This is a genomic window from Methylomonas sp. PHL2-19 (assembly GCF_059331595.1).
In genome coordinates this window covers 922,747-1,384,119 of sequence record NZ_CP196839.1, presented here as the reverse complement: position 1 = coordinate 1,384,119, position 461,373 = coordinate 922,747, and the positions used below count along the sequence as shown (strand labels likewise).

Here is a 461,373-nt window from a genome sequence, read left to right as displayed (position 1 = left end):
TGTACCCGTTGTAGGCAGGTATGGCAATGGCGGTCAACACTGCCATGATGGCGACCGCCAACATCATTTCTATCAGCGTAAATCCGTTTCCAATCAGGTTTTTTCTGTACATTGAATTCCAAGACGCCAGAAGAAGATTTGTAGCCATGGCTTGGCAAGCCGCGACAATCCAGACGATTTAGCCCACCAAGAAACTGTGCCGACCCCATCATCAGGTTCCTCATTCTAGCAGAATTGCTCTAAACGTCCTGTTTTGTAACGTACCCTAGCGTTTGTCATTAGCAAATCCCTTTTGCAATACGCCCTGTTGATAATATTTTTTGATGTCGATGTTGTAATCCTGAGCTTTGACTATGCCTTTGATAGTTAGCACCTTGCCGTGCTCGTCCAGCAGCATATCCGCAAGATTGACGATTCTTTCCGGAATCCGCTGTTTCTGGGCATCAAGCAACATGATGACTTTGGGCCGCAGCTTCTGCAATTCATTCACCTCCACCACAATGGCGATGTAACCGTTGGTCATCATGACGATGCTGCCGGGCGGATAAACCCCCAGACATTCTATAAATTTGATCACCAAACGCTCATCCAGCTGAGAGCCGGCCATATTGGCCAGGATATTGGTCGCTTCCAGATGCGTCCGGCCTTTCTGATACACCCGATCACTGGTGATGGCATCGTACATATCCACGATGGTGACGATTCTGGTGAATAGCGAAATCCCTCTTTCACCGATTTGCCGGGGATAGCCTTTGCCGTCCAAGGTTTCGTGGTGAGAATAGGCCGTGTCTATCGCCCCTGGATACATTTGATCGCTGGATTTGAGCAGTTCGTAGCCCAGAGCGGCATGCGAGCGCATAATCGCCAGCTCCTCAGGTTCCAACTTACCGGGCTTATTCAGAATATCCAAAGGCACCAACATCTTACCCATGTCGTGCATCATCCCGCACAAGCCGACATTGTTGAGATTGGCTACGGAAAAATTCAGGTATCGGCCCAACACAATAGCCAAGGCGCAAACGTTCAAGCTATGTTGGGCGGTATATTTGTCTTTGTTCTTTAGCTGGTTCAGCCACAAAAAAGCATCCGGCGAATGCAAAATGCTGTTTACGCATTGCGAGACCGCTTCTTTGGCAGCCTTTGTGTCTATGCCTTCGCCATTGGCGATGCGCTCCATAAAGTTGGATACCAACTGACCCACTTCTTTATGAACATGTTCGGCACGTGCAAACTCTTTCTCGAAAACACTTAGCTTTGGCGGTGGCGGCGCACCAAAATCAATATTGCTCTCGCTGAGCAAACTGTCTTGAGTGGTTTTAGCCTGGACCGGGCGTTTTCTTTTGCGGGTGGCGTCGATATAGACGTACTGGCAAACGTCTTTTACCGCGCGAATATCGGCTTCCGTTTCCAGTTCAAATCCTTGAAATAAGAACGGGCTCTCCAACCAAGGCCGGTCCAGTTCGATGACATACATGCCGACGGTCAACTGGCTAACCGGCGTGTAGATGCGCTGATTGACATCGAAGGAATCATCCTTCTTCGCCTGATTTTTCAGCTTGCGGCGGAAAGGCCACCAATTCTTAAAGAACATACAAAGACAATATCATTATTAAATTCGAGAAATACCGCATGAGTAAGTAAAAATTTGGCTGCAAACCGCCACCTACAGGTCCCGTGATAAAACCGGATATACGCCTGCTTATGCCCGCGGCCCAAGATTGGCATCAATTATAGAGTGTGTAGGCGATTATTCACCGAAGTCGTCCGGGCAAAGCAGCAAACTCCCGTTATCGGCAAGCCAAATCAAGACACAGCGTGATCGCTAAAGGACCGGGGCCAAAATCCGCGGCGAATACGCACCTAGCCCCCGCTTCAAATAAAAACCCCGCGATTTATGTTGGTTAGATAACAGGCCTTACAAAGAATGTTGCTAATCCGACCATCGAAAAAGCTAGAAATATTATTTTTAATCCTTTATTTTCAATTACTTAAAACACATCAAAACTTTGGCACGGCCATTGCAATTATCTGGTTGTTATTAACAACACCTACTCAAGAGGAGAAGATCATGGCGAAATTACGTCAATGTGCTATTTACGGTAAAGGTGGTATCGGTAAATCTACCACCACGCAAAACCTGGTTGCCGGCTTGGCTGAGCTGGGCAAAAAAGTAATGATCGTCGGTTGCGACCCTAAAGCCGATTCTACTCGTTTGATCCTGCATGCGAAAGCGCAAAACTCTATCATGCAAATGGCAGCTGATGCCGGTAGCGTAGAAGATTTGGAACTGGAAGACGTATTGAAAGTGGGTTACCGCGACGTTAAATGCGTTGAATCAGGCGGTCCAGAGCCAGGTGTAGGTTGCGCCGGCCGTGGTGTTATCACCGCGATCAACTTCTTGGAAGAAGAAGGTGCTTATACCGACGACCTCGACTTCGTATTCTACGATGTATTGGGTGACGTTGTTTGCGGTGGTTTCGCGATGCCAATTCGTGAAAACAAAGCCCAAGAAATTTACATCGTATGCTCAGGCGAGATGATGGCTATGTATGCTGCCAACAACATCGCTAAAGGTATCGTGAAATATGCTAACTCAGGCGGCGTGCGTTTGGCCGGTTTGATCTGCAACAGCCGTAACACCGCTCGCGAAGACGAACTGATCATGCAATTGGCTGCCAGAATGGGCACACACATGATTCACTTCGTACCACGTGACAACGTTGTCCAACGTGCCGAAATCCGTCGTATGACAGTAATCGAGTACGAACCAACCGCGAAACAAGCACAAGAGTATCGCGACTTGGCGCAAAAAATCATCAACAACACCAACTTGGTGATCCCAACTCCAATCACTATGGACGAGTTGGAAGACTTGTTGATGGAATTCGGCGTTATGGAAGAAGTGGATGAAAGCGTTGTGGGTGTAACCGCAGCAGCAGAAGCCACCGCTTAATCAATACGTAGGTTGGGCCGGCTTTTAGCCTGTCCAACCCACTTTCGCATAGTTCCTAACAAGTCTGTGGGGGATTACCCAGGACTACCAGGAGGATTTCATCATGGCAGCCATGACAAGAGAAGAGACCGAAGCGCTTATTCAAGAAGTGCTGGAAGTCTATCCCGAAAAAGCTAAAGCTGATCGCGCCAAACATTTGGCCATCAACGATCAAAGCTTGGAAAAATCAAACAAATGTATCACTTCCAACCGTAAATCCCTACCCGGCGTGATGACCATTCGTGGTTGCGCCTATGCGGGTTCCAAAGGGGTGGTTTGGGGTCCTATTAAGGACATGATCCATATTTCACACGGCCCGGTTGGCTGTGGTCAATATTCCCGTGCCGGTCGCCGTAACTACTATGTAGGTACTACAGGCGTCAACACCTTCGGTACCATGAACTTTACCTCGGACTTTACCGAGAAAGACATCGTATTCGGCGGTGATAAAAAACTGGCTAAATGTATCGACGAAATCGAAACTTTATTCCCGCTCAATAAAGGCATCTCCATTCAATCCGAGTGCCCAATCGGTTTGATCGGCGACGACATCGAAGCGGTTTCTAAAGTTAAAAACAAAGAGTACAACAAAACCATCGTGCCAGTACGTTGCGAAGGCTTCCGCGGTGTGTCTCAATCCTTGGGTCACCATATTGCTAACGACGCAATTCGCGACTGGGTATTGGAAAACCGCGACGGCGACGAAAGTTTCCCCACCACACCTTACGACGTAGCCGTAATCGGCGACTACAACATTGGTGGTGACGCTTGGGCTTCACGTACCCTGTTGGAAGAAATGGGTCTGCGCGTGGTTGCTCAATGGTCTGGCGACGGTACCATTGCCGAGATCGAAAAAACCCCAAAAGTGAAACTGAACCTGATTCACTGCTACCGTTCGATGAACTACATCGCCCGCCACATGGAAGAAAAGTACAACATCCCTTGGATCGAGTACAACTTCTTTGGCCCGACTAAAATCGCCGAGTCTTTGCGCAGAATCGCCGCTCACTTCGATGACACTATCAAAGAAGGTGCTGAGCGCGTCATCGAACGCTACAAAGCCGAATACGATGCCGTCATCGCTAAATACAAACCACGCCTGGAAGGCAAACGGGTGATGTTGTACATCGGCGGTCTGCGTCCGCGCCACGTTATCGGCGCTTATGAAGATTTGGGCATGGAAGTGGTGGGTACCGGTTACGAGTTCGGTCACAACGACGACTACGACCGTACTATCAAAGAAATGGGCAACGCCACCTTGTTGTATGACGACGTCACCGGTTACGAATTCGAAGAGTTCGTGAAAAAAGTCCAACCTGACTTGGTCGGCTCAGGCATCAAGGAAAAATACATTTTCCAAAAAATGGGTGTGCCTTTCCGCCAAATGCACTCCTGGGATTACTCAGGCCCTTATCACGGCTACGACGGTTTCGCCATCTTCGCCCGCGATATGGACATGACCATCAACAACCCTTGCTGGAAAAGCTTCAAAGCGCCTTGGAAAACCGAAGCGACCGAGAGCGAACCTGTCAAAGCGGTTGCGTAATCCGTTGGGTGGGCATTGCCCATCTTAACTCCCGGAAAGGTGGGCAAACTGCCCACCCTACTAGGAGCCAAAATGTCGGTCGGGATTTCATTCCCGGCAAAATCCAATCAACGCCGGACCACAGATTAGTGGCGCGTTAGGAGATTATCATGAGCCAAAATGTCGATAAAATAGAACCCAGTTATCCTTTATTCAGAAATGACGAGTACAAGGAAAGCTTGGCCAACAAACGCGAACAGTACGAAGAACGTCATCCACAAGACACCATTGATGAAGTGTTCCAATGGACGACTACCAAGGAATATCAAGAACTGAACTTCCAACGTGAAGCGATCACGGTTAACCCTGCTAAAGCTTGCCAACCTTTGGGCGCGGTACTTTGCGCACTGGGTTTTGAAAAAACCATGCCTTATGTGCACGGTTCGCAAGGCTGCGTGGCTTATTTCCGTACTTACTTCAACCGTCATTTCAAAGAGCCTATCTCTTGCGTATCTGACTCGATGACAGAAGACGCGGCGGTATTCGGCGGTCAGAAAAACATGTTTGCCGGTTTGGAAAACGCGAAAGCCCTTTACAAACCCACCATGATCGCAGTATCAACCACCTGTATGGCGGAAGTTATCGGCGACGACTTGAACGCATTCATCAACAATGCCAAAAAAGAAGGTCACGTCGATCAAGACTACCCTGTGCCATTTGCGCATACGCCTAGCTTCGTCGGTAGCCATACCACGGGTTGGGACAACATGTTCGAAGGCATTGCCCGCTACTTCACCCTTGAAAAAGGTATGTTGCCTGAAGGTAAATACGAAGTTGGCAGTAACAACAAAATCAACTTAGTCCCCGGCTTTGAAACCTATTTGGGCAACTTCCGCGTCATTCACCGGATGTTGAACGAAATGGGCGTTGACCACACTTTGTTGAGCGATCCTACCGAAGTACTGGATACGCCTGCTGATGGCCACTTCAACATGTATGCCGGCGGCACCACGATCGCCGAAGTTGCAGATGCGCCTAACGCGATCACTACCGTGTTGCTGCAACCTTGGCAGTTGGAAAAAACCAAAAAATTCGTTGAAACTAGCTGGAAACACGACGCGCCGAAATTGAACATCCCGATGGGCTTGGAATGGACCGACCAGTTCCTGATGAAAATCTCTGAACTGACCGGCAAACCGATTCCAAAATCGCTGGAAGTGGAACGAGGCCGTTATGTGGACATGATGACCGACTCGCACGCTTGGTTACACGGCAAAAAATTTGCCCTGTACGGCGACGCAGACTTTGCTTTGGGTATGACCAAATTCCTGCTGGAAATGGGCGCCGAGGTAACAGACGTGTTAGTCAACCACGCCAACAAACGCTACAAAAAAGCGGTTGAAGAAGTGTTGAAAGCCTCGCCTTACGGCCAAGAAGCGACGGTACATATCGGCAAAGATTTGTGGCACTTCCGTTCATTGATGTTCACCAACAAACCGGACTTCATGATCGGTAACTCCTACGGCAAATTTATCCAACGTGACACCTTCTACAAAGGCGAAGAGTTCGAAGTACCGTTGATCCGTATCGGCTTCCCCATCTTTGATCGTCACCACTTGCACCGTATGACCACATTGGGCTACGAAGGCGGCATGTACATGTTGACCACCATCGTTAACGCCTTGTTGGAGCAGTTGGACAAAGAAACCAAAGGTATGGGAACCACTGACTACAACTACGACTTGATTCGTTAAGCGTAGGGTGGGCACCGCCACGGTGCCCACCAGTCAATCATATCGTGTCGGGTTACAGCGCAGGCTTAACCCGACCTACACTTGTCTGGAGAATCCCAATGCCTAGCGTCATGCTCAGGAAACGCGAAGACGGCAAATTGCTGTTCTACATCGCTAAAAAAGACCTTGAAGAAACCATCGAATCCTTAGAATTTGACAGCGCCGATAAATGGGGCGGTGAAGTGGTTTTGGGTGACGGATCCAAATATTACTTTGATCCGCTGTCACCTCCGCCTAAAATCCCTACAACTTTGCAAGCTAAACGGTTATCGGAGGAATAAAGCCATGTCTCTGTATATTGTTGCCGAAGAATGCATTTCCTGCGGCGATTGCCTGCCGGTGTGCCCTACCGACTCCATCAAGGAAGGGGCAATTGTTTTTGAAATCAACAAAAAAACTTGCACGGAATGCAATGGCGATTACGACGAACCGCAATGCGTCAAGGTTTGCCCAATCGACAACTGCATTCTGCCTTTAGTGGCTTGACGCCATGAGCCAGTCTACCTTAACCCGGGAACTGGCACTGCGCATCGGGCTGGCGGCTCGCGCCCTGCCCGATACCCCTCCCAAACTGTTTATCTCCGTGCTCCGTGCCTGTATAGGCACAGCATTAAACGACAAAAACCTGGCCGAACTCGGCAAAGCCCAGTTCCAACAAGCCTTAAACAATTTCGGCATTGTGGCCAACGCCGACAGTATCCGTGAATCGTTGCGCATTCTGCAAAACAGCGAGGAACCCGCGCCGATAGCCGATCCCTGCCAGACAATTGCATCCGCCAGCTCGATCCGAATTGCCATCGGCAGCGACGATCCGCAGTTAATTAGCGGTCATTTTGGCTCGTGCCGGCAGTTTTTGATTTATCAGATTGCCGCGGACGACGCCCGGCTCGTCGATGTGCGCAGCATCGATAGCGACGCGCAACGGCAGCATGACGACAAGAATGTGTATCGCGCAGAACTGATCGCCGATTGCCGAGTGTTGTATATTGCTTCTATCGGCGGCCCGGCGGCGGCAAAACTTATCAAATACGGCATTCATCCGGTTAAAGCCGACCAGGGCGAAGCCATCACTCAAATTATCAAACAACTGCAAATCGTTTTAGCGCATGCCCCGCCGCCGTGGCTGGCTAAATCGATGGGCATCCAGCCCGTGCAGCGCGTTTGTTTCGAACAGGAATCCTAGCGATGATTAGTCCAGAGCAACTGCAAACCATAGCCGAGAAAATTAACGGCCAAGCCTTGAACGAAACCGTCGTCAGTGGACTGCGCGGCGAATACCCCGGCGTCCATTTCACCTATTGCATGGACGACGACCTGCCCAACAATGAACCGTTATTGGAAGGTGCGGGATTCAATCTGTACTTGGTCGATGGCCGCGAACATTGCTTACGCATTACCGATAATTACGAAAATGCCTCGGGCATTGTGATCGCCGAAGTTATTCCCGAATAAGACGATAATATGGCGGAACAAGACAGCCCTGTTACTCTGCCCGTCGCCGATTGCAGCCTCTGCCCGTTCCGGGGGAAAACCCTGCTGATGGGCCGGTGCATGCCCGGCGATACTTGCGTGTTCATCAATAGCGGCCGGCAAATCGACCGTTTCTTTCGGGTCAATCCGGCCTACGCCACGCTTTATTTGCAAGACCCGTTCTGGGAACGCCGGGCCATCGCCGTGCGCTACGCACCGCTAAAAGCCTTGTCGGCGCTGATCACCGACGAAGACGAAGTGGTGCGCCGCGCTGTCGCGTTTCGTCTGCCGGCCCAGCAGCTACAAGCCTTGATCGACGACCCGGACCGCGAAGTACGCATGACGGTCGCGGACCGTATCGATCCGGAACACCTGGAGTTGCTGGCTGACGACCCCGACTATATCGTGCGCTTGATGGTCGCCAAACGCCTACCGCCGGGCCGCTTGTTTCGTTTCATCAAAGACGAAGACTTACAAGTACGCAAGCGCGTTGCCGAACGGCTGCCGGAAGTCAGCCTGGGGCTGATGGCTAACGACCGTTCGCCGGATGTGCGGCGCATCGTCGCGGAACGCATGGCGCCGGAAGACGCAACCATGCTGTTAAACGACGAAGATTGGGTTGTGCGCTACACAGCGGCACTAAAGGTCGATCCCGCGCAACTCGCCGCTCTCGCCGAGGATCCGGAACCGGATGTCCGCGAACTGGTAAGGCAACGCTTACATTCAAACTCCACACCTGAAGCCGATCATGACTGAATCAAGACTCAATCTTGCCGGACAAGACATTACCGATTGCTGTAAAAAAATCATCCCCGGCCAAACCGACGATTTGCTGCTCAGCAAACTACAGGCGCTGATTCCCGACCACCCCATCCGCCTGGCTTTGACCGGTGATGAATGGTACCGGCTGGGCGGCGTGGTGGATATGGACGGCAAACGCATCGCCAACGATTTAATCGAATGGGTGGAACGCACCTATCTGGAATGCGGGCAAAACCTGCAAACCCTGATCGATTACACGCTGGAACAAAAACTGATCGCCACCAAACAGACCGGCAAAACCCTGTATTTTGTGGTACAGACCGGCACCAAAGCCGAAGATTTTACGCTGATCGAAATTGACAAGACTCACGAAGTCTCTGATCGAATGCTTGTCGACGAAAACAATCCACCCGACGATCTGGAAGAATTCATCGACCCGCTGCAACCCTTTTGCATCGAGAGCTTCGGCTTTGGGCATTCTCGGTACACCTACCGGCGCAAGACCGATGTCAAGCTGTTCATGGAAGTGATTAACGAGCGACACCCCGGCGAACATCCGGTACAACGCTTCATGGAAGACTGGAACCGCAGCAGCGCCGGCCAGAAGCACAGCATGTCCGAAGACTGGATCATCCGCCCCTACCGGCACACCGGCCGCTTCGGCGAACAAATCGTCAACGTGGAAATCGTCAACACCCACAAAAACAACCTGCCGCATCTGGAAGACTTTGCCGGCAAGAAAGGCAGTGCGTTAAGTAATGTATTGAATCGCTTTGACCGGCAGGCAGGTTATCCGTTTGCCTGGTTTTTTTACATGGTCAAAGGCAAGCTGGTGTCTACTCACAGCGCTGACGCAGTCTACAAGGATATTTCCGGGGATTTTGCTTATTTGCCGGAGCGGGATGAGGCGGTGTTGAGGGATTGGATTTCTACGCCGTATAACGTTTGAGGTGTTGAATTGGCCGTCGTCCTTGCTGGGCGTAGATACTCTGTTCAAAAGCAACAAATTTCATCATTTTTTACTCGGCGATGATGGATTCAGGGATGGCATAAAACCGTGTGTTATCGAACGGCTGATCGTGCTTCAACATGCCATGGATCGCATGCAGTAATTTACGCATGACGGCGCAGACGGCTTGCAAAGGTTTCTTGCCGTTGTCGATCAAATGCTGGAAATACGCTCGCACATGCGGATCGTGCTGTTTGGCACTCAAGGCCGGCATATACAACGCCGAACGAATATGCCGGTTACCGGCCTTGGATAGCCGCATTTTCTTGTGTACGCTTTTGCCCGACTCAAAGGCCTTGGGATCGAGTCCGGCAAACTTGACCCATTCGCGATGCGACAGGTTGGGCGGCAATAGCAGTAGTTCGCCCATCAAGGCAATGGCGCTGGTTTGGGCAATGCCTTTGATGCCGGTCAACAGGTCGAATATTCGTTGCAGTTCCGGATGCTGGTCGATCAACGCCAGCGCCTCGCCAGCCAACGTATCGATGCGTTTTTCCAGCTGACTAATCGCCAATTTGGCATCGCGTAGTAGGGCCTTCGGCGTTTCCTCGGTCGCACTCAGCGCATGTAGATGATTTTTCGCGGCGGCCTTCTGACCGGTTAGCGCGTCGATACGGCGAGCATAGCCGCGCAAAGCCAGCGCTTGATTCGAAGGACGAGTCCAGGCGACGAAATCCATGCGCTCGACATATTCGGCCAAGGTGTTGGCATCGACGGCGTCGGTTTTACTGTTTTTCATCAATACCTTAGCGAAGTGATGCGAAGCCTTGGGATTGACCACCATCACAGGTACACCGACGTCGTGTAGCGCAATAGCAAGATCGAAATGGTAAATACCGGTGGCTTCCAGACAGACCTTGATGCCGGGTAATTTGATCAACTTATTCACCAGACGCGCACGGTCGCTACGAGTATTAGCATATTTTTGCGGGTCGAACGGCTTGCCGTTCTTGCGGATCACTAAAACCAATTCGTCGGCGCCGACATCCACGCCGGCAAACAGGCGATGGACAGATTCAGCGGGGGTGTTGAGCGAGCGGTTCGTCATCATCATTTTTAAATACAGTTTAAAGGGAAGTACACTATTCACCGGTTCCCGACCCTGCACATGCACCTACCTTCCTTGTGTATGCAGGCTCTAAGCCTCGGATACTCCACGGTATGGGTGAATAGGGCGGGGGCCAATCTACACGACAGGCTCTGGTAAACTACCAGTCCTCAGGGTGGGACGGCCTCCCAATGAACAATCACAGCTTAATCGGTTTTTCTGGGCTATCGGTTGTTAAAATTCATCATACAAGGGTGGGCACGGCTTTTTGTGCCCACGCGGTGATGGGTTTAATGTGTCGCTAACGCGAAGGTTGTTTTGTATGTCGGGTCTCGGCCCGACAGCCGAGATACTTTCTTTTGTGTGGCCAAAAGAAAGTATCCAAAGAAAAGGCCACCCGAATGCCGCTTATTCCCTGCGCTCCGAAGCTTTTGAACGGGGTTGCCGAAAGGGGCTTCCTGCCCCTTCGGCAACGTGCGGCATCCCTGCCGCACCCCTTCGGGCTATTCCGTCCAAAAGCTCCGGTGCTCGGCGCGGCATACGGGAGTAAAGCCCTCTCGGGATCAGAATATCAATGCATGATTTGCGTGAGAGCCATAAGTTTTTACAATGGAATACGTTTGCGATCCCTTAGCCTACTTCCAATCCGTAAAGAACGGATCAATTTAGCAACTTCGTCCATTTCGGTAGTGCTCTCAATTTTTGCAGCAAACCCCATTCGCCCTACTACAGCAGGCAAGGAAAAAGTCCAATACAAACTCATCAGCGGATTTATAAATAATTCGCTACCGCTGGTTCGAGATGTCACTTGATGATCCCCAAATTCACCTTTTATCGCGCTAGCAACCGAATTTGTAACAATAGAATGCCTAACGCGCATATTTTTATTAAGGTAATCAACCAATTCCAGGTACCCTCTGCCATCATACATATCCTTGGTTAAAGAAAAAGCGCCCAAATAGCCATCGTCCTTGATTAGTGTCGCAATATTTTCAAGACAGGCGTGGTGATTAACATCGTGGAAATGATCTATTCCAAAACCTACCATCGCCATTAAGCTTTGTTTTACGGCTACGCCGCTGGCAGCAATCATAGAACATGCATCTTCAACAACCGTGCCTATCCCCGGCTCATCCCCAAAAATCAGACTATCGGTGCCACCATCAACCAATACCAGCGTATCGATTTGATGACGCTCGACTATTTCGGCGTAAGCACTTCTCAACGGTAAGACGCCAATTTCATTCGAAAACGCATACATTGCCGACTCTTCTCCCCGAGACGACAACCACTCCAAAATGCACCTCTCTGGAAAATACGGCAAGTCGGCAGATTGTTTATTGACAAGAAAAGCGCCAGGGCAAATTTCTTCGCAATTCGTTAAGCCAAGCTCTGTAAAAGAGAGATTAGCCATCGTGACTTGCTTACCAAGGCGACGCAAATATAGGTAGATGGGGACACCACTGACAATATCAAATCCTCCGCCAACCCCAGCAATTAAAAAGCGTTGTCCATTTGCCAACGCATCGAAAAATGGAATGTTCACATAAAACCTTTGGCTTAGTGATGTAGGACCGTCCGATTAAGGCCGTAAGTTGCAATGGGTAGGGCGTCAATAGGCGTAGCCGTATTGCGCCGTATGTTGGCTTTAAATCATTCGGCGCATTACGCTGTCGCTAATGCGCCCTACAAAATTTCATACAAAATAATCTGTCGAGTTCGGCGCGGGGTTTCTCCCGTATGCCGCGCCGAGCACCGGAGCTTTTATCGAGATCAGCCCGAAGGGGTGCGGCAGGGAGAGCCTGCCCCGCTTTTTCGGGCATGCCGCACGTCGGCGGAGGGGCTGGGAAGCCCCTTCTGCCGACCCTCGATAAAAGCTTCGGCGCGCAGGGAATAAGCGGCATCCGGGTGTCGTTTCTTTTGGGTACTTTTCTTTGGACAAGCAAAGAAAAGTACCTCGGCTGTCGGGCCGAGACCCGACGTTAAAACCAGCCGTCGCGCCAGCGACACAAAAAACAAACCTCAATCACCAGCTGTCTTAAACCGCGCCGCCGCCCCCAGCAATCCGGTAACAAAAAACGCCGTCCCCACCAAGGTAAAACGCAAATTCAGCTTCTCAATCGCCAAATCGTCCGTCGCGTACAGCATGAAAATCACCGCAATCCCGCCCCAGGCCAGAAAGCCCAATACGGCGGAGAGGATGGTTTTACTCAGGGCTTCGGCTTCGCTGGCCGGCGCGTCCATCCGGTAGGCGACGAAACCGCAAATCAGCGCCGGCATAATCCCCCAGCGGGCGTGATCGAGGAAACTATCCAGGAAATTGAAATCATCCCGGCGATAAAAGGTTAACTCCAGGATAAAGGTCGAGATGGTGGTACTGACCAGGAAGCAGACGAACATGATCGCCATGTAAAAGCCGTAATTGTGCTCGGCGGGTTCCTGTTGATGGCGGAATGCGATGCTCCGCAAAGCAAAAACCAGTGTAATGGGCACCACGTAAATGGCGATTGAATAGGCTATCCAGCGCAGGGTGGTATAGCTAAAGTGCGGTAACGGTTTGTCCGGAAACAGAAACACGTTGTGCAACGCCACCGACACTTCCCGCCCCAAAATCACGCCAAACGCCGTCGCTGCGGCGAATATCAGCAGGTATTTATAAGTGTGCTTCAAGCGCGCTTCGTGCACATTGCCGCCGAGTTTTCTGACCGTCTCCCACATGTCGTTTTCGCTGGGACTGCCGAATACCACCGCCGCCGCCAGCAATCGGCACAGCAGTCCGGTCAGTCGGTCCAAATCCTTCAGCAAGTTGACCGTCTTGGTGTAATGCGGCTCGGCTTCTTTCCAAATATTCACTTTTTCCGACATTGCATTATAGGAGATGCAAATCTCGCCCCATTTCAGCGAAGGCTCGCTGAACAAGCGTCGGTACGAAGATTGATCGGCATAGTGCTGGATTTGGTCGAACAGCAGGCTGTTATGCGCCCATTTGTATTCGACCGTGGCACCGGATTTATCGAAATCGCCGGCGTCGATGCTTTGCACCAACAGCCGATCAGCGATTTGGGCTTTTATCTTGTCGTCCGCCGCCGACAGCCGGGATTTGATCAGCGCGTTATACACTTCGACGGCTTTGGTCGGAATCGCAAAAGCGTCGTGAATACTATCCCGTAAAATCAACAACGGATTAAATGGGCTTTCCCAAGCGACGAAAAACAGCATGATGCCGGCAGCAATTAGCGGGAACAGTTTGTTACCATCCAGACCGTAGAGCAGATTCACCAGCTCACCGGCGCGTAAATGACTAACGATCAGCGTTACCAACGGCTCCAGCGGCAGCCATTGCCAAGTCAGCAATAAAAACAATCCTGCCATCAACGAGCAGTAAAGGACAATCCCGCTCCAGTATGTACTGCGCCGGATAAAGTACTGCGGCAAGGTCGGTTCCGCTCCGAGCTGGACTCGGCGCTTTTGAAACGAGCGGTAAGCCAAAAACCCGGCGGCCAGAGTGCCGAGCAACAGAATCAGAAAATTGATCAGAAATTCGATGGTCATTGTTCCAACGTGATTATGCAAAGTTTGGGAAAGCGGCCATGCCGGCTGACGGCCATTCTAAAGCAAAGCCTCGCGTTTTAGCGAAGGCAATTGGTCGAGCCGGTTGGAATCGGTAGCAACAGGGTTGCCCTGCATCGCAGGTGTATGAACGGGGTTGGCGTGTCAGGCAGACAAGGCCAGCGAATCTTCCAGCGCGATTTCCAGCTCGGCCAGCATAATCTCCGACAGGCCAAGCCGACCGGCTTCCTCGCTGCTGGAGATCACCAGATCGGGCTGCGGCCGCGGCGCAATACCCAGTTTGTAGGCCACCATGTCAGCTACGCGCACCAACAGTTCCACTGTGCCGGTATGTTCGGTGGCCGGCTGGTGATGGTTGGCGGCAACCGTACGATAGGTTTCCGGTAAATTCCATTCTTGCAGCAACCATGCTCCTTTGCTCTCGTGCTGGCGAATGATCAGTTCTCGCTGCAAATCGGCAGGTAAATTTAGATTGAGGTCCTTGGCCGCCAGATCTTCCAAGCAGCGCAGCAGCAACAGTTCACCAATGTCGTGAAACAGGCCGGCCATGAAAGCTTCTTCCGCTATCGTCTGGAACGACAAACGCTTGGCCAGCCATTCAGCGCCCAAGGCTACCGCGACGCTATGCTGCCAAAGTTTGACCATGTATTGCTGAGTGGCGGCATCTTTTGCCGCAAACAAGCCTTTCTGCGCAACCAAAGTGGCAATCTGGACGATGCGCGGCAAACCCAAGCGGACCAGAGCGTCCTTGACCGTGTTGATTGATCCCAAGCCGGCATAGAATGACGAGTTGGCAACGCGCAAAATCTGGCTGGCTAAACTGGCGTCCATCGCCAATTGTTTGGCAATCGCGTCCAGCGAGCGATTTTCGTCTTGCAAGGCCAAACGCAGCTCGGTTACTGCCCGCGGAAATACCGGTAAGGCACTGGCTCCCGAGGTAATGGCCTCGTCTATCAATTCGGAAAGCGATTTTTCACTCATAAGATTGGATTGTATTATTGGCTCATCGACTGCCCAACAAGCGGCGCAGTTCGTATAAAGGGCGGGGTTTTCCAAAACGCGGCAGATTGCGGATCACTTCCTGTAACGAGGTAGCACCGGCGGCGGCTTTCACCAAACCATCCTCTAGCAGCGTAACCAAACCCGCCGTCTCCAGGCTCACCCGCCGGATTTCATAGGAGGTTTTGCGCTGCAATATCGCATCTTTGACCAATTCGTTCATCGACAATAGTTCGAACACGCATACCCGGCCGGAATAACCGGTAAACCGGCACTTTTCGCAGCCCTTGCCCAACAAAAATTGAGCGCCGGCAATGTCATCCGGCGTCACATTCAGCCGGCGCAGCAAAGCCGGATCGGGCTTGAACGGTTCGGCACAATGCCGGCACACTCGGCGCAACAGGCGCTGGGCGACTACCGAAACCACGGTCGAAGAAATCAGAAAAGCCTCGATTTCCATGTTCAGCAGCCGCAGCAAGCCGCCGATGCTGTCCTCGGTGTGAAATGTGGTCAACACTTTGTGGCCGGTCAGGGCCGCCTGGATCGCGGTATCCGCAGAAAACTTGTCGCGGATTTCACCGAGTACGATGATGTCCGGGTCCTGGCGCACGATGTGGCGCAGGGTTTCTTCGTAAGTCAGATTGATCTTCGGATTGATCGAACATTGCGCGACACCGTCGATAACGTATTCGACCGGGTCTTCGGCGGTAACGATGCTGACTTCCGGGGCGTTCAGGTAATCCACTGCGCTATACAGCGTCGTGGTTTTACCCGAACCGGTCGGTCCGGTGATAATGACAACACCGGTCGGTACGTCTAGCGAATCTTGAATAAAGCGTTCCAGCATCATGGGCGCCATGCCCACTTCGTGTATGTCCAGCAATTCTGTCTTGCGGTTCAATAGCCGCAACACGATTTTTTCGCCGTTGATGGTACTGAAAAATGAAGCGCGCATATCGATCACGCGATTGCTGCTAGCCTGTTCGAACATGACCCGACCGTCTTGATGCCGGCGCTTTTCGGCAATATCGGCGCCGGCCATCACTTTAATCCTACTAATCAAGGCCTGGGCAATTTCGACCGGAAAGTCCCGGTAGTGCACCATTACACCGTCAATCCGTTGCCGCACCCGGACCTTATGCTCCAACGGTTCGATATGTATATCGCTGGCTCCCTGGCGTATCGCGTCTTCAAAGATCCGGTTGGCAACCGCGACCGCCGACTGCTCGCCGACGGCTACTTTTTCGGCGCCGGTATTACGCTCGTAATTGAGCAGAAAACGCATGATCTGCGAATACCGCCCCACCGCCGGAATGATCTCGGCGCCCAAGACGTGCCGAGCCATCTCGATGGCGTTTTGATCCAGCGGGTCGCCGAAAGCCACCAATACGCCGTCCATTTGTTTTTCGATAGGCAAAAAACAATGCTTGTTGGCGGACTTTAACATCGGCTTGGTCATCAGCGTCTGATCGATCACGGCAGTACTTAAATCGATAACCGAAATCCCCATCAGGTCCGCCAAAACCTCGAGCATTTTCATTTCTGATATCAGATTACGTTCCACCAGAATTTCGCCCAGGCGTTTGCGCCCTGCTTTTTGCCGTTGCTCGGCCAGCGCCAAATCCAGGTCGGTGTTGGTGATGTACCCGAACTCCACCAGGAACAGGCCTAACTTGACTTTGACCGGGTGGTTACGAAACAACTCGACCAGTTGGTTGTGGGTGACATAACCCAGATCGCAAAGCACCAACAAAATCGGCTTTGGCGACTCCAGTTTGCCTTGCACCCGCAAGGCGTATTTCAGTTTTTCGGCATCGATCAGGCCCTGATCAACCAATAGGCCCAAGAAGTTTTCTGTGAAGCTTTTGCCGGAATCACCAGCGTTGCTGTTGCTTATGTTCATTGCCGCGTAATCGTCGTTGTCCAGCGGAGCGAAAAGAAAGGGGGCATGCTATCAACAGGTGTTGGAGGACGGATCATAGTCTATACAGCGCTAGGTAAACGAATTTTAAGCCGCGACTAAAGTCGCCAGGCCTTACGCCACCCTGCGCGCCACCTACCAGCAGACTAACAACAAACACGAGGGGGGGCTTCGAACGAAGACGAGAAACCGAGACAAACAAAATCAAGAGATCTCCCGCCTGCGCCGTCTGATACTTTCGTCCTTGAACCGAAGGTTCAAGTGGAAACCAAATCCAGTCAATCAGGCTTCCTGAATAAACAGGCATGCGCACCATGAATGGCAAAAAGTTTCCGGGGTAAAAACAGGTTCAGGAAACACCCAGTACTGCTCGAACGCCGCAGGAGATTGGACTGATAGTCTACCGGATGATTTACGAATTTTCCAAAACGTTTTCTATTTTGCTGCGCAAATCAGCCAAGCGTTGACCAATATCCAAACTGCCGTTGGCTTCGTTCTTGTTGGATGCCGTCAAGTCGTGAGCCAAGTTCAAGGCGGCCAGCACGGCGATGCGGTCGGTGCTGCTGACTTTGCCGGTGTCACGGATTTTGCGCATCTGCCGGTCAAGTTCCCGGGCAGAGTTGATCAACCCCTCTTTTTCATCGGCGGCACAGGCGATTTTATATTCCTTATCCAGGATATTCAGTGAAACGGGCTGGACGGCTTTACTCACGAATCATGCTCCATGGCTTTCAAGCGGGCAATCATCGCTTCCACTCGGGTTTTGGCCAACGTGGTTTTTTCCAGCAACTTGGCTTTTTCCTTAACCAAGGCATCCTGTTTAACTTTCAAGGACTTATTCTCGCTTTTGACTTGATTGAATTGGGCAATGAGCGTATCCAGTTTCGCTTCCAATGCTTCCAGTTCGGTTGATGGATCTTTTTCTGTTTGAGACATAGCAAGAGTATGGGCCGATATGACGTTATAATCATCGTAGATGGTTAAGAATGTTAGCATAAGCCATGTTATTAAACAGCTTTATATAGGAAACGCAGCCCAGATGACCTACCGTTCGGTTGAAGAAATTTTAGAGCAACATGACGCCGACATCGGCGCTGCTGAGGCGCATGGTATCGCCACCGGCATGCTCTGCGTCGAAATCCGCGCCGATGCGGAAAACTGGCTACGGGAACTCATTGACGACGAGCAACAGTTGATCGACGAAGACAAAGCGCTGCTGCATGGTGTGTTCGAAAGAACCCGAGTATTGCTGGAAAATCAAAACGACGATTTCGCCTTCGATTTGCTGATGCCTGACGACGACGATCCGTTAGACGAACAAGTGGAAGCCCTTCGCTGTTGGTGCCAGGGCTTTTTATTCGGCGTCGGTTATGCGCAAACCGGCGCCGACTGGCCGGGCGATACCGCTGAAGTGATGCGCGACATGATAGAGCTGACCAAAATCGACACCGACGTCGGCGATGAAGACGACGAAAATGCCTTGGTAGAACTGCGCGAATATGTGCGCGCCGCCGTGTTTACCGTCCGCGATCAATTTGCCGAACTCGGCCCATCGCAAACGCATTAATCTAAGTAGATCGACCATGAAACAAAGCGAATTCAAAAAACGCCGCGCCAGCCTGATGAAGCAAATCGGCAAGGGCAACATCGCCATCATTGCCAGCGCCCCGCAGCGCACCCGCAACCGCGACGTCCACTACCCGTTCCGTCAAGACAGCGACTTTTATTATCTGACCGGCTTTAACGAAGCCGAATCGATGGCCGTGTTCATCCCCGGCCGTGAGCAAGGCGAATATATTCTGTTCTGCCGCGAATTCGACGAGAAAAAAGCGCAATGGGAAGGCGCCCACGCCGGCCTGGAAGGCGCCACCAAACATTACGAAGCCGACGATTCGTTTCCGATTGACGATCTGGACGACATCCTGCCCGGCATGCTGGAAAACAAAAGCAAAGTGTTCTACCCGATGGGTAAGGACAGCGACCTGGACCACAAACTGCTGGAGTGGATCAACCACATCCGCAAACAATCCCGTTCCGGCGTCACTGCACCGGGCGAACTGGTGTCGCTGGAACATATTGTCCACGAAATGCGCTTATTCAAAAGCGCGGAAGAACTAAAACTGATGCGCCGCGCCGGCGAAGTATCGGCCAAAGCGCATATTCGCGCCATGCAAGCCTGCAAACCCGGTTTGTACGAATACCAAATCGAAGCCGAGCTGATCCACGAATTTATCCAGGACGGTCTGCGCGCGGTGGCTTATCCGTCCATCGTCGCCGGCGGCAAAAACGCCTGCACGCTGCATTACGTGGAAAACAAGGACAAACTCAACAAAGGCGATTTGCTGCTGATCGACGCCGGCGTGGAATGTGACCATTATGCCGCCGACATCACCCGCACCTTCCCGGTGTCCGGCAAGTTCAGCGAACCGCAAAGGTTGTTGTACCAATTGGTGCTGGATGCCCAAGCCGCGGCGCTGGCCGAAATCAAACCCGGCAATCCCTGGAACAACGCCCACGACGCCTCGGTGGAAACCCTGACCAAAGGCCTGATCGAACTGGGCCTGTTAAAAGGCAAACCCAAAAAACTAATCAAGGATGAAAAATACAAACAGTTTTACATGCACCGCATCGGCCACTGGCTGGGCATGGATGTGCATGACGTCGGCGATTACAAGATCAAGGACGAATGGCGATTGCTGGAACCGGGCATGGTGTTAACCGTGGAACCGGGCCTGTATGTGCCGGCCGATTGCGAAACAGTGGATAAACAATGGCGCGGCATCGGCATTCGCATCGAAGACGATGTGTTGGTAACAAAAGACGGTCATGAGATACTGACTGGCGGCGTGCCAAAGTCGATAGCGGCCATCGAAGCGTTAATGCAATCGAGCTAGCGTGACGGAGAAATTCGATATGCCAACCATCAGCATGTTTTATGGCGTCGTCATTTGTTTGTATTTCTTCGACGATGAGCGCCATAAACTTCCGCATATCCAAGCCAAATATCAAGACTACAATGCCTCGTTCTCCATAGCCGACGGCGCATTACTTAGCGGCGATCTGCCGGTTGCCAAATCCAGGCTGCTGCAGGCTTGGATTGAAATTCATCGGGAATCTTTGTTAGCCGATTGGAACTTGGCGATCAGTGGCGAAAAACTCTTCCCTATCGATCCTTTACGCTGAAGGAAGGTCATTATGGAATCCGTGATTCAAGTGCAACCTAAAGACAACTATAAACTGGAACTTTGGTTCGATAACGGCGAGCACCGCTTGTTCGACATGTCCCCTTATCTGAATAAAGGCGTTTTCATTAAACTTAAGGACCGCTCACTATTCGATCAAGCCTATGTCGGACTGGGTACCGTGTGTTGGCCGGGTGAGCTAGATGTCGCGCCGGAAACGCTTTATGATCGATCCGTAGCACTGGGCTAAAGCAGATGCAACACGATTTCGACCTGATCATAGTCGGCGCCGGCCTGGCCGGTAACTGTCTGGCCCTGGCGCTGAAAAACAGCGGCTTGAAGATAGCCCTGGTCGAAGCCAATAGCCGCGAGCAACTGCGTCATTCGCCGGCCGGCGACCGCGCCTTGGCTTTGGCGGCCGGTACCGTGGAACTACTCAACGACTTGGCCGCCTGGCGCGGCGTGGCCGATAAAGCCACCGCCATCAAACACATCCATGTCTCGGACCGCGGCCACTTCGGTAAAACCCGGCTAGCCGCTGAAGATCAGGGCGTGGAAGCTTTAGGTTATGTGATCGTCGCCCGCGACATCGAACAACACATGGCCGATCTGGTCGAGAAAACCGACACGGTGTGTCTGTATCAAACCCGGGTAACCGGCTTAATGTCCGGCCGCGATGCGGTCAACGTCAGTTTGAAACAGCATGACGGCAGCTCGCTAAATATCAGCGCCCAATTGCTGATCGGTGCCGACGGCGGCAATTCCACGGTGCGCAAGCTGCTGGAAATACCGCAGCAAGTCACCGAATACGGCCAGACCGCACTGGTCACCACCGTACAATCGGCGCTCCCACACCGCAACATCGCCTTCGAACGCTTCACCGAATTCGGCCCCTTGGCCTTGCTGCCGGTAGCGGGTAAACAATCGGCCGTGGTGTGGACGCGCACTCACGAACAAGCGGAAACCCTGATTAACGTCAGCGACCGCGAATTTCTTGCCGAACTGCAAAACTGCTTCGGTTATCGCTTGGGCGAACTGAAATTGGCCGCGCCGCGCCGGGCGTTTCCGTTAAGCCTGATCCGCGCCGAAAGCATGGTTTCCGGGCGCACAGTCATCATCGGCAATGCGGTGCATCAACTGCATCCGGTCGCCGGCCAAGGTTTTAATTTAGGGATACGCGATGTGGCCTTATTGGCGGAAATGCTGATCGATCAACACGAACGCGATGGCGATTTGGGCGATGCCCGCCTGCTGAAAAACTACAGCCGGCAACGCCAACAAGACCACGGTAAAACCATAGGCTTTACCAATAGCGTGGTGAAGCTGTTCTCCAACGACAATCTACCGCTGGCCGCAGTCCGCAACGCCGGTCTGACTATGCTAGACCACCTGCCGTTTGCGAAAAAACTACTGACGCGGCATGCGATGGGCTTGGCGGATAGACTGCCAAAAATCGGCGAACGCAAATAAACCCAAACCGCGCTACCTCACGCAAAAAAACTTAGCCAAATCGCCGCCATCAGGCTGGCTAAAGTCAAAGCAGCGGAGATAACGCGGGCAACAGGCCTGGGACGTGTAGCCGTCCATACCAACAGCGTCGAATACGCAGCGACCGGCAGCAGGAAGCTCAGCAAAATCATCATTAACGCCCGCCCCGGCGCACAAGCTTCGTTGCAGATTAATGTCCACTGCTTCCATAAGCCGACTCCCAAAGCAATTGCAAGAATGGCACCTGCTAGGTGCAACAGCCGTCTAAAACTGATTTGAACCTCCCGGAACAAAATTTGGCGCTTAATACCGACATGGAATGCGGCTTTCGCGTTTCGTGCGAATTGTAGCCGTAGGTCATATTGCCGCGGAAGCGGTTATGTGACATTCAATACTCGCTTCGGTGTATGTCAAGGAACGCTAACGCGCACCCTGACCCACGAGGCCCCATTTAACCCGGAGCCGCGTTTTCGCGGTGATCGGGTCGAACGGCTCGTTGGGCCGGTCTACCGATGATAAATTTGGATACTGTTGTGATTAGACTTTGCTGCAAGTCTGACCAACTATCTGGATCCGCAGACATATGGTGAAAATAGTAGGAGAACTCGCCATCTGTGAACAAATGCGTGCATTGAAACTCGCTTCCCTCAAAGCAATGCACGAGCGTGTTCACTCTTCCGTCCGGGCCTAGACGGTAGTACTGAATTCGCGGCGAGTGCGATGATCGAGACAAGATCCGCTCTTTGATTAACCCTTTGTGTTGTCCGAGGGCTTCGATTTGGTTCTCCGTCGAAGCCTTGTCGAGCCAGCCTTCCAGCTTACCGTCGAAGCCAATGGTTATACCAACATAGTTGCACGGCGCCTCCCCGCATTGATATGACTTTTGCGGGGCAAACGTTGGCGAAAGCGCCGCGATAGCGATGTGCGCAGGAGATTTGAAACTAACCAGTGGCGCATACTCGCTTGGAATCGAAAACTGATACCCAAGAAATCGAAAATTCGATCCTGCCGCTCCCGGCGCTCCATACAGGCCCACTTTGCGCAGAAAGTGTCTAGCTGGCTCACAGTAAATCGGCGGCTCGCCGAAAGCGCCTTCTATAAATTGGTTCTCCATATACGACCAATGATAAAGAACGGGCTGATCTGGGTTGCCGATAACCAGCACGGCGTGGTTTATAGTTCCGTTGCTTCTCATGTAGAGACCGGCCAGTTCGATCAAGCCTCTGATACTTTTGTACTCTGAGCCCCCAGTAGCGATCTGAATGCAGTAAGGAAATGTTGATGCTGCCTCCTCGGCGCTCGATTTCGCCGATTGCATCACATAAAGGGAATAAGCGGCTAGTGCAGTAGCTGCCGCGGCGATGATGATCAAGACGTTTCTGACCATCACTCTAGAGTCCAACCTTCGAGCTAAGCGGCCCGCGGGGGCAGGGCTTAGGTATCACCGCAAGTCCCCGGGTACGAGCGAGTAGACCAAGGCATTGTGCGGCTTGCCTTGAAAGTAGAGACGGCTCCTCGCTTCGCATTCCAGTTTGGCACCGAGCGACTCAGCCACCCGTTGGCTTGCTTTGTTGTGAGTAAGCACGACAATTTCAAGGCGGGTCAGGCCCAGTTGACTGAATCCAAGTTGTGCCGAATGGTGGGCTGCGAACCTAGCGACTCCCTGACCAGTATGCCGCGAGCTCACCCAGTAACCGATATTGCCAATCCGGTAGGCTCGGTTGATGTGGTTGACGCCTGTCCCGCCAATCACTGCGCCTGAGACAGCATCGAAGATGCCCAAAGGATACTCGGCATCTGCTTCCCAGAGTTGCATGGTAGTCTTGATCCAGTTTTCCGCATCCAGCGGTGTATAGTCCTTAGAGCACCATGGCATCCAGTAAACGAGTTCATCAATAGACTCGCGGACGGCTGAATAGAAGGCCCCGGCATCTGAGAGCTCGAGCCTGCGAACGATGTATTTGGGAGCGTCGGACATTGTGATGCTTAACAAGTAATTCAAAGTTCCGTATATCACCCAAACACGTGCTTAGCAATAAGTCAGAATGAAGTGCAACGAAAACTGGAGTATTTCCAAAGAGCGCCTGGATTACGCTCCGCTTCATCCAGGCTACTTTGACTAACTCCTACGCCGCCTAAGCACCACCCAAACCCCACCGATCATCGGCCAAACCATCCCCGGTAACGGCACAGCGGCGACCGGGTTGATGGTGAGCGGCGCTGTGTTTGCAGACAAGCCGTCACCCCCGGCATCCGCCAAACCGTTAATCAATAAACCAAGCTGACTGCTACCACCGCTCAGCACCTCGAAACGGATGATCGCCAACGTAAAGCTATCGGCTTGCAGGGCTTGTAAATCCGCCGCGTTGTCCAAGGACGATTCGAACAAATTCAGCACTCCCGGACCCAGCACATCGGCGGCGGTACTGTTGCCACCCAAGTCAAACACATCCAATTCGTCACCCAACACCGGATCGCCGAAAACCACACCGGCAAAGGCCAAACGTGTTGGGTCAAACTGAATATTAAAATCATAAGTTCCTAGCGCAGCGTCGCCCAAACCGGAAATGGTCAAACCGATTTCAATGGCGTCGGCGGTTTGGCTAAGGGGCATGAAATGTAAATCAATGGCCGCATCGGCCACACCGCCGGCGGCGAATAATGCTATACCGACCAGGCCTGCTTTGAATTGTTTCATCATCGTTGTTAGTCCTATATTCAGCATCCCGGATTCCCGCGTGCACGGGAATGACGGGATACTTTCGGGTTCTTAAGTCTGGCTGGAAAAAATCGATTACCGGCCGTTTGGGTCAAGCCCGCTTAAACTGCGCAACGCAGCCGGGTGCAAAGCAAAGTCAGCTTGCGCACATCCAATGCGTTGATCACGCCGTTTTTATCCAGATCGCGGGGATCGTTTACGCCGGTAGCCGGTTGGTTGCGGGCCGAAATGACCAGGTTCAAATCCAGTTGATCGACATCGCGATCACCGTCCAGATCACCCTTCACCGAGATGTTCTCGCAGCTATCCGGTAGATGATTGAAGTTGGTATCGCCGCTGACCCGGTTTTGAATATCCAGCACGTCCGATTTGCCATTGTTATTGCAATCCGGAAACACGTTCAGGTAATACACATCCTGCTCGCCGTGGTAGGTGGCGGTGTAAGCAATGTGCGCGCCGTTGGCGTCGGAGACTAACTGGGTGTAATCGCCCATTTTGTCGCTTTGCCGCTCTTCGCCGTTCACGATGTTATACGGCAGATGCGTATTGAACACCGGCGTGACCGCCTGATTTTTGCTCCAGGTTACGCCGCCGTCCCAGGAGTAGGCGTAGTAAAGCTGCGAATAGCGGTACGGCGCGCTGCCGCTGCCGTTGCGGGTGTCGTACCACACCGCGTCGAGGCGGGAGTTGGCCGCCACGCCCAGCATCGGGAACCATTGGTAAGCGTTGGCGGCGGGTGGATCGTCATTCACCCGCACCGGCGCCGACCAGGTAGCGCCGCCGTCACTGCTGCGCACGAAATGAATATCCTGCGGATCGTCGCCAGTTTGCCAGGCATAGGGGGAGACATGCGCCAGCAAGTAAATATTGCCGCGCAACGGCCCGGCCGATTGATCGGCGGCAATTTGCACATCGCCGTCGCCGCCCAGCGGGTTGGGCAACTGCAAACTCGGCGACAGGAACATCATGCTGTTGCCGCCCATATCGACCTTTTGCGCGGTAAAGGTGGGTGAAGCGGCGGGATCTTTGGCATCAACCGATTTCAGGAAATAGTGCCCGCTACGCACTATGCCCAAGGCACTGACGGACAAAATCGTTTCATCGACGCCGAATAGATAAACCTCGCCTTCCGCGCCGATGGTCAGCCGACCAAAGCCAAAGTTTGCCACCGGCAATGCCGCATCCGGTTCTTGATAACTGACACCGCCGTCCGTGGATCGGATGAAATATTTGGGGACATAATTTGGATCGGGGTTACTGTCGGCCGGCCGCCGCCAGGTGCTGTAAATATGCCCGTCGCTGGGACCGCCGGTTTTATCGATGGCCAGCCAGTTCTTGTCGCCTTTAAACTGATACACGGGTTCCGACCAAGTCACGCCGCCGTCGCCGGATTTAAACACCGAAGTGCTATCCGATACCGCCAAAGACTGGTAATAGAAATTGCCCAAGGCATCGACCTCCAACACCGGATCGGTGCGAGTTTGCAGTGGTAAGGCCGGCAGCATGCCGGTAGTCCAACTCGCGCCGCCGTCAAAGCTATAGGCATAGCCGCCGTGTTTGACGGCAGTGGGCGGTGAATCGAACTTACGCCAGCCCACGACAATATTGGCGGGATTTAGCGGATTCAAGGCCAGCGTCGGTTCGTTGCCTTTGTCGCCGGCGATGTTTTGCCCCTCCGCATCGACATTGACTTGATGGCTACGGTACTGTCCAAAGCTTATTACCGGGGAAGGCCCTGCCTGCGCGGCTGTCGTCAATGTCAAACCGATGCCTAAGCCTGCCGCGATTTTTACCAGCCTAACGTTACGGAAAAAGGGTGTACGCCATTCGCCAGGGGCAGTTAGCGGCCGAATCAATCCTGCAACTTCATCCCGTTTCATCACACGATCTCTCTTTTAGAACGACCATTCAGAACCAATCCCGCCAAGCCACTGGCAAATAGCCATACCGTCATCGGCACCGGTACGGCCGCCGGCGTTTCTCCCGACACCACGGTGGTTTGGAAGCTGAAAGTACCAATGCGCGTATCGCGCAAGCGGGCGTCGCGAGCGCCCAGATGATCGAAGCCCCACCCTAACCCAAGATTGCCGTTAAGGCTTAACGTATTCCCGACTATTGCGGTTGTGACATCAAACAACTCAAAACCGCCCGCATCGAAACCGATGTGATTGGTAATCACCCAACCGGAACGCCCCGGCGTCGCCGCTTCAAGAGCCGGATCGTATTCCAAGGTCATATCGCCCAACAACACTCTATTGGTCGGCGGATCGACGTCCACTCTAAAACGCATGACACCGCCTAACCCGATGCTACCGCTGGCAGTGCCGAACAAATTGCCGGGCTCGAACGCGAAAGTGGTATTTCTGTTCTGCCGCCCGCCCGGATTAACTATCGGACTCAGCCCGTTGACGCTAAATTGCAACCCGGTTGCCGGAATTTCATCGGCCACCATATCGTATAAATCCGGCGTATTGCCGTCTCGCAGTTCAACAAAGGTTTTTGATGCCGCCGAAGCGTCGTAAAACTCTTCCAGATAAATAGAAGGCCGACAGCAAATCGGAAAGTCTGCGGTGGGCGTGTCCGGATAGTCATTCACATCGACGCTGGCGATTAATACATCGCGGTTGAGGTTAAGGACTAGCGCACCGCCGCTGACTGTGGCGGCTTGGGCTTGGCTGATCGACAATACACCGAAAACGGCTAATAGCCAGGCGGATGATCGATGATTATTGATTTTCATAATGTCACACTCCTTGAAAGATATGGCCTACGGCCTATGCCGATAAAGCCCAAAAAGCCGCTAGCGAATAACCAGACCGCAGCGGGTAGCGGCACCGCCGATACCTGTCCGCAACCGGCATAGGCACCCGTGCCTAAACAGAAACTGCCGACATCAACCAGTTGCGCGCCTTGCAACATGCCGGCGTTTTCCGGCGACATGAGTAAATCGCCACTCAACTGCCAGTTTTCGGCGTTGCTAAAGCTCAGGCTCAGGTTGTTTAAGTCATACACCGCCATCGTGAAATAAATGTTATTAGCTAGGTACCAACCGGTGCGGCCCAAAGTTTGCCGGTTGGCATCGTAAAGCAGCGAAAAATCGCCGTTGACCAAGCCGGCTCCAGTCGGCGGCCAGTTCGGCGCATAAAAACCCTGCACGCCGGTCATGCCCACTTGTGCCCCGGCCACGCCGGCCAGCGTGATGGTATCGATGGCAAAATCGGCTGATGTGGCTTTGACGTAACGCTGGCTGGCTTGCGGACTGGGATCGCTACCGATAGCCGTCAACTCGAACACCTGATTCAGTCCGGAAATCTCGGTGGTATTGAGTTGGCTAAGCAAATGGTCGCCGGTGTTGGCCGGATTATCAGCATTGGACGTTGCCGTACTCCAAAACGTCGACAAGTAATAGCCCCCGGCATAAGGTGCCAGCGCATTGCGGTCCAGGTTCATCGTAAACGTACCGCCGGATGGCGCATTCAATGTCGCGGCGTCGGCGCTTGCTGAGGCCATTCCCATACCGATGGCTAGCATCGCCCGCACCACCAAAGCGGGATAGCCACAGTTTTTGTTGATCTTCATAAAATCCCTATCAGCGGATGGTCAGAATAAGCCCTCTCCCTGCCTAAATACACAAGCGGCCGTAGTCGACGGCATGCGGGCACGAAGAGGGATTTATTGCCGAAAGTCCGGGCCCGAAGCGAATCTTGGCGACCGCCCCAAGCCCACTTTGCGAGTTAAGCCGCGACCGAGGCTTTTCTACGACTTGCACCCAGCAAGCCCAGCAGCCCGCTGCCGAACATCCAGACCGCCGCCGGTACCGGTACCGCCGATGGCGCCGTGCTGGGCGCCAGGCTAAAAGTACCGACCACGGCATTGGTATTGGCGCCAACCAAACCGGCCCACAAACCGGTCCATTGCAAATCGCCGCTCAGTAGTAATTCGCCATTGCTGCTTAGCGACTCGGAGACGTTGGTCAGCTTCAAGAAATTTTGGTAGCCAAAACCGGTATCGTAGGTTTTGATATTCCAGGTGCTCCCGGTTTTTACCAGGCTAAAGTCGTAGGGCGTCAAAATGCCGCTGCCGCCTTGGCTGGTCAATAACCAGGCGCCGCTCAGACCGATTTGACCGACCGAGGTATTGCCGGCGTCCATCGTCGTGGCTTGTTCGGTGCGACCATAGGGACCGGCAGCCGGATAGCTGTTGGTCGTGGTGTTGGCGTTAACCGCAAACGACATCGCGGTGCTGGCGGTTGCCGATAGCGTCGTTCCGCCGGTGGTTGCACCGGTGATGCCCAGTAAATTATCGCTGGCGCCCCAATGTTTCGCGACAATCCAGCCATTCGGATAGCCACTGCCGACATTCACCGATGCCGCCGCAAAAGCGGCATTGTTGATGGTAATGGTGGCATCGCCGCTGACTTGTGCAGCACTGGCTGTAGCAGGCGCCAAAACGGCGGTCAATGCGCTGAAGGCGAGCAGGCCGGCGCTTGCCCATTGAGTGCGGTTGTAGTGCAAGATTGTCATTTTTTATTCCTTAATAAATTACGGTTAAAGTTAATCTGCAAATCGCCAACCCGAATTTCGGGTCTTAAACTGGCAGGTAACCCGGCTGTCTTAATCTCCAAGACCCGTGGCTTTCCGGCTCCGTCTCGCGGCGGATGTGGCATGTTTGTCGCGGTCCTTACGACATCACTCTAAATCCCTGAGTGAGGTACTCCTGAAAAACTCCTGTGGCAAATAGTTAACGACGGCATCAGTACTTGATTGAAAAACTTAGAAACCCGGCGCGGCCGGCTGCCGGCGCTACCCGGCCTTCGAAATAGCCGTAGGGCTGAAAATAATCCTCATGGCTGAGATTTTTGACCGTGGCCGCCCATTGGAAACGCCCGGTTTCGTAAGCCAACGCCGCGTCGAAGCTGTGGTAGCCGGCGGTTTTAAAGCGATTGTTATTGGATAAATAAGCGCCGGCGCGGGCGTACACGCCGAAGCCCAAGCTAAAACCTTGCAACTCATTCTGCTGAAAACGGTAATGCGCCCAGAGCCGCCCGGCATCTTCCGGGACTTGAGCCAAGCGATTGCCGGCAGCCACCCCGGCTTTGTCGTCCATGAAGCGGGCGTCGGTATGCGCATAGTTCGCCAGCACGCTGAAGCCCTCGACCGGTTGCCAAAGCAAATCCATTTCGATACCGCGCGAGCGTTGCTGCCCTGCGGCGACCGAACGCCGCAGGAAATCGCTGCTGTCGGTGACCGCGACCTGGCTACGCTCAATTTGGTACAACGCCAGTTGGCCGCTGAATTGATTCGCAAAATTGAATTTCAGACCGGTTTCCAGATGATTCGACAATTCCGGAGCCGGCGTATCGACGAAATTGACAAACGGTTGGCCGCGCATGCCCTCGCTATAGGAAATAAACCAGGAAACCTCGTCGTTTAGGTCGATCACGCCGCCGAGGCGCGGCAACCATTTCAGCGTATCCGTTGTGACGTGCATACCGGTTTGCGCGTTATTAAAATCGATACCCACCTTGCCCAACCTAAGGCCGGACAGCCAATGCAAACGCCGGTACAGCGTGCTTTGCCACTGCAGGTAAGCGCCGTAAGTGAGGTTTTCGATGAACTGATTTTCCCGGCCCGGACCGGGTACTGCATAAGGGGAATCAAATAGCGGTGCGCGCAGATCGACCGTACCGACTCCGAGTCCCAAAGCGCCGAAATCGCCCTCGATAAAGCCGGCATCTTGCAAACGGCTGTAATCCGCGCCCAGTAACAAATTATTTTCGCTGGGACCCAGCTTAAATTTGCCCTGCAAATTGCCCAATACGCTGCGTTCATGCTGTTGTTGAAACAATTCGGCGTTCACTAATGCCCAGTGCGATGCCGGCAGCAAGGGCCGATCCGCGACCAGGCCATCGCTGCCGAACAGGGTCTGAATTTTCTCGTCGAATTTAGCCTGCGCATAGCGCGCCTTCAGGTTTAAGCGCCAGCTCCCGGTGAGCTGCCGGTCCAGCGTAGCCCATACCGCATCGGCATCTGAATGGCTATCGGGCAGATTGGCCGGCCCCGGGAACAGATCGGGCCGGGTAGCAAAATCACCAGCGATGCTGCCGGTGGCGGGCAAGCCCTGGTACTCCGGTTGCTGCCAACGCGACAGTTTGGCTTGGATCGTCAAACGGGTTTGGTCGTTATCGGTCAGCGTCAGGGCCGGGTTAAGGTTAAAACGCTGCGTTTCGATTATGTCGATGTTATCTCTGGCGTTGGTATATTCGCCGGTCATGCGCAACAAAATATTGGCGTTTAGCGGTTGATTGATATCGAAATACGGCTGATAAAAGCTGTGGCTGCCGATTCTAAAACCCGCTTCGCCGAAGGCTTTGGCCTGCGGCAATTTGGCAAGCAGATTCACCACCCCGCCCACCGGGGAGCCCGAGCCACCGCTGTAGAGCAAGGCGTTAGAACCCTTCAGCACTTCGATTCTGTCGATATTAATAGTGCTTTCCCGGTCACCGGGGTTGTAGTACTGGGTAAAGCCGTCCAGCAGTTGTTCGGAACGAAAACCGCGAATTAAGGTGCCTTCGATAACCGGACTATAGAGCGTATTGCGCGCCACTATGCCGCTAACATTGACTAAGGATTCGCTGAGGTTGATCGTTTGCTGGTCGTCTAACAAGGGGCGGTTAAGCGCGTGCACCGACTGCGGGATTTGCTTGATTGGCGTGTCGGTTCCGGTAGCGCTGGCAATATGCCTGACGGCATAGGTCCGCGCCTCGTCAAGCATCGGCTCGGTGACGATTTCCGCACCGGCCTCCGCTGTTTTCGAGCCAACGACGGTCATGGCATCCAAGGTAATGGGCGGCGGCAGGCTAGACACCTCTTTTGCCTCCGGGCTGCGTTCCAAAGTCACCGTGTCGGTATCGATTAAACGGTAGGTAAAACCGCTGCCATGCAGCAAGTGTGTCAACGCCTGCTCTGCCGACATGTCCCCGCGCAGCTCCGGACTGGCGAGCTCACGCAACATGTCCGCTGAAAAAATCAATTCCAACTCGGCTTGCGCGGCAAATTGAATCAGCGCGTTATTCAAGGACTGGCCGCCGATATTAAAGTGGCGAACCACTTCCGCAGCGACCGCCTGGCTGCTGCTCAATTGTCCGCCGGCCGCCACCAGCCCGATCAACACCCAGGTATCGACACCGACACGGTTGCCTTTCAACGCATAGCACAGATATACGGCTGGCCGATGCCATACGCCCACTGCCAGCGGGTAGCGAAAATCGTTAATCCGTGCTTTCAAGATCCGTCCTGTCCGAAAAATAATGTTTCTCAACATAGAAGTCGTTTCAGCACAAAAATCGATCACAAAAATTTCCTGATTGGCAAAAAATCGTCTCCATTCCGGCAAAACCGCGTTGAAAAAATCGCAGCGCTGCGCGACTGAGGAAGTTTTCGGCGGAGGAACGACTTTTGCTTGAATGCGGGTAAATGGGGAACAGCCGTTGAAGGCTTGAGCCGGTGGGCTGGATTTTTCGACCCATATGCGCCAAACCGTTTTGGACATGCGCGCGCTGCCCGGAGTGGCTTACAGCACCCAAAAAATCAGCGATGCAGTAACACCCAGGGACCGATACGGGTTTCTTGCAACGCCAGCGCTTTACGCACCGAGGACAGTGCCTCATCTGGCGCATCCAGAGAAAACACCCCGGTTACCCGCAGATTTTTAAGTGCGGCATCCGCCAGAAATATCCGTCCCAATCGATAGCGCTCCAACTCGCTGATCAAGTCGGCTAAAGGTCTATCGTTGATCACTAGGCGATGCTGCCGCCAAGCGGACTGTTCCGCGCCCACGGCGCGCGGATGCGGCAGCGGCAGTCCGGGTTGATAGACCAAGCCCTGCCCCTGGGCGACGGTAACGTCACTGTCCTGACCCGCCGTACTGACCGCTACGGCATGCTCCTGGACGCTCACCTCGGTAGGCCCGGTCGCGGTTTTATACACCTCAAACACCGTGCCCAAGGCGCGGACCGTCAAATCGTCGGCCACTACGTCGAAAGGCCGCCTGCTATCCTTTGCCACCGTAAATTGCACCTGGCCGTGGTGCAAGACGATACGTCTGGCCGCGGCGGTGAACGCTACCGAAACCGCGCTATTGGTGTTCAGCAGCAAACGGCTGCCGTCGCTGAGTTGAATCTCGCGAATTTCACCGGTTTGCGTGCGGTAGTCGCTGAAATAATCGCTAAATAAGCGCGCTTGTTGCGGCATGATCAGACTAATCGCCAACAGCCACATCGCCGCGACGGCCAGCCCGGCCGCAAACCAGGGCCGGCGCGGCCTGGCCAACGGCCGGCGGCTGGCTGGTTTATCGGCCTGGCTCTTGAATACCGTTCGCCCTGAGCCTGTCGGAGGGGGCATCTGCCTGAACGTCGAAGAGCTCGGCTGACACGGAATCCTTCTGATAGATAGGGCCGGGTCAATAATCTGGTCAGCGGCAGCATTTTTTTCCGCAGCGTGTCGAGACGCGGGTTGCAGCGATTCGCTCGCACTGGACAAACTGCCTGCCAGCACCATATCGCTGAACAAAGCCTCAGCCTCGGTAAATGCCTGAGCATGCAAGGGGTCGCGGCTCAACCAATCGGCGAAGGCTTCGAGTTCCGCATCGCTCAATCTGTCGTCGCGCAGACAAATCAACCAGGCGATGGCCTGATCTTGCAGACTGGTGTGAGCGGATTTATCGGACGGCGCTGGCATGCAATCTCCCATTATGCAAGGCTGTTATTGATAAAGACGTGCGAGGCGCGAAAGCGATCATACCAAGTAAGGCAAGCGGCGGCAGTCAACGGCATCGGGATGAAGTGGGTTGCGGAAAAATAATGCGGGGTTGCTGTTTAATCGGCCAGTTGCCGGGCGCAATGCGCCATGGCTTGGGCCAGCAGCTTATTGACCTGGGACTTGGAAATCCCCAAACGTTCGGCGATTTGGGTATAGGTCAGGCCATCGACCCCATGCAGTAAAAACACAGTGCGGCAGGCTTGCGGCAACTCGCCCAGCGCATGCTGCAACGCGGCCAGACGTTGTTGACCTATCAACACCTGTTCCGGCGGCGCGGCGTTACCCGGAAGGGTATCAACCAGCGCATCAATATCTTCGTCGGCACCGTAACGGTCCCTGACCATGGTTTTGCGCTGATGATCGATGGTCAGATTGATCGCAATCCGAAACGCCATGGCCCGCGCATTATCCGGCGGCGTTTTCTCGGCGATTTGCCGTAAGCCCAGATAGGTGTCATGGGTTAATTCGGCGGCAATGTCCGGGCATTTCAAGCGCCCGGTTAAAAAGCGCAATAACTCATCGGCCAAGGACTCGGTCCAGAACGCGGAAATATCGGTCAATGGCTGTGCACTCATGCGTATCGGAAATATCCAAAGCTTCAATCAAAAACAGCAGCCGGCCGGCACCCCACCAAAACCTTATCGCATAGCTGCGTCAGAGCGTTTGCAATTATCGAACCAAAGGCGAATATTGCCGGCAAGCCTCGCCCGGCGTCCTGCCCTGCTTTGCTCCATAGTGGCAGGCCGCCCGCGAATGCGGCAAATAACCTGCGGCATAACCGGCAGATAACATAGTTTTATCGAGAATCGCCGCCAGACTCAGCGACTTTGATTTTTAGCGCGCGCCAAGACTGTATAATCCCGGCAATCCCACATATTTATTCACTCAGCTTAACCATCCCCCAGTCATGCGCACCACCCACCTGTTGTTCTGCCTCATGTTCATCCTTGCCGTTCACGGCGCTATCGCCTGGAGCCTGAATCGTCCCCAGGACGCCGGTGTCGATGTACCTTCGGGTAAATTGCGCAGTTTGTCGTTTGCTCCTTATCGAGAGGGGTTTAGCCCAATTGAAGAAAAGTTTCCGTTGCCCGAGCATATCGACGCCGACCTGGGCTTGATTGCCGATAAAACCCATACCATCCGTACCTATTCCATCCTCGGCGGCATGCAGCCGACGCCCGAATTTGCCCGTAAACACGGGGTGGAAATGATTCAAGGCGGCTGGCTGGGCGATGGACATGCCAGCAATAAAAAGGAAATCACCGCGCTAATCGCAGCGGTGAACGCCCATCCGGACGTAATCAAACGAGTGCTGGTCGGTAACGAAGTGCTGCTGCGTAAAGACATGGATGTAGACACGCTGATCGGCTATATCCGCCAGGTTAAACAGGCGGTGAAACAGCCGGTGTCGTATGCCGATGTCTGGTCTATCTACTTGAAATATCCGCAGCTGATGCAGGAAGTCGACTTTATTACCGTACACATTCTGCCCTATTGGGAAGACGAGCCGGTGGCGATTGAGGAGGCGGCCGGACATGTGGAGAAAATCGTCCAACAAATCGAAGCCAAAGCCCACAGCATGGGCCTGAACAAGCCGATTCTAATCGGCGAATCCGGCTGGCCGGCCGCCGGCCGCCAGCGCGGCCAAGCCGTGCCCAGCGTGGTCAACGAAACCCGCTTCATCCGCAGCCTGATCGAGGTCGTCAACCGGCACGGTTTGGACTACAACATCGTCGAAGCATTTAACCAACCCTGGAAAAGCCATAACGAAGGCGTGGTCGGCGCCAACTGGGGCTTGCTGACTATCGACCGCGAACCAGTGTTTCCGCTGACCGGCCCGGTTTACGAAAATCCGGACTGGCTAGGGCATTTTGCCTGGGCGACGGGTTTGTGGCTGGTAATGGTTGCGGCCTACTTTAAAAAATTGGCCCATTTGCCTTGGCCGCGCCAGATTGTGTTTTTGACGCTGACCCAAGTATTTAGCGTTTGTCTGGTCACGCTGGCAAGTTTTGCGTGGTTTACCAGCTATAGCCTCTGGCAACAGGCTTACACCCTCTTGATTATCGCCGCCAACGGCGTGTTGAGCGCTTTGCTGCTGCAACGCAGTTATGCGATTTTAGCCGAGCAATCCGTAGCGCCGACCCTGGCCCATCGTTTGAGAAATACCTATCTATTTTTCGGGATTTTAGCGCTGTACAAAACTTACAGCCTGGCGTTCAACGGTCGGTATCTAAGCTTTCCCGTCGAACAATTCGCGATTCCGGCCCTCGGCGTCTGCGGTTTGATCGTGTGCCTATGCCTGGCCCAGCGGCGCTTTTACCGGCAGATGCTGCGCTTTGACAGCCTATCCGGCGGGGATTCGCAAACGCCACGCGACCGCTTGCTGGCCTATTTTTTAAGCGCCGGCACCTTGGCGGTAGTGATCGGCGAGACCCACGAGTTTATGGCGGCCTACGATTTCATCCAAGCGCATCCCGGCTTTAGTGAAGGTTTGCCGGTCGCGCTGGGGTATACGTTTTACAATCAGCAGCTCGTCGCGTGGTTGCTGTGTATACTGGTATTGTCGATCCCGTTCTGGCCTCTCCGCTCAGGCAAAGCCAAGATTTAACCTGCAAGACCAAGTGGCTCAAGCGGCTGGTATCGGCATCTAACGGGCTGCGCTTGCCATCAACGCTGATTTTTCGATAATCAACACCAGGACCCTCATATGTGGCTGCGCACGAGTTGCGAAATAACCTTCGATGTCAGCATCGACACCCCTTTTATCTTGATGCTGCGGCCGCGTAGCGGCGCAAATCAATGGGTGGCGCGGGAGTCGTATACCTTGACACCGACGGTGCCGGTCTTCGAGTTTACCGACTACTACGGGAATCTCTGCCAGCGCCTGATTGCCCCACCCGGCGAGTTTGCCGTGCGCACCAGCGCCGATATTCACACCCATGAGCATATCGACGTCTGCCCCGGCGCACCGTTTACCGAAGTGCAACATTTGCCAGATAGTGTGCTGACCTATTTGACGCCCACCCGCTATTGCGAATCCGACCGGTTTATCGAATTGGCCCAGGACATCGTCGCTGATGCCATCCCCGGCTATGACCAAGTCGCCACCGTGCACCGCTGGCTGCGCGAGAATATCCGCTTCAATCCGGATTCGCCGCATTTCCAGCTCTCGGCGGTTGAAACCAATCTGGCCGGCGAAGGCGTCTGCCGCGAACTGGCGCATTTGGGCATCGCCCTGTGCCGGGCGTTATGCATTCCGGCGCGAATGGTGGTCGGTTATTTATACGGTTTGCAGCCCATGGATTTTCACGCCTGGTTCGAGGCTTATGTGGATGGGCGCTGGTACACCTTCGATCCCACCCAAGCCGAGCCTTGCGGCGGCCGGGTCATCGTCGCTTACGGCCACGATGCGGCGGATGTGGCAATCTTTACCCAATTCGGCCCGGCGCTATATCCAACGCATATGGCCGCCAATGTTGAACGCCTTCTCGGCCCGCCCGAATAAGCGCGGTCTGAGTTTAGCAACATCACGTAACAAGCAAAGACCCGGATTACCGGTATAATGCTGCTTCCGCTGTAATCAATGCTTTATCTATGAGTAATCTTGTCCTGGTCGCCTGCGCCTTGCTGCTGGTATGTCTCAACGGCTTCTTTGTCGCAGTCGAGTTCAGTTTAGTTAAATTGCGGCAAACCCGGATTAAAGCCATTGAACAAACCGAAGGTTGGCGAGGCAGGATACTTGCCAAAGTACACAGACAGCTCGATGCCTACTTATCCGCTTGCCAGCTCGGCATTACCCTCGCCTCCCTGGGTTTGGGCTGGATCGGCGAACCGGCTTTCGCCGACCTGTTAGTCCCGCTGTTTGCCAAAGCCGACATCACCTCTCCGGAAATCATCCACAATATCTCGTTTGGCTTTGCGTTTTGCACCATCTCCTTTCTGCATATCGTGGTGGGCGAACAAGCGCCCAAATCGCTGGCGATCCGCAATCCGGAAGGCATAGGTTTATGGAGCGCCGGACCGCTGTATGCGATGTATTGGTTGATGTATCCGGCGATTTGGTTGTTGAACGGCAGCGCCAATCTGGTGTTGCGCATAGCCGGCTTGAGCAACAGCCACAATCAAGACAGCCACTATTCCAACGACGAATTGAAACTGATTTTGCGCTCCAGCCGGGCCGGTGAAAACCTGACCAGCGACGAATGCAATGTGCTGGCCAAGGCTCTGGATTTCGGCAAGCTGGAAGTGTCGGATTTAATGCGGCCTATCCACGAAATCACCGCGCTGTATCAAGGGCAATCTCAGCAAGAAATGTTGGATACGGTTTACAACAGTTGCTTCAGCCGCTACCCGTATTTCGATGGCAACGGCATCGACGTCTTGGGCGTGATTCATTTGAAGGACTTATTTTTGGCGCAACAACACGGCCAGCAAATCGACGATTTGGAACCCTATTTACGGCCGATTCAACACATCTCCGCGCATATGCCGGCGCTGGAATTATTCCGCCGCTTTACCCAAGGCTCACCGCACTTTGCCGTCATCGGTCAGAAAGGCCACAAGCCACACGGCTTTATCACCTTGGACAATTTGCTGTCGGCCATGGTCGGTGAAATTCGCGACGAATTTCGGAAAACCGAAAGCGACTGGACCCGTCAGGACGACGGCAGTTTGCTGGGCAAAGGCAGCTTGCCGATTTTCTCCCTGGAACGGATTCTGGGCATCGACGTGGAAAACGAAGAACTGGATCTGGATGATGTCGATTCGGTGGGCGGCATGATTCTGGCGCAATTGCGCGACATCCCCGAAGCCGGCGAGCGCATCGCCTTTAACGACTTTGAAATCGTCGTCAAGGAAATGAACGGCCCGCGCATCGAGTGGGTACAGGTTTATCCGAAGCAATAATGTAAAAAGATCACAGTGTAGCTAGCGACTCAGCCACCCCTTGTAGCCGCGATTAGCGAAGCGTAATCGCGGGAATGATCAGTTGTAGTTGTATTGCTACCTCTCAATTTGATTCTAATAGGAGCTTAGCTGTTGCTCTCACAGCCCATCCACCACGATAGCCCGTTCCCGTTTTTTTACGACAATTCCGCATTTTCTAGGGAGCAGTGCGCGGCGCTTGAGCGTTTATTTTTGCTGGATGCCGAGTGGCAGCATCGGGATGGGGCGTTTTACCGGTGCTCGCTTAGAGACGTTACCGAGCACATTCCAGCGGCATTTCAAACCGAAGTACTCATTAGAATGCGCGAGATTACCGGATTGCCGCTGACGAATCGTCTGTTAGTCACGGCGCAACGCATGCTGCCTGGACAAGTGATTGGCAGACACAGCGACCGGCCGCTGGTGGGTTATGAGATTGCCCGGCTGGTTGTGCAACTGAATAAGCAATGGCAACCCGAGCATGGCGGGGTGCTGGAGTTATTCGCATCACCGGAGAGTGACGCGGTTTTTCGTGTCAATCCGGAATACAACAAAGCCTTTGGCTTTTTGCTGCATGCCGATTCATACCATGGCGTTACGGAGGCTATTCAGCCACGGCAAAGCCTGGTTTTCAATTTCTGGCATGCGGCAAATACTCCAGAGCTTGCCGCGCACGTGCAAACCTTGTTTGCCGACATGCATTTTTCCGAGCTGCCGGCGACACTCAATGCGGTGGCCTCGGCGGCGGAATCGCATCTGCCCGAGGAGACGACCTTTCATGCCGGCCTGGCGGCGCTGGCGTTGCATCGCTGGGGCTACGATGCGGCTAGCATTATCACCGGCTACCAACACAGCGCCGGCCTTACCGCCTGCGACAGCAACAATCGAGAAACCTATGCCGCCGTGTTGCTAGCGGATTGGGTGGCGTGTTTGTATCGGGACTCATTTGATTTGGCCCGTTGGAATATGTTGCGCTGCCAACTTGCAGGCATCGAAATATTTACACGCCTGAAACCGACATGGCAGCTTTGTCTGCCGGCGTAGCGCAAGCAAACGGAAGCGGACTGACTTTACACAACCAGTGCGTCAACCAGCGAAAACTCAATCGCTACCCAGCTTCTTGACGATTTGCGGCTTAAAACAAAGATGGAGCAGTAGCAGATTTTGACAGCGGTTTATCAACCAAAAGCCGGTCAGCAATGTGCTTAACGCCACTTCGGGCAAGTAACCCGTGTTATACGGAGCGGGTAGCCAGGCTTCGGCCAAGCCCACCCCGATCAGCATAAAAATCAACGGCACCAGATAGAGTAACAGCGACGTGAGCAGCAGTTGACCATCGTCTATCGCCACCATCACATGGTCGCCAGCTTGCAGGTTTATGTCGCAATCGACTGGAAATTCGCGCTTGGGGAGCACTTTCGCCAGTGTCGCCGTGCCGCAGGATTGTTGTTGCAAACAGCCGCTACAGGCATTGCTTTGCAGACTTTTGATCCAGGTACGGCCATCGCTAACGCGGGTAACGACGGCCGCTTCTTCGATCATAGCTAGCCTATCAAGCCCAGGCGGAGGAAATTGAATCCAGCCAAGCGCTGAGCCGGCCTTCGCTCAGTTCTTTCTGGTTGTCTTCGTCCAAGGCCAAACCGACAAATTGGTCGCCCAGCAAGGCTTTGGATTTTTTAAAAGTGTAACCTTCGCTGCTGGTCATTCCGACGATAGTGGCACCGGCGTCGGCAAAGGCGTCATATAAAAAACCCAAGGCATCGACGAAATTGCCGGGATAACCTTCCTGGTCGCCCAAACCGTAGATCGCCACGGTTTTGCCGGAGAAATCGGCGCCCGCCAACGTGGGCAGAAATTCTTCCCAGCTCTCGTTATCGTGTCCGGCGCTCATGCCAGGCAGTTCGCCCTCGCCGTAAGTCGGCGAACCGACGATCAAGACGTCGTAGGCCAACAAATCGTCCACGGAGGCTTTATTGATATTGACCGGCTTGTCGGCCGCATCGCCCAATTTCGTCGCAATGGTCTTGGCTACTTTGCGTGTGTTGCCGGTATCGGTACCGAAAAAAATGCCTACTTTTGCCATAGTGTTGTCTCCTTGTTAACTAGATCAGATTTGAATTTGCAGTAAGCCCGGATTTGCCGCCGGTTGCTGAGCGGCCCAAGCTTCAGGCGTATGTGTCTTTAGCGTGACGGCATGCAAACGGCCGGAAGCCAGCGGCGCACTCAATGTAGCCATGACGCCTTGATGTTGTTTGATCATGGGTTGATCGGCGAACAATTCGCTGACCACGGTGATGTTCAAATCGCAACCGGCGCCTTCGATGCCGATGGTCGCCCCCGGATAGGCCGCCAGAATCAAGGCTTCCACTTCGGAATGGGTAATGGTTTGACTGACATCCGCACTCTCGGCGGGCTGAACGGTCGCTTGCAACAGCGGCAACAAAGTCCCCTCCTTGTACATGGCCTCGACAATGTCGGCGCCACCGATCAGTTCACCTTTGATGAACACTTGCGGGAAAGTGGGCCATTTGGAAATGGACGGCAGCTTTTCGCGGATGAACGGCGATTGCAAGACGTTGACATAAGCGTAAGGGATCTTGGTTTCGTTCAAGATGCCGACAGTCTTCGCGGAAAACCCGCATTCCGGAGCGCTAGGCACGCCTTTCATGTAAATAATCACCGGATTTTCGGCAAGTTGTTGCAAGATTTTTTCTTTAACGCTCATAGTAGGTTTCTCGATTAACTAAAACTTTTCAATGCAACGACCGGGCTTCAGCTTGTGCAGCCCGGCCGCCAAATTCACTCTCCGCCCGACAAGCGTTTCAAACCGTCACCGTCTGTGGGTTTGTCACGCGGCACCACTTCAATTTCCGCTTCGCCGCGTATCACCTCGGCATTCACAATGCAGCGCTCGACGTCAGGCCTGGAAGGTAAATCGAACATGGTGCGGCGCAAAACGTGCTCCATGATGCCGCGCAAACCGCGGGCGCCGGTGTTGCGGGCGATGGCTTTTTCGGCGATTTCCACCAAGGCATCCTGGGTGAATTCCAGCTCCACATCATCGAAGGCAAACAGATGTTGGTATTGTTTAACCAAAGCGTTCTTCGGTTCGGTCAAGACTTGGATCAAGGCATCCACATCCAAGGGCTCTAACGGCGCCAACACGGGGAAGCGGCCGATAAATTCCGGGATCAAGCCGAAGCGTTTCAAATCGTCCGGCTGTGTGGCATTCAACATCGCTTCCAGCGTCGGTTTGTCGTCCGGGTTGCTGACTTCGGCATGAAAACCGATAGCGGTTTTCGGCGGCAGCAAGCGTTTTTCCACGTGTTTTTCCAGACCCGGAAATGCGCCGCCGGCTATGAACAGAATATTGCTGGTATCCACCATGACCGAATCATTACCGCTGTGATCCTTGCGCCGGCCCTTGGAAGGAACCTTGACATGCGAGCCCTCGACCAGCCGCAACAAGGCTTGCTGCACGCCTTCGCCGGACACATCGCGGGTACCGAACGCCTGTTCCGGGCTGCGGGCAATCTTGTCCACTTCGTCGATATACACCATACCCCATTCGGCTTTGCTGATCTGGCCGTCGGCCACATCCAGCAAGCGCACCAGGATATTTTCCACGTCGTCGCCAACATAACCGGCCTGGGTCAACGTGGTGGCATCAGCGACCGCAAACGGCACACCGACGATTTTCGCCAGCGTGCTAGCCAGCAAGGTTTTGCCGGTACCGGAAGGGCCTATCATCAGAATATTGGATTTACCGATTTCCACGCTGTCATCGGACTCGCCCAAACCGCCGACTTTACGACTGACGTTTTTCAAGCGCTTGTAGTGGTTGTATACCGCGACCGACAGAATTTCCTTAGCCAAATCCTGGCCGATCACATACTGATCGAGCATGGCTTTCATCTCGGCGGGCTTGGGCAAGGGGCCTTGCATATCGGCTAATTCTTTCTTCTTGCCCCAGCTGGATACCACCTGGCTGGCCAACATCACGCAGGCTTCGCAGATGTAGCCTTCCGTGCCGGCAATCATCGGCACGGCCGCCGACGCTTCGATACCGCAAAACGAACAATGTTTGGGTTCTTTTAACATGTTAGGCACTCCTGTTAACTGCGGGCAGACTGGCCAGCCACGTGCGCTGGCAATTTCTGCGGTAACGATCCTGCATGATCTGCTGAATCTTCGGTGTCGCTTTTTTCAGCGACATGGTTTCGGCCGGGATGATTTTCAGGCATTGAATCACATGAAAACCCATCTCGGTTTCCACCACATCACTGATGGCGTCTTCTTTCAAATTAAACAATACCGCATCCAGTTCCGGAAACAAGGTGCCTTTGGCCACTGTGCCCACTTCGCCGCCCTGCACTGCCGTCGGACATTCCGAATGCTTCAACGCCAAATCGGCAAATTTATGCGGCTTGCGTTTCAAGGTGCCGAGAATCTCGTTAATCCGCCGCCACGCCGCCTCGCGGGTATTGTCCGGATAATCCGGATTGATACTGATCAAGATATGTCTGGCCTGGCGCGTCTCGGGTTTATGAAACTTTTCCGGGTGCGAGTGGTAGAAAATGCCGATTTCCACCTCGTTAACCTTGGGTGCGCGGGCGGCCACTCTATCCATCACCGCATCGACTTTGCACTGCCGATACAGAGCCGCTTTCAGCATATCGACATCCAGGCTGTTGGCGTTCAATGCCGCTAAAAAGGCGTCTTCATCTTCAAAGCGGCCCCGCACTTCCTTAAAGGCTCTATCCAATTCGGTGTCGGAAATCACCACACCGGTGGCTTCCGCCGAGTTCAATACCCGTCCTTCGATTTCATATTCGTTTTTGGCTTGCACTTCCACCTGGCGCAGTTGCAGTTGCTCCAATTCGGCCGGCGCTTTCTGGAACAGGCTCAAGGCGGCGCGCAACAGGGTGTAAGGCTCTATCGACGTCTGGCTCATCATTATGCCTCCGGTTCTTTGAAGGTGGCCGGATCCGCCGGCTCCAATACACTTTCCGGCACCTGCATGGTTTTACCCGGAAAACGCACGTGGTAGAGCAAGGGATCGCTGTCGCGCAACACTTTCAGGATTTCGCCTTGGGTGCCGGCGGGGTAATTACCGTCCTGGGTGGGGATGTCTATCGTACACACCACCTGGTCGCGAAACTCGAAGCGGCTTGGATTCCAGGGTGCATCGGCCGGGATCAATTCTTCGGCCCGGCAGCCTACCATGCGTCCCGCATCCAAAAAATGCACGGTGTAAATCACTTGGTCTTGCAGAAAGGTGCCGACTTCGATGACATTGCCGACACTGCCCCGGCGCAGTAAAAAGTCACCGACATCCATACCCGGATAGGTGCCATCGTTGCGAACGTTGCGCGTCAGCCTGACCCGTTCGCCGAATTCGAAGCGCTCTTCGTCGTAACGTTCGTCTATCATGTTTTAATATCCGCTAGGGAAACAAACACGGTTTGCGGTTCCATCATCTTAAAGACCTTAAATACTTTTTCGGTCTGTGCGTCGGAGTCCACGAAGTCGCCATAAGCACGCTGCAACAGCTTTTTGTAGACTTCCCGTTGCGCATCTTCGTCTTCCGGCATGTTATCGCCGGCTTGGCTCAGATAATTGTGGAAGCGCTGCAGGATATGCAGCCGGTTGACGTGGACGACGGTGGTATCGTATTCCAGCTCGAAATAGCGCAGAAAGTCTTCCGCAGCTTCCAGCTCTTCCATATCTTCTTCTAAACTCATCGTCATTACCTCATCATCAGGTGATCGAGATTGGCAGGTTGTTCTCCCAATGCGTACACCACTAATAAAACCACCAGCATCACAGCTGTTTGGGCCAAAAATGGATCGGATTTTTGTTTTTTCATCATGGCGATCACCTTTAGGTTAATAGCGCGGAACAACAAACATCACTTATCGCGGGCATCCAATTGTTGGGCGATGCCTACCCGAAAGCTTGCGGCATGCGAAAAATCCCTTCCGCCGCCTCTTGCCGACGCACAACCAGCTCCAAAAGCCCCTGCGCGCCTATCCTGTCTTTGTCATCCAAGGACACCAACTTTTCGAAAATCGCCTTGCTCAGTTCCAGATTTTCCAAGCGCATATTCAAGAAGCCGATGGATTTCAACGTAAACAGATATAGCCTGATCCGAGTCAGCAAGTCCTTTGGCGCCTCGCTGATATGCGTTCTTTCCAGCTGCCGCCAATCTTCCGGAAAATCGATGCCGGGCCGGATCAAGTTCAAGGCCCGCTCGGAGATCAATAAGGCCTCCGGTAAACGATGCTGGTAGTAATAAAACCGATTCAAAGACACCAGCACATTCAAGGATTCCGGTGCCCGCAAATACGCCTGTAATAACGGCAGCTCCGCTTCACCGGTGGCGTACAGTTCGGAAGCGTATTGGATCAAGTCCTCCACTTCCTGGCTGTCGGCTTTCTCGTAGTACAAGTCCTTGGCGTCGAATTGCAACAGATCCATTTCCATCACTTGCCACCTGCTGCTTGCTTCAGTACCACCACGTCTTCGCCGTGGCAGACACCTTCCGCTTCGCAGCTGCCGCAAGTTTCTTCCGCGACTACAAAGCGTTTTTGATTGCTTTCTAACTCGTCCAGACGTTCCACCAAACAACTCAAGGCTTTGCCCACCGGGTCCGGAACCAAATGGTGGTCCAGATCGATACCGCGTGGATCCTGAATTTTTATGCCTTTCTGCTGGATAATCCGGCCGGGAATACCGATGACGGTGCAGCAAGGTGGCACGTCTTTGATCACCACCGAGTTGGCACCGACGCGCACGTTATCGCCCAGATTGATCGCGCCGAGGATCTTGGCACCCGCACCGATCAACACGTTATTGCCTAGCGTCGGATGGCGTTTTTCCTTGTTCCAGGTAGTGCCACCCAACGTCACACCGTGATACATCGTCACGTCGTTGCCGATCTCAGCGGTTTCGCCGATCACTACGCCGGCGCCGTGATCGATAAAAAAGCGTTTGCCAATGGTGGCACCGGGGTGAATATCGACGTTGGTCAGCCAGCGGGCAAAAGCCGCCAACAAGCGCGCCGTCAATTTCCAATCGGCGTGCCACAAGCGATGGGTGACTCGGTGCAGCAACACCGCATGCACGCCGGGGTAAGCCAACAATACTTCCGGTAAGCCGCGTGCTGCCGGATCCCGGGCAAACACGCAAGCCACATCGTCGCGCCAGTCTTGCCAGAGTCCTGATGCAACGCTGGGACGCGACGGCGACAAAAACATCATTTTGCCAAGCTCCAGGTGGTTTTGCCGGGCATCGGCACGCCAGGCACCCGGAAGAACGAACCGGGGTAACGGTCATCAGGCAGTTCGTGCTGCGCCGCAGTTTGCTGTGGTACGTCGACTTTGGCGGTGCTGGGCACGGCTGGTTTTTGACGATTGCTACTCATCTGACACCTCGCTATAGGCTGTGTAAAAATTGATTCAAATCGGTCGATTGCGGTGCGCGTTTATGCAAACTGACAAACTCGCGAATCAGCGGCAGCAGGCGGCCGGCCTGCCAGCGGTTAATTTGGATACCCAATTGCTTGTAGGCATGCATCACGCCTTGACTGCCGGAATGTTTGCCCAATACCAGTTGGTGGCTGCGCCCGACCAAGGCAGGGTCGACGCCTTGATAATTGTTGGGATCTTTCAGCAAACCGTCGACGTGGATACCGGCTTCGTGGCTAAACACATCGCGGCCTATCAAGCTTTTGCGGCTGCCTATCGTGTCGCCAGAAGCGGTCGCCACTTGACGGGACAAAGCGGGGAAGTTGCGCAAGTCCACTCCGGTTTCGAATCCGTACAACTGCTTCAACCCCACCACCACTTCTTCCAAAGCGGCATTGCCGGCCCGTTCGCCCAAACCGTTGACGGTGGTATTGACGTGAGTCGCGCCGGCATATGCGGCGGCCAGAGTATTGGCGGTGGCCAAGCCCAGATCGTCGTGGGCGTGCATTTCGATGTCCATGTCGGTGACGGCGCGCAGCTTGCGAATTGCTTCAAATACGCCGAACGGTTCCATGATGCCGACCGTATCGGCAAAGCGAACTCTTATCGCGCCGGCGCTTTGCGCAGCCTCGGCCATTTGCGCCAGAAAGTCGCTGTCGGCGCGAGACGCATCTTCGGCCCCCACGCAAACCCGCATGCCGGCATCGACCGCGGTTTTCACACAGCGCTCAATGGTAGCCAACACCCAAGCCCGGCTTTGTTTCAGTTTATGTTGGATATGTTGATCGGAGGCGGAAATCGATAAATCCACGGTACCGACGCCCAAGCCCAGGCAGTGTTGCAAATCTTCTTCACGCATCCTGGACCATACCAATAAATTGCTAGGCAATTTCAATTGAGCAATGGCTTTGATTTCGTCGCGTTCCTGTACACCCATGGCCGGGATACCAATCTCCAACTCCGGCACACCCAGCGCGGACAACTGCTTGGCAATCGCCAACTTTTCCTCCAACGAGAACACCACGCCGGCCGACTGCTCGCCGTCGCGGAGCGTGGTGTCGTCGATAATGATGTCGGAGTTGCTGTTCATGGCTAAACCTTGAGTCGCAAAGTTAAAGATTTGAAAACCAGAGCGTGAATAACGCCTTCGATAGGACTAATGCAAAAGACTTGCCAACTGAAAAAGCTTGAAGAATCATGGATTGAGCGAAGGTATTGGCAGGATGGCGACAAGACAAGCTCGGGAGTGCAAGACGAATTGTCGCAAACACGACAATTTATCATCGTGACTGCAAACTAGGCTGTGAGCGTCAAAAAAATCGGCACCGCCGGCAAACTGTTAGCAGTTGCCGAGAATGTCCCGCCTGAGTTAGGCTGATAGGGTCTCAACTCGGTTGCGTCGATTGAGACCGCTCCCGATGTCTCGATCCGCACTATTCCGCCGGCATCCGGATCTTGCCGCCGCATGCTGACAATAGGCGCTTCGGCAATACTGTTGTTTATATAGAACGCTTTCATCTCACCAATTGACAGATCACTACTGGAGACAAACATGACAAAAAAGCCTTATTCAATTGCACTATTTTTCGCGTCGCTCCTAGCAAGCAGCCAAGTGGGTGCGACACCTTTTTCAAATTTATTCGTATTTGGCGACAGCCTCTCCGATAGCGGAGCCAGCACCTCCTCGGTACTAAGCGCCTATAACCTGGGCGGACAATGCGATTCCGACCATCCCTGCCCACCTTACTACCAAGGCCGCATCAGCAACGGCCCGACAGCCGCGGAATATATAGCCAACTCCGTGCTTTCCGGGGGAGCTAATGCCGGCAATTTTTTTAATTTCGCGGTAGCCGGTTCGACGACGGGAATAGGCAATGAAGGCGATGGCGGCAGCCAAACCAGCCAAGGCGCATTACTTGCCCCAGGTATGGCGCAACAATTCGGTTTGTTTTCAGCGCAATTCACTGCGGCGGTAACCCCGGATTCACTGTTTTTTGTCTGGGGTGGGGCCAACGACTTTTTGACGGGTAACTCCGCGACGTCAGCAGCAACAAATATTGCCAACTATGTCGGCGCGCTAATCGGCTTTGGCGCACAACATATCGTGGTGCCGAACTTGCCAGACTTGAGCATCACCCCATTCGCGCAATCTCTGCCGGCAAACGTGATAGTGGCGGCACAGGATTATTCATTGACATTCAACCAGGAACTAACCAACCGACTCGACGCACTGTCCTTGTTGTCGCCCAATACTCAAATAGTGGAATTCGATGCGTATAACTTTTTTACCGCTGTAGTCCAAAATCCAACGGCTTACGGCTTTACCAATAGCACGGAAGCCTGCGTCAGCTTACCGGACGTTTGTTCCGACCCGGCCAGCCGGGTATTTTGGGACGATTTCCATCCCACTACGCAAGTGCATGCGCTTTTTGCCGGCGCCGTAGTCAGCCAAGTGCCGCTGCCTGGTTCCATCGTATTCTTGGTTAGTGGGCTGATGGGGTTGCTTTTCGCCAAACGCCGTCCGGCTTAAGTCATTGCTCGGTGAAAGCGGCGAGTGCCTCGGCTGTTTTCACCTGCTTTGCCGCTGTTGGATTCGGGCCGGTATCACCCGGTTGCTTGTGCGGTGTTCGACTTGATTGACAGCGCAGCGCGCTATGCGCGCTTACAAATCAACTCTTATTACGAAGCCTATCTGGTTTCGGAAATTGGCGAGATCGCCTTTGACGTAGCCGCACCGGCGGCCGTACCGATTCCGGCAGGTATTTGGTTGTTTGTTTCCGGATTTGCCGGCTGGGTTGGCAGCAGTAAAAAGGCTGGCCTGGCTGCTGCGGTTGCGCGAAACATCCTCTAACAGACTAAGGTATATCGAATTTGATGTCTGCGCTTGCGCACTACCGATGTCGGCATTTTTTACATCACTCAACGTTTTAAATGGCATTATCCTAATACCGCTCAATACCTGCTAACTCAACCTATTGAAGTTATTGGCAAAAACAAACAACATATAAAATGGAACGTATTTTGCTTTTAATCTCGAAATCAGGAACAGCGCCTACTGTTCTTGAGTTTCTGTCAATTGATAGGCGTATTTTTACGCCGTTTGAAGGGGTCGCCGATGTTATCCAAAAAGCTTTATCCGTTAATACTGATTACCGCCGCATTCAACGCACAAGCCGCGACGATTAACTTCGATGCGCTACAGCCGTTTAATAATTACGACCCGGTTCCGGCAGGTTACGGTTCTACCGCCGACGTGGCGGTATCGTATTCCAGTCTAAACCTTAATGGCACAACGGCTTATAACGATGTTCTATTGTGGAATGCCGGTTATGCCACTTTAAACTCAGCGGCGTTTGCTCATACATCGGGTCTGCTTTTGAGCATTACGCTGACGGCAATCAATCCAAATCAGGGCGTCACCTTGGAAAGCTTCGACGTTGCTGCGTATCCAGGGCCGGGAAATTTCACTCGCAATGCGAGCGACTTGAGAGTGGTTGATGGTACCAACCCTACCAACATTTTTGTCGATTATGCACCTTATGCAGTACCCGGCGACGCACCTCATACTTTCACTCCTGGCGTTACTGCTCATTCGATCAGAATTATCCTGGGCACCGATTGGGACAACGGTATTAACAATATCAACTTCAATGTCGCCGCTGTGCCTGTACCCGGTGCGGTATGGCTTTTCGGCAGTGCGTTGGTTGGTTTGGGCCTTAACCGAAAAACCAGAAAGGTTTGAGCGAACTGCTCTGCCAAAATACAGAAAAGGCGGTTGAACAACCGCCTTTTTTGGTTCTGTGATAGAGACTTAAGCCGACATTGGTGCCCTCCAATGCAATAAACGGCTCAGAACTATCTCAATTTGCTGGAGGTTAAACAGGTCTTCGCTACCGATTTAATCCATGTTGCTGGCTTACAGCGTTCAGCCTTCCGCCTCACAAACTGCTTTAAACTCTGCTATGCCGGCAGTCAAACGCGAGCGCAGAAAATTCAGTTGTCTTTGCAGTTCATCCTCAGCATCGCCAACATTCTTGAAAACCTGGACGACTTTTTGATCGTTCAGCAAACTCGAATAGTGGACATCAACGAACTCTAGCACCTCGGCGTTAAATTCGGTGATGGAACTCAATGCGGCTTCCATCTTGGACAATACCGCGCGTAAATCAGCAAGCGTTTCAGCCATAACAATCCTCAGTGAAAATTTTTGGTGTCAACACCGGTTTATGCGGCGTTGACTCAAAACCAAACTGGCCGGATTGCGCCTGGCGTGATTGATCACCAGAGCAAACCCGACCAATCAATACACTCAATCAAGCATAAGTGGGTTGGAAAGCCTGTTCCGGATCGGCAACCGGTTCGTTGTTGATGCTGTCCCAATACGGCGATAGTTTCCGCAAGGTAGCGACGATACTGGGCATCACTTTCAGCACTTCGTCGACTTCGCTCATGGTGTTGTAGCGCGAGAACGAAAAGCGGATGGTACCGTGCGCGGCGGTGTAAGGAATGTCCATGGCCCGCATCACGTGCGACGGCTCCAAGGAACCCGATGTACAAGCCGAACCACTGGAAGCCGCGATACCGGCTTTATTCAACAGCATCAAAATCGCTTCGCCCTCGATATACTCGAACGCAATGTCTGTGGTATTGGGCAAGCGGTTGTTTAAATCACCGGTGATAAAGCAGTGCGGCACGGCGGCAATGATGCCTTGCTCCAGGCGGTCGCGCATCGCTTTGACCTGCACGTTTTCGTATTCCATGTGCTCCATCGCCAGTTCGCAGGCTTTACCCAAGCCGACAATCGACGCGGTGTTTTCAGTACCGGCTCGGCGGCCGCGCTCTTGATGTCCACCGCGCAAAAGCGGGCGAAAGCGTGTGCCACGCTTTAAGTACAACACCCCAATACCTTTCGGTGCGTGCAATTTGTGCCCGGAAATCGACAACATATCGATCTTGGTGTCTTGCAGCATCATCGGAATCTTGCCGACCGCCTGCACGGCGTCGGTATGAAACATCACGCCGGCCGCATTGGCCATTTCGGCCATTTCCACCACCGGAAAGATGGTGCCGGTTTCGTTGTTCGCCCACATCACCGAGACAATTGCTACTTCATCGGATAACAGATTTTTGTAGGCTTCCAGATTCAAGCGGCCGCATTTATCCACTGGCATGCGGTGGATGGTGTAGCCCTCTTTTTCCAGGTTTTCGCACAAAGCCAAAATCGCCGGATGCTCCACCGAGGTGGTGATGATTTCCTTGCGATTGGGCTGAGCCTTGATCGCCGACAAAATCGCCGTGGAATCGGATTCCGTGCCGCAGGAGGTGAAAATAATCTCGGAGTCGTGCTCGGCACCAATCAACTCTTGCACTTGCGAGCGCGCCTTCTTGATGGCCTTGGCCACGCCGTCGGCGAAACGATGGATAGACGATGGATTACCAAAGAACTCGGTAAAATACGGGATCATCACATCGACCACCGCGCTGTCCACCTTGGTGGTCGCGTTGTTATCCAGATAAATATCAGGCATGACTGGCCTCCTCTATCGTGACCAGTTTCGGCATTTGCGAGGCCGGCACGACTTTAATGAACTCGCCCATCACTTCCATCAAGCGTTGCTGAATGCCGGCAATAGTCATCGCCGACATTTGGCAGCCGTTGCAAGCGCCGGTCATATTCACGTAAGCAGTTTTATCGACCACTTCTACCAACTCGACGTCACCGCCGTCGGCCATCAATTGCGGCCGGAAGGACATGATCACTTCTTCAATTTTCTTGATGCGTTGCAGGTTGGTCAGCGGACCTTTGGCAACCACAGGCTCGGGTTTGGCAACCGGTGCCGCATTCGGATCGAAGGTTTCGCCACGCTCTTTCAGGACTTTTTCCAAGATGGCTTCGATGTCTTCGTGGCAAGCCGCGCAACCGCCACCGGCTTTGGTGTAGTTGGTCACGTCTTCAACGGTGCGCAGCTTGTTAGCCCACACCATCTCTTCAATCATCACCGCATCGATGGCAAAGCATTTGCAAACCAACGCGCCTTCTTCGTGGTCGTCTTTCCATTCTTCACCGCGATAGTTAGCCACCGCCGCTTGCAAGGCTTCCCGGCCCATGACCGAGCAGTGCATTTTTTCCGGCGGTAGGCCGTCCAATTCGGCGGCGATGTCCTGGTTAGTGACTTTCAACGCTTCGTCTAAAGTCAGGCCTTTAATGATTTCGGTCAGCACTGAAGAAGACGCAATCGCCGAGCCGCAACCAAAAGTTTGAAAGCCTGCATCTTCGATCACTTCGGTGTCGTCGTTGACTTTTAAAGTCAGCCGCAAAGCGTCGCCGCAGCTGATGGAACCCACTTCGCCAATCGCGTTGGCACCCGCCACCGCGCCGGCATTTTTAGGGTTAAAGAAGTGATCTTTTACTTTATCTGAATAATCCCACATAGCTATTTCCTCGAATGCTTAAGAACAGGTTTTTGGTGTGCCGCCGCTTTCGCCGGTGGTAAATGATGATCCGCAGGCACAGCTTTTCACCGCGTTGGGATTGGTAAATTTGAAGCCGGAACCTTCCAGGCTGTCGACGAAATCGATGGACATGCCATTCAGGCTGGGCAAGCTTAGCGGGTCCACAAATACTTTGACTGCGCCGCAGTCGATGACGGTATCGTCCGCATTTTCTTTTGCTTCCAGTTTCATGCCATAAGACAAACCGGAACAACCGCCATCGGTCACTTCGATGCGCAGCCCACCGGTCGGCTTGTCGGAACTGCTGATAAAACGACCCACGGCTTGGATGGCGCTTTCGGTTAATGTAATCATCTTTAAGTCTCCTGAACGGTTTGGCATTGATCTTGTAAACAGTTAAAGCAACCTGCATGCCATACGCGAAAATTTCAGCTAAGACGCTGAAATTACTCAGCCAAAGGCAGCAGGCCAACCTTAATCGGCACGCCGTTTCACAACAAACCCGAGGTTTTTGTCGGCTTTACTACAAAACTCTCACAGGAGCACAGCATGAACGTAGAAGATTTGGATTTGGGCGACGTGGTATATGCCGCGCATACGATTATTGACGATGGCAGTATGCCGGACAGCGAAGAAGGCGAAGTGCTGGCGCAAGAAGGCGCCCGCGGCGTGATCGTGATGAAAGGCCATGTTGAAGAAGATCCTGGACTCACCGTGTTTTTAGTCCGCTTCGAAGACCAGGACCTAAATCTGGGCCGGCCGATTGGGTGCTGGACCGAGGACTTGGTCGTTCCGGAAAAAGAGTTGCTTACCCATTAACCGCATTTCGCCCTTATAAAATCGCCCGACAACCTATTCGCGCCGGTTCAATTTTAAAACTTGGCGCTGATACCGCCGGTAATGGTGGCGCCCGGCGCGATATACCCGATACCTTCATACTTATCGTTACCGATATTCATGAAGGTCATCCGGGCGGTAACATCCTTGACTAGGGTCTTGGCCACCCCTAAATCGTAGGTTGCGTAGCTTTTATACACGGCAGAGCCGCCCGGTGCGGTAGGTAAATTGGTCTCGGTAGAGTATCGGTCGCCGACGTAATTGAAAGCACCGAAAACCGAAAAGCCGTAAGGCAGGCTAACATCAGCCCGCAAACTACCTTGATCTTGCGGCACATTGGTAAGTTGCTTGCCGATCAAATTAGGATTCCTATCGTGCTTGGTGACAATCGAATCGTTCTTGGTATAACTCGCGTACAAAGTCAGGAAATCGCCTAGCTTCCACATCCCTTCGACCTCAATACCCTCGGCCCGAATGGCGCCGATATTAATTTTGTCGGTGGTGCCGACCGTCGCGCCGCTTCGTTGCACTGTGGCGATAAAATCCTCCGCGGTGGTGTTATAGATCGTGGTTTTGATATATCCCTGCCGGCCAAAGTAATAATCCAAGCCAATATCGCCGGAAACGGCTTTTTCGGGAGTCAAATACGGGTTACCGTAAGCCACGGTCGTCCCACCCCGCCTGCTATTGCCGTAGAGCTGAGAAACATCCGGGGTGTTAAACGACTGACCTATCGAGCCGCGCAGCACTAAATCATCGGTGAGCTTGTACGAAAACCCACCCTTAGGCGAGAACGAGTCCTCCGCATGATTACCCCATTGGCCTTGCCCAGGGAAACTGGTTTTGGTATCTCTGAATTGGCCGTCTGTCTGCCACAGATCCCAACGCCCGGCCAAGCTTACGTTCAACGGTCCATAATTGATTTCGTCTTGCAAAAATATGCCGCTCAATTGAATGCCGCCCTCGACAAGCTGTTCTCTGCCGCGTTCCGCGGGAAACTGGTTAGTCATGGTCATTTGACTGTCTGCATGTTGTCCGCCCACCGTCAATTTGTGATGGCTGCCTATGTAATGGCTATATTGCGCGCGAATACCGGCTTCCATATCGTCAAAATCGCCGCGATAGGAAATCAGACTGGCGGCCATCGTGCCGGGGCGGGCCACATCCGGACTGGTTGCATTGGCAGCGTTTGCACTATCGGCATCCATTCGGCCAATACGGCTGTATAAGACTACCGTGGCTTCAGAACGCTCCCCCAAATAGCGATAACGTGCCGAACCCAGGTATTGCTCTCTATCTTGGGCTATGTAATCAGGAATTCGATATAAGCCTGTTGCAACGTCGCTCAAATAGGAAAAACTCAGATCCAGCAGATTAGAGGCATCAAATTCGTGCGTAAATTTGGCGCCTACATTGGTTTTTCGCGTGCCGGTTTTATCGCGTTGCGATAAGGGAATCGAAGCCACACTCGTATCCGGACGCCACATGTTATAGCCGTCGCTTTCCAAATAACTGGTTGATACCGAACCGCCGCTGTGCTCGCCGCCGTAAGAGACGATACCTGCTTCACGGATAGTTTCCATGCTGCCGTATTCGCTATCCACTTTGCCTTTCACGCCGGGCGTAATCGCTTTAGAAATAACGTTTATTACACCACCCATCGCATGGTTGCCGTAAAGGGCCGAACCGGCGCCTCTGACAATTTCCACTCGATCCACGTCAATAGTGCCCAGTTGCGACCAATCCACCTGACTGTCGTAGGACACATTCATAGGCACATCGTCGATCAATACCAAGGTGCGGCCATTGCCCGGCAGGCCTCGGGTATAGGTCTGGGCAATCCGATTGGGAGACGAGGCATCCATGCGGCTGGCATACACACCCGGCACGCCCTTGAGTAATTGATCGACGGTTGTCGCGTTGGATTTTTCGATACGCTCCCTATCGATCACTGTCACCGTAGCCGATACATCGCGAATACTGCGTTCGGTTTTGGTTGCGGTAATCACCATTTCATCCAACTCATCAGGCGCTTTTTCCACAGCGGCCAAATTCAACGGCATGATCAAAGGTAATACCACAGCAATGTTTTTGGTGGTGGCACGAGCAGGTAACATCGATAACCTCAAAGTCCTTTAAAGTTTACGGAAGGGTCGGGATTGAGCACAAAAGCTCCTCAACGGCGCGCAGGCACGCGCCGGATTTTGTTAGTTCGTCATCGTGGGAAAAACGTTAGCTAGCGGCGGCTTTCAAACCGGTTCGACGGGCACGATTAGCTTTACGCTTTTTCAACCAATGGATCAGGCCGGTGACCATCATCACTAACGGCGCAAACCCCGCCACTAGTACCGCGATGCGCCCTGGAGTACCGAGAATCTCGCCGTTATGCAAAGGCAGTTGCAAATTGATAAAAGCGTTACCGGCGTTGAATTTTTTCGGGTCGCGCACCGCCAAAATCGCGCCGTCGTATTGATCGACCCAAAAGCTGGTAGAGCCTTTGCTGCGCAGTTCGTCGGACTGCCGAGCAGAGACCATGTAACTGCCGTTCTCACCGACCGGTAGGAAAATCCGTTGAATCTGAATCCCTGGATACGCGGCTTGAATATTGGCCTTGACTATCTCCGGTTGAATTACCGTGCCGCCATTTGCTGTTGATTTGATGCCGCGCGGCATGTCTTCGAGAGGTGAGAAAAAATTAACCGCCGGTTTAAACAACTGCGGCAGATTGAAATATACCCCGGAGAAGGCCACTGCCAACATGACTATAGCGGTATAGATACCGGTGGTTTTGTGCAGATCGAAATTAAAGCGCGTGGCGCTGGCGTTACGTTTAATCAGAAAAGCCTGCTTGATTTTGCCGAGTTTCGGCCACCACAAATAAATGCCGGTAACCGTCAATACCAAGGTCAGCAAGGAGGTAATCCCCATGACCAGCTTACCGAAATCACCCGCCAAAAGGCTGAAATGCAGGCGCAAAATAAATGTCATCAAGGCGTCGTTTCTATCCCGATCACCAAGCACCTGACCGGTGTACGGATTCACCATAACTTCGTGAAAGTGATGATTGTGGCCTTTGTGGCCCGGCATCGCCGCCGCTTGATAACGCACGATGAGCGCTTCACTCGGGTCCTCAGGCATCTGTAGATGGGAGGGTGGCTCTGGAATGGGCGAGACGCGGTTCGCGATTGCCACTAAATCCGCAATGGGTAACCAGCGTTCGCCAACGGCCACGCTCATCATGTCGGGATTCAGCCACTTATCCAGAGCATGCTCGTAAACCAGAAGGCTGCCGGTAACCCCGGCAATCACCAGTAGCGTACCCAACCACAAGGAAATATACAGATGCAATTTCAACAGACACTTGCGCAGAGTGATTTTCTTGAAAGCGGTTTTGAAATTGCCTAGAAAGGACCCCGACACTAATTTGTCGGACAATTTTTGTTCCGACACAAAAGGATAACTTGTGGACATTGCGACGCTCCCGAACCTTTTAACTACGCTGAATAAAATAGTGCTGTCTACCCAGCACCCCATCCGGACCAAAGCGCAAGCCGGATGCTTGCAAAACTATCGAACCCAACCAAGGCAAAAACAAGACCATCCAGAAAATACCTATAAAAAACAGTGCTTTATAAAATTTTTCAGCGCCAACAGCCACCCCTTACTATCGAAACTATGTTAATTAGCCGAGCGTCAGACGGGTATATAGTGGAAATCCACCAACACTTGCTTACCTTGAAGAACGCGAATATTTCTGTTGCGAGCCTGAGACTTTAAACCTCCGGACGGCAGCCCATATAATCGTGGGAGATCAGGCACGAAACATGCTGAACATTGCTAATTTTCAGAAAATACTCCGCTCCATCCACACAGCATTGAATGTATAGAGAGAACCCAATGAACAACCTTGCAGACGCTGTCATTAGCTACCACAACCGTACCAAACACCAATTAAACGCCTACGCCAAAGGCCCGGAGTCTTTGGATTGGGACGACCAGCCCAATCCGTTTCGGCGTTTTAGCGGTTGTGAAGCGGTAAAACTGCCGCCACCTGGTGCCGAACTAAGTTGTTTGTTCGCGGACTTGGACAAACCGGAACAGATAGCACCGCAGCCGTTAAACCGAACCAATCTGGGCCTGTTATTGGAATTGTCGTTCGGCTTGTCGGCCTGGAAACAATTTGGTCCGGACCGCTGGGCTTTGCGCTGCAATCCGTCCAGCGGCAATTTGCATCCCACGGAAGCGTATGTGCTTTGTACCGATCCGGAGCTATTGCCACCTGGCGTCTATCACTACGTCAGTCACGATCATCATCTGGAGCGGCGCAGCCGGTTTACTGCGGAAACGGCAGCTAAAGAGGTTTATATTGGCCTGTCCTCAATTCATTGGCGGGAAGCCTGGAAATACGGGGAACGGGCCTTTCGCTACTGCCAACACGACATCGGTCATGCACTGGCCGCGCTGAGTTATGCCGCCGCCTGCTTGGGTTGGTCGATAGAATTGCTGAGCGAGACTGCCGATGCCGACATCGCCGCCTGGCTGGGGCTGGATCGCAGCGAGGATTTTGTCGCGACCGAACACGAAACGCCGGATTTATTCTGCCGGCTGCATGCCAGCCAAACGGCGGGCGGCGAGTTTTCCACCGCACATTTAGCAACACTTAGCCAAAGCGCCGAATGGTTCGGGAAGGCCGAGCGCTTGAGCGGCAGGCATTTTTACCGTTGGCCGATTATCGATGAAGTCTCCGCCCAAGCCGTCAAGCCGACGACAGTTGCCGAACGTTTAACCCTGCCGAACCTGGATCTACCGGCGCCCAGCCACAACCTGCCTGCCAGCGTGTTGATTCGCCAACGCCGTAGCGCGCAGCACTTTAACGGCAAATCCCCGGAGCTGCCCTTGGCGGATTTTCACAGAATACTGGCCGCGCTGCTGCCCAACGCCAAACCGCCGTTTACTGCCTGGAATTGGCCGGCGCAAGTCAATATCGTCTTATTTGTGCATCGGGTGGCCGGCCTGGAACCGGGCTTATATGTGCTGCCGCGCACGGCGGATGCGGCGACGGAATTAAAACCGCTTTGTTCCGCCGATTACGAATGGCAGGCCGTCGAGGCACCGTTCGAATTTTATCGGCTGACGGCCGGCAGCGTCAGGCAAGCCGCAAAAACCCTGTCCTGCCACCAACCCATCGCCAGCGACAGCGCGTTTAGCTTAGGGATGTTGGCGCGCTTTGCCGACAATGTGGACGCCGAAGCCTGGCGCTATCGCCGGCTGTTCTGGGAAAGCGGCCTACTGGGGCAAATTTTATACCTGGAAGCGGAAGCCGCCGGCGTGCGCGGCACCGGCATCGGCTGTTTTTTTGACGATGCGGTACACGGTGTGTTGGGTTTAAAAGATAACGGCTGGCAAAGCCTGTATCATTTTACTATCGGCGAACCGCTGGACGACAGCCGGCTGCAAACCTTTCCGGCCTATGCGCATTTGAGCGAGTCGGCCGCCAGCGCCTGATTTGCTTGAGGTTTGGCACCTGAGTGACAATCGTTGAAATATTTACGCAACAATCCCGCCGACAATGTTTAAAATCATGGCTTTACCCAGCCAACCACTAAAGGCCCGCCATGAGTTTTAAATCCAGCTTGATCCGTTTCGTCATCAAATTGACCCCCAACGCGCTGATCATTTGGGGGGCGAACATCATCATGAAAGGCATCGCCGAGTTGACCCAGTTCAACTTCGATCTCGATGCCAGGAAAGTGTATGTGCAAACCCGGCTATACGGTGAGGAACACACCATAGAAGTGACCCTGGAAGATTTTGCAGTATTCAACGACGGCGAGTCCTACCGTTTCATCATTCACCACGCCAGCTCCGACCGGCCTTGGCTGAACAACATCCTGGCCAAGTTCACCGGCAAAGCCTGGAAAATTCCGACCCTGCCGTTGTTTGCCGCGCAATTGGAATTGGTTGCCGAAGTCTTTAGCGCCAAGCCGGTGGTATTGGAGCAAATCGATTGATAAGTCCGCGTTAGTCGCTTACTTACCAATGCAAAAGCTGGAAAAAATCTCGCCTAGTAGATCGTCGGAGGTAAATTCGCCGGTGATGGCGGATAAGCTGGTTTGCGCCTGGCGCAATTCTTCCGCAACCAGTTCGTGCGCTTGATGCAGCAATTGCTCGGCGGCGCGGTCCACGGCTTGCGCGGCAAGTTGCAAGGCCTGGATGTGGCGGGTTCTGGCGACAAATACGTTATCCACGCTTTCCGTAAAACCCATGCTTTGTTTCAGGTGTTGGCGCAGCAAATCCAGACCATGTTTATGTTTGATGGACAAATGGATTTCGGTGCTTTGCTGAGTTTCCATGACCCTGGGTTGACCGCCGATCAGATCGATTTTATTGAAAACTTTGGTGACCGCAATGTTGGCCGGCAGGCTGGCATCCAAGCTGGCGCTGTCCGGGTCGGTGCTGTCTATCAACAATAAAATCCGGTCGGCCTTGGCAATTTCCTGGCGAGCACGGCGGATACCTTCTTGTTCGACAGGGTTATCGCTGTCATGCAAGCCGGCGGTGTCGATGACATGCAAGGGCATGCCATCCAGTTGGATGCGTTCGCGTAATACGTCGCGGGTGGTGCCAGCGATGTCGGTGACAATCGCCGCGTCGTGACCGGCCAAGGCATTCAACAAGCTGGATTTGCCGGCGTTAGGTTTGCCGGCCAATACCACGGTCATGCCGTCGTGTAACAGCCGGCCTTGCTGGGCGGTTTTGCCGATGCCGGCAAGTTTGCTTTGCAAGCGTGCTATGCGCCCAGCCACCACGCCGTCGCCCAGGAAGTCGATTTCTTCATCGACAAAATCGATGGCCGCTTCGATAAACACCCGCAGCTCGATCAGTTCGTCTATCAGTTCGTTGATTTGTTCGGAAAACACGCCCTGCATGGATTGCTGCGCAGAGCGCACGGCTTGTTCGGTGCCGCTGCTGATCAGGTCGGCTATCGCTTCGGCTTGCGCCAGATCGATTTTGTTGTTTAGAAAAGCTCTTTGACTAAATTCGCCGGGGTTAGCCAAACGCGCACCCAATTCCAACACCCGTCGCAGCAGCATATCCAGCACCACGCTGCCGCCGTGGCCTTGCAGCTCGATAACCTGTTCACCGGTAAACGAAGCCGGCGCGGCAAAATACAGCAGCAAGCCGCTGTCGATTACCCGGCCATCGGCATCAAGGAAGTGAACAAACTGGGCGTAGCGGGGTTTGGGAAGAGTTTTGCCGGTGAGGCTTTGGGCGATGCCGGACGCGGATGGCCCGGAGATGCGAATGACGCCGACGCCGCCGTTACCGGGCGGCGTGGCAATAGCGGCTATGGTGTCGCCGCCTAGCATTAAGGTACTACGCTATGCTTGTGCGCATCCTCTTCAAGCACGTGTTTAGTGATATACCACTGCTGGATGATCGACAAGCTGTTGTTGCAAATCCAGTACAGTACCAAACCGGACGGGAAGAACAGGAAGAACACGGTGAACACGATAGGGAACATTTTCATCACCTGTGCTTGCAACGGGTCGATAGGCGCCGGATTCAAGCTTTGTTGAATCTTCATGGTGATGCCGTACAAAATCGGCAGCAGATAGAACGGGTCTTGCGCCGACAAATCCTGAATCCACAGGGCGAAATCGGCCTGACGCACTTCGACGGTCTCAATCAATACCCAGTACAAGGAGATGAATACCGGAATCTGCACCATAATCGGCAAGCAACCGCCCAAAGGGTTGACCTTTTCTTTTTTGTACATCGCCATCATTTCGGTGTTGAATTTCTGGCGGTCTTCACCATAACGCTCTTGCAGTTCTTTCAAGCGCGGCTGAATCTTGCGCATTTTGGCCATCGACTGAAAGCTGGCTTTCGACAGTTTAAAGAACAAGGCCTTGATGACAAAGGTGACGCCCAGAATCGCCACGCCCCAATTTTCGACATAACCGTAGATTTGGTTAAGTAGCCAATAAATACCTTTGGCAATCGGCGTCAACCAGCTGTAATCGACGGTGAGTTCCAGACCTGGCGCCAAAGCTTCCATGATTGGCTGAATTTTCGGACCTGCAAACAACTGACTGCTAAACACGGCTTCGCCATTGGCTGGAACCGTCAAATCGGGGGATAAGGAACCGACCTGGAAACGGGCATCCTTCAGATCGTTGGTGTAAAACTGGGCGTCCTGATCGGCTGGTGGAATCCAGGCCGCGGCAAAATAATGTTGGATCATGCCACTCCAACCGCCTTTGCTATGCACATTTTCCTTGGCTTTGACGTCGTACTTGTCATCCGCCATATCTTCAAATTTGATTTTTTGGAATTTGTCTTTTTCGGTGTAAACCACGCCGCCGGAGAATGTTCGAATAAAGCTATTGTTGCTTTTGTCGCTGTACTGGGTTCTCACCAACTGGTTGTACTGCTTGCCGGACCAATCCTGAGCGGAATGGTTGCTAACCTTTTGTTCCAGACCAACGGCATAATTGCCGCGCTTGAAAGTGTATGTTTTGGTGACCGTCAATCCCTGTGGATTAGTCCAGGTCATGGGAATTCTCAGCTCGTCCTGACCGTCAGCCAACTGATATTCGGTTTTTTCGGCGGTGAACAGGCTTTTATGATCGGGGGCGGCCAAGGAATTGGCATTGGCAATCAGGCCGCTTTGGGCAAGGTACAGGCTGTCAGGATTGCTGTCGAACAGGCGAATCGGATTTAGGTTTTTCTCCGGAGGCGTCATGCCAATCAGGGCATAAGCTTTGTCGACTACGGTGTTGATTTTCTCGTGCGGATATTTCAACAAATCCAGATTCCGTAATGTGCCGCCCTGAGGATCGATTTCCAGCTCGAAAACATCGGTTTTGACTTTGATAACATTTTCAGTCGCTACTTGGGCGACAGTCGGCACCGCAGCAGTCCGGTCATCACCCGCCGTTTGTCCGGGGGACACCGTTGCTGTATCCCCAGCCAATACGGGTTTATCAGAAACCAGGGCCTGCGGCTTGGGGCCGTAATCAATCTGCCACGATTCCCACAGCATGTAGGAGATCATCAACATCGCCATGACCAGTACAAATCTTATGTTATCCATTGTTATTTACTCAATTTTTCCGGAACAGGATCAATGCCACCCTCATGAAACGGGTGGCATTTTAATAATCGTCGAAGCGTGAGGTAAGAGCCTTTGAAAGCACCATGAATCTGGATTGCCTCTAAGCCATAACTTGAACAGCTGGGATAAAAACGACATCTGGGTCCCAGCAAAGGACTTATGAAGTATTTGTAAACCTTGATCAGGGTTATGAGCAGGAATCGCATCGATCTACCAGTTTATGCCAATGCCTTTCCAATGACTTCCTCAATATCGGCGAGGCTGCATTTGCTGCATCACCTCTTGCCAAAACAACAATATCAATGCCGACGATATGTTGACGCTGTAATCTAAAACTTTCCCTGACAGCCCTTTTAATGCGGTTCCTTGCGACTGCTTTTTTTATAGTTTTTTTTGCGATGGCCAAACCCAACCGCGGATGCGGCAGGATATTGCTCGTCGCCAACACCGTAAAATATTTATCTGTGGACTTTACGGGATTGGTAAATACTTTTTTATACTCAGCGGGCGTCCCTAGCCGATACTGATCGGGAAAGCCGAAATCTTCCGCCGACAATTAAACCGTCAGCGATGCGCGGCCTTTAGCTCTGCGCGCATTGATCACTTTGCGACCGCCCACAGTAGCCATTCTGGCACGAAAGCCGTGAGTTCTAGCGCGTTTGATTTTGCTGGGTTGATAAGTTCTTTTCATGTGCTACTGCCTTTGGTGATAAAAACGGATAAAAAAGGCTGCGAATCATACGTGACAGGCTTGCCAGTGTCAATTTGACTTGTAAATTTCCAAAACAGTGCAAAATGGACTACTCTCTGGAACACTGTCAATGCATTCAGCATTAATCAAGGAGACTTGTCATGCATAAATTACCGCTTAAATCGATTTTAGCAACCAGCCTGTTAGTCGCAGGTTGCGCCACCACCACCGGCTGGACTCCCACGGTGGACACCTATAACGATCCCAATGCGTTCCGCTTGAATCAGGATATGCAGGAATGCGAGCAACTGGCTTCGCAGTCGTCCAGTACCGTTAAAGACACTGCCACCGGCGCAGCAGTTGGCGGCTTGATAGGCGCTGCGGGCGGCGCGGCCATTGGCGCGGTAGTCGGCAACCCCGGCACCGGTGCAGCCATTGGTGCAGCGGCCGGCGGTATCGGCGGCGGCGCTCAGCAAGGCATACAAGCCAACGACCGCTACAAAAATGCCTATCGCAACTGCCTGAGACAGCGCGGCCATAACGTCGTCAATTAATCTGCATTAGGCCGTCACTATTTTGGAGGCATTGGTTTCGTTTATCGGTGTTGCGATCATCATTGTGCTGGTATTCGATTACACCAACGGTTTTCATGATGCCTCCAATATCATTGCCAGCGTCATCGCCTCCCGCGCTATGACGCCGGTGCAGGCGGTTTTGGTGGTGGCAATCTTCGAATTCCTGGGGCCGCTGCTAGGCGGAACCGCCGTCGCCAACACAGTCGGCAACCTGGTGGATTTATCCTCCATTCCGAAAGCGGATGCGCTGTTAATCGTAGTCTCCGGACTTTTCGCCGCAGTATTCTGGAATTTATTTACTTGGTGGCGCGGCTTACCATCGTCGTCGTCTCACGCGCTGATGGGCGGCTTGATCGGCGCCACGCTAATCGGCATAGGCAGCAAACCCATAGATTGGGGATTCAACGCTTTAAGTGAAGGCCGCATACATGGCTTCAGTAAAATTCTACTGGCTTTATTGCTCTCGCCCGTCCTGGGCTTTCTGGTGGGCTTTATCATTCAGCGACTGACAATGTTCTTATTGCGGTCCGCAGCGCCAAGCATTAATCAGCAGCTTCGTAACGTCCAATGGCTGACCGCCGCCGCGCTGGCCTTTTCGCACGGCGCCAACGACGCACAAAAAAGCATGGGCGTGTTGACCTTGATTTTGTTGCTTAGCGGCGAAATCGACAGCTTTAAAGTGCCCGGCTGGGTCATGCTGTTTTGCGCCAGCGCAATGACAGCAGGCGTATTGACCGGCGGCTGGCGTATCGTGCGGACCTTGGGTTTTGCCATTTATAAAATCCGCCCAATCCACGCGCTAAACGCACAGCTGAGCGCATGCCTGACTATTTTCGGCAGCTCACTACTTGGCGCCCCGGTGTCCACGACGCATGTTGTAGCATCGGCCATCATGGGTATTGGTGCATCTGATCGCCCCAGAGCGGTACGCTGGGGAAAAGCCTTGGAAATTTTGCGAACCTGGCTGATCACCATCCCCGGCGCAGCCATGATCGCCTGCATCAGTTTTCTGATATTCGACTACTTTCTCAAATAGCCGCTGTAATCTTCATGTCATCTCCCAAGCTTTCACTGGCCTCCCGGCTGTTTCAGAGAATATTCCCGAAAACCGCCGACTTCTATCTATTGCTGCACCAACAGTGCCAGCAGGTGTGCGTCACCGTCGATAATCTGGCCCGTTTCATGGCCAGCGAATCAGTCGAAGCCGGCAAGATGTTGAAAGAAGACGAGCACGAAGCCGACCGAATCCGCATGCACAATCTGCACGAACTTAACAGCTCGTTTGCCACACCGATTGATCGCGAAGACATTTATCGCGCCATTGCATCTATGGACAGCATCGTTACCTATTGCAAAAGCACGTATAACGAGATGGAAGCCCTGGAACTGAACCCCGACAGCCATTCACAAGCGATGGTCATCGAGTTACAGGTGGGCATCAAAGCACTGGAGCGCGGCTTTGCGGTATTGGGCAAACACCCCGCCGAGGCCGAACAGCACGCCTTTGCCGCCCGCCATTCGGAGCGCCGCATCGAGAAGATGTACCGCAAGGCCATCGCCGATTTATTCCAAGGCGATGACTACTTGAATATGTTTAAACAACGCGAACTTTACCGGCATTTGTCCAATGCCGCCGACAAGGTTCATGCCACCGCGAATGTACTGGAAGACATCATCGTCAAACTGGGCTGAATAGTGCGGCAAGCCGTTTAAAATAGCCGGGTGCAGCCCGTTATTTTCAAGGGCAGAATGCGTCCGGCATCGCCCCCAAAAGCCCCAACATCCATGCTACAATCTGCCCCGGTTTAAATCCTGTTACTCAAAGAGGTTCACTTCGTGGCAAACATCACCAGCCGAAAATCCGCAATGACTCTTTTTTCATCACCAGCCTGCATAATGAGCCACTGCGCCAGGCTAGTTGTATACGAAAAAGGCGTGCCAGCGGAAGTTGAGTTTTTCGACCCGAATGACCCGCCGGAAGATCTGCTGGAACTGAACCCCAACGGTAATGCCCCGACTTTCGTGGAACGCGACTTAGTGCTGTACGACGCCCGCATCATCATGGAATACCTGGATGAACGCTTCCCGCACCCCGCCTTGCACCAAATGGACCCGGTCTCCCGCGCCAACGCCCGGATGCTGATCAAACGCATCGATCAGGAGTGGTATCCGCTGCTGGATGACGTGCTGGTCAACGGTGACAAAAAAGCCGCCAAGGCTAAAAAACAACTCCGGGAAAGCTTACTGGCTGCCGCACCGGTATTTGAAGCGACACCGTATTTTATGAGCGACGAGTACTCTCTGATCGATTGTGCGATGGCACCATTCTTGTGGCGACTTCCCAGCATCGGTATTGACATTGCCGGCCTAGGCAAAGGCATCACCGCCTACGCCAACCGACTTTTCTCCAGACGGGCTTTTCAAGAAAGCCTGAGCCGCGAAGAAAAAGACATGATGCAAGCCCCAAGCAAATGACCCCACTTAAACCCTATCTGATTCGCTCCATCTACGAATGGATCGTCGACAACAGCCTGACCCCCCATCTTTTGGTCAACGCCGACTACCCCGGCGTAACGCTGCCGGGCGACTTCGTGGAAGATGGCCGAATCGTATTGAATATGCGCCCGGAAGCCATTCAAGGTTTGGTGCTCGGCAATGAAGAAATCCAATTCAACGCCCGGTTTGCCGGCAAACCCATGCGCATTATCGCGCCGTGCAAAGCGGTGTTGGCCATCTATGCCAAAGAAAATGGCAAAGGTATGATTTTCGACCCGGAAGAGAATGAGGACGAAACCCCGCCGACACCGACAGAGCCCAAACCTCCGCAAAAACCACAACTAAGAGTGGTCAAATAACAAACGCATGCCGAAAAGAATGCCTCTGCGCCGAGGCATTCCCTTAACCCGCCTAAACAAGCCAGTTAAAAAAAGCCCCCTCCAGTTGCCGACAATTGGCACTGAAATCCAGCCAAACACCTGTACACCGTAAAGACACCGACTAAACTGTGCGATAGAATGCCGAGTCACTTCAATCCGGGGGGTAAACGATGTCGCACGATACTGCCAAGGTCTATAGCGAGACCGAAATCGCCGAACGTTTAGCACAGGAACTGCCGCACTGGTATTACGAAAACGGCTGGATCCGCCGCAAAATCAAGACCAGCGGCTGGAAAGCGACTTTAATGGTAGTCAACACCGTCGGCCACTTGGCGGAAAAAGCCTGGCACCACCCGGATTTAACTGTTTCCTATGCATTCGTGATCGTCAAGTTGGTCACGCATTCGGCAAAAGGCATCACCGATAAAGATTTTCTGTTAGCCCAAAAAATTGAGGACGTGTTGATGTGGGATGCGGCAGAAAGTTCCGCCGGCATCCTGGAAGGCACGCCCGACGATCCACGATTCAAATATATTAAAAAAGATTGAGGACTTTCCATGACTGAAATAACCGAGGTACCCAGCCCTTTTTGCGGCATGGGTACCGACGACCTGAGCATACAGGTGGACGGCACAACCTTGAAAGTGACCGCAAACGGTTGCTCGGTTAATACACCGGCATTCGAACAAACCATAGCGGACACCGTGCCGCGCATTGCCGGGCAGGCAGCGAGTTTGGAAGCGGCGACCGCTAAAGCTGCGGAATTGCTACGAAACACCCATCAACCTGTGATCGGCGGCTGCGCCACCGACGTCAACGGCATGCGCGCATTGCTGGCTTTAGCCGACAAAAGCGGCGCGGTGGTCGATAACATCAATTTTAATAACGCACGCCGCAATTTACTGGCTTTGCAAGACTCCGGCTGGATGAATACCACATTAGCCGAACTTAAAAACCGCTGCGATTTATTGCTGATAGTCGGAACCGATCTGGAAGCTTTTGCCCCGCGTTTTTTCGAGAAATATCTGTGGAACGAAGAATCGATGTTCCTCGAAAGCACTGCCAACCGCGAAATTATTTATCTGGGTAAAGCCCCCTCAGGAAACGCTTCAACCTCTCCTACCGGCCAAAAAGCCCGCGTACTACCTTGTGCCGACGCCGATTTACCGGGTGTGGCTGCCGCATTGTCGGCCCTGGTTAAAGGCCACTTGCTACACGCACAAAGTGTCGCCGGCATCGCCATTAGCGAGCTACAGCTTATCGCCGACAAACTTAAGGCCGCGCAGTATGGCGTCATTCTGTGGGGCGCGGCGGCATTGGCATTCGATCAAGCTGAGCTATCCGTGCAAACGCTGTGCAATATCGTTAAAGACCTTAACCAAGCCGGCACCCGCTGCTCCGGCTTTCCGCTGGGCGGCAAGGAAGGCGACCAAACCGCCAACCAAGTCTGCGGCTGGACTACCGGCTACCCCGCGCGCGTCAACTTTGCCAGAGGTTACCCCGAGTACGATCCTTATCTATACGACGGCCAAACACTGCTAAATAACAGCGAAGCCGATGCCTTGCTGTGGGTTCAGGCCTTTAACAGCAGCGCACTGCCTCCAAAAACTCACTTACCGACTATCGTCATCGCTCGCTCCGGCATGAAGTTCGAGCAAGAGCCGGATGTGTTCATCCCGGTCGGCACGCCCGGCATCGATCATGCCGGCCACGCTTACCGCCTGGACAATGTGGTGGCGATCCGCCTGAAAAAATTGCGCGACTCCGGCCTGCCCAGTACTGCCGAAGTCCTGTCCGCCATCGAACAAGCCCTTTAGGACCAAACACATGCTGATAAAACTTACAGGTGGAACCGTTTACGATCCGGCCAGCGGCATCGACGGACAACAGCAAGACATTTACGTGCAGGACGGCCGCATTATCGATGCGCCTAAAGACGGCAGACCGGTTGACAAAGAATACGACTTGCGCGGCAAAGTGGTGATGTCGGGCGCCATCGACATGCACACCCACATCGGCGGCGGCAAAGGCAATATCGCCCGCACCCTGTTGCCGGAAGATCATCGCCAGGACCCAGTACACCGCACATCGATTACCCGTTCCGGTAACGGCCACGCGATGCCCAGCACCTATGTTGCGGGCTATCGCTATGCGGAAATGGGCTACACCGCCTGCTTCGAACCGGCGGTTTTGCCGATCAACGCTCGCCAAGCACATATGGAAATGGGCGACACACCGATAGTCGACAAGGGCGGCTACGTGATGCTGGGCAGCGATGACTTTTTGCTGCGCATGATGACCGCCAACAAAGATCAAAAAGCCATCAATGATTACGTGGCCTGGACGCTGAACGCCGCCAAAGGCATCGGCATTAAGGTGGTCAATGCCGGCGGCATCAATGCGTTTAAATTCAACCAGCGCAAACTGGATTTGGACGAGAAGAACAGCCATTACGACGTCACGCCCCGTCAAATCTTGCAAACCTTAGCTAAAGCGGTGCAAGAACTCGGCATCACTCATCCTTTACATGTGCATGGCTGCAATTTAGGCGTACCGGGCAATCTGGAAACCACCTTAAATACCATCGAAGGTATCGACGGCTTGCCGATGCACTTGACGCATATTCAGTTCCATAGCTACGGTAAAGAAGGCGATTTCAAATTCTCCTCCGGTGCAGCGCAGATCGCCGAGGCAATCAATAGCAATCCGAACATCACCGCCGACGTCGGCCAAATCCTGTTCGGCCAAACTGTCACCGCGTCCGGCGACAACATGCGCCAGCATGCTAACCACCGCTTCGCCAGCCCGAATAAATGGGTGTGCATGGACATCGAATGCGACGCCGGCTGTGGCGTGGTGCCGTTTAAATACAAAGACCAAAACTTCGTCAATGCCTTACAGTGGGCCATCGGTTTAGAAATATTCCTGTTGGTCGAAGACCCTTGGCGAATCTTCCTGACCACCGACCACCCCAACGGCGCGCCGTTCACCAGCTATCCGCATCTGATCCGCCTATTGATGGACCGCAGCTTCCGGAACGACATGCTGGCGACCATCCATCCGGAAGCGCAAAAAATGACCACGCTAGCCTCGATCGAGCGCGAATACACGTTAAACGAAATCGCCATCATGACCCGCGCCGGCGCAGCCCGCATCATCGGCCTGAAAGACCGTGGCGCTTTGAGTGCAGGCAACTTCGCAGACATCACTGTCTACACCGAAAACGCTGACCGCCAGACTATGTTCACCAAACCCGATTACGTGTTCAAGGACGGCGAACTGGTCGTCAAAGACGGCGAAGTGGTGAAAGTTACCTGGGGCACGACCCACATCGTCAAACCGGACTACGATCTATCCATCGAAAAAGACCTCAAACCTTATTTCGACAAATACCTGACCATGAAACTCGGCAACTTTAAAATCAGCGACGACGAAATTAGCGAAGACGGGCGCGGCAGCTTGACGGCGCATCCGTTGCGAGGTGCAGCATGATCATTAATGGCGTAACCATAGACAAAACCTTCGCCGAAGCCTTTCCGATGAAGGCGACGCGGGCCATCATCACCGCGCAAAACGAAAAATGGGCGATGATTTCCGCGCAAGCGATGACCGGCTTCGCGACCTCTGTAATTGCTTGCGGCTGCGAGGCGGGCATCGAACGAGTGTTGAGCCCGAACGAAACGCCCGACGGACGGCCCGGCGTCGCCATCATGATTTACGCGATGGGCGGCAAAGGTCTGGCCAAACAATTAGAAACCCGCGCCGGCCAATGCGTATTGACCTCGCCAACCTCGGCACTATTTGCCGGCATCGAAGGCGGCAAGCCAATTCCGTTGGGTAAAAACCTGCGTTACTTCGGCGATGGCTTTCAAATTGCAAAAAAGATCGGCGGCAAGCGCTACTGGCGCGTACCAGTCATGGACGGCGAGTTTCTTACAGAAGCCACCACCGGCATGGTGGATGCGGTAGGCGGCGGCAACTTCCTGGTGCTAGCAGAATCGCAACCACAAGCTTTGGCAGCCTGCGAGGCGGCGATCGAGGAAATGCGCAAAATTCCGAATGTGATTATGCCCTTCCCCGGCGGCGTGGTGCGCTCGGGCTCCAAGGTTGGCTCAAAATACGCCTCATTGGGCGCATCAACAAACGATGCTTTTTGCCCGACTTTAAAAGGTGTGACCAAAACCGATTTGTCGCCGGAAATCGAATCGGTGATGGAGATCGTCATCGACGGCTTGAGCAAAGAAGACATCGACAAGGCTATGCGCGTGGGTATTCAAGCGGTTTGCGATCTGGGCGCGGCTAACGGCATCAAGCGTATCAGCGCCGGCAACTACGGCGGCAAATTGGGACCGTTCCACTTTCATTTGCAGGAGATCATGGCATGAGCGCGTTAACCTTTACCCTGAAACAGCCAACCGACCAGCGTATCGACATGTCGCCGCTGGTTTGTCAAAAGCTGCAAGGTTTGGACGTCGATGCGATTGCCGCCATCGAACTACAGAATGGCAAAAGCCGCCGCCGGGTCGACGAGCTGTTCTACATCACCGGCATGAACACCCAAGAAATCATTATCGCCTATAGCAATAACAAGCTGGACTTCATTGGCAAGGAATTGGACGGCGGCAGCATCAGCGTACAAGGCGATACCGGCGCTTATCTGGGCATGCAACTGAAATCTGGCACGATCAACGTCAGTGGCGATGCAGGCCTGTATGCTGCATGTGAAATGAAAAACGGCTTGATTCAAATCGAAGGCGATGCCGGCGATTTTCTGGGCGGGGCCCTACCCGGTAACAAGCAAGGCATGAAAGGCGGTACGGTGTTAGTGAAAGGTAATGTCGGCCAGCGTGCCGGTGACCATATGCGCCGAGGCCAGATTTTGATCGAAGGCAATGCCGGCGATTATTGCGGCTCTCGGATGCTGGCAGGCACTATCGCGGTTATGGGTAACACCGGCCGCTATCTGGGCTATGCGATGCGGCGCGGCACTTTGTTGCTATGGAATCAGCCGCAATTATCAGCGACCTTTAACGACTGCGGCTCCCACACACTGGCCTTCCTGCCCATACTGTTCGCATCGTTCAAATCCTTCAACTCCCGTTTTGCCGACAGTGGTGCGGCGTTTAACCGCGTGCAGCGTTACGGCGGCGATATGGCGGAAACCGGACGCGGCGAAGTGCTAGTCCGAATCTAACTCATGGCCGCGCAAACCCGTTACGGTTTGCGCGGCGCATCTCAAGTGAAACCGATACTCACCACCACAAATCACAACCGTAATGTCGCTGGCCTGAAATATGTTTACCCGGTCATCTCCCGCCGTGCGGGTGGTTTATCGATAGGTGTCAATTTCAATCCGAACAATGCCTGCAACTGGCGCTGTATTTACTGCCAAGTACCGCAGTTACAGCGCGGTAATGCGCCGGAAATGGATTTTGCCTTACTGGAGCAGGAACTGCGCTTCTTTTTAAATTACGTGCAACACGGCGATTTTTTTGAGCAATTTAACGTCGAAATCGATCACCGCGTTATCAAGGATATTGCCATTTCCGGCAACGGCGAACCGACCAGCTTGATAGATTTTGACAAAGCCGTGCATCTGATCGGCAAGATCGCCGCGGAATCCGGCGTATTTCCAGCCAGCAAATTTGTATTGATCAGCAATGGCAGTTTGATACACCAATCGACAGTACAAGCGGGCTTGGCGGAATTGAGCAGACACAACGGCGAATTATGGTTCAAGCTGGATAGCGCGACCGAACAGGGCCGCAAGTTGATCAACAGCACGGGCCAAAGTCAGCAAAAGTTATTGGAACGTCTAGAAATTGCCGCCAGCCTTTGTCCAACCAAACTACAAACCTGCATGTTGCATTATCGGCAAGCGTGGTCTGACAGCGAAAAACAGGCCTATTTAGGGCTTTTGCAGGAATTACGGTTTGGCCAGATTAAACTGCAAGAAATTATGCTTTACAGCGTGGCCAGGCAATCGTTTCAAATGGAAGCGGACGAACTGGAAAGAATGAGTGTTGAAGAAATGAATGCGTTTGCCGCTGACATCAAAGCGCTGGGCTATGATGTCAGCGTTAGCCATTAGGCTGTCACGTCGAGAAGAGATCCGAGCGTTTTTTCATGAACCTTGATCATTTTGGCACCAGCCGAAGTTTCAAGCTCAGCTTCTTTCAAGCTCAGCACCGGCTTGAATAAGTCAGCCGAACCGACATCTTTTGAACCGCCGACTTCCTGAGCTTGCACCGGCAAATTTGCAATCGTTTGCGCCGCGGTACTGGCTTTTTGCTGAGCATTACTGATCAGACTGGTTGCGCTATTCATTACATTGCTAATCATGGTACACCTCCTCCAAATCCAGATTGCATCATACCGCCCCGGTTATCGGCTTGCCAAGCGCGGAACTTTAACTTCTCAACAGCGTTTTGCATACCTAGTCACACTTACGTAACTATTTGTCTTTCTTGACTATTTTTACGTAGATATCTTTCAGAAATGGCAGGCCTTGGCTCTGAAATTTCGACCAGCCGTAAACACCGACTTGCTTCAGTAACTCAGCTAATTTTTTCGCCGCCGCCTCTCCGCCAACCTGCTTAAACTTGGCTTCTACTACTGTGCTCCACTGCACTCTAGGCTGACCGTCAGCATCCAGAAACACCCTATCAAACAACCACATTTCCGCGACGGACACCGTCCACATAAACGCAAACGACACCGCCATACCGCCGCCCGCCACAATCACCAGCCAGGCAAACATCGGGTTCAGCTTCGTCAACCACCACGACAAAATATCCACCAGCAAAAACATATAGGGCATACCGATCGCAATACATTTGTACTTGATGGTACTGGTTTCCGAAAAACTGAAAATCAAGCCGACAAACATGAAAATAAAACTGATGCCGAACAAGTGAATATGTGACACCCGCGTCAGCGAACTAAAGGTCGCGCCTTCGTCTTCCTTGGTCAATTCCTTCAACACTTTAAAATCGCTCAAATCCGGAACGGGTGCGTCTTTGTTGTGACACATCACACACCGTTCCTGAATGATTTTTTCGATACCATCGTCGATAAAATCGTCCTTGTCGGCACCATCGCGTACCCATTGGATAATGTCAAACCGTTCCTGTTCGGATGCATTCTCCTTCATGGACCCGTTCAGCTTGGTTTCCAGCACGGTTCCCGAACGGTTGCCGTAATAACTGTAAACAATGTCGTCAATCGACAGGCCAAACTTGCCGTCAGCCATACCATGAGTAAACAGAATTTGGATCAAAGCCATCAGATAGCCAACCGCCACGGTAGTCAAATAGCCGGTAAACAGCACTTTGACCGGGGTATCCATTTGTTTTAAAGAAGAAAATTCGCGTGCCATAGTCAGTTACGCCGGTTTGGAAGGGATGGCTGCATTATAGCTTGGTTATATTGTCCTCGACCGAAAAATCCATTTTGTAACAGGCATAAAAAAGGCCCTTGCAAGCAAGAGCCTTTTTACCCGTAACCGTTAACGCTTATCTGGGCAGGACGTTCGCGGCAGTCAAACCTTTAGGACCGGATTCGATATCGAACTGAACCGACTGGCCTGGAGACAAGGTTTTAAAACCTTCGCCCTTAATTACGGAATGATGCACAAACACATCTTCCTTGCCTTCGGAAGGCTCGATAAATCCAAACCCTTTGGTGTTGTTGAACCACTTTACAGTGCCTGTTGCCATTTCTAAAACTCCTACAAAATAAAACTAATGGTTACGCAGACCGACAATATTGACAACCGGACCTGCTGACTAGCAAAGGCCATAATCCCTCAACATCTGTTATCTGAGCGCGAGCATTGTACTTTGAATCATTTATCAAGGCTACCAACGATGTCCATCTCAAGCCACCAATCAGTAGCAATAATTTCACCCGAAAAATAGTGGAATTATCCACCAGCCCTCGCTTGAAAAGCGTTACGTAGCGCCCCATCTCTGCGGCAACACAATTTATATCCCAAATGAGGTACGCAGCATGCGAATGGATAAATTAACCAGTAAATTTCAACAGGCGCTCAGCGACGCGCAAAGCATGGCCCTAGGCAAGGACCACCAGTTCATCGAGCCGGTGCACGTGATGTTGGCGTTGATCGATCAGGAAGGCGGCAGTATCAAACCTTTACTGATGCAAGTTGGCATTCAGGTCAACGCCTTGCGTAATGAGTTAAGCAAGGAGATTGATCGTCTGGCCAGCGTCTCCGGCGCCGGCGGCGATGTGCAGATTTCCAACGAATTGTCGCGGATGTTGAATCTGACCGACAAACTGGCGCAGAAACGTAAAGATGCGTTCATCTCCAGCGAATTATTTTTGCTGGCAGCCCTGGAGGCCAGCGGCTCCTTACAAAAAATCCTCAAGCAAGCAGGCGTCACCGCTTCGGCCGTGGAAAAAGCCATCGAAAACATGCGCGGCGGCCAGAACGTCAACGATGCCAACGCCGAAGATCAACGCCAGGCCTTGAAAAAATACACCATCAACCTGACCGAACGTGCCGAACAAGGCAAGCTGGACCCGGTGATCGGTCGTGACGACGAAATCCGCCGCACCATCCAGGTCTTGCAACGCCGCACCAAAAACAACCCGGTGCTGATCGGCGAGCCGGGCGTCGGCAAAACTGCCATTGTCGAGGGTCTGGCGCAACGTATCGTTAACGGCGAAGTACCGGAAGGTATCAAAGGCAAGCAACTATTGTCGCTGGACATGGCGGCATTAATCGCCGGCGCCAAGTTTCGCGGCGAGTTTGAGGAGCGTCTGAAAGCCGTACTTAATGACGTTGCCAAACAAGAAGGCCAAATCATCTTGTTCATTGATGAGTTGCACACCATGGTCGGCGCCGGCAAGGCCGAAGGCGCGATGGACGCCGGCAACATGCTGAAACCCGCTCTAGCTCGCGGCGAACTGCATTGCGTCGGCGCCACGACGCTGGACGAATATAGGCAATACATCGAAAAAGACGCCGCGTTGGAACGCCGCTTTCAAAAAGTACTGGTCGACGAACCGAGCGTCGAAGACACCATCGCCATCTTGCGCGGCTTGAAAGAACGTTACGAAATCCACCACAGCGTCGACATCACCGACCCGGCCATCGTTGCCGCCGCCATGCTGTCGCACCGCTACATTTCCGATCGGCAATTGCCGGACAAAGCTATCGACTTGATCGACGAAGCCGCCAGCCGGATCCGGATGGAAATGGACTCCAAACCGGAATCGATGGATAAACTCGACAGGCGCTTGATTCAATTGAAAATCGAACGCGAGGCCATGAAAAACGAAAGCGACGCGGCCTCAAAAAAACGCCTGGAAATCCTGCAAGTGGAAATCGCCGACTTGGAAAAAGAATATTCCGATTTGGAAGAAATCTGGAAAGCCGAGAAAGCGGCATTGCAAGGCACTGCAACGATCAAGGAACGCCTGGAACATGCCCGCCTGGAACTGGAAGCGGCCCGCCGCAGCCAGGATTACGCGCGGATGTCCGAGCTGCAATACGGCGACATACCCAAACTGGAGAAAGAACTGGACTTGGCTTCGCAAGCAGAAATGCAGGAAACCACCCTGCTGCGCAGCAAGGTCACGGAAGAAGAAATCGCCGAAGTGGTTTCGAAATGGACCGGCATTCCGGTCTCGAAAATGATGGAAGGTGAGCGCGAAAAATTGCTGCGCATGGAAGAAGAGCTGGGCAAACGGGTAATCGGCCAAACCGAAGCCCTGAAAGCCGTCAGCAACGCGATCCGCCGCTCCCGCGCCGGCCTGTCGGACCCGAACCGCCCCAACGGGTCGTTCCTATTCTTGGGGCCAACAGGAGTCGGTAAGACCGAGCTGTGCAAGGCTTTGGCCGAATTCATGTTCGATACCGAGGAAGCAATGGTGCGCATCGACATGTCGGAGTTCATGGAGAAACATTCCGTGGCCCGTTTGATCGGCGCACCTCCCGGCTATGTCGGTTATGAAGAAGGCGGCTACCTAACTGAGGCCGTGCGCCGGAAACCCTACTCGGTCATCCTGCTTGACGAAATCGAGAAAGCCCATAACGATGTGTTTAACGTATTGCTGCAAGTGCTTGACGACGGCCGTTTGACGGATGGCCAGGGCCGGACTGTGGACTTTAAAAACACGGTGGTGGTGATGACGTCGAACTTGGGTTCCAGCGTGATCCAGGAACTGGCGGGCGAAGACAACTATGTCGAAATGAAAGATGCGGTGATGGAGATTGTAGCTCAGCATTTCCGACCGGAATTCATCAATCGGGTCGATGAAGCAGTGGTCTTCCATCCGCTCGGCCAGGGCCAAATCCGCGCCATCTGTAAAATTCAGATCGAATTGTTGCGCCGTCGTCTCCAGGAAAAAGACATTGGTCTGGAAGTCAGCGAAACCGCACTGGATCTACTCGGCGAAGCCGGTTTCGATCCGGTTTACGGCGCACGGCCTTTGAAACGGGCGATACAACGGCAATTGGAAAATCCGCTGGCTAATGAGATTTTGTCAGGACGCTTCATCCCTGGGGACTCGATCAAAATCGATGTCGCAAATGACGGATTGACATTTAGCCAATAAAAACGGCTTGGAATAAGCTGCCGGATTAGCAGTTTTCTAACCCGGCAGTCACCTGTACCAACGGCCGTATCACCCGAAATTCAAATCAGATAGAATGGACGCCGGAAGTGCATGGTTTATCGCCGCAATCCGGGATAAGCGACTATTAACGGCTCGTCACTTAATATAGGTCTCGAATCGGTAAAAGCCAACTTCCCCGGTCGATCAACGGCGTGGTCAGGTATTTATCGCCACGCTCTTATTTGAACCGTCGGTTTTGCTTAAGACATTTCCGCATGGGAACGGATATTGTCGACACATTATCAATTTAAGGCATCCCGCCATCATACTTATTCAAGGTTAAAGGAAAATGCGTTTGTCACACACTATAGCAACTACCAGTTTATTATTGGCTGCCGCCATCTCTCCAGCCCATGCAGCCTTGGTAGGGCCGGCCAGCGACTACAATATTTTCGTATTCGGCAACTTCATCAGCTCAAATTCCGATACAGAAGGCAACTTAGCTGCCGGCGGCAATATTACATTGGCCAACTATTCGGTGGCCTCGCAAATCAGTGGCAACGCAGCCCGTTTGGTCGTCAACGGCACGCTTACCGCCAACAACGGCGGTGTAGGCAACGGTCAGAACGGCAGCATCTATGCAGGCGGCACCCTGCTAAGCAGCTTTACCGCCAATGGCGGCGTCTTCGCGCAAACATTGGTGGATTTTTCCGGTGCGCAAACCCAATATCAAAATATCTCCAACGCCTGGAACGCTTTGACCGCCAACGGCAGTGTCGGTAACAATTACGGTACGCTGAATCTGACCGGCAACAATAGCGAACTCAATGTGTTTGACATAGACGGCGCCGAACTGACCGCCAGCAATACGATCAACATCAGCGCTCCAAGCAACTCCACCGTGTTGATCAATGTCAGCGGCACCGGCCAGATATTTCAAAACGGCCAAGTCAATCTTAACGGCATAGACGCCACACACGTCATCTACAATTTCTATGACGCAACGTCGTTAACGTTAGCGGGCAGCAAGAACCCTCAGGGCTCGATTCTAGCGCCCTGGGCCAACGTATTTGGCGGTTACGGACAATTGAACGGCCAATTGGTTGCTCAGTCGTTTAACGGCAATATCGAATTCCATAACCAGTTGTTCGCCAGCAATATTGCCGCAGTGCCCGTACCAGCGGCGATTTGGTTGTTTGGCTCAGCCGTAGGTATTTTGGGAATCAACGGCCGAAAAAAACTCGCGCGTTAAGTCTCCGCGTGACTCCCTCTAGCTATTCTGAGGGAGTCGCGCCTTTCCGTTCTTGTTGAAAAATCGTGGCATGCCCATCAATCGCTCAAATCTGAGCGTACATGGCCGCTATTCCTTCGCCCCGGCTCGAAGCAGCATATTCGCAATTTCCCGATGACCTCGGGTTCTCGCAAACTGTAGCGCATTGGCTGTCGGCTTGGCGCCGTTCGCCAATAGCAGTTCCACCATTTCCGTCCGCCCTCTACCGGCCGCCAACCCCAAAGCGGCACTATCGCCAGCGTTGATATCCATTCCCGCATCCAGAAATAATCGCACCGCCGCCATATCGCCCGCTCCAGCGGAGGCCGCGAATTGCTGTTCCGTGTATTCAACACCCATTTGCTGCAAATCTTTCCGGGCTTGTACCACGTCAACGGCGCATACAGAACCCACCTGAAGAACACTCAGCATCACGACGATACGTAAGACATCACACCGAACAATTTTGGATAATATTTCGTTCATCGACAAGCTCCTGAGGCCGCAAACTCATATGAATTAAACGCGAACGAGGCTCAAAGACATGGACTTTTTGCAGAGTTTGACAGCACTCGCTCAGACGTCCTCGCCTTGTTGCCATTAAATTTCGACGACCCGACCTTCCGCCGCCGATTGCAATGCGGCCACTATCGTTCTGCAATTATCCCGGGCATCGGCTAGGGACAACTGCGGCCCCTGACCACTCAACACGCAATTGCTGAAATGTTCAATCTCCAGACGGAAGTGATTGGAAGCCGGCAAGCGCTCTTCGGACTGGCGACCGTCCTCGGTCCACCAAGAAATCACCGGCACATCACCGGGCAATTGCCAAACCACATGACATTTGATACCCCCTTGGGTACCGATGATTTCGTATTCGCAGCGCCGAGCCCGTTCAAAGCTGAAATCGAAATGTGCGAATTTGCCTTCGCCGAAATCCAGCACGCCGCTAGTGGCGATGTCGGCGCCGCTTTCCACGTATTTGGACAACGCCATTACCCGGCAAGGGGATTGCTGAAAAAACATTCGCAGCGAATGAATTGCATAGCAGCCAATATCCCACATCGCACCACCACCATGCGAAACATCGTCGGCTAAACGATACATCCGGGCCGGACGCATCATGAACGAATAGCTGGCACGTACCGATCGAATTTCGCCTATCAGTCCGGAGCCGATCAACTCCAATACACGGGCATGTTGCGGATGGAAACGATACATAAAGCCTTCCATCACGGTCACCCCGTAACGGCGAGCCGCTGTTTCTATCGCATCAATATCGGCAACCGTCAGCGCCATCGGTTTTTCGCATAACACATGCTTGCGATGCTCGATGGCGCGTAAAGTCCATTCAGCGTGCTCATGATTCGCCATTGGCAAATAAATGGCTTGTACGTCATCGTCGTTGAGCAGAGAATCTAAATTGTCGTAACTCTGTATCTCAGGATGGCAGGGGGCATATTTAGCCAACGTTTGCGCCGCAGCCCCGGGACGGCGGCTGGCGATACCAATCAGTTCGGCATTGGATGCTTCGACTATTGCCGGCAATAAGCGTTCGTTGATGCGGGCCGCGCCGAGAATGCCCCAACGCAGTTTGGCTTGGTCTTGGTTATTCATGACAGTACCTTAGACTGATGAGCTGAAAGCTATCAGATTAGCAGCATGTCCACGCGCCGCAAGCAACTTATTCCAAATAAGTTGCTTGAAAGCTAACAACCTTTGATTATCGGAAAGATTAGGAACCAGAGCATCTGGTATCTGCGCGAGATAAAACCACCGCGCATAAAAAAGGCCCAAGCAACATCTGTTGCATAGGCCTTGCTGATCTATCGACTTTGCGTCGAGATCAAGCCATTGCGCGCAGTCTGTCGTTTAGTCTGCTTTTGCTGCGAGCGGCTTTATTTTTGTGGATCAGGCCTTTGTTAACGGCCGAATCAATTACAGGAACAGCGGTTTTAAACGCGGCTTGAGCTTGCTCTTTATCGCCTGCTCTAACAGCGGCGATCACTTTTTTAACGAAAGTGCGTAAGTTGCTGCGCTGTCCGGCATTGCGAATACGGCTTTTCTCAGCCTGACGCGCTCTTTTTCTAGCTTGTGGTGAATTAGCCATAGTCTATCAGTTCTTTTGAGTTAATCTGGAACCGCGTATTATCATTTTGGATGCTATGATTGTCAAATTTTTAGTGTTCCCAAACTCAATCTGAGGCCTGCAGTGAGCAAGCAGCTGTTTAAATCCACCGCAATCGTTAGCAGTATGACCATGATTTCACGGATCATGGGTTTTGTAAGAGACATGCTATTTGCCAACATTTTTGGCGTTAACGCGGCAACCGATGCGTTTTTCGTGGCCTTCAGGATTCCAAACTTCCTGCGCCGCTTGTTCATGGAAGGCGCGTTCGCCCAAGCTTTTGTACCAGCTTTGTCCGATTATAACGAAAAAGACAGCGAGGAAGGTTTGCGACTGTTTATCGACCGCACCGCCGGCACCTTGGCAGTATTGTTGGTGTTATTCACAGTGGCGGGCGTCATTGCAGCGCCGTTGCTGATCCTGCTTTTTGCGCCCGGTTTTCTGTGGGAAGGCGACCAGTACGAACTGGCTGTGCAAATGCTGCGCATCACCTTCCCATATTTGTTCTTCGTTACGCTGGTTGCATTCTCCGGCGCGATTTTGAACGCACGTGGCAAATTCGCCATTCCGGCACTGACTCCGGTATTTCTGAACATTTGCATGATAGGCGCTGCAATCTGGATTTCGCCGTTAATGGCCGAACCGATTATGGCTTTAGCGTGGGGCGTATTTGGCGCCGGCGTAGTGCAACTGTTATTTCAAATCCCTGCACTGATAAGGCTCGGCTTGCTACCCAGGCCGCGTTGGGGCTACCAAGACCCGGCGGTGAAACGCATGCTCAAGCAGATGCTCCCCGCCATTTTTGGGGTCTCCGTGGTGCAAGTCAATTTACTGTTCGGCACTCTGGTAGCCTCATTTTTAACTTCGGGCAGCGTTTCTTGGCTGTACTACTCCGATAGGCTGGTGGAGTTTCCGCTCGGAATTTTGGGTGTGGCGCTGGCGACAGTCATTTTGCCGAGATTGTCCGAGAACCATGCCGCTGAAGATGCCCTGGCCTTTTCCAAAGCGTTGGACTGGGGCTTGAAACTGGTGTTACTGATCGGCTTACCGGCCACCCTGGGTTTGACACTGCTGGCTGAGCCTTTGTTATCGACGTTGTTTCAATATAATGAATTCGGCAGCGACGATGTGCGGATGGCAGGCAAAAGCCTGATGGCTTATGCGCTAGGCTTACTGGCCTTTATGTTGATCAAGATCTTGGTTCCAGGCTTCACTTCCCGCCTGGATACACAAACTCCAATGCGTTTTGGTATGCATTCCATCGTCGCGAATATCATATTGAGTGTGCTGCTGGCATTTCCCTTCGCTCATCTTGGCATCGCCCTGGCAACTACCTTGTCTGCATACCTAAACGCGCTCCTGCTTTTGTTTACGTTGTTAAAAACCCGAATTTACCAGCCTTGCGAGCAATGGCTAATATTCATAATACGGGTTGTGGTGGCCAACGCAGTGATGTCGGCGTTTTTATATTATTTTGTCGACGTGACGCTTTGGCTGAATTGGAGCGCATCACAACGAGGCCTGCACCTGGGGATAACAATCGGCTTGGCAATGTTGATTTATAGTTCGGCGCTGGTACTGTTAGGTATCCGCCCCCGGCATATCGGCTTGCAAAAATCCGTAACGACTTGAGATTCTCTGCGACGCCACCATTGTCATGTAGAATGCATCGCGAAAAGCGGTTTCCGTAACAATTCAACAGACTAATCAGTAAGCTATGAAAACAAAAACAATCGGTTTTATTGGTGGCGGCAATATGGCAACCAGTCTAATCAGCGGCTTGATTGCCAGCGGCCATTCACCGCAGCAGATATGGGTGTCGGATACCGCGCCCGCCACGTTGCAGGCTCACACCGATCAACTTCATGTCAATACTACCGCCAACAACGAGACAGTCATTAACGAAGTCGAAGTCGTGGTGCTGGCAGTTAAACCGCAAATATTGCGCGATGTTGCTTTGCAAATCGCTCCCAGCCTGAAACAAAAGAATGTGCTGGTCGTATCGATTGCCGCCGGCATTTCCCAACAAAGCCTGTCTAAGTGGCTGGGTAGCGAGGTCGCTATCGTGCGCTGCATGCCAAACACACCGGCACTGGTGCAAACCGGTGCAACCGCATTGCACGCCAACGCCAATGTTGATGACGAACAAAAAGATCTGGCCGAAAATATTTTACGTGCTGTCGGTTTGGCCCTGTGGGTCAACGACGAAAACCAACTTGACGCGGTGACCGCCGTCTCCGGCAGCGGACCGGCCTATTTCTTCCTGCTGATGGAAGCGATGGAAAAAGCCGCCCTGGAATTGGGCCTGGACGAACGCTCGGCTAGACTGCTGATTCAGCAAACCGCGCTGGGCGCCGCCAAAATTGCGCTGGAATCGGCCGAATCGCCCGCCCAATTGCGCGCCAGAGTTACCTCGCCGGGCGGCACCACTCAGCAAGCCATAGAAACATTTATACAAAACGGTTTTGTCGAACTGGTTGCCAAAGCCTTGCATGCCGCCAATGACCGTTCCATTGAAATGTCAAAACAACTAGGAGCCGACTAATGGGCAGCAATTACATGACCGACCCGATAGTGTTCCTGATAGACACCCTGTTTTCTTTGTATATTTTAGCGGTGGCATTACGCTTCTTGTTGCAATGGACCCAGGCCGATTTTTACAACCCGGTGTCGCAATTTCTGGTGAAAATCACCCACCCGCCGCTAAGGATCATGCGCCGTTTCATCCCGTCTATCGGCCGCATCGATAGCTCTTCTCTGGTACTGGCCTTGTTGCTGCAAATAGTCGCCAACTTCTCGATACTGGCTGTTAAAGGCTTGTCCGTGAGTTTTGTGGCATTGACGTTATTGTCGTTTACCGACTTGCTGAAAATGCTGATCGATATTTTCGTTTACGCCATTTTTGCCGGCGCCATCCTCAGTTGGTTCGCCCCCGGCAGCTACGGCTCCGCCTCATCGATTTTGTACAGTTTGACTGATCCGCTGCTGAACGTGTGTCGCAAGGTTTTACCTGACCTGGGCGGGATAGATTTATCGCCGCTGGTGGCGCTGGTATTGTTGCAACTGGCAAAAATGATGATTTTGCCGCCCTTGCATCAATTGGTCAGCCTACTGGGCTAGGCCTCTAGCCTGTATTACCATGCGACATGCCCCCTTCAAACGAACCTCATTTGTCGCTCTAGCCTTGCTATGTGCATTGGGTCAGCCGGCATATGCCAAAAAAATGTATCGTTGGGTGGATGAAAACGGTAACGTCTATTTCTCAGACCAAGTACCGCCGGATCAGGTAAAGCACAAACGGGAAACATTAAGCGAGAAAGCCCGTGTGCTCGATGTACTGGAAAAAGCCAAAACCGCCGAACAAATAGCCCAGCAAAAGCGGCTGGATGCGCTACGCAAGGAACAGGAAAAGATCATTGCCAGGCAAAACGCCAACGACAAAGTCCTGCTGAGCACTTTTCGTAACATTGATGATATGAATAAAGCCTTGAGCAATAAAATGGCGTCCTTCGATGCCGGGCAAAAAGTGATTGAAGGCAATATCGAACGCACTCAGCAGCAATTGCAGCAACAACAGCAACAAGCCGCCAATCTTGAGCGTGGCGGCAGCAAGATACCGCCGAAATTACTGGCGGATATTGCCGCCAGCAAACAACAGATAGAAGCGGGCAAACAAGAGCTTTTGCGTCACCAACAAGACAGACAAAACAGCGAAAAAGAATTCAAAGCCGACATAGCCCGCTTTCAATTCCTCACCCAAGCCAACAACAACGACGGAAAACCGCTTAACGGCGATAGTTTAGCGGCCAGTAACGCTAGCAACGAGTTAGGCCTGTTTGTTTGCCAGGACGCCGGGCAATGCGAAAAGGCCTGGAAAGTCGCCGGCGAGTTTGTCGCGACTCACTCCACCACCGGCCAAGACGTGGAAAGCGAGAAACTGATCATGCGCGCAGCCCCGCAGAAAGACGACGATTTAAGCTTGTCGGTATCGCTACTGGAGCGTAACAACACTTTGCAGATATTTCTGGATATTCGCTGCCGCCAATCCAGCCTGGGCAACGAATTATGTTCAGGAGCAAAGGCGCAAAGTATTCGCCAAGCCTTTGCACCATTCATTCAATCCAGCTTAGCGGCGCAACAATAAGGTACCGACGCCCTGGTCGGTGAACAACTCCAATAACACCGCGTGCTCGACCCGCCCGTCGATGATATGCACACTGGTCACACCGCCCTTCAACGCATCAGTGCCGCAGCGGGTTTTCGGAATCATCCCCCCGGAAATCGTGCCATCGGCAATCAGATTATCAATATCGGTCAAGGTCAGGCCGGTCAGCAAATTGCCCTGTCTGTCCATAATGCCGGGGATGTTGGTCAACAGCATCAGCTTTTCAGCTTTTAACACTTCGGCAACCTTACCGGCCACCAAATCCGCATTGATATTGTAGGAATGTCCGTCCTTACCCACGCCAATCGGCGCGATAACCGGAATAAAATCACTGTTACCCAACATTTCCACCACCGCCGGATCGATACTGCTGACTTCGCCGACGTGACCCAGATCAATGATCTCCGGTGCGTCGTCCAGCGTCGCGCCGGCCTTGGTCATATTGATTTTGCGGGCGTGGATGAAATTGCCGTCCTTACCGGTCAGACCTACCGCCTTACCACCCTGCATATTGATCATATTCACGATCTCTTTATTCACCAGACCACCCAGCACCATTTCCACCACATCCATGGTTTCGCTGTCGGTCACACGCATACCGTCGATAAACTCGGAAGTTTTACCCAGGCGCTTTAACAAGTCGCCGATTTGCGGACCGCCGCCGTGCACGACGATAGGATTAATACCTACCAGCTTCATCAACACGATGTCGCGGGCGAAGCTGTGTTTCAACGCATCATCGACCATCGCATTGCCGCCGAATTTAATCACAACGGTTTTGCCCTTGAATTTTTGAATATACGGCAAGGCTTCGATAAGAACGTGGGCAATCTGGTGCGCGGTTTTTTCTTTCATAATCACTAACAATTAAAAAGGTAGTTTGATATCGGGTTTGATTTGCAGCATCAGCTGCCTGAATTGAGCTTGAATACGTTGCATCGCATCCTGGCTATCCGCTTCAAAACGCACGGTTAGAACCGGCGTGGTGTTGGAGGCTCTGACTAGACCCCAGCCGTCAGCAAATTCGACACGCATGCCGTCTATATTGATGATCTTGCCGTCTTTAAACTTGGCCTGGCTGAATAGCTGTTCCACGAAGCGGATGCCTTCGCCTTCTGCCATCGGCACATGCAGCTCCGGTGTATTGATGCTATCCGGCAGTTCGGCAAATACGTCGCTACTGCTACGCATATCAGCAGACAGAATTTCAATCAGCCGCGCAGCCGCATATAAGGCGTCGTCGAAACCAAACCAACGGTCGTTAAAGAAAATATGTCCACTCATCTCACCGGCCAGCGCCGCCGTGGTTTCCTTGAGTTTGGCTTTCATCAGCGAATGGCCACTTTTCCACATCAACGGCCGACCGCCGCGTTTGACGATTTGATCGTGCAAATGCCGGGAGCATTTCACGTCGTAAATGATTTCCGCTCCCGGTTTATTGGCCAAGACATCGCGGGCATACAGCATCATTTGCCGATCCGGCCAAATAATTTTGCCGCCGGAATCGACCACGCCGATTCGGTCGCCGTCGCCATCAAAGGCGATGCCTATATCAGCTTCGTAATGCTGTACGGCCTTAATCAGATCGCCCAGATTTTCCGGCTTACTGGGATCGGGATGATGATTGGGAAAATTGCCGTCAATCTCGCAATACAACTCGATCACTTCGCAACCCATCGTACGCAACAGAATCGGCGCCAGTTGTCCGGCCGCACCGTTGCCGCAATCGACAGCCACTTTCATCGGTCTAACCAAATGCACATCGTCGGAAATCATGCCGATATATTCGTTGCTGAATAGACTATTCAGCTCGATGGAACCCGGCGTGCCTTCGCTAAAATCACCGGCCTCAATGCGTTTTTTTAATTGTTGAATCTTGTCGCCGGATAAAGTCTCGCCGTTCAAAACCAGTTTAAGACCGTTATAGTCAGCCGGGTTGTGGCTACCGGTGATCATCAAACCACTACGGCCTTCGCTGTGCTGGGTGACAAAATACAGCAACGGGGTCGGCACCAAGCCAATGTTTAATACATCGCAACCGGCTTCGGTAATGCCTTTTGCCAGCGCATCCGCCAAGCCGGGACTGGATAGCCGGCCGTCCCTGCCCATCACAATGGTCTTGATATTTAGCTGCCTGGCCTCGCTACCCAAAGCCCGGCCGATCTTGTGCACCGTTTCCGGCGTCAAGCCGCGTCCGACGATGCCACGAATATCATAAGTGCGGAAAATATCGGCAAAAGACTCGCCTGCCGTCGGCGCAACGTTTGGCATCGCCACGGGTGCCGATTTCTCGGCGGGAGTAGCCACACTAAGCGGCGCCTGCTCGGCCACGCTGATAGGCGCCGTACCCAAGCTGACCGGCACACTGGCATAGTGCTCGGCGGTTTTAGGCGACTCTTCGATAAAATCAATGTCGAATGACTCGTCGAAGAAATCATATTCGCCCGATTCTTCAGTTGGTTTACTCGGGCTTTTTTCTTGCTCTAGGATGCGTTTAAACTGCGCCAAAGTCGAAATAATCGGCCTCATTTCATCGAGTTGCACCGGATAGTGACCAACCTGCTTACCGGTCATCATGTCCTTGGCAGCTTTTAAAATACTGCTTTGATCGTGGTGCAGATAATCGGCCAATTTACGATAACCGATAAAAAACGCCAAACAACCCAACAAAGCGGGGATCAAGATAATGCAGGAAAATAAAATGATGTCGTCGGTACTGGTGCCGCCACCTATGGAAAGCTCCAACGACCACCGGCTGTTAGTCAGCGGCATCACTTGCGGCTCCTCCGCCTTCAATTCCTGCATGCCGACACTAGCCAATACCGCCTGCTCTTGCTTGATCTCCACATAACCGTTGCCGACAGCAGTCTTGCTAATCAGCTGTTGCAATAAATCCGGCTTTAAACTAACCAAAATCACGCCGATTACCTGCTGGTTTTGACTGACCGCAGCCGTCATTGCCAAATGCCGATGCTCGCCCTCGCCTTGCACGAAGGGCTTTTGCTTGGCGGTCAGCGTGGCGCGCACCATTTCCAAATCGGCAAAGCCCATATTCGGCACTTGGCTAAGATCCGGCTCGCTGACCGTCGCCGGCAACAAGCGCACACGCAGCGCTTGTGGAATCGTATTCTGTAGCCTGGCAGCGACATTATCCAAGGTCGCTGGATTATGGCTATCGCTGGCAAGTGCCGCCACCACATCCGGCGCCTGCGCCAGACCGTCGATGACCCGCTGCAAGGTCTCAATCTGGCTGACAATGCTGACTGTCATGCCGCTGGCGATTGCAGTGGTACTGGTTTGCTGGGTTTCGCTAACCTGGGCCGCCGAAAACCAATAGGCGCCGCCACCGGCCAATAACACCATCAGCGCCGCGATGCCCGCTACTATGCTAAATATGCGTCCCATCCGTCGCGACTCCGCTTAGTGCCGGCCGCTGTGTCCAAAACCGCCGCTGCCGCGATGGCTTTCGTCGAAATCAGCGACGCACTCAAACTCGGCCTGTGCCACCGGCACAAACACCATTTGCGCGATGCGTTCACCTATTTCGACGGTAAATGCGCTATTGCCGCGATTCCAGCAGGAGATAAACACCTGCCCCTGGTAATCAGAGTCGATCAAACCCACCAAATTACCCAGCACGATGCCGTGCTTATGCCCCAGTCCCGAGCGCGGCAGCAACACCGCCGCCAAATGCGGATCGTCGATATGAATGGCTAGGCCGGTAGGTATCAGGGCCGTTTCGCCCGGCTGCAAGGTCAAGGCCTGATCCAGACAGGCGCGCAAATCCAGCCCCGCAGAGCCGTGGGTAGCGTAGGCGGGCAAAGCAATCTCCCGGCCCAGACGCGGATCAAGAATTTTTAACTGGATTTTTTTCATGCAATTTCTCGGCTATCAGTTTAAGCAGCTGTGCGGCTAAGGTATGTTTATCGGTCATCGGCAGGATTTGTTGACCACCCGGCCAAAATACTTGCAAGGCGTTGCGATCACTCTCGAAACCGCCTTCAGCCTGCCCAACCCAATTCGCGGCGATCAGGTCCAGGTGTTTGCTTTGCAGCTTGTGTTTGGCGTAATTTTCCAGATCGTCGGTTTCCGCGGCAAATCCCACAACCAAGGGTTTTGGTTGCAGTGCAGCCACCGCGGCAATGATGTCCGGATTTTTTATCAAGGCTATCTTGCTGTTGTCGCCAGCCTTTTTTATCTTGCTATCAGCCAGCTGTTGCGGCCGGTAATCCGCTACCGCCGCCGCACCGATGTAAATATCTGCAATCCGGCTATGCATCATCACTGCATCATACATTTGCAAGGCGGTTTCCACTGGAATAAGTTTGGCGCCGGCCGGCACGGCTAAGCTGACCGGGCCACTGACCAGTGTCACGTTGGCACCGGCTGAGAGGGCGGCGACGGCCAAGGCATACCCCATTTTGCCCGAACTGCGGTTAGTGATGTACCGCACCGGATCAAGCGGCTCTCGCGTCGGTCCGGCACTGATGACTATATTAATGCCCGACAGAAAACCGGGCTGCTCAGGCGCCAGCAGTTGCCGACAAATCTCGGCCGGCTCGACCATGCGTCCCAAGCCTTGCTCGCCGCAAGCCTGCTCTCCAGCCGCCGGGCCGATGCATTGCACACCATGGCTTTGCAGCCTGGCAACATTCTCTTGGGTTACCGGTTTACGCCACATTGCCTGGTTCATCGCCGGCGCGACCCATACTGGGCACTCGGCCGCAAGATACAAGGTAGATAGCAAATCATCCGCCAAACCATGCGCCATTTTCGCCAAGGTATCGGCGGTCGCCGGCGCAATCAGCAATAGGTCTGCCCAGCGTGCCAAATGGATATGGCTCATGGCCTGTTCCTGCTCGACATCCAGCAAATCGCTATGCACGGCATGGCCGCTCAAGGCCTGAAAGGTCAGCGGCGTAACAAACTGGCGGGCGGCTGCGGTCATCACTACGCGAACTTCATGGCCTTGCTTCCGCAACAAGCGCACCAGTTCTGCCGCTTTATACGCCGCGATACCGCCGCAAACCCCCAACAAAATTCGCTTGTTAATGTCCATACCCCCAGAAGATCAGTTCTTGGAATTATGGCAAACTCGACCTTTGATGTATAGGAACAGCTCATTTTGCACTCAGTCCGCACCGCCACACCTTAAACCTTAGATTTTACAGTTGCCTTGCTGAAAACCGGCCTACTGTATTGAACCTTTTTGCCGCCACACGGAATACACCGCGAAATAAGTTTCGTCGATTAACCAGGCAAACAGCACGATCTAATGAGATTGGTGCGGCTTATTCATAAAAACCCTGAGCCTTATCCATAGACAGATTAAAAAGGTAAAACCATGAAAATTACGCGCACTCCCCTCATCGCCCTCAGTTTAAGCGGAGCGCTTGTGCTACCTACCGCGCAAGCTGCCAATATTTCCTTAAGCAGTAACATCTGGACGACAAGCGGCGCAGCAGGACTGATTTACGGGGACAATACGGTCAATAACTCACCGACTGGAAACGCTCAGTTCGGTTACCTGTCGACATCCGGTGGCGTCTATGGTGTTTCGTCTTTGGTTCTGAGGGATGAAGGGCGCGGCACCGAGAACCAAACCAATGGCTCGAAAATTCAATCGAATGCTTTCAGTGCTAATGCGAATGACACGCTGACTTTGCAATTCAATTACATTTCAACCGATGGCCGTGGTTATGACGACTACGCCTGGGCGCGCTTGGTCAATGCGGATACCCACAACACTGCCGCTTGGTTGTTTACAGCCCGCAGCACCAATTCCGCCACCGGTAATGTCGTGCCCGGTAACGTGTTGGATCGTCAGGTAGATAACAACTTACCGGATGAGCTCGATGCGGTATTGAATGACGGTAACACCATTGGCTTTGCTGCGGCTGGCACAAGCTGGATACCGTTGGGTGGTTCAAGCGGCATTTGCTGGGATAACGCCAACACCTGTGGCCCGACCGGCTGGATTAAGTCCGCTTACTCATTCACCGCAACCGGATCGTATTTTCTCGAGTTTGGGGTGATCAACTGGGGCGACGAAGCGTTTGATACCGCACTTGCTTTTGATTTTGGCGGGCTACAGCAAGTGAATTTCAGCGGTGTCACAATAGTGCCGCCACCCGCGACGGTGCCTCTACCTGGCGGCTTCCTGCTGATGTCTTTGGGCATGGGCTTAGTCAGCGCAATTTCTCGTAGGAGCAAATTTGCCGGCCAATCCTGAAAACTCTGCGGCAAGTCATCTTGATAATAAATCAGGGGATGATTTTGTCTGTTCTGTACTAATGAAAACCGCGAGCCAAACCAGGCTCCGCGCCGGCAGATCCGCCACAACCACATCAAAAACAACAGTTTAAATCGCCGTAAAATTAACCCTGTGATATATTCGCGCCAGACTTACCTGCCCATATGGGCAATATAGCCTCAGCAAAACAGGCGGTATAGTGCGGACAACCTTGAAGCAGTTCCGGTAAAGCTAACACCCTCAGCGGCCCCGGAACTATTTCAAGGTTTGCCAACATCCTGCGGGATGCAATCAAGCGCAATTGCACGGAAACTCGGCCATATGGGCGATCAAGCACTTGCAATGTATACGGTAGCTGGAAGCTTGGAGGATTGACGCTTCAATCCTTTTCCGGCCGGGTTTAGAAGAGCCTAGTCTCAGCAATACAGAACGAGAATTTTATGAACTTGAAACGCCAATCGCTAATTGCCCTGTGCTTGAGCCTCACCACCCAAATCGCTAATGCTCAGGACGTAGCGCCGGTTAATCTGGAACAAATCCGCAAGACCGCTGCCGATTTCGAACACGGCCGCACTGTCAAACAAGATTACCATCAAGCTTTTGATATGTACTGCAAGGCCGCGCTGCAAGGCGATACCGAATCGGCTTACAGCATCGGCTTTATGTATTTCAACGGCCGCGGCGTGGCTCGTAGCATTCCGCTGGCCAGTCACTGGTTTAAACAAGCGGCGGAACACGGCGATAGTCACGCCAAGCAAATGCTGACCCGTTTCGGCGATGTAACACCCAGTGACGACCCAGCCTGCCAACCACCGACTCCGGAACCCGAAGTGAAGCTGGTCGCTGATCCCAATCCTAACCGCGAATTGGTCGAAGCCTGGGTTAAAGAGATTGCACCGATATACAGCATCGATCCGCAACTGATCATGGCGGTGATTCAGGCCGAATCGGCTTTCAACCCCAGCGCGCTGTCCGGTAAAAATGCCCAAGGCCTGATGCAACTCATTCCGGAAACCGCCGAGCGTTTTGGGGTAAAAGACAGCTGGAATCCCATTCAAAATATCAAGGGCGGCACCGCATATCTGCACTGGCTGTTAAGACATTTCGAAGGCAAAGTCGATTTAGTGCTGGCCGCTTATAACGCCGGTGAAGGCGCAGTAGAGCGCTATCAGGGCATCCCGCCCTATCAGGAAACTCGCAATTACGTTAAGCAAATTCTGGCAGCCTATCAGAAGCCAACCCATCCGGTACCGCCGCAAGAATTGCAAAAAAACTTGGTTATCGAGCAAAAAACCTAAGTTTCCGTCACCCCTCTCCAGCTATCCAAACTTGGGAATACGGTATTTCGTAATATTGACGAAATACCGTCTGCACTTAGCATCCATATCCCGCATTATCCAGCCCCTCTTCCATTTTTTCATTCCTGCCAAACTCCTTCAACAACAGGCAGTTACCCAACAACAGCTTTAAAGACCGCACGTCTGGCACAAGAATTGATCCAGTTGAGCCAACAAACCTCGGTTAACGAGATTTCCGGCCACTCAATTCAAATGGGTTATTGTCATGAACGTTGATAATTCGATCTTCTCTAGCGCAGTGTTGACTGCCATCGATTCAGCCACTGACTTAATGGAGGCGCTGTGATGGATAACCGAATCAAAGTCCAGCAACATAAATACACTGTTGTTTCACCCATCGTCGCCCAGCGCTGGCTTAGCCAAACACCGGCATGCGAAACCGACAGCGAATGCTGTCAATTGAATCAATCCCGAGCCGAGCTTGCGGCATTGGAACGCGCCCTGGCGATTAGTCAGCAACAGCTGGCCGACGCCCGCCGACAAATCGAGTCGCTGAACGCCACTCGCAAAACCTTGGAACAGCAACTACTGGAAAGTAACGAGAATTACAGGCAAGCGCTGCATTGCGCACACCACGACGAATTAACCGGTTTACCGAATCGAGTTTTATTACTGGATAGACTGCAACAGGCCATGGCCCAAGCGGATCGTCAGCAACGGCCAGTCGCACTATTGTTTATCGATCTGGACGAATTCAAAAACATCAACGACGAACTCGGCCACGCGGCCGGCGACCAATTACTGAAAGAAGTGGCGGAACGCTTGTCGGCTTGTCTGCGCTACGGCGACACCGCTTGCCGTTACGGCGGCGACGAATTTTTGGTGTTGTTGGGTGAAGTCGATGCTGATCACAGCGTAGCGGCGGTGATAGAAAAAATTCAGTCCCAGCTGGCAGAAACTTGCAGCATTGCGGGCAAGCCGGTTGCTATCAGTGCCAGCATAGGCGCGGCCATCTATCACCACGACGGACAAAGCAGTCTTGACCTACTAAACCGAGCCGATAGCGCGATGTACCGTGCGAAAAAACTGAAATTATCCCAAACGAACAGTTAACCAAAGTACAACGGATTAGCGACGGCTGCTATGCGACGTTTTATAGCGGCCGACACTATCCAGAATTTCCTGCCGCGCATCTTCAAGGCCACCCCAACCTTCCACACAGACCCATTTGCCTTCTTCCAGATCTTTGTAGTGTTGGAAAAAATGGGTGATCTTGGCCAACTTGTCCGGTTGCAAATCCTTGTAATCGTTGACGTGATTGTAAAACGGCGTCAAGCGCGGCACAGGTACCGCCAACAGCTTGGGATCGGGGCCGGCTTCGTCTATCATTTTCAACACACCTACCGGCCGGCAATTGATCACGCAGCCACTCAGCAACGGTGCCGGCGTGATGATCATCACATCCACCGGATCGCCGTCCTCGGACAAAGTTTGCGGGATGTAGCCGTAATTGCAGGGATATTGCATGGCGGTGCCCATGAAGCGGTCCACCGTCAGAGCGCCGGTATGTTTATCCACCTCGTATTTGACCGGATCGCTGAATGCGGGAATCTCGACCACCACATTTATTTCAAACGGAATATTGCCACCCGCAGCAACTTGCATGAATGACATCGAATCCTCTTTGAGTACGCTGGAAACGCTGTCATTATAGCCGCCGTTATTGGGCTATCGGGATTAAATCAAGTGTTAGGCAGTCTGCAAAAAATGACCAGCGCATTGGCGGAGCCGGTGCAATACTCTTTGCCGGTCGGTGCACAGCAAATCGAATTGAACCCACTGCTGGGCAAAAAACTCACGCTACGTTACACCGGCCAAATCTTTTGCGTGCATTGCGCGAAAAAAACCAACAAAAGCTTTAATCAAGGCTATTGCTACCCGTGTTTCATCAAACTGGCGCAATGCGACATGTGCATCATGAAGCCGGAAACCTGCCACTACGCCGCCGGCACCTGCCGCGAACCGAGCTGGGGCGAGGAGTTTTGCTTTCAACCGCATATTGTCTATCTAGCCAACTCTTCCGGCATCAAAGTGGGCATCACCCGCCAATCGCAAACCCCAACCCGCTGGATCGACCAAGGCGCGGTGCAAGCCTTACCCATTTTTAAGGTCGCTTCCCGCCATCTGTCGGGTTTGATCGAAGTCACCTTGGCGCAACACGTCAGCGACAAAACCAGCTGGCAGCAGATGTTGAAAAACAACACCGCCCCCTTGGATTTGCCGACTGTCCGCGACGGCTTACTCACCGAATGTGCCGAGCAATTACAAACCATAGCCGCGCAATTTCCCGACAACCCGCCGCAGCTACTCAGCGATGCCGAACCGCTAACGCTGGATTATCCGGTGTTGCAATACCCCAGCAAGGTGAAATCGTTTAATTTCGATAAAGAGCCATTGGTGTCCGGCATTTTAGACGGCATCAAAGGCCAGTATTTGATCTTCGACAACGGCGTAATCAATATCCGCAAATATTCGGGGTACGAAGTGGAGGTGGTGGTTTGATCGGAATAGTCCGGCTGCTGTCAATCTCGCACATTCTTCTGATGCCACGATAATGCGTAGGATGGGTAGAGCAACGCGAAACCCATCAAAGCAGATTAAGATTGATTTCATACTTGGACAGCATGATTCGGATTTGGATTGATTAACCTGATGGGTTTCGGCTACCGCCTCTACCCATCCTACGCCCCCGAGCATAAGAGCAGGCAAAATTCGGCAATCGGCCAAACAGTCCAAGCTTTTCGCTTAGCAAATGGACCTTACCACCTACTCCAGTCACTGCTCGATCACCTGCACCCGCTGCGTAATTCCGCACAACAAAGTATACGGAATGGTTTCCGCGTAACGGGCGATTTCTTCGACCGGCAAGCCGTCGCCCCACAAGGTGACGGGATCGCCAGGCTGCGCAGCCGGTTGTTCGTTAAGATCGACGGTGATCATGTCCATGGATACCCGGCCGATTAAGGGCACCCGTTGGCCGTTTACCAACACCGGCGCGCCGCTTTGGGTGTGGCGGTGGTAGCCGTCGCCGTAGCCGATGGAAATTACGCCCAGCCGAGTCGCGGTTTTGCATTGCCAAGTACCGCTGTAACCGACCGTTTCGCCGGCGGCCACATCCTTGACCGCGATCAGCCGTGAATGCAAACTCATCACCGGCTTCAAACCAAAATCCGCGCCAGTTTTACCGGCAAACGGCGAACAACCATAGAGCATCAATCCCGGCCTAACCCAATCGCTACTGCGGTCCTGAGCGGTGCCGAAGCGGACATTCGGCCAGCCGATAATCCCTGCCGAATTGGCGATGCTGCACACGCCGGGATAGTCTTTGACCGCGTCGTTGAACAAATCGATTTGCCGACGGGTTTTATCGTCCAGCAAGTCGTCGGCGTTGGCAAAATGGGTGATCAAATTGATCGGTTGCTCGACCCGCGCGCAGTCCAATAATTGCTGGTAAGCGGCATTGAAATCGGCGCCTTTAAAGCCCAAGCGATTCATGCCGGTGTCCATTTTCAGCCAAACGCAAAGTTTGCCTTCGGCGTCGGTTTGCTGTTGCAAAATGGCGATTTGCTGGGGAGTGTGGATCACCGCCGCCAATTGATACTTCAATAATTGCAACAACTCATCGACGCAGACAAAGCCCTGCAATACGGTGATGGCTTGTTTAAACCCGGCTTGCCGCAGCCTGACGCCCTCGTCCACCCGTGCGACGGCAAAGCCATCCGCCAAGTCCAAAGCGGTGGCTACCCGCGTCATGCCGTGCCCGTAGCCGTTGGCCTTGATCACCGCCATGATTTTTTTGTCCGGCGCGTAACGCTTCACTTGCGCCAAGTTGTGGCGCACGGCTTCCAAATCCAGACGCACAAAAGCCGCAGGCGTCATTCGTAATCCTCGGGGCCGTTATAAACGCCGGCAAAGTTTTCGAAGCGGGTGTATTGGCCCAGGAAAGTCAGACGCACCGTCCCCAAAGGTCCGTTCCGTTGCTTACCGATAATCACTTCGGCGATGCCTTTATCCGGGCTGTCCTCGTGATACACCTCGTCGCGGTAAACGAAGATGATCAAATCGGCGTCCTGTTCGATCGCCCCGGACTCACGCAGATCGGACATTACCGGCCGCTTGTTAGGGCGTTGCTCTAGGTTCCGGTTCAACTGCGACAACGCGATAACCGGCACATTCAGCTCTTTAGCCAAGGCTTTCAAGCCTCTGGAAATATCGGAAATCTGCTGCACTCGGTTATCGCCGCTGGCCGGTGATTGCATCAGCTGCAAATAGTCCAGCACGATCAAACCCAATTGGCCGTGTTCGCGGGTCAAACGCCGGGCGCGCGAGCGGACTTCAGTCGGCGTCAAGGCCGGCGTGTCGTCGATGAACATCTTGGTTTCCGCGAGCAGATTGATCGCCGAAGTCAAACGCGGCCAATCGTCGTCGTCCAATTTGCCGGTACGGACTTTATGCTGGTCAATGCGGCCCAGCGACGACATCATCCGCATCGCCAAGGATTCGCCCGGCATCTCCATACTGAACACCGCAACCGGCATGCCGCTTTTCAGCGCCACGTTTTCAGCCATATTCATCGCAATCGTGGTTTTACCCATCGATGGCCGGCCAGCCACGATAATCAAATCGGCGGGCTGCAAACCGGAGGTTTTTTCGTCCAGATCGGTGAAGCCGGTGCTGGCGCCGGTGATGTCGCCATCGAGTTCGTAGAGAGTTTCGATTTTATCCACGGCCTTGGCCAGCAAGGATTTGATCGAGCTAAACCCGCCCTGCCCACGTTGGCGCTGCTCGGCGATTTCGAAGACCTTGCGTTCGGCATTTTCGAGCAAATCGGCAGTTTCCCGGCCCTCAGTGGTAAATGCCGAATCGGAAATCTCGGTACCGACATGAATCAATTGCCGCAAAACCGAACGATCCCGGACGATGTTGGCGTAGGCGACAATATTCGCGGCGCTGGGCGTATCGCGCGCCAGCGTACTTAAATAAGCCAAACCGCCCACATCCTGCAATTCGCCGGTCGTTTCCAGCACCTCGGACAAAGTCACCACGTCGAACGGGTCCTGCTTTTCGGCCAACTGGGCGATGGCACGGAAAATCAATCGATGGTCGCGGCGATAAAAGTCGGTCTCGACCACCTTGTCTGCCACCGAATCCCAGGTTTGGTTATCCAGCATTAAACCGCCCAGCACCGACTGCTCGGCCTGAATGGAATGCGGCGGCACTTTTAGGGATTCGACGGCTTGATCGGGAGTGAAATAGTAGTCTTCGGACATGGCGGAGAAGGGTTGTCAACAATAGCCGCGGATTATACCCGGCTATGCCCATAGCGGCAGCGCCGAGCGCTTTGCCGAATGGCGGTAAATCAAACAAATCAACCCTAAATGTCATCAAGCCACAGAATTAACTCACTAGTTATCGATTGCCTAATTACCTTATATTTCGTACCATAAATTTTGGCGCCTATCCTGGCTTTTATCGGCTTGTTGCCGGCCATGGCGCTTCGCTCCATCCTCTTTTCTTACAATAATTCTAACTATTCGCCTGCCCTACCCGGCTAACCGACACCATAAACGGGTTGCGGCAAATTGTATTTCTTGACTCCCTAAAGGAGGATTCTATGAACGGAATTAAACGCAAAACTCTATCTGCCGTCGCATGCCTGCTGGCTTTACTCGGTTTGTTCAACCCTACAGCCCAAGCTGAAAACGGTAATGTGGTGTTATGGAACAAATTGGGCAGTGATGCTGAGATTGCGAATAGCGAAGTGGGGCCTGGAGGCCAAAAAACAGCTGGGCATTTCGCGCCAGGCCCTTTTGCTAATTTTGGTCAGTCTTTTGTGAATGACGTTGGGAACTCAAACGTGTTTGCCTTAACTTTTCCAGCCACATCCGTTGTGTCAAAAAGTAAGGGAACAATAGAATTCTGGGCAAAACTCAGTAATTTCCCAAGTAACTTTTTTGATGCAGTGACTATGATTTTTTACGTGCCTCCACCTAGTTTGCCGGTATTTCATTGGAGAATGGGGTTTGGGTCTAATAACGGCTGTGGTGGCTTCGGCTTTTACGGGACAGTAGGGGTCGCAACTAATAGCTTTTGTAGTGGGCTAGTGGATACTGCAACCCAATCCGGAACATTAGATAGCATTCTTGGTGACCGTTCAGCCTGGCACCATTATGCGATGGTATGGAATGAAACAGGTATTGCGCAATTTGGTGGACGTAAGCTTTATCTTTATCTTGATGGAAACCTTGTTACAACACAGCGCTACCATGATGCCTCACCATGGGGTGCCATACCTGATGGCTCACGCCTTGCTCTCGCCTACTTTTACAATATCTCAGGCGCTAGTGTTGCAATTGACAATTTAATTGTCTGGGACGATGTTAAAACTGATTTTTCTGACCGGTTTATAGAAAACCCTGTGGGTTGTGGAGTAGGTGAACTTCCTGAGTTGTTTGCATCTATCACCGCTAAATCGGGTACTCAAATTGAACGCCGTTGGACTATCACCCTATCAAACAAGAGCGGATGTATCGCCGAAAATACCCAGATCGATGACTTAACCCTTACGCAAACCTCCGGAGCCGCTTGTACCCCGGTTATTACAAGCCCCTTATCTTTTCCATTAGGCGTCGGCAACATCCAGGCAGGAGCTAAAGTGAGCGGCACCACCACAATCAATTTTAGCGGCTGCCCGAATAGCGCCAGATTTAAAGCTGTCATCCCGTTTAGCAGCAATAACGGCGAAGTAACCGGATCGAAAACCTTGACCAACCAATTCCGCTAGACCTTAATTAAGGAGATATTCTGATGATCAAACAACTTATCCTGTTAGCCAGTTTGCTGCTTATTCTTCCCAGCACCCAAGCAGCAACCTCGCTACAATTAGAGCCGACAAACGGCTTAATCGAAGGCGATGCGGGCGATACCGTGGGCTGGGGCTTCCTGCTCACCAACACGCAAAACTACCTCGTGGTGACAGGAGCGGAATTTCAGTCCTCTACCTCCCCAGGCGTATTCACGGACTTTATCAGCGCACCCGACAATTTCTTCGTTGTAGGCCCGGGCTTTGGCGCCAGCACCGTATGGGGGCAAACGTTCGATGCCGCCAGCCAAACCGGCGTCGGTAGTTTTAGAATTGCCGACAACGCCGCGCAAGGCACCGTCTTCGGCCAAATTGTACTGACTTACGATTTATTCACCCGCAGCCCGTTTAATCCCTCGTTCGATCCTGACACCGACACGCTGTCAAACGGTAATGTATTGACGGCAAATGCCTCGATCAAGATCACGACCGTGCCGTTACCTGCAGCCGCATGGCTGTTTGGCGCGGCACTGGCCGGATTGGGATTTATCGGACAACGCCGCATCTGAGAGAACTCAAAATAAACACCGCCTGCAAAATTGAGGCGGTGTTTTCTCAAAATATTCTCTGCCACCTCTGCAAGCAAATGAGCGGGCAATTCGCGGTTTGTGATGCCGCATTCAGCTCTGTTAGTTGTTCTTACTGCTCAACAGTCGACTCGGATGGAAGGTAACCCATACCGCACCTGAGCGATCCCGCTATCCAAGCACTCCGCCCCAACCGTCCGCCATGACAAAATTGTCATGGCACGAACGGACAATTAAACGACGTTACAAACCCGGATAGACTGATCACCAGATGATTTGCCGCACACATCCTGTTCTGCGTCCAATCACCTCCGATAAATTTCCATTCATTACTTCCGGGTACTTGCTATGAAAACGCTGTTTACTGCTTCCATCCTATTATCTTCGGCCCTATTCACTTCCTCCGCCTTTGCGTCGAATGGGTTTGAACACGAACATGAACACGACAATCAGTCAGAACACGGTAGCTGCGGCAACCAGGCATCTTGCGATTTGGAAAAACTGAGCCTGACGTTATCAGGCGGCAGCAACGGTACGCTAATTTCGAAAGCCGACAACATTAGCAGCAACGATAGCTACACCCTTAACTTCAACTATCAGCTGGACACCACCTTTATCAACAGCGCTCTGCTGAAAATATGGTTGCGTGACGACTCAACATCGGCCGACGACTCCATCATCTTAAATGGCCTGTTAAAAGACCAATACGAATACGCCCGTATTACATCGATTAACGGCTCCAACGTTTCCACAAGCTGGACCGAAGTCGATGGCTACAAACAATATATCAGCTTGGATGTTAGCGACTTTCTTTCCAAAACCGGCTTCGCTTCACTGACGGCCGTATTGGGCGTGAAGGATTATGGTAGCAAAGATTATTTTTTCAAAGCTGCCGAGCTCTATGTTGAATATTGCCTCGACAACAATGGCGGAAGTGGTCCCATTACCGCGGTCCCGGTGCCGGCAGCAGCATGGCTGATGGGTTCCGGCTTACTCGGTTTGATAGGTTTTAATACCAGAAAACAACGTCAAGCGTAATCCGCAATTTAGCTCGCTGTCGCTAAAAGCCGGAGGCGTAAAGATGCCTCCGGCTTTTGTGTTTTCGGCTTCGAGCGAATATTTTAAAAGGCCCAGGCCTGGATGTCGCGGACAAGCATAGCCCTTTGGCCGCCGGTTTAATCCATCGAGTAATTGCCTTGCGCCAATTCGTAATAAAAGTCCGCATTCTCGATCAACTTGGCAACCACCTCGCCATCCAAAACCCCTTCCGCCACGCGCTGCCTGAGGTGCTGGATAATGTCAGCCAGTAACATGCCCTCGCGATATGGACGGGACTGGGCCAAGGCCTGAAAAATATCGGCCACACTGATAACCCTGCACTCCAACTCCAAAGACTTGCCGATGGTCTTGAACGGATATCCTTCGCCACGCAGATTTTCATGGTGCAAACCAGCCCATTGCGGAATTTTGGAGTCGGTAAACACCCGTTGCAAAATTCGGTAAGTATCGTAACTGTGACGCTGCATGCAGGCCCGCTCTTCGGCAGTTAAGCTGCCTGGCTTGTCTATGATGTCCTCGGAAACCCGCAATTTGCCTATGTCGTGCAATAAACCGGCAATTTCCACCTGCTCCAGATCGCAGCCGGTCACGCCCAAATCCAATGCCAATTGTCTGGATATCTGCGCAACCCGTTCAGAATGCTGCTCGGTGTACGGGCTTTTCGCATCCACCACTCGCGAAAACAGCCGCGCCATTTCCCGAAGCGAGGGATAAGTCAAGTCTACCGTCGGCAAATCACGCCCCAATTCGCGTAAATCCTCATCCAGATAATCCGGGTCCATCGCCAGCCAAAACGCCTGACTTTTCGCCAGTTCCGCAAATGCAGCCAACAGCTCGGGCGCAAACAGCGATCCAGAATAACTCAGTAAGCGCTCCACTATTTTGGGCGCGGCTACCAAAATTTGCTCGCTGGCCAAATACGGGGCTTGCAACACGTCAATCCGATCAGCCAGAAACAACAGATTGGCACGCAGCTTTATCCGGGGCACCAGCGGCAATTCAACCAATTGCTCCCAGCGCGTGTGATGATAGCGGATCTCCTCCGCCAGATAGGCCAGCGGCGGGCAAGCTTGCAAGTATTCCGCACCGCGTAAACAATGCGCCTCCGCACCGTCCCACTCCAGCGATTCGGTCAAATGCCTATGCTCGCGAACCTTTGCCACCCCGCAATCGTGCAGCATACCGGCGTATAGAATGCTCAATCTATCGACAGCCGACCAATCGAGCTTACCGGCAATGTGCCAAGCCATCATCGCGACCCGCTTACCGTGCTTCACTTCGTCGATACCAACTAAATCCAACGCACAACTTAGGGAGATAATGGAGCGGTGCAAATCGATATGTTGGCTATCCATGAGGCTGAACTCCAGATTGAAGGTGTTAGTACGATGCTATCGCACTTTGAAAGGATCGGCAAAGTATCGGAAACATTCCCACTCACTCACCAAGACCACAAGCAGCAACTGCGCTCATTATTAAATGCCGCGCATGACAGCACCATGCCATCCTGCCAAATCTGTCGTAACATCTGCCCCGGCTGTCAGCAGCTCAGCTGAAAAAGCGCTACCAAATCACATTTAAATAATTGATTGGATTAATCTAAATTAAGTTGGCATCACTAATGCTTAGTTAGAGTGACGCACTATGCAACCCAATGGCTTGCACGCGAATCACTTATCTTTCAGCCACTGACAAAAAGGAATCGACATGAACGCTGTAATGCCGAAAATGCCCTTATCCGGATTAATCCTGATTTTAGCCTTCTTCACTCAAGCCGCCGAGTCGGCAACAGTGATCGATAATTTTGCCACCCGTCAGTCCACTACAAACACCGTCAATGGCCCAGTTAATGTATCCGGATCTGATCTAAGCAATTTGCAACGAACCTTAAATTCCAGCCCTACCCCTAGCGGTACCACCAGAATTTTTGTAGAAGACGGCTTGTTAACGGTCGGTAACAGCAGCAATTCAACCGGCACCGCTAGTATCTTTTACAACTTCGCTGCGGTCGATTTCACTACTTTCGCTAACGCGATATTGCTGACGACAGAATCTAGCGACGCCAGTTACCAAATTCAAATGATCGCCAACGGTACTTCGCTGCTAAGTTTTCAGAACTTGACCAGCGTTGCAATCGGTTCACCCAGCACTATTAGATTTGATTTTTCACAATTTTCGAATCCTGCGGCTTTCAAGAATCTAAACAGTCTGGAGCTGAAATTGCGCGGCACCCATGCCGCGTGGGACGCTGACTTCAGCCAATTATCAACGGTCCCGGAACCTTCCGTCACGGCGTTATTGATCATAGGCGCGTTGGGCATTGTCGGCGGCAAACGCCAAAAACTAGTAGCGGTTTAACGCCTACCGTCAAAATTTTCTGATTTCCAAACTTCAATTCTGCTCACGGATAACTCACATGAATGCTAAACATTTTCACAAAAACCTCGCACCTTTGCTTCTAAGCTTGGGCTTAGCGCTATCCGGCCAAAGCCAAGCAGGCATATTGACGCTTGATAATTTCAGCCATGCTCAAACCGCATTCGACGACGGCAGTAGCGCAGGCTCTACCAGCGATACAGTGTCTGCTCTTACCGGCACGGACCTGAGTAATGCCTCGAGGACCTTTATCGCTCAAGCCTCGGGAACCGCCTCAGCCAACACCACGGAAATCGTTTCCGGCGGCAACCAGCTGATCATATCGAATGATGGCCGTTCGGCCGGTGGCGCTTCCATTCTGTGGAATTTCGATCCGCTCGATTTAACCGCTCACGGCAACGGCATCCTGCTGGAGGTGTTGGCAATCGATCTGGGTGTCAACGTGGAAATGGTAGCCAACGGCAGCTCAAGTTCCGGTATCAAAACGTTTACCAGCAACAATAATTACTTGGTAAGTTTCAGCGACTTTACCAATCCTGCGGTATTTGCCAGCCTGCATAGTTTTCGCTTGAACTTCACCGGCCCGACAAAATGGGATGGACAGTTCAGACTATTAACCACCACAACCCCAGTTCCTGTGCCGGCAACCTTTGGCTTAATGGGTTCGGCATTATTGGGCTTCATCGCCGTGTCCCGCAAAAAATCGCTTTCCTGATTCTCAAAAAACCGACAACGCTCACCTCCGCGACTAGCGCGGAGGCGATCTTTTAAGCACCATTCCGTTCGAAAGTCACCGCAGAGCTTAGCCTTCTTTCTATCCGCATAGCCAGGAAAGCTGCGTATCAACATGGACCAATCCTGACCGACAAGGCACAATAGCCCGCTATTTCACCCCTTTCGTCGCCCATGCTCGCACTTTTGGTCCGCTTTTCCATTCGTTATTCCGGCATCGTCGTGGCCTTGGCACTACTGCTGTTCGTTTACGGCGGTTACCGTCTGGCTAACGCCGGTCTGGATATTTTTCCGGAATTTTCGCCCAAACAAGTCATCATCCAGACCGAAGCCCCCGGCCTGGCTGCCGAGCAAGTGGAAGTGCTGGTGACTCAGCAAATCGAAAAAAGCGTTGGCGGCTTAATTGGGTTGCAAACCTTACGCTCGCAATCGATTCAAGGTCTCTCCATCGTCACCGCCACCTTCAACGAAACTAGCGACGTATACCGCAACCGGCAATTGATCAGCGAACGGCTGGACGGCCTTAGTCAGCAACTGCCGCCTGGCGTGGGCATGCCGATTGCCGTGCCCTTGTCTTCTTCGTCGGCAACAGTATTGACGATAGGGCTCAGTTCGGACAGCAAGACCTTGATGGAACTGCGCGGCTTGGTGGATTGGAGCTTGGTGCCACGCCTACTCGCGGTACCTGGCGTGGCCGATGTGAATGTATTCGGCGGCGACATTCAGCAACTACAAGTGCAGTTACAACCGGCAGCTTTACAGCGTTTCAATCTATCGATAGACGACATTGTCAACGCGGCGGCCGGCGCGGCGGAAATGAATGGCGCCGGCTTTATCGAAAACGCCAACCAACGCTTTACGCTGCAAATCAGCGGCCAGCCGGTCAATCCCGAGCAATTCAAGCAACTGATCGTCAAACGCCAGGAGGGTATGAATGTAACCTTGGGCGATGTCGCGCAGATCGGTTATGGGCCGGAACCGCCCATCGGCGCGGCGCAAATCATGGGTAAACCCGGCATCGTGATGATGGTGATCGGCCAGTACGGCGCCAATACCTTGTCGGTGTCGCGGCAGGTCGAGGCCGTGTTGGAAGAGTTTCAACCCATCTTCAAGCAACAGGCCGTGGATTTCTACTCGCATTTATTCCGGCCGGCCGATTACATCGAAACCTCGGTGCATAACCTGTCCGGGCATCTACTGATCGGCGGGCTGTTCGTACTGGTAGTGCTATATGTGTTCTTGTTCAATCTGCGTAGCGCCTTCATTGCCGCTACCGCCATTCCGTTGTCGCTGCTGACCGCTGCGCTGGTGCTGCTGGAATCTGGCGTCAATCTGAATATCATGGTGTTGGGCGGGCTAGCGATTGCGCTGGGCGAGGTGGTGGACGACGCCATTATAGACACCGAAAACATCTTTAGACGCCTGCGCGAAAACCGCTTAAAAATCTTCCCGGATAGCGTGGAAACGGTGATTTATCAGGCTTCGCTGGAAGTTCGCAGTTCGGTGGTTTATGCCAGCTTCATCGTGGCTTTGGTGTTTGTGCCGCTGCTGACGCTGGACGGCGTCAGCGGCCGCTTGTTCGCGCCGCTGGGCGTGTCGTATATCCTGGCGATTTTGATGTCATTGCTGGTGGCGCTAACGCTGACACCGGCTCTATGCCATTTAATGTTTCGCAACAAGCTGCCGGACGACAGCGATCCACCCGTGTTGCGCCATCTTAAACCACTGTATGCCCAGCAATTACTCTGGGCTATCAAGCATTTCAAAACCGTGGCGATGATAGGCGCGCTTGCCTGCCTGATCGGCATAGCCGCCTTTCTAAGATTGGATCATAAATTTCTACCGGAATTGCGCGAGGGCCATTTCATCGTCCACACCGCCAGCGTACCGGGTACTTCGTTGCAAGAATCCATCCGCGTCGGCAACTTACTCACCGAGCAAATCATGGCAATCGACGGTGTGGAATCGGTATCGCAATGGGCCGGTCGTGCCGAACGCGGCGCCGACACTTACGGCAGCCACTACAGCGAATACGAAGTACGCTTAAAACCATCATCCGGCCAAGAACAACAGCAGATCCTGGAGCGTTTGCGCGAGGTTTTGGAACAATTCCCCGGCATCAATTACGAAGCCAACACCTTTTTAACTGAACGGGTCGATGAAACCATTTCCGGCTACACCGCGCCGGTGGTCGTCAATATTTACGGCAACGACCTGGCTGAGCTGGATCGTAAAGCCCAACAGCTCGCCGCACTGATCAATACGCTGCCCGGCGCGGAAGACGTGCAACTTCGCTCGCCGCCCGCCACCGCCATGCTGCAAGTCGAACTGAACCTGGAGCAGTTAAAATTTCGCGGCATCAGCCCGGCGCAAGTGATGACAGCCCTACAAACCGCTTACGAAGGCCGTATCGTCGGCAAGCATCTGCAAGGCAACCGGATTTTCAATGTGGCGGTAGCGCTGGCTCTGGAATGGCGCAGTCAGCCGGATTACCTGGCTCAGCTGCCCTTGAAAAACACGGAAGGCCAGCGGGTGCTACTGGGCGAAGTGGCCGAAATCCGCCACGGCGAAGGCCGCTACAACATCCTGCATCAAGGCGCACAGCGCATACAGACCGTTACTTGCAAGGTGGAAGATCGGGACATGGACGCCTTTATGATCGAATTGAAACAACGGGTGCAAAACGAGCTCAGCTGGCGCGACGGCAGTTACCCGGAGTTCATCGGCGCGGCGCTGGAACAAGCAAAGGCCCGTGAAACGTTGATCATCCACGCCCTGCTGGCCGGCGCCGGCGTGTTGATTTTCGTGTTCATCGCCTTGGGTAGCCTGCGGCACATGCTACTGACCTTGCTAAACCTGCCCTTTGCCCTATTGGGCGGCGTCGCCGCGGTAGTCATCACCGACGCCACGCTGTCGGTCGGTTCCTTCGTCGGCTTCATCACCTTGTTCGGCATCACCGTGCGGAACTGCATCATGCTGATCTCCCATTACCGGCATTTGATTGAACTGGAAGGCCAGATTTGGTCGACGGAGACCTTGATTCGCGGTGCCCAGGAACGCCTGCCGGCCATCCTGATGACCGCACTGGTCACCGCACTGGCCATGCTGCCGATTGCGATAGGCAGCGATAATCCGGGCCGGGAAATCATGGGGCCAATGGCAGCCATCATCATCGGCGGTTTGGCTTCGTCGACCATGCTGAATTTACTGCTGTTGCCGGCGATTTTGCAGCGTTATGGCCGGTTTGAGGTGGCGTTTGAGAAGCAGGTTTGACAAAAGCAGGCAGGGCAAGAGATTAGCCTCGCCCTGCCTGATCGAATACGGACCCGCCTCGCCTGCTTGAACAATGGTTAAACCTAAGTCCGCTAGCGGCGCTTGCTTGGTCTCAGAGCCAGCAATCCCAGCAAACCGCTGCCAAACAACCAGGCGGCAGCCGGTACCGGCACTTGGCCGACGTCGCTCGGCTTATCGGATGCCGCGATCACAAAGTTATCCAGCGCCGCATAGCCGCCTTGTAACTCATCGATTTGCAATATCACGTTGCCGTTGGTGTTCCCTGTCGCGTCAAGCGCTATGATGTGGTTAGTCCAATCGAAAGTATTCTTCAGCGCCGTTGCGGTTCCGGTTACATCCGCGAAACTTAACAATGTCCCTCCAGTTACTCCGTTACCGCCGCCGGGATTATCAAAAAGCGAGAAACGAAACACTGGCGCAACGCCTCCCGTGGCGACAAAAGGGCCACCCCATCTATCCAAATCTATCGAGGACACATCCATCTGAAAATTCAGATATTTGTGTGTTCCAATATTAAAGGACAGACCTAAAAGATCGTTCTGGACGCTCGAAAGCATACTGATCGCATAGTTTCCCCCCCGCGCTTGCGGGTCGAGAAACCCGGTCCCCCAAGCCTGTGTGCCGCCAATTCGCAATGTTTCCACGGTAAAGGTTTGAGCGAACTGGAAACCGGCCGGCTGCCCACCATAAAGGGCGTTGATAGGATTAAAAATATTGACATCACCGCTATCGTTCACAAATGCGCCGGCATTGGGATTTTCGAAGTCTTGGGTATAAAGCGTGGTTGCGGCATAACCCTCGGAATAAGGGATACAAGCGAAAAACAGGCCTGACATTAATAGCTTTTTCATTCGTCCTCTTGCTTTCATAATTGCCTCGTTGAGTAAGATTTACTGACAATGTGTTTCAAAGTGATGAGTATTGCTGCCATTTTATGGAACTACCTGACGCTTTTGCGTTGAAACGGAAACAGCAAAACATTCTAACGCAAATCATCAACCGACATCGATCGCCAATTGTCTCCCGCACAGATTAACTGCTAGACGACATGGTCCGCAATTCAACCTTATCAACACTGCATATCATCCATGTGCGGCCGCCGCGATCACCACCTGCCCCAAGGCCAATCCACCGTCGTTCATCGGATAGCGTTGCGGCGATAACACGGTTTTGCCGTGTTGGCGCAATTGCTCGCAGACCGATTCCAGCAACAAGCGGTTTTGAAACACGCCGCCGCTCAAGACAATACAATCTGCGCCGGTTTGACGACTCAATCGATTCAGCACTTCGACCGTCCCGGCAGCCAGGGTATGATGGATACGAGCGGCTATGAGAGCCTTATCGGTGCAGCATGTCAGGTCGTCCAATACCGCTTTCCAGAGGTCTCGCCAACTTAATACCAGAAGGTCGCCGTTCAGCTTCATAGACCAGGTCGCCGGGTAAGCCTGTTCTTCATTAAATACCGGCGTCGCCAACACTTCCATGGCAATCGCCGCTTGGCCTTCGAAATGCACTTGCTCGGGATGTAAGTCCAAAGCAGCAGCAAAAGCATCAAACCAGCGCCCACAAGAACTGCTGAGCGGCGAGTTGAGTTTCTTATCAGTCATCGTATCCAGCGTTGCCAACGGCTTGCCTGCTAACAAGCGCATGATCTCCAAATCCGCATAGTCGCGTTGCAATACCGGCCAATCGAAATAATGCCGTAGTTGCGCATAAGTATTCCGCCAGGGTTCACGCATGGCCTGTGCGCCGCCGATTAAGGCAATAGACTGAAAATGCCCGAGCCGGGTGTAACGGCGATAATCGCCGAGCAAAAACTCGCCGCCCCATAACTCGCCATTATCGCCTAGCCCCAAACCGTCGAAGATTGCCGCCAATACCGGTGGCTCCTGCAGACCCACGCCATGTTCGGCCAAACAAGCCGCCAGGTGAGCATGATGATGCTGGATACTAACTAAATCGATGGATTCCGTAGCAGCCAAAGTCTGGCCATACTGAGTCGACAAATAACCTGGATGCTTATCGACAGCTATGCGCTTGGGTGTGAAATCATTCAATATTAGGTACAAGTCGATAGCGTGCCGGTAATCCTGCTGCACGGCGGCGTTTTCCAAATCGCCGATATGTTGGCTGACAAGCGCCTGGCCGTTTTTCAGCAAGCAAAAACTGTTTTTCAACTCGGCGCCCATCGCCAGAACCGGCGCGGCGGATTCGAAGCCCTTCGGCAATGTCAGCGCTTCCGGCGCGTAGCCGCGCGCGCGGCGTAATAGGCGGATGTCACCGGCCATCAGTCTCGCTACCGAATCGTCCAGACGATTGACGATGCCGCGGTCGTGGAACAACAGAAAGTCGGCGATGCCGACCAACTTTTCCCGGGCTTCGTCGTTGTCGATGCACTGCGGTTCGTCTGACACATTGCCGGAAGTCAGCACGATAGGGTTGTCCAATTCCGCCGTCAGTAGCGTGTGCAGCGGCGTGTATGGGAGCATGAAACCGAGTTTATCGTCGCCCGACGCGATGCCTTCCGCCAATTTTTTCCCAGTCGCTTGGAGCAGAACAATCGGCGCGGCCGTCGATTGCAGAGCGATCAGTTCGGCGTCGTTGATTGCCGCGTAGCGGCGTATCGTGTGGACGTCCCGCGCCATCAACGCAAACGGCTTGGCGTAACGGCGCTTGCGCCGGCGCAATTCTCCCACTGCCGTGGCATTGCCGGCGTCGCAAGCCAGATGAAAGCCACCCAAACCTTTGATGGCAACGATGTGGCCTTGACGAATCAGGTCCGCGATTTGGCGGATGACATCGTTCATCACGCCCGCGTTCATGACTCCCACGCCAAGCGAGGGACCGGAGGCTGCTTCCAACCACAACTTCGGCCCACACACCGGACAGCAGTTGGCCTGGGCATGAAAGCGCCGGTCTGTAGGATCGTCGTATTCGCGCTGGCATTCCGGGCACATCTCAAACGCCGCCATGCTGGTATGACAGCGGTCGTAAGGCACGCTGTCGACGATGGACAAGCGCGGCCCGCAGTGCGTGCAATTGGTGAATGGGTAGCGGTAGCGGCGGTCGTTGGGATCAGCGATCTCAGCCAGGCAAGCCGGGCAGGTTGCGGCGTCGGCGGCGATTGCCGTTTCGGCACGGCCGGATTGGCTGGCGACAATACGAAATTCGCTGTCCGCCGCCTCCCCGGCTAAATCAGTGATTTCCAAGGTGTCCAAGCGCGCCAGCGGCGGTAGCTGGTTGGGAATGGCGGCGGCGAAGCGTTCCAGAGCGGCCGCGTCGCCATGCACATGAATCATTACGCCTTCGGCGTCGTTCCACACCGCTCCCACCAAACCAAACTCGCGCGCCAAATGCCAGATCGCCGGCCGAAAGCCCACGCCTTGCACCACGCCGCGCGCGCGGATGGCCTTGCCGGGCATCAGCAGATGCGCGGCAGTTGTTCGCCGACCGGCCAATCGACGATGCGCCGGCCGCCGAACGCGGTGGTCATTTGCACGAAATGGTGCGGGTCAGCGATGGCTTGGCCGATGATGGCGGCATCGCGGCCCAAGGGATGCTGGCGCATCGCCGCCAGCAAGGTCTCGGCGGCAGCGGCGTCGCAAATACAGACCAGTTTGCCTTCGTTGGCGACATACAGCGGGTCGAGGCCGAGGATTTCGCAAGCGGCCTTGACCTCGGCCTTGACCGGAATCGCCGCCTCGTCGATGACCATGCCGACGCCGGATTGGCCGGCCAGTTCGTTCAAGGCCGCCGCCAAACCGCCGCGGGTTGGGTCGCGCAAACAGCGGATCGCCGCCGGTGCCGCAGACACCATCTCGGCCACCAAACCGTGCAACGCCGCCGAGTCGGAGACGATGCTGGTTTCGAATTGCAGGTTCTCGCGGTTAGCCATGATAGCCACGCCGTGGTCGCCGATGCTGCCGCTGAGCAAAATCGCGCAACCGGCCTCGGCGCGGTCGCTGGAAATATTCACCCCGTCCGGCACGATGCCGACGCCAGTAGTGGTAATGAACACCCCGTCGCCCTTGCTGCGCTCCACTACCTTGGTGTCGCCGGTGACAATCGGCGTGCCAGCAGCCTTGGCGGCGGCGGCCATGCTGATGACGATGCGCTCCAGGTCGGCCAGCGGCAAGCCTTCTTCCAAGATGAAGCCGGCGCTCAGGTAAAGCGGTTTGGCGCCGGACATCGCCACGTCGTTGACCGTGCCATGCACCGCCAACGAACCGATGTCGCCGCCCGGAAAAAACAACGGCGAAATCACGTGGCCGTCAGTGCTAATCGCCAATCGACCGGCCGGCACATCAAACAAGGCCTGATCGTTTTGCCGGCGCAACAAGTCGTTATCGAAATGCTTAACGAACAGTTCGGTAATCAATTGCGCCATCGCCCGGCCGCCACCGCCGTGGGTGAGATCGACTTGGCCGGATTTTAGATTGAGTGAATGGGAGTAGGACATGGGTTTGAATTATTGATGTTCTGGCGAATGGATTAGATGTAGGGTACGCACCGCGTACCCTGGGCTACATAAGCTTTAAGGCTGCACGTACTTTTTCCCAAGCTCCTAAATAACCATCAATGAGTAGCTTGCGCTGAATTGTCACGACACCCTTGGAAGAGAAATCCTTACCATGCTTTTCACGATATTTAGCGTTGTACGCTTCATGCTGCGGCAACAGCAATTTGCGAAGTTCTGCACTTGTTATTACAAAATATTCTGGAGACTCGAATTCGTTTTCAGGTAAATGAACTAGGATCCAGATACTTGAATTATCGGCTGGTAACTCGCTACCAAGCACCCATTTGGATTGTGCAGTTGATTTAACTTCCAGTGAAACAGCTGTGGTCCCGTTAATCCCAATAACATCTGCCTTTTTGGCGTTCCCATAAGTTACTGCTGCCATAATTCCTCGACGGAGCAACTCGCCAGCAACTAGGAATTCTCCAGCTAGACCGATTGTATGTTTATGTAATTGTTTGGACATTGTTAATCTACTAATCCGGTAAATACCCTGCGATGGCTTCACGATGTTTATTTTGGTGGACACCATATCTTTCGTATCGTAGATCAAGATCCCTCTGAATAGACAGCGCAACCTGGGTCGCGCGTCTATCACCAAAATCAGCAAATATTCTTGCCAAGACGACTCGGCACTGCATTGCACTAAAGCTACGATTACATCGCTGGTCGTGGAAGATACATGCCAACCATCTCATGGTCATTTCCGCTGATGTCGCATTCATACCATGTGGATAAGGGCATGTAGCTCCACGTATGTGAGCGTCGTAGCATTCCAGGATATGTTCTTCAGTTATCGGCATATTTCTATTCGTTAATTTAAGGGCCATAGATGTGCTGAGCGAAGCGCATCTTTCGCGGACGGGCAGCATCAAACCGGCTCTGCGTGTAACTTAACACCCAATGCCCGAATAACCTTCAACACCGTGTCGAAGCGCGGTTTTGCACCGGGGGCCAACGCTTTGTACAAACTTTCGCGGCCCAGGCCTGATTCTTTGGCGATCATGGCCATGCCTTTGGCTTTGGCGATATAGCCCAAGGCTCTTATCAGTTCGTCGCTATCGCCTTCTTCCAGCACTTGGTTAAGGTATTCGCTGACTGCTTCGTCGCTATCCAATAGCGTGATCATGTCGAAGGGCAGTAGTTGTTCACTCATGTTTCAAACCTCTTTAGCCAGTTTAATCGCACGTTGAATATCAGACTGTTGGGTAGACTTATCGCCGCCGGCCAACAAAATAATCATCATGCCGTTACGTATTGTGTAATAAACGCGGTAACCCGCACCGAGATCGATGCGCATCTCGCAAACGCCTTCGCCCACCGCTTTGATGTCGCCAAGATTACCGGTCTGCGCCCGGTCAATGCGGCGGTAAATCGCGGTTTTGGAGCGCAGGTCTTTTAAAGACGCCAGCCATTTTGCAAACGATTCCGTTTGCTGCACGACATAATTCATGGGTCAATTGTATCCGTTTAGATACGCGCATTCAACCGCAACTCAAGCACGTTTGAAACATACCCAAAAGGTCCTTCGATGCCCAATGGTGTAAAGGCAATAGATGCTGAGCGACATATAGCCCTGATTTTTTGAGTATAAAAGATCGCTTGCTTAATCACACTATTAAGCACACCATTGACATCCTAAATTAACTGCCGGGAATAACCATGTCGCAAATTAGCGCCAACGATTTAAAAACCAAAGGTGTCGCTGCTATCGAAGCGGCGCTGGCCGAGGCACCGGAAGCAGTGGTGTCGGTGCGCGGCAAGGAGCGTTTTGTGGTGATGGACATCGCCCATTACCACTATTTGCGCGAATGCGAACTGGATGCGGCGCTGGCGCAAACCCGCGCGGATTTGGCGGCCGGCCGCTTCACCCAGGAGTCTCCGGAAGCGCATTTGGCCCGGCTGGACACGCTGTAATGGCGTATGCCTTGGTTTTTACCGAGCAATACAACAAAAAGGCCGCACGCTTTATCAAACGTCATCCGGCACTCCGGCAACCGTATCTAAAAACTTTGCAGCTACTGGAAGCCAATCCGTTTCACCCGTCGCTCCGTTTGCATCCACTGCAAGGCAAGTTGGCTGGACTGCATTCGGTTTCCATCAATTTGTCTTACCGCATTACCCTGGAATTATTGATCGAAGACGGCCGCATCATTCCCATCAATATTGGCAATCACGACGCGGTTTATTAAGCAAGCAGTTTGTTTGGTAAACAGTCGGCAAAGACTTTCCTCCATACCCCGCGACACTGCTTATCCCCACTCCAAAACCCTTAAGCGATTGCCTGGAATTTCCGGCTATGGTAGAAAACCCATGCCGATGCCTAAAATCATCCGCACCAGCGGTTAGGACGCTTGTCCGGACCGTAGTCTAAAAATAATAATTAACACGAGGTAACGTTCATGAAAACAAATCTACTCGCTATATTGACACTGGCAGCTGTTGCCATCACGCCTTCACTGGCCAGCGCCGATGCGGCGGCTACTTGCAAAGGTTGCCATAACGGCTCGGTCGCACCGGCCGTGGATGCCTTGAAAGCTAAATTCAAAACCGCCGACGAGTTGGTTGCTGGCGCCAAAGCGTCGACAAACCCCATGATGAAACCGATGCAGGGCGACGAAGCGAAACTGAAAGCGGCGGCAGCAGAAATCTATAAATAAGCCGCATCACTTAGTCCGCTAAACACGGGCCACCCAAGCGGGCGTTAAATAGCGCCCGCTTTTCCTAACGTTGCCTCACCCGCCCGTAACTCCAATACGCCGCACAAGCCCCTTCCGACGACACCATACACGAGCCCATCGGGTTTTCCGGGGTGCAGACCGTGCCCAGCAATTTACAATCTTGCGGTTTTTTGGCTCCGCGCAGGATGGCCGGACACTCGCAGCCCTTGACGTCGCTAGCTTGGATAGCCGGCATACGGAAGCGCTGTTCGGCGTCGAACTCAGCATATTCGGCTTTTAGTTTCAACGCGCTATGGGGGATCAACCCCAAACCGCGCCATTCAAAGTGCGGCCGTAACTCGAATATCTCGGCCATCAAGGCTTGGGCTTTGACATTGCCGTCGCGGGTCACTGCCCGGCTGTATTCGTTTTCCACTGTATGCTGACCGGCATTGAGTTGGCGGATCAACATCAAGGCCGATTGCATCACGTCCAGCGGCTCGAAACCGGCGATGACGATGGGCTTGGCGTAATCCTGAGCAAAGGCTTCATAGGGTTTGCTGCCGATCACGCTGCTGACGTGCGACGGGCCGAGAAAGGCGTCGATTTGTACCGGCTCCGGCGCATCCAAAATGGCTTGCATCGCGGCCGGCGTCAGCACATGGTTACAAAACACTGAGAAATTAGTCAGTCCTTCGGCCTGTGCCTGTTTAATGGCAACGGCAGTCGGCGGCGTAGTGGTCTCAAAACCAATCGCAAAAAACACCACTTGCCGGTCCGGGTTATCCCGGGCGATTTTCAAGGCGTCTTGGGTGGAATAAACCATGCGAATATCGCCGCCGGCCGCCTTGGCTTTGAGCAGACTTTGTCTGCCGCCGCCCGGCACCCGCATCAGATCGGCATAAGTGCAGAGGATTACGTTGTGCTGTTCGACCAATTGAATCGCGTTGTCGATGCGTCCCGTTGGCAACACACACACCGGGCAACCGGGGCCGTGAATGAACTCGACATTGCTCGGCATTAAATCCTGCACGCCATAACGAAAAATCGCGTGGGTATGGCCGCCGCAAAACTCCATCAGCCGGTAATGGCGGTCCGGATTGACGGTTTGCGCAATGCTGTTAGCCAGTTGCTGGGCCAGATCGTGCTGACGGAATTCGTCGATGTATTTCATGAGGCGGTTAGACCGGCTTCCGCAAACAAGGCCAAAGTTTTCAGGGCCTCGTCCTCGTCGATTTTATTCAGCGCATAACCGACGTGGACCAGCACATAGTCGCCGACTTTCACATCATCGACCAAGGCCAGCGACACTTCCACTTTGACGTTGTCCACTGACGCCGTCGCCATCTGTGTTGAAAAATCAATGTCGGTAATTTGGGCAGGGAGGGCTAGGCACATAAGCTGATTGTTGATGTTGTAGATTAATTCGGCGCTTGCTTTAGCATCACTTTTTGCATGAGGGCTTCAGGTTGAGACCTTATTACCCAATTCTTTCCATCCAATAATCAGGTTTTCGATGCAAATGCGCTACTGCAATTACGATAACTTTTCCTTCATCAAGGCCGTACAAAACACCATACGGAAAACGTTTTATCAGGCAGCGTCTTATCTCATTGCCAATCAAAGTATAGGATTTTGGATACGCGGTAATTGCATCGAACTCGTGTAAAAACTGTAGACCTAGATTATTTTGCTGTATTTCATACCATTCAAAGGCCAGTTCGAGCTCGGCTTGCGCGGCTTCGAGAAATTCAACCTTCATTTATATTTCTGCATAACCGCTTCATAACTGACTGTTTTTAGCTTGCCATCTTTATAGCCTTGCCAACGTTTTTGCGCCTCGTCGCGCCAGACAGCATCGATTTCCGGATTCGGCGCATCCAGATCGGCAAGCAACATCTCTGCTAAACGCAATTTCTCCAATGGCATTAAGTGCCTTATTTGTTGGTAAATTTCTTGGCTAGCCGGCATATCCTTTCCTCGAAAATGAAGGTAAACGGTCAGAAAAAATCTTACCGCATAGTGATTTAAGCATACTCAATCCGCTGCAAAGCCATCTCCGCCCTCAGCCAGGTCAGCCAGTTGTCCATGCCTTCGCCGGTCTTGGCCGATAGCGACAAGACCTTGATGCGCGGGTTAACTTGTTTCGCGTACTGGATACATTGCGCGCTGTCGAAATCCAGATACGGCAGCAAATCGGTTTTGTTTAAGATCATCAAATCGGCGGCATGGAACATGTCCGGATATTTGATTGGTTTGTCCTCGCCTTCGGTGACCGACAGGATCACCACCTTGTGCGCTTCGCCCAAGTCAAACGCTGACGGGCACACCAGATTGCCGACGTTTTCAATGAACAGCAGACTATGCTCAGGCAAATTGAGACTTTCCAAGCCATGACCGACCCGATGCGCGTCCAAATGACAGCCCTTGCCGGTGTTGATTTGCAGCGCCGGCACGCCGGTGGCGCGAATGCGGTCGGCATCTCGCGCGGTTTGTTGGTCGCCTTCAATAACCGCGATGCTCAACTCGTCTTTCAAACGCAGAATGGTTTCAGTCAACAGCGTGGTCTTGCCGGAGCCGGGACTGGACACCAGATTCAAAGCCAGCATGCCGCGCTCGCTGAAATAGCGGCGGTTTTCGTCGGCATAACGATTGTTCTTGGCCAGAATATCCTGCTCGATCTGCACCATCCGCGCTTGGGTTAAACCCGGCGCGTGCGCGTGTTCCGCGCTGTGTTCGTGATGATGATGGCCATGCTCATGACCGTGGTGGTGATCATGAGCATGCTCGTGATCGTTTGATTCGTCGTGCGAGTGAATATGGCCCTCGCCGCAGCCGCATACGCCGCACATTACTCTACCTCCAGTTCTTTAATTCGCATTTGATCGCCATCGACGATCTGTAATTGATGACTGCCGCAGTGCGGACATTCGTCGTATAACTGCCGCACCAGCACCTCGCAGCCGCAGGGCATGCACCATGCCACACCCGGCACGTCGATAATTTCCAAGCGGGCCTGATCGGCCAACGAGCCTTGCATCACCACTTCAAAACTAAACTGCATCGCCTCCGGCTCCACTCCCGACAAGGCGCCAATCTCCAACCACACGGTTTTGACCTTGGCAAATTGCTGGGCCTTGGCCTGCTGTTCGATAATCTGTAACACGCTCTCGCAGAGCGACATTTCGTGCATGATGATTGCTCGGTAAATATCAGCCGTAGGGTACGCACCGCGTACCTTTCAAGCTTTCGATGGTACGCGGTGCGAACCCTACTGTTTTTGCAATGTCACCCGATAGGCCACGCAAGGGTCCACCGCCTGAATTAACCACTCCGCCTGTCGCCGCAAGTCATCGGCATCGGTCGCCTGCAAAGCCTTTAAACCTTGGCTAAGCACGCCGCAGGGATGAAAATTCCATTCGGTCGGCGCGACAATGCGGTAATCGTACACCCGGCCTTGACGTAAGGCCAGACGATGAATCAGCAAGCCGCGCGCCGCCGGCACTTGCGCCAAGCCGACACCATCAGCGCCATACACTTGCAGCGACTCAAACGAAGGCGCCAGTCCCTGCGGTATTGCAGCCACTTCCAGTAACACCGCCACAAATCGCGGCAACAAACCATTGCCGTAACGGCTACACAAATCCGCAAGTAAGGGCGAGGTTTGCTGACGACTCAACGGCGTCGACTCAAAACAACAGCCCTGCCACTGCGGCAAGCGGCAGAATGCCGAGTAATAGCCGTTTTGCATATATCTGTTCAACTCGGCTGGATCCAATGCCGGCAAACCCGCCACAGGGTTGTTCCCCAGCGCCGGCCAATCGCGTTGACATACGGCATTCAATAGTTGCGCTGCCAATCCTGTATTTTCATCCAACCAGTCGCGCAAATGCGCTTCGTCCGAAATCGCCAGAAACCCGTTGCGGCCGCCCGCAAAAATCGCTTGATCGATTAAGCTGGTCAATTCATCAAGCAAAGTCTGCAAAAACGCTCCGTCGATCTGCAAATGGCTGTTCAGCCTGAAGCCCTCGCCGTCGCTAAACAGGCACGATTTAAACTGCCTATCCAACTTCAACAAACCGGCAACGGCGGCTTTATTCGCTGTCCGGCCCAACAAAACCGGCCAATCCAATACTATGCGCCAGGCATGTTCACGCACGGTTTCCAGTTGCAGCAAACACTGCCGAGCGGCATCGGCCTCCGGCTCGGCAGCCAATCCCAGCGCGGCGCGGCAAGCCAATAAGGCGGCAAAAGCTTGGGCAGTGCCGCACAAGGAAAACAGCAGCGGCACGGTGGTCAGCACCTGCTCCGGTGTTTTGCCGACCAACACCCGCGCCGCTTCGGGCCGGGTCGAGCCTATCTTCACCGCTTCGACCTTGCCGGCGCGATGTGTCAGCTCGATAGTAATCTCGCCCGCCGGCGTCACTTACGGTCTTACCAGATTGCCGCGTAACAAATCGCGGCGGCTGATCGCTCGTGGCGCGGGAGCGGCTAGCAAAGCTTGAAAAGCACTTTCCGCCGCAGCCACAGCCGCCGCCTGATCGGCAAATTGAAACATCGGCGAAAATAGCGAACATTGCGCGTAGCGCCCCAATTGCCCTTCGTCAGCGACGACAAACTCGAAACTGCCGTACGGAAAAGCCTGGTCAAACTTGCTTCCTGGCGCTTGCGTCGGCCATTGGCTATCCGCGCTTGGCAGCAGTAACAGATTCATAAACCAAGGTGTAATCAATATGCCCACCCAATCGGCGTTGTAGCGGTTAAACCCTAGAGCGCGCACCGCTAATGCCGAATTCAGCACCGGCATGTCGCGCATCCGTTGGGCCAGGATGTCGTTAAACACAGCTTCCAGCGTTTGCCGAATCTGCTCACCGTCCCGCCAGTGCATACTTAGTCGTCCAGCACCAAAAAGCCTTGTTTGGACGCGCCGCATTGCGGGCAACTCCAATGCTCAGGTAAATCGGAAAAGGCGGTACCGGGCGGCACTTGCCAGACGGCGTCTCCGTCGGCCGGATCATAGACATGCCAGCAAATCTTACACTCCAGCTTGGCCTCAGCCGGCAAGCGCGAGGCATCGCCGCCGTAAGCCCCGGCGAAGAAGCCTTCGCTCACAAATACACCTGCAAAATTTCCTGCAACCGCTGGTAGCTGTCGGCAATGTCTTCCGCCGACGCACAGGCCACATTCGGCACATCGCTGACTTCCAGGGTATTGAGGATCAGCGTGTCCTGCGAATTAAAATAACGCACCCACCAAACATTGCGGGTGGCGGTAGCGTCGATCCGGCAATTGCCGTAACCGCGCGACAAAATGGTCACCGCGCCCTTGCCCAAACGTTGCTCCAGAAAAGCCAAATCCTGCTCGGTTTGCGGCAGCAAACTCAGGTTGATGATATGCGCTTCGGTGCCGGGTTGATACTCGGCGATCTTGGCATTCAACTCCGCCAACAACGGCGGTGCGTTCATCACGCCCTCAGGCAACGCGCTCATGTCGGTATCGATATGTTTGGCGGCGTCGGCGAATGCGGTTTGCAGAATGGCTTGCGGGATGATGCCGACTTCCAAAATGTCGGTGACGATCTGTCTTTGCCCATCCAGACGCTGCGAGCGCCAGACGCCGGCGAGCACCGATTCCTGAATCCGCAGGGTTTGCGCGCCAATGCACAGCATGCTGACTTCGCCTTCGCCGAGCAGTTCGTCGACGAACTGGCGATTGGTTTGGTCCAGGGCTATCAGGTCTATGGTTTGGCTGGTTGCTGGATACTTTGCCAAATTCTGCTCAAGCTGCTGCAAGGCGGTTTTGGCCTGCGCCAGATCGGCCGCATTCAAGTCCACCGAAATCGTCGGCATCCGGTAGGTCGCCATTTCTTCCGGCATTGCCAGATAGTCGAGTTCGACGCCGTCTTCCTCGGCGGGTTGGCTGCCTTGGCCGAAAATGGGGAGAGATATGCTGGTCATGTTTTGGTTGTTTGTTGAATTAAGTTCGTAGGCTGGATAAGCGACGCGCATCCGGCACTGGATTATTTTTTTGGTGTCGCTATCGCGGTTTATTTTGATGTCGGGTCTCGGCCCGACGGCCGAAATACTTTCTTTTGCGTGGCCAAAAGAAAGTATTCAAAGAAAAGGCCACCCGGTATTCCGCCTTAATCCTGCGCGTCTTGCTTTTGGCGAGGGTTTTCGGAAGGGCCATCCCTGGCCCTCCGAAAACGAGCGGCATCCCTGCCGCTCCCCTATCGGGCCATTCTCGCCAAAAGCTGCGATGCTCGGGGCGGAATAAGGGGACTAAAACCGTCCCAAAAGTTGAAAGAAATGTCAAAAATATAAGTTGAGTGTGCACTTTAATAATGCACACAAAGGAAGATGAGTCCAGAGAAAATATTTGGCATACAAACAATTAAAGTGATTATTCAACAAATCTTGCCCGATTTAATAGGCAAAAAAGTCCAAGCTTTATCTTGGCTTAAATTAAACTCTCTATACAACTCTGGATAAATAACGTTATTTTCACTTAAATCAACAAAAAACATCAGCATCCCAATCCTTAAAACCATTAAATAATTGTCGTCTCCGTCTTTATGGTACGGTGGCCAAGCCTGATTTTTGAACTCTTTGTCGTCGCTAGCAGGCTGGTGAAAAACCCGCCGATATTTCCCCTTACCCACGGTTGCCGTGATTTTTTCGAGTTGAAATCGGTCATGACATCGAGTTTCAAGCGTTTTGCCCCGATTTCAAGGGCTTTTTATTCGCCTGAAGCCGTCTGTGGACGGTTTTCAGGCGAACTTCACCCTAGGCGGGCGCACTCCACGCCGGTTTCGGCGTGAACACCAATAGGTTGAGCATGCGCGTCAGGTTGTAGGCGGCAAAGCAAAACAAGGCCTGACCCGCGACTTTGGCTAAGCCGATGTGACGGGTTTTGCGCAGGCCGCCGACCGTTTTGACCCAGCCAAAGGCTTCTTCGACGATTTTGCGGCGCTTGAGACTTTGGGCGTAACCTTTGCCGCGCGCGGTGCGGCCGTCGACGGCACTGCCAATCTTTTTGCGGGCCACATGGGCTTTGATATCACGGGACTCGAGTCCGTTGACGAACGCCGCTTGGTCATAGCCTTTGTCGGCACCGACGCTGCCGCCTTGGGGCACGCGGCGTTTGATCATGTTTTGCGCGGCTTCGATTTCGGCGGTGCCGGTGGCTTGAGTGGTTTCGACATCGACAATCAGGCCGTTGCGATTCTCGGACAAGGCATGGGTGATGTAACGCAGTTTGGCCTCGGTGTATTCGCCTTTCTTGTAAAGCCGGGCTTCGGGATCGGTCGTACTGTGGTGGGTGGCGTTGCTGCGCTTTTCGCCGCTGAAGTCGACCTCGGGATTGCGGCCGGCGGGTTTGTCCGGGCCTCTGCCGTCTTTCTTACCCAAAGGGCATAAATGACGAAGCTTTTGTGCGAGGCCCAGGCTTCAATGAGGCTACCGTCGACGCTGAAGTGTTCGTCGGACACCAGATTTTGCCATTCGGCTATGGCCAGTACCCGCTCAAAAAATTCGCGACTCAGGGCTTCGGACAGCAGGCGTTCGCGGTTGGCACTGAACACTGTGCGTTCCCACACGGCGTCGTCGATGCCCAGACCGACAAACCAGCGAAACAACAGGTTGTAGTCCAGTTGTTCCATCAACTGACGCTCACTGCGAACGGTGTACAGCACTTGCAACAGCAAGGCGCGCAGCAGTTTTTCAGGGGCAATCGAGGGACGGCCTGTGTGCGAGTAACGCTCGGCAAAGACGGCATCCATTGAGGCCAATACGCCATCAACCAGTAGCCGTAAACGACGCAACGGATGCTGTTTGGGAATACGGTCTTCCAGGCTAACATAGCTGAACCAGCTGTTTTGAATGGCATCGTGTCCGCGCATTGAAAGGCTCCAAATTTAGGTAGCCTATTTTAACAGTTAGCCGCTCATCTATGCCTTAGCTTACTTGGCTTTTCGAGTTTTTCACCAGCCTGCTAGGCTTTACCAACAAAAACCTCTCGCCCTTTCCACTTCGCACAAAAGCGCGAATAGAATTGTATTTTGGACTTAATAAGTTTTCGGAGCCAATAAAGTAAGCTAAAGCAGCAAAAGCGATTTTATAAATTCCACGAACAAATTTAGGGCTTTGTCCTATAGGAACATCGAACGAAATAATTCCTTCATTTCCGTTTTGAGTTACCTTTGCATTTATATCACGATAGTTTTCTTTTCGAAATTTAGTGACATATTTTCCTAGCCGATCATTTGTGGGAGTTTTGTCCATATTTATAAAAATAAATTTCTCATCTCCTTTATGACCTGCCGTAAAATTCCCACGACTGTTCACAAATGGCTTTTTATTTTTCTTTCTATTTACATTGTTATAAAAGGTTAAGATATCGAAATCATCAACTATAACTCGATCTAAATGTGCTAATTTATTATTGCAGCTTCTACAAACCTCTCCTTGATCAAGAGTAAATCCGTCCGGGCATCCTAAAGCTTCTGGAAGAATATGTTCTTTCGAATATACTGACAAATTACCAAGACACCAAATACATTCTTTCATATTCTGAGTTTAATATTTCTTGTTATTGAAAGATACGCCGAACGAAACGAACATTTCTTAAGCTGAGTTGAGCGACGCGAAAACCAGCAATCTAAGTCCTCTAGGATGCGCTAAACGGTTGCGAACGATGCGCCTCCTATCGTCGGCAGCATCCTACAACACAATTACAAACCTAGCGTTCAAAATAATCTTACAACCCTTCAACTGGCGACGGGGTTGTTCCCGTTATTCCGCCCCGAGCATCGCAGCTTTTGGCGAGAATAGCCCGATAGGGGAGCGGCAGGGATGCCGCTCGTTTTCGGAGGGGCTGGGATGGCCCTTCCGAAAACCCTCGCCAAAAGCGAGAAGCGCAGGATCAGGGCGGAATACCGGGTGGCCTTTTCTTTGAATACTTTCTTTTGGCCACGCAAAAGAAAGTATTTCGGCCGTCGGGCCGAGACCCGACTTCAACAAAACCCGTCGCGATAGCGACACAAAATCAATCAAAACCCCTGAAACAAAAAATCCAACGCGGCCCCTATCTCAAACCGCTGCGCTTCCAACGACATAATCGGTGATTTCAAAATCCGAGCCGGAACAGCTGCCAATTTCGGCGTTTCCAACACACACTCAAGACCATCGACCACCACAATCGGGCTCAAATTAGTGGGTAATTTGACTGCCGGAAAGCGATCAAGCCGGCGCAGCGGTACGACGACTCGGCTGTCCAAAGAATTCAAGACATCGCTTTGCACATCCAGCAGATACGGTACGTCGTCGGACGTTGTACTGCTATTGCGGTAAACATCGAAACGCGCCATGTTAGAAAGACCGCCATTCGTCTAACGGCAATCCGTCTTGCTCAATCGTTTGGTTGTAGGCTGCAATAAACTCGGCATACTCTTGCTGCCAACGCCTTTCTCTTTCGCCGCGCACCAACTCGCGCAGGTATCGGTCGCAGGCCTGCGAAATATTGATATTCAATGCCTTGGCCTCCGCCAGCACATCGGCAGACAAGGTGATGTTGGTGGCTTTCTTTGAGGCGCTGTTCGTGGCTGCCATGATGTTGTCTCCATGAGTACGGTTTTATTATGCGCATTGTACTCCAACATAAAGACTGTTGGAGTACTGCGCAATAGTGACACCAAATTGTTAAAGAGCGGGTGAGAATTTAATCATCGACCACGAAGAACACTAGCCATAGAGAGGCTTCTTGCTTCGAATGTTGGGTTACGCTCTATCGAGCTTTTATGCCCTGGGTTAAACCCAACCTACATTTTTTGAAAACTAAGCATGCCCGCCACAAACCTTCCCAAGATCAAACCCCGGCGGCTGCCCCGGCTCGGCTGCAAGAATCCGAATAAACTCCTGCCCGTATTCCGCCCAACCCTTAATCCCGGTAATCACGCCCAAATACTCACCACCGCGCAAAAACACCAAGGACGGCCAACTGGTAAATCTAAATCTGGCCTGCAATTCGCGTTCGATGGACTTGTCGATCACCGCACCGTGTAAACGGCCGGCAAAAGCTTTTAACAACTCCGGCAAAATCACCGCCACGTCGTGACTTTCCGGAAACATCAACGGGTCGTTGGCAAAGAACAGCACAACCGTCTCATGACCGTGCACGAACAAATCGTAAGCGTCAGCATCCAGCAGCGGCAGGCCGTGGCGGGTTTGCAGTTGTTCCAGTAACGCTGTACTCATGTTCTTAAAAACTCCGGCAATTCGGGTTCACGGTCGACCAAGTCTGCAAATAAATGATCGAAGTTGGTTTCGCCTTGCATCGCCAAGCGCATGGCTTCTAAGGCATCGGCGATTTGTGCGGCGCGTTCTGCGGAGATAACTTCCCGCGCTGCGTCCAAAAACACCAGCAACCAAGTGCCGGCGACTTGTTCGCCGACCAACATCATGTCGATCAGGGTGGTTTGGCCGCGATACTCGCACAGCGCGGAATCGCCGCGCGGCTCAATGACTTGCATGGGGATGCCGATGCACATCAGTATTTACCCCGATAATCGACATCGACTTGCAGACTAGGCAGATCGATAGCAGGAGGCGGTTTCACCTCAAAAGCAGCGGATAAGACAATGCGCTCGTCACCCAACCGACAGGCTTGTTCGGGCGAAGGCCGTTCTTGTTCGTAGCGTTGGATATTCAAGATCGGATCGGCCAATACTTGCGGCGTGTCCACACATTCAGCAACGACACCGAACCTTTGCAGATAAGACAGAGCCATTTCAATCGCTGGTTGAATTTGCGCTTTGACGGCGGGCCGCAGGCTGCCGCCGTAGTCTTCCAACTCTTCCGGCTGCACGCCAATCAGCAGTAAATGCTGGGGATATTGACCGAGCATTTGCGCCAGGGCCAAGACTTCCTGAAAGCCGGTTTGATGCAGGCTCATTTTCTTGGCGCCGAGGAAATTCGGCACCTCGTCATTTTCAACGCGCTTCATGGTGGCCGGTGGCAGACCGTAATCGACCGCGTCGAACACCACCAAGACGTCCGCCGCCTGCACATGCTCGATTAGGTATACCCCTTGCGTACCACCATCCACCACTTGCACGTTATCCGGAAAACGGTAATGTTTTTGCAGATGCTCGATGACGCGCACGCCAAAGCCTTCGTCGGCCCACAGCAGGTTGCCGATGCCGAGTAACAGGATGTTGGCTGGAGTAGTTGCCATGGCTCGCTCAGACAAGCGTAGATACTCTGTTCAAAAGCAACAAATTTCATCATTTTTTACTCGGCGATGATGGATTCAGGGATGGCATAAAACCGTGTGTTATCGAACGGCTGATCGTGCTTCAACATGCCATGGATCGCATGCAGTAATTTACGCATGACGGCGCAGACGGCTTGCAAAGGTTTCTTGCCGTTGTCGATCAAATGCTGGAAATACGCTCGCACATGCGGATCGTGCTGTTTGGCACTCAAGGCCGGCATATACAACGCCGAACGAATATGCCGGTTACCGGCCTTGGATAGCCGCATTTTCTTGTGTACGCTTTTGCCCGACTCAAAGGCCTTGGGATCGAGTCCGGCAAACTTGACCCATTCGCGATGCGACAGGTTGGGCGGCAATAGCAGTAGTTCGCCCATCAAGGCAATGGCGCTGGTTTGGGCAATGCCTTTGATGCCGGTCAACAGGTCGAATATTCGTTGCAGTTCCGGATGCTGGTCGATCAACGCCAGCGCCTCGCCAGCCAACGTATCGATGCGTTTTTCCAGCTGACTAATCGCCAATTTGGCATCGCGTAGTAGGGCCTTCGGCGTTTCCTCGGTCGCACTCAGCGCATGTAGATGATTTTTCGCGGCGGCCTTCTGACCGGTTAGCGCGTCGATACGGCGAGCATAGCCGCGCAAAGCCAGCGCTTGATTCGAAGGACGAGTCCAGGCGACGAAATCCATGCGCTCGACATATTCGGCCAAGGTGTTGGCATCGACGGCGTCGGTTTTACTGTTTTTCATCAATACCTTAGCGAAGTGATGCGAAGCCTTGGGATTGACCACCATCACAGGTACACCGACGTCGTGTAGCGCAATAGCAAGATCGAAATGGTAAATACCGGTGGCTTCCAGACAGACCTTGATGCCGGGTAATTTGATCAACTTATTCACCAGACGCGCACGGTCGCTACGAGTATTAGCATATTTTTGCGGGTCGAACGGCTTGCCGTTCTTGCGGATCACTAAAACCAATTCGTCGGCGCCGACATCCACGCCGGCAAACAGGCGATGGACAGATTCAGCGGGGGTGTTGAGCGAGCGGTTCGTCATCATCATTTTTAAATACAGTTTAAAGGGAAGTACACTATTCACCGGTTCCCGACCCTGCACATGCACCTACCTTCCTTGTGTATGCAGGCTCTAAGCCTCGGATACTCCACGGTATGGGTGAATAGGGCGGGGGCCAATCTACACGACAGGCTCTGGTAAACTACCAGTCCTCAGGGTGGGACGGCCTCCCAATGAACAATCACAGCTTAATCGGTTTTTCTGGGCTATCGGTTGTTAAAATTCATCATACAAGGGTGGGCACAATCAAGTGCCCACCGTTCTGTTCCGCGTGGGCACCAAAACCGTGCCCACCCTACGAATTTATTGCACATCATCCACCGGCTTGTCGTCTTTAAAAGTGCGCCAACCGTTGACTATGGTGGACAGCATGCTTTGCCCGGACAATTTGTCTTCACGCACCGCGACGTAAATATGAATCAGCACGAAGCAGACGATGAACCACATCACCAGATGGTGCCAGGTGTGCACGGTTTGACTGTCGCCGAACAGCGGCAACAGCCAACTGCTGAACAGCGTGTATTGCCAACTACCCTGCCCCTCGCCCTCGCCGTACAAGGCAAAGCCGGTGAAAATCATGAACAACGAGCCCCACACCAACACAAAATGCATCGCCAAAATAGCCAGCGGGTTGTGACCGATATAGTGACGCGGCGACTTGGTCAAGAACGCATACCACAAGACTTCTTGCAAAACGCCGTCCCAAAAATGCGCTTGCAGCAAGGGCGGCAGAAAGATCTGCCGAGCATGTTCGTTGCCGGCAAACGCCCAGTAGATTCGTCCCAGAAAACCGATCACCAGCACATAGCCCGCCGCAAAATGCGCAAAGCGGATATAGCCCATCAGAAAATGCTCGCTGGCTTCGCCGACTGGGGACGGTAACGGCGAGGCAATCAGATAGCCGCTAACCGCCAGCACGGTAATCGCCAAGGCATTGACCACATGCCAGAGCCTGACCGGCAGTTCGTAAACGTAAACCGGAGCGAGTGGTGCGCTCATTGCGGTCTCCGGCCCGATGTTTTGCTGCGAAGCCAAAGGCTACGCAGCAGTGCTGCCGCCGCTATCGATAAAACTGCTGTAAACAGATGCGGCAGCCAGGCCGAGTAAGCGGTCAGCATATGTTCCAGGCTGTGCGTCAAGGCATCGATGCCGGGGTGGCTGTGGGCTTCGGCTTGGCCGAAAACCAGTAACAAGGCGATGGATGGCAATATTTTGTTCATAAGCTCTCCCGGTAGGGTGGATAAGGCAAACGCATCCACCATGGAATTTAAAAAAGGCGGATGCGCTACGCTTATCCGCCCTACATTTTTATGGTTATCGGACTTTCACCCGTATCAATTCCGTACCGTCCGGACTCATCACATGCGTGGAGCAAGCCAGACACGGGTCGAAACTATGCAGTGTGCGTAAAATTTCCACGGGTTCGTCCGGCACCTCGACTTTGGTGTTCATCAACGAGGCCTCGAAAGCGCCGATATTGCCTTGCTCGTCGCGCGGCGAACCGTTCCAGGTGGTCGGCACCACGCATTGGTAGTTGGCGATCTTGGTGTCTTCGATTTTCAGCCAATGACCCAAAGCGCCCCGTGGGGCTTCGGTGAAACCGACGCCTTTGACGCTGCTCGGCCAGGTTTCAGGGTCCCAGCGTTCGACGTTGGCGGTCGCTAAATCGCCGGCTTTCAAATTGTTCATCAGCTTGTCCATGAAATAACGCATCTTGCCGGCGGCCCATTGCGCTTCCAGACCACGCGCGGCAGTTCTGCCCAAGGTGGAGAACAAGGCGCTGACAGGCACGTCCAGGGTTTTTAGAACAAAATTGATTTGCTCGGTTATTTCTTTGTTGCCTTGGGCATAGCCGATCACATAGCGCGCCAACGGACCCACTTCCATGGCATGGCCGCGCCAGCGTGGGGCTTTGATCCAGGAGTATTTAGCGCTTTCGTCCAGTTCCTGAATGTTGGTGCGGTCGCCCTTGGTTTTGGCGCCGATTTTGTAGTTCGGTTCGGTGATGCCGTCCCAGGGATGTAGGCCCAGCGCTTCGTCTGGATATTTGTACCAGGAGTGCGGCACGAATTCCTTAATTTGCTCGGGGTCGGTCAAATCGACTTCGTGGACTTTCGTCAGATCACCGTTGATGATCGCACCGCGCGGCATTAGCAAATTAGCGGCGGAATAATCGTTGGCCTTATCCGGAATATCGCCGTAAGACAGCATGCTGGCACCGGCCAGACCACCGCCATACATCCAGCCTTTGTAGAATTGAGCAATCGCCAGTAGATCCGGAATATAGACTTGGTCGATAAAAGTAATCGTGCGGTCAATAATCGACGAAATCAGGTTTAAGCGCTCCATATTGACCGCGCCGACCGCGCCAACGCCGTCCAGATTGATTGCGCACGGCACGCCGCCTACCAGCCAATTCGGATGCGGATCTTTGCCGCCGAAGATGGTGCGGATTTTCATGATGTCTTTTTGAAAATCCAGCGCTTCCAGATAATGCGTGACCGCCAGCAAATCGGCTTCCGGCGGCAGTAAATAGGCTGGATTGGTCCAGTAGCCGTTTTTGAACGGGCCGAGCTGGCCGGATTCGACAAACTTTTTCAAGCGATTTTGCGTATCGCGGAAATAACCGGGCGAGGATTTGGGATTGCTGGGCGAAATTTGCTGTTGCAAGGCCGAGGTTGCTACCGGGTCGGCGTTCAAGGCATTGACCGGATTCACCCAATCCAAGGCATGCAAATGATAAAAATGCACCAAGTGATCGTGAGACTGCAAACTTAACTGCATGATGTTGCGGATCGAGTTGGCGTTTTCCGGGATCTTGATTTTCAGCGCATCTTCGACCGCCCGCACCGAGGTCAAGGCGTGGGTGCCGGTGCAAACGCCGCAGATACGCTGTACGAAGGCCCAGGCGTCGCGCGGGTCGCGGCCTTTTAAAATTACTTCCAGCCCGCGCCACATGGTGCCGCTGGAAATGGCGTTACGGATGATGTTGTCGTCGTCGATATTGACTTCGCAGCGCATGTGGCCTTCGATGCGGGTCACCGGATCGACCACGACGCGACGGCCGGCATCGTTTAAATTAAAACCGTTGGGGGTGTTTCGAACTGTCATTATTGCTGCGCTCCTGGTTGTTTATCCCCGGCTTGTTTGGCGTTATTCAAAGCCGTCAAACCGGCATGCGCGGCGACGCCGGCACCGACAATCGCGGCGGCGGTGCCACCAACCATATCGGCGTTGGCTTCGATACCAAATTGACTGATGCCGGTTAGGCGGTCGTAAAAGCTGCCTTTATCCCAGAAACCGTCTTCGGAGCAGCCGATACAGCCGTGGCCGGATTGAATCGGAAACGAGGTGCCTTCGTTCCATTTCACCGTGGAGCAGGCGTTATAAGTGGTCGGCCCTTTGCAACCCATTTTGTACAGGCAGTGGCCTTGGCGGGCGGCTTCGTCGTCCCATTGCTCGACAAACTGGCCGGCGTCGAAATGCGGCCTTCGATAGCATTTGTCGTGGATGCGCTGGCTGTAGAACATCTGCGGCCGGCCTTGTTTGTCCAGGGTTGGCAGTTTGTCGAACGTTAGTAGATAAGCCACCACAGCGGTCATCACTTCGGCAATCGGCGGACAACCAGGGACTTTAATAATGGGTTTGTCGGCCAAGCCGGGTACTTTGTGGACCGGCGTGGCGCGGGTTGGATTGGGTTTGGCGGCCTGTACGCAACCCCAGGACGCGCAGGAACCCCAAGAAATGATGGCTTTGCAACTCTCGGCGGCGTATTTCAGCTGATCAACGAAGGGCTTGCCGCCGATGATGCAATACATACCGTCCTCGGCCAGCGGCGGGTTGCCTTCCACGGCCAGGATGTAATTGCCTTTGTATTTTTCGACGATCTCGGTGACGATGGCTTCGGCGTTATGGCCGGCGGCGGCCATGATGGTGTCGTCGTAATCCAAGGACAGCATCGACAAGATCACGTCTTTCGCCAAGGGGTGACCGGAGCGGATGAAGGATTCCGAGCAGCAGGTGCATTCCAGGCCGTGCAACCACAACACCGGAATACGCGGCTTGGTTTCCATCGCATGGGCGATTTTCGGCGCAAATGCCGGCGACAAGCCCAGCGAGGCAGCCGTTAAACTGCAGAATTTCAGAAAACTGCGGCGGGTGATGCCTTGCCTGCGCATCACATCGTAAAAGGTTTCGATCATGGATACTCCAGTCGTCGTTATGGCTAATCGAAGTGACTGGCTTGACGACACCACGCGAGCCTGGGCGTTGATTGTTGTTATCCAGTAGCTTCAACAGCAAGTTTTCAAAGCCGCCCCCGCAGCTGTTCCGACCGAGCTACTCCCGGACGGTTGAAAACGTTTGATTGTTATTATTCGAGTTGCAGCGCCAACAGCCTTCCGCTACCGACATTGCCCCGCTTACCCAGTGCAACATCCATGCCGGCCACAGGACCACGTTAAAACCTTTGCATTCGTAAGACTATTAGGGTTTAAAGCGGCTTAGCCTCTGTCTGCTAACCAACAAACTCAACAAAACCACACAACGATTGCCAGAAATACGACATACAGATAACTTTGAGAATGAAGCCTTCGCAAACCTATGCCGCATTTGGTTGACAGGCCAGAGCGTAGGCCACTAAAGTGAATAACCGTCCTCAAGACTGGATTAACCCAAATTAGTTAAGCAGAGACGGCACCGAAGTCCGTTCCACCGCATCGCCAGGAGATCTCTTATGAACCGCGTCATCTTGCTCATGTTACTGACGATTTTTAATCCCAATGCCCTGGCTGATTGGGACCCGGAACTGGACGCGCAAGAACAAGCACAGCGGGAGGCCACGCAGCGCGCCGAACAAGCCAAGCAACGCGAGGCGCAAAAAATGGTCGAGGAGGCCAACGCCAAAGGCAATCGGGAAATGATGAACAGCAAGCGCAAAACCTCGGCGCAACGGCCAAGGGCAAATCGGATGCGGAAGTGAATCGTTTGTACGACGCCAAGATCAAACAAACCACAGACGAGGCCAATCGCTTGGCTCAGGAAGCTCGCAGTGCGCTTAGCCAAGGCCAAGGCGCGGCGGCGGTAAAACAAGTAACCGGCAAAAGCCTGCAGGAATTGGAAAATATGTCCGATGAAGAAGCCGACGCCCTGTCTCGGGAATTGGAAAAGAAATACGGGCAATGAGGAATAGTGCCTCGCGCCCGCCGTTCGGATAAACAATCCCTAGCCTAGAGATTCATCCGCTCACACTCCCGGCAAAGGAACTGTCGGCTCTGGCTTATTCGCCGTCTATCTCTTGTTCCAGCAAAGTCCGCAGGCCGGCCGGCATTTCCAGGGTTTCCGGATCCCAGCCTTCCAGCTCCAGCACATCTTTCAGGCATTCTTCCATGATCAAATGGGCTTGTTGCGTGGCATCGGCAATCCGTTGATGCACCCGGGTTTGCACCTCGCTACCGCTGCGCTCTGAACAATGGGCTTGGTAATCAAACAGTTTACGTAAGCTATCAATCTGTCCGCCCACTTGCGACGGGCAGGAACACATGTACAAAATCCCCTGGACGTTGATACGTTTGAGTTGTTGATTGCTAAATTGGGTTTCCAGTTTCATGATGCGAGCTCTCGATTTTCTCGTTTATTATAATTATCGGGTTGGCGCCAACCCTGGCTCTAATTCTTTTCCGCCGCATACGCCGCTAAGCTTCGACCGGCGGCATAGGCTATCAAGGCCAAGGCCAGTTATCAACTTTAGGCAGATTCGTTAGCGCCAAGAAGCTAATTTTAACAATCAATCCAAGATCAAGCCGGCGCTAAACCACCGCTGATCAATTGCCGGGTACGGGCATAGGTTTCCTGAATGATTAAGGCATCGGTGCTGGCCCGATGCCGCAACAAGGCCATATCCTGAATCACTTGCCGTTTGGTTTGGCTCCAGATATCCATCTGCGCTTCTTTTAATATCATTTCCAACGCGCTGAGATAAAAACCCGGCTGTACGCCGCAGCGAAAAAACAAGCGAGATAACCACGGCTTATCAACCACCCAGCCATCGCTATACACCGTTTTACCGGCTAAAAAATCATTCAATTCGCTGGCCACCAGGGCGACGGGTTTTCCACAATTGACTAAGATCTCTCGACTGAGCCCATGCACGCACTCAGCCTGCGCATCCCAGTGAGTCCAATCGCTGGCCGGCTTGATCAGCGCGCAATATTTTTGCCCGTTTCCCAATACCACGCCCACTTCGATAGGATAACTATCGAAGCCAAACCCGGAGGCTTCAAAATCGATGACATTCGGTCTGATGGTTTGCAACTGAGCATCCCTTTGCAAATCGTAAAACGTGTAAGCCTAGCCTAAATCGACGAATAAGATCGACGTAAACGGGCCGATTTAATTTTATAAAACCAGCGTAAAACCAGTAACAAAACCAGTATGCCGCCGAACAGCAAGGGCCGGCTCAGATCTTTTTTGACCAGCCAGGCAAAATGCACCACGCCGGCAACGGCAATCGGGTAAACCAAACCGTGCAAGCGTTTCCAGTTTTTGCCGCCGAGCCGGCGCTGCATGGCGTTGGTAGAGGTTACCGCCAGCGGAATCAGCAGCAAAAACGCCGCAAAACCAACAGTAATGTAAGGACGTTTCAGGATGTCTTTAGCAATAGCCGACCAATCGAAAAACTGGTCCAAAACCAAATACGTCGAAAAATGCAGGCAAGCATAAAAAAATGCAAACAAGCCCAGCATCCGCCTGAGCCGGACCAACCAGTTTGCGCCGCTTAGCTGCCGTAGCGGCGTGACACCCAGACTGATCAACAAAAACGTCAAGGTCCAATAACCGGTATTGTGGGTGATTTTTTCGATGGGATTAGCACCCAATTGGTCTTGCCAGGCCGCCGTCAGCAATAACCCCAGGGGCAGCAAAGCCGCCAAAAACACCAGCGGTTTTAGACTCCGCAGGTGACTATCGTCAAGCGCTTTCCAATTCATAGTTAAAAGTTTTTAGTCAAATCCATCCCGGTATACAAACCGGCTACTTGCTCGGCATAGCCGTTGAACGGCAAGGTCGGCCGTTTTAGAAAGTCGCCCAAGCGGCGTTCCTTGGCTTGGCTCCAGCGGGGGTGATCGACTGCCGGGTTGACGTTGGCATAAAAGCCGTATTCATTTGGACCGGCTTGCATCCAACTGGTCGTGGGCTGCTGTTTGACCAAACGAATCTTGACGATGGATTTGGCGCTTTTGAAACCGTATTTCCACGGCACGACAATACGCACCGGTGCGCCATTTTGATTGGGCAAGACTTCGCCGTACAAACCAAAAGTCAGCAAAGCCAAGGGATGCATGGCTTCATCGATCCGCAGGCCTTCGCGATACGGCCATTCCAATACCGCCCGCCGCTGGCCGGGCATTTGCTCGGGGTCGTGCAAGCTGACGAATTCCACATAACGCGCCTCGCTGGTCGGTTCCACTTGTTTCAACAGCTCCGCTAAGGGATAACCCAACCAGGGGATGACCATCGACCAAGCCTCCACGCAACGCAGACGGTAGATGCGCTCCTGCATCGGTGCCAATTTCAGCAAATCTTCGATGGCAAATTGTTTGGGTTTGCGGACCTCGCCTTCGACACTTACCGTCCAGGGCCGGGTTGTCAGACGGCCGGCCATTTTGGCCGGACCTTCCTTGCTGGTGTCGAATTCGTAAAAATTATTGTATTGGCTGACATCTTCCAAAGGCGTCAGTTTATCGGTCAAGCCGTAAGCTTCGGAGAGACTGCTTGCCAGTTTTTCTCCGCCAACAGCAGATCCTGCCAGCAAAGCGGCAGATCCGCCAAGCGCCAACTGCATGAAATGCCGGCGCTGGTAAAACAGCTCGCGCGGCGTGATTTCGGAAGCGGGAATTGCGGGGATGCCGGGAAGTTTCATGGGGACGCCTCGTGAAAAGTTTAGAACCACTCGACCGTATACCGGGCCAGCAGTTCCGCTTGCGGCAAAATCAGACCATGGGCTTTGCTGCGGTCGTCCACGCTCTATTTGTGTGGCTTTTTCTTGCTATCCGACTTTTTGGCTGCCGCCTTTTTTGTAGCAGTCTTTTTTGTAGCAGTCTTTTTTGCGGACTTGGCGACTTTTTTATGCGCGGATTTCCGTGGATTTTCCTCCGCTGTCACTTTCGCGGCGTCAGTTTGCGCAGACTGCTCTGCCAGATCCGCGCTATCCGGCGGCAAATCCGGCATCGGCAATATGGCAGCGTCGCTGCCGTCATCAACGGCTGCCCGGTCGCAGTCCGGCAAGTCTTGATCTTCAGGTGAGCAAATGACTCGATAGATAATTTTCCGGTCTTCGTTTTTACCGGTTTTAGGTTCTAGCGGCCTAACAATAGGCGCGGTGTCGTCTGAGATTGTGCCCAATAATTCGGCCGCGGCTGTTTCACTGTATGCCCAAACGCTAAAAAGCAAACTCAAATAACACGCCAGGTATATCGGGCGACTGGAATCACTACTACGCCGACTAGCCATGGGGCTGCAATTGCTTTAAGTGACGTTTGGCTTCATCCCATAAGCCGTCCAGTTCCGCCAATTCGCAATCGCGCAGCTCGCGACCGGAGGCTTCCACTTGCTTTTCGATGTAATTGAAGCGGCGGGTGAATTTTTTAGTGGCTTCGCGCAAGGCGATTTCCGGATTGACTTTCAGGTGCCGAGCCAGATTGACGACCACCAACAACAAATCGCCGATTTCCTCCTGGATATGGGCTTGATCGCCGGACTGCCAAGCTTCGTGGACTTCCTGCAACTCCTCGCGCACTTTGTCGAATACCGGCTCGGTTTCCGGCCAATCGAAACCGTGGCTAGCGGCACGATTTTGGATTTTCTCGCATTGCACTAGCGCCGGCAGGCTTTGCGCGACGCCGGCCAACACACTTTCGGTGTGCTGCGCAGGCTGTTTCAAACGGCGTTCTTGCGCTTTGGCCTCGTCCCAGGCTTGCTGGCGCTGCTCATCGGTATCGAATTTAACCTCGGCAAACACATGCGGATGCCGACTCACCAGCTTTTCGCTAATTGCCGCCGCGACTTGCTCGAAATCGAACAAACCGCGCTCATCGGCAATTTGCGAGTGAAACACGACTTGCAGCAACAGGTCACCCAATTCGCCACGTAAATCGTCGAAATCGTTACGTTCGATGGCGTCGGCCACCTCGTAAGCTTCTTCGATGGTGTAGGGAATCAGGCTATGGAAATCCTGCTTGACGTCCCAGGCGCAACCCCTCTCCGGGTCGCGCAAGCGGGCCATCAACGCCAGCAATTCCTGGGTTTTCGTCAAACTCAAAATGTCGAACCGAAGGTATCCTGATAGCGTTTTTTGAACTCCGCCATCGTGAAGGTGTGGTTCTGGGTGCCATTGTGCTCAATTTTGATCGCGCCCAACAGTGAAGCAATCCGCCCGGTAACATCCCAATCGTAATCGTTGATCAGACCATACAGCAGACCAGCCCGATAAGCGTCTCCGCAGCCGGTGGGGTCCAGCAGTTGTTTGGGCTTGGCGGGCGGAATATCGATCACTTCGCCGCGCGTGTATACCTTGGAACCGTTACCGCCCAAGGTGATGATCAAGGCGTCGACTTTTTCGGCAATTTGCTCCAACGTCAGGCCTGTGCGCTGCTGCATCAACTCCGACTCATAGTCGTTAAAGGTGGCGTAATTAGCCAGTTCCAGGAACGCCAACAATTCTTCGCCATCAAACATCGGCATGCCTTGGCCGGGATCGAAAATAAACGGAATGCCTTGCTCGGCGAATTGCTGGGCGTGCTCTTGCATGCCTTGCTTACCGTCCGGGGAGACGATACCAATGGTAATGCCCGAGTCAGACGGCACGGTATTTAAATGCGAAAAACTCATGGCACCGGGATGGAAAGCGGTAATTTGGTTATCGTCTACATCGGTGGTGATATAGGCTTGACCGGTGTAATGATCGTCCAGCACCTTGATATAACGGCTGGAAATGCCGCATTGGCTCAGCCATTGCGCGTAGGGTTCGAAATCGTGGCCGACGGTCGCCATGATGGACGGCTCTTCCTGCAACAGTTTCAAGTTATACGCAATGTTGCCGGCGCAGCCGCCGTATTCGCGGCGCAAGGCCGGCACCAGGAAAGACACGTTAAGCATGTGTACTTTCTCTGGCAGGATGTGATGTTTAAATTTGTCGTGAAACACCATGATGGTGTCGTAGGCCATGGAGCCACAGATCAATGCACTCATTATTATCCTTGTTTGACGATTTTAGCCGCCCTAAGGTAACGGATGTTTGAAACAGGCACAAGACGAAAGCGACAAAATCAGCCGCTCTCCTTGCCTTTATCCCTTACCAAAGAATCAACGCCCAGGTCACGCCGGCCCAAATCAAGGACAACATGACTGCCGCCGAGCCTATGTCCTTGGCGCGTCCGGATAACTCGTGATGCTCGAAACCGACCCTGTCCACCACGGCTTCCACCGCAGAATTCAACAACTCCACCAGCAACACCAAAACCACGCTGCCGATTAACAAGACTTTTTCGATGGCGGTTTGGCCCAGCCAGATCGCCAGCGGCGTTGTGAACACGAACAAGGCCACTTCCTGGCGAAACGCTTCCTCGTGCTGCCAGGTGGCCTTAAAGCCGGCGACCGAAAAAAAGCAGGCATTAATCAGCCGCTTAAATCCCTTTGCATTTTGATTTGCCATTGCTTATTCCTACTCCTCGATCAGGGTCCGATAGGCATCGGCATCCAATAATTGTTCCAGTTCCGCCGGGTTATCGGCTTGGATGGCAAACAGCCAGGTTTGATACGCGCCGTCATTCACCAACTCCGGCTCGTCCGTCACCGCTTCGTTGACTTCAACCACGCTGCCACTGACCGGGCTGAACAAATCGGAAGCGGTTTTTACCGATTCCACCACTGCCAGTTGTTCGCCCGCTTTTACGACCCGACCCACATCCGGCAAGCCGATAAAAACGATGTCGCCCAACTCAGACTGCGCGAAGTCGGTGATACCGACGCGCACGACATTGCCGTCTTCCAGCTTGGCCCATTCATGGGTTTGTGCATATTTCAAATTTTCAGGTGTTTCACTCATTTGCATTTCCCTCAAGCCGTCACAGTAATCCGAAAGGATAACCGGCTATTTTTTTAACACAACAAAAAATTACAGACGCCAGCCCAAACTTTATAATCCCGACTCTATGGGAAGCACTTACAACAAGTTCGGCCATTAAGACGTCAAACTACATTCAACAAAATTCATGCGCATAGCACTTTTCCTAGCAGGCTGGCTTGGCTTTGTTAGCCTGACTCCGACCGCCGCCAGGGCGGACGATGACGACGCCCCCACAAGCACCGACCGAACTAAACCGGCCGACGGCAACGCCGCCGGCGACGTGTTACAGCTGAACAGCGCCGCGCAAAAGCGGGCCGGCATTCAAACCCAAACACTCGTAGCGGTTAAACAAACGCCCGAATTTGCCGCTTACGGCACGGTGGTCAATCCGGAACCACTGCTGAGCATCCGCCAGCAATTCCTAGCCGCCAGCGCCCAGCAAGACAGCGCCCAAGCCCGTTACAGCGAAGCGGCGCAAAACCTGAACCGCACCCGCGACCTGCATCAACAGAACATCGTTTCCACCCGCCGCTTGCAGGAACAGCAAGCTATCTGGCAGGCGGACAAAGCCAATCTGGCTGCCAACAGCTATCAGCAGCAACTCATAGCAGCCAACAGCCGCCTAGTCTGGGGCGATACCTTGAGCCACTGGTTTACCCATGCTCAGGATAAAAACGCCATGCAACTGCTGGAACATCGCGCCCAGTTACTGCAAATCACCCTGCCCGCGAATAGCCGGCTCGATCCCGGCGTCAAGCTTATTCATATCCACGAACGCGGCCAGCGCCAAGCAGCCTTGCCTGCCGAGCTGATTTCCGCCGCCCCGCAAGTCGATCCTGTGTCACAAGGCCCGCGTTATTTTTTCAAGTGTGCGGACTGCCAACTGCCGTTCGGCACCCACATCACCGCCTGGGTTCCGGAGGGCGGCCAAGTCAGTAGCGGCGTCAATATCCCGCAACCGGCCTTGGTCTGGCATCTGGGTCAGGCGTTTGTGTTTATCAAAACCGATGCGGAGCATTTCAATCGCCGGCCGCTCAAGCAATACAGCAGCACTAGCCAGGGTTATTTCGTGGCCGACGATTTGCGGCCCGGCGAGGAAATAGTGACCACTGGCGCGCAAACGCTGTTATCGCAGCAGTTGAAAGGACTGATACCCGACGAAGATAAAGATTAGCGCCGGCCTAGTGTTGTATCTGCAGCACCTGGACCGACTCCCAAACCCGCTCGGTAAACTCCGCGTCCATCGCAGGCATGCCATCCTGGAGCCACTGCACGATCACTTTAGCGATATTGGGATAGGTGACATGCACCGCATGGGGATTGTGCAGCCAGTCCTCGATCACCGCGTCATCCAAATCAAACATCGTATGGCCGTAGCCCAGTTGCTTTAATGCTTCGGCGTTGGAAATCTGCTCCATTTGCGCGTGCAATGGCTTGACCAGGATCTTCTTGCCCAATTGCAAGGACTCGCTGGCCAATTCGAAGCCCGCATTGCTGATGATGCCGGCGCAATCGTACAAATCCCTCTGGAAACCTGCTCTGGACAGTTGCTTGCAAACGATGTGCGGATATTTCGACACCGCCGGTTCCGGCGAGTACACATGAAACTCAAAATTTTCGAATGGGCACAGCAGCTTAACCACTACTTGCGGATCTTCGAAAGGCAAATACACCAATATTTTATTGGCCTGGGTGTTTTGCGGAAACGCCGGGGTTTCGATAATCGGCGGCAAAATCGGTTGGCCGAAATGGTGCCAGTGCAGACCTATGCCGATGTCCGCCGGGGCAAAATACTTCATCACCTGCTCGGCAATCGGATCGCCGCCGGCCCGGGGAATTTTGTGTCCAAAGGCGTATTGATGGCCGACACCCAAGACTTTTTTCTTTTGCCGCCTTGCCGCCCAGGCTGTGACCGGCTCGAAATCACTGATCACCAAATCGTAAGCGCTTAAGTCCAGGCTGCTGATGTCTCTGATAAAGCGGATAGGACTGGCCTCCAACGCGGTTTTTACGTAACTGACCTGGCCGTTATGGGTGTTAAAGGTCAAGCCGGTTTTGACTTGATAGCCGTTGAATACTTCCATATCGAAGTATTTGTCCGCCCGCCGGCCGGTAAATTGGAAGGTCACATCAAAACCCGCCGCATACAGTTCTTTCGCCATCACTCGGGCGCGGGTGATGTGACCATTGCCCGTGCCTTGCACACCATAAAAAATTTTCATCATAAAATGTAATTGAGACTAAAAATTGCCGCGCCAACCCCCAAGACCACGCCCATCAGCGTGTCGGTGGGAAAATGCACGCCCAAAACCACTCTGGAAAAACCGACCAGCGCGGCCCAAACATAAAGAGCCGGCAGCAACGACGGCGCAAAATACCCTAGCAAGGTGGCTACCATGAACGCGGCCGAGGTATGTCCGGAGGGGAAACTGAATTGATCCGATGGCGTAATCACGCTCTTGAAATCCTGCAGCGCTTGTTGCGGACGGTTGCGTTTAAAGCCTTTTTTTAGCAGCGTATAGACCGGTCTTTCGATTAGAAACGCTAATATCATGGCGCGTAACAACGCATCGTTGCTGCCTTGATCCCAATACAGCCAAGCCGCGAGAAGCACATACAGCAAACCGTCGGCGGTGCGGGAAATCATGCGGCAAAAGCGCACTAGGTAGGCATGAATGGCAACGCTGTTCAACCAGGTAAACATCGTCACGTCGTACTTATGAATGGAGTAAATCAGCTTCATGGTCTGGCCCTCGTTGTTTGCCGCGCGCGTCGACCGCGATCTTCACGCAGCAGTTGGAAATCGTCGATTTTCCGTTTCACTTTGATCCCTGATGACGAGGCCAGCTTAGAGATGCTTTGTGACAACAATATGAAGCTTTGTTTAAGCTTATGTGACAGGCCCATTTCGGCGATTGTTTGTTACAATTGCCGGCTGCGACGCGCTCGGCTGTTTGGCGCGTTCGAGACCGGCGATCTATAACAACACGGCAAAACCTTTTCGGTTTTAATCAGGGCACTATGCAACGTTTTTGCACTATAGGTTTTGTACTCGGCCTGATCTTGATGGTCTTCGGCGTGACCTACGCGCTACCCATAGCCACTTCGCTGTATTTCGAGGATGGCATGGTCGATCACTTTGTAAACGGCATGTCGCTGAATATAGGGATTGGCAGTCTGCTTTCCGGCGTGACCATGCGCTTTCGCGGCGATGTGAAAACCCGAGACGGCTACTTGCTGGTAGCTTCGTTCTGGGTATTGATGTCTTCCGCGGCCACATTGCCGCTGATTTGGGGCATACCCGGCCTGTCGTTCACGGACGCTTTTTTTGAATGCGTTTCCGGCTTTACCACCACCGGCGCCACGGTATTGGTCGGTCTGGACAATTTGGCACCGTCACTGAACCTCTGGCGACACGAGCTAAACTGGATAGGTGGATTGGGCATCATCGTCCTGGCCGTGGCGATTCTGCCTTTATTGGGCGTTGGGGGAATGCAGCTCTACAAAGCTGAAATTGCCGGCCCGGTTAAAGATAGCAAAATCACACCCCGCATCACCGAAACCGCCCGCCTACTGTGGCTTGTCTACGCCGGCGCCACCTTGGCTTGTATCCTGGCATTAAATTTGGCCGGCATGGGTTGGTTCGACGCCATTTGCCACTCATTTTCCACTCTCGGCCTGGGTGGGTTTTCGACGCATGACGCCAGCATCAGCTTTTACGATTCGGCAGCTATCGAACTGGTGCTAACTATTTTCATGTTGATCGCCGCGATGAATTTCGCGACACATTACACGGTACTGCATAATCGCAGCCTTAAGCCTTATTTGTCCGACCCGGAAGCGATACCGATGCTGGGTGTCATAGCCTGTAGTACCTTACTTTGCAGCAGCTATCTTTGGCATTTCGATATTTACCCGGATTTTTTCATTTCTCTGCGTCATGTTACTTTCAACCTGGTTTCTATCGCCACCGACTGCGGCTTCGCCAGCATCGATTACGACACATGGCCACCCTTTGTCCCTTGGTGGATGCTGTATTTAAGCTGCATCACAGCCTGCACCGGCTCAACCGGCGGTGGCATCAAAATGTTCAGAACCCTACTGCTGTGGAAACAGGCAGGACGGGAAATGTTCAGCCTGCTGCATCCCCGCGCAGTCAATCCCATTCGGATTGGCGACACGCCGATTGCCAACAAAATCATCTTTGCCGTTCTGGCGTTTATTTTTCTGTATTTCATCTCTATCGTGGTGATGACTTTCACCCTGATCTTTACCGGACTGGACCCGATTTCCGCCCTTAGCGCCGTAATCGCCTGTATTAATAACGCTGGCCCTGGTTTAAACCAGCTAGGCCCATCACATAGTTACGCCAGCCTCAGTGATTTCCAAACCTGGATTTGCGCAATAACCATGTTACTCGGCCGTCTGGAAGTCTTTACGCTAATCGTGCTTTTTACACCCACTTTCTGGAGAAAATAGTACAATTCGTCGCCTTATCGTCCGCAAGCCCTCTATAAAAACAACATAGACTTAGCGTGACCGGATCGCAACACTCACCACTTATCAGGAACATTGGCATGACTTCCGCTACACATATTGATTTTCTTAGTAAAAGAAAGCTGGCCTTTTACTTTTCCGGCACGCTGCTGTTAATTTCCATTGTTTCATTTTTCGTCAAGGGTCTGGATCTGGGCATAGACTTTACCGGCGGCAGCGTCTACGAATTGCATTACAACCAAGCCGCCGATCTGGACAAAATGCGCAGCACTCTGGAACAACAAGGCTTCGCCGATGCCAATCTGCAACATTTCGGCAGCGCGGCTGACGTGTTAATCCGCTTGAAGCCGGTAGAAAACATCAGCCAAAAAGAGCTTAGCGAAAAAGTGCTAAATGTCGCTAACAGCAGCCAAAGCCAACCCGGCGAACTGCGCCGCGTGGAATTCGTCGGCCCGCAAGTGGGCGATGACTTGGTCAACGATGGCGGCCTGGCCCTGTTCTTCGCTTTTGTCGGCATCATGTTTTACGTCAGCATTCGCTTTGAGTGGAAATTATCCTTGAGCGCGATCGCTGCCTTATTCCACGACAGTATCATCACGATGGGTTTTTTCTCGGTATTTGGCTGGGAATTCGACATGACCGTGTTGTCGGCGATTTTGGCGTTGATCGGTTATTCCATCAACGACACCATCGTGGTCTACGACCGGATTCGTGAAACCGTCCGCACCAGTCGCATCAAGGAATCGATTAACGACATCGTCAATACCGCGCTGAACGACACGCTGAGCCGGACCATTCTGACCTCGTTAACCGTCTTCTTAACACTGTTGGCCCTAGCTTTCCTCGGCGGCAAAACCATCCACGGCTTTGCGATTGCTATGCTGATCGGCGTCGTTAAAGGCACCTACTCGTCGATTTACATCGCCAGCTCACTCGCTTTGAGCCTGGGCTTGAGCCGCGACGACCTGATGCCGCCCGCCAAAGACAGCGTCGTCGACGACATGCCTTAACCCGAATTTTCATTTATCACTTCAAGCGAACGCTCACGGAATAACTTGATGACACAAAAGCTTAATACTCGCGACCTTACCCAACTCACCCTCGGCATTCCCGGATTTGCCTATAAAGACTTGTACGATGCCAAACGCCTGTCTGATTTGTTGACGGTATTCGATCAGTCGGTACAGCAACACGATGCCGCCTTGTTTGCGGAAATTACTGCTTACCGCGCCTGCGGCGGCGAAGGCATGAAGCCCGAGGAAGTTTCCGAATTATTGGTAAGAATGGCACCGCTAGTCGGTACCTTCGTCGCGCGTTTATTCAATGTCAGCGATGTGCGCGACCAACAAATCGGCCATATTCGTGGCGAATTCGACGCAATATTTGTTTATCGCACCGAAATCGTCGGCAATTTGAACAAGCTTTTCAAAGGGCAAACCATTGAAGATTGGGATATTGCCGCACTGCGCAGCCAACTGAATGGCTTATTGACCGCTGCTGACAAACAGGATTTATTCCAGGCCGATCCGGAATTGGCGATTAGCCAAATCGGCGCCGATTTATGGCGCTTGTCGCAACAGGCTGACATTACGGATGCCGAGCTTGCCGCGTTCAAAGACCAATTGAGCGGCTACGACAGCCCTGCTGCGCTGGTAGCCGGCCTGCTGGACATCGTCCGTCGCTGGAGTTTTGCCGCCCAGCACGACCCGGAATTAAAAGCCTATGTCGCCAAATGGGTGAGTTTCAAGGTGCCGGAAAAAACCAATCTGGACAATCTGGTTGACCACGAAACCGTTGCACAAAACGGTTATGACGTCTGGGCTTGCGACGATCACCATCACCGTCGCCGCGACGGCTTTGCCTTGACCGACAAGCGCTTCAAACAACGTCAGGTGCTGTATGAAGTGGATCATTGCATTTACTGCCACGACCGCGATAACGATTCCTGCTCCAAAGGCATCAAGAACAAAAAAGACGGTACGTTCAAAACCAATCATTTGAGCGCACTGATGACCGGCTGCCCGCTGGAAGAAAAAATCTCCGAGATGCACGTGGTCAAACGCCAAGGCGACAATATCGGCGCGCTGGCGATGATCATCATCGACAATCCGATGTGCCCCGGCACCGGCCACCGGATATGCAACGATTGCATGCGCGGCTGTATTTACCAAAAAACCGAGTCGGTGAATATTCCGCAAATCGAAACCAATGTGCTGACAGACGTATTGTTCATGCCTTGGGGCTTTGAAATTTACAGCCTGTTGACCCGCTGGAACCCCCTGAACATCAAGCGCTCCACTGCACTGCCATACAATGGCAAAAATGTGCTGGTGGCCGGCATGGGTCCGGCCGGTTATACCTTGTCGCACTATTTGCTGAATGAAGGCTTTGGCGTGGTGGGTATCGATGCCTTGAAAATCGAGCCGCTGCCTCTACATCTGACCGGCGATCGCGACAACGTGCCTATGCCTATCATGGACTTCCAAGACCTTTACGAAGATCTGGATAAACGTGTGTTGCTCGGCTTCGGCGGCGTGGCCGAATACGGTATCACCGTGCGTTGGGACAAAAACTTTTTGAAAGTCATTTACCTGACTTTGCTACGCCGCAACGCTTTCAAATGCTACGGTGGCGTGCGTTTCGGCGGCACCATCACCATCGACGAAGCCTGGGAAATGGGTTTCGACCACATCGCCATTGCCAGCGGCGCCGGCAAGCCGACGGTGATCGACCTGAAAAACAACATGACCCGTGGCATCCGCAAGGCCTCAGACTTTTTGATGGGCCTGCAACTGACTGGCGCAGCCAAAGAATCCTCGCTGGCTAATCTACAAGTTCGGCTACCGGCCGGCGTCATCGGCGGCGGCTTGACCGCTATCGATACCACCACCGAATTACTGGCTTACTACCCCGGCCAAGTCAGCAAAATTCTGCATCGCTACGAAAAACTGGTGGCCAAATACGGCGAAGCGGCGGTGCGCAGCCGTTACGATGGTGAAGAACTGGAAATTCTGGAAGAGTTCCTGGCGCATGGCCGCGTCATCGAACAGGAGCGTGAACGCGCCGCCGCCGCTGGTGAAACACCTAACTTCCTGCCTTTCCTGAAACAATGGGGCGGCGTGACGCTGTTCTACCGCAAAGGCATCAAAGACTCACCCGCTTACCGCCAAAACCACGAAGAGATTCACGAAGCACTCTCTGAAGGCATTTACCTAGCCGAAGGCATGAGCCCATTGGAAGCGATCGAAGACCAATACGGCCATTTACAAGCCGTACGCTTTGAGAGACTGACCGAGCAAGACGGTAAATGGCGCAAAACCGATGAAGTGGAAGTGAAGCTGCGCGGCCTGTTCATCGCCGCCGGCACCGCACCCAACACGATCTACCAATCCGAGCATCCGCGCACTTTCGCGATGGAAGGCAAATTCTACAAACGTCACGAGCCCGACTGGTTGGACGGCAAAGCGCAACTGGCGCCGATGGCCGATGAAGCGCAAGTCAAAGTGGGCAAACCGGCACCGTTTACGTCTTATGTCAGCAACGGCCGCTACATCACTTTCTATGGCGACAACCATCCGGTTTATGCCGGCAACGTGGTAAAAGCCATGGCCAGCGCAAAAGACGGTTATCCGTATATCGTTAAACTGTTCGCCAACGAAATTGCTGGATTGGATGCCTCCCAGCAACCACAACGCGATGCCCAATTACGCGACCTGCAGGACAGACTGGATGCAACCTTCCTGGCACATGTCGTCGAAGTAAATCGTCTGACACCCACCATCATCGAAGTGGTCATCAAAGCGCCCGCGGCCGCCAAACATTTTGAGCCCGGCCAGTTTTACCGGGTGCAAAATTACGAATCACTGGCCCCTGTAGTCGAAGGCACCACACTGGCTGCCGAAGGCTTGGCTCTGACCGGTGCCTGGGTAGACAAGGAAAAAGGTCTGGTATCTTTAATTGCCCTGGAAATGGGCAGCTCCAGCCGCTTGTGCGCCACCTGGAAAGTCGGCGATCCGCTGGTATTGATGGGTGTAACAGGCGCCCCGACCGAAATTCCAACCGGTAAAACCGTTTTGCTGCTGGGCGGCGGTTTGGGTAACGCGGTATTGTTCTCAATCGGTAAAGCCATGCGCAATGCCGGCAACAAGGTGCTGTATTTCGCCGGTTACCGTAACAGTGAAGACTTGTTCAAGGTGCCGGAAATTGAAGAAGCGTCCGACGTGATTGTTTGGGCTGTAGACGACAGACCCGGCAACGAAGCGATTCCGGTCACTCGGCCACAGGATAAAACCTTTGTCGGCAATATCGTCGAAGCGATGGTGTCCTATGCCACCGGAAAATTAGGTGACACCAGCATTCGTCTGCAAGACGTGGATCACCTGATCGTTATCGGCTCGGATCGAATGATGGCAGCGGTAAAAGCCGCACGCTTTGCCGCTTTAAAACCGTACTTGAAGGAAGGCCACGAGGCGGTCGGCTCAATCAACTCGCCGATGCAATGCATGATGAAAGGCGTCTGCGCCCAATGCTTATGCAAACACGTGGATCCGGAAAGCGGCGAAGAAAGCTTTATGTATTCTTGTTACAACCAGGATCAGGCACTGGATTATGTGGATTTCCCGAATCTGGCAGCCCGTCTGCGGCAAAACACGGTACAGGAAAAACTGTCCTCACTCTGGCTGACGTATTTACTCGAAGCCCAATGATAACAAAATAGGCAGACTTTAAGCCTATCCCCGGTAGACTACAGACCCGATCCATATCGTCGCTCCCGCAAAGGCCGGAGACAAAAGGCTTTAACGAATTCCCGCCTCCGCGGGAGTGACGAATATATTGGATTTAAGGCAGGGTTAAGCATATAAAACCGAAGCATTCCTAGCGGAATATCCGGGCTTTAGCGATGCTAAACTACACTCGCTGTAAAGTTACAAACTTTGTACTATCGTGATAGCCAAACCCGTAGTTAAGCGGGCACGGCAAAAGCAGTCACGGTCGAGGAACTCACTCCCTACCGTGGCTGTCCAGCACCCAGTTATTGAAAGGAGTTCACCCGTGTTTTCGCGCATCCTTCTACTCATTTTACTCACCTGCTCACCACTAATAGCTTGGGCAGACGCAGAACAAGCAGCACAAGCCCTTAATCTGACTAAGCATTGGGTGGGTTATTTGGCTATCGGCATATTTGCCGTTGCCTATCTACTGGCAATGACCGAAGAGGTCACCGAATTAAACAAATCCAAACCCATGGTATTAGCCGCGAGCTTGATCTGGGCCTTTATCGCCGGCATTTACGTGAATAACGGCATGAGCGAGCAGGCCGGACACGCATTCCGTGCTTGTCTGGAAGGCTATGCGGAACTGTTTTTGTTCATCATGGTGTCGATGGCTTATCTCAACGCAATGGAAGATCGCGGCGTTTTCGATAATCTGCGGGTTTGGTTGCTCAGTAAAGGTTTCAGCTACAGAAAGCTGTTTTGGATTACCGGCATCATGTCGTTTTTCATGTCCTCAGTTTGCAACAACCTGACAACCGCACTGCTGATGGGTGCAGTGATTGCAGCCATGGGCAAAGACAATCGCAAATTCGTTACGTTGGCTTGCATCAACGTCGTGGTAGCCACGAATGCTGGCGGTTCGTTCAGCCCATTCGGCGACATCACCACACTATTGGTTTGGCAAAGCGGGGTTGTACCGTTCAAAGATTTCTACTCGCTTTTCATCCCGGCCATAGTCAATTTCGCACTGCCGGCGATAATCATGCATTTCTGGATACCCAAACAGCAACCTGCAGCAGTCGGTAAAGCCCCCAAAATGAAACGCGGCGCAATGACCATGATCGTGCTGTTTTTACTGACGATTATTACGGCGGTCTGCTTCGAAAACATGTTGAAACTGCCGCCCGCGGCCGGCATGCTGGCGGGCCTGACTTATCTAAAATTCCTGGGCTTTTATTTGCAAAAAACCGCTGATAAAGACAACGGCAAAATTAGCGATTTCGCTCATGTGTATAAATTATTTAACGTTGCGGTTCCCGACGCCAGGCCAAGCCAAAAATTCGACGTATTCAAAAGCGTCGCCACACTGGAATGGGACACCCTGCTGTTTTTTTACGGCGTCATGATCAGCGTCGGCGGCCTGAGTTTCATTGGTTATCTAACCATGGCCTCGGATGTGTTATACGTCGGCATGGATCCCACCATCGCCAACATTGTGGTCGGCATCCTGTCGGCTTTCATTGATAACGGTACCATCATGTTTGCGGTACTCACCATGCATCCCGACATCTCGCAAGGCCAATGGCTGTTAGTCACATTAACCGCAGGCGTGGGCGGCAGCTTATTGGCAATCGGCTCGGCAGCAGGCGTAGGCTTGATGGGACAAATGAAAGGCCTTTACACCTTTAGCGCACACTTGAAATGGATGCCGGTCATTTTGATCGGTTTTTTCGGTAGCATTGCCACGCATTTCCTGATTAACGGTAGCTATTTTTGACGCGACAAGCTCTATTGGGCAGTCTTTTTCATGGCCTGCCCAATAGGCCAATTGCAAAATTCAGTATTTTTTTTGTTTTTTTGCGGCAATCAAATTTGCATTTGCAAGCGGCCAAAAGCGGATTTCAGTCAAGCCGACTCTCCATAAAAGCCTAAAAAAAATCACTTCATTTCAATATCTTAGCCCGCCAATAGCCACCCGCAACCTACGTTAGCCTGACATTTGCACCGCCCAAAGACAGCCGACAACCTATTGTCACAATCATTTAACAAGCAAAATCTAGCTAGTTTTTGTGGATACCCGCCAATTGCGATGTATAATGGAGGCGATTTAGCTCGGTATCGTTGTCGCTTTTCAAGTCTGCAATCGGATCAACAAACATTGTTTTCCACTACCTGCTTTATTCACCAACCCTAGTTACAAACCAGCGAATAGCACTTTATTAGCAAGAGAGATTTATGTCAGTTCAAGTAGAAGGCAAAGTAAAATGGTTCAATGACGAAAAAGGCTTCGGCTTCATTGAGCAAGAAGGCGGCAAAGATGTATTCGTACACTTCAGCGCCATCAACGGCAACGGCCGCAAAACCTTGAAAGAAGGCCAAAAAGTCACGATGGAAGTGACCAATGGTCAAAAAGGCCCACAAGCGGAAAACGTAACACCGCTGTAAATTGAACTGAAAAAGCCGCCTAACCAGCGGCTTTTTCGTTAGATCAGTTTACCCCACAAGTCATACTCGTCGGCTTCCTCGATTTCCACATCGACGAAATCGCCGACCTGCAAATGACTTGCGCCATCGATAAACACCTGGCCGTCAATTTCGGGTGCATCGCTTTTGCTGCGCGCCACCGCACCCTCCTCGACCACCTCATCGACCAACACCGTTTCGATCCGGCCAACCCGACGCTGCAAGCGTTCTGCGCTGATAGCCGCTTGATGTTCCATAAAGCGCGCCAAGCGTTCCTGTTTAAGCGCTTCCGGCACCGCATCGGGCAAATCGTTAGCCACCGCCCCCTTCACCGGCGAATAAGCAAAACAGCCCACCCTATCCATTTGCGCTTCGCTCAGGAATTGCAGCAACTCTTCAAAGTCTTGCTCGGTTTCACCGGGAAAACCAACAATAAAAGTACTGCGTATCGTCAAGTTCGGGCAAATCTTCCGCCAGGCGCGAATGCGCTCCAGATTATTTTCCGCTGCCGCCGGACGTTTCATCAGCTTTAAAATTCGGCTGTTGGCATGCTGAAACGGAATATCCAGATACGGCAGGATTTTGCCTTCCGCCATTAAAGGCACCACGTCATCGACATGCGGATACGGATAGACGTAATGCATCCGCGCCCAGATACCCAGCTCACCCAATGCTTCGGCCAAATCGTAAAACCGGGTTTGCATTTCCCGACCGCGCCAGCGCCGGCTTTCATACTTCAAATCCAAACCGTAAGCGCTGGTATCTTGCGAGACGATCAGCAATTCCTTAACACCGGCATCGGCCAGCCGCTCGGCTTCCAACATCACATCATCAATGGGCCTGCTGACCAAATCGCCGCGCATGGACGGGATAATGCAAAACGTACAACTATGATTGCAGCCTTCGGAAATCTTCAGATAGGCATAATGCTTGGGCGTTAGTTTGATACCTTGCGGCGGCACTAAATCTGTAAATGGATTATGCGCAGGCGGCAAGTATTCGTGCACCGCCGATACCACTTCGTCAGTCGCGTGGGCGCCGGTGATTTTTAAAACCTGCGGATGACGCGCCAAAATCTCATCCTGGCGCGCACCGAGACAACCGGTGACAATCACCTTGCCATTTTCCGCCAAGGCCTCGCCAATACTATCCAGCGACTCTTCAACCGCCGCATCGATAAAGCCGCAGGTATTGACGATCACCAAATCCGAATCCTTGTAGTTCGGCGAGACTTGATAGCCTTCGCTGCGCAGCCTGGTCAAAATTTGCTCGCTATCGACCAGGGCTTTTGGGCAACCTAAACTGATAAATCCAACACGGGGGTTACTCATGAAACTCTCTTGAAAACATTTTTATAAACAGGTGGGCGGCTTGGGCAAGCCGGCGATTTTACAGGCGTATTTCAGCGGCCCTTGCGGAAAGAGTTTTTGCAGATAGCGGCTATTGCCCTTGTCTTCGCCAAATTGTTTGCGGATAGCCGCTACAAACATCCGTGCATTGGGCAGGTGTTGGAATTTTTGATAGTAATCGCGAATGTACAGCAGGATTTCCCAATGCGCATCGCTAATCTCGATACCTTCTAGCCGGGCCAACTCGTCGGCCACCTCTCGATTCCATTGCCCAGCATCGCGCAAAAAGCCATCGTCGCTGGTTGGCAACGCAACACCGCCGACAATCAATTCCACGAATGAATTACCGGATTCCGCACGGTCAGTTCGACCAAGCCCGCATAATCAACTGCTTCCAAGCCTGACAACAAAAATTGCGGCTGGACGCCGTGAACCGATAACATCTCTTGCAAGGCATAAACCCGACACGACCGACTCAACAATTGCCGCAACAACGCATTACCGCCATGCCCGATCCGCGCGGCACACACTGCACCATCCATCAAGACAACATCGTCACCGCTGCCAATGCGCTCGATAAGCGCCGCTTGCAACGGCAATTGCGATAACAAATGCAGCATTATTCCACATGCGTCAGCTTCAAACCGACGATGCCGACGATGATTAACAGGATGGACGCTAAGCGGAACCAATCCGCCGATTCCTTAAACAGAAAAATCCCGACTATCGCGACACCCACTGCCCCCATACCGGTCCACACCGCATAGGCCGTGCCCAGGGGCAAGGTTCTGATCGCCAGCATTAACAGGTAAAAACTGCCCGCCCCCGACACGCCGGTCACTACGCTTGGCCACAACTTAGTAAACCCGTCATTGTATTTAAGACTTATCGCAAACACGATTTCCGAGCAACCCGCGGCGAACAATAGCAACCAACCCATCAAAACTCCTTTCCTATGCACTATAATCTGCGGTATTTTACAGCAGTGCTCTCACCTATCCGCAATATTTAGTAATTTAATGGAAAAAGAATCCGACTATCTTGTTAGAAGCGCGAGGCTGATTTTTGGTCACTTGAGCGATCTAGTCAAAAAGAAATGCATTATCTCTGCGCATTTTGGCGAACATAACCAATCATTTTTGACCACCATTATCGATCTCGATCAAAAAGCCAATCTGATTACACTGGATGTTGCGCCTACGGAATTACTGAATAAGCAGTTGCTAGGCTCAGCCAAAGTGCTGTTCCGCACCGAATACGAAGGCATTAAAGTTTCATTCCGCGGCAAAGCAATCAAAAAGTCGCAAAGCGACGGTCACCCGGTGTTTGCGATGCCTATCCCGGACGCCATTTTTTGGATGCAACGCCGCCAGTATTATCGCGTTAAAGTGCCTCTTTCTCATAAAAACAGCACCTGCGAACTCAACCTTGCCACAAAAAATGAAGCGGGCGAAGTCGATACGCAAGCCAAAGTGTTCAGCGTGGCAGACATCAGCATTTCCGGATTTTCGTTTTTAAATCCCGACACAAAAATTGCCGACCTTTTAACGCCGGATACCGTCATAGACGAATGCGCCTTGTATTTGCACGATGGCAGCAGGGCCCACGTGGGTTTTGTCATTAAAAGCGTGAACAATGTTCGAGCCAGCGCCACAACCTATCAACATCGCATAGGCTGCAAATTCACCCACATCCCGCAGGTGTTCGAAAACAACCTCCAACGCTACATGCAGGAAATCGAATTACAGCAAAAGAATCTAAGCATTTAAATCCCAAAACAGCTGAGCATAGGTTTTAGGCCGCGAAATTGCGGCAAAAGCACCCCCAAGGCCGGCCACTGCCAAAGCGCGGATGCTTATTTCAAGCCTGACCTTACTGGTTATAATTGCGCGCTTCAAAAATCTGATTTAACGCCATGTCCTTACCAACAATCCCCGCAACTGCATTGCCACAACAAGGCGCCACAATATACTGGAGTGGTCTGAGCGGCTGCGGCGACTCGCTAACGCTGGCGCAAACGATTGCTCAGGAAAAGCGCCTGCTAGTCATCGTCACCCCAGACACTCAAACTGCGCTGCGCCTGGAACACGAGCTGGCGTTCTTTTTGGACAACAGCCTGCCGATTCTGCATTTTCCGGATTGGGAAACCCTGCCCTACGACGTATTCTCGCCGTTGCCGGAGATCATCTCCGAGCGCTTGCGCACTTTGGCGCTGCTGCCCGACACCAAACGCGGCGCGTTGATCTTGTCGGTAGCAACCTTGATGCACCGGCTAGCGCCGCGTGAACATATTCTGGCACACAGCTTTTCCATTGAAGTGGGCGGCACTTTGAGCCTGGAAGTCACCCGCGCCAAGTTGGAAGCGGTGGGCTATCAATGCGTATCGCAAGTTTATCAACACGGTGAATTTGCGGTGCGCGGCTCGATCCTGGACTTGTTTCCGATGGGTTCCAAGCAGCCCTACCGTATCGAACTGTTCGACGACGACGTTGAATCAATCCGTAGCTTCGACCCCGACACGCAAATGTCGCAAGACAAAATGCCAAAAGTCGAGCTGTTCCCGGCCCGTGAATTTCCGTTTACCGACGAAGCCATCAAACGCTTCCGTCAGGCCTTCCGCGAACAGTTCCCGGACGCTTCGCCCAAGAACAATCTGTATCTGGATGTTTCCAAACAAATCGCCCCGGCTGGCATCGAATATTACTTGCCGCTGTTCGTCGAACGCACCGAATCGCTGTTTGTCTATTTGCCCAAGACTGCGCTGTTCGTGCTGCCGGCCCACTTTGCCGCAAACGCCCAGCGCTTTTACAGCGAGGCCGACGAACGCTATCAACAACGCAAATACGATACCGACCGGCCATTGTTGCCGCCAACGCGCCTGTTTTTGTCAGCGGAGGAAATCCAGCAACACACCGATAGCTTCAGTCGCGTAGTGCTGGATAACCAAGCAGAAACCGCCCACTCCTTCGACTGCAAGTTGCTGCCGGATGTCGCTATCGACAGCCGTTTGAAAGAACCCGCACAACGGTTGCGCCAGTTCATCGAAGGCTTCGACGGCAAGATCCTGTTCGTCGCCGAAACCGCCGGCCACCGCGAAGGCCTGATCGACAAACTAAAAAGCGTCAAACTCACTGCGAAACAAGTACAAAGCTGGCCAGAGTTTTTACAAACCGATCATTCACCGAGCATCGTCGTCGCGCCGATGGATCATGGGCTTTGGCTTGATGGAACCACGACCGCCATGGATGGTGGAAGTGCGGCAAATCGTCTGGAACGATTGCCGCCGCTAGCCATCATCACCGAAAGCCAGCTTAGCGGCGAAAAAGTCCAGCAACGCCGGCGCCGGCAAAAATCGGCGGCGCGGGCACTGGAAAACATTTTCAACAACCTCGACGAGCTGAGCATCGGCTCGCCGGTGGTGCATCAGGAACACGGCGTCGGTCGTTACCTGGGCTTACAAATTCTCAACGTCGGCGGCATCGACGCGGAGTTTTTGATGCTGGAATACGCCAATAACGACAAGATTTATGTGCCGGTATCGTCCTTGCACATGATCGGTCGTTACAGCGGTGTCAGCGCCGAAAACGCCCCGCTGCACCGCTTAGGCACCGACCAATGGAGCAAGGCCAAGAAAAAAGCCATGGAGCGCGCCCGCGACGTGGCCGCCGAGTTGCTGGACATCCACGCCAAGCGCGCCGCCCGCGAAGGCTTTGCCTTTAACATCGACAACAGCGACTACAACGCTTTCGCCGCCGCCTTCCCGTTCGAGGAAACCCCGGATCAGCTCAGCGCCATCGAAGCCATCTTGCAAGACATGGCCGCCACCCAGCCGATGGATCGCGTGGTCTGCGGTGACGTTGGTTTCGGCAAAACCGAAGTGGCGATGCGCGCGGCTTTTGTGGCGGTGCAAAGCGGCAAACAGGTGGCGGTGCTGGTGCCGACCACCCTGCTGGCCCAACAGCATTATCAAAACTTCCGCGACCGCTTCGCCGACTGGCCGGTCCGTATCGAAGTCACCTCGCGCTTCGTCACGCCCAAACAGCAAAAAGCCATCGCCGACGACTTGGCCGACGGCAAGGTGGACATCGTCATCGGCACCCACAAATTGCTGTCCAAGGAAATGAAATACAAGGCCTTGGGCCTGGTGATCATCGACGAAGAACACCGCTTTGGCGTGACGCAAAAAGAGCATTTCAAAAAACTGCGTCACGAACTGGACTTGTTGACCCTGACCGCCACGCCGATTCCGCGCACCTTGAACATGGCCATGGCCGGCCTGCGCGATATTTCCATCATCGCCACCCCGCCGCCTAACCGCCATGCCATCAAGACCTTCGTCACCGAATGGATAGACTCGCAAGTACAGGAAGCCTGCCAACGGGAAATCAAACGCGGCGGCCAGGTATTTTTCCTGCACAACGACGTGAAAAGCATGGAGAAAATGATGCGCGAACTGGGCGAACTGGTGCCGGAAGCGCGGATTCAGATCGCCCATGGCCAGATGGCCGAACGTGAACTGGAGCAGATCATGCTGGATTTTTATCACCAGCGCTTCAACGTGCTGATTGCCAGTACCATCATCGAAAGCGGCATCGACATTCCCAGCGCCAACACCATTGTCATCAACCGCGCCGACAAGCTGGGTCTGGCGCAGTTACACCAGTTGCGCGGCCGGGTCGGCCGTTCGCACCACCGCGCCTATGCCTACTGCATCGTGCCGCCGAAAACATTGATGACCAAGGACGCGATCAAGCGCCTGGAAGCCTTCGAGACTTCCGGCGAACTGGGCGCCGGCTTCATGCTGTCCTCGCACGACATGGAAATCCGCGGTGCCGGTGAATTATTGGGTGACGAACAAAGCGGCCAGATCCAGGAAATCGGCTTTACCTTGTACACCGAGTTGCTGGAACGGGCGGTCAAAGCCTTGAAATCCGGTAAACAGCCGGAATTGGACGCGCCGCTGGATACCGGCCCGGAAGTGGATTTGCAAGTCGCCGCGCTGATCCCGGAAGACTACTTGCCGGACATCCACGCCCGCCTGGTGTTGTACAAACGCATCGCCAGCGCCGAAACCGAAGACGATTTACGCAAATTAAAAATCGAAATGATCGACCGCTTCGGCCTGCTACCGGACCAAGTCAAAGCCTTGTTCGCAATCACCGAACTGAAACAACAATCCGCGCATCTGGGCATCCGCAAAATCGAAGCCCACGCCACCGGCGGCCGCATCGTCTTTACCGCTACGCCGCAAATCGATACCGGCGAGTTGATTTTGATGATTCAAAGCCAGTCGCAGGTGTACAAATTTGATGGCGCGGATAAGTTACGCTTCACCCAGACCTTTAAGGACATGGAGGATAAGGTGGCGTTTTTGGAGAAGTTATTGGTACGATTGGTACCTAAATCTTGATATTAATTTTGGGAGGGAATATGCCGCACTGCCAAACCGCCAAACAAGAAGCCATTGCCGCCATCAATCTATTGCCCGACACGGTAGATTTTGAAGAAATCGTGTATCGGCTCTACGTTCTGAACAAAATATATCAGGGACTAGAAGATATAGAGCAAGGCAAGGGCATTAGCAGCGAGACCTTGCTACGCGAAATCGAGCAATGGTAATTTGGACGCCTCGCGCCAGAACAGACCTCAAAGCCATCCATGATTACATCGCGCAGGATTCACCGCTTACCGCCAAACGCATCATCCAGAAATTGATACAAAAAACCGACAGCCTGCTGGCGTCTCCTTACCTCGGTAAAAAAGTGCCCGAGTTTGACCAAGAGGAATTACGGGAAATCGGCGTGCATTCTTGGAGAGTCATTTACCAAATTAGACATAACCAAGTCTATGTTGTCACGGTGGTTCATAAACGCCGCGATTTCAAAAATTCGGATTTAGCGATCACGTAAGCCGAACGAGGCAGCAATGATTCGAATCACACCATGAACACCATGACTTATAAAGGGTATACCGCCCGCATCGATTTTGACGACAGAGACAACTTGTTGGTTGGGCGCTTGCTGGGCATTCAAGATGTGATCGGCTTTCATGCTGATACCGTGACCGAATTGCGTAACGCTTTCGAGGAAGCGGTTGATGACTATCTGGAAACTTGCGCCCGCATCGGAAAATCGCCGGAAAAACCGGCCAGCGGCAAACTGATGCTGCGCATACCGCCCGAAATCCATGCGACAGCAATATTAACCACTAAAGCGAAAGGCAAAAGCCTGAATCAGTGGGCGGCGGAAGTGTTGAATGAAGCATCGCATGTTTAACATGATTAAGCCTTAGCAGGCTGGTGAAAAACTCGAAAAGCCAAGTAAGCTAAGGCATAGATGAGCGGCCAACTGTTAAAATAGGCTACCTAAATTTGGAGCCTTTCAATGCGCGGACACGATGCCATTCAAAACAGCTGGTTCAGCTATGTTAGCCTGGAAGACCGTATTCCCAAACAGCATCCGTTGCGTCGTTTACGGCTACTGGTTGATGGCGTATTGGCCTCAATGGATGCCGTCTTTGCCGAGCGTTACTCGCACACAGGCCGTCCCTCGATTGCCCCTGAAAAACTGCTGCGCGCCTTGCTGTTGCAAGTGCTGTACACCGTTCGCAGTGAGCGTCAGTTGATGGAACAACTGGACTACAACCTGTTGTTTCGCTGGTTTGTCGGTCTGGGCATCGACGACGCCGTGTGGGAACGCACAGTGTTCAGTGCCAACCGCGAACGCCTGCTGTCCGAAGCCCTGAGTCGCGAATTTTTTGAGCGGGTACTGGCCATAGCCGAATGGCAAAATCTGGTGTCCGACGAACACTTCAGCGTCGACGGTAGCCTCATTGAAGCCTGGGCCTCGCACAAAAGCTTCGTCATTTATGCCCTTTGGGTAAGAAAGACGGCAGAGGCCCGGACAAACCCGCCGGCCGCAATCCCGAGGTCGACTTCAGCGGCGAAAAGCGCAGCAACGCCACCCACCACAGTACGACCGATCCCGAAGCCCGGCTTTACAAGAAAGGCGAATACACCGAGGCCAAACTGCGTTACATCACCCATGCCTTGTCCGAGAATCGCAACGGCCTGATTGTCGATGTCGAAACCACTCAAGCCACCGGCACCGCCGAAATCGAAGCCGCGCAAAACATGATCAAACGCCGCGTGCCCCAAGGCGGCAGCGTCGGTGCCGACAAAGGCTATGACCAAGCGGCGTTCGTCAACGGACTCGAGTCCCGTGATATCAAAGCCCATGTGGCCCGCAAAAAGATTGGCAGTGCCGTCGACGGCCGCACCGCGCGCGGCAAAGGTTACGCCCAAAGTCTCAAGCGCCGCAAAATCGTCGAAGAAGCCTTTGGCTGGGTCAAAACGGTCGGCGGCCTGCGCAAAACCCGTCACATCGGCTTAGCCAAAGTCGCGGGTCAGGCCTTGTTTTGCTTTGCCGCCTACAACCTGACGCGCATGCTCAACCTATTGGTGTTCACGCCGAAACCGGCGTGGAGTGCGCCCGCCTAGGGTGAAGTTCGCCTGAAAACCGTCCACAGACGGCTTCAGGCGAATAAAAAGCCCTTGAAATCGGGGCAAAACGCTTGAAACTCGATGTCATGACCGATTTCAACTCGAAAAAATCACGGCAACCGTGGGTAAGGGGAAATATCGGCGGGTTTTTCACCAGCCTGTTAGATCGGTCCTGCCAAGCGCCTTGGAAACTACCACAGGGGTTTTAGGTGGAACTAACACCTTCATTCCTCCGAATACGCTTCGCTAATCGGAGCTTGTATTATCCAAGCGTGCTTTTCAAAGGATAATAAACCATGAAAACACACCTGAGGGGCACCTCAGGTTTGGGTCGCTGGATGCCGTATCGGAGCTTGGATTTCGAAATCCCCGGCGTAGATCTTTGCAGCAGCGACCCACCCTCGATCAACGATCGAACAGTCTCTTCGGCCCGGTTTCCGGCAGCCTGCATTCACAAGGTAGATCATTTGAGGTTTTCATATCCCATTTTTATCTCGGTATCGATGTGGCCAAAGCCAAGCTGGATTGTGCATTACGCCTACCCAGCGGTAAGTTTCGCGCCAAAGTCATTCCCAATACTCTCGACGGCTTCGCGACGTTGTTGACGTGGTTGGCCGCTCAAAAGGCCCAATCGCCTCATGTCTGCATGGAAGCGACCGGCATTTATTGGGAAGACGTTGCTCAGCATCTGGCAACCGCTGGTTTCACCGTGAGCGTCGTCAATCCAGCACAAATTAAGGCCTATGGCGCTTCACGGCTCACCCGCAGCAAAACCGATACGGTCGATGCTAAACTCATCGCCGATTTCTGCGCCGAGCGCCAACCGCCTGCTTGGCAGCCCCGTAGCGAGGCGGAAGTCACACTGCGCGCACTAGTATTACGGCTGGACGCCTTACAAACCATGCGCACCCAGGAAAACAACCGCTTGCTAGTGGCGCGCGAGGCCGTGCGTGAGGACATTCAACAGCATCTGAATTGGCTGGATACTGCGATCCAACAATTGATCGACGCCATCAACGATCACATTGATCGCCATCCCGATCTCAAGCAACAGCGCGAACTGCTCGATAGCATTCCCGGCATTGGCGAGCGCACCAGCGCCATCATCCTCGCGTTCTACGCCGATACCTCGCGCTTCGCCAATAGTCGGCAGGCCGCCGCTTTTGCCGGACTCGATCCCCGGCAATACGAATCGGGCAGCAGCCTCAAGGGCAAGCCCAGGCTCTCCAAAATAGGCCATGCCTTCCTGCGCAAAGCACTCTATATGCCGGCCATGGTGACGCTTTATAAAACAGCCTGGGGTAAACAATTCCGTGGACGATTAGCCGGTGCTGGTAAACCGAATAAGCTGATTATCGGTGCCATGATGCGTAAATTGATTCATGTGGCATTCGGTGTCTTGAAATCCGCAAAACCCTTCGATTCGGCTATTCATCTGGCTTGACTTGGATAACAGTATCTACGCGGGCTGGCGAGTTGATTCTGATGATTCAAAGCCAGTCGTAGGTCTATAAATTCGATGACGCGGAAAAATTACGCTTTACCCAGGCCTTTAAGGACATGGAGGATAAGGTGGTATTTTTGGAGAAGTTGTTGGCAAGGTTGGGGGCGAAAGCTTAGAAATGCAGCTACGATTAGCGGTAGCGTAATCGTAGCCAAGAGCGCCAGCATTTTTCGGTAAAGCTGAAATGGGTCCCATCCGATTTCAGCGCGAAAAATTTGCTGGCAGTTCATGCCTTCGGCGGCCCCGATTCGTCCGCGTCACCTCGTTTCGGCCCAACAAGGGGTTCGAAACATTGGCTCTCGCATGACTTGACGCCGTGTCGCGATGCCTTGCAGGTTTTCTCCGCTTCGCTGCGAAAACCCGCCCGGCGCTACGGCTATCGGGGACTAAAAATCTTCACTTCGCTAACGCTCCGTTTCCAAGATTTTCAGCGTACGTGGTCTGATTCAGCCGACTCCTTATTCAGCGTTTGTAGCAAAGAGATATTGAAATGAGATGGGCTGTAGAGCTACAAAAAACTAGGGGCTGTTGCCGTTTTACATGGGTAACTAAATAAAAGCGCAGGCCAAAGCGACAACGCCTTCAAAATTGCGTTTCAATTTGTCATATCGCGTCGCGATGGCTCTGAAATGTTTCAGTCGCGCAAAGACATTTTCAACGAGGTGGCGATATTTGTAGAGGCACCAATCCATTCCGTCATTCCCGATGGTTGAATTCTGTTTTCTAGGAATGATGGGCACACTCCCTTTCTCTCGAATTTGAGTCCGTAAGGGTTCACTGTCATAACCTTTGTCAGCAACCGTGTAGTTAGCCAAAGGCAGTTTAGCCACTAATTTCGGTGCCTCTTTGCAGTCATGGACTTCACCACCGGTGACCGAGAAATGAATAGGCAGCCCGCAGGCATCAACGGCCATATGGATTTTCGTAGTGTTACCCGCGACTGATTTCCCAATCGCGGCATCCTGTTCATGGGCCGCGCCACTACTATGCTGATGCCCTTTCACGATACTGCCGTCAATAAAGGTCCATTCCAAATCCGGTTCCACAATCAGTCCCCGAAAGATGCCCATCAGTTTTTCTTGAAGCGACCAAGCATTGAATCGTTTGTAAACGGCATTCCACTTGCCAAACGTGGCAGGCAGGTCTCTCCAGGGACAGCCGACTCGCATGCGATAAAAAATCCCTTCTACCGTTTGCCGGAGCGATGGCTTGTCATAAATCCCTAGGCTTAACATGATGGCTTTGAGTTCATTCCAGTATTCATCCGTAAATAGCTGTCGGGGCATCGGTTGCTTGTCTTTTGATTGAAAAATCAATCTAATGAGGCAGAGCCGCTCAATTTCAAGGCTATTGTTTCAAAATGGCAACAGCCCCTAGTCTAGAGCAAAGAAACCTTGCGGACCTACTCGAAGGATTGGGGTTCTCTCTTTTGGATGATACGAAGTTTCCAGCATTCACTTCAGCAGATTTTGATAGCTGCGACAACGCCGAAGATGTCATTGAGAAAGCAAGGCATCTTCGCGACTCCTTCACTGGGCCCGCTCAAATCGATCCGGAGTTTAGACTAGGCGCAGTCATTGATAACACTGCCGTTCCCCCGCTACGCAGTTATTTCCTTGAAGTAGAATCCTTAACGCAGAAGATATCTTTGGGCGATATTGCGCTATCAGTGTCACCGCCAGCAAGACTATCTGCCGATGAGCTTGTTAGGTGGCAAACAGAACAAACGGAGCGACAATATCAAAACAAGTTAGAAAGCCAACGGGCAAAACTGGAACCAGCTTTTCTAAACTCAAAGGCGGCGAAGGTGCTTGAACTACTATCTATCGAGAATCCCACTGGAGATACGATTTGGAAGATTTATGAGCTAGCTGAAGGATATTCGGGGAACCGAGGCGATTTTCATACGCGGTTCGATATAACGAGCGGCCAATTTAATCGCTTTAAGGATGCCATCCATAATCCAACAGTTTCTGGAGGTTGGGCAAGACACGCTCGCGGCAGTAATCTGAATAGCAACAATCCAATGACAAAAGACGAAGCAATAGAATTCGTTCGCCAGATTGCTACCAGTTGGCTGGAAGGTATACGCGCATCAAGAAACTTTTAGAATAGGCAACCTATTGGATACCGCAAACAACGTACACCATATCGTTCGCGAACCTTGCGGCATATAAACTCACCGCGAAACACTCCCATCCGGCAACACAAATTTAATATCCAAACTCCGCAAATAGGTCTGCAAGCCGGCATCCTGTAGCGGAATCAGATGCGCCTCTTTATCAGATTCGTTGTAATGCGCGTGCCAATAACCGGGCGGAGTAATGAAGGCGGAATAGGGTTGCCAATCGACACGGGTGGGATTGACGATCTTACCGTTCGCCGAAATCTGCGGTCCTACCAGGGTGTAACAACCCGGCGCGCAATCCAGAATTAAATCCAAGGCCACCGATTGGTGTCTATGCGGCAATTGCACCGCGCCTTTGGGCAGCACGCCCAGCATCGCCCACAGCGTGTGCGTCACGGTCAGGGTTTGGTCCATGGCTTTGTTGGCCAGCAACACACTGATGCGGTTGCGATTCACCGTCTCCGCCGCTTTTTGCGCCGCGGCCAACTCGTGGAGCGAATCCGCTGCGGTATAAAGCGTCGGTTTAAAGCATTGCCTATCGGCTGTCACACCCAAGTAAGTCAACAGCGGCTGGTCGTGCACCAGGTAAAAAGCCGAATCGCTGGCAGCAAAATGTCGAATATCCTTGCCCACCGGCAGCACCACAAAATCACCGGTTTGCCAGGGGATAGTCAGATCGTCGAATTCAGTGCGGCCGTTGCCGTACATCACGTAAAACAGCAGTGAGGTGGCGTTGAAATCGGTCGCCAGCGACTCGCCGGCCAGAATTCTGACAAAGTTTGCGCACAGCGCCGGACTGGTGGCCGGACCGGGACAACGCAATTGCTCGCTGACATCCAGCGGGATAATCCGGGTGCCGCCGGTTTGATGCAATTCGCTGCCGAAATTGGCGAACGGCAATTTAGTGATAGCGCCGGAGCCAATTGGGTCAGCGGCTTGGGTATATTCAAAATAGCGGCCATTTTCCAGCAAGGGTTCAAGCGGGTTTTGCGGTTGGGCGAAGTTCATGACGGCACCTTTCTAATGTATGCAATCTAGGTAAATAGCGTGATGGTTTAAATTGTACGCTCGCTGATGTGACAAAGTGGATTTGAAATGCACGGATTTTTTTCGATCTTTAGTTCGAACGAAATACTTGGCACAAGGGTTCCACATTGCATCGGCAACCGTTAGAATCATTTGTATATCCAAGGTAATTCCAAGATGGCTCTGGCAGAGAAATTAACATTAAGCGCGGAAGATTATTTGTACGGCAAGGCGCCAGCGCAGATCAATCACAAATGACACGCCCTGCCGCGTTTACATTTCCGACATGAAAGTCAACGTCACCATTGCCAACGCCTTCTTTTATCCTGACCTGCTGCTGAACATCGCTGATCAGGTATGATGCTCGGCATTTTAACCACGCAGCCGTCAGGCAACGCTGAATCGCCACACCCTGTTTCTTTTAACTTCTGACGTACCACTCACTGACATAACACCATGAAATTAGAAAAATCTTCCCGTTTTCCCGCCTGCCCCGGCCCTGTCGTTACCATCGTCCTGGATGGCGTAGGCATTTCGCCACGCGAAGACGGCGACGCGGTTAAAGCCGCGCGCACCCCGACTCTGGACCGTTACATGGCCAGCTATCCGATGACCAAACTGCTGGCGCACGGCACCGCAGTGGGCATGCCCAGCGACGAAGACATGGGCAATAGCGAAGTCGGCCACAATGCCTTCGGCGCCGGCCGGGTGTTTGCCCAAGGCGCGAAATTGGTCGCCGAATCTATTTCCAGCGGCCACCTCTGGCAAGGCCATGCCTGGCATGAGGTAGTCGCCACCGCCAAACAAGGCGGCACTTTGCATTTCCTGGGTCTGTTCTCTGATGGGAACGTGCATTCGCATATCGACCATTTGAAAGCGATGATCGAACAAGCCAAGCAGGAAGGTGTAGCCAAAGTGCGTTTGCATATTTTGCTGGATGGCCGCGATGTCGGCGAAACGTCGGCATTGGAGTACGTCGATCCATTCGAAGCTTATCTGGAAGGCTTGCGCGGCGCAGATTTTGATGTGGCTATTGCCTCGGGCGGCGGCCGCATGCAAATCACGATGGACCGTTACGAAGCCGACTGGTCGATGGTCAAGCGCGGTTGGGATATTCACGTGCTGGGCTTAGGCAGACAATTTGCCAGCGCCCACGAAGCGATTGAAACCTTCCGCAACGAAGCCAACGTCATCGACCAGGATTTGCCCGGCTTCGTGATTGCCAAAGACGGCAAGCCTCTCGGTACTATCGTCGACGGCGATGCCGTGGTGTTTTTCAACTTCCGTGGCGACCGGGCTATCGAAATTTCCCGCGCCTTTACCGAAGAACAATTCAGCCCCTTCGAGCGAGGCCTGCTGCCGAAAGTGACTTACGCAGGCATGATGCAATACGACGGCGACACCAAATTGCCGCCGCGCTTTCTGGTCGAGCCGCCCACCATTGACCGCACGTTGGGCGAATATTTAGCCAAAAACGGCATCAGCCAATACGCCATCAGCGAAACCCAAAAATTCGGCCATGTGACCTATTTCTGGAACGGCAACCGCTCCGGCAAATTCGACGAAGCCTCCGAAACCTATGTGGAAATCCCCAGCGATGTAGTGCCTTTCGAACAACGCCCCTGGATGAAATGCGCCGAGATCACCGACACCCTGATCGAAGCGGTGCGTAGCGGCAAATATAAGTACCTGCGGGTCAACTATGCCAATGGCGATATGGTCGGCCACACCGGCAATTTCGAAGCGGCAGTGACGGCAATGCAAGGCCTGGATCTACAACTCGCGCGCCTGATTCCGGTAATTTTGGAAATGAACGGCACGGCAATTATCACTGCCGACCACGGCAATGCCGACGAAATGTACGAATTGGATAAAAAAGGCAATGTCACCCGCAATGCAGAGGGCCGCACCAAAGCCAAAACCTCGCACACCTTGAACCCGGTGCCGTTCGTGTTGGTGTCCGGGGAGAACCCTGGCTACACACTCCGCGACGATTTACCAAAAGCCGGCTTGTCGAATGTGGCTGCGACTATTTTGAATCTGCTGGGTTTTGAAGCACCGGAAGATTACGATGCCAGCTTGATCAAAGCCAGCTAAGCAGTAAAGGATTCTCAGCTGATGACACCGCCTTTCGGCTATACGCTGTTAGGCGGTTTTTAATGGCTGATGGAAATTGGTGTAAAGCCTCTGTTGACCTAATTTGGATGACCCAATGGACTACCCCGAACGCATCGTCTGTTTAACCGACGAAACCACCGAGACCTTGTATTTGCTGGGTGAGCAAGCCCGGATCGTCGGCATTTCCGGCTATACGGTCCGACCGGCACAGGCTCGCCAGGAAAAACCCAAGGTCTCGGCGTTTACCAGCGCCAAAATCGACAAAATTCTGGCGCTCCAACCGGATTTGGTGCTGGGCTTTTCGAATTTGCAAGCTGAGATTGCGGCGGAGTTAATCCGTAACGGTATTGCTGTGCATGTGTTCAATCAACGCTCAGTCAACGGTATTTTGCAGATGATAGGCTTGCTGGGCGCGATGGTCGGCATCCCGGAAAAAGCCGCCGCGCTGGTGGCGCAGTACCGGCAACAACTGGAAACCACCCGCCTGCGCAGCCTAAGTTTTGCCATACGTCCGAAAGTGTATTTTGAAGAATGGGACGAGCCTATGATTTCCGGGATCCGCTGGGTATCGGAGTTGATCAGTATCGCCGGTGGCGACGACTGCTTTGCCGAATTGGCCACGGAACATTCCGCCAAGCAGCGCATCATCGCCGATCCTCAGGAAGTAGTAAGGCGCGCGCCGGACATTATCATCGGCTCCTGGTGCGGAAAAAAATTTCGCCCGGATCATCTGGCTGCCCGCCCCGGTTGGGACAGCATTCCGGCCGTACAACAACAACGAGTCTACGAAATTAAATCTTGCGATATTTTACAGCCAGGACCGGCGGCACTTAGCGATGGTTTGGCCCAGATATGTCAGATCATCAATGATTGGCAGCAAGATTGTGCTTAGCCTAATAGGTGCTCAAATAAATCCAATAGCGCAGGCTATAGCTGTGAATTAATGCCGCCGGGCCGGATGGAATAGTTCATATCAAAACCCGCGCCTACATCTTAACCTCCTCTTCGAAAGGGATTCTTCATGCCACCCCAAATCCCAGGGAGCTTGATCAATGATCATCATCGAAGAGGTATCACATGAAAACGCCAAAATTATTTTTCCTAAGCACTGTTTTGTTCGGCGCCTGCACCATTGCCCATGCCCAGCCAACGGGTGGCGGCACCACACCAAAACCGGTATGTAAAACCTTCGATATTCCCACGATTATTTGTCCGGAAGGCTGGACCATAGCCGACGATCTGAGCAACGGCACCAATAAATGTACGACCGGCTTTATCAAAAGAACCTTCTGCAAAAATGTTGCTGCGCGCAGTGGTTTTCAGGGTAACGTCGAAGTGATCAATACCGGCTCCAAGTTGTTTGAATTTGTGCAGCCAGTCGATGAATCAGGCGCACCTATAGCCATAGAAGCTGAATAGCTGATTGCCAGCCAAAACATGCATAAACCTGTATTGGGCCGCGTAGGTAGCCCAATACAGCGTCATAAAGTCATACGGCAACTTCACTGTGGCTATAAATAGCGCTGAGGATCGACCCCACACTTCGCGGGCACCTCAAACGAGGTAATCCGATCATTACAACCGGGTTTGGACAGATCGAAATCTGCGGGAGGTGTGTAGCAGCGCGTCCGGGCATTGAATACCACTCTCACCCGGGGATGCAGCAGGTTTTCATGATGTTGCTCAACTACGACGGCCAAATAACCGCTCTCCAGTCGTACTAAGGTGCCGACCGGATAAATGCCGATGCTGCGAATAAATTGATGCACCAACGTCAGATTGAAATGATGGTCACTCCATTCCAATAACTTTCTTAGTACTTCGGTGGGTTCGATGCCGGTGTGATAAACCCGCGTGGATGTCAATGCATCGTATACGTCCACTACCGCAGCCATCTGCCCGTAAAGGCTGATTTCATCGCCCTTCAGGCCTAGTGGATAACCACTGCCGTTGTAGCATTCGTGGTGTTCGGCTGCGACATTGAGCGTGATGGGTGAAATACCCGGCGTTTTCTCCAACACCTGACAGCCGTAGCGCACATGATTTTTCATAATCTCAAATTCGCTTTCCGTCAGTTTTCCAGGTTTGTTCAGAATGTTATTCGGCACCTGCATTTTGCCGATGTCGTGCAATAAACCACCCAGGCCGACCTGTTCGATAAGCTTGCGGTCTATATCCAAAGCTCTGCAAAAACTAATCAGCAAGGTGCCGACCGCCACGGAATGCTGAAAAGTATATTTATCAGCCTGCTTGATTCTGAGCAGACTGACTATGGCGTCCGGGTTACGGAAAATCGAATCGATGATATTGGAAACCACCGGCTCTACCTGCTCCAATTCGACCTGCTTACCCAAGCGGCAATCCTGAAGGACGTTGTGTACGATGCGGTTGGCTTCGCGGCAGACTTGCTTGGCTTTTACCCGTTCTTTTTCGACGCTAACCGGCGGCGGCACGCGCTTGAGCGTGCGCCCCAAGTGCTGCATATGTTCGTCAAGCTGCCGGTTTATGTCATGAACGGTTGGGGCTTCCGGCATATCCGGGCCGAGCGTGGTGTCTATGTAGACCTGGCAAATGCCGTAGGCGGCGATTTTTTCGATGTCTTGAGCGGATTCGATCAAAAAGCTGTTGCGCAAGAACGGGTGGTTTATCCACGGGCAGTTGATGTCGTGGATAAACATCTTGGGCTTCAGGTCGGCTACATCGATTTTTTTTATCATTGCGCATTTGCCCGGCGGATTGCGACTATGGCGGCATACCCGTTATGAATAGGACCGGGTTCGCTGTAAGTGTATCAGTAGTGATCGTGGTCAGAGCAGTAACCGATAAAGCCACTAGGGGCTGTTGCCGTTTCACATCGGTAACCATATAAATGCACAAGCCAGGGCGATAGCACCTTCAAAATTGCGTTTTAGTTTGTCATATCGGGTGGCAATAGCTCTAAAATGTTTCAGTCGCGCAAATACGTTTTCAACGAGGTGGCGATATTTATAGAGACACCAGTCCATTTCCTCATTCCCGACTATTGAATTTTGTTTTCTTGGGATGATGGGGACTGTGCCTTGGTCTCGAATTTGAATCCGTAACGGCTCGCTGTCATACCCTTTGTCTGCAATCATGTAGCCCGCCTGGGGGAGCTTGGCCACAAATTCCGGCGCTTCTTTGCAGTCATGTACTTCGCCCCCCGTAATCGAAAACTGGATGGGAAGTCCACCGGCATCAACCGCCATATGGATTTTGGTCGTGTTGCCTGCGACCGATTTCCCGATGGCTGTTGGATTTTCATGGGCGCCGCCGCTACTGTGTTGATGGGCTTTAATAGGGGCTGTTGCCATTTTGTCATAATCCCTTTGAAAATCGATTGGCGAGCCATATTGATTGAGTTTTCAATCAAACGATAACTAGCGAATGCCACGCCAACTGCTTACAGATACCCACTGGGAAAAGCTAAAAACGATTATGTTGAGTTTCAGCATTTACGACAAACCCGGTCTTCGGCAAACGGTCGAAGGGATTTTTTATCGCTTGCGTGTTGGCTGCCCTTGGCGAGACTTGCCCGTCGCTTTTGGCAAGTGGAATGCCGTGTACAAGCGCTTCAATGCCTGGTCACTGCAAGAAAAGCTGAGGGGTATCTTTCAAGCGCTAGTGATTGAGCCTGATTTGGAATGGCTATTTATTGATGGCAGCATTATTAAAGCCCATCAACACAGTAGCGGCGGCGCCCATGAAAATCCAACAGCCATCGGGAAATCGGTCGCAGGCAACACGACCAAAATCCATATGGCGGTTGATGCCGGTGGACTTCCCATCCAGTTCTCGATTACGGGGGGCGAAGTACATGACTGCAAAGAAGCGCCGGAATTTGTGGCCAAGCTCCCCCAGGCGGGCTACATGATTGCAGACAAAGGGTATGACAGCGAGCCGTTACGGATTCAAATTCGAGACCAAGGCACAGTCCCCATCATCCCAAGAAAACAAAATTCAATAGTCGGGAATGAGGAAATGGACTGGTGTCTCTATAAATATCGCCACCTCGTTGAAAACGTATTTGCGCGACTGAAACATTTTAGAGCTATTGCCACCCGATATGACAAACTAAAACGCAATTTTGAAGGTGCTATCGCCCTGGCTTGTGCATTTATATGGTTACCGATGTGAAACGGCAACAGCCCCTAATGCTGCCATCAATAAATAGCCATTCCAAATCAGGCTCAATCACTAGCGCCTGAAAGATACCCCTCAGCTTTTCTTGCAGTGACCAGGCATTGAAGCGCTTGTACACGGCATTCCACTTGCCAAAAGCGACGGGCAAGTCTCGCCAAGGGCAGCCAACACGCAAGCGATAAAAAATCCCTTCGACCGTTTGCCGAAGACCGGGTTTGTCGTAAATGCTGAAACTCAACATAATCGTTTTTAGCTTTTCCCAGTGGGTATCTGTAAGCAGTTGGCGTGGCATTCGCTAGTTATCGTTTGATTGAAAACTCAATCAATATGGCTCGCCAATCGATTTTCAAAGGGATTATGACAAAATGGCAACAGCCCCTAAAACAATCCCTGAACGCTTATGAAGATTGTGCCGGGATCATCAAAAAACACACAAAAATTGGCAAGCGCCAGCCGCTGAGCTAACCTAGGCGATCCGGTTAACTGCAAATTTAGGGAATAGATAGAACCATGCTGCGTTACGACCGTTCTCGATACATCGCTTTAGGCCTGCCGGCTTTGCTGAATGCTTTGGCGCTACCCCTGTATGCGCATCAGATAACGACCAACGGGTCGTCCGACGAATATGCCGTGCCGTTCTATTTGATTATCGCCCTGGCATGCGGCTTATTCGGGGTATCCGCCATGATAAAACGCTGCCGCGACATCGGCTCTTCGGCATGGGGAATATTGCTCGGATTTTTGTTCGCGCCGCCACTAATGCTGTTGGTGGCTTTGGTATTAATATTCGCCCCCAGCAATCCGGCCGCCGACCAACTGGAAGCTCCGGCGTTGCGCCCTACCTTCGATATCTGGTTTACCGGCTTTCTGTTATTGGTGAGCCCGTGGATGCCTGTGCTATTAGTACGGGCTTTGTAAGCGCTTATTCCAATCAGCTGGTTTGAACCTGTTCAAGATTATCAACCACGCCCTTAGACGCGCCTAAAACCTTGGTTTCCGGGAAGATAAAATTCTTTTAGCCCGGCCCTTAATTATCTTCGCTCAATGGTAATCTTGGATTCCCGCTTTCGTGAGCATTACAGCGAAGTGACTATTTGGGCAATACTGGCGGAACGCCCGAAGGCGTCCGCCGTGAGTTGAGCTCATTTGGTATTTCTGGGATAGCTGTAAATAGCTTGACCATGGGCTTTATCAACATAAATCATATCTTTTTCCGCTACCACAACCGGCGCAAGCGGATTGGGATAACTGTGTATGCCGCGATTGTGCGCGGGATTGTCGTAAACCACTTCAGCAACCCAACTATTTAAAAAGCCGCCGGAGGCGATGCGATCACCCTGTGCTTGAACACTTGTCGAGACAAGAGCGGCAGTAAGGACGATAGCCAATTGGATGGTATTTAAGGTTTTCATGATAGGTCTCCTGGTAATAATGGTTATGAACCCGGCCCTATCTGTTTCTGCATCTCGTTCGATAAGAACGGTATGTCGGCCTGGGTTAATAAATCACTGGAACTCCGATTGAAACTTCAACCGATCCAGCTTGGAGACCATTGTGAACAAACTACTGGAGCAAATAAAATTGATTGTTTTTATGGCTTCAATAGATTTTACATATAGTGAATTCCTTGCCGGCTTGTCGAATAAAGCGGCAGTCTGAGTATCACCAGCAGGAATGATGGGCTTAGTTAATCAGCGCTGCAAAACGTGTCGATTACTTTACATTTCAGCGGCAAAACTGCGGATTTAGTGGGGAACGAACCAGGTTGACCAAGTTAAACCCATCGGCATATTGCCGATTTTTCATCTATTTCCAACGCATAATCAGTGAGTTGGCAGGATCATCTTCCGCTGAAATCCGGCGCCAAGATTAATGGCATCAAAATTGATAGGGTTCAGGCAATATGCCGGCTTTGCGCTGACCTTCTGGTCATGGCCGGAGATTTGTTCAGACCTGGCTTTGGAATTTAAATACCTATGACTACCTATGCCATCGGCAGCGTAAACGGCGATTACCGAGCACTGATGCAACGGCTGACCACCATCGGCTTTAACCCATTGGAAGATCGACTGTGGTTTGCCGGCAATCTTGTCAATCACGGGCCGGAATCTTTACAAGTACTGCGTTACGTGAAAAGCCTGGGCAAAGCAGCTGTTGTGGTATTGGGCAAACAAGAACTCCATCTCCTCAGCGTTGCGCTGGGCTATACGCCATTGGCCGCGGAAGATACCTTGGATGAAATTCTTAACGCCCCGGACCGGGACGAATTATTGAAATGGCTACGACTGCGTAGCCTGATTCATCACGATACCAAGCTTAATTTTACGCTGGTGCATGCCGGGATTCCCGGCGAATGGAGCTTTAGCCAGGCGCTGACTTTTGCGTATGAAGTGGAATCGGTTTTATCGGGAAGCAATTACGCGGCGTTTCTGGAAAACCGCAAGCAAGACCAGTCGCGCTGGCATGCCAAACTGCGCGGCTGGAAACGGCTGAATTTTATTGCCAACGCCTATACGCAAATGGCCTATTGCAATGAACAAGGCAAGCTGGATTTCAAAGCAACGGGCCCAGTCGATGCTCAACCGAGCGGTTTAATGCCTTGGTATCGTGTCCCCAACCGGCTGACATCGCAATTGAACCTAGTTTTTGCCGATGACGCGCATTTTGCCGATAGTGCTTGCGCCGGCTTCTATCCGCTGCCCACTTTGTCGGCTTTGCGATTATCGACATCCGGCGCAATGATTGCAGCAATGTCTTAGCTTGAACTCATCCTGGCCGGCCATACGCTCATTTTTTAAAGCCCAGGGCTGTATCGGCCCCTGTCACATTAGTCAAATTTGCATCATCAAACTTGGCACTTCTAAAATCCGCGCCGGAAATGGTCGCGCCGTCTAAATTGGCGCCGGACAAGTCCGCCCAGATAAACTGACCGCCGCTCAAATTGGCATGGCGGAGCGATGTGTTGCTCATCAGCGCGTAATTAAAATTCGCGTCGCTCAAATCCGCATTGTTCAGTATCGCATTGTTCATTTCCAACTTATCGCGCAGTTGCCGCGGACTCGCCGAATTGGGACCTAAATTGGCCTGTTTTAATTTGGCGCCGGCGAAATTAACATTGTTCAGCGATCCGGTGACGCGACTGCGGCTCAGGTCCGCGCCGGATAAGTCGGCATAATCCATCAGTACGCCATATAGGCTGGCATAGGATAAATCGGCATTCTGCAAATTCGCATTACGCATCTGCGCAAGATTGAGATTGACACCTACCAATTTAGCTGCCGTTAGCTTTGTCCCGTCAAGATTGCTGGAAAACAGGTCGGCTTTATTGAAATCGATTCCGGATAAATCCAAACCCGACAGGTCTTTCTTGATCAAGTTCGGCTGCTGACTGCCGGCCTCGGCTATAATCGCGATAACGCCTTCTCGAGTGAGTTCCGCCGCAGCGCATGGCAATAGCCAAAAACCCAAACTGAAAGCTACCAATGTTCGGCAAACACCGGAATCGTATTGCATAACTACTCCTCAAATCGGGTTAGACGGTCAAAAAATAACCGCCATCTTGCGAGTTTCAGTGCATCATAATCCAATAAATCAGGCTTTAGGCAAATTTTCCCGCCCTATAGAAGCGCTACTTCAGGCCAGCCATGATCAAGGTTTTTGACAAGTTATATATTTTTGGCAACACAACCACTAAAGGCTGTTTAGCGTGAACGCTTTCTATCATAAATTATTGATTTTGGGGCTGATACTAGCGCTGCCCGGTTTAGGCTGCTTCAGCTATTACACGCTTGAAGAAGCCGGCCCAAACACCGCGCTGCCGGCGTTGGCGATTATGATAGCGTATCCGGCCTTACTGATTTCCCTGACAACCCTCATCATGTTGCGAGTTTCGAAGAAGCCGTCCCGTCCAGGGGCTTGGCTGGCGGGAAGCTGTTTAATCGTTTCGGCGGCGATCCTGCTGATTGCCCGCCTATAGAACATAAAACTGCTTAACAAACACGCCGCCGATTAAATTTACTAGGGGCTGTTGCCGTTTCACATCGGTAACCATATAAATGTACAAGCCAGGGCGATAGCACCTTCAAAATTGCGTTTTAGTTTGTCATATCGGGTGGCAATAGCTCTAAAATGTTTCAGTCGCGCAAATACGTTTTCAACGAGGTGGCGATATTTATAGAGACACCAGTCCATTTCCTCATTCCCGACTATTGAATTTTGTTTTCTTGGGATGATGGGGACTGTGCCTTGGTCTCGAATTTGAATCCGTAACGGCTCGCTGTCATACCCTTTGTCTGCAATCATGTAGCCCGCCTGGGGGAGCTTGGCCACAAATTCCGGCGCTTCTTTGCAGTCATGTACTTCGCCCCCCGTAATCGAGAACTGGATGGGAAGTCCACCGGCATCAACCGCCATATGGATTTTGGTCGTGTTGCCTGCGACCGATTTCCCGATGGCTGTTGGATTTTCATGGGCGCCGCCGCTACTGTGTTGATGGGCTTTAATAATGCTGCCATCAATAAATAGCCATTCCAAATCAGGCTCAATCACTAGCGCCTGAAAGATACCCCTCAGCTTTTCTTGCAGTGACCAGGCATTGAAGCGCTTGTACACGGCATTCCACTTGCCAAAAGCGACGGGCAAGTCTCGCCAAGGGCAGCCAACACGCAAACGATAAAAAATCCCTTCGACCGTTTGCCGAAGACCGGGTTTGTCGTAAATGCTGAAACTCAACATAATCGTTTTTAGCTTTTCCCAGTGTGTATCTGTAAGCAGTTGGCGTGGCATTCGCTAGTTATCGTTTGATTGAAAACTCAATCAATATGGCTCGCCAATCGATTTTCAAAGGGATTATGACAAAATGGCAACAGCCCCTAGATACTTTCCAAAAAACATAAAGCAACTATAGTTGCCCAGACACGCGCCTCCACAACATCGCCAGGATCTTAACTATGGATTTTGTCATTTCGCCCGCAATCGCCTTGATGGATAGGCTGCGCTATCCCGCAAAATTTGCGCTGCTATTCAGCATCGTGCTGATCCCGATGCTGTTCATGGCCGGCACCTTGATCAGACAATTTCAACAGGAAATCGACTCCTTGGCGCAAGAACGCCATGGCCTAAGTTACATCGCCGCCCTCAGAAAACCAATCGAACACATTCAGCAGCATCGGGGCATGACCAGCGCGTTTCGCAACGGCGCAACCCAATTTAAGGAACGCATCACGAGTAAACGCGAAGAAATCGATGGCTATTTTGCGGAACTGGAAAAAACCGACCGCGAGCTGCATGAGGCCTTGCAAACCGACGACATGCTCGCCAAGCTCCGCCAACAGTGGAACGACATCAAAACACACTCCCAGGATCAAGAGTTAAGTGCAGTGATAACCGCTCATAACGTGTTGATTGCCGATGGTTTGAAGCTACTAAACCATATTTCGAATACATCCGGCATCATTCTCGACCCCAAGCTGGATAGCTTTCATATGGGCTTCGTACTGACGGCCGATTTGCCCGAATTAATCGAAGTGATGGGGCAAACGCGGGCGCTGGCGTCCGGCATCGCCGCCAAAGGTAGTCACACACCGCAATCCTTGACCAAGCTGTTGATCTTAATCGCTAATATAGAAACCTATGCCCGCAAGGTGGATGAAGGCTTGGCCGTGGCGTTTGCGGAAAACCCCGAGGTGTCGCGAAACTTGCGCGGCACCAATGAAAACTACCGAACAGCCTTGCAAACCATGCTCGGTTTATTACGCCAGCAATTGGTCGAAAGCGAAACCATTTCTGTTGGTAGCGATACAGTATTCGAAACCTCCACCCAAGCCATCACCCAGTCTTACCAGCTCTACACCGGACTGATAGCCGAACTCGACCTGCTTTTTCGCACCCGCAGCGCGGCAGCCGAACAGTTTTTACAATTTACGCTGGCCGGGCTAATCGGGGTGTTGTTGGTGGTCATTGTGCTATTGCTGGGCTTAACCAAGTCGGTCAATCGCAACATAACCGCAATTAACCTCGCAACTAAGCGCGTTGCCCAAAACGACCTGAGCGCGAGAATACATATTGATGCCAACGATGAAATGCGGGAGATTGCCGAAAACTTTAACGCCATGATAGAGACTAGTTCGGCTTTGCTGAAAGAAATCATTCATACCAGTGCCGAATTGCATACGTCGGCACAAAAAGTCTACACAGTTGCCAACCAAAGTGCGACTCATCTCGACCGGCAACGCGAAGAAATCACCTCGGTTGCGACCGCGGTGAACCAGATGAGCGCGACCATCCAGGACGTTGCCTCCACCACCAATACGGCGGCCCAAGCGGCCAGCACCGCTAACGAGCAAACAAAAAACGGTCAGAGCATAGTGGCAAGCGCCACACTATCGATCAGCCAATTGGCTAAAGACATCGAAGGTGCTGCCAATGTGATTCAAAGTCTGGAAAAAAGCAGCGAATCCATAGGCTCTTTGGTGGACGTGATTAAAAGTATCGCCGAACAAACCAACTTATTGGCATTGAATGCCGCCATTGAAGCCGCCCGCGCCGGCGAACACGGCCGCGGTTTTGCGGTAGTGGCGGATGAAGTTCGCAGCCTGGCAAGCCGTACCCAAGAATCGACTGCCGTAATCGAAAATATGATAGGCGAATTACAGGCCGGATCGCGCAAAGCGGTCACTGTGATGCAGCAAAGCCGTACGCAAGCTAATGTAGGTGTGGAGAAATCTCGGGAGGCCATGCAATCCCTGGAAGCGATCAGCCAATCGGTGGAAACCATCGACGCGATGAACCTGCAAATTGCCAGCGCGGCCGAAGAGCAAACGGCTGTGACGGAGGAAATCAATCGGAATATCGTCCACATTACCAATTTGTCGGAACACACCAGTAGCGGGGCTAATCAGACTACCGCCGAAGCCCGCCAGCTGAATCAGCTAGCGGAAAACTTACAAAAACTAACCACGCAATTCAAACTGAATATCTAGCAAGAGAAGCCGCTACCCGATTTGTGCAGGCACACAGGTAGCGGAACCCATTCTATTTACCCAGCACTTCGCCTCTAACGCTTTCTACCAGTGCCGCGGCTTCCGCGATGAGTTCGGCAGGCACATTCAGCTCTTGCATAGTCGCGCCCAGATGCTCCATGACCGCGTCGAAATGGGAGTCGTTCAAACCCATTTTTACCAAGCGAGCGTGGCCGTCGCGCAAGGAACGTCCGGTGTAGTTGTTGGGACCGCCGAAAGCCACCGTCATAAAGGTTTTTAAATGCTCGGCTTGTTTAGCCATGTCGGTTCTTTCAAAAAAGCGGTTGATCCGAAAATCCCCCATCACTTTGCCGTAAAACACATCTACTGCGGCATTCACCGCCGCTTCGCCGCCGATGCGTTCATACAAAGATGGTCCTTGCACTTCATTTGCTTCACTCATAATACCCCCTCGTTATAGTTTTTAATTTACGAGGCGTCTGTTAAATCGGCAAACTATTGATTTTTGACTGATTTAACGGCCTCGGCGGCGATAATACCCGATGATAGTTTCGTATCCAAACTATTTCACTGCCGCCAAAGACCTGACTGATTGTAAGTTATTGAATCTTTTCGATACCGCCCAAATAAGGCCGTAAAGCCTCCGGCACGGTGATGGAGCCGTCTTCGTTTTGATAATTTTCCATCACCGCTATTAAGGTGCGGCCGGCTGCCAAACCGGAACCGTTCAAGGTATGCACCAACTCCGGCTTGCCGGTTTCCGGATTGCGCCAGCGCGCTTGCAGACGCCGCGCCTGGAAATCCTTGAAGTTGCTGCAAGACGAAATCTCGCGGTATTTCTGCTGGCCCGGCAACCAGACTTCCAAATCGTAAGTTTTGGACGATGAAAAGCCAGTGTCGCCCGCGCACAGCAACACTTTGCGATACGGCAAATTCAACTTTTGCAAAATAGCTTCGGCGTGCGCAGTGAGTTCTTCATGAGCCTGCGCGGAGGTTTCCGGCGTGACGATTTGCACCAGCTCGACTTTTTCGAATTGATGTTGGCGTATCATGCCGCGCACGTCGCTACCGTAGGCACCGGCTTCGCTGCGGAAACACGGCGAATGGCAAACAAATTTCAGCGGCATTTGTTTGGCTTCGACGATCACATCGCGGACGATATTGGTGACCGGCACTTCGGCGGTAGGAATCAGATAAAACGTCGGATCGTTTTTGACGGTGAAAAGATCGGCTTCGAATTTGGGCAATTGGCCGGTGCCGCGCAAGCTATCGGCGTTGGCCAGGAACGGCACATAGGTTTCCTGATAGCCGTGCTCGTTGATATGCGTATTCAACATCAACTGAATGATAGCGCGCTGCAAGGTCGCAAGCTTGCCGGCCAACACCACGAAACGGGCGCTGGCGATTTTCGCGCCCAGCTCGAAATTCATGCCCAGCGGCTCACCCAAGTCGACATGGTCTTTTGGCGTAAATGTAAATTGGCGCGGCTCACCCCAGCGGCTCACTTCCTGGTTATCCGCATCGCTTTTACCGGCAGGTACTGCTTCATCGAGAATATTGGGGATGCCTTCCAATAGCACGCTCAATTGATTTTGAATGTCGTTCAACTCGGATTCTGCGGCTTTCAGTTGATCACCCAAGTCCGCCACTTGATCCAGCAAGGGCTGCACATCTTCGCCCTTGGCCTTAGCCTGGCCGATGGCTTTGGAGCGGGTATTGCGTTCGTTTTGCAACTCCTGGGTTTTGACCTGCACGCCTTTGCGCCGGTCTTCCAGAGCTTGATAGGCAGCGGCATCGAATTGAAAGCCGCGTCTTTGCAGCTGTTGCATAACCAGTTCCAGGTCGCTTCTAAATAAACGGGGGTCTAGCATGATGTTAAAGATCCTGAATTGAAAAAAGAGATAAAACGACGGCTATACCTGCTTGCCCAGCCACAAGCCGGTCCACAGTGCAGCGGCGCAAAACACGATGTTGCTTAGAAAAACGGTCAGCATCGCACCCATGTGCGATTCGAAGGAATGACCACTTTCCAGAAGGTAGAGAATCAAATATAAGCCGGACAGCGTGATGAACAAACCAATCAGAACGGTCACCAAAATTGCCCGGTACTCTATCGAAATGGCGAGCTTGTGCATCAAAACGGTGGCGACGATGCCAATCAAAAACGCGCCGATGCCATTAACCAGCGTCAATGCATAGGGAAACGGCCAGTCGAACACACGAATTGTGCCCTGCGAATAGAAAAACAAGCCTTTGCCTAGCGCCAAACCGGCCCATACCGCTAACAGGCAACCGAACACGCTGGCTACAATATTCAGACCGGCCTTGCTGAGTTGTCCCTGTTCCAGCAAATAAAAGGTTTCCAGAGAAAAGCTGGAAAAAGTGGTAAAGCCGCCCATCACCCCAACCAGTATCGCGGTGCGGTATTCCAAGGCAATCGTCAGACGTTGCAGAATCAAGGCTTCGGTCATCAGCCCGATCAAAAACGAGCCGAGCAAATTGACCATCAAGGTACCGTAAGGAAAGCCCCTGCCCAGCCACAGATACACGCCGCTGGAAGCCAGATAGCGCAACATGGAGCCGATGGCGCCGCCCAGAGCGACCGCGAATAATTGCAACATCAGATAAAGAACGTTTCCCGGTAGTACCGTAATTCTTCGATGGACTCGATGATGTCGTCCAGCGCTTTGTGCGAGGCTTGTTTGTTAAAGCCATCCTTTAACTGCGGCGCCCAGCGCGCGGCTAGTTCCTTAACGGTGGAGACGTCCAGGTTGCGGTAATGGAAATAGGCTTCCAATTTGGGCATGTAGCGATAGAGAAAGCGCCTGTCCTGACAAATGCTGTTTCCACAGATCGGTGACGTTCTGACCGGCACCCATTCTTGCAAAAACGCGATGGTTAGCGCTTCCGCTTCGGCCGCGTCGATTTTTGACTCCTTCACCCGCTGAATCAATCCGGACTGCCCATGGTGCTTCTGGTTCCAGTCGTCCATTGCCGCCAGCGCCGCGTCAGACTGATGCACCGCCATCACGGGGCCTTCGGCGAGAATATTCAAATGTTTATCTGTGACTACCGTGGCGATTTCGATGATCAGATCATTATCAGGATCCAAGCCTGTCATTTCCAGATCGATCCAGATAAGATTGTCGGCATCTTGAGCCATTTTCATTCCATGGTATTAATAATGTTGCGGCAAATTGTAGCATTAGCTAATCTGTACCGCTAATTGTTAACCCCACCTACATAGGCTTGATGAACACGTTTACTGGCATTTTTTTAGCGGCTTTAGTCCTTTCCTACGGCATCCAATTCTGGCTAGCGATGCGCCAGAAATCCTATGTTTTGCAACATCGTGAACAGGTGCCTACCGCCTTTCAAGACCGGGTGTCTCTCAGTGCCCACCAAAAGGCCGCCGATTACACGATAGAAAAAAGCAAACTGGGCGACATCGATAGCGTGGTAGGCATGGTGTTCTTGCTGGCACTGACCTTGGGTGGAGGCATCAGCTTGGTATTCGATTTTTGGTCGACCTTCGATTTATCGCCGCTGATGGCCAGTTTGCTATCCATGGCCAGCATCTTTCTGCTGATGACCGTGATTGAAATCCCGTTCAGTTTGTACCAAACCTTTGTTATCGAAGAAAAATATGGCTTCAATAAAAGCAAGCTGCCGCAATTCGTGAAAGACCAACTGATGTCGATGGGCTTGACGCTGGTTATCGGCTTGCCGATTCTGGCTCTGATTCTATGGGTCATGGACAGTATCGGTAGCCTATGGTGGTTATATGCTTGGGCGATCATCATGAGTTTCTCTCTGTTGATGAGCTGGCTGTTTCCGACCTTGATCGCACCGCTGTTCAACAAATTCGAGCCGATGCAGGAAGGCTCTTTGAAGCAACGTATTCAAGGCCTATTGGAACGCTGCGGCTTCAGCAGCAACGGCATTTTCATTATGGACGGTTCACGCCGTTCCGGCCATGGCAACGCTTATTTCACCGGCCTGGGCAATAACAAGCGCATCGTGTTCTTCGATACGCTGGTCAATTCGCTGGACGAGGAAGAATTGGAAGCGGTTTTGGCACACGAGTTGGGCCATTTCAAATGCAAGCACACCATCAAGATGCTGGTGGCTTCGTCGGTGATGACCTTGATCAGCTTTGCGGTGCTAGGCTGGTTGATTACCCAGGACTGGTTTTTCGACGGTTTGGGGGTCACTACCCATTCCAACGCTGCCGCATTATTGCTATTTATGCTGGTATCGCCGGTCTTCACCACGTTTATGCAACCGATCAGCGCCTATTTTCAACGTAAATTCGAGTTCGAAGCCGACGACTTTGCGACCCGAAATGCCCAAGGCAGCAAAATGATCAGCGGTTTGGTGAAACTTTACGAAGAAAACGCCAGCACGCTGACCCCCGACCCCTTGTACTCCGCATTTCATTACAGCCATCCGCCCGCCGCGATCCGCATAGCGCATATCGAACAAAAGATGCAGTCCGCCTGATGGCAGACTTGCACCAAGGCTTGGTCGTCGCCCATCTCGGCAAGGGGATTGCTGTCGAGGTGAGCGACGATGCCGGTGTAACCGTCGAGCAGCTCGTGCTTTGCCAAACACTACGTAAACTGGACACTGTGGTGGTCGGCGACAGGGTGATGCTATCGATGTCCTCACCCGAGCAAGGCCGCATCGAGCAAATAATGCCCAGGCGCTCGGTGTTGCAACGCCCGAGCCGCGGCAACGACACCCGGCCGGTAGCGGCCAATCTGGATACCATTTTCATCGTCTTCGCCGCCGAACCGGAATGCGATTTTCTGCTGCTGGATCAATATCTGGCGATTTGCGAAAACTGCAATATCGATGCGGCGCTAGTACTCAATAAAATCGACTTGCCGCTATCACCCGCCGTCGAGGCAGAACTGGCTTATTATCAAAACTTGGGCTATAGCCTACATAGAGTCAGCGCCAAACAAGCGGTTGGTATTCAGGGTTTACAACAGGTTTTGGCACAGCAGACCAGCATGTTCGCCGGCCAATCCGGGGTTGGAAAATCGTCTTTGACGAATGCACTATTGCCGGACCGGAACCTAAGAACCAACACTGTATCGGAAATCACCCGCCACGGCCGCCATACCACCACGGCCGCGACGCTTTACCATTTACCGGGCGGCGGCGATTTAATCGACAGCCCCGGCGTGGCCATATTTGGCTTGGCCGGTTTGTCGGAAGGGCAACTGGCTTGGGGTTATAGAGAATTTCAGCCGCACATCGGCAAATGTCGCTTCAACGACTGCCGGCATGTCAATGACAAGGATTGTGCGGTGCGGCTGGCGGTAGAAGCGGGCCAAATTGCCGCAGAGCGCTACCAGCGCTTCTTAAAACTTAGAGAAAAGATGCCGCCGGGCAATCGCAACTAGTCCCTTCCAACACATGATTCTGCATTCCGGACCAGCTCAATCCCATCTTGCGTGCTACAGTAGGTTCGCGTAAATTATATTCTTTCGACTAAAGCACTAGCCAAGACCGCCGGAACCAATACATGGATACACACACAGTAGCTCGCCTTCCGGACGATAAAACTTGGCAAGTGCCGGGCTTCACGCGCGACCAGCACGGCAAGCCGCAAATCGAGCTCGACCCGGCAAGTCTTTATGCATATGGCCACCTGATACGCCTGACCGAAGAATTGGTGCTGGATCAATTTTCCCGCGGCCTCGTTTCAGGCACCACCCACACCTGCATCGGCCAGGAGCTCACCGCATTATCGGTGGTGCGCGCCTTGGACCATCCCGATGACGCCGTGCTTTCCAATCATCGCAATCACGGCCATTTCCTGTCGTATTCCGGAGACTTTGTCGGACTGGTTGGCGAAATTATGGGCCGGGAGGCCGGCGCTTGCGGCGGTTGGGGCGGCAGTCAACACCTGGTCCATCGTAATTTTCACAGTAACGGTGTGCAGGGCGGCATGCTGGGCATCGGCGCCGGCTTAGCGTTAGCGCGCAAGCTGCACGACAGCGCCGGAATCGTGGCCGCCATCATAGGCGACGGCACACTCGGCCAAGGCTTGGTTTACGAAGCCATGAATATGGCGTCGGTCTGGAACGCACCGTTGCTGGTCGTGGTCGAGAACAACGGTATTTCTCAGACTACCGTCAGTCGCGACAATCTGGGCGGCGACATCCAAGCCCGTGGCGCAGCATTCGGACTACCCACTTGGCGTCTTGCCGACGATGATCCTGAATTCTGCCGCAAAGTAGCGGAAGCCGTCAGCGCAGTGCGCGCGAGTCGCGGCCCCGGCTTCCTGGTAATCGATACCCGGCGGATGGGCCCGCACAGTAAAGGCGACGATCTGCGCGATCCAAACGAACTCGCAGAAATTCGCGCCCGAGATCCATTGGCCGCCTTGGCCAGGCAGTTGCCGGCAGATACGCTGGCAACTATCGAAGCCCGCAATCGCGAATTCGTGGAAACGGTACGCCAAGCGGCCAACGCGTCCCCGGAAGCCACGCTCGCCGAGACACCGACACACATCTTCTCCGCTCAACCTGAATACCCAGTGCCCAGTTATCCGCCAATCGCGGCGGGCAGCAACGTGCGGCAGGTTTTGAACACCGCCTTGCAATTCCTGCTCAAGTCCGATCAGCGCACGCTATTAATCGGCGAAGACCTGCACGACCCCTACGGCGGCGCCTTCAAAGTCACACAAGGCCTGTCCAGCGAATTTCCCGGTCGCGTCATTTCCACACCGATCAGCGAGGCAGGCATCACCGGCTCGTCTATTGGCTTGTCGCTTGACGGCTACTTGCCCATCGTGGAAATCATGTTCGCCGATTTCCTGTCGCTATGCCTGGATCAACTGCTGAACCATGCCGTGAAATTCCCAGGCATGTTTGCAGACACCTCCGTGCCTATAGTCATCCGCACACCTTGCGGCGGCCGGCGCGGCTACGGCCCCACCCACAGCCAAAGCCCGGAGCACCTGTTTACGTCTGTGCCAGGCCTGACCGTGGTTTACGGCAGTCATAGGCACAATGTCGCCGAACTGTTAATCGACGCGGTGCTGCGCTGGCACTACCCGGTGCTGTTTCTGGAACACAAACTGCTGTACGGCGAAAAAATGGACCCGGCGGATTATGTCGCGCTGCCGGCCACGGATGATGTGGCGACCCACTTGTTCCCTACCCTACGCCGGGGTGCGAATGAACCTGATGTAACGTTAGTAAGCTACGGCGGCATGCTGACAATGACCGAAGCCGTGGCGAACAGACTGGAAAGCGAAGAAGAGCTGGAAGTTGAAATCGTCTCGCCGTCGCTGCTGTCGCCGTTGCCGCGCGAATCGCTGATCAAGCATCTGGCAGCCCGAGAATGCGTGGTCGTGATCGAGGAATCTCACCACGACTTCGGTGTCAGCGCCGAAATCGCCGCCGCTTTGCTCGAATCAGGATTCAAGGGCCAGTTTCTACGCATCGGCACACCGCCCGTGCCCATCGCCTCCGCCCGCAGCCTGGAGCGCAGCATTATTCCCGACGAACAATCGATAATCGAGCAAATTCTCGACCTTTTTTAAAGGACCGCCATGCCCACTTTCCAAACCGTCCCCTGCGTGAACATCAACGACGAGTTCGTGGACGTCGTCAGCATCGACGTCAAGCAAGGCGAGTTCGTCACTAGCGGCGACGTGGTCGCCACCGTCGAAACCGACAAATCCATGATAGATGTGGTCGCCGAACAAGACGGCTACGTGCTGCGAGTCGACTGCGAACCGGGGCAAAAAATCCGTGTCGGCGCCGTGATGTTCTGGCTGGGTGAGACGCGCGACGAAGCGATCCCGGAAGAAACCAAGGACACTTCGTCAACAGCAAGCGCCGTGCGCCAACCCACGGCAAAAGCCAGAGCCATGCTTAAGGAACTGGACATCGACCCGTCCCGCGTCCCCGTCAGCGGCGAACGTCTGTCGGTAGCCGACATCGAGACTTGGTTGAGCAAGGGCGGTAAGCCCGGTAAAGCCGCCGCGACTACTCAAACGGTAAACCGCCGGGAAGATACACCTGCGGTTGCAGGAGACTTGCAGGAATTGTCGCCGGAATCGGCAGGCATGCTGCATACAGTTGCCTGGCATCGAGATTTTGCGGCCTCGGCCTATCTGGAAGTCGAATACGACCCCAAACCCTGGGAAGAACGCGCCGCCGCCTATGCGGCGGAACATAAGCTGATGCTCTCGCCCTTGCTGCCATTGATGGCCTTTCGTTTGGCGGAATTGGGCCGCGAACGCCCTATAATAAACTCCACGATAGTCAACGGTCAGCGCTTTCAATACACACCCGTCAATATCGGCTTTACCGTGCAGGCTGGCGCGATGCTTTACCTAACCGTGGTGCGCGACACGCAAGACATGGACGCAGCACAATTCATCAGCGCCCTCGGCGAGGTACAACGCCACGCCATGGCACACAAGCTGCCGCCGCAGGAAGCCACCGGCGCTACCCTATCGTTTTCGAGCATGGCACGTTGGAATGTCAGCCGCCACACCCCTATTCTACCGCCGCAAACAGCGCTGATTATTGCTCACGCCGCGCCGAAAAATTCCGATAAGGCCGTACTGGGTGCCACTTACGATCACCGCGTTCTCACGGGTTTCGACGTCGCACAGGTGTTGCTGGCGTTATCCCGTCCGGCATAACCACTCACATAAACCAGAGGCCACCGATAGATGAACCTAAATCCCGACGAGATTAAAGCCGCGATACGCGCCAAGGTAATAGAACTAGCCAAAGCGCTGGACATGGACGCCTCAGGCGTTACTGACGACGACATCCTGCCGGCCACCGGTGTGCTGGATTCCGGCGCCATTCTGGAACTTGTGGTCTGGTTTGAGGCCAGCTACGACTTTCGGATCAAACAGGAAGACATGAACATCGACAATCTCGGCTCGATTAATGCGATGACCGACTTTCTGCTGTCCAGCAAACAAGCGTAAGCCAAACAATCTACCGCAGCCTATTTGATGCAACCGCGCTGAAGGAATAATCATGGCCATGCCGACGCTGGAACCGATTCAAGACGGCGACCTGCTCGCTTTCTGCCAATTTCTCACGGAACACCTGAGCTCTGAGCGCAGTGCCGAGCAATGGGCGCAAGCTTTCCAGCAGAACTGGGGCGTAACCAAGCCCAACAACGGTTTTCTGATCCGCGACGAAGGCAAAATTGTCGCTGGCATCGGCGCGATTTATGCGGAGCGAATTATTCACGGTAAACCGGAACAATTCTGCAACATCACCAGCTGGTGCGTGCTGGAGGCCTTCCGCTCGCAAAGCATGCGGCTGGCGATGGCTGTCGTGTCGCAACCCGGCTTCCATTTCACCGACCTGACGCCGACGGAAGTGGTATCGAAGACGCTACAGTTCCTGAAGTTCAAGCCCATGAACGAACGCCACGCACTGTGGCCCAATCTTCCCTGGCCATTTGCCAGCCTTGGCGGCGTACGTGTAATTACCGATCACGATGCTATTGAACAGGCGCTTGCGCCCGCCGATGCCAAGGTATTCCATGACCACCGCCACCTGCCCTGGCTTAGACACTTGGCAGTTGGAAAACCAGGCGCGTATTGTCTCGTGACCTGGAAACCGAACAGATTAAAAGGCGTCCCCGGCGCGCTGGTGTTGGGATTCAGCGATCCCGAGCTGTTTTTGATTTACCGCAATAGCATCGGCTCACACCTGTTACAGAAAGGTTGTTTTTACACCCGAGTCGAGTCGCGCCTGCTGCCCCGGCTACCACTGCTCTGCCACGAACTGGCCGGCTACCGCAACAAAGTCTTTCGCAGCGACACCCTGGCTGAAGCCGACATCAGCAACTTTTATTCCGAGATCGTGGGGCTAAACCAGTGAGCGAACGAAAACTGATTCGTGTAGACAGCGAAACCCGCCCCATCTTGTCGGTAGTCATCCATACCGAGGAGGAGTTCGATTGGAACAAGCCGCACGACAGGCAGGCCACCGGCGTTAAGCATATGCGCCACATCGACCGGGCACAGAAGGTTTTCGATAGTTTTGGGATTGTGCCGAACTATGTGGTCGACTATCCGATTGCTTCGCAAGAAGAAGCTTTCGGTCCGCTGAAAGCCTACGCAGATTCGGGACGAGCACTGATTGGAGCGCATTTGCATCCCTGGGTGTCGCCACCGCACGATGAAGAACTGAACGCCCGCAACTCCTATCCCGGCAATTTGCCGCGCGCGCTGGAATATGAAAAACTCAGGATACTCACCGAGCAAATCAAAAGCTCGTTCGGCACCTCGCCGTTAACCTATCTCGCGGGCCGTTACGGCTTCGGTCCCAATACCGGCGAGATTCTCGAAGAACTGGGCTACGAGGTCGACATCAGCGTGGCCGCGTCTATTGATTACAGCGCCGACGGCGGCCCGGACTACTCCAGCTATACCAGTGACCCGTTTTGGTTTGGCAATCAGCGCCGCCTGCTTAGCTTGCCCGGCTCGGGCGGTTACGTGGGAACATTGCGGGCGGGTGGCACGCCTCTTTACCGGCAGCTGATGCATCCCTGGCTGCGCAAAGCCAAGATTTCGGGAGCAGTCGCCAGGCTGCGACTCCTAGAACGCATTAGGCTTTCCCCTGAAGATTACAGCGAGCCGGAGATGCGCCGCTTAACCAAATCCTTACTGGCCGACGGTGTGCGAATCTTTGTGTTCAGCTTTCATTCGCCGTCGGTGATGCCGGGCGGCACACCTTACGTGAACAGCGATGCGGACCTTGAACGGTTTCTGGAAAAATGCCGGCGCTACTTCGACTTTTTTATGCGGGAATTGGGTGGCGCGACCATGACCCCGCTGGAGATCAAGGACTGGCTGGAACGACATTGATGGAGCAGTTGCCCAAGCATAAAAAAGCCGCGAATTTCGCGGCTTTTTTATGCTTTTTATATCCGCGTTAACCCGGCGGCCAATGCATTTGCCTGCCGGCCAGTAGATGCATATGTAAGTGGTGCACAGTCTGTCCGCCGTCATCGTTACAGTTGAACACAGTTCGGTAACCGCTTTCCGCATAGCCTAGCTGACCGGCAATTTTAGCAGCAGTCTGTAACATCAATCCGCCCAGCAAGGCATCGTCCAGATCATTTAAATTAGCGACGTGGCGCTTAGGGATGATTAACACATGCATGGGCGCTTGCGGGTGTATATCCCTGAACGCCAGTAGTTGCTCGTCTTCGTAAACCACATCCGGCTTGATTTCACCGCTGCCCATCTTGCAAAACAAACAATCACTCATATGTCCTCCTAAAATTCGCGGCGGCCGTTAAAGGCGTGCGCCAAGGTGCCGCTGTCGATAAATTCCAGCTCGCCGCCCATCGGCACGCCGTGCGCGATGCGCGTGGCGCGGATATTGAGTTTGCCGGCGACTTCGCCGATGAAATGCGCGGTAGCCTGCCCTTCGACGGTAGAATTGGTCGCCAGGATGATTTCCTTGATCTGGCCGCTCGCCATGCGTTGCTCGAGCAACTCAAAGCCAAGCTGATCGGGACCGATACCGTCCAACGGCGACAAGCGGCCATGCAATACAAAGTATTTGCCCTTGAAGGTAGTGGCTTGATCGATCACCCAAACGTCGGCAGGACTTTCGACCACGCAGATCGTCTCCGCATCGCGCAGCGGATTAGCGCAAACTTCGCACAACTCGGCTTCGGTCAAAGTCCGGCATTCGCGGCAATGGCCGATTTCGTTGACGGCTTTTGCGAGCATTTTGCTTAATTGCATGCCGCCGTCACGGTTGCGCTGCAATAGATGGAAAGCCATGCGTTGCGCCGATTTAGGGCCCACGCCGGGCAGGCAGCACAGGCTTTGGATCAACTCTTTCAGCAGACCTTGGTTTTGCATGCTTAGAATGGCATTTGGAAACCGGGTGGGATCGGGATGCCGGCAGTAACATCGGCCATTTTTTCTTTTTTCATTTTACCGACTTTATGCACCGCGTCGTTGATCGCCGCCGCCACCAAGTCTTCCAACATATCCTTGTCGTCACCCACCAAAGACGGGTCGATACTGACCTTGCGGACCTCGCGTTTGCCGGTCATCACTATCGTCACCAAGCCTCCGCCGGACTCGCCTTGCACTTCCATCGCGCCCAATTCTTCCTGGGCTTTTTTAAGGTTGTCTTGCATTTTTTGGGCTTGTTGCATGATGCCCGCTAGCGCATTTTTCATCATTGTCTCTCCAATATTAATTCAGTGGCTCGATACTGCCAGGCATGATTCTAGCGCCAAACGTGTCTTTCAAAGCCTGCACATTTTCATCGCTATTAATGCTATCGACTGCCGCTTGCTGCCGATCTTCGCGCGCTTTTTGAATTTCCAGCGCCGGTGTCATTTGCTGCTCTACTTGCTTGCTTATCAACAGTTTTAAGGGTTTACCGTAATAATTTTGCAATGCTACCCTTAGGTTGTCCTCGGCTTTAGTCCCGACTTGCTGGAAGCTCGGATCGAGCAGCAAGCGGCAACTGCTGTCGTCGATCCCGTCCAACACGCAGTTATTCGCCAGTTCGCGGGTACGCCCGCTGATATTCAACGCGGCTATAATCTCGGTCCAATTGCTCGGTTTGACGACTTGTGAGACTGATAACGGACGCGGCTCTTCGATGGATTTGGCGCTGCTCTCCACAACCGCAACCGGCGCCGGCGTACTGGCAACCGACTTAACGACCGGCGATTTGGCCGGCTCAAGCGTTTGGGCTTCCGCAGTTTGCGGCCGGAAAGTCAGCATCCGCAGCATGACCATTTCAAAACCGCTACGCGGATCGGGCGCCAGCGGCAAATCGCGTTGGCCAAGCAAGCCAATCTGATAATACAGTTGCACGTCTTCGGGCAATAAAGTCTTGGCTAGAGCGTCCAATAATTGCTTATCAAATTCCTGATCGACGAAATCCGGCATTTGCTGTAACAACGCGACCCGATGCAATACCCGCAGCATCTGCTGCAAAATATCGGCGAAATCCGGCGTCAACTCGGCGACATCGGCGATTTTTGCCAGCAAGGCCCGCGCATCGCCTGCCGCCAAAGCCTGCAACATCTCGTCGATGGGTTGCTGAGCGACAGTACCAAGCATGCCGATCACCGCTTCCGCCGTGACGCTGCCGCTACCGTAAACGATGGCCTGATCCAGCAAGCTCAAGCCATCGCGCAAGCTGCCGTCAGCGGCTCTGCCCAACATTTTTAGCGCGGCAGGCTCGAAGGCAATTTGCTCCTGGCCCAAGATGAACTGCATTTGCGCGTCGATTTGCTCCGGCAGCAACCGTTTTAGATTAAATTGCAAACAGCGCGACAATACCGTGACCGGAATTTTATGCGGATCGGTGGTAGCCAGCAGAAATTTGACGTGCGGCGGCGGCTCTTCCAGGGTCTTTAACAAGGCGTTAAAGCTATGCCCGGACAGCATATGCACTTCGTCGATTAAGTAGACTTTGTAGCGGCCTTGATTGGGTGCGTACTGGGCATTGTCGAGCAGATCGCGGGTATCTTCGACTTTGGTGCGGGAGGCGGCATCGACTTCGATCAAGTCCATGAACCGGCCTTGCTCGAAATCTCGGCAAACCCGGCATTCGCCGCAAGGGTTGAAATCTTTTAGATCTTCACAGTTGATGGCTTTGGCGAGAATCCGCGCCACCGTGGTTTTGCCGACGCCACGGGTGCCGGTGAACAGATAGGCATGATGCAATCTATCATGCTGCAAGGCGTGCATTAACGATTGACTGACATGCTCCTGACCGACAAGCTGCTTGAAGTTGCTGGGACGCCATTTTCTGGCAAGAACCTGATAAGCCATTAGCAACGCGGAAAGGCAAGAGTTGGGCGGCTACTGCGCCAGCCACATCCCGGCACACGAGTCCGCTGCTACCGTTGCTTCCTTCCGGACCTGGCGGGGTTTACAGCGTATCGTTGCGAGAGGACCGACACAGTAACCATAAAACATCAGCAAGACGCTGAAGAGTGGCGCATTATCCATAAAAGTTCATCGATAAGCAACTGTCTTGCCAAAAATTAAGTAAATAAATGGATAACACGCGCCGGACTACTGCATCGCCGGCACAGGCAAACGGCTGGCGATAGCATGACCGAACGAAGCGCCGAACTTGCCGGCCAAGCGGTCGATCAGGCGCTCTTGAGGAGTGAAGTTTACTTTCTCTTCAGTACCGAACTGGTCGCGGGCAACGCTATCGACGCTGCCGAAATCATCCGCCAATCCCAGCCTGACGCCTTCCGTGCCGGTCCAAATCAGCCCGGAGAACATCTCGGGCGCTTCGGTTTCCTTCAAACGCTTGCCGCGCCCTTCGCGCACCGCACCAATGAATTGTTGGTGTACTTGGTCGAGCAATGACTGCATATGCTTGCTTTCTTGCTGATTGACCGGCGAGAACGGATCGAGCATGGCTTTGTGTGCGCCGGCGGTTAACAAACGCCGCTCCACGCCCAGCTTGTCCAACACATCGGTAAAACCGAAGCCGTTCATGATGACGCCGATAGAGCCGATGATGCTGGCCTGATTCACGAATATCTTGTCGGTAGCCGAGGCGACATAATAACCGCCGGATGCGCACATATCGCCCACCACCGAATAAATCGGCAATTGCGGATGCTTGGCTTTCAAGCGCCTGATTTCATCGTAAATGTAAGCGGATTGCACCGGACTGCCGCCGGGTGAGTTGATATTGAGAATGATACCCTTGACGTTTTTATCCTTGGCCGCATCACGTAAGCCCTCGATCACCACATCAGCACTGGCGGCCTCACCTTCGACAATCTGCCCCAGCACATCAACGATAGCCACATGCTCGGAGGTGCCGGACTCGATATCCTCCTTGAATTTCGGATAAATCGCTATACCCAGCACAACGGCCAAATAAGCAAACGTCAGCAACTTGAAAAATATTCCCCAACGGCGCGCCGCTTTCTGTTCGTCGATTGCGGCAAACGCCAACTTCTCCAGCACCGACTTTTCCCAACCGGGGCTGTTTTCAGCAATATCTTCGGGAAGATCTTGTTTATTCTCCACCATTTGTCTCCTATATGATTCCGATTAAATCGGTGGCATAGTTCACACACAACAAGGGATTGTATTTTTGCAAGGTTGCCGCGGAATGCGCCCCGCAAGTAACACCGATTGACGCGACTTGGGCATTTAAAGCCATTTGCAAATCATGCACCGAATCGCCGACCATCAAGGTGCGCTGTTTATCCACACCCAGTTCGGTCATGATTTCATCCAGCATCAGCGGATTGGGCTTGGAAGCCGTTTGGTCCGCACAGCGCGTAGTACAAAACAAATCCGCCGCACTGGTCGCATTCATTGCCGCATGCAAACCCGTACTTTTCTTGCCGGTCGCCACGGCCAAGCGATACCCTTGGTCACGAAACTGCTTCAACATCTCACGCACACCGGGAAACAAGTCGTCAGGGCCGATTTGTTTGCTAAAAAAAGTTTTCGTGTAATCGGCAGCGATCTTTTGCCGGATCTCGGGCTCTTCATTCGGAAACAGTTGCTGCATCGCATTTTCGATACTCAAGCCGACGATGTCCCTGACCGCCTGCGCTTCCGGCACTGCACATTCACAGCTCATCGCCGCTTGTTGGATGCAGTGCACGATCCAGTCCACCGAATCCATTAAAGTACCGTCCCAATCGAAAATGATTAAATCAAAGCGGTTTTTCATGATTCAGCAATTCTTGTAAATCCTCGGGCAATGGCGCGGTAAAGTGCAGCAAGGCACCGCTGACGGGATGCGCAAACTGCAGTTGCTCGGCGTGTAAAAACAAACGCTTGTATCCGCGCTTTTTAAAGGCTTTATTCGTATCGTCATCGCCATAACGATCATCAGCCACAATCGGATGCCCCAGCCAAGCAGCATGTACCCTAATCTGATGGGTACGGCCTGTTTTAGGCGCGGCATGTACCAAGGTGACATCCTGAAACTGCTTCAGCCGCGTGAACAAGGTTTCGGCGGATTTGCCTGCCTGGCTGACCACTACCATCCGCTCGCCGCCCTGGGCGACGTTTTTCAATAAGGGCACCTCAACTAATTGTTTCTTGCGTTGGAACTGCCCAACCAATAAAGCCAAATAGGTCTTCTGGATACCATCGCCGCGAAAAAGTTCATGCAATAGCTTCAATACTGAACGCTTCTTGGCAATCAACAAGCAACCGGAGGTTTCCTTATCCAGCCTATGCACCAATTCCAAAAACTTCTGTTGCGGCCGAATCTGTCTTAGTCCTTCGATCACGCCGGAACTGACGCCGCTACCGCCATGCACGGCAAAGCCGGCCGGCTTGTTCAGCACGATAAAGCCCTCGTCTTCGTAAAGAATGTGGTTTTCCAGGCTGAACTTCAAGGTGGGCTGAACAATGATTTCGTCTTTTTTTTCAGCGACTCTGACCGGCGGAATTCGCACAATATCGCCCAACTGCAACTTGTAACTGACGTCGATACGGCCTTTATTGACTCGAACTTCACCCTTTCGGACCATGCGATAGATACGGGTTTTAGGCACGCCCTTGAGATAAGTGATCAGAAAATTATCGAGCCTTTGTTCGCTGTTTGCCTCGGTAATCTCCAGCCATTGTACTTGCGGATTGGTCTGATTTTCTGCGGTATTCATGCGGCAAATAATAACAACATATCCGCCAGCCATGTTTAAAATTGCTGCTGTCAATAAACATTGCTATATTAGGCTAGTTTATCTTTGGATAGACTTTAGCTATAAAAATTTAAAGACCGGGGTTTCAGCGTTGTGTCTTCGCGCTGACCTAAAAGAATTTTTTCGGGTTTTATCGCTCAACCCATGATGAGCGAGCTGCATCCTTAGAATAGAGTTCGGTATAACAGACCTCCCACTTTTCAAGCGCCACCCTCGGCAATGCCGATAACCCGCTGCGACAATTACTACAACTAATTGCAGTTTTCCGTCAGTCTGGCCGCTCACTTAAGTACATATTGGGAAACACGCCGCCTTTATCCGCGACAACCAAACCTGTTTAAGCTCTAAGTAGGATACAAATTACAATAAGGATAATTTAATGAAAAGAATGCTTATCAACGCCACGCAGCCCGAAGAGCTGCGGGTGGCATTGGTAGATGGTCAGAAACTCTATGATTTCGACATCGAAGTTCCTTCAAAAGAACAAAAAAAATCTAACATTTATAAAGGTATCATCACTCGGGTAGAACCCAGCCTAGAAGCCGCCTTCGTTAATTACGGCGCCGAAAAACACGGTTTCCTGCCGTTCAAGGAAATCGCTCCTGAATATAGAACAGGCGATAACGAAGAAGGTAAATCCTCCAAGTCCAATATTCGCGAAGGCCAGGAGATCGTCGTTCAGATCGAAAAAGAAGAACGCGGCAACAAAGGCGCGGCGCTAACGACTTACATCAGTCTGGCCGGCACCTATCTGGTGCTGATGCCGAACAATCCGAAAGCCGGTGGGATTTCCCGCCGCATCGAAGGCGACAACCGTAGCGAATTGCGCGAAACCATGGCTGCTTTGGAAATTCCGGACAGCATGGGCTTGATCATCCGCACCGCTGGCTCCGACAAAAACGTCGAAGAGCTGCAGTGGGATTTGAACTACCTGCTGCAACTCTGGGAAGCCATCGACCGCTCCAGCAGCGAACAAACCGCGCCCTTCCTGATATTCCAGGAAAGCAACGTGATCATCCGCGCCCTACGCGATCACTTGCGCGGCGATATCGACGAAATACTGATCGACCAGGAAGGCGCCTTTAAGTTGGTGCATAACTTCCTGAAACAGGTGATGCCGCACAATCTGCACAAGGCCAAATTGTATCAGGACAGCGTGCCGCTATTCAGCCGCTACCAGATCGAAACCCAAATCGAAATGGCCTATCGCCGCGAAGTGTCTCTGCCTTCCGGCGGCTCCATCGTCATCGATCACACCGAAGCCTTAACTTCTGTGGACATCAACTCGGCGCGCGCCACCAAAGGCAGCGACATTGAAGAAACCGCGCTGAACACCAATCTGGAAGCTGCCGACGAGATCGCCCGTCAACTCCGGTTGCGCGACTTGGGCGGTTTATTCGTGATCGATTTCATCGACATGATGTCGAATAAAAACCAACGCGAAGTGGAAAACCGCTTGCGCGATGCCCTGAAAATCGACCGTGCCCGCATCCAGACCGGTCGCATCTCGCGGTTCGGCTTGATGGAAATGTCCAGACAGCGTCTGCGTCCCTCACTGGGCGATTCCACGCAACTGACCTGCCCACGCTGCAAGGGCCAAGGCACCATCCGTAACGTCGAATCCGTCACGCTGGCTGTATTGCGCTTGATCGAAGAAGAAGCGATGAAAAAAGGCACCGAGCGGGTCATCGCCCATCTGCCTATCGATTGCGCGACGTTCTTGTTGAACGAGAAACGCGCGGCGATTCAGGAAATCGAAACCAGACTGCAAGTCGGCATTATCGTGTTGCCCAGCAAACATCTGGAAACGCCGTCTTACGACATCGAACGCATCAAATCGGCCGGCGAAGTTAGCGAAGAAAAAGCCAGCCATTTGCATATCAAGGAAGAAGATATTTCAGTACCGGAATTTGCCAAACAGGCCGGACCCAAAGCCGAAAAAGCCGCTATCAAGGAGTTTTTACCAGACTCCCCGGCCCCTGTACAAAGCAAAAAAACCTCTGCCGGTTTGATTCAACGCTTCTGGCAGCGTCTGATCGGGAGTAGCAAAGCCGCAGAAGGCGCTGAAGCCGCTGAAAAAAGCAGCGAAGATAAACCCAGATCCGGTAGAAACAATCGCCGGGACCGTGGAGATCGCGGCGACAGAGGGGAGAGAGGCGAGCGCTCAACATCAGGTCGTAACAACAACCGCCGTAACAACAACCGTCGCCCACCCAACGGCGCGGCAAATAGTGAAGCTACCGGCAACTTACCGGCCGAGCCGAAACAAACCGTGGCTATTGACCAGGAAAACGGTGGAGACGCCGCTGCAACCGCCAAAAAAGAGAACGGCGGCCAAGAACGTAGCCGACGCAGCCGCAGCCGCAGACGCGGCCCGCGCAACGGCGGCGAGAGACGTCCCGAGCAAAGCGCCGGCGGCGAAGCTGGCGAGAATAGCCAAGCGGGAAATCAAGACGGCGAACGTCCAGCCCCCGCGTCCAGCTATTCCGAAGGCGGCGAAGCAACCAGCCAGCCGCGCTCTTATGACAGAGAGTTCGCCGAGCGCAGCAATAATCGCCACAGCGAAACACCTCAAGAACCTATCAGCCGTAGCGCCAGCGAAGACTGATTAAAAAAGCCGGGCAACAGTTCTTGCTGTTGCCCGGCTTTCTCAAGTCGCTGAACTCATCAGCGTTTAATCGATAAACCGTCTCTTCAAATCCGCATATTCATCTATCCTGCGATCCCGCAGAAACGGCCAGATGCGCCTGACGTCTTCGCTACGCTGCGCATCAAGCTCGGCAAATAACAACACATCCTGATTATCGTCGGCGCTGCTTAGAATCTCGCCTTGCGGGCCGGCGATAAAGCTATTCCCCCAAAACTGAATGCCCGGAGCTTGATCCGGCGCGGCTTCGAAACCGATGCGGTTGCAGGAAATCACTGGAATGCCGTTCGCCACCGCATGCGCGCGTTGTACCGTAATCCAGGCATCGCACTGGCGCTGCTTTTCAGCGGCGTCATCTTCGGGATTCCAGCCGATGGCGGTCGGATAAATCAAAACATCCGCGCCAGCCAGCGCCATCAAGCGCGCCGCTTCCGGATACCATTGGTCCCAGCAGATCAACACCCCCAGCTTGCCTATCGAGGTTTTGATTGGGGTAAAACCTAGGTCGCCAGGCGTGAAATAAAACTTCTCGTAAAAACCCGGATCGTCGGGAATATGCATTTTCCTGAACGTACCGGCGATGCTGCCGTCCTTATCAAACACCACGGCAGTGTTGTGATACAAACCCGGCGCGCGTTTCTCGAAAATGGTCGAGACAATCACCACCTGGTTGACCTTGGCCACTTCAGCCAGCGTTTCACAAGCCGGGCCGGGAATTGGCTGCGCCAAATCAAAACAGGCTGTGTCTTCGCTTTGGCAGAAATAATGATCGAGATGTAGTTCGGGCAAGACCACCAGATCGGCGTTCTGCCGGGCGGCTGTTTCGATTTGACTGATTGAGTAAGCCAGGTTGGTTTCCCGGCCGCGATTGCAAGGCTGCTGCACGGCACAGGCGATAATCGATTTTTTCATGGGCTGATCGGTTTGAAGTCTATACAGGGTGCAATACGCCAGCGCATTGCACCGGAAAATCAGGCAAAAACCTAGAAATTCAATTTAACGAAGGCCGGCACCTGCATGCTGGCGCAATGCAAACTACCATACTGATGCACTAACGGCCGACAAGGCGTGGCGATAATTTCATGATTAGGGAAGCAGGTTTTCAGCCGTTCCAGCGCCACCACATCCATCGCGTCTTCGTAAACCGGTACCAATACCGCACCATTGATAATCAGAAAATTCGAGTAATTGGCAGGCAATTGCTGGCCTTGTTCGTCAAAAATAGGCTTCGGCAATGGCAGCGCCACCAAACGATAAGCATCGCCACTTGCAGTTTTGAAGGTCTTTAACTGCGCTTCCATATTTTTCAGACTTTGGAAATGCGGATCTGCACTGTCTTCGCAAGCCGTGTAAGCAATCGTGTTGGCGTCGCAAAACCGGGCCAGTGTGTCGATGTGCGCATCGGTATCGTCTCCAGCCAGATTGCTTTGCTCGACCCACAAAATCCGCTTCGCGCCCAAATAGTTTTGCAACTGCCCGGCAATCGCCGCTTCCGACAAGTCCGGATTGCGGTTGGGGTTGAGCAGACAATTTTTGGTGGTCATCACGGTGCCTTGACCGTCCGACTCCACGCTGCCACCTTCCAGCACCAGATCCAGCGTGGCAGTGGGATGACCTTTAAAAATCGGATGCGCAAACAGCGCCAGATTCAAAGCATCGTCGGCCGCATGCGGATATTTTTTACCCCAGCCATTGAATCGAAAGTTAAGCAACTGCACGCTGGCTTTGGGATGCTCCCACTCCATCGTCAAAAACACCGTATCCCGCAGCCATATGTCGTTGTAATCGGCCTGCACCATATGAATTTTGTCGTTGTGGCCCAGTTGCGTCTGAATATGCTGCTGATGCTCGCCGTCCTTACAAATAATCACCAAGGGCTGAAAGCGACTGATGGTAGTGGCGACAAAATGATAGGTGTCTTCGACGGCGGACAGATTGGTAAAGTCGCCGCTGTGATGCGGCCAAGCGATAATAACGGCTGATTGTGTTTCCCATTCTGCTGGAAAGCGAATCATGAAGTACTCCCTGGATAATGTGGCTTTGAGAAATAATGCCTTATTGTATCAATGCTGACCGGTTAGGCCTATTCCACGGAATTTTAATGTCAATGCGGCGTATGCCTGGACCAGAAGCAAGGTTGCAACGGGATTGGTGCTAACACCGAGAAAAAGCCGAAGTGCTGTTCGCAAAGCAGGAAGGGAGACATAACCGGAGATGGATGACGAGCCCGCCGGCGGGGGATACCACAGCCTAAACTGTAGCCTCCAACCCGCCAGCCTACCGCCGATGCCGTTGACGAGGTCAGACTCGAGGTCTGTAGTCAGTCAGAAATCCCGAAATTTACCGTGAGGCCGCACTAACCAAGACATCTGCCATCATTTCAGCCAATTATGAACAAAATACGAAACCACGATTGCTCGAGGGATTCGACGCCACTATGCACTAATTTGAATCTTTCCGTACCCGCTCTTTACGTGGTAATTGCCCCTAACGTTCAATCCTCAGACAGGACACGCGTTGCCGCTCATTTGTTCCACTCGTCATCGACCGCTTGCGCAGTGTTAACACCGCAGTAGCGCTCTGCGTTTCATTCTGGCCTTCCGGCCGATTTTTTCAAGCGGGAATATTGATTTTGCGGGGGGTTATTGGCGCAATTTCAACAATTAAGGCATCAAGCTGGACTCGAATCCAGGATTGTTACTGGACTGCCGCCTGCGCGGGAGTAGCAATAACTTAGACTCAATAGCTATAACATATGCGAATATTTCGAGGTTTTGCGACTAGCATTCCTACCCAAACCAATCCGTTCATCGCAGCTAAAACCGCCACCACCTCAGATCTAAATCAGGCCGCCTGGACCGATAAGATTGCAGCTGTATTGAATACAATGTTAGGCCGTTTAGAACCTCAAGGATTTCATAAGAAGATTGACGTAAACAATAGCCCTAATGTACAAGATATGCAGACCTGGATAATAACCTGTTAACTTTTTGAAATAGGGCGGACTCAAGCTCTAGAGGGAATGAAAAATGGCCGTTGGCACAGAAGCACTGTATGGAGAGGCAAAGGAGTCGCTTGAGCGAATTCAGAAGTTTGACGTGTCTACGCTTGTGCGTGAGTCCGAGCTAGGTAGTCGTCTAAATTTTGAAGATGCCATTGAGCCAGCGCAACTTCTTATTGATCTATATAAGCGGCTTTCATCTACGGCGTTACAAGACTTCCCAGATAGTGTTCTTACAATAATTCGTGATAACGCTAACAATCACTTTCAGCTCTTTTCGCAAGCTCTCGAATTTGACCCCGAACAACAAGATCCAAAAGGCATGCGGACGGCAATCTTGAGTAATATCTCAACAGCCTATCCGTCTGCGTTTCAAGCGCTGCATCCCTACATAGCATATTCGCTGCATCGCTCTGCTGATTTTCAAAGACTTGACGCAGATGCAAGAGCCACCTTGCAGTCAATTGAAGACAAAGCATCCAAAATATCAGAAGCGCTGGCGCAGCACGAAAAAGATGCGCAGGGCGTCCTGAATGAAATACGCAGGGTGGCCGCCGAGGAGGGGGTAACTAAGCAAGCATCCCATTTCAACGCTGAATATGAACACCACAAGGTCGAGGCGGAAAAGTGGCAAAAGTATTCCGTATGGCTTTCGGTTGGGCTCGGGTTATTTGCAACATTGTCGCTGTTTATTCATAAGATTCCGTTCTTGAAGCCTGAAACTACATACGATGCCGTTCAGTTGTCCATAAGTAAGTTCCTAATTTTCTTTGTGATAGCGTACATGCTATTCCTTTCAGCAAAGAACTTCCTGAATCACAAGCATAATGCAATCGTTAACAAGCATCGGCAAAATGCGTTAATGACTCACTCAGCATTGGTTGAAGCTTCCGGCAGTGAAGGAGTGAGGGATGCTGTGTTGCTTCAAGCAGCTATCTGCATTTTTTCCCCACAGTCTACGGGCTATGCCTCATCGGATTCGGATATTTCCAACCATAAGTCTGTGGTTGAAATTCTATCCAAGCCGGTAGCTCAAGCAATGAAAGAAGTTAGCTAATAAATCCAGCCGACAGCTAGCGCGCCGGCTGATTATGTCGTTGAGCGACTACTCGGGGACCATAACCTTCCATTGGTTTAAAAAGGGTGTGGGTGGCTTTTGGCCGTTGCCCACCCCTCAAAAAATTCTTTTAACCAAATTGGCTAACCCCTCCCACCTCAATAAACTCAACTCACCAACAACATCTTCCGCGCCTTAACCCCGTAGGCATCATCCGGCAAATCCGCCAGTTGCCGCAGCAATTGCGTGCCGGATTCCTGCTCGCCGTTTTGCTGTAAGGCCAGACCTAAATAGAATTGATATTTGCTGGACGCGCGCGCGGCCTCGCTTATAGCCTCCAGCTGCTCCAGCGCCGCGAGCGTATGCTGACCGGACAACAAAACCACCGCCAAATCAAGGCGCGAATCGTCATCGTCCGGATTATGTTCCAGCAAATGCTCGAACTGGGCGATGGCGACATCACGGTTACCCAGACTCAGGTTCACCAAGGCCAGATGCCGCAACGCATTGCTATCTTCCGGGTTAAGGGCCAGCGCGGTTTCCAACGCGTCGCGGGCGCTGCCCAGATCGTTACGCAGGAAACAGGTAATACCCAGTTGCGCCCAGGCTTCTTGATGTCTGTTGTCCAGTGCCAAAGCCTGCTGATAATGCTGCAAGGCCTCGGGCAGCCGTTGCTGAGCGGCCACGGCGATGCCCAGACGAGTATGCAGCTGCGGCGCGTTGGGTTGCAGTTTCAAGGCTCGGATCGCCGCATACTCGCCGCCCTGAAAGTCGCCGAGTAAGACTCTGATGCGGGCCAGATTGTCCCAAGCCGTGACGCTATCCGGATCGCATACCGTAGCCTGCTCCAGATGTGCCAAGCCCTCGCCGGCACGACCGGTATTCACCAGCACCTGACCGAGATTGCAATGCGCCATCGCCATATTCGGCTTCAACCGCAACGCGGTACGCAAATGCACTAAAGCCTCCGACCACTCTTGTCGCTGAGCCAGCACAAAACCCAGATTGTTATGCGCGCTGGCATTGTCAGCGTCCAATTCCAGCGCCGCCCGATACAAACGCGCCGCCTCGACCAGATTGCCGGCCTGATGGGCGATTACCCCTTCTCTGAGCAGATCGTTAAGCGCATTCATCAGGCTATCCTGGCAATCAAACCACTCAAAATGTCGCCCGGCGAAATGTCCGGCACCTCGAACTGCACGTCATCCAGCGATACATCGAAGGGTTGTCCTTCGTGATAATGCACCGGCAGGCTGATACCAAACTTGTAATCCGAACCAAATTGATACGAAGCCAGTTGCCAACGCTGATCGTACACGCTGAAGCCCAATGCAGTCACGGCTACGTAACCGGAAATATCAAAGGTAAAGCTGGGTTGCGCGGACACCGCCAGCTTGGCAGTCAAATCCAGGCCTGTGGCCGGCGTCCAATCCACATGCACCCCCGCCTCCGCCGCACCCTCAATACCCAGTTTGCCGCCTATCTCCAGGCCGCCGGTGGCGCTGGCGCCGGTAATGCCCAGACCGATACCGGCCCGCACCGCCAAGCGTAAGCCGGCGTCGGCCGGCACTTTGAGATGCGCGTCGCCGGTAATTTTGGTGTCTTGCTCGTGATCGGGATTGTAGGTCAAACCGATTTTCAATTGATCCAGGCTACCGGGGCCAATGCCTGCCGTCGCACTGAGATTGCCGCCCACTTCCGCGACGATACCCGGCACAATCGGCACTTGCGTGGCAACGGCAAACAGCGATTTGTTGATTTCCTTGCGCGGAAAGATCTCCAACGAACTGGGTAAACCCATTTCGCCGGACACGGTAATCTCGCCTTTCTCGTCTAATGTCAATCCAACCGTCGCTATTAACCAAGGCGCGGCAGTGACATCGACCGTGCCGCTGCCCCACACCTTGATCGGCTCGGCCTCGCCGCCACCTTCACCGACCACGGCTTTGGCATTCAAATCGATATTGCCGGCCAGCATGCTGCGTTTGTAATTGGCCGTGAGTTTGCCATTCAATAAGCCATCTTTATAATCCAGTTTGATTTTGGCGCTGGCGTCCAATCCGCTCAAATCGGGCTCAAGCTCACCACCGCCGCCCAAAGACCAGACATCGCCCTTCCGATCAGCAGCAATGTTCAGCTTGCCTCCCTTGATGCGTGGAATGGTGTCGGACAGCGTCGCCTCGCCGCCCAGGCTGATATTGCCGGTATCGTCGGCATGCGCGGACAGTTTGGCGCCTTTAAAGCCGGGCACGGAAACCTCGGCATCGCCGGCAAAATCGATGGCTTTTTTGGCATCGTCGTAAGCTAGGGTAAAACTGGCTTTTTTGATGCCTTTCAATGCGCCCGGCTTCAGGCCCAGCGTCCCGGAGGCTTTAATGCCTTTGGCGCTGTCATAGTCGATACGCCCCGCACCAGTGAACAGCTGTTTATCAAATTCCAGCTGGCCGGCCATCGCAAAGCCGCCGGCGGTGGCACTGCCTTCCAAAGAGCCTTTAGCCAGTTCGCCAATGTGAAACTCCACCAAGCCGGCGGCGGCAATCGGCGTGGCCGCGCCGGCACTCAGCGTCAGCGAACTGCTATCCAATTGGATAGGCCCTTTCATATCGAATTCATCGGTAGAAAAGGTTTTTGAAAAAACCAGATCGCCGCCCACCAACGCCACATCAACCGTCGTGCCAGCCAACAGCGGAATGCCGTCGATGGTTAAGACGCCGCCGCCGACGATATTGGCGCTGGCATCCATATCGGCATTGTTCAGCGCAATCGGACTCAAAGTCTTGGCTTTAAAGGCGTTGCGATAAGCCTCGGCTACCTGGCCGGGCGGAATATGGCATAGCGTCGGCGCACCGCTGCTGACAAAATTCAGCGTGGTATTCTGTGCATCGACTTTTTTGGTTTTGGGCATGGTCAGCGTCACCGTACCGCTGCCGGCGGTGCGGTTGAAGGTTCCACCTACCACCGACATGCCGCCCCAACTACCGGCGTCGAAAGTTTCGCTGCCGGGGTCGCCCTTCAAGGCGCTAACAAACATCACCCCGGCGCCGGGGCGCGGCAGCAGCCGCAATTTATCGTTGGCAAACAGATCGGGCGCATTGGATTTGGTGGCTTTTTCCAGAGGCTTCAGGTGCTCCATCTTGGTGACGCGGTCCGCCTGCCAACAGATGCCCGGATTGCCGCCAACGGCGCCCTCGAATTTCACTTCGTCGAAAATCAGCTTGTCCTGATAGCTGGTTTTGATGGCATCCAGCGCTGCCGACGCCGGATCTTTGGCTGCGGTAGCCGGTGCTGCGCCGCCTCCCGCGGCAGGGGCCGGCGCAGGCGCCGCAGCATTCGCAGTCGGTGCCGGTGCGGCTCCAGGGGCGGCTTTGCCGCGCCCCGGCAGCGGTTTGGAGAGGTTTTCCGGCAAATCACCACCACCTTCCACTTCGGGAGGAATGGCCGCGCGTATCGCCTTATCGATGGCATTTTTAATCTTGCTGCCCGAACTGCGATTGGCGCTGGCATCCAGTAATTGGAAGTTTTCCAGCTTGTCCGCATCGCCGCCCAATTGCAGTTCCAGAATATGATCGACATCGAACAGGTGCGGCGCGCCCTGGCTATTCCACCACGGCAGAATAGCCTGCTCTCGGATGTCGCTTTCGGAGCCGATCAGATAGCCTTGGCCGCCCCCCCCGGCTTTCAGCTTCAACGCATATTGCGTGCTGGCACCGTTGGTATCCGGCAAAGTGTTGTCGCTGCCGAGATAGGGTTTTAAATCCCAGCTGCCGGACGACGGTTTGATCTGCTTTTTCCAGTCGTCGATCTGGTTGGTACGCTCGTCGGCTTGTGGCAGTTTCCAATTGGTCAGGCCGCCGTATTTGGCGCTGAACTTTTCCTGCATGCCCGGTTTTTGCGGCAAAGTCAGCAGGGGCACATGCAATTCCCCACCCTTCAGCGTGCCTTTGCCGGCACTTTTCGCGCCACCCGATGCCGGAGTTGCGGCAGGAGCCGCCGGCGGCGCGCGCATCACACGTTGCACCCCGCCGCTTTGTTGCACCACATGGCTCAACTCGTGCGCCAACAGTTCGCGCCCGGCATCGGCTTCCGGCGCAAACTCGCCGGGCGCGAAGTACACATCGTTACCAACGGTAAAGGCGCGGGCATTGAGTTGCTTGCACAAATCCGCCGCTTCGGCATCGTTATGAATGGTCACCCCGGCAAAATCCGCACCAAGCTGTTGCTCCATCTCGCGCCGGATACTTTCCGGCAACGGCGCCCCCTTACCCCGGCTTTCCTCGATTCGCGCCTCCACCGACTGCTCGACTGTGTTTGCCGACGCGGCTGATTCGGTATCTTCAGGCTGTTCCACTGATTCGGAGGCAGCCCTGCGCAGGCGAGCTTGAGCGACCGTTTGCTCCTCGTCCGCCGGTTTGGATTTGCGTAACAAACGCGCGGCGGGCGTAGGTTGTTCGTCTGTTTTTTCCGGTCCTGCGACCTTGCGAAATAGCCGGGCAGCCTTGGGGGTTTCTTCTTCCTTGGCTTTACGGCTCAGCCGCTTGAGTTGATCCTCTTTTTTATCTTCGGTTTCCACAGAGCGCTGCGCGGCTGGGTTTTTCTTTTCCTCATCCGGCTTTTTCGCCCGGCGCACCGGTCTTTGCTCCTCTTCCGGCTTGGCTGCATCCGCCACAGCCCGGTTCAGCCGCCGCAGCAAGCGCTGAGCACTCGGCACCGGCTTGCTGGAAATCATCTCCTTATCTTCCTTCACCCCCGGCTGTTTGGCGGTTTTTTTGGCGCGGCTGACTTCCTGAGCTACTTGGTCGGCTTCCTTTTCTTCAGGGTCATGCGGCTGGCTGACCGACATCTTGCGTTGCAGATACGCCGGCTTGCGCTGCTTTTTCTCTTCATTGGGTTTGGGCGGCGCGCTGGTTTTGCGCTGCGGCGATTTTTTACGGAGTTTGGACGCCAGGGTTGCCATAAGCTAACTCCTTAACTGTTTTAACTGCGCCGGCGGATTGCGGCCAAGTTTTTGATATTCGCGCTGTAAAGCCGACAATAGGGTCTCAATGCCGATAGACTGATCCGCCGGACTGCAACCGGCAGCGGTCAACACCACATTCCTGATCTGGCCGCCGCTGATGTCGCAATAGCTGGCCAAGGTCTTGCACAAATCGTCGCTTGGGCTGCGTTGGCCGAAATGACTGCGCCATAAATCCAGACGCTCCTGAAACCCCGGCATTGGAAAATCCACAATCGCATCCAGCCGGCGAGTAAAGGCGTTGTCGATGCGCTCGCGGCTGTTGGTGGTCAGAATCGTGATGCCGGGGTGGTTTTCGATGCGGGTCAATAAAAAGTTGGTGAGCATATTGGCGTAACGCTCGCCACTTTGCTGGGCCTCGGTGCGGCGACCGAATAAGGAGTCGGCCTCGTCGAACAGTAGGATGGCATCGGCAGCGGCAGCCAAATCCAGCAAAAGGCCCAGATTTTTCTCGGATTCGCCGACATATTTGTTCATGATCGCCGCCAGATCCACGCGATACAGCGGCGCGCCCAGCGCGGTCGCGACATAACTGGCCGCCAGGGTTTTGCCGGTGCCGCTGTCGCCGACAAACAAGGCCCGCAGGCCGGCATTGCGCGAGGCCTGCAAGGTCACGCCCAAGGCTTCCCACAACGATTCGCGGCTGTGGGCGCGGGCGATGAAATCGTGCAGGTATTGTTCGACCAAGGGTGGAAACACCACTGCCTCGCGCTCGACCCGCCGCCTCACCGGCTCGGCCAATAATCGTAGGCGTTCCGCTCCCAAGTCACAACGGGCTTGGGCAATATGTTCGGCATTCAATACGCTGCGGCTTTGTTCTGCGCGCAGCACCGCATTGCGCGCCACTTTCTGGATCACCGGACCGCTCAGCAAGGCGCTGGCGGCACGGCGGGCCAATTCCGGATCGGCGAGATAACGCGCCCAAAGCTGGCGGCGCTCGGCTTCGTCGGGCACTCCCATTTCCAATTCCAGCAAATCCTGGCCGGATACCGCATCGGTCATACCCAACACAATTACGTGGGCAATATTGGGTTGTATTGCCGGCAACTGCCAGCTTTCGCCGGCCGAGACCTGCGCCTTGATAACCGGCAGCCAGCCGGCCAGTTGGCAGGCCAGCGGCAAGGCCGGCTGCTGTTGCCACAAATCGCTCGGCACTTCGATGGCCGTTAATCCCAACAAACCCGCCAGTTCGGCGGCCAAAGCCCGTCGGCCGCAGCCGCTGTTGCCGCGTATTGCCAAGCCGCGAACTTCGCCTTTCGCCAATAAGGTCGCCAAATGCGGTAATTGCTTGCGGATACGTTGCGGCAGCAATTCCCGGTCCGTAATCGCAATCACTCGGCATCCCGGCCAAATCGCCGGCCGGCCGCACAATACCGACCACAAGGCCGGCTCGATGCGCAATGGCCTGAGCGACAGCGGCCCACTTCCCTCCAGCAATAACACTTGCTGCTGCACCAACGGCGTAGCATGCAAATCCAGCGCATCCAGTGTGCCGGCACCGAATAATTCGTCCAGCATCGTTAGCGCCAGATGCACCGCGAGGCGGTTGCCGGGATTGGGTGCTTGCAACTCGCTCAGCGTCAAGGTCACCAGATAATCGGTCTCGGCGCTGCCAACTACGGCCAACAAAAAGGCTTGCGGCAAGTCGATATGTTGTTCGCGCAACCAATATCCAAACGGTCCGGGCAAGGCTTGTAACTGGGCGGCCGCGAGTTCGCGCATTTGTATCCAACTCGGCAGAACTTCCAGGTTTAACTGCCGGGCGGCTTGTTGCCGCAATTGCTCGGATAATTCGCTGTCGCCCGGCATCATCCGTTCCCAGAATTCTGCCAAACCGACCCGCACCAAGGCCGCCAGCGGTTGCTGCCGGTTAGGCGCTTGTAGATTTAGCGATTCGGCCAAGGGCTGCGGCGGCTTAGTCATAATGAAAACCCACGACTCGGCCCAGCCACGGCAGCCAGCCCGGATTGATGTCCAGCCCGGCCAGGCGCACGGGCAATCGGATCGCCGACATCGGCACGTACAAATCGATATGGCTGGGGCTATAGTGAATTTGCCCGGTGAGCGCCAACAACTCAGGCTGCCAAACCCCGGTCTTGCCGTACCAACGCTGCGCCAGACTCAAAACCTGCTCGCGCTCCGGCAACGGCGGCAATCGGCCCAGTTCGGCGCTATCTTCCAAGCCCAATTGCCGCGCGATGAAATCGACCAGCGCGTCGTCCTCGTGCAATTGCAATTCTTGCCCAAGCCGGTACAACCAGCCCCAGCCGCTAGGCAATGTTTCGGCATGTTCCAGCATCAAGCAGCGCATTTCCGGCCGGTTGAGCATATTCAATAAATACAGCAAGCCGCCTTGCCGGGTATGGAAGCCGGCAAATTCCAGGCCTGTGCTGGCCGGCTCTGGAAAAGAGTCCTGGGCAAGCGCCTTGGCAGGACGAGAATAGTCGGCCAATGCTAGGTTTGCAGCCATCGGCGTTTGCCGGACATCTTTGCCATCATGCTCGGCAAGGGGCTTGTGCGGTAATGCCGCCGGTATCTGCCGCTCGGTATCGGCATCCAGTTTCGGATTGGCCTCGCCGTCTGTTTGCGCTCGGGCTTGATGGGCTTGGTTAAGCGGCTGCGCTTGCAAAGGGGGTTTTACTTGCCGGCGATGGATCTGTTCCTTCGCGCTTACCGGCTTGGGCTTGGACTTGGGCTCACCAATCGTCTGTGCTTTTTTGGCGTTCAGCATATCCGCAAAACGGGAGGATAGAACAGCCAGCAGCCTAGCCGGCTGTTGTTGCAACAACAACGGTGCCAGGTCTTGGCCGATCAGTAATAAAGCCAATTGATAGCGGCCGTCGGCAGCATCCAGCTCTTGCAATAGCGGTCGCCAAAGCGCCAGCAATCCGGGCCGTAGCGTCAGTTGCTCAGCCCACGTCTGGTCATCGGAGGAGGATCGCTTGTCTGCGTTATCGATTTCAGAACCATGCAGTTCGGCGATTTCCAAAACAGACGGCAAGCGAAAACCACTCATTCCGGCCAGTTCAACCGCCAATTGCCAAGCATCGCTGTCTGTCAGACTCAAGCAGACGGCGGCTAATTTTTCTCGTTGCGCCAATCGGGCACAAACCGCCGGCAGTAAAGTCAGATGTTCGGACACTATCCCGGATATAGCCCGCGACACCGGCAAATCAAACCAATGCGCCCAGCGTCGCCAATACCAATATAAGCCGGCGCGGCCGCGCAGCAGATCCGTCAGCAAAGCCGCCAACAGCTCGGCCAGGCTGGCAAAGCGCATCACCTGTTCGGGATTGTTGCTTTGTGTTAAGTACTGCCGGGTTTGCTCGAGCAAATGCAGAGGCAGTTGCCGCGCCGCACCGCTGACTTGCAGGCGGCGAATAAACACCCAGTTGTCCTGCCCGGCTTGCGGCCAATCCGCACTTTGCAAACTGTCGCGCATGCCGTCCGCCGTCCGCTGTTGTCGGGCCCGGACGGTCAGACGGTGTATCGCAACGGTGTCGGCGGCCAGCTTGGTCATAACCGCAATTTACAAGCGCTGCTGCGTCAGCTTGTTCGCCACGACGCTAAAGCGGGTGTTGATCTTCACGCCACTTTGCAGCATATCGACGATGGTGACCTGGGTGCTTTGCGGACTGTGATCTTCCACCGCCAGCACCGCCACGACGCGCTGCTCGGTATCCAGCAATTGCAGCCGGGTGCCCGGCAACGGCGGCCGGTTCAACTTGACCTGCAAGCGTTCACCTATCGCTGCCAAGCGCGGCGGCACATGCACATTCCCGCGAATGATTTCCTGCGGATCGCCCAAGGAAGCATGAATCAGCACGGCCCGTATCATATTGCGCATCGCGCTGCGGCTGGCGGCGGAGGCATCGCGGTCCAATTGCCGGAACCACCAGGCGATTAATTCCGATACGGTACGGGCAGCGTTGAAATCGTCGGCTTCCGCTCTATCCATGCCCGGCCACCAGGACACGTCTTCGACGCGAATCTGGTCGTCTTCGGCCAGTTGTCCCCACTGCAAACGTAAGGACGGCGGCAACAGATTGAGTTTTTCCAGCAAACAAAACTGGCAGTGCTCCAACTGCTCGCGCAATTCGTGGGCTGGTTTGCGCAGCGGTCCGGCAGCGCCGGCCAGGTCTGCCAAGGCCAACACTTTGGCGGCCGCGGCCTGGGTTTGCAAACTGCTGGCGGTAAAAGCCGGCAAGCTGAAACCGGCCCACTGCTGCATGACAATCTGGGTTTGCAGATGCACGGTTTGCAGGCGGGCCTGCAAGGTATCAGTATTGGCCGGCGTCAACAGGCTGGCGGGTCTAGCTTTGAAGCGGGCCTGGCGCTGTTGTCCCAGATAATCGAATTGCTGAAACGGCGGCAGCTTGGGCCGCAACGGTTTTAAGCCGGCCCAGTCGTCCATCGGTATCTCGCAGATTGCCGCAAAAAACGGGTCCAGCGCCGCCGGCAAATCCACCTCTTCTTCCCAATCGCAGCCGGGGACGATGTCATTGCGGCTGCCATATCGCAAAGCCAGCGGATCGGCCAAGGCAGCGCTGACCGGCGTACCGCGCACTCTGACGTAATACAAACCGCGCAAGGCCTTGGTCAAAATTCGGGTGCGTTCGTTATTCAAAGCCCAGACCTGCCGCCAATCTTCGTCCAGCAAGCGCTGCGCGACGCCGTAGTCGCCGAGTTGTTCGACGCGGAATCTGTCCATGCCTTCCAGGGCTTCCCGCGCCACCCGGATCAAACCGGCCAGTTTGTCGATCTGCGCCAGCTTGTTGGCTTGTTCGCGTAACTTGCCTTGCAGTTTGCGTTCGATATTGTTGTAACGCGCCTCGAAAATCGCGATCCATTGCGTCAAAATCCGCCCGGCTTTGAACAAGGCATGGTAGCGATATTGGGTTTTTAACAGGCTGGAGCGCTGCGGATTGTTCGGGGCGTTTTTGTCGGCCAGGTTGTCCAACACCGCCGGCGACTCCAGTTTGCCGCTGCGCTCAAAAGGATTGGTGGCATTGGCGCCGGCCTGATCGTCTTCCACCACGCCGATTCTTTCCATCTGCTTGCGCAAGGTAGCGGCGTCGGTGGGGTCGAATAAATCGGTCAGCGTGGCCAGCAATTCCTTCATCCCGTAATAAGCTTTGGCATATTCGTTGATTTCGGGGCTGATATGATCGATCACCCCAAACCGGTATTCCTTGGCTTCGAAAGCCGGCTTGCTGACCGCTTCCTTGGTAATCCGCGACAACATATCCAGGCGGTTTTTGTTGATGCCCAATTCAAACGCCGAATAGGTTTGCGGCTTGCTGGTCAATAAAAACGCCGACTTGGACACCGATGATGTGGAGGCCAGCGCGTTACTCAATAAGTTGTTGCTCAAGGCACTGCTGGCGCTGATTTTCGGCGCAGCCATCTGACTGATCGCGCTATTGAATAAGCCGGCGGACGCCGTGGCAAACACGGCTTTCGGCGCATTGCTGACCACGCTCTCCGTGCTGACCGCTTTGTCGACGTTATTGGGAATATCGGTGGCATTCAGATTGGCGTAAGGCAACCAGCGCGCGACCTGTAACCCGGTGCCGTCGCCGGCCACGCCGCCGGCCAGCGCAGCCAAGGCCACGGTTTGCGAATCCAGTTGCTGGCGCTGTAACAATAAAAAGTCGCGGGTTTTCTCGACCCGGCTGCGGATGGCGCGAATCTGGTTTTCAATAGCTTCCAGTTCCACCAAGGCCACCGCGTACTGCACCACCAAGCCATCGTCGCTGGGCAAGGCTATCGGCGGCGGATTGCCGTCTGCGCCCAGCCAGTTACTATAGAAATTGGGTAAGGCCGGCACACCTTTGCTATAGGGATAGGGCGTACCGGGATTTTGCGGGTCTTGTTGTTCGTTGTTGGCGCGGGCGATGACTTTCTCGAAAATCGTCAGAGGCAAGGCCGGCGGCGTTTCCGGTTTGGGCAAATCCAGATTTTTGAATTGCGCCGGATCGAGCACCGCATGCTCTATCACGCCTATGCCGCCAGCCAGAGGCTGCGTGTTGGACGGCTCAACGAAATACAAGGCATCGAATTGTTGGCGCCATTTGCGCCAGGCTTCGTAAGCGCGCATGTAAAACCGGAAAATATCGCTTTCCAGCACGCTGTCGGTTTGCGGAATATCCAATAGATTGGGCCGGTAATCAGGCTCGTTCACTGCGAGCAACAGTCTAATCTTGTCGCCGGCCGGTTGACGCAAATCAATGACTCGGCGCGCGATATGGCCGTTCAACAGCTCGATCACCGCTTCTTCCGGGACCGGCACCATGTCTATGCCCAGATGCGTCGGCAGCCACAACAGATTCGGTGCCGGCGCGGCCGGATTTTGCAGCCAGTCCAGCGGCAATTGGCCGGCGGCCGGCAGAAAATCCAGATGCAGATTGTCGTGCAGGAACTGCGGCAACGGAATCCCGGCATTAGCCGGCAAACCAGCGGCCTGCATGACTCGCCGCATCGCCGCGCCGCTTTGATTGAGTAGCACACGGTAACCGCTGTTCGGCACGGCTTCGTAGCGCCCCGCTTCTTGGGACAGCCAGGCGATGCGGTAGCTGGCATCCTCATTGCTCACCACCGCCAGCAAGGCCAGCGGCACGGCATGGCCCAACTTGGCCATGAAGCCGGCATCGACCCGGTCGGCGGCTACCCAGTTTTCAATGCGTTCGCGGGGCCAAGTATTGACGGCGGCGTCGCTGATATTGATACGTTGCAAGGCCAGACTGCCGGCCAATACCCGTTGGGTGTCACGGGTCGGGTCCAACTCGGTGCGCTGACACGGATCGACGCCCGGCCCGTCGATTTCCCGGTCGCCGCGGGTCAGCATCAGATAATAAACACCGACCGCGCTGGTGACCTGGTTGCGGATTAGGTAGGCGTCGATCAAATCCTGCCACTCGGCACGTAGCGGATAGTAAAGACCCAGTGCCTGGCCATTGGCCGCCAGAGCTAAGCCGGCGCTGACGCTAAAGCCTGGTTCAGCTATGCCGTTCGGCCCCAATTGTAAATCCAGGCCATGGACGATGCCGGCTGTTCTGCCCTGCAACACGGTAGCCAGCCGCGCGTCGGCATAGGCCTGTTCGCGGTCGAACTCTTCCTCGCCCAGATGCCGGCCGGGGAACATGTGCACCCGCTGCAAGCTGCGGGAGCTGGCGATGGGGTTATGCAGCAGGATCATGAACATGATGGCTACTCCTTACTCTTCTTTCCATATCTGTTGGGGAAATTTTGTTTGCATAAACCTTCCCCGACTTGGAACACCTTTTATTGTGTCGCTATCGCGACGGATGTTGTTGATGTCGGTTCTCGGACCGACAGCCGAGATACTTTTCTTTGCTTGTCCAAAGAAAAGTATCCAAAAGAAAAGACACCCGAATGCCGCTTATCCCCTGTGCTCCTCGCTTTTGAACGGGGTTGCCGAAAGGGGCTCCTGCCCCTTCGTCAACGCGATGCATCCATGCATCGCCCCTTCGGGCTGATCCGTTCAAAAGCTCCGGTGCTCGGCGCGGCATACGGGATAAAACTCGTCTCCAACTCGAAGCTATTGAGTACTCATAAAAAGTCGAAACAATCCCCTCTCCCTCCGGGAGAGGGCTAGGGTGAGGGGATATAAAACCGCCAATTTCCCCATCCTCTGAAAGCATTGCAAAGCAACTAAATCTTTCTTAATCCCCATCACGGCACCAACGCAGCCCATTGCCCGATTAAACCATTCTCCAAACCCCACGCAGGCTGCGGGTTCCGCGACGGCACTTAATCGTGCCTACCGTACAAAACCGGCATTTCCCAAACCCGCTCCCAAAATTTCATCTCCTCACCCCAACAGCGCGTTCCATTGACCGATCAACGCATTATCCAAACCTAATCCTGCACCGCTTTCGCCAACCCAGGCGCCGGTGGTTTGGTTGGCTGGCTTGGCCCGCACTCCTGCCACAAATGCTTCGAGATTGTTAGCCGCGGCCAGTTGTTGCAGGGTTTGCCAGATTACCGCGTCGTATTGGCGTTCCACCAACAGCAAGATGCGTTGGCTGGCGGCGACCAATGTTGATTCATTGAAGGACGCCACCAACGCCGCTAAGGCCGCACGGCCGGCGTCGTCGCTGGGGGGGCGCAGTTCGGCCAGCATCGGGTAATTCACCCGTTTCAAGAACACGTTGTCCTCGTCGTCGATCAAACCGCCACCATCGGCCGGACCACCCACCACTTCGGGCGGCATCGGTAAGGCAGTACCAAGCGCTAACACGATGCCGCTAATCGAAGTTTCGGCGGCTCTGCTGGGGCGGCGCACGTACAACGGCGCGTTGCTGCCGAAGCGGTCCCAGATGGCTTGCCAAGCGGCCTGGTCGGTATCCAGTGCATGCACCGGCCTGACCGGATATAGCTTGAGGCGCAGCAAATCCAGTTGCGGCAGCAGGCGTTTATTCGGATCGAAATTGCGCTCCAGTTGCGCGGCATAATGGCCGTAATCCAGATTGGACAAAGGCACCAGTACGACGATGTCCACCGGCTCGCCGTTGCTTAAATCAATAGGCGGCAAAGCCAGGGATTCGGCGCGAATCTGTTCCACGTCCGATTGCCGTAAAGGCGCGATAGCAACCTGGTAGTTTTCCGGAAAATAACCTTGCCGACCGTTGACCGGATCGACCGCTTCCTTGGGCAGAGTGCCGACCGGCGGTAGCAAGGAAAAATAATCGCTGGCATGAAAATCGCCGGTCAGGCCACCGCTGCGACGGTTGCTTAGTATGTCGGTTAATAAGGCCTCGTACTGCCGCGACAAATCGCTTTGCAATGCGTCTATGCCCGGCTTGGCGCGCAAGGGATGGCGCAACAATTGCGCATCCAGCCATTGCGGCGCGCCTTCTTGAATCGCCACCAAACCCAGTGCCACCGCGTCTTCCGGCAATAAGCCGTGCAATTGATCATCGCCGAGCAACTCTCTCATCAAACGTGCCCGAATTTGCAAAGGGCTTTGTTGCGGCAGCGGAATCGGCAAAGGCACCAGGCCCATCTGCACCGACTCGGTGATCATCGCGTATTGAAAGCCGCGCTTGGCGCTCAAATCCTTCGGAAACACTTCGGCAATGTCGGTGCCGACATCGACATAACGCAGCACGACGGCGTACAAACCCCGGTTCAGATTGGAAAAATTGCCCTCATTCAAGCCGCTGATCAAGGCCCGGTCGCGCAGATTAACGATCAGCCGGCTACCCAGCTCCAGAACCCGGCCTGCCGGCGTCATTGCCAAACCCGGTTCCAAAGTCAGCAAACCGGTGAAGCGGTCGAAGCTCAAGGCCAAACCGCCGACGATGCCGCTGCCCAGCACCCGGCCCAGCTCGCGCAAGCGCTGATCCAGATAGATTTGATCGCGGGTCAAGTCTTCGGCGGTCAGCAAGCGGCCGTCGAAATAATGGCTGCGGGTCAAGCGCGGATCGATGTCGGCGACCTGATCCAGCGCCAGCCCGGCGGCAATCGGATTACCGAGAGGTTGAAATAAAATTTCGCTCATAGTCCCTCCATGATCAGGGCTGGCGCGCCAGCCAGGCCAATTGGCTGGCGGTGGCCAGGAACGGCCGCACCAAGTTGTTGATCGAGATTAATTGCGGGTTGACCAAAATCGCGTTGATGTCGGCGACGCTGATGCTGATCCTGGCCAGCAGCAAGCGGGCGCCCTCCTCCAACTCGTCTTGCAGTTGTTGGGGATTAACGCCGTTGCCATCCAGCGCGTGCAGCAAACGGGCATGCAGCGCCAGTTGCGCACCGGCCTGAGAGTTATCGTTTTGCACTTGCTGCAACAAGGCTTGTTCGGCGGCCGACAGTGCCGGCATCGCCGCCGGCAGCCCCTGATGGCAAGCCCAAGGTTGATAATCATCGTCTGCCGCTGGCGGCGGCAATTCCGGAATCAATTCCAGACGCACGCTGTCAGCGGTACGGCTGGGTTGCACGGCGTCGGTACTGAGATTGAGCTTGCGCGCCAGCACCGGCTGCATCGCCACCGGACAATCTTTTTGCCGCACGCAGATTTTCAGCCAAAGCAGATTATCGGCGTCGCTGTATCCTTCGCGCAGATGGCTCTCGGTTTGCGCCGCCAGCCAATCGCCGAGATTGATGCAGTAAGGTTCGTGAATCAGCACTTCGCGGCCCAGACCGTCGATGCCGATGCCGGGACTAACCAGCAAGCGCACGGTTAGATTGTCGGAGTTGTTGGGATGCGTGGCCGGCGCCATGCTCACCGCCATGCCCGCTAGCGTGCCATAACCTTGCAGCCAGTATTGATGGCGGGTCAGGCGGCGGCGATGGTAGGCCTGCTCGTCGCGGGTTGCTTCCAGACCCAGCATCATCCCGGCCTCGTAAGCCACGCGGCGCAATGGTTCGGACATACTGGCGTCCTGTTCCAGAGTGGTGAAATCGTCTAGGGTATCCATACGGCCTCCGTGTGTGGTGCCCAATAGGAAATGCCAAAATCTCGGAATCCGGCAGCATAAATCCCCTCGCCCTCCGGGAGAGGATAGGGTGAGGGGCTAAAAACAGCTGGATCACATTGCTCGAGCCCCCTCACCCCAACCCTCTCCCGCGAGGAGAGGGAGCTTCTTCCCCAGCCTCTGACAGGAACCGGAATCCGCCAAGCCGGTTGCGCCGAACCAGTCGAAGGACTCAGCCCAAAGGAGATCAACGTGATAGACAGGACCGGGTTGTTAACCACCCCAGGAAAACCGCTAAGCCTGTGCATTGATGTCCTCCGGTGAAAATGCCGCCGGGTTTTTCAAGATCCCCTCGCGGCCCAGATAAGTGTCATCCAGCGTGACGCGGCGGAACGGCGGCGCGGTTTCGATGAAGGTATCCATGCCCAGCAGCGGCGCGATACCCAGCACAAAGGGATGTTCGGTTTCGATGATCCGGTATTGCAGGTGCGCCGGCAGTTGCTCCGTCAAAATGTCTTCGACGGCAGTGCGCAAACTCACCGCCCGCCCGTGCAGCAAGATACTGACCTGGTGCGCGTATTCTTCAAAAAACGCTTTGACCTGGGCCGCTTCGTCAACTGTCGCCAGCTCCGGGGCGAACAGTGCCAGAAATTGCCGGGCATCGCTTTCCGACAGAATCAGGCTGTCGCCGATGATGCTGTTACCGCTCATGCCGGTGCCCAAAGTTAACGGGTGATCGCCGTCGTCCATGTCTATGCCCAAGATCGTCGCCATGGTCCGCCGCAAGCGGAAATTCTCTAAAACCACGATTTCGCCGCGCTGCACACCGCCGTCGCTGACGATGTCCAAAGCTAAATTTAACCCCGCCAACGTGCCTTTGTATTGTTGAATCAAAGTCAAGTCCCGTAGCCAGCGCCGCTGCCGGGCTTCCGGCCAGTGGCTCGGCAGCTGACCACCTACGGCCTCGGCCAACCAAGGCAAGTTAGCGGCAGGCGTTGCCTCGGGCGCCAGCAACTGCTCGCTGGCGGCAATCCGGCCTTCCAAGGGGGTCAATACCCCTTCGAAGGCTGCCAGCAAACGCTCTCGAACGTCGGCGCCATTGGCCGGGCCTGTGGTTTGATCGGAATCGTAACTAAGTTCCTGCCGGTAAAATTCCGGAAAATAAGCTTCCTGGTAGGAAAAGCGCGGGTAATAGACTCTGATGGCGTGCAAGGCCGGACTTTGCCGGCCGTCGCCGCGCAAAGTCACTTGAATTTGCAGATAGCGCCCGCGCAACTGCCGCACCCGACCGGAAGGCTGTTGCAACAAAATCTCGAATAAACCGCTAGTGCCGGCTTGCTGGCCGGCCAGACTTGCCGCGAACGGCAATTCGGACGGTAGCGGATTCCACAGTGGCGCGGGTTGCTCGATGGGCTTGGGCCGCACCGCCTGCCGGCTGGCAAATACCCGCACCGCAATCTGAATATCGCAGCCCGGCGGGATGCAGGCATCCAAATACAGCCGGTGCCATTGCGTATCGACTTGGCCGGAATCCAGTTCGTGTAACAAGGCCGTGCCTTCCAGAAAAAACTGCGGGCGGCGCAAGGCATGCAACTCTCTGGGGCGCGGAGCTATCGCCGGAAAATCCGCATCGGCCTCGGCTTGATAACGCAACTGGCCGTCGGCGCTGCTGACAAAACGCGGTACGCTCTGCGACAACATTGGATATCGCTCGAGGAGCAAGCGGGCTTGGCCGGTGTTGGTTGCGCTATCCCAATGCAGCGTCAACACCGGGCAATCGCGTTGCGTGAAATTCGCATCATCCGCCGTGCGCGGCACCAAAGCCGCCAGCCGGCCGCTGTCGGGTAAAGCCGAATCGGCAGCTAGAGCCAGATCGATAGCGAAAGGCAATTCCGCCGGACAGGCGTAGGCTTTGAATGGCGCATCGGCTAATGCCGATAAAGGCCGCGTCACTATGGCCTGCACCCCCATACCGTCGTGACACAAGATAAAAATCTGCTGCAAATCGCAACATAGCGCCAGCGCTTGCAGCCCATCAGGCAAGGCTTGCTGCCAGATGCGGGTTAACGGATGCGGATTGGCCTGCTCGGGTTCGAAGCGCACCGGTTGCGGCGTGTACGGCAAGGGCAGCGGTTCACCGCTACACAACATCAAACCGGAATTGCTGATTAGCCAGATGCGCTGATCCGCGTCGATACAGGCGCGTAGCGGCATTTGCGACTCAGCATCTTCGCCTTCGGCATTGCCCCATTCGCAAAAGGCTTGCCAGCGCCGGGCCAGATGAAACAACAGCAAACCATGCTGATTAACCCCGTCGCTGAACGGCAAAGCCAATCTGCCGTCGCCGGCCGGTTGCCCGAAGCCCGGCTTGCCGCCGGCCGCGACCGACGCGAACGCCATGTCGGTAAAGCGGCCCTGTGGCGCGACAACATCCTGCAATTCATTGTCCTGCAAGCTTAGATAGCCACGGCCACTGTTAAATTCGACACGCGCACCGTCGGCACTCAAACGACCGATCTGATTAAAACTGTCCAAAGCCAGCGGCGCGCTGTTCTGCCACGCCAGCAAAGCCGCCGCCGGATCGGCGGCCGGCAAGCGCAAAACCTGATTTTGCGCCAGCGTCAGCGCCTGCAAACCGGCATTCCAGTTCAAATGACTGGAACCCTGTTCGAAATCAGCTTGGCCTTTCAGTAAAAAATACGGGGTGTTGTTGACGTCCATCGCTCGCCCTCAACAAATGTCCGGTATCACCGGCACCGCGACGCCCAGACTGTCGTCCGGGGTTTGGCCTTCCAGCAAGCCGATGCCGTCCGGCAAGGCCGGCGTGCCGGAACCTCCGTCAGCGCGCACCCCCAACAGCTCGGGCAACTGATATTTAGTCAGGCTGATCGTTTCGTCGGCTGGCAAGCGGCGCCAGCCATTGCTGCCGCGTTGAAACAGACTCAAGCTATTCACGGCCTGCACCCCGGCCACCCGTGCTGCTTGAGTCAATAATTCGTTGGCGCGCACCGCACCGCCCAAGGGCCACCCAGCACCGCGCGCGCCGCCGGGCGCCAGAGGCCAAAGATATTCCAATAAAGCCTGCTGCACTTCGCGCAGGGTCTGTTGCTCGGTTTCAATGTCCCGCACCTGCACTTTCACGCTGATGGCAATCGGCACAAACTCAGGGCTTAACACATACAGCTCGGTGCCGACCATGGTCCGCTGCAATAAGTAGGCAAACACGTCCTTCAACAAGCCCTGATTGGGCTTGGGCGTGTGACCCAAAGCCGGTTCGGCTGGCGGCAGCACGAATACGCTGACCACGCCCGGCACGCCGTCGCGCGCCGCGCGGATGCTGGCGCCGGGCAGAAAACCGACCAATACTTCGGCGCGGGCCACCGGATTAAGCGGATTGGCCTCGGTAATGATTTTGAAATCCTGCTGCGTCACCGCCCGGTTGCGGTGCGTCAAGAACTGCGGGATGCGTTTTTCGGCCTGTTCGACGGTTTCCGCATCCAAACCACCTTGCAAGGGCCATTCATGGCGAATTTTATAGCGCGAGCTGCCGTTGACCACCTCCTTGATGGTGCCCGCGGGCAAATTGCCGGCGCTGCCGCCGCCAAACAGATATGCCGCAATCCGAATCCGGCTTCCCGACGGCGGCCGGCGGCCGATCGTACCGTCACCAAAGTAGACATAGCCGGACTGCGGATTTAGCCGATACACTCTGGCATCTGCGGCTTGACCGGCCAGAAAGGCCACCTGTTGCCAACGCACCCAGGCACCATTTTCCTCGACATCCAGTTGCAAGGTCGCCGCCTCGATATTCTGATCCGGCAATACCACCACCTGATCGGGCTGGCCGGTACCCATACCCACCAGCAAATCCTGCTGCAAGCCTTGCGCAAGCACATCGACGGCGTTCAATCCCAGGTAGCCCAGTTGTAACGTGGGATGTTCCGGACAACGTAAGCGCAACCAAAACGCCACCCGACCGGCTTCGACTTGATCGGCCAATTCCGGCGGCCTATCGCCGACACCGCTGAACATCGGATCGGTCGGTACAAACGCCTGAAACAGCGCCGGATTTTTGGGTAAGCGCAAGCGGACCACACCGGTTTGCCGGCCGCCTTTGGAGCTGTCGGCCAGCACATCCAAGGGTAGATAAATCGTTTCGCCGGCCTCGCCGGTGGACACCAGCTCCCAGATTAGCTTGCGCGGATTCAGTTCGTTGATCGCGTCGCCGTCCAAATTGTCGGCGGGCGCGATGCCGATATTGAAGGCCACGCCGGCCAGATGGCTGCGCAGCAAGGCAATCTGGCCTTCCAGCTGCCGGGGGGCGATGCAGGCCAGGTAAAAGCTGCGATCCAGACTACCGGTCAAATCCAGCACTTCCTTAACCGGCTGGAAGCGGCGCGGTTGAAACGGCTCGGGACGTTGGCCGTTGCGCAATCCGTACTGTTCCTGCAAATCCTGCAAGGTCAAACCCAGCGCGGCCAGATCGGCAGCCTCCAACTTCTGTTTGATCAACACTTGTAAGCTCAGGCAGGTGGGTTGCAATTCGCCGACCGCCGTCAAAATCTGTTTACCGGCCCGCAACTGGCTGCCGTCCGCCAATAATGCCGCCGGCAACACGCTGGTGGGCCCGGCGTCAACGCTGACGATGCCCTTGGCCGGCCGGGCGGCGCGCACCGGAATTTGCAATAAATTTAAAAACACCCGGCGCTGGCGTTCCGGAATTAAGTTGGCGCGGTACAAAATGGTTTCGGTCAGCCAGGCGAACAAATCCACAAAGCTGTTGAGCGGGTCGCCGGGGGCAATCTGCGCCAGTTCCGGCAAATGGCTGGCCAGCCGGGCCTTGGCCTCGGCAACCAGGTCGTCGAAGCGTCTGTCGTCTAAATTCGGTACCGGTAATGGCATAGCGGCCTCTCTTGCAGCCTCAAGCCGGCAGGCTCAGGTTTAGCGTGAATCCCAGTTCCGCCGGACGCTGACTGTTACGCAGCCGGTAGCGGATATTGATATGCACATCGGCGACGCTGGCCGGACTGGCTTGCACTTGCACTTCGTCGATTTCCACTCTAGGCTCCCAGGTCTCCAGCGATTTGCGCACCACAGCCGCGATCAAATGCCGGGTGGTTTCGTTATTGGGTTGATGTACGAAGTTTAATAAACCGGCACCGAAATTTGGCCGTTGCAAACGCTCGCCGGGCCGGGTCAGCAGGATGTTCAGCATCACCTCGCGGATGCTCTGATCGTCGCGGGTCCAGCTCAGTCGCCCGTCGGCGTCGATATTTCCCAGGGGCCAACTCAAAATTTCCGGTACCGGCGTACGCATCCTTAATCTCCTTTGATTTTTGGAAACGGCAGGCAAATCCGTACCCACGGCAGCCAGAAAAACACGATGTTCAGCAGCGAGATCATGATCATCAGCAAAATCATCGCCACCAGCGTAATCACCGGCAGGCTGAACGAACAAATCCATTGAATGCCAAAATCCGGACCGGAAGTATCCTTTACCGTGTCTTCGCTGGCGCCCTTATTTAATTTCAGTTTGTTCATTAAATCGAAGGTATCAGCGGGCGTGATCATCGCCGCGCCCTTGGCCAGACCACGGCGCAGATCGGCCAACGACGGCATCTGGATCAAGGCCGGTCGGCTGGCATCCGGATCGAAGGGCGCAGCGACCCGAAACGGTATGCTGCGGGTGTCGGCATTGGCCCATTGAATCTGTTCCTGGCCGAGCTGGTTTTTGGCGCGCACAAAAGCCACTACTTGATAAACATCGCCGGCATTTTGCGCGAATTTTGGCAAGGGGATTTCCTTGACCTTATTCAAGGCTTGGTCGCTAAGGCGTTGCCCCAACAGCACGCGGATTTCCTGGGCATCGGCGGCCAGCAGCAACAGCGTCAGATTGAGATTGCCGACGCCATTGGCATTCGGCAAGGCCGGTAATGCCGCCAGTTTGTCGAGCCCGCCGACCGCGTCTATCGCCTGCTCTTGCTGAATCAGCCAACGCACCAGCGGGTTATCCCCGCCCAATGCAAAACAGGCTTGTAGATAGCTATAAAAGGTTTGCTGCCGATAAGGTGCGAACAAGCCCTGGCTGGTTTCGGTGTAGGCTCGGCCTTGCAAACCCGCCGGCAGTTTGGCTTCGTCGTACAGCCACAGTTGCTGCGCTTTATTTTCCAGCGCGGCATTCTCGGCAATGCCGGCTTCGCCGAGGTGATAACGGTTGACCAACATTCTCAGCAGTTCAAAAAAGCCTTTGCTGGGCAGGCCTTGCGCCAACGGCTTGCTGTGTTCGTTTAGCCAGGTTTGATTTAGCGGCTGCCGATAACCGAACGGCCACGGCAACATCGCCGACGCGATGCTGGCGGTTTGCGCTTGATCGGTACTGTCAAACGCCTGGCTGACATCGCGCAGATAATAAAAACCGCCGAGCGGCAAATAACCGAACAACAGCGTATGGGTTTTACGCTTGGCATCGCTGGTTTTTAACACATGCAAGGGATGCACTTCCTCGCCGCTATAGGCCGCCTGATCATCGCGTTTGTGCAGCACGCCGTTGGCACACAACCGGCGGTGCAAATCAGGGTCACGCAGCTCGCTGGGTGCGTCCTGCCAACCCAAAGCTTCGCCGTCTTCCAGCATCCAGGCCTGCTCGCGGCCGCCGCTCAGTCGGCGAATCACGAAACCGGCCGAGCTGATTTTTTGCTGATCCAGCGCCGGCTCGCCGAAGCGGTCGCAAACCACTTCGCAACTGACGATATGAAAGGCCCGATGCAGCGGTAGGCGCAGCACCGGCTGCTGGCCATGGCGACTGTGACGTTCCTCCTGCTGCCAGTCGCTGAACTGCGGCAAATCGAACTGGCGACGCTGCATGTCCTGCTTGAAGCGGTTGATAAACTCCGCATCCAGATAACGATGCAAGCCGCATTGCCCGCCCTCCTGATAAAACGGCGGTTTTAATTTAATCGGATGCAGGGCTTGTTCGATTTTCATAATCCCTTACCAAATATTGCCGGCGCCCGGCGTGTAGGAACTGCCCACCACCGAAGTGGCGATCACCGTATCGGCTTGCACCACGCCGCTGAATTTGGACATGCTGGCATTCACCGTCACCATGCTGGCGTTGATGGTCACCGTGCTGGCATCGACCGTGACGCTGCCGCTGCTGCGCACCGCAATACCGCTGCTGTTGAGCGTAACGCTCTGGTCGGCGCGCTCGATAACGATTTCCCCGCCGCCGGCTTCGTCTATCGAAATCTTGTAACCGGAGCGGGTACGCAACTCCACTTTCGGGCCGCTACCGTCATCGAAATCCAACACGGTTTCCTGCGGCGTACGGATCACGTAATGATCTTCCTGCGGATCGGCCTCTGCCGGCGCGCTGCCGCTACCGGCCCAGACGCTGCCCAGCACCAGCGGCATTTCCGGCGTGATGAAGGCCAGCACCACTATTTCTTCCAGGCGCGGCACGAAACTGGCGCCGTAACCCTGGCCGGCGGACGGCGCGACAACCCCGGCCCATAATTCCATCTGCGTCGCCAGCAAGCGCACCTTGATTCGGCCACGGCTGTCCGGGTCCGCGTTATCAGTGACTTGCCCAAGTTGCAAACTGTGCAGATTACCCAAGGCGTGACTGTTCATGACTGCCACCCGCCTTTATTGACTTTAAGATGCGTTTCGAAACCGCTGTTGTTATCGAAGCGGTGCACGCAATGCACAATCTGGTAGCGGCCTTTCAGGCGCGGCGATACGCCGTCCAACTCGATCTCGCGGCCGGGTTTTAGGCTGGCCTCGCCTTGGCAAACAATTTCGCCGTGAATAAAGCGTTTGGCTTGGCGTTTGAATGCGGCCTTGGCATAGGCTTCGGCTTCGCTGCTGGTGCCTGGAAAGGGATGCGGGACAATTTCCGCTCCGGGCCAGCTCAGGTTGCCTAAAGCCGCTGCCGCGCTGGTGCCGGTGGGTGCCGGCGTCATCGTGTCGGCCGTAAAATCCACCGCGTCGGCGCTAGCCAGATTATAGCCGTTGACTTGGCTGCTGAGCGGTTGATGATTTAAATCGGCGATCAAGCGCACTTTCAAGGCGCTGTCCTGGGCGCTAAGCTCGACAGGATTGGGATCGGCTTCTTCGGGCTTGGCGCGTAAGGTATTGCCCGCCAAGCGTAAGGCTATATCGAAACGATTGCCGATGCGCAACAGAAAAGCCAAATCACTTTCGTTGAGTTGATGCCAGGTGGCGGTGATGCCGGAGATTGACGCATCGGTTTGCAGGCCCGCCTCGCCGGCGATGGTTTGCACTAGTTCGTCCGGACTTTGATCTTCAAAGCTGCGGTTATGCCGGCTGCGGGCCAGCCTATGCAATTTGTCTTGTAATAGCAGCGCGATGTTGGGCGCGCCTTCGCCGTAGCTTTCTTCAATGGCGGTAATCTCGCCGCTGAACAGATTTTGCGGAGTGTCGCTGCCCATTTCGATTTCCACGCCGGCACCCAAGGCTATGTCGTTCAAAGTAAAGTCGGGGTCTTGCCCGCCTTCCGGTCTACCCCAATTGGACAACTGCAATTCGGCATGCGCGCAGCCGTGCAAGGGCAGATTGACCTGCATCGCCAGCAAGGCCTGTTGCAGGTCTTCGCGTTGTTCGCCGTCGATTTTGATCGTCGGGCGGGAGCTGGTGAAGGCGGAATCGGGCATAGTGTTGTTCTTGTTTATTGTCGTTTAATTATTATGTGTCGCTATCGCGACGGTTTTTCTAATGTCGGTTCGCGGACCGACAACCGCGATACTTTCTTTTGCGTCGCCAAAAGAAAGTATCCAAAGAAAAGGCGACCCGGATGCCGCTTATTCCCTGCGCTCCGAAGCTTTTGAACGGGGTTGCCGAAAGGGGCTCCTGCCCCTTCGGCAACGCGCCGCATCCATGCGGCGCCCCTACGGGCGGATCCGTTCAAAAGCTCCGGTGCTCGGCGCGGCATACGGGAAGGAAACCCTTCCGCCACACAAAGCCTCCTAAAACCCTTCGACACATCCCCTCTCCCTCCGGGAGAGGGCTAGGGTGAGGGTATATAAAACTTCATTACCAAATCTCTCACTCACCCCCATCTATTCAATCAATCCTCAACCTTTCCTGCCTCTGCCTGATCAACTCCAACATTTGCGCCAGCTCGATCTCAGCCGGTGCCAACGGTGTTTGCTGCGCGGCCGGTTGTTGCTCAGCGGTTTCGGTGACGCCGTCTTGCACCTCTAATATCACTTCATCTATCAATACCGGCATGTCTGATTCCTGCTCAATCGAATCCAACGCCAGCGTCGGCGGAGGCTTTTAATAAACTGCTGACCGATACGCCGCTACTTTTGCGGCCCACAGTTGCTGATCCTGCTTGGTTAGCTGCAGCGGTTGACAAAGGCCTCTCGCCAGTCATCGCAGAGGCCGATGGCCCGCTTTGACTGCTACTGGCGGTTTGCATTGCTGCTGGTCTTAACAACGTACTGCCGGTCTGCATATGGGCGGCATTCAGACTGCCCTTTTTCCCAGCCGGGTTAAACGCACCTTCGATGCCGGTGCCCAAGCTCGCCGAGTTGCCGAATTTGAACGCCGGACTTGGCGATGGCGCTGCTGGTAGTGCCGCTTTTGCCCCCCCTGCACTATTGACTGAACCAGCACCAACATTCACCGAGGCTGACAAGCTTGCCGAAACATTGGCGCTGATACCGCCGCTGATGTTGACACCGGCACTTACCCCAAATCCCACGCCGCCGCTAATCCCTACCGAAGCACTCAAGCTCAGGCTAGGCACCGCCACCACCGATAGCGACGGCATTCTGGGCGACTCTATGCCATTAAACAGCGAGGTATCGCGCCAATTGCCGGCATCTTCGCCGCTGCCGCCTGGCACCGGCGCGGCATTCTGTCCGGAACCGCCTTGCGGGCCGGCTCCGGTCGAACTCAGGCTGGGGGTATTGCGGGAGGCTTGTTCTACGGCCCGGTTACGGAATTGATAGCGGTCTTCGCTGAGCTTTAAGGACACGGTGGCGCGCAGCGGCCGGCCTTCCGGCGAGAAGAAATCCAGGGTTTCGTCGAAGCTTTGCACCAGCCCCAAAAACTCGAACGCGCCCCATTGAAATAAACAGCGCTTGGGTGCCTTCATTTTTTTGCCGTCTTCTACCGGCTTGATAAAAGTATCAGCGATTTTTTTGGTCTCCAAACGCACGTCCGAACCTTGCTCGATAGCTTTCTTGGCGCTGCTGTTGCTGCCGGCACTGCTGGCGGTTTGCCCGCTACCCTGGCCCGCGCCGCCGGGCGCTTCGATATAGGTGGTATCAAAAATCAATTCTATGGTCAGATTGGACGAGCTTTTATCGACGAACTGCGCCGAGCGGCTATTGCCGTTGCGGGCGTTCTCTTTCAAGGTGTTCGACAAGCTGACTTTCAGGCTGGACGGGTTGAATTGCACGTCAATGGCGTTATCCAAATCAGGACTATCGTTGTCTCCGCTGACCGGGATCAGTTTGCCGCGTTCGATGGCTATCATGCCGTCCCCCTGCCTTGGGTGCTGGCCGGCGCCGGCCGCTGCAATTCCAGGCCTTGATGCACCAGTTGCAATTCTTCGATGGCTACTTGGCTGGCGGTGGCCGACAAATCCGGGCCTTTGAATTTAGTCGGCAACACGCCGCTGAGCTTCCAGACCAGCACCGCGTTATCGGTGACGTTGCCGCCGCTGACGCTGGGATTGCCGAACACGATAATCTCGCCGCTCAGCCGGTAGCCGTAGTTGGCCTGGCGGGTGGTGATGTCGAACCAGGACCATAAATCGTTGATGTCGGTAACGCCGCGTTTCAAAATAATCGGCGCGAATTTGGTTGGCCCGCAGCGGTGATGTTCACCCCAATTGTGGCCGCCCTCGTTGATGACCTTAGGTTCCATCGTCGCTTCGAAGCCGGTCACTTCGCTGAAGTAACCGCTGCACAACAAGCTGCTCTGATCACTGTTGTACAGATTGACCTTGAAGCGAAAGGCGACGAATTCGCTGACTTCAGCCATCGACCACCTCCGAGCGCCACTCGCCGTTCAGATTGGCAAAAGTCAGAAACAGCCTGTCTATTGGAAACGCCGGGGCCAGCATGATCTCGAAGAGCATGGCGCCTTCCTGCGGCGTCGATTCGCGAATCGAAAAGGCTTGCTCGGCGGACGCGCCACGCAAGGCGCCCTGGCTGTACAAGCGGCGGAAAAACTGCTCCAGCAACAATCGCGGGCGGGGGTCGCGGTAATCCAAATTAAAGATCAATTGCTCGCCCAAGGCCTGCAATTGTCGACGCAAAAAGCCCAGAAAACGCATCACTTCCGCCGAGCGAAAACCATCGTAACGCTGGCGGTCGAGCGGATGATCGGCGACCGGCAAGGCCGGCACCACCAGGCGTTCGTCGTCGAGACTGAGTTGCGCGCCGCCGCTAACCGCGTTGCGGTAGTTGAGCACGCTGATGCCGGGCTTATCGCGCAAACCAATCGTTTGGGCAATGGACAACCGCGGGTAAGGCAAAGCGTCAGTGTTTAAGGGCTTGGCCGCCATCGAGCGCCAAGGGCCGTCGCGACGGGCCACCGCCGCCTGCTGGCCGGCGATCAACCCCACCGGGCTATGCAAGGCAAAACGCGGCCCGCGCAAGTAGGGAAACAAAAACTGCACATACCGTAACGCTTGCGCCATATCCGAATTGCCTTGATACCCAGCCAGTGCGCTCAACGCCGCCGGGTCGAGCACCGGGCTGTCCAGCTCGCCGGAATACGCCAGCGGCAAGGTAAACAGACATTGCAGATCTGGCCGATGGCTGCTAATAAATTGCAGCATGCCGCGCAACACCTGCGGCAATTGCCAAGGCGGCGGCATATCGCTTAATTCGCTGCTGTACCGGCGTTCGCGGTGATCGTCATCGGTATTTTGCGTGCAAGGCAGAAACTGCGGGTCGTTGTTTTCCAGGCGTACCCTGGGAATATCCGGCAGACGCGGCGGTATTTGCAGGCGTTCCAAATCGGGAAAACCCACCACGCCCAAAGCCGGAATGACCAACACACAAGCCAAGCCCTGGAGCGTCGTATTATCGTGCAATTGCGTGTTGTCGGCAGGCAGGAAACCGGCTTGCCCGGCGCTTTCGGGTATCCGCACCACCCAGAGTTTTTCGCCGCCGTTGGCGAAAAAATCGTCAACCGCCAGGCCCAGCCAGGCTTTATTACCAGCCAGCAGGCTGACATATTGGGTGGTGGCGGTAAGCGCATCCGGGAAAATGTCGTGAAACTCGGCGCTGGACTGCAAGGGTATCGGTAGATGGTAAAGCTCGCTGGCAGCGCCCAACAGCAAGTCATCGACTGTCTTACCGTATCCGACCGCGCGCATGTCCGCCAGTGCTGCCGGCAATTGCAGCAAGCGCTCAAGCCGGACCCGACCTGGACAATGCCCAAGCATGGCCGCTTCCAGCGCCGCGATCCGGCGTTCAACCGGCCGTGGCGTCAAGGCGATGCGCGCTCCGGCAAGCAATTCCATAAGCTATCGCTCCGGCTAGCTTTGGATGATGGTTTCGACCGAGAGCACCAGCTCTTCCATCGCCACATCGCTGCCGCCCTTGGCGGTTAAGGTCGGCCCGGTCCATTTGATCGGCATGGCCCTGACCAGTTTCCAGGTGACCACGGCGCTGGCGCTAGTGGGGTCTTCGTTTTTAAGCTTGATCACCACATCGCGTTTGGCGGTCACATCGCCGCCGCGAATTTGCTCCAGCCAACTGTAAATATTGTCCGCACCGATCACGCCACGCTTCAACGTCACGTCGCCGGCCTTGTTGATGGCCGGGATCTTGCGCACGTAATTCACCGCGTCGTTGCCGTTACGGTATTCCGCCACCGTCACTTCCGCATTCAAACCCGACACTTCCGAAAAGCCGCCCTGCACTTCGCCTTCACTGCCGTCGCCCAGGTTGACCAGATAATTGAACACCCCATAGGGCGTTTCCCGATATGTAGCCATGGTTTATCTCCAGTCTAGGGTTCAGGCGTCGGCGGTTTTTTGGCCGATGCGGAAAATCACAAATTCGGCCGGTTTCAAAGCCGCCACGCCGATTTCGCAGACCAATCGGCCGTTGTCCAGATCGTTTTGAGTCATGGTACTGCGGTCGCAGCGCACGAAATAAGCAGTTTTGGCGCTACCCAACAGCCGGCCATTGACCCATTCGTTGTACAAAAAGCTTTCCACGGTCTGGCGAATGTTGTCCCACAGCCGCTCGCCGTTGGGCTCGAACACCGCCCATTGCGTGGATTTGTCGATGGAACGTTCCAAGTACAAAAAGTAGCGGCGGACGTTGACATATTTCCATTCAGGATCGCTGGACAAGGTCCGACCCCCCCAAACCCGATGCCCGCGCCCGGGAAACGAACGCAGACAGTTGATGCCGTTGGGGTTTAGCAACTCCTGCTGGAACCGGTTGATTTCCTGGGCAAATCGCAAAGCGCCGATGACCGGTTCATTGGCCGGCGGCTTATGTACGCCGCGCTGCACGTCGGTATTGGCGTAGACGCCGGCAATAAAGCCGGACGGTGGCACGGTGATAGTGCTGAGCAGGCCGCGCGGATCGGCGATGACCACCCAGGGGTAATAAAGCGCCAGTCTGGAATCGTCGAAGTTGGAACGAAACTCGCGCACTTCCGACAGCGCCATGCCGTCGCGGCTATCGACGATGCCGACCCGGTAACGCATTTTTAGACAGTGTTTTTGCACCTCCGCGACGATGGCTTGATGATTAGTGGCGTCAGCCGCCGCTGCCGGAGTCATCACGATGGACACATCCTCGATATTTTCCAAGGCCACGAAACCGCTGCTGCCGTTGACCTCGTCTTCCACGCCGCCGTATTGCACGGCCCCCGGCACGTTGCCGTCGCTGCCGCCGGACAGATTAATCAAATAACGCGGACCTTGAACCGACATGGGGCCGGGATTTAAGCCATCCGACTCGAACAAGCTGTACAAGGCTGCCACCACGTCGGCGCCGCTGATACCGGGGCTGAGGGTGCAACTGACCGGACTGGTCAATTGGTCGTAACGCTTGTCCGGCGTCACGGGCATTACGGCGCTGAGGCTGTTTTTTGCATCGGGGGCGCTGGAAATATCGCCGTAACTGTAAATTACCGGGCCGTCACGGCCGCCGGCATGTACGGCAATATCGAAGTTGCGCTGCACCACCACCGCCCGCACCGTATTCGGTGCAGCAGCCAAAGCCGCCAACGGCAAGGTGATGTCGGCATTGACGCCCACATTCAAACCGCCGCCGTCCAGCACAAACTCGCTACCGGCCGCATTTAACGTGCCGCGCAGCGCGGTCAGGGTGCCCCAATGCGCCGCGCCGGTATACACCGACAAGTTGGTTTCCGCGCTCAGGGTTAACACCGCCGACGTGCCGTTAGCCAAGGACCCGCTGCTGGGATTTTTCGCAAACACCCGTGTGTAGCTGACTGCAACGCCCGGACCGTTTACCAAACCGGCCGTCATCAATACGCCCTGACTGCCGTCGGCCTGGCCGTTGGGACGTAAGGCGGTACCGCCCGCTGCGACATCGTCGGCGGTGTCCAGTTCGCAGCGGTTATTGACGATGACGAAATGATCGCCTTCGCGGCGCACCAGGGCGCGGACATTTAAAGGAAAGCGTTCGTCGGGGAATTGCGCGGCGATACCGGCCGAGCGCACCGCATTGGTCAGGCCGATGGCATTCAGAAACACCACTTCGCCTTCGGCTGGCGCCGAGGTAGCCTCGGTTTTTAACAGATTTTCGCTATCGCGCCACAGAAGTTCCAGCGTGAAATCGCCCATTACTCCCGGAAAGCGGCTGCTGAAACTCAACACATTCGGCACGGACCGCGTCGACACCCCTGGGGCGTTTTGCGGAAAATTGCCGACCCGCGACACATAGAGTTGTTTGCCGCCGCCGTCGAAAAAGGCTTTCGCGGCAATCGCAGTATGGTTAAGCACCGACGCGCCGGCCAGCGTCAGATTTTGGATGTCGCCGTAGATGCGGGTGAATTCGCCAAAGCTAGTCACTACCTCGGGATTGCCCCGCAACGGCCCGAAACGGGTAGGACCGACCACCGCCGTGACACTGGTCCCCACCCCTTCGATCGATTTGGCGCGAAAGCTAACTTCTTCTACAAACACACCCGGTGCAAGATATTCAGGCATGCTCCCCTCCTTAATTTTTATGTGGACCAGCGTTTAAAGGACAAACTCAACTCATGGATGACTCAATTGGGTTGAACGGCAAGATGATCCCGATTAAAGGACCGGATTAAACTCAAATCGCCCGGCACCAAGGTCAGGGCTAGTGCGGCGGCAAAACTGTTAGCGTTAATAGCGCCGAGCAGCATCGGCTGCAAGTCGGCCGGGTCGACCGGTTGCGCAGCGCTGGCCGCAGCCGAGGCCGCAATGCTCAGTGTCGCGTTGTATTCGGTTACGCCTTCCGGTAAGGGCGGCAGGCGGTGCATCGCGATAATGAAATCGCCATTGGCGTCGGCTTGGGCACGGCAGATCAAATTGCCGCCGACGCCCAGATTGACCGTCAGCGTCAGCAATGCCCAGATAGCCGGCGCATTACTGCCGGTAAACCTCAGAGTGCCGCGCAAACCGCCGCCGCGGCCGAGCTTGGTACCGAAAGGGGTCGGATAAAGCACCAAGCTGTGTCCGGCGGCATTGCCGGCTTGAACTGCAAAACGGCGCGGGATATAGCGGCTTTGACTATCCGCCACCGAACCGGCGATGGTGTATGCCGCTTCAGCAGGCCGCAATTTATCCGCCTCATTAGGCGCGCCTTGCACCGTTTTACCGGCCGAGCGCCGCCACAAGGCTGTTTTGCCTGGCGTGTGTAACCATTGCAGATCGGCGGGGCGGGTATCGAGTTGCAACACAACGGCTTCACTGAGCCGCCGCATATCGGCTTCCTGTGCGGCACTACTGCCGTCCAACCAATAAATCACGTCGCTGGCGTAGAGGATATTGGTTTCCAGAACCTTGACGGCTTTCATACCGTGCCTCCTGGAAATACCCGCGTACTAACCGACGGACCTTCCGTACGCGGCCGACGCAGCCGCAGGCGCACGGTGCGCGCCACATAGGGTACGGTACTGGTGTAAGGCGATTTGAAGACATCCCAGATGCGCATCAAATCCTCGGTAGTCATCTCGTCCGGGGCGATATTCAGCACTTCGGCCTGGCCCCATTCGTCGTCGATGTCTTGAATATGCGAGATGTCGAGCTGACATTCGTTGGCGAGCTCGACCATGGCCCAACTCAAAAGATCGGCTTCGATGGTGGCGCTGGCAGCGTTGGCGATTAACAGGAAATGCAGATTGACCGGCAGTTCGGCTTGCGGAGCGTTTTGGTCGGAACCGCGCGGTGCGAAGGTGCGCTGCCGGCCGTGCGGATCGATAGTGATGCGATGCAGGTAAATACCCAGCAGATTGCCGGTGAGGATATTGGCAATGTCGGCGCTACCCAGCAGTTTTGCTTGGGCATTGGTGGGCTCGCTGCTCAGCTCGGCAGGTAATCTGCTGGTCAAGAACGATTCCAACGCCAACAACGCGCCGGTCACTCCCCGGTACGAAGCCATTTCTCCTCCCCCACTTGAGCGGTAGCATAGCCTAGTACATAGGTCTACTGTACGCAAGTCGATTTTGTGAAGCTATCCGCCGATAAAAATCGAAAAAAGCGATCTACAGCAAACTGGCCGGCTAAATTCCGTGCCTCAATCAAATAATGGTATTAATTTTTAGCAGAGCTTTTGGAAATTGCTGGTGCAGAAGTCATTAAAATCGGATTAAAAATGGAACACCATTTGGAAAATGGTAAGAGCTGGAACCAAAAGTACACGACCAAAGCAGCAGGAATAAAACAACTATCCCGAGCACGGCAAACCGGGTGAAGATAATCCCCACTACAAACCATTAGCCCCAGCCGAACCATGATCTCAGTGAGCCTACAATTTTTACTGGCCATTCTGTACGCCAATCTCGGCGAATGGCTGATGCACAAATTCATCTTGCATCGCTTAGGCAAACAGCCGGGCAGCATTTGGGCCTACCATTGGTTTGAACACCATGCGATCTGCGCTAAACACCAGATGCTGGATCCCGGCTATCGCCATTTGGACTTATCGACCTGGAATGCGCAAACCAAGGAGTTGGCGGTATTGGCCGCCATTGTCATGGCGCATCTGCCGCTAATTTGGTATCGGCCGATTTTCGTGATGGGTTTATACGGCTCGTTGACGCTTTATTACATTCTGCACCGCAAAGCCCATCTCGACCCTGACTGGGCTAAACAGCATTTACCCTGGCATTACCAACATCACACCCAGCCAGACTCCGGCAACTGGTGCGTCACCTGGCCGGGGTTTGATTATCTGCTGGGCAGTAGAAATAAATGATGCGCGCATACGCGAATAAAAAATTGCTTGGAGGTTTGAATGCTTGTGTCTGTGTTGGGTTGGGCTATCGGCCAGTTTGCGACATTCAACAAGCTAACAAACTAAGGTAATGAATGGCAGGATTGTGGTGAAAAGCTGACTCAGCTGCTGGATCTATTCAACAGAATCACGAGCGCTGGAGTGCTGTTCACATACCTACTAATCAACCATCACTACTACATCATTTCGGCTATAACATAGCGATTTAGTATCTTGAATATCCAGTACTTTCGTACTAGTACATTTTATAGAATACAAAAATGTAGAAGCTTCACTAGACTAATTGACGTTGGGATCGAAATTATACTGATACTTGCCATCTAAAATATCTGGAAAATATTGCGATGAAAGATGATTTTTGTTTATGGTTTGAACAGACTAAACAACGGTCAGTTGCCCTATCCGAAGCCTATAGAATTCGCCTGGCGTGGCTATGGTATGCAAATCTTTGCTTTGTCGTGCTACCTGCGGTTTCGTCGACTATAGCCGCGGTTTTGGCGGCCAAGGAAGAGCAATATCAAATTAGTGTTTTTTGCTATTCCATGCCGCTGGTTTCATTGCTCGCCGGACTTGCCGCCGTATTGACGGCCATTCATAAGGCATTGAAATGCGAAGAATATCAGGCAGAATGTTTACGGTTGAGTCAGGCTTACCAGAGTATCGCTGTCGCTGCGGATGCAGCCTTTTTCGGGCCTGCCGCCGAATATGCCGCCCAACATGAACGCCTTGCCAGCGAATTGCAGCGGCTGACCGCGGACGCGAAAGCGCAAGTCTCGACTAATTTCTATTCGCCCGATAATCCTAAGAGATAACCATGGCCAGCACTACTGAAAATAGTATCAGCGACCAACAATTATTTACTGACGCCATGGCTAGAATTAGCGCTTGGCGGCAAATTGAAGGGATTAAGGCGGATGGCAGCCGCGTGCCTCTCATCGAAGCGCCGCAAGAAGTTAAAGATGCCTATCTAGTGGCAATACGCGCTATCTCGAAACTAAAACCCGATGATACCGACCCCTGGATGTTGGGGAAGATTCAGCTGATTATCCGTAAGAGTACCCGCTATATTATTTATCTGGACCAGAATTTCGAAATTCAATGGTGGTGGACGAGTCCGCCGGCGGATTTAGATAATCTTACCTTGCTGCAAACCCATATTACCCAAATTGAAACCGACAGTAATTTCCTGATGGAGAAAGTCGGCAAACCTTGGCAATTTCCGAGTTTTTTTCGTAACACTCAAGCGGATGCAGACTCTGCAACGCTATCCTTGCCTTTTCAAGCGTCCAGCGAATTAATCGGTATTCGCGCGATGCTGGGAGAAGCGGCGGCGATTGCCATGAACGGCGGCAAACAGGAAGATTGGGGGCGGGTAATCGATGAAGCCCGAAAACAGGTCACGCTGGCGAAAGACCGAAGATGCCGGCCTTGGTTTATCTTTTGGTTTTTAGTGCCGGTCATCTTGGCTAATTTTTTGCCGCATTTCAGCTTTTCTTGTTGGCCGGATGTAACGGCCTTATGTCTGCAAAAATGGGGACAAGGCCACGCTCACGCCATGTTGGCATTAGGTGCCGGCACCATTGGTGCATTGGTGTCGGCGATTTCCAGGACCCAACAGATAGGGCTTGATCCGCGATCAGGGCAATTGGGTTTGTTCACGGAAGCCTTATCGCGCGCCATTCTCGGCGCCACCGCCGGAGCGCTGACTTCGCTTGCCATCGACGGACACCTGATTTTAGGCCAGGAGTTAGTCAATACCCCGGCGCTACGGTTTTTTCTGGCCTTTGCCGCCGGCTTTAGCGAACGGGTATTACCGGCTTTAATCGGCAAAGCAGAAACGACCATAACGGGTGAGGTTACAAAGAAAAGCTGATTGTTCTGCGCCAAAGAAGGTTTCCGCAAATACAAAAGGCCGGGCTTCAGCTTAATAGAGTCTAAATAAGATACTTCTCGCCGAAAGCAATTAAACTCCAAAAAAGGCAAAGTCAATGCGTCAGACATTTTCGAAATCGTATCGCTCGATTACTTGGTTTTTGGGTATGGCTTTGCTCGTGGCTTGTAATTGCGAGCAACAACAGCCGTTATTTCTTCCCGCGGCGATGATGGGGAAGGTAGAAGTTATTGCCTCCTGCAAGAAGGATTGTAAGCAGGACATCCTATCCCATGCCATTATGAAAGAAGGCCAAGGCGGGATTTCCTCCGGTGTATTACTGAAGCTCAAGGAAGACATTGAGGTGTACCGCTTATGGGATGGTGCCGATAAAGGCATCAACGAATACGGTGGCAGCAACCGCATCGGAGCCTGGTGGTCCGCCGAGCGGCCGTCGGGTAACGTCGACCACTATCGGGCGCAAAACGCCATTTGTAAAAAGTGGAACGAATTGCGTTGGGTCACCAAATGCAAGCTCAAGCCCGGCACCTTGGTTGTTGTAGGCCCTACTCAGTCGGCAAGCTGTTCGGATCAGGAAAGCTATGCCGCCAATAACAGCTTGCAAGTTTATGTCGACAATACTTCAAGCCGCTATGTCGATTGCGGCAAGGTTGCCGATAATGACCATGCCGTCAATCCTGATGACCTGTTGCTGCCGGCTCCGGTCATTAAAGAAAAAACGCCGGATCAACCACCTCAAGCCAGACCGCTAAGCAAGCCCCGCAAAAAAAGCCGTTGATTGTAAAGGCGATAGTTTTCACCGGGGAGCAATAATGCAGCAAATAATGGCCTGTTATTAGACCAATAAACTCCCACCGCCGAGTAATGCAGGATAGAACAGTAATAATTCAAGCGCCATCAAATAATAAAAGGAGCAATTTATGTTAATCGTTTTTGTACATGGCTGGAGCGTCACCAATACCGATACTTACGGTGGCTTGCCGCTGGCCTTGCAATCCTCGGTCGCTGGACAGTTGAATATTCAAGTGCAACACTTGAGGTTGGCCAAATATGTCAGTTTCGCCGACGAAGTTAAAATCGACGACATTGCCCGCGGTATGCAGCATGCGGTCAATACTGAAGTGTTATCGAGGCTAAAACCAGGGGAGAAATTCGTTTGCATCACGCATTCGACCGGCGGTCCGGTGGTCAGGGATTGGCTGAGCCAGTATTACGAACACAAATTCCCACAATGCCCGATGAGCCACTTGATCATGCTGGCACCGGCTAACCACGGTTCGGCGCTGGCGCAACTTGGCAAAGGCAAACTGGCCAGAATGAAGTTTTTTACCGAAGGTGTCGAGCCGGGTATTGGTGTCTTAGACTGGTTGGAACTCGGCAGTGACCAAAGCTGGGCCTTAAACCGACAATGGCTGGAATACGACTGCACCGCCGATGGGCTATATGTTTTTACCTTGACGGGGCAGCGTATCGACCGCTCCTTTTACGACAATCTCAATTCTTACACCGGTGAGGCCGGCTCTGATGGCGTGGTGAGAGTAACGGCCGCCAACATGAATTACGGATTCCTTCGTCTGGCTCAGACCGACGGCGGTTTGGTGGTGGATAAACAGAGCCGCCCGGCAAAAACAGCATTGGGAATCTTGCCAGGACGCTCGCATTCCGGCGACAAGATAGGCATATTACGCAGCGTAAAAGCGACCGATAGCGCACAGACTCACCCCACTGTCGACGCGATTTTAAAGTGTTTGGCCGTTCAAGATTCGGCAAGCTATGCGGCGGCGGTGAAGGATTTCGACAAACTCACAGCACAAACTCAAAAAGACGAACGCATCGAAAAGATAAAAGAACTATTTTTAGTCGAACGCACGTTCAAGACCGGCAGATATTGCATGCTGGTATTCCGCTTGATTGATGATCGCGGTAATAACCTATCGGACTACGATGTGTTATTTACCGGCGGCCCCAACTATGACGAAAATCACCTGCCCGAGGGATTCTTCGTTGATAGGCAGCGTAATAGTAATAATCCGGGTAAATTAACCTATTATGTCGATTATGATATTTTGAATAAAGGTCTTAATAAAGATCCGAGTAAAGGCGAATTTGGCATCAAAATCGTCGTGAGACCGCAGTCGGGTTTTGCTTATTACACAGCCGCGGAATATAAGGGCACTTTCGACGCGCTGAAAAGCTATATTGAACCCAATCAAACCTTGATGATAGAAGTTCAAATGCGCAGACACGTTGGCGAAGGGGTATTCCAACTCACTGAAAAAACTGATCCGGAAAGTTTCAAAGACGTGAAGGTTGGTAAAGATATCTGATTTAACCACTGTACTTGTGATTCATGGTGAGGCCAATACTGGTTGTAATGACCAACAAAAGCCGGACACCTGTTTAGACAGCGTTTCTAAAAAATGCCCGCTCGAATTCGAGCGGGGAGTGCACTTAATGATATACCCAGATGACCGGCTGCTTGCTGTTGGCTGTAACCTTTTTCAAGAACCCGCCTGGTTGCATCTTGTTTGAATGCCAGCTTGTATTTGGCGCGCTTGCGTTTTTGTCGTTACTCATCGTTACCTCTACTGGCGGTATAAATTCTGCCTTTCGAGATATCCGGATTTATTAGACCCTTTCACACCAATCCAAACACCAACTCGTATCACAAGCTTTTCTTGAAGCGCTGTTGCAGCAATAACGCGGTTTTTGCTGCAACAGCGCTATGTCAATCCCTGCCATCGACTATTTTCTCGATGCTGTAGGCAGCATGTCGCTCAATCGTCATTTATTAAGTTTAATTTAAGGACCTGAGGAGATAGTAGCCGCCAACACAAACTGAAAACCGGAGAAATAATCATGAGACAGGCCACATCATTCGATGCCAATAATGCCCTTGCTCAAGTTAAGTACGCCATAAAAGATTTGATACACTCGGATTATGACGATAACGAAGACGATGTGATTTACACCGCCAATAAATTGAATGCTGTACTGCGTATGGTGCATGACAACCATCAGAGCTGGAACGATGAGGCGATTCGGGAATTTGTCATGCGCCAGCATGATCCATTGCGACATATCCCGGTTAAATCGGACAAACTCCATCACCGGGTGCGCCATATTCAGCAAGATATTATCGTTAAATTTTCCTGACTGTAAGGGCTACCCAGTAGGGACCAAAACCAGGCAGCGAATCTACAACCCCGGTATCCCCATCTGCTGAATCCGCATGGCGTTATCGCCTTCTTCATAGGCCAGCAGCTTGCCGTCCTTCTGATATAGCTTGAAAGCCAAGGCATAAGACAATACCCGGATCGGGTAGTCACGCGGCAGGGTTTGCAGGTAGGGTTGCATGGTCACAAAATCGGTAGCGCCGTATTGCTGCATGATAAAACGCAAGCCGCCGTTGCGCGGCCCGATGTTGTAAGCCAGCAGGCCTAAAAACAAATCGCCGTTCATTTCTTGCAGATAATGTTTAAAGGTAGCGGCGGCGACAAAGGCGTTATGCCTGGGATCGTTGACTTGCAACTCCTCCACATCCAGCTCGTCGGCGGCCTCGCGGGTAATGGCTTTGGGCACGGCGGTAATCTGAAACAAGCCTTTGCCGCCATCAAAACTGTCGCGTGGCATAAACGAGGACTCAGTCGCGGCGATGCCTTGCAGCAAATTGACATCGACATCAAAAGCCTTGGCCGCATCCTCGATTGCCGGATTGAAGGCATCGGCGCGCATCATCATTTTTTGCAACCCGCCTATGCCGTGGCGCCGATAAGCCGCGTAGACTTGATGCGCCAGGGTGACTTTTTCAGCCTCCTGCTTGCCGCCGACCAAGGTGCGAAAATGCGTAAAAACTTGGGTGTAGCCACCGTGCATCACAAACCAACCGATCGAAGCGGCCAGTACCACGGCCAAGGCGGCGGGTAAATAATCCAATCGGCCATGCAGCCAGCCGCGCAAGCGCGACCAAGCCAGCAACAGCGCCGCCGCCGCCAACATCAAGATCACCACGCCAATTGCGAACGGCAGCAAACTGGTAAAAAAACCGGGGCCGGATAGCCAACTGGCCGAGTAACCGAGTACAAACATCGTCGCCAATACTGCGGCGATCATCAGCGCCAAGCCTTCCACAACCATCAACCACCACTTTGGTTTGCGCAGAGATTTGGCTTTGCGGCGCGGTTTACCCGGCTTACGCCCCGCACCTGCTTTTGCCCGGCTAGGCGGGACCGCTTTAGCCAGCGATTTGGCAATAGGAATGGGCCGACTCATCAAGAACAGGGAAACTGGGTTGGAAATAATTTGGAAAATCTCCGACGGATAAGAGCTATACATCCGCCGCAAAGGCGCGCTGGCGTTTGGCGGTACAAAAGGTATATTCCTCTTTCAAACCATCGCCCAACCACTACTATAAAGCAGGTCCACAACCATGCACAACGCCTTCCGCCCGGCCTGGTGGCTGAATAGCCCGCATTTGCAGACGATCTACCCGGCGTTATTGCGGAGTATCTCGCCACCGGCCGGCATCCGCCGCGAACGGTTGGACACGCCTGACGGCGACTTTCTGGACATCGATTGGGTGGATAACGGCGACCGACCGCTGGTGATTCTGTTGCATGGTCTGGCCGGCAGCAGCCGTTCCGGTTATATCCAGGGCTTGCAACACAGTTTGCTGGCAGCCGGCTTTGCCAGCGTGGCGCTGAATTTTCGCGGGTGCAGCGGGGAAATGAACCGGCTGGCGCGCTGCTATCACTCCGGCGAAACCGAGGATATCGAGTTTTTTTACCAAACCTTACGCCAGCGTTTTCTGGACCGGGCTATGGCGGCGATAGGTTTTTCCCTGGGCGGCAACGTGTTATTAAAATGGCTGGGTGAACAAGGCGATAAGATTGGGTTATCGGCGGCAGTGGCGGTATCCGTGCCGTTGTTGTTAAACGAATGCGCCGACAAGCTTGATCGTGGTTTCTCAAAACTCTATCGCGACTATCTGCTGCGCGAGCTGAAACAGTACATGCGCGTCAAGCTCAAGCATTTGCAAGGCATCGGCCAGCACGAACAAGCCGAACGGATCGCAGAATTAGGCGATCTATCCGGCATCAAATCCTTCTGGCAATACGACGACAAGGTCGTGGCCGGCCTGCACGGTTTTAAAGACGCCCATGATTACTACCGGCGCAGCAGTTCCAGGCAATTTTTAAAGCATATCCGCGTCCCAACTTTGATTTTGCAAGCTAACGACGATCCGTTCATGACCGAACGAGTATTGCCGACCGCCGCGGAATTATCCGACCAGGTGCAACTGGAAGTGTGCGCCGGCGGCGGGCATGTGGGATTTGTGAGTGGAGGATGGTTCAGGCCGGCGTATTGGCTGGAGGCGCGGATTGGTGGATTTCTAAGGCAACACCTACCTTCGCTAACGGCAAGTTGAAATACTCTTGGCGAAGAAACCTGAAGCCAGCTCCGCACCTAAGGTTGCTTTCGTCGCTTGTTCCGATGATAGGTCAAAGCCATAGCGATACAAATTGACAGGCTATCCATGTCGACGTCTTCGGTTTCTTGAAAGACAATCGCCCGATTGCCTTCGTATTTAAACTGGTGCGGAAAAAGCGTCCGAAAGGTTTCAACCAAATTCGTCGTACAGATGAAATACATGGCATATTGGCTAGGTTTCTCTTTCTTCCATGCCATTCTGATCGTACTGCCACATCCGGTTTCGGCGGTCATGTAAGCAGGCTCGCCCCACTTTAAAGTTTCCTCAAGCTGTCCGACACCCTCGCTAGCCGCCACAGCAAAGATCGCTTCGCGAAGCACCAGCATTTTCCGGCGAATTTCCGGAGGATAGCCGTCGAAGACTGCCTTGACGGTCGTATTTAGAAATTGCTTCATAAAGGGCAAAGACTCTCGGAATTGTTGGGTTAAATCAGCCCCAGCTCGTAGTATTTTCTACAGAAACAGCTATATCTGCCTATGCTGCCCGCCAACGCTAAAACTCATCCCCAGCCAAAGGCTCACGTTTTGGCACCTTCGCCAAAACAGCCTGAAAAGCGGCTTTGTCGGCTCGTTCGGCACGGGCCTGCAGGTAATCTTCGGTGGCGATTGCCGAGACTTTTTCGGCAACGGCGCTGGCAATAAATTGATTGATCGATACACCTTCCTTACTCGCCAGTTCCTTGATGTGGCGGTGTATGGAATCGGGCAATCTCAGACTTAATGTACTCATGGTAGACGCTCCAGCAAAGTTTTTGGCGTAATGGCTTCGACGCCGAATTTTTCGATACGGGCAAAATCTTTTAAATTATGGGTAACAATGGTGTTTACTCGGGCAGCAACGGCCAACTCCAAGACTAAATCATCTTTCGGGTCCGGCAAATAAGGTCGCCATAAAAAATACACCTTTTGATGACGACTAAATCCACACAGGTTATCCAGCACTATGTCTATTTCAGCATCGGTCAGTTGCAGCATGGAACGGTTGCGTTTCAAAACATCCTCATACTCGAACAAAAGCGGTGTCGATATAGCTGTTTGCAACTGCCCACCGGCTAAAAGCTCCAGCAATTTAAAGGATGCGCCGTTAGCGGAATACAAGCCGGCGAACAGAACATTGGTATCCAGTATAATTTCATGCATACCATATACGGTATCACCATTATAATAACTCAAACAAATTCTTTACTGCCTGCTCTCATGCAAACAGCCTCGCCAAAAGGAGTTTTATGACAAACACTCACTCCCAAGTCCTATTCCTCTGCACCGGTAACTACTACCGCAGCCGGTTTGCCGAGTATTTGTTTAATCATCACGCGCCGGATTACGCGCTGCCGTGGCGGGCGTTTTCGCGTGGACTGGCCATCGAGTTGCTGAAGGACGATGCCGGGCCGATTTCGCCGCATACCCGGCATGGCTTGGCCTTGCGGGAGATCCCCATCGAGCCCGTCCGCGCGCCCATTGCGCTGACCGAGCACGACTTGGCCACCGCCCGCCACATCATCGCCTTGAAGCAAACCGAGCATCAACCCTTGCTGCATAGCCGCTTCCCAAACTGGGTGGATCGCGTGGAATACTGGCAGGTAGACGATATAGAAGACGTCCATCCGAGCGAGGCCTTGCCGCAGATAGAAGCGGCGGTATTGGCGCTAATACGGCGTCTGACCGATAATTCGAGAAGCTAAGGAAGCAAAAACACTTTCTGTGCAAGCTGGAGCCGTACGCCACATCCTAACCTAGGCCCATCCAGCAGATTCAAGTCAATACCCGTTTGCGAAAATTTCGATCAACAAGCGTTGACGTGCGCGGAACGTCAATCTCTAAGACTACCACTCATCTAATATTGCAGATTCACGCCCTGCTGAGCCATTAGGCTCTCAAAACGCAACCAACTGACCGGTTCATGTCGGGACCCACTAAGCGTTTCAACACCCACGGAAATGATAGAGCTCGTGAACTGATGCACTGGTTCTCAAGGTATTAAGTCACAGACGCCAGACTGCCGCAGTTATAAATTCGTCATGCCCCAAACACTTAACCACTCATGACGGAGAACGACTATGGAAACTCAAAACGCATCAGCCATTCCATGCTGCCCTGACTTAATTAAAGACGACCACTGCGACGTAATCAATTTTAGCCGGGTGCTGACTTATCCGACAGCACTAGCCGCCAACAACCGCCGCAGCGTCAATGTGGAAGTCATTCTGCATTTTAAATACTCGCGCTGCACCCTGGGATTGACGCTAGGCGATCCGGTTTACAGCACCTCGCTGCTACCGGGCGAAAAGGTCCGCTTATCCACAACGGACAGAAGAAGCCGCTTCAGTTACGACAGCGAAACCAAACTAAGTTATCGCAGCGAACAAATTTCCGAAGACCAATATTTTATGACGGCCACCCAAAAATACCTGGCCGATTCATCCGCCGCCCAATCGGGGCATGCGTCCAATTCATCAGAGGGCCATTGGGATTTCCACGGGGATGCCGACGGCAGTATCAATCCTTTTAGTTTAAGCGCCAGCGCCAGTACCAATGCCAGCGGGAACCACAATAGCAGTTCAATCGCAGATTATCTGAATCAACAAAGAACGCATGTACAGAGTTCGGCTTCGCAAGCCGTCAGCGCTACCCACAAAGCTTATTCGCTTTCCATTGGCGAAGTCAGCAGCCGTACACATATCGAGGGAGAATCGGAAGACCATTTCGAGGCATCAGCGCGCGAATTTACCAATTTTAATAAATGCCACGCCGTGTCTTATTTGTTTTATCGGCTCAATAAAAAGCAAAAAATCAAATTCGAATTGGTTGCGATAGAAAGACGGGTGCTGGACGACAACGCGCCGATAGGCGGGGTGCTGCAACCCGGAGGCACGCGCCTACCGATAGCCTTGGTTCCTCAGGACATTCCAGCCACCAGCGCGCTAAAAGCGGTCAGCCTAAATGCCCGCGAGACGGCCAGCAACATTAATCAGGATACGGTTTCTCCGTTCAGAACTAACCAAAATTTCGGCGTTCCATTGGATGCGGAGACTAGAGCCAAAGCGATAAAAGAAGTCGACAGCCAATTGCTGGCAAAAAACCTGATCGACAAGGATGGCAAGGTTTCCCAAGAAACCAAGCAAACCATCGAGTTCGAAATGGAATTTTCATTGCCTACCCCCGGCATTATCGTCAAGGGTTGTTTGGACGAATGCGACGTCTGCGAACCTTTACTAAAAGAAAGGATGCAACTGGAAAATGATTTGCTGCGCAAGCAAATCGAATTGCTGGAAAAGTCGCAAGAATACCGTTGCTGCCCGCCCGCCCCGGTTATTGCCGATTAAACCACGCCCTATTCCATCTCATCAGCCAAGAGGATGCAGTCATGATGAAATCACGAGAAAAACTGGTAATAGCCGTCGGTAGAGCTTTAAATCTTAACCAGACTATTTGGCGCCGTCCCGTCCTGGAACTTCTCACATCAAGTCAACTCTTTACGCAATCGGCGATGACACAGCGCGGTGCTGTGTTACTATTTTCTTCCTTTATTTTTTCTGTTCGAATGTAATGGCGCCTAGCAAACCGTTGCAACTGATAGACCGCTTTGGCAGAGTGGTCAACTACCTGCGGGTATCGATTACCGACCGCTGCGATTTTCGTTGCGTGTACTGCATGGCCGAAGACATGACATTTCTGCCGCGCAGCCATATTCTCAGCCTGGAGGAAATCCGCTTTATCTGCGAAACCTTCGTCGAACTAGGTGTCGGCAAAATCAGGATTACCGGCGGCGAACCGCTAGTGCGTAAAGGTGCGTTAGGCTTAATGCAAGACTTGGGGCGCGTACCGGGTTTGAATGAACTGGTAATGACCAGCAACGGTTCCCATCTGGCCGAAATGGCCGATGACTTGAAAGCCGCCGGCGTGAAACGCATCAACATCAGCCTGGATACTTTGGACCCGGTCAAATTCAGGGAGCTAACCCGAACCGGCGATTTGCAGCAAGTGCTGAAAGGCATAGAAAAAGCTCGAACCGCCGGCTTTCAGCGCATCAAACTCAACGCGGTGATACTGAAAAACCGCAACCATCAGGAAGTCTGCGATCTGGTGCAGTTTGCCGTCGAGCGTGGCATCGACATCAGTTTTATCGAGGAAATGCCGCTGGGCGCGGTGGACAACCATCACCGCGGCGCCGCGTTTTATCCCAGCGATTTGATCCGGCAAGATTTGCAACAACGCTTTACCCTGGAAGCTGTAACCGACTCGACCGGCGGACCTTCGGCTTATTACCGGATAGCCGGCAGTAAAAGCAAAGTGGGTTTTATCTCGCCGCACAGCGCCAATTTCTGCGGCAGTTGCAACAGGGTGCGCCTGACCGCCGAGGGCCGTTTATTGCTGTGCTTGGGCAACGAACATTCGGTGGATCTGAAACAGGTTGTGAGAGACCACCCAGGCGACAAAGCGATGTTGAAACAAGCCATCGTCGAGGCCATGCAAATCAAACCGGAAAAACACGAATTCAATATTCACGAACAGCCGGTTATTTTGCGGCACATGAACGCCACCGGCGGCTGACAAACGGAGGATCTCATGTCGGATAACAAAGCCTATCACATCGTCGCCGAAGCCCGGCGCTACAAGGAAGAGCGGGAAAAAGGCTACCGCGAGCAAGCCTTAAAACTCTATCCCTGGATATGCGGACGCTGCTCAAGAGAATTCGATCATAAAAACCTGCGCGAATTGACGGTCCACCACATCAATCACGATCACGACCACAATCCGCCCGACGGCAGCAATTGGGAGTTGCTGTGCCTGTATTGCCACGACAACGAACATCAACGTTTTGAAGAGCACGTGCGTTACGGCGGCAAAGCTACTTCAGAAGGCAAAGCGCCTGCCGCCACCTTCAATCCTTTCGCCGATTTGAAAAACCTGATGAAAAAAGACTGATGTCAGGCAAATGCGTGTGGGCGCTGAATAGCACCAACGAAGAACATTATCACGATCACGAATGGGGCGTGCCGCTGCACGATGAGCAAAAGCTGTTCGAGTTTCTGGTGCTGGAAGGCGCGCAAGCCGGCCTCAGTTGGCGAACCATTCTCGATAAACGCGAGGCTTACCGCTCTGCTTTCGATCATTTTGATCCGCTTAAGGTCGCCGCTTACGATCACAAAAAACTGGCGTCATTGCTGCAAAATCCCGGCATCGTCAAGAACCGCCTGAAAATTGAATCCGCGGTAAGCAACGCCCAGGCTTTTTTAAGGGTACAACAGGAATTCGGCGGTTTCGATCAGTACATTTGGCGCTTTGTGGATGGCGAAACCCGGCAAAATAGTTGGCTGAGCCATAGTCAAATACCGGCCTATTCCCCGGAATCGGCCAGCATGTGCAAAGACCTGCAAAAACGCGGCTTTAAATTCGTCGGCAAAACCATCTGCTATGCTTATATGCAGGCGGTGGGCATGGTCAACGATCACACCGTCGATTGCTTCCGCCACGCGCAACTGACTGCTACCACAATACCATGAGTTCCGAACCGCTAGCCGCCGATTACCGGACTTTAATTGCCAACAGCCAAAGCCTGATAATCGCCAGCAGTTCCGAGCTCGGGACAGCCGAAGTCAGCTATGCGCCGTTTCTGGATTACCAAAATACTTATTACATCTACGTCAGCCAATTGGCCCGGCATACCGGCAATATGCTGCGCCAACGTCAAGCATCCATCATGTTTATCGAACCCGAGGCCGAAGCGGTCAACCCGTTTGCCAGACGCCGGCTGGTAATCGAATGTGAGGTTGGTGAAATCGACAAAACCCACGCAGCCTATACCCAGTTGTTAGATAAGCTGCAACAGCGGTTCGGCGAAACAGTCGCGGTTTTACGCTCCCTAGCGGATTTTCATTTACTGGCACTGACGCCTTTGCGCGGCCAATATGTCGCCGGCTTTGGCAAAGCATTTAGCATGGATGTCGAGAATGGCGTTCTGTTGCCCGCAACTCACTAAAGCGATTGCTTCGCCCCGCCTCGGCGAGAACCAGAGTCCGCCTGTTTAATCATGCCGACAGCTTTTAGATTTTTTCTGCTGAACAGCGCCTTGGCCCTGGCCTATTTTATCGGCGGCTATCTTGGGCATATGCTGGCGATGCAGCCCAGCCATGCCAGCCCAATCTGGCCGTCAGCGGGTATCGCTCTGGCCGCGCTGCTGGGTTATGGCCCCAAATTATTGCCGGGTCTGATCATCGGCAGCTTGGGCACGCAAATTTACGCTTTTGGCGATCTGGCCACCCCGGAAGATTGGTTTACACCGATTTGGGTAGGCGCCGCCGCCAGCGTCGGCGCCATCGCCCAGCCCTTACTCGGAGCGTCCCTGATCAACCGCTGGATTGGCAGACACAATCCGTTGATGGAAGATCGGCATGTCGTCTGGTTTTTCTTGCTGGCAATTGCCAGTTGCTTAATATCGGCTAGCGTCGGCACCAGTTTTCTGTACATTTTCGACACCATCGATGCGGAAGAAATCGGCCTGAACTGGTGTACCTGGTGGATAGGCGATGCAATAGGTACGGTGATCTTCGCGCCCTTGCTACTGTTGTTTATCGGTACCCCGCGGCATATCTGGCGGCAACGGCAAAAATTCGTGGCCTATCCCTTATCGATTTCGCTATTGTTGGTGGTCATCGCCTTCGTCTACAGCCGCAATCTGGAAAATCAACGCCTCAATGGGCTATTCGACAACCAGATTAATCTGACCCATACCAACCTCCAGGAACATTTCAGCGACGATATTCTGAATAATCAGTTATTGAAAGCCTTGTTCGACAGCTCGGAATCGGTCAATCCCAACGAGTTCAGGCTATTTGCCCATACCATTTTCAGCAAACATCCCGAGCTGGAGGCACTGGAATGGATACCCAGAGTCAATGCCGAAGACCGCAGCGCATTCGAACAACAGACAGAAACCACCATTCACGAGCACAACCGCAATCAGCAATTGATACCGGCTGGTAAGCGGAATGTTTATTTACCCATTGCTTACGCCTTCGGCAACCAGCAAAACATTGGTTTCGACGTTGCCAGCAACCCAAAACTATTAGCAGCAATCCAAAAAGCGATTAATTCCGGCGAAACGGTGGTGACGGACGGCATGGTCTGCGACGACAAACAGCCCTGCTTCGCCATCTACTCCCCGATTTATCTCAAAGGAAAATCGCTAAACACCAGCGCCCAGCGTCAACAGTTTTTTGTCGGATTGGTCTCGAATGTTTTTAAATTAAGCAACGAGATTCAGGAACTGTCCGGACGCTTACAAAGCACACGTTTGTCGGTAGCGATCTATGATCAAGACCAGCTGTTATACCGCAGCACTCCCGAAGGCATTGAATCGAAAACGCATTATTTCCTTCCAAGCAAGCGGCAATCGCTGGCGGTCGCCGACCGGAATTGGACGCTTGAATATAAACCGCTGCCGGAGTTTTATACGCAACAAAATCCCTGGACGGTTTGGTGGCTGTTGTCCGGAAGCTTTTTGCTCTGCGGCCTGACCAGCTTCGGTTTAATGCTGATGAGCGGACGCACCGCCCGCATTGAAGATTTAGTGGCCCTAAAAACCCGCGATTTGCTGCGTAGCAACCAAGCGCTGAATACCGAGATCGAACGCCGTAAACAGCAGGAAAACGAACTCCGCATTGCCGCAACCACATTCCAGTCGCACGAGGCCATTATCGTCACCGATGCCAATGGGGCAATTTTGCGCGTCAACAATGCTTTTAACAAAATCACCGGTTATAGCGCGGAAGAAGTGATTGGCCGGCAACCGGATTTTCTGTCGTCGACCCATCAAGCTCCCGGATTTATTCAAACTTTGACCCAAGCCTTGGCCAAGGATAACCAATGGCAGGGCGAAATTTTTAATCGGCGCAAAAACGGCGACGTGTTTCCGGAATGGCTAACCGTTACCGGCGTCCGGGACGAGCACGACCAACTACTGAATTATGTGGCGATTTTTTCTGACATCAGCGAGCAAAAAGCCGCCGAGCGGGAAATCCATGAACTGGCATTTTACGACCCGCTGACCGGCTTGCCGAACCGACGTTTGCTGCTGGACCGCCTGAAACAGGAGATCGCTGCCGCCAAACGCCAAAGTTATTACGGTTCGCTGTTTTTTCTGGATTTGGACCACTTCAAAACCCTTAACGATTCGCGCGGCCATCAAGTAGGCGACGAATTGCTGATCCAGGTTGCCCAACGCCTCAAATCGATTATCCGCGACGAAGACACCGCTTGCCGGCTGGGTGGCGACGAATTTATCGTGATGGTGCCTGGCCGCTACTCGCAACTGTCGCAAGCGACCAGTCACGCGGCGATGCTGGCGGAAAAAATCCTGCACACCATCAATCAACCTTTCACGGTTCAGGGCAGCGAACATCACTTTTCCACCAGCATAGGCGTGACCCTGTTTCCCGAGGTGGCCGAACAGCCTGAAGCGGTCATCCAACAGGCGGATACCGCGATGTACCGGGCCAAGGAAAGCGGCCGTAACGGCATCAGTTTTTACCGTCCGTCGATGCAGGAAACCGCCGACCGCCGTTTAACCTTGGAAAAAGAGATTCGTCAGGCGCTGAAACAGCGGCAGTTTTTACTGCACTATCAGGCGCAGGTCGATCACCTCGGCAAAGTAATCAGCGCCGAAGCGCTAATCCGCTGGCAGCATCCGGAAAAGGGCATGATCTCCCCGGCGGAATTTATCCCCATTGCCGAAGATACCCAGCTGATTTTGCCGATAGGCGAATGGGTCATGCGCGAGGCCTGCCGGCAAATCAAGGTGTGGGACGCGCAGAACCTGCCTATTCATCATGTGGCGGTCAACGTCAGTTCCCGGCAATTCCGCCAGGCCGATTTTGTCGACCAAGTAAAACGCATTTTGATCGACGCCGAACTGCCGGCTGAGCGTCTGGTCATCGAACTGACCGAAGGCTGCGTGATCAGCGACATAGACGACACCGTGGAAAAAATGCGCGATTTGCAAACCCTGGGCGTAAAAACCTCGATCGACGATTTCGGTATCGGCTATTCCTCACTGTCTTATTTAAAAAAATTGCCCATCAGCCAATTAAAGATCGATCAGAGTTTCGTCCGCGACATCGCCAGCGACCCCAACGACGCGGTAATTGTGGAGACCATTATCAATATGGCTAAAAACTTAGGTTTACACGTGATTGCCGAGGGCGTGGAAAACCAGGAACAAATGATCTTCTTACGTGATAAAGGCTGCCTATCCTACCAAGGCTATTACACCGGCCGGCCGGTAGCCGCTGCCAGATTTGAGCGGGAAGACAGATTACTTCCCACTGCATCCTAGGCTGTTAAGCCACGGGAAATGTCTACGCCACAGCTTTTAATATTCCAGAATCGGTAAGCCCAGCGCTATCAGCATGCCTTGCCGAAAGGCCGATTTTGCGGCGGTAGCGCAGCTTGCTAATCAGCTTTTTAACCTAGACCCTGAATGCCTCCCAGCCCCGCCATGCCGGAACCCCTGGTTACTCGTGCGGTCTAGTGGCCTCGGGCTTTTGGGAATATCGGTCAAACGGTATGCCCTTAAACCTTGGACAACGCATTCCGCTCCAAACAAATCCGACAAACATTCTCGTATTGGGGGCGGCTGCGTTAAAATCGTTACGTTAACCATCCGACTAGGGACTTTGCAGATGAATATAAAAACTTGCCTGTTTGCCATTGCTGCTTTATTGCCGCAATTTGCCAACGCCGATGAAAAACCCACTATCCGCATAGGCGCTATGGCCGCCGGCACCTTAAACTGGGAACTCGCGGCGATGCGCAACCAAGGACTACTAGACAATGCGGAATTCAACGTGGAAAACATCGCGGTTGCCAATCAGCAAGCCGGTAAGGTTGCGCTGCAAGCTGGCTCAGTCGATGTGATCGTCTCCGACTGGATCTGGACGTCCAGCATGCGCAGCACCGGCACCAATTTGAGTTTTTACCCGTTTTCCGATACCTCCGGCGTATTGCTGGTACCTGCCGATAGCCCGATCAAGTCGCTGGCCGATTTAAAAGGTAAAAAACTGGGCATAGCCGGTGGCGAGCTGGATAAGAACTGGCTGCTGTTACAAGCGCTGGGACAGCAACAGCATGTGGACCTGAATACCGGTGTGGAAAAAATCTACGGCGCGCCGCCATTACTGAGCCAGCAACTACTGGAAAAGCGCGTCGATGCCTTGCTGACCTTCTGGCAATTTGCCGCGCATCTCGAAGCGCAAGGCTACCGGGCGCTGTTGAGCGGCGAGGAGATCATCCGCCAACTCGGCATCAACGAAACAGTGCCCAGCATCGGCTATGTGTTCAAGCAGGACTGGGCCGATCAACATAAAGCAGCGTTCAAACAATTCTTGAGTCTCGGCAAACAAGCTCACGACACCTTGTGCAGTTCCGATGCGGAATGGCAGAAAATCCTGCCACTGACTGACGCGACCAGTCCGAAAGAACAACAAAAACTCCGGGAGCGTTACTGCCAAGGCCGCGTCGAACAATGGGGCGCCACTCAGCAAAGCGCCGCCGCAAAAATCTACGCCATGCTGCATCAACTCAGCAATAACAAGCTGACCGGCCAATCGGCGCAAATACAAGCGGGGACGTTCTGGTCGGCTGACTAATGTTGACGGGCACTTTTAAACTTAACCAGTCTGCCGTCACAATGCTATCGTTGTTAGCGCTGCTAGGCATCTGGCAGCTGGCGGCTGGCTTGGTCCACAGTCCAACATTACCCTATCCGCTCCAGGTCGCCCAGGTATTTTGGCAAGCAACTCAATCCGGCGAACTACCCTACCATTTAGGGGTTACGCTGCTGCGGCTGCTGGTCAGCTTCTCGATTGCGATGGTATTGGGCTGCGCCATAGGGGTGACGCTGGGTAACAACAAACTCCTGGATGCGTTCTTCGATCACTGGTTGGTGATCTTCCTGAACATTCCTGCGCTGGTCACCATCATCCTCTGCTACGTCTGGTTCGGATTGGCCGAATCGGCGGCGATTCTGGCCGTGGTTATCAATAAACTGCCGAATGTGATTGTCACCATCCGCGAAGGCACGCGGGCATTGGACAAGGATTTATTGGAAATGGCTGCAAGCTACCGTTTCGACCGCAGAAAAACCTTGGCGCATGTGATCTGGCCGCAATTGCATCCGTTCGTGATGGCGGCCACGCGCTCCGGTCTGGCGCTGATCTGGAAAATCATTTTAGTGGTGGAACTGCTAGGCCGCAGCAACGGGATGGGCTATCAACTGCATCTGTTTTTTCAATTGTTCGATGTCGCCAGCCTGCTGGCTTATACCTTTGCCTTTGTCGCGGTCATCCAACTGATCGAATGGCTGTTGCTGCGGCCGCTGGACCGCAAGGCCTTACGGTGGCGGCGGTGAACGATATTACCATCAGCATCCAGGATAAAACTTATCGCTCTGGGCATGCCGACGACCGCCAACACCAAGCGATTGCCGACTTACAACTCGGCGTGGGCCGCAACGAATTCGTCTGCCTGCTCGGCCCATCCGGCTGCGGTAAAACCACGTTGTTGAATATGATTGCCGGACTAGATAGTCACTATCAGGGCCAAATTCAAATAGGCCGCCAAGCTACAACTGCCAGAATTGGTTATGTGTTTCAGAATCCCAGATTACTGCCCTGGTATACCGTCCGGCAGAATATCGAAGTGGTATTCGAGGAAACGCCGCCCGCCGCCTTGATCGATTCGTTATTGGCAGACATGCAACTGAGCGACGTGCAGCAGGTTTATCCGGAACGTTTGTCGCTGGGCATGCAGCGGCGAGTCGCCATCATCCGCGCCTTTGCCATCAACCCCGACATTTTGCTGATGGACGAACCCTTCGTCTCGCTGGATGCACCCAGCGCCCGGCAGGTACGCAATTTATTGTATTCATTGTGGCAACAACGGCCGCATACGGTACTGTTCGTCAGCCACGACCTGCGCGAGGCGATTGCGCTGGCAGACCGCCTGATTTTTCTGTCGCCGCCGCCGATGCGGATTGTCAGCGATATTCCGGTACACATTCCGCGCGAATTGCGTAACGACGAAGCGCAAATCGAAGCATTCCGCGAGCACTTGCTGAACCGGCACCCGGCTATCAACGGACTTTTGTAAGGTGCAAATCGTCGTCAAGACTTGTGAAGTAGAGGAGATCATCAAGAAATCTCGCTTCATCGGCATCATCAGCCCTTGCCAGACCGAGCGTGAAGCCTTGTTGTTATTAAAGGATTTGCATCAACGCTTCCCCGACGCCAGCCATATAGTTTACGCCTACCGTATCCAGTCGCCGGACGGTCTGATTTGCCGCTTTCACGATGCCGGCGAACCCAGCGGCACCGCCGGCAAGCCGATCTTTCAGCATCTGGAAGGCAAGCAACTGATCAATCTCGTCGTAGCGGTGATTCGCTATTTTGGTGGGGTGAAGCTGGGCGCGGGCGGCTTGACCCGCGCCTACGGCAATGTCGCCAAGCAAGTCATAGAAGCTGCCGACATTGTCGAATACATTGAATTCGCCGAGCTGACATTGAATCTGGATTACCACCGACTACAAGCGCTGGAATACCAGTTAAAAAAACTGGACGGCAGCATTATCGGTCAGGATTTTTCCGATTCGGTCAGGTTAACCGTCAAACTCCCCAAGAGCAATCTACCCGCGCTCAACGCCTTCCTGGATTAAACAAGCTTATAACAAGCCTAGATGACAGCTTTATTTCAATATTGTTTCCCAAAAAGAAACAAGAAATCCACTATTGCCGGTATTGTAAATAAAAAAATAAAGCTTATATTAAAGTCGTCTTCATTGGTATCGACTGTATTCAGTCTAGGAGCAAAAATGAACAAATCGAACAATCTGTATAAAGACGTACTCACCGGCCTGTTTTTCACCACCGGCGTGTTTGGCTTCATGTCTGGCGAGTTCATCATCTCCACCATGCTATTCGGCGCTGCAACCATCGCCAGCAATCTGGATTTTAGCGACTCGTTTCGCGCTTAAGTTTTGTTGTACCTCCCTCGTTGTTAAGCAGTTAATCTGTTTATTTCAAGCCCGTCAGCCGCCTCCGTGGCTGGCGGGCTCTTTTTAAAATCCTCTTGCTTCACGTATCGTTTCGTAGGCTTTCCTGATTTGCTGAGTCTTTTGCTTGGCCATCTGCATCATTTCCTCAGGTAAACCTTTGGCCACCAACTTGTCCGGATGGTGCTGACTCATCAGGCGCCGATAGGCTTTTTTCACTTCAGCATCGTCCGCCGTCGCGGAGATGCCTAACACCGCATAAGCATCTTCCAGTTTTGACGAGCTGGATTTGGCCGCGTGAAACTGCTCGCCCGACTGCTGAAAACGATGTTGCGCCTGTACTTGGCCTTTGATGATCTGATATTCGAAACGAGACAAGCCCAGTTGCGCGCAAATATCCAACAACAGCTTTTCTTCCTTGGCATCGTAAACGCCGTCGGCAAACGCCGCTTGAATCTGGATTTCCACGAACATCCGCACCAGATTAGTCCGGCGATGACATTCCACGCGAAATTGCCGCAGTACTTCCGCCAATGGAAAATCGGTCTGCTTGCCTTGCTGAAACAGTTGAATCGCGGCTTCGCGCAGCTCGGCACTGAGTTCCATATTATCCATCACCCGCTTCGCCAGTCCGATTTCCTCGTTGGAAACCCGGCCATCGGCCTTGGCGACATGGCCCATCACCGCGAACGTCGCGGTGAAAAACGCCATTTGCACCCGCTGCTGGTCGCCGGGATTAAATGACTCGCCGGCCATCCCGTCCATGCCGGCATCGAACTGATGCCCTACCGATGCGCCGAAAATCGCGCCCAGCGGGCCGCCCAACATAAATCCAAACGCTCCACCCACCAACTTCCCAAGCCAACTCATGCGTTTCCTACCCTCAACAGGTTTAATGATAAAATTACAGCCACTTTCCACTGACTCCACACACGTATTATGAATGCCCCCGCCGCACTTTACGAATCTTCCCTGCCGCATTTGAAATTGCTCGGCCGCGGCAAAGTCCGCGACATGTACGAAATCGACGCTAAACATCTGCTGATCGTCACCTCCGACCGGATGTCAGCGTTCGACGTGATCATGCCCGATCCGATTCCCGGCAAAGGCCGCGTGTTGACTACAGTGAGTAATTTTTGGTTCGAAAAAATGCGGGATATTATTCCCAATCATTTAAGCGACGAATTGACGCTGGCGGACGTGATTCCCGATTCCGATTTAAGGGCGCAAGTGGAAGGCCGGGCCATCATCGTCAAACGCCTGAAACCGCTGCCGGTGGAAGCTATCGTGCGCGGCTACCTGATTGGCTCGGGTTGGAAGGATTATCAAAACAGCGGCTCGGTGTGCGGTATCGAATTGCCGGCCGGCTTGCAACAGGCGCAACAATTGCCGCAGCCGATTTACACGCCGTCCAGCAAGGCCGAAATGGGCACCCATGACGAAAACATCAGCTTCGCCGATACGGTAGGGTTAATGGGAGAGGAACTGGCCGGCAAAGTGCGCGACGCCAGCTTGCGGCTCTACACAACCGCGGCTGATTACGCTCGCGAGCGCGGCATCATTATCGCCGACACCAAATTCGAATTTGGCCTGGATGAAGACGGCACCCTGTACTTGATCGACGAAGCCTTGACCCCCGATTCCTCGCGCTTTTGGCCGGTCGAGCAATATCAAGTCGGCATCAGCCCGCCTAGCTTCGACAAACAATATCTACGCGATTACCTGGAAACCTTGGATTGGAACAAGACCGCGCCTGGTCCGAAATTGCCGGAAGAAGTTAGCAGAAAATGCGCGGAAAAATATCGGGAAGCCGAGTTGAAACTGATCGGAAATTGAAGAGCCGTTCAGCCAAAGCCATACCGCGCGACTAGCGGGATGGCTTTGGATCACTAAAACCTAAATCGGCTTGAATTGATAACCCTGCGCGGTTTGCCAGGATAGAAAAACACTCTCACCATCGCTCAACAGAAAAGCATCGTCCGCGCTTTCCGCCGTTTTACCGACGACTTCGGGTTGCGACCAACTCAGTCCGCCATCATTAGACTTAATCAACTGCAACAGATTATGGCTGCCGTCGAATTCCGACCAAACCACCACTACCTGCTCGCCCTTGGCAAACACGTTGGGATGTTTGGCGCCTTGATTGCCGAAATGGTAGGCCGGCGAATAACTTAGGCCCCCATCCTTGGAGTGACCGTAAAACAAGCCTTGTTTATCAGCGGCTCCGCTGAACCATACCGAATGGTAAACGCCATTGTCGGCAATTGATAAGGCCGGGCCATGATGCGGACATGCATCGATTTTCCAGTTTTCTTGGCTGACGCGCTGCACCGCTCCAGGGGTGTGCCAATCCTTAAATTTAACCAGCGCATGATCGCGGATATTGCCTTCATAAACATGCCGCCACAGCACCACCGGCAAATTGTCTGCATCTATTTCCACACCCAAACGGCAGCATTCACAGCTATGCGGTGCAACGGTTTTGTTGGGATAGAAGCTTTTACCGCCATTGTCCGACCAGGCGTAATACACGGCAGTACCTGCAAACTCTTGCTTAGCGGCCTTGGCTTTTTCCTTGTCGCGCGCATCCAACCAAGCCACAAAAATCTCGCCATTCTTCCCCACCGCCAACGCATCGAAACGGTGACCGATCACGTCCAGATTGTCATTGACCGTCACCGGCTTGGAAAAACTCTTGCCGCCGTCCGTCGAGCGACTGAAGCGAATGTTGCCAGTATGGCGTTTTTCCAAATTTTGGGTCCAGGTCAGGTAAACATTGCCTTGCGCATCGAGTTTGATTTTTGGCCGGTATTCACCGCGCGCAGCGATAGCTTCCGGCTCGGCGTTTACCGCAACTGGTGCGGAAAAGCTCCGACCTTTATCGGTAGACGATTGCACATAGATATGATCGCGAACCACCCAAGCCAACCACAGCACGCCGCTATTGTCGAAAGTCGCGGTGACCGTCTCGGAACATCCAATTGCCGGACTGGTTTGCAGATCAGCGCACAATGCTTTTTGGTCGGTATGCTGTTCAAGCTTAGCTGCCTCAGCGCCTTGCTTACTTGTGATCGGCTCGTTGGCACATGCAGTCAAAATCAACGAGGCAACCATTGCCAAAGGAAGTTGAAATTTCATCATCGTCTTTTAGTAAGTGTCCGGAAAGTTACGAACATTTTTACCCGTTTGACCGGGAAAAATTAAACTGTGTCATTTAACGCACAACCAGGATTAGATGAGCTCTGCCTATCCTGGTTGAATACATTTAATAACCGCTTAATAGTTAAATTTCAATTCTGCGATATAGGTGCGCTGCGGAAACACATGGAACAGCCAATATTTTTCGTTGGTAATATTGTCGATACCCGCTGAAAGCGTCAGTTGCTTGGTCAGTTGATATTTGGCACGGGTATCCACAACGAAAAACGCGCTGCCGGTGCCGGTATAAGTATCCGGATTGACGTCGCTGTTATCGATTTGCCCATATTGTTGACTGCTATAGCGTCCACTGATAGAGGACGTAAAATCTTTAGTCACATGATATGTGGCCGTGGCACTAGCCCGCCACTCCGGTACTCTGGGCTGATACTTGCCGACAGACGCAGGCAGAGCTACATTTTTATCGATGCGCGAATTCGCCCAGGTCACGTTACCCGACAAATCCAGGCCATCGATAACGACATTACTGTGCTCGCCGGAAAACTCCCAACCGTAGGTGCTGATCTGGTCGATGTTCTGCGCATACGATAATGTCGAGTTAGTGACAGGACTGAAAGTCGTTTGACTGTAGATGGCATCGTAGACTTTTTCGTGGAATAAGCTCAAACGCAACGAACCTTCGCTCAGAAAATATTGCGCGGAAAGCTCGGAAGACAATGCCTCTTCAGGCTTTAGCGTTGGATTGGGATTCACAATATTTGAGGTGCCGCTGACGGTGATATTGGTACCCTGGAACAGTTCCGTCACCGTTGGAAAACGGTAAGCCTGAGCAATAGAGCTGGTAAATTTCCAGCTATCAGTCGGCTTCCAGGCCAGCGAGGCTTTTGGCGAAAATCTTAAATCGCTACGGTTAGACTGATTGATCGTTCTGCCGTTTGAACCGGTGTTAGTGCCATCGAAGGCGTTCCAGTTCTCCAAACGTCCGCCCAAGGTCAACGTCCAATCCGGATCAAATGTCCATGCGTCTTGAATCCAGACCGCGTTGGTTTCGGTCTTGCCTTGCGAATTGGTATTTAAGCGGACTGGTGCACCGTAGATCCAATTGGAGGTTACATATTGTTGGTTGTTTAATTCGTAAAGATCATGATGAAACCCAAAGCTGACATGATGCGGTCCCCATGCGGAATCCGGACGCCATATACCTTTAGCATCCACAGTATGCCAACCGGTGTCGTTTAGGCTGGTAAGAGTTCCCGCACCGCCTGCTGCGGCGAGATTGGGCGCAACCGTGGGCGCGCGTTGCTCATCCTGACCATAATTGATCACACTGCCGGTCAGTTCCCAATCGAAAATACCGCCGGTGTTCGATTTTAGCGCCATACCGTGCGACCAATGCATCTGTTGGTAATCGTTCTCGGCAAAAAATGAACCCAGATTGTAATTTCGCCCGTTCATATTGATTAAGCCGCTATTAACCGGCGCTCCGGTAGTGGCGCTACGCAAGTAGCTATTGAAGCCCCCGCTTTCGTCGTTTTGCCACAGACCCAATGTATACGAAGCTTTCAGCGTCGGCGTAATATCGTAAGCCAGCTTCCACTTAAAATTATCCTGAACGGTATGCCTGATATTGCCTTCGCCTATGGCAAAGATTCTTTGGGAGCCACTTCTATCGACATCACCGACGGCGCCTGAAATACCGTTAGTATTCGGGCAGGCATTCGCACCAGTCGCGGGGCAGGGAGTAGGCAAGTACGTGAATGATATAGGCTGACTGTGCGCATCCAAATGACTGACGTCAAAGCGCCAGGAAAAGTCGCCGTGTCGGCTACCCAGATTGGCCGTGTACTGCTGGGAGTCGTAGACATCGGTATGGCCGTAAACATCGTATTCTTGCCAAGTAGACTGCACGCCGCCGCCGGCCTCGAATTTCTCAGGCATCCGCGTCGTAATATCAACGACACCGCCTATCGAGTTACCGCCGTAGGCTGCGGAAAACGGTCCGTACATCACATCAACCCGCTCAATTTCTGACGGTGAGACCATATTCCAGCGCGGCGAACCGGTCATGCCGTTGTTATTGCCCAGCAACGACGATAGCAAAATGCCGTCCGCATAAATCAAGCTGCGCGCACTGGAACCGGTCCCGGAAGTGCGCATAGCCACGGGCATTTCCTTGTCGCCGATATAACGTTTGCGCACCAGAATATTAGGCAAATACTTGATCGCATCCTCGGTGTTCATCACGTTGATGGTATCTTCCATCTTCTCGCGGGTAACGCTTTCTGTCACAGCAGGCAATTTGTATTTTTCGGTAGCCGTTTGCGTAGCGGCTTTTCCGCTTTCGGCAGTAACCGTCATTTCCGGCAATATTGCGGTTTGATTGCTACCAGTTTTGTTGTCTGTCTTGCCATCTTCGGTCGCCGAGACTCCCGGCAACACAGTGAGCAGCATCGCCCCCATTAAATAGGGCTTGGCGCTAAGTTTGATTTTTGCGTGTTTCATAGGTTTAAAAATTGCGAAGGTATGCGATTTGTTCTTGCTAAGGACTAATTGTCGGCAAAAGCGCTATTTAAAACACCAACGGTTTCTGGTGATCTCACACACTTTAAAACAGCCATTTGTAGATATAAGCAATTTATAACCCTAAATACAATTGTGCTTTTTTATCAATCAATTAATACAACGCATCATCAAATACGCCACCACAACCACCCATTTATGCGGCAAATGACTCACTAGAAATAAGTCATATAACACAGTTTATTTTATTCGCCGCCATATCCATTGTTTTGATGCTGACACTCAAAACAGCGACAACAGCTCAGGTAGCAACTGGAACCGGTCCTCGCCCGCTAAACAAAAAACCCTTGCCAGCTTTTCAGCCGACAAGGGTTTTCAGAGACCAAGCAAGCGGTATTTATTCGTCCGCGTCTAACTCATCGGCGGAGAGTTTTTTGCCTGGAAAATAATTAGGCGCAACGCTGATCAGAATCGTCAGCAGCGTGGCGACGTAAGGTACGGATTGCACCGCCAATACTGCCATCCACAACCTGCCGCTCAAGTTATCGAAATGCTCGATAGAGCGCATCGCCAGGATGCCGGCAAGCAACAAGGTTAGCAATAACAACTCCTGCCAAATGATCAACAACCCCGCCACCAACGGCCCTTGCTGCTCGTATTTTGGCGTGCGCATGAAGGGCTTGCCGGAGGTAAACAAACCTTGCAAGGTACCCCGTGCCACGGTATGGGTCAGCGATAACCCGGCCAGTGCCGCACCCAATGCATGCAACATTGAACAAGCCACCCGCGCCTTGTACAACCACAAACCGCGCAAGATTTTGAATGCAAACAGGCCTATGGTCGGCAAAAGGAAGGCGTTTACCGGCAGCTCACTGTGAATAGGATCCGACACGATCAGCGCGGTCAATATCAAGCTGGTACCGGTAAATAGCAGCGCCAACGCATCGGAAAACCAAGGCAGCCAACCCGCCACAAAGTAATAGCGCTGTGCCGAAGTAAGCGAAGATTTTTTGTTGGGCAAAAAATGCCGCCAATGCTTTTTGATGATCTGCATCGCGCCGTATACCCAGCGGAAACGCTGCGTCATATAGCCGGAGAAGGTATCCGGCATCAGGCCGCGACCAAAAGACTCCTTGCAGTACACCGAGTCGTAACCCGCTTCATACAAACGCAAGCCCAATTCGCTATCCTCGCAGATACACCATTCGCCCCACGGACCGACTTTGTCGAACGCCGACTTGCGGACCATGGTCATCGTGCCATGCTGAATGATGGCGTTGAATTCGTTACGCTGCACCATGCCGATATTAAAGAAGCCTGCATACTCCCAGTAGCAAATATCCTTGAACGTGCTTTGCCCAGAATCGCGATAATCCTGCGGCGACTGCACAAAGCCGACATTTTCCTGGTCGAAATACGGCACCATCGCTTTCAGCCAATCGGGGTTCAGAATGTAGTCGCTGTCGATGACCGCGATGATTTCGGCATCTTCAGCGGTATTGGTCAATGCGTAGTTGATCGCACCGGCCTTGTAACCGGGCCAATTATCCAAATGGAAGAAGCGGAATTTCGGGCCAAGGCGGTCGCAATCGTCACGCACCGGTTGCCAAACTGTCGGATCCTTGGTGTTGTTATCCATCACCAATACTTCGTAGTTCGGATAGTCGACCTTGGCCAGCGCATTCAGGGTCTTGCGCACCATTTCCGGTGGCTCGTTGTGGATCGGCAAGTGGATCGAAACCTTCGGATAACGGAAACCGGCCGGCGGCGTCAGCGGCTGGAAGGTACGGCGACCCTTGCGATGCCAGATGACTTCGGAAATCTCCAGGCTCTCGGTCAGCAACACCAAGATGGCCATGGCCTGCATCATCAGCAAAATCGCCCAGAACACAACCGAAAAACTAGTTTGGTATTGCGCGGCGGCAATCGATGCCGACCAAAACAATACCGACGCCGCCAAGTTGGCGACGATACCGAAGAAAAATTTACCCGGCAGCTTCAAGCTCTTACGGGTAAACAAGAAGGCCGCCATCAAGATAATACTGAGTACTGCAGCGCCACTAGCCCAGTTACGCCAGGTTGGATTGGCCAGTACGTCACCTTCCATCGGGAACTTAGGCTGACGATCAGCATTGAATAAGCCCCAGTAAGCACCGGCCGTACCTTCCAGCTTGATCTTCCACGGCTGGTCAAACGCTTCGACCACATAGTAAATAATGTTTTCGGCAGTCGCGCGATTCAGGAACTCACGCAAAAACTTGGCTTGATTCGCCAACGAAGCAGTGGCGGCTTTTTGCGGAGGACCGTCGGATGGCCAACCCACCTCGGTAATCACGATGGTTTTGTTGGGGTACAACTGCTGCAATTCGTAATAACGCTTGAACACATATTCGACTGCGTTATCGCCTTCCGCACCTTTGGGTAAATCGACCGGCACACCTTCCCAATAGGGCAGAATGTGCACAGCTATGTAATCGACTTCCGCCGCCAAGGCCGGGTTTGCTACCCATATATCCCAGGTTTCAGCTGTACTAACCGGTTTCCAGGTGCGTTTTTTTACTTCGCGAACGTACTCAATCAGTTCGTTGGCTTTGCCGGCCACTTCCGCCTTAACATCCGCCTCGATTTTCAGCTGCAAATCTTGTTCGCTCATCGAACCGGAAAATTCTTGACGGACTTTCTGTGCGATAGGTCCACTAACCTTGTTTCTATACCGTAACAACGATTCGTTACCCACCAGCGTGCGAACAATGGTTTTTGGATATTGATTGGTTAGGTTGATTAGGCTTTCGACTTCGCGCTGATTTTTATCCAGCCGTTTCTGCGTGTTCTCTAACTTTTTTTGCGGATCGTCCTCGGCGCTATCGTCATCAACCAAATCCACCCAACAGCCCATCGCCAGATTGATCGCATTCTTGGCTGTCAACTCAGGCACAACCTCCATACCCTCCAGCGCGGTGTAGGTTCTTATCGAATGGGCTTTACCGGACAATAACTCCAGATCGGATTGAATTTGTTCTCTGGTGGGAAATACGCCGTCGGCAGGATTGAAATCGCGCCCCTTGGGGTTAAAGGTCACCCCCATCATGGTATCGCTCCAGGATGGCAGTTTTAACGGATTATTGACGTAAGACCAGATACCCAGGTTGATGACAACCAGTAGCACCAAGGTGAAAAATGTGGCAATTTTGGCTTTCATTTCGACAGAAAGACTCCGCAATAGAGGGTTATTAGAATCAGTATTTTTTAATTTTCACGGCATTACGCAGCCATTCCGTCGGCAAATTTAAATGCGCTTGCTACGGTATCTGATTTCGACAGAGCGACTGGCGCGTGTCTAAGCGGGCCACGCATTCCTGTCAGGTAACAGATTTACCAACAAAACACAGCGGCATTTAGGAACCCGCCCAAGGGCAAACCCCGGCGACGCTCAAACCGGCAAAGAGCCGGTATTGAATGTCGCCACGCTTAGCTCAACCTTAAGCAGGTTGCGGGAAAACTTTTATTTCAATGAAAGGGTTTCTACGCGGCCTTTCATTTCAATATTCAGTTTGTCTTCTTTAGCCAGCCAACCGATCGCTCGCTGGACGTCGTTCTTACCCAAGCCGGTTTCGGTCGTGACTTTATTAACGCTAGCTTCGCCATGCGTATGCAAGTATTGCCAGACTGCTCCAGCTGCTTCGCCAATTGTATCCACCATTTCAACTCCTCATCATTTAAACAACAAAAAAAATCGGGGGGTTTTAGTCATGCTATCCAGCCTTACGCAACACAAGCCGCGGCAAAAGCTAGTCAACACAACTAACGCTCATCAGGCAGCACAATATTAAGTTCCAGGGTTTCCTGGTTTCCATCCTGTTCAAAATTAACGGTAATGGCATCCTGCCCGACATTGACATATTTACGGATCACCGCCAGCAATTCTTGCTGCAACTCGGGCAAATAGGACGGTTGATTTCTGGATGCACGCTCATGGGCGACCAGAATTTGCAATCTCTCCTTGGCCAGCGATGCCGTATTGGTTTTCGAGGATCTGAAATAATCTAAGAGACTCATCACTTGCTCCCGAATAGCTTACTGAATAAGCCTTTTTTCTCTTCCTCGATAAAACGATGTGGTTTGGTTTCGCCCAAATAACGCGCCACGATGTCTGCATAAGCCTGCCCTGCATCGCTTTGCTCGTCGAGAATGACCGGTGTGCCTGAGTTTGACGCATTCAACACAGATTTGGACTCCGGGATAACGCCCAACAAATGTAGCGACAAAATTTCCTGTACATCGTCAACGCTGAGCATCTCGCCCAATTTCACCCTATCCGGCGAATAACGCGACAACAACAAATACTCCTTGATCGGCTCTTCGCCATTCTCGGCGCGGCGCGATTTGCTGGACAAGATACCCAGCATACGATCCGAATCCCTAACGGAGGAGACTTCCGGGTTGGTTACCACAAATGCATCATCAGCAAAGTACATGGCAAGTGTAGCACCGCGCTCTATTCCTGCCGGCGAGTCGCAAACGATGTATTTAAAGTCTTTGGACAACTCTTCCAGAATTTTGCCGACACCTTCCGTTGTTAAAGCATCTTTATCACGGGTTTGCGATGCCGGCAATATAAATAACTGGTCGCAACGCTTGTCCTTGATCAGGGCCTGATTTAGGGTGGCTTCGTTGTTGATCACATTGACCAAATCATAAACCACGCGACGCTCGCATCCCATGATCAAGTCGAGATTACGCAGCCCCACATCGAAATCGATCACAGCGGTTTTATGTCCGCGCTTCGCTAAGCCCATCGCGATAGCGGCGCTGGTTGTGGTCTTGCCCACACCACCTTTTCCCGATGTTACTACGATAATTCTGGCCAATGTTGTTCCTCCAAGAAAAGCTTAAATATCTTTGATAATCAGCGTCTGGTTATCCAGACTGATCTGTACGGGCTTGTGTGCTGGATACTTGCTCAAATCGTCGCTGAGCTGGTAAATGCCGGCTATCGAAATCAGTTCGGCTTGCAAATCCGAACAAAAAATACGGCTATTGACATTACCCAGCACGCCGGCAAGCGCTCGTCCGCGCAGGGATCCGTATATATGAATATTACCTTCCGCCATGATTTCCGCGCCGGCACTAACGGTTGCGGTGACGATCAAATCGCCTTTGGCATAAACCCGCTGGCCCGAGCGTATCGGCTGTGTCACCAACTTATTTTCAATTGACTGATTAGCTTGCTTTTGCTCTTCCGCAGCCGGTGTCGGCAAGGTTTTTGCCGGTGCTTTATTGACTAAGGGCACATTGCTGCCGTGCAGGGAATGCTGGGGCAAATTCATAGCCAAGGCGTCGCCGTTCTGATGTTCGTTACCGCCGCGCACCCCTATCGGCATGAAGCCGTGCTGACGGACGATAGTGACTATTTCGGTGAAATCAATTGGCAGATTTTGCGCGTTAAGTTTTTGCAGATCGATCAGCAAGGGCGAGTTTTTAAAAAACTCGGGAGCTTGAACCACTTTTTCCTTGAGCTGCTGATCGATCAGAGAGATGTCGTTACTGGCTAGCAGCAACACCGGCACGGTCAGTGACGTGCTTTTAAACTCCAAAGCTATTTTTTGCGAAGTAGGTGCGCCGGTTGACATCGAGTTTGGAAAATCCGCTACTGAATGCCCGAAATACTATCATTTTCCGTGACAAAAAGCACAGTTCCTTACAGTAAAAACAAGGTTGCTAAGCCCAAAAAGGCCATGAATCCAACCACATCGGTAACTGTGGTCAGCAACACACCGCCAGCCAGCGCAGGGTCTACACCGATCTTATCCAACAACACCGGAATCGCCACGCCGGACAAAGCCGCGCACACTAAATTGATCATCATCGCCACGCCGAGCAACATACCGATATGCGGATTGTGGAACCACAGCCCAGCCACTACCGCCACCACAGCAGCCCAAACCAAGCCGTTTAGCAGGCCGACCGAGACCTCTTTAAACAATAAACTCACGGCGTTACCGGTGGTGACTTGTCGCAAGGCCAAGCCCCTGACAACCAGTGTCAAAGTCTGACTGCCGGCTATACCCCCCATAGACGCTACAATCGGCATCAATACCGCCAATGCGACGATCTGTTGAATAGTAGCCTCAAACAAATCGATGACTGAAGCCGCCAAGAATGCGGTAAGCAAATTCACGCCCAACCAAAGCGCACGACGCTTGGCACTACTAAATACCGGCGCAAACATATCCTGCTCTTCGCTCAAGCCGGCCATGCTCATTAAGGAGTGATTGGCTTCTTCGCGAATCAAACCCACGACATCGTCGATAGTGACGCGCCCCAAAACCTTACCGTCATTCGCTAACACAGGCGCGGACAACAATTTTCGGCGCTCAAACAAACCAGCCACATCCCGACTAGGCATACCGTAGGGAATACCTGAGCTACGGGTATCCATAATCGACTCAACTTTGGTATGCGGGTCGTGGGTCAACAATTGATTAATCGGCAACAAGCCCTGAAACTGCTCTTTGCGATCCACCACGATTAGACTGTCTGTTGCAGTCGGCATATTACCGCGCAAGCGCAAATATCGCGTCACCACGTCCAGCGTTACATCGGCGCGAATGGTTAACACATCGTCAGACATCAAGCCGCCGGCGGTATGCTCGTCATAGCTAAGCGCCTTTTCGATGCGATTGCGGTTATGTACACCGATAGATTCCATCACTTGCGACAGCAAAGGCTCAGGCAATACATGCAGCAGATCGACCATACCGTCATGGCCCATGGATTCAGTCGCGGCAATCAAATCTTTCCTGTCGGTAATTTTCAGCAAGCTGCTACCCACTTCGACATTTATCTCGACCAGAATTTCGCCGATCACGCTGGGCGGAATCAACGCCCACAGCTTGGCTCGCAGTTCCGGCTCCAATGACTCGAGAATATGCGCCGCTTCCGCCGGGTATAAGGAACGCACTAGGCTCCTAATCTCGATCAGAGAGTCTTTTGTCAGCACTTCGATGGCGCGATCTAAAAGATGCTCGGTATTTTCAAGCTTTGCTGCTGATGTCATGGGTAAAAACCAAGAAATTGGGCTAGGGAATTGCGTTAACGCAATTCCCTATGCCTGACGATAACGTTAGGAGTAATAGTTTGAAAGTGCTTACTCAAAGCCTCGACCAGATAAACCGAACGATGTTGCCCGCCGGTACAGCCGATCGCTATGGTTAAATAACTGCGATTATCCGATTCGAAGCGCGGCGCCCAGCGACCGATGAAATAACCTATATCATGCAGAAACTCTTTGACGATCACTTCATTCTGCAAAAAATCGATGACCTCGGCGTGTTTACCGGTCAATCCTCGCAGTTCCGGCGCCCAATAGGGATTGGGCAAACTGCGGGCATCGAACACGAAGTCGGCATCCAACGGGATACCGTATTTAAAACCGAAAGACTGAAACAAAATCGACAAAGAACTTTTGCCTTTTTCGCCCAAACGGTTTTTCAGCAAATCCCGTAACTGATGATAGTGGGTGAAACTGGTATCTATAAGTATATCGGCACGAGCTGCCAGGGGTCGCAGCATTTCCCGTTCGATTTCCAAAGCCTCGCGCAGCGGCCTACTTTCGGTGGTCAACGGATGGCGGCGGCGCGTTTCACTGTAGCGCTTCAGAATGATGTTCTCATCCGCTTCCATGAAAACCAGTTCGCAATCAATACCTTTACTGCGAATAAAAGTCAGGCTATCCGGGAAATCGGCTAACTTCTGGTTACGGTTTCTGGCATCGATACCGATAGCGGTTTTACTATAGGTCGCCGGGTCTTTCAGCATGACATGATCGACAAAATCCTCAAGCAAGGTCATGGGAAGATTGTCGATACAGTAATAGCCGCAATCTTCCAAAGTATCCAACGCGATACTTTTACCCGATCCCGATAAGCCGCTGACGATGACTAGTTTCATATGCAAAACGATACAGAGCGAAAATCGCGTTCACCCTGTACCGCGCAAGCCCATAATTAACGATGGTTTTGATTTTTTTCTTTATGTTTGACGATTTGTCTGTCGAGTTTATCGACCATGTTGTCGATAGCCGCGTACATATCTTCTTGTACATCTTCGGCATACAGTTTGGCGCCGCTGATTTGCACAGCTGCTTCGGCTTTTTGCTCAAGCTTCTCAACGGTCAAAATGACGTGAACATCAACGACATTGTCGAAATGACGTTTGATTTTGCTAATTTTTTCATCCACGTAGGCTTTTAATGCTTCGGTGACTTCTACGTGATGACCTGTGATACTGACTTGCATGGAATACTCCTGTTTTTAAAAATTATTCTTCCAGATTGATCAAATGTGCCTTTTCCGCTGGCTGGTTGAAGGAATGGACATCGCTTCCCGATATTTGGCAATGGTGCGGCGCGCGACATTAATGCCCTTCTCATTCAATAAGTCCGATATTTTACTATCGCTCAATGGCTTGGCCGGGTTTTCACTGCCGACCAACTCTTTTATCAGCGCCCGAATCGCGGTCGCCGAACACTCTCCCCCGCCATCGGTACTGACATGGCTGGAGAAAAAATATTTAAACTCGATCACACCGTGCGGGGTGTGCATGTATTTTTGCGTGGTGACCCGAGAGATCGTCGATTCGTGCAATTCCAATTCCTCGGCAATATCGCGCAACACCATCGGCTTCATCGCAATCGCGCCGTGCTCGAAAAAATCGCCTTGTTTTTCGACAATGCTTCTCGCCACACGCAACAAGGTGTCGTTACGACTATGCAGGCTTTTAATAAACCAACGCGCTTCCTGCAGATGGTTTTTCATGCTGACATTGTCATGGCTATTGTCGGCACGTTTGATCATCCCGGAATAAAAAGGATTGACGCGCAATTTGGGCGCTATCTCCGGGTTTAGATTAACCTGCCACTGCCCATTCACTTTGGCAACGAACACATCCGGCACCACATATTCGACGTCCGAATCCTGCAAGCGTGCGCCAGGTTTGGGGTCCAGGGTTCGAATCAGCGCCAGCACGCCTTTCATCACGTCCTCAGTCAAGCCAACCCGTTTCATCAACCGGGCTTGGTCGCAACTGGCCAACAAATCCAAATGCCTATGCACGAACTCCAAAGCTTCCGACCGATAAGGCGTCGTAACCGGCAATTGCTGTAGCTGTAAGCCCAGACAATCGGCCAAATCCAGCGCAGCCACACCGACGGGGTCAAAGTTTTGCACCATATGCAGCACAGCCAAAACCTCATCCATTTCCAAGCCTTCCAGTTGATCCTGCAAGCCCTGAAAAATATCAGTCAATTCGCTAGTCACATAACCATCGTCATTGACGGCGTCGATGATAGCCGTGGCAATTGCATAATCGCGGTCCGAGATCGGAATCAGTTCCAACTGCCAGACCAGATGATCGCGTAAAGACTCTGACTTACCGCGAAAGGCCTCAAACTCCGGACTATCGCCCTCATCGCCGCCGCTGGGCAACGAACTTTCGTAAACGTCGTCCCAACTGACATCGACCGGTAACTCATCCGGCATATCCGTTTGCGAGCCCTCGCTGGTCTGCTGATCGGTGTTTTCCAGCTTTTTGTCCCTGAACTCGAGATTCGGCAGCTCCTCTTCATCGATCTCCAACATCATGTTGGATTCCAGGGCTTGCTGGATTTCCTGTTGTAAATCCAAAGTCGACATTTGCAACAGCTTGATGGCCTGCTGCAATTGCGGCGTCATGGTCAGACTCTGACCGATACGGAGTTGTAGAGATTGCTTCATGACTATTCGAATTTCATAAACTAAATTTCTCGCCCAGATACACTCTACGCACCTCTTCGTTATCCACCAACTGGCGCGACTGGCCTTCGGCGATAACCTTCCCATTGTTCAAAATATAAGCGCGATCGCAAATCTCCAAAGTCTCCCGCACTTTGTGCTCGGTAATCAAAATCCCGATACCGCGATGCTTCAAGTGCGCAATGATTTTTTGCAACTCCAGCACCGAAATAGGATCGACGCCGGCAAACGGTTCGTCGAGCAGAATAAATTGCGGCTCACTGGCCAAAGCTCGCGCAATTTCCACCCTGCGCCGTTCGCCACCTGACAAACCAAGCGCCACCTGATTACGTAAGTGGTTGATATTAAACTCTGTCAATAACTCATCGATCAACAACTCGATTTGCCCATCGGTCAAATCGGCCCGAATCTGCAATACCGCGCGTAAATTATCGGCCACACTCAATTTACGAAAGACCGAAGCCTCTTGCGCTAGATAACCGATTCCCAAGCGCGCGCGCCGGTGCATCGGATGATGCGTGATGCGCTGCTCGTCAAAAAAAATCTCGCCGCTATCGGCTTTGACCAAGCCCACCATCATGTAAAAGCTGGTGGTTTTCCCGGCTCCGTTCGGGCCCAACAAACCTACGACTTCCCCGGTGTCCACCCTCAGGCTGACCCCATCGACCACATTTCGATTGTTGTAGCGTTTAAACAGCTGTTCCGCAACCAATCGCGCCATTATTGCGCCTGCTTAGGCTTGGGTTTAATCACCGAGTGCACGCGCTTGCCGTCGGATTGCGCTTCACCCGCCTTCAGCAAGGAGTTCTTGGTATCGTACTCGATATACTCACTGGATTGTTTAGCATCGCCCTGCCAGACCGAGGCATTTTTCATAAATTTCAGCAAATTCTGGTCGGGGTAAAATTCGTTGATCAAGCCCTCCCCGTGCATTTCTTCCTTGCCCACCGCCGGCAACTGCTTGAATCGCGACGGTTTACCGGTAGCAATCAATTTGATAATCGCACCATCTTTCAGATAAACCACCAATTTATCGCCATCGATTCTGATCGTTCCCTGCGTAGCGACCACATTGCCGGTATAGGTGCTGATTTGCGCCTTTTCGTCGTAAACCGCATTATCCGAGTCGATATAGATGGGTTGTTCGGAATCCGACTCCAGACCAAACGCCATCCGCGCCGAGAATATCAGGCCTACACCGACCATTTTACTTAATTTCATAGCGACCTTTCACTTTGGACAACAATTTCAGGTGAATCGGACTAACAAAAGTCGCTTCCATTCCTACTCCCGCCGTTTTGTTGGGTGGGCTGATGATCTCCGTCCACGCCTGTGTCTCCGCATAATGGCTGGCGAGTTTTACTCGCAGATCCGATGTATTGATGGTCAGCGCCGAATTGGTTTTCGAGGCCTCCCGATTGATATAAGCACTACCGTTAAGTTGCAAATTATCGCCGTCCGCAGCCATCACGCCGCTGTCGGCCTTGATTAGCCAAGGCATCTGGTTGGGGTTATACAAAGTCATTACCGGCTTTTCCAGATGCGTACTGCCGTCGGCTTTAAAGTGCTGCATTTTTTCCGCGGCCAATTCGCTTTTCGGCACACCGTCGATATTCATTTCCTTTTTGAAATAACCCAAGCTAAAAAAATCCGGGCTATTTTCGACAATTTTCATTTCGGCGTCACGCTGTTCATTCAGCTGAACCAGCCACCATGACAACAATGCTGCCAAGCCGACATAAATAAAAATCTGTAGATTTTTCAGTACGGTCATAAATAGGTTTGCAGCACGCTGTCAAAGTTACCTTGGACTTGCATGATTAAATCGCATACTTCCCGAACCGCGCCTAAACCACCAGCCGTCTGTGTTTGCCAATGAGCATAATTCTTTAGCACGAAATTGGCATCTTGCACTGCCACCGCAAAACCCACTTGACGCATCACCGGCAAATCCAGAATGTCATCGCCGATATACGCCACTTGTTCCGGCGTTAGGACCAGACGCTGCAAAATTTCCGCGAACGCAGCCCGCTTGTTCTCGTGACCTTGGTAGACAAGCTCAACTCCAAGACTCTGCATACGCAGCGCGACCGAATTGGATTTGCGCCCGGAAATCACCGCTACTTCCACTCCGGTCTGACGCAACAATTTAATGCCATGCCCGTCGCGCGCGTGAAAACATTTGTATTCTTTGCCGTTATCGTCGAAAAATAAACGGCCGTCGGTCAGCACGCCATCCACATCCAGAATCAACAGCTTTAGCCGCTTAACAGCACTCAGTAATTGGGGGCTTAAATCGAACATCACTCGTCACTCTCAGACTATGCCTGCCCGCAGCAAATCGTGCATATTCAACGCGCCCAACAATTTTTGTTGGCTGTCGACGACCAGCAGGGCATTGATTTTTTTACTTTCCATGATTTGCATGGCTTCCGCCGCCAACATATCCACATCGATCACTTTACAAGGCCCCGTCATGACTTCGGCGATACGTGTCGCATGCACATCCAGATTTTTTTCCAACATGCGCCGCAAATCACCGTCGGTAAATATCCCGACAACCCGGCCTTCGCCATCGACCACTGCGGTCATGCCCAGCTTCTTGCCGGTCATTTCCAACAAGGCATCGCTCACTAAAACGCTATCCGTCACCACCGGCACTTCACTGCCGCGGTGCATAATGTCGTTAACCTGTAACAACAAGCGTTTGCCCAAGCTACCGCCTGGATGCGACAAAGCGAAGTCGTCGCGGGTAAAACCCTTGGTTTCCAATAGCGACACGGCTAACGCATCGCCCATGACCAATGCCGCCGTAGTGCTGGCAGTCGGCGCCAAACCCAACGGGCAAGCCTCATGCTCGACAGCTACATTGATGTGCACACTAGCAAACCTGGCCAAGGCCGATTCGGGATTACCCGTCAACGCAATCAACGGCACGCCGAGTCGCTTAATAATAGGCAATATCGTCAGGATTTCTTCGGTTTCGCCGGAATTGGACAATGCCAGCACCACGTCCTGCCGGGTAATCATGCCAAGATCACCGTGACTGGCTTCTCCGGGGTGCACAAAGAAAGCCGGGGTGCCGGTGCTAGCTAGCGTCGCGGCAATTTTACCGGCAATATGCCCGGACTTACCCATGCCGGTGACAACCACACGGCCTTTGCAAGCCAGCAGCAACCGGCAGGCGCTGACAAATTGTTCATCGATGCGTGCAGCCAAGCCGGCAACCGCCTGCATTTCGGTCTGAATCACCGCCAACGCCAACGCCTGTATGTCTTGATCACAACCCACGGAAATTAACTCCACGCACCCAAACAAAAAGGAACCATTATTGCATGTTATTAACCGACTTTTCACCCCAAGTCATTGACTTATTCTCGGCCAGTCATAGAAAATAGCCTGTTCCCAATCCAAAAACTCTTTTGATTCCGGTAAATGGCCAATAGCGCAAGTCCTGAAGACAATATCGTTTCGATTAGCAACTTGAGCTTTTCCAGAGGCCCCAGGAAAATTTTCGACGCTGTCAGCCTGGAGATTCAGCGCGGCAAAGTCACGGCCATCATGGGCCCCAGCGGCACCGGCAAAACCACGCTTTTGAAATTGATCGGCGGCCAGTTGGCCCCGGATCGCGGCCAAATCCACGTGGACGGGCAAAATGTTCACCGCCTGAAACCTCGGGAACTCTACGAATTGCGCAAACGCATGGGCATGTTGTTTCAAAGCGGCGCGCTGCTCACGGATATGAGCGTCTATGACAATGTGGCGTTTCCGATGCGCGAACATACCCACTTGCCGGAATCGATGATTCGCACCTTGGTATTGATGAAACTGCACGCCGTCGGTTTGCGCGGTGCCCGCCATTTGATGCCCAACGAGTTGTCCGGCGGCATGGCTCGACGGGTAGCTTTAGCACGTGCCATCGCCCTCGATCCGCTAATGATCATGTACGACGAACCGTTTACCGGCCAAGACCCCATTTCCAAGGGCGCGCTGGTACACTTGATCAAGGCGCTGAACACCACTCTAGGCCTGACCAGCATCATCGTTTCGCACGACGTACAAGAAACTGCCGCCATCGCCGATTACATCTATGTCTTGTCGGGAGGCAAAATCATCGGCCAAGGCACCCCGCAAGAATTACAACAATCCGATTCGGAGTGGGTGCAACAGTTTATGCACGGTGATGCCGACGGCCCTGTACACTTTCACTATTCGGCGCCTGATTACCTAGACGATCTGCTGGCGAGCAAATAACCACCTTGTATTCAACCATGTTTCAATTTCTGCAAAATCTGGGAAAAGCCACGCGCAGCAGCTTTGCCAAGCTCGGCCGCGCTTCGTTTTTTCTGAGCCACACGCTGACCGGCATCAGCGACGTGCTGCCACGCCCCAACCTACTGATCAAGCAGGTCTATTCGGTAGGCGTTTTGTCGTTTCTAATCATCACCATCTCCGGCCTGTTCGTCGGCATGGTTTTAGGTTTACAAGGTTTTAATATTCTGTCCGACTTCGGCGCAGAGGAATCGCTGGGCGTGATGGTGGCCGCCTCCTTGGTACGCGAATTAGGCCCTGTAGTGTCGGCACTATTGTTTGCCGGCCGGGCAGGCTCGGCATTGACCGCCGAAATCGGCTTGATGAAGGCCACCGAACAATTGTCAGGCATGGAAATGATGGCCGTTGACCCGATCAAACGCATCATTTCGCCACGTTTTTTGGCAGGCTTTCTGTCCATGCCCTTGCTTGCCGCCTTGTTTAGCGCCATTGGCATCATGGGCGGCCACCTGGTCGGCGTGGGCATGCTCGGCGTTGATGACGGCGCGTTTTGGGCGCAGATGCAGGCTAGTATCGATTTTCAAGAAGATATTGTTAATGGCGTAATCAAGAGCGTGGTGTTCGGCTTCGTAGTGTCCTGGATTGCCTTGTTCGAAGGCTACGATGCGATCCCCACTTCAGAAGGCGTCAGCCGCGCCACCACCCGCACCGTGGTCAATTCGGCCTTCTCGGTACTGGCACTCGATTTCATTTTAACCGCACTCATGTTTGGAGACATTTAACATGCAGCATTCCAAAACCCAGGATACTCTGGTCGGTTTTTTTGTCGCCAGCGGCATCGCCGCCTTGTTTTACATGGCGTTGCAAGTCAGCAATCTAGGCAGCTACAGCAGCGACGACAGCTACACGGTCATCGCCCATTTTCAAAACAGCGGCGGCCTAAAAGTCAAATCCCCGGTGTCGGTCGCCGGCGTGCGCATCGGCCGGGTATCTGCTATCCGACTGGACAAGGACAGCCACGAATCGGTCGTGGAAATGCGCATCGAATCGCAATACAACAATCTACCCAGCGATTCCGGCGTGAGCATTTATACCGCCGGTCTGCTGGGCGAACAGTACGTCAGCCTGGACCCCGGCTCGTCGGACGAATATTTAAAGGATAAAAGTACCATCGACATCACCAGTTCCGCCATCGTGCTGGAAGAAATGATAGGCAAATTCATGTTGAACAAAGCGGAAGGCAAATAATGTCCAAGCTGACATTAACCGAACAGTCGCCCGGCCACTTTACCGTGGAAGGCAGCCTGACTTTTGCCAGCATCGACAAACAAACCTTGCAATCCTTCAAGTTTCTGAAAGGCATGGACAGCATGTGCATCGATCTAGCTAAAGTCCAGACCACCGATAGCGCAGGCCTGGCCTTGATGATCGAATGGATCAGGCTCAGCCGGATGGGCCGGGTCAAGCTGTCCTTCAAGAACATTCCGGCTCAGCTGCTGGCATTGGCCAAACTCAGCGGCTTGGACGAAACCGAATATTTTGCAACCCACACGCATTAAGCTGCATTCCAATTTACAAACCAATAAAAATCCATGGATAAATTACTGATTACCGGCGGCCAACCGCTACACGGCGAACTGAGAATCTCCGGTGCCAAAAACGCCGCCCTGCCAATTCTGGCCGCTACTTTATTGTCCGATGTGCCGGTCAGCGTCGGCAACATTCCGCATTTGCACGACATTACTACTACCATGGAATTGTTGGGACAAATGGGTGTGGGCCTGACCGTCGACGAAAAAATGAACATCGAAGTCGATACCAGCACCATTCACAAATACGAAGCGCCTTATGAACTGGTGAAAACCATGCGCGCCTCGATTCTGGTATTGGGACCCTTGTTGGCGCGTTTCGGCAAAGCCTATGTCTCGTTGCCCGGCGGTTGCGCCATCGGCACACGGCCTGTAGATATTCACATCGACTCGCTGCTGAAAATGGGCGCCGACATTACCGTCGAAGCCGGCTATATACACGCCAAGGTTAAGCGCTTGCAAGGCTGCCATCTGGTGCTGGATAAAGTCACCGTGACCGGCACCGAAAACATTCTAATGGCCGCCACACTGGCCGAAGGCGTGACCATCATCGAAAACGCCGCGAAAGAACCGGAAGTCACCGACCTGGCGCATTTTCTAAATAAAATGGGCGCCAAAATCACCGGCGTCGGCACCGATATTCTCACCGTGGAAGGCGTGGAAAGACTGGGCGTCGAAGGCTTGCATTACGACATCCTGCCCGACCGTATCGAAACCGGCACGTATCTGGTGGCCGGCGCGATCAGCCGCGGCCATGTAAAACTGAAAAACACCGACCCCAACACGCTGGATGCGGTATTGGTTAAATTAAAAGAAGCTGGCGCCGACATCACCTGCGGCGAGAATTGGATTGAATTGAATATGCACGGCAAACGCCCTAAAGCCGTCACCGTGCGCACCGCCCCCTATCCGGCGTTCCCGACCGACATGCAGGCACAATTTACCGCGCTGAATTCCGTCGCCGAAGGCGTAGGCCTGATTACCGAAACCGTATTCGAAAACCGTTTCATGCACGTGCAAGAACTGCAACGGATGGGCGCGCAAATCAAGCTGGAATCCAACACCGCCATCTGCACCGGAAGCGGTCAACTAAAAGCCGCCCCGGTTATGGCTACCGACCTGCGGGCATCCGCCAGCTTGGTGCTGGCCGGTCTAGTTGCCGAAGGCGAAACTTTGGTAGATCGGATTTACCATATCGACCGTGGCTACGATCATATCGAAGAAAAATTGTCACAACTGGGCGCTACCATTCGCCGCGTTCCTAACTAAATCACTCGCAAAACCATGTTGACCATTGCCGTATCCAAAGGCCGTATTTACGAAGAAGCCCTGCCGTTTCTGGAACAAGCCGGCATCACGCCGATTGACGATCCGGACAAGAGCCGGAAACTGATTCTGCAAACCACCCGCCCCGACGTGCAGTTGGTGATCATCCGCGCTACAGACGTGCCGACCTTTGTGGAGTACGGTGCGGCGGACTTGGGCATCGCCGGCAAGGACGTGCTGATGGAACACGGTGCGGAGAGTCTTTACGAGCCGCTGGATTTAGGCATCGCCGGTTGCCGCTTGATGACCGCCGGCCCGGTTAATGCCCCGGAAGTGAAAGGCCGCTTGCGGGTCGCCACCAAATACGTCAAAACCGCACAGCGTTATTACGCCAACTTAGGCATTCAAGCCGAAATCATCAAGCTCTACGGTTCGATGGAGTTAGCGCCGCTTGTCGGATTGGCCGATTGCATCGTCGATTTGGTCGATACCGGCAACACCCTAAAAGCCAACGGCCTGGAGCCACGGGAACTAATCGCCAACATCACCTCTCGACTAGTGGTGAATAAAGCGGCGATGAAAATGAAACATCAAGCCATTCAAGCACTCATCGATCAGTTCGAAACCACGTTGGCCCAGAGGGTGTAATCATGACTGCGATCAAGATGCTGCGCCTAGATAGCGCGGCAATCGACTTTGACAAACAACTGCAAGCCCGTTTGGCCTGGGATGCCAGCGATGATTTAGAGATACACAAACGGGTATTGGACATCATCGCCGACGTAAAAAAGCGCGGCGACAAAGCCTTGCTGGAATACACCAACCGCTTCGACGGCACCGCGTTTAAAGCCGCCTCCGAACTGGAACTGGACCGAGCTGCATTACAACAGGCCTGGGATACTTTACCCAGCACCCAAGCCATCGCCCTACAAACCGCCGCCGACCGAGTTCGCGCCTACGCCGAGCATCAAAAGCTGCAATCCTGGCAGTACACCGAACTCGACGGCACCGTGTTGGGCCAAAAAGTCACCGCACTGGATAAAGCCGGCCTCTACGTACCGGGCGGCAAAGCCGCTTATCCGTCTTCGGTCTTGATGAACGCGATTCCGGCGAAAGTCGCCGGCGTCGGCGAACTAATCATGGTAGTACCGACACCGCGCGGCGAAACCAATGCACTGGTATTGGCTGCGGCGCAGGTCGCTGGCGTCGATAGGGTATTTACCATCGGCGGCGCCCAAGCGGTCGCAGCTTTGGCTTACGGCACAGAGTCGATCCCGGCGGTGGATAAAATCGTCGGCCCCGGCAACATTTACGTCGCCACCGCAAAGAAACTGGTATTCGGCCAAGTTGGCATCGACATGATCGCCGGTCCTTCCGAAATATTGATCATCTGCGACGGCGAGACCAACCCGGACTGGATCGCGATGGATATGTTCTCGCAAGCCGAACACGACGAAAACGCCCAGGCCATTTTAATCAGCGATGATGCCGCGTTTCTGCAGCAAGTGGAAGCCAGCATCAACAAATTACTGCCGGACATGGAGCGCGCCGACATCATCCGCGCCTCCTTGACCGGCCGCGGCGCGTTTATTAAAGTCGCTAACTTATCCGAAGCCGCAAAGGTAGCCAATCGCATCGCCCCGGAACATTTGGAGTTGTCCGTGGCGGAGCCGGAAGCCTTGTGCGAGCAAATCCATAACGCCGGCGCCATCTTCATGGGTCGCTTCACCGCCGAAGCGCTAGGCGATTATTGTGCCGGACCGAACCATGTGCTGCCGACTTCCAGCACCGCCCGCTACTCATCGCCTTTAGGGGTTTACGATTTCCAAAAGCGCAGCAGTTTGATCAATTGCTCAGCGGTTGGCGCGCAGAACTTGGGCAAGATTGCGTCAGTGTTGGCGCGGGGCGAGAGTCTTACTGCGCATGCTCGGTCGGCGGAATTTAGGATTTAATCAACAAACTCGCGGAGGCCGGATAAGCGAAAGTATTTCCGGCCTGCAAATTATGCTGGCGAATGATCCTTCAGCCATTCTTTCAAGGCATCGTTCATCCTAGTCTGCCAGCCTTTGCCGGTAGCACGAAACGCCTCCAGCACCTCTGCATCCAACCTAATCCCGGTAAATACTTTCGGTGAATCCTTACGTGGCCGGCCACCTTTAGGCCTAAGCATTTCAACCGCCTGCTCCGTCCCAAATAACTCGGCAAACACCTCGCCGGCGGGGCGCATTTGTTTAAAATCGGTTTCGGTCAATTCGCGGACTTCGCCGTCAGCATCAGTCAACGGTAATGGTTTTGCCATATTTACGGGCCTCTCTTAAATTTGCTTTTCGGAAACTAATCACGCGGACTCCACCGCTGATTGGCGTAAAGCACAGAATATGCAACCGATCATTCAGGAAACCCGCCGCAACAAAACGTCGCTCCGGATAATCCTGACGAACATCTTCTGTCGCAATGGCGCTAGACCAGTCAAAATCTGCCACTCGCTCGAAGCTCAAGCCACGTTCGATGATGTTTCTGGCGTTTTTTACAGGATCGAACTCGATGATCATGAGGCATTAATGTATAAACAAAAACTGGTTAGAGCAAGTTTTTGTTTATACGAAAAGTGATTTTGTGTCGCTAACGCGACGATTTTTGTATGTCGGGTCTCGGCCCGACAGCCGAGATACTTTCTTTTGCTTGGCAAACCACATGGATGTGGCGAATGCCGAAAATGCAGGAGCAATTTTCGGCCAAAAGAAAGTATCCAAAGAAAAAGCCACCCGACATTCCGCCTTTATCCTGCGCTTTTACGAAAACCATCCATGGTTTTCGCCCTGCGGGCCAGCCTATCGGCTGTTCAAATTTGCTCCAGGCAAATTTGTCGTTTTTGCCGAGGGTTTTCGGAAGGGGCTTCCCAGCCCCTCCGAAAACGAGCGACATCCTTGCCGCTCCCCTACGGGCTATTCTCGCCAAAAGCTGCAATGCTCGGGGCGGAATAACGGGAACAAAACCGTCCCTTACCTCAAAAGAAAACCAATACTATAGAATGTACCCACGCGAGGAGGCACATCAATCGCGAACGGCTATTCGTCTTGGTTTACACCTCGTGCCAAAATGCCATTCGGATTGTCTCGGCCCGCAAAGCCAATCAACGAGAGATCAAATTCTATGAAAATAGTACGCATGACAATTGAACCGGATTCAGAAGTTGGCCGCGTCGATCCGGCTCGTATCGATACCACCACGGATGCCGATATAGCCCAACAAATTGCCCAGGACGAAACCAATGCGATGCTGGATTCCGCCCGCTTCGCCCGTCGAGTCCGTAACCGCCTGGGTTTGAGCCAAGCCGAATTCTCCAAACGGATTGACGTATCGCTTGAGACGATTCGTAACTGGGAACAAGGCAAACGCTCACCCACCGGAGCGGCCAAGGCGTTGCTGAAAGTATTGGACAGGGCGCCGGAAGCGGCTTTGGCGGCGCTAGACTAATTTTTTGTGTCGTTTTCGCGATGGATTTTTATATGCCGACGCGAACCGATAGCCGCGATACTTTATTTTGCTAGGCTAAAAGTTACGATGCTCGGGGCGGGATAACGGGAACAAAACCGTCCCACAATTCCAATACTATAGAATGTACCCACGCAATGAGGCTCATCAATCGCGAACGATGCGCTTCACGTTGTTCAGCACATCCTACGGCCCTGTAGGCTGGGTTGAATGAACATCAAGACAATGTTTCCAGCTATAAACACCAGTATCTGCATGCTTTATCCGACGCGAAACCTTTCAAAATTCCTGATTTATAATCAACATATATCAAAATCGCCAATTATTTCATCAAGGACTTTATCAATACCAAATGCTTTTTCTTGAATTATTGTATATAGGTCTCTGAAAGTTTCTTCAGCTTCTTGAGATCCAATCGACAAACTAGAATATCTCATAACACTTACATCAGAAAAATCATAAGAAGCTAAGGCGGCCAAATAATCTGGTGACTCATTATTTGGAAAATACAATAAAACAATAGCACCACCATCCTTATAAATACCCCATGTATATTTTTTTCCATATAAAAAATAAAAAAATTCTTTATTTTCATTGCTTGGAATAACTGTGCTAATTTTTTCTGCATTTGCAATCATTGCATTCGCGGCTATTACTATTTTAGACATTATTTTTCACCCATAATTTCGCCAAAACTATCAACAGTAAGATTTTTTAATCTTTCACGAAACTCACTAACCAATGATCTCTTTATTGGCTCAGTAATTTTTCTTTTTCCAGAAACCGCTTTTTCGGCCTTAATTATAAACTCTGAAAAGTGGCTTTTTAGCTTAGGATGACCGTTGATCTGCCCTATAATTTCATGAAAAATATTCACAATTTCTTTAACACCTTCTTCATCGTTGGCGTTCAATCTATTTAGGCTTTCTAATTTTTCACGTAGCTCATTTAGCGTTGTTTGAAACGCATAATTTAATACTAACCGAAGTGCGATAGCGATCTCTTTTCCTTTGTATCGAAATAGGTAAATTGCAATCCCAGAAGCAATTATCGTTAATAGATCAGATGAAAAACTAACAAAATCTACTATTAGTCCAATAGCCTTTTTGGTGAAATTTACTACGGTATTCCAGTCAATTTCCATGCTTAACCCGGCAGATTCACGTCATTATTGAAGCTCAAAGGCAGCGTAAGGTGCAATCCATTAGGGTATCAAAGGAGTGCCGCATGTTGGCCTTTAATCATTCGGCGCATTACAATATCACTAATACCCTATGTTTCGAGCTTTGCAAATATTAAACGATTTCGGATTTCGCAGCGGGGTTTTCTCCCGTATGCCGCGCCGAGCGCCGGAGCTTTTGGTGGGAATAGCCCGAAGGGGTGCGGCAGGGATGCCGCACGTTGGCGAAGGGGCAGGAAGCCCCTTTCGCCAACCCCCGCCAAAAGCTTCGGAGCGCAGGGAACAAGCGGCATCCGGGCCGCCTTTTCTTTGGGTACTTTCTTTTGGCGGAGCAAAAGAAAGTATCTCGGCCGTCGGTCCGAGAACCGACATACAAAAAACCCGTCGCGCCAGCGACACAACAACATAACGAGTCAGCGCGTTACGATCGACGAATACGCGACCAAAACCCCGCAAACCCCACGCCAAATAACCAAAACGCCCCCGGCAACGGCACCGTTTGCAAAACCACATTATCCAGCCCTGCAGTTTCAAAAATGCCGTTGGTATATTCCCCATGAATATAAAGCCCGCTCAAGTCGGACAACACATTATGAAAATCACTTTGGCTGGCGAACACCCCGTCTGTGGTGTCCAGTCGCCATTCCGACGAGGGCGCGAAGTTCAGGACGATATGGGTCCAGCCACTGTTCGGCACAATATTCGGGTCACGCTTCCAGAGCAAGCGTTGGCCATTTCCTACCAACATGACGTCGGTGGTTTGCCAATTGACATCGCCATCGCGATACGTCAAATCGTAGGATAATCCGGTAGCACTGGTCTGCGCCCCCAGGAACGCAGCGGGAGCGGAGAAGGTAAAATCGCCACCGTCCGGATCATTGGCGGCGAGATAATTGCCGCGATTGCCACCACCTGACACGTAACTGGGTTGGTATTGACCAATGATCGAATAATTGTTCTGGCTGAAATCGGCAAAACTGACGATTTGCCAGTTCTCGCTGTCGACATCGAACGAACTGGACACGCTGGCGAGAATCGGCTGCGAAGTCAACAGGGCGATAGCAACAGGTAATAACTGTTTATTGTTCATGGTCGGTACTCCTAAGGTAAAAGCCCGGCATTGAGATCGGGCAACGTGCTTGCTTGGCCATAAGGCTCAAGGCATTGGTGGCAATAGTCGCAATTTTTGTCGCGCCTCTTATCTCCGTCTTCAAATAGTCCAAATATCAGGCTGTTATCAGGCGTAATAAGGGTTAAGGACTTTGCAAATATTAGACGATTTGTAACTTCACGTCGGGGATTACGCCAGTATGCCGCAGTAAGTACCTATCTCAGCTATTAAACGGACATACGAGACAAGGGCCGCCTTTTTTTCGGCTAAATACAAATTAACTTCTAGCGAATACCCGCAGCCGACAGGCTGCCATACAGAGCAAAAGACCATCAAAGGTTTTCGTGGAAAATGTCATTTGGCCGTCGGTTCACGAACTGCCATTAAAATAGTCGCCACGCCAGCGGTGTATACCTAAATGTCCTTAGCCGCATCCCGCACCAATCCGCTCAAGCGCCGAATCAGCTCCCCTCTGGCACTGGTTTTGCGCCAAACCATGCCTATGGTCCGGCTCGGCGCCGGCTCAGCGAATGGCAGATAACGTAGCCCCGGTTCGTCTCGCACTGCGATACGTGGCATGAAGGTGATGCCGGTACCGGCGCGAACCATTTGCCGCAAGGTTTCCAGACTGGTGGCGCGAAGATCCTGTTCTTCGTCGGCGCCGATTGTTTGGCAGATTTGCAAGGCATGCCCACGCAGGCAATGGCCTTCGTCAAGCAATAGTAAATGTTCGCCGTTTAGATCGTCTGGCTCGACTTGCGGCTTGGCCGCCAACGGATGACCGTCCGCCACCGCCAGTAAAAACTCATCGTCGAACAAGGCCTGGCTTTCCAGAAAATCCTCGTAAATCGGCAAGGCTAGCAAGGCGCAATCCATCTGTCCGCTGTGGAGTTGCTGTAACAATTGCTCGGTTTTTTCCTCGACCAGAATCAGGCGGATGCGTGGTAAATCCTGCTTGATTAAGGGTACCAATGGCGGAAACAAATAGGTCGCCAAGGTCGGAAACGCGCCAAAGCGCAGGTTACCGGCCAGCGGGTCCTGGGCTGTAGCGGCCAGTTCCTTGATATTGTCTTGCTCCTTCAAGATGCGCCTTGCCGACGCCACGATCTGCTCGCCCAACTCGGTAGGCAGCACTTTTTTATTGGTGCGCTCGAAAATCTGGATACCCAATTCGTCTTCCAACTTTTTTATCTGGGTACTCAAGGTCGGCTGGCTGATGCAGCAACGGTCTGCCGCCTGCACAAAGCTGCGCAAGTCGGCAACGGCGATTAAATAATGTAAATCCCGCAGATTCATAGCCACCCCGTAAATAGCCAATAGCTATCGTTTAAATGATAACAATCGATTATAAGTCGATCATCGCGCAGAAACGCGCCTCGGCAGCCAAAGCCGCGACTTAAAATAAAGTCTAAGCAGTCTTTGGTTACCCGCACAAGCGGCATATACTGGCTACAGTGGGCAGCCACATTTCCACAATAGCTATAACTTTCCCACAAAATCTGTGGATAACTCTGTTGGCAACCCGTTAAAAGCCACGCTAAGTTGTTGCTGTGCTTAGAGTGGCGTTAAATTGTCTAAAATTTATACAATATTCATTTCTTTACACAAACCGGCACTTCGACCGGCCCCAGCCAAGGATCACAGATGATAGATTGGAACCACACCTATGCGGCAATTTGGCGCCAGCGCCAGGCGTTTCTGCGTCCCGTTCGGCAAATCGATCCGATCCGGCTGGATCAACTGCTGGGCATAGAGCCGCAAAAGCAGCAAATGATAGACAACACGCTGCGCTTTCTGGCGGGACTGCCGGCGAATAATGCCTTGTTGTGGGGCGCGCGCGGCACTGGCAAGTCCTCGCTGGTGAAAGCCTTGTTGAACGAATATTTGCACGAAGGTTTACGAGTCATCGAAGTCGATAAGCAAGATTTGCTGTATCTGCCGGAAATCGTCGACGACATCCGAGAACACAATCAGCGTTTCATTATTTATTGCGACGATCTGTCTTTCGAGAACGGCGATGCCCTATACAAGCCGCTAAAGAGCGTGTTGGAAGGCTCTATTGAATTACCACCGGAGAATGTGTTGTTTTACGCCACGTCCAATCGCCGCCATCTGCTGCCGGAACATATGCGCGACAATCTGGACACCCTGCTGGTTGACAACGAGGTGCATTATTCCGACACCATAGAGGAAAAAATCTCGCTGTCCGACCGCTTCGGTTTGCGGCTGGCGTTTTACCCGCAACATACCCAGACTTACTTGGACATTGTCGACAGTTATTTCGTCGATTATCCCGGCAACCGTGAGGCTTTGCACAAGGCCGCGTTGGACTTTGCCCATCAGAATGCCGCCAAAAACGGCAGAACCGCGAAGCAATTTTTCAATGCCTTTAGTAATGACGAGCATACCGAACAGCTGTAACTCCGTTCTAAACAAAGCGGCTCTCGGACTGGCGGGAGCCCGCTTAATACTTTGGCCCCCGATTTCGCAGGATTAACGGTATCGCGGAAATAATTACCAATAGAGCCGGCAATACTGTCTATTTAAAATCTTCGTCATCGAGAATAATCGAGCCGTCCTGCGCCCAATTCACTTGGGTGATACCCGGCTCCTCGGCTTCCAGCGCTTTAATAATCGCTTCTTTTTCATTCAGGAGTATTTGCTGCGCCCGCACCTGATCGGCCAAGGCCCGGTTTTCCAACAACATCCGTTTGTGCGCCAGACCGTTCTCGACCACATTGACAATTTCCAGATTGCTCCAGGGCTTGTTGATAAAGCGAAACACTTCCGCCTCATTGATGGCGTGCTGGGCGCCTTCCAGATCGGCAAAGCCGGTCAACACAATGCGCACAGCATCCGGCTGCATGCGCTTGAATAAAATCAAAAAATCGATACCGTTAATACCCGGCATTCGGTAATCGGAAATCACCAAATCAAAGCTATGTTCCTCAGCTAACAACAGCGCTTCCTCGCCGCTGGTTGCGGTAACGGGTTCGTACTGTTTCAGCAACCGCGTCAGCGCTTTCAGCACGTTCGGCTCGTCGTCGACGATGAGTATTTTAATATCTGCCTGGTTCATGATTTTGCACTAACAGTGGTCTATTGATGACATAGTCTGGCAGGTAAAGCCCTGTCTGCAAGTTTAGTATTCAAAAACCGCCAGACGCACCGGACTATTCGGTAGACGCCGATTCCGGCGGCCGAATCGGCAGCCAGACTCGAAACCGGCTACCCTGCCCAAGCTGGCTGCTTACTTCGATTTTACCGCCATGTTTACGGACGATATTCTGCGAAACCGACAACCCTAGCCCGGTGCCCTTGCCGACCGGCTTGGTGGTGAAGAACGGCTCAAACAAACGCGGCAGGTTCTCCGGGGCAATACCTTTGCCGTTATCGCGGATTTCCACCCAGACATTCGGCTCCGTGCAACCGGTACTAATATGAATATCGCCTTTGGTATCAATTGCGTGCGCGGCGTTAATCAGTAAATTCATAAACACCTGATTCAATTGCGAAGGCAGGCAATAAATCTCCGGTATCTCGCCGTATTGCTTGTGCACGGTGCAATGGTACTTCAGCTCGTTGTTGATAATATTCAGCGTGGAATCCAACCCTTTATGCAAATCGGCCAATTCCCAATCGTTTTTATCGGCATGCGCAAAATCCTTCAAATCCTGAATAATGTCACGCACCCGCGATAAACCTTCCATGGACTCAGCAATCAATTCCGGAATATCGCCGCGCAAATAGTCAAGCTGCTTGGTTTGTTTCAGCGTGCGCAAATTTTGCAGCGCCTCCTCAGAAAAGTTTTTTTCGGCTAAAGCGGCGTTGTAAGCATCCATCACGCAAAAAACGTCGCACAAATAGCCGTTCAGCGTATTCAAATTAGAATTGACGAAACCAATGGGATTATTGATTTCGTGGGCAATGCCGGCAGCCAGTTGCCCTATCGCCGCCAATTTTTCCGATTGCAATAGTTGCAAATGTACAGACTGATTCTCCTGATGCCGGCGTTGCACTTCGGCTTCCAGATAGGTATTTTGGTTTTTTAGCCAATCACGGGCATGCTTCAGTTCCAGCTGGGTTTTGATTCTGGCCAATAGAATCGACAAATGACACGGCTTGTAAAGATAATCCACCGCACCCAGTGACAAACCTCGCTCTTCCTCCAAATCAGAGGTCAAGGCGGTCACGAATATCACGGGAATATCGCCGGTTTTGGGATCGGCTTTTAACTGGCCGATGACTTCATACCCATCCATATCGGGCATCATCACATCCAACAAAATCAAATCCGGCTTTGGCGCACCACCCGCCAATTGCAACGCACGCTGCCCGTTGGTCGCTACCAAAATCTGGTAATACGGGGCGAGAAACTGCCCGAAAACCGACAGGTTGATAGACTCGTCATCGACTAACAAAATGGTGGCTTGGCGCTCTGTCGATTGTTTATCGGATTCCATCTAAATTCCGTTGGCTTGGGTGAACCATGATCTGGATTGACTGCAAGCGTCTCAGGCAAGCCGATTCCGGTCACGAACCCGCTTTTTGGCGCATCGGCAAAGTTTACCCGATTGTTGATGACATTCCAGCATGAACAGTGTGCCGATAGCCTAAAGTGCCTTTTGGCACTGCTTATAACCGCATATCACGGAGTTTATGCCGTAAAAGCCAATCTGATAAAGACAAATCGCTTACGCCACAAGATTGGATCAGCGAAACCACCAATACACACTAAAATAAAAGGGGAAAACCACTGGCTGTTTTGCCCATGCCGAATAGATCAAACCCCATCATGCCAGGCCTCAACGAAAGCGAAAGCGCAATTGCTACTACTCCTACAGGTTTCCATCGCCTATGACCATCATCCCTCCCGATACCGGACTGCCGGCACACCCAGCTGGCGATATGCTGGCAACGGTCGGCAGTAACGATCAGACGTTACGCATACTGCTCAAATCCGATCTGTCGGTACGCCAAGTCCTCGACACCACCGATTTGCGCGTACGCGCTGCCTGCGGCGGTTTGGGCACCTGTGGCGCGTGTCTGATTCAAACCGTCGACGGCGAATTTAACCCACCGACGCTGGCGGAACGGCAAAAGCTGCTTCCTGAAGATTTGGCTGGCGGCATACGTTTAGCCTGCCAGTTGCGGGCACGCAGCGACTGCACGCTTTATCTGGACAATCCGGCGCCGCATTCCGCCTGGAAAAGTCTGGACCCCACCCCGCTTTATCAAGCCCACGCTAATCCTACCGTTTCCGAGTATGTCTACGGGGTGGCGGTAGACCTGGGGACAACACACATCCGCCTATCGTTGTGGAATCGGCAATCCGGCCGACGCATCGGCACCCGTTACAGCATCAATCCACAAGTCGCGCATGGCGCGGACATTCTGACCCGGCTGGATGCCGAGCGTCTGGACGATCAAGATTGCCGACGCATAGGCCGGGAAGCGCGCGCGGCCATCATCGACGGCATACGCGACATTCTCAGCCGCGATATGGGCGAAATAACGCCGATACTGGCGGAACTGGGCAAAGTATTAATAGTGGGCAATACCGCGATGTTGACGCTGATTTGCGGCAATAGCGGCGACAGCCTCTACCAGCCCGAGAACTGGCAAAGCCCTATCGCCTGTCTGCCCGCCGATGTCGATGCCTGGCGGCAGACATGGCGCACGCCGCATGCCGACATCGACATCGCCCAACCGCTGGCTGGTTTTATTGGTTCGGATTTACTGGCCGACCTGCTCGCTACCGGCATTACTGAACAATCGCAACCGATGCTGTTGGCCGACTTCGGCACTAATACCGAAATCGCCGTGTGGGACGGCAGCAACCTGTGGGTCAGTTCCGTGCCGGGCGGCCCCGCTTTCGAAGGCGTAGGTATGCGCAACGGTTTAACCGCAGAAGCCGGCGCGATTTGCAAAGTGTCGGCAAGCGGCTTACGGACGATAGGAGATGTCCAGGCGCGCGGCTACTGCGCCAGCGGCTTCATTGATGCCATTGCCTTGCTACTGGACCAAAAGCATCTGAAACCGTCCGGACGCTTCGCCGAACCGCTGTCCGAACAAGGCTTTTTATTGCAAACCAACATGCCCAAAAGTGCCATTTTTGCGAGCGACATCGATATTTTCCAGCGTGCCAAGGCATCGACAGCCGCTGCCATGTCACAATTGATGTCGTACGCAGGCTTGGCAATAAGCGATTTGAATCGTCTGTGGATTTGCGGAAGTTTTGGTCAACATTTGGACCTAAACAGCGGGTTTCGGGTTGGCTTACTGCCTCCTATACCCCCCGAACGGGTCAGCCTGCTGACCAATGCCAGTCTGGCCGGCTGCGAACAACTGCTGTTGAATCCGGCCGGGCCAAGTCTGTTAAACAATATTGTGCAACGGGCGCGCGTGGTCAATCTTGGCGGGGTTTTCGAATATGAAAACCGCTTTATCGACAATTTACGCTTGCAGCCCATGTCCATCGAGGAATTCGAATAATGCTCGACGCTTATATTCAATCCTATAACCAGGCGGTATTCGAAACCGATAAGCCGGCCGCCCTGGAGGTCGTCAATCACGCCTTAAACGACGGATTCAGCCCCGAGGATATCGTCTTCAAATTAGTCATCCCGGCCATCGAGTTGATGATGACCTTAATCGAAAAAGATCCGGACGCCAATCTGGCCCAGCATTTCATGACCGCGCAAATTGCGGCCGACGTCACCGAAAAAATGCTGGAGAAGTTCAGTAAACCCCCGGAAATGATAGGACGGGTCGTCATCGGCGCAGCTTACGGTGACCTGCATTCCCTGGGCAAACGGATCGTCAGCGGCTGCTTGAAATCACTGATGGTGGATGTGGTCGATCTGGGCACCAACGTCACAGCCGAAAAATTCGTCGATACCGCGGTATCCGAGAGCGCCCAAGTCATCGCGGTATCCGCAATGATGGTCCACACCGCCACCAGCGCAAAAGGCAGTCTGGGCGTGCGCAGTTTGTTACAGGAGCGTGGCCTGGAACAGCAAATCAAACTGGCGGTAGGCGGCGCTCCCTACCGTTTCGATCCTGAGTTGTACACCAAGGTCGGCGCGGATGCCTGGGCGCCGGATGGCGTCACCGCGGCCAAAGTCATTGTCGATCTGATTCGCGAGGTCAAGCCATGACACCTTTGGAAATCCTCACCGCAGCGATGACCGGCAGCCCCGCGCCGCGCGTTCCGGTTTTTTGCAATCTGCCCGATCACGGCGCACGGGAATTGGGCATGCCTGCCAAGCAATACTTCAGCAAGGGCGAATATGTGGCCGACGGCCAATTACGCCTGTTGCGGCGCTACGGCTACGACAACATCTGGAGCCTGCATTATGTCGGCAAAGAAGCGGAATTGCTGGGTTGCCGGGAAATCCTGTTTGCCGACGACGGTGCGCCGAATGTCGCTGACTTCGTCATCAAAAATCTGGACGACATTGCCAAACTCGAAATTCCCACCGACATTACACTTCACCCAGCCTGGCAATCGGTTTCCGACTGTCTAAAGATTTTGCAAAGTGAAGTCGGCACTACACATCCGACTTGCGCCTACGTCACGGCCTCGACCACGTTACCGGCCATCTTGATGGGTATGGATAAATGGATGGAGTTATTCCTGCTGGGTCCTTTTGATGTCCGCGACGAACTGCTGCGCAAATGCTCGGATTTCTGCCAGCAGGAATTCGCCGCCTTACGGGCCTTGGGCGCCAATGTATTGATTTACTCCACGCCATTTGGCTCGCCCTACTTCGTCAGCCGCAAGCAAATTGAGCAAACAGTACTGCCCTGGATGCGCCGCGACTTGCTGCCGGGCGGTAGTGAAGGCCTAGTTTATTACTGCGGCATGGCGGCTTTTAACGATGTGATCGATTTGGTTTTCGATGAACTTCACATCAAAATTCACCACATCAGCCCACTCGCCGACTTAGCCGAAGCCAAACGCCTGATCGGTAATCGCGGCCTGACCTGCGGGGTCATCGACGATATAAAAATGATTCACTGGAGCGTCGAGCAAACCCGCGCCGAAGTGCAGCGTATTGTCGAAATCGGCAAAACCGGCGGCCATTTTTTGTTCGGTAACGGCGTCATGCCAATGGCCGTGCCCGAGGCCAACATTCGGACCATGGTCGATGCAGCATTCGAATACGGGAGACTGCCATGAAAACCTTCGCGATACATCCGGAAAATCAAACTCCGCTGACCATGGTGGGCTGCGGCATTTTGCGTAAGGAAGTGGACGGACTAATCGCGAAAAATCACTGGAACGTGCATACCCATTATCTGGATTCAGCCTTGCACAATTACCTGAATCGTTTGTCGACCGAGCTGAATCAGGCGCTGGAAGAACGCGAGAAACTCGGTGAAAAAACCGTGGTGTTTTACGGCGGCTGCCACCCGTTGATGGAAAAATATCTGGAGGGCCACCACACTTGCCGCACCCACGGCCAAAACTGTATCGTCATGCTGCTCGGCTACGAGTTATTCATGCAGGAACTGGAAAAAGGCGCGTATTTTTTACTGGAAGACTGGGCCTTGACCTGGGAACCCATGATCACCGCCTGCTTCGGCGCAAACATGACGGTGATCAGGGAGATATTTCACAGTAGTCATAAATATATTCTGGCGCTGCGTACCCCGTGTAACGGCGATTTCAGCGCCGCCGCCGAAACCGCTGCGCGCTTCGTGGATTTGCCGCTGGCATGGATGGATGTCAGCCTGAAGCATTTGGAAACCGTTTTGGCGGATGCCATTCAACGCCGGCTTGCTGCGGAACAATGACCCAAGCGCCCTCCCATCAAGAGCTGCAGGACCAAATCAAGCAATTGGAAACCCGCGTCCGCAAACTTTCGGAAGAAAAAGCCAATCTGTATCTGATCCTGCACATGCTGGAGTTGTTAAACCCCATCGCCGGCGTCGAAGGATTGTTAGAGAGCTTAATGACTGCTTTGTGCGGCAGTTTGGGCGGCAGTAATGTCGAAATTTATTATCTGGACGCGGGGGCAATCCATTACGCCAATTTAGCCGGCGAACGCCAAATTATTGATCATATCGACGATCCCTTAATCAACGAAGTTTTTCAGCAGCGCCGCTTTGTCGAACAAGCCACGGATTCTGAGCACACGCTACTGCGCGGCATGACGCCGGCTATTGCCTGCACCTGGGTCATGCCCTTGCAGGTGGGCAAAGAATTAATCGGTGCCATCAAAATGACCGATATGTTGGGCTCCGCGCAAATGCGCGATTATCTATCGCCGTTTTTCTCGCACATGGCGCTGATATTGAGCAATGAAATCAAAACCCGCATCGCGGAAAGCGCGAACCACGCCAAAAGTAATTTCCTGGCCACCATGTCGCACGAAATCCGCACCCCGTTGAACGGTATCTTGGGAATGGCGCAACTGCTGAGTCTACCTGACTGCGACCCAAGCAAGCATCAAGAATGCGCCCGCACTATCCTCGCATCCGGACAGACTCTATTAACCCTGTTAAACGATGTGTTGGATTTGTCCAAAATCGAAGCCAATAGGCTGGAGCTGGTTTACTCTGCCGCGCAGCCTCAGCAAATCATCACCGAAGTCCAGTCGCTGTTCGGGGAAAGCGCACATCAGAAAAACCTGCAAATCGAAACCGTCTGGCTCGGCCCCAACGAGCAATGCTATCTACTGGATCAAATCAGAGTCAGGCAAATGCTGTCAAATCTGGTCAGCAATGCCATCAAATTTACCCATCATGGCGTAATCCAAATCCAGGTAACCGAGTTGCGGCGGCAAGACTCGCAAGCACAACTGGAATTTTCCGTGTCCGATCAAGGCATCGGCATTGCCGCCGACCAACAGAGCCTGCTTTTCAAACCCTTTACCCAAATCGACGCCAGTTCGACGCGGCGTTACGCAGGCACCGGCTTGGGCTTATCCATCGTCCAACGCTTTGCCGGGCTGATGCAGGGCGAAGCCGGCGTGGAGAGTAGTCCGGGCAGGGGCGCCCGGTTCTGGTTCAGAATTCGCTGCGACCTGGTTGACTGTCAACTGCATAACCACAATTCCGCACAACAGCGCTTACCCGTCCCTTGCGCGGAGCTGCATTCCGCAGTAGTCAATGCCGAACATTATCAAGATACGCCAGCCCATCCGGAGCAACCCGTCATGGCGGTAACCGACCCAATAAATGCAGAAGACATCGCCTTGCTCCACCACAACCAAGAATTACGGCCGCTAATGGAGGAACTCGATAACTTATTGGCCAAAAACATGTTCCATGCCATTAATCACGTTAAAGCATTGCAAAATTTACTGCGCGCTAGTGCGCTAGAACCACGGTTTTCCGAAATAGCTCAGTCGGTTAACGAAATGAAATTCGACCAGGCACGCCAGCAGTTGCGGCAGCTTTATTCAGCCTTGGGTTGGAATGGAGTAGAAACCGAATGAACAGCAAACAATTGAAAATTCTCGCCATCGACGACACCCCCGCCAACCTGGCCTTGTTGGGTTTGGCATTGCAGGACGATTACCAAATTCAAATCGCCACCTCCGGCGCTAAAGGCTTGGAACTGGCGCTGGATGAGCCGCCTGATCTGATTCTGCTCGACATCATGATGCCGGATATGGACGGCTACGAAACCTGTCGGCGGATCAAGGCCAGTCCGCTGTTAAAAGACATTCCGATTGTGTTCGTGACCGCTTTGAACGAAATTCAAGCCGAGGCCTTGGGCTTTTCTCTGGGCGCCGCGGACTATTTGACCAAACCCATCAGCATCGAAATCGCCCGCTTGCGGATTCGCAATCTGTTGCAACGCGAACAATTTCGTCAAGAACTGCAACGCCGCGAGGCTGGGCAACGCCTGGCGGCCAGTGTATTTGCCCACACTCACGACAGCGTCGTCATTACCGACAGCGAGAACCGCATTATTGATGTCAACGCGGCTTTTAGTCGAATTACCGGCTACGCGCGCGAGGAAGTGCTGGGTAAAAATCCCAGTATTCTCAAATCCGGCCGGCAATCCGCGGAATTTTACAAAGCCATATGGCAAGCACTGAACGCACACGATCATTGGAGTGGCGAACTCTGGAACCGCAATAAAAAAGGCGAGGTTTTTGCTGCGCTGACCTCGATTTCGGTAGTGCGGGACGACGACGGCAAAATTCATCATTACATCGGTTTGTCGGCCGACATTACCCCGCTGAAGAACCATGAATACGATCTGGAACGCATCGCCCATTTCGATCCACTGACCGGCATTCCCAACCGCGTGTTGCTGGCAGATCGTCTCGCCCAAGCGCTGGCCCACACGCACCGCGCCGGCAACCATATGGCGGTATGCTATCTGGATCTCGACGGTTTTAAGCCGGTCAACGACCAATTCGGCCACGAAGCGGGCGATCAGTTACTGATAGAAATTTCCCTACGCATCCGCGACTGCCTCAGAGCCGGCGATACCGTCGCCCGCATCGGCGGCGACGAATTTGTGCTGCTCTTGCTGGACTTTAACGACACCCGCGAATGCGAGGCGGTATTGGAGCGCATGCTCTGCAAAGTCGCGGAACCGTTGAGCATAGATGATAATCAGGTCTGCGTATCGGCCAGCGTGGGCCTTACCCTATACCCTGATGACCTGGCAAGCGCGGACACGCTGCTGCGGCATGCCGACCAAGCCATGTATGTCGCCAAACAGCGCGGCAAAAATCGCTACCACCTGTTTGATCAGGAACTGGACAGAATAGCGCTGGTCCGCGGCGAGACCTTAATGCAAATCGAATCCGCGCTGCTCAATAACCAGTTCGAATTGTATTTCCAACCCAAGGTCAATATGCGCCTGGGTAAAGTGCTGGGTGCGGAGGCATTGATTCGCTGGCGGCATCCCGAGCGCGGCTTATTGTCGCCTGCGGCGTTTTTACCCGACATAGAAGGCACCGAACTGGTCATCGCCCTGGGCAATTGGGTATTGGCCCGCGCCCTGGACCACCTGCAAACGTGGCAAGACATGGGCTTGAACATTGCCATCAGCATCAATATCGCCCCGCGCCACTTACTGCACCAGGATTTCGTCGACACCTTGAAAACCGGCTTTGCTGCGCATCCGCAACTGCGCCCCCACTGCCTGGAACTGGAGATATTGGAAACAGCCGCACTGGAAGACATTGGCCGCGTCACCGCCGTGATGAAGGAATGCCAAAAACTGGGCGTCGGCTTTGCATTGGACGATTTCGGTACTGGCTATTCGTCGCTAACTTACCTGAAAGCCTTACCTGCCGACACCTTAAAAATCGACCAATCCTTTATTCGCGACATTCTCGGCGACCCGGAAGATCTGGCCATCGTCGCCGGCATCATCAATCTCACCGCCGCCTTTCATCGGCAAGTAATAGCCGAAGGCGTCGAAACCGATGAACATGGCTTGCTATTGCTAAAACTGGGCTGCGATAACGCCCAGGGCTACGGCATTGCGCGGCCGATGCCTGCTGCAGATTTGCCCGCCTGGATCAGCCACTGGCATCCTAATCGAGAGTGGTTGGAAAAATCACATCCCCAAGCCGGAGCCGCCGAAAAGTAACTATGGCTGATGACCACCATGATGCATAGCATGTCCGCCGGGCACCGCATGGCGGGCGTGGTCGCTGAGTTGGGCATCGAAGTAGCTGTGCACTGCCTCAATCAGCTGCTTATCTTCACTCCGATACTCGATCTCGGCACCGTTCGGCAATTCCCGATAAGCAAAACTGACTTTCCCGGCTGCCGACGCCAAGGCGTTTAGCCCCGGCATGTCATCCCCATGAATGCGCCGCGGCCCTGAAAAATCGCCAGCCGCAAAATGTGTAGCCAGTTGCGACAGATGACTGCGCACTAAGCCAATTTGTTGGCTGTCAGCAGCATCCTTGGCGATCACTTGTTGAATACCACCAGTATCAGTCTTATTGAAAATATGCAGGGTTTTTTCCAGCGCAAACGGCATGACATGGCTGCCGCGCTCTTGCACTGCGTCTAAGCGCGATGGATCGACAGGTGGAATAGCCTGGACAATAGGAGCCGTTAGCACCAACGCCGCAATCAGTAATGATTTGTTCATTTTAATCTTCCTTTATCTGTAACTGCCGGTTCAGGTATCGTCACTTGGCTTGCGAATAATCACGGTCGACAAGGCCAACAATAAAATGCCGCCGGACACCAACAAAATGCCCATATCGGCCTGATGATGGGCTTGAATATCCGCGATCAACAACCTAGCCAACGCGGTGATGGCAATGTAAATCAGACAACGCACCGGCATTAGGTTGGTTTTGAAATAGATGCCGACCATCGCACCCAGCTCTAAATAGATAAACAACAGCAAAATGTCACCAATGGTGGCGTGACCTTGCAGCATCATGCCGCCGTAAGCCACCACCGCCGACCAGACAATACTGGCACCAATGACAAACAAGGCCAAATAATGAAATATTTCGATCAGCAAATTGCCTATTTCGTCCGCCAGCAATTTGGCCTGCTCGTTCAATTGTCTGAAACGCTGAATATCCAACACTTTACCTCACTGAACGGGCTGAGTATGCGCAGGCATCGCTGTGGGCATCTGGCCTGCCTGGATAATTTTTAAACCGCGCTGCGCCATCATCACGCCCATCGCGATCACCAATATTGCGGAAACCTTTACCAGCTGGCGCATGAAAACCTGCGACAACAAGCTGGCGAAGAACCCAAATCCGAGCAATGGCACTAACGTACCGAGACCAAACCAGAACAGCATCGACGCGCCCTGTAGCGGGTCGCCGCTGCCGGCGGCCATCACATACATGGCTTGTAACGGTCCACAACCCAACAAAAAACCGGTCAACAAGCCGGTACGCAAAGCACTGCGCGGTTTGCGCAATTCATCTGCAAGCTGGCGATTGACGGCCTTAGGCATGCGCAAGGTAAAGCGGCGCAAGACCGCAAAGACGTTGAGCATCTTCAGCCCGTACAGCAACAAAAACACGCTCGCCGCCAACGCCAGTCCGCCGCGCATCGGCGGGGTAATCGCAATGGTGGCGCCCAACAAGCCAAATCCGGCACCGAGTGCGCTGTAGGACAAGGTTTTGCCGACTGCGTAACGTAAATGCGCCAGCAGCTGGCGGGACTTGGCTTGACGAGGATCGGTGTAACCCACCACAAAACCGCCGCACATACCGATACAATGAAAACCGGTGAGAAAACCGATGCCCAGCAATACCGCTTGATCCATGTGCGGCGACATTTGCTGCATTACGCCGGGCATCAAACTCTTGCCCCAGAACGTCACGCCGCCGACCGCCAGCAATAACAACAGAAAAATCAACAGGCCTTTTAACTTGCCAGCGGCAGGCCGCGGCGTCAGTGCCACGCCATAGCCCTTGGCGCGAATGGCTTGGTATATCGCCGCTTCGTCGGCAAGCTTGTCGTCGAATTGCACATCCACCGTCGCTCGCACATAGCTGACATCCAGGGTTGTCACACCCGGTAAATCGGCCAGCGCTTGACGAATGACGTCTTCGCAACCAGGGCAATGCATGCCTTCGACTGTTAAATGCCTGTTGATTATCGTCATATCCCGCTCCCTGACAATTGGCGCTTTCCGGTTAGACCACCAGGAAATCGCGCATCATGCCCATATCTTCATGCTCCAGGTTATGGCAGTGGTACATGAACAAACCTTTAAAATCCTGGAAGGGCTTGATGATTTTGACCCGCTCGCCCGGCATCACCAACACCGTGTCTTTCCAGCCGCCTTCGATAAAACCCTCTTTAACCGTGGCGTAATCTGCGCTTTCGTTATTGGCGATAGTTCGGCTCAGGATTTGAAAATATTGGCCGTGCAAATGAATCGGATGGGCCATGGACATCATCATACCCATTCCGCCTCCCATACCGCTCATACCGCTCATACCGCCCATGCCGCCCATCTGATGCCCACCGGCTTCTGCGTTCTCGCCGCTGTGGCGCATGCCCATCATACCCATGCGCCGGTGCTCACCTTCGCCCTGGTTGTTATCACCATGCCGCATATCACCCATCATGCCCATACCGCCCATTTTGTGGGAACCGGCATCGGCCTTCTCGGCACTGCTGTGCTCGCCACCGGCTTTATCGCCGTGTCCGCCACCGCCATGCGCATGAAAAATTTCCAGCAATTGCACGGTATTTACGGGAATGCGCTCGCTCGGCAAAATATCGTTATAAGCATAAGGCCGACCATTTAAAACCATGCGCATCGGCCCTTCCGAAATAGCGATGGGCACCGGTTTACCGGGATTGGCTGTGTCGTTTACGCTGTAATGGTTAATTTTCGCCAGGCTGTTGGGTAATTTTGGACTCTCACTTTGCTGCCGGGTGACTTTCACCGTAAAAATCGGATAGTCGCTACCCACCGGTATGGCGCTGGCATGCATGCCCATGCCGCCACCCATACGGCCATGATCGCCTTGACCACCCCCCATCATCCGTTCGGCCATGCCCGGCAATACGCCGGAAAAAGAACGGCTGCGCAACACAAGCTTAGAGCCGACTTTACGCCCGCTGAAATCCGCCCAAATATCCAAACGCTCGCCGGGGGCCAGCATCACGTAAGGTTTATTGACCGGTGCTTCCAGCAAGCCGCCATCGGTACCGATGACGGTAATAGGCGACTTGTCATCCCAAGCCAGTTTGTAGATGCGCGCCGTTGAGCCGTTGAGGACGCGGAAACGATAAGCTCGACTGGCGACGTCGAGCTGAAAATTGGCCAGACCGTTCACTAAAATCCGGTCGCCGTAAAAACCCATCATTCTGTCGTGCATGGCATGCACATATTGCAATTGATTATTCGCGTCGAACTTGCGGTCCTGAATCACGATCGGCACTTCGTATTCGCCGCCGGGCAGTTCCAGGCGCCGTTCTTCCTCGTCGTTCACCAAAATCGCACCCGCCAAACCGTGATAAACCTGCTTGGCTGTGGTGTTGTGCGGATGCGGATGGTAAATATTCATGCTGGCGCGGTTGAGCATTTCAAATTCGTACACAAACACTTGGCCGCTGTCTATCGTGTACAGCGGATGCCCGTCCACTTCCGCAGGTACATGCAAACCATGCCAGTGGGTAATACTCGGTTCGTTAAGCTGATTATGCAGATTGATTCTGATCTTTTGGCCCTTTTCGAAGCGCAGTATCGGCCCCAAATAAGAGCCGGGAATTTCCGTTAAAGTCTGCGCCGGTCCCTTCACCAATTTCGCAAAATACTGCTGCACGCGCGTGGGCTGGCCGGGCAAAATAGCCACCGCGTTTGGTTTGCAGATCAAGTCCAATTCCACGTCCGGGTGAAAATTGGCCGAGGCTTTGCGCGGCGGCATCGTCGGCATCTCGGCCATGTTTTCCATCGCTCTCAGCCATGCGGGCGCCGCAGCCCACGCCATTAATCCCGCTCCACTTTGTGCAAAAAAGCGCCGACGTGACGTATTGATTGAATAAGACATATACCCTCCTCAAACGATTTTTTATAGTTATACGCCAGGCGGTTGGCACCGGATGGCGGAATCAACGGCGTAGCACAACCGTCAATATTAGTCTAGCCTAATTCAAAGGTGATGGCGGGGCGACATTGGCAACGCTTCTCTGCGCGGCGTATGGCTATGAATGCGGTTGCCTATCAAACCGAGCGCCAACAAGGCGGCCAATCCTGCCAAGCCTCGTCGCCAGGCACGTTCGTCATCCTGCCACAGCTCTAACGATGCCAATAGTTGCCAGCTCAGCGCGTTAAACAATACATAAACCGCCACCAGTATCACGAACCAACCAAACCCGCGGCGTAACGCCGTCGCGCTGATGAAGTTGGATAACCAGCCACCCAGAAAACTGCCCATTACCGCACCCGCCGTCACCAGCGCCATCAAGGGAATATCCAGTTGGGCGTGATTCGCGTAGCCGCTCAAGCCGGCGCTGGCGTTCATGACAATAACCAGTAAAGACGTACCGATAGCCGCCGGCATCGGCAAACCCACCAGCAAGGTCAATGCCGGCACGATCAAAAATCCGCCACCGACCCCAACCAAGCCGGTCAGCCCGCCGACCAAAACCCCGTCGAACAACAATCGCAATACCGGTGTTTGTAAAGGACACATCGGTAGCGCCTGCTCAACAGCCGGCTGGCTTGGCGCTTTCTTGAAAATCATCGCCAGACCCGTCAACAATGTAATCGCGCCAAAAAACACCATGAGCCATTCCCCGGAAAAATGGCCGGCCAAGCGGCCACCGCCAAATGCGCCGAGCATCCCGGCCAAACCGAATACCAGCGCACTTTTCCAGCAGACATGGCCGCGCCGAGCATGCGGGATCAACGCCATCAGGCTGGAGACACCCACCACCACAAATGAGGTGACGATCGCGGTCTTGGGCGGTACATGCAGCACGTAAACCAGCATCGGCACCGTCAAAATCGAACCGCCGCCGCCCAACAAGCCCAACAGCAGGCCGATACAGATTGCCAAGATTAGCGTCAGGATCATCGGCTAACTCCGCCTATTCGGCAGGCGTCCCACAGGACTGATTGGCCGGCAGCGCCTGATCGATGAACTTGGGATACGCCAGCTTCAATTCGCTCATGATGCCGATAAACTCGGCGCGAGTGCGCCCCTGGCCCAAACGGGTGTTTTTTGCCATTTCCTGTTTGATGGTAGACACGGTATTACCCTGGTAATCATGCCCCGGATACACCAGCGTATCAGGCGGTAATGTGAATAACTTGCCGGTGATGCTGTCATACAGCTGGCCGGCATCGCCTTGCTGGAAATCAGTGCGCCCGCTACCGCCGATCAACAAGGCATCGCCGGTAAACACCCGATCAGCCATCACATAACTGACGCAACCGCTGGTATGGCCGGGGGTATGCCGCACCTGAATATCCAGATCGCCCACTTGCAATAACACCCCGTCGGTGACCAGCAAATCCGCACAGAGCGCGCCAGCATCCCGATGTACCACACTCTTGCTGCCAAGCTTTTCCCGCAACAATCCAGCGCCGGTAATGTGGTCGGCGTGCACATGGGTTTCGAATGTGTAAATCAGCTTGAGGTTCAGGCTTTGCAGCAAATCGATATAAATCGGCAGCTCCGAAGCCACCGGATCGATCAGACAGGCGCGACGGCTGCGTTCGCATCCCAACAAATAACTGTAGGTGGAGGTTTCTGTTTCGAAGAGTTGTCTGAAAATCATGACCCGCCTCATTAAGCGCAAAGTAAAAAGAATATAAGTGCTGTATATCAATACTCGTGCCAGTTTACCGGCAGTATTAATATCCGCACGGCCCACAAATCCAGCGCTATCCAGTATGGGCTAAATAGATATATACCTTTGTTTTAACTGATTATTTTAGTTTTCTTGCCTTAAAAAATTAAGTCACTAGGTTTGATGAAGCGGCCTGGCACCGGCCAAGCCTGGCGTTTCAATATGAAATATTGAAACGATGCTGATACACTTGAAACATCACTGAAACAAAACGAGCTTGAACGCATGGCATCTTCCTCACCGCTATTCAAACGCTGGCTCGGCCAAATCGGCGCCGATCAAGTCGTAGAAGTGTTGACCGATTTATTCGAAAGCGGCGCGGCCTTTATCGTAGACAGCAACAGCGACATCTTGCTGTGGAGCAAAGGCGCCGAACAATTGTTTGGCCTGAACGCAGCCGAGACCATAGGCAAACCCTGCAAAACCGCGCTGAATTGCGACAGCGGCAACGACCCCTGCAATCTGGCCGAACTCGGCATCGTCAAGTCGCAAGCGGTGCGGATACATCGCCCGGATGGCCGGACGCTGAATTGCTATCGAACCGCGCGCGCCTTCTACGACAACAACGGCGGCTTCGCCGGGGCGATTGAATTTCTGCAACCACAAAGCGACATAGCCCCGGAACAAAAGCCGGACGACAGCGACAGCTTTCACGGCATTCTGTCGCGCGACCCGGCCATGAAAGAAGCCATCAAAATCATCCGCAACGTCGCCGAAACTGAAGCCACCGTGTTAATCCGCGGCGAATCCGGCACCGGTAAAGAGATGGTGGCGCATGCCTTGCACCTGGAAAGCCCTAGGCACTATCAGCCGTTTTTGGCGATCAACTGCGCGGCCTTGACCCCCAGCCTGTTGGAAAGCGAATTGTTCGGCCACGTCAAAGGCGCATTTACCGGCGCGGTGCGTAATCATGCCGGCTTGTTTCAACGTGCCAACGGCGGTACTTTATTTTTGGACGAAATAGCGGAGTTGCCACTAGAGCTGCAAGCCAAGTTGCTGCGGGTGATACAGGAGCGTAACTTTACGCCGGTGGGCGGCGATAGCGCGGTCAGCGTGGATGTGCGGATTATTGCCGCCACGCATAGATCGTTGCGCGAAGAGGTCAAGGCCGGGCGGTTTCGAGAAGATTTGATGTATCGCTTACGAGTGGTGCCGATTTTTCTGCCACCGCTGCGCGAACGTCGCCAGGACATCAGCCTGTTGCTGCAACACCTGATAGACCGGCATAACACCCAAGGCCATCGCCATATCGACCGCATCGCGCCGGAAGCGATGCGCCTGTTGCTGGATTACCGCTGGCCGGGTAATGTCCGGGAACTGAATAATGTCGTCGAATACGCCTATGCGGTAGGCCGCGGCAGCGAACTCGGCATAGACGATTTGCCACCCGAGTTTCGTGAGCCGCTTAGACCGGCAGCAACGCTTGACCAAAACTCTGCCCCGCGTCCAAAAAGTCAAAACGAAGCGGAATTGATCCGCGAAGCCTTGGCAAATAACCCGGACAATCTGGAACAGGCCGCTCAATTTGCGGGGATGAGCCGGGCGACTTTTTGGCGAAAACGGCGGAAGTATGGGCTATAGGCTCGCTCAATTGGCAGGTTAATCACGTCAACGCCGCGCAAATATCGTATTGACGTCCGATTGATTGCGTTTTATGGTGTAGCTCCAGTCATCAATGGGACTCTATTCATGCAAGCACCCACTCTAAAACAGGAAGCGCTGGAATCGATTAACCGTTTGCCTGACAACGCAGACATGGACGAAATCATGTATCAGCTGTACGTCGTCGACAAGTTACGCAAAAGCCGCAAAGCTATCGCTGAAGACCAATTCATTCACCACGAAGAGTTAAAGCGCGAAATCGAACAATGGTGATTGTTTGGTCAAAACCCGCATGCGAAGACCTCCACTCGATACATCAATTTATTGCTCGTGATTCCAAACTCTACGCAAACCGCGTAACGCAAGACGTTCTCGCTAAAGTGGATGTACTGGCTATCATGCCAAAGCTGGGCAGGACAGTTTCCGAAATTGGCGAGGAAAATGTGCGCGAAATCGGCATATATTCATACCGGATACTTTGCGAAATAATCGGCGAAACCTTATATATCCATGGTGTGATTCATAAGCGGCGAGACTTCAAACAGGAAGATCTGCAACGGGAATAAGCATTGAATGGCTAAACGCAGACTGCTAATGCCGCCCCACCATCAACTCGATTTCCTCGACGATTTCTTCCTGACGCAGCCTATTGCGTTGCCGCTTCAATTCCTCGCCGCCGCGCTCAAGATTCCGCAACGCGGTTTCCATCTGCATCAGCCGCATGTGGTTTTCGACCCGAATCGAGCGTAACAATAAGGCCAGCAAGGTATGAAACAGATAATGCTCGGCGACGCCTTGCGCCACTTCCGCTGCCGGCGCGAAAGTCAGCGGTGGGTTTAGCCGGGCGTGGCTGGCCACATTCGCCAGAGGCCAAAGACGTTGGCTGCGGGCCCCTTGTTCGTCACGAATACAAGCTATCAACCCAAATTCGACGCCGCGCAGCTCTGCCACCGCCGCCAGAATACTATCTATCGCCGCCGGCGCATCCAGACCGCCTTCGGCACCGCGCAGCCGTTGCAATGCGGCGCGTTCCTCAACCATTGAGTGCAGGCGTTCGCCAAGCAGAATCAGAGGGCCCTGCTGATCAGCATTTTGCTGCCAGTAACGGATCACGTCTTCGTTAAAGCTGCCGCAAAAGCCGCGCACGGAACCGAATAACAGCCAGATGTCTTTCGCGGGCGCGCTTAAAGCCGGCTCCGGCAAGCTGTCGGCTAAATCGGCCAAGGCCGTTTCCAGCGACTGCACGACTTGTTGTTGCGCGGCTTCACGCTTACCCACTTTCCGCAGCTCGGCCAAGGCAAAACTGCGCATGGCGCCGAGAATGCCGGACAAATCGTCGAACAAGGCTAAGCGCGCCTCGACTTCCCGGCGCTGGCTCATGTTTTATCCGCCAAGAGTTGCCGCAACACTGACAACCATTGCTTTTTCGGCGAATCCAAACTCAACGTATCCGGCAATTTTGCCAGTAGCCCGGCCAATACGCCGGCCGCCTGTTCCGGTTTGAGGTTTTCCAGCAAACCCTCGCCATAGGCCAGCAACCAGGCCAGATGCGCGCGTTCGGACAAAGGTTGCAGCCGGTCCTGTTTCAATATTTCCCGAAGCAAACGGCCGCGTTGCAGCTTTTCCTCGACACCGGCTTCCAAACGGGTGCCGAAGCGGGCGAACAACTCTAGTTCCAAAAACTGCAAATAATCCAAGCGGATATGCGCGGAAGCGGTTTTGATGGCCGGATGCTGGGCCTTGCCGCCAATACGCGACACCGAACGGCCAATGTCGACGGCCGGCAGCATGCCCGCCGCGAACAGCTTGCTCTCCAGATAAATCTGGCCGTCGGTGATCGAAATCAAGTTAGTGGGGATATACGCCGACAGCTCGCCCTGGCGGGTTTCGATAATCGGCAAGGCGGTCATGCTGCCGCCGCCATAGGCTGGCGACAATACGGTGGAGCGCTCCAGCAGCCGGGAATGCAGATAAAAAATATCGCCCGGATAGGCTTCCCGGCCTGGTGGCCGTTGCAATAGCAGCGATAGCTCGCGATAGGACTGAGCGTGGCGCGTCAAATCGTCATAGACCACCAAGGTGTCGCGGCCCATGCGCATCCAGTGCTCGGCAATCGCGCAGCCGGCAAACGGCGCCAGATAGCGAAAACCCGGTAAAGCGTTGGCTTCGGCGACCACCACCACAGTATAGGCCAGCGCGTCGGCCTGACGTAGCGCTTCTAGGGTACCGGCGACGGAAGAACGCGGCTGGCCGATCAACACCATCACGCACAATACATTGCGGCCGCGTTGATTCAGAACCGCATCCAGAGCCAGCGCACTTTTGCCAATGCCGTCGTCGCCGATGATCAACTGGCGCTGGCCCTTACCGATGGGAATCAGCGTATCGACGATCTTACAGCCGGTGTATAAAGGTTCGGAGACGAAATCGCGCTCGATGATGGGCGGCGCGGCAGCTTCCAGTGAGCGAAACTGGCGCAATTCCGGCGGCGGTAAACCGTCCAGCGGACTGCCGAGCGGATCAACCACCCGTCCCATTAAAGTATCGCCAACGCCAATTTCCAGCTTACGCCCAATGTGTTGCACCGCCATGCCGGCGGTGACGCCACGGTTTTGCGACAACAGAATCGCTCCCAACACTTCCCGGCCCAACTGAAACACCAAGCCGGTGCTGCCGTCGTCGAAACCGATCAGTTCGTCCAGCCGCGCCGTGGGCAAGCCGCGGATCCAGGCGATGCCATCGCCGATGCCGGCCACGCAGCCGCGCTCAGATAAGCGCAAGCCGAATTGGTAGGGTTTAACCGACTCAACCATGATTGGCTTGGCGCCGGAAAAACGCCAGTTCGTCGGCCAGATTGGCGTGCAATTGGCATTCGCCGACTATGGCGCGCAACCCGGCAATCAAGGCCGAGTCTTCCTTGAAGGTGATTTGCAAGGTTTGTCCGGCAGCAGTCGACAAGGCCTCCGTCACTCGCGCTTGATCGGCTTCGCTCAACGGGTGCGCGCTAAGCACTTCGACCGCAGAAGCGGCAATCAACATAGCAGCGGCTTTGCGTAGCGCCGCTAGCTCGCTGTCCGGCATATCAAGCAGGTCCTGCAGAAAGACCTCGACGATGCGCTGCGTCAATTGCGGCGAAGCCAGCCGTTGCAACATAGCCGCAGCTTGCCCGTAAGCCGCGCCCGCAGCTTCCCTTATCAAAGCGGCTTCCCGTGCCGCAATCAGCGTCTGGTTGCGGACGCGCAATTTAGCTTCTTCATCGGCTAGGGTTTGTTTCAGATTCTCCATTGCAGTATTGCGCAACTGAGTTAACTCTTCGTCTAGTTGGCGGCGACTGGTCTCCTGTTCTTGATTCCAAGCGGCTAAGCGTTGTTCGTATTGTTGACGCAGGGCTTCCGCTTGGTTGCGCAATTTTGCGGCCTGCTCGGTTTCGTCTTTGATGCGCTGCTGCCGGGCATCGAGCATGGCCAGCACCGGCCGGTACAGAAAGCGTTGCAGTATCCACACCAGGACTAGAAAGTTGAGGATTTCCAGGATAAAGGTTGTCCAGTCGAATTGCATCATGGATGGGTAACCCGTTTTGTTGGATATGAACTTGCGGCGTTGTTCCGAAAATACCGCCGATCTTTTGTTTATCCGCTATCTTAAACCCCGCAATGGTTTCGATGTCTGAAAATTTAGCCTGCGCAGTTTGCCGCTTAGGCACGTCTTGAGGCTCGAATACTTACGGCTTAGAATACGGCCCGCCTTTCCAGGCTAGAGCAGATTAGATGGAAAGTCCGAACCCACTTAGCATTTCTTTACCCTATGACCTCTTTGCAAGAACATCTGTCACACCCAAAGTATCGTCCGGATATTGACGGCTTGAGAGCCATTGCCGTTCTGTCGGTTATCGCCTTTCACGCCTTCCCCACCAGCTTGCAAGGCGGATTTATAGGCGTAGACATCTTCTTTGTGATTTCTGGCTATCTGATTTCGACCATCATTTTTCAGAACCTGGAAAAGGGTACTTTCAGCTTCACCGAATTTTATGCCCGCCGGGTTAAACGTATATTTCCGGCACTGATTCTGGTGTTAGTAGCCTGTTACGTCTTCGGTTGGTTCGCGCTGTTTGCCGACGAGTACAAGCAGTTGAGCAAGCATATTGCCGCAGGCGCAGGATTCGTTTCCAACATTGTGCTGTGGAGCGAGGCCGGCTATTTCGACAACTCCGGCGAGACTAAACCCTTGCTGCATCTCTGGAGTTTAGGCATTGAGGAACAGTTTTACATCGTCTGGCCCTTGTTGCTTTGGTTTGCCTGGGAGCGGAACTTCAATCTGTTGACCATTACGGTTCTGATTGCCATCGTCTCTTTCGGCCTGAATATCACAGGCGTCATCGCCCATCCTGTCGCGACGTTTTACTCTCCGCAAACCCGGTTTTGGGAGCTGTTATGCGGTAGTTTGCTGGCCTGGATGACGCTCTACAAGAAAGACTCGTTCTCTACTATCAAGCTGAAGCTCGACGGTTGGCTGGCAGGCGCGGTTTATCGAAACTCTCACGCCGCCGACGGCAAAACACTGGCCAACGCGCTTTCTATTCTGGGCATGCTGCTGCTGGCCTTCGGTTTTTTCATCATCAATAAAGAACTCAATTTCCCTGGCCGTTGGGCGGTGATCCCGATGTTGGCTGCAGTCATGATCATATCGGCCGGGCCGAATGCCTGGGTTAATCGCATCGTCTTATCCCACCCGCTGGCGGTCTGGTTCGGCTTGATCAGTTTTCCGTTGTATTTGTGGCACTGGCCCCTGCTGTCTTTTGCGCAAATCATCGAGACCGACGTACCTAGCATGAATATTCGAGCCATTGCGGTGTTGCTGGCCGTGGCATTGGCTTGGCTGACCTACAGACTGGTGGAAAAACCAATACGTTTGGGTAGCCACAGCAGAGCCAAGACCGCGATACTGCTGCTACTGATGCTGGGTATCGGCTATGTCGGTTACGCTTCATATTCTCGGGACGGACTGGGTTTTCGTAAAGCCGATGCGCAGACCAAAACCAAAATGTATGCCGACGTAAACGGCACAGTGCTCTACAACACACCGGAGGACTGGGTCGATGAGCGCTGTAAGACGGTATTGGAAGGGGCCAGTTACAATTATTTGATGTGCCGCTTTACCACCGCCACCCCAAAAATGCTGGTGGTCGGCGATAGTCACGCCGCGCAATTTGTCTACGACTCCATTTCCAAGGGCTCGAACGATCTGGCATTGGTAGGTGTCAATGGCTGCCTGCCATTCATCGATCTGGTGAGCATTAATCCGACGGAAGAATTTGCCGAAAAATCGACAAGATGCCGGGTAGTGGTTCCTATCGTGCTAAAGCTGCTGAAGGAATTCCCATCCATTCAGCGCGTAGTGTTTGCGACCAGAGGCGCGATGTACATAGAAGGTTTTGGCTTCGGCAACACTGATTCTAAAAACCTGTATCGGATTGTTAGAAGCCCGGATGATGTGTTGACGGAAAATTACAATCAATTTGTTTCCGGCTATGTCGCAACCATCAATGAGATTTTAAAGCTGGGCAAAGTGGTGGTTTTTATTGAAGACGTACCGGAGATTGGTATAAGCGCTAAAAACTGTGTGGACGAGCGCCCACTGCGTATTACAGACAAAGCGCTGCCCGAGTGCGATGTGTCCAGAAAGTCTTTTGAAGAACGCAATATAAACTACAGACGAGCGGTCGATGCTATCAATGCCGCCACGCATAAGCGGATTAAGATTTTTCCCGCCTACGAATATTTATGCGATGAATCGACTTGCGGCGGCATGCACGATGACATGTCTTATTTTTACGATGACGATCATCTTTCCATGCGCGGCAGTAAATTTATTTTCGACAAATTTACTGAATGGTTGGACAAAGAGTCCAAGTAAACGATTGGAGCAATCTGCGTTGAGTTATTTTAAAAAATACTCAAGCAGAGGATTTCTAAACAACACAATCAGGGCCACCACCAAACAATAAATCGCCAAGGACTCTATCATCGCTAAACCGATGAACAAGGTCCGGGTGATGGTCTTCTCGGCTTCCGGCTGGCGAGCAAGAGCTTCTAGCGCGGCGGCGATGGCTTTGCCCATTGCCAGAGCCGGCAGCATCGTGCCTAGGGCGATCACCAGCCCGGCCACGCCGGTGGAAATCATGCTGAATAAATGGATGTCATTCATGACTATTCCTCGGGAATGGCGGATGTATCGGATTCGCCAGGTTCCAACGCACCAGCGATGTAAATCAGCGCCAGCATACCAAAGATATAGGCCTGCACCACCGCTTCGATTACATGCAGCATCAATAACGGCACCGGCACCAGAAAGCCGGCAATCAACAATACCAGCAAGGCCGCCATTTCCAGACTCATGATGTTGCCGAACAGGCGGATGGCCAAAGCCAGGGTGCGGGTAAATTCGCTGATGATGTGAAACGGTAACAGGATGATACTGGGTTCGGCGTAATGGCGAAAATGCTGACGCCAGCCGCAGTCGCGAATCCCGAACCAGTGAGTGGAACCGAACACCAGAACCGCCAAGGCGGCGGTAGCGGACAAGTCGCGGGTGGGCGCATGCAGTTCCGGAATTAATCCCACCAGATTAGCCACCAACACAAACAGCCACAAGCTGGCCACGAACGGCAACACCCGCCGCACTGAAGCCGCCGGTAAGACTTCGGCAATCGCGCCTTCTATCGCCACGACCACGGCTTCGAGCAAATTTCGCAATGAAGATGGCTGACGGCTGAAGCGCAGCAACAAGATTAACACCACAAAACCCAGCATCACGCCCCAGGTAGTCACGACCGTGTTACTGATCGGCAGTGGACCGAGTTGAAAAACAGTATCGGCTGCCGACTCGGCGTTATTCATGTCCGCACCTCGAATTAAACAAACAGAACAGCAATCTAGGTTGAGCAGAGCACAGCGAAGCCCAACAAAATATAAATGTTGGGCTTCATTGCGTTCAGCCTAGCCTACCCTTTACGACAGCCTCGCTGGAATAAGCTTTAAGCACTGATTTATTCAACAGCCAAGTATTGACCGGGGGCCAACGGACTTTCGTAGCGGACGCCTTCCCGGAAAAACTGCTCGGGATTGGAAGCAATTTCGCGGGCGGCCAGGAATTGCGCATAGTAGTTACGGGAGGCGAAACCGAAGGCCGGACCGTCATAGGTATCTACGATACGCACGAAGTCACTGCCGACTTGGTTTTGGGCACGCTTCATCCCGCCGATGCCGTGGTTGTATGAAGTTACCGCCGCCGGCCAATCACCAAGCTTACCGTAAGCGTAACTCAGATACCGGGCCGCGCCGTTGGCGGACACGAAAGGATCGTAACGTTGATCGACGCGATCACCGCCGGGCATGAAGGTTTTGGCGGCAGCCTTGGTAAATTGCCACATGCCGACCGCTCCGGCGGAGGATTTGGCGGATGGTTGAAACGAAGACTCTACGTGCGGCAGATAGGCCAAGTCTTCAGGCAAGCCGGCATCGCGGAAGGTTTTTCTAAACTGCAAATCATAGCGGCCGCTGATCTCCAAGCCGCGTTTAAAACGCTCGCGAGTGCCGCGCTGCGAACGCAGTCTGTCGCTAAGGCCAGGCAACACGCTATTTAGCGATCTGCCGTTACTTTCCAGCTTGGCGATCAATTGCCGGTCGTTGGCGTTCAAGGCCGCGCCATAACGCACTTTACTTTCCAATTCCGCCAATTGGGCTTTCCAATACTCGCGGCGCTGGCTGATCATGTCTTTTTGTTCTGCCGTCAGGCCTTCCGCAACGTAGCCCGGTAAGGTCATCACTTCGTAGACGACATCCAAATAACGGTCGTCATGAAAAGCCACTTCGGAACGCTGCCAGACCGCATAGGTTTTTCGCCAGAAATCCACGGCCGGCTCCAACGCTGCCGGTTTTGGGAACGTCCCCGTATAAAATGCTGGTTTATACAGCGTCGGTTGCGGTTGATAAGACGGTCGCTGTTGGACGATATTCGGCCTTACCGACGCCATTTTCTCTCGCTTTACCGGCGAACTGCTGGTGCAAGCATTTAATAAAAATAAGGCTAATAAGGGAAGAGCTAAACGCAGCAAGGGTGGTTTCATTTTAGTCTGGTTATTGAGTGCAACGTTGATCGATGTAAAGTTTGCTACGCCGAAGAGCCGTAAGATATTCCTCGTGTATTTTCAATAAATAATAGCGCTCATTTCGAATTTTTGTGAAGAATAAATCCGAAAAAAATCAGCTTTTTTCCTGCAAAAATCGAAAAACGTTATAAGCGCCAAGCACAATACCCAACACGATCAAACTGACAGTCCAGCGCACCGAATAACCGGTAGCCAATGTATCCAACCACCGCCCCAAATACGCACCTGCGACGATAGGCGCTACAAACAGTAAACCCAGGGTGCCGCCATAAAACAGCATGCCAACCCAAGTCGCCGGGCGTCGGGTTTTATCTTCCAAGCGACGCAGATCGCGACGAGTGTGTTCGATTAATTTGTTGCGAAAACTCATGGCACTATTCCCGCTGATCCGCGACTACTCAATTCGGCTAGGCGCCGCACCAAAGAATGTTCAATTTCCGACAACGTCGCCCGCGCGGTATGTACTTCTGAATCGGCCAGGGCCATTTCTGCGGCGAGTCGTTCGCAGATGCTGTCGCGGTCTTTGCCGAGAAAATAGCGTACCGTCGTCACGGTCAGTTGATTGTCGGCAAAGCGCAGCACACCGCTGGGCAAGGCCAAATAATGCCAGACATCGGCTTGATCGCAGAAACGGGCCAGCCCGTATCTCAACAAAGCCACGCAGTGAATATGCCCCGCCAAAATCCCGAAACTGCCGTCGGCATCGGCACCGATAAACTGGGTAACGGTATCGAAATGCTCGGCGCCACGACTATCCAGCAAAGTTAACGCAAACCCGTTCATGCCGACATTGCCCCTTTCATATAGCAATCGGCTTCGCTGAGCTGGTCATATTGGCCGCCCATAAATGCTTCGCAGTCGGTGATGGTTTGCGCCAGCGGCACGCGCACGCCCGGCATGCCGGTGTGATCGGCTACGGTGGTAAACGGTTGGGTCAGATAGCGTTGCAAGCGGCGCGCCCGTTCGACGATTCGGCGATCCTCTTGCGAGAGCTCTTCGATACCGAGCATGGCGATAATATCTTCCAATTCCCGATAGCGCGACAAATGCTCGCGCACGGCACGAGCCACCTGATAGTGCCGGTCGCCCAGGATATGGTGATCCATGATCCGGCTGCTGGATCGCAAAGGATCTATGGCCGGATAAATGCCTTTGGCGGCCTGTTGCCGCGACAAGATGACCACGCTATCCAGATGCCCAAGGATGGTAGCCACTGCCGGATCAGACATGTCGTCGGCCGGCACATACACAGCCTGCACCGAGGTAATGGAGCCCGATTTGGTGGAGACGATACGTTCTTCCAGCGATGCAACTTCGGTCAGCAAAGTGGGTTGATAGCCGACCGTGGCCGGCATCCGCCCCAGCAAACCGGAAATTTCACTGCCGGCCTGCACGAAGCGAAAAATATTGTCCATCAGAAACAACACTTCGGTATCCAGCGTGTCGCGCAAATACTCGGCATACGCCAAAGCGGTGTAACCGACATGAAAGCGCACACCGGGTGACTCGTCCATTTGCCCGTAGACCAGCAGTGCTTTGGGTAATACGCCGGCATCGGCCATTTCATGCCAGAGTTCGTGGCCTTCGCGCATGCGTTCGCCAACGCCGGCGTAAACCGATACACCTTGCATCGCCACACTCACCGCGTGCATGAACTCCATCATCAGCACGGTTTTGCCGACGCCGGCACCGCCGAACAAGCCGGTTTTACCGCCACGCACGAACGGGCAAAGCAGGTCGATGACCTTGATGCCGGTTTCCAAGATTTGCGAAGCCGGCAGCGTATCGGACAGCAAGGGGGGAGCGGCGAGAATATTACGGAAATTAATGTTAGGTAAGGGCTGGCCGCCATCAAGCGGATCGCCGAACACATTCAGCATGCGCCCCAAACAACTGGGATCGACCGGCACATTTAAAGCGTCGCCACGATCAAACACCGGCATGCCGCGAAATAAGCCCGAAACCGAATGCAAAGCAATTGCCCGAATCAGCGTAGGCTCCAGATGCTGAAACACAACCAGCACATAGCGACCGCCACCGTTCACAACATCAAGCGCCTGACCGATTGGCGGCAGATATTCGCAACGCACATCGACCACCGGCCCCTGCGCGGCCTCAATCCGGCCCACCTGCTTCATCTCGCCTGTCATAGCAGCTTGCTCCGACGCATAATCCCCCTAAAGCACTTGGAGTAGCATATTTTTAAAATTCTTGCGCCCCATAGCGAAAAAAGCTTGCTACGGCATCGTCAGTGCTTGGATAATCGCATTAGATATTTCGCATATTTGCACTATGTCGCAAGCACCGATTAGCGCTGGTACCCGGGGTTAGTTCAGGAACTTTGGACTTTATCACATTGCCCTAACAACGGAGTGTTGAAAAATGCCGGCGTTCCAACAGAAGGCAAGAAATATTCCGTTTATCCTCAGCAGCGATTATTACGAGAAAGAGGGGGAAACATGAAACCAAAGGCAACGCAGTTAAGCTTTTGCTCAAGGTGCGGGGATGAAATTCCGCCAGACGAATTGCAATTTCTGCCAAATGCTTCGCTATGCGCTTTTTGCTACAACACGCAGCTGGAATATCGGGATATCCATCACTCAGGCGTTAAAATATCCAAAACCGTCTTAACCTTAGTGCCGCAAAACCCAAAGACTCAAGACAGCAACGCGGCCTAACCGCTTCAATCCGGTAGCAAAACCCTTAAACGCTGCCAGCCACCGGACTGAAAAGCTCTATCATCGCTAAACTTTATAAAAAGCATCCTGTAACGGTATACGGGTTGCCTACTGTTTTATGTTTTTATAACCTTCTTCACTTTCACGCATGATTTTTTGGCCTTCCTCAACCAGATTGCGGCCTTCGTCAATCTTTATCTGGCCCTCACGTTGCATCACTTGTCCGCGTTCGACCATTTGCTTACCTTCCTGCCAACGGCTACCCAACTGCGCAATGCCCTGACTATCCCGCAACATTTGTTCACCGGACAGAATTTTGTCCGCCTGCTTGGTCGGGGCGACTGGCTCGCTAGCACAACCGGCGACCAGTAAAGTTAACAGAAGAACGGAAGTATTCGGTCTGACTCTGCGCATAAATATGTCCTCTTATGATGCACTGGAAATGATGGAGAGAAATATTGCAAAACACCATGGTATCTGGCAATCATTTTTTCAAGTTGGTATGGCGTTTTGATCTAATTGCCGCGTGCGGCTTTAGCTGGCCACTGGGTCCATACCCCATAAACAATTAGCGCGAATACCAACCAGCTACTAACCAAAGGGCCCACCACGCCGTCGTAATAGGTGTTGACCAGAAACAGTGAATCCGCTTGCAAATTGACGTTGAACAAATCTCTGCTCACTTTAATCTGCCAGACCCACGCGGCGTGACAACCGATACATAGACCCAGGCTTTGCGGCACCCGACTTCTGAGAATTGCTAAAAACACACCAACCACAAATAAAGCCAGCAAGGCGCTGATTATCTGCGGATTCAACCAGTTGGCAAACGCTTCGGCGATTAATTTTAAACCACTGCCCGGCGTTAAATCGGCGTAAACCAGTTGCGACTTACTTTTCAAAAAATGTAGCGCCGCATAATAGATGGAGCTAATTGTCACGGCTGCCATCATTGACATTTTCCGGCCTAAAGCCCCCAGCAGCAGGCCGCGAAATAGCATTTCTTCGCCGACCGCAATCAGCATCGCAAAAAACAAACCCAATCCGATTTTTTCAGCTATTTTGCCCACCGTCCAATGCCGGGTATCGTCCCAGATATGAACATCCAGCCAATACAGCGTCAACAGCACCGGCAGCAAGGTCAATAAGCCCAAGGCCAGACCTTGGCGCATTTGTTTGAAAAATATCGCTTTGGGCGCAAATCCCAAATCCGCCCAACTGAATTGCAGATAGTTCTTTAACGGAAAAATACTCAGCAGCAACAGCACCAAGGTAATTTTGCTGATAACTTTTGCCAACGGCAAAATATCGCCGGCAAGCCACAGCAAACCGTACCCCAGCATGCTCGCAGTCGTGGCGGCAATGACCAATATAAGCAACGGCAGCAACGCATAGACAATCCAGCGGATCAACGAAAATCTCCCCATAAGGTTTGCACAGCGGTCAATGCCGATAACACCGCAGTCTCGGTACGCAAGATCCGGGCACCCATTCGTACGGGAACGAATCCTGCTGTCTTGGCAATTTGGCGTTCTTGCTCGCTGAAGCCGCCCTCGGGTCCGGACAGTAAGGTAACGCGGGAATTTACCGGCTTCAGGTCCGCTAGGGATTGCTCGGCATAGGGATCGAGAAACACGCTTAATCCTTGCTGTCCGATCACCCAATCGCTTAAGTGGGCAATCTCGCCAATCACCGGACAATAAGTTCTTCCGGACTGTTCGGCCGCGTGCTGGACAATATGCTGCCAATGCTGTAAACGTTGCTGCTTTTTATCGTCGTTGAATTTGATCACGCAACGCTCGGTTACCAAGGGCGTTAACCTTGTGACGCCCAGTTCAACGGCTTTTTGTACCGCCCAGTCCATCCGGTCGCCGCGAGAAATACCCAAACCCAGATTAATCGCCAGTGGTGATTCGACATTACGCTCAATAAACTGCTCGATTTCTACGCGCACGGTCTTGCGGCTGACTTCGCTAAAACGACCCAGATATTCTCCGCCGTGACCGTTAAACAGCACGATGTTCTGATCCTGCTTTAAGCGCAGCACACTGCGCACGTAATGGGCCGCATCGTCATCCAATTCGATACGGCCGCCCACATTGAGCGGCTCAGCGACATATAAACGCGATACTCGCATTAGTCCTGCACCGCCAATTGGATGCCCTGCCAGGCCACTTCAGCCATCAGTTGTAGCTCCTGCTCGTTGATCACATAAGGCGGCATAAAATAAATCACATTCCCCAAGGGCCGCAGCAACACGCCCCGACTCAAAGCATAGCGATAAACGGCCAAACCGCGTCGCTGCTGCCAAGGATAGGCCTCGCGCGTATGCTTATTTTTAACCAATTCTATCGCAACGATCATGCCGGTTTGCCGTACTTCGGCGACGTTGGGATGCTCCTTAAATCGCTCTACGGCTTTAGTCATTAACTCCGCCAAATACCGATTATTAGCGATCACATTTTGCTGCTCAAATATCCCCAGCGTCGCCAAAGCCGCCCGGCAGCCCAATGCGTTGCCGGTGTAGCTATGCGAGTGTAAAAAGGCAGTAAGATTTTGATAATCATCGTAAAAAGCTTGATAGACCTGATTACTGGTCAAGACCGCAGACAAGGGTAAATAACCGCCGGTCAGGCCTTTGGATAGACAGATAAAATCCGGGCTGATTGCCGCTTGCTCACAAGCAAACAAGGTGCCGGTACGGCCAAAGCCCACTGCAATTTCGTCGGCAATTAGATGTACCTGGTATTTATCGCAGGCTTCACGTAGCAATTTTAGGTACACCGGATGATACATGCGCATACAGCCGGCACATTGCACCAAAGGCTCGATAATTACCGCACAAACCTCATCAGCGTGTCGCGCCAAGGCTTGCTCCATGGCCGCGAAACGGCGGGTGGAATAGGCTTCCCAACTTTCGCCATCTTCGCGATAGTAGCAATCGGGTCCAGCTACCGTGATCACATCCATCAACAACGGCGCGTAGGTGTCCTTGTATAAAGCCACGTTGCCAACCGCCAAAGCCCCCAGGGTTTCGCCGTGATAGCTGTTTTCCAGTGTGATGAATTTGGTTTTCTGAGTTTGCCCGAGATTACGCCAATAATGAAAGCTCATCTTTAACGCGATTTCGACCGCCGATGAACCGTTATCCGCGTAAAAACATTTATCCAAACCCGGCGGTGTGATTTCCACCAGCTTTTCCGCCAGTGTTAACGCCGCCTCATGGGTAAACCCACCGAGGATGACATGCTCAAGCGTTTCAAGCTGCTCTCGTAGCGCTTGATTGATAATGGGATTGGCGTGACCGAATAGATTTACCCACCAGGAACTTATTGCGTCCAGATAGCGGTTACCGTCGAAATCTTCCAGCCAGACGCCTTGGCCCGATTTAATCGGAATCAACGGCAACGCATCCGCCGCAGATGCCCGAGCATCGTGGTCTTTCATCTGACTACACGGGTGCCAGAGCACGGCAAGATCGCGCTGAGCGATAGTTTGATTATTCATAGCTTGCATAAAAAAGGGGCTTGCGCCCCCTTTCCGGTTAGATTGATCTAAGCCTTAATAACGATAATGATCCGGTTTGTAAGGACCTTCCACCGGTACATTAATATACGCCGCCTGTTCTTTCGTCAATTCGGTTAGTTTTACGCCGATTTGCGCCAAATGCGAACGCGCGACTTTCTCATCAAGTTTCTTCGGCAATACGTAAACTTTGTTTTCATAGCTGGATGCGTTGGTCCAAAGCTCGATCTGCGCCAATACTTGGTTACAAAACGAGTTGGACATAACGAAGCTAGGATGGCCGGTGGCGCAGCCCAAATTCACCAGACGACCTTCTGCCAACACGATAATGCGCTTGCCGTCAGGGAAAATGACATGATCGACCTGCGGCTTGATGTTTTCCCAGGTGTAGTGGCGTAAGGACGCAATATCGATTTCCGAATCGAAATGGCCGATATTGCAGACGATAGCCTGATCACGCATCGCTTTCATGTGATCGTGAGTAATGACTCCGACGTTGCCCGTAGCCGTAACAAAGATGTTGGCAATAGGCGCTGCTTCGTCCATTGTTACTACACGATAACCTTCCATTGCTGCCTGCAATGCGCAGATCGGATCAATTTCTGTAATCAGAACAGTTGCACCCAATCCACGTAGAGATTGCGCACAACCTTTACCCACATCGCCATAACCGCAGACCACGGCAATTTTGCCGGCTACCATTACGTCGGTGGCACGTTTGATACCGTCGACCAAAGACTCGCGGCAACCGTAAAGGTTATCGAATTTGGATTTGGTGACCGAATCGTTAACGTTAAACGCCGGTACTTTCAGAGTGCCTTTCGCCACCATTTCGGTCAGACGCAACACACCAGTGGTGGTTTCTTCGGACAAGCCTTTCACATCCGCCATCAATTCGGGGAAGTTATTGTGCATCATGGTGGTCAGGTCCCCACCATCGTCCAGAATCATATTCGGACGCCAACCGTCAGGGCCAAGAATGGTTTGTTCGATACACCATTCCGCTTCCGCCTCGGTCTCGCCTTTCCAGGCAAAAACAGGGATTCCGGCAGCGGCTATCGCAGCCGCTGCATGATCCTGAGTGGAGAAAATATTGCAGGAGGACCAGCGGACTTCCGCACCCAATGCCGTCAGTGTTTCGATTAATACCGCAGTTTGAATGGTCATATGCAAACAACCGGCGATACGCGCGCCCTTCAGTGGCTGTTGAGAGCCGAACTCGGCGCGCAAAGCCATCAAACCCGGCATTTCGGTTTCGGCGATATTAATTTCTTTACGACCCCATTCAGCTAGGGCTAAATCGGCAACTTTGTAATCGGCTTGGCTCATAATGTTTTCCTGATCCGGATTAAATGCCCGCAGCATCTTTCAATGCTTCGGCTTTGTCGGTTTTTTCCCAGCTGAAGCTGGCTTCGTTACGACCAAAATGGCCGTAAGAGGCAGTTGGACGATAAATCGGTTTTAATAAATCCAATTGGGCAATCAAGCCTTTCGGCCGCAAATCGAAGTGCTCGCGCACGATTTGCACCAAGCGTTCTTCTTCGATTTTGCCAGTACCGAAGGTTTCGATGCTGATGGAAGTAGGCTCAGCGACGCCGATCGCGTAGGAGACCTGAATTTCGCAACGCTCTGCCAAGCCGGCGGCAACGATATTTTTTGCCACATAGCGCCCCATATAGGCCGCGGATCTATCCACTTTTGACGGATCTTTACCGGAAAACGCGCCGCCACCATGGCGAGCCATGCCACCGTAGGTATCGACGATGATTTTACGGCCGGTCAAGCCGCAGTCACCCACGGGACCGCCGATGATGAACTGGCCGGTAGGATTGATGAAATACTTAGTATCTTTGTGCAGCCACTCTTTCGGCAAGGTCGGCAGGATGATTTCATCCATTACCGCTTCTTCCAGTTGTTTGCCACCTATTTCCGGGGAGTGCTGGGTAGATAGAACGACCGCATCAATGGCGACCGGCTTGTTGTTTTCGTAACGGAAAGTCACCTGGCTTTTTGCATCCGGACGCAGCCATGTCAGGGTTTTATTCTTCCGCACCAAGGCTTGTCTCTCAACCAAACGATGCGCGTAGGTAATAGGGGCCGGCATTAACACGTCGGTTTCGTTGCTGGCATATCCAAACATTAAACCTTGGTCGCCGGCACCTTGTTCGTGATTTTCCGATTCATCAACACCCATAGCGATGTCGGCTGACTGTTTACCAATGGCATTCAATACCGCGCAGCTATTACCGTCAAAGCCGATTTCGCCGTTGTCGTAACCAATCTCGCAAACTACTTTTCTGACCAACTCTTCGGTATCCACCCAAGCATTGGTGGTAATTTCGCCGGCCAAAACCACCATACCGGTCTTGACCAGTGTTTCGCAGGCTACCCTGGAACGAGGGTCTTGAGCCAGCAAGGCATCAACGACAGCATCTGAAATTTGGTCCGCAACTTTGTCCGGATGACCTTCCGAAACAGACTCTGAGGTAAAAAGGTAGTTTTTATTCACGGTTACACCCTCGCCAAAATTAAAACTTGCGCATATAAAAAAAGGCCGCGCAAACGGCCTGTTATCTGTGGTGGGCCCTGTAGGACTTGAACCTACGACCTGCCGATTATGAGTCGGAAGCTCTAACCAACTGAGCTAAGGGCCCTTAATTATCTAGCCTAAGAACACTGAAAACGCCTTACTCGCCGTCAAGAAAACATCTTAACTGCTCTGATCTGGAAGGATGCCTTAGTTTCCGTAGCGCTTTCGCTTCGATCTGACGAATCCGCTCACGGGTCACGTCAAACTGTTTGCCAACCTCTTCCAGTGTATGGTCGGTATTCATGTTGATACCGAAACGCATCCGGAGCACCTTGGCCTCTCTAGCTGTTAAGCCCGCCAATACATTTTGAGTGGACTCGCGAAGGCCGGCGATTGTAGCAGACTCTACCGGCGAAAGCATCTTGGAATCTTCAATAAAATCACCCAAATGCGAATCTTCGTCGTCACCAATCGGTGTTTCCATTGAAATCGGCTCTTTGGCAATCTTCAACACTTTGCGAATTTTGTCCTCGGGCATTTCCATACGCTCAGCCAATTCTTCCGGCGTAGCCTCGCGACCCAGCTCCTGCAAAATCTGTCTGGAGACGCGATTCAGCTTGTTAATGGTTTCGATCATGTGCACCGGAATACGAATAGTTCTGGCCTGATCAGCGATGGAACGGGTAATCGCCTGACGGATCCACCATGTTGCGTAGGTAGAAAATTTGTAACCGCGTCGATATTCAAATTTATCGACAGCCTTCATCAGACCAATATTGCCTTCCTGAATCAAATCCAGAAACTGCAAACCGCGATTGGTGTATTTTTTGGCAATAGAAATAACCAAGCGCAAATTAGCTTCGATCATTTCCTTTTTAGCGCGCCTGGCTTTAGCTTCCCCTAAGGAGATGCTACGACAAATACTTTTCAGAACAGCAATGCTCAAGCCGTAGCGAGACTCGATATCGGCCAATCGCTGCTGTGCCGCCCTAATATTCTCACGGTGACTACTGAAAACCTCAGAAAAATTAGGCCTTGCAGCGATAAATTGATCCAACCACTCAAGGTTAGCCTCATTCTCGGCAAACGCATTGATAAAGTCCTTACGCGGCATTTTTGCTTTCTTGACGCAAACATCCAGTATGAAACGCTCTTCTTCGCGAATAGCTGAAATCAACTCTTCAGAAATGGACACCATTTTTTTCAAATACTGCGGCGTCCATTTAAACTCGCAAAATATTTCGTCTATCGCATCAAACAGTTTTTCGGTTTTATCATGGCCGTAACCATGTTTTTTAACCGAGGTCGTCGCGGCTTTTAAAGCTTTTCTGAGCAACTCGACTTTTTGCTTAACCTCTTCGTAATCAACGGTTTTGCTCTCTTCTTCAGCATCCTCAGCAGGCTCTTCAATCTCGATACCGCTGACGTCAATATCCTCAACCTCAGTGAGATCGACAAAACCCAACACCAAATCGTTGAGTCGTACGCCGGAGTCTTCAACCTGAACGGAATCAAATGCTTCGATAAAAGTCTCGACAATAAACCCGGATCGGGCAATGGCCCCCACTACTTGGCGTTGCCCTTCCTCAATCCGTTTCGCAATTTTTAATTCTTCCTCGCGAGTCAATAACTCAACCGAACCCATTTCACGCATATATAAGCGCACGGGATCGGTGGTTCGGCCGAACTCGCTATCGACAGACGCCAAGGCTGCGACTTCAGCCACTTCCTCGTCGTCATCTGCAGTAACGACGGCATCTGAGGTTATCAGCGAGTCATCGTCATCCGGCGCCACCTCATAAACCTGAATCCCCATATCATTGATCATGCCGATAATATCGTCGATTTGCTCGGGATCGATAATATCGCTAGGCAAATGGTCGTTGACTTCCGCATAAGTCAAATAACCCTGCGCCTTGCCTTTTGCTATCAGTTGTTTCAGTTGGGATTGCTGTTGTTCTTGATTCATTCTTTACTCACAATACGTTTTCAGCACCAAGCGCCGCAGAACAGGAAATTATAACGGCAAAAATTAATGCGGTCACCTAGGCCTTATCCCTTAAAAGCTTCCGCAGTATCTCTTTTTCTTCAATCATTAAGCCTTCTCGACCCTCCTTTTCGATCAATCGGGTTAGCATAGCTTCCTTGGCCTGTTTACAAAGCTGTCGCAACGCACCGCAAAACTCGGACTCTTCCCCGCCCACCGGTACATCGAGATCTAAACTAGCTAAAGCTTTTACAGCTTTTTCCTGGGATGTTCCTCGGAAAGACTCCAACAAGATGGCGCTATTTTCCGGCTTTTCAAGGGCAATCCGTTGCAACACCTCTCTTAATAACTCCACTCCGGCAAAACTCAAATCATCGAGAATAACTCCCTCACGCTCAATCAAGCTTACAAAATGCGGGTGTTGAAGCAACAACCCTAATACCTTGCGAGCCAAACTGATTCTTGGCGAAGAGATGCCCTTTTTGCCAGCATAAAATTTAGACTTAAGTCTAGTCTGATTTTCGACAACATCCACGGCAATTCGGGAACCCGACAACTCTTGCAAACGGGCAAACATCATTTCCCTAAAAAACCCGGCAGGAACCTTTTCCAGCAAAGGCGTTGCTGTCGCTAGCAACTGAGACCGCCCCTCAACGGTTGTCAATTCCAATTGCCCGACAATATTCTCGAAAAAGTAATCAGACAAGACCTGCGCATTAGCAATTCGTTCCATAAATGCGGATGAATTTTCAGAACGCAACAGAGAATCCGGATCTTGACCCTGTGGCAATAGCATTATTTTGATTTGCCTGCCATCACGCAAACAAGGCAAAGCAGCATCGGCAGCCTTCCAGGCCGCCTGCCTGCCGGCATTGTCACCATCGAAACAGAACACCAATTCAGAGGTAAATCGGAACAATAAATCGATTTGCGCTTTGGAAGTTGCAGTACCCAGCGCCGCGACCGCATTGGAAATGCCAAACTGAGCCAGGGCAATCACATCCATATAACCCTCTACCACCAGTATCCGACCGGGCTTGCTATTCTTTTCTAAAAGCTCACAAAGCCCATAAAGCTCCTTACTTTTAGAAAAAACCGCAGTCTCCGGCGAATTCAGGTATTTGGGCAAAGCATCATCCAATACTCGACCACCAAACCCCACCACTCGCTTCCGTTTATCCCTGATCGGAAACATCAATCTACCGCGAAAGCGGTCGTAAACCTTGCCATCATCCCTGACCACCAGCATACCAGCCTCGATCAAATCCGCTTGATCGAAACGCGCCAACAGGGCGTCCCACTTATTTGGCGCATACCCCAGAGAAAAATCCCGCGCCACCTCACCACTGACACCCCGGGCTTTCAAATAATCTACAGCGATCCTACCCTCGGCATTTCCGCGCAATTGCTCGGCGTAAAACCCAGCAACTCCCGCCAACACCTCGTAAATATGCGACACAGTTTTTTTATCCGGCCGCCCAGACTCGCCATCGATCAACTCCCTAGGCACATCCACGCCGGCAAAGGCTGCCAAATCCTCGACCGCCTCAACAAAGCCCAGATGGTTAAATTCCATCAAAAAGCCGATTGCATTACCGCTAGCTCCACAACCGAAGCAATGATATATCTGCCGACCGCGATTAACTGAAAAGCTGGGAGTTTTTTCGGTATGGAACGGGCAGCGCGCCGTAAAATTGCTGCCGGACTTTTTAAGAGGGACGCGCGAATCGATTAGATCGACAATATCGACCCGCACCAAAAGATCATCTATGAACTGACGAGGTATCCTGCCGGACATCTTACCGACAAGATATTAAGCGATAAAACAGGCCTTGATTCTCGCACTGACATTCGCCATGTCAGCTCTACCTTGCATTTGCGGCTTAAGCAAAGCCATCACACCACCCATGTCTTTTACCGATGTGGCGCCCACTTTAGCGATAGCGTCGGCGACCATGCCATCGATTTCAGCATCACTGAGCGGTTGTGGTAGAAAATCTTGAATAACCAACACTTCAGCTTCCTCGATTTCGGCCAAATCGTTGCGACTAGCGTCTCGGAACTGTTTGATGGACTCGCGCCGCTGCTTCAGCATTTTATCGAGCACAAGGATGATTCGCTCATCACTTAGCTCGATACGCTCGTCGACCTCAACCTGCTTGATAGCAGCCAAAATCATGCGGATTACACCCAGCCTGCCTTTTTCGCCGCCTTTCATCGCGGCTTTCATATCGTCCGTGATACGCTTTTTTAACGCATCCATTGTCTGCCTTAAATTTGTGGACGACCGCGACGCAGATTTTTCAGCGCATACCGTTCACGAGCCAGCTTTTTCAAATGACGCTTAACTGCCGCAGCACCTTTGCGTTTACGCTCGGTGGTTGGCTTCTCATAAAACTCGCGGCGGCGTACTTCAGCCAATACACCGGCTTTTTCGCACGCACGTTTGAAGCGACGAATCGCGATGTCAAAATGTTCGTTCTCTTTAACTTTAACTGATGGCATTATCAATAATCCGATTTATGTTAGTATCTTTTGACGCTATCGGCGATAGCAAGCCCGCCGAAAACGGCCGATTATACTCATAAAATTCTTTAATTCAAAAACTAATGTATGTTTTAGGCATAGAAAGCTCTTGCGACGAAACGGCTGTCGCCGTCTACCAGTCCAATAAGGGCTTAATTGCGCACACCTTATACAGCCAAATTGCCACGCACGCCGAGTATGGCGGCGTCGTTCCTGAACTAGCCTCAAGAGACCATATTCGCAAACTGGTTCCGCTAATCAAAGCGCTATTGAAAGAAGCCGAATTAACAGCCAATGACATTGAAGGCATTGCTTATACAGCAGGCCCCGGCTTGATGGGATCGTTGCTAGTCGGAGCCGCCACTGCTCAAAGTCTGGCTTGGACTTGGCAAATACCGGCTATTGCCGTGCACCACATGGAAGGACATTTATTGGCGCCGATGCTGGAGGATAATCCGCCCGCCTACCCTTTCGTCGCATTACTCATTTCAGGCGGCCATACCCTGCTTATTGAAGTCCGCGCGATTGGCGAATACCGCTTACTCGGAGAATCGCTGGACGATGCCGCGGGCGAAGCGTTCGACAAAACCGCAAAGCTATTAGGCCTGGACTATCCCGGCGGCCCGAAATTGGCTGAGTTAGCGCGCAATGGTCAAAATCGCTTCAAATTCCCCAGACCGATGACCGACAGACCAGGATTGGAATTTAGCTTTAGCGGCCTGAAAACCTTCACAATGAACGCATTGCACGCCACCGAGCAAACCGAGCAGGACAAAGCCGATATCGCTTTCGCATTTCAACAGGCCGTCGCGGAAACATTAAGCATCAAATGCAAACGGGCGTTACAACAGACGCAGTTGAAAACATTAATCGTAGCCGGTGGCGTGAGCGCCAACCACGAAATTCGGAGACAATTACAACAGATGGCCGCCAAAGAAGGGGCCGAAATACGCTTTCCTCGCCCGGAATTTTGCACTGACAACGGCGCGATGATTGCCTATGCAGGATGTCAGCGCTTAATGGCGGGGCAAACCCAAAACCTGGAAATTTTCGCCCGTCCGCGCTGGCCGATGGAGCAGCTAATCAGCCTTTGATCAAGACTCTTGCCCAGCCAATAAGCGCTGAATATTGCTTTTATGCCGCCACAGCAAAATCAGAGAAATAACGGTAAAGGTAATAATCAATTTGACATCGCCAACAATCAGCCAAACATAAAGGGGCGTTAATGTTGCAGCTACCAAAGCAGCTAACGACGAAATTCTGCCCATTTTGTAAACGACAAACCAAGTGGCAGCCACCACCAATCCCAATAGCCAAGCAACACCGAGCGTTACGCCCAGCGATGTTGCCACACCTTTGCCACCTTTAAATTCAAAAAAAATCGGATAAAGGTGCCCCAAAAAAGCGGCAAACACGACCATGGAAAGAACCATACTATCGACCGCCAACGCCTTCGCCAACAACACCGGTAATAGCCCTTTCAAAGCGTCACCGAGCAAAGTAATCGCCGCAGCCTTTTTACCGCCGATACGCATAACATTGGTTGCCCCCGGATTACCGGAACCGTTTTCCCGAGGATCCGCCAAGCCCATCATCTTACAGACGATAATCGCACTAGACACCGAGCCAGTTAAGTAAGCCAAAGGCACCAACAACCAATCCATCATTTAATCAACCTCTCGTCAATACTTGTACAGCGGCGCTATTTACTCGATACTGCCGCCTCTTCAAGAAATATAATAACCGGAAAGCAACGATGGACATCATCTTTTTAGGCGGGCTTGAAATCGATACTGTGATAGGTATTTACGAATGGGAAAGGAAGATTAAACAAAAAATCATCCTGGACATTGAAATGGGCTTTGACATCCAAAAAGCCGCCGCCAGCGACGATATTGCCCACACACTGGACTATAAAGCCGTTTCGGATCGCGTTGTCAGCTTTGTCGAGCACAGCGAATTTTATTTAGTGGAAAAGCTGATAGAAGAAATTGCCGGCATTTTACGCAGCGAATTTGCGATTCCCTGGGTAAAAATCACCCTAAACAAGAAAGGCGCGATTAGCCGCGCTCGCGACGTCGGCATCATCATCGAACGCGGCGAAAGATAGTCATGCCTACCGGATATATCAGCATCGGCAGCAATATAGATAAGGAAATTCACATTCCAGCCAGCCTGCTCACGCTACGCGAATTGTTCGGGGAGCTGACCATTTCCAGTATCTTCGAAAGCGAGCCGGTAGGCTTTGTCGGCGACAGCTTTCATAACCTCGTCGTGCAATTCGAATCGGCATTATCCGCGAAAGAAGTCGCCAAATTGCTGAAGCAAATCGAACTGGACCACGGCCGTAGCAGGGAAAGTCAAAAATTCTCGGCCCGAACTCTGGATTTGGACTTGATTTTATACGGCGACCAAATCATCAGTGACGGCAGACTGCAAATTCCGCGCGATGAAATAGAACATTATGCCTTCGTACTGGAGCCTTTAGCGGAAATTGCGCCAAACGCCACTCACCCGATAAGCAAGCGTTGTTACAAAGACCTGTGGCACGATTTCGACAAACGCGATTTACGCCAAACCAAACTTGAGAAATAACGCTCTGTAAACTTCAGCGAAACAGTGTCCGTCCACCATCTACCGTCAGTACTTGGCCGGTAATATAATCGGCGCTGCCAACCAAAAACCTTACTGCTTTGGCAATATCGTCTGCTTCGCCGCGACGCTGCAAGGCCACTTTTTTTAAGATTTCCACCCGCTCCGCTTCATCTACATCTTTCTCCGGCCATAAAATAGCGCCCGGAGCCACCGCGTTAACGCGGACTTCCGGCGCCATTTCCCTGGCCAATATCCGCGTCATCGCCACCAAGCCGGCCTTAGCCATGCTGTAAACCGGAAAGCCCGGCAAACCTGTCTCGGCGTGAATATCGGCGATATTCACTACACAGCCGTTTTTAACTTTTAGTGACGACCACAACGCTTGTGTCAAAAAAAACGGCGCTTTCAGATTACTAGCCATGACCAAATCCCAGTCCTGTTCCGTGACTTGCCCAAGCGGCACGGATTGAAACAACGACGCGTTATTCACCAAAACATCGACACCATCCCACTGAGCTACTGCATTTTCGGCCAACTTCTGGATGCTGCTAAACACCGATAAATCGGCGTTTAATACTCGTGCCGATTCGGCTCGCACGGCGTTCAACTCGGCAGCTAAACGTAAAGCGTCTGCATCGGAGCGGTTGTAATGCAAAATCACATTACAACCCTCACCGTGCAGTAAGCGGGCACACGCCGCACCAATGCGTCTTGCCGCACCGGTTATCAGCACATTTTTGGGCATTTATTGCCCAGCGGCCGGCAAACTGGCGATCAATTTTTTTCTAATCAGATAGCAAGCTGCCAATGCGACGAATACGGGTAATTGGGTAAGTAAAAACTCAGTCACCGAATGCTTAGTTACCATGCCGGCCAATGGCACCACAATCAGCATTTTAGATAACCACCAAGTCAGCCAATACCCTATCAGACCGATCACAGACCAATTAATTAACGGGCCGCCATGATTTTTCGCCGCCATATAAAACCAAACCAAGGTCAAAATACCGCATAACTTAGCCAGAAATAACATCTTCTCCCCCATTTTATTGTTGTTAATATGCAAACCAAACCGTAACGCAATGTAAACCAATCCCGGCAGAAAGATCAAATCAATACGAGTTATAACTAAATCTGGTGTACGGCCCGACTTGATGAAAGGTGGCGCCCTCTGCTGAAATGAGATTGTCGAGATCGAATAACAGCAAAATGAGAGACGCCATGAACAAAGATAATGCAAAAGACTGGAATAATGCCAGTGGGATTAACGATCCTTTGACGGATTTGTTGAAGACGGGTGCTAGAGCCTTGATCCAACAAGCCGTTGAGGCGGAGCTACAGGCTTTTCTGGGCGAATACGCCAAGGTTACCGATTTACGGGGCCGGCAAACCGTGGTGCGTAATGGCTATTTGCCGGAGCGGGAGATCGTGACGGGCGTGGGTAACGTGACGGTCAAAATCCCCAAGGTTCGAGACCGTTCCGGCGGCAGGATCAAGTTCAACTCGTCGCTGGTGCCGCCGTATGTTCGCAAGACAAAACGGGTGGAAGCGGCCTTACCCTGGCTGTATTTGCGCGGCATTTCCACCGGCGACATGCAGTCGGCCTTATCGGTGTTGCTGGGTGACGATGCCAAAGGCTTGTCACCTGCCGTGGTTAGCCGCCTGAAAGCCCAATGGGCCGAGGATTATCTGGCCTGGAATCGGCGAGATTTATCGAAGGAGCGCACTGTGTATGTCTGGGCCGACGGCATCTATTCGACCCTGCGTGGCGAGGATGATCGGCTGTGCCTATTGGTCATCATCGGAGTCAACGAACAGGGTGAAAAGCGCTTGCTGGCCTTATCGGACGGTTATCGGGAATCGAAAGCCTCGTGGCTGAGTGTTTTGCAGGATTTACAAACGCGAGGTCTACAGGACGCGCCGAAACTGGCTACCGGCGACGGCGCTTTGGGTTTCTGGGCAGCCATCAACGAAGCTTGGCCCACCACACAACACCAGCGCTGCTGGGTGCATAAGACGGCGAATGTGCTGGCGACGCTACCCGATTCAATCCAAGGCAAGGCCAAGGCGGGGCTGAAAGAAATCTGGATGGCGGAAACCAAAGCCCTGGCCAATCAAGCCTTCGACACGTTCTTGCGTGACTTTGAAGCCAAGTACCCCAAGGCGGTGGGCGTGTTGGAAAAAGACCGTGAATCGCTATTGGCCTTTTACGACTTTCCCGCCGAGCACTGGATACACATTCGGACGACAAATCCGATCGAATCCAGCTTTGCGACGATTCGCCATCGGACCACCCGCACCAAGAACTGCGTGTCCCGCAATACCTTGTTGGGCTTGGTGTTCCAATTGGCGTTAACCGCCGAGAAGAGTTGGCGCAAGATACGCGGCTTTAAACGATTGCCGGATGTGATTGAGGGCATTCGTTTTCAGGACGGCATGGCTGTCATTATGGAACCGGAGAAAACAGAAGAAACACAGCAGATGGCCGCCTGATTCAAATCAGCCATACACCAGATTTGACTATTTCTCAATCAATACCGTCAGACCCTTTATAGCTTGTGCTTCAAACTTGCAGGCTTAAAACATATAATCGCAGCCATCCTAAAACAAGAACATGAGGAACACCCATGCACGCACGTCTTTTTGCCATCGCATTGCTGACTATCGGTTTCGGAAATTCTGCTTGGTCGCAATCCACACCCAGCCATGGCGGTCACGGCGGAACCAGCGGCGGCGCAGAGGGCAGCGGCTGCATCAACGCTAAAATTAGCCGCTACACGCCGGAACATTTAGCCACAGTCAAACCGGGTTCGGAGTTTTCATTTGCGGTTTCCGGCAGCAATGGCCCGGGTCACATTCATGTCAGCATTAAACAGCAACCTGTCGCGGTTCAAATTGAAGACAAGGACACGTTCTATTTGGTGAAAGGTAAACTGCCTGACGACCTTATAAACACGGTCGTCAGAATCTCGGTGAAAGCCAAAGCAAAAGTCAGTAAATGCGATGCGGACGGCGGCTGGCTGCTAAAAATTGCCGAGTAATCTTAGGGCGTCATATTGGGAGGATACATTCAATAAGCTCAATTGAAATCCCACTCGAACAACGTCCACTTGTTGATATTGGTGTTTTCGTCCAAATCATTTTTTTTTACATCCATCTGCTCGTCGCCGTTGGTATCCAGCATGTAGTAAGCAGGGCCAACCTGGGGCTGAATTTTCACCATGTATAGCTTGCCGTTGCGGCGAAACTCCTGAATAGTATCTTTGCCTTTACGAATAATGGTAATGTCGGGCTCCATCTCTTCCCCTGACTGCACCGGAGCCGGTAAATCAGGCGGTTCCGGAACTGGCGCCAATTCGTTGGCATCAAGGCCTGCGGCAAAAGCAACGATCGGCAAAAACAGCATCAAGCTAAAACCCAATAAACGAGACATCAAGATCCCTGCAAAAAATTTGAATGTGGGTAGTCATGATAATACAGATTCGGTAAAGCCGTATAAATCCATGGTTTGCCGGCCCCTTCGACACACTAAAACCAGCAGGCATAAAAAAACCGGCACTTCCAAAAGGAAGTGCCGGCTTCTTCAGGCAGGTACTAAGCCTGTTTACGTAAGTATTTCTCTACCCCGGTAGTTCTAGCCACGACCTCATCCTTGGACTGCAAGGCTTGCTTTGCCATGTAACGCGCCACACCCGACACGCCAGGCGCATCCTTTGCTAGTGCGTCCTGTTTGGACATGTATCTGGCTACACCAGTGAGTTCTTTCGAATCCTTATCCAGCAACTCATGCTTAGTGACATATCGGCTAACCGAGCTCACTTCGGCAACAGGTTTTTGCGCTAATATTTGCTTGGCTAAATACTTGCTGACACCAGTAGGCGGCGGCAACTGTCTGGTCAATATTGCCTGCTTGGCAAGGTAACGGGCAACACCGGTTAAAGGCTCTGCCTGGCTTTGCAATTGCAACTGTTTAGCCAGATATTTGGCAACACCGGTTGGCTTTGGCGCTTGTTGGGCAGACGCAGCCTGCCTAGCGAGGTAACGCTCTACAGCGGAACCCTCAAATGCCAATTCCTCGGCCAATTCTTGCTGAGCATTTTGTTCTTGATTCAACTGAGCCTCCGCTTTTTCCTGTTGCGCTAGCGCTTCCGCTGCAACATATCGGGCAATCAAAGCCGCAGCTGCCGCTTTTCTATCCGCGGCCGCCTGCTCCGCCAAAAATTTAGCAACGCCGGTCAAAGGTGCCTGCTCTTTTAATAAGCGCTCCTGTTGAGCGACATACTTAGCCACACCGGTTACTAGTGGCGCATCTTTCGCCAACAAAGCTTGCTTGGTGACGTATTTGCTCACACCGGTTGCGATTGGCGCGTCTTTTGCCAAGACATCTTGCTTCAACACATACTTGGCAACGCCGGTAACCAATGGCGTCGAACCGCTCTGCATATTTTGCCGAATGACGTATTTAGCAACATTGGTCACCGCATGGTCTTCGCGATCATTTTTGGTAATGTATTTAGAAACCCCAGTCACCGGCGCTTCTTTAGACAAAATCGACTGCTTGATCAGGTATTTGGCAACTCGAGTAACCGGATTTTCCGCTTGTTGAGTCAGATATTTATCGACACCCGTCGCAACCGGCTCGCTTTCGGTCACTTCTTCAACAAGCTCTTCTACTACTTCGGCAACTTCTTCAATTTCTTCTTCTAGTGATTCCTCGACAACCGACTCCACGACAACCGGCTCCACGACAGCCGCCTCTTCGACGGCTTGCCGGGCTTTTTCCAATTTCGCTTGCAAGGCTAGATATTTCGCCACCCCGGTCAACGGCTGACCGTTTTCGTCCAGTTCCGGCTTTGGCGGCTCAAGTTTTTGCAGATAACGGGCTACACCGGTCAATTGCGCGTCTTCGCTGTCGACACGAGAATAAGCTTCCGACCGACTATCACTACTGCTCGAATTGTCGAACAAAAAGCCGAATAAGCTATTCATCAAACTGTTTGTTGCCATTTGAGAATACTCCTGAATGTAATAATTGTTATGTGTCTAGACGACGAGTTCATCAAATTCACGGTATAGCCTAAAAATACTAGGAACCCGCCGCGCTGAATACTACTTTAGGCTGAAAACTGGCTGCCGGGTACTTGGCATCAACTTCTGACGTCGGCTCCTGCTTTGCTTCGGCGCAAGGCGCACTAGCATTACTGGTAGCGGCGACCGGAGAACTGGCCTTGGCGACTTCCGCAATAGCAGGATCTCTGTAGAGAACCTTAGGTTGAAAATCCGCGGCAGGATATTCCTGGGCACTGACAGCAGCCGATGCAGCAAACAGCAAGCCCGTTAAAAACTTCTTAATCAATTGCGTGTTTATCATGATTCCACCTTACTCTATTGATTAAAGACGGGCCTGCCGGCAACCTCGTCACCGACAGGCCTTTCACTTAGCGCCTATTAAAGCACAGCTTCCACATTAGCGACGACATTGTCCACGGTAAAGCCGAACTCTTTGAAGAGTTGACCTGCCGGGGCCGATTCGCCGAAACGGTCCAATCCTACGACTCTACCCGCGCTGCCGGCGTATTTCCACCAGCTGTCGGTTACTCCCGCTTCTACTACCACGCGCTGAGTCACGCTTGGCGGCAATACGCTGTCTTTGTACGCTTGGTCTTGCGCTTCAAAGACGTTGGTCGATGGCAAGGACACCACGCGGATGTTTTTGCCTTTGGCTTCCAGCGCTTCAGCGGCTTTAACCGCCAATTCCACTTCAGAGCCGGTGGCAATGATGATGGCATCCGGGGTACCGGCACTGTCTTTCAGGATGTAGCCCCCTTTGCTGATCGCGTCAATTTGTGCGGCGGTGCGAGGCACGTGCGGCAGGTTTTGACGGGAGAAGATCAGGGTGCTCGGTCCGTCTTGACGTTCGATGGCGGCTTTCCAGCACACGGCCGACTCGACCGCGTCGCAAGGGCGCCAGACGTGCATGTTGGGAATCATGCGCAGGGTGGCGGTTTGTTCGACCGGTTGGTGGGTCGGGCCGTCTTCGCCCAGACCGATGGAGTCGTGGGTGTAAACGAAGATGGTCGGGATTTTCATCAACGCGGCCATGCGCAGGGCGTTACGGGCGTATTCCGAGAACATCAGGAAGGTGGCTCCGTAGGGTTTGAAGCCGCCGTGCAGGGTGATGCCGTTCATGATAGCGGACATACCGAATTCACGCACGCCGTAGTAGGCGTAGTTGCCATCGAAGCCCGGTTGGTTGACGTCTTTGCAGCCGGACCACAGGGTCAGGTTGGAGCCCGCCAAGTCGGCAGAGCCGCCCAGCAGTTCGGGCAACAAGGGGCCAAAGCCGTTCAAGGTGTTTTGTGAGGCTTTGCGGCTGGCGATGGTTTCGCCTTTGGCATCCACCGCAGCGATAAACGCTTTGGATTTTTCAGCCCAATCGGCAGGCAGTTCATTTTTGATCACGCGACGTTCGAATTCGGCCGCGAGTTCAGGGTGTGCGGCTTTGTAGGCAGCAAATTTGGCGTTCCAGGCGCTTTCCAGTTGGGCGCCTTTGGCATTGGCGTCCCAACCGGCTTTGATGTCGGCAGGGATTTCAAACGGCGCATGCGGCCAGCCCAGGTTTTCACGGGTCAGGGCGATTTCCGCTTCACCCAAGGCCGCACCGTGACATTCTTCTTTGCCTTGTTTGTTCGGCGAGCCAAAACCGATGGTGGTTTGGCAGCAGATGATAGAAGGCTTGTCGGTGACTTTTTTGGCTTCTTCAATCGCGGCTTTGACAGCGTCAGGGTTGTGGCCATCCACTTTAGGAATGACGTGCCAGCCGTAGGCTTCGAAGCGTTTCGGGGTGTCGTCGAGGAACCAGCCGGCAACGTTGCCGTGTCCACGGACTTCGCCGTCGATGGAGATGTTGTTGTCGTCGTAGAAGGCGATCAGTTTGCCCAGTTTCATGGAGCCGGCCAGGGAGCAGGCTTCGTGGGAGATACCTTCCATCAAGCAGCCATCACCCAGGAACACGTAGGTGTGGTGGTCGACGATGTCGTGACCGGGACGGTTGAATTGGCCGGCCAGAGTACGTTCCGCCAAGGCGAAACCGACGGCATTGGTGATGCCTTGTCCCAAAGGACCGGTAGTGGTTTCGACACCGTCGGTGTAACCGTATTCAGGGTGGCCTGGGGTTTGCGAGTGCAGTTGGCGGAACTGTTTCAGTTCTTCGATCGGCAGGTTGTAGCCCGCCAAGTGCAGCAAGGAATAAATCAGCATGGAGCCGTGGCCGTTGGACAGGATAAAGCGGTCGCGGTTGGGCCATTTAGGGTTGCTGGGGTTGTGTTGCAGAAAATCGTTCCACAATACTTCTGCGATGTCGGCCATCCCCATCGGGGCACCGGGGTGCCCGGAGTTGGCTTTCTGTACGGCGTCCATGCTAAGTGCGCGGATGGCGTTCGCTAAGTCTCGGCGCGAAGGCATGTTTAATTCTCCTTTGAATCTGGTAGTGCGAGCCGGCTCGTGATCGGCCGTGCCCGGTAAAAACTGGGGGTTATAACGAACGAAAGGACGAGTGGCGCTAACCACCCGTCCTTATATTTCCTAACAAATAGGAATTGACAAAGCTGGTTTATGCAGCAGCAGCGTCAACCAGTTCGCGGATTTCGCGAGCAGCTGTTGCTGGGCATGGTGCGCCATAGATAGCAGCACCAACCACGATGATGTTAGCGCCAGCTTCAACGACTTGTTGTACAGTCGCTTGTTTGATACCACCGGCAACAGAAATACGTACGCCCAAGCCCAAACGAGCGATGTCGTTCAAGTCGCCAAATGGGGTTTGGCCTGCCGCTTGTGCATCCAAACCGGTGTGAATACCGACGATTTGCGCGCCCAATTTAACAGACTCTCTCGCGCACTCGGCTTTGTCAGCCACGTTGATCAAGTCGATTTGGGTTTCGGCAGCGTGTTTTTTTGCTGCTTTGATAACGCCAGCGATAGTAGCCAAACCAGATACGCCCAACACGGTGCAGATGTCTGCGCCTGCAGCGTAGAAAGCGCCTGCTTCGTATTCGCCTGCGTCCATGGTTTTCAGGTCAACCAACAACAATTTGTCTGGGTAACGTTGTCTCAGTTCTTTGACCAGGTTGATACCGTTGTATTTAATGCAAGGAGTGCCGATTTCAAAAATATCGACATAAGGCGCTACTTTATCAGCCAATTCGACAGTTTGGTTGAAATCCAGTGAATCCAACGCCATTTGAATTAATGGTCTTGCCATATTTATGTGCTCCGATTGTTATAGTTACAGTTATTGTTTTAAGACCCACCCCCCAACCAAACACCATTTTCAGGTCTTTAAGTCGAGAGCGCCGCAAGCCTTTGTCGATGGGCATTTTTCGCGAGTGCGGCAACTCTAAATCAGAATAAGGCACCCTGTCAATTGAAGACCGACTATTTACCCGGCAAAAACCCCGTATTTAGTCGAGACCGATAAAAACTTAACCGCCCAGACCCGTCCAAGGCTTGAATAGCCCCGTCGCGTCAACCCCAAACATATCCAGAATTCGCCCCACCCCCTCATCAACCATTGCCCGCACGGAATCGGTCTTGTTGTAAAAAGCCGGCATTGGCGGATAGATAATCCCGCCCATTTCCGTGACGCTGGCCATATTGCGGATATGCGCCAAATTTAACGGGGTCTCGCGGGGCACCAGCACCGTTTTGCGGCGCTCTTTCAACGCCACGTCCGCCGCTCTGGAAATCAAGTTATCGCCAAACCCATGCGCTACCGCCGCCAGCGTCTTCATCGAACACGGCGCAATCACCACGCCTTCGGTCTTGAAAGAGCCGCTGGCAATACAGGAAGCAATATCGTTTATGCCATGCGTAACATCCGCCAGTTCATACAAAGCAGCCCGATCCATATCCAGTTCGTATTTCAGGTTAACCAAGCCGGCGGACGATACCACCAGATGCGTTTCCCATTCGTTTTGCTCTCGCAATATTTGCAGCATCCTGACGCCGTAAATAGCCCCGGTTGCGCCGGTCATGCCGATGACCAGTCGTTTTTTATTGCTCATAATGCCCTTGTCTACGCTAAAAGCCTGGCCATCTCATCGGTCGCGGATACTAACGCATCGATCATTTCGTCGCCCCGCGCAATGTGGCCGGCATTTGGCAGCACTACGTAACGAGATTGCGGCAACGCTTGATGCAGGCGCCAACCGGCTTCTATAGGACAGGTCAAATCGTTTCTGCCGTGAATGATGATAGTTGGTATCGACTGTAACGCCGCACAGTTTTCCAGGATTTGATTTTCGCGGATGAAATAATCATGGATGGCATAAGACAATTCCATTTTTACTTGCCGTAGCATTTGCTCGCTAACCGACTCCATACTTTCCAGATAGTCATTGCCCAGCGCCACTTGCCCGCTCCAGGCTTGCCATTGTTGAGCACCACGTTTAGCTACATCCTGATCGGCACCAAAAATCGCCTCCACCAATCGCTCCAGGACATTGGCATCCGGCAAATTGGGCAAAGCATCCAGCAAGATCTGCCAGCGTTCGGGGTAGATTTTATTGACGCCGTTACCCAGAAACCACTCCATATCGGCCTGCCGCGCTAAAAACACGCCGCGCAAGATCATAGCCAACACCTGTGTCGGATGCTGCTGAGCATAAAGCAAAGCCAACGTACCACCCCAGGAACCGCCGAATAACAACCAACTATCAATCCGTAATTGCGTGCGGATACGCTCCATATCGGCCAGCAAATCCTGAGTGGTATTGCCTTGCAATTCACCAAACGGCTCGGATAATCCGCAGCCACGCTGATCCATCAGGATAATGTGGTAGCGCTCGGGATCGAAAAACCGCCGATGATCCGGCTTGGTGCCGGAACACGGCCCGCCATGCAAAAAAATCGCCGGAATACCGGCCGGATTGCCGGATTGCTCGACATAGACGCTATGCTCGCTATCGGTTTCCAGAAAAAAGGTATGAAACGGCGAAATGTCCGGATAGAGGGTTTTCATTGATTTTCATCCATAAAAAAAGGGAAGGCTGTGACACCTTCCCTTTTGCGTGCTAACTAAGTGTTAACTTAGAATTTGAAACCTAAGTAACCGCCAGCACTGAAACCGTCGGTAGGTGTACCGTCCAATTTGCTGGTGGAGTAGTGGTAACGCACGTCGGAACCCAATACGATGCCTCTGAAGATGTCATATTCGGCGCCAGCACCGAAGTTCATACCAGCATTCAACACGGAAACCGCGTTGGAAGGCACGCCCAGAATGTTGATGTCCAGACCAACCGGAATCAACCAAGGACGGAATTTGCTGCCGTGCATGAATTTGATTTTTGGAGAAGCATTGATTCTCAAGCGAGCATCGGTTGCTTGAGTGTCATCAGTAATTGCCGTTGCATTGAGAGATGGTACATAGTAACCACTCGACACAGTGTTTGCACCAGTACCGTACTGAGCATATTCAATACCCAACTCAATAGCGAAAGAGGTGTCATCCACCAATCCGAACAAATCGTTGTTCACGTTAAAATCAAACGCACCACCGAAGTAAAAACCTTCGTTGTTTTGGTTGTTGGATAAGAATGCGCCATTATGCGTTGGAAAAACAGTGCTTCCTCTGGCGTGATCCAAGGCTTGCCAACCGCCACGAACCGCTACCAAGTTATCTTTTGCAGACGCTTGCGCAGGAGTTGATTTAACAGACGCCATCCATTGATCCAACTCTTGAACTTTTGCATTCGCAGCAGTGGAGCTGGCAGATGAAGACTTAACGCGGCTCAATTCAGCTTGCATGGCTTGCATTTGCTCGGCCATTTGTTGCATTTGCGCTTCCAGAGCTTCGGTTTTTCTGGCGGCAGCGTCAGCGACGCGCTCGGCACTGGAACCGGCAGCTTGGGCTTGTGGGGCAATGAATGCTCCAGCCATTGTTAAAGACGCTGCGGCAACACCCAGCGCTAATTTGCTTTTAGTAAAACTCATTGTTGTTCCCCCCAAGGGTAATTATTGTTAAGACTGAATAGCTTTAAAGCAACACAGGATTTCTTCACGTGGGCAATAATAGCAGCAAAACACTAGCCTTACAAGTTTTAAGTCTATTTTTTTTACTCAAAAAATTTGTTTTATATCAATAAGATACAAATACTTTGTAAACTATAATCCATATTTGTCAAAAATTAACAACAGCCATTTGCTTTTTCACACACCCATGGACAATCGGCAAACCCTATCAAAATAAGCCGCCTTCGTGTTACCTTAAAAAAGCCTTCTTACACCCGTTTTCCTCGGCATTTGCATGACCACACACCTGGATATTCTGATCATCGGCGGCGGTATCAGCGGCCTATTAGCCGCTCGCGAACTGCGCCTAGCCGGCCGCGACGTCACCATCCTCGACAAATCCAAACCGGGCCAGGAATCCTCATGGGCCGGCGGCGGCATTTTGCTGCCGATTTATCCCTGGCGCCAAGCCGCAGCGATCTCTGATTTAGCGGTCAACAGCTTAAAAAAATACCCAGCCTTAAGCCGGGACCTGCTCGCCGCGACCGGTATCGACCCTGAATGGTATGACTGCGGCATGCTGATCTGCAAAAACCCGGACTACGCACAAGCCATAGAATGGTGTGAGCAGTACCGCATCGACTATCAGCCGGCCGCAATGGCCTTGACCGAGCCGTTTAACAGCGAACTCGACCAACCACTATGGCTGCCGGAAATTGCCCAAGCCCGCAATCCCAGATTATTAAAATCGCTCCACGCTTACTTAATACAAGCCGGCGTGAAATTTCTCGATAGTACCGAAATTCGCAAGATCGGCATCGCCAACCACCGAGTTGAGCGCATTGACACCAACAACGGTACCCACACCGCTCAACACCTGATCGTCAGCGCCGGGGCCTGGACCACCGATTTAATGCGGGATTTATTACCGGATTGGCCGGTAGACCTGCAAATCAAGCCGGTCAGAGGGCAGATGCTGCTGTTCGACGCCACGCCAACAACCTTGCCTTACATGGTGCTGGACGGCGATCAATATTTGATCCCGCGCCGCGATGGCAAAATCCTGGCGGGCAGCACCGTGGAGCAAGCCGGCTTTCACAAAGTCACCACCGAAGACGCCAAGCAACAGCTTTACCAATTCGCCACCGAGTTACTGCCGACCTTGAAAAACTATCCCGTTTGCCATCATTGGGCCGGCCTGCGCCCAGGCAGCCCGCAAGGCATACCTACGGTTGGACAACATCCCGAAATTGAGAATCTCAGCATCAATGCCGGCCATTTTAGAAACGGTTTGGTGATGGGGCCGGCTTCCGCAAAGCTGTTGGCGGACCTGATTCTGCAGCGCCCCACCGAAATTGACCCGACCCCGTATTCGCTAACTCGAGCAACCGCGCCATGAACCTTTATCCCTTGCTACGCCCCCTACTGTTCTCACTGGATCCGGAAACCGCGCATCACCTCACGCTGGATCTGTTAAAGCTGGCCCAGCACAGCGGCTTGTCGGTTTTGAGCAAACCCAAAGTCAGCGACAAGCCGGTCGAGGTGATGGGCTTGAATTTCAAAAACCCGCTGGGGCTGGCTGCTGGCCTGGATAAGAACGGTGATTACATCGACGCCTTGGCCGAGCTGGGTTTTGGCTTTATCGAAATCGGCACCGTCACCCCGCGCCCACAACCCGGCAACCCCAAACCGCGGCTGTTCCGCCTGCCGGAACACCAGGCCATCATCAACCGGATGGGCTTTAACAACCAGGGTATCGATCATTTACTGACGCAAGTCGGCACCTGCCGGTATCGCGGCATTTTGGGCATCAATATCGGCAAGAACGCCGACACCCCCCTGGAAAACGCCACCGAAGATTATTTGATCGGTTTAAGAAAAAGCTATACCGCAGCAAGCTATATCACCATCAACATTTCCTCGCCCAACACCAAGAATTTGCGCCAGCTGCAGCAAGGTGACGAGATCAAGCAATTACTCAGCGCTTTGAAGGAAGAACAGCTGAAGTTGCAAGCGGCACAGGGCAAGTACACGCCCATCGCGGTAAAAATCGCCCCGGATTTAACGGATGAAGAAATCAGCCACATCGCGGCATTGCTGGTGGAATTTGGCATCGACGGGGTGATTGCCACCAACACCACCATCGCCCGCGATAAAATCCAGGGCCATATCCACGCCAACGAAGCCGGCGGCTTGAGCGGCGCACCAGTTAAAGACAGCTCGACTCGGGTAGTGAAAGGCTTGGCGGCAGAATTGAACGGCAAACTGCCGATTATCGCGGCCGGCGGCATTCTCAGCAGTGCAGACGCCCAGGAAAAGCTCGCAGCCGGCGCCAGCCTGGTGCAAATCTATAGCGGCTTGATTTATAAAGGCCCGGCGTTGATTGAAGAGATACTGAGCGCCATCTGATCAGCCAAAGGGTACGCGGTGCGTACCCTACCAAGCTACGTTGATTCAGACTTAATTTCTAATCTTGTACCCGGTCTTAAATACCCACCAGACAAAAATCAAACAGACGGTCAAAAAGCCAAAGGTCATGGCTATGCTCATGGCAACATCCACGTCGGCCATGCCGTAAAAGCTCCAGCGAAAGCCGCTGATCAGATACACCACCGGATTGAACAAGGTGACTTTCTGCCACAAAGGCGGCAGCATATTGATCGAATAGAACGCGCCACCCAGAAACGTCAGCGGCGTCACCACCAACATCGGCACCACCTGCAGCTTCTGAAAACTGTCGGCCCACAGGCCGATAATGAAACCGAACAGACTGAAGGTCACGGCAGTCAGCAGTAAAAAGCCGATCATCCACAGCGGATGGGCAATCTCGTAAGGCACGAACAAACGAGCTGTGCCCAAAATCAGCAAGCCCAGCAGCACCGACTTAGTCGCCGCCGCCCCCACATAACCCAGCAGCACTTCGATCCAGGATACCGGCGCCGACAGCAGTTCGTAAATCGTGCCGGCCCACTTGGGCATATAGATGCCGAAAGAAGCGTTGGAGATACTTTCGTTGAGCAAATTCAGCATCACCAATCCGGGGATGATAAAGGCCCCGTAACTAACACTATCGATGTCGCCCATCCGCGAACCGATGGCTTTACCGAAGACAATAAAGTACAGCGAGGTGGTCAGCACCGGCGCGGCGATGCTTTGCGCCAGCGTGCGAAAGGTGCGGGCCATTTCGAAGCGGTAAATGGCGCGAATGCCGTAGATGTTCATGATTGCGTCCCTTGTGATTGATGGACCAGGCTGACGAAAATGTCCTCCAGCGAGCTTTCACTGGAGCTGAGGTCTTTGAAATCGATACCGTGTTCGCTCAGCCGGCGTAGCAGCTCGGCAATACCTGTCTCCTCTTCCTGGGTATCGAAGCTGTAGACCAAGCGTTCGCCGTCTGCTGTCAGCGTCAACGCCCAGGCGTCAAGTTCGGCCGGGATCTCGGACATGGACTGGCGCAAGGTCAGCGTCAATTGCTTCTTGCCGAGTTTGCGCATCAGCACGGCTTTGTCTTCCACGATGATCAGTTCGCCTTTATTGATGACGCCGATGCGGTCCGCCATGTCTTCGGCTTCTTCGATGTAATGCGTAGTCAGAATGATGGTGGTGCCGTTGGCGCGCAGTTCGCGCACCATGCGCCACATGTCGTGGCGCAGTTCCACATCGACGCCCGCGCTCGGCTCATCCAGAAACAATATCGTCGGCTCATGCGCTAGCGCCTTGGCGATCAGCACCCGGCGTTTCATACCACCGGAAAGCGACATGATTTTCGCGTCGCGCTTGTCCCATAACGATAAATCCCGCAGCACTTTTTCTATATAAGCAGGGTTGGGCGGCTTGCCGAACAGGCCACGACTGAAACTGACCGTGGCCCACACCGACTCGAAGGCGTCGGTGTGCAATTCCTGCGGCACTAGGCCAATGGCGGCGCGCACGGCGCGGTAGTCTCGGACGGTGTCGTGGCCGTCGGCGATGATGCTACCGGCACTGGCGTTGACGATGCCGCAAATGACGCCGATTAACGTGGTTTTGCCGGCGCCATTGGCCCCGAGCAAAGCAAATATCTCGCCGCGCCGAATGTCCAGGTTGATGTTTTTCAAAGCCTGGAAACCGCCGGCATAGGTCTTGTTGACCCCGCGTATGGAAATAATAGGGTCGTTATTCATGGACAATTCGCGGTTAAGAGTTGGCGATAAGGTTTCGTCATGTGGTTTTCCTGTTTGCACAATTGCGATGAGTTTCGTTGATTTTGCTATTGCTTGTCGCGGCTAGCGATCGATTTATTGTCGATCCCACTCACCAATGAATCAACTGTCCAGCCGCCGCCAAACGCCCGGTACAACGATACCATCGCCACGCCGACCGCCGTTTCGGCTTTGGCGCGTTCGTCGCTCACAGACAGTTTGCTGCGTTGGGCATCCAAAACAGCCAAATAATTCCCTGCGCCGCGACTATACAAGGTATCTACAAGCCGGTAGGCTTTTTCCGCCGAGGCTTCCGCTTCGGTCAGTTTTCCTAAGCTATCGGTGGCGGAACGATGCGCGACGAAGGCGTTTTCCACGTCTTCCAATGCCAGCAAAAAGGTCTTTTCGTAATTGGCCGCGACTTGCTCCAGCCGGGCATCGGCGGCGGTAATCTGGGCGCGGATGCGACCGGCATTGAAGATGGGTGCGGAAAGACCCGAGCCCAGGGCATAAACGCTATCGGCCAGACTCGGGAAACCACCGACCGCCAGCGCGCCGACGCCGCCACTGGCCGACAAAACTATCTTGGGATAAAGGTCGGCCCGCGCCGAACCCAGGCTAGCCTCCGCCGCGCTGACTTCGGTTTGCGCCAGACGCAAATCGGGGCGTTGCGCCAACAAATCCGCCGGCAACAGCTTGGGCATGGCCGGCGCTTGCTTCGGCAACGGGCCGACAGCTGCTAAGCGGTTTCCCAGGCTTTCCGGCGGCTCGCCCAGCAATACCCCTAAGCGATGGATCAGGTTTTGCTCGGCGTTGACCAAACCCGGCAACGTCGCTTCGGTGCCCTGCAGCAAGGTTTGCTGACGGGCAAGGTCCGCCTCGTTAGCCAGCCCGGCTTTAACAAATGCCTGTAAAGTTCGCAAGCGTTCGCGCTGCAAGGCTATGTTGTTTTGCAGAATGCCGGTGCGTTGCTGCACGCCGCGCAGCTGCAGATAGTTGGTCGCCACCTGAGCCAACAGGCCGACTTGCGCGGCATGCAAGCCTTCTTGGCTGCCTTGAGCTTGCGCGGCGGCGGCTTCCGCTTCCAGATGCCGGCCGCCGAACAGGTCGATTTCCCAGCGCGCCGCCAGTCCGCCGCTGACGGCATCGGCGGTAGGCGTTATCAATTTGATGCCTTGCCCGCTCGGCACCCCGACGATGCGGTCGATGCGCTTTTCCCGACCACCGGACAGCGAGAAATCCAGGCTGGGATACAGCGCCGCTTCGGCGACGGTGACCATCGCGTTGGCTTCGCGGACCCGAGCGGTGGCGATCTTCAGATCGTGATTGGCGGCCAAGGCCTGGTCTATCAATTCATTCAGCAAGGGATCGTTGAATCCTTGCCACCAAGCCTTCAGGTCCGCCGCTTCGGTGGTTTGGGTGTTGGGCGCGTGTTGCCATGTTGCCGGGCTGTTGAGCGCTACTTGGTCGCCGACCCTGGTCGGGGTACAGGCGACTAGACTCGCCAAGCATAGAATGGTTAGCAGTGTTAAAACTCTATTTTTCATTGTAAAACTCCGTGGCGGCATAGCGCGGTATCCGCGAGGATTATCGTAAAAGTGGGGATTATTCCTTCTCCCCTTGGGAGAAGGTTAGGATGAGGGTATATAAAACAAAGCTTTATCCCCTCACCCCAGCCCTCTCCCGGTGGGAGAGGGAGCATTTATACTGAATCAGCCGGCGCACGCTCCACCCTAAACCACGCCGCATACAGCGCCGGCAGGAAGAACACCGTCAACGCTGTCGCCACCGTCAGACCACCCATGATGGCGATGGCCTGCGGGCCGAAGAAGTCGTTGCGCGACAAGGGTATCATCGCCAGGATGGCGGCCGCCGCGGTCAGCATGATCGGCCGGAAACGCCGCACCGTCGATTCGACGATGGCCGACCAGGTGTCGAGCCCCGATTTTTCGTCCTGATCGATCTGATCCACCAGAATCACCGAGTTGCGCATGATCATGCCGGCCAGCGCCAGAATGCCGAGCAGCGCCACAAAGCCGAACGGCGCTCCAAACAACAGCAAGGCGAAGGCGGCGCCGATCACGCCCAGCGGCGCGGTGCTGAACACCATGAACGTCCTGGACAGGTTCTGCAACTGCATCATCAACAAAATCAGCGTGACGATCAGCACCAGTGGAATCCAGATCAGGATCGACTTTTGCGCGTTCACTGCGTCTTCCTTGGAACCGCCGGTTTCGATGAAATAACCGACCGGCAGGCTATCCTGGATGGATTTAAGTTTCGGGACGATTTCCGCCGCCACGTCCGGGGCCATCTTGCCGTCGGCCACGTCGGCGCGTACCGAGATGGCCGGAAAGCGGTTGCGCCGCCAGCGCACGCCGTCCTCGAATACGGTCTCGAATTTGACGAACTGCGACAGCGCTACTGCCTTGCCATTGGCCGTACGCACCGCGACGTCCGGCAATTGGTCGGCGGCGCTGCGTAATTCGGGGCTGGCCCGCCAGACGATGTCGATCAATTTATCCTGTTCGCGCAATTGCCCGACCGGAATACCGGTGTAATGCGCCTGCAAGGCTTGCGACAAGCTAGCCGTCGACACGCCGAGGGCGCGGGCCTTGTCCTGATCCAACATCAGGCGGAACGACGGCATCCGATCATGCCAGTCATCGTTGACATCCACGGTGCCGGGATGGTCGCGCACGACCTCGGCCACCCGCTCGGCAATGGCGCGCACGATGTTGGGGTTTTCGCCGAGCACCCGGAACGCCAATGGATAATCCATCGGCGGCCCGACATTCAGGCGCTTCACCCGGCCGCGCACGTTCGGAAAATCCGTCTCCAGAATCTGCCGGACACGCTGCATCACCCGTTCGCGCGCCTGGTTATCCTTGGTCATCACCACCAGTTCGGCTAGATTGGTATTCGCCAATTGCTGCACGATCAACATGAAAAACCTCGGCGTGCCGCTGCCAACATAGCTGGCGACGTGTTCCACGTCTTCGTCCTTGGCTAATAGCGCTTCCATGCGTTTGGCGGCGGCTTCGGTTTGCTCGAAGGCACTGCCCTCCGGCAGCCAAAGATTGACGATGACTTCCGGCCGGTTGGACAGCGGGAAGAACTGTTCGGGAACGTGGGTTAAGGCCACGACACCGAGGCCAAACAAGCCCAGGGTGGCAATGATGACTTTCTTACGGTGCGCCACGCAGGCATCCACCCAGCGGCGCAAGCGGTTGTAGAACGGCGTATCGAACAGGTCGTGGATAGGGCCATTGGCGTTGGCATGCACCTTGAGGATCAAAAATCCCAAATACGGGGTGAACACCACCGCGCCTATCCAAGACAGTATTAACGATATGCCGACCACCTGAAAAATCGCCACGGTGTATTCGCCGGCCGAGGATTGCGCCAGGCCCACCGGCAGGAATCCGGCGATGGTGATCAAGGTGCCGGTCAGCATCGGAAAGGCGGTGGCCGTATAAGCATAGGTCGCGGCGCGCATCCGGTCCCAACCTTCTTCCAGCTTGCGGGCCATCATCTCGACGGCAATCATCGCGTCGTCCACCAGCAGGCCCAGCGCCAAAATCAACGCACCCAAGGAAATCCGTTGCAGATCAATACCGCACAGCAGCATGACCAATAAGGTGGCGGCCAGCACCAGCGGCACGGTCAGCGCCACCACGGAGCCGGTGCGCCAGCCCAGGCTCAAGAAGCTGACCACCAACACGGTAGCCAAGGCTTCGAAGAAGGTTTGGCCGAATTCCGCCATCTGGTTTTTAACCACATGGGCTTGATTGGCGACTGGCTCCACGTCCAGACCTAACGGCAATTCGTTTTTGATGACGGCCAGCGTGTCTTCCAAGTTTTTTCCCAGGGCGATGACGTTGCCTTTCTTGTTCATCGTCACGCCGAGGCCGAGCGCCGGTTTGCCGTTGAAACGCATCTTGAATTCGGCGGGATCGACATAGCCGCGCGTCACCTCGGCGAAATCTTTGACCTTGAAGGTGCGATTAGCGATGCGTACCGCCATATTGGCGACGCTGTCTTCCGAGTCGAACGAGCCGGTCAGGCGTATCGGCAGATTGCGTTGCGCGGAATATACCGTGCCGGCCGGGGCCATGGCGTTCTGTGCCTGCAAAGCCTGAGCAACCGCCGTCGTGTCCAAGCCCAGTTCGGCCAGCTTCTTGTCGGAAAACTCGACGAAAATCTTTTCGTCCTGTACACCGATCAGATCGACTTTCTCGACATCCTTGACCCGCAACAGCTGCTGGCGAACCGAATCGGCCGCCAGTTTCAGGTCGGCATAATTAAAACCTTCGCCGGAAAAGGCGTAGATCAGGCTATAGGTATCGCCGAATTCGTCGTTGAAAAACGGCCCTATGCTGCCGGGCGGCAAGGTCATGCGAATGTCGTCGACCTTCTTGCGTACCTGATACCAAAGCTCGGGGATCTCCTTGGGCGGCGTATCCTCGCGGGGCGTGATGAAAATCACCGATTCGCCGGGTTTGGAATAGCTGCGCAGATAATCCAGGTCGGGCAGCTCCTGGATTTTCTTTTCCAGCCTGTCGGTCAACTGCTGTTCGACTTCCAGCGCGGTGGCGCCGGGGTAAAGGGTTTTGACCACCATGATACGGAAGGTGAACGGCGGATCTTCCTGCTGGCCGAGCTTGAAATAAGCGAACAGGCCGCCGAGCACCACCAATGCCAGCATGAAGCCGGTGAAGGAGCGATGGTTAAGCACCCATTCGCTGAGGTTGAATGCTTTCATAGCTGTTCCTCTTTTGCAGCATGCTTAGCCGATGTATTTTCTTCCGGTAAGCGCACGGCCTGGCCCTCGGCCAGACGTTGGACGCCGGCGCTGACCAGCAATTGGCCAGCGGAGACGCCCTCGACGGCAATGCGTTCGCCGGGCTGCGTTTCACCCAAGCGAACCGGTACGGATTTGACGGTGGCGGTCTGCTCGTCGACCAACCAGACTAAAGGATGATCGGGTTGGATTTGCGGGGTATAGACGGCGGAAAGGGGGATAGCGATGCGGGAAGCGGTGTTCGCCGTTATATGAACGGTCGCCGTCATGCCCAATTGCGCGGCGTCCAGACCTTCCAGCAAGCTGGCCTTGACGCGGTAAGTACGGCTGGCCGGATCGGCGGCCGAGGCGATTTCGCGGATTCTGGCTTTGAGCAGCCGTTCGTCGTCTAACCACAACGAGACATCAACGGCTTGTTGGCTCTTAATTTCCGCCAGCCTATGCTCGGGCACGTCGAAGTGGATTTCCTTTTCGTCGAGCTGAGCCAGCGTAACCACGGCCTGGCCGGTAGTCAGTACCTGGCCGGCTTCGACAGCCAAGGCCGTGACCACGCCGTCGCGGTCGGCATGCAATTCGGTATAGCTCAGTTGGTTGTTCGCCTCGGCCAATTGCGCTTCCAGCGCCGCCGTCCGCTCCCGCGCCGTGGTGTAAGCCGTTTCGTGCCGTTCGAACTCAGGCTGACTGATGACTTGCTGGACCAACAATTCGCGGTATCTCGCCAAATCGTCGCGCAGGAAATTGCTGTCGGCCTGGGAGGAAGCCAGCTGAGCCTTAAGACCCTGCACGGCCAGGCGGTAATCGTTGCCGTCCAGTATCGCCAGCAGTTGGCCCTTGCGCACCGGGTCGCCGACATCCACTTTACGCTCCAGCAGTTTACCGGCCACCCGGAAGGATAAGGGCGTCTCGATTCTGGCCCTGACTTCCCCGGCAAAGCTTCTGGCACCGGCGACGGCGTTTTGCTCGATGCGAAACACCTTCACCGGGCGGACAACCGATTGTGTGGGTTTGTCCTGGCCGCTGCAGCCGACGTTCATCATAAGCGGCAACAACCCAGCCAGTAGCCAGCCTTTGTTGGTGAATCGGAATTGCGGCCGGTCAGGGGCAATCGGTGTAAACGGCGTATTTGGTTTCGGCATGTGGCTGCCTCCTTCGGTAAAAGGTTGGGTGATATTCGAAATAATTATTCGCTGCTGTTATTGATCAGGATGTCGGCGGCAACTTGGCATCGACGCCTGCACGGGAATTACGCTGCAATGGTTCGGCAAAGCAATGGCCATCAATTAGCCTCTCGCCCGAAAATCAATAATGTCGATGACGCCGAGGCATAGAGCTGGTCTTCTGCATCAATCAGACGGGCTTCGGCAAAAGCGACTCGCTTCCCTAACGACAAAACCCTACCTTCCGCTCTTACCAAGCCCGTGTGCTTGGTCATGGCCTGATGATAGGCAATTTTCAATTCCAAGGTGGTATAGGCCTGCTTTCCGGTTAATCTGGAATGAACGGCACAGCCGCAGGCGGAATCCAGCAAAGTGGCCGCATAGCCGCCGTGAACGGTGCCCAAGGGGTTATAAGCATGTTCGCCGGGTTTGCCGGCAAACACGGCTTTGCCTAGATCGACTTCCACCAGCTCGAAATCCAGCGACATCAACATTCCCGGCTTACGCTCAGAGGCCATCAGGGCGCGCAACTGGTTTAAGCCATTGAGCCCGGCGCCGGTTTTGGTCACAAGACTCATATCGCTACCGTTCCTTCCCGGAAATGCTTACTCGCGGCATACGCCACTGTCATGGCATTCTTAGATGAATAGATCATGTGCTTATCTTCCAATCATTCAGACTATCGGCAGCTGGTTAAACTGGCGCAAGCTCTTGTCCACCAAGGCTTCCGGCATGAAACGGCGCAGGAAACGCACTTGGGTTGCCTGTTTTCCGGCGGTATAGCGCCTTTTGGGACCCACGGCAGTCGCGGCTTTCAACACCGTGTCGGCGACCACCTGCGGAGCGTCGCCTGCATTCACCCCATTCCGCATCATCACTTCCATGCTGGCACGCACCGAGTCGTAGACGGCCAGTGGTTGATCGGGCTTGGTTAGGCTGGCTTCGAACGCGGTGCGGGTATATCCCGGTTCAACCAATACCACCCGGATGCCGAAGCTGCGCAGTTCGTGGTCCAGCGATTCGGAATAGCCTTCGACCGCATGCTTGGTCGCGGCATACAGCGCGTTGTAAGGCGCTGGGATAAAACCAAGGGCGGAGCTGATATTGACGATTCTGCCTTTCCCTTGGTTGCGCATGGCCGGCAACACGGCATTGGTCACGCGAGTAATGCCGAACACGTTGACGTCGAACAAAGCCTGGGCTTGCGCGGTGGACGATTCTTCCGCGCCTCCTAGCAAGCCGACGCCGGCATTGTTGACCAGCAGATCGATGCGTCCGGCCTGTTTCAAGACCTCGGCTACCGTGTTGTTTACCGAGGCTTCATCGGTGACGTCGCAGTTCAGCATGGTGATGCCGTCGACGCTTGCAGCTGCCTTGCGGCTGGTGCCGAATACGCGGTAACCCGCGCGTTGCAGGGCCCTGGCCGTTACCAACCCAATGCCAGAGGATGCACCGGTGATCAAGGCTACGGCTTGGTCTTTATTGTTCATATCAAGTCTCCCGTGAGGTGGATTGTCTATCGCTTAAGTGTTACTATCATTTTGAAATCAATGTTACTATCAATTTAATATTAAGTCACTACTAAAAACGTATGAACGATAAAAATATTTGTGCTGATCCTTGCCCTATCGCGCGCAGCCTGGCTTTTCTCGGAGACGCCTGGAGTCTATTGATTCTGCGGGACGCGCATTTTGGCCTGACGCGCTTCGACCAGTTTCGGAAAAGCCTGGGTATCGCGCCGACGATGTTGACCCGGCGCTTGGCGACGCTGACAGAGGAAGGCATCTTGGAAAAGCGGCTTTACTCGGAGCGTCCGCCGCGCGAAGAGTATGTGTTGACGGCCGCCGGCCGCGATTTTCTGCCGGTGTTGATCATGATAGGTGCATGGGGTAGCCAACACCGTAGTGGCGGCAAACTGGTGTATATCGAGGACGCCGAAACCGGGCAGGCAATTAAACCGGTGGCCATCGACGAGGTGACGGGTGCAAAGATCGGTTCACGACCGATTCGCTTTGTGTTGCCGGATGTGGGCTAATTTTTGGCCCATTTCTGCGTATAGACCAACCGCATGTCAAGAGCCGGATTCAGCCAAACACTGCATGGTACTATTCGATCACGACACCGTTTGTTTTATAGAGGATGCAATGGCCAGCTATTTCTAAGGAGCATGTCGCCAGTGTTTACAGAGACATAAACAAAGTTCCGCATGATTACGTTGTATCAATTTCCCAGAGCCTGGAACATCCCCAATCCAGGCCAGTTTTGCGTAAAGCTGGAAACCTATCTGCGCATGGCCGGCATCGAGTATCGGATCGCTGAAACCCTGCCGCTTTATGCCCCATTGGGCAAACTACCTTTTATAGAAGACAACGGCCAAAAGCTTGCCGATAGCCGGATGATTATTCGCTATCTGCAACAGCATTACGGCGATAGCCTGGATGGGCATCTGTCGGCCGAGCAAAGAGCCCAAGCTCAGGCCTGGCAACGCTTGTTGGAAGAACATTTGTATTGGGTGTGCATGTATAGCCGCTGGCAATACGGAGCGGAGAATTGGCAGATCAATAAGCAGGCGATCTTTCAAGGTTTATCGCAACCCATGATGGACATAGTTGCCGCAATCTATAAGCGGCGGATTCGGGGACAACTACGCGGCCATGGCATTGGCCGACTAGCCGCTGCCGACATTTTCGAATTGGGCCGGCGCGATGTGGCGGCTATTTCCGCCGCGCTTCACGGCAAGGCGTTTTTGTTGGGAGACCGGCCCAGCAGTATCGATGCCTCGGCCTTCGGCGTATTGATCAACCTATTGGCCTGCCCGGTCAGTTCGCCCGTCAAGGATTACGCCTTAACGCAATCGTCGTTAGTCGATTACTGCCGGCGCATGCAGCTGCGTTATTTCCCCGAGCTGGGCGAACCGAAGTTTGGCGATTAATGGTCCAGCGTGGCGCAAGCGGCGCGAATTTCATCACGCAGCCAGCGGTTGGCGAGGTCCTGGTCTTGCAGCGGATGCCAGACCATGACCGTGTCGTAATGCGGTAAATCCAGCGGCAAGGGCACCCATTGCAATGGCAAGTTCCGGACGAATTGCTCGGCCGTTCGTTTGGGAAAAGCCATGACCATGTCCGTTTGTGCCACGATCAACGATGCGGACAGAAAATGCGACACGGTCAGCGCCACACGCCGCTCGCGACCGTGTTCCGCCAACCAGGCGTCTACTTGCCCCATACCGGCCCCGGTTCTGGATAGCAGAATATGCGGCAGGTCGATATAGTCTTCCAGCGTCAATGCCGCATTCACTCGCGGGTGGCCTATGCGGGCCACGCAGACCATGAAATCGTCGAACAGGCGTTCACGAAGTAGATGCTTGGGCGGATTCAACATCACTTCAAAACCCAGTATCAGGTCTATCTCGCTTTGCTCCAAGGCATTAATAGGAAAGCGGCTGCTGGTACGTTTGAAATGAATATCTACGCCGGGCGCCTGGCGGGCGATGCGCGGCGCCAGTATCGGCAACAGCAAGGCTTCCACGTAATCCGTTGCTGCAATGGTAAAAGCGCGCCGGCAGATGGCGGAATCGAACGGCGCCGGCGCGCGAATCAAGTTTTCCACCTCTTTAAGTACCGCCGCTACGGGAGCCACCAGGGACAAGGCGCGTAGCGTCGGTGTCATACCCTCCGGGGTTTTCACCAGCAACGGGTCTTCCAATTGTTGCCGCAAGCGTTGCAGCACGTGGCTCATTGCCGATTGGCTAATGAACATTTTTTCCGCCGCCCTCGATACATTGCGTTCCTTCATCAGCAGATCGAAGGCGATCAATAGATTCAAATCAAACGTTCTTAAGTCGGCCATGGCTGGGTTTCCAGAATGTAAACGCGGGCTATGTTACCGAAAATGCCTGGGGCGTTTGGCATCAATTATTTTCATAGGCGCATGAATACAAAGCATTTTACCGTTTGCCTCCTCAGGCATAGATTTACCGCCGACGCAGCCGCCGGCGCTTAGATCCCACCAAGGAATTTGCAAGTTAACGCGGTAGCGCGTCGCCTGACTCTCAATCGTGCATCAAGCGCCGGATTTTGGCGGGATGCTGATTGAGAAAAACAAGGTGGTCAGTGGATCACCAAAACTTACTCAATTATCAGGAGAATCATCATGCCTTTGTGGAAAGTCTATCATCCCAGCGGAGCCTTCAGCGCAGAAGACAAACAGGAACTGGCTGAACAAATCACCAACGTCTATGCGGCGGTGCCAATCCCACGATTTTATGCGGTGGTCATTTTCGAAGAAGTGGTTAAAGGCAATTGTTTTGTCGGTGGCGTGCGGAATGACAAGTTTATTCGCTTTAAGGTTGACCAAATCGCCCGGACATTGCCGGGTCCTGTCATACGAGAATGGTGGATGCGAACGCTTGACGACGTGATTGCGCCTTTTGTCAAAGAGCGCGGTTTCGATTGGGAAATTTCGATTGACGAAACCCCGTTCGATCTTTGGTCGTTACAGGGCGAATTGCCGCCGCCTTTCGAATCGATAGCGGAAAAGCGCTGGGTTGCGGAAAATAAGGCTAGCCCTTATACCTACCAAGAAAAACTCCCCGCAGGCCACTTTTTACTGACCCCTGGCGTAACGGGTTGATTGACTATTAACCCGGCCCTACTTATCACGGGTATTCCGTTCGGGCTGAGCGGAAGCCCTGGCTGGAATGCCTTTCGACAGGGCAAACAGGATTTAAGGGCCGGGTTAATAATGCCGAAGTCGTCTGAGACGCTTAGACTTATATTAGCGGCTGAACAGACAACCCAGAAGGCATTTACTCGCCCGCAATCGCCATCTGTTCCAGCAAAATCGAGCCAACCCGGATATTACCGCGCAAATCCACATCGTTGCCGATGGCGACGATGTTGCGCAGCATGGACTTTAAATTACCGGCAATCGTGATTTCCTGTACCGGGTATTGAATGACACCGTTTTCCACCCAAAAGCCGGACGCGCCGCGCGAATAGTCACCTGTCACCCGGTTCACGCCCTGCCCCATCAATTCGGTGACCAACAAACCGGTATCCAACAATTTCAGCATGCCGGCAAAATCGTTGCTGCCGGGTTCGACGGTCAGATTGTGCACGCCGCCGGCGTTACCGGTGGTTTGCATGCCCAACTTGCGGGCCGAGTAGGTGCTGAGCACGTACGATCTTAAAATACCGTCGCTGACAATATCCCTGGCCTTAGTCGCGACACCTTCCGAGTCGTAACTGGCGCTGCCCAGCGCACCGCGTAGGAAGGGTTGCTCATGAATGCGCACGAAATCCGGCAAAATTTGCGTATCCAGCGTATCCAGCAAAAACGAAGATTTGCGATATAAACTGCCGCCACTGATCGCGCCTATCAGCGCCCCGATCAAACCGGACGCCATTTCCGATGCAAACAATACCGGACATTGGCGCGTACTCAGACTACGGGCGTTCAAGCGGGCTATGGTACGTTGCGCGGTTTTTTCGCCGACGTGTCTAGCCGATTCCAGAGCAGCCGCATCACGCGCCACGCTGTACCAATAATCGCGCTGCATCGCGTCGCCGCTGCCGGCCAGCACCGAACAACTTAGAGAATGCCGGCTGGATTGGTAACCTTGCAAAAAGCCCAGCGAATTGCCGAATACCCGGGTGCCTTGATGCGTATTGACCGACGCGCCTTCGGAGTTGCTTATCGCTTTATCGTAGCCGCGGGCGATGTTTTCGCATTCGATGGCGATATTGATGGCTTGCTCGGCGTTAATATCCCAGGGATGGTTCAGATCCAGATCCGGAAATTCGGTTGCCAATAACTCGGCATCCGGTAAGCCGGAATAGGCGTCGTCGCTGGCGTAACGGGCGATACTGCAAGCGGCCTTGACGGTTTCCTTCAAGGAATCACTGGAAATATCGTTGGTACTGGCCGAGCCCTTTTTCTGGCCGAAATAGACGGTAACCCCTATGCCTTGATCGCAGTGATACTCGACGGTTTCTACTTCCCCTAGCCGCGCCGACACCGACAGCCCGTTGTCTACGCTGAACGCCGCTTCGGCGCCACTGGCTCCTTGTTGTTTGGCTTCGTCCAATAACTGTTGAACGACATTTTTTAAGCGATTAATTTCTTCCTGATTTTGCACGGTAAGTCTCTTAGAATTCGATTGCAGGTGTGGGCCGAGGCCGAACGGCCCGAGGCATTAAACGCTGGTACCGCCGACGGTTAGACCATCGATTTTCAAGGTGGGCTGACCGACGCCGACCGGTACGCTTTGCCCGTCCTTGCCGCAAGTGCCGACACCGCTATCCAGGGCCATGTCGTTGCCGACCATTGATACTTTGGTCAACACGTCCGGACCATTACCAATTAGCGTGGCACCTTTCACTGGGCGGGTAATTTTGCCGTCTTCGATCAAGTAGGCCTCGCTGGTGGAAAACACGAATTTGCCGGAGGTAATATCCACCTGGCCGCCGCCAAAGTTACGGGCGTACAAGCCTTTCTTAACAGAGCGGATAATTTCCTCCGGATCGCTGCTGCCCGGCAGCATGTAGGTATTGGTCATGCGCGGCATCGGCAAATGCGCATACGATTCACGGCGACCGTTGCCGGTAGGCTTGACGCCCATCAAGCGCGCATTGAGTTTGTCCTGCATATAGCCTTTCAAAATACCTTTTTCGATGAGCACGGTGTTCTCGGTGGGCGTACCTTCGTCGTCGATATTCAAAGAACCGCGCCGACCAACCAAAGTGCCGTCATCCACCACGGTGCATAAATCCGAAGCCACCCGCTCGCCGACTCGGCCACTAAATGCTGAAGTGCCTTTGCGGTTGAAGTCGCCTTCCAAACCGTGGCCGATGGCCTCGTGCAACAAAATCCCCGGCCAGCCCGGCCCCAACACCACGGTCATATTGCCGGCCGGTGCTTCCTGGGCCTGCAAATTAACCTGGGCCAAACGCACCGCTTCGCGGCCGTATTCGAAAGCCCGGTCATTTTCCAGAAAAAAGCTGTAATCGCTGCGCCCGCCGCCGCCCATGCTGCCCTGCTCGCGGCGACCGTTTTCGACCATAATCACCGTCACGTTCATCCGCACCAAGGGCCGCACATCGGCCGCCAACGAGCCATCCTGATTGGCAATCAGCACGCTGTCATAAGCCGCAATCAGACTGACCATCACTTCTTCGATACGACTGTCCAACTTGCGGGTTTCGCTATCGACACGTTTTAACAAGTCGATTTTTGCCTGATCGTCCAGCGACTTTAAGGGATTGACCGGTTGGTATAACTGCGGCCAACTCTTGGCGACTTCGATCTGGCGCCGCGCCTGCTGACCGTGTCTGACAATGGCTTTGACGTTATTGGCGGCCTCCAGCAGAATCGGCAATTCGATGCGGTCGCTGTAAGCAAAGCCGGTCTTATCGCCGCTCACCACACGTACCCCGGCGCCGTGTTCTATGGAATGACTACCTTCCTTGATGATGCCGCCCTCCATGGACCAGGACTCGAAATGGCTGGACTGAAAATAAATATCGGCGGCGTCGACCGGCGCACTGAGCAGCGCCGCCATCACTCGGTCTACGTCCTGGGTTTGCAGGCCGTTGCCTGCAAGAATGGATTGGGTAACTTGTTCTAGTAATGGCATAAGAAAATTAAAAATAAAACGGTTTCGTCAACGGTGCACGCCATCACATCACGAAAAATGACGCGATATAAGCAACAGCCACGGCAGTAAAAGCGATAGTCACCTTGTCCCTTATCGTCAGCGACAGCCAATATAACTCTAATTCGGTCTTCCGCCGTACCCAGGTATTCAAAAGCATTTGCTTAAAAGAGGCCCAAAGCCGGGGAACTAATTTCGAAAGTCGATAAAAACCGAACCACGCAATGGTGACCAAAATATAAAACGTTACCACCTGGCTACCGTGGCGGTCGGACTCGAATAGATACTCGATGATTTCACCGACATCCAAAACGTGGAATACCAATTCGACGGCTTCTTCAATACCTAATTCGACATACTCGAAGGCCACATGAAATCCTTCGAACACCAGATGCATCAATTCACCCAGCAGCTCCAGCGTCACATCGTACATGACGATAGCGAGTACCACAAAACCGACGATGATCAAGTCGAGATTCTTTCTAATCATGGCTAATTCCTTACCGCGCTCGCCACTGTCGCTTCGGGCACCTGCCACTCTACCCGCCAATGCCCCCGGCCATCCGCCAACGCTTGATTCAAGTAAGGCAACAAGGCTTCGGCTTGACTATCCAGTTGCCACGGCGGATTGATGAATAACATGCCGGAACCGGTCATGCCGCGCCCCGGTCCGTCTTCGGCTATACAATGCTCGATGCGCAGCTGGCGAGGAATGCCGCTTTGCTCTAGTTGCCGCATGAAGTTTTCAGTGGCAGTGCGGTCGATGACCGGATACCACAGCGCATAAACACCGGTAGCGAAGTGTTTATAAGCGGTCGTCAGCGCTGCAACGATTTTTTTGTATTCGTCGCGCATTTCGTAACTGGGATCGATCAGAATCAAGCCGCGCTTTTGGATGGGTGGTAATTTCTTGCTCAAGGTTTGCAAGCCGTCTTCCTTGGAGACGCTAACCTGCTTGTCGCCGGCGAACAATTGCTGAAGGGCTTCGACATCGCTACTGTGCAATTCCGACAATACCAAGCGGTCTTGTTGCCTGACCAAACGCTTGACCAATTGCGGCGAGCCGGGATAGCGCACCAGTTGCCGTCCGGTGTTTTCTGCGCGTACCGCGGATAGATAGTCTTTTAATTCCGGCGGTGGGTCCTGGCTGTCCCAAAGTTTGGCGATGCCTTGCTGGTATTCGCCGGTTTTTTGGGCAAACTCGGATTTAAAAGAATATTTACCGGCTCCGGCGTGGGTATCGATGTAAACAAACGGTTTGTCTTTCTGTTTCAACGCGTTGATCGCCAGCGTCAGCAGACTGTGCTTTAAAACATCGGCAAAATTGCCGGCGTGGAAGCCGTGGCGGTAACTAAGCATGCTGTTCACCCATTATTATTGTTATTCCATTCCGTTCAATTTCAGCTTAATTTGGCTCTGAACATAAAAAACACCGCACCCAGCAAACATAGCCCGGCCCAGAGATAATCCAGTTTCAACGGTTCTTTCATGTAGTACACCGAGAAGGGTACGAATACGCTCAGCGCTATCACTTCCTGCATAATTTTCAGTTGGGCGACACTGCACTGCGTGTATCCGATACGATTGGCGGGCACTTGTAACAGATATTCGAATAAGGCTATGCCCCAACTGACGAATGCCGCCAGCAACCAGGGCTTGTTATTCAATTCCTTTAGATGTGCGTACCAGGCAAAGGTCATAAAGACGTTGCTGCAAATCAATAAGCCGGCGGAGACCAGGATGGCATTCATGCTGATTCAATTGTTAGTTGCTGATAGCGTTGTTTGTAATCGTTGACGGCTTGGGCCCGCAATTTGCGGATAGCGATACCAATCTGCTCGCCTTGCAAGCCTTTCAGCAAAGCCGCCGAGGTATCGACAGCCGTGGCGACCACTGCCGCAGAACGAATGTAGTCAGCTTGCGGGTAGGGCCTGTCTTCGAATCCGGTTCGGCCGCGCGCGTCGGCTTCGCAAGCCTGCAAAAATTCCTCCAAGCGACTATCGGGCTTGAACGCGCCCAGGGTTTGCAACATATCGGTCAAGGTATCCGCCCGCAATTCCAAAGCCCGGTGGCAATGAGTGTGGTATTGCATGACCTGCGCACACAGCGATTTAAAATGATTCGGCACCCGCAATCTTTGGCACAGTTTGGCAAGCACCGGCAAACCTTTTTGCTCATGCCCATGATGGCTGGGCCAATGCTGGCAGGGGGTCAAGGCCTTACCCAGATCATGTAACAAGGCCGCCAGGCGTACCTCTGGCTTTTCGGAAAGCCGCGCCGCCTGCTCCAGTACCATCAAGGCATGCACGCCGGTATCGATTTCCGGATGATATTTCTCCGGTTGCGGCACACCGAATAAAGCGTCGAGCTCCGGAAAAACCACTCGCAACGCTTCGCAGTCTTTCAATACCTGAAAAAATGCCGCCGGCGTCCGCTCCAATAAAGCTTTATGCAATTCCGCCCACACCCGCTCGGCAACCAGAAAATCGGCTTCCCCAGCCATAACCATCTCGCGCATCAATCGCAGTGTTTCCTCCGCGACAGTAAAGCCCAAATGGGCATAACGGGCAGCGAAACGGGCGACGCGCAAGATCCGCACCGGGTCTTCACTAAAAGCGGGTGACACATGGCGCAAGATACGGTTTTCCAAATCGCGCCGTCCATGAAACGGATCAATCAATTCGCCGTCATCCTTCATTGCCATCGCATTGACGGTTAAATCCCGCCGCAATAAATCCTCTTCCAGCGTCACATCCGGTGAGGCGTGCACCGCAAATCCCTTGTAACCCGGGGCCGTTTTACGCTCGGTACGCGCCAAGGCATATTCTTCGTGATCGATAGGATGCAAAAATACCGGAAAGTCTTTACCCACCGGCCGAAAACCGGCGGCCAGCATACTGTCCGCAGTCTCACCGACCACCAGCCAGTCACGCTCCTTAACCGGAAAATCCAGCAAACGGTCGCGAACTGCGCCGCCGACCAGATACGTTTTCATGCCTTAGCCACTCGCCTACTTAATGGATCAAAAGACACAGTATAAATGAGTCGCTATCATAGTGCTTTGCTTATTCCCCAGCCATTAATCATCATGACGGAAATTTTTTTAGCCAGCTTTTTACTGGGCATTCTAGCCGGCGTCGCCGCCGGTTTGTTCGGTATAGGCGGCGGCGCATTGATTGTGCCGGTGCTGGTGTGGGTGTTCCAAGCTCAGCGGTTCGATCCCGAGCAAATCATGCTGATCGCCGTTGCCACATCTTTAGCAACCGCAATATTTACTTCGCTGGCCTCTGTGCGTACTCACCACAAACTTGGGAACATCGACTGGCATCGGGCAAAACATTTAGCGCCGAGCATGCTGCTGGGCGCCGTTGGCGGTGCCGTATTGGCCGAATATATCAGCGCCGACTCACTACGTTGGTTTTTTGTTGCTTATCTAATTTATACCAGCGCACAAATGGCAATACCCAAACCCAACAAAGCGTCATCACACCCAGCTAAATTCTCCCTGGATTACCCGATGGGTCTGTTGATCGGCGTACTATCAGCCATTTTAGGCATAGGCGGCGGCACCATGACCGTACCTTATTTGGTGAGCAATGGCCTGCCGATGAAAAACGCGGTCGCCACATCCAGCACCTGTGCAATCCCCATCGCCCTGTCGGCTGCTACCAGCTACGCCATCCTGGGCTGGCAAGATCATCAATTACCGGTTGGCAGCCTCGGTTATCTATATCTACCGGCCTTCGCCGGCATCGTCTTGACCAGCATATTTACTGCGCCCTTGGGCGCCAAGTTGGCGCACCGTTTGCCGGCACAAAAATTGAAGCGTTACTTTGCGATTGTGCTGTTGGCACTTGCGCTGAAAATGGCCTGGTAAGGCCGGGAACTTAAGCGCAGAGACATCGCTCCAAGTGCTGTTAGTTCCGGTTTGATTGCTCTGTTGCGCAAAGAAAAACTTCATCGTATACTTCGGCGCAGCTTTCTCGATCAAGCTATCGCACACAACAACAAAACCTCTGGAGGGTATATAAATGAAATGGGAAACACCAGCTTACAATGACATGCGTTTCGGTTTTGAAGTTACCATGTACATCTACAACCGTTAATCCTTAGGGATGACGATAAAAAAGGGGCATTTTCCTGCCCCTTTTTTTTGCCTGGCGTTTTTTAATCCCGTATCATGCGGCGCTCATTCATCATTCCCCTTAGGCAAACATGAAGATTAGAGTTCTCGGCGCCGGCGCCGGCGGCGGATTTCCGCAATGGAACTGCAACTGCGACAATTGCCGACGCCTGCGCAATGGTCAATTCAACGGCAAAGCCCGCACCCAATCGTCCATAGCAATCAGCACCGACAACCGCAACTGGTTGCTGTTTAACACCTCGCCGGACATTCGCGCCCAATTAGAAGCGTTTCCCGCCATTCAGCCTAAAGAAGGCATCCGCGATACCGGTATCAAGGCCGTACTCTTGATCGACAGCCAGATCGACCATACCACCGGCATGCTGATGCTGCGCGAAGGCAAACCGTTGAACGTGTATTGCACCGAGATGGTCAAGCAGGATTTGACCAGCGGTTTTCCGCTATTCAACATGTTGAAAGACTATTGCACCGTCAATCACCATCCGATTGCCTGCGACGAATCCCCGTTCGAGATTCCCGGGATTGATGACATCCGCATTTATGCCCACGCCCTGAAAAGCAAGGCCCCGCCCTATTCGCCGCACCGCCACGATCCGCACGACGGCGACAACATCGGCGTCATCGTCGAGCAAATTTCCACCGGCAAAAAGCTTTATTACTCACCCGGCCTCGGTGAAATCGAGCCGCACGTCCTGCAAGCGATGCTGAACGTTGACTGTCTAATGGTAGACGGTACATTCTGGACCGATGACGAAATGGTGACACGCGGCATTAGCCAAAAACGTGCTCGCGACATTGGCCACTTGCCGCAGTCCGGGCCTGGCGGCATGATTGAAGTATTGAATGGCGTGCCAAACGCCCGCAAGATTTTGATTCATATCAACAACACCAACCCGATTCTCGACGAAGATTCGCCGGAGCGTAAAACCTTGGATGCCAACAGTATCGAAGTGGCTTACGACGGACTGGAAATTGACTTATAAAAGGTGTTACATGACTGCTGATAATCAACCCTGGAGCCGCGAAGAATTTGAAGCGCAATTACGCGGCATGGAAAAGTATTACCACATCCATCATCCGATGCATGTCCTGATGAATGAAGGCAAACTGACCAAAGCCCAATTGCAAGGCTGGGTGGCGAATCGCTTTTATTATCAGGTGATGATTCCGATCAAGGACGCCAATATCATGGCCAACTGTCCTGATCGAGAAACCCGTGCCAAATGGGTACAACGCATTCTTGATCACGATGGCCACCCCGGCGATCCCGGCGGCATCGAAGCCTGGATACGTCTGGGTATCGCTGTTGGGTTAACTCGCGAAGAGCTCATATCACTGGAGCACGTATTGCCCGGAGTACGCTTTGCCGTAGACGCTTATGTCAATTTCGCCCGCCGCGCGGAATGGCACGAAGCCGCCAGTTCCTCTCTGACGGAACTGTTCGCCCCAAAAATTCATCAACAACGCTTGGATAACTGGCCCGATGTCTACCCTTGGGTGGAACAAGAGGGTTACACTTACTTCCGCAAACGCCTGACCGAAGCCCGCCGCGATGTCGAGCACGGTCTGGAACTGACGTTGGATTGGTACAAAACCCGCGAGCAACAGGAACGCATGGTGCAAATTCTGAAATTTAAACTGGATGTATTGTGGAGCATGGCCGATGCGATGTATCTGGCTTATGTAGCCGACATGCCGCCGTATTTCAATATCGAGCAATAATGCACACCGCATTGCAACAGCATTTCACTGCCTCAGATTACCTGACCTGGGAGGAAACCCAGGTCCAGAAGCATGAATTCGTCGCTGGCGAGGTGTTTGCGATGACTGGAGCTCGACAAGATCATGTCGTCGTCAGTCTGAATATCGCGTCCGCCTTGAAACAACGCTTACGCGGCAAGCCTTGCAGGCCTTATATCGCTGACTTGAAATTGAAAGTCGAAGCAGCCGACGCATTCTTTTACCCTGACGTGATGGTGTCCTGCCATCCTGGCGATCTTGGCAACCAGCAATTTATTTCTAACCCATCACTGATCGTCGAAGTGCTTTCAGACTCGACAGCCGCCTATGATCGCGGCGGCAAATTCGCCGCCTACCGGCAGCTAGTATCCTTAAATGAATACCTGATCGTCGACATCGACGCCCGCCGAGTGGAATGCTTCCGCCGCACGCCCGACAACGAGTGGCTGTTGCACGATTACATAGGCGAAGTCGATTGCCAACTGCACAGCTTGAGCATCAGCCTGCCGTTGGCGGAAATTTTTGAAGACATCGAAACTGCTTAATTTGCCAGTCGTTTGCTTACATACCGGAACTCTATGACCATCACCCCCGATCAACTTATCAAATTCTCGCCGCTGCACCGGCTGCAATGGGAAGAAGCTCAGCAAAAATACGTGATTCTGTATCCGGAAGGGATGGTCGAGTTGAACCAAAGTTCTGCGGAGATACTCAAGCTGTGCGACGGCAGCCGGATATTGGGGCAAATAGTCGCCGAATTGGAAGAAAAATTCGCCACATCCGGCCTGACCAACGACATCACTAACTTTTTGAACGTAGCATTACAAAATGGCTGGATCAAGCAAGCTTAATATCACCCCGCCGCGCTGGCTGTTGGCCGAGCTGAGCTACAAGTGCCCACTGCAATGCCCTTATTGCTCCAACCCCTTGGATTACGCTAAATATCCGAACGAATTAAGTACCGAGGATTGGAAGCGCGTATTAAGCCAGGCGCGCAAAATGGGTGCGGTACAGTTGGGATTTTCCGGCGGCGAACCGCTAACCCGCCAGGACTTGACAGAATTGGTAGCATACGCGCGCGAACTGGGTTATTACTCCAACCTGATCACTTCCGGCTACGGTTTGAGCGAAGAAAAAATCGTCGAATTGAAACAAGCCGGGTTAGACCATATCCAAATCAGTATCCAGGCCAGCACCCAAGAACTGAACGACCACATCGCCGGTACCGCAACTTACCAGCACAAGCAGGACGTGGCGAGACTGATTAAGAAACACGGCTATCCCATGGTGCTGTGCGTGGTGATCCACCGCGAAAACATTCATCAAATGCCGCAAATTCTGGAGATGGCCGAAAACCTCGGCGCCGATTATCTGGAATTAGCCAACACCCAATATTACGGCTGGGCGCATTTGAATAGGGACGCCCTACTGCCGACCCGCGAGCAATTCCAGGAAGCGGAAAAACTTGCTCAGGCTTATAAAGAAAAAGTCGCCGGCAAGATGAAAATTTACTATGTGGTGCCGGATTATTACGAAGACCGACCAAAGGCTTGCATGAACGGTTGGGGCACGACGTTTTTGACCATCGCCCCGGACGGTACGGCGTTGCCCTGCCATTCGGCGCGTGAACTACCAGGCCTGGATTGCCCCAACGTCAAGGATTTCAGCATCGAAGAAATCTGGAATGAGTCGAAAACCTTCAACTTCTTCCGTGGCACGGAATGGATGCAGGAGCCTTGCCGCAGCTGCGACGAGAAAGGCAAGGACTTCGGCGGTTGCCGCTGCCAGGCCTTCTTGTTCAACGGCGACATGTACAGCACCGATCCGGTGTGCAGCAAGTCCCCGGAACGGCATAGAATCGACGCCGCGATTGATTCGGCGCGCGAACTCGCCTTGTCTGATCGGGAAAAACCGTTGATATTTCGCAACAGCAAAAACTCCAAACAATTTTAAACACCTATCCCAGCCGGCGAATCATCTGAGCCGCCGGCTGACTCTTCACTCCTGCCCGACAGCAGTCTCCGGCTGCTCTGTTTGACCGCCATCCTGAAACTGCATCTTATGCAATTTGGCATACGCCCCATCGCGAGCCAACAGTTCGCGATGCGAGCCTTGCTCGACAATCCGGCCTTTGTCCATTACCAAGATCACATCCGCACTCTCGATGGTGGACAAGCGATGCGCCACCACCAAGGTCGTGCGGCCCTGCATCACCCGATTTAATGCAGCCTGAATATAGCGCTCCGATTCGGTATCCAACGCTGAGGTGGCTTCATCCAGAATCAAAATCGGCGCATCTTTTAACAAAGCTCGCGCCAAGGCCAAGCGCTGCCGCTGGCCGCCGGACAGTTTCACGCCGTTCTCGCCGATTTCGGTCTCTAATCCTTGCGGCATTTTGCTGATAAAGTCCATTGCATAGGCATCGACCGCGGCCTGCTCTATCTGCTCTCTGGCCGCGCCTTGTAACGCGCCATAGGCGATATTATTCGCGACGGAAGCGTTGAACAAGGTGACATTCTGCGTGACCAAGGCAATCTGTCGGCGCAAACTGTCCAAGCGGTAACGCTTTAACGGCACGCCATCAATCAAAATCTCGCCCTGCTCGTAGTCATAAAAACGTGGCAACAGGTTAATCATCGTGCTTTTGCCGCCACCTGAAGCACCCACCAAAGCTACGGTCTGGCCGGGTTCAATTGTCACATTAATATTATTCAATGCCGGGGTTTCGCTGCCGGGATAGCTAAAACTGAGATTTTTGAATTCGATGCGGCCTTGACTGCGCTCAACCTGATAGTCGCCACCATCGATTTCCGCCGGCTCGTCCAATACTTCGAACAAAGACTCCGCCGCCGCGATACCGCGCAAGATCTCGGAATTGGCATCGCTCAATTGCCGAATCGGCTTGGGCAACAAGAATGCCGCGGTAAAAAAGCCGACAAATTCACCCGGGCTGGACGATTTCATCATGATCAAGGCCAGATACATCATGCCGGCCAAGGCAAAAGAAATGACCAGTTGCATCAACGGATTATTTAGCGATACGGTCATGATCAGCTTGCGATGTTGACCACGATTTTCCAGACTGGCTTTCTTAAAGCGTTGCCGCTCGTAATCTTCCCCGCCGAAACTTTTTACGATACGGTTTCCGGAGACCATCTCCGAAGTGATGTGCGTCAAATCACCGACCGTGTCTTGCATATTGCGGCTCAGCCGTTTTAAACGTTTGCCGACATAACGCACCATGATCGCTACCACCGGTGCTATCGCCAAAAACACCAAGGAGAGCTGCCAGTTGGTATAAGCCAGATAACCCAGCAAGCCCACCGCAGTAAAACCTTCGCGCACGAAAGAACGAATCGAATCGGACGTCGCCCGCGTGACTTCGCCGATATTATTGGTAATCCGCGAAATCATGTAGCCGCTGTTATGCGCATCGAAATATTGCACCGACAAGCGGGTGTACTGATTAAAAATCTCGCAACGCAGCTTGTGAATCAAATTGCCGGAAATTCGCGCCAGGTAATAATTACCCAAAAACGAGCCTATGCCGCGTACCAGAAACAACACCACGAAGGCCAGCGGCAGATATTGAATATCTCCCCGATCCGGCGCCCCAAAGCTGTCGATGATGCGCTGAATAATCATGACCACCGCCGGCTCGGTCGCGGCATAGATCGCAAAACCGATGGCAGTTACCAAAAATAAACGCCAATACGGCAACACAAACGCAAGTAAGCGTTTGTACACCTGGCTGTCCGTCATGGTTTTGCGCGAATTTTGTAACGTGTTCAATACTGTTTACCTTTAAAATGTACAGCCATGTTGATCAGCCAGCGTTCCATGCCCAACCAAAAACCGCTCAATATACAACCTAAACGCATTTTGGTGATAACCCTGCGTTATCTAGGCGATACGCTGCTGGTTACCCCACTCATCTCGTCGCTGAAGCAAGCCTATCCGGACGCTGACATTGACGTTCTACTGCCTTCCAGCAACGCCGGTATGCTGGAAGGCAATCCCGACATCCGGCGCTTATTAACCGTAGCGGGCAAGCCTGGCGGCTTGGCATTCGGCAAATTGTTATTCAGCCTATTTCGGCGTTACGATTTAGCCATTTCCACGCAAGCTGGCGACCGGCCAACTTTGTGCGCAGCGATAGCCGGGAAAATCAGCATCGGCTTTGTGCCTGGCGATGCTACTAAGGCTTGGTGGAAAAAAGCGCTACTCAAACGCTGGCTGGTATTTAGCAGCGATTACGGTCACGCCGTCTTGGAAAACTTGCGCTTCTGCAAGTTACTGGGAATAGCGCCTTGCTATCGCCTGACTCCGCCGCAAAGCTCGACGCCGATACCCAGCATAACTGGTCCCTACGTCGTTCTACATATTATGCCGCAATGGCGCTATAAACAGTGGCACGCCGAGGGCTGGTGCGAGCTCATCGCCTTTTTAGACCGGCAAGGTTTTAAAGTCGTATTAACCGGCAGCGGCAGCCCTACCGAGTTGGCAGCCTTGCGAGAAATACAGCAACAACTGCCAACAGATGTCATCAATCTTGCCGGTCAGCTTTCGCTGGCGCAATTGTCCGCTTTGATTGGCAAAGCCGCATTATTCGTCGGCCCCGACACCGGCATCACCCACTTGGCGGCGGCCACCGGCACACTGACTTTTGCCTTATTCGGACCCACCGATCCGGAAAAATGGGCACCCTGGCCGTGCGGATACGGCGAAGATAAAACGCCATTCGCGTCTCGTGGTTCAAGCCAAGTAAATAACGTGTATCTGCTGCAAGGCCAAACCGAACAAAACTGCCTACCCTGCCAACTGGAAGGTTGCGACCGGCACCGTGAGAGCTACAGCGCCTGCCTTGATCAGTTATCCAGTGGCCGGGTGATCGACGTGATCGCGCAAACATTGCAAGCCAAACGGCCATAACGATGATGTTATTTTCCACAAAACCGTCGATAATCGCCGCTTTTTTCAGCAGCCTAACTACAATTTCGCATGATGCAATCGCCTAGCCTTGACCGCATTTTGGTTTTGAATGTCAAAGCGTTCAGTCAACGCCGTATGTTCATGGAACAACAACTACGCGATTTCGGGATGTCGGCGGAATTTATTTTCGACTGGGATATAGGCGATTTGACAGACAGCGTGGTGGCCGAGTATTTCCGTGACGACCATCATCTGACTACGGCTCAGCAATCCTGCGCATTAAAGCATGTGGCAGCCTTACAGAGAATTGCGGACGGTAATGGCCAAGGTTTCTGTTTGGTACTGGAAGACGATGCCGTGTTCAGTAAGGATATTCAGCTCGGTTTGCAGCGCGCGCTCAGTCAGAGCGGGCAATTTCCCGGCTACAAAGTCATCTACGTCGGCTCCGGCGGTAATTTTTTTACGCCCAAGAGTCAGCGCAAACCGGATCAATACCTGTATCTCGGGCATCGCGGTCGCTTTGCCGATTCCTATCTTATTGATTCCAGCACCGCCCGTCAGAGACTAGACTGGATTAAAACTCACAAAATCGCCGAACCGATTGACAATCAGTTCGAAAAAATCGACAAACAGCTCGGCATTCAAATGATTTGGCTGGAAGATCCTGTCATCGAACAAGGCAGTAAAAACGGCCTGTTCAAAAGTGCTTTGGAAGCCGATCCGCCCACCTGGCTGAAAGGACTGTTTTTCCGCTGGGAAAAACTCAAGCGTAAATACATTTATCAGTTATGGCGCTAAGGCTACAAAATATGCTTGCATCCCCCCTGACATCCGAGACATCGCTCAACATCTGTCGCGGCCTCGCTATTGCCGCTGCTATCGCCGCTCCCGTTTCCACGGCGGTTGCCAGCATAGCCAGCGTGGCGTTACTGGTATTCTGGCTAATCTCCGGCCAGGCATTGCAAACACTTAAATTATCTTGGCAACAGCCGATCGGAAAAATGATCGTGCTTTTCTTTGCCTGGTTAATCATCGGCACGCTTTACGCGGATACAGACTGGCACAGCAAATTGGAAACCTTATCCAGCTGGAAAAAACTACTTTACGTGTTCCTGCTACTCGGTGTTTTTCAGCAATCGCAGTGGCAAAAACGTTTTGTCTACAGCTATTTTGTCGCCATGGTGGTGGCTGGCATTATTGCGATGCCGCTTTGGGCATTGGAGCTTATCGTTAGGGACAGCCGGGAAGCCGGCATTTTCATGACCAATCACGCCACCCAGAGTACTGCTTTTGTGGCGGCCCTGCTTTGCGCGATCTTCCTGGTGCAAGAACCGCTGACCCCACATTGGAAATATGCCGTGTGGGCGGGAATGGCCATATTTTTATTCAATATTTTCTTCATCAGCACGGGTAGGAGTGGCTATTTGGCTGTCCCCATCGCCGCGGTTTTTGCATTGGGCTCGATATATGGCTACAGCAAACTACCACAAATTATTGGGATAGCCGCCATCGTGCTGGTGGCCTTTGGTCTGAGCTCCAACACCTTGCAAGACCGATTCAGACTGGCCTGGGACGAACAAGCTAGTTATCAAAGCAGCCAGGATTTAACGTCCGTTGGCATTCGGGTGGTCTTTTACAAAAACACCGTGGAACTCATCGAGAAAGCGCCTTGGTTTGGCTATGGCACGTCATCGTTCAAACCAACCTACAGTAATTATGCCTTGGCCAAAAGCCAGGGATGGCAAGGCACCAGCACCAGCGACCCGCATAATCAATACCTGTTTATTTGGCTAGAAAACGGCTTGGTCGGCTTGCTGTTGTTCTTTGCTTATATTGTCGTCGCATTGCGCCAGGGTATGAATAACAAGCCCTACGGGCCGATTGCCGCCAGTTTTTTGGTGGCAATTTGTGCTTCAAGCCTGTTCAACTCGCATTTCAAAACTTTTGCTGAAGGCTATTTGCTGGCGTTTTTTCTCGGCGCGTTGCTAAGTCATCCTGCGGATTCCGCCCTTCGTCAGGCCAATGCTTAGCGTTATCGTCATCACCAAAAACGAGGCGCAACATATCGGCCGCTGCCTGGCATCGGTTGCTTGGGCAGATGAAATCATTGTTCTCGACTCGGGTAGTAGCGATGAGACTGTCGCGATTTGCCGACAATTTACCAACAAAGTCTTCATCACCGACTGGCCCGGATTTGGGCCGCAAAAACAGCGGGCGTTGGACAAGGCGCGCGGCGATTGGGTACTGTCTATCGATGCCGACGAGGAAATCGGGCCGGCGTTAAAAGCCGAAATCCTGCAAGCCATGCAGCAAAACGAGGTGCAGGGCTTCGAAATCCCCCGCTTATCCAGCTACTGCGGCAAGCAAATCAAGCATGGAGGCTGGTGGCCGGATTACGTGCTGAGACTGTTTCGCCGCGATGTCGGACGCTTCAGTAGCGAAGTCGTGCATGAGCGTATTGAGGTTGTGGGAACTATTCGTCGGCTTAAAAACCCGCTCTGGCATGAGGCCTTTGTCGATCCGACCGAGGTGCTGCATAAGATCAACGCTTATTCTTCGCTGGGTGCCGAGAAAATGTTCAATCACGGTAAGCGGGCCAGCTTGGGCAAAGCCATCGGCAAGGGCCTGTGGACCTTCATCCGCACTTACTTCGTCCAGGCAGCCATTCTGGATGGCTCGGAAGGCTTAATGTTGGCCATATCCAACGCCGAGGGCAGTTATTACAAATACCTGAAACTACGCGAGCTTTGCAGTAAAACAGCCAGCAAATGAACAGCTTGATTTCTGTCATCGTCACCACCTATAACTGGCCGGACGCGCTTTCCGCCTGTTTACTCGCCCTGATGGCTCAACAAGATCGCCGGTTTGAAATCATCATCGCCGATGACGGTTCCGGTACTGCAACGCAGGAATTGATCAAAGGCTTTATCGAAACCAGCGAAATTCCATTGCGGCACGTTTGGCATGAGGATAAGGGATTTCGGGCCGGCACTATCCGTAACAAAGCGGTTGCCGCAAGTCGCGGCGATTATCTGCTGTTTATGGACGGCGATTGCGTCGCGCTACCGGATTTTATTAGAAATCATCGACAATTGGCCGAAACCGGTTATTTCGTTCCGGGCAACCGGCTGTTATTGAACGAAGCTTACACATCACTGGTATTAGGGCAAAAAATACCCCTGCACAAACAGTCACTTGGCTTTTTTTTATGGCAACGGCTGCAAGGCCGCATTAACCGTTTGTTGCCTTTACTGTACTTACCGCTGCACAGCTGGCGTTATCGGCAACCGCAGAATTGGCAAAAAGCCATGACTTGCAATCTGGCGGTCTGGAAAGACAATTTTCTGGCAACAAATGGTTTTGATGAAGTCTTCGAAGGCTGGGGATATGAAGATTCGGACTTAGTGATCCGCCTGATTCATCAAGGCGTCAAACGGAAAGAAGGCCGCTTTGCGGTACCGGTATTACATCTTTGGCACCGGCATAACGATAGAAGTCAACACGATGAAAATTACCGGCGTTTGTTACAGAGGGTAGCGGATATATCGATAACTCGTGCGGAACGGGGCGTGGACCAGTATCTGGAAACGACCAGCGCCTAACCCAAACCGGAACGTTTGCCGCCGCCATGCAAACGCATTAATAACACCGCTTCATCACGGGTCAAGCCGCAATCCCGGACCAGCGCCTCAATGCCAACCCCGCTGCGGATTTTTTGGATGACATCTTCATAGCCACCTGCGGGGATAGGTTCAGCGGGCGCCACGTCAGCAACGGTTTGCCGTTGCGTGTTGACTTGATCGACAATGCTATTCAATCGCGAGTCGTTCGCCGCCAGCCGCCGATCAACAGCCACAGCGGCAGAGCAAAGGCCGGCCACATCCTCGTTGCTACGCTGCACCCGCTCTTCAAGACGCTGAAATTGTTGTTTTAGTGTTTGCTGCTGGCGCAACAGCCGAACTAACACCGCTAGCATAAATACGACTACCCCCGCCAAAACCAGCACTAAATATTCGCTCATCACACTATTTCGTCAACATGCTCGGCAGGCTGTTTATTGTCTTTGTTTGGGTCGGGTTTGGTCTGCGGTTGTTTTTGCGGCTGGCGCTTTTCACGCTCTTCGCGCTCAACCTTGTATATCGTGTGTACTGGGGAAAAAGGCGTGATCGGTGTTATTTCGGTCATGTTGCACCTCGCATGCCTAGTCAGGCAATCAAAACATATCCAGCTCGGCTTTTTCGTCGTCGCTGAGGAATTTATTCAAATCCACCAGAATTAACAACTGATTGTCGCGACTGGTGACACCTTGAATGTATTTTGAGCTTTCTTCATTGCCGACGTTAGGCGCGGTTTCAATCTCGGAAGCGCGCATTTCCACGACTTCGGCGACGCTATCAACCAAAATGCCGATGATATGCCGGTCGGTTTCGATGATCACTACCCGTGACGCATCATCGGTGTCTTTGGACGGTAAGCCGAAACGGTTACGGGTATCGATGACCGTCACCACATTACCGCGTAAATTGATAATCCCCAATACATAGGACGGCGCACCGGGCACCGGGGCAATTTCGGTAATCCGCAACACCTCTTGCACTTGCATGACATTGATGCCGTACTTTTCGTCGCCTAGACAAAAAGTCACCCATTGCATGATAGGGTCGCCTTGTTTTTTATCTTCGCTCATTTTGTTGTATCCAGATGCTGTTTAACTATTTTTTCTATGCGGTACCAGCTGTTTAACATCGATAATCGCTGTCAACTCGTCTATTACCGTACCGATTAACCATGGTTTTTTTTGTCTGGCCGTTCGCCATCTGACCCCATCGGGCTTTACTTTACCGATGGAGAGAATTTCATCACACACCAAACCCCATTTTTTATCCTGGGTGATTAAAATGCGCTCGAACGGATACTCCTCACTATCCGGTTGCAGGCCTCGGCTTTTGCCAAAAATCAGCTGCCGGGTATCAAGCACGCCGATACGGCTATCATGCTCGTCCAGCAAACCCAAGAACCAAGAGGGTTGTCCGGGAATTTTCGTGGGTTTGCGGTCGATTTTTATCGTTCTCGACAACTCGATCAGCGGCGTTGCCAATATCAGCTTATCAACCTTAAAAAACAAAGCCTGAAACTCGTACTGCGACCAATCCGGCATGATAGACAGTGCCTGTAGTTTAGCCGGGATTTCCGGCTCTACAAGCTTGGGTTGTCGGTTCCTGACCAGTGCTTTGGAGCTTGCTTTTGGAATGCCGGTCACGACCGGAGCAGGATCCGGCAATTTGATAGGCTCCTCAACAACAAGCTGTTCCAGCGATATTGCCGACTTTACGTTAACAGCTTCCTCAGCCTCGGGCACCTCATCCAATAGCGTCTGCAGATACACATCAAGCGCTAACTGTTGATCAACGATACTGGGGGGTGGTTTTGCCTGAGTCATTTATGCGGTGCCAAGTTTTTGTCTGGACTCTTATCAAGCAATAACAGTTCCAACAATTCGGCATAGGCTTCGGCCGCACGCGCGCTTTTGTCGTACAGGGGTAAGGGAATACCGGCCTGGCTGGCATCCCGCACTTTAGTATCCACCGGGACGACCGAACTCCAGGCATTGTCCGGATACTGTTGATGTAAGGCCGCTAAGCTGTCGCGAGCCGCCTTGGTGCGTTTATCAAACATGGTCGGCACGATAGTGAATTTAGGCGGTGTTTTCCGGGAATGAAAAACCATTTTTATGGTATGCACCATTCTATCCAGACCTTTTAGGGCCAGGAATTCGGCTAAAACCGGAATCACTAAATGATCGCAGGCCGCCAGCGCATTGATCATTAACACCCCCAACATCGGCGGGCTATCGATAATCACATAGTCATATTGGTCGGCCACTTTGTGCAATGCGGTAGCAACCACCAAGCCCATGCCGCCGATTGCGGCGACCTGCCTATCCAAGGTGGCTATAGCGGTGGATGCGGGCAAGACATCGATACCGTCGAAGTCTGTTTTGGCGATATAGACCTGGGGATCGACGTTTTTCTTTTTCTCGCTGGCGTCGAGAAATAAATTGTAAACGCCAAGCTCGATCTCATCCGGATTCATCTTGAAATAGCTGGTCAACGAACCATGCGGATCTAAATCGACCAGCAAAGTCCTGAACCCCCAGGACGACAACAAGCCACCCAGTGTCACCACGGTAGTCGTTTTACCGACGCCGCCTTTTTGATTGGAAACTGACCATATTTTCATAACTGAGCCGGCGCTTCCGGCGTCTTTTCAACTGCGGTTTCAGGTGGCGAGCTGGGCTGTGACGGCGCCAAATTCAGCACTTTCGCGCGTTCGTCGTCAGTCATGCCGTAACGAGCAAAGGCTTGCGACATCAGCACCAATACAACTCGCCGATTTTTAAAACGCCCCTCCTCGTCTTTGTTATCGGCGATCGGATGAAATTCTCCATAGCCCACCGCCGATAATCGTGTCGCCGGAATATTGTTTTTTACCAATTCCTTGACAACACTGGTTGCCCTGGCTGAGGACAAGTCCCAATTGGATGGATAAAAGCCGGTGGAAATCGGTACGTTGTCGGTGTATCCCTCGACATTGATCACATTGGGTACGTCGCGCACGGCCTCTGCAACTTTCTGCAACACCGGAACAGCCTTGCTGGAGAGCTCGGCCTTACCGCTGGCAAACAGTAACTCGCTATTCATTTCCAGTTCCACCCAGAAATCGTGCTGTTTGATACCCACCAACTGGCTTTCCACAAAAGGCTGCAAGGCTCGTTGAAACTCCTGCGACACTTCATCCAGCCGGCGTTTTTCCTGCATGATTTCTTCGCTCAGCTCTCTTTCCTCGGCCGTCATCAAATTTGGCAATTCAATCGGCTGGATCGTGGTGGGAATCGTGCCAACCTGAATCGGCTCTGCTTCTTTTTGAATCTTCTCGTTGTGAAACAGAGCCTGGTCCAGCGATTCGGAGAATGTTTCGTACTTACCCTTATTTACCGAGGAAATCGAATACATCACCACAAAAAACGCAAACAGCAAGGTCACGAAATCCGCGTAAGACACCATCCAGCGGTCGTGATTATCGGCCTGTTGCAATGGTCTACGTTTGCGCCGACTCATAAGGCCTCCCTTATTTTTCCAATAAAAAACCGGATAATTTCAACTCGATATTACGCGGGTTTTCGCCCTCGGCTATCGACGAAATGCCTTCTATCACCATTTCCCTGGCTTGCGATGCTTCGAAAATCAGACTCTTCAGCTTATTGGCGATAGGAATAAACAACAGATTGGCCAAGCCGACACCGTAAATAGTCGCCACGAAAGCTGTCGCGATGCCGCTGCCCAATAACTCCGGCTTGGCGAGGTTCTGCATCACATGAATCAAGCCTATTACCGCGCCGATAATGCCGATAGTAGGCGCATACCCACCCATCGCCTCAAAAACCCTAGCCGCCTGGGTATCCAAATGCTCCTTTGTCGTTAGCTCAACCTCAAGGCAATCGCGTATCACTTCCGGCTCGTTGCCATCGACCAGCAACTGCAAACCTTTTTTGGCAAAACTGTCTTTTTCGGTTTCGATAACCGATTCCAAGCCCAGCAAGCCTTCCTTACGGGCCAGAGAGCTCCAGCGCACAATCTTGTCGATTTGCTTTTTGAGCTGCAAATTTTGCGGCACAAAAATCCAACTCAAAATACGTAAGCTGCGCAGAAATACCTTGGGCGGAAATTGCAACAGTGTCGCTCCCAGCGTACCACCCACCACAATAATGAAGGCATGAAAATTGATCAGGGACCCGAGTTCTCCTCCGCCCATTAGGTTACCGCCGATAATCGCGGCAAAGCCTATCAACACACCCAAAATACTGAGAATATCCATCAATGTAATTTTTTAAATTGGTTGGCAATCTCTTCCAGAGAATAAATATGATCCGCCAGACCGGCTTCTGCGATGGCTTTCGGCATGCCGTAGATAGTACTTGTAGCCTCGTCCTGCGCCCAGATTTGCGCGCCGCGCTGCCTTAACTTCATAGCGCCAGCCTTGCCGTCTGCGCCCATGCCGGTCAACACCACCGCCAACACATGCCCGGCGAATACCTCGGCAAGCGAGTCAAAAGTAATATCTACACAGGGACTATAAATTTCCCCATTTTGCTTGGCCCGCAACACAATCCGCCGCTCACCGGCTACTTGCTTAACTTGCATCTGCATTGCACCTGGCCCCAATAACGCGGTCCCCGGCTGCAATACGTCACCATCCCGCGCCTCCCTGACATTAATATTGCAAAGCAAATTCAAGCGTTCGGCAAAGCTTTTGGTGAAATTAGGCGGCATGTGTTGCACCAGCAATATGGGTATCGAACACTCAGCCGGAATTTTGCTCAGCACGTATTGCATGGCGACCGGCCCGCCGGTCGAGGCGGCAACCACCAAAAGCTCGATTTTGCTGCTGGTTGCAGTTTTGGGCCACGCGGACGCAGCGCGTATCGGCTTAACTACGGGGTTTTCGGCGGTTGAGCTCTGATGTTCTTCTTGATTCACGCGCGGCAGAGGTCGTGGGGAAGACATTCTAGTAGCCTGAGAAGCCACCATTCTCACTCTATATCTCAGTAAGTAGCGGGCCGTTTCACGATTAGCATCAATGTCTTCCAACTGCTTGGGCAAAAAGTCGATAGCGCCGGCATTCAACGCATCCAGAGTGGCTTGAGCGCCGACTTGCGTCATTGCCGAAAACATTAGTATCGGACAAGGCCGGGTGCCCATGATTTTTTTGACTGCCGTGATACCATCCATGATTGGCATCTCCACATCCATGGTGATAACGTCCGGCTGCAGACTTGCCGCAAGTTCTATGGCTTCGCGACCGTCGTGAGCGACGCCTATCACTTTAAACTCTTGATCCTCTTCTAAAATTTCCCGAATTCTTTTACAGATAAAACTGGAGTCGTCGACGATCAGCACCCGAATGGTCATATTGCCGCGTCACATCGCATACTTCTTCATCAGGCCAGGCACATCGAGTATCAGCGCTATCTTGCCGTCACCGGTGATGGTTGCTCCCGCCAATCCTTCCAATCCATGTAACTTGGCACCCAGCGCTTTAATCACCACTTCTTCCTGACCGATTAATTGATCCACCACGAACCCGACATGCCTGCCGCCAGCGTTCACCACCACCACATGATTGGTCGGCTGCGTTTCGCCTGTGAAATAAGAACCTCTAACCAGCCACTCACTTAAATAAAACAGCGGCAAGGCCTTGTTTCTGACCATTACCACCAATTGACCATCTACCTTATTGGTTTTGCTCAAATCCAGATCGAGTATCTCCAAAACGCTGGCCAAGGGTAACGCGAAAGCCTGCCCGCGCAACTTCACCATAAGGGTCGGCATAATAGCCAAAGTCAACGGCACCTTGATTATAATGGTGCTGCCCTTGCCTTCCACCGAATCAATTTCCACCACGCCGTTCATTTGCGCGATCCGTGTTTTCACCACGTCCATGCCGACACCACGACCGGACACGTCGGAAATTTCAGTTTTGGTGGAAAATCCGGGCAGAAAAATTAGGTTGTAACACTCTTTATCGTCAAGACGGGCGGCGCTTTCTTCATCCATCAAGCCTTTTTCCACCACTTTGGCGCGCAGTATGTCGGGGTTCATGCCCTTGCCGTCGTCTTTGATGGACAACTGAATATGATCGCCTTCCTGAGACGCTTTCAATATCACCACGCCTTCCCGAGGTTTGCCGTTGGCTTCGCGCTCATCCGGCGATTCGATTCCGTGATCTACCGCATTCCTGACCAAATGCACTAAAGGATCCGCCAGAGCCTCGACCAGATTTTTGTCGAGATCGGTTTCTTCACCCACCAACTCCAGCCTGATTTCTTTTTTCAGACTTCTAGCCAAATCGCGTACCACACGCGGAAAACGCCCGAAGACTTTTTTGATTGGCTGCATCCGGGTTTTCATGACCGCCAATTGTAAATCGGCAGTCACCACGTCCAAATTGGATATCGCTTTGGACAACTGCTCTCCGGCTTCAGCATTGGCTTTAAGCGTCTGGAAACGGTTACGCACCAGAACCAGCTCGCCGACCATGTTCATAATATCGTCCAAAATCTGGGTATCTACCCTGACGGTGGTATCGGCTTGGGGTGTGGCGGCTTTACTCTTGTCGGAAACGGAATCTACTACCGACGCTACTTTGCCTAAGCTATTTTCCGGCTCCACATCGACGGACGGTTTCGCGACCGGCTCAGGTTTAGCCGCCACGAACGGTTTCTCGACAGGCAACTCTACATTTTTAATTGGTGGGTTTTTTTCACCCGCAGCCGGCTCATCAATCTTGCCCAAATTGGCAGCATCGAACTTACCTTTGCCGTGCAAAGCATCGAGGACCTTATCGAACTCCTCGTCGGTAATATCGCCGGAATCGGCGGCGGGCACAGACGGCTCGGTTTTTACAGAAAACTTACCTTTGCCATGCAACTCGTCCAGCAGATTTTCAAACTCGTCTTCACTGATTTCGTCATCCGCCGTCGGCACTGCCGATTGCGCTGCGATGTTCGCGGTGGGAGAACCGCCCTTACCATGCAGCGCATCCAGCAAATCTTCGAATTCCTGCTCGGTAATTTCATCGCCATCTTCCGAGGCGGATTCGCTGGCCAATAACTCCTCTGGATCGAGCATTGCATCATAGTCTTGCGCTGCGGATTCTTGAGGGGATAGCGGCGGGGTGGATTCGGAGGTTTCGTTGATGACAGCGGCTTCAACCGCTATCTCAGCAGGCGCGGCAGCTTCGGCCGGCCCCGCGTAAGATTTCAAGCGTTTCAAAAGACCTTGATCCGCCGATTTTGGGGTATTGCCCGAACGGACTTGCCCGAACATCTCGTTGACGATGTCCACGACTTGCAAAATCACGTCCATCAAATCCGGCGTGACTTGGCGATCACCCTGTCTGAGCACGTTAAAAACGTCTTCGGCGTTGTGACAGACATCGACTAAGGCGCTAATAGCCAAAAAACCGGCGCCGCCCTTTATGGTGTGGAACCCGCGAAATATGGAATTCAGAAGATCGAGATCGCCAGGCGATTGCTCCAGTTCCACCAGCTGCTCACCCAGAGAATCGAGAATCTCCCCGGCTTCGACCAGGAAGTCTTGCAATATTTCGTCGTCCAGATCGATCGCCATGTTGTTTTCCTCAGAAACCTAGACTAGACAGTAAGTCATCAACATCGACCTGACTGGTGGCCACATCACCGGCTCTGTCATCTACTCCGGGGACAACCGGTCCGGGCACTTCGGGCTGCAACGCGGCACCGCTGCTTGGCGTAATTTTGCGGCTGGAAATTTTGATCAGATTAACCATGCTGCCTTCAAGATCCTGCACCAAATCGATAACCCGGCGGATAATCTGCCCGGTAATATCTTGAAACCCTTGCGCCATCAATATATCGCTTAGGCCCGCCTGGATTTTCTCCAGAGACACTTGCGACTGCTCAAAATACTGACTGAGGTCGGCGCTCATGGCCTTAAACTCGTCAAATGGCATTTCCCGATCCAAAAAGCGATTCCATTGCGCCGACAATTGTTTAACCTGCCCGTTCAGTTCATCCGATACCGGCAACAACTCTTCAACGGCGGTTAAGGTTTGATCTGCGGCTTGCTCCGTCATCGCGATCACATAATGCAGACGCTCCTTGGCATCCGGTATATCGTGCTCAGCCATGGCTGCTATTTTTGAGTCGACGGAAAAACTCACCATGGTGTCGTGCAATTGGCGAGTTAGGCGGCCAATTTCTTTAAACAATTGTGTTTCTCTTAATCCGGCTACTTGATCAAGAATTTCATCGGCAGCCGCTTCGTCGCACTTTTCTAATGCTGCGACCAAATCTCGGGCCAAACTCAGCAGGTCAGTATTCATGGTAATCTCCCTGTGCTTCAGCCGTCGATGCGTTCAAAAATCTTTTCGATTTTCTCTTTAAGCGTAGCAGCCGTAAAAGGCTTGATGACATAACCATTTACACCGGCCTGTGCAGCCATAATGATTTGCTCGCGCTTGGCTTCGGCTGTGACCATCAACACCGGCAGATTGGCCAAACTGGGAGTAGACCTGACGGCCTTCAATAAATCGATGCCGGTCATGCCCGGCATATTCCAATCGGTGATCAAAAAATCGATACCGCCTTTTTCCAGAATAGGCAGTGCTGTTTTACCGTCGTCCGCTTCCACGGTGTTGGTAAAACCCAGATCTTTCAACAGGTTTTTTACTATTCTCCGCATTGTCGAAAAGTCATCGACAACCAGAATACGCATATTTTTATCCAAGGATAATCTCCACCCAGATTACTTTATTGTTAAGAAACCGCTAAATTGTGACCAATAATTGCGAAAAATTCCTGCAATAACCACACATTAGCTGCACTTTTCATTATCTTTCCCTTCCACCCAATCCACAAGTCTAGCGCGTAAACGCAACATCGCCTGACTACAAATTTGGCTAACCCGCGATTCGCTGACATCAAGCACCTTGCCTATCTCACGCAAATTCAGCTCTTCGTCGTAATACAGCGATATGACTAAGCGCTCCCGTTCCGGTAATTCCGAGATGGCCTTGGCTAGGGCTTTTTGAAAATTCTGTTGGATCAGCACATCTTCCGGCTGCTGATTGCCGTGCACATCATCTATAACACTGTCTTCGCCTTGCACCAATTCTTCGACGCTAAAGGTCTTACAAGACACCGCGTCCTGCAAAATATGATGGTATTCAGTCAAATCGATACCCATATGTCCGGCCACTTCGGTATCCTTGGCATCACGTCCCAGCTGATTCTCAACCTCGCGTATCGCCTCCGCCACCATCCGGGCTTTCTTATGCACCGAACGCGGCGTCCAATCCGAACGGCGCAATTCATCCAGCATGGCCCCGCGAATGCGGATACCGGCATAGGTATCGAAACTGGCACCCTGCCCAGCATCATAATGTTTCAGCGCTTCCAGCAAGCCCAGCATGCCGGATTGAATCAAATCATCGAGCTGCACCGTATCGGGCAGTCGTCCCATTAAGTGGTAGGCAATGCGTTTTACCAGCGGCGCATGTTGAATGACTAAGGCATCAACATTTCCAGCCTGCACAGCAGCATACATTGCCGCTCCACTCATGCAACATCCTCTTTCGCGCTGTACTGAATCATCCGTTCGACAAAAAACTCCAGGTAGCCGCCCGCTTTGGGCTTGATCGGCCAGCTGTCGATTTTTCGCGCCAAATTCTTAATCGCCAGCGCCGCCTTACTTTGCGGGAATGCTTCCACCACTGGCGTTTGTTTTTGCACGGATTTTTTCAAATATTCGTCCTGCGGCACCGCGCCGACAAACTGCAAGGCCACATCCAAATAACGGTCCGTCACTTTACTCAGCTTATTGAACAAGGCCTGTCCATGCTCAGCCGACTGCACCATATTCGTAATGATATGAAAGCTATTCAACCCGTAATCTCTATTCAACAGCTTGATATACGCATAAGCATCAGCCAACGAGGTGGGTTCGTCGCAAACCACCACGATTATTTCTTGGCAAGCCCGGGCAAAATTCACCACGCTTGCCGAAATACCGGCAGCGGTATCGACGATCAACACATCCAACTCTCGGTCGATTTCGCTAAAAGCCCTTATCACGCCGGCTTGCTCGATACTCGACAAATCGGACATCCGCTGAATACCCGACGACGCCGGAATGATTTTCAGCCCCGAAGGTCCGGTCATCATAATGTCCTTCAAGCTTTTTTCGCCGCTCAATACATGCGACAAATTGAATTCGGGAAACATGCCCAGCAAAATATCGACATTAGCCAAGCCCATATCGGCATCGAGTATAGCCACCCGCCTACCCATTTTAGACAGCGCCACGCCGATATTGACGGAAAGATTGGTTTTACCAACCCCGCCCTTGCCACTTGTTACCGCGATTACTCGCACCGGTTTCATATGTCTCATTTGTCTAATTCCAGCTGCCTGATCGAATGACTTATGCATGGCTTTCCGCCATCCAGTCTTCAACATTCACATCGTCGCCATAGCCATGGTCCTGATCGACACTTTCCATACACTGCCGAATCAAAGCATCGGCATCGGGCAAGTAAATATCTTCCGGAACCTGCTGACCGTCAGTGATAAATGACAATGGCATACGCCGCTCGATAATCGCCGACAACGCGGTACCTTTGCTAACTGCCTCATCAAACTTGGTTAGTATAGTCGCTTGTGGTTCGAGTATTCGGAACGCATCCATAATTTCCAGCATTGCTTTGTATTGCGTGGTGGCGGACATCACCAAATATGAGCGTATAGGCAAATCGCCGTGTTGCAAAGTTTTCAGCTGCTCGGCCAAACGCATATCGCGCTGACTCATGCCGGCGGTGTCGATCAAAATCAGGCGTTTATCGGAAAAACTATTGATATGCCTGCGCAACTCTTCCGCATCGCCCGCCACTCTGACCGGTACATCCAGAATTCTGCCGTAAGTGTTGATTTGCTCGTGCGCACCGATCCGATAATTATCGGTGGTAATCAACGCAATCTGCCGAGAACCATGTTTTAAAATAAACTGCGCGGCCAATTTAGCGACTGTCGTAGTTTTACCGACCCCGGTGGAGCCAACCAATGCGGCGATACCGCCTTGATCCAACAGGTTGTCGTCGGCTATCGGCACCAGTCTGGCCAACATTTCCTGGGCTTTGCCGATGGCCAAATCGAATTGCTTGTGGCTACCCAACCGGTTGGCTATCTTGCCTGCCAAGTTTTTCGAGAAGCCACACTCCAACATCCGATCGCGCAAATCATCGTGTAAAGGTAGCCCGTGTTGCGGTATTTGCATGACGATATTCGACAGCTTGCTGTCCAACATCGTCCGCAGTTCTTTCATTTCCGCGCGCATTTCGTCGAGGAATTTATCGCCGTTGTGCGCTTGCACCGGCCGTGGCTCGGTCAACGGTTTGATTTTGGGATCGGCACTTGCCCAGGCTGGTTTTTCAATTTTTTCAACTTGGCGAACTTTTTCGGCGATTTTCTGCGCGTTGTTATGCCCAACCTGCAATTTTTCGGCATAACCGACGTATTGATCCAGGTTGCGACGGATCGGATTTTCCGGAATGCTGCCTTCCGCGCCGCGTTTTCTGGCGCTACTTAAAACATGCAGCGATTTCTTTTCGGCTTCGAGATCGGGCAAATCGACTTTTTTAACTTCATTGGGCGGTGATTTTTCGTCTTCGCGTTGCTTGAGATTTTTATGAATGACCTGTTCGTCAAAGTCGCGGGCCGCCACGATTTCCACGCCGCCATCCACAGAACGGTTGGACATAATCACTGCATCGGCGCCCAATTCTTCTTTGACCATGCGCATGGCCTGCCGTATGTCTGCTGCAAAAAAGCGTTTAATTTTCATCGCGCAACCTCTGTTTTATTGTCCCCGCTGTCCTACTGTGGAAACCACCCTGATCTGCCGATCTTGCGGGATTTCATTATAGGCCAGCACATGTAAGCCGGATATCGAATGACGAACGAAGCGAGCCAACCAAGGACGAATATAAGAAGACACCAACAACACCGCAGTCTGCCCTTCCATTTCCATCCTTTGCGCACTTTCCTCCAGGGATTTGTGCATCTGCTCGGCTAGACCGGGTTCTAAACCGGCACCACCTTCGCCCGCCGTCTGCAATGATCTATGCAATATCTGTTCCAATCCTGGATCAAGGGTAATAACCGGAATCTCTGTCTGTACTCCATTGATTTCATGGACAATTGAGCGCCCCAAGGCCGCCCGCACCGCCGAGGTCAAGATGTCCGGATCTTGACTCTTCACCCCGTACTCCGCCAAAGTTTCGGCGATGGTTCGTAAATCGCGAATTGAAACCCGCTCTTGCAGCAGATTTTGCAGAACCTTGACCAAAATACCCAAGGGCAAGGTTTTCGGCACCAGATCCTCGACCAGCTTTGGTGCCACTTTGGACAAATTATCCAGCAACTGCTGCGCCTCCTCGTAACCGAACAATTCATGCGCATTGCTTTGCAGAATATGACTGAGATGCGTGGCCACCACGGTGCTGGGATCGACAACCGTGTAACCCAGAGTTTGCGCTTGGTCTTTTTGATTGGCGTCGATCCAGATCGCATCCAAACCAAACGCCGGATCCTTACAAGGCGCGCCTTGCAAAGTACCGAACACCCGGCCGGGATTAATCGCCATTTCTTTCTCGGGCATGATATTGGCTTCGCCGACGCTCACCCCCATCAAGGAAATCCGGTATTCGGTAGGTGACAAATCCAGGTTATCCCGGATGTGCACCGACGGAATCAGAAAGCCCAGTTCTTGCGATAACTTCTTGCGCACACCCTTGATGCGCATCATCAATTGGCCGCCTTGATTTCTATCCACCAGCGGAATCAAGCGGTACCCCACTTCCAGACCAATGGCATCGACCGGCATTACATCGTCCCAGCCTAATTCCTTGATTTCGGTCTTGGCTAGTTGCGGCGGCGAAACGATGCGCTCCATTTCCAGGGCTTTTTCTTCCTCCAACTTGCGGCGTCTATCAATCAAATAGGCCCCACCGACCAATGTCAGTGCTAACAGGATGAACACCAAATTCGGCATGCCGGGGATGATACCCAGGATACCCATCACCGCCGCAGTGACCAACAAAGTACGCGGATCTTCGAACAGCTGTGAACTTAACTGTTTACCAATATCCTGCTTGCTGCCGCGAACCCGCGTCACCACCATCGCCGCGGCCACCGACAACAACAGCGACGGAATCTGCGCCACCAAACCGTCACCGATGGTCAGCAAGACATAAATATTGGCGGCGTCGGCAAAGCTCATGCCGTGCTGCCCCACACCTATCGCCAAGCCGCCTATCATATTCACAAACAAAATGATGATGCCGGCTACCGCGTCGCCACGCACGAATTTACTGGCACCATCCATGGAACCGTAAAAATCGGCTTCGGCGGCCACTTCTTCGCGGCGGGCACGCGCTTCATCTTGGTTGATCAACCCCGAATTCAAATCGGCATCGATAGCCATCTGCTTGCCCGGCATCGCATCCAAGGTAAAACGGGCGCTCACTTCCGCGACCCGTCCGGCACCTTTGGTGACCACCATAAAATTGATGACCACTAAAATCGCAAACACCACGATACCCACCGCAAAATTGCCACCGATGACGAACGAACCGAAAGCTTCGATGACTTTGCCGGCGGCATCTCCGCCCTCATGGCCGCGAATCAATACGACCCGGGTGGACGCCACGTTCAGGGATAGCCGCAACAAGGTTGCGACCAGAATGACGGTAGGAAATGAGGCAAACTCCAGCGGCTTGAGGGTGTAAATCACCACCAACAAGATGATCAGCGAAAACGCGATATTGAAGGTAAAAAACAGATCCAGCACAAACGGCGGCAGCGGCAAAATCAACAACGCCAGCAACATCACGATCAATAGTGGCGCGCCCAAGCCCAAGCCGGTCAGCGCCTTAAGTGAGTTGAGTATTTTCGTAAAATCCATAATTCAGCTCGATACCGGGCTATTGCTTAAAGTCGTCGGGTACTTGCACATCGGTAGGCGGAACCGGTTTGTTCCAGCCGTATTGCGTCGAAGCCCGTAATTGAAAAACATAGGCCAATACTTGAGCGACGGCTAAGAATAAGCCGCGAGGTATTTCCTGATTCAGGTCGGTGGAATAGTATAAAGCTCTTGCTAGCGAAGGCGCTGCGACCAAGGGTACTTGCGAGACCATTGCCAGCTGGCGGATCTGTGCGGCAACTAAATCCGTGCCTTTGGCAACCAGCAAAGGTGCACCATTGCCGTTCTGATCGTATTTTAAGGCTACCGCGAAATGGGTAGGATTGGTGACGATGACGTCGGCACTAGGCACCGCATCCATCATCCGCCGCTGCGCGGCCTCCATCTGCATGCGGCGGATTTTGCCTTTAACTTCCGGATTACCCTCTTGATCCTTAGCCTCGTCCCGAACTTCCTGCTTGGTCATTTTCAGTTGGCGCTGGTGATTCCATAACTGATAAGGGGCATCCAGCATTACCAACAATAAAAAGGTAGCACTCAAAATCACTAAACAGAAGGAAATAATATCGCCGACATGATGGATGGCTTGATCGAGCGGCAAGCGGCTCAAGCCCATGAAATCATCGAAATACAGTTTGAACAAATTCCAGGAGACAATCGCAACCAGTATGGTTTTGATGATGGCCTTGACCAATTCGACCAAGCCTTGAATTCCGATGATTTTTTTTATCCCGGTCAGCGGATTGAGCTTGGAAAACTTCATTTCGAAGGCTTCGCTGGTAAAGTTCCATCCACCCAACATCATAGCCGCCGCCAAATCCGCAACCACCAATACCACCAAAAACGGCAGGATTACCCACAAACCTTCGGCAAACGCTGCCTTCAGATAAATCAGCGGAGTCGCCGGATCGAACACAGCCTCCCGCGACAACTGCAAGGGATGCTTCATCATCTCCAGCATGCTGCGCCACATGCCTTGCCCGAAATAGAAAAACAGCGCCGAACTGGTAATCAACGTTACAAAAGTGTTGAGTTCCTTGGAACGGGGAATCTGGCCTTTTTTACGCGACTCGCTAAGTCGCTTGCCGGTGGGGTCTTCGGTTTTATCTTGACCGGAATCTTCCGCCATTTATTGCAACCTCAATAATGCATGGACCAGCGCGAAGCCGTTGTGCAGCATATCGCTAAAACCTTCCAGCATGGTCGGCAGGCCAATCCAGATTAAGCCCATACCCAGCATGATGGTGATAGGGAAGCCGACGCCGAATATCTGTAGCTGCGGCGCGGCTTTTGACGCCACACCGAAGCTGATGTTGACGAATAACAAGGTCGCCATCACAGGCATAGCCAGTAGCAGGCCGTCAGCAAATATCAGACTGCTCCAACTGATTACTCGCCACACATCGCTCTTATCCATACCCATACTACCAACCGGTAATGTATGGAAGCTTTGCGCCAACATCTCGATCAGCAACAAATGGCCATCCACCGCGAGAAATAACAAGCTGCCGCTAATCACAAATAATTGAGCGATCACCGGCACCTGCACCCCAGTTGCCGGATCGACCATGGATGCAAAGCCCAAACCCATGCTGTAAGCGATAGTCTGTCCGGCAAACAACATGATGGAAAACACCATTTGCAGGATGAAGCCTGTGGTCAGCCCCAAGGCGACTTGCTGTACCGCCACCATAAACCCTTGGTAGCCAAATATTTCAATATCCGGCATCGCCGGCAAAGTTGGCATAATGACCCAGGTAATCAATACGCTGGCGATCAATCTTACTTTGGCCGGCACCGCTTTAACGCTAAAAACCGGCACGGTGATGAACATGGAACTGATGCGAAAGAATGGCCAGACAAACGAAGCAAGATACCTCAGTAACTCGTCTTCGCCGAAGTTCATCCTATTAGCGTGGGGATATCGCGCATCAAATCTTGGAAATAATCAATGAGCATTTGTAACATGCCGGGACCGGCTATCATCAACACGGCGATAATAGTCGCCAGCTTGGGGATAAAGGTCAGAGTCTGTTCTTGAATCGAAGTCGCCGCCTGAAACATGGACACCAGCAAACCGACAACCAAGGAGGCAATCAGGATAGGACCCATTAATTTCAGGGAAATCAATACGGTGTCCTGGGCTATTGCCGAGATGGTTTCCGGTGTCATCATCGGCTTGGCCTATACGTAAAAGCTGGCTGCCAGCATTTCCATCACCATGGTCCAACCGTCCGCCAGCACAAACAACATAATCTTGAACGGCAACGACACGATCATCGGTGACAGCATCATCATACCCATAGACATCAATACACTGGCTACCACTAGATCGATGACCAGAAACGGCAGAAAAATTAGAAAGCCTATCTGAAACGCGGTTTTCAATTCGCTAGTCACATAAGCCGGCACCAACAAGGAAAACGGCACATCTTCCGGTTTGTCAATTTGTTCACGGCCAGAGATACGTACAAAGGTATCCAAATCCGCCTCGCGGGTTTGCTTGAGCATGAACTGCTTGAATGGCTCGGAGGCATTTTGTAAGGCAGTCACTGCGTCAATTTTTTCTTCCATGTACGGCTGCACGGCGGTTTCGTTAACTTTTTCCAACACCGGCATCATAATGAAAATAGTTAGAAATAGAGATAGCCCCAATAACACTTGGTTACTTGGCGCTTGTGCGGCACCTATGGCTTGGCGTAGCAAGCCCAGTACGATCATGATACGAGTAAACGAAGTCATCGATAACAACAATGCCGGCAATAAGGTCAGCATAGTCATCAACGCTAAAATCTGGATGGTAACCGTATAGGTTTCGCCGCCTTTAGGGTTACTGGTAACGGTAATAGCATCTATGCCTACTGCGGCGTAAACAGCTTCCGGTAAAAACAGTAAGCCTATTATCAGGCAGGAAAAAATCAACTTAATCATAGTGCTTACCTTGCATGACCTGCAGCAATTTCTTGGCAAATACGCTGGTTTCCTGCCCGTCTGCGCTATTCATAAACAAGCGCTGGTCGCCTTCAAGCTCAAGCAGTTTATCGATACGCCCGCTACTAACGCCTAACAGTAGCTGTTTTTCACCGACTTTAACCAACACCAATTTTTCACGCATACCCAATGACAATCCGGCCAGCACTGCCAACTGACTTTTACCGACAAAGGCCAAACTGCCGCTTTTACGTAATAGCCACACCGACAGAAAAAATAGCGCCAACACCAATAGCAACGCCAACAGCCATTGTGCGACATCCCCGGAAGTCACCACTTTGGCGGTCTGCCTGGGCAACGTAGCCGCTTCGTCAGCCCATGCAACAGGTGCAATCAATACCGAAATAATTTGGGTAGTCAGGCGAGATACAGACATCAGCCGAGCTTTCTGACTCGTTCCGACGGACTGATAATGTCGGTCAGCCGAATACCAAACTTGTCGTTAACCACCACAACTTCGCCGTGAGCAACTAAAGTACCATTCACCAATACATCCATCGGTTCGCCGGCAAAACGATCCAGCTCTACAACCGAGCCCTGGTTTAGCTGCAATAAATTGCGGATATTAATTTTGGTTCGACCGATCTCCAGCGACACGGTCACCGGCACATCGAGAATGACGTCCAGCTTGACTTCATCGCTGCTGGGACCGTTATTTCTGGATTTTTGCTCGCTAAACTCGGGAAACTCCGCTGCGGCAAAACCTTGCTGAGAGCTCTTTGCGGCGTTTGCTTGTTCCTTCAGTGCATCGCCCCAATCAGCTTCAGCATCAGCTTGCTCGTTCATCGCTGCAGCCCAGTCGTCACCGATTTCGTCGTTTTCACTCATGCTTATCCTTCCCTGCTGTCAAATATTATCCAGCGTCATTTTTTCTGTAATTTCGATGGCGTAGTTACCATCGGAAAGCCCTAATTTGCCCCGAAAAACCGGCACATCCTCAACTTCGAGTAATACGGTTTCCGGCATTTCTATAGGAATCACATCGCCTTTTTTAAGCTCAATCACTTCGCTGATAGACATTTCTTTTTCTATCAGTTTACTGTTGACGACCACTTCGCTACGCATAATTTCAACTCTTAGCGAATCTTGCCAACGGCCATCCACCTCACCCCGGTCGCTGGTTACCGCATCCAGCAATTCTCTGATAGGTTCAATCATGGAGTAAGGCATTGCAATATTGATATCGCCACCGCCGCCCTCCAACTCCACATGGATAGTGGAAATCACCACGATTTCCGAGGGACTGACAATGTTGGCGAACTGAGGATTGACTTCTGAATTGATGTATTCAAAGTCAATATCCATCACGGGTTTCCAGGCTTCGGCTAAATCCTTGAAAATCATGTCGATAATCAGCCGAATAATGCGCATTTCGGTCGGCGTGAATTCCCTGCCCTCAACCTTGTTATAAAACTGACCGCCACCGCCGAAAAAGTTATCGACAGCGGTAAACACCAATCGCGGCTCCATCACGATCAATGCCCGCCCGCGTAAAGGCGACATCCGAATCACATTCAAATTAGTCGGTACGAATAAGCCCTGAATGAATTCAGAAAACTTCTGTACTTGAATCCCGGAAACAGATATTTCCGCAGCACGCCTTAAAAAGTTAAATAACGCTATCCGAAAATGGCGAGCGAAGCGCTCGTTGACCATTTCCAAGGTGGGCATCCGCCCCCGAACAATCCGTTCCTGACTGTTAAAATCATAGACTCTCGCTGTGCCTCGACTGTAGTCTTCATCAGCCCCTGTATCGACGTCGCCGTCGTCCACGCCATGCAGTAGCGCATCGATTTCGTCTTGTGATAATAGATCGGCGGTTGACATTTATTGCATTACAAATTCAGTGAAGTACACATCTTTAACGGTGTTTTTACCGGCCATTTTTTCCAAAACTTTACCAATTTCGGCTTGCATCATGGCTTTTAACTCTTGTTTTCCTTCCAAGGTTTTCGCCTTTTCCGCACCCACCGCACTGATGGCCATCAACAAATTGTTGCGTATCATCGGCTCATGCTTTTTCATCGCATCCTTACTCGCCTCACCTTTCATCAGTATTGTCAGGGATATTCTGATCACTTTTGCGCCGGAGCCGGCGGGAAAATTAACCAATAACGGGCTTGGTAAATCATAATAAACATCAGGCTCAGCGACTTTTTCGTGGCCGGCCTCTTCTTCATGCGCTGCTTCATCCTTGTGCTCCGCCTTGTCGTGCTTGGCATCGCCTTCTTCTTTATGCTCGGCGTCAGCCGGCTTATTCAGAAAGAAATAAGCCCCACCTCCCGCGCCAGCCAAAACCAAGACAACCGCGACGATTATTATGATTATTTTCTTGGAAGACTTCTTACCTTCTTCTTTCCCATGGGCTTCTGCCATTTTCCACCTTTTAAATTTTTACAGCACAATACGCGCCAAAATATTCAAGCTCAATCAGACCACTGTACGAAAATCAGCTGGATTTGATCATACAAGAAAAAACATCGTTTTAGAATAATAGTATAGCCGTCACTGGAAAGCAGTTAGGCAAAAAGCGGAGCTCAGGTATGCACAAAATACCTGGAGGAATTGTAGCTGTTAAGTCAAATTTTTGACTCAGCTTGTGGATGGTTTGCAGAAAGAACTGCAAAGACCTCACGGCCTTTGCAGCTTTATCAAGATATTACAGCGAATTAACTGCGTTTAATTCTTGGAAGGCTTGCTCTAAACGAGTCACCATGCCAACTTGCCCGGCACGTTGCCAAACACGTGGGTCATAGTATTTTTTGTTCGGTTTATCGGCACCTTCCGGGTTACCGATTTGACTTTGCAAATAGCCTTCGTTCTTTTTGTAAAACTCCATCACACCGGCCCAGCTAGCCCATTGAGTATCGGTATCGATGTTCATTTTGACAACACCGTAACTGATGGATTCTTTGATCTCTTCAGGAGAAGAACCTGAACCACCGTGGAAAACGAAGTTCAATGTGTTATGCGGCAAACCGAATTTCTCGGAAACAAATTTTTGAGAATTGTCCAGAATTTTCGGCGTCAATTTAACGTTACCTGGAGAGTAAACGCCATGAACGTTACCGAACGATGCGGCGATAGTGAATCTGTGACTGATTTTGCTCAGTTGCTCGTAAGCGTAAGCAACGTCTTCAGGTTGGGTATACAGCGCAGAATGATCCATACCGCTGTTGTCGACACCGTCTTCCTCACCACCGGTACAACCCAGTTCGATTTCCAGAGTCATACCCATTTTGGACATGCGCTCCAAATACTTACCGCAGATTTCAATGTTTTCTTGCAAACTTTCTTCGGAAAGATCCAGCATGTGCGAGCTGAACAAAGGCTTGCCGGTTGCAGCGAAGAATTTTTCACCTTCATCCAGCATGCCGTCTACCCATGGCAGCAATTTTTTTGCCGCGTGATCTGTATGCAAAATAACAGGTACGCCATACAGTTCCGCCATGCGGTGAACATGGTGAGCACCGGAAATGGCGCCAACGATAGAGCAACCTTGGCCTTCCAGTTTCAGACCTTTACCAGCAACGAATGCGGCGCCGCCATTAGAAAATTGAATGACGACAGGTGACTTGGCTTTTGCTGCCGCTTCCAATACCGAGTTAATGGTATCGGTGCTGATGACGTTTACAGCCGGCAACGCAAAATTATTTTCTTTGCAGATAGCAAAGATTTTTTGTACATCTTCACCGGTGACAACACCCGGCTTAACAACATCAAATATTTTTTGTGGCATAAATTTTATCCTGTTAATAACAAATCAAGGCCGCGTACTCGATTCGGCGGCCTTGCAAATCTTAAACAACCGAGTGCCTGCACTCGGCGGCTAGACCAAGATTAGGCTTCCAAGGCAGCCAAACGGTCCGACAACAATTTTTCCAGTGCTTCCAGCGCTTTGGCGAAACCATCGATACCTTCGGCCAATTTTTCTTTAGCCATCCGGTTTTCTTCATGCATGCGGTCAAAAGTGGCTTTGTCGACTGAAATTTTTTCGATTGAAGCTGTTGCTGCTTTGGCAGGATCCAGTTTGCGCGGCAAGTCACCCTCAACGGATTGCAACTCTGCCAATAAAGACGGCGCGATGGTCAACAAATCGCAGCCCGCCAATTCGGTGATCTCGCCGATGTTACGGAAGCTGGCGCCCATGACTTCGGTTTTGTAGCCGAATTTTTTGTAGTAGTTATAGACTTCGGTCACTGACAATACACCTGGATCTTCAGCAGGCGCATAAGAATCACGGCCTGTGTCTTTTTTATACCAGTCTAAGATACGGCCAACGAATGGTGAAATCAGTGTGATACCGTTTTCCGCACAAGCAATCGCTTGGTGCAAACCGAACAACAATGTCAGGTTGGTGTGAATACCTTCTTTTTCCAATACGGCGGCAGCTTGAATGCCTTCCCAGGTAGCAGCGATTTTAATTAAAACGCGCTCTTTGGAAATGCCTGCAGCTTCGTATTGAGCGATCAAGTCGCGACCTTTAGCGATGGTGGCTTCGGTATCGTAAGACAAACGCGCATCGACTTCAGTCGATACACGACCTTCGACGATTTCCAGAATTTTCAAGCCAAAAGACACGGCCAAACGATCAAATGCCAGGGTCACAACTTCTGCAGCCGAAGCAGCGGCACCCAATGTTGCTCTTGCACCTTTCAAAGTATCGTCAACAATTCCTTGATATTGCGGCATTTGTGCAGCAGCGGTGATCAAAGAGGGATTGGTGGTTGCATCGCGCGGTTTGAAAGTTTCGATCGCTTGAATATCACCGGTATCGGCGACAACCACAGTTATTTCACGGAGTTGTTCGAGTAAATTTTTTGCCATAGGATTATCCTCAGATGTGTTGTTAATTTTTCCCCCTCGTTTGAACCGAGCTTTACAAGCAAAAGATGTTCAGCAATTCTTGCAGGAGATTGATTTGCAAAAGAGTCCCTGGTGATGAAACTCTATTTTTAGCTATATTGATAAGACTGAATCGCCACTTGGCATATATTCAAAGCCGAAACACACGCTTTAAAACATACGAAGTGGCGATCATTTAAATCTACCGGTTCAGAGTTAACGCTTAACCCTTAAGTTCCAGCAATCAGCATCAGGAATCAGATGCTATTAAGCTTTATCACGTAAATACTTTTCCACGCCAGTCGCTTTCGCAGCGGCAGCTTCCCGATCTCTTACGATTTGCTTTGCCATGTATTTGGCAACACCGGTAGCAGGATTGGAATCTTGTTTTTCCAAGTATTTGGCAACGCCGGTTTTATTCGCACCCATTTTTTCCAGATACTTTTCAACGCCGGTTGCGCCAGATGAAACTTGGTAATCATCAGCTGAAGAACCTTTGGCACTTTTAGGCGATTTTTTGTTGTAGATAAAAAATCCGGCTACAGCCAACAAAATTAAACCAATGTAGGAAAAATCAGAGGACGCAGCCTTTTCTGTTTGTATCACATCTACCGCTGCTTCCGCAGAAGTTGTGGAGGCAGCAGATGACGAACTTGACGATTTGGCCGCAGTTGGTGCTGCAGAGCTGTGCTTGTAGTCAGCATCGCTATATAACACTTTAGGTTGAAAATTCGTCGCTGGGAAAGCTGGATCCGCTTCAACTTCTTTTACAGCTGGTTTCGCTGCAGGTGCTGTGGCAGCCGCAGGGGCAGCTTTGCTGTCGTTATATTCAGGATTGGTATAGAGTACCTTTGGCTGATAATCAGCCGCCGGATAATCCGATCCCGCCATAGCTAAGGAACTGGTCAGCATTAGAGCTGCCATCACGCCTTTCGTTAATTCATTTCTTTTCACGTCTATCACCTATGCTGTTAGAAACGTGAGGCTTCGATCATTTAATCCAAACCTCACCTAAGTTTACAAAATTAAAGAACGGCTTCCACATTAGCGACGACATTGTCCACGGTAAAGCCGAACTCTTTGAAGAGCTGACCTGCCGGGGCCGATTCGCCGAAACGGTCCAATCCTACGACTCTACCCGCGCTGCCGGCGTATTTCCACCAGCTGTCGGTTACTCCCGCTTCTACTACCACGCGCTGGGTCACGCTTGGCGGCAATACGCTGTCTTTGTAAGCTTGATCTTGCGCTTCGAAGACGTTGGTAGACGGTAGTGACACCACGCGGATTTTTTTGCCTTTCGCGCTCAATGCGTCAGCGGCTTTCAACGCCAATTCCACTTCGGAACCGGTGGCAATGATGATCGCGTCCGGCGCGCCGTCGCTGTCTTTCAGGATGTAGCCCCCTTTGCTGATCGCGTCAATTTGTGCGGCGGTGCGAGGCACGTGCGGCAGGTTTTGACGAGAGAAGATCAGGGTGCTCGGTCCATCTTGACGTTCGATAGCGGCTTTCCAGCAAACGGCCGACTCGACGGCGTCGCAAGGACGCCAGACGTGCATGTTGGGAATCATGCGCAGGGTGGCGGTTTGTTCGACCGGTTGGTGGGTCGGGCCGTCTTCGCCCAGACCAATGGAGTCGTGGGTGTAAACGAAGATGGTCGGGATTTTCATCAACGCGGCCATGCGCAGGGCGTTACGGGCGTATTCCGAGAACATCAGGAAGGTGGCGCCGTAGGGTTTGAAGCCGCCGTGCAGGGTGATGCCGTTCATGATGGCGGACATACCGAATTCACGCACACCGTAGTAGGCGTAGTTGCCGTCGAAGCCCGGTTGGTTGACGTCTTTGCAGCCGGACCACAGGGTCAGGTTGGAGCCCGCCAAGTCGGCAGAGCCGCCCAGCAGTTCGGGCAACAAGGGGCCAAAGCCGTTCAAGGTGTTTTGTGAGGCTTTGCGGCTGGCGATGGTTTCGCCTTTGGCATCCACCGCAGCGATAAACGCTTTGGATTTTTCAGCCCAATCGGCAGGCAGTTGGTTTTTGATCACGCGACGTTCAAATTCGGCCGCGAGTTCAGGATGTGCGGCTTTGTAAGCGGCAAATTTGGCGTTCCAGGCGCTTTCCAGCGTGGCGCCTTTGGCGTTGGCATCCCAACCGGCTTTGATGTCAGCAGGAATGTCGAACGGCGCATGCGGCCAACCCAGGTTTTCACGGGTCAAGGCAATTTCAGCTTCACCTAAGGCTGCACCATGGCATTCTTCTTTGCCTTGTTTGTTCGGCGAACCGAAGCCGATGGTGGTTTGGCAGCAGATGATAGAAGGCTTGTCGGTGACTTTTTTGGCTTCTTCAATCGCGGCTTTGACGGCGTCGGGGTTGTGGCCGTCGACTTTAGGAATGACATGCCAGCCGTAGGCTTCAAAGCGTTTCGGAGTGTCGTCGAGGAACCAGCCGGCAACGTTGCCATGACCACGGACTTCGCCGTCGATGGAGATGTTGTTGTCGTCGTAGAAGGCGATCAGTTTACCCAGTTTCATGGAGCCGGCCAGGGAGCAGGCTTCGTGGGAGATACCTTCCATCAAGCAACCGTCACCCAGGAATACGTAGGTGTGGTGGTCGACGATGTCGTGACCGGGACGGTTGAATTGGCCGGCCAGGGTGCGTTCGGCCAAGGCGAAACCGACGGCATTGGTGATGCCTTGTCCCAAGGGCCCTGTGGTGGTTTCCACACCTTCGGTGTAACCGTATTCAGGGTGTCCTGGGGTTTGCGAGTGCAGTTGGCGGAACTGTTTCAGTTCTTCGATCGGCAGGTTGTAGCCAGCCAAGTGCAGCAAGGAATAAATCAGCATGGAGCCGTGACCGTTGGACAGGATGAAGCGGTCGCGGTTGGGCCATTTAGGGTTGCTGGGGTTGTGTTGCAGAAAATCGTTCCACAATACTTCTGCGATGTCGGCCATCCCCATCGGGGCACCGGGGTGCCCGGAGTTGGCTTTCTGTACGGCGTCCATGCTAAGTGCGCGGATGGCGTTCGCTAAGTCTCGGCGCGAAGGCATGTTGGTCTCCTTTTTATTTTGTTATTTTAGTTGCGACATTCGATTACTCAAACATCACTCTGGCTGAGGCTGGTAAATACAAGGAAGACCAAAACCACACTCTCGTTCATTCAGACTGCTGGAATCGGTATCGCCTTGACACCCGAATGTAATGTAAAAAACCCGTGACCGAATTGCTCCGGCCACAGGTTTACACGCTAAGTTATTCCAAATTGGCGTGTCTTGATCTCATTTCTTCTTCTGCAATACCTTTGTCATGGATTACATGCGAAATTGTCGCTTCCAGGAAAAACAAGGTAGATAATTCAAACACAGTACCCATAGGCATGCCTTTGACTTTACCGTATTGTTCTGATCTGCCGATTTGCAAAGTGACATCAGCCATGTCGCCAATCGTTGAATCGTCCTTAGCCGAAATCAACACAATCTTTGCGCCGACTTCTTTGGCTTTTTTGGTAAAGGCAATCAACTGCTCGGTTTCACCGGAGCCGGAAATAATGATCAACAAATCGCCAGCTTTGATGCTTGGCGTAACAATTTCACCCACAACGCTAACGTCGTAGCCGCCATGCATCAAACGCATGGCAAAGAAATTGCCGACTAGCTTTGAACGGCCAGCGCCCGATATAAAAATGCGCTTAGCCTGATCCAGCATGTCCACCAAGGTTTTGTCATGCGAATCGGGTGTCGCTTCCAGAATCCCTGAGATTTTGTCAATAATTAACTGCTGATGCATGACTTATACCGCCGCCGCATCAACCAATTCACGGATTTCACGAGCTGCTTCAGCAGGTGAAGGAGCACCGTAGATAGCTGCACCAACAACGATGATATTAGCGCCAGCTTCAACGACTTGTTGTACAGTCGCTTGTTTGATACCGCCAGCAACAGAGATACGCACATTCAGACCCAAACGAGCGATATCGTTCAAATCGGTGAAAGGTGTATGACCGGCTGCTTGCGCGTCCAGACCAGTGTGAATACCAACGATTTGCGCGCCCAATTTGACAGACTCTCTTGCGCAGTCTGCTTTATCGGCCACGTTGATCAAGTCGATTTGAGTTTCAGCGCCGTGTTTTTTCGCAGCTTTGATAACGCCAGCGATAGTGGCCAAACCGGATACGCCCAATACGGTGCAGATGTCCGCGCCAGCAGCATAGAAAGCACCCGCTTCGTATTCGCCTGCGTCCATGGTTTTCAGGTCAACCAACAACAATTTGTCAGGGTAACGTTGTCTCAGTTCTTTAACCAGGTTGATACCGTTGTATTTAATGCAAGGAGTGCCGATTTCAAAAATATCGACATAGGGTGCTACTTGATCTGCCAACGCAACGGTTTGGTTGAAATCCAGTGAATCCAACGCCATTTGAATTAATGGTCTTGCCATGTGATGTGCTCCGAAAGTTTTAATTTTTAGTAATAGCCGATTCTTGCAAATTGCCACAACCCGCTAGGCTTGTCACGTACGTGTGATGCATTTGTAACTGTAAGGTAGAAATGGGATATATGTCAATGCTTAGCAACTGCGCGCAGCCTACAGGTTATGCGAACAAATTGTTACTAGACAAGTCCGCGGCGTAAGCTTAGGCTGAACAAAACCGCAGGCAAACCGAGCAAAATTCAATTTCAATTTTAGGATTCATCGCTTACGAACTGATAAATCTGGATATTTTTTTGGCTAATTGTCTATCCTCGCCGCAATAACACAGCATCCTTTAGCCTGATCACCAGCTCTCGACACCCAAATCGCAGCATTTTGCCTGCCATCGAAAAGATGAAAAAGTCATACCTCGATCTAATAACAACCGGAGAGGAACAGCTTGAAACGTCTCTTTTTTGCCTTATGGCCGGAACAAAACGCCAGGCAACAATGCGCGGCTTTAATCAGCCAACTAAACCGAACCGGAAAACCCGTTAAGGAAGCAAACTTACATGTCACCGTGTTGTTTTTAGGGAGAATTTCTGCAGAACAACAGGCCATAATCACCAGGGAGGCAGGAAAACTGCCAACACCGCTGATAACGTTAAATTTTGACCACCTGAGTTTCTGGAAAAAACCTGCCGTGCTATGCCTGACCGCCAGCCAATTCGATCAAAGCGTGTCGACATTAAACGAAAACTTGGCCCGCATAGCCAAACAACAAGGGATACCCATCGAAAACAGACTATTCAAGCCGCATGTCACTTTAGTTAAAAAGGCTAGTTCGGCAATCGATTTCGATTTCGCCCCCATACTTTGGCAATCAATAGGATTCTGCTTGGTAGAATCCTGCTCAGGTCCGGATGGCGTTGAATATCGAATTATCCAACGCTGGCCGGCAATTTAGCACCTCAAAACAGGAGACTGATCATGCCCTTTTTAAAATTGAACACCAACTCAGTGCTCGATACAGAACTGAAATCAAAATTGTTAGACGAACTATCACAACTGGTATCCAAAGAGACCGGCAAACCGGAGCGCTACGTCATGATTAGCATTGAGCAAAACGACGCCATGCTGTTTGCCGGCAGCACTACCCACTTGGCATATCTGGAATGCAAGAGCATTGGCCTGAGCAGTAGCCAAGCCAAAAACTTGTCTGCATCGATATGCCAATTGCTCAATACCCGGCTTTCAATCCCTCAGGATCGGATTTATATCGAATTCAGTAACTGTCCGGCTGATTTTTGGGGCTGGAACGGCTCGACATTTGGCTAAACTACCCGGACGTCGAATAAATACGATTCAGACAAAACAGACTCAATGAGTTGGCGCACCAAGCCCAAGCGCGCCAACTCAGTCGCCTTATTTTGATTTTTTAGGTTCTTGGGGCTTTTCCGGTTTCTCTGGCTTAGCAATTTTTTCAGCAGCAGCGGGAGCAGAATCCCCAAACAGAATATTCTTCTCATTCTGTTGGACGGTTTTCTCTCCAATTCCAGACACATTTTCCAGATCTTTCAATGTCTTAAAATCGCCATGCTCCTTACGGTATTGAACCACCGCCTCGGCCTTCTTCGGACCTATCCCGGTCAAAGCTTTGGAAATGGTTTCGGCATCGGCTTGGTTGATATTGATTGGCTCAGCAAATACGGCAAAAGAATACAGCATAAAAAGTACAAATAACTTTTTCATGGATTTTCTCCGATTGGATTTTAGGGCTGCCTGGACTAATCAGCACACACTAATCGGCTGACTTTTCAAGCTAGCCAATCTTAGCCTGTTCTTTAAATTTTACAATTCAAAAACAAAAATCCACTGATTAATCGGCGCTAGCCACAATCACAGCCCGAACCGGCGCCGGCAAGCCTTCACAAGTTAAATCCGGAGAATGCGGATCCAAAAATTCCGCCAAAGAATGAAACCGCATCCATTCGGTACTGCGCTGCTCCTCGACAGAAGTTTTGGAAACATCCGCTAGGCGAATATTTTTAAACCCGCAGCGGCGCATCCATAACATCAAAGCTGCGCAGCTCGGTAAAAACCACACATTGCGCATTTGCGCATAACGCCCCTCAGGCACCAAGACATGCTGCGCGTCCCCTTCAACAACCAGAGTCTCCAAAATCAATTCACCGCCAGCCCGCAAACAGCCCCTTAATTCCAGCAAATGATCGATGGGTGAGCGGCGGTGATACAACACCCCCATCGAAAACACCGTATCGAATAGCCCCATGTTGGGCGGCACATCTTCTATCCCCAGCGGCAACAGATAAATCGGCGCCTCACCGTGCAGCTTTCGGATAGCCTGGAACTGCATTACGCTGAGCAATGTCGGATCAATGCCAACCACCAATCGCGCTCCCGCACCGAGCATGCGCCAACAATGATAGCCGTTGCCGCAACCAACATCCAAAACCAAGCGATTTCGTAGCGGTGCGATCTGGTCTTTCACCCTGTCCCATTTCCAATCCGAACGCCATTCGGTATCGATGTCAATGTCGAAGATCCGATAAGGTCCTTTTCGCCAAGGATGCAACTGCATCAACTGTTCGCGCAAACCGGCCCGCATCTCATCGGAAATATCCTCTGCCTGACCTACTCTGACACTCTCCAACAAATCGACACTCGACGGCATCAAATCCGGCAAATCCTCTACCACCTGTTGCCAGCGCTTCAGATCGCCATGCGACGAATCCGCAAAAGCCGCCGCCAATTGCTCAGGCAAACGGTTTACCCAAACTTCGTCGCCGGCCGCCGCCAATGCTTGATAAAGACCTTGGTATAGCTTCATTTCAATGCAATCATCGAAGCGAAGTTGAAATACTGAAACCAAACTTCCGCGCTGGCGAAACCCGCCAACTTCAAGCGCTGTTGATGCGCGATAAAGGTTTCCGGAATCAGCACATTCTCCAAAGCGCTGCGCTTTTGGCTGATTTCCAGTTCGCTATAGCCTTGGGCTTTTTTAAATAAATGATGCATATCAATCTGCACAGCCTGCTGTCTAACATCATCGAACGCCAGCTTTTCGGACAAAATCAAAATCCCGCCCGGTAACAAACCTTGATAGATCGTGGTCAAAAAAGCCTGCCGATCAGCCAGCGGAATAAACTGCAGCGTAAAATTCAGCACCACTACAGAGGCATTACTAATCGCAATATCGCGAACATCGGCACATAAAATTTCTATCTCGGCCCCACCGGATGCAACGGCCAGATTTTGCCGGCATTGCTCGACCATTGCAGCCGAACAATCCACGGCAACGATTCGGCAATTGTTAGTCGTGATTTGCTGATGCATAGCCAAGGTCGCCGCCCCCAACGAGCAGCCCAAGTCGTAGCAAACGCTATCTTGCTTGGCAAAACGCGCCGCCAATAGACCGATAGCCGAGATAATCGTGCTGTACCCGGGCACTGAGCGCTGGATCATGTCGGGAAAGACTTTGACGACAGTTTCGTCGAAAGCAAATGCGTTGATTTCGCCTAGCGGACTGGCGTACAGAGAGTCTTTAGCGGATTGCATACTGATGGTCATTCCCGGCTGCCCCTAAACGGCACACCCGGGAACACTAAGAGAGGGAAAAGCTTATGAATTATTTTTGCTGTTTAATGCTTCGGTATTGCGTTTAGCCAATTGGTTGATGACCTCTTGCAACGAACCGGTGCGCTCCACTTCGTTTTTGAAGCTAGTACGATAGTTGGTCACCAAACTGACGCCTTCGATCATGATGTCGTAAGCTTTCCATTGGCCTTTGACGTTCAGCATCCGATAGTTAACAGCGATAGGCTGCAAACCGGGTTGCAGCACTTCGGTTTTAATCAGGACTTTTCTTTCGTCTTCTTCCGGGGTGATCGGCAAAAACCGTACAGACCAGTCTTTAAACTCAAAGAAGGCTCGAGAGTAGGTTCTGATCAACAACACTTGAAACTCCTTTTTAAAGCTCTCCTTTTCCGCCGGCGAAGCATCTTTCCACATTTTTCCCAGCACCAGCGACGAAATCAGATCGAAATCCACATTCGGATAGATCACTTCCTGGACAAAGGCATTGATTTTTTGGAAATCATGCGGAAAGGCAGGATCCTGTAAGCGTTGCTTCAACTTGTTGGACGCATCCTCAATGGTGCGTTGCGGCTCGCTCAAATCGGCCGCGCTAGCGGGCAAGGACAAAAACATGCCGGCAAACAAGCTAAAAACCACAACAAATATAAAATGCATATGACGTTTGATATTCATAAAAACCATCTCAAAAAGGTATCGCCGGCTAATTTCAACCGCCTTCATTCGATACACTGCTAAAATAAAGGCCGAAGCGCTAACCCGGCTCCAGATTCCAGCCAGCCCATCGGGCCAGCGAGTACCCTATTATATTACTATGGAAGAGATGTCACACCCTAACGACTTTTTCCCGGCCACCCGGATGCGTCGCATGCGTTATCAGGCCTTTTCAAGGCGGCTGATGCGGGAAAATCGCTTAAGCAGCGACGACTTAATCTGCCCGCTATTTGTTATCGAGGGCAATAACAAACAAGAAGCCGTCACTTCCATGCCGGGCGTCAACCGATTATCCATCGACCTGGTGCTGCGCGAAGCCGAAACCTTATTAAATCTGGGCGTACCCGCCATTGCCCTATTCCCGGTAACGGATCCGAACAAAAAATCGTTAAGTGCGGAAGAAGCTTACAACCCTGACGGCTTGGCACAACGCTGCGTTCGGGCCTTGAAAGGCGCCCTACCGGAGCTCGGGATCATCACCGACGTCGCCTTAGACCCTTTTACCTCGCACGGTCAGGATGGATTGCTGAATGATCAAGGTTATGTCGTCAACGACGAAACCGTCGAAGTCCTTTGCAAACAGGCCTTGTCGCATGCCGAAGCCGGCGCCGACATCGTCGCCCCTTCCGACATGATGGACGGCCGCATCGGTGCGATCAGAGCCGTGTTGGAATCTCATGGCCATACCAACACCCGAATATTGGCCTATTCCGCCAAATACGCCTCCAGTTTCTACGGCCCGTTCCGCGATGCGGTCGGCTCGGCCGGTAATCTGGGCGGCGGGAATAAATACAGTTATCAAATGGACCCGGCCAATTCCGATGAAGCCTTGCGGGAAATTGCGCTGGATTTACGCGAAGGCGCCGATATGATCATGGTCAAACCCGGCATGCCCTATCTGGACATCATCCGCCGCGCCAAGGACCAATTCGGTGTACCGACCTTTGCTTATCAGGTCAGCGGCGAATATGCGATGCTGAAAGCCGCGTCGCAAAACGGCTGGCTGGACGAACAACAGGTGGTGATGGAATCCCTACTGGCATTTAAGCGCGCCGGCTGCGACGCGATACTGACTTATTACGCTAAATCCGCTGCCCAGTGGCTAAAACAACCATAACAACCAGACAAACGGACCCGGCATGAACGAAGACTTTGATTTTGATGACAGTCATTCGACTGACGATCCGCCCCAACAGCGCCGACGTTACTTCGGCCTGGAACAGGCGGTATTTATTCTGCTGGTCGTTTTATCGCTGACCGGCATCGCTATTACCGAATTCAACCCGCACGACGGCTATGGTTATTGGCTATTCATGGTGATCGTGTTTGGCATGCTGTCGATTTTCGTCTCCTGGCTACAAACCCGAACCAACGACAACGACTTTGGCGACATCGTCAAGGCCCAAGGGCTGCATTGGCTGCATACGCTGGTTGTGGTGATAGCCGCCGCATTGCTTAACAAATCCGAGCAGTTATCCGACAGAAGCGCCAGCCTGGTTATCTTGCTGATCCTGGCCTTAGCCACCCTGCTGGATGGCATCCGCATCGGCTGGCAATACAGCCTACTCGGTTTTTTCCTGGCAACCTGCGCGCTGATCGTGGCTTATTTCGAGAACTTTATGCCCATCAGTATAGGGCTGGGAGTGCTGGTGATAGCCTGCACTTTCCTCTGGGAATATTGGCGCAGCAAATACAGTACCGATGATGAAAATTGATAATTACGCGGTATTCGGCCAACCGATCAGCCACAGTAAATCACCGCGTATCCATAAATTATTTGCCGAACAAACCGGTCAACTGATGGACTATAGGGCCCAAGAGGTGCCTGCGGAAACTTTTGCCGCGGCTACCAGCCGTTTTTTTGCCGATGGCGGCAAAGGCCTGAATTGCACCGTCCCGCTCAAGGAACTGGCCTGGCAATATGCCGACCAACTGACGGAACGCGCTCGTCAAGCAAAAGCCGTCAACACCTTATTCCGCCAAGCGGACGACATCATTTTGGGCGACAACACCGACGGCATCGGCTTGCTTAACGACTTAACCATAAACCATGGCATCACACTGAAGGATGCCGAGATTTTGATTCTAGGGGCTGGAGGAGCCACACGCGGCATCGTCCCTCCCCTACTGGAACAGCAGCCGTCGGGATTGGTCATCGTCAATCGCAATGTGAGCAAAGCCCACGCAATTGCCGAGGATTTCGCGGCACTAGGCGCGGTGCATGCTTGCGATTACGCTAATCTTAAAGATCGCCAATTTGATTTGATCATCAACGCCACGTCGGCCAGCCTCAGCGGCGATTTACCACCTTTGCCGGCCGCACTATTGAAAGCCGGCGGCAGTTGCTACGACTTGGCTTACGCCAACCAAGCCACCGCATTTGTGACATGGGGCTTGGCGAATAAGGCCGCGCACAGCCTGGACGGCTTGGGCATGTTGGTAGAGCAGGCCGCCGAAGCGTTCTTTATTTGGCGAGGCGTGCGTCCACAAACCTCGCCGGTGATTGGCCTGCTAAACGCCGAAAGAGCATTAAACAACACGAACGGATGAAATTATTGACCGGGGCGATGTCCATGGTAACAATCTCCCCAAACCGCCCGCCATTAACGTTTACTGGAATACTATGAGTGGAATTAGAGCTTTTTTTGAAAAATCCCATGCTAAAGGCAAACCGCAGCGCGGAGGGCAACGCATTACGCCGGAAACTCTAAAACAGTTATTCCCCATCAGGAATTTAAGCGACGAGATATTACAAACTTTCGCCACTGAAAATCACGTCGAAACCCTGGCAGCCGGCAACACCTTGTTCAGCGTCAATCAACAGGCGACTTGCGCAATGTATTTGTTGCGCGGCACGGTGATTTTGGCCGATCACAACGGCAAAAGCTATGAAATATCGGCAGGCAGCGCACAAGCGAAATTCCCGATATGCAGCGGTATTAAGCACACCGCCACCGCCACCGCAAAAACCGAGATAGACCTGTTGCGGGTATCCCTGAAAATCATGCTGACGCCCAGCCGCCAAGACCACGGCAAATTATCTATTCCGGAAGAATTGCATCACAACCGGCTATTGAGCTTATTCGTCGAACATTTCGAAAATAACGACCACGAGATAGAAATCCCCTCATTACCCGAAGTGGCGATCAATTTGCGCAAAGCCATCCAAAGAGATGTCAACATCGACGAAGCCGTCAAGATTATCCAGCTTGACCCTGCCATCTCCGCAAAATTGATCGAAGTCGCCAATTGCCCGTTATACCTAACCAACGTGCCCGCGAAAAACTGCAAAGACGCGGTGGTGCGTATCGGCTTAAACGCCACACGCAACCTGGTAACGGCGCTGAGTATGAAGCAGATTTTCAAAAGCAAATCGCCGCTGATTAAAAATCATTTGGAAGATCTGTGGAAGCAAAGCCTTTATCTGTCCGGCCTCTGCCATGTACTGGCCAGCCACAGCATGCAGCAAAATCCGGAAAATGCCTTACTGGCCGGACTGGTCTGCGACATCGGCGTAATTCCCTTTCTAAGTTTTACCGCCAACTTACCACCCGAATACCATAATGACGCCGAAATCCTGGAAGCCATGCCCATCATCAAAGGCCCGGTCGGCGCCGTAGTGTTGAAGGAATGGGATTTTGCCGAAGAGTTCATCGACGTAGCCAAATCGTCCAGCGACTGGTTTCAAAACAGCGGCGATACCTTGACGGTGACCGATATAGTGGTCCTGTCCAGACTCCATGCCCTGATCGGCAAAACAGCGACCGCCGATTTGCCGGCGATTACCGCCATTCCGGCGGCGGCCAAATTGAAAAACTTCTCTTTGTCTCCGGAAAATACGCTGGCCATCCTGCACGATGCCAAAACTAAAATTCACGAAGCTTTGAGCATCTTTTCCTCCTAGCCGCATGATCTGGAAATTTTTAAAAAAATCCCCGGACAAAACGCCGACAGAGAGCAACCCCACTCCAGCAGCCGTCAACCAACTGCCCTTGAGCTATCTGCAAAAGCTCATCCCGCTGGGGGACTTACCGGCGGCGGACTTGCTGGCGATACCGGTGACCATGCGAAACTTTAACCCCGGCGACATCATATTTAACCGCGGCGCCGAGGCGGAACAATTAAGCTATCTCTACACTGGCAACGTCTATCTGGAAGCGAATAATGGCGCCGGTTATACGGTCGAAGCCGACACCTTTAAAGCCTGTTATCCTCTGGCAACATCCGGCGAACACGCCTTCAGCGCGATAGCCAAATCGCCTACCCAAGTCATCTACATGCCGCTGTCCAACTTGCAGCACAGCAGCAAACCCGTCAACAATCCGCTGATCAACCCGAAGAGCATTCCGCCCCAGCTGCGAAACAGCTTTTTTTTCGATAGCTTTTGCGATGCGTTCAGAGCCGACAACCTGCATGTTCCCAGCCTGCCGGATGTTGCCTTGCGCTTGCGTAGCGCCTTGCAAAAGGACATCAGCATCGCCGATGCGGTGAAGATTTTAAACCTGGACCCGGTTATATCCTCCAAACTGATTCAAGTCGCAAATAGCCCGATCTACCGCGGCAGCAACCCCATCACCAGCAGCCATGATGCCGTGAATCGGCTAGGATTTAAAACCACGCAAAACCTGGTTACCAGCATCAGCCTGCACCAGCTGTTCAGAAGCCGCAACCGGCAACTGAACAACATTATTCAGACACTTTGGAAACAAAGCATCCAGATTGCCAGCCTCAGCCACACGCTGGCCGGACTGACCCGAAAAGTAAACGCCGACGAAGCTTTACTAGCCGGGCTCATTCACAACATCGGCGCCTTACCGATTGTCACCTTTGCCGAAAGCATGGACATGTCGCGCTATACCGAAGAAGAATTACAGGCTAGCATCGCCTGCCTGCAAGGTTTGTTGGGCACCCATATTTTGAAAAAATGGCATTTCCCCGATAGTTTCCAGCAAATTCCCGTCAATACCACAAATTGGTACTTTGACGACGGCCAGGGCCTGCAACTCTATGACGTTGTGCTGTTAGCTAAATTTCACAGCCAACTCGGCGGCACCAATACCCAGAAACTGCCGCCACTCAACACCTTGCCTGCCTTTCAAAAACTGGACGATAGCGCACTGACGCCGGATATGTCTCTGAAGGCATTACAGGATGCAAAACAACAAATTGCCGAGGCCATCAACTTTTTCAGGACATAAGATGAATTGGTTTTCCAAGCTACTGGAAAAAAACACCACCGCCAACAAACCAAGCCGGAAAGCCTTGCCGTCTGGCGCAGAACCCCGGAGTAGCCTACCAACCGACAACTCAGTATCCAAACCCAGCAGCACTCATCAGCAAGCGCTTAGCGTCGCACAGCTGAAAAAATTCGCACCCTTACGCGATCTTGATGACGCCGCCTTAAGCTCATTACCGCATCTCAGCTTGGCCTACGCCAAAGGGGCAATTCTTTTTACCCTGGGGCAACCGACCAACAGCGTACTGTATTTGTTGGCAGGACAACTATCGATGCAACCGGATAGCGATAGCCGTTATCAAATCGACGCCGATTCCACGCTAGCCAATCTGCCGCTGAACAGCGGTAGCCGTTGCGGCGCTACCGCCACGGCGCTCAGCGATGTGCGTATTTTGGAAATCCCTATCCAACTCAACCGTTTATGGACAGATAAAAGTCAGGAAAGCGCCAATTGCGTGGAACTGCTCGATATTCAACTGCCGGAGCCGATCAACGGCAGCCGCTTTTTCAACAGCTTCGCCCAAGCCTATCGGGAAAACAAACTGCGCCTGCCTTCCTTACCGGATGTCGCCCTGAAACTAAAAGATGCGGTGCAAAAAGACATCGGCATCCGCGGGGCCGCAGAGATTATTCAGCTGGACCCGCCTATCGTGGCGAAATTAATCCAGGTGGCGAACAGCCCCTTATATGCCACGGAAATACCGATCAACAATTGCCATGACGCGGTAGCTCGCATCGGCCTGAATGCGACGCGGAATTTGGTGATGGGCATCAGCATGAAACAATTATTCAGTTGCACCGACCCGGAACTCATGAAAGGCATGCAGGCCTTATGGAAAAACAGCCTGTATGTCTCAAGTTTAAGCTTTGTCTTGGCCCAGGAGTGCAGCAACATCAACCCGGAGGACGCCCTGCTGGGCGGCTTGATTGCCGACATCGGCGCGATTCCCTTACTGCATTTTGCCGAACAATTTCCCGACGGCGGCCCCAGCTTTCAGGAACTAAAAACCGCACTGCCCTATTTACGCGGCCCGGTCGGCGTACTGATGCTGCACACGCTGGGTTTTCCCGAACAACTGGGCAACGTTCCGCATCAAGCAGAAAACTGGCTGTACGACAGCGGCCCTGAACTAACGATGACCGACATCGTCATCCTCGCCAAATTACACAGCTATTTCGGTTCCGGCAATGCCCGAGATCTGCCTTATATCAACTCGATTCCGTCTTACAGCAAACTAAATCACGGTAAACTCAACCCTGATTTTTCCTTGATGGTGTTGAAAAAAGCCCAAAATCGGGTCAACGCCGCCATGCATTTATTATCCTAATTTTCCCGATATTCATATCAGACTGGCTACCGACATGACCAATCCTTTGCTCGAAAACACCGAACTACCGCAATTTTCTAAAATCCTGCCCGAACACGTGGAGCCGGCCATCAGCCAGTTACTCACCGAAGCCCGGCAAACCATAGACCGGCAACTGCAAGCCGGCGGTCCCTACACCTGGCAAAACCTGATCGAACCGATCGAAGCCGCCGAAGACCGCTTGAACAAGGCTTGGTCGCCGGTCAGCCACATGAATTCGGTAGTCAACAGCGAAGCGATGCGCGATGCCTACAATGCCTGCCTCGGCAAACTCAGCGAATATGCCACAGAAACCGGCCAAAACCGCGCCTTGTACGAGGCCTACCAAGCCATACACGACAGCGCGGACTTTGCCAAGCTCGACCGCGCCCAACAAAAAATCGTCAACAACGCCCTGCGCGACTTTCATTTGTCCGGCGTGGATTTGCCGCCCGAACAACAGGCGCGTTATAAAGAAATCAACCAGCAATTATCGAAACTAGCCAGTCAATACGAAGAACATTTACTGGACGCCACCAACGCCTGGCACAAACAGATTACCCATCTCGACGATTTGGCCGGCCTGCCGGAATCGGCTCTGGCCCAAGCCAAACAAGCCGCCGAAGCGGAAGGCAAAGACGGCTGGTTGATCAACCTGCAATTCCCGTCGTATCTGGCGGTGATGACCTACGCTGACAACCGCGAACTGCGCCGCGAACATTATGAGGCCTTCTGCACCCGAGCCTCCGATCAAGGCCCGCATGCCGGACAATGGGATAATTCCGAATTGATGGAACAAATCCTGGCGCTGCGCCACGAGAAAGCCCAATTGCTGGGCTTTAACAACTACGCCGAATATTCGCTGGCTACTAAAATGGCCAAATCCACCGAAGATGTGGTGAAGTTTCTGGAAGATTTGGCCGACAAATCCTGGCGCCAAGCCCGCCGGGATTTGACTGAATTGAAAGAGTTTGCTGCCGCCGAGCACGGCCTAAACGACTTGCAAGCCTGGGACATCGGCTATTACTCGGAAAAAATGCGCCAGCATTTCTACCAACTGTCGCAAGAAGAAGTGAAAGCCTATTTCCCCGACAACAAAGTCGTGCCCGGCCTGTTTGCCATCGTCGAAAAACTCTATGGTCTGCAAATCAGCGAAATCAAAGACTTCGATACCTGGCACCCCGACGCCCGCTTTTATCAAATCCTGGATAAACACGGCCAGTTGCGCGGACGTTTCTTCCTGGACCTTTACGCCCGCGCCAAAAAACGCGGCGGCGCCTGGATGGACGACTGCGTCTGCCGTAAAAAAGTCGGCGATACACTACAAACACCGGTGGCGTATCTGACCTGCAACTTTACGCCACCAACAGGTAAGGATCCGGCCCTGCTGACCCACGACGAAGTGGAAACCTTGTTCCACGAGTTCGGCCACGGCCTACACCATATGCTGACCCAAATCGACCACCCCGGTGTCTCGGGCATTAACGGCGTCGAGTGGGATGCGGTGGAATTGCCTAGCCAATTCATGGAAAACTGGTGCTGGGAAAAAGAAGCGCTGGGCCTGATCTCGGGCCATTATCAAACCGGCGAACCGCTGCCCGATACGTTGTACGACAAAATGTTGGCGGCGAAGAACTTCCAAGCCGGCATGATGATGGTGCGGCAACTTGAATTCAGCCTATTCGATTTCAAGATGCATCGGGATTACGACCCTGCCAAGGGTGGCCAGATTTACAGCATCCTCAAACAGGTGCGCGATCAGGTAGCCGTAGTCAAGGTACCGGAATTCAACCGTTTCGCCCATAGCTTCTCGCATATTTTCGCCGGCGGTTATGCGGCCGGTTATTACAGCTACAAATGGGCGGAAGTGTTGTCGGCGGATGCTTTTTCCTTATTCGAGGAAAAAGGCATCTTCGACCGAGCCACTGGCGAAGCATTCTTGCATAACATTTTGGAACAAGGCGGCAGTAGCGACGCGATGACGCTGTTCAAAAACTTCCGCGGCCGCGAACCCAATATCGACGCCCTGCTCAGACATAACGGTATCGCCGCGTAAATGTTTCCTGGATTGCCTTGATGCTCGTCATCAAGGCAATCGAGTTTTTCAGGAGCGAAAATGAAAAACTGCCCACAATGCGGCCAGCCCAGGTTGGGCGAGGCATTTAAATGTCCGAGTTACGACGTGTTTTATTCCCAGCTCGACGAATTGCTGTACGCAGAACAGCAGAACAGCAAAAACAGGAAAGCCAAACACTAAAAGGCACGCTTAAACGCATTCGCGCCGCCGAAGACCGCTCACAAGCCCTGAGAGCCGCGTTGAAAACCCTGGGGCTCAACACGCCCTTAAAAACCAAGATCGTGATTTGGACCTTAATCGCGTTCGTGTTTGTGCTGGTGGTGCCGGTTTTTTAATTGCTTAAAACGCTCAGGGACTAAAAGCTAACCCATAGTCCCTGTCGTTATTCCCCACTTAATCTTCTTTAGGTGCTGCGGGTGCGGGTTCCGTTGGCGTATTGGTCACGGTTAGACTATTGGCATCCAGCTTCAGTAACACCGCATTGTTCTGATGAGCCTTCAACTCGGTCAAAGTGCGCCAGCCGGCATTATCCAATTTACGAAAAGCCGCAAAAAACCCCAATACCCGGGTATCCGCAGCCGGCTCGATCCGCAAGGATTTATTCTCGCCGGGCTTTATCACCAACTCTTGTTTGCGTACCAAATCGGCGGCCAAAGTAGCCTGCTCTTTATCGAATATGGCAAAAAAATCGGCACCGTTAAAACCACTTTGCTCCCGCAATTCGTAAATTCTTAACACCACCGGCGAGGCTTTACCGTCGGCGTCGGGGTTAATTGAGGCGGTGCTGTTTAGCGTAAGCTCAACGACTGTTGGCGGTGGCGGAGCCGGTTGCTCAGGCACCTCTGCACACGCAGCCAACAACGAGGCAAAAAAAACTGGCAGTAATCTGGCTAACAACATACGACTATCCCTTTAAAAATTAGTTAACGCCATTCTGCCATAGGCACACAGTCACAGTACAAGGAGTTATAACTTAATCTGGTGTACGGCCCGACTTGATGAAAGGTGGCGCCCTCTGCTGAAATGAGATTGTCGAGATCGAATAACAGCAAAATGAGAGACGCCATGAACAAAGATAATGCAAAAGACTGGAATAATGCCAGTGGGATTAACGATCCTTTGACGGATTTGTTGAAGACGGGTGCTAGAGCCTTGATCCAACAAGCCGTTGAGGCGGAGCTACAGGCTTTTCTGGGCGAATACGCCAAGGTTACCGATTTACGGGGCCGGCAAACCGTGGTGCGTAATGGCTATTTGCCGGAGCGGGAGATCGTGACGGGCGTGGGTAACCGCCGAGAAGAGTTGGCGCAAGATACGCGGCTTTAAACGATTGCCGGATGTGATTGAGGGCATTCGTTTTCAGGACGGCATGGCTGTCATTATGGAACCGGAGAAAACAGAAGAAACACAGCAGATGGCCGCCTGATTCAAATCAGCCATACACCAGATTTGACTATTTCTCCAGTACAAGGATTCATTTCCGGTAATTACTCGCCCAGCGTCGGCTAGTTTTTCAACTTGGTTAGATGCGGTTGCGCTGGCTCAAGGGCGCCCTAGCGGTATTGCGTCGTGCCATTCGGTATTTCGGCGTGAATGAGGCGGTTGTCGCTATCGTATTGGTAGCGGCTGACAATGAGGCCGGCCTTGCCGCGCTTTTCTTAAATCACGTGCCCGCCGAAAGAGGGCTAAGCCATCTAATTCAGGACTTCACAGCGAATCAGTGCATTTCCAGGCTTACGATTGCGCTGAAGTAACAGTATCTACGCAGGCTTTATTAGTTACCACTGCAAATCATAGGCTATTGTGGGCTTAATATTGGAAGTTACCCTATTCATACTTGCACCATTCACTAGTCTATAAATGCATCATTTTCTAAATAGAAAAAAACAGCCTCTATAAATTCCTGCAATGTTGCATTTGGCACATGCTCAACCTTATGTAAAATAATATCACTGAAATTTGGAGACTCAAGCCAGGAGTAATACCCCTGCCCAGCAAGTTGACTGGGAATAAGCCCACCACTTTCTTTGGAATAACCTTCAACTTCGTCACTTGAAATAACAACAAACTCAGCCGCGACAATATTATCTTTATTGATCTTTGGCTTGGTATAGATCCTACCCGCCATGGGAAACTCGTTAATTTCATTTTTTAAAGTTTCAAATCCTAAATAGCTTTTTAACATAACCACTCCTCTAAATAATTTTCTACTTGAAATCGGTGACGCCGCCCCATTTGTTTCGCCCCCCTTCCAACGGGATGATATATTTTGCAGCACTTGGCATGGTGCGCCTTACCAACAAGCTGTCAAGAGCCAGGTTCATCACCATGATGCCAAGTCATTCTAGGAGGAGAATCACCACTGAATGCGCCGCTGGCTTTAGGAGGATGGTTAGGGTGGTAGTGGTAGTGGTAGGTGTTGCGGCTGCGCAGGCTGTCAGTTTCCGCCAGCAGGAGCGGGCAGTTGTATTGAAGCGGGTTTCGCCTTACGCGGTGCGTTTGGTGATGCACCGCCCCACGGAGTCGTAGCGGTATTCGCCGATTCCTTGACGCGCTATTCTTCGATCAGGTTATCGGCCGTAAGCGGGAGAAGCGTTTTGAATCAACACTTGGCAACACGTCACCGCGAACGATTACGCTAACAGTATCTACACTGGATGTTCAGCCCCGTACCCCGGAAATACTTTTTTCTTTAAAAAATCGTCATCCTTACCGGTATCAAAAAAATGAAGCAAGCGATCTCTAACATGTACATCACCCCAAATATTCGTCAACTCATATTTCTCTATAATTTCCTTATCGGCTGGAAGCGATAGATCTTCTTGCACCACTCGCCCCTCAGTGGTGCAGATATTCCCTTCCGTACCAATATCGATAAGATTCCCTCCCTTGAAGGGGTAACCTCCATCAAAATTAAGCTTAGCATCAATCCAGTAGGGTTCACAGGGCGCGAAGCTCGGCTTAACATCTTTATCGGAAACTTTTTTGTCAACCAAATTATGTAATACGATATTTCCAATAAACAACGTAAATATTGGATCGACTTGATTTAAATCAATATTATGCCAATTACCGTCGCGACTAGTAATATTGAAAAATCGCATGGCAGCTCGACCCAACATTTGCCCCAACGTGTAAAGGTCCTCGCGAAGCTTAAGGCTGACAACATTATTATGTTTCCACACGACTCTTTTGGTCATTTCTCGATCTCATTGTTTCCGGGTCGGGTGGCGAATTGAATGGCCTTACCGCGTTTTTCTTCGCTCAGGTTACCGCAAGGCTTTGCTGATTCAGGACTTCGTTAAGAATCAGCTTCCCTGCATACGATTACACTAAAACTAATAGAGCCTATGCGGGCTAAGATTTTCGCAGAAATGTCTCTGGCTCATCTCTTACTGCCACAATAACGTTCCGGACAACATCTTCAACGCCAGAACTATCCTTTTTATATTTATTAAGTACAAAAACCACACCTTTAGCAACGTATGGCAGCACATACGACACTTTATCCACAAAATCTACAATTTCTTTATATGGAATATAAATAACAAATTCAGCCGCCGGCTTTTTTCGCACCAAAGTCGGCCCTTTTATATTAAGCTCATCGGTCTTACGAGTTGCGGAAATAATAAATACTAATTTGAAATCAGAATTCTTAAATATTGTATTAAAGTGTGAAATTTCCTTTCCAAGAGCATCTAGCTCTTCTCGCAATCTTTTAAGCAACAAGCTCGGCAAATCAAAGTCCGCATTTAATTCCACATATATTTGACCAAACTCAATATTCATCATCACCCGCAATTTCCTTTGGGTTTAAAGCTTCTTTGATTACCTTTCGGCACCGAGCCGTATTTTCCAAGTGCTCTTCTAATTTTGCCGTCTCAGCCGCCTTTGCTTCTGACGTTGAAGCATCCCCCTTCTCAATCACCTTGCTTTTCACGTTTTCCCTTCCAAACTGATCGGCAAGTTTTCGGTCTTGCTGGTATAGGCGTATGGGTAGGCCACTGGATTATGTAACCTTATTAAAATCAGCTTTTTCTTACCAGAAAACTCTACTTTGAAATCCTAGGGGCTGTTGCCGTTTCACATCGGTAACCATATAAATGCACAAGCCAGGGCGATAGCACCTTCAAAATTGCGTTTTAGTTTGTCATATCGGGTGGCAATAGCTCTAAAATGTTTCAGTCGCGCAAATACGTTTTCAACGAGGTGGCGATATTTATAGAGACACCAGTCCATTTCCTCATTCCCGACTATTGAATTTTGTTTTCTTGGGATGATGGGGACTGTGCCTTGGTCTCGAATTTGAATCCGTAACGGCTCGCTGTCATACCCTTTGTCTGCAATCATGTAGCCCGCCTGGGGGAGCTTGGCCACAAATTCCGGCGCTTCTTTGCAGTCATGTACTTCGCCCCCCGTAATCGAGAACTGGATGGGAAGTCCACCGGCATCAACCGCCATATGGATTTTGGTCGTGTTGCCTGCGACCGATTTCCCGATGGCTGTTGGATTTTCATGGGCGCCGCCGCTACTGTGTTGATGGGCTTTAATAATGCTGCCATCAATAAATAGCCATTCCAAATCAGGCTCAATCACTAGCGCCTGAAAGATACCCCTCAGCTTTTCTTGCAGTGACCAGGCATTGAAGCGCTTGTACACGGCATTCCACTTGCCAAAAGCGACGGGCAAGTCTCGCCAAGGGCAGCCAACACGCAAACGATAAAAAATCCCTTCGACCGTTTGCCGAAGACCGGGTTTGTCGTAAATGCTGAAACTCAACATAATCGTTTTTAGCTTTTCCCAGTGGGTATCTGTAAGCAGTTGGCGTGGCATTCGCTAGTTATCGTTTGATTGAAAACTCAATCAATATGGCTCGCCAATCGATTTTCAAAGGGATTATGACAAAATGGCAACAGCCCCTACTTTTTTTCAGGGCTACTACCATACCTTACCGCGTTTTCTTCGATCAGGTAGCCGGCCATAAGCGAGCGAAGCTTTTTGATTCAGGATTTGGCGATATTTCCTGTGTACGATTACGCTAATTATACCTACACAGGCTATTCGGGATATTCCGATTTACGGATACGGCGCCATTTCCAATATACGCTGCAAGACTTCATTTATACCAGAGCTATCCTCACTATATTTGTCAAAAATACTTACTAATCCACATCGAAGGTTTTCGACAATATAAGAAAACTCATCATAAGAACTATCGAATTTTTTATAAGGAATATGTAATACAAAATCAACGCGCTTATATCGATTAAAAAATGTAGGCCCCATGACTAAAGGCTTATATTTTTCGCGCGTTGCCGAAATAACAATACCAAGCTCAAAATCTTGTCCTTTGAACTTTTCCTTAAAATAAGTTATTTCCTTATCCAACGAGTTTAATCCTTTACGCAACTCTTTCATAACAAAACTGGGTATTTTATAACTGACATCAACTTCAGGATAAACTTGACATGTAGATATATTCATTTCGTCAACAACCCTTGTTTTTGTTGGCTTAAAGCTTTTTATTACCTTCCGGTGTATTACCAGTCTGATCAAAATACTCTTTTAATTTCTTAGTCTCCACGGCTTTCGCCTCTTTTGTCGTAGACATACTTTTATCAATAACCCTACCGACCACCTTGGAATCGGGGTTTTGCTTCCCCAATTTTAAAACTTGCTGATGCAACCTCGTAGGGAGGCCAGAGCTTTGCGTTAGCGATTTGGCCCAACGCGGACAAAGCTTTCTGATTCTGGAATTGGCGACGAATCAGTACGTCTCCCTGGATAAGACTAATATACGGCTAATTTTGCCTAAGCGGCCTAATCTTCAAATTCGTCAGTTTCGACAAGCTGGTTTACAAACAATTGAAAAGACACGCCTAACTTCTTTTTTGCCTTCTCATGATTTTGTTCGTCATTCAGCGCTTCATCCCATCTGTCAACCGCATAAAAGTAAACTTCGCCAGATGTATCGATGCAAAAGTAATTTCCCCCATGATCAATGGCAAACGGGATCAATCCTTTGGGCATTACATTCTTTGCAACCATCAGTAAATAACTATCTTCCAAAGTCCGCTCGGTTCCAACCGGGAATTTCATAGGCAAAAATTTTTTAACCCATAAAGAACGGCCATCCTCCAAAATCCAAAAACTATTTGAAGGTATACCCCCATTATGTATTAAATAATGATTGACCAATTCTTCCGGCAAAACGAGATCCAACTGTTGCTGAATATCTCCAATATCTTCCAGAGATAAATTCGCTCCACAATTCGAAAAAATCATTCTTAGCACCCCCAATAATTCTCAAAATGCGATTCTGAGCATTTCTTTTACATCGCGATCTCCCTTAGCAGGCTGGTGAAAAACCCGCCGATATTTCCCCTTACCTATTATTTTATTACCAACAGAATAAAATATCTTACAGCCAATACGAGCTGACGCTGCCCCACCATTCGCATATCTTTCGCCCCAGAAAATGCCTACTGATTCCTTAAAGAAAAAACCACCCTAAAAAATCATTAAAATCTTTCCATTGAGGCATTAATATACCTACTAAAAAATCCTCAATTTTTTTTACCGATCTCTAAATATAAAACCTCCCTTGTTTTTCTATTATAAAAAAAACACCTCCCCCTTCAAAACCATCTAGAGGTATATATTCCATCGGCAAACCAAGAGCATTGTGAGTTCTTTGTAAGCATATATCGTAACTTGAATTTGTTACGAACCAGCATATTTGATAAATTTCTCCATATTTTCTACTGAAAGTTGGCCCGTCCTCCACATGAAGATAAAATTCTGCAAACTGACTATCAAGATCAATGTCTAGTTCATTTAATGCCAACGAATGTTCTTCAGCAATATCCTCATACCACTAGCCATTAGCTTTAAAATAATTTATTACTTTATTCGACAACATATTATCCACAGCGTTTTAACATTTTTCTTCGCTCCTGCTCGGTTTTAGCTCTCTCGCGCCAAAAGGTTTGTCGATAGCGTCGACATCGGCCAGTGCCAGATTGCCATAGGGGTGGTAGCGGGCGGAACAGAGAATTATGCCATCGGTATCGGTCAGCTCCCTGGGCATGCCGAGATGATCCAGATGATAATGACAGGTGTTACGGCTATTTAGCCAGCCGGAATCATTGTTCGAAATAAAACTCTTTCGGACTCAGAGTTCAAACGAGTAATTACCACAATATTGTCATTTTCAATTAGCACATCTTTAAATTTGTATTGAAAGGCAATTTCATCAGACGGAGTAGTCAAAATTAATTCACTGAAAAGATCAATACCTTTTTTTGAAACATTAACAATAAAATTAGAGAACGTGGATATTATCGACTTCGACAGCCAGTACACGAGTTAGCGCCAACTGGCTTGTTCATATTGTAGTGGTCAACTTTTTTCGGACAGCCAAATAGGTTGTTGATCTGCCATTTTCATTTCATAGCCATTGGGCGGCAGGTAGCCCAGTGACGAATGCAAGCGCCGACTGTTGTAGAAATTGACGATATAGTCGGTCACGTCGCGGCTGGCTTCGGTATGGTTGGCATACTGGCGGCGCCAGACGCGCTCCATCTTCAGATTCAGAAAAAAGCGCTCCATCACCGCATTGTCCCAGCAGTTGCCCTTACGGCTCATGCTGCCTTGAAAGCCATGGCGTGCCAGTAAATCCCGGTATTCGTGACTGGCGTACTGGCTGCCCCGGTCGGAATGCACGATCAGGCCCGGCGGCGGTCGGCGCTGGGCGATAGCGATCTGTAAGGCCGTGCAAACCAGCTCCGCCGGCATGTTGGGCGCCATGGCCCAGCCCACGATTTTGCGCGAATACAGATCCAACACCACCGCCAGATACAGCCAGCCGCTCAGGGTCCGAATATACGTGATGTCCGAGACCCAGGCACGATTACTGGCCATAGCCGAATGGCAAAATCTGGTGTCCGACGAACACTTCAGCGTCGACGGTAACCGTATCATAAGGCGTTCCATTTGGCGTAACCTGTGATATTTTGTCTCCTGCGCCAAATCTCATCCCATCCGCGCCTTTGGTTCTGGAATGACGCCCCATCACATCTGCCAGAGTCTCATTATCAGAGGCACGGCCATGGTAATAAACTTCTCCATTAGGGGCTGTTGCCGTTTCACATCGGTAACCATATAAATGCACAAGCCAGGGCGATAGCACCTTCAAAATTGCGTTTTAGTTTGTCATATCGGGTGGCAATAGCTCTAAAATGTTTCAGTCGCGCAAATACGTTTTCAACGAGGTGGCGATATTTATAGAGACACCAGTCCATTTCCTCATTCCCGACTATTGAATTTTGTTTTCTTGGGATGATGGGGACTGTGCCTTGGTCTCGAATTTGAATCCGTAACGGCTCGCTGTCATACCCTTTGTCTGCAATCATGTAGCCCGCCTGGGGGAGCTTGGCCACAAATTCCGGCGCTTCTTTGCAGTCATGTACTTCGCCCCCCGTAATCGAGAACTGGATGGGAAGTCCACCGGCATCAACCGCCATATGGATTTTGGTCGTGTTGCCTGCGACCGATTTCCCGATGGCTGTTGGATTTTCATGGGCGCCGCCGCTACTGTGTTGATGGGCTTTAATAATGCTGCCATCAATAAATAACCACGCCCACAACGTTGAGCTTCCATTACATGATCGAAAAATATTCCAAACGTTATCGGTTCACAAACAACTTTAATTTGATTCTTGAAATCCCGGATATCAACATCCGCTGAAACGCCATATTTCAGTGGTTTGTAAACCCCTCTAACAAGTAAAGGAGTCGCATATGAAAATGTTATTGTCGGCGAAGACACCAATAGATTATGAAAAAAGAAGGTCGGCTTATACGCCTTTGGATCACGAGTTGTATCCAAGCAAATTCCTGAGAGGACCCCACCATTTCGCTGGATAAGGAATTGATCCTTCCATTTCTGGTACAGCGGAAAATACGCGCTCCACTCTTCTAACAATTCTCGCTTTTCTTTTGTAGTTGCCATTGTTATGGGTTGATTTCAGTTTGCCTAGTGACATTTGGCAGATTATTTAGATTCCGATTCAGCTGTCTGGTAGGAATCCCTCTGCCAGGATTGATGGTAAATTTATAGTCAAATACGTCCCCTGTGACTGGATCATAGACATCAGGACGCTAACTACCTGGCGTGCCCCCTAGGTACTTGAACGCCACCAAGGTATGATTGCTCGGTGACTAAATTCTGCCTTTGTCCGGTCATCCGCTGATAACGATTCATAAGTTTTTCAGCGTAGGTGTGTTTGTGCGTTCCCGCTACTGCACCGGTAGTGGTAGGTGGTTCCGCTGGCTTGGGTGCTGTCCTGCTCGTGCAGTGCCAAGGGCCGGAACCTAACATCTCTATCGTAAAACGTTCTTTCAGAGACTTACGCGAATACGCAGAAATATCTTCGAAATCAAACGGCTCACCACTCTGTCCAAACTTCCACTTACCACCATCATTAGCCGCAAAAATAGTTCTGCGGGCTGTTCCATCTTCGTTGTAGACCTCCAAAATTGACGCGCCGAAATAACCGCGACTTTCAGGAAGCACTATACTCGGCATGGTATGCCGCTGAGCGACCACACGTAGCGCTGGCCGTCTACATCTGCCAGCAAGTACAGCCATTGGTCCAGCAGCATCGGTTCCGCGCCATCCATTGTCAAAAAATACCGTCCAACCAGACTTCGACGTCATGAACAAAAATCTCGTCGCAACCGGGGAAGTAAATGGTAAAAGTGATCGAAAAGCAACATCGACTCCCCCAACTATATCGCCAATTTCCAGACGACTATTCAAGGGCTGCAAAATAGGCTGCTGCCATTCAATAAACTCATCAACAACCTGGTTTAACGGCATATCAATCAGTCCACACGACGAGGTGATGGGTTCCAAATGTCTATTCGCAATCATATGTTTAATTTTGGGTTCTAAGCTCAACTGAACCAGATGGGTCGTTGGCTCGTATTCTCACTTCGTGAGCCGGACCGCGTGTAGAACTGGATGTATCGAACTCAATATATTCGCGCTGACCAGCAGGACTAGTTTCTTGAACATCAGGACGATTTGTTCCAACACGCACGCCTTCCGCATTTACTTGCTGCTGATTGACGCGAATATCTCTATAGCCTGCCTGCTGCATTCTTTGCACTTCAGCTTGCGCGGCGGCATTTTGAGTAGGACTTCTGCCAATCGGCCTATTAGTTGGTAAAGCTGCGGGTGGTGTCGGGTTAACATTTACGTCCTGAGGTAACCTTCCCCCGCTACAGTCTTTCCCGGTCAATCCCAACGGATCAACCCAATTCACCGGATTAGGCGCATACCGGTAAACGTTACTTCCGCCTTCCAGCCCAATCGGATCCTGATGAATAAACCGTCCGGCATTCGGATCGTAATAGCGATTCAGGTTGTAATGCAAACCGGTTTCTTGGTCGTAATACTGGCCTTGGAAACGCAGCGGGTTGTCGATGGCTTCGACGTCGGCCAGGGCCAGGTTGCCGTAGGCGCGGTAGCGGGCGGACCAGACGATTCCGCCATTGGTATCGGTCAGTTCCCTAGGCCTACCGAGATGATCCAGGTGGTAGTGGTAGGTGGTGCCGTTGGCTTGGGTGTTGTGTTGTTCGTGCAGCGCCAAGGGCCGGAAGCTGCCGGGTTCGAATAGGTAGGTACGGCTACGCTGGCTATCGGTTTCTGCGAGCAGGCGCGGGCCGTCGTATTGAAAGCGGATTCGCCTTGCGCGGTGTGCTTGGCGATGCGCCGGCCCAGGGCGTCGTAGCGGTATTGCGTCGTGCCATTCGGCGTTTCGGCGCGGACCAGGCGGTTGTCGCTATCGTATTGGTAACGGGTGACGGTTGACGATTTGGCCGGCCTTGCCGCGTTTTTCTTCGATCAGACCGTGGACGAGGCTTTCTGTCACTGCAATCAGCGCTTCCATGCGTACGATTACGCTGACGCTAACAGTATCTACGCAGGCTATATTTTCAGAACCATACACCGCATCGCATCAGGTACATGGAATACCGACGCAATTACATTGTTAGCAAAATCAGGTTTGGGGGAATTTAGGTTGGGGGGCGACCGCATGGATGCATGAGTAGGGGCAATACCGGGGGCGATTGCCGAGACGACAGGAATCCCAACACGACGACATTCGAGCCACCGGCGACTATCAAAACCACGACCGTCAGCCCACAAAATCACCATCCAACAGGCAAGGCCGAACCCGCCAAAATGTTGGGGTTCGTTACCTCACCCCAACCTACAACTCTCACGTCGTAACACACGTCGAAATGCGTAAACTGGTTTGACAAGGCATTACGATTATGACGATACCATTTCTGATCGACAAAAGCCTACTGCAACAACCTTTGTACCTTCAATTAACTGAATCGGAACACCGTCGGTAAGATGGCCATAGTCGATCCGTGGATGGTAGATAAGTTCTATAGACACGACGACAAACTCTCCAAACATCGCCCCACTAGGCACCTCATTGATTCGAACCGCTAAATCTTCAGCAACTAAGCCAGTTCGCAAGTACGGAGCGTAACCGCTGCCGACAGGCATCGATATCCGCCCCCCTTCGCTATAAGGCTTGAACCTGACTTCAACTAAAACGTAAGGTTTTTTTGAGTTGTAGCTTGTAGCGCTCATTTTGGAAGGATATTTACTGTGTTAAACCATTCATAAAACTCGGGGCGCTCGTAAACATCAATACCGATGGCTTCCCCCCTCAGGATCAACGTGTTGATACATTTCACCAAGTTTTTCGGTTGGAACATCAATAAAAGTCTTAGTGTATTCCCGCTCAGGATTTGCCTTAATAAACTCGTCAACACTAGCTTCATCAAAGGCAAAACGTTTGAAAGTAGAATTCGGATGGATATTGTAATCACCATATTTCTTTACATCAGCCAATTCCTCTGGTTCGACCGCCCGCCACAATCTTGTCGTAGAACTTGAACAATCTTTACCAGTTAACCCCAACGGATCAATCCAATTTACCGGATCCTGTGTATAACGATAAACGTTGGCCCCACCTTCTAAACTAATCGGATCCTGATGAATAAACCGCCCGGCATTCGGATCGTAATACCGGTTCAGGTTGTAATGCAAACCGGTTTCTTGGTCGTAATACTGGCCTTGGAAACGTAGCGGGTTTGGGATTTGGCGACGTTTCCCAGCGTACGATTACGCTGACGCTAATCTTGCCTAAGCGGGCTGCGTAAAAATCGCGGGTCTATGCGTTCGTTGAGCCCAAGGCACTCCCTATCATAGTAATAGACAGTGTCATAATTAACGCTGATGTCTGCTGAAACGACTATTACCTGAAAGCCAGCATCGGTGTTAAATTGGATGCTGATACTAGGTGACTCAACCGCATATTTATCAACTATATGCTTAGAAACACTATCTTCAGCACATGAAATTATATCGCCACCAGAAGGGTTAGAGCCCCAAGACATCGGCCCTTGAAAGTAACGGAGCCCGAGAAAGTCTATTTCTATTAAATGGTAATAGCACAAATCAGTGCTTCCCACTATCTTAAGCTGTCCCTCTTCCAGGCTTAGAACTTCAAAGTCTAGCCAATGCTCAGAGGAAAATTTTCTATTTATTTCAAGTAAGTTGTCACTATAATCGGCCATAATGCTGCTAAGGAATAGGTGTCAGAGGAATTGGAATATGAGTTGCAGATGCGGCTACGTTTGCTGCGGGATTCACTGGCGCAGTTTTGAGAAAACTGGTGGGATACCAGTTCCCGGCGGCATCGCCATACTCCCACCCAGATCCTTGCCCGTTGGCGTTTAAGCCCTGTGAACGTCTAGCTACCCGATAGGTCGTGCCGGTAGCGGAGTTGCTTCCCGGTGGAGCCTTAGAATCTGGCCCATGTATCCTAACTTCATAATCATATCCGTTCTCAGACCATTTTTCTTTGAACCCAGATGGATATTGATCACCAGATTTATAACCTTGGCGTTTAAGCGCTACGTCCAGATGCTGCTTGCATGTCAATCCGAAAGGATCCACCCAATCGATTGGATTCGGAGCATATTGGTATAGGTTATTCCCACCTTCCAACCCAATCAGATCCTGATGAATAAACCGCCCGGCATTAGGATCGTAATACCGGTTCAGGTTGTAATGCAAACCGGTTTCTTGGTCGTAATACTGGCCTTGAAAACGTAGCGGGTTGTCGATGGCTTCGACATCCGCCAGAGCCAGGTTGCCGTAAGCGCGGTAGCGGGCGGACCAGACGATTCTGCCATCGGTATCGGTCAGCTCCCTGGGCGTGCCGAGATGGTCCAGGTGGTAGTGGTAGGTGCTTCCGCTAGCTTGGGTGTGGTCCTGCTCGTGCAGCGCCAAGGGCCGGAAGCTGCCGGGTTCGAATAGGTAGGTGCGGCTGCGCTGGCTATCGGTTTCCGCCAGCAGGCGTGGGCCGTCGTATTGAAAGCGGGTTTCACCTTGCGCGGTGTGCTTGGCGATGCGTCGGCCTAGGGCGTCGTAGCGGTATTGCGTCGTGCCATTCGGCGTTTCGGCGCGAATCAGGCGGTTGTCGCTATCGTACTGGTAGCGGGTGACGCTGTGGCCGGCCTTGCCGCGTTTTTCTTCGATCAGGTTGCCGGCGACGTCGTAGCTGTAGTGGCGGTCGCCCATCATCAGCAAGCGGTCGCCTTCGACGCGGCCGGTTTCGGCGCTGGCGCCCAGCAGGTTGCCGGCCGGGTCGTGGACGAAGCTTTCCGGGCTGAGGCCTTCGCTGCGGATCAGGCGGGCGGCGGGATCGTAGTGGTATTGGCTGCGGCCCTGGCGCAGGTCGTCCAGTTCGCGGAGCTTGCCGGCCGTATCGTAGCTGTACTGGCGACCGATCAGCGGCGCCTGGCCCTTGCCGGCGACGCGCTGCCGCAATAGGCGGCCCAGCGGATCGTAGTCGTAGTCGGTGTTGAGTGGGCCTTGACTGCGGCCGATTTCCCGGCCCAGATCGTCGTAGCGGTGGCTGGTGAGGGTTTGGCCGTCGAATTCGATGCTGTCCAGGTAGCGCTCGCCGAAACGGTAGTCGATGCGGTGCCGGTCCGGGGTTTCGGTGTGGATGCGCCGGCCCAGCAGGTCGTATTTGTGGCGGACGATGGCGCCGTTCTGGTTTTCCTGGTTGATCTGGCCCAGGGCGTTGTAACCCAAAAGCACCAGGCTGTCGGCATTTTTGGCTAGTTGCAAGCGGCCCAGCGGATCGTAGCCGTATTGGCTCAGACTGCCGTCGGCGGCGTGTTTTTTCAGCAGCCGGCCGAGGCGGTCGCGTTCGAAGCGGGTGACGCTCCAATCGCCGTCGGCGCCGGGTTGCAGGTAGGCTTCCAGCGCGCCGGCGGCGTTGTAGCGGTAGCGTTGGATGCGGCCGTCGAAGCCGATTTCTTCGATCAGATTTTCGTCGTGGTCGTAGTTAAGGCTGTAGGTTTCGCCTTTGGGGTTGATCAGGCCGATCAGGTTGCGTTCGCTGTCGTAGCGATAACGCATTTCGTGGCCCAGCGGATCGATGCGGGCGGTGGGTTGGGACAGGCCGTCGTCGTAGCGGTATTCGGTGGTGTGGCCCAGGCCATCGATGTAATGGGTCAACAAGCCGGCGGCGTTGTAGCGCAGTTGCACGGTGCTGCCGTCCGCGTGTTGCACTGCGGTAACGCGGCCGGCCGCGTCGTAGCCGTAACGGGTGGTGCGTTTGTCTTGATCGACGATGGCGACGATACGGTCATCATCATCGTATTGGTAGCGGGTCTTGATGCCCTCAAAGCCGATCTCGCCGACCAGGCGCAACTGTTCGTCCCACAACAGTGAGCGGGTGCGGCCCAGTGCATCGGTGATACGCACCGGCACGCCTTGGGCGTTGTATTGGTAGTGGGTGACCGCGCCGTTGGCGGCGACGGTTTCCTCCAGACGGCCGCCTGCGTCGTAGCGGCGCAGCCAACGCTGATCCAAGGCATCGGACACGCCGACCAAACGGCCTTCCTGGTCGTAGCTAAAGCGAGGCTAAGTCCTGCGGACGCCAGTCATTAGAAGTAGTGGCATCGTTGCACAAGCATTTCGCTTATTGAATTTCACATCCTATGCAAATGGGGATGTGCAATATTTTGAATATATTAATGGCCTCGGCACATCAGCTATTCCGTCAAAATATTTCGCAGGCATGTTAGGCGTTAAGTTATGGGGTATCAGGTATAAATAAACTTCTTACCGAAGCATCACGGGTCGGACTGTAGAAGGGAAGAAGGCTCGCTTCACTGTCTGATATGGCAGATTCATTTCCTAAAACATCAATTTTCTTCCATGCGTTAGGATGTCCATAGACGAACGATACATTGTCGGTATCGCTCATCCGAAACCCATCATGATGGGCAATAATCTGCCAATCACCTTCCAGACGCCTGTCAAATAAGCTGTAGGAATCTAAGATAATCGGCGAACCTAAGCGCTTTGCTTGCTCAATCAATTCAGTTGTAACGGATGGAGATTTTAGAACTTTGTCAAATACCTCAACAACGTGCCCAATATCTACTTTTGCTAAAACTCTACCAAATCCAAACTTCCCCTCATAAAGTTTAAACACAAAAATATCACCGCACTTAATAAAACGTAACATTGTACGAGGCTTTGATCCCCACTCTTTGACATTAGATAATTTCATCCGCAGTCACCTCCATTTAGCGCTTTCATCTTTGCCTTATAATTATTTTCAAAGTCGGCCTGTCGAGTTGGATCACGGGTCGTATTCTCATGATCGAATGAGTTGACTTTATTACCTCGATTCGTGCCTGATATTTCTTCTCCAATCCTACCGGTCTTTGTTTCATATTGCTCCATATAAGCTTGTTCATAACCTCGCGCTTGCCCATAAGTTACATTTCTGTCCAAAGGACGTAAAGTTGCTCCATCAGTTAAACGTCCAGAATCCAAATGCTCTCCTCCTCTCCTGGTGAGATCGTTAGAAATTCCTACGTAATATGGTTTATCCGCTCCTTTGTCGAACAGCCCGTACACACTATAGCCAGACGTGCTTTCGTGAACCCATCCAAGTGGATCAATCCAATTCACTGGATTTGGGACATATTGGTAAAGATTGCAGCCTCCGGCCAACCCAATCGGATCCTGATGAATAAACCTTCCGGCATTTGGATCGTAATACCGGTTCAGGTTGTAATGCAAACCGGTTTCTTGGTCGTAATACTGACCTTGAAAGCGTAGCGGGTTGTCGATGGCTTCGACATCCGCCAGAGCCAGGTTGCCGTAAGCGCGGTAGCGGGCGGACCAGACGATTCTGCCATCGGTATCGGTCAGCTCCCTGGGCGTGCCGAGATGGTCCAGGTGGTAGTGGTAGGTGCTTCCGCTAGCTTGGGTGTGGTCCTGCTCGTGCAGCGCCAAGGGCCGGAAGCTGCCGGGTTCGAATAGGTAGGTGCGGCTGCGCTGGCTATCGGTTTCCGCCAGCAGGCGTGGGCCGTCGTATTGAAAGCGGGTTTCACCTTGCGCGGTGTGCTTGGCGATGCGTCGGCCTAGGGCGTCGTAGCGGTATTGCGTCGTGCCATTCGGCGTTTCGGCGCGAATCAGGCGGTTGTCGCTATCGTACTGGTAGCGGGTGACGCTGTGGCCGGCCTTGCCGCGTTTTTCTTCGATCAGGTTGCCGGCGACGTCGTAGCTGTAGTGGCGGTCGCCCATCATCAGCAAGCGGTCGCCTTCGACGCGGCCGGTTTCGGCGCTGGCGCCCAGCAGGTTGCCGGCCGGGTCGTGGACGAAGCTTTCCGGGCTGAGGCCTTCGCTGCGGATCAGGCGGGCGGCGGGATCGTAGTGGTATTGGCTGCGGCCCTGGCGCAGGTCGTCCAGTTCGCGGAGTTTTCCGGCCGTATCGTAGCTGTACTGGCGACCGATCAGCGGCGCCTGGCCCTTGCCGGCGACACGTTGCCGCAACAGGCGGCCCAGCGGATCGTAGTCGTAGTCGGTGTTGAGTGGGCCTTGGCCGCGGCCGATTTCCCGGCCCAGGTCGTCGTAGCGGTGGCTGGTGAGGGTTTGGCCGTCGAATTCGATGCTGTCCAGGTAGCGCTCGCCGAAACGGTAGTCGATGCGGTGCCGGTCCGGGGTTTCGGTGTAGATGCGCCGGCCCAGCAGGTCGTATTTGTGGCGGACGATGGCGCCGTTCTGGTTTTCCTGGTTGATCTGGCCCAGGGCGTTGTAGCCGAGCAGCACCAGGCTGTCGGCATTTTTGGCTAGTTGCAAGCGGCCCAGCGGATCGTAGCCGTATTGGCTCAGGCTGCCGTCGGCGGCGTGTTTTTTCATTAAGCGGCCGAGACGGTCGCGTTCGAAGCGAGTGACGCTCCAATCGCCGTCGGCGCCGGGTTGCAGATAGGCTTCCAGCGCGCCGGCGGCGTTGTAGCGGTAGCGTTGGATGCGGCCGTCGAAGCCGATTTCTTCGATGAGGTTTTCGTCGCGGTCGTAGTTGAGGCTGTAGGTTTCGCCTTTGGGGTTGATCAGGCCGATCAGGTTGCGTTCGCTGTCGTAGCGATAACGCATTTCGTGGCCCAGCGGATCGATGCGGGCGGTGGGTTGGGACAGGCCGTCGTCGTAGCGGTATTCGGTGGTGTGGCCCAGGCCATCGATGTAATGGGTCAATAAACCGGCGGCGTTGTAGCGCAGTTGCACGGTGCTGCCGTCCGCGTGTTGCACTGCGATAACGCGGCCGGCCGCGTCGTAGCCGTAACGGGTGGTGCGTTTGTCTTGATCGACGATGGCGACGATACGATCATCATCGTCGTATTGGTAGCGGGTCTTGATGCCCTCAAAGCCGATCTCGCCGACCAGGCGCAACTGTTCGTCCCACAACAGCGAGCGGGTGCGGCCCAGTGCATCGGTGATACGCACCGGCACGCCTTGGGCGTTGTATTGGTAGTGGGTGACCGCGCCGTTGGCGGCGACGGTTTCTTCCAGGCGGCCGCTGGCGTCGTAGCGGCGCAGCCAACGCTGATCCAAGGCATCGATCAGTTCGACCGGACGGCCTTGTTTGTCGTATTTGACGCGCTGACTAAAACCCAGCGCATCGGAGACGCCGATCAGACGGCCTTCGTTATCGTAGTTAAAGCGGGTGACGCCGCCGTCCGGCGCCACGGTTTGCGCCAGTTGGTTATCGGCATTGTAACTGTGGCGGGTTTCCCGACCTTCCGGGCTACGCTCGGAAAGCAACAGGCCTTGCGGATCGTGCCGATAAATCGCGACGCCGCCGCGCGAGTCGATGGCATGACTGACGCCGTCCGGCAACCATTCGAAGCGGTAGTCGTAAACGCCGTTATCGCCCCAGTTGTGCAAGCATTTGCCTTGCGGCGTGTCTTGATCCCATTCGAAATAAAAGTTAAAGCCGCTGGCCAGGGTGCGGCGGGCGACGACATGATTGCGGTAGGCGTAGGTTTCGCCTTGATCGAGCCGGTCGCGAGCACCGATTAAATCGCCTTCTTCGCTATAAAGATAATTTACCAGCGGCTGGCCGGCCGCTTCGAATCCGTTTCCGCTGCGCTTGCCGGGACGAATGGCGACGACGCGCCGGCCTTGCCGTTCCAGCAGTAAATGCTTATTCCAACTGGCGGAGATGCGCTCGACGTCGCCGTTGGCGTCGCGGTGAAAATACAGGCTTTGGCCCTGGCTGTTGTGCCAGGCCCGCAGAGGGCAACGGCCAGACCGACCGGTGAAGGTTCTTGCTAAGCCGCTAGGATCGACGATGCGATACTGGCCGTTTTCCCGATACAAGCGCAGTTGTTCGGATATATTAATGCTATGAGCGCCCGGCTTCGGTAACGGCAATTCGACACGCTGGCCGTCGGCATTACAAAAGGTGACGGCCTCGCCGATCTCCAGCCATTCGTCCAGCGGCGTCAGCCACCCGTAACCCAGTTGCCGGTCGATGTCGGACTGGCCGCTTCGATAGAAACGCCGCCATTCCAAAGGCAGCGGTCCGTCCCAGGTAAAATCCACCTTTTCCAGCATTTCCTCGCCGGTCACCATGCTGATTGGGCAGCCTTTAGTGACGCATTGGCTGCCAACCGGTTCGGCGGGTTTACTGGAAGTTGCGGGACCTGCAGCTTCTCCCTCCGCCGCCGCACCCGCGCGAGCCGGCGCTTTACCGGATGCCGATTTGCCGGTTGCTTGCGATGGCGTTACTGCTTCCGAGGCGGCTCCCGATTCGCGGGCCAAGCCTTTTTTTCCGCGTAAAGAACGCACTTTTGCCAACAGCGCGACGAAGGCCGCAACACCGATCACCGCGATGGCTTCCGCCAGATGCGTGGCAGCTTCGTCTAGATCTTGTTCGCTTCCGGCAGTGGCGGTGATCGCCAAAAATTCGCCCAGGTCGCGGGCGACGCCGAATACCGCGAGCCCGAACATCAGGATGCCGCCGACCAGCATCAGAATATCGACGATTTCGCCAACGCCAAACACGTGGGCGCCAGCCCAAATAACCAATGTTGCGGCCATGATCGCCAAGCTTTCCGGACTGAGCAGCGCCTCAAACTCGCGGCGCATACTGCCGGGCAGTTTGGGTGCGGTTAAACGCAAGGCTTCGGAAAATTTGCGCTCCAGCGTCCAGCTCCCCACCGTTTCCACCGGTATCGGCATAGGCATATTAGGTGCGGGAGCCGATTGGACCGCGCTAGTACTGGCAGTTGCGGGTGGCGGTGGAGGCATCGGCGCTGCGACTTTCGCTTTATCACCCTTCAGCAGATAAAACCAGGTGTCTTTACCGACGATACCGTCCGCGTTAATGCCGACACTTTGTTGATACTGGCGCACGGCATTCGCGGTAGCCTGAGCAAACCGCCCATCAAGGACCAAGTTTGGCGATGGACTAATACAGGCGTTAAGTAAGCCTTGCAACTGCCGAACCTCGGCACCTTGCGAGCCCGGCTTTAATGTCGGTAAACCGCTACGAGTCGCTACTATGCGCGGTGCTGCCTTGGCCGGTTGGCCGGGTAATACGCCTATGGGTGTCGGCCGTGGCGTAGCATCGCGGATCGTCGTGCCGGCATCGATGTTGCGCGGCCGGATCTCGGAGCCCGTTGGCCTGGGATCTTTCCATCCGGCCATCTATACCTCCATCCAGGCACACGCTGTAGTCTGGATGGACGCATTGTCGTCGCGACCCAGCTCGACGCCGGCCCGGCGTCCCTTATCCCTGTAGTATTCCAGCATTATCCTTACTCTATCCGGTTGGTTTCGCGCGGCGGAAAAATGATCATCAGTTGATCATCACCATCCCGCCTTTAAGGGTCAGCATGCCATCGCCACTCACCGTGGTCTGCAAGCCCTTCAATTCGGCCTGGGTGTCTGCCTGGATTTTAACGGTCATGCCTTTGATTGTGACGCCACTATTGTCGATTTTAATGCTGTTGGAGCCCACTTTAAGCTCTATGGACTGCCCGGCTTCTTCGGAAATGCTGCCGGCGTTGACTTTGACGGTCCGGTTCCCTTGGGTGACGGTCAAACTGTCGTTGCCTTTGTCGATTTCCACGGTGTGATTGCCGGTCTTGACCGTCAATTTGTCGTTGCCTTGATCCAGCGTGATGGTGCGGTGATTGTAGATGTCCACGGTTTGGTCGCCGGCATCTTTTTTCTCAAAACCGATTTTTTGCACGTCGTTGTTTTCAACAATGCGCGTAAAGTTTTTCTCGGCGTGCATGTAGAGCTCTTCGTTACCTTTCTTGTCTTCGAAGCGAATTTCGTTGAAATTTTCGGCCGCCCCATTTGGCGTGCTACGGGTTTTAATCCCGCTTTGGGTTTTGTTGGCATCCAAGCTATAAGGCGGCATTTGTTGGGCGTTATACACGCGCCCGGTGATGATGGGATTGTCCGGATTGCCTTCCAGAAAATCGACGATCACTTCCTGGCCGACGCGCGGAATAAACATCGATCCCCAGTTATTGCCGGCCCAAATCTGCGCAACCCGCACCCAAAATGAGCTATTTTCATTTTTTGTGCCAAGCCGATCCCAGTGAAATTGCACCTTAACCCGGCCATATTGATCGGTCAGGATTTCGTCGCCGCTGCCGCCGACGACTATGGCGGTTTGCACACCCTGCACTACCGGCACACGGGTACGCCGCGGCGGACGGTAGGCGTATTCGGTACTGATAACGGAATAGGTACATTGAAACTCGTCCATGCCGCCCGCTTCGGCAATACCGTAGTCGTTGTTTTGGATCTGGAATTGGGTGGATACCGTCAGATATTCACGGTTTTGATCGGCACGCGGAAATTCCGACAAGGTGAATTTTTGTCCTACCGCCAGCGTGCGCACATTGCCGAGCGCAACGGTTTGCTCGTGCTCCGCGCGTAGCTCTTCCATGCGCAGGCGTGAGTATCGCTCACCCTCGCTGTCTACTTTGAACTCCCCCGGATAGTCGTAGACGGTTTTGCTGGCTTGAGCATGTTCGCCAGGCAAATCTTTGACTTTGTCCAAAGGCGCGGTTGTCGCCTCGAAATCGAAATCCTTTAAGCGGTAACTGCCGGAACGAATTTGCCGTCCAAGCCGCCATTCATAAAAATGCTCCTCGTCGCGCCCGCCCTGGTTTGCGGCAGGGTAGTATTTGACCGTGGCCGGTGTCGCTGCCGCCAACTTGGTAATGTCGTCGCACAACACCAGCGAATGAATGCTGTCGGTATGCGTGAAGTAATAGTAGATACCTTCTTCTTCGAGCAGCCGGCTAATAAAATTGAAGTCGGTCTCCCGATACTGCACGCAAAAATCGCGGGGCTGGTAGGTGGTGGAAAACTTTGTCGTTACGTCGGTATAACCATGCTCGGCGAGGACAGCCTTGACCATGTCCGGTACATTTTTGGTCGCCGGCGCCGGCGATAAAACGCGACAGTTACTGGCTTGCGTCAGTAACCAAACTTTCGGATGCACAATAGCTCGGTAGAAATACAGGTCGCCGAGCATACCGAATTGGTTAATCTGCGTGACAATGCCGTTGAACGGGCGTAGCGCACCGTTATCCAGTTGCAATTTGACGGTAATGCTGGTGCCCAACACCGTTTGCAGATCAATATCGCCGTTCTCGCTCAGCAATTCCAACTCGTACTCGAACAAACTGCTCAATTGTTCTTTACCAGTCATCCGATACAGCACAAAGGTATCCGCACCGGCGGCTGTCACCACCGAAGCGGTGCGAGATTCTTGAGAAAGTGGCATGGTGAAATCCTAACGCTAAAACGATAATTTTGAGATAAAGCCGGCGTCAGCCACCGATCAGTACCGTAGGGTAACCGAGAATAATGGTGCCGCCATGGGCGCACATATCACCCATCCTGGCGGCCGGCATGTTGGCTATCATCACGGTTGCCGACCCTTTTGCGATGGTATCTGGCGGCCCAACACAGACCAACATATCAGTCGCGCGCGCCGCAGGCATATTGCCTATCATGACGGTCGGCGCACCGGGGCCGCTGATCGGTCCGCCGACATGCGGGACCGGTCCCGTAAACATCGGGCAAACATGCATATCTGTTAATCGTGCGGCCGGCTGTCCCATCGCAATCTCCTTAAGCCGCCTGCCAAAGTCGGCCGTTACCGCCGTTGGCAATATCAATAGCCTGATCGATAAAAAATTGGTATTTCTCATAGGCCTTTTCCGGCTGAGTCAATACCGCCGCCAACATTACCGCACCGGCCACCGCCTTGGCCGTCAGATTATCCGCAGGAGGAACCGATGGTGCGTCTTCCGGCGCCATACTGCCATCACTCCAAAACGCGGCCATGGCTGCCCATGCGGCAGGGTTTTCGAAGGATGCGCTGTGAGCGGCAGCGTTGGCGGCCCGGCGATTAGGCTCGGTTGGCTTAAATACCCACAACTCTGCAGCATCGAGCGCTTTAACGACTTCAGGGGGTGTTTGCGGGCTCACCACACTGCGCGCAGAAAGGCAGGCCCACCAGGTCGCTTCGCGCTTGGGTAACGCTCTGGCCATAAAACGCACGGCATCGGGATAAAGTTGCTGTTCGAGCAATTTATTCAAAAAATCAACCGGCGCAGGGTCCGCAAGTAGGCCTGCAGTTGCTTGCTGATCCAGTTGAATATCCTGGCAAATCGCCGAGGCTTTAGGTATCGATACTTTAGTTAATGACACTGCGCCAGCCATGTATTCCCCACTTTCCGTTCACCTTTCAAATATAAATCGAAAAACCGTTCAGCTTATTATGCCGTTTATCTCACTACGCAGACTCATCATCGTCACTCCATTCTTTTTCATATCCGGCGTTAACCAGATAAGATCTTAGTGTGTTCATGATGTACTCATCATAGGCTTGAAGATCGCGATGACCAGCGGCATCAAACCCTTGCTCAGCATCTTTAACCGACTCGTCGACCATCTGCCAGAAAAACGCCGTCAGCAGTTTGGCCTCGTGGGCGTTTTTTACATATCCTTTGTCAATAATCTCGATGATGCCATTTGCTTGTAGTTTATGAGCATAGTGCATGAGTATTTCTTTTTCCTCAGGATACTTGTAGGCAATCATTTCAAGAACCTTTCCACATGCGGATATACTGCCATTCTATCGGCAATCATCAATAGTTTTGCCGCTAAGGCGTCGATGGTCATACGCTCGGTAACTGTTAACAAATAGTGCTGATTATCCCGAGTATCTTGTACAAACTTGAGCCCAGCCGGCAATTCAAAGCTCGCCAATAACCAATTAATATCAATTGGCTTATCTTTATTCCATTTACGTTTTAATTTGATCTGATCTTTTAAATGATTCCATCCAGCCGAAAATGAAAGCCCCATTTGTTCATGCGGTTCCACCCAGTTTTTGCACGGCGAAAAAAGATAATCTTTTTCTCGTATACCTTCAATCATAGCTCCTTGACTTTGATCCAAATACAAAGTCGGATGCTGTCCGGCAACAATAGGCCGAGCCCGAAACTCCCCCAGCCCCTTAATATATTCCCGCAAATCATTGACTGAATTTAAATGTGTCATCTTTACTTACAGAGATTATCATTGTGAAGTACCCCAGACTTTTTTAAATTGTCAAAATAGGCGAAAGCTATCGTAGCTCAGAATAGCGTTAACGTATTCTAAGGAATGACTCCTAGAATACGTTTCACTACTCGGACCTTCAGTTCTTAGAACCCCTTAGCCATTACTCCCGATAAGCGGGAATCTTGGATTCTTACGGTTTTCTTGCATAGAGTGATAATGACCTGGATAACTAAATATGGACGGCGCAGGCCACAATTACGAAAATACATTCCCCAGAATTGTGTCTTTATATACGCTGCAAGCGTTACCGCTATCTCTATTTACAAATTTAATCCCAATTCCACGTAGCCTTATTGAAATTTAGGAACTTCCCCGTATCCAATTCGACACCGGCGTTAATCCCAGATTTTGTCGCCAAATTCGAGCCAACACCTGGGACAAATTGCTTTAGCTTGGGGTCGTAAACTTGAGTTGCACTGGCGCGTAGGCTTAGGTCTCGACAGCAACACCAGATAATTTCATGTCCAGCCAAGTCCTTAACAATATCCTTGAGTTTCTTCGCTGCGGTAACTCGATAGACTCTGCAATTGGCAGAATCCGGATTCTGAGCCAACGCAGCATCAGTTGGTCCGATATATTCTGCATCATCGGGATACAGCGTCATATTCTGGCAGCTACGATACTCACCTACGATGTTTGTTGGGCTACCTTTAAAGGTTCCATTGACAATTTTATAAACATCGCTCGAAAGCATGAGCTTTGCATTCTCAGTATAAAACTTAACGGTTGTTCCTTTTGGCAGATCAAAGTATCCATCCGACACAGTCCAACCACCATGCCCTGTCATAAAATATTTCATTTTCAACTCCCCTATTTTTTATTGAGCAAATAGTTTAATGATCTAAAAGCTTCAATCATTTGTAACAAACCCAGCGACAAGGACTGAGCAACGGATAGGCATCCGATGTGTCAGACACTGGAACCTAAAGCAGATTTTTCACACAATATCAACGCGCTCTATTCGACTATAAATTAACAAGTCGTCCAAATAGCTCACCTGAGTTTGAGCCCCCCGGTGCTAGGTTATTAACCGACACTAATCTCGATTTTGGGTCTAGCGTTACCAGCCTGCCAATTGACCCATCTAATTTTAATGCTGCCTGCTTCCCTACACCCTGAGCCAATACTCGGAATTGCACATATTTTGCATCCTAACTTACTTTTAACAAATAGTCTTTCAACCACTTACCAAACAAATACGCCGTAAAAAATAGCCCATCTAAATAATTCAAAAATCACTCTTCCGTATTATTAAATACCCAAAAAACAAGCCAAACCATCATCAAATCAATTCTTCATATCAACTTTAAACGCGCATTTAAAATCAATTTTTTATGGCCTATATTTTCTTGTAAAAATTGATTTCACTCCAGACTCTCTAAACAAACTTTTACTCTGTTTTCCGACAGCCCGTATTAATTCACCAGCAACCACTCTTTAGGCATGAAAATACAATCAAATAACCAACTCGCAACCGAGTATTCGAACCTAATCTAAAAAGCGATAGTTAAATTTCAAACAAGTTTTTGCCAATTCGCAACATCAACCGACGACTCAGCCATCACAGTTACTATCCGATGATTCGTCCCCTGACCGACAATAATTACTATGCTAAGCCTGTCTAATTCGGCAATAGATTTACTCCCCCCATTTCCTAGTATCACTTCATAAGCCTTAACAAAACTGGGTAACGGACTTACGAAATGAAACCTGCTATCAGGATACGTAACATGCTTATAGTAGGTCGGCGACGGCGAACTTTTAAGCGCTAACGATACAAGTTGCTGCTCGTCTTCCTCTTTCTGATCCTCCCAAAAAATCTGCGGAGTCATAATAGGCACCTTGACAATCTCCTCGGTGGAAGTGCCATGCCACCCCTTCTTTATAACAACCTCTTCCTTTTCCCCTGTCTTAACTGAACGAGTTACTTTTTTTTGAAAAAACGTAACTCGTGCAGCTCCAGTTTTATGAGCCATCGCCAAAGTCTTAGAACGATGTTTGCCGTCTTTATGACCTGCGAAATAACCTGCCAAAGCGGACGCCACATCCATATTAATACCGCTCACCGCCGCTTCCGCAATGCTCTTACTGACCGCCATGATTTTATCCTCTACTTAAAATTGAACATTCGGAAAACTACAACGAGCCCCTTAAACTTTGTCATCTATGGCCCCGAGTGGAGCATCAGACCAACTTAAGGTGTCAGGAAAACCCATACCCAAACTCACCGTCCTCAACCTTCACATGCACTCTTTGGATAGGCGTACCCTCCATCATTCGGGTCAAGAACTCCTCACTAATCTTCGGCAACACGGTATTGGTCAAAATGGCGTCTATCATCCGTCCGCCGCTTTCCAATTCAGTACAACGGCTGGCAATCAGTTTGATGACTTCGTCGTCGTAACTGAACGGGACTTTGTGCGATTCTTCGACGCGCTTTTTGATTCGGCCCAATTGCAACCGGGCGATTGCGCCTATCATTTCGTCGTTGAGAGGGTAGTAAGGAATAACGACTAAACGTCCAAGCAAGGCTGGCGGAAATACTTTTAACAACGGTTCGCGCAAAGCCTTGGCAATGCCTTCCGGCTCCGGCATTAAATCCGGGTCTTTGCACAAGTTGGCAATCAGGTCGGTGCCGGCATTGGTGGTCAGCAAGATCAAGGTATTTTTAAAATCGATGACCCGGCCTTCGCCGTCTTCCATCCAGCCTTTGTCGAACACTTGGAAGAAAATCTCGTGCACATCGGGGTGGGCTTTTTCCACTTCGTCCAGCAATACCACACTGTACGGCCGGCGCCTTACCGCTTCGGTCAACACGCCGCCTTCGCCGTAACCGACATAGCCCGGAGGCGCGCCTTTCAAGGTGGAAACGGTATGCGCTTCCTGGTATTCGCTCATGTTGATGGTGATGACGTTTTGCTCGCCGCCATATAAGGTTTCGGCTAGCGCCAACGCGGTTTCTGTCTTACCCACGCCGGAAGTACCGGCCAGCATGAATACACCGATGGGCTTGTTCGGATTATCCAGGCCGGCGCGCGAAGTCTGGATGCGCTTGGCGATCATCTCCAGTGCGTGGCGTTGGCCGATGATGCGCTGCTCCAGCAAATCCGGCAGCTTCAGTACCGTTTCGATTTCATTTTTGACCATCCGGCCAACCGGAATGCCGGTCCAATCTTGCACAACAGCGCCTACAGCCTGCTGATCGACGGTTGGCAAAATTAGCGGCGACTCGCCTTGTTGTGCGTGGAGTTGAGCCTGCAAGGCTTTCAATTCGGTCAGCCAAGCGTCGCGATCATTGGCTTCGCTACCAGCATCGCCTTCCGCCGGTTCGGCTGTATCGACAGCGTGTCCAGCCGATCTGAGTTTGCCGCGCAATTCCAAAATCTTGCCGACCAATTCCTTCTCGGCATTCCAACGCTCTTCCAAACCAGCCAGCCGCTCCTGTTCGGCAGCCAATTTTTCGTTAGCTACTTGCTCCCGCGCAGCCACTTCGACACCGACGGCTTTTTCCCGGCCGATAATCGCCAACTCAGTTTCCAAGGCTTCTATGCGTTTACGGCAGTCGTCCACTTCGGCGGGCACCGCGTGTTGGCTGATGCCGACTCGGGCACAGGCGGTGTCTAATAAGCTGACAGCCTTATCTGGTAATTGCCGGGCGGGGATATAGCGATGGGATAATTTGACGGCCGCTTCCAGCGCTTCATCCAGAATCAACACCTGGTGATGTTTTTCCTGCACCGAGACCACGCCGCGCATCATGCCGATGGCTTTTGCTTCGCTCGGCTCCAGCACTTGCACGACCTGAAAACGTCGGGTCAAGGCCGGGTCTTTTTCGATATGTTTTTTGTATTCCGCCCAGGTAGTGGCCGCGACGGTGCGCAATTGGCCGCGTGCCAGCGCCGGTTTTAATAGATTGGCGGCATCGCCGGTACCTGCCGCGCCGCCCGCACCCACCAAGGTATGGGCTTCATCGATAAACAGAATGATGGGTTTTGGCGAGGCTTGCACTTCTTCGATGACTTGGCGCAGGCGGTTTTCGAATTCGCCTTTCATACTGGCGCCGGCTTGCAACAAGCCGACATCCAAAGTCCGCAAGCTCACATCGCGCAATGACGGCGGCACGTCGCCGGCGACGATCTTCAGCGCAAAGCCTTCGACGACTGCGGTTTTGCCGACACCGGCCTCACCGGTCAGAATCGGATTGTTCTGCCGGCGGCGCATCAGAATATCGATGACCTGCCGAATCTCTTCCTCACGGCCCACGATAGGATCTATTTTGCCGTTACGCGCCTGCTCGGTCAGGTCAACGGTAAATTGTTTCAGCGCCTCCTGCTTGCCCATCGCTGCCGGTGCAATCGCACCGCTGGCTTCGCCGGGCGTAGCGCCAACCAGCGAACCATCATTGGCAACCAATCCATCTTCGGGTGAACCGGACACAATCTTCGGCAACTCGTCGGAAACCGTATCCGGTCTGAGTTTTTCGAACTCTTTGGAAATTCCCAGCAACTCGTTGCGCAAGGATTTGGTTTTCAACATACCGACCAATAAATGGCCGCTGCGCACCTGAGACTCACCGAACAACAATGTGCCGAAGACCCAGCCGCGTTCGACACTATCCTCGATATGCGGCGAAAAATCGGAAATAGCTGTAGAACCGCGCGGCAAGCGGTCCAGCGCGTTAGTCACGTCCTTGGCAATCACCGAGGCATCCAAACCGTAATGCTTCACCAAGCGGTGCAAATCGGAGTCTTGCAGTTGTAGCAGTTGGCTTAACCAATGCACCAACTCGACATAGGGGTTGCCTCTTAGTTTGCAAAACACCGTCGCACCCTCGACGGCTTTGTAACAAACCTTGTTCAATTTCCCAAACAACTTGACTCGGCTAATTTCCGCCATGGTGTTTATTCCTCGCTAAAGTTTAAGTGTGGTTCAGCAGGCAGCATCAGCCTGTATAAACGGATTAAGCGTTAAATCATCGGCATCGCCTGCACCGCGGCGCGGTCCCAACCAAGTACTCCAACCCAATTGCGCATCGCCGTTCATACTATGCGCGCCGGTCGTTTCGGGTTTTCCTAAGGCCAGCTCTTCCGGTACTTCGGCTTTTTCCAAAATCAATTGTGCGTCCCAGACCATTTCGTCGCCGACATAATTGCGGACGATGGCCACCAACTTGGGCAATAACACCCCGCCCGGCAGCAAGGCCAAATATAGGCTACGGCGCAACGGCCCGATAACGACACGAAACTTATGTTGACAACCCCAAACGCTAGCGCCGATCACAACAGAGCTCCCCAGAGAACAGGTGTCTTTGCTCCAGCCCAAACGAGTTTGCTCACGGGGTTGAATGTCCATCCATTCGCCAACAAATTCGGCGACGCGGACCGGCACTTTAAAAATATCCGAGACAATGGCTTGTAAACCCCCAGGATGTTTGGTCTGCGCGGCAAAATGCCCGGCATAAAACAATTTGCCTCGGTCGGTCAGTGCGTCCCGGTTCTGAAACGGCGCCCCGGAAATACCCAGCATGGCACCCACGTAAAAACCAAAGCGGTCTGTATCCGGCCGGTCGTAATGCACTTCCGGGCGGGCATTGGCCCAGGCCCGGTAAAACAAACTAATCATGCGATGATGAAAAACATCGGCAAAACGAGCAAAGGTCGGATCGTGATGGTGGCGCTGCCGTTCTCGGGCATACTCGGTCAAATGCAGCGGCAGCGGGCCGTTGGGACCGAACAAACCCATAAAATTGACGGCCAATCTCGGTTTACCCAAACCCGTCCCGCCCGGCGAATAGTAATCGACAGCGGTAGCGGGAAATTCCAGTTCCGGCTCCTGGGAAAAACGCACGGCATCGTCAGCCGCTTTTACACTAGTACCGAAACGCGGCTTGTCGCTATTCAGACATTCGATTAAACGCACCGCCTCGAAAAAATCGAAGCGCGACGCATCCTTCGTCAATTCACCGATTAAATCGTGTGGCGACATCCCATCCTCGCAGGCCAACGCGCCACTTCACCGCGGTCGCTGGTACGTATCACCGTCTCGACGAAAGAATTGATCGATACATACCGAGCGAAAAACCGCTCCAATACCGTTGCCAACAGAAAATAGCCTCCGCCTTCAAACGCCGACTCGTCCAGCATGACGGTAATTTCCAAGCCGCGCCCGAACACCATCGGCCCCTTGGCATCGATACGCCTGACCACATTTTTTGAAGCCACGGAAAGCACGCCCTCAACCTGTTTCTTGATGGCCGGTTCGCGCTGGTCGGCATACAGGCCCAACAATTCACGCAATGCCGCCGCACCGCTCTTGGCATCGGTATCCAGCAGCGACAGATAGTTCAGTGACAAATGATTGATCAGGCGCCACACGGTATCCGCCTCATACGCAGCCGGCAGCGGCCGGGTCGGGCCGGCGATACAACGCACCGATTTCACCGGCGCACTAACTTGCAAGGTAAAATCGGTATCACCTTGGCCTACCGGCATCACCAGCGGCAAATCACGATTGGTACATAAGGTATCCAGCCCCAATTGCGCCAACTTGCCGGAATACGGCGCCTGGGCCGCATCGACCAAGGACACAAAAACTTCGCTGCCGATATAACTGGAACGCACTCCCTTGCGACGTTGATTTGAAGACAGCACGCGATTCACTCGCCGTAAGCTGAAAAACGCAGTTTCCCCGGCGTGCTGGTAGGACGCTTTAGAACCGTAAAAAGGCAGAAAGGCCTGTTCGCTCTCCTGATCGGCACCGAAACCGGTGGCTTCATTGACGCTATGCACTTCATAATCCATCGGCCTACTGCGATCCACCACGATGTGATATTCAGACTGACGCTGGTCGATATGGATCCGGTCGGCACGTTTAGGGAACAAATTGATAGCCGGCACGCAGAACAAGGCCAAATTGTTCTGATCCAACACATTAATCAGTTGCGGTTCGCTGCGGTCGAATAGCACGAACAACTCAATCTGTTCACTGTCACAGTTACTTGCTAGCTCTCCCAGTCCACCGAGTTCGACAAACAGGTAACGGTCCGGGAATGCGAAATATTCCTGCAATATTCGATAACCGTCGAACGAGCGCGGCGTCTGTCTGAGTAAAGCCTCGTCCGGTTCGAACCCCAGACCGCGTACCCCGCCAGCCGACAGCGTGCGAATTTCCGTCGAGACCCCGTTATGGAAACTGCCGACGATGCCGCTTACATTTGCCAACAGTTGTTCGTACAAGCGATACGGGATATTGCCGACACCGCGCAGAAACAACGGCAGCCGGTCCAGGGCAATTTCGTTGAACTTTAAACCGCCCACACTATTCAAGACGATACGTAAGGCCGCTTTGACCGGTCCGCGAAAATGTTTGGCCGTCAAGCCGCGACTGGACACGGCAGCCAGACTCGGCAGATATTCAATTTGGCCTATCTGCAACGGTAACAGTTGCAAGTCTTGCGCAGTACGGTACTCGCAGGCCGTTTGTTCGCCTCTGGCGATCTGGCTGCGCAACACCGTATCCTTGGCTATCGTGATCCCGTCTGCCAGAGCCGCTTCGGCAAAATCGGGTTTCATCTCCACCACCGTCATCGATGGCGTAGCCGACAAATAGTGCGGATAGATAATCTGCAATAATTGCTGGGTAAAGTTGGGAAACTCGGAGTCGACTTTCAGTTGCACCCGAGCCGCCATAAAAGCGAAGCCTTCGAATAAGCGCTCTACATACGGGTCGGAACATTCGAAAGTATCCAAGCCCAAGCGATTGGCTATTTTCGGAAACTCTGCGGCAAACTCCGCGCCTACTTCACGGACGTATTGCAACTCGCGGTTATAGTATTTAAGCAGCCGGGGATCCATGGTTAACCGTCCAGTTCCTTGACGCTGATTTCGCCGGTTTCCAGATCCAGGTCGCTGCGAATGTATAAATGTATCGGCAGCGGCTGCGCCCACAAATCGCCTTCGATACGAAACGACAACGCCTTGTGATTCATTTGATCATCGGCTTTTGCCAATTCTACCGACAGCGAGTCCGCCAAGATTCTCGGCTCGAAATCGTTAATTGCCTGCCGGACTTTACGTTCGATCTTTTTAACGTCAATCCCGGTCAGCGATACGCCGGACAAGACCGGTGTCCCGTAATTCAATACGGAACGAGCCACAAACGGATAGTCGGTCAAATTGACCATGCTCTCGAACGCTGCGGTATTCAGCAGCCAGCTTAAATCGCGCAATACGCTCTGCCGCAACTGGCGCAGAGACATGACACGTTGCTCGCGGGTTTCCGCGCGTTTGTCGGGAGCTTCGTCGGTCAACCGATCCAGCAAGGACGGTTGGAGACGTTCCGCGTGCAGTAAATCGGCCATTATTCCAGCCCTACCGGCGCATTGAATTCAATAGTACGGACATCTAACAGCGCGTAATCGTCGACGTCGGTGGCCAATAGGCGCTGCCCCTTGCCATGCATTAAACCGTCTGCGACTTCAGTCCATTCGGTTAAACGGGACAGGCGGATGCGAGCGTCCGAGTCGGCTTCCGAACCCGGATAACGGCAAGGTATCAAGCCGCTGGCTTCGCCACCATTGATCCAGGTAAATTGCGCCGGTATCCATACCAAATCGCGTAAATCGGTGGGTTTTTCCAGCTGTATCTTGCTGATCTGCATAAACGGCACCCAGTAGTAGCGACCATTGACGACGGCCTCCAACACCGGTCCCAAACGGCTATCAGCGTCTGCTAACCATTCAAACGGTGTACCGTCCAACGCTCCAGCGGTAGCCGGCGCCTGCTGTAAGGCCTCAGTTCGTAATGCCACGGCCTGCTGAAAATCGCCGCTGTTTTCCCGTATTAGCGCTTCTAACAGTAAAGCCAACCATGCTGGCGGCTCGCCAAAAATCAAAGGCGTTTTGCGTGCGGCAAACACGTCCTTACGTAATGCTTCACAGAGTAAAACTTGTTCGTAGGTACTAACCATCAACAAGGTGGAGGCATCCAAATCGCGCAACACATTAAGTTGATTTAGCGCCTTATCCCACAGGCCCTGCACGCAATACAGCTGAAACAGCAGGATCCGCGATTTAGGATCGGCCGGATTTTGCCTGATGTACTGCTGGGTTTGCTGCAATGCCGCATCCAGCTCGCCTTCGGCGATAAGACGTGAAACGTCCTGCATACGATTCTCCGATGAGAGCAAAAATAACCCCAGTGGTTTTGGTTCCACCGGGGTCGGGGATTACACGGTTTCGTTTTTCATCAAGTTCCAACCTTTGAATGCGCCGGCGGCTGGTGCTTCGCCTTCGCCGAAAGTGTTGTACTTCATTTTAACTTCGTTGAAGTTGATGGATATGCTCTCGTGAGGGCGGTCACCGCCGCTGGATTGGCTGTAGCCGCTGATGATAGCGTCGGCCAGTTCGATTTCCAGATACACTTGACCCTTGGCATCCGCGCCGCCGGTTTGGATGAAATGGAATGTTGCTGTACCCAAGCTTTTGCCGCAGATGGACTGCATCCACAGGTCGACGGACGCGATGTCCATGCTTTTAGTCAGGGTGACTTCGGAAAACGAAGGATTGCTGGTATCGCGGTCTTTGCCGACGCCGCTGGTCGAAATGGCACGACCCACGCCCATTTGCAAACTGTCTACGGTAATCCAGTCCGTATGGCTGGCTACGGTGCTATCGCCTTTAATTTCGGTCGCGAATTTTAATAAGATCATAGTGCTCTCCTTTCGAAGTTAGTGATAAAAATACAAACGGGCATCCACCCACAGATTTACAGCTCCGGCAAGCCGGGATATAAAACGACTAACCGCCACTGCCGGGAATTTCGTATTGCTGCCCCGGCAACTAGCGTACTTCCTAGCCTTATTCAACGAATAGGTCTTAACCTTTTTGCGACGGTAATTTAGATGTCAGTCGCAAGGAAACCGTCAACCCTTCCAACTGATAGTGCGGTCTAAGGAAAAACTTAGATTGATAATATCCAGGATTACCCTCGACTTCCTCGACCACCACTTCCGCACCGGCCAATGGCCGGCGCGCTTTGTCTTTTTCGGTGGCCACTGCTGGATTGGTCAACACGTATTGGCTGATCCAGGTGTTCAACCACGCCTGCATGTCTTGGCGCTCCTTGAACGATCCGATTTTGTCTCGAACGATGCATTTCAGATAGTGCGCAAACCGGCAGGTAGCAAACAAATACGGCAGGCGCGCAGCCAAGTTGGCGTTGGCGGTGGCATCCGGATCGGTGTATTCAGCCGGTTTTTGCAGCGATTGCGCGCCGATGAATGCGGCGAAATCGGTATTTTTTTTGTGCAACAAGGGCATGAAACCGCTTTTGGCCAATTCCGCTTCACGGCGGTCGGTAATGGCGATCTCGGTCGGGCACTTCATGTCGACGCCGCCTTCGTCGGTCGGAAACGAATGCACCGGTAATCCTTCCACTGCGCCACCGGATTCAATACCGCGAATCTGCGAACACCAGCCGTAATATTTGAACGAGCGATTGATGTTGACTGCCATCGCGTAAGCCGCGTTAGACCACGTATATTTACTGCTATCAGCGCCCGAGGTATCTTCCTCGAAATCAAACTCTTCGACCGGATCGGTTTTCGAGCCATAAGGTAAACGGCTCAGGAAGCGCGGCATAGCCAAACCGAGGTAACGGGAATCTTCGGACTCGCGCAACGAGCGCCAAGCCGCGTATTCCGGCGTTTGAAAAATTTTGGTCAAATCACGCGGATTGGCCAATTCGGACCAACTTTCCATTTGCAGCACCGATGGCGCCACGCCGGAAATGAACGGGGTATGCGCGGAGGCACTGATTTTTGCCATCTCGCCCAACAGTTCCACATCTTGCGGACTGTGATCGAAATGGTAGTCGCCCACCAAGCAACCGAAGGGTTCGCCGCCAAACGTGCCGTATTCCTCTTCGTACAGTTTTTTGAACAGCGGGCTTTGGTCCCAGGCGGTACCTTTGAACTTTTTCAGGGTTTTACCCAACTCGTTTTTGGTGATATTCAACACCCGAATTTTCAACATTTCGTCGGTTTCGGTGTTGTTGACCAAGTAATGCAAGCCGCGCCAGGCTCCTTCCAGTTTTTGAAAATCGGGATGGTGTATGACGAGATTCAATTGTTCGGTGATTTTCTGATCCAGGCTGGCGATAATCGACTGGATCGTTTTAATGGCATCGTCTGATACTTTGGAAACATCCTGCAACGCATATTGCGCCAGCGTTGTTACTGCGGTATTGACCTGATTGGCTGCCTCGGTGCCTGGTTTGAACTCCTTGGACAATAATGCGGAAAAATCGTCCAACTCCAGGGTTTGGGTTGCGCCTTGTCCGCCTTGGGTTTCTAATTCGGCCATGGCTTACTCCCCTTTTCCTTCAGCGGCATCACCGCCTGCTTCCGCCGGTTTCGCTGACGCCGCCAAGGTTTGTAGCAACGCGGGGTCGTTAACTAACTTCGCGATTAATTCCTCCGCGCCGGTTTTACCATCCATATAGGTAATCAAGTTGGACAACTGGGTTCTGGCTTCCAAGACTTTATCCAAGCCCGCCACTTTTTTGGCAACCGCTGCGGGAGAAAAGTCATCCATACTTTCAAAGGTGATATCGACATTCAAATTACCTTCGCCGGTCAAGGTATTGGGAACTTGGAATGCGACCCGTGGTTTCATCGATTTCAATCGATCATTGAAATTATCGACATCGATTTCCAACAATTTGCGATCCGCCACTGGTGCTAAAGGTTCGGCTGGTTTACCCGACAAATCTGACATGACGCCCATCACGAACGGCAACTGCACCTTTTTTTCGGAACCGTAGAGTTCAACATCGTATTCAATCTGTACCCGGGGTGCCCGGTTTCGTTGTATAAACTTCTGACTACTTTCAGCCATTGTATTCTCCGCTTGACATTAAGAAGGACTACCAAAAATCAGTTTCTAACTTGGGTCGGGACCCTTTATCGCACTTATTTGGGAAAGCGCATCCGGCATTAAGTTTTGGACGATTTCCAAGAAATCTGCAGTTGCCAGATGCTTGGCCCGACGCAACAAAATGGGCACGGGGCTAGACGGCTCGTAGTCCGCATAATATTTACAAAGCGCATCCAACGTTCTCACCACATCTTGGCGCGACTCAATGGCGCCGCTCACCGCTTTGGATTTAACGGGCTTTACCTCATCACCCCCCTCAGTGCTGCTGCCATCGTCGCTTGCCTCAGTCTCGGCGTCGCTGGACAACCGCGACCCCGCGTAATGATCGAAATCATCTCTGACTTCCTTCAGTAAAGCTTTTAACGGCGTCAATACCGCGCCTTGACTGGCTCCGACTTTTTCGTTGACGAAAGCATCGATCCGCTCGACGATCTTGATACTGTCGACCAAGGCCTGATAATTATCAGCTAACGCCGCGTCATCCATATCCAGAAAAGCCGCGTTGATAGCACCGTTGTCTGGCTTTGCAAGGCCCTTGGGCACTTCCAGCCGGTCGGTTGCATACTGAATGTCACGCAAACAAAACCTGCCGATGGCTTTCGACTCAACCAGCACCGCCAAACTTAGAGGCCTGATTATCAGGTCGAAGCTGGCAAGCTCTTCCAAAATATTGATTCGCGACGTCGGATCCATACCGTCGTCGGGATCAAGCTGAGGGTGTATGGAATCCCAATAACGAGTCAAAGATTCTTCCAGAAAGCCCAGTCCATCGCGAAAACCTCTCCAACCTTCAACGTTGATCAGTGTCCGGATCAAGTACAAAATGACTTGCAAATCTTTGGAACGTTGCAACAACGCCAAGGCCTCTTTATAGACCTCACGCCAGTTAGGCGGTAGCGCTTTCTCTCCAGAAAACTGATTTTCCGGGGTCCCTAAAATATTGGTGTCCAACGCCACTCTGGCATTGTCATACTCAAGGTTATCGCCACAAGGCTGCTCGGCCGAAACAGGTTCTAGTAATCCGGACAAATCCGCCATTTTTACGCCTCTATGGTCATGCAATTGTTAACATCAACCGATTGAAAAGCTGCAACGAAACCTTGTGCCTGGCGCCCCGTTTCTTACAATCGACCCAATTCTATAGTGCCCCGGACTTGTTACGCCTGTATTAAGCCCAAAACCAATTCGCATTAGTCTAGTCGGTTTTTCATGTCACGCTTTAAACTAAAAAAACCTAAATGTTGCGGAATCTTATACCTATCAAGTTGCATTTGCTCATCAATAGATAAGGCATCGGGATCATTTAACATGCCAACTCATGAACCCTACGTCTACAAAACCGTAAGACATTGATATAACATAATTTAAAATTCAAACGGCGTGCTAAATCACAACATGCACACACCATTGCAGCGCCAAGTCGGCACGATATTTCGTAACGGATACGATATTCGGTACTTGCGCTGCCTGGCTACCGCGAGGGAAAATACCGTTTTCCATTGAAAAAATCCGTCCATTGTTTCGTGGTGCAAAAGCCTCTCGCGTTCTAGCGTCGCCGAATGCTCACATCGGCTGCTTCACATCTTGGGTCTATCTATACTAAGCGCACGTTGACAGCCATTCCCCAAAGACACTACCGACCACAGCCGTCCATCTGAGAATCTACGCGCTTATAAGATTGTTGAAGCGTATTTCTTCCAAAAGATACCGAGACCTAAGAATCCGGACGTAAGGGCAGCATCCTGATTTCGGCTTAACCACTAAATTCGGCGACTAACACGGTAATATTATCTCGACCGCTTCTGCTCAAGGCTTGGTTAATCAAGGCTTCGGCGGCCGACTGGCAACTGCCTGAGCCCATCAATTCCGCAATTTCGGCTTCCGATAATTCTTTATCCAAGCCGTCGCTACAGAGCAGATAACGATCACCGCCGGCAGCCTGAAAGCGCAGCACATCCAACGCCAGCGTCAATTGCCCACCCACCGCGCGGGTAATCACATTCGCTCCCACTTGCTGGGCCGCCACTTCCCGGGTCATAACACCAGAATCCATCAATTCGTCGATCAAGGTATGGTCGCGGGTAATCTGCGTAAACTCGCCTTGGCGTAATTGGTATAAACGGCTATCTCCCGCCCAAATGGCGGCGCACTGGTCACCCTTGGCCAGCAAGGCGACTACCGTGGTTCCGACAATACTGCCTTGCTGAATGCCCGAAGCAAAACGGCATAAATCGTCGTTAATTTTATGTAATTTGCGGGAAACGGCTTCGACCTGATTATCCAGGTTTTCGGTAAATTCCAACGTCGATAAAGAATCCACCACCAAGCGGCTGGCAACATCGCCGGATTGATGCCCCCCCATGCCATCAGCAACCACCCACAGCCCCAGTGACGGGCAATCGAGCAAAGCATCCTCATTGTGCTTACGCTTATTGCCGACCACCGTAACCCCGTAGGAAGCCCACTTTGTCGAGTTCGGAAGCGTTATGTCCTGGCTCGCCGTTGCGCCTACCGCAGAGGCGCTCGGCTCTCTCTCGATTTTTTTCACGCTTTGGTCTTGGCGATAGCTCTGCACCTGCCAAGATCTGCCAGCCTGCGGCATACCCTGCAAAAAACTCGCGTAAGCATCGATAGGCGGCAAGCCTTCGCAAATCAGCAGATTGGGGCGATTCGACTGGCCGCCTTCACTTGCCCAAATGCTGTAACCCGGCATAAAGCGATCCAACAAACGCTGACTCAAGTGCGGAAACACTACATCCGTCTGATCCAGGCCCTCCAAATCGAAACGAAATGCGAGCTTGCCGTTAGATACCCCTAATCCGCCGCTAGAATCAGCTTGAAAATACTGCGGTGTCAGGCTGTCAGCCGAACCGATTTCCATCAGCCCCTTATCAAACTGATCCAGATCGCAGGAGTCATTCAACACTGATAGCGCAGCGTCTTCCAATTGGGCAAACCATGCCGATTCCGGCGAAAACAATGACAACAAAGACTCCGCACTGACGGCTTGCGCCAACGTCAACGGATAATAGCGACCGACCCTATCGACACTGGGCATCATGACACCGGCCCAGGCACTCGCGCCGCACACGCCAGGTCTCAAAGCAAAGCGCCAAAGCGGGCTAACCAAAAACAAGGATAACCAACTCTCTCCTAATGTTTCCTGACTGGAACGCATCGACGCCTGTAACCACTGGTCCCATGGCTCGATAAAGTGCCTGGGCAGCCGCCGACTGACAAAATCGCCAAGGCCCGGCACTTTTCCGAAAAAGCCGACGCTCAACCCATCCATAGCATTCATAGCGACTCCGGACAACGAAAGCTTTGATATTCGCTGATGCCAAATGGATTATTAACACTGGCCGCGCGCAACTCAAATTTTGCGGTATAGCCCTCCAGTTGTACGGTCAAATTGAAGCGGTCCGGCAAGCCAGTGGGTTGGATGTTGAATTCGTCGAACATCCTGAACAATGCCCAGGCCCCTTCCTTAGATTTGCTGACTTGTTTGCCGTCCAAACCTTCGAACACCACTCTGACCCCGGCACTATTATTGGTGCCGGGCCACTGAAACTTAGTGAGTTGCTCAGGGCCATGGCGATAAACCAACTCCTGGCCTTCTACATTTAACCTGAAGGTGCTGACTTTGTCGTCCAAGGCCAAGGGTTTTAACTCGAATTGCACTTGCGGGACCGCGCCGCCGCCGGGAAAAAATGCGTCACGAATTTTCGATGCAATCTGAAACTGGCGAATACTGGCTGCCGATAAGCCTAAAGCCTTATCCGAACTAAGCTCCTGCCACTGCACCGCTGCGGTATCGACAAATGCCTTAAGGTTAACGTTAAAAAACTGATCGACAATCCCGTTAGCGGCAAAAACTTTGCCGAAATCAGCCATCAATACATCCTGCTGAGTATTTTTTGCAAACGGATAACGGCCGGCCAAAGCACTTTTACACGGCATCGTCACCGCTGTTTTCAACATTTCGTTGAGTTGCCCTTTCGCGCCGGTTTTGATTTGTTGCCCGCCCGTGCTGGTCAACGCATTCAGCGAGGCTGCAACCGGACCGGGCAAACGGGCAAATTCCATTTTGGCTGCTTGCAACGGATCGACACCGCCGCCGGCAAATCGCGCCGCTTCGGTAGACAATGCTTGACCGCCACTATTGGGTGCCGAACCAATCTGCATCAGATAATCGTGCAGATTTTTGATACTCGCCATCGTCGCATTGATCGGAGCAGGCCTGTCGGCAGCGCCCCGCACTTGCATATTGTAAGGTTCGAAGTAAGTTTCCAAAGCCTTGACCGGGTCCACACCGCCGTCGCTTTGTTTAGCCATCGCCAGCAGTTTTTGGGTAGCGGCCTCCGGAACCGCCAAGGCCCCGCCGGTGGATTTTGCCAACGCATCGGCCAATTCGGACGAGAGTTTGCTTAACGCGGTATTTTTTTCAACCAACTCCAACAAAAGCTTCAATGGCGAATCGGGGCGCGACAGCAGATCCAGCGTATCTACCAGCTGATTATTGCTGGGCTGCGGGCGGAACTTAACCGCCGTCAGCACGCTATCCCAGGTCTTTTGGTAATCTCCCAAATACAGGCGTTTAAAATCGCTATATAAACGATCAATTTCGACAGGCGTACTTGCGCCGTTTACGCCAAGTACCCAATTTTGTTCGCTGGCTTCCTTGACGTAAACCATGCCTTTTTTCAGAAATAGCTCCGTATAACCGTAACTGCTAAACAAACCAGGTACGACCAACGTATCCAATTCCTTGCCGTTCGCGGTAAACACTCGGCCGCCGTTCGGCGCCAATTGTCCGGCGACCGAAATGTCGTGACTGCGATCAAACAGCGCCTCACTTTTAAAACGGCTATAAAGTTGATTGACCAGAGGAATTTGCGTCAATTTATTACGCACTGCGTCGACAAAACTGTTATCGATAGCAGCCGGATCCAAATTCAAAGCCAACAAATTATCCAGATGTAACTGTAATTTGGCTTGAGTCTCCGGGTCAGTGGCGAATATTTGCTCCCAATCCAATTTCACCCAAGGCTGGGCAACCTTGGCGTCCATCCGTTGCGGCTCGCCGAACATCAGATAAACACGCAATAATTGGTAAAGTACATCCAGATTTTTGCCTTCATCGCTTTGCATACGCTCTTTCAAGCGCAGCGTAATCAAGGCCTGAAAATTTTCACGAAGCAAGCGCTGATAGGCAATATCGATGGCTGAATCGATTTTGTCGCCTTGGTATAAACCAAAACCGCTGCTCCAGCCAGTTTGTGCATACACGTCTTTGGCGGCTTGTAAGGCATTAAGCTTGGGCAACAAGGCCAAAAAACCGGAGCGCGAATCGGTGGGAACAAGATTACTGGCTCGGTAAATTTCTACCTGTTTTTCGACATCGGCAATCGCCGACTTATTCGTGGCAAAACTGACCATCCACACCACGACCGCTATCGCCACAAGCGCAAAGGTGGCGGCAAAGCCGGCGAGGTTCATCAAACGAAAACGCCGCTCGACCTTTGGATCCACGCCAACCAATTCGGCTTCGGGAAACACGACTTGCTTCAGAAGCTTAGTCAGAAAATAGCTTTTACCGCGCCCGCTCATTAACGGTGTTGCTTGCCTTTCCAATCTAAAGCTTGAGGCCAACGCCGCCATCACTCTATCTATCGGCGTACCCTCTTGGGTGCCGCTGCTGAAATAAACGCCGCGTAACAGGAAAGGCTCTTCGTAGCGATTGGTGGCAAATGCGGCATCCAAAAATCCGGTTGCCACCGATTTGAACAGCATCATTTGTTGCGGAAAATCGAAAATAGCCGTACGCCGCTGCACATCGCGCTCTTCCTGGATACGCTTCAAACGGCGTTGTACCAACCTCTCGGTCAATTCGTCATAGGCCTTTTCGAATTGCACCAAGTGAGCGGTCAGATCTTCTTTATCGTTGTCGGCACGAATAAACGTCTCACCCCACACCTGGCTGCGCTCGTCTTCGGTTAAATTGGCGAAAAAATCGCTAAATCCCGCCACGAGGTCCACTTTCGTGAACAGCACGTAGACTGGCAATTGCACACCCAATTGCGCATTAAGTTCCGTAATCCGCCGCCTGATTGCTGCGGCATGTTGGCGTAATTCTTCCTCGGTCTGCTGAATTAAATCACTGACACTCACCGCCACAAATACCCCGTTCAGAGGGCGGCGTGGTCGATATTTTTTTAACAGCTGCAAGAAACCATGCCAGGCGGTAGCATCCACTTCTTGATGGCTATCTTGGGTGGTATAGCGACCGGCAGTATCCAATAACACCGCTTCGTCAGCGAACCACCAATCACAATCTCGCGTGCCGCTGACGCCTTTTACCGAATGCTTGCCCAAGCGTTCGGCCAAGGGAAAATGTAATCCGGAATTGATTAATGCTGTGGTTTTGCCGGAGCCCGGCGCGCCGATAATGGCGTACCAAGGTAATTCGTAAAGATACTGCTTCCGACCGTGTTGTTTAGCACTGGTAGTTTTCAGTAAAGCCAAAGCCTCATCGAAGCCGCGATTCAGCACATCCAGCTCGGCCGCCGAGGCCGATTGCGCATCGTTTGCATCAGCGCCGCCAGCCAAATCGGCCATCAAACGTTGCTCGCGTTTGCGCGATAACAGCCACGCGACCAAGCGGTAAAGCAACCAACATCCGAATATGACGCTTATCGTTATAATCCGGCTTAAATCGGTTTCCAACGGCACACTGCCGGCAATTGCGATTAAAGGCCCGACAAACCAAATCAGTACCGACAAAATCACGATACCGATCAGTTCAAGCACCCACTTTGTTTTAAAAAAACTGATTATCCGTTCCACGCGGTATTCTCACTTAATCAAGATGTCGACGCGCCGATTTAGGGCTCGATGTTCGGGAGTGTCATTGGGCGCCAGAGGCTCACCATCGGCCCGGCCTTCTGCTCTGGCAGAACCTTTTAGTTGGGCGGACGCAGTCAAAATTGCCAAGACGTTTTTAGCGCGTGCCGCAGACAAATGCCAATTGGACGGAAAGCGGGCCGACACAATGGGCTTGTCGTCGGTATGTCCGGTTACCAAAATCGAGTCTTGTTCATTCTCGAGTTCTTTGGCGATTTTTTTCAACATCGGTAAAAACTCCGGTTTAACTTGATCGCTACCGGAGGGGAAGGAATTACGAACGCGAATGATGCTATCGTCGACCACTTCGACCATATTCTGGGCAATTTCGTCGCGTAATAACGGTTTAAAGCGTTCCAATCTGTTGGCGATAACCGGTGCAGACGGAGTGATCGTAGCAGCCGTTGCCATTTGTACCGGCTCCTTGGCCAATTTCAGTAGTTCCCGATAGGCAGGATCGGATGCCGAATTAATAAAAAATGCAAAACCCAGATAACAAAGCAGCAACAGGCCACCTGCTACGCTGGCGAACACCCATAAGGGCACTTGCGTTATCAACGAGCTATTTCCGCTTTTTTGCCCTTGCCAGCGTGGCGACAGCTCCGTTGGAAAATCCCCTCTTACTCGCTGGATTAATTGGTACAACTCAAGCCGTTGTTTTTCCAATTCGTTGGCGCCATTGGCCATGACCCGATATTTACCTTCGAATCCAAAACTTAACAACACATAGCAAAGCTCGATGAGCGGCAAATTTTGCGCGGGCTGTTTCACCAGATGTTCGAGTATTTGGAAGAAGCGTTCACCGCCCCAGGCTTCTTTATGAAATAGGATAAGCAGGCTTTGATGCCCCCAATTACTTTGTGAGCCCCAAGGCGTGTTTTGGATAATTTCATCCAGAAAAGTACACAAATCGTAGCTCGCCATACGCATGGTTTCTTGCTGAAACCCTGCATTCAAGCCACGGTTCTCGAATTCTCTGACTTCTTTAGCCAACTTTTGCTTTAGTTCATCAACCCCGAAATAGCTAACGGTTGTTCTGAGCCTAGCCGCCAAGGACAGAATGCCGGCTGATAAAGTCAATAATGAACCGCTATCCGCTCCGGAAAGCACACTGAGCGACGGAATGTTGATATTTGAGGTCTGCTGCTGGGGCGGCGGAGATGGCGGTATTTGTGTCACTGATGGCTGCTGCGGCATTCGTCCACCTGGCGAAGGCCGCAACACTGTTTTGTCGTCATCGCCGAAAGGTCCTTGTTGCACCATGTCATCACCCTTTTTTTATTGCCCAGAATTCCAACTCCAATCCCGGAAAATTACCACCAATATGAAAGGCAAAACCGCCGGAATCCATCATCTTCTTCCAGTATGGGCTTTGCTTATCCAATTCGAAATAAGAACATCCGGCGTGATACGGCAATTGCCTTGGGGCAACGGGCAAAGGATGAATTGAAATACCGGGCAGGGCAGCAGTGACCAATTGCGTGATCTCTTCCACCGGGCCAATTTTCACCTGCGGAGGGAAATGCGTGCGCAACATCTCCGAAGATACTTGCGCACTGGCAGCCAATACGTAGATTGCCTGCTCCAATAATTTCACATCGGGGCGACCCGAGTAATAAACCGACTGGCTATGTTTGGTTAACGGAATTTGAATCGCATTTTGTTCAAGCACCATGCTTAACAGGCGCCGTAGCTCATCAATTAACGGGATAAAGCAAATACGCAAGTCGTCATGCCTATATTCGGGCAACACTGCGGGTCGCTTATTTTGACGGTAGAAGGTTGCTAGATCTCCCATCAACTGCAGGCACAAGCAAAACAAAGTTTCCGGATGTAGCAGCGCATCTCCCGCCAAATGTGCCAGCAAGGGTTCGTACCGATTGATGGTTTGCAGCAACATAAAGTCTGCAACCTCTGCGACACCTGCACCTTGCGACGTTCCCGCCACGCGGGCTGCCAACGCCTCCCCTCTGGTATGCAACAGACCTTGCAACTCCCGGACGAAGCCGTTCAAAATACTACTGGCTGAAGACTGCAGCACCACGGGAATGTATTTCTCATCCAGTACGACTGTTTTGTCGGCGCGCACCTCAACGATATTGGCGACCCCTAAGCACAGATAGCCTGATCTTTCTTGGTTGCCAAGCATAAGTCTCGGACGAATACTGCCTATTTGCACGGGATAACGAGCGTCGTACCCCGCATTGTTGTCTCTGACATCCCTATGAGTGATGCGGTATCTCGCCAATCCATCGGGGTTATTGTCGCTATCAACTTCAACAGAGTCAGGACGACTCAGCGGCAATGCTAAATACACTACTTCATTTGCAACGTCTTCAGAGACATCAAGTGGTAGCGGCAGTTCGTCCTCGTTTGGCAAATGGAATGGGGTACCATCCTGGAAAATCCCTCTAGCAGCTGCCAGAGTGATTTTTCCTATCGCCAATTGTCCTGCATCTAGTTTTAGCGACGAAAATCCCCAATCATAAGCCCTGATTCCATAGCAACGACCATCAATACGACTTTCAAGATAACGATCATGTTGTTGAAAGTGCTGAGGTCTAAGGAACATGCCTTCTGACCAAACAATCCGGTTATTGATTGACATACTCTATTCGGTACCGTTTATTATTTATTAACAATGACTTATGAAATTTTCGCTAACAATTCAATTGAGTTGCAAACTTTCACCGCCTCGCAAATAGACGCATCTGCTTTTCATAAGCTTCAGCGAACTCTTCTCCAAAAAATCCTTCAATTGCTTGTGTTTTCAGTTCCGGATATTTTTCGCAAAAAAGCTCCCAACACTTGGCTTTTCGCTGAAAAACAATCCCTTCGCCCAACACCTTTTCGAAGGTGTCTGGGTCGAAACGATGCAAAATTTCCCCTAGTGCAGCCTGAATACCTGCCGTCATCGCCAATTGATGAAACTTAACATCCCTAAACGCTTCAGTTACCGCATCATTTGAATTTATAAACGCTGGATTATTCGGTGCGAGCATCAGCTTCAGTACGCTTTCCACATCTGGGTTGAATTTTAGCGGGTTATTGTCAAATGAGCGGATTGTGGTGACGGAAACTCGAAATTCACTTTTCATTTCCGCGCGTGCGCGTAGAACGTCCATCAAGCCTTCGATCAAATTTCGGAATAACACACCGGTCGCTTTCATCGCCTCCGGCCACTGCTCTTCCGTCAAAAACGATTGATCTTTTATTCCCGCACCATCCAGAAACATCTTCATGAGCGTCGCATCACCCGATTTGGACCCAATAAATGGTTCCGTATTGGGTGCTAGCGTAATCTCTACACTGGCTTGCGAAGCCGCCTGCCCATCTTCACGCTCAATATTAGGCGTATTTTGGAATACGTCTTTAGAATCTAACGCTATGCTCGAAGGGATAGGCTCGGATAAATTTATTGCTTCCAAACTCGGGAACTCTAACCCGGAAGACTCGCTGAGGGGTGCATCCAACGCACCTAAGGAATCTAAGCCTTTTAAGAATTCGGCAATATCTTTACCATCTCTCTGGGGAGGTAGCACCTCAGGCGCGGTAAAGCTATCGTGAAAAGGGGAAGCAGGAGGACGCTCTCCGAAGGGAGAACTCGCTACGTTGTGCGGAATCGAGAAATTCAGAGGTTCGTTGACTATTGACTGTTGATCATTTTGAAACGGTTGGGCAAATGGTGAAGGCGAAATACTCTCGACGCTAATGGGTGAAGCTGGTGATATTTCGGCTGATGGCAGTTCTACAATAATCTCATATTCTCCGATCCGCAAAATTTCACTATCTAATAACCTTGCTTGTGCATCGTTTATATTCAGTCCGGCATTTGATAAATATGTACCATTTTTACTTGTGTCTTTTATTAAGTAAGCACCGTCCTCATAAATGATTTCAGCATGGTGGCCTGATACAAAGTTTTCCGCATCAGGCAATACCAAGGTATTTCCTGCTTTTCTGCCTATTGTTCCGCCTAACTGACCGAATTCGGCACTCAATTCAGTAGATAGTGGTAAACCTTTGTAAGAAAGTACTTTTAAGATAATTGGCACGATTGTCGTCCTACCGTTAACATTAGTTAAATAGCTTAGCAACTTACGTCAGCTTTTATCTAAAAACTTAGTCATTTTATAGCAGTCTAATCTTATCAATTGCGCGATTCTCAATCAGAAGAACAGTCATCGCAAATTGTTAGTTGTCGAAATTATAGTTATGTGATGAACGGAAAACTCGTGCTTTTGTAGCTTCTAGAATATGTCGCCTTTCAAACGAGGAATGCAAACTCAATCCGCCGACTTTGCCACTTTAATCTCATTGTAGGAACGCATTTCTATATAAAGAGATTCCTGTCGTTACTTAATATCCCGGCGAGTTGAGCCGGGATATTACAGGATCAGATTATCTTATGCGCTTGAGAAGCACCCAAACATCAAAGTAAGTAATTTACAGTTCTGTAAGATTAAGGATAACAACGGCGGTGATGCATTAAACTAGCGGCAGTTTCGGTAACGTTTCGGGCCATTAGTTACCTTTCTGATGTCGTCGCTTTGGGAGTCTCTGATTAATTCGTAACATCGAATTTCAGCGTAAATTAAATCAATGATGGGCACCTAGTTGTCTTGCAAAACCGAAGTAATCAGAGGTTCTTTGCAACATAAACTCCTTTTTATTTCATTTTTTCCTGAATATACCAACAACCCTCCTAAGACTCGCCTTGCTCATATTTGGGTTTGCATTTCACTTTTGAGTAATAACCAAAATAGCTTTCGTTAAAACGTCATCCTATTTTTTATTTTTTAACTTTTCCTCTCCGCCAGTCACTAAACCAGACATACATTCGACTACGCTTTCGACATAATTTGAATGTGCTTCTGCAAGCTCTTTGGCTGCACCGAAACTTTCTCGTAATTCGATTAATGTTTTTTGTGGGTCCGTTGACTTATTAATATCCAACATTTTCGCGTAATTTTTATATGCTTTACGCCTTTCAGGATCTAATATGAATAACCCTGGCATAGCATTCGACGAAGTATCGACGACACATTTTGTCATTAATTCCGGCTCAATTCCGTAGTCCTTAATATCTTTATCTTGCTTCATCTGTTCCAATACTACGGACTGATATTCTTCTTTTTCCGAGCAACCGCTCAGCACTAAAACCCCCAAAATTACTAGCACTTTTTTCATTTTTAACATTTTCCTGCGGTTTCCTAGCATATTACCTAAAAAAAACCCCCGCTATCTTTCAATAGCGAGGGCTTTCAATTTCTTCCTAAGTATTTCGACTTAGAACACTTTCACTATTAGATGAAAGTTGGGATCAGAGGAGCATCAACTGTTACCAATTGACGGTTACCTTTTTCATCCCAGAAGAACAACAGACCTGCGAAACGGCTGTCTGGATCGTAGATCAAGTCAGCTAAACGATATACTTCCCATGCAGCGTCAGAAGCAGTAACTTCGATTGTGCGTGTTTCGCCTGGAGCCAGAGGGCTGTTATCGCTAACAGTTAAACCTTCTTCAGCCAGCAAATCGTCTGGGTAAGCTGTATCATCTTCATGAACAGCTGGATCCAAGAAACGTACACCTGCAGTGTTGAACTCGCCCAAACGTACAGCTGAGTCGCCGTTGTTTGTGATGGTCAAGGTCATTTGCATTGCACGACCTGGTACACGGTATGTAGCGTCATCAACTTTAACTGAAACGTTAGCTTCAGGCATTTGATAAGTTTTCATGCCGCGCAACAAACCAGCTTGCAAAGGAGTTGTTACAGGGTATTTTTCGTTGGTTGCACCCATAGAGGCAGCAACGATTACCATCGTACCGACAGCGAAGATCATACCAACTTTTTTGTCGCCAGCTGAGATCAGAGAATCTGCTTTGCCTGTGCTAACAGCGATATGACGTGGAACGAACAATGGACGTTTGATCCAGAACAACAACCATGCGAACGCGATAGCAAACCATACTGCGTGCCAGAAATAAACGTTGTCCAGAGCATAGTTTTCCAAGTTGATTGTTTGACCAGTCAAAGTAGTAACTGGGTTAACAAACTCGCTCATAGAACCAGTAATGGTTACCCATTTACCTGGACCGATGATAGGGCCACCGCCTTGTACGTTCATCATAGAGTGAACGTGCCAGTCACCTGGACGACGAGCTTTCAACAGAACTTTAAACTCATAAACTTCGCCCAATTCCAGAGACACTGAACGAGGAACCAATTGACCGCCGATCCAAGAACCTGCACGGATAAATACAGGACCAGGAATACCAACGTTCAAAAATGAAACTTCTGGTTTATCAACAGTTTCTGGCCATCCTGCGAATACCAGGAATTTACCGGAAATTGTCATAGTTTCATTAACAGGCACTTCTTCTTTTGACCAGTTCAGGTCAAACCAGTGAATCGTCCGCATACGCATGAACGCAGCCTGTGATTTTTCACCGTGAGCAGATGCTGTTGGAGCATAGAACATCGCTGCTGTCATTGCGACCAACAGTGCGACAAAGGACAGTTTTGCAACTTTGTCTTTTATTATTTTCATATTTCCTCCTCTATCACTAGAGAATTTTAATTAAGACTTTCTGGTAGCTATCTAGAACCACCAGGTTCATTTTCTTACTATTCTTCTAATTAAGACGCGTCGTCAGCGATGAAGTCGGTTTTAGCGAACCATCTGCCGAAGAAGTGCCACAAGAAGTAAATAATGATAGAAACGAATCCAGAGAAGAACGCTGATACTGGAGCAACGTCTTTACCGAAAGTTCTTAATGTACCTTTCTCTACCATACGGATGTACTCAGGTGTACCGGTACGAACATAGTGGTAACCTTGCAAGTCAGCCAAAGTCATCATCATGCCGTTGTACTCTACAGGCACGTGCAATGGAGCGATAACAGGCCAGTTACCTGGGTAGAACAACAAGCCGTAAGCCAAACCACCTAATACAGCAGTCAGAGTCATGCTGTTACCTAACATCAGGATAACGTCAAGAACGATAGCGCCTGGCAGCAGGTTAGATGGGAAGCAGATGTTAACTGGGAAGTATGTCCAGCCCCAGAAGTTCATGTAACGGTTAATCCACTCACCAACCATCAGAGCAACAACAGAAATTGTAGCACCGATTGGCAAACGGTATCTCCACCACAAGCAAGCTTGAACAGCCGCAGGGAATGTAATAGAAACGATAGGAGCCACAGTTACCCATAGACGTCTATCTTTCCAGTCGGTCCAGAAATCCCAGTCACCGCCAGTCAACATATAGTGAATGTGATAACCGCCCAGAACCGCTGTGAACAGTGTAAAAAGAATCATCCAGTCGAACGTACGGGAAACTTGTACCGCTTCCGCACGTGAACGTACAGCTGATTGAGATGCGCTCATTAGCTTACCTCCTAAAGAATTAAAATTATATTTTTTTCACTTCTCTTTATCCTACCGCCACTTAAACAAAGCAGCGGCAGGAAAGGAGATAGTATTTTTACTTTTAAAGATAAGCTATTAAGCCAAATCTTTTTTCAGCAATTTTGCAATTGCCATTACTTCGGTGTTCACAACACCCATGATTGCAAGAGCAGCCCAACCAAAGAATACGAAACCGTAATGCAATGGAGCAACGAACAACTCTTCCATAAACCAGAATGTGTGACCCCACTCATTCAAACCTACGTTAGGCAGAATCATGAATGGACCGATAACCGCAATCAGATACATCAAGTGCAGACCTTCATGGTAGGTAGGCAGTCTGGTTTTTGCATACATGAAAGCAGCTGAACCAGTGATGATGTAGATTGGGTATGACAGGTAGAACTCGATGATGTGACTTGGAGTAAAGTCAGTGTCACGAACGATAGTTTGGTGCCATGTACCGTCTTGCTCTGTGAAGTAAGAAGCGCCCCAATAGATCGCCCAACCGTAGCAAACCAACCATGTCCAGTGTGTGAAGTGACGACGCAATTCTTCACGTGGAGTGATTGACATGACTTTACGGTCACGAGTTTTCCAGATATAGCCATTGATACCAGCAAACAACAGTACTTCGATAACGATCTCGATATACAGCATGTTCATCCAGTATGTTTCAAACTCTGGAGCAAATGAGTCTAAGCCAGCTGACCAGCCGTAAACACCTTCGTACCAACGAATGAAAGAATAAAAAACCAAGTACAGGGTGATACCTGCCCACAGGTTTTTTTGATTTAAAAGCGGTGCTTCCGCAGCATCAGCCTTAACTGATTCAGTTGTAGCAGCCATTTCTACCTCCTAAAAGATTATCTAAATCCCCGATCGAATCGGGAGTTCTTTGTTTTTCCATGTTATTAGCCTTCATTTCGAAGACACCCCGGTCCCTTGAGGTGCGTGGCAGTCTACCACTTGCCAAATCCTTGTCAAGATAAATTAAGCTAATTTAGCTGGGTGCGCGCTGTCACCCATTTGCAATTTTACTGTTAACAAAACTCGAACACCTATTTAAGCGACGTTTCGATAAAATTCCCGTTCGAATTCAATTAGGATAGATAGGTTACCAGATACTGTGCATGCGATAAGTCGCAACCTGATTGATCAGCTCCAAGCTCTACCATCTATCTGCCTCGCATTTTTTCTTACCATCCCCACTTGTATTTCAGACGCCCAAAAAAACGTCTAACTCAAAACGTAGTGATTCAGTAAAAATTCACACCCGAGTAGTTTGATAAACCTTCCCTTTGCGAAACGAATGAAACAGAATGAGTGCATTATGATGCTGTATTCAAGCTGCAATTAGTGAAGACGATTCAGGAGCAACGACTGAACGGTTGCCCAGGTTTGCCTGGACCTCTAGCAGAATGAGAAGATAGGGCGTCGAAGGAGCAAGCAAGTGTAAGCCGAGCAATCGGACCAACCGCGAATCGGCAATTGCGGACGGATAACAAATTATTAAAATAGATCTCGGCCTCTTATGCATTGCAGTTGCCGCCGACAGCAAGAATAGCCTACCACTGTAAGATGTTGCACAGCGCGACAACTACCAATTACGCCGAGACTATCCGAGACGCAACCGACTATATCGTCAATTTCTAAAACAACCAGACTTGCATTCGTTATCGGGTTAACTGCTTCTCTTATTGCCTCGCAGAAAAAGGTACCCGAAGGATCAAAGTTATATCCTCACATTAGATCTAACCTGAGCTTGTGAAAAAATCAGTTTCAAAACATACTCAAAGGCGAGCTAGTAAACGGATTGAGCTTGGCATGATGCTCCCAAAGAGTCTGTTGGATGGATTTCGGAATGTCGAGTTGATCGCGGATGCGCTTGTACGGCCGTTGCGGGGCGTAGTATTTTTATTGATTTTGGTGCCGTCGTGGCGTTTTTCTCTGTAGTGGTTGAAGACAGGGTGTCTAGGGTGGTCGGTAAGATAGCGAACCGAGTGATGATTGAGAAATTCAGAACCGTTGCTCGAGTCCGGGTATCGCAATCGAAGCCCTTCAACGGGAACAGTTACAAACCGGATCTACTCTAGAACGCCCTGAGAACTCTTATTCCAAGTGCCCTTACTTCGGTCCAGCCAGCTAAAAACCCAGTCATGGCTAAGGTCCAGACGAAATCCCAGGCCACCAAATTGCCGCAGTGAGCAACCGTACCGACCTCTACTAAGCTTGGCGGAGCTTCGTCTAAATGATGATTGCGAATGGGATTTTGAGCGGTTAACAGCTAGCCAGGCTTGGTTCCGGACAAACCCTTGGGATATAGGACGCGCAAAGGATTGAGTACCCCCCAGGACCGCCGTCTTCAAGCGCCTGCCGCACGGTTGACGCTGTTGATCCCGATGCACTTCAACGGCCCTGGCAACACCTCGGCTTGATATTTTCGCTTGGGTCCAGGCCGTTTGGCTGGCGAAGCGGCTGGTTTGGCATTTCGATTCAGCAAATGAACGCCGCGAAACCGTGGAAACGAAGCATTATCAATCGCAGGTTGAATAGCGCCCCCCCCCCCGGAAGCCGCTGGCAGGGCGGGTTTTCGCAGCAAAATGGAAAGCATTGCGACACCACTTCAAGTCATGTGAGAGTAAACTCCGACCTCGTGCTGGGTTGGAACGAGGTGACGTGGACGAATCTGAGCGCTGAAGACATAAATGGTCGCGTCATCTTTGCCGATTTTTTCAACAAGATGCTTGAAAAAATCTTTCGGCAAATAGCGACTCTCCTGTAGCGTTTCCTCTAATTGGCCCGCAGAACCAAGGCTGCGGACCTATTGCTTTGCGGTCACGCTCGCCAGCATATTATCAAGCTCGCCTTTATTAAAGAGATCGATGACAATGTCGCAGCCGCCGATTAACTCGCCGTTGATATACAGTTGGGGATAGGTAGGCCAGTGCGAGTATTCTTTTAAGGCTTCACGCACTTCAGGGTCTTCGAAGATATTGATATGGGCATAATCCGCATTGCATGCCCGCAAGACTTGCACCACCCGGCTGGAAAATCCACACTGAGGGAAGTCCGGGGTGCCTTTCATGTATAAGACCACAGGATGGCTGGCTAATTGGGCTTGGATTCTGTCTATTGCACTCATGCGTTTTCTCGTTAAACATTGATGAGAGGGGATTCTAACAACCCCGTCCGCAAAAGAGAAGAGAGCAGCAGTGGGGTGATTTTGGGTCAAAAAAAAAGCCCTGCTATGGGTAAGCAGGGCTTTTGGTTTAAGAGCTTGGCGATGACCTACTTTCACATGGCAACCTGCCACACTATCATCGGCGCTAAGCGGTTTCACTTCCGAGTTCGGGATGGGATCGGGTGGTTCACGCTTGCTATGTTCACCAAGCAAACTGGTTTGGCTGTTTTGCAGCCGTCATGCACAGGTTTGAAGCGTATTTGCTTCCCGGCATTTGCCGTTTACCTGTCTTCATGGAAATCTGTATCGAGTGTGTCGTTATCTTGCGTTTATCAGCGTGTCAGTGACACCCAAACGCATTGGGTGTTATATGGTCAAGCCTCACGGGCAATTAGTACACGTTAGCTACGCCCATTACTGGACTTCCACACCGTGCCTATCAACGTCGTAGTCTCCGACGGCCCTTCAGGGGACTTATAGTCCCAGTGAGATCT

General features: G+C 52.5%; 459 protein-coding genes, 1 tRNA gene, 2 rRNA genes, 2 other RNA genes, 8 pseudogenes and 1 riboswitch (2 of these 473 cut by a window edge). Of the genes and pseudogenes, 165 read left to right on the top strand and 307 right to left on the bottom strand.

Annotated elements, in window-relative coordinates:
* Together ACR02O_RS06660 and ACR02O_RS06655 are read right to left on the bottom strand one after the other, a co-directional pair.
* Window positions 1-112 carry the start of a type IV pilin protein gene (locus ACR02O_RS06660; RefSeq protein WP_494523045.1) on the bottom strand. 365 nt of this gene lie to the left of the window's left edge, so 112 of the gene's 477 nt are visible here — the first part of the coding sequence; the start codon lies at window positions 110-112; its stop codon lies beyond the left edge, outside the window.
* Between the two features lie 153 nt (window positions 113-265).
* Window positions 266-1,591, bottom strand: coding sequence for a cyclic di-GMP phosphodiesterase (locus tag ACR02O_RS06655; RefSeq protein ID WP_494523044.1), 1,326 nt, complete (start codon window positions 1,589-1,591; stop codon window positions 266-268).
* 477 nt (window positions 1,592-2,068) lie between these two features.
* Here ACR02O_RS06655 and nifH point away from each other — a divergent pair, with 477 nt between their 5' ends.
* The 9 genes from nifH (at window position 2,069) to ACR02O_RS06610 (ending at window position 9,491) form a co-directional block, all read left to right on the top strand.
* A complete protein-coding gene (nifH, locus tag ACR02O_RS06650; protein WP_494523455.1) occupies window positions 2,069-2,953 on the top strand; it encodes a nitrogenase iron protein in 885 nt (294 codons plus the stop codon).
* A gap of 103 nt (window positions 2,954-3,056) precedes the next feature.
* Entirely contained in the window at window positions 3,057-4,538 is a 1,482-nt protein-coding gene (gene nifD, locus ACR02O_RS06645) for a nitrogenase molybdenum-iron protein alpha chain (RefSeq protein ID WP_033159061.1), read from the top strand.
* 149 nt (window positions 4,539-4,687) lie between these two features.
* Window positions 4,688-6,271, top strand: a complete 1,584-nt coding sequence (gene nifK, locus ACR02O_RS06640) for a nitrogenase molybdenum-iron protein subunit beta (protein WP_033159062.1) — start codon at window positions 4,688-4,690, stop codon at window positions 6,269-6,271.
* Window positions 6,272-6,369: 98 nt separating this feature from the next.
* Window positions 6,370-6,591: a putative nitrogen fixation protein NifT gene (nifT, locus tag ACR02O_RS06635; protein WP_020483288.1), complete on the top strand. Its 222-nt coding sequence runs from the start codon at window positions 6,370-6,372 to the stop codon at window positions 6,589-6,591.
* 4 nt (window positions 6,592-6,595) lie between these two features.
* Window positions 6,596-6,796 carry a 4Fe-4S binding protein gene (locus ACR02O_RS06630; RefSeq protein WP_020483289.1) on the top strand — a complete coding sequence of 67 codons (201 nt, stop codon included), beginning with the start codon at window positions 6,596-6,598 and terminating at the stop codon, window positions 6,794-6,796.
* Between the two features lie 4 nt (window positions 6,797-6,800).
* Entirely contained in the window at window positions 6,801-7,493 is a 693-nt protein-coding gene (gene nifX / locus ACR02O_RS06625) for a nitrogen fixation protein NifX (protein ID WP_033159064.1), read from the top strand.
* Between the two features lie 2 nt (window positions 7,494-7,495).
* Window positions 7,496-7,762: a DUF6129 family protein gene (locus ACR02O_RS06620; RefSeq protein ID WP_026603355.1), complete on the top strand. Its 267-nt coding sequence runs from the start codon at window positions 7,496-7,498 to the stop codon at window positions 7,760-7,762.
* A gap of 9 nt (window positions 7,763-7,771) precedes the next feature.
* On the top strand, window positions 7,772-8,536 hold the full coding sequence (locus ACR02O_RS06615) for a 4Fe4S-binding leucine-rich repeat protein (protein WP_033159065.1): 765 nt from the start codon (window positions 7,772-7,774) through the stop codon (window positions 8,534-8,536).
* Window positions 8,529-9,491 (top strand): hypothetical protein, encoded by a 963-nt coding sequence (locus ACR02O_RS06610; RefSeq protein ID WP_033159066.1) that lies wholly within the window; start codon window positions 8,529-8,531, stop codon window positions 9,489-9,491. The genes ACR02O_RS06615 and ACR02O_RS06610 overlap by 8 nt, the downstream gene beginning before the upstream one ends.
* A gap of 70 nt (window positions 9,492-9,561) precedes the next feature.
* Here ACR02O_RS06610 and ACR02O_RS06605 read toward each other — a convergent pair whose 3' ends face one another.
* From ACR02O_RS06605 to ACR02O_RS06570, 8 genes are all read right to left on the bottom strand, one after another.
* Entirely contained in the window at window positions 9,562-10,605 is a 1,044-nt protein-coding gene (locus ACR02O_RS06605) for an IS110 family RNA-guided transposase (protein WP_494522208.1), read from the bottom strand.
* A gap of 598 nt (window positions 10,606-11,203) precedes the next feature.
* Window positions 11,204-12,145: a DUF1152 domain-containing protein gene (locus ACR02O_RS06600; protein ID WP_494523043.1), complete on the bottom strand. Its 942-nt coding sequence runs from the start codon at window positions 12,143-12,145 to the stop codon at window positions 11,204-11,206.
* A gap of 476 nt (window positions 12,146-12,621) precedes the next feature.
* Window positions 12,622-14,151 (bottom strand): hypothetical protein, encoded by a 1,530-nt coding sequence (locus tag ACR02O_RS06595; RefSeq protein ID WP_494523042.1) that lies wholly within the window; start codon window positions 14,149-14,151, stop codon window positions 12,622-12,624.
* Between the two features lie 162 nt (window positions 14,152-14,313).
* Complete coding sequence (locus ACR02O_RS06590) at window positions 14,314-15,150, bottom strand: HDOD domain-containing protein (protein ID WP_494523041.1); 837 nt, start codon at window positions 15,148-15,150, stop codon at window positions 14,314-14,316.
* Window positions 15,151-15,172: 22 nt separating this feature from the next.
* Entirely contained in the window at window positions 15,173-17,071 is a 1,899-nt protein-coding gene (locus ACR02O_RS06585) for a GspE/PulE family protein (protein ID WP_494523040.1), read from the bottom strand.
* Window positions 17,072-17,298: 227 nt separating this feature from the next.
* A non-coding RNA gene (gene ssrS, locus ACR02O_RS06580) (6S RNA) lies at window positions 17,299-17,478 on the bottom strand.
* A 23-nt stretch (window positions 17,479-17,501) separates the two neighbouring features.
* Window positions 17,502-17,801, bottom strand: coding sequence for a cell division protein ZapA (locus ACR02O_RS06575; protein ID WP_101054117.1), 300 nt, complete (start codon window positions 17,799-17,801; stop codon window positions 17,502-17,504).
* Complete coding sequence (locus ACR02O_RS06570) at window positions 17,798-18,025, bottom strand: TIGR02449 family protein (RefSeq protein WP_033159102.1); 228 nt, start codon at window positions 18,023-18,025, stop codon at window positions 17,798-17,800. The genes ACR02O_RS06575 and ACR02O_RS06570 overlap by 4 nt, the downstream gene beginning before the upstream one ends.
* A gap of 103 nt (window positions 18,026-18,128) precedes the next feature.
* Here ACR02O_RS06570 and ACR02O_RS06565 point away from each other — a divergent pair, with 103 nt between their 5' ends.
* From ACR02O_RS06565 to ubiH, 5 genes are read left to right on the top strand one after another with little or no spacing between them, the layout of a single operon-like run.
* The gene (locus tag ACR02O_RS06565) at window positions 18,129-18,656 is read left to right on the top strand and encodes a UPF0149 family protein (protein ID WP_101054119.1); all 528 of its coding nucleotides are present in this window, start codon (window positions 18,129-18,131) and stop codon (window positions 18,654-18,656) included.
* 16 nt (window positions 18,657-18,672) lie between these two features.
* Window positions 18,673-19,983 carry a Xaa-Pro aminopeptidase gene (gene pepP, locus ACR02O_RS06560; protein WP_494523039.1) on the top strand — a complete coding sequence of 437 codons (1,311 nt, stop codon included), beginning with the start codon at window positions 18,673-18,675 and terminating at the stop codon, window positions 19,981-19,983.
* A 19-nt stretch (window positions 19,984-20,002) separates the two neighbouring features.
* Complete coding sequence (locus tag ACR02O_RS06555; RefSeq protein WP_494523038.1) at window positions 20,003-20,272, top strand: DUF4160 domain-containing protein; 270 nt, start codon at window positions 20,003-20,005, stop codon at window positions 20,270-20,272.
* A 12-nt stretch (window positions 20,273-20,284) separates the two neighbouring features.
* On the top strand, window positions 20,285-20,521 hold the full coding sequence (locus tag ACR02O_RS06550) for a DUF2442 domain-containing protein (RefSeq protein WP_415879096.1): 237 nt from the start codon (window positions 20,285-20,287) through the stop codon (window positions 20,519-20,521).
* 5 nt (window positions 20,522-20,526) lie between these two features.
* The gene (gene ubiH / locus ACR02O_RS06545; RefSeq protein WP_494523037.1) at window positions 20,527-21,741 is read left to right on the top strand and encodes a 2-octaprenyl-6-methoxyphenyl hydroxylase; all 1,215 of its coding nucleotides are present in this window, start codon (window positions 20,527-20,529) and stop codon (window positions 21,739-21,741) included.
* Window positions 21,742-21,758: 17 nt separating this feature from the next.
* On the opposite strand, the gene ACR02O_RS06540 is transcribed toward ubiH, so the two are convergent.
* The 11 genes from ACR02O_RS06540 to ACR02O_RS06490 all read right to left on the bottom strand — a co-directional run bounded on the left by ACR02O_RS06540 (window position 21,759) and on the right by ACR02O_RS06490 (window position 33,872).
* Entirely contained in the window at window positions 21,759-21,914 is a 156-nt protein-coding gene (locus tag ACR02O_RS06540; protein WP_494523036.1) for a hypothetical protein, read from the bottom strand.
* A gap of 296 nt (window positions 21,915-22,210) precedes the next feature.
* Window positions 22,211-23,131 carry a hypothetical protein gene (locus ACR02O_RS06535; RefSeq protein WP_494523035.1) on the bottom strand — a complete coding sequence of 307 codons (921 nt, stop codon included), beginning with the start codon at window positions 23,129-23,131 and terminating at the stop codon, window positions 22,211-22,213.
* Between the two features lie 69 nt (window positions 23,132-23,200).
* Window positions 23,201-23,737, bottom strand: coding sequence for a GNAT family N-acetyltransferase (locus ACR02O_RS06530; RefSeq protein WP_494523034.1), 537 nt, complete (start codon window positions 23,735-23,737; stop codon window positions 23,201-23,203).
* 141 nt (window positions 23,738-23,878) lie between these two features.
* Window positions 23,879-24,460, bottom strand: coding sequence for a cohesin domain-containing protein (locus tag ACR02O_RS06525; protein ID WP_494523033.1), 582 nt, complete (start codon window positions 24,458-24,460; stop codon window positions 23,879-23,881).
* A gap of 119 nt (window positions 24,461-24,579) precedes the next feature.
* Window positions 24,580-26,358: a hypothetical protein gene (locus tag ACR02O_RS06520; RefSeq protein ID WP_494523032.1), complete on the bottom strand. Its 1,779-nt coding sequence runs from the start codon at window positions 26,356-26,358 to the stop codon at window positions 24,580-24,582.
* Window positions 26,358-27,218 (bottom strand): hypothetical protein, encoded by an 861-nt coding sequence (locus ACR02O_RS06515; protein WP_494523031.1) that lies wholly within the window; start codon window positions 27,216-27,218, stop codon window positions 26,358-26,360. Before ACR02O_RS06515 ends, ACR02O_RS06520 begins: the two co-directional genes overlap by 1 nt.
* Window positions 27,215-28,057 (bottom strand): hypothetical protein, encoded by an 843-nt coding sequence (locus ACR02O_RS06510; protein WP_494523030.1) that lies wholly within the window; start codon window positions 28,055-28,057, stop codon window positions 27,215-27,217. The genes ACR02O_RS06515 and ACR02O_RS06510 overlap by 4 nt, the downstream gene beginning before the upstream one ends.
* A gap of 155 nt (window positions 28,058-28,212) precedes the next feature.
* Window positions 28,213-29,001 carry a hypothetical protein gene (locus ACR02O_RS06505; RefSeq protein ID WP_494523029.1) on the bottom strand — a complete coding sequence of 263 codons (789 nt, stop codon included), beginning with the start codon at window positions 28,999-29,001 and terminating at the stop codon, window positions 28,213-28,215.
* A 72-nt stretch (window positions 29,002-29,073) separates the two neighbouring features.
* A riboswitch (cyclic di-GMP riboswitch) is annotated at window positions 29,074-29,152 on the bottom strand.
* 78 nt (window positions 29,153-29,230) lie between these two features.
* Window positions 29,231-31,765, bottom strand: coding sequence for a TonB-dependent siderophore receptor (locus ACR02O_RS06500; RefSeq protein WP_494523028.1), 2,535 nt, complete (start codon window positions 31,763-31,765; stop codon window positions 29,231-29,233).
* A 302-nt stretch (window positions 31,766-32,067) separates the two neighbouring features.
* A complete protein-coding gene (locus tag ACR02O_RS06495; RefSeq protein ID WP_494523027.1) occupies window positions 32,068-33,216 on the bottom strand; it encodes a FecR family protein in 1,149 nt (382 codons plus the stop codon).
* 137 nt (window positions 33,217-33,353) lie between these two features.
* Window positions 33,354-33,872: a sigma-70 family RNA polymerase sigma factor gene (locus ACR02O_RS06490; protein WP_494523026.1), complete on the bottom strand. Its 519-nt coding sequence runs from the start codon at window positions 33,870-33,872 to the stop codon at window positions 33,354-33,356.
* Window positions 33,873-34,204: 332 nt separating this feature from the next.
* On the opposite strand from ACR02O_RS06490, the gene ACR02O_RS06485 reads away from it, so the two are divergent.
* The 4 genes from ACR02O_RS06485 (at window position 34,205) to ACR02O_RS06470 (ending at window position 39,264) form a co-directional block, all read left to right on the top strand.
* Window positions 34,205-35,905 (top strand): glycoside hydrolase family 17 protein, encoded by a 1,701-nt coding sequence (locus tag ACR02O_RS06485; RefSeq protein WP_494523025.1) that lies wholly within the window; start codon window positions 34,205-34,207, stop codon window positions 35,903-35,905.
* Window positions 35,906-36,004: 99 nt separating this feature from the next.
* A complete protein-coding gene (locus ACR02O_RS06480) occupies window positions 36,005-36,802 on the top strand; it encodes a transglutaminase domain-containing protein (protein WP_494523024.1) in 798 nt (265 codons plus the stop codon).
* An 89-nt stretch (window positions 36,803-36,891) separates the two neighbouring features.
* Window positions 36,892-38,202 carry a hemolysin family protein gene (locus ACR02O_RS06475; protein ID WP_494523023.1) on the top strand — a complete coding sequence of 437 codons (1,311 nt, stop codon included), beginning with the start codon at window positions 36,892-36,894 and terminating at the stop codon, window positions 38,200-38,202.
* A gap of 132 nt (window positions 38,203-38,334) precedes the next feature.
* Window positions 38,335-39,264 carry a 2OG-Fe(II) oxygenase gene (locus tag ACR02O_RS06470; RefSeq protein ID WP_494523022.1) on the top strand — a complete coding sequence of 310 codons (930 nt, stop codon included), beginning with the start codon at window positions 38,335-38,337 and terminating at the stop codon, window positions 39,262-39,264.
* Window positions 39,265-39,321: 57 nt separating this feature from the next.
* On the opposite strand, the gene ACR02O_RS06465 is transcribed toward ACR02O_RS06470, so the two are convergent.
* The 13 genes from ACR02O_RS06465 to ACR02O_RS06405 form a co-directional block, all read right to left on the bottom strand.
* Window positions 39,322-39,762, bottom strand: coding sequence for a SoxR reducing system RseC family protein (locus ACR02O_RS06465; protein WP_101054168.1), 441 nt, complete (start codon window positions 39,760-39,762; stop codon window positions 39,322-39,324).
* 10 nt (window positions 39,763-39,772) lie between these two features.
* Entirely contained in the window at window positions 39,773-40,303 is a 531-nt protein-coding gene (locus tag ACR02O_RS06460; RefSeq protein ID WP_020483339.1) for a flavodoxin, read from the bottom strand.
* A 24-nt stretch (window positions 40,304-40,327) separates the two neighbouring features.
* The gene (gene grxD / locus ACR02O_RS06455) at window positions 40,328-40,945 is read right to left on the bottom strand and encodes a Grx4 family monothiol glutaredoxin (RefSeq protein WP_494523021.1); all 618 of its coding nucleotides are present in this window, start codon (window positions 40,943-40,945) and stop codon (window positions 40,328-40,330) included.
* A gap of 74 nt (window positions 40,946-41,019) precedes the next feature.
* Window positions 41,020-42,321, bottom strand: a complete 1,302-nt coding sequence (gene clpX, locus ACR02O_RS06450) for an ATP-dependent Clp protease ATP-binding subunit ClpX (RefSeq protein ID WP_494523020.1) — start codon at window positions 42,319-42,321, stop codon at window positions 41,020-41,022.
* A gap of 1 nt (window position 42,322) precedes the next feature.
* Window positions 42,323-43,177: a nitrogen fixation protein NifM gene (nifM, locus tag ACR02O_RS06445; RefSeq protein WP_101054174.1), complete on the bottom strand. Its 855-nt coding sequence runs from the start codon at window positions 43,175-43,177 to the stop codon at window positions 42,323-42,325.
* Window positions 43,177-43,653, bottom strand: a complete 477-nt coding sequence (locus ACR02O_RS06440) for a nitrogen fixation protein NifZ (RefSeq protein ID WP_033159092.1) — start codon at window positions 43,651-43,653, stop codon at window positions 43,177-43,179. The genes nifM and ACR02O_RS06440 overlap by 1 nt, the downstream gene beginning before the upstream one ends.
* Complete coding sequence (nifW, locus tag ACR02O_RS06435) at window positions 43,650-43,964, bottom strand: nitrogenase-stabilizing/protective protein NifW (protein WP_494523019.1); 315 nt, start codon at window positions 43,962-43,964, stop codon at window positions 43,650-43,652. The genes ACR02O_RS06440 and nifW overlap by 4 nt, the downstream gene beginning before the upstream one ends.
* 5 nt (window positions 43,965-43,969) lie before the next feature.
* Window positions 43,970-44,092: a hypothetical protein gene (locus ACR02O_RS06430; protein WP_256438917.1), complete on the bottom strand. Its 123-nt coding sequence runs from the start codon at window positions 44,090-44,092 to the stop codon at window positions 43,970-43,972.
* A 74-nt stretch (window positions 44,093-44,166) separates the two neighbouring features.
* Window positions 44,167-44,706, bottom strand: a complete 540-nt coding sequence (locus ACR02O_RS06425; protein ID WP_084153507.1) for a hypothetical protein — start codon at window positions 44,704-44,706, stop codon at window positions 44,167-44,169.
* Window positions 44,706-45,482 (bottom strand): serine O-acetyltransferase, encoded by a 777-nt coding sequence (gene cysE, locus ACR02O_RS06420; protein WP_033159093.1) that lies wholly within the window; start codon window positions 45,480-45,482, stop codon window positions 44,706-44,708. Before cysE ends, ACR02O_RS06425 begins: the two co-directional genes overlap by 1 nt.
* A complete protein-coding gene (locus ACR02O_RS06415) occupies window positions 45,479-45,646 on the bottom strand; it encodes a hypothetical protein (protein ID WP_165385990.1) in 168 nt (55 codons plus the stop codon). The genes cysE and ACR02O_RS06415 overlap by 4 nt, the downstream gene beginning before the upstream one ends.
* An 11-nt stretch (window positions 45,647-45,657) precedes the next feature.
* Entirely contained in the window at window positions 45,658-46,779 is a 1,122-nt protein-coding gene (gene nifV / locus ACR02O_RS06410) for a homocitrate synthase (protein ID WP_101054177.1), read from the bottom strand.
* 206 nt (window positions 46,780-46,985) lie between these two features.
* On the bottom strand, window positions 46,986-47,207 hold the full coding sequence (locus ACR02O_RS06405) for a hypothetical protein (RefSeq protein WP_133120715.1): 222 nt from the start codon (window positions 47,205-47,207) through the stop codon (window positions 46,986-46,988).
* A 34-nt stretch (window positions 47,208-47,241) separates the two neighbouring features.
* Between ACR02O_RS06405 and ACR02O_RS06400 the strand changes: the two genes are divergently transcribed.
* From ACR02O_RS06400 to ACR02O_RS06390, 3 genes are all read left to right on the top strand, one after another.
* Window positions 47,242-48,219, top strand: a complete 978-nt coding sequence (locus ACR02O_RS06400) for an SGNH/GDSL hydrolase family protein (protein ID WP_101054184.1) — start codon at window positions 47,242-47,244, stop codon at window positions 48,217-48,219.
* A 24-nt stretch (window positions 48,220-48,243) separates the two neighbouring features.
* Window positions 48,244-48,540 (top strand): hypothetical protein, encoded by a 297-nt coding sequence (locus ACR02O_RS06395; protein ID WP_133120716.1) that lies wholly within the window; start codon window positions 48,244-48,246, stop codon window positions 48,538-48,540.
* A gap of 264 nt (window positions 48,541-48,804) precedes the next feature.
* Complete coding sequence (locus tag ACR02O_RS06390; protein WP_101054189.1) at window positions 48,805-49,431, top strand: PEP-CTERM sorting domain-containing protein; 627 nt, start codon at window positions 48,805-48,807, stop codon at window positions 49,429-49,431.
* Window positions 49,432-49,614: 183 nt separating this feature from the next.
* Here the strand turns inward: ACR02O_RS06390 and ACR02O_RS06385 are convergent, their stop codons facing one another.
* From ACR02O_RS06385 to ACR02O_RS06370, 4 genes are all read right to left on the bottom strand, one after another.
* On the bottom strand, window positions 49,615-49,875 hold the full coding sequence (locus ACR02O_RS06385; RefSeq protein ID WP_033159171.1) for a hypothetical protein: 261 nt from the start codon (window positions 49,873-49,875) through the stop codon (window positions 49,615-49,617).
* A gap of 127 nt (window positions 49,876-50,002) precedes the next feature.
* Window positions 50,003-51,217, bottom strand: coding sequence for a cysteine desulfurase NifS (gene nifS, locus ACR02O_RS06380; protein WP_494523018.1), 1,215 nt, complete (start codon window positions 51,215-51,217; stop codon window positions 50,003-50,005).
* A complete protein-coding gene (gene nifU / locus ACR02O_RS06375) occupies window positions 51,210-52,121 on the bottom strand; it encodes a Fe-S cluster assembly protein NifU (RefSeq protein WP_020483356.1) in 912 nt (303 codons plus the stop codon). Before nifU ends, nifS begins: the two co-directional genes overlap by 8 nt.
* Window positions 52,122-52,139: 18 nt before the next feature.
* A complete protein-coding gene (locus tag ACR02O_RS06370; protein ID WP_033159169.1) occupies window positions 52,140-52,496 on the bottom strand; it encodes a HesB/IscA family protein in 357 nt (118 codons plus the stop codon).
* 195 nt (window positions 52,497-52,691) lie between these two features.
* Here ACR02O_RS06370 and ACR02O_RS06365 point away from each other — a divergent pair, with 195 nt between their 5' ends.
* Complete coding sequence (locus ACR02O_RS06365) at window positions 52,692-52,961, top strand: nitrogen fixation protein NifZ (protein ID WP_319961898.1); 270 nt, start codon at window positions 52,692-52,694, stop codon at window positions 52,959-52,961.
* A gap of 53 nt (window positions 52,962-53,014) precedes the next feature.
* Here the strand turns inward: ACR02O_RS06365 and ACR02O_RS06360 are convergent, their stop codons facing one another.
* Window positions 53,015-55,096 (bottom strand): TonB-dependent receptor, encoded by a 2,082-nt coding sequence (locus ACR02O_RS06360; protein WP_458139119.1) that lies wholly within the window; start codon window positions 55,094-55,096, stop codon window positions 53,015-53,017.
* A gap of 115 nt (window positions 55,097-55,211) precedes the next feature.
* On the bottom strand, window positions 55,212-56,450 hold the full coding sequence (locus ACR02O_RS06355) for a PepSY-associated TM helix domain-containing protein (protein ID WP_458139118.1): 1,239 nt from the start codon (window positions 56,448-56,450) through the stop codon (window positions 55,212-55,214).
* 426 nt (window positions 56,451-56,876) lie between these two features.
* Between ACR02O_RS06355 and ACR02O_RS06350 the strand changes: the two genes are divergently transcribed.
* Complete coding sequence (locus tag ACR02O_RS06350; RefSeq protein WP_458139117.1) at window positions 56,877-58,484, top strand: SagB/ThcOx family dehydrogenase; 1,608 nt, start codon at window positions 56,877-56,879, stop codon at window positions 58,482-58,484.
* A 110-nt stretch (window positions 58,485-58,594) separates the two neighbouring features.
* Window positions 58,595-58,990, top strand: a complete 396-nt coding sequence (locus tag ACR02O_RS06345) for a hypothetical protein (RefSeq protein WP_033159164.1) — start codon at window positions 58,595-58,597, stop codon at window positions 58,988-58,990.
* Window positions 58,991-59,008: 18 nt separating this feature from the next.
* On the opposite strand, the gene mnmE is transcribed toward ACR02O_RS06345, so the two are convergent.
* Genes mnmE through rpmH form a run of 5 tightly spaced genes read right to left on the bottom strand, consistent with a single transcriptional unit; the run spans window position 59,009 to window position 62,791 of the window.
* Window positions 59,009-60,349 carry a tRNA uridine-5-carboxymethylaminomethyl(34) synthesis GTPase MnmE gene (mnmE, locus tag ACR02O_RS06340; protein WP_458139116.1) on the bottom strand — a complete coding sequence of 447 codons (1,341 nt, stop codon included), beginning with the start codon at window positions 60,347-60,349 and terminating at the stop codon, window positions 59,009-59,011.
* Window positions 60,349-62,079 (bottom strand): membrane protein insertase YidC, encoded by a 1,731-nt coding sequence (gene yidC / locus ACR02O_RS06335; RefSeq protein WP_494523017.1) that lies wholly within the window; start codon window positions 62,077-62,079, stop codon window positions 60,349-60,351. The genes mnmE and yidC overlap by 1 nt, the downstream gene beginning before the upstream one ends.
* 2 nt (window positions 62,080-62,081) lie before the next feature.
* Entirely contained in the window at window positions 62,082-62,306 is a 225-nt protein-coding gene (gene yidD / locus ACR02O_RS06330) for a membrane protein insertion efficiency factor YidD (protein ID WP_081733834.1), read from the bottom strand.
* Complete coding sequence (rnpA, locus tag ACR02O_RS06325; RefSeq protein ID WP_062328872.1) at window positions 62,288-62,656, bottom strand: ribonuclease P protein component; 369 nt, start codon at window positions 62,654-62,656, stop codon at window positions 62,288-62,290. The genes yidD and rnpA overlap by 19 nt, the downstream gene beginning before the upstream one ends.
* Window positions 62,657-62,791: a 50S ribosomal protein L34 gene (rpmH, locus tag ACR02O_RS06320; protein ID WP_020483365.1), complete on the bottom strand. Its 135-nt coding sequence runs from the start codon at window positions 62,789-62,791 to the stop codon at window positions 62,657-62,659.
* Between the two features lie 161 nt (window positions 62,792-62,952).
* On the opposite strand from rpmH, the gene ACR02O_RS06315 reads away from it, so the two are divergent.
* The 11 genes from ACR02O_RS06315 (at window position 62,953) to ACR02O_RS06265 (ending at window position 72,333) form a co-directional block, all read left to right on the top strand.
* Window positions 62,953-63,345 (top strand): YMGG-like glycine zipper-containing protein, encoded by a 393-nt coding sequence (locus ACR02O_RS06315; protein WP_171697561.1) that lies wholly within the window; start codon window positions 62,953-62,955, stop codon window positions 63,343-63,345.
* Window positions 63,346-63,367: 22 nt separating this feature from the next.
* Entirely contained in the window at window positions 63,368-64,402 is a 1,035-nt protein-coding gene (locus ACR02O_RS06310; RefSeq protein WP_458139114.1) for an inorganic phosphate transporter, read from the top strand.
* Window positions 64,403-64,416: 14 nt separating this feature from the next.
* Entirely contained in the window at window positions 64,417-65,058 is a 642-nt protein-coding gene (locus ACR02O_RS06305; RefSeq protein ID WP_494523016.1) for a DUF47 domain-containing protein, read from the top strand.
* Window positions 65,059-65,232: 174 nt separating this feature from the next.
* A complete protein-coding gene (locus ACR02O_RS06300; RefSeq protein WP_211555157.1) occupies window positions 65,233-65,841 on the top strand; it encodes a glutathione S-transferase N-terminal domain-containing protein in 609 nt (202 codons plus the stop codon).
* On the top strand, window positions 65,838-66,221 hold the full coding sequence (locus ACR02O_RS06295) for a ClpXP protease specificity-enhancing factor (RefSeq protein WP_033159156.1): 384 nt from the start codon (window positions 65,838-65,840) through the stop codon (window positions 66,219-66,221). The genes ACR02O_RS06300 and ACR02O_RS06295 overlap by 4 nt, the downstream gene beginning before the upstream one ends.
* A gap of 191 nt (window positions 66,222-66,412) precedes the next feature.
* On the top strand, window positions 66,413-66,790 hold the full coding sequence (locus ACR02O_RS06290) for a 4a-hydroxytetrahydrobiopterin dehydratase (protein ID WP_494523015.1): 378 nt from the start codon (window positions 66,413-66,415) through the stop codon (window positions 66,788-66,790).
* 9 nt (window positions 66,791-66,799) lie between these two features.
* Entirely contained in the window at window positions 66,800-68,059 is a 1,260-nt protein-coding gene (locus ACR02O_RS06285; RefSeq protein ID WP_494523014.1) for a formylmethanofuran dehydrogenase subunit B, read from the top strand.
* 10 nt (window positions 68,060-68,069) lie between these two features.
* Window positions 68,070-69,734, top strand: coding sequence for a formylmethanofuran dehydrogenase subunit A (locus ACR02O_RS06280; protein WP_458139110.1), 1,665 nt, complete (start codon window positions 68,070-68,072; stop codon window positions 69,732-69,734).
* Window positions 69,731-70,627, top strand: a complete 897-nt coding sequence (gene fhcD, locus ACR02O_RS06275; protein ID WP_192393120.1) for a formylmethanofuran--tetrahydromethanopterin N-formyltransferase — start codon at window positions 69,731-69,733, stop codon at window positions 70,625-70,627. Before ACR02O_RS06280 ends, fhcD begins: the two co-directional genes overlap by 4 nt.
* Complete coding sequence (locus ACR02O_RS06270; protein ID WP_033159151.1) at window positions 70,624-71,436, top strand: formylmethanofuran dehydrogenase subunit C; 813 nt, start codon at window positions 70,624-70,626, stop codon at window positions 71,434-71,436. The genes fhcD and ACR02O_RS06270 overlap by 4 nt, the downstream gene beginning before the upstream one ends.
* A gap of 3 nt (window positions 71,437-71,439) precedes the next feature.
* A complete protein-coding gene (locus ACR02O_RS06265) occupies window positions 71,440-72,333 on the top strand; it encodes a radical SAM protein (protein WP_458139109.1) in 894 nt (297 codons plus the stop codon).
* Here ACR02O_RS06265 and ACR02O_RS06260 read toward each other — a convergent pair.
* From ACR02O_RS06260 to ACR02O_RS06250, 3 genes are all read right to left on the bottom strand, one after another.
* A complete protein-coding gene (locus ACR02O_RS06260; protein ID WP_171697552.1) occupies window positions 72,330-72,584 on the bottom strand; it encodes a hypothetical protein in 255 nt (84 codons plus the stop codon). The genes ACR02O_RS06265 and ACR02O_RS06260 overlap by 4 nt on opposite strands.
* Window positions 72,585-72,696: 112 nt before the next feature.
* Window positions 72,697-73,620, bottom strand: a complete 924-nt coding sequence (locus ACR02O_RS06255) for an Aq_1264-related membrane protein (RefSeq protein ID WP_458139108.1) — start codon at window positions 73,618-73,620, stop codon at window positions 72,697-72,699.
* A 136-nt stretch (window positions 73,621-73,756) separates the two neighbouring features.
* On the bottom strand, window positions 73,757-73,960 hold the full coding sequence (locus tag ACR02O_RS06250; protein WP_020483379.1) for a cold-shock protein: 204 nt from the start codon (window positions 73,958-73,960) through the stop codon (window positions 73,757-73,759).
* Between the two features lie 292 nt (window positions 73,961-74,252).
* Here ACR02O_RS06250 and clpB point away from each other — a divergent pair, with 292 nt between their 5' ends.
* Together clpB and ACR02O_RS06240 are read left to right on the top strand one after the other, a co-directional pair.
* The gene (clpB, locus tag ACR02O_RS06245; RefSeq protein ID WP_033159148.1) at window positions 74,253-76,826 is read left to right on the top strand and encodes an ATP-dependent chaperone ClpB; all 2,574 of its coding nucleotides are present in this window, start codon (window positions 74,253-74,255) and stop codon (window positions 76,824-76,826) included.
* Window positions 76,827-77,181: 355 nt separating this feature from the next.
* Window positions 77,182-78,078, top strand: a complete 897-nt coding sequence (locus ACR02O_RS06240) for a choice-of-anchor A family protein (protein WP_494523013.1) — start codon at window positions 77,182-77,184, stop codon at window positions 78,076-78,078.
* A 108-nt stretch (window positions 78,079-78,186) separates the two neighbouring features.
* On the opposite strand, the gene ACR02O_RS06235 is transcribed toward ACR02O_RS06240, so the two are convergent.
* The 3 genes from ACR02O_RS06235 to rpsT form a co-directional block, all read right to left on the bottom strand.
* Window positions 78,187-78,582, bottom strand: a complete 396-nt coding sequence (locus ACR02O_RS06235; RefSeq protein WP_415879123.1) for an ankyrin repeat domain-containing protein — start codon at window positions 78,580-78,582, stop codon at window positions 78,187-78,189.
* 114 nt (window positions 78,583-78,696) lie between these two features.
* Window positions 78,697-79,713: a Gfo/Idh/MocA family protein gene (locus ACR02O_RS06230; protein ID WP_458139106.1), complete on the bottom strand. Its 1,017-nt coding sequence runs from the start codon at window positions 79,711-79,713 to the stop codon at window positions 78,697-78,699.
* A gap of 229 nt (window positions 79,714-79,942) precedes the next feature.
* The gene (gene rpsT / locus ACR02O_RS06225) at window positions 79,943-80,206 is read right to left on the bottom strand and encodes a 30S ribosomal protein S20 (RefSeq protein ID WP_020483383.1); all 264 of its coding nucleotides are present in this window, start codon (window positions 80,204-80,206) and stop codon (window positions 79,943-79,945) included.
* Between the two features lie 102 nt (window positions 80,207-80,308).
* Between rpsT and murJ the strand changes: the two genes are divergently transcribed.
* From murJ to ACR02O_RS06205, 4 genes are all read left to right on the top strand, one after another.
* Entirely contained in the window at window positions 80,309-81,856 is a 1,548-nt protein-coding gene (murJ, locus tag ACR02O_RS06220; protein WP_458139105.1) for a murein biosynthesis integral membrane protein MurJ, read from the top strand.
* An 85-nt stretch (window positions 81,857-81,941) separates the two neighbouring features.
* On the top strand, window positions 81,942-82,769 hold the full coding sequence (gene proC / locus ACR02O_RS06215; RefSeq protein ID WP_458139104.1) for a pyrroline-5-carboxylate reductase: 828 nt from the start codon (window positions 81,942-81,944) through the stop codon (window positions 82,767-82,769).
* Window positions 82,769-83,344, top strand: a complete 576-nt coding sequence (locus tag ACR02O_RS06210; protein WP_445367928.1) for a YggT family protein — start codon at window positions 82,769-82,771, stop codon at window positions 83,342-83,344. The genes proC and ACR02O_RS06210 overlap by 1 nt, the downstream gene beginning before the upstream one ends.
* 19 nt (window positions 83,345-83,363) lie before the next feature.
* Window positions 83,364-84,368 (top strand): DUF4124 domain-containing protein, encoded by a 1,005-nt coding sequence (locus ACR02O_RS06205; protein ID WP_494523012.1) that lies wholly within the window; start codon window positions 83,364-83,366, stop codon window positions 84,366-84,368.
* On the opposite strand, the gene argB is transcribed toward ACR02O_RS06205, so the two are convergent.
* The 4 genes from argB to coaBC are packed head-to-tail and all read right to left on the bottom strand — an operon-like array spanning window position 84,351 to window position 89,448.
* Entirely contained in the window at window positions 84,351-85,244 is an 894-nt protein-coding gene (gene argB, locus ACR02O_RS06200; RefSeq protein ID WP_033159176.1) for an acetylglutamate kinase, read from the bottom strand. The genes ACR02O_RS06205 and argB overlap by 18 nt on opposite strands.
* A gap of 12 nt (window positions 85,245-85,256) precedes the next feature.
* Window positions 85,257-87,794, bottom strand: coding sequence for a phosphomannomutase/phosphoglucomutase (locus tag ACR02O_RS06195; protein ID WP_494523011.1), 2,538 nt, complete (start codon window positions 87,792-87,794; stop codon window positions 85,257-85,259).
* Between the two features lie 15 nt (window positions 87,795-87,809).
* Entirely contained in the window at window positions 87,810-88,265 is a 456-nt protein-coding gene (gene dut, locus ACR02O_RS06190) for a dUTP diphosphatase (protein WP_033159140.1), read from the bottom strand.
* A complete protein-coding gene (gene coaBC / locus ACR02O_RS06185) occupies window positions 88,237-89,448 on the bottom strand; it encodes a bifunctional phosphopantothenoylcysteine decarboxylase/phosphopantothenate--cysteine ligase CoaBC (RefSeq protein WP_494523010.1) in 1,212 nt (403 codons plus the stop codon). Before coaBC ends, dut begins: the two co-directional genes overlap by 29 nt.
* A gap of 285 nt (window positions 89,449-89,733) precedes the next feature.
* Between coaBC and ACR02O_RS06180 the strand changes: the two genes are divergently transcribed.
* The 3 genes from ACR02O_RS06180 (at window position 89,734) to ACR02O_RS06170 (ending at window position 93,053) form a co-directional block, all read left to right on the top strand.
* A complete protein-coding gene (locus tag ACR02O_RS06180; RefSeq protein ID WP_129871442.1) occupies window positions 89,734-90,621 on the top strand; it encodes an NF038132 family protein in 888 nt (295 codons plus the stop codon).
* 461 nt (window positions 90,622-91,082) lie between these two features.
* A complete protein-coding gene (locus ACR02O_RS06175; RefSeq protein ID WP_494523009.1) occupies window positions 91,083-91,940 on the top strand; it encodes a transglycosylase SLT domain-containing protein in 858 nt (285 codons plus the stop codon).
* Between the two features lie 345 nt (window positions 91,941-92,285).
* Window positions 92,286-93,053: a diguanylate cyclase domain-containing protein gene (locus ACR02O_RS06170; RefSeq protein WP_494523008.1), complete on the top strand. Its 768-nt coding sequence runs from the start codon at window positions 92,286-92,288 to the stop codon at window positions 93,051-93,053.
* Window positions 93,054-93,068: 15 nt separating this feature from the next.
* Here the strand turns inward: ACR02O_RS06170 and ppa are convergent, their stop codons facing one another.
* Window positions 93,069-93,614 (bottom strand): inorganic diphosphatase, encoded by a 546-nt coding sequence (gene ppa, locus ACR02O_RS06165; protein WP_033159137.1) that lies wholly within the window; start codon window positions 93,612-93,614, stop codon window positions 93,069-93,071.
* 93 nt (window positions 93,615-93,707) lie between these two features.
* Between ppa and ACR02O_RS06160 the strand changes: the two genes are divergently transcribed.
* A complete protein-coding gene (locus ACR02O_RS06160) occupies window positions 93,708-94,502 on the top strand; it encodes a DUF2797 domain-containing protein (RefSeq protein ID WP_494523007.1) in 795 nt (264 codons plus the stop codon).
* A gap of 273 nt (window positions 94,503-94,775) precedes the next feature.
* Here the strand turns inward: ACR02O_RS06160 and alr are convergent, their stop codons facing one another.
* A complete protein-coding gene (gene alr / locus ACR02O_RS06155; RefSeq protein WP_494523006.1) occupies window positions 94,776-95,879 on the bottom strand; it encodes an alanine racemase in 1,104 nt (367 codons plus the stop codon).
* On the bottom strand, window positions 95,876-97,270 hold the full coding sequence (gene dnaB / locus ACR02O_RS06150; protein ID WP_033159133.1) for a replicative DNA helicase: 1,395 nt from the start codon (window positions 97,268-97,270) through the stop codon (window positions 95,876-95,878). Before dnaB ends, alr begins: the two co-directional genes overlap by 4 nt.
* 344 nt (window positions 97,271-97,614) lie before the next feature.
* Here dnaB and ACR02O_RS06145 point away from each other — a divergent pair, with 344 nt between their 5' ends.
* The 3 genes from ACR02O_RS06145 to ACR02O_RS06135 all read left to right on the top strand — a co-directional run bounded on the left by ACR02O_RS06145 (window position 97,615) and on the right by ACR02O_RS06135 (window position 100,427).
* The gene (locus ACR02O_RS06145) at window positions 97,615-98,784 is read left to right on the top strand and encodes a LamG-like jellyroll fold domain-containing protein (protein WP_458139095.1); all 1,170 of its coding nucleotides are present in this window, start codon (window positions 97,615-97,617) and stop codon (window positions 98,782-98,784) included.
* 23 nt (window positions 98,785-98,807) lie between these two features.
* Entirely contained in the window at window positions 98,808-99,371 is a 564-nt protein-coding gene (locus ACR02O_RS06140; RefSeq protein WP_458139094.1) for a VPLPA-CTERM sorting domain-containing protein, read from the top strand.
* Between the two features lie 366 nt (window positions 99,372-99,737).
* On the top strand, window positions 99,738-100,427 hold the full coding sequence (locus ACR02O_RS06135) for a hypothetical protein (protein WP_494523005.1): 690 nt from the start codon (window positions 99,738-99,740) through the stop codon (window positions 100,425-100,427).
* 137 nt (window positions 100,428-100,564) lie between these two features.
* Here the strand turns inward: ACR02O_RS06135 and ACR02O_RS06130 are convergent, their stop codons facing one another.
* Window positions 100,565-101,803 (bottom strand): HD-GYP domain-containing protein, encoded by a 1,239-nt coding sequence (locus ACR02O_RS06130; RefSeq protein ID WP_171697534.1) that lies wholly within the window; start codon window positions 101,801-101,803, stop codon window positions 100,565-100,567.
* A 352-nt stretch (window positions 101,804-102,155) separates the two neighbouring features.
* Between ACR02O_RS06130 and ACR02O_RS06125 the strand changes: the two genes are divergently transcribed.
* The 3 genes from ACR02O_RS06125 (at window position 102,156) to ACR02O_RS06115 (ending at window position 106,829) form a co-directional block, all read left to right on the top strand.
* Window positions 102,156-102,806, top strand: coding sequence for a PEP-CTERM sorting domain-containing protein (locus ACR02O_RS06125; protein WP_415879137.1), 651 nt, complete (start codon window positions 102,156-102,158; stop codon window positions 102,804-102,806).
* A 58-nt stretch (window positions 102,807-102,864) separates the two neighbouring features.
* Window positions 102,865-103,539 (top strand): PEP-CTERM sorting domain-containing protein, encoded by a 675-nt coding sequence (locus ACR02O_RS06120; protein ID WP_458139092.1) that lies wholly within the window; start codon window positions 102,865-102,867, stop codon window positions 103,537-103,539.
* Window positions 103,540-103,730: 191 nt separating this feature from the next.
* Window positions 103,731-106,829, top strand: coding sequence for an efflux RND transporter permease subunit (locus tag ACR02O_RS06115; RefSeq protein ID WP_494523004.1), 3,099 nt, complete (start codon window positions 103,731-103,733; stop codon window positions 106,827-106,829).
* Between the two features lie 92 nt (window positions 106,830-106,921).
* Here ACR02O_RS06115 and ACR02O_RS06110 read toward each other — a convergent pair whose 3' ends face one another.
* The 6 genes from ACR02O_RS06110 to ACR02O_RS06085 all read right to left on the bottom strand — a co-directional run bounded on the left by ACR02O_RS06110 (window position 106,922) and on the right by ACR02O_RS06085 (window position 112,822).
* Entirely contained in the window at window positions 106,922-107,587 is a 666-nt protein-coding gene (locus tag ACR02O_RS06110) for a hypothetical protein (RefSeq protein WP_494523003.1), read from the bottom strand.
* A gap of 345 nt (window positions 107,588-107,932) precedes the next feature.
* Window positions 107,933-110,272 carry a carbamoyltransferase HypF gene (gene hypF, locus ACR02O_RS06105; RefSeq protein WP_494523002.1) on the bottom strand — a complete coding sequence of 780 codons (2,340 nt, stop codon included), beginning with the start codon at window positions 110,270-110,272 and terminating at the stop codon, window positions 107,933-107,935.
* Window positions 110,272-111,309, bottom strand: a complete 1,038-nt coding sequence (gene hypE, locus ACR02O_RS06100) for a hydrogenase expression/formation protein HypE (protein ID WP_319961868.1) — start codon at window positions 111,307-111,309, stop codon at window positions 110,272-110,274. Before hypE ends, hypF begins: the two co-directional genes overlap by 1 nt.
* A 64-nt stretch (window positions 111,310-111,373) precedes the next feature.
* Window positions 111,374-111,835 (bottom strand): hypothetical protein, encoded by a 462-nt coding sequence (locus ACR02O_RS06095; RefSeq protein ID WP_319961867.1) that lies wholly within the window; start codon window positions 111,833-111,835, stop codon window positions 111,374-111,376.
* Between the two features lie 405 nt (window positions 111,836-112,240).
* Complete coding sequence (locus ACR02O_RS06090; protein ID WP_033159122.1) at window positions 112,241-112,525, bottom strand: addiction module antidote protein; 285 nt, start codon at window positions 112,523-112,525, stop codon at window positions 112,241-112,243.
* A 3-nt stretch (window positions 112,526-112,528) separates the two neighbouring features.
* Window positions 112,529-112,822: a type II toxin-antitoxin system RelE/ParE family toxin gene (locus ACR02O_RS06085; protein ID WP_033159121.1), complete on the bottom strand. Its 294-nt coding sequence runs from the start codon at window positions 112,820-112,822 to the stop codon at window positions 112,529-112,531.
* Between the two features lie 209 nt (window positions 112,823-113,031).
* On the opposite strand from ACR02O_RS06085, the gene ACR02O_RS06080 reads away from it, so the two are divergent.
* From ACR02O_RS06080 to ACR02O_RS06070, 3 genes are all read left to right on the top strand, one after another.
* Window positions 113,032-113,286 (top strand): prevent-host-death protein, encoded by a 255-nt coding sequence (locus tag ACR02O_RS06080; RefSeq protein WP_033159120.1) that lies wholly within the window; start codon window positions 113,032-113,034, stop codon window positions 113,284-113,286.
* Window positions 113,286-113,561: a type II toxin-antitoxin system RelE/ParE family toxin gene (locus tag ACR02O_RS06075; RefSeq protein ID WP_033159119.1), complete on the top strand. Its 276-nt coding sequence runs from the start codon at window positions 113,286-113,288 to the stop codon at window positions 113,559-113,561. The genes ACR02O_RS06080 and ACR02O_RS06075 overlap by 1 nt, the downstream gene beginning before the upstream one ends.
* A gap of 210 nt (window positions 113,562-113,771) precedes the next feature.
* Window positions 113,772-114,029: a hypothetical protein gene (locus ACR02O_RS06070; RefSeq protein WP_033159118.1), complete on the top strand. Its 258-nt coding sequence runs from the start codon at window positions 113,772-113,774 to the stop codon at window positions 114,027-114,029.
* A gap of 64 nt (window positions 114,030-114,093) precedes the next feature.
* Here ACR02O_RS06070 and hypD read toward each other — a convergent pair whose 3' ends face one another.
* The 22 genes and pseudogenes from hypD to ACR02O_RS05960 all read right to left on the bottom strand — a co-directional run bounded on the left by hypD (window position 114,094) and on the right by ACR02O_RS05960 (window position 130,575).
* On the bottom strand, window positions 114,094-115,203 hold the full coding sequence (gene hypD, locus ACR02O_RS06065) for a hydrogenase formation protein HypD (protein ID WP_033159117.1): 1,110 nt from the start codon (window positions 115,201-115,203) through the stop codon (window positions 114,094-114,096).
* Window positions 115,200-115,427, bottom strand: coding sequence for a HypC/HybG/HupF family hydrogenase formation chaperone (locus ACR02O_RS06060; protein ID WP_033159116.1), 228 nt, complete (start codon window positions 115,425-115,427; stop codon window positions 115,200-115,202). Before ACR02O_RS06060 ends, hypD begins: the two co-directional genes overlap by 4 nt.
* 82 nt (window positions 115,428-115,509) lie before the next feature.
* Window positions 115,510-115,791 (bottom strand): type II toxin-antitoxin system RelE/ParE family toxin, encoded by a 282-nt coding sequence (locus ACR02O_RS06055; protein ID WP_033159115.1) that lies wholly within the window; start codon window positions 115,789-115,791, stop codon window positions 115,510-115,512.
* Entirely contained in the window at window positions 115,788-115,958 is a 171-nt protein-coding gene (locus ACR02O_RS06050; protein WP_494523001.1) for an addiction module protein, read from the bottom strand. The genes ACR02O_RS06055 and ACR02O_RS06050 overlap by 4 nt, the downstream gene beginning before the upstream one ends.
* Before the next feature lie 98 nt (window positions 115,959-116,056).
* A complete protein-coding gene (gene hypB, locus ACR02O_RS06045) occupies window positions 116,057-116,881 on the bottom strand; it encodes a hydrogenase nickel incorporation protein HypB (RefSeq protein ID WP_494523000.1) in 825 nt (274 codons plus the stop codon).
* The gene (gene hypA / locus ACR02O_RS06040) at window positions 116,881-117,222 is read right to left on the bottom strand and encodes a hydrogenase maturation nickel metallochaperone HypA (protein WP_020483415.1); all 342 of its coding nucleotides are present in this window, start codon (window positions 117,220-117,222) and stop codon (window positions 116,881-116,883) included. The genes hypB and hypA overlap by 1 nt, the downstream gene beginning before the upstream one ends.
* Before the next feature lie 78 nt (window positions 117,223-117,300).
* Window positions 117,301-118,455: a nickel-dependent hydrogenase large subunit gene (locus ACR02O_RS06035; RefSeq protein WP_415879146.1), complete on the bottom strand. Its 1,155-nt coding sequence runs from the start codon at window positions 118,453-118,455 to the stop codon at window positions 117,301-117,303.
* Window positions 118,456-118,917, bottom strand: a complete 462-nt coding sequence (gene hybE, locus ACR02O_RS06030; protein WP_415879147.1) for a [NiFe]-hydrogenase assembly chaperone HybE — start codon at window positions 118,915-118,917, stop codon at window positions 118,456-118,458.
* 2 nt (window positions 118,918-118,919) lie between these two features.
* Entirely contained in the window at window positions 118,920-119,141 is a 222-nt protein-coding gene (locus ACR02O_RS06025; protein WP_415879148.1) for a rubredoxin, read from the bottom strand.
* The gene (locus tag ACR02O_RS06020) at window positions 119,138-119,986 is read right to left on the bottom strand and encodes a hydrogenase expression/formation protein (RefSeq protein WP_494522999.1); all 849 of its coding nucleotides are present in this window, start codon (window positions 119,984-119,986) and stop codon (window positions 119,138-119,140) included. The genes ACR02O_RS06025 and ACR02O_RS06020 overlap by 4 nt, the downstream gene beginning before the upstream one ends.
* Window positions 119,987-120,814: 828 nt before the next feature.
* A pseudogene (locus tag ACR02O_RS06015) lies at window positions 120,815-121,929 on the bottom strand (IS5 family transposase).
* A 55-nt stretch (window positions 121,930-121,984) separates the two neighbouring features.
* Window positions 121,985-122,596, bottom strand: coding sequence for a hypothetical protein (locus tag ACR02O_RS06010; protein WP_494522998.1), 612 nt, complete (start codon window positions 122,594-122,596; stop codon window positions 121,985-121,987).
* A gap of 482 nt (window positions 122,597-123,078) precedes the next feature.
* Window positions 123,079-123,396, bottom strand: coding sequence for a CcdB family protein (locus ACR02O_RS06005; protein WP_494522997.1), 318 nt, complete (start codon window positions 123,394-123,396; stop codon window positions 123,079-123,081).
* Window position 123,397: 1 nt separating this feature from the next.
* Entirely contained in the window at window positions 123,398-123,637 is a 240-nt protein-coding gene (locus ACR02O_RS06000) for a type II toxin-antitoxin system CcdA family antitoxin (protein WP_494522996.1), read from the bottom strand.
* Window positions 123,638-123,862: 225 nt separating this feature from the next.
* The gene (locus tag ACR02O_RS05995) at window positions 123,863-124,282 is read right to left on the bottom strand and encodes a hydrogenase (RefSeq protein ID WP_494522995.1); all 420 of its coding nucleotides are present in this window, start codon (window positions 124,280-124,282) and stop codon (window positions 123,863-123,865) included.
* On the bottom strand, window positions 124,279-124,575 hold the full coding sequence (locus ACR02O_RS05990) for a HypC/HybG/HupF family hydrogenase formation chaperone (protein ID WP_033157846.1): 297 nt from the start codon (window positions 124,573-124,575) through the stop codon (window positions 124,279-124,281). The genes ACR02O_RS05995 and ACR02O_RS05990 overlap by 4 nt, the downstream gene beginning before the upstream one ends.
* On the bottom strand, window positions 124,575-125,261 hold the full coding sequence (locus ACR02O_RS05985; RefSeq protein ID WP_494522994.1) for a HyaD/HybD family hydrogenase maturation endopeptidase: 687 nt from the start codon (window positions 125,259-125,261) through the stop codon (window positions 124,575-124,577). The genes ACR02O_RS05990 and ACR02O_RS05985 overlap by 1 nt, the downstream gene beginning before the upstream one ends.
* A 56-nt stretch (window positions 125,262-125,317) precedes the next feature.
* The gene (locus tag ACR02O_RS05980; protein WP_494522208.1) at window positions 125,318-126,361 is read right to left on the bottom strand and encodes an IS110 family RNA-guided transposase; all 1,044 of its coding nucleotides are present in this window, start codon (window positions 126,359-126,361) and stop codon (window positions 125,318-125,320) included.
* A gap of 315 nt (window positions 126,362-126,676) precedes the next feature.
* A complete protein-coding gene (cybH, locus tag ACR02O_RS05975; protein WP_494522993.1) occupies window positions 126,677-127,372 on the bottom strand; it encodes a Ni/Fe-hydrogenase, b-type cytochrome subunit in 696 nt (231 codons plus the stop codon).
* Complete coding sequence (locus ACR02O_RS05970; protein ID WP_494522992.1) at window positions 127,369-127,593, bottom strand: hypothetical protein; 225 nt, start codon at window positions 127,591-127,593, stop codon at window positions 127,369-127,371. Before ACR02O_RS05970 ends, cybH begins: the two co-directional genes overlap by 4 nt.
* Before the next feature lie 94 nt (window positions 127,594-127,687).
* The gene (locus ACR02O_RS05965; RefSeq protein ID WP_494522991.1) at window positions 127,688-129,484 is read right to left on the bottom strand and encodes a nickel-dependent hydrogenase large subunit; all 1,797 of its coding nucleotides are present in this window, start codon (window positions 129,482-129,484) and stop codon (window positions 127,688-127,690) included.
* Complete coding sequence (locus tag ACR02O_RS05960; RefSeq protein WP_458139082.1) at window positions 129,484-130,575, bottom strand: hydrogenase small subunit; 1,092 nt, start codon at window positions 130,573-130,575, stop codon at window positions 129,484-129,486. The genes ACR02O_RS05965 and ACR02O_RS05960 overlap by 1 nt, the downstream gene beginning before the upstream one ends.
* Before the next feature lie 533 nt (window positions 130,576-131,108).
* Here ACR02O_RS05960 and ACR02O_RS05955 point away from each other — a divergent pair.
* Together ACR02O_RS05955 and ACR02O_RS05950 are read left to right on the top strand one after the other, a co-directional pair.
* A complete protein-coding gene (locus tag ACR02O_RS05955) occupies window positions 131,109-131,354 on the top strand; it encodes a hypothetical protein (protein ID WP_494522990.1) in 246 nt (81 codons plus the stop codon).
* Window positions 131,351-131,557 carry a hypothetical protein gene (locus tag ACR02O_RS05950; protein ID WP_494522989.1) on the top strand — a complete coding sequence of 69 codons (207 nt, stop codon included), beginning with the start codon at window positions 131,351-131,353 and terminating at the stop codon, window positions 131,555-131,557. Before ACR02O_RS05955 ends, ACR02O_RS05950 begins: the two co-directional genes overlap by 4 nt.
* Window positions 131,558-131,651: 94 nt before the next feature.
* On the opposite strand, the gene ACR02O_RS05945 is transcribed toward ACR02O_RS05950, so the two are convergent.
* The 9 genes from ACR02O_RS05945 to gcvH all read right to left on the bottom strand — a co-directional run bounded on the left by ACR02O_RS05945 (window position 131,652) and on the right by gcvH (window position 137,474).
* Entirely contained in the window at window positions 131,652-131,981 is a 330-nt protein-coding gene (locus tag ACR02O_RS05945) for a hypothetical protein (RefSeq protein WP_205800421.1), read from the bottom strand.
* 188 nt (window positions 131,982-132,169) lie between these two features.
* Window positions 132,170-132,685 (bottom strand): 3'-5' exonuclease family protein, encoded by a 516-nt coding sequence (locus ACR02O_RS05940; protein ID WP_101054325.1) that lies wholly within the window; start codon window positions 132,683-132,685, stop codon window positions 132,170-132,172.
* A 41-nt stretch (window positions 132,686-132,726) separates the two neighbouring features.
* Complete coding sequence (gene msrQ, locus ACR02O_RS05935; protein ID WP_165786374.1) at window positions 132,727-133,359, bottom strand: protein-methionine-sulfoxide reductase heme-binding subunit MsrQ; 633 nt, start codon at window positions 133,357-133,359, stop codon at window positions 132,727-132,729.
* Between the two features lie 2 nt (window positions 133,360-133,361).
* Complete coding sequence (gene msrP / locus ACR02O_RS05930) at window positions 133,362-134,291, bottom strand: protein-methionine-sulfoxide reductase catalytic subunit MsrP (protein ID WP_101054328.1); 930 nt, start codon at window positions 134,289-134,291, stop codon at window positions 133,362-133,364.
* A 104-nt stretch (window positions 134,292-134,395) separates the two neighbouring features.
* Window positions 134,396-134,773, bottom strand: a complete 378-nt coding sequence (locus ACR02O_RS05925) for a hypothetical protein (RefSeq protein ID WP_133120719.1) — start codon at window positions 134,771-134,773, stop codon at window positions 134,396-134,398.
* A 100-nt stretch (window positions 134,774-134,873) separates the two neighbouring features.
* Window positions 134,874-135,689, bottom strand: coding sequence for a nucleoside triphosphate pyrophosphohydrolase (gene mazG / locus ACR02O_RS05920; protein WP_171697505.1), 816 nt, complete (start codon window positions 135,687-135,689; stop codon window positions 134,874-134,876).
* Window positions 135,686-136,618, bottom strand: a complete 933-nt coding sequence (locus ACR02O_RS05915; protein WP_033157836.1) for a carbohydrate kinase family protein — start codon at window positions 136,616-136,618, stop codon at window positions 135,686-135,688. The genes mazG and ACR02O_RS05915 overlap by 4 nt, the downstream gene beginning before the upstream one ends.
* Before the next feature lie 103 nt (window positions 136,619-136,721).
* Window positions 136,722-137,081, bottom strand: coding sequence for a diacylglycerol kinase (locus ACR02O_RS05910; RefSeq protein WP_494522988.1), 360 nt, complete (start codon window positions 137,079-137,081; stop codon window positions 136,722-136,724).
* A 9-nt stretch (window positions 137,082-137,090) separates the two neighbouring features.
* Entirely contained in the window at window positions 137,091-137,474 is a 384-nt protein-coding gene (gcvH, locus tag ACR02O_RS05905; RefSeq protein ID WP_445367884.1) for a glycine cleavage system protein GcvH, read from the bottom strand.
* Window positions 137,475-137,640: 166 nt separating this feature from the next.
* On the opposite strand from gcvH, the gene ACR02O_RS05900 reads away from it, so the two are divergent.
* Window positions 137,641-138,669 carry an efflux RND transporter periplasmic adaptor subunit gene (locus tag ACR02O_RS05900; protein WP_494522987.1) on the top strand — a complete coding sequence of 343 codons (1,029 nt, stop codon included), beginning with the start codon at window positions 137,641-137,643 and terminating at the stop codon, window positions 138,667-138,669.
* 7 nt (window positions 138,670-138,676) lie between these two features.
* Here the strand turns inward: ACR02O_RS05900 and ACR02O_RS05895 are convergent, their stop codons facing one another.
* Both ACR02O_RS05895 and ACR02O_RS05890 read right to left on the bottom strand, forming a co-directional pair.
* Entirely contained in the window at window positions 138,677-139,717 is a 1,041-nt protein-coding gene (locus ACR02O_RS05895; RefSeq protein WP_494523454.1) for an MJ1255/VC2487 family glycosyltransferase, read from the bottom strand.
* The gene (locus tag ACR02O_RS05890) at window positions 139,717-140,238 is read right to left on the bottom strand and encodes a phosphatase PAP2 family protein (RefSeq protein ID WP_033157831.1); all 522 of its coding nucleotides are present in this window, start codon (window positions 140,236-140,238) and stop codon (window positions 139,717-139,719) included. Before ACR02O_RS05890 ends, ACR02O_RS05895 begins: the two co-directional genes overlap by 1 nt.
* Window positions 140,239-140,516: 278 nt before the next feature.
* Between ACR02O_RS05890 and ACR02O_RS05885 the strand changes: the two genes are divergently transcribed.
* The 5 genes from ACR02O_RS05885 to ACR02O_RS05865 all read left to right on the top strand — a co-directional run bounded on the left by ACR02O_RS05885 (window position 140,517) and on the right by ACR02O_RS05865 (window position 149,152).
* Complete coding sequence (locus tag ACR02O_RS05885) at window positions 140,517-141,974, top strand: TrkH family potassium uptake protein (protein ID WP_171697502.1); 1,458 nt, start codon at window positions 140,517-140,519, stop codon at window positions 141,972-141,974.
* Between the two features lie 98 nt (window positions 141,975-142,072).
* Window positions 142,073-143,002: a protein translocase subunit SecF gene (gene secF, locus ACR02O_RS05880; RefSeq protein ID WP_033157829.1), complete on the top strand. Its 930-nt coding sequence runs from the start codon at window positions 142,073-142,075 to the stop codon at window positions 143,000-143,002.
* Window positions 143,003-143,050: 48 nt separating this feature from the next.
* Entirely contained in the window at window positions 143,051-146,698 is a 3,648-nt protein-coding gene (locus ACR02O_RS05875; RefSeq protein ID WP_494522986.1) for a pyridine nucleotide-disulfide oxidoreductase, read from the top strand.
* A 499-nt stretch (window positions 146,699-147,197) separates the two neighbouring features.
* Window positions 147,198-148,484, top strand: a complete 1,287-nt coding sequence (gene nhaD, locus ACR02O_RS05870) for a sodium:proton antiporter NhaD (RefSeq protein WP_445369922.1) — start codon at window positions 147,198-147,200, stop codon at window positions 148,482-148,484.
* Between the two features lie 458 nt (window positions 148,485-148,942).
* On the top strand, window positions 148,943-149,152 hold the full coding sequence (locus ACR02O_RS05865; RefSeq protein ID WP_020483452.1) for a cold-shock protein: 210 nt from the start codon (window positions 148,943-148,945) through the stop codon (window positions 149,150-149,152).
* A gap of 38 nt (window positions 149,153-149,190) precedes the next feature.
* Here the strand turns inward: ACR02O_RS05865 and rimO are convergent, their stop codons facing one another.
* The 4 genes from rimO to ACR02O_RS05845 are packed head-to-tail and all read right to left on the bottom strand — an operon-like array spanning window position 149,191 to window position 151,459.
* Window positions 149,191-150,501, bottom strand: a complete 1,311-nt coding sequence (gene rimO / locus ACR02O_RS05860; RefSeq protein WP_494522985.1) for a 30S ribosomal protein S12 methylthiotransferase RimO — start codon at window positions 150,499-150,501, stop codon at window positions 149,191-149,193.
* Between the two features lie 21 nt (window positions 150,502-150,522).
* Window positions 150,523-150,855 (bottom strand): TusE/DsrC/DsvC family sulfur relay protein, encoded by a 333-nt coding sequence (locus ACR02O_RS05855; protein WP_458139077.1) that lies wholly within the window; start codon window positions 150,853-150,855, stop codon window positions 150,523-150,525.
* Window positions 150,846-151,139 carry a DsrH/TusB family sulfur relay protein gene (locus ACR02O_RS05850; protein ID WP_458139076.1) on the bottom strand — a complete coding sequence of 98 codons (294 nt, stop codon included), beginning with the start codon at window positions 151,137-151,139 and terminating at the stop codon, window positions 150,846-150,848. The genes ACR02O_RS05855 and ACR02O_RS05850 overlap by 10 nt, the downstream gene beginning before the upstream one ends.
* Entirely contained in the window at window positions 151,139-151,459 is a 321-nt protein-coding gene (locus tag ACR02O_RS05845) for a DMT family transporter (protein WP_033157825.1), read from the bottom strand. Before ACR02O_RS05845 ends, ACR02O_RS05850 begins: the two co-directional genes overlap by 1 nt.
* Window positions 151,460-151,538: 79 nt before the next feature.
* On the opposite strand from ACR02O_RS05845, the gene ACR02O_RS05840 reads away from it, so the two are divergent.
* The 7 genes and pseudogenes from ACR02O_RS05840 (at window position 151,539) to ACR02O_RS05810 (ending at window position 159,464) form a co-directional block, all read left to right on the top strand.
* Window positions 151,539-152,288: a flagellar brake protein gene (locus ACR02O_RS05840; RefSeq protein WP_171697498.1), complete on the top strand. Its 750-nt coding sequence runs from the start codon at window positions 151,539-151,541 to the stop codon at window positions 152,286-152,288.
* Between the two features lie 146 nt (window positions 152,289-152,434).
* On the top strand, window positions 152,435-155,929 hold the full coding sequence (gene mfd / locus ACR02O_RS05835) for a transcription-repair coupling factor (protein WP_494522984.1): 3,495 nt from the start codon (window positions 152,435-152,437) through the stop codon (window positions 155,927-155,929).
* A 20-nt stretch (window positions 155,930-155,949) separates the two neighbouring features.
* Window positions 155,950-156,138: a hypothetical protein gene (locus ACR02O_RS05830; protein ID WP_458139073.1), complete on the top strand. Its 189-nt coding sequence runs from the start codon at window positions 155,950-155,952 to the stop codon at window positions 156,136-156,138.
* A complete protein-coding gene (locus ACR02O_RS05825) occupies window positions 156,132-156,428 on the top strand; it encodes a type II toxin-antitoxin system RelE/ParE family toxin (protein ID WP_458139072.1) in 297 nt (98 codons plus the stop codon). Before ACR02O_RS05830 ends, ACR02O_RS05825 begins: the two co-directional genes overlap by 7 nt.
* Window positions 156,429-156,461: 33 nt before the next feature.
* Window positions 156,462-156,794, top strand: a complete 333-nt coding sequence (locus tag ACR02O_RS05820) for a type II toxin-antitoxin system HicB family antitoxin (RefSeq protein ID WP_458139071.1) — start codon at window positions 156,462-156,464, stop codon at window positions 156,792-156,794.
* A gap of 108 nt (window positions 156,795-156,902) precedes the next feature.
* Window positions 156,903-158,017: pseudogene (locus ACR02O_RS05815) on the top strand (IS5 family transposase).
* Window positions 158,018-158,498: 481 nt separating this feature from the next.
* Window positions 158,499-159,464 carry an IS110 family RNA-guided transposase gene (locus ACR02O_RS05810; protein WP_415880128.1) on the top strand — a complete coding sequence of 322 codons (966 nt, stop codon included), beginning with the start codon at window positions 158,499-158,501 and terminating at the stop codon, window positions 159,462-159,464.
* A 608-nt stretch (window positions 159,465-160,072) separates the two neighbouring features.
* On the opposite strand, the gene ACR02O_RS05805 is transcribed toward ACR02O_RS05810, so the two are convergent.
* Window positions 160,073-160,810 carry an IS5 family transposase gene (locus tag ACR02O_RS05805; protein ID WP_458139217.1) on the bottom strand — a complete coding sequence of 246 codons (738 nt, stop codon included), beginning with the start codon at window positions 160,808-160,810 and terminating at the stop codon, window positions 160,073-160,075.
* Between the two features lie 74 nt (window positions 160,811-160,884).
* Between ACR02O_RS05805 and ACR02O_RS05800 the strand changes: the two genes are divergently transcribed.
* Window positions 160,885-161,634 carry a hypothetical protein gene (locus ACR02O_RS05800; RefSeq protein WP_458139069.1) on the top strand — a complete coding sequence of 250 codons (750 nt, stop codon included), beginning with the start codon at window positions 160,885-160,887 and terminating at the stop codon, window positions 161,632-161,634.
* 69 nt (window positions 161,635-161,703) lie between these two features.
* Here the strand turns inward: ACR02O_RS05800 and ACR02O_RS05795 are convergent, their stop codons facing one another.
* Window positions 161,704-162,660, bottom strand: a complete 957-nt coding sequence (locus ACR02O_RS05795; RefSeq protein WP_494522983.1) for a cupin — start codon at window positions 162,658-162,660, stop codon at window positions 161,704-161,706.
* A 474-nt stretch (window positions 162,661-163,134) separates the two neighbouring features.
* Between ACR02O_RS05795 and gpmI the strand changes: the two genes are divergently transcribed.
* The 3 genes from gpmI (at window position 163,135) to ACR02O_RS05780 (ending at window position 166,215) form a co-directional block, all read left to right on the top strand.
* A complete protein-coding gene (gene gpmI / locus ACR02O_RS05790) occupies window positions 163,135-164,775 on the top strand; it encodes a 2,3-bisphosphoglycerate-independent phosphoglycerate mutase (protein ID WP_494522982.1) in 1,641 nt (546 codons plus the stop codon).
* 115 nt (window positions 164,776-164,890) lie between these two features.
* Window positions 164,891-165,688: a cobalamin-binding protein gene (locus ACR02O_RS05785; protein WP_494522981.1), complete on the top strand. Its 798-nt coding sequence runs from the start codon at window positions 164,891-164,893 to the stop codon at window positions 165,686-165,688.
* A gap of 185 nt (window positions 165,689-165,873) precedes the next feature.
* A complete protein-coding gene (locus ACR02O_RS05780) occupies window positions 165,874-166,215 on the top strand; it encodes a hypothetical protein (protein WP_494522980.1) in 342 nt (113 codons plus the stop codon).
* Between the two features lie 92 nt (window positions 166,216-166,307).
* Here ACR02O_RS05780 and ACR02O_RS05775 read toward each other — a convergent pair whose 3' ends face one another.
* Together ACR02O_RS05775 and ACR02O_RS05770 are read right to left on the bottom strand one after the other, a co-directional pair.
* Window positions 166,308-167,513, bottom strand: coding sequence for a cyclic di-GMP phosphodiesterase (locus tag ACR02O_RS05775; protein ID WP_033157815.1), 1,206 nt, complete (start codon window positions 167,511-167,513; stop codon window positions 166,308-166,310).
* 132 nt (window positions 167,514-167,645) lie between these two features.
* A pseudogene (locus tag ACR02O_RS05770) lies at window positions 167,646-168,113 on the bottom strand (IS5 family transposase); the annotation flags it as partial.
* A gap of 88 nt (window positions 168,114-168,201) precedes the next feature.
* Here ACR02O_RS05770 and ACR02O_RS05765 point away from each other — a divergent pair.
* Window positions 168,202-168,951 carry an IS5 family transposase gene (locus tag ACR02O_RS05765; protein WP_129871393.1) on the top strand — a complete coding sequence of 250 codons (750 nt, stop codon included), beginning with the start codon at window positions 168,202-168,204 and terminating at the stop codon, window positions 168,949-168,951.
* Window positions 168,952-168,970: 19 nt separating this feature from the next.
* Here ACR02O_RS05765 and ACR02O_RS05760 read toward each other — a convergent pair.
* A pseudogene (locus ACR02O_RS05760) lies at window positions 168,971-169,249 on the bottom strand (transposase); the annotation flags it as partial.
* Here ACR02O_RS05760 and ACR02O_RS05755 point away from each other — a divergent pair.
* Both ACR02O_RS05755 and ACR02O_RS05750 read left to right on the top strand, forming a co-directional pair.
* Window positions 169,243-169,422, top strand: a complete 180-nt coding sequence (locus tag ACR02O_RS05755; protein ID WP_458139066.1) for a hypothetical protein — start codon at window positions 169,243-169,245, stop codon at window positions 169,420-169,422. The pseudogene ACR02O_RS05760 and the gene ACR02O_RS05755 sit on opposite strands and share 7 nt — an antisense overlap.
* A gap of 45 nt (window positions 169,423-169,467) precedes the next feature.
* Complete coding sequence (locus ACR02O_RS05750; protein WP_458139065.1) at window positions 169,468-169,875, top strand: DUF805 domain-containing protein; 408 nt, start codon at window positions 169,468-169,470, stop codon at window positions 169,873-169,875.
* Window positions 169,876-170,099: 224 nt separating this feature from the next.
* Here ACR02O_RS05750 and ACR02O_RS05745 read toward each other — a convergent pair whose 3' ends face one another.
* Complete coding sequence (locus tag ACR02O_RS05745; RefSeq protein ID WP_033157813.1) at window positions 170,100-170,369, bottom strand: hypothetical protein; 270 nt, start codon at window positions 170,367-170,369, stop codon at window positions 170,100-170,102.
* A 564-nt stretch (window positions 170,370-170,933) separates the two neighbouring features.
* Between ACR02O_RS05745 and ACR02O_RS05740 the strand changes: the two genes are divergently transcribed.
* Window positions 170,934-171,716, top strand: a complete 783-nt coding sequence (locus ACR02O_RS05740; RefSeq protein ID WP_494522979.1) for a symmetrical bis(5'-nucleosyl)-tetraphosphatase — start codon at window positions 170,934-170,936, stop codon at window positions 171,714-171,716.
* 28 nt (window positions 171,717-171,744) lie between these two features.
* Here ACR02O_RS05740 and ACR02O_RS05735 read toward each other — a convergent pair whose 3' ends face one another.
* Entirely contained in the window at window positions 171,745-172,470 is a 726-nt protein-coding gene (locus ACR02O_RS05735; RefSeq protein WP_494522978.1) for a pentapeptide repeat-containing protein, read from the bottom strand.
* A gap of 193 nt (window positions 172,471-172,663) precedes the next feature.
* Here ACR02O_RS05735 and ACR02O_RS05730 point away from each other — a divergent pair, with 193 nt between their 5' ends.
* Window positions 172,664-172,933 (top strand): hypothetical protein, encoded by a 270-nt coding sequence (locus ACR02O_RS05730; protein WP_033157811.1) that lies wholly within the window; start codon window positions 172,664-172,666, stop codon window positions 172,931-172,933.
* Between the two features lie 59 nt (window positions 172,934-172,992).
* Here the strand turns inward: ACR02O_RS05730 and ACR02O_RS05725 are convergent, their stop codons facing one another.
* Window positions 172,993-173,742 (bottom strand): IS5 family transposase, encoded by a 750-nt coding sequence (locus ACR02O_RS05725; protein ID WP_494522977.1) that lies wholly within the window; start codon window positions 173,740-173,742, stop codon window positions 172,993-172,995.
* A 164-nt stretch (window positions 173,743-173,906) separates the two neighbouring features.
* On the opposite strand from ACR02O_RS05725, the gene ACR02O_RS05720 reads away from it, so the two are divergent.
* Complete coding sequence (locus ACR02O_RS05720) at window positions 173,907-175,937, top strand: methyl-accepting chemotaxis protein (RefSeq protein ID WP_445367867.1); 2,031 nt, start codon at window positions 173,907-173,909, stop codon at window positions 175,935-175,937.
* A gap of 52 nt (window positions 175,938-175,989) precedes the next feature.
* Here the strand turns inward: ACR02O_RS05720 and ACR02O_RS05715 are convergent, their stop codons facing one another.
* The 4 genes from ACR02O_RS05715 to orn form a co-directional block, all read right to left on the bottom strand.
* A complete protein-coding gene (locus ACR02O_RS05715) occupies window positions 175,990-176,379 on the bottom strand; it encodes a group I truncated hemoglobin (RefSeq protein WP_171697483.1) in 390 nt (129 codons plus the stop codon).
* Window positions 176,380-176,536: 157 nt separating this feature from the next.
* Complete coding sequence (gene serS, locus ACR02O_RS05710; RefSeq protein WP_494522976.1) at window positions 176,537-177,808, bottom strand: serine--tRNA ligase; 1,272 nt, start codon at window positions 177,806-177,808, stop codon at window positions 176,537-176,539.
* Between the two features lie 42 nt (window positions 177,809-177,850).
* Window positions 177,851-178,558, bottom strand: a complete 708-nt coding sequence (gene crcB, locus ACR02O_RS05705) for a fluoride efflux transporter CrcB (protein ID WP_494522975.1) — start codon at window positions 178,556-178,558, stop codon at window positions 177,851-177,853.
* A complete protein-coding gene (gene orn / locus ACR02O_RS05700) occupies window positions 178,558-179,100 on the bottom strand; it encodes an oligoribonuclease (RefSeq protein WP_494522974.1) in 543 nt (180 codons plus the stop codon). Before orn ends, crcB begins: the two co-directional genes overlap by 1 nt.
* 89 nt (window positions 179,101-179,189) lie before the next feature.
* Between orn and ACR02O_RS05695 the strand changes: the two genes are divergently transcribed.
* From ACR02O_RS05695 to ACR02O_RS05665, 7 genes are all read left to right on the top strand, one after another.
* Window positions 179,190-180,440: a M48 family metallopeptidase gene (locus tag ACR02O_RS05695; RefSeq protein ID WP_494522973.1), complete on the top strand. Its 1,251-nt coding sequence runs from the start codon at window positions 179,190-179,192 to the stop codon at window positions 180,438-180,440.
* Window positions 180,440-181,351: a ribosome small subunit-dependent GTPase A gene (gene rsgA, locus ACR02O_RS05690; protein ID WP_101054360.1), complete on the top strand. Its 912-nt coding sequence runs from the start codon at window positions 180,440-180,442 to the stop codon at window positions 181,349-181,351. The genes ACR02O_RS05695 and rsgA overlap by 1 nt, the downstream gene beginning before the upstream one ends.
* Window positions 181,352-181,473: 122 nt before the next feature.
* A complete protein-coding gene (locus ACR02O_RS05685) occupies window positions 181,474-183,501 on the top strand; it encodes an alpha-ketoacid dehydrogenase subunit alpha/beta (protein ID WP_101054363.1) in 2,028 nt (675 codons plus the stop codon).
* Between the two features lie 9 nt (window positions 183,502-183,510).
* A complete protein-coding gene (locus tag ACR02O_RS05680; protein WP_101054365.1) occupies window positions 183,511-184,614 on the top strand; it encodes a 2-oxo acid dehydrogenase subunit E2 in 1,104 nt (367 codons plus the stop codon).
* 30 nt (window positions 184,615-184,644) lie between these two features.
* The gene (locus tag ACR02O_RS05675; RefSeq protein WP_033157803.1) at window positions 184,645-184,911 is read left to right on the top strand and encodes a hypothetical protein; all 267 of its coding nucleotides are present in this window, start codon (window positions 184,645-184,647) and stop codon (window positions 184,909-184,911) included.
* Between the two features lie 52 nt (window positions 184,912-184,963).
* Window positions 184,964-185,821 carry a hypothetical protein gene (locus ACR02O_RS05670; RefSeq protein ID WP_458139061.1) on the top strand — a complete coding sequence of 286 codons (858 nt, stop codon included), beginning with the start codon at window positions 184,964-184,966 and terminating at the stop codon, window positions 185,819-185,821.
* Entirely contained in the window at window positions 185,818-186,810 is a 993-nt protein-coding gene (locus ACR02O_RS05665; protein ID WP_051670173.1) for a polysaccharide deacetylase family protein, read from the top strand. The genes ACR02O_RS05670 and ACR02O_RS05665 overlap by 4 nt, the downstream gene beginning before the upstream one ends.
* Before the next feature lie 67 nt (window positions 186,811-186,877).
* Here ACR02O_RS05665 and ACR02O_RS05660 read toward each other — a convergent pair whose 3' ends face one another.
* The 8 genes from ACR02O_RS05660 to rluC all read right to left on the bottom strand — a co-directional run bounded on the left by ACR02O_RS05660 (window position 186,878) and on the right by rluC (window position 192,590).
* Window positions 186,878-187,216 carry a histidine triad nucleotide-binding protein gene (locus ACR02O_RS05660; protein ID WP_033157801.1) on the bottom strand — a complete coding sequence of 113 codons (339 nt, stop codon included), beginning with the start codon at window positions 187,214-187,216 and terminating at the stop codon, window positions 186,878-186,880.
* An 8-nt stretch (window positions 187,217-187,224) separates the two neighbouring features.
* Complete coding sequence (gene recR / locus ACR02O_RS05655; protein ID WP_033157800.1) at window positions 187,225-187,821, bottom strand: recombination mediator RecR; 597 nt, start codon at window positions 187,819-187,821, stop codon at window positions 187,225-187,227.
* Window positions 187,822-187,823: 2 nt separating this feature from the next.
* Window positions 187,824-188,147 (bottom strand): YbaB/EbfC family nucleoid-associated protein, encoded by a 324-nt coding sequence (locus tag ACR02O_RS05650; RefSeq protein ID WP_026147014.1) that lies wholly within the window; start codon window positions 188,145-188,147, stop codon window positions 187,824-187,826.
* 16 nt (window positions 188,148-188,163) lie between these two features.
* Window positions 188,164-189,762: a DNA polymerase III subunit gamma/tau gene (gene dnaX / locus ACR02O_RS05645; RefSeq protein ID WP_494522972.1), complete on the bottom strand. Its 1,599-nt coding sequence runs from the start codon at window positions 189,760-189,762 to the stop codon at window positions 188,164-188,166.
* Between the two features lie 33 nt (window positions 189,763-189,795).
* Window positions 189,796-189,892, bottom strand: an RNA gene (gene ffs / locus ACR02O_RS05640) — signal recognition particle sRNA small type.
* A 116-nt stretch (window positions 189,893-190,008) separates the two neighbouring features.
* Entirely contained in the window at window positions 190,009-190,992 is a 984-nt protein-coding gene (gene sppA / locus ACR02O_RS05635; protein WP_458139059.1) for a signal peptide peptidase SppA, read from the bottom strand.
* A gap of 7 nt (window positions 190,993-190,999) precedes the next feature.
* Window positions 191,000-191,647, bottom strand: coding sequence for an HAD-IIIA family hydrolase (locus ACR02O_RS05630; RefSeq protein WP_494522971.1), 648 nt, complete (start codon window positions 191,645-191,647; stop codon window positions 191,000-191,002).
* Complete coding sequence (gene rluC / locus ACR02O_RS05625; protein ID WP_494522970.1) at window positions 191,631-192,590, bottom strand: 23S rRNA pseudouridine(955/2504/2580) synthase RluC; 960 nt, start codon at window positions 192,588-192,590, stop codon at window positions 191,631-191,633. Before rluC ends, ACR02O_RS05630 begins: the two co-directional genes overlap by 17 nt.
* Before the next feature lie 418 nt (window positions 192,591-193,008).
* Between rluC and ACR02O_RS05620 the strand changes: the two genes are divergently transcribed.
* Entirely contained in the window at window positions 193,009-195,237 is a 2,229-nt protein-coding gene (locus tag ACR02O_RS05620) for an Rne/Rng family ribonuclease (RefSeq protein ID WP_494522969.1), read from the top strand.
* A gap of 66 nt (window positions 195,238-195,303) precedes the next feature.
* Here ACR02O_RS05620 and ACR02O_RS05615 read toward each other — a convergent pair whose 3' ends face one another.
* Together ACR02O_RS05615 and ACR02O_RS05610 are read right to left on the bottom strand one after the other, a co-directional pair.
* Window positions 195,304-196,188: a carbon-nitrogen hydrolase gene (locus tag ACR02O_RS05615; protein ID WP_494522968.1), complete on the bottom strand. Its 885-nt coding sequence runs from the start codon at window positions 196,186-196,188 to the stop codon at window positions 195,304-195,306.
* 71 nt (window positions 196,189-196,259) lie between these two features.
* Window positions 196,260-197,291, bottom strand: a complete 1,032-nt coding sequence (locus tag ACR02O_RS05610; protein ID WP_494522967.1) for an agmatine deiminase family protein — start codon at window positions 197,289-197,291, stop codon at window positions 196,260-196,262.
* Window positions 197,292-198,305: 1,014 nt separating this feature from the next.
* Here ACR02O_RS05610 and ACR02O_RS05605 point away from each other — a divergent pair.
* Window positions 198,306-199,334, top strand: coding sequence for a hypothetical protein (locus ACR02O_RS05605; RefSeq protein WP_494522966.1), 1,029 nt, complete (start codon window positions 198,306-198,308; stop codon window positions 199,332-199,334).
* 167 nt (window positions 199,335-199,501) lie between these two features.
* Here ACR02O_RS05605 and ACR02O_RS05600 read toward each other — a convergent pair whose 3' ends face one another.
* From ACR02O_RS05600 to ACR02O_RS05500, 21 genes are all read right to left on the bottom strand, one after another.
* Window positions 199,502-200,467, bottom strand: coding sequence for a tetratricopeptide repeat protein (locus ACR02O_RS05600; protein ID WP_494522965.1), 966 nt, complete (start codon window positions 200,465-200,467; stop codon window positions 199,502-199,504).
* Complete coding sequence (locus tag ACR02O_RS05595) at window positions 200,467-204,288, bottom strand: eCIS core domain-containing protein (RefSeq protein ID WP_494522964.1); 3,822 nt, start codon at window positions 204,286-204,288, stop codon at window positions 200,467-200,469. Before ACR02O_RS05595 ends, ACR02O_RS05600 begins: the two co-directional genes overlap by 1 nt.
* Window positions 204,289-204,291: 3 nt before the next feature.
* Complete coding sequence (locus ACR02O_RS05590; protein WP_494522963.1) at window positions 204,292-206,271, bottom strand: ATP-binding protein; 1,980 nt, start codon at window positions 206,269-206,271, stop codon at window positions 204,292-204,294.
* The gene (locus ACR02O_RS05585; RefSeq protein WP_494522962.1) at window positions 206,264-207,868 is read right to left on the bottom strand and encodes a hypothetical protein; all 1,605 of its coding nucleotides are present in this window, start codon (window positions 207,866-207,868) and stop codon (window positions 206,264-206,266) included. Before ACR02O_RS05585 ends, ACR02O_RS05590 begins: the two co-directional genes overlap by 8 nt.
* Window positions 207,869-207,877: 9 nt before the next feature.
* Window positions 207,878-211,552 (bottom strand): hypothetical protein, encoded by a 3,675-nt coding sequence (locus ACR02O_RS05580; RefSeq protein ID WP_494522961.1) that lies wholly within the window; start codon window positions 211,550-211,552, stop codon window positions 207,878-207,880.
* A 630-nt stretch (window positions 211,553-212,182) separates the two neighbouring features.
* Window positions 212,183-213,874, bottom strand: coding sequence for a hypothetical protein (locus ACR02O_RS05575; protein ID WP_494522960.1), 1,692 nt, complete (start codon window positions 213,872-213,874; stop codon window positions 212,183-212,185).
* Between the two features lie 13 nt (window positions 213,875-213,887).
* Window positions 213,888-214,790 carry a hypothetical protein gene (locus ACR02O_RS05570; protein ID WP_494522959.1) on the bottom strand — a complete coding sequence of 301 codons (903 nt, stop codon included), beginning with the start codon at window positions 214,788-214,790 and terminating at the stop codon, window positions 213,888-213,890.
* Window positions 214,791-215,081: 291 nt separating this feature from the next.
* Complete coding sequence (locus ACR02O_RS05565) at window positions 215,082-217,508, bottom strand: phage tail protein (protein WP_494522958.1); 2,427 nt, start codon at window positions 217,506-217,508, stop codon at window positions 215,082-215,084.
* Between the two features lie 9 nt (window positions 217,509-217,517).
* Window positions 217,518-219,689: a putative baseplate assembly protein gene (locus tag ACR02O_RS05560; protein WP_494522957.1), complete on the bottom strand. Its 2,172-nt coding sequence runs from the start codon at window positions 219,687-219,689 to the stop codon at window positions 217,518-217,520.
* Window positions 219,690-219,708: 19 nt separating this feature from the next.
* Window positions 219,709-220,104, bottom strand: coding sequence for a GPW/gp25 family protein (locus ACR02O_RS05555; protein ID WP_494522956.1), 396 nt, complete (start codon window positions 220,102-220,104; stop codon window positions 219,709-219,711).
* 2 nt (window positions 220,105-220,106) lie between these two features.
* The gene (locus ACR02O_RS05550; protein ID WP_494522955.1) at window positions 220,107-221,771 is read right to left on the bottom strand and encodes a hypothetical protein; all 1,665 of its coding nucleotides are present in this window, start codon (window positions 221,769-221,771) and stop codon (window positions 220,107-220,109) included.
* A 6-nt stretch (window positions 221,772-221,777) separates the two neighbouring features.
* Complete coding sequence (locus ACR02O_RS05545; protein WP_494522954.1) at window positions 221,778-222,419, bottom strand: phage baseplate assembly protein V; 642 nt, start codon at window positions 222,417-222,419, stop codon at window positions 221,778-221,780.
* Window positions 222,416-223,462, bottom strand: coding sequence for a phage late control D family protein (locus ACR02O_RS05540; RefSeq protein WP_494522953.1), 1,047 nt, complete (start codon window positions 223,460-223,462; stop codon window positions 222,416-222,418). The genes ACR02O_RS05545 and ACR02O_RS05540 overlap by 4 nt, the downstream gene beginning before the upstream one ends.
* Before the next feature lie 409 nt (window positions 223,463-223,871).
* Window positions 223,872-224,039: a hypothetical protein gene (locus ACR02O_RS05535; RefSeq protein ID WP_165786375.1), complete on the bottom strand. Its 168-nt coding sequence runs from the start codon at window positions 224,037-224,039 to the stop codon at window positions 223,872-223,874.
* 13 nt (window positions 224,040-224,052) lie between these two features.
* Entirely contained in the window at window positions 224,053-225,297 is a 1,245-nt protein-coding gene (locus ACR02O_RS05530) for a CIS tube protein (RefSeq protein WP_494522952.1), read from the bottom strand.
* A complete protein-coding gene (locus ACR02O_RS05525; RefSeq protein WP_494522951.1) occupies window positions 225,294-225,806 on the bottom strand; it encodes a phage tail protein in 513 nt (170 codons plus the stop codon). Before ACR02O_RS05525 ends, ACR02O_RS05530 begins: the two co-directional genes overlap by 4 nt.
* Window positions 225,799-227,298 (bottom strand): hypothetical protein, encoded by a 1,500-nt coding sequence (locus ACR02O_RS05520; RefSeq protein WP_494522950.1) that lies wholly within the window; start codon window positions 227,296-227,298, stop codon window positions 225,799-225,801. The genes ACR02O_RS05525 and ACR02O_RS05520 overlap by 8 nt, the downstream gene beginning before the upstream one ends.
* 15 nt (window positions 227,299-227,313) lie before the next feature.
* Window positions 227,314-227,775 (bottom strand): phage tail protein, encoded by a 462-nt coding sequence (locus ACR02O_RS05515; protein WP_033157779.1) that lies wholly within the window; start codon window positions 227,773-227,775, stop codon window positions 227,314-227,316.
* Between the two features lie 21 nt (window positions 227,776-227,796).
* Window positions 227,797-229,974 carry a phage tail sheath family protein gene (locus ACR02O_RS05510; RefSeq protein WP_494522949.1) on the bottom strand — a complete coding sequence of 726 codons (2,178 nt, stop codon included), beginning with the start codon at window positions 229,972-229,974 and terminating at the stop codon, window positions 227,797-227,799.
* Window positions 229,975-230,036: 62 nt separating this feature from the next.
* On the bottom strand, window positions 230,037-230,813 hold the full coding sequence (locus tag ACR02O_RS05505; protein ID WP_205451449.1) for a hypothetical protein: 777 nt from the start codon (window positions 230,811-230,813) through the stop codon (window positions 230,037-230,039).
* Window positions 230,810-231,397 carry a Pvc16 family protein gene (locus tag ACR02O_RS05500; RefSeq protein WP_458139036.1) on the bottom strand — a complete coding sequence of 196 codons (588 nt, stop codon included), beginning with the start codon at window positions 231,395-231,397 and terminating at the stop codon, window positions 230,810-230,812. The genes ACR02O_RS05505 and ACR02O_RS05500 overlap by 4 nt, the downstream gene beginning before the upstream one ends.
* Before the next feature lie 351 nt (window positions 231,398-231,748).
* On the opposite strand from ACR02O_RS05500, the gene ACR02O_RS05495 reads away from it, so the two are divergent.
* The 6 genes from ACR02O_RS05495 (at window position 231,749) to ACR02O_RS05470 (ending at window position 237,299) form a co-directional block, all read left to right on the top strand.
* Entirely contained in the window at window positions 231,749-232,213 is a 465-nt protein-coding gene (locus ACR02O_RS05495) for a hypothetical protein (RefSeq protein WP_033157775.1), read from the top strand.
* A 533-nt stretch (window positions 232,214-232,746) separates the two neighbouring features.
* The gene (locus ACR02O_RS05490) at window positions 232,747-233,064 is read left to right on the top strand and encodes a hypothetical protein (protein ID WP_494522948.1); all 318 of its coding nucleotides are present in this window, start codon (window positions 232,747-232,749) and stop codon (window positions 233,062-233,064) included.
* Window positions 233,065-233,066: 2 nt separating this feature from the next.
* Window positions 233,067-234,125, top strand: a complete 1,059-nt coding sequence (locus ACR02O_RS05485) for a hypothetical protein (protein WP_458139034.1) — start codon at window positions 233,067-233,069, stop codon at window positions 234,123-234,125.
* Between the two features lie 115 nt (window positions 234,126-234,240).
* Window positions 234,241-234,921 (top strand): hypothetical protein, encoded by a 681-nt coding sequence (locus ACR02O_RS05480; protein ID WP_445367825.1) that lies wholly within the window; start codon window positions 234,241-234,243, stop codon window positions 234,919-234,921.
* Between the two features lie 142 nt (window positions 234,922-235,063).
* Window positions 235,064-236,470 carry an esterase/lipase family protein gene (locus tag ACR02O_RS05475; RefSeq protein ID WP_458139033.1) on the top strand — a complete coding sequence of 469 codons (1,407 nt, stop codon included), beginning with the start codon at window positions 235,064-235,066 and terminating at the stop codon, window positions 236,468-236,470.
* 532 nt (window positions 236,471-237,002) lie between these two features.
* A complete protein-coding gene (locus tag ACR02O_RS05470; protein ID WP_171697439.1) occupies window positions 237,003-237,299 on the top strand; it encodes a hypothetical protein in 297 nt (98 codons plus the stop codon).
* A 42-nt stretch (window positions 237,300-237,341) separates the two neighbouring features.
* On the opposite strand, the gene ACR02O_RS05465 is transcribed toward ACR02O_RS05470, so the two are convergent.
* Window positions 237,342-238,415: a transglycosylase SLT domain-containing protein gene (locus ACR02O_RS05465; protein WP_171697438.1), complete on the bottom strand. Its 1,074-nt coding sequence runs from the start codon at window positions 238,413-238,415 to the stop codon at window positions 237,342-237,344.
* A 157-nt stretch (window positions 238,416-238,572) separates the two neighbouring features.
* Here ACR02O_RS05465 and ACR02O_RS05460 point away from each other — a divergent pair, with 157 nt between their 5' ends.
* Window positions 238,573-239,571 (top strand): hydrolase, encoded by a 999-nt coding sequence (locus ACR02O_RS05460; RefSeq protein ID WP_171697437.1) that lies wholly within the window; start codon window positions 238,573-238,575, stop codon window positions 239,569-239,571.
* Window positions 239,572-239,609: 38 nt separating this feature from the next.
* On the opposite strand, the gene ACR02O_RS05455 is transcribed toward ACR02O_RS05460, so the two are convergent.
* From ACR02O_RS05455 to ACR02O_RS05445, 3 genes are all read right to left on the bottom strand, one after another.
* Window positions 239,610-240,029 (bottom strand): DUF1801 domain-containing protein, encoded by a 420-nt coding sequence (locus ACR02O_RS05455; RefSeq protein WP_494522947.1) that lies wholly within the window; start codon window positions 240,027-240,029, stop codon window positions 239,610-239,612.
* 97 nt (window positions 240,030-240,126) lie between these two features.
* A complete protein-coding gene (locus tag ACR02O_RS05450; protein ID WP_494522946.1) occupies window positions 240,127-240,363 on the bottom strand; it encodes a toxin-antitoxin system HicB family antitoxin in 237 nt (78 codons plus the stop codon).
* Window positions 240,360-240,773 carry a putative toxin-antitoxin system toxin component, PIN family gene (locus ACR02O_RS05445; RefSeq protein WP_101054432.1) on the bottom strand — a complete coding sequence of 138 codons (414 nt, stop codon included), beginning with the start codon at window positions 240,771-240,773 and terminating at the stop codon, window positions 240,360-240,362. The genes ACR02O_RS05450 and ACR02O_RS05445 overlap by 4 nt, the downstream gene beginning before the upstream one ends.
* A gap of 86 nt (window positions 240,774-240,859) precedes the next feature.
* Between ACR02O_RS05445 and ACR02O_RS05440 the strand changes: the two genes are divergently transcribed.
* From ACR02O_RS05440 to ACR02O_RS05380, 13 genes are all read left to right on the top strand, one after another.
* A complete protein-coding gene (locus tag ACR02O_RS05440; RefSeq protein ID WP_494522945.1) occupies window positions 240,860-241,315 on the top strand; it encodes an arsenate-mycothiol transferase ArsC in 456 nt (151 codons plus the stop codon).
* A 375-nt stretch (window positions 241,316-241,690) separates the two neighbouring features.
* On the top strand, window positions 241,691-242,956 hold the full coding sequence (locus tag ACR02O_RS05435; protein ID WP_494522944.1) for a hypothetical protein: 1,266 nt from the start codon (window positions 241,691-241,693) through the stop codon (window positions 242,954-242,956).
* A gap of 41 nt (window positions 242,957-242,997) precedes the next feature.
* Window positions 242,998-243,180, top strand: a complete 183-nt coding sequence (locus tag ACR02O_RS05430; protein WP_494522943.1) for a hypothetical protein — start codon at window positions 242,998-243,000, stop codon at window positions 243,178-243,180.
* Complete coding sequence (gene moaA, locus ACR02O_RS05425) at window positions 243,180-244,184, top strand: GTP 3',8-cyclase MoaA (protein WP_494522942.1); 1,005 nt, start codon at window positions 243,180-243,182, stop codon at window positions 244,182-244,184. The genes ACR02O_RS05430 and moaA overlap by 1 nt, the downstream gene beginning before the upstream one ends.
* 15 nt (window positions 244,185-244,199) lie before the next feature.
* Window positions 244,200-244,559 (top strand): YajD family HNH nuclease, encoded by a 360-nt coding sequence (locus ACR02O_RS05420; RefSeq protein WP_033157754.1) that lies wholly within the window; start codon window positions 244,200-244,202, stop codon window positions 244,557-244,559.
* Window positions 244,559-245,137: a DNA-3-methyladenine glycosylase I gene (locus tag ACR02O_RS05415; RefSeq protein ID WP_494522941.1), complete on the top strand. Its 579-nt coding sequence runs from the start codon at window positions 244,559-244,561 to the stop codon at window positions 245,135-245,137. Before ACR02O_RS05420 ends, ACR02O_RS05415 begins: the two co-directional genes overlap by 1 nt.
* Window positions 245,134-245,613, top strand: a complete 480-nt coding sequence (locus ACR02O_RS05410; RefSeq protein ID WP_033157752.1) for a HugZ family pyridoxamine 5'-phosphate oxidase — start codon at window positions 245,134-245,136, stop codon at window positions 245,611-245,613. The genes ACR02O_RS05415 and ACR02O_RS05410 overlap by 4 nt, the downstream gene beginning before the upstream one ends.
* A gap of 51 nt (window positions 245,614-245,664) precedes the next feature.
* Entirely contained in the window at window positions 245,665-248,967 is a 3,303-nt protein-coding gene (locus tag ACR02O_RS05405; protein ID WP_494522940.1) for an EAL domain-containing protein, read from the top strand.
* Window positions 248,968-249,313: 346 nt separating this feature from the next.
* Window positions 249,314-250,279, top strand: a complete 966-nt coding sequence (locus ACR02O_RS05400; protein WP_494522939.1) for an ABC transporter substrate-binding protein — start codon at window positions 249,314-249,316, stop codon at window positions 250,277-250,279.
* Window positions 250,280-250,320: 41 nt separating this feature from the next.
* Window positions 250,321-251,040 (top strand): ABC transporter permease, encoded by a 720-nt coding sequence (locus ACR02O_RS05395; protein ID WP_494522938.1) that lies wholly within the window; start codon window positions 250,321-250,323, stop codon window positions 251,038-251,040.
* Complete coding sequence (locus ACR02O_RS05390) at window positions 251,037-251,780, top strand: ABC transporter ATP-binding protein (protein WP_494523453.1); 744 nt, start codon at window positions 251,037-251,039, stop codon at window positions 251,778-251,780. Before ACR02O_RS05395 ends, ACR02O_RS05390 begins: the two co-directional genes overlap by 4 nt.
* Before the next feature lies 1 nt (window position 251,781).
* Complete coding sequence (locus tag ACR02O_RS05385) at window positions 251,782-252,342, top strand: YigZ family protein (protein ID WP_415879204.1); 561 nt, start codon at window positions 251,782-251,784, stop codon at window positions 252,340-252,342.
* A gap of 156 nt (window positions 252,343-252,498) precedes the next feature.
* A complete protein-coding gene (locus tag ACR02O_RS05380; protein WP_020483539.1) occupies window positions 252,499-252,660 on the top strand; it encodes a hypothetical protein in 162 nt (53 codons plus the stop codon).
* A gap of 84 nt (window positions 252,661-252,744) precedes the next feature.
* Here the strand turns inward: ACR02O_RS05380 and djlA are convergent, their stop codons facing one another.
* A complete protein-coding gene (gene djlA, locus ACR02O_RS05375; protein ID WP_494522937.1) occupies window positions 252,745-253,548 on the bottom strand; it encodes a co-chaperone DjlA in 804 nt (267 codons plus the stop codon).
* Between the two features lie 69 nt (window positions 253,549-253,617).
* Between djlA and ACR02O_RS05370 the strand changes: the two genes are divergently transcribed.
* Entirely contained in the window at window positions 253,618-254,514 is an 897-nt protein-coding gene (locus tag ACR02O_RS05370) for a phosphoribosylaminoimidazolesuccinocarboxamide synthase (RefSeq protein WP_494522936.1), read from the top strand.
* Between the two features lie 60 nt (window positions 254,515-254,574).
* On the opposite strand, the gene ACR02O_RS05365 is transcribed toward ACR02O_RS05370, so the two are convergent.
* The 16 genes from ACR02O_RS05365 to ACR02O_RS05290 form a co-directional block, all read right to left on the bottom strand.
* Window positions 254,575-255,819, bottom strand: coding sequence for a sialidase family protein (locus ACR02O_RS05365; protein ID WP_494522935.1), 1,245 nt, complete (start codon window positions 255,817-255,819; stop codon window positions 254,575-254,577).
* 135 nt (window positions 255,820-255,954) lie between these two features.
* Complete coding sequence (locus tag ACR02O_RS05360) at window positions 255,955-258,339, bottom strand: TonB-dependent receptor (protein ID WP_494522934.1); 2,385 nt, start codon at window positions 258,337-258,339, stop codon at window positions 255,955-255,957.
* A 415-nt stretch (window positions 258,340-258,754) separates the two neighbouring features.
* The gene (locus ACR02O_RS05355) at window positions 258,755-261,556 is read right to left on the bottom strand and encodes a glycosyltransferase (protein WP_033157743.1); all 2,802 of its coding nucleotides are present in this window, start codon (window positions 261,554-261,556) and stop codon (window positions 258,755-258,757) included.
* Between the two features lie 303 nt (window positions 261,557-261,859).
* Window positions 261,860-262,057 (bottom strand): winged helix-turn-helix domain-containing protein, encoded by a 198-nt coding sequence (locus ACR02O_RS05350; protein ID WP_020483545.1) that lies wholly within the window; start codon window positions 262,055-262,057, stop codon window positions 261,860-261,862.
* A 101-nt stretch (window positions 262,058-262,158) separates the two neighbouring features.
* Window positions 262,159-262,413: a cell division topological specificity factor MinE gene (gene minE / locus ACR02O_RS05345; RefSeq protein WP_020483546.1), complete on the bottom strand. Its 255-nt coding sequence runs from the start codon at window positions 262,411-262,413 to the stop codon at window positions 262,159-262,161.
* A complete protein-coding gene (gene minD, locus ACR02O_RS05340; protein WP_033157742.1) occupies window positions 262,413-263,225 on the bottom strand; it encodes a septum site-determining protein MinD in 813 nt (270 codons plus the stop codon). The genes minE and minD overlap by 1 nt, the downstream gene beginning before the upstream one ends.
* Window positions 263,226-263,246: 21 nt before the next feature.
* Window positions 263,247-263,987: a septum site-determining protein MinC gene (gene minC, locus ACR02O_RS05335; RefSeq protein WP_101054456.1), complete on the bottom strand. Its 741-nt coding sequence runs from the start codon at window positions 263,985-263,987 to the stop codon at window positions 263,247-263,249.
* A gap of 68 nt (window positions 263,988-264,055) precedes the next feature.
* Window positions 264,056-265,414 (bottom strand): magnesium transporter, encoded by a 1,359-nt coding sequence (gene mgtE / locus ACR02O_RS05330; protein ID WP_494522933.1) that lies wholly within the window; start codon window positions 265,412-265,414, stop codon window positions 264,056-264,058.
* Window positions 265,415-265,449: 35 nt separating this feature from the next.
* Window positions 265,450-266,307: an RNase adapter RapZ gene (rapZ, locus tag ACR02O_RS05325; RefSeq protein ID WP_101054459.1), complete on the bottom strand. Its 858-nt coding sequence runs from the start codon at window positions 266,305-266,307 to the stop codon at window positions 265,450-265,452.
* A gap of 56 nt (window positions 266,308-266,363) precedes the next feature.
* Window positions 266,364-266,654, bottom strand: a complete 291-nt coding sequence (gene hpf, locus ACR02O_RS05320; RefSeq protein ID WP_020483551.1) for a ribosome hibernation-promoting factor, HPF/YfiA family — start codon at window positions 266,652-266,654, stop codon at window positions 266,364-266,366.
* Window positions 266,655-266,693: 39 nt separating this feature from the next.
* The gene (locus ACR02O_RS05315; RefSeq protein ID WP_020483552.1) at window positions 266,694-268,130 is read right to left on the bottom strand and encodes an RNA polymerase factor sigma-54; all 1,437 of its coding nucleotides are present in this window, start codon (window positions 268,128-268,130) and stop codon (window positions 266,694-266,696) included.
* A 13-nt stretch (window positions 268,131-268,143) separates the two neighbouring features.
* A complete protein-coding gene (lptB, locus tag ACR02O_RS05310) occupies window positions 268,144-268,869 on the bottom strand; it encodes an LPS export ABC transporter ATP-binding protein (RefSeq protein ID WP_033157737.1) in 726 nt (241 codons plus the stop codon).
* Window positions 268,869-269,369, bottom strand: a complete 501-nt coding sequence (gene lptA / locus ACR02O_RS05305) for a lipopolysaccharide transport periplasmic protein LptA (protein WP_033157736.1) — start codon at window positions 269,367-269,369, stop codon at window positions 268,869-268,871. Before lptA ends, lptB begins: the two co-directional genes overlap by 1 nt.
* A complete protein-coding gene (gene lptC, locus ACR02O_RS05300; RefSeq protein WP_033157735.1) occupies window positions 269,356-269,922 on the bottom strand; it encodes an LPS export ABC transporter periplasmic protein LptC in 567 nt (188 codons plus the stop codon). The genes lptA and lptC overlap by 14 nt, the downstream gene beginning before the upstream one ends.
* Entirely contained in the window at window positions 269,919-270,452 is a 534-nt protein-coding gene (gene kdsC / locus ACR02O_RS05295) for a 3-deoxy-manno-octulosonate-8-phosphatase KdsC (protein ID WP_051670155.1), read from the bottom strand. The genes lptC and kdsC overlap by 4 nt, the downstream gene beginning before the upstream one ends.
* A gap of 12 nt (window positions 270,453-270,464) precedes the next feature.
* The gene (locus ACR02O_RS05290) at window positions 270,465-271,439 is read right to left on the bottom strand and encodes a KpsF/GutQ family sugar-phosphate isomerase (protein WP_494522932.1); all 975 of its coding nucleotides are present in this window, start codon (window positions 271,437-271,439) and stop codon (window positions 270,465-270,467) included.
* A gap of 144 nt (window positions 271,440-271,583) precedes the next feature.
* Between ACR02O_RS05290 and ACR02O_RS05285 the strand changes: the two genes are divergently transcribed.
* The 7 genes from ACR02O_RS05285 to hisD are packed head-to-tail and all read left to right on the top strand — an operon-like array spanning window position 271,584 to window position 277,227.
* Entirely contained in the window at window positions 271,584-272,402 is an 819-nt protein-coding gene (locus ACR02O_RS05285) for an ABC transporter ATP-binding protein (RefSeq protein WP_033157734.1), read from the top strand.
* A gap of 17 nt (window positions 272,403-272,419) precedes the next feature.
* Window positions 272,420-273,202, top strand: coding sequence for a lipid asymmetry maintenance ABC transporter permease subunit MlaE (gene mlaE / locus ACR02O_RS05280; protein WP_033157733.1), 783 nt, complete (start codon window positions 272,420-272,422; stop codon window positions 273,200-273,202).
* A 1-nt stretch (window position 273,203) separates the two neighbouring features.
* A complete protein-coding gene (gene mlaD, locus ACR02O_RS05275) occupies window positions 273,204-273,668 on the top strand; it encodes an outer membrane lipid asymmetry maintenance protein MlaD (protein WP_033157732.1) in 465 nt (154 codons plus the stop codon).
* On the top strand, window positions 273,668-273,979 hold the full coding sequence (locus tag ACR02O_RS05270; protein ID WP_033157731.1) for an STAS domain-containing protein: 312 nt from the start codon (window positions 273,668-273,670) through the stop codon (window positions 273,977-273,979). Before mlaD ends, ACR02O_RS05270 begins: the two co-directional genes overlap by 1 nt.
* A gap of 33 nt (window positions 273,980-274,012) precedes the next feature.
* The gene (gene murA, locus ACR02O_RS05265; protein ID WP_033157730.1) at window positions 274,013-275,278 is read left to right on the top strand and encodes a UDP-N-acetylglucosamine 1-carboxyvinyltransferase; all 1,266 of its coding nucleotides are present in this window, start codon (window positions 274,013-274,015) and stop codon (window positions 275,276-275,278) included.
* A gap of 15 nt (window positions 275,279-275,293) precedes the next feature.
* Window positions 275,294-275,923 (top strand): ATP phosphoribosyltransferase, encoded by a 630-nt coding sequence (gene hisG, locus ACR02O_RS05260; RefSeq protein WP_033157729.1) that lies wholly within the window; start codon window positions 275,294-275,296, stop codon window positions 275,921-275,923.
* Between the two features lie 2 nt (window positions 275,924-275,925).
* Window positions 275,926-277,227: a histidinol dehydrogenase gene (gene hisD / locus ACR02O_RS05255; protein WP_033157728.1), complete on the top strand. Its 1,302-nt coding sequence runs from the start codon at window positions 275,926-275,928 to the stop codon at window positions 277,225-277,227.
* 50 nt (window positions 277,228-277,277) lie between these two features.
* Here the strand turns inward: hisD and ACR02O_RS05250 are convergent, their stop codons facing one another.
* Together ACR02O_RS05250 and ACR02O_RS05245 are read right to left on the bottom strand one after the other, a co-directional pair.
* On the bottom strand, window positions 277,278-277,574 hold the full coding sequence (locus ACR02O_RS05250) for a BrnA antitoxin family protein (protein WP_033157727.1): 297 nt from the start codon (window positions 277,572-277,574) through the stop codon (window positions 277,278-277,280).
* On the bottom strand, window positions 277,549-277,827 hold the full coding sequence (locus ACR02O_RS05245) for a BrnT family toxin (protein ID WP_033157726.1): 279 nt from the start codon (window positions 277,825-277,827) through the stop codon (window positions 277,549-277,551). Before ACR02O_RS05245 ends, ACR02O_RS05250 begins: the two co-directional genes overlap by 26 nt.
* 142 nt (window positions 277,828-277,969) lie before the next feature.
* Between ACR02O_RS05245 and ACR02O_RS05240 the strand changes: the two genes are divergently transcribed.
* Both ACR02O_RS05240 and ACR02O_RS05235 read left to right on the top strand, forming a co-directional pair.
* Window positions 277,970-278,305: a hypothetical protein gene (locus ACR02O_RS05240; RefSeq protein ID WP_129871445.1), complete on the top strand. Its 336-nt coding sequence runs from the start codon at window positions 277,970-277,972 to the stop codon at window positions 278,303-278,305.
* Between the two features lie 123 nt (window positions 278,306-278,428).
* Window positions 278,429-278,752, top strand: coding sequence for a helix-turn-helix domain-containing protein (locus tag ACR02O_RS05235; RefSeq protein WP_033157724.1), 324 nt, complete (start codon window positions 278,429-278,431; stop codon window positions 278,750-278,752).
* A 317-nt stretch (window positions 278,753-279,069) separates the two neighbouring features.
* On the opposite strand, the gene ACR02O_RS05230 is transcribed toward ACR02O_RS05235, so the two are convergent.
* The 4 genes from ACR02O_RS05230 to ACR02O_RS05215 all read right to left on the bottom strand — a co-directional run bounded on the left by ACR02O_RS05230 (window position 279,070) and on the right by ACR02O_RS05215 (window position 282,357).
* Window positions 279,070-279,438, bottom strand: coding sequence for a hypothetical protein (locus ACR02O_RS05230; protein ID WP_033157723.1), 369 nt, complete (start codon window positions 279,436-279,438; stop codon window positions 279,070-279,072).
* The gene (locus tag ACR02O_RS05225; RefSeq protein ID WP_084153352.1) at window positions 279,438-279,914 is read right to left on the bottom strand and encodes a hypothetical protein; all 477 of its coding nucleotides are present in this window, start codon (window positions 279,912-279,914) and stop codon (window positions 279,438-279,440) included. Before ACR02O_RS05225 ends, ACR02O_RS05230 begins: the two co-directional genes overlap by 1 nt.
* 457 nt (window positions 279,915-280,371) lie before the next feature.
* Window positions 280,372-281,040 (bottom strand): laminin B domain-containing protein, encoded by a 669-nt coding sequence (locus ACR02O_RS05220; protein ID WP_033157722.1) that lies wholly within the window; start codon window positions 281,038-281,040, stop codon window positions 280,372-280,374.
* Window positions 281,041-281,475: 435 nt separating this feature from the next.
* Window positions 281,476-282,357 carry a LysR substrate-binding domain-containing protein gene (locus ACR02O_RS05215; protein WP_033157721.1) on the bottom strand — a complete coding sequence of 294 codons (882 nt, stop codon included), beginning with the start codon at window positions 282,355-282,357 and terminating at the stop codon, window positions 281,476-281,478.
* 348 nt (window positions 282,358-282,705) lie between these two features.
* Between ACR02O_RS05215 and ACR02O_RS05210 the strand changes: the two genes are divergently transcribed.
* Window positions 282,706-283,482, top strand: a complete 777-nt coding sequence (locus tag ACR02O_RS05210) for an ATP-binding protein (protein WP_033157720.1) — start codon at window positions 282,706-282,708, stop codon at window positions 283,480-283,482.
* Window positions 283,483-283,600: 118 nt separating this feature from the next.
* Here ACR02O_RS05210 and ACR02O_RS05205 read toward each other — a convergent pair whose 3' ends face one another.
* The gene (locus tag ACR02O_RS05205) at window positions 283,601-284,140 is read right to left on the bottom strand and encodes a response regulator (RefSeq protein WP_033157719.1); all 540 of its coding nucleotides are present in this window, start codon (window positions 284,138-284,140) and stop codon (window positions 283,601-283,603) included.
* A 94-nt stretch (window positions 284,141-284,234) separates the two neighbouring features.
* Window positions 284,235-285,524 (bottom strand): ATP-binding protein, encoded by a 1,290-nt coding sequence (locus ACR02O_RS05200; protein WP_033157718.1) that lies wholly within the window; start codon window positions 285,522-285,524, stop codon window positions 284,235-284,237.
* Between the two features lie 394 nt (window positions 285,525-285,918).
* Here ACR02O_RS05200 and ACR02O_RS05195 point away from each other — a divergent pair, with 394 nt between their 5' ends.
* The 6 genes from ACR02O_RS05195 to ACR02O_RS05170 are packed head-to-tail and all read left to right on the top strand — an operon-like array spanning window position 285,919 to window position 293,632.
* Window positions 285,919-287,556 (top strand): ASKHA domain-containing protein, encoded by a 1,638-nt coding sequence (locus ACR02O_RS05195; RefSeq protein ID WP_101054491.1) that lies wholly within the window; start codon window positions 285,919-285,921, stop codon window positions 287,554-287,556.
* Window positions 287,556-288,221, top strand: coding sequence for a cobalamin B12-binding domain-containing protein (locus ACR02O_RS05190; protein WP_033157716.1), 666 nt, complete (start codon window positions 287,556-287,558; stop codon window positions 288,219-288,221). Before ACR02O_RS05195 ends, ACR02O_RS05190 begins: the two co-directional genes overlap by 1 nt.
* Window positions 288,218-289,246, top strand: a complete 1,029-nt coding sequence (locus ACR02O_RS05185) for a uroporphyrinogen decarboxylase family protein (protein ID WP_033157715.1) — start codon at window positions 288,218-288,220, stop codon at window positions 289,244-289,246. Before ACR02O_RS05190 ends, ACR02O_RS05185 begins: the two co-directional genes overlap by 4 nt.
* Window positions 289,243-289,863: a DUF1638 domain-containing protein gene (locus tag ACR02O_RS05180; RefSeq protein WP_033157714.1), complete on the top strand. Its 621-nt coding sequence runs from the start codon at window positions 289,243-289,245 to the stop codon at window positions 289,861-289,863. Before ACR02O_RS05185 ends, ACR02O_RS05180 begins: the two co-directional genes overlap by 4 nt.
* Entirely contained in the window at window positions 289,860-291,509 is a 1,650-nt protein-coding gene (locus ACR02O_RS05175) for a sensor histidine kinase (protein WP_494522931.1), read from the top strand. The genes ACR02O_RS05180 and ACR02O_RS05175 overlap by 4 nt, the downstream gene beginning before the upstream one ends.
* Window positions 291,506-293,632, top strand: coding sequence for an EAL domain-containing response regulator (locus ACR02O_RS05170; RefSeq protein WP_494522930.1), 2,127 nt, complete (start codon window positions 291,506-291,508; stop codon window positions 293,630-293,632). The genes ACR02O_RS05175 and ACR02O_RS05170 overlap by 4 nt, the downstream gene beginning before the upstream one ends.
* Here ACR02O_RS05170 and ACR02O_RS05165 read toward each other — a convergent pair whose 3' ends face one another.
* From ACR02O_RS05165 to ACR02O_RS05140, 6 genes are all read right to left on the bottom strand, one after another.
* Entirely contained in the window at window positions 293,633-294,145 is a 513-nt protein-coding gene (locus ACR02O_RS05165; RefSeq protein WP_171697401.1) for an aspartate carbamoyltransferase, read from the bottom strand.
* A 30-nt stretch (window positions 294,146-294,175) separates the two neighbouring features.
* Window positions 294,176-294,595 carry a phosphate-starvation-inducible protein PsiE gene (locus ACR02O_RS05160; protein ID WP_171697400.1) on the bottom strand — a complete coding sequence of 140 codons (420 nt, stop codon included), beginning with the start codon at window positions 294,593-294,595 and terminating at the stop codon, window positions 294,176-294,178.
* Between the two features lie 9 nt (window positions 294,596-294,604).
* Window positions 294,605-295,636 carry an urease accessory protein UreH domain-containing protein gene (locus ACR02O_RS05155; RefSeq protein ID WP_458139016.1) on the bottom strand — a complete coding sequence of 344 codons (1,032 nt, stop codon included), beginning with the start codon at window positions 295,634-295,636 and terminating at the stop codon, window positions 294,605-294,607.
* A 31-nt stretch (window positions 295,637-295,667) separates the two neighbouring features.
* A complete protein-coding gene (locus ACR02O_RS05150) occupies window positions 295,668-297,536 on the bottom strand; it encodes a multicopper oxidase family protein (protein ID WP_494522929.1) in 1,869 nt (622 codons plus the stop codon).
* Between the two features lie 102 nt (window positions 297,537-297,638).
* On the bottom strand, window positions 297,639-298,565 hold the full coding sequence (locus ACR02O_RS05145; protein ID WP_205451490.1) for a sulfite exporter TauE/SafE family protein: 927 nt from the start codon (window positions 298,563-298,565) through the stop codon (window positions 297,639-297,641).
* A gap of 13 nt (window positions 298,566-298,578) precedes the next feature.
* Complete coding sequence (locus ACR02O_RS05140) at window positions 298,579-299,271, bottom strand: MBL fold metallo-hydrolase (RefSeq protein WP_205451491.1); 693 nt, start codon at window positions 299,269-299,271, stop codon at window positions 298,579-298,581.
* 297 nt (window positions 299,272-299,568) lie between these two features.
* Here ACR02O_RS05140 and ACR02O_RS05135 point away from each other — a divergent pair, with 297 nt between their 5' ends.
* The 3 genes from ACR02O_RS05135 to ACR02O_RS05125 all read left to right on the top strand — a co-directional run bounded on the left by ACR02O_RS05135 (window position 299,569) and on the right by ACR02O_RS05125 (window position 301,511).
* A complete protein-coding gene (locus tag ACR02O_RS05135; RefSeq protein ID WP_205451492.1) occupies window positions 299,569-300,924 on the top strand; it encodes a sigma-54 interaction domain-containing protein in 1,356 nt (451 codons plus the stop codon).
* A gap of 108 nt (window positions 300,925-301,032) precedes the next feature.
* Window positions 301,033-301,218 (top strand): hypothetical protein, encoded by a 186-nt coding sequence (locus ACR02O_RS05130; RefSeq protein WP_494522928.1) that lies wholly within the window; start codon window positions 301,033-301,035, stop codon window positions 301,216-301,218.
* Window positions 301,212-301,511, top strand: coding sequence for a type II toxin-antitoxin system RelE/ParE family toxin (locus ACR02O_RS05125; protein ID WP_319962327.1), 300 nt, complete (start codon window positions 301,212-301,214; stop codon window positions 301,509-301,511). The genes ACR02O_RS05130 and ACR02O_RS05125 overlap by 7 nt, the downstream gene beginning before the upstream one ends.
* Before the next feature lie 25 nt (window positions 301,512-301,536).
* On the opposite strand, the gene ACR02O_RS05120 is transcribed toward ACR02O_RS05125, so the two are convergent.
* Genes ACR02O_RS05120 through ACR02O_RS05110 form a run of 3 tightly spaced genes read right to left on the bottom strand, consistent with a single transcriptional unit; the run spans window position 301,537 to window position 304,506 of the window.
* Window positions 301,537-302,325 (bottom strand): F0F1 ATP synthase subunit gamma, encoded by a 789-nt coding sequence (locus tag ACR02O_RS05120; RefSeq protein ID WP_494522927.1) that lies wholly within the window; start codon window positions 302,323-302,325, stop codon window positions 301,537-301,539.
* Window positions 302,322-303,758: a F0F1 ATP synthase subunit alpha gene (locus tag ACR02O_RS05115; protein WP_494522926.1), complete on the bottom strand. Its 1,437-nt coding sequence runs from the start codon at window positions 303,756-303,758 to the stop codon at window positions 302,322-302,324. The genes ACR02O_RS05120 and ACR02O_RS05115 overlap by 4 nt, the downstream gene beginning before the upstream one ends.
* On the bottom strand, window positions 303,751-304,506 hold the full coding sequence (locus tag ACR02O_RS05110; RefSeq protein WP_458139010.1) for a F0F1 ATP synthase subunit delta: 756 nt from the start codon (window positions 304,504-304,506) through the stop codon (window positions 303,751-303,753). The genes ACR02O_RS05115 and ACR02O_RS05110 overlap by 8 nt, the downstream gene beginning before the upstream one ends.
* 243 nt (window positions 304,507-304,749) lie before the next feature.
* On the opposite strand from ACR02O_RS05110, the gene ACR02O_RS05105 reads away from it, so the two are divergent.
* Window positions 304,750-306,858, top strand: coding sequence for an acyltransferase family protein (locus ACR02O_RS05105; protein ID WP_494522925.1), 2,109 nt, complete (start codon window positions 304,750-304,752; stop codon window positions 306,856-306,858).
* A gap of 24 nt (window positions 306,859-306,882) precedes the next feature.
* Here ACR02O_RS05105 and ACR02O_RS05100 read toward each other — a convergent pair whose 3' ends face one another.
* The 6 genes from ACR02O_RS05100 to atpD all read right to left on the bottom strand — a co-directional run bounded on the left by ACR02O_RS05100 (window position 306,883) and on the right by atpD (window position 311,262).
* Window positions 306,883-307,149, bottom strand: a complete 267-nt coding sequence (locus ACR02O_RS05100) for a F0F1 ATP synthase subunit C (protein WP_020483596.1) — start codon at window positions 307,147-307,149, stop codon at window positions 306,883-306,885.
* 2 nt (window positions 307,150-307,151) lie between these two features.
* Window positions 307,152-307,841: a F0F1 ATP synthase subunit A gene (locus tag ACR02O_RS05095; RefSeq protein ID WP_494522924.1), complete on the bottom strand. Its 690-nt coding sequence runs from the start codon at window positions 307,839-307,841 to the stop codon at window positions 307,152-307,154.
* A gap of 149 nt (window positions 307,842-307,990) precedes the next feature.
* Window positions 307,991-308,977, bottom strand: coding sequence for a lytic transglycosylase domain-containing protein (locus ACR02O_RS05090; protein ID WP_458139215.1), 987 nt, complete (start codon window positions 308,975-308,977; stop codon window positions 307,991-307,993).
* Window positions 308,978-309,206: 229 nt separating this feature from the next.
* On the bottom strand, window positions 309,207-309,482 hold the full coding sequence (locus ACR02O_RS05085; RefSeq protein WP_458139007.1) for an AtpZ/AtpI family protein: 276 nt from the start codon (window positions 309,480-309,482) through the stop codon (window positions 309,207-309,209).
* Window positions 309,479-309,895: a F0F1 ATP synthase subunit delta/epsilon gene (locus tag ACR02O_RS05080; RefSeq protein ID WP_458139006.1), complete on the bottom strand. Its 417-nt coding sequence runs from the start codon at window positions 309,893-309,895 to the stop codon at window positions 309,479-309,481. The genes ACR02O_RS05085 and ACR02O_RS05080 overlap by 4 nt, the downstream gene beginning before the upstream one ends.
* Window positions 309,892-311,262, bottom strand: coding sequence for a F0F1 ATP synthase subunit beta (atpD, locus tag ACR02O_RS05075; RefSeq protein WP_494522923.1), 1,371 nt, complete (start codon window positions 311,260-311,262; stop codon window positions 309,892-309,894). Before atpD ends, ACR02O_RS05080 begins: the two co-directional genes overlap by 4 nt.
* Before the next feature lie 309 nt (window positions 311,263-311,571).
* Between atpD and ACR02O_RS05070 the strand changes: the two genes are divergently transcribed.
* Window positions 311,572-311,790 carry a TraR/DksA C4-type zinc finger protein gene (locus ACR02O_RS05070; protein ID WP_494523452.1) on the top strand — a complete coding sequence of 73 codons (219 nt, stop codon included), beginning with the start codon at window positions 311,572-311,574 and terminating at the stop codon, window positions 311,788-311,790.
* Window positions 311,791-311,898: 108 nt separating this feature from the next.
* On the opposite strand, the gene ACR02O_RS05065 is transcribed toward ACR02O_RS05070, so the two are convergent.
* The 11 genes from ACR02O_RS05065 to rpsU form a co-directional block, all read right to left on the bottom strand.
* Window positions 311,899-312,204 carry a hypothetical protein gene (locus tag ACR02O_RS05065; RefSeq protein ID WP_494522922.1) on the bottom strand — a complete coding sequence of 102 codons (306 nt, stop codon included), beginning with the start codon at window positions 312,202-312,204 and terminating at the stop codon, window positions 311,899-311,901.
* Between the two features lie 101 nt (window positions 312,205-312,305).
* Window positions 312,306-313,202 carry a CPBP family intramembrane glutamic endopeptidase gene (locus tag ACR02O_RS05060; RefSeq protein WP_494522921.1) on the bottom strand — a complete coding sequence of 299 codons (897 nt, stop codon included), beginning with the start codon at window positions 313,200-313,202 and terminating at the stop codon, window positions 312,306-312,308.
* Window positions 313,199-313,927 carry a 16S rRNA (uracil(1498)-N(3))-methyltransferase gene (locus ACR02O_RS05055; protein WP_494522920.1) on the bottom strand — a complete coding sequence of 243 codons (729 nt, stop codon included), beginning with the start codon at window positions 313,925-313,927 and terminating at the stop codon, window positions 313,199-313,201. The genes ACR02O_RS05060 and ACR02O_RS05055 overlap by 4 nt, the downstream gene beginning before the upstream one ends.
* The gene (locus ACR02O_RS05050) at window positions 313,927-315,297 is read right to left on the bottom strand and encodes an adenosylmethionine--8-amino-7-oxononanoate transaminase (protein ID WP_494522919.1); all 1,371 of its coding nucleotides are present in this window, start codon (window positions 315,295-315,297) and stop codon (window positions 313,927-313,929) included. Before ACR02O_RS05050 ends, ACR02O_RS05055 begins: the two co-directional genes overlap by 1 nt.
* 54 nt (window positions 315,298-315,351) lie before the next feature.
* The gene (gene ahcY, locus ACR02O_RS05045; RefSeq protein ID WP_171697381.1) at window positions 315,352-316,644 is read right to left on the bottom strand and encodes an adenosylhomocysteinase; all 1,293 of its coding nucleotides are present in this window, start codon (window positions 316,642-316,644) and stop codon (window positions 315,352-315,354) included.
* Window positions 316,645-316,663: 19 nt separating this feature from the next.
* Window positions 316,664-317,824, bottom strand: a complete 1,161-nt coding sequence (gene metK, locus ACR02O_RS05040; RefSeq protein WP_171697380.1) for a methionine adenosyltransferase — start codon at window positions 317,822-317,824, stop codon at window positions 316,664-316,666.
* Window positions 317,825-317,892: 68 nt separating this feature from the next.
* A tRNA-Ile gene (locus ACR02O_RS05035) sits at window positions 317,893-317,969 on the bottom strand.
* 33 nt (window positions 317,970-318,002) lie between these two features.
* Window positions 318,003-319,814, bottom strand: coding sequence for an RNA polymerase sigma factor RpoD (rpoD, locus tag ACR02O_RS05030; protein WP_171697379.1), 1,812 nt, complete (start codon window positions 319,812-319,814; stop codon window positions 318,003-318,005).
* A gap of 76 nt (window positions 319,815-319,890) precedes the next feature.
* Complete coding sequence (gene dnaG / locus ACR02O_RS05025; protein ID WP_494522918.1) at window positions 319,891-321,630, bottom strand: DNA primase; 1,740 nt, start codon at window positions 321,628-321,630, stop codon at window positions 319,891-319,893.
* Between the two features lie 15 nt (window positions 321,631-321,645).
* Window positions 321,646-322,095, bottom strand: a complete 450-nt coding sequence (locus ACR02O_RS05020; RefSeq protein WP_033157692.1) for a GatB/YqeY domain-containing protein — start codon at window positions 322,093-322,095, stop codon at window positions 321,646-321,648.
* An 8-nt stretch (window positions 322,096-322,103) separates the two neighbouring features.
* Window positions 322,104-322,337, bottom strand: a complete 234-nt coding sequence (gene rpsU / locus ACR02O_RS05015) for a 30S ribosomal protein S21 (RefSeq protein ID WP_020483611.1) — start codon at window positions 322,335-322,337, stop codon at window positions 322,104-322,106.
* Between the two features lie 104 nt (window positions 322,338-322,441).
* On the opposite strand from rpsU, the gene tsaD reads away from it, so the two are divergent.
* A complete protein-coding gene (gene tsaD, locus ACR02O_RS05010; RefSeq protein ID WP_033157691.1) occupies window positions 322,442-323,452 on the top strand; it encodes a tRNA (adenosine(37)-N6)-threonylcarbamoyltransferase complex transferase subunit TsaD in 1,011 nt (336 codons plus the stop codon).
* Here tsaD and plsY read toward each other — a convergent pair whose 3' ends face one another.
* Window positions 323,453-324,025 carry a glycerol-3-phosphate 1-O-acyltransferase PlsY gene (plsY, locus tag ACR02O_RS05005; RefSeq protein WP_101054500.1) on the bottom strand — a complete coding sequence of 191 codons (573 nt, stop codon included), beginning with the start codon at window positions 324,023-324,025 and terminating at the stop codon, window positions 323,453-323,455.
* An 89-nt stretch (window positions 324,026-324,114) separates the two neighbouring features.
* Between plsY and folB the strand changes: the two genes are divergently transcribed.
* A complete protein-coding gene (gene folB, locus ACR02O_RS05000) occupies window positions 324,115-324,468 on the top strand; it encodes a dihydroneopterin aldolase (RefSeq protein WP_033157689.1) in 354 nt (117 codons plus the stop codon).
* 2 nt (window positions 324,469-324,470) lie between these two features.
* The gene (gene folK, locus ACR02O_RS04995) at window positions 324,471-324,953 is read left to right on the top strand and encodes a 2-amino-4-hydroxy-6-hydroxymethyldihydropteridine diphosphokinase (protein WP_101054502.1); all 483 of its coding nucleotides are present in this window, start codon (window positions 324,471-324,473) and stop codon (window positions 324,951-324,953) included.
* A 13-nt stretch (window positions 324,954-324,966) separates the two neighbouring features.
* Here folK and ACR02O_RS04990 read toward each other — a convergent pair whose 3' ends face one another.
* Together ACR02O_RS04990 and ACR02O_RS04985 are read right to left on the bottom strand one after the other, a co-directional pair.
* On the bottom strand, window positions 324,967-325,698 hold the full coding sequence (locus tag ACR02O_RS04990) for a pteridine reductase (protein WP_494522917.1): 732 nt from the start codon (window positions 325,696-325,698) through the stop codon (window positions 324,967-324,969).
* On the bottom strand, window positions 325,699-325,998 hold the full coding sequence (locus tag ACR02O_RS04985) for a hypothetical protein (protein ID WP_308441618.1): 300 nt from the start codon (window positions 325,996-325,998) through the stop codon (window positions 325,699-325,701). It lies immediately after the preceding gene.
* Window positions 325,999-326,174: 176 nt separating this feature from the next.
* Between ACR02O_RS04985 and ACR02O_RS04980 the strand changes: the two genes are divergently transcribed.
* Window positions 326,175-327,446, top strand: a complete 1,272-nt coding sequence (locus ACR02O_RS04980; protein WP_494521800.1) for an IS256 family transposase — start codon at window positions 326,175-326,177, stop codon at window positions 327,444-327,446.
* A gap of 134 nt (window positions 327,447-327,580) precedes the next feature.
* The gene (locus ACR02O_RS04975) at window positions 327,581-327,994 is read left to right on the top strand and encodes a hypothetical protein (RefSeq protein WP_494522916.1); all 414 of its coding nucleotides are present in this window, start codon (window positions 327,581-327,583) and stop codon (window positions 327,992-327,994) included.
* Window positions 327,995-328,032: 38 nt separating this feature from the next.
* Here the strand turns inward: ACR02O_RS04975 and ACR02O_RS04970 are convergent, their stop codons facing one another.
* From ACR02O_RS04970 to ACR02O_RS04935, 8 genes are all read right to left on the bottom strand, one after another.
* Window positions 328,033-328,386, bottom strand: a complete 354-nt coding sequence (locus ACR02O_RS04970) for a DUF2782 domain-containing protein (protein ID WP_494522915.1) — start codon at window positions 328,384-328,386, stop codon at window positions 328,033-328,035.
* 161 nt (window positions 328,387-328,547) lie between these two features.
* On the bottom strand, window positions 328,548-329,960 hold the full coding sequence (locus tag ACR02O_RS04965) for a hypothetical protein (RefSeq protein WP_494522914.1): 1,413 nt from the start codon (window positions 329,958-329,960) through the stop codon (window positions 328,548-328,550).
* A gap of 79 nt (window positions 329,961-330,039) precedes the next feature.
* Window positions 330,040-330,324, bottom strand: a complete 285-nt coding sequence (locus ACR02O_RS04960; RefSeq protein ID WP_051670148.1) for a hypothetical protein — start codon at window positions 330,322-330,324, stop codon at window positions 330,040-330,042.
* A 77-nt stretch (window positions 330,325-330,401) separates the two neighbouring features.
* Complete coding sequence (gene tkt, locus ACR02O_RS04955; protein WP_494522913.1) at window positions 330,402-332,417, bottom strand: transketolase; 2,016 nt, start codon at window positions 332,415-332,417, stop codon at window positions 330,402-330,404.
* Between the two features lie 148 nt (window positions 332,418-332,565).
* Window positions 332,566-333,213 carry a 3-hexulose-6-phosphate synthase gene (gene hxlA / locus ACR02O_RS04950; RefSeq protein WP_033159367.1) on the bottom strand — a complete coding sequence of 216 codons (648 nt, stop codon included), beginning with the start codon at window positions 333,211-333,213 and terminating at the stop codon, window positions 332,566-332,568.
* A gap of 220 nt (window positions 333,214-333,433) precedes the next feature.
* Entirely contained in the window at window positions 333,434-334,015 is a 582-nt protein-coding gene (locus ACR02O_RS04945) for a UbiX family flavin prenyltransferase (RefSeq protein WP_494522912.1), read from the bottom strand.
* A gap of 11 nt (window positions 334,016-334,026) precedes the next feature.
* Window positions 334,027-334,971, bottom strand: a complete 945-nt coding sequence (gene pip / locus ACR02O_RS04940; protein WP_494522911.1) for a prolyl aminopeptidase — start codon at window positions 334,969-334,971, stop codon at window positions 334,027-334,029.
* A 68-nt stretch (window positions 334,972-335,039) separates the two neighbouring features.
* Window positions 335,040-335,942 (bottom strand): hypothetical protein, encoded by a 903-nt coding sequence (locus ACR02O_RS04935; protein ID WP_033159370.1) that lies wholly within the window; start codon window positions 335,940-335,942, stop codon window positions 335,040-335,042.
* Window positions 335,943-336,255: 313 nt separating this feature from the next.
* On the opposite strand from ACR02O_RS04935, the gene ACR02O_RS04930 reads away from it, so the two are divergent.
* Complete coding sequence (locus ACR02O_RS04930; protein WP_494522910.1) at window positions 336,256-337,359, top strand: NAD(P)/FAD-dependent oxidoreductase; 1,104 nt, start codon at window positions 336,256-336,258, stop codon at window positions 337,357-337,359.
* The gene (locus tag ACR02O_RS04925; RefSeq protein WP_494522909.1) at window positions 337,356-338,369 is read left to right on the top strand and encodes a quinone-dependent dihydroorotate dehydrogenase; all 1,014 of its coding nucleotides are present in this window, start codon (window positions 337,356-337,358) and stop codon (window positions 338,367-338,369) included. Before ACR02O_RS04930 ends, ACR02O_RS04925 begins: the two co-directional genes overlap by 4 nt.
* 51 nt (window positions 338,370-338,420) lie before the next feature.
* On the opposite strand, the gene ACR02O_RS04920 is transcribed toward ACR02O_RS04925, so the two are convergent.
* From ACR02O_RS04920 to ACR02O_RS04890, 7 genes and pseudogenes are all read right to left on the bottom strand, one after another.
* Window positions 338,421-339,182: an ABC transporter permease gene (locus ACR02O_RS04920; RefSeq protein ID WP_494522908.1), complete on the bottom strand. Its 762-nt coding sequence runs from the start codon at window positions 339,180-339,182 to the stop codon at window positions 338,421-338,423.
* Window positions 339,179-340,123, bottom strand: a complete 945-nt coding sequence (locus ACR02O_RS04915) for an ABC transporter ATP-binding protein (RefSeq protein WP_494522907.1) — start codon at window positions 340,121-340,123, stop codon at window positions 339,179-339,181. The genes ACR02O_RS04920 and ACR02O_RS04915 overlap by 4 nt, the downstream gene beginning before the upstream one ends.
* An 86-nt stretch (window positions 340,124-340,209) precedes the next feature.
* Window positions 340,210-341,688 carry an efflux transporter outer membrane subunit gene (locus ACR02O_RS04910; RefSeq protein WP_494522906.1) on the bottom strand — a complete coding sequence of 493 codons (1,479 nt, stop codon included), beginning with the start codon at window positions 341,686-341,688 and terminating at the stop codon, window positions 340,210-340,212.
* Between the two features lie 120 nt (window positions 341,689-341,808).
* Window positions 341,809-344,906, bottom strand: a pseudogene (locus tag ACR02O_RS04905) (efflux RND transporter permease subunit).
* Window positions 344,903-346,081: an efflux RND transporter periplasmic adaptor subunit gene (locus ACR02O_RS04900; RefSeq protein ID WP_494522905.1), complete on the bottom strand. Its 1,179-nt coding sequence runs from the start codon at window positions 346,079-346,081 to the stop codon at window positions 344,903-344,905. The pseudogene ACR02O_RS04905 and the gene ACR02O_RS04900 overlap by 4 nt, the downstream one beginning before the upstream one ends.
* Before the next feature lie 140 nt (window positions 346,082-346,221).
* On the bottom strand, window positions 346,222-346,680 hold the full coding sequence (locus ACR02O_RS04895) for a PaaI family thioesterase (RefSeq protein ID WP_319962301.1): 459 nt from the start codon (window positions 346,678-346,680) through the stop codon (window positions 346,222-346,224).
* Window positions 346,681-346,776: 96 nt separating this feature from the next.
* The gene (locus ACR02O_RS04890) at window positions 346,777-347,592 is read right to left on the bottom strand and encodes an oxidoreductase (RefSeq protein ID WP_494522904.1); all 816 of its coding nucleotides are present in this window, start codon (window positions 347,590-347,592) and stop codon (window positions 346,777-346,779) included.
* Between the two features lie 101 nt (window positions 347,593-347,693).
* On the opposite strand from ACR02O_RS04890, the gene ACR02O_RS04885 reads away from it, so the two are divergent.
* A complete protein-coding gene (locus tag ACR02O_RS04885; RefSeq protein WP_033159379.1) occupies window positions 347,694-348,137 on the top strand; it encodes a winged helix-turn-helix transcriptional regulator in 444 nt (147 codons plus the stop codon).
* A gap of 171 nt (window positions 348,138-348,308) precedes the next feature.
* On the top strand, window positions 348,309-349,034 hold the full coding sequence (locus ACR02O_RS04880) for a glutathione S-transferase family protein (protein WP_494522903.1): 726 nt from the start codon (window positions 348,309-348,311) through the stop codon (window positions 349,032-349,034).
* On the opposite strand, the gene ACR02O_RS04875 is transcribed toward ACR02O_RS04880, so the two are convergent.
* Entirely contained in the window at window positions 349,031-349,951 is a 921-nt protein-coding gene (locus ACR02O_RS04875; protein ID WP_494522902.1) for a LysR family transcriptional regulator, read from the bottom strand. The two genes, ACR02O_RS04880 and ACR02O_RS04875, sit on opposite strands and share 4 nt — an antisense overlap.
* A gap of 303 nt (window positions 349,952-350,254) precedes the next feature.
* Here ACR02O_RS04875 and ACR02O_RS04870 point away from each other — a divergent pair, with 303 nt between their 5' ends.
* Window positions 350,255-350,734, top strand: coding sequence for a tautomerase family protein (locus tag ACR02O_RS04870; protein WP_494522901.1), 480 nt, complete (start codon window positions 350,255-350,257; stop codon window positions 350,732-350,734).
* Between the two features lie 175 nt (window positions 350,735-350,909).
* Here the strand turns inward: ACR02O_RS04870 and pmbA are convergent, their stop codons facing one another.
* From pmbA to ACR02O_RS04840, 6 genes are read right to left on the bottom strand one after another with little or no spacing between them, the layout of a single operon-like run.
* Complete coding sequence (gene pmbA, locus ACR02O_RS04865; protein WP_494522900.1) at window positions 350,910-352,241, bottom strand: metalloprotease PmbA; 1,332 nt, start codon at window positions 352,239-352,241, stop codon at window positions 350,910-350,912.
* Between the two features lie 57 nt (window positions 352,242-352,298).
* Window positions 352,299-353,738, bottom strand: a complete 1,440-nt coding sequence (gene tldD / locus ACR02O_RS04860; RefSeq protein WP_494522899.1) for a metalloprotease TldD — start codon at window positions 353,736-353,738, stop codon at window positions 352,299-352,301.
* Window positions 353,739-353,781: 43 nt separating this feature from the next.
* On the bottom strand, window positions 353,782-354,246 hold the full coding sequence (locus tag ACR02O_RS04855) for a hypothetical protein (protein WP_033159385.1): 465 nt from the start codon (window positions 354,244-354,246) through the stop codon (window positions 353,782-353,784).
* A 2-nt stretch (window positions 354,247-354,248) separates the two neighbouring features.
* A complete protein-coding gene (locus ACR02O_RS04850) occupies window positions 354,249-355,115 on the bottom strand; it encodes a 23S rRNA (adenine(2030)-N(6))-methyltransferase RlmJ (protein ID WP_494522898.1) in 867 nt (288 codons plus the stop codon).
* A 41-nt stretch (window positions 355,116-355,156) separates the two neighbouring features.
* Window positions 355,157-355,507, bottom strand: coding sequence for a DMT family protein (locus ACR02O_RS04845; RefSeq protein ID WP_033159387.1), 351 nt, complete (start codon window positions 355,505-355,507; stop codon window positions 355,157-355,159).
* Complete coding sequence (locus ACR02O_RS04840) at window positions 355,504-356,751, bottom strand: multifunctional CCA addition/repair protein (RefSeq protein WP_494522897.1); 1,248 nt, start codon at window positions 356,749-356,751, stop codon at window positions 355,504-355,506. Before ACR02O_RS04840 ends, ACR02O_RS04845 begins: the two co-directional genes overlap by 4 nt.
* Before the next feature lie 45 nt (window positions 356,752-356,796).
* On the opposite strand from ACR02O_RS04840, the gene ACR02O_RS04835 reads away from it, so the two are divergent.
* From ACR02O_RS04835 to pqqE, 7 genes are all read left to right on the top strand, one after another.
* A complete protein-coding gene (locus tag ACR02O_RS04835; RefSeq protein WP_494522896.1) occupies window positions 356,797-357,633 on the top strand; it encodes a sulfite exporter TauE/SafE family protein in 837 nt (278 codons plus the stop codon).
* A 154-nt stretch (window positions 357,634-357,787) separates the two neighbouring features.
* A complete protein-coding gene (gene pqqA / locus ACR02O_RS04830) occupies window positions 357,788-357,862 on the top strand; it encodes a pyrroloquinoline quinone precursor peptide PqqA (protein WP_054760176.1) in 75 nt (24 codons plus the stop codon).
* A 109-nt stretch (window positions 357,863-357,971) separates the two neighbouring features.
* The gene (gene pqqB, locus ACR02O_RS04825; RefSeq protein ID WP_494522895.1) at window positions 357,972-358,883 is read left to right on the top strand and encodes a pyrroloquinoline quinone biosynthesis protein PqqB; all 912 of its coding nucleotides are present in this window, start codon (window positions 357,972-357,974) and stop codon (window positions 358,881-358,883) included.
* 10 nt (window positions 358,884-358,893) lie between these two features.
* Entirely contained in the window at window positions 358,894-359,622 is a 729-nt protein-coding gene (pqqC, locus tag ACR02O_RS04820; protein WP_494522894.1) for a pyrroloquinoline-quinone synthase PqqC, read from the top strand.
* Entirely contained in the window at window positions 359,622-360,185 is a 564-nt protein-coding gene (locus tag ACR02O_RS04815) for a Uma2 family endonuclease (RefSeq protein ID WP_494522893.1), read from the top strand. The genes pqqC and ACR02O_RS04815 overlap by 1 nt, the downstream gene beginning before the upstream one ends.
* Window positions 360,186-360,218: 33 nt before the next feature.
* Window positions 360,219-360,491 (top strand): pyrroloquinoline quinone biosynthesis peptide chaperone PqqD, encoded by a 273-nt coding sequence (gene pqqD / locus ACR02O_RS04810; protein ID WP_494522892.1) that lies wholly within the window; start codon window positions 360,219-360,221, stop codon window positions 360,489-360,491.
* Window positions 360,469-361,593, top strand: coding sequence for a pyrroloquinoline quinone biosynthesis protein PqqE (gene pqqE / locus ACR02O_RS04805; RefSeq protein WP_494522891.1), 1,125 nt, complete (start codon window positions 360,469-360,471; stop codon window positions 361,591-361,593). Before pqqD ends, pqqE begins: the two co-directional genes overlap by 23 nt.
* A 45-nt stretch (window positions 361,594-361,638) precedes the next feature.
* Here the strand turns inward: pqqE and msbA are convergent, their stop codons facing one another.
* Complete coding sequence (gene msbA / locus ACR02O_RS04800; protein WP_458139213.1) at window positions 361,639-363,402, bottom strand: lipid A export permease/ATP-binding protein MsbA; 1,764 nt, start codon at window positions 363,400-363,402, stop codon at window positions 361,639-361,641.
* Between the two features lie 78 nt (window positions 363,403-363,480).
* Between msbA and ACR02O_RS04795 the strand changes: the two genes are divergently transcribed.
* The 5 genes from ACR02O_RS04795 (at window position 363,481) to ACR02O_RS04775 (ending at window position 368,174) form a co-directional block, all read left to right on the top strand.
* Complete coding sequence (locus tag ACR02O_RS04795) at window positions 363,481-364,572, top strand: glycosyltransferase family 9 protein (RefSeq protein WP_494522890.1); 1,092 nt, start codon at window positions 363,481-363,483, stop codon at window positions 364,570-364,572.
* 69 nt (window positions 364,573-364,641) lie between these two features.
* The gene (locus ACR02O_RS04790) at window positions 364,642-365,370 is read left to right on the top strand and encodes a glycosyltransferase family 25 protein (RefSeq protein WP_494522889.1); all 729 of its coding nucleotides are present in this window, start codon (window positions 364,642-364,644) and stop codon (window positions 365,368-365,370) included.
* Between the two features lie 11 nt (window positions 365,371-365,381).
* A complete protein-coding gene (locus ACR02O_RS04785; protein WP_494522888.1) occupies window positions 365,382-366,602 on the top strand; it encodes an O-antigen ligase family protein in 1,221 nt (406 codons plus the stop codon).
* Window positions 366,595-367,344, top strand: coding sequence for a glycosyltransferase family 2 protein (locus ACR02O_RS04780; RefSeq protein WP_494522887.1), 750 nt, complete (start codon window positions 366,595-366,597; stop codon window positions 367,342-367,344). Before ACR02O_RS04785 ends, ACR02O_RS04780 begins: the two co-directional genes overlap by 8 nt.
* Window positions 367,341-368,174: a glycosyltransferase family 2 protein gene (locus tag ACR02O_RS04775; protein ID WP_494522886.1), complete on the top strand. Its 834-nt coding sequence runs from the start codon at window positions 367,341-367,343 to the stop codon at window positions 368,172-368,174. Before ACR02O_RS04780 ends, ACR02O_RS04775 begins: the two co-directional genes overlap by 4 nt.
* On the opposite strand, the gene ACR02O_RS04770 is transcribed toward ACR02O_RS04775, so the two are convergent.
* The 29 genes from ACR02O_RS04770 to hxlA (ACR02O_RS04630) form a co-directional block, all read right to left on the bottom strand.
* A complete protein-coding gene (locus ACR02O_RS04770) occupies window positions 368,171-368,593 on the bottom strand; it encodes a DUF2802 domain-containing protein (RefSeq protein WP_033159398.1) in 423 nt (140 codons plus the stop codon). The genes ACR02O_RS04775 and ACR02O_RS04770 overlap by 4 nt on opposite strands.
* Complete coding sequence (locus tag ACR02O_RS04765) at window positions 368,593-368,757, bottom strand: hypothetical protein (protein WP_458138986.1); 165 nt, start codon at window positions 368,755-368,757, stop codon at window positions 368,593-368,595. The genes ACR02O_RS04770 and ACR02O_RS04765 overlap by 1 nt, the downstream gene beginning before the upstream one ends.
* Window positions 368,758-368,785: 28 nt before the next feature.
* Window positions 368,786-369,259 (bottom strand): chemotaxis protein CheW, encoded by a 474-nt coding sequence (locus ACR02O_RS04760; protein WP_033159399.1) that lies wholly within the window; start codon window positions 369,257-369,259, stop codon window positions 368,786-368,788.
* 21 nt (window positions 369,260-369,280) lie between these two features.
* Window positions 369,281-370,012, bottom strand: a complete 732-nt coding sequence (locus ACR02O_RS04755) for a chemotaxis protein CheW (protein WP_458138985.1) — start codon at window positions 370,010-370,012, stop codon at window positions 369,281-369,283.
* Window positions 370,009-370,812, bottom strand: a complete 804-nt coding sequence (locus ACR02O_RS04750) for a ParA family protein (protein ID WP_101053267.1) — start codon at window positions 370,810-370,812, stop codon at window positions 370,009-370,011. The genes ACR02O_RS04755 and ACR02O_RS04750 overlap by 4 nt, the downstream gene beginning before the upstream one ends.
* Window positions 370,809-371,690, bottom strand: a complete 882-nt coding sequence (gene motD / locus ACR02O_RS04745; protein ID WP_458138984.1) for a flagellar motor protein MotD — start codon at window positions 371,688-371,690, stop codon at window positions 370,809-370,811. Before motD ends, ACR02O_RS04750 begins: the two co-directional genes overlap by 4 nt.
* Window positions 371,691-371,700: 10 nt before the next feature.
* Entirely contained in the window at window positions 371,701-372,447 is a 747-nt protein-coding gene (locus tag ACR02O_RS04740; RefSeq protein WP_033159403.1) for a flagellar motor protein, read from the bottom strand.
* Window positions 372,447-373,541: a protein-glutamate methylesterase/protein-glutamine glutaminase gene (locus tag ACR02O_RS04735; protein WP_458138983.1), complete on the bottom strand. Its 1,095-nt coding sequence runs from the start codon at window positions 373,539-373,541 to the stop codon at window positions 372,447-372,449. Before ACR02O_RS04735 ends, ACR02O_RS04740 begins: the two co-directional genes overlap by 1 nt.
* Window positions 373,542-373,550: 9 nt before the next feature.
* Window positions 373,551-375,761 carry a chemotaxis protein CheA gene (locus ACR02O_RS04730; protein WP_458138982.1) on the bottom strand — a complete coding sequence of 737 codons (2,211 nt, stop codon included), beginning with the start codon at window positions 375,759-375,761 and terminating at the stop codon, window positions 373,551-373,553.
* 10 nt (window positions 375,762-375,771) lie between these two features.
* On the bottom strand, window positions 375,772-376,494 hold the full coding sequence (locus ACR02O_RS04725; RefSeq protein WP_319962278.1) for a protein phosphatase CheZ: 723 nt from the start codon (window positions 376,492-376,494) through the stop codon (window positions 375,772-375,774).
* 17 nt (window positions 376,495-376,511) lie between these two features.
* Complete coding sequence (locus ACR02O_RS04720) at window positions 376,512-376,886, bottom strand: chemotaxis response regulator CheY (protein ID WP_033193930.1); 375 nt, start codon at window positions 376,884-376,886, stop codon at window positions 376,512-376,514.
* Between the two features lie 99 nt (window positions 376,887-376,985).
* A complete protein-coding gene (locus ACR02O_RS04715) occupies window positions 376,986-377,732 on the bottom strand; it encodes an RNA polymerase sigma factor FliA (RefSeq protein ID WP_494522885.1) in 747 nt (248 codons plus the stop codon).
* Window positions 377,729-378,562 (bottom strand): MinD/ParA family protein, encoded by an 834-nt coding sequence (locus ACR02O_RS04710; protein WP_223146802.1) that lies wholly within the window; start codon window positions 378,560-378,562, stop codon window positions 377,729-377,731. Before ACR02O_RS04710 ends, ACR02O_RS04715 begins: the two co-directional genes overlap by 4 nt.
* A 31-nt stretch (window positions 378,563-378,593) precedes the next feature.
* Window positions 378,594-380,009 (bottom strand): flagellar biosynthesis GTPase FlhF, encoded by a 1,416-nt coding sequence (gene flhF / locus ACR02O_RS04705; RefSeq protein WP_494522884.1) that lies wholly within the window; start codon window positions 380,007-380,009, stop codon window positions 378,594-378,596.
* 15 nt (window positions 380,010-380,024) lie between these two features.
* Window positions 380,025-382,130 carry a flagellar biosynthesis protein FlhA gene (flhA, locus tag ACR02O_RS04700; protein WP_458138980.1) on the bottom strand — a complete coding sequence of 702 codons (2,106 nt, stop codon included), beginning with the start codon at window positions 382,128-382,130 and terminating at the stop codon, window positions 380,025-380,027.
* A 19-nt stretch (window positions 382,131-382,149) separates the two neighbouring features.
* The gene (flhB, locus tag ACR02O_RS04695; RefSeq protein ID WP_458138979.1) at window positions 382,150-383,277 is read right to left on the bottom strand and encodes a flagellar biosynthesis protein FlhB; all 1,128 of its coding nucleotides are present in this window, start codon (window positions 383,275-383,277) and stop codon (window positions 382,150-382,152) included.
* Window positions 383,278-384,054: a flagellar biosynthetic protein FliR gene (fliR, locus tag ACR02O_RS04690; protein WP_494522883.1), complete on the bottom strand. Its 777-nt coding sequence runs from the start codon at window positions 384,052-384,054 to the stop codon at window positions 383,278-383,280.
* Window positions 384,051-384,323 (bottom strand): flagellar biosynthesis protein FliQ, encoded by a 273-nt coding sequence (fliQ, locus tag ACR02O_RS04685; RefSeq protein WP_020483676.1) that lies wholly within the window; start codon window positions 384,321-384,323, stop codon window positions 384,051-384,053. The genes fliR and fliQ overlap by 4 nt, the downstream gene beginning before the upstream one ends.
* A 9-nt stretch (window positions 384,324-384,332) precedes the next feature.
* A complete protein-coding gene (gene fliP / locus ACR02O_RS04680; RefSeq protein ID WP_033159413.1) occupies window positions 384,333-385,079 on the bottom strand; it encodes a flagellar type III secretion system pore protein FliP in 747 nt (248 codons plus the stop codon).
* Complete coding sequence (gene fliO / locus ACR02O_RS04675; protein ID WP_458138978.1) at window positions 385,072-385,515, bottom strand: flagellar biosynthetic protein FliO; 444 nt, start codon at window positions 385,513-385,515, stop codon at window positions 385,072-385,074. The genes fliP and fliO overlap by 8 nt, the downstream gene beginning before the upstream one ends.
* The gene (fliN, locus tag ACR02O_RS04670; RefSeq protein WP_020483679.1) at window positions 385,515-385,967 is read right to left on the bottom strand and encodes a flagellar motor switch protein FliN; all 453 of its coding nucleotides are present in this window, start codon (window positions 385,965-385,967) and stop codon (window positions 385,515-385,517) included. The genes fliO and fliN overlap by 1 nt, the downstream gene beginning before the upstream one ends.
* Before the next feature lie 18 nt (window positions 385,968-385,985).
* Window positions 385,986-386,966: a flagellar motor switch protein FliM gene (gene fliM, locus ACR02O_RS04665; protein WP_033159415.1), complete on the bottom strand. Its 981-nt coding sequence runs from the start codon at window positions 386,964-386,966 to the stop codon at window positions 385,986-385,988.
* Window positions 386,967-387,515 (bottom strand): flagellar basal body-associated FliL family protein, encoded by a 549-nt coding sequence (locus tag ACR02O_RS04660; RefSeq protein WP_445367729.1) that lies wholly within the window; start codon window positions 387,513-387,515, stop codon window positions 386,967-386,969. It lies immediately after the preceding gene.
* A gap of 283 nt (window positions 387,516-387,798) precedes the next feature.
* Entirely contained in the window at window positions 387,799-388,878 is a 1,080-nt protein-coding gene (fbaA, locus tag ACR02O_RS04655; RefSeq protein WP_033159417.1) for a class II fructose-bisphosphate aldolase, read from the bottom strand.
* A gap of 101 nt (window positions 388,879-388,979) precedes the next feature.
* Window positions 388,980-389,966: a transaldolase gene (locus tag ACR02O_RS04650; protein WP_033159418.1), complete on the bottom strand. Its 987-nt coding sequence runs from the start codon at window positions 389,964-389,966 to the stop codon at window positions 388,980-388,982.
* Window positions 389,967-390,251: 285 nt separating this feature from the next.
* Window positions 390,252-390,938 (bottom strand): hypothetical protein, encoded by a 687-nt coding sequence (locus ACR02O_RS04645; RefSeq protein ID WP_494522882.1) that lies wholly within the window; start codon window positions 390,936-390,938, stop codon window positions 390,252-390,254.
* Window positions 390,939-391,009: 71 nt separating this feature from the next.
* Entirely contained in the window at window positions 391,010-393,025 is a 2,016-nt protein-coding gene (tkt, locus tag ACR02O_RS04640) for a transketolase (RefSeq protein WP_033157851.1), read from the bottom strand.
* 202 nt (window positions 393,026-393,227) lie between these two features.
* Window positions 393,228-393,761: a 6-phospho-3-hexuloisomerase gene (hxlB, locus tag ACR02O_RS04635; protein ID WP_020483686.1), complete on the bottom strand. Its 534-nt coding sequence runs from the start codon at window positions 393,759-393,761 to the stop codon at window positions 393,228-393,230.
* A gap of 3 nt (window positions 393,762-393,764) precedes the next feature.
* Window positions 393,765-394,412, bottom strand: coding sequence for a 3-hexulose-6-phosphate synthase (hxlA, locus tag ACR02O_RS04630; RefSeq protein ID WP_033159179.1), 648 nt, complete (start codon window positions 394,410-394,412; stop codon window positions 393,765-393,767).
* A 433-nt stretch (window positions 394,413-394,845) separates the two neighbouring features.
* Between hxlA (ACR02O_RS04630) and thpR the strand changes: the two genes are divergently transcribed.
* Both thpR and ACR02O_RS04620 read left to right on the top strand, forming a co-directional pair.
* Window positions 394,846-395,352, top strand: a complete 507-nt coding sequence (gene thpR / locus ACR02O_RS04625; protein WP_033159180.1) for an RNA 2',3'-cyclic phosphodiesterase — start codon at window positions 394,846-394,848, stop codon at window positions 395,350-395,352.
* Window positions 395,353-395,375: 23 nt separating this feature from the next.
* The gene (locus ACR02O_RS04620) at window positions 395,376-395,723 is read left to right on the top strand and encodes a phenylpyruvate tautomerase MIF-related protein (RefSeq protein ID WP_033159181.1); all 348 of its coding nucleotides are present in this window, start codon (window positions 395,376-395,378) and stop codon (window positions 395,721-395,723) included.
* 87 nt (window positions 395,724-395,810) lie between these two features.
* On the opposite strand, the gene ACR02O_RS04615 is transcribed toward ACR02O_RS04620, so the two are convergent.
* The 4 genes from ACR02O_RS04615 to ACR02O_RS04600 form a co-directional block, all read right to left on the bottom strand.
* Complete coding sequence (locus ACR02O_RS04615) at window positions 395,811-396,137, bottom strand: ComEA family DNA-binding protein (RefSeq protein ID WP_033159182.1); 327 nt, start codon at window positions 396,135-396,137, stop codon at window positions 395,811-395,813.
* A gap of 127 nt (window positions 396,138-396,264) precedes the next feature.
* Window positions 396,265-397,236, bottom strand: a complete 972-nt coding sequence (cmoB, locus tag ACR02O_RS04610; RefSeq protein ID WP_033159183.1) for a tRNA 5-methoxyuridine(34)/uridine 5-oxyacetic acid(34) synthase CmoB — start codon at window positions 397,234-397,236, stop codon at window positions 396,265-396,267.
* On the bottom strand, window positions 397,233-397,976 hold the full coding sequence (gene cmoA, locus ACR02O_RS04605) for a carboxy-S-adenosyl-L-methionine synthase CmoA (RefSeq protein ID WP_494522881.1): 744 nt from the start codon (window positions 397,974-397,976) through the stop codon (window positions 397,233-397,235). The genes cmoB and cmoA overlap by 4 nt, the downstream gene beginning before the upstream one ends.
* Before the next feature lie 51 nt (window positions 397,977-398,027).
* A complete protein-coding gene (locus tag ACR02O_RS04600; protein WP_225892924.1) occupies window positions 398,028-398,675 on the bottom strand; it encodes an MlaC/ttg2D family ABC transporter substrate-binding protein in 648 nt (215 codons plus the stop codon).
* Between the two features lie 139 nt (window positions 398,676-398,814).
* On the opposite strand from ACR02O_RS04600, the gene hemB reads away from it, so the two are divergent.
* The 8 genes from hemB (at window position 398,815) to ACR02O_RS04560 (ending at window position 407,708) form a co-directional block, all read left to right on the top strand.
* Window positions 398,815-399,831 (top strand): porphobilinogen synthase, encoded by a 1,017-nt coding sequence (hemB, locus tag ACR02O_RS04595; RefSeq protein ID WP_033159184.1) that lies wholly within the window; start codon window positions 398,815-398,817, stop codon window positions 399,829-399,831.
* Between the two features lie 22 nt (window positions 399,832-399,853).
* Window positions 399,854-400,429, top strand: a complete 576-nt coding sequence (locus tag ACR02O_RS04590; RefSeq protein WP_033159185.1) for a hypothetical protein — start codon at window positions 399,854-399,856, stop codon at window positions 400,427-400,429.
* Window positions 400,416-401,264, top strand: coding sequence for a shikimate dehydrogenase (aroE, locus tag ACR02O_RS04585; protein ID WP_101053220.1), 849 nt, complete (start codon window positions 400,416-400,418; stop codon window positions 401,262-401,264). The genes ACR02O_RS04590 and aroE overlap by 14 nt, the downstream gene beginning before the upstream one ends.
* Window positions 401,265-401,337: 73 nt before the next feature.
* Window positions 401,338-402,618, top strand: coding sequence for an HDOD domain-containing protein (locus tag ACR02O_RS04580; RefSeq protein ID WP_033159187.1), 1,281 nt, complete (start codon window positions 401,338-401,340; stop codon window positions 402,616-402,618).
* Window positions 402,619-402,622: 4 nt separating this feature from the next.
* On the top strand, window positions 402,623-403,912 hold the full coding sequence (locus tag ACR02O_RS04575) for an HDOD domain-containing protein (RefSeq protein ID WP_033159188.1): 1,290 nt from the start codon (window positions 402,623-402,625) through the stop codon (window positions 403,910-403,912).
* A 1-nt stretch (window position 403,913) separates the two neighbouring features.
* Window positions 403,914-405,278: an HDOD domain-containing protein gene (locus tag ACR02O_RS04570; protein ID WP_494522880.1), complete on the top strand. Its 1,365-nt coding sequence runs from the start codon at window positions 403,914-403,916 to the stop codon at window positions 405,276-405,278.
* 34 nt (window positions 405,279-405,312) lie between these two features.
* The gene (prlC, locus tag ACR02O_RS04565) at window positions 405,313-407,352 is read left to right on the top strand and encodes an oligopeptidase A (RefSeq protein WP_494522879.1); all 2,040 of its coding nucleotides are present in this window, start codon (window positions 405,313-405,315) and stop codon (window positions 407,350-407,352) included.
* Between the two features lie 110 nt (window positions 407,353-407,462).
* Window positions 407,463-407,708: a hypothetical protein gene (locus ACR02O_RS04560; protein WP_494522878.1), complete on the top strand. Its 246-nt coding sequence runs from the start codon at window positions 407,463-407,465 to the stop codon at window positions 407,706-407,708.
* A gap of 58 nt (window positions 407,709-407,766) precedes the next feature.
* On the opposite strand, the gene tssJ is transcribed toward ACR02O_RS04560, so the two are convergent.
* Entirely contained in the window at window positions 407,767-408,273 is a 507-nt protein-coding gene (gene tssJ, locus ACR02O_RS04555) for a type VI secretion system lipoprotein TssJ (protein WP_171697318.1), read from the bottom strand.
* Window positions 408,274-408,438: 165 nt separating this feature from the next.
* Here tssJ and ACR02O_RS04550 point away from each other — a divergent pair.
* Window positions 408,439-408,663 (top strand): annotated as a pseudogene (locus tag ACR02O_RS04550) (IS256 family transposase); the annotation flags it as partial.
* 559 nt (window positions 408,664-409,222) lie between these two features.
* Here the strand turns inward: ACR02O_RS04550 and ACR02O_RS04545 are convergent.
* From ACR02O_RS04545 to ACR02O_RS04485, 13 genes and pseudogenes are all read right to left on the bottom strand, one after another.
* A complete protein-coding gene (locus ACR02O_RS04545; RefSeq protein ID WP_494522877.1) occupies window positions 409,223-409,558 on the bottom strand; it encodes a DUF7716 domain-containing protein in 336 nt (111 codons plus the stop codon).
* Window positions 409,559-410,021: 463 nt separating this feature from the next.
* Entirely contained in the window at window positions 410,022-410,573 is a 552-nt protein-coding gene (locus ACR02O_RS04540) for a DUF8309 domain-containing protein (protein WP_458138967.1), read from the bottom strand.
* Between the two features lie 157 nt (window positions 410,574-410,730).
* The gene (locus ACR02O_RS04535; RefSeq protein WP_458138966.1) at window positions 410,731-411,168 is read right to left on the bottom strand and encodes a hypothetical protein; all 438 of its coding nucleotides are present in this window, start codon (window positions 411,166-411,168) and stop codon (window positions 410,731-410,733) included.
* On the bottom strand, window positions 411,152-411,313 hold the full coding sequence (locus tag ACR02O_RS04530; RefSeq protein WP_458138965.1) for a hypothetical protein: 162 nt from the start codon (window positions 411,311-411,313) through the stop codon (window positions 411,152-411,154). The genes ACR02O_RS04535 and ACR02O_RS04530 overlap by 17 nt, the downstream gene beginning before the upstream one ends.
* A 143-nt stretch (window positions 411,314-411,456) precedes the next feature.
* A complete protein-coding gene (locus ACR02O_RS04525) occupies window positions 411,457-412,206 on the bottom strand; it encodes an IS5 family transposase (protein WP_129871393.1) in 750 nt (249 codons plus the stop codon).
* Between the two features lie 243 nt (window positions 412,207-412,449).
* Window positions 412,450-412,857 carry a hypothetical protein gene (locus ACR02O_RS04520; protein WP_494522876.1) on the bottom strand — a complete coding sequence of 136 codons (408 nt, stop codon included), beginning with the start codon at window positions 412,855-412,857 and terminating at the stop codon, window positions 412,450-412,452.
* A gap of 336 nt (window positions 412,858-413,193) precedes the next feature.
* The gene (locus ACR02O_RS04515; RefSeq protein ID WP_458138963.1) at window positions 413,194-413,658 is read right to left on the bottom strand and encodes an SMI1/KNR4 family protein; all 465 of its coding nucleotides are present in this window, start codon (window positions 413,656-413,658) and stop codon (window positions 413,194-413,196) included.
* 301 nt (window positions 413,659-413,959) lie between these two features.
* Window positions 413,960-414,220 (bottom strand): hypothetical protein, encoded by a 261-nt coding sequence (locus ACR02O_RS04510; protein ID WP_494522875.1) that lies wholly within the window; start codon window positions 414,218-414,220, stop codon window positions 413,960-413,962.
* 90 nt (window positions 414,221-414,310) lie between these two features.
* On the bottom strand, window positions 414,311-414,478 hold the full coding sequence (locus ACR02O_RS04505) for an RHS domain-containing protein (protein WP_458139212.1): 168 nt from the start codon (window positions 414,476-414,478) through the stop codon (window positions 414,311-414,313).
* 296 nt (window positions 414,479-414,774) lie between these two features.
* Window positions 414,775-415,293: pseudogene (locus ACR02O_RS04500) on the bottom strand (IS3 family transposase); the annotation flags it as partial.
* Between the two features lie 227 nt (window positions 415,294-415,520).
* Window positions 415,521-416,060: pseudogene (locus ACR02O_RS04495) on the bottom strand (IS5 family transposase); the annotation flags it as partial.
* Window positions 416,061-416,539: 479 nt separating this feature from the next.
* A complete protein-coding gene (locus tag ACR02O_RS04490) occupies window positions 416,540-417,310 on the bottom strand; it encodes a hypothetical protein (protein ID WP_494522874.1) in 771 nt (256 codons plus the stop codon).
* A gap of 4 nt (window positions 417,311-417,314) precedes the next feature.
* The gene (locus ACR02O_RS04485; protein ID WP_458138930.1) at window positions 417,315-418,031 is read right to left on the bottom strand and encodes an RHS repeat-associated core domain-containing protein; all 717 of its coding nucleotides are present in this window, start codon (window positions 418,029-418,031) and stop codon (window positions 417,315-417,317) included.
* 98 nt (window positions 418,032-418,129) lie between these two features.
* On the opposite strand from ACR02O_RS04485, the gene ACR02O_RS04480 reads away from it, so the two are divergent.
* Window positions 418,130-418,252: a hypothetical protein gene (locus ACR02O_RS04480; RefSeq protein WP_494522873.1), complete on the top strand. Its 123-nt coding sequence runs from the start codon at window positions 418,130-418,132 to the stop codon at window positions 418,250-418,252.
* Between the two features lie 465 nt (window positions 418,253-418,717).
* On the opposite strand, the gene ACR02O_RS04475 is transcribed toward ACR02O_RS04480, so the two are convergent.
* The 31 genes from ACR02O_RS04475 to amoC all read right to left on the bottom strand — a co-directional run bounded on the left by ACR02O_RS04475 (window position 418,718) and on the right by amoC (window position 458,544).
* Complete coding sequence (locus tag ACR02O_RS04475; protein WP_458138928.1) at window positions 418,718-419,050, bottom strand: hypothetical protein; 333 nt, start codon at window positions 419,048-419,050, stop codon at window positions 418,718-418,720.
* A 57-nt stretch (window positions 419,051-419,107) separates the two neighbouring features.
* Window positions 419,108-419,563, bottom strand: coding sequence for an RHS repeat-associated core domain-containing protein (locus ACR02O_RS04470; protein WP_458139211.1), 456 nt, complete (start codon window positions 419,561-419,563; stop codon window positions 419,108-419,110).
* Window positions 419,564-419,598: 35 nt separating this feature from the next.
* Window positions 419,599-420,042, bottom strand: coding sequence for a hypothetical protein (locus ACR02O_RS04465; protein ID WP_458138927.1), 444 nt, complete (start codon window positions 420,040-420,042; stop codon window positions 419,599-419,601).
* 7 nt (window positions 420,043-420,049) lie between these two features.
* Window positions 420,050-422,368, bottom strand: coding sequence for an RHS repeat-associated core domain-containing protein (locus ACR02O_RS04460; protein ID WP_494523451.1), 2,319 nt, complete (start codon window positions 422,366-422,368; stop codon window positions 420,050-420,052).
* Between the two features lie 211 nt (window positions 422,369-422,579).
* Window positions 422,580-423,062, bottom strand: a complete 483-nt coding sequence (locus ACR02O_RS04455) for an immunity 26/phosphotriesterase HocA family protein (protein WP_458138926.1) — start codon at window positions 423,060-423,062, stop codon at window positions 422,580-422,582.
* Window positions 423,059-427,492 (bottom strand): RHS repeat-associated core domain-containing protein, encoded by a 4,434-nt coding sequence (locus ACR02O_RS04450; protein ID WP_494522872.1) that lies wholly within the window; start codon window positions 427,490-427,492, stop codon window positions 423,059-423,061. Before ACR02O_RS04450 ends, ACR02O_RS04455 begins: the two co-directional genes overlap by 4 nt.
* Before the next feature lie 151 nt (window positions 427,493-427,643).
* On the bottom strand, window positions 427,644-429,596 hold the full coding sequence (locus ACR02O_RS04445) for a type VI secretion system Vgr family protein (RefSeq protein ID WP_415879295.1): 1,953 nt from the start codon (window positions 429,594-429,596) through the stop codon (window positions 427,644-427,646).
* 46 nt (window positions 429,597-429,642) lie between these two features.
* A complete protein-coding gene (locus ACR02O_RS04440) occupies window positions 429,643-429,936 on the bottom strand; it encodes a PAAR domain-containing protein (protein ID WP_101053084.1) in 294 nt (97 codons plus the stop codon).
* Between the two features lie 10 nt (window positions 429,937-429,946).
* Entirely contained in the window at window positions 429,947-430,528 is a 582-nt protein-coding gene (locus ACR02O_RS04435; protein ID WP_225892927.1) for a DUF6931 family protein, read from the bottom strand.
* Window positions 430,529-430,613: 85 nt separating this feature from the next.
* Window positions 430,614-430,919, bottom strand: a complete 306-nt coding sequence (locus ACR02O_RS04430) for a hypothetical protein (protein WP_205451564.1) — start codon at window positions 430,917-430,919, stop codon at window positions 430,614-430,616.
* Window positions 430,916-431,383, bottom strand: coding sequence for a hypothetical protein (locus ACR02O_RS04425; protein ID WP_205451565.1), 468 nt, complete (start codon window positions 431,381-431,383; stop codon window positions 430,916-430,918). The genes ACR02O_RS04430 and ACR02O_RS04425 overlap by 4 nt, the downstream gene beginning before the upstream one ends.
* Window positions 431,384-431,714: 331 nt before the next feature.
* A complete protein-coding gene (locus tag ACR02O_RS04420; protein WP_205451566.1) occupies window positions 431,715-432,245 on the bottom strand; it encodes a putative adhesin in 531 nt (176 codons plus the stop codon).
* 715 nt (window positions 432,246-432,960) lie between these two features.
* A complete protein-coding gene (locus ACR02O_RS04415) occupies window positions 432,961-433,545 on the bottom strand; it encodes a hypothetical protein (RefSeq protein WP_205451567.1) in 585 nt (194 codons plus the stop codon).
* 103 nt (window positions 433,546-433,648) lie between these two features.
* Complete coding sequence (gene tssH / locus ACR02O_RS04410) at window positions 433,649-436,342, bottom strand: type VI secretion system ATPase TssH (RefSeq protein WP_205451568.1); 2,694 nt, start codon at window positions 436,340-436,342, stop codon at window positions 433,649-433,651.
* A gap of 33 nt (window positions 436,343-436,375) precedes the next feature.
* A complete protein-coding gene (gene tssG, locus ACR02O_RS04405) occupies window positions 436,376-437,431 on the bottom strand; it encodes a type VI secretion system baseplate subunit TssG (RefSeq protein ID WP_494522871.1) in 1,056 nt (351 codons plus the stop codon).
* The gene (gene tssF / locus ACR02O_RS04400; protein WP_445367688.1) at window positions 437,413-439,299 is read right to left on the bottom strand and encodes a type VI secretion system baseplate subunit TssF; all 1,887 of its coding nucleotides are present in this window, start codon (window positions 439,297-439,299) and stop codon (window positions 437,413-437,415) included. The genes tssG and tssF overlap by 19 nt, the downstream gene beginning before the upstream one ends.
* Before the next feature lie 2 nt (window positions 439,300-439,301).
* Entirely contained in the window at window positions 439,302-439,805 is a 504-nt protein-coding gene (gene tssE, locus ACR02O_RS04395; protein WP_033159218.1) for a type VI secretion system baseplate subunit TssE, read from the bottom strand.
* Complete coding sequence (locus tag ACR02O_RS04390; protein ID WP_205451571.1) at window positions 439,805-440,611, bottom strand: type VI secretion system accessory protein TagJ; 807 nt, start codon at window positions 440,609-440,611, stop codon at window positions 439,805-439,807. The genes tssE and ACR02O_RS04390 overlap by 1 nt, the downstream gene beginning before the upstream one ends.
* Window positions 440,612-440,671: 60 nt before the next feature.
* The gene (locus ACR02O_RS04385; protein ID WP_033159220.1) at window positions 440,672-441,154 is read right to left on the bottom strand and encodes an Hcp family type VI secretion system effector; all 483 of its coding nucleotides are present in this window, start codon (window positions 441,152-441,154) and stop codon (window positions 440,672-440,674) included.
* Between the two features lie 166 nt (window positions 441,155-441,320).
* A complete protein-coding gene (gene tssC, locus ACR02O_RS04380; protein WP_026603012.1) occupies window positions 441,321-442,808 on the bottom strand; it encodes a type VI secretion system contractile sheath large subunit in 1,488 nt (495 codons plus the stop codon).
* A gap of 3 nt (window positions 442,809-442,811) precedes the next feature.
* A complete protein-coding gene (gene tssB / locus ACR02O_RS04375) occupies window positions 442,812-443,342 on the bottom strand; it encodes a type VI secretion system contractile sheath small subunit (RefSeq protein WP_033159221.1) in 531 nt (176 codons plus the stop codon).
* 45 nt (window positions 443,343-443,387) lie between these two features.
* Entirely contained in the window at window positions 443,388-444,419 is a 1,032-nt protein-coding gene (tssA, locus tag ACR02O_RS04370; protein ID WP_494522870.1) for a type VI secretion system protein TssA, read from the bottom strand.
* A gap of 715 nt (window positions 444,420-445,134) precedes the next feature.
* Window positions 445,135-446,682, bottom strand: coding sequence for a type VI secretion system-associated protein TagF (gene tagF, locus ACR02O_RS04365; RefSeq protein ID WP_494522869.1), 1,548 nt, complete (start codon window positions 446,680-446,682; stop codon window positions 445,135-445,137).
* Entirely contained in the window at window positions 446,679-450,191 is a 3,513-nt protein-coding gene (gene tssM, locus ACR02O_RS04360; RefSeq protein ID WP_494522868.1) for a type VI secretion system membrane subunit TssM, read from the bottom strand. The genes tagF and tssM overlap by 4 nt, the downstream gene beginning before the upstream one ends.
* Window positions 450,192-450,236: 45 nt before the next feature.
* Entirely contained in the window at window positions 450,237-451,547 is a 1,311-nt protein-coding gene (gene icmH / locus ACR02O_RS04355) for a type IVB secretion system protein IcmH/DotU (protein ID WP_494522867.1), read from the bottom strand.
* A gap of 4 nt (window positions 451,548-451,551) precedes the next feature.
* The gene (gene tssK / locus ACR02O_RS04350; protein WP_494522866.1) at window positions 451,552-452,892 is read right to left on the bottom strand and encodes a type VI secretion system baseplate subunit TssK; all 1,341 of its coding nucleotides are present in this window, start codon (window positions 452,890-452,892) and stop codon (window positions 451,552-451,554) included.
* A gap of 79 nt (window positions 452,893-452,971) precedes the next feature.
* Entirely contained in the window at window positions 452,972-454,339 is a 1,368-nt protein-coding gene (gene tagH, locus ACR02O_RS04345) for a type VI secretion system-associated FHA domain protein TagH (RefSeq protein WP_494522865.1), read from the bottom strand.
* 730 nt (window positions 454,340-455,069) lie between these two features.
* Window positions 455,070-455,483 (bottom strand): hypothetical protein, encoded by a 414-nt coding sequence (locus ACR02O_RS04340; RefSeq protein ID WP_494522864.1) that lies wholly within the window; start codon window positions 455,481-455,483, stop codon window positions 455,070-455,072.
* Window positions 455,484-455,590: 107 nt separating this feature from the next.
* On the bottom strand, window positions 455,591-456,835 hold the full coding sequence (gene amoB / locus ACR02O_RS04335) for a bacterial ammonia monooxygenase, subunit AmoB (RefSeq protein ID WP_033159226.1): 1,245 nt from the start codon (window positions 456,833-456,835) through the stop codon (window positions 455,591-455,593).
* A gap of 89 nt (window positions 456,836-456,924) precedes the next feature.
* Window positions 456,925-457,674, bottom strand: coding sequence for a bacterial ammonia monooxygenase, subunit AmoA (amoA, locus tag ACR02O_RS04330; protein ID WP_192392144.1), 750 nt, complete (start codon window positions 457,672-457,674; stop codon window positions 456,925-456,927).
* Between the two features lie 117 nt (window positions 457,675-457,791).
* Window positions 457,792-458,544, bottom strand: coding sequence for a bacterial ammonia monooxygenase, subunit AmoC (amoC, locus tag ACR02O_RS04325; protein WP_036280014.1), 753 nt, complete (start codon window positions 458,542-458,544; stop codon window positions 457,792-457,794).
* Window positions 458,545-460,198: 1,654 nt separating this feature from the next.
* On the opposite strand from amoC, the gene ACR02O_RS04320 reads away from it, so the two are divergent.
* Window positions 460,199-460,480: a hypothetical protein gene (locus ACR02O_RS04320; protein WP_494522863.1), complete on the top strand. Its 282-nt coding sequence runs from the start codon at window positions 460,199-460,201 to the stop codon at window positions 460,478-460,480.
* Window positions 460,481-460,519: 39 nt separating this feature from the next.
* Here ACR02O_RS04320 and grxD (ACR02O_RS04315) read toward each other — a convergent pair whose 3' ends face one another.
* From grxD (ACR02O_RS04315) to ACR02O_RS04305, 3 genes are all read right to left on the bottom strand, one after another.
* Entirely contained in the window at window positions 460,520-460,840 is a 321-nt protein-coding gene (gene grxD, locus ACR02O_RS04315; RefSeq protein WP_494522862.1) for a Grx4 family monothiol glutaredoxin, read from the bottom strand.
* Window positions 460,841-460,973: 133 nt separating this feature from the next.
* Window positions 460,974-461,089 (bottom strand): 5S ribosomal RNA (gene rrf / locus ACR02O_RS04310).
* 160 nt (window positions 461,090-461,249) lie between these two features.
* Window positions 461,250-461,373 (bottom strand): 23S ribosomal RNA (locus ACR02O_RS04305) (it continues 2,771 nt past the right edge of the window).

Coding starts and splice junctions, on each gene's coding strand:
- nifU (WP_020483356.1), bottom strand. CDS start 52,121: ATGTGGGATTATTCAGATAAAGTAAAAGATCACTTCTTTAACCCTAAA.
- ACR02O_RS04455 (WP_458138926.1), bottom strand. CDS start 423,062: ATGAAATTATCTAATGTCAAAGAGTGGGGATCAAAGCCTCGTACAATG.
- ACR02O_RS05185 (WP_033157715.1), top strand. CDS start 288,218: ATGACACCTTTGGAAATCCTCACCGCAGCGATGACCGGCAGCCCCGCG.
- ACR02O_RS04885 (WP_033159379.1), top strand. CDS start 347,694: ATGAACGATAAAAATATTTGTGCTGATCCTTGCCCTATCGCGCGCAGC.
- ACR02O_RS05350 (WP_020483545.1), bottom strand. CDS start 262,057: ATGGTGGATACAATTGGCGAAGCAGCTGGAGCAGTCTGGCAATACTTG.
- ACR02O_RS04900 (WP_494522905.1), bottom strand. CDS start 346,081: ATGCCGAAACCAAATACGCCGTTTACACCGATTGCCCCTGACCGGCCG.
- ACR02O_RS06590 (WP_494523041.1), bottom strand. CDS start 15,150: ATGAGTGAAAAATCGCTTTCCGAATTGATAGACGAGGCCATTACCTCG.
- ACR02O_RS05135 (WP_205451492.1), top strand. CDS start 299,569: ATGGCATCTTCCTCACCGCTATTCAAACGCTGGCTCGGCCAAATCGGC.
- ACR02O_RS05570 (WP_494522959.1), bottom strand. CDS start 214,790: ATGGATACCCTAGACGATTTCACCACTCTGGAACAGGACGCCAGTATG.
- ACR02O_RS06010 (WP_494522998.1), bottom strand. CDS start 122,596: ATGAAAGAATGTATTTGGTGTCTTGGTAATTTGTCAGTATATTCGAAA.
- ACR02O_RS05215 (WP_033157721.1), bottom strand. CDS start 282,357: ATGAATCTGCGGGATTTACATTATTTAATCGCCGTTGCCGACTTGCGC.
- ACR02O_RS05230 (WP_033157723.1), bottom strand. CDS start 279,438: ATGTCTAAAATAGTAATAGCCGCGAATGCAATGATTGCAAATGCAGAA.
- ACR02O_RS04445 (WP_415879295.1), bottom strand. CDS start 429,596: ATGCCACTTTCTCAAGAATCTCGCACCGCTTCGGTGGTGACAGCCGCC.
- ACR02O_RS05510 (WP_494522949.1), bottom strand. CDS start 229,974: ATGCCTGAATATCTTGCACCGGGTGTGTTTGTAGAAGAAGTTAGCTTT.
- ACR02O_RS05195 (WP_101054491.1), top strand. CDS start 285,919: ATGACCATCATCCCTCCCGATACCGGACTGCCGGCACACCCAGCTGGC.
- ACR02O_RS05580 (WP_494522961.1), bottom strand. CDS start 211,552: ATGTTCATGATCCTGCTGCATAACCCCATCGCCAGCTCCCGCAGCTTG.
- ACR02O_RS05915 (WP_033157836.1), bottom strand. CDS start 136,618: ATGAGTGCATTGATCTGTGGCTCCATGGCCTACGACACCATCATGGTG.
- ACR02O_RS05585 (WP_494522962.1), bottom strand. CDS start 207,868: ATGACCAAGCTGGCCGCCGACACCGTTGCGATACACCGTCTGACCGTC.
- ACR02O_RS06440 (WP_033159092.1), bottom strand. CDS start 43,653: ATGATAGACGAACGTTACGACGAAGAGCGCTTCGAATTCGGCGAACGG.
- ACR02O_RS05050 (WP_494522919.1), bottom strand. CDS start 315,297: ATGAATAATCAAACTATCGCTCAGCGCGATCTTGCCGTGCTCTGGCAC.
- ACR02O_RS05210 (WP_033157720.1), top strand. CDS start 282,706: ATGATAGATTGGAACCACACCTATGCGGCAATTTGGCGCCAGCGCCAG.
- ACR02O_RS05200 (WP_033157718.1), bottom strand. CDS start 285,524: ATGGAATCCGATAAACAATCGACAGAGCGCCAAGCCACCATTTTGTTA.
- ACR02O_RS05715 (WP_171697483.1), bottom strand. CDS start 176,379: ATGAGTGAAGCAAATGAAGTGCAAGGACCATCTTTGTATGAACGCATC.
- ACR02O_RS06355 (WP_458139118.1), bottom strand. CDS start 56,450: ATGTCCACAAGTTATCCTTTTGTGTCGGAACAAAAATTGTCCGACAAA.
- ACR02O_RS06130 (WP_171697534.1), bottom strand. CDS start 101,803: ATGGATAGCCAACATATCGATTTGCACCGCTCCATTATCTCCCTAAGT.
- ACR02O_RS06530 (WP_494523034.1), bottom strand. CDS start 23,737: ATGTCCGACGCTCCCAAATACATCGTTCGCAGGCTCGAGCTCTCAGAT.
- ACR02O_RS05110 (WP_458139010.1), bottom strand. CDS start 304,506: ATGATGCAATTCGACTGGACAACCTTTATCCTGGAAATCCTCAACTTT.
- ACR02O_RS04945 (WP_494522912.1), bottom strand. CDS start 334,015: ATGAGCAATAAAAAACGACTGGTCATCGGCATGACCGGCGCAACCGGG.
- tssE (WP_033159218.1), bottom strand. CDS start 439,805: ATGGCCGATTTACTGCACGCGGAACGTCTCCAACCGTCCTTGCTGGAT.
- ACR02O_RS04390 (WP_205451571.1), bottom strand. CDS start 440,611: ATGCAGGACGTTTCACGTCTTATCGCCGAAGGCGAGCTGGATGCGGCA.
- ACR02O_RS06365 (WP_319961898.1), top strand. CDS start 52,692: ATGAACGTAGAAGATTTGGATTTGGGCGACGTGGTATATGCCGCGCAT.
- tssA (WP_494522870.1), bottom strand. CDS start 444,419: ATGGCGGATTTGTCCGGATTACTAGAACCTGTTTCGGCCGAGCAGCCT.
- ACR02O_RS06415 (WP_165385990.1), bottom strand. CDS start 45,646: ATGAGTAGCAATCGTCAAAAACCAGCCGTGCCCAGCACCGCCAAAGTC.
- ACR02O_RS06495 (WP_494523027.1), bottom strand. CDS start 33,216: ATGCCAGCGCCGTCCGATAAATCCGCTCACACCAGTCTGCAAGATCAG.
- yidC (WP_494523017.1), bottom strand. CDS start 62,079: ATGGATAACATAAGATTTGTACTGGTCATGGCGATGTTGATGATCTCC.
- ACR02O_RS06370 (WP_033159169.1), bottom strand. CDS start 52,496: ATGATTACATTAACCGAAAGCGCCATCCAAGCCGTGGGTCGTTTTATC.
- ACR02O_RS05590 (WP_494522963.1), bottom strand. CDS start 206,271: ATGACTAAGCCGCCGCAGCCCTTGGCCGAATCGCTAAATCTACAAGCG.
- ACR02O_RS05120 (WP_494522927.1), bottom strand. CDS start 302,325: ATGAGCCAGCGCCGGGAAGTCGAGGCGCGCTTAGCCTTGTTCGACGAT.
- ACR02O_RS06290 (WP_494523015.1), top strand. CDS start 66,413: ATGTCGCACGATACTGCCAAGGTCTATAGCGAGACCGAAATCGCCGAA.
- ACR02O_RS06510 (WP_494523030.1), bottom strand. CDS start 28,057: ATGAAGATCAACAAAAACTGTGGCTATCCCGCTTTGGTGGTGCGGGCG.
- cysE (WP_033159093.1), bottom strand. CDS start 45,482: ATGATGTTTTTGTCGCCGTCGCGTCCCAGCGTTGCATCAGGACTCTGG.
- ACR02O_RS04965 (WP_494522914.1), bottom strand. CDS start 329,960: ATGGCAACAAACAGTTTGATGAATAGCTTATTCGGCTTTTTGTTCGAC.
- ACR02O_RS05945 (WP_205800421.1), bottom strand. CDS start 131,981: ATGAAACTGGAAACCCAATTTAGCAATCAACAACTCAAACGTATCAAC.
- fliP (WP_033159413.1), bottom strand. CDS start 385,079: ATGATTAAGTTGATTTTTTCCTGCCTGATAATAGGCTTACTGTTTTTA.
- clpB (WP_033159148.1), top strand. CDS start 74,253: ATGCGAATGGATAAATTAACCAGTAAATTTCAACAGGCGCTCAGCGAC.
- ACR02O_RS04985 (WP_308441618.1), bottom strand. CDS start 325,998: ATGGGGGAGAAGATGTTATTTCTGGCTAAGTTATGCGGTATTTTGACC.
- msrP (WP_101054328.1), bottom strand. CDS start 134,291: ATGAAACTTCCCGGCATCCCCGCAATTCCCGCTTCCGAAATCACGCCG.
- ACR02O_RS05515 (WP_033157779.1), bottom strand. CDS start 227,775: ATGGCTACATATCGGGAAACGCCCTATGGGGTGTTCAATTATCTGGTC.
- ACR02O_RS05105 (WP_494522925.1), top strand. CDS start 304,750: ATGACCTCTTTGCAAGAACATCTGTCACACCCAAAGTATCGTCCGGAT.
- ACR02O_RS06460 (WP_020483339.1), bottom strand. CDS start 40,303: ATGGCAAAAGTAGGCATTTTTTTCGGTACCGATACCGGCAACACACGC.
- ACR02O_RS05750 (WP_458139065.1), top strand. CDS start 169,468: ATGCTGCGTTACGACCGTTCTCGATACATCGCTTTAGGCCTGCCGGCT.
- coaBC (WP_494523010.1), bottom strand. CDS start 89,448: ATGGACATTAACAAGCGAATTTTGTTGGGGGTTTGCGGCGGTATCGCG.
- amoC (WP_036280014.1), bottom strand. CDS start 458,544: ATGGCTGCTACAACTGAATCAGTTAAGGCTGATGCTGCGGAAGCACCG.
- ACR02O_RS05380 (WP_020483539.1), top strand. CDS start 252,499: ATGAACAAATCGAACAATCTGTATAAAGACGTACTCACCGGCCTGTTT.
- ACR02O_RS05910 (WP_494522988.1), bottom strand. CDS start 137,081: ATGGCAAATCAAAATGCAAAGGGATTTAAGCGGCTGATTAATGCCTGC.
- ACR02O_RS05985 (WP_494522994.1), bottom strand. CDS start 125,261: ATGGCAACTACTCCAGCCAACATCCTGTTACTCGGCATCGGCAACCTG.
- ACR02O_RS05795 (WP_494522983.1), bottom strand. CDS start 162,660: ATGAACTTCGCCCAACCGCAAAACCCGCTTGAACCCTTGCTGGAAAAT.
- ACR02O_RS05205 (WP_033157719.1), bottom strand. CDS start 284,140: ATGAACCAGGCAGATATTAAAATACTCATCGTCGACGACGAGCCGAAC.
- fbaA (WP_033159417.1), bottom strand. CDS start 388,878: ATGCCACAAAAAATATTTGATGTTGTTAAGCCGGGTGTTGTCACCGGT.
- flhF (WP_494522884.1), bottom strand. CDS start 380,009: ATGAAAATTAAACGCTTTTTTGCAGCAGACATACGGCAGGCCATGCGC.
- ACR02O_RS06060 (WP_033159116.1), bottom strand. CDS start 115,427: ATGTGCCTAGCCCTCCCTGCCCAAATTACCGACATTGATTTTTCAACA.
- cybH (WP_494522993.1), bottom strand. CDS start 127,372: ATGAGCGCACCACTCGCTCCGGTTTACGTTTACGAACTGCCGGTCAGG.
- ACR02O_RS05530 (WP_494522952.1), bottom strand. CDS start 225,297: ATGATAGCCATCGAACGCGGCAAACTGATCCCGGTCAGCGGAGACAAC.
- kdsC (WP_051670155.1), bottom strand. CDS start 270,452: ATGTTCGATTTAAGCCCCCAATTACTGAGTGCTGTTAAGCGGCTAAAG.
- mnmE (WP_458139116.1), bottom strand. CDS start 60,349: ATGCTAGGCGGCGACACCATAGCCGCTATTGCCACGCCGCCCGGTAAC.
- dnaG (WP_494522918.1), bottom strand. CDS start 321,630: ATGTCCGGCAGGATACCTCGTCAGTTCATAGATGATCTTTTGGTGCGG.
- ACR02O_RS06505 (WP_494523029.1), bottom strand. CDS start 29,001: ATGACAATCTTGCACTACAACCGCACTCAATGGGCAAGCGCCGGCCTG.
- fliO (WP_458138978.1), bottom strand. CDS start 385,515: ATGTCTGTATCTCGCCTGACTACCCAAATTATTTCGGTATTGATTGCA.
- ACR02O_RS04875 (WP_494522902.1), bottom strand. CDS start 349,951: ATGGCCGACTTAAGAACGTTTGATTTGAATCTATTGATCGCCTTCGAT.
- ACR02O_RS05370 (WP_494522936.1), top strand. CDS start 253,618: ATGAATGCCCCCGCCGCACTTTACGAATCTTCCCTGCCGCATTTGAAA.
- ACR02O_RS06390 (WP_101054189.1), top strand. CDS start 48,805: ATGTTATCCAAAAAGCTTTATCCGTTAATACTGATTACCGCCGCATTC.
- icmH (WP_494522867.1), bottom strand. CDS start 451,547: ATGGTGCAACAAGGACCTTTCGGCGATGACGACAAAACAGTGTTGCGG.
- ACR02O_RS06315 (WP_171697561.1), top strand. CDS start 62,953: ATGCATAAATTACCGCTTAAATCGATTTTAGCAACCAGCCTGTTAGTC.
- gpmI (WP_494522982.1), top strand. CDS start 163,135: ATGAAATTAGAAAAATCTTCCCGTTTTCCCGCCTGCCCCGGCCCTGTC.
- cmoB (WP_033159183.1), bottom strand. CDS start 397,236: ATGAAGCTATACCAAGGTCTTTATCAAGCATTGGCGGCGGCCGGCGAC.
- mgtE (WP_494522933.1), bottom strand. CDS start 265,414: ATGACATCAGCAGCAAAGCTTGAAAATACCGAGCATCTTTTAGATCGC.
- ACR02O_RS06515 (WP_494523031.1), bottom strand. CDS start 27,218: ATGAAAATCAATAATCATCGATCATCCGCCTGGCTATTAGCCGTTTTC.
- ACR02O_RS04975 (WP_494522916.1), top strand. CDS start 327,581: ATGCACGCACGTCTTTTTGCCATCGCATTGCTGACTATCGGTTTCGGA.
- ACR02O_RS06140 (WP_458139094.1), top strand. CDS start 98,808: ATGATCAAACAACTTATCCTGTTAGCCAGTTTGCTGCTTATTCTTCCC.
- ACR02O_RS06115 (WP_494523004.1), top strand. CDS start 103,731: ATGCTCGCACTTTTGGTCCGCTTTTCCATTCGTTATTCCGGCATCGTC.
- pip (WP_494522911.1), bottom strand. CDS start 334,971: ATGAAAACCCTCTATCCGGACATTTCGCCGTTTCATACCTTTTTTCTG.
- ACR02O_RS04430 (WP_205451564.1), bottom strand. CDS start 430,919: ATGATTGCCTACAAGTATCCTGAGGAAAAAGAAATACTCATGCACTAT.
- tssC (WP_026603012.1), bottom strand. CDS start 442,808: ATGGCCGAATTAGAAACCCAAGGCGGACAAGGCGCAACCCAAACCCTG.
- tssG (WP_494522871.1), bottom strand. CDS start 437,431: ATGTCGCCACACGATTTAATCGGTGAATTGACGAAGGATGCGTCGCGC.
- ACR02O_RS05595 (WP_494522964.1), bottom strand. CDS start 204,288: ATGGCAACCCTGGCGTCCAAACTCCGTAAAAAATCGCCGCAGCGCAAA.
- ACR02O_RS04660 (WP_445367729.1), bottom strand. CDS start 387,515: ATGGCAGAAGCCCATGGGAAAGAAGAAGGTAAGAAGTCTTCCAAGAAA.
- ACR02O_RS05485 (WP_458139034.1), top strand. CDS start 233,067: ATGGCCAGCACTACTGAAAATAGTATCAGCGACCAACAATTATTTACT.
- folB (WP_033157689.1), top strand. CDS start 324,115: ATGGACATCATCTTTTTAGGCGGGCTTGAAATCGATACTGTGATAGGT.
- ACR02O_RS05245 (WP_033157726.1), bottom strand. CDS start 277,827: ATGATCATCGAGTTCGATCCTGTAAAAAACGCCAGAAACATCATCGAA.
- ACR02O_RS06000 (WP_494522996.1), bottom strand. CDS start 123,637: ATGGCAGCCACGAACAGCGCCTCAAAGAAAGCCACCAACATCACCTTG.
- ACR02O_RS05850 (WP_458139076.1), bottom strand. CDS start 151,139: ATGCTGCATTTGTTATCGCAATTGCCGTTGCAAGCGGCGCTTATCGAG.
- motD (WP_458138984.1), bottom strand. CDS start 371,690: ATGAGTCGGCGCAAACGTAGACCATTGCAACAGGCCGATAATCACGAC.
- msbA (WP_458139213.1), bottom strand. CDS start 363,402: ATGACGGACAGCCAGGTGTACAAACGCTTACTTGCGTTTGTGTTGCCG.
- ACR02O_RS05170 (WP_494522930.1), top strand. CDS start 291,506: ATGAACAGCAAACAATTGAAAATTCTCGCCATCGACGACACCCCCGCC.
- ACR02O_RS06465 (WP_101054168.1), bottom strand. CDS start 39,762: ATGATCGAAGAAGCGGCCGTCGTTACCCGCGTTAGCGATGGCCGTACC.
- ACR02O_RS05405 (WP_494522940.1), top strand. CDS start 245,665: ATGCCGACAGCTTTTAGATTTTTTCTGCTGAACAGCGCCTTGGCCCTG.
- ACR02O_RS05095 (WP_494522924.1), bottom strand. CDS start 307,841: ATGAATAACGCCGAGTCGGCAGCCGATACTGTTTTTCAACTCGGTCCA.
- hxlA (WP_033159179.1), bottom strand. CDS start 394,412: ATGGCAAGACCATTAATTCAAATGGCGTTGGATTCACTGGATTTCAAC.
- ACR02O_RS04760 (WP_033159399.1), bottom strand. CDS start 369,259: ATGAGCGAAGATAAAAAACAAGGCGACCCTATCATGCAATGGGTGACT.
- ACR02O_RS05560 (WP_494522957.1), bottom strand. CDS start 219,689: ATGCCATTACCGGTACCGAATTTAGACGACAGACGCTTCGACGACCTG.
- ACR02O_RS06295 (WP_033159156.1), top strand. CDS start 65,838: ATGACCCCACTTAAACCCTATCTGATTCGCTCCATCTACGAATGGATC.
- ACR02O_RS05190 (WP_033157716.1), top strand. CDS start 287,556: ATGCTCGACGCTTATATTCAATCCTATAACCAGGCGGTATTCGAAACC.
- ACR02O_RS06555 (WP_494523038.1), top strand. CDS start 20,003: ATGCCAACCATCAGCATGTTTTATGGCGTCGTCATTTGTTTGTATTTC.
- ACR02O_RS06350 (WP_458139117.1), top strand. CDS start 56,877: ATGAACAACCTTGCAGACGCTGTCATTAGCTACCACAACCGTACCAAA.
- ACR02O_RS06570 (WP_033159102.1), bottom strand. CDS start 18,025: ATGTCTCAAACAGAAAAAGATCCATCAACCGAACTGGAAGCATTGGAA.
- ACR02O_RS06070 (WP_033159118.1), top strand. CDS start 113,772: ATGAAAACAAATCTACTCGCTATATTGACACTGGCAGCTGTTGCCATC.
- ACR02O_RS04440 (WP_101053084.1), bottom strand. CDS start 429,936: ATGGGACAGCCGGCCGCACGATTAACAGATATGCATGTTTGCCCGATG.
- ACR02O_RS05660 (WP_033157801.1), bottom strand. CDS start 187,216: ATGAGTGATTGTTTGTTTTGCAAGATGGGCAGCGGTGAAATCAAGCCG.
- ACR02O_RS05435 (WP_494522944.1), top strand. CDS start 241,691: ATGGAAACTCAAAACGCATCAGCCATTCCATGCTGCCCTGACTTAATT.
- ACR02O_RS04590 (WP_033159185.1), top strand. CDS start 399,854: ATGAACGAAGACTTTGATTTTGATGACAGTCATTCGACTGACGATCCG.
- ACR02O_RS06210 (WP_445367928.1), top strand. CDS start 82,769: ATGGGCAGCAATTACATGACCGACCCGATAGTGTTCCTGATAGACACC.
- ACR02O_RS04980 (WP_494521800.1), top strand. CDS start 326,175: ATGAACAAAGATAATGCAAAAGACTGGAATAATGCCAGTGGGATTAAC.
- ACR02O_RS06235 (WP_415879123.1), bottom strand. CDS start 78,582: ATGAACGAAATATTATCCAAAATTGTTCGGTGTGATGTCTTACGTATC.
- ACR02O_RS05055 (WP_494522920.1), bottom strand. CDS start 313,927: ATGCGAGTATCGCGTTTATATGTCGCTGAGCCGCTCAATGTGGGCGGC.
- ACR02O_RS04560 (WP_494522878.1), top strand. CDS start 407,463: ATGTCCGAGTTACGACGTGTTTTATTCCCAGCTCGACGAATTGCTGTA.
- ACR02O_RS04925 (WP_494522909.1), top strand. CDS start 337,356: ATGAACCTTTATCCCTTGCTACGCCCCCTACTGTTCTCACTGGATCCG.
- ACR02O_RS04890 (WP_494522904.1), bottom strand. CDS start 347,592: ATGAACAATAAAGACCAAGCCGTAGCCTTGATCACCGGTGCATCCTCT.
- ACR02O_RS04420 (WP_205451566.1), bottom strand. CDS start 432,245: ATGAAATATTTTATGACAGGGCATGGTGGTTGGACTGTGTCGGATGGA.
- ACR02O_RS05065 (WP_494522922.1), bottom strand. CDS start 312,204: ATGCGCAGAGTCAGACCGAATACTTCCGTTCTTCTGTTAACTTTACTG.
- ACR02O_RS05155 (WP_458139016.1), bottom strand. CDS start 295,636: ATGACGATAATCAACAGGCATTTAACAGTCGAAGGCATGCATTGCCCT.
- rimO (WP_494522985.1), bottom strand. CDS start 150,501: ATGAGTAACCCCCGTGTTGGATTTATCAGTTTAGGTTGCCCAAAAGCC.
- ACR02O_RS05525 (WP_494522951.1), bottom strand. CDS start 225,806: ATGGCTGAAGTCAGCGAATTCGTCGCCTTTCGCTTCAAGGTCAATCTG.
- hypB (WP_494523000.1), bottom strand. CDS start 116,881: ATGTGCGGCGTATGCGGCTGCGGCGAGGGCCATATTCACTCGCACGAC.
- ACR02O_RS04780 (WP_494522887.1), top strand. CDS start 366,595: ATGCTTAGCGTTATCGTCATCACCAAAAACGAGGCGCAACATATCGGC.
- ACR02O_RS04910 (WP_494522906.1), bottom strand. CDS start 341,688: ATGAAAAATAGAGTTTTAACACTGCTAACCATTCTATGCTTGGCGAGT.
- ACR02O_RS06300 (WP_211555157.1), top strand. CDS start 65,233: ATGACTCTTTTTTCATCACCAGCCTGCATAATGAGCCACTGCGCCAGG.
- ACR02O_RS05270 (WP_033157731.1), top strand. CDS start 273,668: ATGTCCAAGCTGACATTAACCGAACAGTCGCCCGGCCACTTTACCGTG.
- ACR02O_RS05395 (WP_494522938.1), top strand. CDS start 250,321: ATGCTATCGTTGTTAGCGCTGCTAGGCATCTGGCAGCTGGCGGCTGGC.
- grxD (WP_494522862.1), bottom strand. CDS start 460,840: ATGAGTGCAATAGACAGAATCCAAGCCCAATTAGCCAGCCATCCTGTG.
- ACR02O_RS05085 (WP_458139007.1), bottom strand. CDS start 309,482: ATGAGTTTTCGCAACAAATTAATCGAACACACTCGTCGCGATCTGCGT.
- ACR02O_RS05020 (WP_033157692.1), bottom strand. CDS start 322,095: ATGGATGCGTTAAAAAAGCGTATCACGGACGATATGAAAGCCGCGATG.
- ACR02O_RS04615 (WP_033159182.1), bottom strand. CDS start 396,137: ATGAAAAAGTTATTTGTACTTTTTATGCTGTATTCTTTTGCCGTATTT.
- tssJ (WP_171697318.1), bottom strand. CDS start 408,273: ATGTTGTTAGCCAGATTACTGCCAGTTTTTTTTGCCTCGTTGTTGGCT.
- tssF (WP_445367688.1), bottom strand. CDS start 439,299: ATGGATCCCCGGCTGCTTAAATACTATAACCGCGAGTTGCAATACGTC.
- ACR02O_RS06095 (WP_319961867.1), bottom strand. CDS start 111,835: ATGTCCAAACAATTACATAAACATACAATCGGTCTAGCTGGAGAATTC.
- ACR02O_RS05125 (WP_319962327.1), top strand. CDS start 301,212: ATGGTGATTGTTTGGTCAAAACCCGCATGCGAAGACCTCCACTCGATA.
- ACR02O_RS04620 (WP_033159181.1), top strand. CDS start 395,376: ATGCCCTTTTTAAAATTGAACACCAACTCAGTGCTCGATACAGAACTG.
- hypD (WP_033159117.1), bottom strand. CDS start 115,203: ATGAAATACATCGACGAATTCCGTCAGCACGATCTGGCCCAGCAACTG.
- ACR02O_RS05445 (WP_101054432.1), bottom strand. CDS start 240,773: ATGCATGAAATTATACTGGATACCAATGTTCTGTTCGCCGGCTTGTAT.
- nifV (WP_101054177.1), bottom strand. CDS start 46,779: ATGAACAGCAACTCCGACATCATTATCGACGACACCACGCTCCGCGAC.
- hypF (WP_494523002.1), bottom strand. CDS start 110,272: ATGCCCGGCAAGGCCATCCGCGCGCGCGGCGTGGTGCAAGGCGTGGGC.
- djlA (WP_494522937.1), bottom strand. CDS start 253,548: ATGAGTTGGCTTGGGAAGTTGGTGGGTGGAGCGTTTGGATTTATGTTG.
- ACR02O_RS04750 (WP_101053267.1), bottom strand. CDS start 370,812: ATGAAAATATGGTCAGTTTCCAATCAAAAAGGCGGCGTCGGTAAAACG.
- ACR02O_RS06285 (WP_494523014.1), top strand. CDS start 66,800: ATGACTGAAATAACCGAGGTACCCAGCCCTTTTTGCGGCATGGGTACC.
- ACR02O_RS05630 (WP_494522971.1), bottom strand. CDS start 191,647: ATGAAAAACCGCTTTGATTTAATCATTTTCGATTGGGACGGTACTTTA.
- ACR02O_RS04650 (WP_033159418.1), bottom strand. CDS start 389,966: ATGGCAAAAAATTTACTCGAACAACTCCGTGAAATAACTGTGGTTGTC.
- ACR02O_RS06250 (WP_020483379.1), bottom strand. CDS start 73,960: ATGGCAACAGGCACTGTAAAGTGGTTCAACAACACCAAAGGGTTTGGA.
- ACR02O_RS05460 (WP_171697437.1), top strand. CDS start 238,573: ATGCACAACGCCTTCCGCCCGGCCTGGTGGCTGAATAGCCCGCATTTG.
- nifS (WP_494523018.1), bottom strand. CDS start 51,217: ATGCCTGATATTTATCTGGATAACAACGCGACCACCAAGGTGGACAGC.
- hybE (WP_415879147.1), bottom strand. CDS start 118,917: ATGCACTGGCGGGACGGTGAGCAGATTCGGCAAACGCTGGAAGCTGTG.
- ACR02O_RS06475 (WP_494523023.1), top strand. CDS start 36,892: ATGAGTAATCTTGTCCTGGTCGCCTGCGCCTTGCTGCTGGTATGTCTC.
- ACR02O_RS04545 (WP_494522877.1), bottom strand. CDS start 409,558: ATGTTAAAAAGCTATTTAGGATTTGAAACTTTAAAAAATGAAATTAAC.
- ACR02O_RS06605 (WP_494522208.1), bottom strand. CDS start 10,605: ATGATGATGACGAACCGCTCGCTCAACACCCCCGCTGAATCTGTCCAT.
- ACR02O_RS05540 (WP_494522953.1), bottom strand. CDS start 223,462: ATGCCCGATTCCGCCTTCACCAGCTCCCGCCCGACGATCAAAATCGAC.
- ACR02O_RS05845 (WP_033157825.1), bottom strand. CDS start 151,459: ATGGGTTGGTTGCTATTGTTCGCCGCGGGTTGCTCGGAAATCGTGTTT.
- ACR02O_RS04730 (WP_458138982.1), bottom strand. CDS start 375,761: ATGGCGATCGATCTGGACGACGAAATATTGCAAGACTTCCTGGTCGAA.
- tagF (WP_494522869.1), bottom strand. CDS start 446,682: ATGAATGCTATGGATGGGTTGAGCGTCGGCTTTTTCGGAAAAGTGCCG.
- flhA (WP_458138980.1), bottom strand. CDS start 382,130: ATGGATTTTACGAAAATACTCAACTCACTTAAGGCGCTGACCGGCTTG.
- ACR02O_RS04790 (WP_494522889.1), top strand. CDS start 364,642: ATGATGCAATCGCCTAGCCTTGACCGCATTTTGGTTTTGAATGTCAAA.
- ACR02O_RS06430 (WP_256438917.1), bottom strand. CDS start 44,092: ATGATGAAAAAACAAAAATCCGATCCATTTTTGGCCCAAACAGCTGTG.
- ACR02O_RS06145 (WP_458139095.1), top strand. CDS start 97,615: ATGAACGGAATTAAACGCAAAACTCTATCTGCCGTCGCATGCCTGCTG.
- tsaD (WP_033157691.1), top strand. CDS start 322,442: ATGTATGTTTTAGGCATAGAAAGCTCTTGCGACGAAACGGCTGTCGCC.
- ACR02O_RS04785 (WP_494522888.1), top strand. CDS start 365,382: ATGCTTGCATCCCCCCTGACATCCGAGACATCGCTCAACATCTGTCGC.
- ACR02O_RS06260 (WP_171697552.1), bottom strand. CDS start 72,584: ATGATTAGCAATGTAATGAATAGCGCAACCAGTCTGATCAGTAATGCT.
- ACR02O_RS05990 (WP_033157846.1), bottom strand. CDS start 124,575: ATGTGCATCGGCATCCCCATGCAAGTCATTGAGCCGCGCGGCGATTCC.
- rpmH (WP_020483365.1), bottom strand. CDS start 62,791: ATGAAAAGAACTTATCAACCCAGCAAAATCAAACGCGCTAGAACTCAC.
- ACR02O_RS04970 (WP_494522915.1), bottom strand. CDS start 328,386: ATGTCTCGTTTATTGGGTTTTAGCTTGATGCTGTTTTTGCCGATCGTT.
- ACR02O_RS04740 (WP_033159403.1), bottom strand. CDS start 372,447: ATGGATATTCTCAGTATTTTGGGTGTGTTGATAGGCTTTGCCGCGATT.
- ACR02O_RS05235 (WP_033157724.1), top strand. CDS start 278,429: ATGAAAATAGTACGCATGACAATTGAACCGGATTCAGAAGTTGGCCGC.
- ACR02O_RS05875 (WP_494522986.1), top strand. CDS start 143,051: ATGACACAAAAGCTTAATACTCGCGACCTTACCCAACTCACCCTCGGC.
- ACR02O_RS05180 (WP_033157714.1), top strand. CDS start 289,243: ATGAAAACCTTCGCGATACATCCGGAAAATCAAACTCCGCTGACCATG.
- ACR02O_RS05885 (WP_171697502.1), top strand. CDS start 140,517: ATGCAACGTTTTTGCACTATAGGTTTTGTACTCGGCCTGATCTTGATG.
- ACR02O_RS05965 (WP_494522991.1), bottom strand. CDS start 129,484: ATGACAGTTCGAAACACCCCCAACGGTTTTAATTTAAACGATGCCGGC.
- ACR02O_RS06255 (WP_458139108.1), bottom strand. CDS start 73,620: ATGGCACGCGAATTTTCTTCTTTAAAACAAATGGATACCCCGGTCAAA.
- moaA (WP_494522942.1), top strand. CDS start 243,180: ATGGCGCCTAGCAAACCGTTGCAACTGATAGACCGCTTTGGCAGAGTG.
- ACR02O_RS05450 (WP_494522946.1), bottom strand. CDS start 240,363: ATGAGTACATTAAGTCTGAGATTGCCCGATTCCATACACCGCCACATC.
- hxlB (WP_020483686.1), bottom strand. CDS start 393,761: ATGCATCAGCAGTTAATTATTGACAAAATCTCAGGGATTCTGGAAGCG.
- nifW (WP_494523019.1), bottom strand. CDS start 43,964: ATGAGTTTAGAAGAAGATATGGAAGAGCTGGAAGCTGCGGAAGACTTT.
- ACR02O_RS04710 (WP_223146802.1), bottom strand. CDS start 378,562: ATGAGACATATGAAACCGGTGCGAGTAATCGCGGTAACAAGTGGCAAG.
- ACR02O_RS04600 (WP_225892924.1), bottom strand. CDS start 398,675: ATGAATATCAAACGTCATATGCATTTTATATTTGTTGTGGTTTTTAGC.
- ACR02O_RS06135 (WP_494523005.1), top strand. CDS start 99,738: ATGAAAACGCTGTTTACTGCTTCCATCCTATTATCTTCGGCCCTATTC.
- ACR02O_RS05680 (WP_101054365.1), top strand. CDS start 183,511: ATGCCCACTTTCCAAACCGTCCCCTGCGTGAACATCAACGACGAGTTC.
- tssH (WP_205451568.1), bottom strand. CDS start 436,342: ATGGCGGAAATTAGCCGAGTCAAGTTGTTTGGGAAATTGAACAAGGTT.
- mfd (WP_494522984.1), top strand. CDS start 152,435: ATGTCCTTACCAACAATCCCCGCAACTGCATTGCCACAACAAGGCGCC.
- ACR02O_RS06050 (WP_494523001.1), bottom strand. CDS start 115,958: ATGCCATTGGAGAAATTGCGTTTAGCAGAGATGTTGCTTGCCGATCTG.
- nifT (WP_020483288.1), top strand. CDS start 6,370: ATGCCTAGCGTCATGCTCAGGAAACGCGAAGACGGCAAATTGCTGTTC.
- ACR02O_RS04795 (WP_494522890.1), top strand. CDS start 363,481: ATGCCCAACCAAAAACCGCTCAATATACAACCTAAACGCATTTTGGTG.
- ACR02O_RS05130 (WP_494522928.1), top strand. CDS start 301,033: ATGCAAGCACCCACTCTAAAACAGGAAGCGCTGGAATCGATTAACCGT.
- atpD (WP_494522923.1), bottom strand. CDS start 311,262: ATGACAGGCGAGATGAAGCAGGTGGGCCGGATTGAGGCCGCGCAGGGG.
- ACR02O_RS04320 (WP_494522863.1), top strand. CDS start 460,199: ATGAACGCCGCGAAACCGTGGAAACGAAGCATTATCAATCGCAGGTTG.
- nhaD (WP_445369922.1), top strand. CDS start 147,198: ATGACCGAAGAGGTCACCGAATTAAACAAATCCAAACCCATGGTATTA.
- ACR02O_RS05465 (WP_171697438.1), bottom strand. CDS start 238,415: ATGAGTCGGCCCATTCCTATTGCCAAATCGCTGGCTAAAGCGGTCCCG.
- ACR02O_RS05480 (WP_445367825.1), top strand. CDS start 234,241: ATGCGTCAGACATTTTCGAAATCGTATCGCTCGATTACTTGGTTTTTG.
- ACR02O_RS04765 (WP_458138986.1), bottom strand. CDS start 368,757: ATGACCGAAATAACACCGATCACGCCTTTTTCCCCAGTACACACGATA.
- ubiH (WP_494523037.1), top strand. CDS start 20,527: ATGCAACACGATTTCGACCTGATCATAGTCGGCGCCGGCCTGGCCGGT.
- ACR02O_RS06180 (WP_129871442.1), top strand. CDS start 89,734: ATGAAAATTACGCGCACTCCCCTCATCGCCCTCAGTTTAAGCGGAGCG.
- ACR02O_RS06490 (WP_494523026.1), bottom strand. CDS start 33,872: ATGAGTGCACAGCCATTGACCGATATTTCCGCGTTCTGGACCGAGTCC.
- ACR02O_RS05145 (WP_205451490.1), bottom strand. CDS start 298,565: ATGATCCTGACGCTAATCTTGGCAATCTGTATCGGCCTGCTGTTGGGC.
- ACR02O_RS04775 (WP_494522886.1), top strand. CDS start 367,341: ATGAACAGCTTGATTTCTGTCATCGTCACCACCTATAACTGGCCGGAC.
- ACR02O_RS04515 (WP_458138963.1), bottom strand. CDS start 413,658: ATGATTTTTTCGAATTGTGGAGCGAATTTATCTCTGGAAGATATTGGA.
- ACR02O_RS05505 (WP_205451449.1), bottom strand. CDS start 230,813: ATGAAAGCCGTCAAGGTTCTGGAAACCAATATCCTCTACGCCAGCGAC.
- lptC (WP_033157735.1), bottom strand. CDS start 269,922: ATGACCGTACTGAAAAATCTACAGATTTTTATTTATGTCGGCTTGGCA.
- ACR02O_RS05605 (WP_494522966.1), top strand. CDS start 198,306: ATGGCCGTTGGCACAGAAGCACTGTATGGAGAGGCAAAGGAGTCGCTT.
- ACR02O_RS04525 (WP_129871393.1), bottom strand. CDS start 412,206: ATGCCACGCCAACTGCTTACAGATACCCACTGGGAAAAGCTAAAAACG.
- ACR02O_RS05175 (WP_494522931.1), top strand. CDS start 289,860: ATGACCCAAGCGCCCTCCCATCAAGAGCTGCAGGACCAAATCAAGCAA.
- ACR02O_RS05475 (WP_458139033.1), top strand. CDS start 235,064: ATGTTAATCGTTTTTGTACATGGCTGGAGCGTCACCAATACCGATACT.
- ACR02O_RS05115 (WP_494522926.1), bottom strand. CDS start 303,758: ATGGTTGAGTCGGTTAAACCCTACCAATTCGGCTTGCGCTTATCTGAG.
- hypE (WP_319961868.1), bottom strand. CDS start 111,309: ATGTCCTACTCCCATTCACTCAATCTAAAATCCGGCCAAGTCGATCTC.
- ACR02O_RS05695 (WP_494522973.1), top strand. CDS start 179,190: ATGAACACGTTTACTGGCATTTTTTTAGCGGCTTTAGTCCTTTCCTAC.
- ACR02O_RS05520 (WP_494522950.1), bottom strand. CDS start 227,298: ATGGAATTGCTTGCCGGAGCGCGCATCGCCTTGACGCCACGGCCGGTT.
- ACR02O_RS05735 (WP_494522978.1), bottom strand. CDS start 172,470: ATGCAATACGATTCCGGTGTTTGCCGAACATTGGTAGCTTTCAGTTTG.
- lptB (WP_033157737.1), bottom strand. CDS start 268,869: ATGGCGCGATTGGTTGCGGAACAGCTGTTTAAACGCTACAACAATCGA.
- ACR02O_RS06585 (WP_494523040.1), bottom strand. CDS start 17,071: ATGAACATAAGCAACAGCAACGCTGGTGATTCCGGCAAAAGCTTCACA.
- proC (WP_458139104.1), top strand. CDS start 81,942: ATGAAAACAAAAACAATCGGTTTTATTGGTGGCGGCAATATGGCAACC.
- ACR02O_RS05240 (WP_129871445.1), top strand. CDS start 277,970: ATGGATGTGGCGAATGCCGAAAATGCAGGAGCAATTTTCGGCCAAAAG.
- ACR02O_RS06525 (WP_494523033.1), bottom strand. CDS start 24,460: ATGATGAAACAATTCAAAGCAGGCCTGGTCGGTATAGCATTATTCGCC.
- ACR02O_RS06055 (WP_033159115.1), bottom strand. CDS start 115,791: ATGAAGGTTGAATTTCTCGAAGCCGCGCAAGCCGAGCTCGAACTGGCC.
- pqqD (WP_494522892.1), top strand. CDS start 360,219: ATGACCATCACCCCCGATCAACTTATCAAATTCTCGCCGCTGCACCGG.
- ACR02O_RS06005 (WP_494522997.1), bottom strand. CDS start 123,396: ATGGCGCGTTTCGATGTTTACCGCAATAGCAGTACAACGTCCGACGAC.
- ACR02O_RS06160 (WP_494523007.1), top strand. CDS start 93,708: ATGACCAGCGCATTGGCGGAGCCGGTGCAATACTCTTTGCCGGTCGGT.
- sppA (WP_458139059.1), bottom strand. CDS start 190,992: ATGGTGGAGAATAAACAAGATCTTCCCGAAGATATTGCTGAAAACAGC.
- ACR02O_RS04490 (WP_494522874.1), bottom strand. CDS start 417,310: ATGATTGCGAATAGACATTTGGAACCCATCACCTCGTCGTGTGGACTG.
- hpf (WP_020483551.1), bottom strand. CDS start 266,654: ATGCAAGTCAGTATCACAGGTCATCACGTAGAAGTCACCGAAGCATTA.
- ACR02O_RS06595 (WP_494523042.1), bottom strand. CDS start 14,151: ATGACCATCGAATTTCTGATCAATTTTCTGATTCTGTTGCTCGGCACT.
- ACR02O_RS05995 (WP_494522995.1), bottom strand. CDS start 124,282: ATGAGTACAGCGTTACTGGAACAACTGCAAACCCGCCACGGCCTGCCG.
- ACR02O_RS04755 (WP_458138985.1), bottom strand. CDS start 370,012: ATGACTCAGGCAAAACCACCCCCCAGTATCGTTGATCAACAGTTAGCG.
- nifX (WP_033159064.1), top strand. CDS start 6,801: ATGAGCCAGTCTACCTTAACCCGGGAACTGGCACTGCGCATCGGGCTG.
- clpX (WP_494523020.1), bottom strand. CDS start 42,321: ATGTTAAAAGAACCCAAACATTGTTCGTTTTGCGGTATCGAAGCGTCG.
- ACR02O_RS06550 (WP_415879096.1), top strand. CDS start 20,285: ATGGAATCCGTGATTCAAGTGCAACCTAAAGACAACTATAAACTGGAA.
- ACR02O_RS05440 (WP_494522945.1), top strand. CDS start 240,860: ATGACAAACACTCACTCCCAAGTCCTATTCCTCTGCACCGGTAACTAC.
- mlaE (WP_033157733.1), top strand. CDS start 272,420: ATGTTTCAATTTCTGCAAAATCTGGGAAAAGCCACGCGCAGCAGCTTT.
- tssK (WP_494522866.1), bottom strand. CDS start 452,892: ATGTCAATCAATAACCGGATTGTTTGGTCAGAAGGCATGTTCCTTAGA.
- cmoA (WP_494522881.1), bottom strand. CDS start 397,976: ATGACCATCAGTATGCAATCCGCTAAAGACTCTCTGTACGCCAGTCCG.
- ACR02O_RS05150 (WP_494522929.1), bottom strand. CDS start 297,536: ATGTCTTATTCAATCAATACGTCACGTCGGCGCTTTTTTGCACAAAGT.
- crcB (WP_494522975.1), bottom strand. CDS start 178,558: ATGTTGCAATTATTCGCGGTCGCTCTGGGCGGCGCCATCGGCTCCATG.
- ACR02O_RS05780 (WP_494522980.1), top strand. CDS start 165,874: ATGAAAACGCCAAAATTATTTTTCCTAAGCACTGTTTTGTTCGGCGCC.
- ACR02O_RS05495 (WP_033157775.1), top strand. CDS start 231,749: ATGATCTCAGTGAGCCTACAATTTTTACTGGCCATTCTGTACGCCAAT.
- ACR02O_RS06480 (WP_494523024.1), top strand. CDS start 36,005: ATGTGGCTGCGCACGAGTTGCGAAATAACCTTCGATGTCAGCATCGAC.
- ACR02O_RS05895 (WP_494523454.1), bottom strand. CDS start 139,717: ATGAAAATTTTTTATGGTGTGCAAGGCACGGGCAATGGTCACATCACC.
- ACR02O_RS04570 (WP_494522880.1), top strand. CDS start 403,914: ATGAATTGGTTTTCCAAGCTACTGGAAAAAAACACCACCGCCAACAAA.
- pqqB (WP_494522895.1), top strand. CDS start 357,972: ATGAAGATTAGAGTTCTCGGCGCCGGCGCCGGCGGCGGATTTCCGCAA.
- ACR02O_RS04850 (WP_494522898.1), bottom strand. CDS start 355,115: ATGCTTAGTTACCGCCACGGCTTCCACGCCGGCAATTTTGCCGATGTT.
- rapZ (WP_101054459.1), bottom strand. CDS start 266,307: ATGAAACTAGTCATCGTCAGCGGCTTATCGGGATCGGGTAAAAGTATC.
- ACR02O_RS04845 (WP_033159387.1), bottom strand. CDS start 355,507: ATGAATGCCATCCTGGTCTCCGCCGGCTTATTGATTTGCAGCAACGTC.
- nifK (WP_033159062.1), top strand. CDS start 4,688: ATGAGCCAAAATGTCGATAAAATAGAACCCAGTTATCCTTTATTCAGA.
- ACR02O_RS05685 (WP_101054363.1), top strand. CDS start 181,474: ATGGATACACACACAGTAGCTCGCCTTCCGGACGATAAAACTTGGCAA.
- ACR02O_RS04715 (WP_494522885.1), bottom strand. CDS start 377,732: ATGAGTGGAGCGGCAATGTATGCTGCTGTGCAGGCTGGAAATGTTGAT.
- folK (WP_101054502.1), top strand. CDS start 324,471: ATGCCTACCGGATATATCAGCATCGGCAGCAATATAGATAAGGAAATT.
- hypA (WP_020483415.1), bottom strand. CDS start 117,222: ATGCACGAAATGTCGCTCTGCGAGAGCGTGTTACAGATTATCGAACAG.
- ACR02O_RS05365 (WP_494522935.1), bottom strand. CDS start 255,819: ATGATGAAATTTCAACTTCCTTTGGCAATGGTTGCCTCGTTGATTTTG.
- minC (WP_101054456.1), bottom strand. CDS start 263,987: ATGTCAACCGGCGCACCTACTTCGCAAAAAATAGCTTTGGAGTTTAAA.
- ACR02O_RS05225 (WP_084153352.1), bottom strand. CDS start 279,914: ATGGAAATTGACTGGAATACCGTAGTAAATTTCACCAAAAAGGCTATT.
- dnaB (WP_033159133.1), bottom strand. CDS start 97,270: ATGTCCGAAGACTACTATTTCACTCCCGATCAAGCCGTCGAATCCCTA.
- alr (WP_494523006.1), bottom strand. CDS start 95,879: ATGACGCCTGCGGCTTTTGTGCGTCTGGATTTGGAAGCCGTGCGCCAC.
- ACR02O_RS06075 (WP_033159119.1), top strand. CDS start 113,286: ATGGCGTATGCCTTGGTTTTTACCGAGCAATACAACAAAAAGGCCGCA.
- ACR02O_RS06080 (WP_033159120.1), top strand. CDS start 113,032: ATGTCGCAAATTAGCGCCAACGATTTAAAAACCAAAGGTGTCGCTGCT.
- ACR02O_RS05610 (WP_494522967.1), bottom strand. CDS start 197,291: ATGATTCGCTTTCCAGCAGAATGGGAAACACAATCAGCCGTTATTATC.
- fliQ (WP_020483676.1), bottom strand. CDS start 384,323: ATGATGACACCGGAAACCATCTCGGCAATAGCCCAGGACACCGTATTG.
- amoB (WP_033159226.1), bottom strand. CDS start 456,835: ATGAAAATAATAAAAGACAAAGTTGCAAAACTGTCCTTTGTCGCACTG.
- ACR02O_RS04815 (WP_494522893.1), top strand. CDS start 359,622: ATGCACACCGCATTGCAACAGCATTTCACTGCCTCAGATTACCTGACC.
- ahcY (WP_171697381.1), bottom strand. CDS start 316,644: ATGAGCCAAGCCGATTACAAAGTTGCCGATTTAGCCCTAGCTGAATGG.
- ACR02O_RS04935 (WP_033159370.1), bottom strand. CDS start 335,942: ATGAGTTTTACTAAAAGCAAATTAGCGCTGGGTGTTGCCGCAGCGTCT.
- ACR02O_RS04920 (WP_494522908.1), bottom strand. CDS start 339,182: ATGAACATCTACGGCATTCGCGCCATTTACCGCTTCGAAATGGCCCGC.
- ACR02O_RS04855 (WP_033159385.1), bottom strand. CDS start 354,246: ATGATTAGAAAGAATCTCGACTTGATCATCGTCGGTTTTGTGGTACTC.
- pqqC (WP_494522894.1), top strand. CDS start 358,894: ATGACTGCTGATAATCAACCCTGGAGCCGCGAAGAATTTGAAGCGCAA.
- ACR02O_RS05315 (WP_020483552.1), bottom strand. CDS start 268,130: ATGAAGCAATCTCTACAACTCCGTATCGGTCAGAGTCTGACCATGACG.
- ACR02O_RS05960 (WP_458139082.1), bottom strand. CDS start 130,575: ATGATCGAAACCTTTTACGATGTGATGCGCAGGCAAGGCATCACCCGC.
- ACR02O_RS06360 (WP_458139119.1), bottom strand. CDS start 55,096: ATGTTACCTGCTCGTGCCACCACCAAAAACATTGCTGTGGTATTACCT.
- ACR02O_RS04465 (WP_458138927.1), bottom strand. CDS start 420,042: ATGGCCGATTATAGTGACAACTTACTTGAAATAAATAGAAAATTTTCC.
- ACR02O_RS04340 (WP_494522864.1), bottom strand. CDS start 455,483: ATGTTAAAAATGAAAAAAGTGCTAGTAATTTTGGGGGTTTTAGTGCTG.
- ACR02O_RS04415 (WP_205451567.1), bottom strand. CDS start 433,545: ATGGCGGTCAGTAAGAGCATTGCGGAAGCGGCGGTGAGCGGTATTAAT.
- ACR02O_RS05535 (WP_165786375.1), bottom strand. CDS start 224,039: ATGCCGGTATTGATAGATGAAGTGATATTAGAGGTGCAAGACGGCGTC.
- ACR02O_RS05420 (WP_033157754.1), top strand. CDS start 244,200: ATGTCGGATAACAAAGCCTATCACATCGTCGCCGAAGCCCGGCGCTAC.
- pepP (WP_494523039.1), top strand. CDS start 18,673: ATGAAACAAAGCGAATTCAAAAAACGCCGCGCCAGCCTGATGAAGCAA.
- ACR02O_RS06620 (WP_026603355.1), top strand. CDS start 7,496: ATGATTAGTCCAGAGCAACTGCAAACCATAGCCGAGAAAATTAACGGC.
- amoA (WP_192392144.1), bottom strand. CDS start 457,674: ATGAGCGCATCTCAATCAGCTGTACGTTCACGTGCGGAAGCGGTACAA.
- secF (WP_033157829.1), top strand. CDS start 142,073: ATGACTTCCGCTACACATATTGATTTTCTTAGTAAAAGAAAGCTGGCC.
- ACR02O_RS05545 (WP_494522954.1), bottom strand. CDS start 222,419: ATGAACAGTCACGCCTTGGGTAATCTGCACAGTTTGCAACTTGGGCAA.
- ACR02O_RS05720 (WP_445367867.1), top strand. CDS start 173,907: ATGGATTTTGTCATTTCGCCCGCAATCGCCTTGATGGATAGGCTGCGC.
- ACR02O_RS05650 (WP_026147014.1), bottom strand. CDS start 188,147: ATGAAAAATGCGCTAGCGGGCATCATGCAACAAGCCCAAAAAATGCAA.
- rpsU (WP_020483611.1), bottom strand. CDS start 322,337: ATGCCATCAGTTAAAGTTAAAGAGAACGAACATTTTGACATCGCGATT.
- ACR02O_RS06405 (WP_133120715.1), bottom strand. CDS start 47,207: ATGAAAGCGTTCTATATAAACAACAGTATTGCCGAAGCGCCTATTGTC.
- ACR02O_RS06085 (WP_033159121.1), bottom strand. CDS start 112,822: ATGAATTATGTCGTGCAGCAAACGGAATCGTTTGCAAAATGGCTGGCG.
- ACR02O_RS05775 (WP_033157815.1), bottom strand. CDS start 167,513: ATGATAAAAAAAATCGATGTAGCCGACCTGAAGCCCAAGATGTTTATC.
- yidD (WP_081733834.1), bottom strand. CDS start 62,306: ATGCGATTCCTGCTCATAACCCTGATCAAGGTTTACAAATACTTCATA.
- ACR02O_RS04840 (WP_494522897.1), bottom strand. CDS start 356,751: ATGAAAACGTATCTGGTCGGCGGCGCAGTTCGCGACCGTTTGCTGGAT.
- ppa (WP_033159137.1), bottom strand. CDS start 93,614: ATGTCATTCATGCAAGTTGCTGCGGGTGGCAATATTCCGTTTGAAATA.
- hisD (WP_033157728.1), top strand. CDS start 275,926: ATGACTGCGATCAAGATGCTGCGCCTAGATAGCGCGGCAATCGACTTT.
- nifM (WP_101054174.1), bottom strand. CDS start 43,177: ATGATGAGCCAGACGTCGATAGAGCCTTACACCCTGTTGCGCGCCGCC.
- ACR02O_RS05555 (WP_494522956.1), bottom strand. CDS start 220,104: ATGCGTACGCCGGTACCGGAAATTTTGAGTTGGCCCCTGGGAAATATC.
- ACR02O_RS04735 (WP_458138983.1), bottom strand. CDS start 373,541: ATGACCATTCGGGTGCTGATCGTCGACGACTCCAGTTTTATCTGTAAA.
- ACR02O_RS05080 (WP_458139006.1), bottom strand. CDS start 309,895: ATGAACGGGTTTGCGTTAACTTTGCTGGATAGTCGTGGCGCCGAGCAT.
- ACR02O_RS05615 (WP_494522968.1), bottom strand. CDS start 196,188: ATGAAAAAATCGATTATCGCCTGTGCCGTGCAGCAGCCTTGCAATCGC.
- tkt (WP_033157851.1), bottom strand. CDS start 393,025: ATGCCTTCGCGCCGAGACTTAGCGAACGCCATCCGCGCACTTAGCATG.
- ACR02O_RS05140 (WP_205451491.1), bottom strand. CDS start 299,271: ATGATTTTCAGACAACTCTTCGAAACAGAAACCTCCACCTACAGTTAT.
- ACR02O_RS06125 (WP_415879137.1), top strand. CDS start 102,156: ATGAACGCTGTAATGCCGAAAATGCCCTTATCCGGATTAATCCTGATT.
- ACR02O_RS05575 (WP_494522960.1), bottom strand. CDS start 213,874: ATGAGCGAAATTTTATTTCAACCTCTCGGTAATCCGATTGCCGCCGGG.
- ACR02O_RS05825 (WP_458139072.1), top strand. CDS start 156,132: ATGGTAATTTGGACGCCTCGCGCCAGAACAGACCTCAAAGCCATCCAT.
- nifD (WP_033159061.1), top strand. CDS start 3,057: ATGGCAGCCATGACAAGAGAAGAGACCGAAGCGCTTATTCAAGAAGTG.
- ACR02O_RS06485 (WP_494523025.1), top strand. CDS start 34,205: ATGCGCACCACCCACCTGTTGTTCTGCCTCATGTTCATCCTTGCCGTT.
- rpoD (WP_171697379.1), bottom strand. CDS start 319,814: ATGAATCAAGAACAACAGCAATCCCAACTGAAACAACTGATAGCAAAA.
- ACR02O_RS06270 (WP_033159151.1), top strand. CDS start 70,624: ATGAGCGCGTTAACCTTTACCCTGAAACAGCCAACCGACCAGCGTATC.
- ACR02O_RS05550 (WP_494522955.1), bottom strand. CDS start 221,771: ATGAAAATCGAACAAGCCCTGCATCCGATTAAATTAAAACCGCCGTTT.
- ACR02O_RS06385 (WP_033159171.1), bottom strand. CDS start 49,875: ATGGCTGAAACGCTTGCTGATTTACGCGCGGTATTGTCCAAGATGGAA.
- ACR02O_RS05805 (WP_458139217.1), bottom strand. CDS start 160,810: ATGCCCCGACAGCTATTTACGGATGAATACTGGAATGAACTCAAAGCC.
- ACR02O_RS05070 (WP_494523452.1), top strand. CDS start 311,572: ATGAAACCAAAGGCAACGCAGTTAAGCTTTTGCTCAAGGTGCGGGGAT.
- ACR02O_RS06090 (WP_033159122.1), bottom strand. CDS start 112,525: ATGAGTGAACAACTACTGCCCTTCGACATGATCACGCTATTGGATAGC.
- ACR02O_RS06020 (WP_494522999.1), bottom strand. CDS start 119,986: ATGACCAGCATATCTCTCCCCATTTTCGGCCAAGGCAGCCAACCCGCC.
- ACR02O_RS05220 (WP_033157722.1), bottom strand. CDS start 281,040: ATGAACAATAAACAGTTATTACCTGTTGCTATCGCCCTGTTGACTTCG.
- fhcD (WP_192393120.1), top strand. CDS start 69,731: ATGATCATTAATGGCGTAACCATAGACAAAACCTTCGCCGAAGCCTTT.
- murA (WP_033157730.1), top strand. CDS start 274,013: ATGGATAAATTACTGATTACCGGCGGCCAACCGCTACACGGCGAACTG.
- ACR02O_RS05725 (WP_494522977.1), bottom strand. CDS start 173,742: ATGCCACGCCAACTGCTTACAGATACACACTGGGAAAAGCTAAAAACG.
- ACR02O_RS06520 (WP_494523032.1), bottom strand. CDS start 26,358: ATGAAACGGGATGAAGTTGCAGGATTGATTCGGCCGCTAACTGCCCCT.
- ACR02O_RS06230 (WP_458139106.1), bottom strand. CDS start 79,713: ATGAATAACCAAGACCAAGCCAAACTGCGTTGGGGCATTCTCGGCGCG.
- ACR02O_RS05620 (WP_494522969.1), top strand. CDS start 193,009: ATGAAAAGAATGCTTATCAACGCCACGCAGCCCGAAGAGCTGCGGGTG.
- ACR02O_RS05430 (WP_494522943.1), top strand. CDS start 242,998: ATGATGAAATCACGAGAAAAACTGGTAATAGCCGTCGGTAGAGCTTTA.
- ACR02O_RS05600 (WP_494522965.1), bottom strand. CDS start 200,467: ATGAATGCGCTTAACGATCTGCTCAGAGAAGGGGTAATCGCCCATCAG.
- msrQ (WP_165786374.1), bottom strand. CDS start 133,359: ATGAATTGGAAAGCGCTTGACGATAGTCACCTGCGGAGTCTAAAACCG.
- ACR02O_RS05400 (WP_494522939.1), top strand. CDS start 249,314: ATGAATATAAAAACTTGCCTGTTTGCCATTGCTGCTTTATTGCCGCAA.
- ACR02O_RS04930 (WP_494522910.1), top strand. CDS start 336,256: ATGACCACACACCTGGATATTCTGATCATCGGCGGCGGTATCAGCGGC.
- ACR02O_RS06540 (WP_494523036.1), bottom strand. CDS start 21,914: ATGATGATTTTGCTGAGCTTCCTGCTGCCGGTCGCTGCGTATTCGACG.
- ACR02O_RS04835 (WP_494522896.1), top strand. CDS start 356,797: ATGAGTCGCTATCATAGTGCTTTGCTTATTCCCCAGCCATTAATCATC.
- ACR02O_RS05820 (WP_458139071.1), top strand. CDS start 156,462: ATGAACACCATGACTTATAAAGGGTATACCGCCCGCATCGATTTTGAC.
- ACR02O_RS06265 (WP_458139109.1), top strand. CDS start 71,440: ATGGCCGCGCAAACCCGTTACGGTTTGCGCGGCGCATCTCAAGTGAAA.
- ACR02O_RS05250 (WP_033157727.1), bottom strand. CDS start 277,574: ATGGCAAAACCATTACCGTTGACTGATGCTGACGGCGAAGTCCGCGAA.
- ACR02O_RS05090 (WP_458139215.1), bottom strand. CDS start 308,977: ATGGCGTCGGTAAGGCCGAATATCGTCCAACAGCGACCGTCTTATCAA.
- hemB (WP_033159184.1), top strand. CDS start 398,815: ATGGAAGAGATGTCACACCCTAACGACTTTTTCCCGGCCACCCGGATG.
- ACR02O_RS04385 (WP_033159220.1), bottom strand. CDS start 441,154: ATGATCTTATTAAAATTCGCGACCGAAATTAAAGGCGATAGCACCGTA.
- hisG (WP_033157729.1), top strand. CDS start 275,294: ATGTTGACCATTGCCGTATCCAAAGGCCGTATTTACGAAGAAGCCCTG.
- ACR02O_RS06655 (WP_494523044.1), bottom strand. CDS start 1,591: ATGTTCTTTAAGAATTGGTGGCCTTTCCGCCGCAAGCTGAAAAATCAG.
- ACR02O_RS06345 (WP_033159164.1), top strand. CDS start 58,595: ATGAGTTTTAAATCCAGCTTGATCCGTTTCGTCATCAAATTGACCCCC.
- fliR (WP_494522883.1), bottom strand. CDS start 384,054: ATGAACTTCGGCGAAGACGAGTTACTGAGGTATCTTGCTTCGTTTGTC.
- ACR02O_RS06305 (WP_494523016.1), top strand. CDS start 64,417: ATGTCATCTCCCAAGCTTTCACTGGCCTCCCGGCTGTTTCAGAGAATA.
- ACR02O_RS05500 (WP_458139036.1), bottom strand. CDS start 231,397: ATGGCTTCGTACCGGGGAGTGACCGGCGCGTTGTTGGCGTTGGAATCG.
- ACR02O_RS06205 (WP_494523012.1), top strand. CDS start 83,364: ATGCGACATGCCCCCTTCAAACGAACCTCATTTGTCGCTCTAGCCTTG.
- recR (WP_033157800.1), bottom strand. CDS start 187,821: ATGCAAAACCAAGGTCTGCTGAAAGAGTTGATCCAAAGCCTGTGCTGC.
- ACR02O_RS06170 (WP_494523008.1), top strand. CDS start 92,286: ATGGATAACCGAATCAAAGTCCAGCAACATAAATACACTGTTGTTTCA.
- mlaD (WP_033157732.1), top strand. CDS start 273,204: ATGCAGCATTCCAAAACCCAGGATACTCTGGTCGGTTTTTTTGTCGCC.
- ACR02O_RS05455 (WP_494522947.1), bottom strand. CDS start 240,029: ATGAAGCAATTTCTAAATACGACCGTCAAGGCAGTCTTCGACGGCTAT.
- ACR02O_RS05355 (WP_033157743.1), bottom strand. CDS start 261,556: ATGAAAGCCAAAATTGCCACATTTTTCACCTTGGTGCTACTGGTTGTC.
- ACR02O_RS05900 (WP_494522987.1), top strand. CDS start 137,641: ATGCGCATAGCACTTTTCCTAGCAGGCTGGCTTGGCTTTGTTAGCCTG.
- tssB (WP_033159221.1), bottom strand. CDS start 443,342: ATGGCTGAAAGTAGTCAGAAGTTTATACAACGAAACCGGGCACCCCGG.
- minE (WP_020483546.1), bottom strand. CDS start 262,413: ATGAGTCTCTTAGATTATTTCAGATCCTCGAAAACCAATACGGCATCG.
- ACR02O_RS06425 (WP_084153507.1), bottom strand. CDS start 44,706: ATGGAAATGGATCTGTTGCAATTCGACGCCAAGGACTTGTACTACGAG.
- rpsT (WP_020483383.1), bottom strand. CDS start 80,206: ATGGCTAATTCACCACAAGCTAGAAAAAGAGCGCGTCAGGCTGAGAAA.
- ACR02O_RS05865 (WP_020483452.1), top strand. CDS start 148,943: ATGTCAGTTCAAGTAGAAGGCAAAGTAAAATGGTTCAATGACGAAAAA.
- rluC (WP_494522970.1), bottom strand. CDS start 192,590: ATGAATACCGCAGAAAATCAGACCAATCCGCAAGTACAATGGCTGGAG.
- ACR02O_RS05565 (WP_494522958.1), bottom strand. CDS start 217,508: ATGGACGTCAACAACACCCCGTATTTTTTACTGAAAGGCCAAGCTGAT.
- ACR02O_RS06175 (WP_494523009.1), top strand. CDS start 91,083: ATGAACTTGAAACGCCAATCGCTAATTGCCCTGTGCTTGAGCCTCACC.
- ACR02O_RS06630 (WP_020483289.1), top strand. CDS start 6,596: ATGTCTCTGTATATTGTTGCCGAAGAATGCATTTCCTGCGGCGATTGC.
- ACR02O_RS04520 (WP_494522876.1), bottom strand. CDS start 412,857: ATGAATATATCTACATGTCAAGTTTATCCTGAAGTTGATGTCAGTTAT.
- ACR02O_RS05410 (WP_033157752.1), top strand. CDS start 245,134: ATGAGTTCCGAACCGCTAGCCGCCGATTACCGGACTTTAATTGCCAAC.
- grxD (WP_494523021.1), bottom strand. CDS start 40,945: ATGAGCGTTAAAGAAAAAATCTTGCAACAACTTGCCGAAAATCCGGTG.
- gcvH (WP_445367884.1), bottom strand. CDS start 137,474: ATGAGTGAAACACCTGAAAATTTGAAATATGCACAAACCCATGAATGG.
- ACR02O_RS05980 (WP_494522208.1), bottom strand. CDS start 126,361: ATGATGATGACGAACCGCTCGCTCAACACCCCCGCTGAATCTGTCCAT.
- rsgA (WP_101054360.1), top strand. CDS start 180,440: ATGGCAGACTTGCACCAAGGCTTGGTCGTCGCCCATCTCGGCAAGGGG.
- ACR02O_RS06280 (WP_458139110.1), top strand. CDS start 68,070: ATGCTGATAAAACTTACAGGTGGAACCGTTTACGATCCGGCCAGCGGC.
- hxlA (WP_033159367.1), bottom strand. CDS start 333,213: ATGGCAAGACCATTAATTCAAATGGCGTTGGATTCACTGGATTTCAAC.
- ACR02O_RS06120 (WP_458139092.1), top strand. CDS start 102,865: ATGAATGCTAAACATTTTCACAAAAACCTCGCACCTTTGCTTCTAAGC.
- ACR02O_RS04895 (WP_319962301.1), bottom strand. CDS start 346,680: ATGAGTCTTGTGACCAAAACCGGCGCCGGGCTCAATGGCTTAAACCAG.
- lptA (WP_033157736.1), bottom strand. CDS start 269,369: ATGAAATTAAGTAAAATGGTCGGTGTAGGCCTGATATTCTCGGCGCGG.
- ACR02O_RS04450 (WP_494522872.1), bottom strand. CDS start 427,492: ATGGCCGGATGGAAAGATCCCAGGCCAACGGGCTCCGAGATCCGGCCG.
- ACR02O_RS06565 (WP_101054119.1), top strand. CDS start 18,129: ATGACCTACCGTTCGGTTGAAGAAATTTTAGAGCAACATGACGCCGAC.
- aroE (WP_101053220.1), top strand. CDS start 400,416: ATGATGAAAATTGATAATTACGCGGTATTCGGCCAACCGATCAGCCAC.
- ACR02O_RS04960 (WP_051670148.1), bottom strand. CDS start 330,324: ATGATAAACACGCAATTGATTAAGAAGTTTTTAACGGGCTTGCTGTTT.
- ACR02O_RS05670 (WP_458139061.1), top strand. CDS start 184,964: ATGGCCATGCCGACGCTGGAACCGATTCAAGACGGCGACCTGCTCGCT.
- ACR02O_RS04990 (WP_494522917.1), bottom strand. CDS start 325,698: ATGCCCAAAAATGTGCTGATAACCGGTGCGGCAAGACGCATTGGTGCG.
- ACR02O_RS05890 (WP_033157831.1), bottom strand. CDS start 140,238: ATGAAGCTGATTTACTCCATTCATAAGTACGACGTGACGATGTTTACC.
- pqqE (WP_494522891.1), top strand. CDS start 360,469: ATGGCTGGATCAAGCAAGCTTAATATCACCCCGCCGCGCTGGCTGTTG.
- argB (WP_033159176.1), bottom strand. CDS start 85,244: ATGAAAGAAAAAACCGCGCACCAGATTGCCCACGTTCTTATCGAAGCC.
- ACR02O_RS04870 (WP_494522901.1), top strand. CDS start 350,255: ATGCCTTTGTGGAAAGTCTATCATCCCAGCGGAGCCTTCAGCGCAGAA.
- ACR02O_RS04725 (WP_319962278.1), bottom strand. CDS start 376,494: ATGAATACTGACCTGCTGAGTTTGGCCCGAGATTTGGTCGCAGCATTA.
- plsY (WP_101054500.1), bottom strand. CDS start 324,025: ATGATGGATTGGTTGTTGGTGCCTTTGGCTTACTTAACTGGCTCGGTG.
- ACR02O_RS04580 (WP_033159187.1), top strand. CDS start 401,338: ATGAGTGGAATTAGAGCTTTTTTTGAAAAATCCCATGCTAAAGGCAAA.
- tkt (WP_494522913.1), bottom strand. CDS start 332,417: ATGCCTTCGCGCCGAGACTTAGCGAACGCCATCCGCGCACTTAGCATG.
- ACR02O_RS05360 (WP_494522934.1), bottom strand. CDS start 258,339: ATGAAACACGCAAAAATCAAACTTAGCGCCAAGCCCTATTTAATGGGG.
- fliN (WP_020483679.1), bottom strand. CDS start 385,967: ATGAGTGAAAACGACGAAATCGGTGACGACTGGGCTGCAGCGATGAAC.
- tldD (WP_494522899.1), bottom strand. CDS start 353,738: ATGCCATTACTAGAACAAGTTACCCAATCCATTCTTGCAGGCAACGGC.
- ACR02O_RS04880 (WP_494522903.1), top strand. CDS start 348,309: ATGATTACGTTGTATCAATTTCCCAGAGCCTGGAACATCCCCAATCCA.
- ACR02O_RS05765 (WP_129871393.1), top strand. CDS start 168,202: ATGCCACGCCAACTGCTTACAGATACCCACTGGGAAAAGCTAAAAACG.
- ACR02O_RS04915 (WP_494522907.1), bottom strand. CDS start 340,123: ATGAATAACGACCCTATTATTTCCATACGCGGGGTCAACAAGACCTAT.
- dut (WP_033159140.1), bottom strand. CDS start 88,265: ATGAAAAAAATCCAGTTAAAAATTCTTGATCCGCGTCTGGGCCGGGAG.
- ACR02O_RS06615 (WP_033159065.1), top strand. CDS start 7,772: ATGGCGGAACAAGACAGCCCTGTTACTCTGCCCGTCGCCGATTGCAGC.
- ACR02O_RS04540 (WP_458138967.1), bottom strand. CDS start 410,573: ATGACCAAAAGAGTCGTGTGGAAACATAATAATGTTGTCAGCCTTAAG.
- ACR02O_RS04425 (WP_205451565.1), bottom strand. CDS start 431,383: ATGACACATTTAAATTCAGTCAATGATTTGCGGGAATATATTAAGGGG.
- ACR02O_RS06400 (WP_101054184.1), top strand. CDS start 47,242: ATGACAAAAAAGCCTTATTCAATTGCACTATTTTTCGCGTCGCTCCTA.
- ACR02O_RS05415 (WP_494522941.1), top strand. CDS start 244,559: ATGTCAGGCAAATGCGTGTGGGCGCTGAATAGCACCAACGAAGAACAT.
- serS (WP_494522976.1), bottom strand. CDS start 177,808: ATGCTAGACCCCCGTTTATTTAGAAGCGACCTGGAACTGGTTATGCAA.
- orn (WP_494522974.1), bottom strand. CDS start 179,100: ATGGCTCAAGATGCCGACAATCTTATCTGGATCGATCTGGAAATGACA.
- ACR02O_RS05970 (WP_494522992.1), bottom strand. CDS start 127,593: ATGAACAAAATATTGCCATCCATCGCCTTGTTACTGGTTTTCGGCCAA.
- ACR02O_RS06610 (WP_033159066.1), top strand. CDS start 8,529: ATGACTGAATCAAGACTCAATCTTGCCGGACAAGACATTACCGATTGC.
- ACR02O_RS05955 (WP_494522990.1), top strand. CDS start 131,109: ATGAACCGCGTCATCTTGCTCATGTTACTGACGATTTTTAATCCCAAT.
- ACR02O_RS05100 (WP_020483596.1), bottom strand. CDS start 307,149: ATGAATGACATCCATTTATTCAGCATGATTTCCACCGGCGTGGCCGGG.
- ACR02O_RS05675 (WP_033157803.1), top strand. CDS start 184,645: ATGAACCTAAATCCCGACGAGATTAAAGCCGCGATACGCGCCAAGGTA.
- ACR02O_RS05740 (WP_494522979.1), top strand. CDS start 170,934: ATGACTACCTATGCCATCGGCAGCGTAAACGGCGATTACCGAGCACTG.
- ACR02O_RS05165 (WP_171697401.1), bottom strand. CDS start 294,145: ATGAACAAATCATTACTGATTGCGGCGTTGGTGCTAACGGCTCCTATT.
- ACR02O_RS05840 (WP_171697498.1), top strand. CDS start 151,539: ATGGAAAAAGAATCCGACTATCTTGTTAGAAGCGCGAGGCTGATTTTT.
- dnaX (WP_494522972.1), bottom strand. CDS start 189,762: ATGGCTTATCAGGTTCTTGCCAGAAAATGGCGTCCCAGCAACTTCAAG.
- flhB (WP_458138979.1), bottom strand. CDS start 383,277: ATGGCGGAAGATTCCGGTCAAGATAAAACCGAAGACCCCACCGGCAAG.
- ACR02O_RS05800 (WP_458139069.1), top strand. CDS start 160,885: ATGGCAACAGCCCCTAGTCTAGAGCAAAGAAACCTTGCGGACCTACTC.
- ACR02O_RS04475 (WP_458138928.1), bottom strand. CDS start 419,050: ATGAGCGCTACAAGCTACAACTCAAAAAAACCTTACGTTTTAGTTGAA.
- ACR02O_RS05285 (WP_033157734.1), top strand. CDS start 271,584: ATGGCCAATAGCGCAAGTCCTGAAGACAATATCGTTTCGATTAGCAAC.
- ACR02O_RS04575 (WP_033159188.1), top strand. CDS start 402,623: ATGATCTGGAAATTTTTAAAAAAATCCCCGGACAAAACGCCGACAGAG.
- ACR02O_RS05830 (WP_458139073.1), top strand. CDS start 155,950: ATGCCGCACTGCCAAACCGCCAAACAAGAAGCCATTGCCGCCATCAAT.
- ACR02O_RS04770 (WP_033159398.1), bottom strand. CDS start 368,593: ATGAGCGAATATTTAGTGCTGGTTTTGGCGGGGGTAGTCGTATTTATG.
- nifH (WP_494523455.1), top strand. CDS start 2,069: ATGGCGAAATTACGTCAATGTGCTATTTACGGTAAAGGTGGTATCGGT.
- ACR02O_RS05745 (WP_033157813.1), bottom strand. CDS start 170,369: ATGAAAACCTTAAATACCATCCAATTGGCTATCGTCCTTACTGCCGCT.
- ACR02O_RS05785 (WP_494522981.1), top strand. CDS start 164,891: ATGGACTACCCCGAACGCATCGTCTGTTTAACCGACGAAACCACCGAG.
- ACR02O_RS04720 (WP_033193930.1), bottom strand. CDS start 376,886: ATGCGTATTCTGGTTGTCGATGACTTTTCGACAATGCGGAGAATAGTA.
- prlC (WP_494522879.1), top strand. CDS start 405,313: ATGACCAATCCTTTGCTCGAAAACACCGAACTACCGCAATTTTCTAAA.
- fliM (WP_033159415.1), bottom strand. CDS start 386,966: ATGTCAACCGCCGATCTATTATCACAAGACGAAATCGATGCGCTACTG.
- ACR02O_RS06195 (WP_494523011.1), bottom strand. CDS start 87,794: ATGGGACGCATATTTAGCATAGTAGCGGGCATCGCGGCGCTGATGGTG.
- ACR02O_RS05470 (WP_171697439.1), top strand. CDS start 237,003: ATGAGACAGGCCACATCATTCGATGCCAATAATGCCCTTGCTCAAGTT.